We start from the raw sequence: 461373 nt of genomic DNA on the forward strand, positions 1-461373 counted from the left end.
CGAAATCTTCGAAGGTTTTCAGGTTACGCAGATCCCCAGTATCTAAACCTTGGTGACTATCGAACAGCACCATCCGACCACGATTCAGGACAAATTCAATGGCGATTGGCCACTGGGTATAACCTGTTGATGTCCATTGATAAATTCGACCTGATTTTTGTGGTTCCACGCAGCCCATTAAGCAATAGTCGCGAGCATCTTCAAAATCAAAGCCTTTACGCAGCATCATTTTGATATGGGAATCATCAAAGTGGCAGGCAGGGAAGCCCATACCGGCTTTCACCACATCGACGATTTTTTCCATATATTTTTGTGGCGATTGGTTATGAATACGGCATGCTAATGATGGCTGATAAACTTTCACGAAACGGACTGCATCCATAATTAAGTACGTTAAATCGTTACACGCATCACCACCCGAGCGTTTTTGACCACCCACCGTTAAGTTGATAAATGGCTGATATCCAGCGAAATATTTAGCACCCAGCTCACTAGACATCCACATTAATTCCGCACATTTGATGATAAACGCCTGCATCATTTCCAGTGCTTGGTCTTGGGTTAAACGACCCGATTGAATATCGCTTTCATACATTGGGAAACAGTATTGGTCTAAACGGCCTAATGACAGTCCTGTTTGGTTTTCTTCAATTTCAAACAAGGATTCCACCGTCCAAATACTTTGCAGCGCTTCTTGCAATGTTTTTGGTGGATTCGCTGGTACATTTTCGTTCACTTGCGCAATGGTCAGTAACTCTTCACGACGTTTCTGATCTGTCTCTTGTGAAGCCAGTTCACGGGCATGTTCAGCGATGCGATGTGCATAAGCCACCACACCTTCACAGGTTTCAATCGAAGCTTTATAGAAATAGATGCGGTCGATATCATCTGGATTTTGCATGCTTAATTCAGCCAGTTTTGCCTGAGCATCCGCTTTAATCCCATTCATGCCTTTGGTGAAAAGCAATACGTCATAACCTGGGCAAGTATCACCGCCACCATTGATTTGGTGATAAGACAAGTCACTCACAAAGGTTTCGCCGCTGAATTCCCAAACCCCAGCTTCGCGATATTGCGCTTCACAAATTTCATCCAGAGAACGACCTTCCCAGAATGGCGCGATTTCTTCACGAATCACTTTTTTATCTTCTTCGGAGATCACAAATGGATCTTGTGGGCGGGTGCTCATCGTATCGAGTTCGTCCACCACCCAACGCCATGCAATATCCGGTGAAAATGCACCTGCACGCGCTTTACCACATGGGTGACCGACAATCAGCTCTTCAGGCTGAATCAAGATAGGCGCAGTTTCACATGCCCGACGGAACGCTTTTGCCCGTAATAAAATCGGCGGTAAACCTGGGTTATTCTTCACCACTTCCGTAAAGGCTAATGCGCGATAGATAGACACGCTTGGACGCGCTTCTAGATAGCGGTTACGCAAACGCTGTAAGCGCGGCGTTAACCCTTCCATTACTTTGAATTCATTATCTTGTTGAACCGAGGGTGCTACATAACTGGCTGAAGCCGCAGAATATTGAGGCTGCGAGCTTGCTTGACCGCAATATAAACGGACTTTTAACCCCGCATTAATTGCACTGATATTTTCATGAGCAGAAAGCATCATCGCGGAAAGTTCGTTGATGCAGACTTGCGGATCATTAAGGTAGACACCGCCTTTAAGTGCATCAAACATTGGATAACCATCAATGGCACGCGTTGCACGCACTTCAGACAGCTCAGCCAATTTTAACCATAAGCTTTCAACAATTTCGTAAGCCTGTTGTTGAGTTAATCGACCTTGCTCAATATCGCGCTGATAGAATGGATAAATGGCTTTGTCGAAGCCCATTGGGTTCACGGCATAGCTGCCATTTTCTAAATGCAAAATCAGTTGTAATAAGTAGAACGCTTGGCAAGCTTCTTTAAAGGTTTGTGCTGGTTTTGCAGGCACTTGGCGTAATACTTCCGCACTTTCTTGCAATTCAGCGCGACGATATGGGTTAGCCTCTGTTGCCGCAAGATTTTCTGCTCGTACTGCTAAAGCGTTTGCAAAATGGATGGCAGCATCACAGGCATAAATTGCTGCACGGCAGTTATTTGCTTCATCGATACTATTACGGCTAACGGCACTGCCAATATTTCTGACGCGATTTTCTAGCTGATTTTTAATTTCGGCAAACCCGACATTCAGAACGACTAAATAATCCGGGGCGGCGATTGTGCTATCACCCGCTAAAAACTCATAAATACTCTGGCTGTGTACTTCATCTTCTGTATGGAAGATTGCACCACGAGGTGTTGAAGATTGGCTACCAATGATCAATTCATCTTGGGCAATAAAAGCGGGGAAACTACGAATAAACTCATAAAAACGCTGAGCGGGTTTAATCGCTTGAGGCGCCCCTGTTAATTGATTTCTGACGGTTTCAAGAATGTTGGCACGTTCGGTAATGATTGAGCAATTGCGAGCACTTAAACGTTCAGCCAGTGTTTTTACACGTGGGGTCAAAGCATATTTGGCCATGTTAGCCTCTCCTGATATTCTTTCTAGTTCGTTATTCATCACATAAAAAGCGTTAACTATTAAAAAGACTGTCTGTACAGTGCTTCTAGCTGCTTTTCATTTACGTCCCGTGGATTAGTCGGCGTGCAACTATCGCGCAACGCCTGTCCAACCATTTCCCCTAAACGGGCATTAAAATCAGTTTCATTGACGCCTGTAGCGTGGATGCCTTTCGGCATATTCATTTCATCTTTCAGTACGTTGATTGCCATCATTAAGCTCTCAACGCCTTCACGTATATTTGAGGCCGGTAAATTAAGTTTTCTGGCTAAATCGGCATAACGCTTCGCTGCGTTGGTTTCACAGCCCTCTTCCAGCCCTGCGTTAAACGCCACCACTTGAGCCATCAATAGCGCATTCGCGCGACCATGTGGAATGTGGAACACGCCACCAAGCGCGTGCGCTAAGCTATGGGTGATCCCAAGGGATGCGTTGGTAAACGCCATTCCTGCAATACACGATGCGTTATGCATTTTTTCACGAGCCACTAAGTTACTGCCGTCACGGTAGCCATCAATTAAGTGGGCAAAAACCAACTGAACGGCTTTCTCGGCAAGCGCATCTGAAAAGTCAGAGGCACTGCGTGAAACATAAGCTTCTAGGGCATGACATAGCACATCCATTCCGGTATCTGCTGTAATAGTGGCAGGGACTGACTTCACTAAAACAGGGTCTAAAATCGCCACATCGGGCAACATAAACTCATCAACCAACACCAACTTCTCAGAGTGAGACTTGATCACCGAAAAAGACGTAACTTCAGAGCCTGTCCCGCTGGTTGTCGGGATAGCCACAAAATGAGGTTTGGCTCTATGGCTGTCTTGGCGGGTATGCCATAGGGAGTAAATAACCGCTTTTGCTGCATCAATCACCGAACCACCACCCAGTGCAATCACTAAATCTGGATATTGGCTATCCATGATTTTCATGCCCTTTACGATGGACGAGATTTCTGGATCCGGTACTACATCGTCATACAGAGAAAATGAAATTCCCTGTTGAGATAATCGATGAATCACTTCGTCAGCTAACCCAAATTTCACCATCGCTTTATCGGTGACGATAAACGCGTGCTGGGCGTTAACCTGAGATAAATAATCCAAAGCATTCGCACCGAATTGCACCCTTGGTTTAATCAAAAACTGGCTCATGCGTTATTTACTCCCTACCATCTCGATACACTTTTTCAACAATGGCAACCACGGACATCGCTTTGTATTTGTCTTTATTCAATGCGAAGTACTCTTCCGCCAGAACAAGGTCATTAATACCTGCGCCTACACTGTCCACCGCAACATACGTTTTATCCTTCAACGGTTTGAGATCATCGCCAAGCGCCGTGATCATCAGTAAATTACTGCCACTAAGCTCTTGGCATTTCTGCGTTGCGACAACATGCCCTATTACCTTTGCCAAAATCATGATTTACCCGCCTTATCTCAATGAATTACTTATTTAGGCGTCCGAGAACGGCCTTAATAATCTGCTCGACATTCTCTTCCGTGATATCCCCATGGGTGGCAACCGCTTCAGCAACGTCAGCATGACTCACTGCATTAGCAAATCGGTTATCCGCAGCGCTATTACTTTGAGCTTTTACTGGCTGAGCCTGACGGAAACGGTCATCATCGAGAATACTGACAGACGCTTGATTTCCATGCCCAGTAGGCGCAATTGGCGATGTTGAGTAAGCCGGAGCACTCACTGGTGCGGGTTGTCTCAAATCATCAATGGAACGCACGCCATAACCGACTTTACGGATATTGAGCAAGTTCATCGGACCGACGTTGTCAGAACTAGAACCACCTCCAATCGCTCCACATCCTAATGTCAGCGCTGGTGTAATATTGGTGGTTGCACCAATTCCACCCAGTGCCGCTGGCGTATTAATCAAAATACGGTTAACCGGTTTTTCGAGAGAAAACTGGCGAATAACGTCTTCATTTTGGGTGTGGATCACCAGGGTGTGTCCTAAGCCTTCGTTAGTCAGCAAATCAACAACGCGGTGGCATGCAGAGCGCCAATCCTCTTCAACATACATGCCTAAGATTGGGCACAGTTTTTCCCGTGAATACGGGTTTTTCGGTGAGACCGTGTCTTGTAATGCAATTAACACTCGCGTGTTAGCAGGAACACTAAAGCCCGCACGTTGGCTCAATGTAATCGCGTCTTTTCCGACAACTTCAGGGTTAATCGTGCCATTCGCTCTCAGTAGCATCGAAGCCATACGCTTCGCTTCATCTTCATTCATGAAGTAAGCGCCTTGAGCTAATAACTCGCGATGAACATCGTTGTAAATGCAGCGTTCAACAATGATGGATTGCTCAGATGCGCAAATCACACCGTTATCAAACGTTTTGCTAGTAATGATGTCACTGACTGCTTTTTTGATATCCGCGCTACGTTCAATGAAAGCAGGGCCGTTACCAGGGCCACCACTGATTGTTGGTGTGCCAGATGCATAAGCCGCGCGTACCATGCCTTCCCCACCCGTTGCCAGAATGAGAGAAACATCTTTGCTGTGCATTAATTCTTTTGTCGCTTCCAGTGTCAGCATCGTCACGCCATCGACGATACCTGCTGGCGCACCCGCTTCAAGTGCCGCTTTTTTGACGATATCAAGCGTTCTAAAACTACATGCTTTCGCGTTTGGATGGGGGGAGAAGACGATTGCGTTACCGGCTTTCAAGGCAATCAATGTTTTATAGATAATGGTTGAGGTTGGGTTAGTCGAAGGCACCAGCGCCGTGATCACCCCTAACGGAACACCCACATCCATGACTTTATTGATTTTGTCATCATTAATGATGCCAACTGTTTTCAGATCTTTAATATGTTCATACACACGAACTGAAGCGAACGTATTTTTCAGGACTTTATCTTGCCACTTCCCAAAACCCGTCTCTTCATTTGCCATTTTTGCTAACTCTTCTGCATGACGTGCAGACTCTGTCGCAATGTGTTTAACAATACTGTCGATTTTCTCCTGCGAAAAAGTCGCAAAGATTTTTTGTGCTTGTTTCGCATTGCTAACCAGCTCTCTAGCCAGTTGTCTGGATTGCAGATCTTTATCTAATGCAACCATGTCTTCCCCCGTACCGGAGTCAAAAGATTAAACTTACTAATTTGTTGTTTTATCTAATACTTCTAATGATTAAGCTTTGTGCTGCTGCGCAATTTTGCCGATATCATTGTGTGGTCTTGCTATCACACGAGAAGTCACCACGGTGCCAACACGCTTCGCAGCTTCGACACCGGATTCAACCGCAGCGTTAACAGCACCCACATCGCCTTTTACCATGGCGGTGACGAGTCCTGAGCCCACATTTTCATAGCCGATTAGCTCGACGTTAGCGGCTTTGCACATTGCATCAGCAGCTTCGATACACGCCACTAAACCTTTGGTTTCAATTAAGCCAAGAGCTTCTTTCATAAGTAAATTTCCTATTTATTCTGTGACTTTATACTGAGAGACAATTTTCTGGATGTCGCTGTGTGGACGAGCGATAACCAGAGAGGTCACGACGGTGCCAATGCGAGATGCAGACTCAACGCCAGAGTCAACCGCCGCTTTAACCGCGCCAACATCCCCTTTCACCATGGCGGTGACGAGTCCTGAGCCCACATTTTCATAGCCAATCAGCACCACGTTAGCGGCTTTACACATCGCATCAGCCGCTTCGATACAAGCAACCAGTCCTTGTGTTTCAATAAGACCTAATGCATCACCCATATTTCCCCCGAAAACGCTATGCTTTATGTTTAATTACGATTTTGTTGATATCGTTATGTGGACGGGCGATGACTAACGATGTCACCACTTCACCAACACGCTGCGCAGATTCAACGCCGGAATCTACTGCCGCTTTTACTGCGCCAACATCACCTTTCACCATGGCAGTCACGAGACCAGAACCCACGTTTTCATAGCCGATTAGCTCGACGTTAGCGGCTTTGCACATTGCATCAGCTGCTTCAATACAAGCCACCAAACCTTTTGTTTCAATAAGTCCTAATGCATCACCCATTGTTGTTTCCTCCAAGGAAGCCGTTACGTTTTTCTCTACCCGCAGCACCTAAGAGCCATGTTCCAGAACATTGATACCTCTTAACTGTGAGTAAACATTTATGCCAATTGAGTCTGCGTGGTGATTAATTGAACGCAGCTTTTGGCTTCAAAATCACTATACCCACCCAAAAATAAAACAAAATATAAATCCATAAAGTCAAGATAATTAGAATAAAAACCTGAAATTTATAATTAACAGACAGTCAATTCACGTTTCCATGCTAATAAACTGGAAAATTCACGTATCTATCTGGTGGCAGGAAAAACCATAAATACGGATAACAGGTTTATTGGCGAAATGGTTAACAAGATGTGATTGAGCTGATGCGAGAAGGTAATTTGGTCAATAATAAGTGTGGTTTGCCTCACGCCCGAGCCATAAGCTAATGAGAGATGCGAAGATAAGAATATAAGCAGAAAGGAAATTGCTATGTTTTACGAGACACACCGCGCGATAGTACTGAGTACCATGCAGTAAACTCACTGTTAATGTAGTAAAAGCCGTATCAACTTGCTCGTTAACGTTGTGCAGTAAACCAATAGGAATGAATGTGTGGATAAACGCCCAATCTACCTGTGCTATCAATCAAGCACACTTTATTATTTAGGCGTACAGATAAATAAAGGGGAATTAATTGAACTCAAGAGTAGCGCTTTATCATTGAGTTTTTGAACATTAATAAATAAGCCATCATGGCTATCTGACATTTCCCGTATAAAATAATCAAAAATCACATTAGGGGATTCATCAATCGAGGAAGCACTGGCTTCCCAGTGGCTAACATTATAGTGTCGTTCAGTTGGCGAAATACGTTTGCTGGTATATTTGAATTTGACATATCGTTGTAAATAAAGCCATCCGGCATTGGAGGTCGTATATCCCTCAACAACAATAGAACCTTCACCGTTCCCCCCAAAATTAAAGTGAATATTACCGTTAACGTTTTCATCCTTCATGTTCTCAAAACGCATAATCCCCTTAGTTGAACACGCCATTTGATCGGAATTTTTATTAGTCAATACAACTGACTGTGTATAAATCACGACACACGCGAAGATCAGCGCACTCACGAGACATAATAGCTTTCCCGATATTTTCATTGTGGCTTCCAAGAATAATAAAAATAATTATCACAATAACTGAATGGGTTAGATTCATTGGCAGCGCAATGGGCGAGAAAGACGCGCCCTAAACCATTTTTTTGTAATTTATCCCCATAAAAGAAGACAAAACGCTCCTTATCATTACACGCCAAATTTAAATTTTTCCTAACTTTATCAAAATTTTGCACATAGTTATCAGCAACGAAAGTGTTAATCATTTTTTCATTAGATAACACATCACAGCGGGTATGTTCTAACGTTGGCAAAATCATTGGCGCGGAGGGTTGAGATGAAAAATAGCTCATCGTCGCCAATAAAATGGAACAACATAAAAACGCCGCACTGGCTAGATACCAGCAAATTTCACGTTTCTGTTTTGGTAATGAATGCGGTAACTTTTCAGATGGAGATTCGGTAGGTTTAGTCTCTAAAGAAGGCGCCAGAACCACTTCGGCTTTTTGTATTTCACTCAGGTTATTTAATAAGTGAGTGGTATTGAGCGTCTCTTCATCAAGTAATTCCAATAAAATCTCAGAATTAAACTCTAAGCGCCCACGTGCGACGGTGACAATAATATTTTCAATACCGTATTGTCGAAATGTTTTCCTTAACAAGCTGAGATACTGGTTTAAATTACTGTTTGATGAAACCAAACCGTTATCATCCCAAACCGCCTTAAGCACTTCATCGCGAGAAACTACGCCTTTTTTTTGAATCAAATAAAATAATAGTGCATTAGCCGTAATAGACAGCTGAGTATCTACGTTATCTTTTTTTAAAGATAAAGTGCCATCAACCGCATCATAAATAATGAAGGCATTGATCTTATATTTCATTATCGCCTCATTGTATGTTTAGACGTATTTTCCCTTGGAAAACTAACCCATTTCTTCAAACGAAATTTGTGTTAACCGCTGAATGATGGCGTTACGTTCTTGGCTCGATAATGTAGGGCCTTCCGTTAACGCAGATAACCACAGTCCATCGGCGGCATAGCGCACTAAAGCCCCCAAATAGCCATTATCAAATGCATCACCTTGGGCTAGATGCCCTAACATCCAATCACGCCAGCATTTGCGTAACACCGGTTCTGTGGGCATAGCTAATGATAAAAGTGCGAGCTGAAAACTTTCATCGGAGTCTTTAAGCTCGCCAACGTAGTGCAAATAGGCGCGAGAAAATCGCCCATAAGGATCAGAATCATTCGCCATAATGGCAGTAATACGCACATCCATAATGTCTAATAGCTGAATAAACAACGCATGAATAAGTTCTTGCTTACTGGGGAAATGATGCATCAATCCCCCCTTGCTCACACCCGCCTCTCTGGCGACAGCATTAAGCGAGAGTGCCGCAATACCGTCTCGACCAGCGATTATCCTAGCTGCCTTTAGCAACTCTTCTTGTCGTTTGATTGGATCTTTTTTTCTTGGGTGCACGAGTGTGTTCATAGGGGTGAATAATACCGACCAGTCGGTATGTTCTATTTTGACTCGTGTCAATGAAGAGAATATTGAGAAGAATTAAATACGAATAGTGGAATTGATGTCACAGTATTCTTTTTTAGCCACCAAAAATTACAAAATTAATTTTAAAATATAAACAAACAACGTAATCAATTTCCTGCCATTTACAATTGAAAAAATTAAATTTAACTTAATTCATTTTTAATAAATTTTATTATGCTAAATTATTAAAGAAATTCCTATTCCAAAGAAAATATGCAGATTCGTTGTAGTTTCACAACATAAGAAGAGGCTTTGATTATGTCCAATCAGTATAATATCGGTGTGGTTGTTGGTAGCTTACGTGCAGACTCTTATAATCTAAAAGTCGCTAAAGCCATCACTAAATTGTTCCCAGCTAATTTCACTTTTAAATTTATCAACATTGCCGATTTACCTCTCTATAACCAAGAAGACGACCAAAATGTTCCTGCGGTAGTGGCGAGTTTTAAGAGCCAAATCAAAGCATCAGACGGTATTATCTTCGCAACTCCGGAATATAACCGCTCAATGCCAGGTGTATTAAAGAATGCAATTGACCAAGGTTCACGTCCTTGGGGAGATAATTCATGGGATGGTATTCCTGCGGGGGTATTAGGGGTTTCAATTGGTAATATTAGCACCGCAATTGCCCAACAACATTTACGCAATAGCCTGGCATTTCTCAATATGCCGACGATGAATCAACCTGAGTGTTATTTAAAATGGTATGACGGCATGGTGGATGAGCAAGATACTATTTCCCCGAAAAGTAAGGATTTCTTACAGCCTTGGGCAGATAACTTTGCCAAATTTGTTATCCATAATCGTGCCAGTTAACCACTGATTTTGCATATAAAAAAGGCATCACCAACGTGATGCCTTATATAACAATTGCCAAACAGAATCGAGATTAACGTCCTGCTTTCAGCTTTTGGAAATACTCCTCATACAAAATATTGGTATTCCCCACATCGCTTTGCCATTCCCCTTTTTCCAATACCTCTTCCGATGGGTACAGAGATGGGTCATTGGCGATTTCCGTCGGAAGTAATTTTTTCGCTTCTAAGTTTGGCGTCGGATAACCGATAGACTCCGCCACTTGCGCTGCAATTTCAGGGCGCAATAAGAAATCGATAAGCTTGTGCGCACCTTCTACATTCTTCGCATTGGCAGGGATAGCTAAGCTGTCCATCCAGAAAATCCCCCCCTCTTTTGGCCAGACAACTTCAATCGGCAAGCCCGCTTGTCTTGCCACAAATGCCGAACCGTTCCACAGCATACCGACATCCACTTCACCTTCAATATACGGGGTGGCAGGGTTGTCTGAGTTAAATGCCAGAATATTTGGACGCAATTTTTGCAGTTCGTTATAAGCTTCTTCAATCTGCTTTGGATCCGTGGTATTGCCGGAGTAACCGAGTTTTGTCAGTGCCACTTGGAACACTTCGCGGGCATCATCCATCATCAGTAAGCTGTTTTTGTATTCAGGCTTCCAAAAGTCAGCCCATGAAGTGACGGACTTAGGATCAACTGCATCACCATTGATTCCGATCCCTGTTGCGCCCCAAATATAAGGCACTGAATAATCGTTATTTGGGTCGAACTCTTTATGAGTAAGATTGGGATCGAGGTTTTTAAAATTAGGCAGTTTTGTCTTATCAATCTTTTGCAGCATGCCTTCTTTGCTCATTTTGTCGATAAAATAAGTCGATGGCACCACTAAATCGTAAGCCCCTTCTTTATAGGTTTTCAATTTAGTGTACATGCTTTCATTGGATTCATAGGTGGAGTAAATCACCTTGATCCCAGTTTCTTTAGTAAATTGCTCTAATAAACCGGGGGGAACATATTCTGTCCAGTTATAGAAATACAGTACGTTTTTGTTATCGTCAGCGGCAGTTGCCGTGCCAATGCTTGCAGCCATTAAACCTGCAGCTAGCAGATAGGACCATTTTTTCATCACTGATTTTCCCTCAACAAAGTGCTTTTTATCTATCTTCATAGGCTCAGTTAAAGCCTACCCTCTCGCCTGATGGCATGGAAAGATTGGGTGCCCAATGACACCCACCAAGTACAACTTAACGTTTTGATGACTTCGCGACAGCATTTTTACCGTGTTTATCGCGCATAACCCACTGGCTTAAACAAACCAAAACCAGCGACATCAGCAACAAGACTGTTGCCAGCGCATTCACTTCTGGGGAGACCCCCACTTTAACCATTGAGTAAATTTTCAATGGTAAGATTTCATAGCTTGGCCCTGTCACAAAGGAAGAAACCACCACATCATCCATTGATAAGGTAAAGCTCAGCAGCCACCCTGCTACAATCGCGGGCAGCGCTAATGGCAGAATGATTTTCCGTAAAATGGTAAATTCCCCCGCCCCGAGATCCCGCGCCGCTTCCAACATTTTCACATCAAAATCTTTCAGCCTCGCGTATACCGTCACCACCACAAAAGGTAGGCAGAAGGTGATATGTGAAAATAACAGCGACCAAAAACCTAATGAAACGCCGAGGATCATAAACAGTACCAGCAATGAAATCGCCATGACAATATCGGGGGACATCATCACCACAAACAGCATTCCACCCACAAATGGCTTGCCTCTAAAACGATAACGAAAGAGAGCAACGGCGGTTAATGTGCCGATAATTGTCGCAAACGTCGCCGAAAGCACCGCCATGGTTAATGAATGCCCTGCGGCTTCAAGCAGGCTGTCATTATTGCTCAGTAACTCATACCATTTGGTCGAAAAACCTTGCCACTGAATACCAAAACGCGATTCATTGAATGAGTTCACAATCAAGATAATGATTGGAATATAAAGATACGCGTAGATGGTGGTCATAAAGCCACCACGCAAAATACGTCCTATCATTCTTCATATGCCTTTTTATTCAAAAGCTTAGCAGCTCGATAGTACACATACAGCAGCAGTCCCATCATCACCGTGAGGAAAATACTGGTTGCCGCCCCAAACGGCCAATCCCGAATATTCAAGAACTGGCTCTTAATGACGTTACCAATCAGCAAGTTTTTCGCCCCGCCCATTAAATCCGCCACATAGAACAGCCCCATTGCTGGCAGCAACACTAATAAGCAACCCGCAATAATTCCCGGCATGGTCAATGGAATAATAATCTTCACAAAAGTTTGGCATTTATTGGCACCCAAATCCCGTGCCGCTTCCAAGTAGGATTTATCCAGCTTTTCAATACTGGAATAGAGCGGCATCACCATAAATGGCAACAAGATATAGATTAAACCCAATACCACCGCTTCTGGGGTATACATCAATTTTATCGGCTTATCGATAATGCCAATCCACAGCAAAAAGTCATTCAAATACCCTTTGGTACTTAAAAACACTTTTAACCCGTAAATACGGATCAATGAATTGGTCCAAAATGGCACAATCAACAAAAATAGCATTAGCGGCTGGATGCGTTTAGGCAGCTTTGCCAAAATAAATGCAAAGGGGTAGCCAATCACGAGGCAGAAAAATGTGGCGATTAACGCCATATTCAATGAATGCAACATCACTTGAGCATACATCGGGTCAGACAGACGGATGTAGTTATCCCAAGTAAACACCAGATCCACCAGATTCGTATCACTGCGTGTGAAGAAACTGGTACCAATGATCATTAAGTTTGGCAGAAAGACGAAGAGTAACAGCCAAGCGACGACGCCCGTGATAATCACATTCTGCAAGATTTTATGCTTACGAATGATCATCCAGAACTACCTCCCAGCTTTCAACCCAAGTCACAGCAACTTTTTGGTTAAGGGAGTGGTCGACATCAGGGTCATCTTCATTGAAAAATTCGCTGACCATAATAATTTTGCCATCTTCCATCTCAACCACTGAGTCTAACGTCATGCCTTTATAGTTACGTTCACGCACGTAACCGATCAGCCCAGGATAATTATCGGCGTCATTGACTTCTTCAACGCGTAAATCTTCAGGGCGCAATAAGACGTTTAAATGCTGACCTTCTGTGACCGGTAAATCAGTGAAAATATCACATTCATGCCCTTCAACGTTGGCACGAATACGTTTCTCATCAATACGATGCAACACTTTTGCATCAAAAATATTGATTTCACCGATAAATTGAGCAACAAACAGGTTTTTTGGCTCTTCGTAAATTTCACGTGGTGTACCATCTTGCTCAATTTTCCCTTCACGCATCACAATGATACGGTCAGACATGGCCAGTGCTTCTTCTTGGTCATGAGTCACAAAAATAAACGTAATCCCTAGCTTGCGCTGTAAGGCTTTCAGCTCATTTTGCATCTGTTTACGCAACTTATAGTCCAGCGCAGATAAAGACTCATCCAATAGCAAAACCTTGGGACGATTGACAACCGCACGCGCAATTGCCACGCGTTGTTGTTGACCACCCGAAAGTTGGTTCGGCATACGCTCTGCAAAATCCGCCAATTGCACCATATGCAAGGCTTGCTCCACCCGTTTTTGAATGTCCGCTTTGGGTGTTTTTTGCATGCGCAAACCAAATGCCACATTTTCAAATACGGTCATGTGTGGGAATAATGCATAGCTTTGGAAAACAGTATTCACGAAACGTTGTTCCGCAGGAATATCTGTAATGTCCTGACCATCAAGAATAATTTGACCGTCATCCACATCTTCTAATCCAGCAATCAGACGTAAAACTGTCGTTTTACCGCAACCAGAAGGCCCTAAAATGGTAAGAAACTCCCCATTTCGGATAGTGAGGTCAAGCTCAGAAATAATTTGTTTGCCATCAAAACCTTTATTTAAAGATTTTAATTCGACGAGTGGTGTGAGAGAAGTTGTCTCAGTCATTTATAATACACTCTATCCCTAGGAATAATGCAGATAGAACCGCCACCGTTAAAGACTGTTAAGCCCCCAGGAAGAACCCCAGCAAAGCCCAAAACCAGTAGCGCCATTTTTAATAAAACAATAAGGGCTGCATAATAAACACTGTTAATGAAAATTGAAAGCCATTTTCAACACTTTGTTTGCCTTTCACTATGAATTTAAAACAAATAAAAGTGATTTATGATAAAAATAAGTGACATAACCATATTTTTCATAGCGTTGTGCTTATCTATCATTTTTCATTATAGAACCAAAAAATAAATAAACGTTAAAATAACATTAAATTCAATACGTTAAATAAAAAACAAAACCAAACTATCGATTGCGATAACTTGCTTACGTAATAATAAAAATCCATTTTTATTTTATTTTCACTCTGTATTTTATTTATTATCTCCAGAATGCTAACCAACCATAAATGATTCATTAATTCGCTAACCCATTAAGGTATTTATGGAAAAATTGAATGCATAAAATCTAAATTAACTGCCCCGCGATAACATGAATAACAAATAGTTAAACTCAATACCTATAATTAATTTATGTGATTAGCTTCATACTTTGAATTTGAATATTAGTTTCTTGTAAAAGTTTAACCAAAGTCATATTTTCTTTTACATCCCTTTGAATATAATGAGTAATTATTCTAATTGCATTCAGACTATTATCCCTATAAACGATTATCCCGCCTGACAAAACAAGCGGTATTTAGAATAAAAAGCCTATAAATAATTTATTTATTATATTTTCCGCTAAAATTAATATGTGAGTGAGCAAAATGGCTAATAAAGAGTTTTTTTACCAAGAACCTTATCCGCTATCTGAGGATAAAACCGAATATTACCAAGTCTCTGATAAATATGTTTCCGTAGAGCAATTTGCTGGGAAGCAAATGTTAAAAATTGAGCCAGAGGCTTTAACCTTTCTTGCTGAACATGCAATTTATGAATCCCAATTTTTTTTAAGACCTGCCCACCAAAAACAAGTGGCGGCTATCTTGCACGATCCTGAAGCGAGCGAGAATGATAAGTATGTCGCCCTGCAATTACTGCGTAACGCCGAGATTTCTGCGAAAGGTGTTCTGCCAAACTGTCAGGATACGGGAACCGTTGCCGTCGTCGGGAAAAAAGGCCAACAAGTTTGGACTGGTTGTGATGACGAAGAATACCTCTCTCGAGGCATTTATAACGTTTTCCAACACGAAAACCTGCGTTTTTCGCAAAATGCCCCACTGGATATGTTCAATGAAGTCAATACAGGCACGAACTTGCCAGCGCAATTTGACATTTTTGCCACCACGGGTGATGAATACCATTTCTTGTTTGTTAACAAAGGCGGCGGCTCTGCAAATAAATCCGCCCTTTATCAAGAAACTAAAGCAACACTGACCCCGGCTAAGTTGAAAAACTTCTTAATTGAGAAAATGAGAAACTTAGGGACAACCGCTTGCCCACCTTATCATATCGCATTCGTTATCGGCGGTACGTCCGCAGAAACCACGCTGAAAACAGCCAAACTGGCTTCGGCAAAATACTATGATAACCTGCCAACGACAGGTAATGAGTATGGCCGTGCGTTCCGTGATGTTGAGCTAGAAAATGAGTTATTAGAAGCGTCACGCCATCTCGGCTTTGGTGCGCAATTTGGCGGCAAATACTTTGCCCACGATGTGCGTGTTATTCGCTTGCCTCGCCATGGTGCTTCTTGCCCGATCGGTTTAGCCATTTCTTGCTCCGCTGACCGCAATATCAAAGCAAAAATCACCAAAGATGGCTTGTGGCTAGAGAAAATGGAGCATAATCCAGCACAATATATCCCTGAATCGATGCGTCATCAGACAGAAGGGACCGTGGTTCATATCGACCTCAACCGCCCAATGAAAGATATTTTGGCCGAGTTGAGTAAACACCCTGTGTCGACCCGTGTATCCCTCAGTGGTCCACTGATCATCGCTCGCGATATCGCCCATACCAAGCTCAAAGAGCGCTTAGATAATGGTGAAGAGCTACCACAGTACTTTAAAGATCATATGGTCTATTACGCAGGCCCTGCGAAAAAACCTGAAGATATGGTGTCGGGTTCTTTAGGCCCAACAACGGGTAACCGTATGGATCCATACGTTGACCTATTCCAATCCCATGGCGCTAGCATGTTGATGTTAGCAAAAGGCAACCGAACTCAAGCCGTGACCGATGCGTGTAAAAAGCACGGTGGTTTTTACCTTGGTAGCATTGGCGGCTCCGCGGCGATTTTGGCGCAAGAATTTGTGAAAAGCTTAAATTGCCTCGAGTACCCAGAGCTAGGTATGGAAGCGGTATGGAAAATGGAAGTAGAAGGGTTGCCAGCCTTTATTTTAGTGGATGATAAAGGCAATAACTTCTTTGATATTGTGCAGAATGACACCTGCAAGAAATGCGTTAAATAAATAAAAAACAGGGTGAGCCATTTTTATTCGACTCACCCTGCTTTATTGACCTGCCGTTATTTTCAGTTTTCTATTTATCAACTTTCTATTTATCAACGACAACGTTCTTATTCACCACATCCTGCTCGCTATTACCTACCATTAAAGCAAATTTGCTAATCGGGTCAGTACTGTAGGCGTACAAGCGTTTTAGGGCATAAGGGTTATCACCGAGCTTTACCTTACCTTGGATGGTGGACACCGCAATATGTAAGCCCGCTTCTTTTGCCGCATCAATCGCCGTTTGGTTATAGGCGCCGAACGGGTAAGCTAAATAACGCTGGTCCCTTTCGAATTTAGCCAACGCTTTCATTGAACGTTTAAAATCCAGCATGATGGTATGCTCTTTACGGCTAAAGATAATCGGGTTATTACGATTATCTAAGCGATGTAAAAAGTGCGTATGGGATTGAATGTTGAAAACATCTTGGCTCTCTTTAATTTCCTGTTTACTCATAAATTGCAGAGAATCTGGATCCCATTTTTGTGGCTGAGTTTTGATACGCGAAGAGATGACAAACAGAGTCGCCTGTTGCTGGTTATCTCTTAAAATAGGCAACGCATAGCGATAAACGGATTTAAGGCCGTCATCAAACGTGAGTACCACGGCACGCCCTGGTAAATTTGCATTCTTATTTAAATAACCTTCCACATCTTCGAGTGATAATGTTTGATACCCCATATCTTTGAGGTAATTCATTTGCTCACGAAAAGCATCAACCGAAGTTGTCGTCGAAGTATGACGAAAGTTTTTATTTTCACTGTCTTCGAGAATATGGTGATAAGTAAAAATAGGAATACCTTTATCAATCGCTACATCACCCAAGCGAACATAACCCAGACGATCACCGAGACGAATGGTTAACCATGAGGTTTTGTCCCCATCTTCATCCGTTTTGATCATCCGAGCCAGTACTGGATAACGTAAATTTTCCCATAAGGAGGCGATTTGCCGTGAATCTTCATCAGTTGCACTGAATACTGGCGTTTTTTGGCTCGTAATCAGATAATCATAAACTGGGTTTTTAAGATCGTTTAAACGGTCATCTTCAGGGACATTTCGAGGCTTCTTTTTGGATATCTGAGTGCTTTTAACATAAGCGAAATCATTACCAAACTGTAGGGCATTATAGTCACCATTTGGACTATAGGCGTAAAAACCATTGTCTGGATTAATTTCACCAACAATACGCATTTCGCCGCCTACAATAGCAAAAATATTCTCTGGCGCTTTTGTCTGAATCAATTTTGGGGGTATATCCACAAGCTCCCAATTATCAAGATTGATAGCTTTTGAACCACTGATTATTAAATTATTATTTTTTATATCCGCAGCATGTGAAACAGAAAAAAAATTAACGAAAAAGGTCAAAAATAGAAAAAGTACTCGATTAGACATGTCCTTTCCACTCAGTATCACCAATACACCGCGCCAGTTTAAACCGACTTACAATTTAACCCTATACCCTGATAAAAATATTTTTTCATGGCAAAGCCACGATAATATTTCCGTGGCTGTTGTTATAGATAATTTGTATATGGTAATTGTGTATGGCATTCAATGAACACTGAGCAAGTTAAAACCTTTCAATTAAATGAAAAATAAATTTATCAATTTATTAACAATAAAATGAATAGTCTTAAAATAACGTATTTAAAAAGAAATAAACTCTACTTTTGTCCGTAATACGCATTTTTCCCATGTTTACGTAAATAATGCTTATCCAGTAGTTCTTGCTGCATATCGTCAATTTGAGGAGTCAATTGACGCGTAAATAAATTCATATAAGCAATCTCTTCCAACACCACAGCATTGTGTACCGCATTATGAGCATCTTTACCCCAAGCAAAAGGGCCGTGGCTATGAACTAATACCGCGGGAATGTCCTTTGCAGAAATTCCGAGCTGTTTAAATGTTTCAATAATCACATGCCCAGTTTCTCTCTCATATTCACCCGCAATCTCACTTTCTGTCATTTTACGGGTACAAGGAATTTCACCATAAAAATAATCGGCATGTGTGGTGCCTAATGCACTTAGCGGTAAGCCGGCTTGTGCCCAAATGGTTGCATGTCGCGAATGGGTATGAACGATACCACCAATCTCAGGAAAGGCTTGATATAATGCTAAGTGGGTATCGGTATCTGAAGAAGGTTTATATTTTCCTTCGACAACCTCACCGGTGGTTAATGAAACGACCACCATGTCATCCGCCTTCATGGTTTCATAATCTACCCCGGAAGGTTTAATCACCATCAAACCCGCTTCTCGGTCTACCCCACTGACGTTACCCCACGTAAACGTCACGAGCTTATGTTTTGGTAATTCAAGATTCGCCTCAAATACTTGCTGTTTTAATGTCTCCAGCATGATTACCTCCCCAGGTGTAATAAAGATGGCGTGAATACAATATGAAAATAGCGAGTCATATCAACGACAAGGTTCTCTTTCATTCTCTATTTACTGTCGATGAATAGACGTTGTTCTGATTATTAAGGTAAACAGATTTAGCTGAATAAAAAAGCCCAACACTTTACAAACCATTAACAAATCAACATAACTAGGTCACATTCGGTCATACTCGGTCTAATTAAAACAAAAATACACCTAAATAAAATGACCGAATATGTGAAAGTTGATGAGTTCTTTGTTTTATTTCTGGCTATATACCGTCATATTTAGTGATCTAATTAACAATTAAAATGAAAATGAAAATATATTTTTCATATAAGCGTGATGATTAGCACTATAAATAGTTTTGTCTGTTTCTAACCGTTATTACATGAGTCGAATCACGACAAAAAAAATTCAACACTGGCACACTATTTATCGTGGAAAGAATGTTTATCGTGGAAAGAATGTTTATCGCGGAAAGAATGTTTGTCACAAAAATAATAAATGCCATGGGCTGAAAGGAGTTTTGAGATGCTACAAGCTGAACGCCACCGATTAATTTGCTCCCATGTTTCTCAACATGGCTCAGCATTAGTGCGCGATTTAGCCCAGCTTTGTCACGTTTCTCAAGAAACTATTCGCCGAGATTTAACGGCATTAGAACGTGAAAAACGTTTAATTCGTAGTTTTGGCGGCGCGGTTGCCACTGAGCACGATGAAAGCCCAGTACTGAACGTGATGCCCTCTTCGGTCAAACTCAGTCAAATGGTGGATGGTGCAGAATCCTTTCGTAAAAGAACGGAAGAAAACCCAGACGCGAAAATGAAAATCGCCAAAGCGGCGTTGAAGTTTATTCAGCCGGGTGACTGCATCATGATGGATAACAGCAGCACATGCTGGTTTCTGGCAAGGCAAATACCCGATATCGATATTACGGTCGTCACCAATTCCGTCAAAATCATTCAAGCATTAGCATGCCGAGACCGTGTTCGTGTCATTGGTATTGGTGGAGAATATTCAGAACGCCATGACGATTTTCATGGTCCCATTTCTGAAAGTATTATCCGCAGCTTTCAAATAAAAACGTTATTTCTATCATGCCAAGGATTCAATATTGAAACTGGCGTTCGAGATGGCAGTGAAGTTAATGCCAAATTAAAAAATATTATGATTCAGGTTTCTGAAAATTGTGTGTTATTAGCAGATAATAATAAATTAGACCAATATGCTTTTAGCCAAGTTTGTACCTTAAATGATATTAACGTGTTAATTACCAATAAACTTAATGATAAAAATTTCAAACAAGTATTTCCAAAGTTAAATATTATTGAATGTGATAAATAGTATTCAGTGTGATAAAGAGTATTTATATCGATGATTATCGCAGCGTAACTAAGTGAGTAAATTAAGCAATTTGTTTTTATTTTAAATAACCGAATTACACCAGGCAGTAAAGAAAATCTATTAATTAAATTAACGATTAATAGAAATTAATTATATCTATCCGATTAAACAAAACATTAACCCTATGTTGATGAGCATGGTTATATCTGCACATCATCTCTGAGGAATATAACAATGAATATGAAAAAATTAGTTTTACCTTGCTTAATGGGCGCCGCACTGTTTTCTAACATAGCGATGGCTGAATCACCGAAAGCACAAAAACCCTTTACCATGGGTGTCGTAGTTAAAGTGGGGGGAATTCCTTGGTTTAACGTCATGGAGCAAGGGATCACTGAAGAAGGTAAAAAACTGGGTGTTAATGCATTCCAAGTGGGTCCAACCACCGCCGACCCAGCAGAACAGGTTCGTGCAATTGAAGATTTAATCGCGAAGAAAGTCGATGTTATCGGCGTCGTTCCTAATGATGCAAAAGTCCTTGAGCCAGTGTTAAAACGCGCCCAAGAAGCGGGCATCAAAGTGATTACTCACGAATCCCCAGATCAAAAAAATGCGGATTGGGACTTCGAATTACTGGATACCCAAAGCATGGGCGCTAACCATATGAAAGATATGGCAGCATGTATGGGTGAAGAAGGTAAATACGCCATGTTCGTCGGCAGCCTGACTGTACCATTAGTCAACGAATGGGCTGATGCGGCTATCGCTTACCAAAAAACACACTATCCAAAAATGCAGATGGTCGATGACCGCTTTGGTGTCGCGGAATCCGTTGATGATTCTATGCGTACCTCAAACGACCTGCTATCTAAACATAAAGATCTGAAAGGCATCATGTCGTTTGGTTCTCAAGGGCCTATCGGTGCGGGTCGCGCTATCGACAAACGCCGTAAAAACGCAGAAACCTGTGTCTTCGGTACGTTCACGCCAGGTCAAGGTATCAAATTGTTAGAAAAAGGCGCGATTGACGGCGGTTATATCTCTAACCCGAAAGTGGCTGGTCAAGTTTTCGTTCAAGTCGCGACGGCAATGATGAATGGCGAAGAGATCAAAACGGGTGTCAGCATCGGCGATATGGGTGAGATCAAAGTGAGTGGCAACACGATCCTCAGCGACAACCCAGTTAACCTGAATATTGAAAACACCAAAAAGCTGGTTGAAGTCGGTCTGTAAGTTCGCGCTACATAATAAAAATACGATAACAGTATTATTTTGTTCCACATAGTTTAAGTGACAGCAGCACCCTATTTAGGTCTGATAGCGGTGTCTGTTGCCACTCTGAATCTGACGACACAGTCAACACCAGGACTCCACTATGACAGCCGAAAAAAACTCCCCACTGATTACATTACGGGATCTTTCCAAAAGCTTTGGTGGTCATCGTGCATTGCGCAATATCGACTTGACGCTAAACAAAGGTGAAGTTCACTGTTTAGCGGGCACCAATGGCTGCGGAAAAAGTACGTTAATTAAAACCATTAGCGGCGTTTATGCTCCCGATGAAGGTAGCGAAATTGAAATAGATGGCAAGCGATACTCTCGCCTAACGCCAGACAAAGCACGAGAGCTTGGCGTGCAAGTTATCTACCAAGACTTATCCTTATTTCCTAACTTAACCGTGGCAGAAAATATCGCCTTTGAACTGAATTTAAACGGTTATTTTGGTTGGTTTCAAAAAGGAAAAGTGAGGGAAAAAGCATTACAAATTCTCAAAGAACTTGAGTTCACTATTGACCCTGATACCCCTGTACAGTTTTTACCAATTGCCCAGCGCCAGCAAGTTGCCATTTGCCGCGCACTGGTGGCAGATGCTCGCTTAGTGATCATGGATGAGCCAACGGCTTCGTTAACACGCACTGAAGTTAATCAGCTACTTTCTACCGTAAATTACTTAAAAAACAAAGGTATCACCGTTGTTTTTGTCAGCCATCGGTTAGAGGAAGTGAAAGAGATTTCTGACCGCATTACCGTTATTCGTGATGGCCAGAAAATGGGCACATGGCCAGCAGAAGACCTGACCACGCGTAAAATCACCGAGCTGATGACAGGGCTTGATATTGTTCATGAGCGCAAATTACCCAATAACGCAGAAGAAACTCACACGGTCTTAGAGCTGAAAAACCTTAGCCGTGCTGGGCAATACCAGAATATTTCCCTGTCGTTAAAGCGCGGTGAAGTGCTGGGGCTATGCGGATTATTAGGCTCCGGTCGTACCGAGCTTGCTCTTTCTCTGTTTGGGATAACCCGCCCTGACAGCGGCGAAATGATTGTCGAAGACAAGCCAATTATCTTCAAAAACAATGCCCAAGCCATCAAACATGGTATTGGCTATGTCTCAGAAGACCGTCTGACACTCGGGGCAATTTTACAGCAATCTATCGCTGACAATATGGTGATTTCGATTTTAGATCGCCTGAAAACCCCTCTGCATCTGATTGATGAGCAAAAATGCCAGCAAATCGTTCAAGAGTGGATCACAGATTTGGATATTAAAGTAACCGACCCAAACAATGCTCTCTCTACCTTATCTGGCGGGAATCAGCAAAAAGTGGTGCTCGCCAAATGGATCCTGACCCGACCTAAAGTGCTGATCCTCGATGCTCCTACAGTCGGGGTCGATATCGGCGCTAAAGACAGTATTTACAAGCTGATCCATCGACTGTCTGGTGTTGGGATCGCCATTTTACTGATCACCGATGAAGCCTCTGAAGCTTTCTACAACTGCGATCGCATTTTACATATGAAGCAAGGATCTATCGTCAAAGAAATTGTGACGGATTCCATGACTGAGCAACAATTGGAGGAAATCATCAATGGCTAATTGGCAAAAACTTCGTCCGCAGTCTGTTGAAGGCTGGCTTATCTGGGTGATCCTCATCATGGTGGTATTTTTCACCTTAATGAGCCCACAATTTCTCACTATTCAAAACTTGCTCGACTTAAGCGAAAGCTATGCGGTCACCGGTATTTTTGCACTGGGGTTATTCGTGGTACTGGTCACTGGCGGTATTGATATCTCTTTCGCCGCCGTTGCCTCGGTTGTCCAATATGTGATAGCCACTTTCTTACTGCAAGGATTACTCGAAAGCCCAACCCTCAGTATCGCCCTTGCGATTGTCATCGGGATCACCTTTGGGTTGATCAACGCGATTTTGATTTACTCCCTCAATGTGGTGTCGATCATTATCACCATCAGTATGCAATCTTTGCTGTTCGGCATGCTGATGTGGCTAACCAATGGACACAGTATCTATGACTTACCGGATTGGTGGGTGGATCCTGTCACTATCCTGCCTTTTGAAGTGGATGGTGAATATTACCAAATTGGTTTGCCATTGATAGTGATGTTAGGGATCGCGTTTTTAACGTGGATCTTAATGAACAAAACCCATATTGGTCGCCAACTGTATGCGGTGGGCGGCAGCCAAGAATCGGCTTCACGTATTGGTATTCGCGTCTGGGTGATTTATCTGTTTGCTTACGGTTATCTCGGTGCTATGGCTGCTATCGGCGGCATGCTGCAAACCTACCGCATGAGTGAAGTTGTTCCAAGCGCATTGGTTGGTGGGGAATTGGATGTGTTGGCGGCGGCAGTATTAGGCGGTGCAAGTTTATCCGGCGGTCGCGGTAGCGTTATCGGTACGCTTATGGGGGTTTTCCTCATCGGTATCTTGAAAAATGGCCTGAACTTGATCGGGGTGTCTAACTACTTCGTCAATATCGTCATCGGTATGGTCATTCTTATCGCGATTTGTATTACTCACTACAAAAAGCGTAAAGAGACGGACGTAGGCTTTGTTTAACAGGAATATCACCATGAAAAAACAAGATTTTTTTAAAATTGATGGCTCTGTTATCGGACTGCTTTCAATCTTTTTGGTCGCCATTGCAGCTTTCAGTATCGCCATGCCAGGGCACTTTTTTACCCAAAATACTTTTTTAAGTATTACGTTTCAGTTGCCGGAGCTGGGTCTTCTGACCTTCGCCATGTTTGTCCCGATGTTAAGTGGTGGATTAAACCTCGCTATCATCAGTACTGCTAACTTAACTGGCCTATTTATGGCTTGGGTATTTATCAATTACTTGCCTGTTGATGCGGGAACGGGCACACAGCTAATGTGGTTAGTCTTTGCGTTAATCGGTGCCACGGTTATCGCCGTTATTATCGGCTGCTTAACTGGGCTAATGATTTCCCATATTGGCGCTCACCCGATTTTGGTCACTCTCGGTTCCATGACCATTATCAGTGGTATTGGCGTTTACCTTACCAAAGGCGCCGCACTTAGTGGGATGCCGCTAGTAGTTCGCGCCATTGGCTCTGACACCGTTTTTGGTATGCCGATTGCCATGATTATCTTTATTGTGACTGCAATTATTTTGGCACTGTTTTTAGGTCGTACCCGTCTTGGTAAAAATATTTACATGAGCGGCAGTAACATCAATGCGACGTGGTTTAGTGGCGTGCGTACCGACCGTGTGATGATCGCGATTTACACCATTTCCAGCCTGCTGTGCGTATTGGCAGGGCTCATTATGATGGCACGTTTTAACTCCGCTCGTATGGGATATGGAGACTCTTATTTACTGCTGACCATTTTAGCCATCGTACTGGGGGGTACAAACCCATTCGGCGGTGTCGGTAAAGTCAGCCGCGTCTTCTGCGCCTTGCTGGTTCTGCAAGTCATCGCGACTGGGCTTAGCTTGTTGGGCATCAGCCTACACTTCAATCTCGCGGTTTGGGGTATTACGTTGATCCTCGCTCTCGCCTTCAAATTCTTTAAAGAAAAATGGAGTGCGAAACGTGCAATGACCCGTAATCAACGCCTCAATAAAGCATCCGTACAAAATTAACTTACAGGGAATAAAGATGACTATTTCACGAAAAAATCCGATTGGTATCTATGAAAAAGCCCTTCCAAAGCACAGTAGCTGGACCGAAAAATTAGCTATCGCAAAAGCAGCAGGATTTGATTTTGTCGAGATGTCGGTTGATGAAACGGACGAGCGCTTAGCCCGTTTAGATTGGAGCTTGGAGCAACGCCTTGAATTAGTAGCTGCTATCCAAAAAACGCAGGTACGCATTCCAACTATGTGTCTATCGGGTCACCGTCGTTTTCCATTTGGTAGCCATGATGAAAATACGCGTCAAAAAGCCCGTGAACTCATGACAAAAGCCATCAAATTGGCTCAAGACCTTGGTATCCGTACCATTCAATTGGCGGGTTATGATGTGTATTACGAAGAGCAAGATGAAGGAACCATCGCCCGTTTTGAAGAAGGCATGCAATGGGTCGCTGAAATTGCTGCCGCCTCTCAGGTGATGTGCGCTGTCGAAATCATGGATACACCCTTTATGAATTCAATCACTAAATGGCAAGCCCTTGCCGATAAAATTCGCTCACCGTGGTTCCAAGTTTACCCTGATGTCGGTAACTTAACCGCTTGGGGTAGTGATGTTGCTACCGAGTTAACCAAAGGCATCGAAAATATTGTTGCTCTGCATCTGAAAGATACCTACGCCGTAACAGACAGTTGCAAAGGTCAATTCCGTGATGTGCCATTTGGCGAAGGGTGCGTAGATTTTGTGGCTCTGTTCAAACAGCTTAAGCAGCTAAATTATCGCGGTACCTTCTTAATTGAAATGTGGACGGAAAAAGCCGATGAACCGCTGATTGAAATCATCAAGGCGCGCCATTGGATTGAAGATAAAATGCAGCAAGCGGGCTGGGAAAACTAAGGAGCCAACAATGAGCACATTTTTCATGGGTGTCGACCTTGGGGGCTCCGTGATCAAAGCTGGGATCTACAGCCCTGAAGGCCAAGAGCTGGTGGTTGCTGAGCACCCTTTTCCCACTGAAAGTCCGCAAGCTGGGTTTAGTGAACGCAATATGGAAACCCTATGGCAAGTCACCTGCGGCGTGATCCGTGAAGCCATCGCCAAAAGCCAGTTGTCGCCATCACAAATCGCAGGCATCAGCTTTTCCTCTCACGGAAAGGGGCTATATTTACTGGATAAACACGGAAAGCCTGTCAGAAACGGCATTGTTTCCTCGGATTCCCGCGCACAAACCATTGTCGATCAATGGCATCAAAATGGTACCGCAGAACAAGCCTATCCGCTGAGTTTGCAGCAACTTTGGGCATCGCACCCCGTCGCCCTGCTGAATTGGTTAAAACAATATGAGCCAGACAGCTATCGCGATGGTCGCTATGTTTTAATGGTTCACGACTATATTCGTTATCGATTAACTGACCAGCTCACTTGCGAAGAGACCAATATTTCGGGAAGCCAACTCTATAACCCGACAACGTCGAGTTATGATTCTAAACTCTGTGAATTGTTTGGTATTGAAGAAGCCAATGACAAACTCGCGCCAGTGATTAATTCCGCACAGTCTACGGGTTGCGTCACAACCCATGCTGCAAAAGAGTGCGGTCTTAAAGAAGGTACCCCAGTATTTGGCGGGTTCTTCGATGTGGTGGGGGCAGCGCTGTCATCGGGTGTTAGCCAAAAAGATAAACTCAGTGCCGTCGCTGGAACCTGGACTATCTCCACGCGGGTTTTCGACAAAATCATGCCTGCCGATTACCCTTATGTGTGGGGCAAATACTGTATTCCAGGCACCTATTTTGTTCATGAAGGCAGCCCAACCTCAGCCAGTAACCTCGCTTGGTTCACGAGACACTTTTTTGACCAACGTTTGCAAGATTACAAAGTGCTCAATGCTTGTGTTGCCGAAGGGGCTACACGGCAAAACGATATCCTGTTTTTCCCTTGGTTATACGGTTCTAACTATCACAGTAACCTGCATGGCGGGCTACTTGGGTTAAGCTCCCATCATACTGAAGGGGATATTGCCTACGCCATTTATCAGGGAATTGTATTTTCTCATTTGCTGCATCAAGACCGTATTGTTGGCATTGATAACTGCACTCAAGCTATCCGCTTTACGGGTGGACCAACCAATTCGGCGTTGTGGATGCAAATGTTCTGTGATGCCAGTAATCTGCCTCTTGAAGTGGTTGATGTTCAGCAGTCAGGCTGCCAAGCCGCCGCGCTGTGTGCCGCAGTCGGCTCTGGGTATTATTCCGGGTTTGATACCGCGATTGCCTCAAGCACACCAAAAATCACTGCCTATCAACCTAACCCTATTGCTCATCAGCAGCTGCGGGATAAGTTCGCTCGCTTTAAAGCGGTGGCTGATGCATTGAGCCAGTAATCTCAGAAACGCCTCCCTATATCGTTACACAATGATAAAAGGGAGGTATTTTTAGCCAATGATCCCCTACCCAGTTTCCTCGCCTTAATCTATTTACCGCTCAATCAAAAAAATATTTTTACTCATTTAACACTTTATTAACTCACATTAATTTGTTTGAAAAATAGGCAAATGTTAAATGAAAAAATAACCTTATATTCTTTCTAATGAATTAATTAGAGCAAATAAACAGCAAAATGAAAAATAACCCCTCTATCATAGTGAGAAATGAAAATGCAAAAAATCAGCATAAAAAAAACACTAAAATTAGTAGTGTTAATGACCCGACATTAATTATGAACAATTAACCAGCAAATACTCGATAGGTGAGTTTTTTCTATATTTCGATTAAATTTTTAAAGTAAGTTAAATTATTTAATAAAAAGGCGAGAATGACATGATAAAAATAGAGATGAAAATTTAAAATCAATGTATTCATATAGATACAAAATATTAATACCTTAGAAAAAAATAATCACCACCTAAATACCCGAGTTAATATAAGGCTTTACCAAAGATAAATTAATTGAGTGTAAATTCATCAACTGGTGATTAAATAACTAAAAAATTTAACTTAACCTTTATTTTTTAGGTAAAAAATGAAATGAAACTTAATCGAAATTTAGCATAATCAACTGATATTAATTATTTAACCCTTCCTCAATATAAACACTGAAATATTTATCTTATCTTAAATTTAGATATTTACACCTGTACACTTTTTCTGACATTAACAATTAAAATTGCCTATTTCTGCTATTGATAAAATAATCAAAATTGCGACAAACCCCCAACAACACTGACCAGATCAAATAACTCACTCAAACTTTTCACTCAATTTTATTAACAAATACTTTCGATACTTAACAATTTCAAAATATATGATAAGATCATCATCTCAATTTGAAATTATTTACTATATAAAAAACAAGATTGTTATTGAGGTTATAGATGAAAATCTCGAGAAGAAAACTATTATTAGGGGTTGGTGCTGCTGGTGTTATTGCTGGGGGCGCAGCTGTTGTCCCTATGATCCGCAGAGAAGGTCGTTTTGAAGCTACACCATCGCGTGTACCAGCAGTCGCAGGTACCGAAGGTAAATTACCAGCATCTGCTGATGCAGTCGTTATCGGTGCAGGTCTGCAAGGCATCATGACCGCGATTAACCTGAAAGAGCGCGGCTTAAACGTTGTTATCTGTGAAAAAGGCGTTGTCGGCGGCGAACAATCGGGTCGCGCATACAGCCAGATCATCAGTTATAAAACCTCTCCAGCTATTTTCCCATTACACCACTACGGAAAAATTCAATGGCTCGGCATGAACGAAAAAATCGGTGCTGATACTAGCTACCGTGTTCAAGGCCGCGTTGAAGTCCCTTCAAGTGAAGAAGATCTGGAAGTTGCAAGAGCGTGGATCAAATCTGCGTCTGAAAACCCAGGTTTCGATACGCCACTGAGAACCCGCATGATTGAAGGTCAAGAACTGGCTAATCGTCTGGTTGATGCACAAAGCCCATGGAAAATTGGTGGCTTTGAAGAAGATTCAGGTAGCCTTGACCCAGAAACTGTTACCCCAGCAATGGCTAACTACGCAAAATCAATTGGTATTCCAATCTACCTGAATTGCGCAGTTCGTGGCTTAGAAACTGCAGGCGGTAAAATTTCTGACGTTGTGACTGAAAAAGGCGCAATCAAAACCTCTCACGTCGTTCTGACTGGTGGTATCTGGTCACGTCTGTTCATGGGTAACTTAGGTGTCGATGTCCCTACTCTGAACGTTTACCTGTCTCAACAGCGTATTACTGGCGTTCCAGGCGCACCTAAAGGTAACGTTCACCTGCCAAACGGTATCCACTTCCGTGAACAAGCCGATGGTACTTACGCAGTTGCACCACGTATCTTCACCAGTTCTATCGTGAAAGACAGCTTCCTGTTAGGACCTCGCTTCCTGCACGTATTAGGCGGCGGTGAATTACCATTAGAATTCTCTCTCGGTAAAGACCTGTTCAACTCATTCACTATGGCAACCTCTTGGAATTTAGACGAGAAAACACCATTCGAAGAGTTCCGTACAGCAACTAACACACCAAACAATGAACACTTAGATGGTGTGCTTGATCGCCTGAGAAAAGAATTCCCAGTATTTAAAGAATCTAAAGTTGTTGAACGTTGGGGTGGTACCGTTTCTCCAACTGATGACGAGATTCCAATCATTTCTAAAGTTGAACAATACCCAGGTCTGGTTATTAATACCGCGACTGGTTGGGGTATGACTGAAAGCCCGGCGGCTGGTCGATTAACTGCTGAATTGTTAATGGACGAGAAGACATTTATCGATCCAACGCCTTATAAACTGTCTCGTTTTAACTAATTAAAGCGAAACACAATTAGATGGAACCTATCGAGTACCTTACAGTCTTAATAGGTTCCTACTTTCATATATAAAGGAGTTATTATGCGCTACAAAACTTTACTGCTTTCCTTACCTTTAGTTTTAGGTGTAGCAACTGCAAACGCAGCAGACGATGTGAAACGTGTTCCAGTTAAAGGTTTCCCAATCGCTGAATCAGTAGAAATCAGCGCGAACAACAGCCTCATCTTCCTGAGCGGGAAAGTTCCTTCTAAAATTTCTAAAGATGCTCCAGAAGGTGTTTTAGAGTCTTACGGTAACACCGAAGTACAAACAATCAACGTTCTGAAACAAATTCAAGCGACTCTGGGTGAAATGGGTCTGACTATGAATGACGTTGTTAAAATGCAAGTTTTCTTAGTTGGTGGTGATGAAACTAAAGGAACTATGGACTTCGCTGGCTTCATGGCTGGCTACAACAAGTTCTATGAAACTGAAAAAGTGACCAATCTGCCAGCTCGTTCTACCTTCCAAGTCGCTAAACTGGCTAACCCAGCTTGGAGAGTGGAAATTGAAGTAACCGCCGTTCGCCCAGCAGCTAAAAAATAATGTTTAACTGATAACGAACGCCTAAAACGGCCGACTATTTATTTCCGCTTTGGCTTGGAAGTAAACATTAGCGGCCGTTTTTGTTTCCCTTCTCTTTGTCTTCCTTCTCTTTTATTGCCATCCACATTACTATTGCTCTTCCTTGATAAATACTTGCATCGTATTCCCCCCAAATTTGAATACGCTGAAACACCGGTAGGAAGACCATGATTAAAGAATCTCTGAAAATCCACGGTAAAAAGCAGTTTGAAATCAAACAGCAAGTCTTTTTCCCTCGAAAATCAAAAGAGATCCGCTACCAAGTTGAAACGTTCTTTTTTCTTCCAGCATCGATGCAAATTAACCCGGATCTCTACACCCCTTCAAATCTTCAGCGCAGCTTAAAAAACTATATTCGACTGCGAGCGCCTACGGTACAACTTTCTTCTATTCCCGCAGAAGGTGGGCTAGTCGATGAATTGAAAAGCTGGTTGGAACGGCTAGATCCTGAGTTACCACCAACATTAGATGAATATGAAAACCATCTAAAACGCTTTGCACTTACATTTAAACGCAGCGTGCGGCTAACCCTGAAAATGGTATCTCAGAACTCTCAACGACAAACTGAAGAGTACATAACAGGGATGCTGGCAGACATTGAACACGGGCTTAAACGCTATCGAGAACTCAGTATCTATGCAGCACCAATTGAGAGCGTCATCCAATCCAACGCTTTCGCTTATTGCGATGAGTTTATGTCTCATTACACCTTGTTTTACTTACAGGATTTATTAAAAGACAAACAGCTTCCTCTGCGCGATGAAATTCGCCATCTGTGGTATCAAGAAATGCGTTACTTGAAAAAACTCGCACCTGATAGCTTTCCACATGATGAAAACGATGCAGAGATGGTCACCTATCGACGCAACCTGCTGAAAAAATATATTAACCGTTATCTCTATTTAGAGATCCGCCACAAACGAGGCCTTCCATTACTGTTGCACTCCATTTATGGTATTGCAGCCGCAATTTCGATGATTTTCGCTACATTTATCGCCTTTATGTGGCAAGGTAAATACGGTGCGCTCAGCGCCAATTTATTCTTGGCGATGGTGATTGGTTATATCTTTAAAGATCGCTTAAAAGAGATTGGCCGTGAACAGCTATATCGGTTATTTCAACGCTGGATCCCTGACCGTCAATTGCGTATTTATCGGGAAGGGGTCAAAGAGCCGGTTGGGGTATGTAAAGAGTCATTCCGCTTTCTAAAAGAAAGCACCCTATCCCCTGATATTCATGAAATGCGCCAAAAGTCCCACTGGGTGAATTTGGTCAATGTGCAGCGCGTGGAAGATATTCTGTATTATCGCAAGGATGTCACCTTGCACAGCCATTCTGCGGCCTTTATGCAGACTCAATCATCTATTGTGGATATTACACGGGTTAATATTTCAGACTTTTTGAAATATCTCGATATTAGCTATGAAGAGTTGATGGTTAATGATGATGAACCCGCGATTATTGGCGAAAAGGTTTATCATATTTACCTGTGCCGCCGGGTCATCATGAATAAGAAAGCCTACAATGAATTAGCGCGTTTAGTGGTGAATGCTGATGGCATCAAGCGCCTTGAAATCCTTCAGCCATTGGATGAGCTAGACAGCGACGAAAATATTACGATCCCACCGCAATAACATTTCTATACACTAAAACAAAAATGGCGGCATTATTTGCCGCCATCTTATCATTAACTCATCCAAATCAAATCAGCTTTAGTCCGTTTTTTCTGATTATCATAGAAGTTTTCATGTGAACCAATAGTGAGTAAATACAACTCTAATTTTGATGAAATCCATGAATATCCCAACAATGCAGTCAATTCATTAAGCCGAAATTTATGAACTCTAAGGTAGCTTAAATCCCCTTTTTTTTGCTCACCAATTAACGGATTTTTAATGATTTTATCAATTTCGTCTTCCACAATTTTGGCATCATGGTCAGACATTTTCTTCAATGATTTTTCAAACCTAGCTGATTGATAAACATCAATCTCGTTTTGTTCTTCTGACATATCGAGATACCTTGTTATTCTCGACTTCAGCTTTTGCTAAGAGCATTTCTTCGATAAAGCTATAAGATAGATCAGGGTTTTCTTCAGCAATCCTGCCAATTTTCGCCCAATGTTCAATTTGCTTAGGAACACTTCTGCTTTTCGCTTCAGCGTGAATTTTAGCATCAGACACAAATTCATCATCTAATCTGACTGAAATGGCCATAATGTTCACCTACTCACAAAAGATTAACCACAAGACAGAAATGTCTCACTTGTAGCTAATGTTAGTCCAAAAGAACATTTTACGCAACAAATTGTCGCATAATGCAATCTTAAGTTTCTTTCTTTTATTCTAAATAAAAATCAGTAATACAGCGCGATACGTTGTCCATCCAGCTCTTTGACTTCCAGCGGTGTATCGAAAATTTCCTCTAAAATCTCAGATTTCATGATCTCTTGAGGCTCGCCATGGTAAGACAAACGCCCATTTCGCAGCGCCACAATATAGTCTGAATACACAGAGGCAAAGTTAATATCGTGGATAACCAGAATGATGGTTTTGCCTAGCTCATCCGCCGCGCGGCGCAGTAATTTCATCATGATCACCGCGTGCTTCATATCCAAGTTATTCAAAGGCTCATCCAACAGCACATATTCGGTATCTTGGCACAGTACCATTGCCACATACGCACGCTGACGCTGGCCACCAGAAAGCTCATCAAGGTAACGATGGCGAAACTCAATTAAGTTCAAAAACGCCAGAGATTCGTCGATTTTCTGTTTGTCATCCAGTGTTAAGCGCCCTTTGGTATAAGGATAACGCCCAAAACCAACCAGCTCCTCCACCGTTAAACGGCTAGCAAATTGGTTTTCTTGGCGAAGTACCGATAAACAGGTTGCGAGTTGGTCGCTTGGTGTTGTCGAGACATCCAAGTTATTCACTTTGACATAACCGTGATCCGCCGATAATAAGCGACCAATAATCGACAACAGCGTTGATTTACCTGCACCATTTGGACCGATGATTGAAGTAACACCGCTATTTTTAATATTGGTTGTAACGTTATCTAAGACCTTAGTATCTTGATAACTTTTCGATATCTGATGAATTTCAATCATACTAAAACCTTCTTAACACCATATAAATAAAGAATATTCCACCGACAAACTCGAGTACCACAGACAAGGTGCCCGCTTTATTTAATCCATATTCAAGAACCAGCTGTCCGCCCACTAATGCAATCACACCGAGTAGGAAAGAAACCGGCAATAAATAGCGATGCTGGCTGCTTCCTGCGATGTAGTAAGCCAAGTTAGCCACCATCAAGCCAAGGAACGTGAGCGGGCCCACCAGCGCCGTGGAAATTGCCACTAAGACAGAAATCAGTAATAAGATTACGGTGACTTGCTGACGGTAGTTAATCCCTAAATTCACCGCATTAGCTTGTCCCAGTGCGAGCACGTCGAAGCAGTAGCGCATGCGCCAAAGCAGAATGCCCACAATCACAGTAATCACCAGTGTGAACAGAATCAGTTCCGGCGTTCCTTTAGTGAAAGTCGCAAACATCCGGCTTTGTAAGATGGAAAACTCATTCGGATCCATCAATCGTTGCAGCAAGGTCGCCACACTGCGAAACAGTGTTCCGAGGATAATCCCCACCATCAAAACTAAATTGATATTCATTTTGACGGAGATAAACAACCAGCGGTACAGCAGTACAGAGAAAATCACCAGCAGGGACGATTCCAGTAAAAACTTACCAATATTCAACAGCCATGATGCGGGAAAACTATCGGTATAAAACACAAAGATAGTTTGCAACAGGATGAACAATGCCTCTAACCCCATAATGGATGGTGTCAGAATTTTGTTATTAGCGATAGTTTGAAACAGAACCGTCGACACCCCAGAGCCAAACGCCACAATGATCATCGTCAGCACGATATAACCACGATGGGGCAGAATATACGCGAGATTACTGCCCAAATTAATGGTCATGTACAAAATGATCGACAGCACTGACAGCATAGCCAACAAACCGATGCGCTGGATTGGCGTAAACGTTTTTTTCACTGGCAAACTTAATGAATTAACTTTTTCCATAACGCTGATGCTTTAACAAGAGATAAAGGAAAATAACCGCACCTACGACACCTAAAATCACACTCGCAGGAATTTCAAACGGATAACGAATTAAGCGACCAATAATGTCACACAGCAGCACTAAGCCGCCGCCTGCCAAACAGATCCATGGGATAGTTTTACGAATATTATCCCCCATCACCAAGCTAATCAGGTTCGGGACAATCAACCCTAAGAATGGCAATGCGCCGACGACAACCACCACCACACCGCTGATTAAGGCGATGATAGATAACCCAATGGTCATTACTTTCTGGTAGTTCAAGCCAACGTTAACGGAAAACTCACGCCCCATCCCTGCCACTGTAAAGCTATCAGCAATTAAACAGGCGACTAGTGTTAAACCACCCACCAGCCAAAGCAGCTCATAGCGACCTTGTAAAATACTGGAAAAATCCCCGCTCATCCAAGCACCTAGAGATTGAAGCAGGTCAAAATAGTAGGCGGTAAAAATGGTGAGCGCGCTGATCACTGCCCCAAGCATAATGCCAACTAACGGCACTATTAGGGCGGACTTCAGAATAATCCTGCGTAAAATCAGCATAAACAGCGCTGTACCTAGCAGTGCAAATCCACTCGCCACCACCATTTTGGTCATGATAGACGCGGTTGGATACAGGATCATCACGAACAGTAAACCAAGGCTCGCAGATTGCGTGGTGCCAGCAAGGGAAGGTTCGATAAAACGGTTTTGGGTGAGTAGCTGCATGATCAGCCCCGCGACACTCATGGCGCTACCTGCAAGGATCAAGGCGGCGGTGCGAGGGATACGACTCACAAAAAAGATATCTTGCATCTCGGGATCAGTGAAAAGCGAAACGGGTGACACATCACCCGCTCCAATAAACAAGCTTAATACCGCTAATACCAATAACGCGATGATACCAAAAAAGAGATAAAGCGTTTTCATTGATTAATTCGTTTTTTTCTTCTCTAGAGCTTTGTTTACATCATCCATTAATTGGGAATATGTTTGGATACCACCAGCGATGTAAACCGCTGAAGAATCTAAATAAGCTACTTGGCCTTTTTCCCATGCGGAAGTTTTTCTCACTAATGCATTGTCTAACACGTCTGCCGCAGGTTGCGCATCTTTCGCACCAATAGCGCCATCACGGTCGATAACAAATAACCAGTCTGGATTCAGTTTTAATAACAGTTCTGAATGCACGATATTACCATGACGGCCAGTATCTTCAGTGAAGACATAAGCAGGTTCGAAGCCTAATACATCAAAGATAAAACCAAAACGGGAACCTGGGCCATAAGCAGAAATTTTACCGCCACTCACTAAGATCACCATCGCTTTGCCCGCTTCAGGGGTTTTGCCTTTGATATCATTAATTTTGTTTTTGAAATCAGAAACAAGTTTATTCGCTTGTTCTTCTTTACCAAATAACGAACCTAACAGCATCGTACGTTCCATCAGGCTATCAATAAAATGTTTGTTATCAATGTCCAGAGAAATCGTTGGTGCGATACCGCTTAGTTTGTCATAAGCATCGCGAGCACGGCTGCCACCTAAAATCACATCAGGCTTTACACTGCTGATAGTTTCATAAGCCGGCTCAAATAAGCTCCCGCCATTAATATATTCTGAGGAGCGATATTTCTCTAAAAACTTCGGGAAATAGACGTTAGTTTGTGGAACACCAATCACCGGAATACCCAGCGCATCGATGATGTCTAAGGTTTCCATGTTCATCACAAACGCACGTTGTGGATGGCTAGGAATTTCAGTTTTGCCTTGAGCATGTTCAACGACAATCGTTTGTTTTTCAGCTGCTTTCTCTGTTGCTGGCTGCTCGGTCGTTGGCGCTGCAGTTTGTGTTTGCTTAGCGTCATCACAACCCGCTAACGCAACAACGGATAATAGGGCAAACCCTGAAACTAATGATTTTGCGAACATCTAAATTTCTCCACCTTTCAATGTGATTATCGTTAGTCATAATTCATGACCCGAAGATGGCGGATATCTTACATGAAACATAGCGCTAATGATATTAGTTTGCATTTGCATTTCGCAAAATAATGATGCATCGCACAAAAACACACATTGCCTATATTTAAAGTAATTTACTGACATCTTACTTTGATTAGGGAGAAACAAAATGGCTCAAGCATGGTGGAAATCCGCAGTGGTATACCAAATCTACCCTAAAAGCTTCTATGACCATAATGGCGACGGTATTGGCGATATCGCAGGTATCACCGCCAAGCTAGACTATATTCAATCTTTAGGCATAAACGTGATTTGGCTGTGCCCAATTTTTGAATCACCGATGAAGGATAATGGCTATGACATTGCCAACTATGACAGCGTCGATCCGGTTTTTGGTAGCAATGATGACCTTGATATTTTAATCAGCCAAGCTTCGCAGCGTGGCATTAAAATCCTACTGGACTTAGTGCTTAATCACAGCTCAAACCAGCACCCTTGGTTCGAAGCTGCCCTTGCCGATCCCAACAGCCCTTATGCAGGCTATTACCAATTTATTGAATGGGATAAACCCACTCCACCGAACAATTTACGCACCTACTTTGATTGCCCAGTGTGGACTCAGGTTCCAGATAGCACTCGCTGGTACTTCAACTCTTTCGGGCCCGAGCAACCGGATCTTAATTGGGAAAACCCACAATTACGCCAAGAAATTATCCAAATGATCAACCGTTGGATAGCCAAAGGAATTGCAGGGTTCCGCATTGATGCCATCGGCAATATTAAAAAATCCCCTGAAGCCCTCTCACCTTATCAATTCCCTCCCGATCGGGAAGATGGTTCCGCGTCTTTAGTTCCTTGGGTGGTTAACCAACCGGGCATACATGAATTTTTAAAAGAGCTCGCCAGCCAAACCTTCCACCCTGCAAACTCAATGACGGTGGCTGAAATCGATGTTTCTCCGCAGGATCTTGCTGACTATATCGGGGAAGATGGGGCATTTTCTATGGTGTTTGACTTCAGTATTGCGGATCTCGATATTGCCAAGCAGCCTCCGTTCTCCCTTGCTCCAATCACAGGCGAACGTTTAAAACCTGTTTTCCTAAAAAGCCAACTCACGACCCAGAAAGTGGGTTGGGGTGCACCTTATTTAGAAAATCATGATCAACCGCGCTCACTGAACAAATTCTTACCGAAAGGCGCCATATCCCCTATCGCCGAAAAAATGTTGGCGATGTTCTTACTGACTCAGCGAGGCACACCATTTATTTATCAAGGGCAAGAAATTGGCATGACGAACTGCCCACTGACATTAGACGAACACCATGACTTGCATCTTTTTAAACTTTACCAATGGGGTAAAACTCACGGATATTCTCACACCACCATGATGAACTATTTTACTCAGCGTAGCCGCGACAATGCGCGCACACCATTTCAATGGAATAACCAACGTCATGGCGGATTTACAACAGGAATTCCATGGTTGAAAGTTAATCCTAACTACCGAGAGGTTAATGCCGCCACCCAACAGCAGCAACCCGATTCACTTTTCGCGTTTTACCAGCAATTAATTACCCTACGCCGCCATTCGCCGATTAGCGATATTTTGGTCGAAGGTGAATTTTCAGACATTAACGCCCCTGAACCCGTTATTGCTTATCGACGAACATTAGGTTCACGCGCCATCGATATTTACTGTAATTTCAGCGATAAGCCGCAGGCTATTCACCAAAATTATCGCCGAGTATATTTAAGTAATATTGCAAATACCCATGACGATAATCAGCCAATTACCCTACAACCTTATCAATCAATAATTTTTGAAGTAGAGAAAAGTGAATAACTCAATTAACCACTCCGAATAAGTGTAATTAAAGATAAATAATCACCCGATATTTCGATATCGATCATAATCGAGTGATAGTGATTCAATTATGCATTTAATTACGTTGAGTATTATTAATTGATAACTTAATAATACTATTCAAAAACAAATTAACTCATTGTTAAATAACGAATTTAATTAAATTTAAAGCTAAATATGTGAAGCCTATCAAATACAAATCAAATAATTTAAGTAAAGTTTAAATTGCTCATTTCACTTTTCTTGAGGTTATTTATTTGCCAAATAAAAATCGCGAAGTTATTTCTCAAATAACTTCTGGGCGTCGCTCTGCGGAAATATCCCCCGCAGAAACCCAAACAATTAAAAAGCACACTGATGGCTTTGGCACTCTCATTCGAGATATAGATGGTTGGCTACTGGCAGAAGGCACCCATCTACGTCCCTATGAATGTCTTGGTGCCCACCCCGTCAACTTCGACGGTGTTGATGGGGTGATTTTTTCTTTATGGGCACCCAATGCCCAACAGGTTTCTGTCGTCGGTGAATTTAATCAGTGGGATGGGCGCATTCACCCAATGACATTGCGCCATGAAGTGGGGATTTGGGAACGGTTCATTCCTGAAGCCAAACTCGGGCAAGCGTATAAATATGAATTACAAGATAGCCAGGGCTATATGCGGGTCAAAGCAGACCCTTACGCACTCAAAAGCGTGCTGTTTCCTCATGTAGAATCAGTGATAACAACCTTGCCAGGTAAACAAACTCCGCCGCACTTCGCCAGCGCCAGCTCGCCACTTTCCGCGCCAGTCTCGATTTACGAAGTGCACTTAGGCTCTTGGCGTCGCCATCCACATAATAATGGCTGGCTCAGCTACCGACAACTGGCTGAGCAGCTTATTCCTTATGTGGCAGACATGGGGTTTACCCATATCGAGTTGCTCCCTATTAGCGAACATCCGTTTGATGGATCTTGGGGCTACCAACCTATCGGACTCTATTCCCCAACCTATCGTTTTGGTGGCGTTGAGGATTTTCTCTATTTGATTCAAACCGCCCACCAGCATCACCTCAAAGTGATCCTTGATTGGGTACCTGCCCATTTTCCCAATGATGAATATGGGTTAATTCAATTTGATGGTACCGCACTGTATGAATATGCAGATCCGCGCGAAGGCGTCCATCAAAACTGGCACACCTTGATTTACAACTACAGCCGCTATGAAGTGGCCAACTTTTTGGCAGGCAATGCCCTCTATTGGCTAGAACGTTTTGGTGTCGATGGATTAAGAGTCGATGCAGTTAGTTCAATGATCTACCGCGATTATAGCCGCGAAGACGGGGAATGGGTCCCCAACAAATGGGGCGGCAAAGAGAACCTCGAAGCCCTCGATTTTCTACGTTATACCAACCAAATTATTCAACAGAACTGCCCCCATGCATTAATGATAGCCGAAGAGTCAACCGCCTTTCCAAATATCACAAGCTCTATTGAAAATCACGGTTTAGGTTTTGATTTCAAATGGGATTTAGGCTGGATGCACGACACTCTGCACTATATGTCTCTTGACCCGATTTACCGCCAATATCATCACCAGCAAATGACCTTTGGTATGTTTTACGCCCACAGCGAACACTTCGTTTTACCCCTTTCCCATGATGAAGTGGTGCATGGCAAAGGATCACTCCTCGGCAAAATGTCCGGCGACACATGGCAAAAATTCGCCAATTTACGGGCTTATTATGGGTTTATGTGGGGACATCCGGGTAAAAAATTGTTGTTTATGGGAGGAGAATTCGCCCAAGGGCGAGAATGGGATCACGACACAGGGCTAGATTGGCATTTGCTGAACCCTGAATATGATGGCTGGCATACAGGTGTACAGCGCCTTGTACGTGATTTAAATCACTGCTATCAGCAGCATCCCCCGCTGTACCAACTTGACTATTCCCCACAAGGTTTTGAATGGTTGGTGGTTGATGACCACCAAAATTCAGTATTCGCCTTTGTACGCCGAGATACCCACAACCATGAAATTGTAGTGGTCGCCAACTTCACTCCAGTTCTTCGTGAAAATTACCGCATTGGCGTTCACCAATCGGGCTGCTACCAAGAAATTATCAATACCGATTCTCACTATTATCGGGGCGGTAATATGGGAAATCAGGGGGCAATATCCACCCAGCCAATAGCGGCTCACGGTAAAAATCACTCCCTAAATATTACGCTTCCCCCTTTAGCCACCCTGTATTTGAAACGGAAGTATCTGAAACAGGAGCTACCGAATGATACTCTTTAATTTTCAGCGAGGTCATGCACACCCCCTTGGTAGCCACATAGATGAACACGGCGTCAATTTTGCTATTTACAGCGAGCGGGCTGAACACATTGACTTATGCGTGCTGGACTCACTCGGTGATGAAATTCGTTACCCGCTCTATCGAGGAGATAACCACATTTGGCATGGTTATTTAATGGGTGCAAAAGCAGGTCTGCATTATGGTTATCGTGTCAGAGGGAAATGGGAACCCCAGGCAGGATTATATTTTGATGAAACTGACTTACTGATTGACCCTTACAGCCGCGAACTCAGTGGTAAACAGCAACCTTACTCCGTCGTCAGCCATGAACCTTATGACTGGCAAGGAGACACCCCTCTTCATACTCCATGGTCAAAAACCGTGATTTATGAAGCTCATGTTCGGGGGCTTACCAAGCAACACCCTGAAATTCCACCCGCTTTACGGGGGAGTTATGCCGCTATCACACACCCTTGCATAATCCAGCATTTAACGCGACTTGGCGTAACGGCGCTTGAGTTGCTCCCTGTGCAATTTCATCTGGACGAGCCGCGATTACAGGCTAAAAATCTCACTAATTACTGGGGCTATAACACGCTGGCACCGTTTGCGATTGAGCCTCAATATTGGTCTGGGCAAGCAGGTTCTACGCCGTTGAGTGAGTTTCGCGATATGGTCAAAGCCCTACATCGTGCTGGCATTGAAGTTATCCTCGATATTGTGTTTAACCACACGGCCGAATTAGACCGTTCAGGGCCTTGCTTATCGTTTAGGGGGTTAGATAACCCCACCTATTACTGGTTAAACGACAATAGCGAATATGTGGATTGGACGGGCTGCGGTAATACGCTGAAATTGTCTCACTCGGCAGTAAGCCAATGGGTGCTTGATTGCCTGCATTTTTGGGCGATTGAATGCCATGTTGATGGCTTTCGCTTTGATTTAGCCACAATATTGGGAAGAACGCCGGCGTTTAATTCTCAGGCTCCACTGCTTAAGGCTATCACCCAAGACCCCATTCTTGGGCAGCTTAAGTTGATTGCTGAACCTTGGGATCTCGCCAACAACGGTTACCAATTAGGGCAATTTCCACCGCCTTTTGCCGAATGGAATGACCAATTTCGCAATGATTGCCGCCGTGCTGTTTTATATTGTGATATGCCTATCGGTACCTTGGCAAACCGCCTAGCTGGCTCACGGGACTGTTTTTCACAAAACCATTGTTCACAAACCCGCTTTTCACAGAATCATCGCCCTAGTTTTGTTTCAATTAACCACATCACCGCACACGATGGTTTTACGTTGCGAGATTTAGTCAGTTTTAATCACAAACATAACCACGCCAACGGTGAAAATAACCAAGATGGTAGCGACGACAACAGCAGCAATAATCATGGCTTTGAAGGATTAAACGCCACTGAAAAGATAATATCGGAACGCCAACAGAGTCAGCGCCATTTATTAAGTTTGCTGTTCTTGTCATTAGGCACGCCGATGCTGCGCGCAGGGGATGAGCTAGGGCATAGCCAACAAGGAAATAATAATGCTTATTGCCAAGATAACCCAATAAGCTGGCTTAACTGGCAGGAAGCGGATAGTGCGCTCATGGAATTTACAGCACAACTTATCGCTTTACGCCAGCAGATCCCTGCACTGGTTTCGGGGCAATGGTGGCATTCACTGCCCCCGAATAAAACGGTTGAATGGCTAAATAACCAAGGCTTCCCCATAACCTTTGAGCAGTGGCAGCAATCATGCCCCATGCAAGTGTTACTTTCCGGCCAATGGCTATTACTGATTAATTTCACTGAGCAAGCCCATTCGTTCACGCTTCCCGAAGGGAATTGGCACCCTGTCCCGCCTTTTTATTGCCACTTATTTCGCGCTATTCCCCCAAAAACCTTCGTGGTAATGCGGCGCCACGATTTTTCATAAAGTGTTCATTAAGGAATTGATATGTTAGAGAAAATGCCTTTTTACATCGACCAAAATTCTATTTCGAGGCAGCTATTAGCCAAGGAACTTCCGAGCAATACGGTTGCGCTTGTTTTGGCAGGTGGTAAAGGATCTCGTCTCAAAGCCCTGACTCAGAAGCAGCCAAAACCTTCACTCCACTTTGGCGGGAAGTTTCGAATTATCGATTTCAGCTTATCTAACTGTATTAATTCAGGCATTTACCGGGTTGGTATACTCACCCAATACTATTCCCATCACTTAATCCAACATATTCAGCACAGTTGGTCATTTCTAAACGGGAAAACCAATGAATTTATTGAAATATTCCCTGCTCAACAGAAACAGGATATCGAAGATTGGTATCAAGGTACCGCCGATGCTATCTTTCAAAATCTCGATGTTATTAGCCAATATCAAGCCAAATACATCATTGTGTTAGCCGGGGATCATATCTACAAAATGGATTATTCTCGCATGTTGCTCGACCATGTTGAGAAAGGGAGCCAATGCACGGTGGCCTGCATTGAAGTACCCTGTAGCCAAGCGTCTGAATTTGGCATTATGGACATTAATGATGATGAACAAATCATTAATTTTATTGAAAAACCTCAATTTCCTCCACCAATGCCGGGAAAGCCTTATGTCGCATTAGCCAGTATGGGCGTGTACGTTTTTGATGCCCAATACCTCTATCAATTACTCGCTGAAGAGCAGCAACAGCAGAATACACAACATGATTTTGGTAAAAACTTAATCCCAAAAGCAGTACAACAAGGCAAGGCTTGGGCGCACCCATTTAGCCGCTCCTGCGTCTATTCCGACTTTAATGTAGGCTCATCCCCTTACTGGCGAGATGTGGGGACCATTGATGCCTACTGGAACGCCAATATTGATTTAGTTTCAGCCAAGCCCGCACTGGATATGTATGACCCCCATTGGTCAATTCGGACGAGCCACTCCCCATTGGCGCCAGCTCGATTTATTCAAGGTGAATCACTGCAATCCCCCCAAATTACCAACACATTAATTAATGCAGGCTCCATCGTCGAAGACGCCAAAATTGCTAATTCCGTGATTTTCCAAAATGTCCGCGTGAATGCTCACAGCCAGCTCGATGCCTGCGTGATCCTCCCCGATGTCTCTATTGGATATGCCTGCCGCTTACAACGCTGCATTATCGATAGCGGCTGTGTGTTACCCAACAAACTGGTTATTGGTGAAGACCCACAATGGGATGCCCAACATTTCTATCGCTCTGAAGGTGGCGTCGTCCTTGTCACTCAAAAAATGCTCGATAATCTTGCGGCTTAAAGGAGGTTCAGATGCGCATACTTCATGCAGGCTCAGAGCTATTTCCTCTACTCAAAACAGGCGGTTTAGCGGATGTGCTCGGTGCATTGCCCCAAGCTCAAATCGCTGAAGGAGCTGATGTCCGCATCGTGTTACCCGGTTTTCCCGCGCTACTGGATGCGGTTCCCCACACGTTGGTTGGCAGCCATATCAATACATTTGCAGGCCCCATCACTTTGCGTTTTGGTCATTATGATGGTGTCGGTCTCTATTTAATTGACGCCCCGCATCTTTATCAGCGTACAGGCAGCCCCTATCATGACAATAATCAACAAGAATACAGGGACAACTATCTGCGCTTTGCCTTATTAGGCTGGATAAGCTGCGAACTTGCCTGTGGTTTTGATACGGATTGGCGACCCGACATTGTTCACGCCCACGACTGGCATGCAGGACTATGCGCCGCCTATCTCGCTGCCAAAAACACCCCTGTTCCTTGCGTATTTACCGTCCATAATCTGGCTTACCAAGGGCTATTTTCGGCAACCCATTTTCCTGAGTTACAGCTACCTAACGGGTTTTACTCCCTTGAAGGCTTAGAATTTTATGGGCAAATTTCCTACCTCAAAGCGGGGCTGTTCTACGCCAATAAAATCACCTTTGTTAGCCCCACTTATGCCAAAGAAGTCACCATTCCCGAATACGGTTATGGGTTCGCCAGTTTACTGAAACAGCGCCAATCTCAAGCGGATATTTTGGGGATCTTAAACGGTGTGGATTACCAAGTGTGGGATCCGCAACTTGACCCGTTGATCCCACATAATTACGGTCGGCAAAATATGCTAGGTAAAGCCATCAGCAAAATGACCTTCCAGAGAGAAAACAAACTTAATGTCACCGATAAAGCGCCACTGTTTGGCGTCGTCAGTCGCCTCAGTACACAAAAGGGACTAGACCTCTTGCTGGAAGTGATCCCCAATTTGCTGCACCAAGGCGGGCAACTTTCCGTTTTAGGCAGTGGCGACACCGACCTGCAACACGCCTTTGAGCAACTCGCCCACCAATACCCTAAACAGGTTTCTGTCCTGATTGGTTATGACGAACCTCATGCCCATAAATTGATCGCGGCCGCTGACGTGATTGTGGTGCCAAGCCGCTACGAACCTTGTGGTTTGACCCAACTTTATGGTTTGAAATATGGCGCTCTCCCACTGGTTCGCCACACGGGGGGGCTAGCCGATACCGTTACCGATTGCTCCCTCGAAAATTTGGCAGATCGCACGGCAACCGGTTTTGTATTTCATGATTATCACGGTTATCGCTCCAATCATGGAAAAGCCACTGAACTCAATGATGCAGTACGTCGCGTTTTTGCTCTTTGGAATGAACCGACTCGCTGGAAACGCGTACGCCGCCAAGGTATGAAGATGGATTTTAGCTGGCAAGCTTCCGCCCAAAAATACCTTGCGCTTTACCAGAACTTAATTGAATCAAAGCTTCATGACCCAACTCTTAATGACCCAACGACGAAAGGCGCTGACCATGAATAATCCATTGACCATCCAAAATCGTGAACAGCGGATCAACACACTGATCGACTCCATTCAAACCAAATTGAAATTTATGATTGGCAAAGACCCAATCATTGCTACACAACATGATTGGCTGAATGCCATCTCCTACGCCATTCGTGACTTAACCGTTGATCGCTGGTTACGCGCCATCCGCCGTTCTCTATCTCAATCGGATCGCGCTGTCGCTTACTTATCCATGGAATTCCTGATTGGACGCACCCTCTCCAATACTTTATTAAATTTAGGTATGTACGAGGATGTGTCTGCGGCCTTGAAAAAAATGGGCTTTGAACTGAATGCTATTTTAGAGGAAGAGGATGATCCCGGTTTAGGTAATGGCGGTTTAGGGCGTCTTGCTGCGTGTTTTTTAGATTCCCTTGCAACCTTGAAAGTGCCCTCGGTGGGGTTCGGTATCCGCTATGAATATGGCATGTTTCAGCAAAATATTATTGATGGACAACAAGTTGAGTCAACAGACCGTTGGTTACAATATGGTAATGCATGGGAATTTCCGCGCTATAACCTCAGCTACAAAGTCCGTTTTGCAGGCCGTCTTCAACAAGAAGGCAAAGTGGTACGTTGGATAGAAACCGAAGAAGTGCTCGCACGTGCCTATGACCAAATTGTGATGGGCTATGGTTGTGATGCCACAAATACACTGAGGCTATGGTCAGCCCATGCAACCAATGAAATGAACATCAACAAATTCAATCAAGGAGACTATTCTGCGGCGGTTGAAGATAAAAATTTTTCTGAAAATGTGTCCCGCGTGCTCTATCCCAATGACTCTACGGAATCGGGAAAAATTTTGCGTCTTGGACAAGAGTATTTTCTTGTATCAGCGACCTTGCAGAATATCCTCGATGTCCATTACCGAGTCCACGGCACGTTAACTAACCTTGCGGATAAAGTGGCAATCCATCTAAATGATACCCACCCCGTTTTAGCGATTCCTGAACTGATGCGCTTGCTGATAGATGAACACGAATATGAGTGGGAGGCCGCATGGCAAATGAGTGAAAGGATCTTTTCCTACACCAATCACACTCTGATGAGTGAAGCATTAGAACGTTGGTCTGTGGACCTTCTCGGGCGATTACTCCCTCGCCACCTGCAAATTATCTTTGAAATAAACGACCACTTTCTCACTAAAATCAAACAGCGCTACCCCAATAATCCGGAACTGTTAACTCGATTATCTCTGATTGATGAATCCCATGGGCGCTATGTTCGCATGGCATGGCTTGCCGTCGTGGGCTGCTACCAAGTCAATGGCGTGTCAAAGCTGCATTCTGAGCTTATGACTCAAGAAATTTTTGCTGATTTTGCCAAAGTATTTCCAGAGCGTTTTAGCAATATCACCAATGGGATTACCCCACGCCGCTGGCTGGCATTGTGTAATAAACCCCTTGCAAGCTTGATTGATGAAACCATCGGTGAGAGTTGGCGGGAAGATCTCACCGAACTTTCACGCCTACAGCAACGCATAGATTTTCCTTTATTTATTGAGCGGTTAAAAACCTGCAAGTTAGAAAACAAAGTTGCTCTCGCCGATTATATCGCTAAGAACGTCAATATCATTGTCGATCCTCATGCCATGTTCGATGTACAAATCAAACGTATTCATGAATATAAACGCCAATTACTCAATATCTTGCAAGTTATTGGGCGCTACCTGCGTATCTTGCAACACCCCGAAAAGAATTGGGTTTCGCGCGTGGTGATTTTTTCAGGGAAAGCCGCCTCATCCTACGTTAACGCTAAAATGATCATCCGGCTCATCAATGACGTCGCTAATGTGATTAACCATGACGCCCGAATCAAAAACCGCTTAAAAGTGGTTTTTATCCCAAATTACAGTGTGAGCTTAGCGGAGTTAATTATTCCCGCCACCGACTTATCCGAACAAATTTCTCTTGCAGGAACAGAAGCTTCTGGAACAGGTAATATGAAATTTGCCCTCAATGGCGCATTGACTATCGGCACATTAGACGGCGCCAATATTGAAATTCGTGAACATGTTGGCGAAGAAAATATCTTTATCTTTGGACATACCGCCGAGCAAGTTGATGTGATTCGTGCACAAGGCTATGACCCAAGAAAGATTTGCCAAGAACATGAAGATCTGCACAATGTCCTCAATTCCCTCGTTTCGGGCATTTTCAGCCCTGATGACCCTAACCGCTATTACCCGCTTTATGATTCTCTGATTAATTTTGGCGATCATTATCAATTGCTTGCCGATTACCACTCTTACGTTCAAGCCCAAGATGCCGTCGATAAGCTATACCAAAACCCCACGCTATGGGTGCAAAAAACACTCAATAATATTGCTAATATGGGCTATTTCTCTTCCGATAGAACCATCAAAGAGTATGTCGAGAAAATATGGGGAGTTTAGGCCTGAGAGGCTCTTAAAATCGCTATTATTATGGCGATTTTAAGACTGACAATTACATTCTTTTATATAAAACAAGCCGACATCAAATAACGTTACTCATACTCACTGTAATCCACTTCTTCGTCATTCAAATCAACCATCACATCGAATTGTTCCATAATCGATATAAACGGTTCGAAAATTTCTGAAGGTATTAAAATTTCATGGTAAGCATCATTACCGGAATTTAAGCCTAATAGATAATAGCCAAGCGTTTGTAATTGCTGATTCGCGCGCACAAAAATTTGGTCAGGCCTTAAATCATTTTTAGGGTCGCCAACTCCGAAATCTAATCGAATATCAAGATCCGCAATATCTAGCGCCTCTACCAAAAAAACAACCGCAGATTCACTATCTTTCCAGTCTATCCAAAAACTATTTCCCATGTTCGATCTCACGACCAAATCCGCAATAATGAATCCAAGGTCTTCATTCTCGACACTATCAATAAAACCTTCTTCATCCTCATCGATCAACTCTTTCAATTCCTCTTCAAAAGAAGCAATATCAGTCGCTGTATTTTCTTTAGAGTTAGGGTTCAGTAACGTCGCTAACTCAGTGATGGCTGGCATAAGTTCATTATAAAGAGCGATGGTTTCTGGCTTCATACTTTGCATGAAAAATCCTTAAATTTATTATCGATGTCATCAATAATATTTTGCTGAAACTAAAATGAGCTGTATATGAAATAATTCCTAGATTATCGGTAAGTTACGGTTATCCTACTGGTTAAGGCCATGGGTTTTGATTACATCGTTAATGCACTGTATTGCGTTCTTAATTTTCAGGATTTAGGTTTCAGTATCTCGCCCATTTGCTCGACAATATGAGTGCCCTTGCCAGTCAATTTTTCTTCTGCTGTATTCTTTTCCAAATGTACCGCAATATACCGTTGATAACGTTGTGGTTTTAAACGATTCATATCCACCAGCACCAAACCATCAATGCAGTCATTAAAGGCAGGGTCCGTACCGAAATCAATAAACTGTACACCTCCCGGCTCACACAGTTCTGTATATTGTTTATACAACGTCGGAATAGAGCAGCCAATATTGCTCAGTAAGCTTTTTAGCTTCACCAAATCTTCTTGGTAATTATTACCATCAAACTGGGCTAAAACCTGTGGCAGTGATGCAGGGTAAGGCTTACGGGATTGCGCCATTGCCAGCTCAGAGGAAAAATAGAGGCGATAAAATGCAATCAGCAAATCACGTGCAGCAACGGGCAGGCTTCCAGAGATAGACACGGGACCAAATAGATAACGATATTGAGGATACTTCGCTAAATACGCGCCAATGCCTAACCAAAGATAATCTAAGCCGCGTTTACCCCAATAGGCGGGCTGAATAAAACTACGCCCTAACTCAATCCCTTGAGCCAAAATAGGCATCATGTCTTGGTTATAGTGGAACAGGCTATTGCTGTAGATCCCCTCTAACCCTTTTTTCTCTAGCTGCTGCTCCGTCGGCACAAATCGGTATGCGCCCACCACTTCTAAATCCTCTTCATCCCATAAAATAAGATGGTAATAATCGTCATCGAAACTATCGAGATCACGGCGTCGACCGGAGCCTTCCCCCACTGCGCGGAATGCGATTTCCCGCAATCGTCCCAGCTCGCGTAAAATCGGCGTTCGCTCTTCTTGCTGGCGCTGATAGAGGTAAATAATTTTACCATCAGGAGTCACGCCTAGTTGCTCGCAAGCCGCTAAGGCCTTTTTCAGTTCAATGCGGTCTTCGGGTAACGCGATTGGCGCTTCACAGGTAAACAGCCCTGCTTTTCCTTTCCCTAGCAGATACACATGGCGACGAAACCGCTCCGCCAGCTCATTATCATTCGTTCGCCCGTCATACCATTGGGAAAACGGGATGCGTCCACCGATGCGTAATTTGATCCGATTATTGCGCTGCTTGAACATCTCGTTCACCAGCATCAAAGCAGATAGCGGCTTATACACCAAAGATGTTGTGTAGAACAGCAAGCTGTTACGGGCTTGAACATGCACGGGAACAATCGGTGCACGAGATTTGGCGGCTAAACGTAAAAACCCCGTGCGCCAATGACAATCACGAACGCCTTTCGTCCCCCATCGAGAGACTTCCCCCGCAGGAAAAACAACCAATGCCCCTTGGTTATCAAGATGAGATTGCATACCCACGACTTGCTGGCGGTTGGTGCGATTGCCAACATTATCAACAGGAATAAATAAGCTTTGAAGTGGCTCAAGGTAACTGAGCATTTGATTCGCGACAATTTTTACATCCGGTCGAATCGTTGCAACTGCACGTAAAATTGCGAGCCCATCAAGGGAGCCAATTGGATGATTTGCAACAAATAATACTGGACCTTGGCTTGGGATATTCTCTAAATCCCCGTCACCTAATTCGCAACGGACATTCAAGTCATTCATAAATTGTTCGACAAGATCGAGCCCTTTTAAGTGTGGATAATCCTCAGCAAGCTGCTGAAAATCTTTTTCATGCAGTAAACGCTTTAATAATTTCCGTTTCCAAGCGGGCAGTGTTTGCTGCGGAAAAGCACTTTCCAGTAAAGCATCAACACTAAACATAATGAAGTCCTCTCACATGCGCGTTATTGTCAAATTTAAGTCATAATAATGACGAATAAACAACCACTTTGTGACAAGATTATGAAATAAATGATGCAAGAACTATGCGTCATTGTCCGAGAAACCCTCGACACTTTTGACGATGTCATCTCAATTTAGTTGTTGTTCACTTTTCACTTGAAAATATTTTCTTTTTATTCAGTTAATTATAAATTCCATCTTCGCTAAAAAAACTGGCACAAACCCTGCATTAGCTCTCTTGAAAGAGCGGGAAACCGCTACACAAAAATAGAGGAGCAATGTTGATGGAAAAAGTCATCACCGTCTGCCCGTATTGCGCCTCAGGCTGTAAAATCAACCTGAAGGTGGAAAACGGGAAGATCATTGGCGCAGAAGGCGCAAATGGTCACACAAATGAAGGGGAGCTTTGCCTGAAAGGTTACTATGGCTGGGACTTCATTCATGACACTAAAATTTTAACACCGCGTTTAAAAAACCCGATGATCCGCCGTCAGCGTGGTGGCAAATTAGAGGTTGTTTCTTGGGAGGAAGCCATTGAATTTGCGAGCTCCCGTTTATTAGCCATCAAAGAAAAATATGGTCCAAAAGCCATCATGACGACAGGTTCTTCCCGCGGTCCGGGCAATGAAGCCAACTTCGTGATGCAAAAATTTGTTCGTGCAGCGGTCGGTAGTAATAATATCGACTGCTGCGCACGTGTCTGACACGGCCCTTCGGTTGCAGGTCTGCAGCGTTCGGTCGGTAATGGCGCAATGAGCAACTCAATTGTTGAAATTGAGGATACCAAATGTATTTTTGTCTTCGGTTATAACGCCGCGGACTCACACCCTATTGTCGCTCGCCGTATTTTAAAAGCGAAAGAAAAAGGGGCACAAATTATTGTCTGCGACCCGCGTTATATTGAAACCGCGCGTATTGCAGATATTCACTTACCACTGAAAAACGGTTCAAACATCGCGTTATTGAATGCGTTCGCTCACGTTATCATCGAGGAGAATCTGTATGATCAAGCCTTTATTGAGGCGCATACCGACAAGTTCGACGAATATCGTGCATTAGTGGCACCATATACACCTGAATCCGTTGAAGAGATCACCGGTATCAAAGCCGAGGATATCCGCAGAACCGCACGGATGTACGCGAAAGCTGAAAATGCCACCATTTTATGGGGCATGGGTGTCACTCAGTTCTACCAAGGGGTGGAAACCGTTCAGTCTCTCACCAGCTTGGCATTACTCACTGGCAACCTAGGTAAGCCGCATGTGGGTGTGGGTCCTGTACGTGGTCAAAATAACGTACAAGGTGCCTGCGATATGGGGGCGTTACCGAATACGCTACCGGGCTATCAGTATGTTTCGGATAAAGCGGCTCTCGATAAATTTGCCAAATTCTGGGGCATTGACGCAATGCCGGATGAAAATGGTATTCCGCTGAGTGAAGTCCCCCACTTTATCGATGAAGGCATTCTGAAAGCGCACTATGTAATGGGTGAAGATCCACTACAAACTGAGCCGGATTTAGCAACGATTCGCCGCACATTCGACAAACTTGAGCTGTTAATCGTGCAAGATATCTTTATGACCAAAACCGCGTCAATTGCAGACGTGATTTTCCCAGCTACCTCTTGGGGGGAACATGAAGGTGTCTATACGGCGGCTGACCGTGGTTTCCAACGCTTCTATAAAGCGGTTGAACCTGTGGGTGATGTAAAAACTGACTGGGAAATCATCAGTTTAATGTCAACCGCAATGGGCTACCCAATGCACTACAATAACACCAAAGAAATTTGGGATGAGCTACGTGAGCTTTGCCCGATTTATTTTGGTGCGACTTACGAGAAAATGGCGGGCTTGGCATACATTCAATGGCCATGCCGTACGTTAGAAAGTGAAGGCACCGAGTACCTGTATGAAGGTGGTAATTTCGATACACCAAATGGTCGCGGTCAATTCTTTACTTGCGAATGGCGCCCACCAATCGACCAAGTCAGTGATGAGTACCCAATGGTTCTTGCCACCGTGCGTGAAGTTGGCCACTACTCTTGCCGCTCGATGACCGGTAACTGTAAAGCCCTAGCGTCTCTCGCTGACGAACCGGGTTTTGTTCAGATCAATACGGCCGATGCGAAAGCGTTAGGCATTAAAGATCAGGAACTGGTTTGGGTCTGTTCACGACAAGGTAAGGTCATCACTCGCGCAAATATCAGCGACCGCCCAAATAAAGGCGCTGTATATATGACGTATCAGTGGTGGATTGGTGCTTGTAATGAGCTGGTCGCCGAGAACTTAAGCCCGATAACCAAAACACCGGAATACAAATACTGTGCGGTGCGTGTTGAGCCAATCGCGGATCAACATAAAGCCGAGCATTATGTGGTTCAGGAGTATACGGGGATCAAACGTCGCTTACGTGAGGCAGCCGAAGGTTTATAGTTTATTTTGACGCTTTGCACTGTAGGAATACGTATATAAAACAAACCTACAGTGCAAATTATATTAAACGCTAAATACATTAAAAACGACATATATTAAAAATCATATAACGATAATAAACATCGCCCTTCAACAAGCGATTAAAATAAAATATTAATCGCCATTAAAAACTATTTAATAAAAAAATAACCTTCCAACAAAATAATCAACACCCTTTATTTTCACTTAGTAATTTTCCCTTTTTCCTTTCCCTTTTCCTTTACTAGCTTCTACCAATCTCTAAATAATTCGCGTTGTGGCTAGGCGGCAGACGCAGCTAAGCCCTAGGAGCATACATAAGTATGTGACTAGGGTTAGCGAGGACAGCCAACAACGCCACGGCGTGAAGTATGACGAGATTAAGTATGTGACTCGGGTTAGCGAGGCTAGCCAACAACGCCACAGCGCGAAGTATGACGAGATTAAGTATGTGACTCGGGTTAGCGAGGCTAGCCAACAACGCCACAGCGCGAAGTATGACGAGATTACTGGAATAGGTCTTGAACACTAACCCCGAGTCTCTGCATCCTTGAAAGCAACGTCGTGCGCTTCAACCCTAAGCGGGCTGCCGCCCCTCTCGCTCCTGCAACCACCCCATTGGTGGCTTTTAGCGCTTCAATAATTCGGTTCCGTTCTTCATCGTCGCTCTCTGGCGCATCCGTCTGCATTTTTCGTTCTAATGAACTGGGCTTATTCAGGGCTTCTTTAATGCGAGATGGTTTTGGGATATTTAGCTCATGCAATTGAATATTCAGCGTATTCCCACGGGTTAAAATAACGGCTCGTTCAATCACATTTTCCAGCTCCCGCACATTGCCCGGCCATGGGTACAAAGATAGCTGCGCGAGTGCATCGCGAGGAATGCAATCAATCTTACGGTTCATACGCTGCGCCATTTTCTTGGTGAAATAGGTCGCGAGCAGCGGAATATCTTCAGGTCGATCACGTAATGGCGGGATCACAATCGGGAACACATTCAAGCGATAATACAGATCTTCACGGAACTCTCGGTCTTCCGTCATCGCCTTTAAGTTGCGATTAGTCGCCGCTACAAGTCGCACATCCACAGGGATAACTTTATTTCCGCCAATGCGCTCGATCTCGCGCTCTTGTAAAACACGCAATAATTTTGGCTGTAGATCCAGTGGCATATCACCAATTTCATCTAAAAATAGTGTGCTTTTATCTGCCATTTCAAAGCGACCAATATGGGTACTCGTTGCGCCTGTAAATGCGCCTTTATCATGTCCAAACAAGTCGCTTTCTAATAAACCTGTCGGAATTGCCGCACAGTTCATTTTAATCAGTGAGCGTTGGTGGCGATTGCTAAGTTGATGAACGGCTCTGGCAATTAACTCTTTACCCGTGCCCGTTTCACCCAAAATAAGCACGGTGCTATCACTGCGAGCCACTAAATCCACTTGCTCCAACACTTCACGCATCGCCTGACTTTGAAAGACAATTTCACTGAAGCTATTGGTGTTTTGGATCTGTTCATTGAGCCATAAATTTTCATTTTTCAGGCTATCTTTGAGACGAGTAATTTCACCATACGCTGCGGCATTATCCACGGCAATCGCAAAACGCGCCGCTACTTGCTTCAATAAATTGCAGCTATCTTCGGTGAAAATACGGTCATCTTCATGAGATAACACTAAAACACCTAATGGCTTATGATTAAATGCCAACGGTAACAGCAAAGTTTCCGTCATCCCTTCTGCACACAGATTTTGATACAGAGGGTCTTGAGTTTGCCTATCGAGCGCTAAGCGCAGCGGCTTGTTGCTCTCCAAGACTTGAGCGAGATCCGCATGCAGCTCATTAAGATGATACTGGCTTTTTTTAACAGGTTTTGAGCGTTGATAATGGCTTGAATAACAAAGATAAACCGCTGAACTAACATTATCACAAAGGGCAACGCTGATTTGGCTAATCCCAAAAAATCGGTAGATTTCCCTCGAAACCTCAGCCACTAACCCATCCATTTCAAGATGAGAAAGCACTGAGTTAGTGATGTCCACAAGGATCCTAAACTGGTCACGTTCATGACGAATTTGTTCGGTGGTTTCGGATATGCTCACAAAATCTCCAATCTCGTCCTAACCCACTGCATTGCCAAGTCATCTATTTATTTTGCTGACTAACAATAATGAGAATTAGTTAGAGTTTTAAATTTTCATTTATAAACGACTTATTTATCAATCATAAAAATAAAAAAGTTTAATAGTGTGATTAATACGATTACTATTTTTGATTTAATACTAATATTGTAGTCATTATTTGAAAAAATAATATCAGAGTCTGATTTAAGTTTGATCCATTCACCTATTTTAGATATTAGTTGATTTAACCCAATATCCGCTTAATACCGATTTCATGCCCCTCGACAATAATGTCGAAAAACGTGTCGAATATGAAACTTCTATTTTTTGTCATTGTCCGATAATAACTAACTTAATGATTTTATTAAATTAATTTATTTAACGAATTTGGCACGATCCATGCTTATCTCTGAGTATTGTCAGCATAAAACGAGGCAACCGGAATAGACCGGATCCCATGCCCGTTTACGATCATTCAGGAGAATATGATGAACCGTTTCATCATTGCAGACCCAAAGAAGTGCATTGGCTGTCACACCTGTGAAGTGGCTTGTGTGGTCTCCCACCAAGAACAAGAAACAGGGATTGCCACCGTTGTAAAGGATGAATTTTTTCCGCGTATTCATGTACTAAAAGGCTATACCGTCAGTACCGCGGTGGTTTGTCGCCAATGTGAGGACGCCCCGTGTGCCAATGTGTGCCCTAATGGCGCCATCAGCCGTAAAGATGATTTTATGTATGTGGATCAATCTAAATGTATTGGTTGTAAAACCTGTGTTATCGCTTGCCCTTACGGCACCATGGAAGTGATCAGCCGCCCAGTTGCGCAGCACACCACGGCACTCAATACGATTCCACAGTATCGTGCTGAAGCGCATAAATGCGACTTATGCCATACCCGTGAAGGTGGGCCTGCTTGTGTGGAAGTCTGTCCAACAGAAGCCTTAATGATCGTCGACAGAAATAAAATGGATGAAATTATCAAAGAACGCCGCCGTCGTGCAGCCTTTGAAAACCCAGCAGATATTTTGTCTTAAGGGATAGCCCATGCATGAAGTTGCCTTATGCCAAAGCGCATTTGAGATTATTGAACAGCACGCTAAACGTAATCATGCTCGGCGGGTGACTGGCGTGTGGTTAGAACTCAGCGCCGTCTCTTGCGTGGAAGAATCCGCCGTGCATTTTTGTTTTGATATTATCTGCCGCAATACCCTCGCCCAAGGTGCCGAATTACATATTGTAATTTCCCCTGCGCAAGCGCAATGCCGAGATTGTCAGCATCAGGTACAAATAACCCAATTTGGTGCAGGTTGCCCCCACTGCGGCAGCCAAAACTTAATTGTCGACAGCACTAGCACCATGCAAGTGAAGCAGATTGAAATTGAATAACCCATTTAGGAGCCAGTTATGTGTTTAGGTATTCCCGGTCAAGTGGTTGCCGTTGGTCAAACCCCTATGGATAGCGCCCAAGTGGATGTTTGCGGTGTCCAACGGGAAGTGAATATTGCCCTTGTATGCGAAGGGGATACCGAGAGTATGATCGGCAAATGGGTACTCGTTCACGTCGGCTTTGCCATGAGTATCCTTGATGAGAAAGAAGCAAGGGATACCTTAGAAGCGTTAATGGCAATGGAAGAAGTCGAAGAAGATGTGGGGTATTTTTTGCGAGGGAATGCGTGATATCTATTACCTCAGCATATCAGCTTTATTGTCGATATTTTTCCAGCCCAGCGTGCCCGTTTCTAAGCGATTTTTGTCTTTTTCTGCGGTCGAGACAATCACCGCACCGTCGAGTTCAGTGTGCTCTTTAACGTTAACATCAAAGCTATCCCGACGTGCGTTTTGAATTTAGAAGGCGATAAAAGCGGAATTAAAACCAGAAAATATACAGTAGGTTACGTCCCAACCGCGGTAACCCCAACCCCAACCCACAACTGATATTCAGCGGTAAGTGGTTGAGTGAGTTAGGGTTTACAGTAGGAAGCCACGTCTCCCTCATTCGCCAAGCCAGACAGTTGGTTATCCGGCTGGCTGAGGGAGAGTAAAGCGGTTCAGGAGATTCCTGTGTGGGGCAGGGATCTTTTAAAGATTATGGTGTTAGCTATTTATTTTCCGCATGATACTTTTTCTTTGCATCATTTAAATTACTGAAATTTGCCCCACCTGAAAACTCAGGATCTTCAGATTGAACAGAATCATCCTCCCACCCACAGATAGGACAAATTTCATAATTACCTAAGCCAGTTATTGTTTTATTGTAACAACAAGGGCAAGGATATAATTCTTCTATTATCATTTTTGTTTTTCCAACAATAAAACTCCATAAGTTCGATAAAAATTTTCCAATGATTCAGATAGATGATAAAAATCCGCATTAGAAGCATTTTTTACTTCTTGGTATTGTTCACTCCCCTTTAATTGAGACACAACAACATAGAGTGATTTTCAAGGCTGACTTCCGCAAAGAGCTTATTCAGTTTCGCGTTTTTATCTTCAAGCTCTTTTTAATCGTTTAACATTATTAGGTTCCATGCCGCCATACTTTGATTTCCAATTATAATAGGTGGCGTTGCTGATCCCATTTTGGCGATAAATATCTTCCACTTTCATGCCAAAATCAGAGAGTTTAAAATATTAACGATTTGAGTTTCAGTAAAACGGGCTTTTTTCATCATGACCTCTGCAAATTTTAAGGCAGAAAGTCTAATTATAACTGCCTTATTTTAGGGGAAGTGAACAATAGATAACTATTTAATATCAAACTTCACACTCTACCCAACTATTCAAATTAGGCATTCTATCTAAAAAAAAGCACTTTCAGATATTAAACTCTACAAACTCTTAATATTTAACATTAAACACTTAATATATCCTGATAATATTCCCATCTATCTTAAAGAGTGAACCACTATGAAAACAAAGGATAAAAAATGAGTCTAGTTGAAAAAGATGACCCTGAGAATAATGGAAAAATCATCCCCATTCCATCATCAAGAGAATTAGACCTCAAGATAAAAATGTATCAAGAGGCATATCATCATATTACTGGAAAAAATGAAAAAACATCTTTCAGATCATCTGCTGATTTACACATTGATATGAATGAACTCAATCAAATTCATCATAAAATTTCTCAAATTTGTGATGTACATAATATTATTGCGCAAAGTGAGTCAATAACAGTTATTCATTCAAAAGAAAGAAAAGAACAATTTACTTCCTTTGATAGATTTAAAATTTATAATAATGGAATAACTAGCCCAACACTAACTGTATTAATGGAATACAATTTCTCAATACTCCCAAATGGCAGTATTAATCCTCAGCAGTACAAATTAACTATTAGATTAAATTCTAGAATTGCACTAATACAACAAATGAAAGAAGATGCGCCACCCTTTATAAGATCTAACCTTATTAGATTCATGTATGGTCCTACTGCAGATATATCTGTCGAATATGTAGACTATGTAATTGCAAGAAGTTTCATTGAGGCAATGCAAGAATGGGTTGATGGTTGTAAAAAAACCAAAAATAAGTTAAAATTTTTACAATATTTTCAAGGTATTTCTCACTTATTTCCTAGTATTATATCTTTTGCTAATGGAATACTACTTACTTATTTCTTCATAAAAAACATACCTGAAGTACTTAATGAAAAATCATCATATTTAGATGTATTACAATATGGCATTTTATTTTTCTCTTCATTTATGCTTATGTCAAAAATAGCTAGTTTCTTCGGTGGATTATTAGAGTCATCTATTGATAGATATATACCTATTTCTTATTTATCGCTGAATCAAGGAGATAAAAGAATTATAAACGATTATCATGATGAGAAGTCTAACAATATTTTTAGCCTTATATTTTCCATTTCATTAACTATATCTCTTGGTGTAGTTTCATCTTTAATTGCTAGCTTAATACTAGTTAAATGATTTTTAATTAAAATATTTATTCTTAACCATAAAACCGCAAGTATGGTACACCTCTTAAATATCATTTCTACCGCACTACATCCCTGTAGCGCGGTCTATTTATTCCCTTAAAATTTTGTCCTTTAAATAAAGGCTTCCAGTCTGCCGTTATTCACCCTCAAATAACCGAAATCCCCCTAACCCATCCCACGTTGGTAAGGCTTGATAAACTTGTTCGACGGCGGCAACCACTTTGTCATTCATCGGCATATAAAAACCCACTAAATCGGGCTGAATGCCTAAGAAAATAATTTCTCCGACATCCTCTTTTAACTGATCGATAAGAAAGTTCAGCGGCAAGTTGTGGGTACTCATAATAAACATTTCGGCGATATCATCAGGGTCGATAACCCGAATTTCTCCCGGCGCTAAACCAATATCCGCAGCATCCACAATTAATAAACGCTGGGGTTTTAAGGCTCGCACTTGGTGGGAAACACTTTCAGGGCTGCTTCCACCGTTAATTGCCACCCAGCCCTCAATCGGGGTTTGTTGCATCAGGTCGAATAGCATCGGGCCAGCGCCGTCATCTCCCATCATGCTATTGCCCACCGCCAACATCAGATTCTGCACTGGAGACTGATTCTCTGAAGGCGATAGGTTTGTTGAAGGGCATGAGCTTTCTGCTGAAGATTCGATTTCCATCGAAAAAGACGGTTGAGTTTGTCTCGCAACATCGCTCATCGGCTGCCTTTTCACGATTAAATAAATTGCCGGCTCGCGCTCAATTTCGCCGAGTAATCGAATCAGTGTGGCGCTCCAAGCTTGGTAAGGGGAATCACTGTCTTTGGCAAAATGATCTAATGCTAACGCCAGCATATTGGTGTGGGTGGAATCGATATTGATTTCACCGAAGGTAATCAAACCCTGCAATTTGCGGCGCGCCTCCCCTTCAGGAAGCGCATTCACCCAAGATTGAAAACCATCTAACGGACACTCTAATTCGGTTTTAAGGCAATCAATCATCCCAACGTGGTGACCAATCGCCAGCGAGTAATACATCACTTGCTGAGCGTCTTCAGGCACGTCATCGTCACTGTCGACAAACTTCTGGCGCAGTGACCAGAAAATCACTTTGCCCGTTTCAGTTGCTGACTCACTCATTGATTCCCCCTTGTTGCAACACGGTCACGAGGCGATTCACAATCTCACGCAGGCGTGGGTCTTGCTCCTCATCCATCCATGTTTGCATCGTGGCTTTCACTTGGTTTGGGGTCGCTCCATCTAGCAGGGTCAGGAAGCGGTCACTGATTTCTCGACCTTGATAATAACCCGCTTGGCGGCGCGCTTCACGTTCGATCATCACGCGGGTTGCTAACGGAATAGATGGCAGCAATAGCTCCACTTTCTCCCCGTCGGCTTCACGGTGATCTTGCCCAACGAGTTTTTGTTTCAATAATCCTAATGCCACTGCGAAACCGTAAATAGTGGCAGCTGGGGTCGGTGGGCAGCCGGGGATCCACACATCGATTGGCACAATGTGTTCGCTACCACCCCAAACACAGTACAGATCGTGGAAGATCCCGCCGCCGCAACCACAAGCTCCGTAAGAGATACAGATTTTTGGATCCGGCGCAGATTCATACGCCCGCAGTGCAGGCATACGCATCGCACGGGTGACCGCCCCTGTGAACAGTAAAATATCCGCATGGCGCGGAGATGCTACCACTTTGATCCCGAAACGTTCCGCATCGAAAACCGGGGTGATTGCCGAGAAAATTTCAATTTCACATCCGTTGCAACCGCCACAGTCCACGCGATACACATACGCCGAACGCTTAATATCTTTCAGCAGCGTGCTTTTCAGTTTCGCAACCTGCTCATCGAGAACGATAGGCTGGCTAACGTGATGGTTAACGGGGATATTTGGCAAAATCATGATTTATCTCCCTGAATATGCAAACGGAAGTTCTGACGATCATTATTCAATAGATTATTTTTTTGCTTACAGGATGGGCAGGTTTCATACATTGGGCGTAGAGCTTCAATGCCGTCTTCCTCAATGCCCGATGCCACCATCAGTGCCATGGCATACTCCACGGATTTTTTCGGGGCGAATGCCTCGCCACACTGACGACAATGCTGCAGGCGGAACGTCCCTTTCATGTACAAATCCGCTTTGTTCATTACTGCGGTTTCAAACTCTTCCGTTAAGTGAATGGCGCGAGTCGGACAAACCTCTTCACAGCGTGCACAATAAATACAGCGACCTAAAAACAGCTGCCAGCGGCGTTCACCACTTTCTAAGTCGGTTTCCATGGTTAACGCATTGGCAGGGCAAGCGGAAATACAAGCGCCACACGCGATACATTGCTGCGGGTCATATTCAGGTTTACCTCTAAATCCGTGAGCCACTTCCAGCGGTTTGAACGGGTATTTCACCGTTGCAGTACCCGCATTACGAAGGGTTTTGAAAAGTTTAAACATGGTGTCCCTCCGTTATTTCATAATCGAATGTTTGCGCTCGATACTGTGCTGTTCGAGCTCTTTGTACGCGACGGTTTTCGCTTTGCGTTTCTTCACATCCACCAGCGTCACGCGGTCAGTACAGGAGTAGCAAGGGTCGAGGCTACCGATAATCAATGGCGCATCGGAAACGGTGTTGCCTTGCAGCATATAACGCAGCACTGGCCAATTGGCGTAAGTGGCGGCACGGCAGCGCCAGCGATACAGTTTTTGGTTATCCCCGAGCATGCTCCAGTGAACATCTTCACCTCGCGGCGCTTCGGTATAGCCCAGTGCAAATTTATGGGGCTGATAGGTAAAGCCCTCTGTCAAAATTGGGCCTTCAGGCATATTGTCGAGGGCATATTCAATCATCGATAGCGAATCCAACGTCTCTTTGATACGCACCATCACACGGGAATAGACATCGCAACCATCTAACGTGAATAAGGTTTTAGGTAAATTGCCATAATCAGCAAATGGATGGTCGAAACGGACATCGCGCTTGAAGCCGCTGGCGCGGATCATCGGTCCTACCGGGCTGTAATCACGAGCAACTTGTGGATCGAGGCGACCGACACCGACGGTACGCTGCTCCATATTTGGTGTGCTCAGCAGCATATCCACCAGCTGAGTCACATCTTGGCGCATCTCTTTAACTAGCTGAATAGTTTTGACTCGCTGCTCTTTTAAGAAGTCACGACGAACCCCACCAATTAAGTTGGTACCGTAAGTTTTACGGGCGCCTGTCAGTAATTCTGCCATGGTCATGGATTTTTCACGGACACGGAAAAATTGCATAAAACCAGTATCAAAACCGGTGAAATGGCTCGCTAAACCGATATTCAGTAAGTGGCTATGTAAGCGTTCCACTTCCAGTAAAACACTACGAATAGTATGAGCACGCTGAGGCACATAAATACCGAGCGCATTTTCCACGGAGGTGGTGTACGCCACGCTGTGGGTAAACCCGCAAATACCGCAGACACGGTCAGATAGGAAAGTGACTTCGTTGTAACCCATGCGAGTTTCAGCTAGTTTTTCCATACCACGGTGAACATAGAACATACGGTAATCCGCATCCACAATGCGCTCGCCATCCACAAACAGGCGGAAGTGCCCTGGTTCATCGGACGTGATATGCAGCGGACCAATTGGCACGATACGGCTTTGGGTTTTGCTGTCGTTGATAAACTCGTAGGTTTCTGTGTCGGTGGTTGGCGCAGGACGCTGACGGTAATCCATGGTGTCTTTGCGCAGCGGATACAGGTCTTCAGGCCAGTCATCCGGCAGTACTAAACGGCGCTCATCCGGTAAGCCCACAGGACGTAAACCGTACATATCACGGATTTCACGCTCACCCCATACTGCCGCAGGCACCCGTGACGTCACGGATGGAAACTCTTGAGTAATTGGGCTGACATAGGCTTTCACCGTCACCCAACATTTTTCCCCTTCTTCCATCGACAGCGCATAATACACCGCAAACTGCCCATTTAGAGGACGCTCATCGTTTCCCCACAGCACTGGCAACCAACCGCCGCAGCCGTAATAGAGAAACTCCACCACTTCTGGCAGCATCTCGGTTTTAACCGTGATCGTGACTTGGTTGGACGTTTGCCACTCCTCTTCCAGCATGGCATGAGGAAATTTCTCGCGCACTTTTGCCAGATAGCCAGCGCCTTTGCGAACGCCCTGAAGGGTATCTGTATAATTCTGATAGCTCACGTTATTTCTCCTGCGATGAAGGTTCGGAGGTACTTGCACCCCACGGCCATTGGTAATTTAAGGTGGTAATTTGGTGGTCGGCTGTCGCGCTGTCTTTGAGCACGATCGTCGCGGCATTTTCCAGTAAGCGGCTGACAGGCTGAGGAATATAAGTCCCCATCACTAGCATCAGTACAATCAAAATTGCCATCGGTAATGTGGTTAAAATGCCCAGCTCACCACGCGCTACGCACTCTGGTTGTTCGCCAAATAAGGTTTTGGAGATCATGCGGATCAGCCCACCCAGCACCACCGTAATCAGGATCAGCACCAGCAAGGTTAACCAGAAATGGTTAGCGATTAGCCCCGCCACCACAATCATAAATTCACTTAAAAAGACGTTGAATGGCGGCATACCGCCCAGCGCTAATGCGCCACCCGCAAACACGACTGCGGTAAATGGCATGGTACGCAGTAGCCCTTTCACTACCGTAATATCGCGAGTGCCATATTTCAGTAGAACGTTACCGGAACCGCAGAACAGCAAGGTTTTACCCAAACTGTGGTTTAAGGTATGCAGCAGCGCTGCCAGTACCCCTAAAGGCCCGCCGATACCTAATGCCACCGCGATCAGCCCCATGTTTTCCACACTGGAGTACGCCAGCAAACGTTTCATATCTTTTTGTACCAAGATAAAGAACGCCGCTACCGCCACGGACATTAATCCGAATACCAGCAGTAAGGTTTGAGTAAATTCACCGCCAATCGATGAGGTCACGATGATGTAGTAACGAATGATAATCAGCAGTGCACAGTTCAGCAGCACCGCAGACAATAGCGCCGACGTTGGGCTTGGTGCTTCACTGTGCGCATCCGGTAACCAGGCGTGCATTGGGAACAGACCCGTTTTGGTACCAAAACCGATTAACACAAAGACAAAGGCTAGATGCATCAAAGTTGGATCGAGAAGGTCGGTGTATTTCAGGACTTCCGTCCAGAAGATAGCCATTTCAGGATCTGGCATGACGTTCACTGCATTGGCATACACTAAAATGGTACCAAACAAGCCGAACGCTACACCCACGCTACAGATAATGATGTATTTCCACGCCGCTTCCAGTGAAGAACGTTGACCGTAAATACCCACTAAGAATGCGGAGCTTAACGTGGTGGCTTCTACCGCCGCCCACATTAAAATCAGGTTATTACTGGTGATCACCAACAGCATCGTGAACAGGAATAAATGGAAGAAACCGTAATAGTTACATAGGGTTTCCACACTGATTTCCCCTTCATGCACTTCATGGTTCATATAACCGATGGAGTACAAGCCCGTCAGGAAGCCGACGATCCCCAAGATAGCGAGGAATAACCCTGCGAGGCTATCAAGATGGATCCAGTGACCTGCCATCAGCAAGTCACCGACTTTATCTATCGTGCCAACCATCCAGAGCGATAAAACCAATAATACCGTGATCCCAATCGCATGGATCGCCGTGACAGGGATTTTTGCTCCATTGCCCAGTAAGCGACAAGCAAATGCCAGCAGTGAAATCACCAGCGGGGTTGCCATCAATAAGGTTAATAACATTGTTTGACTCATCTCATCACCCCTTCAGCGCGGTCAGTTGATCCACGTTCAGTGTGTTGAGCGTGCGATAAATTTTACGAGCCAATACCGCCATAATGATCACCGCAAAAATGGCGTCTGTGGCGATACCAATTTCCACCAGCTCAGGGGCTTTATACGCCAGTAACGCGAGGGTTAGGTGGGAGCCGTTTTCCATTAGGCAGTAACCAAAGGCTTGCTTGAGAATATTGCGTTGAGTCACGATACACAGCAGCCCCAGCATAAAGTGCCCAAGAGAAACCGCTAAAGCGGGTTTTAAATCCGCTGCCAGTGGCAATTTAATTGGCTCGACCACAAACCAGCACAGCACCACAATTACCGCTGCCGCTAACATCAACCAAGCTGGGCTAATCATCCCGCCGTTGGCGGTTGGATCAGACAATTTTCGGAAGGCGTAGCCCATAATCAGCGGAACCAAAACCACTTTGGTAGCAAACGCGGTACCTGCCCACATTGCCAATTCAGGGGCGTTGAGGGTGTAGGAAAGCGTGCCGAAAATCGCCACTAACACCAGTGACTGCAACGCATAAAGCCAACAAGAGACCACCGGCTTTTTCGCGCCGATCACCAGCAGCGACGTGATCATCATCAGCCCTGCTAAATTATTTACAATCATTGAACCAGTCATACTTTCTCTCCCTTAACCGAGCCAGATGACGGCAATAACACTAGAACAGAAGGACATTACGATCAGTAAGCCGATAACCCACTGCATTGCCCAAGGAACTGCGCTGCCGTTTGCCACTTCTTCGCTAGGTTCACCCGGAACCACTTTGCCGAACCAGTACAGTAACCATGCAAAGCTCGCGACAGACTCAATCAGTACCAACACCATAATTGGCGTTAATACCCAGAACTGTTCAGACAGCGCGAAGCCCGCTGCAAAGATAGGGAATTTACTGAAGAAGCCATTAAGTGGTGGAACACCGGCGATAGCTAGTGCCGCCACACAGAAACCCACTCCCAATAATGGGTAGCGTTTTGCCAAACCGCGCAAACGCGGCAACATACGCGTACCGCAGCTATAACTCAGCGCACCCGCGACTAAGAAGAACAGGCTTTTCGCAAAAGCGTGGTTGAAGATATACGCGATACCGCCATCGAAGGCTTCTTTGGAGCCGAAAACGGATAGGGATAAAGCGAGGAAGATATACGCCAACTGCGTGATGGTTGACCATGCGAGCAGACGTTTCATGTCTTTCTGCGGCAGGTACATCATAAAACCATACACCAGTGTGATAACTGCCATCACAACACCCACCCAACCAATGATTTCTGGTACATGGGTTGAAGACATCAAGCCACGGGCAAAGATATACACACCCACTTTCACCATAGACGCTGCGTGTAAGTAAGCACTGACTGGGGTTGGAGCTTCCATTGCATCGGGTAGCCAGGCTTGCAGTGGTAACTGCGCTGATTTACCCCATGCCGCAAACAAAATACCGCCGAACACAATCAGGCTTTGAGATTCACTCAAACGGTCAATGGCGCTCAGCGCAAAGGTGCCAGTACTAATAAATAAGGTTGCCGCCGCCATGTATAAGCCAAGTGAGCCAACATGGGTGATCAGCAAGGCTTTCATCGCTGAACGCTGGGATTTTTCAGTTTGGTAGTAACCAATTAACGCCCAAGAACACCCACCAGTAATTTCGAAGAAGACTAATTGACCTAAAATAGTGGAAGAGAGCACAACCCCGGCCATCGCACCGATAAAGATCAGTAAGAAAGCGTAATAGCGACGAGTGGGCCCATGAGCGTGCTCACGGTTTCCTTCAGTGAGATACCCCGTTGAGTAGAGGCAAATCAAGAAGCCGAGGAACACCACCGCAAACGCAATCAGTGTGCTCACGCCATCCACCGTAAAACCAAACAGCGCTACATCACCAGTCTGAATTAACTCCAGTGTAGTGGCGACCTTACCACCGTCTAAATAGAGCCAGCCCAGTGCCGCTGTTCCCAAAGAAGCCAGCAACGCCACTAAGGTACTTAGCCACGGTGCTAGACGGGTGGGTAGCACACTGACCAGCAACGCCCCGATGAACGGGATTATCAAGGTTGCTAGTGCAATATTTTCTAACATGCTTCGTCGCTCCTTATAGACCGGTGAGGTAGAAGACGAATCCGAGTGCCGCAACACCGAATCCTAACCAAGTCACATGGTGCGTTAATAAGAAACGACCACGAGCCAGACTGTTTTCGACCAGCGACGCCAGCACGAAAATCACCAATAATTTCACTAGCAGTAATCCCATCGCGAGCAGCACACTGCCAACGGTAAAGACACTGGCATTACCAAATGGGAAGAAAATCGATAGGAACAGAACCGCAACGACCACTTGTTTCAGGCCAATTCCCAATTTCACCATTGCAAATCCTGAACCGGAGTATTCAGTTAATGGGCCTTCTTGCAGCTCTTGCTCCGCTTCTGCCACATCGAATGGGATTTTGCCCATCTCAATGAAAGTCGCGAAGCCGCAAGCCAGTAACGCTAATAACGTGGCCGTTGGAGATACCCAGCCTTCACTCATGGTGGCGCTGATGGTGCCAATGTTGGTGGAGCCAGCAATCAGAGCCACAACCAACAAACCGAGGAATAAGGTTGGCTCCACCAGTACGCCAAGTGTCAGTTCACGGCTCGCACCGATACCCGCAAATGGGCTGCCGGTATCGAGACCTGAAAGTGAAAAGAAAAAGCGGAATAACGCGAAGATATACAGCACGATGATAATGTCGGCAGCGCCACTAAACAGTGATGTGTTAGTGACCACTGGCAACGCCATTGCTAGCAGCAACATGCTGCCCAACAGCACATACGGCATGATGCGAAAGATAATGCCAGAATCACGCGGTGCGACGGATTGACGCGTCAGCAGCTTGGTAATATCACGATAATCCTGCCAAATACCAGGGCCTTGGCGGGAGTGCATTTTGGCGCGAATTTGACGGGAGATCCCAGTGAACAGCGGCGTCAGCAGCAGTAAAACGACGGCTTGAACGACGGCGAAGATCCCTGTCATCAATGTAGGTGTTTCTTGAATCGACATGGTTGCTCTCCTTACGCCGCAATCACAACAAGCAGCACGATCAAGGCCGCGACCACATACAGGCAGTAGAGCCTGAAGTCCCCGCCTTGCAGGCATTGCATGCGTTTTGCTATTCGGTTAATCACACGAACCAATGGGTAGATAATTTTCTCATCCCAGAACGGTTCCACCTTCCCTGCTCCCTCTTTCGTCACTTCTAAGGTTTGTGCTAAACGTGCAGAAGGGTCGAGCTGAGTACGCAAGCGGTACAGTGGGGCAAACATAGAACGTAGCGGTTGAGTAAAGCCACCTGCTGACACCGACATCTCTTTTTCCCACGCATAACCACACGCCCATGCGTCCCCTTTACGGCGCGCTTCGAGCTGTTTACCTTTAAATACCATGTAGATAATTAACGGAATGATTGGCAGCGCTAGCAGCAGAATCAAGGTCATGGCTGGGGAGATCATCGCTTGAGACGCGCTGTTTGGTACCAGCATCGCCCCTTGTGCCACGGTGATATCGGTGGCGTGTGTCAGGGACATTGCCACGTTGGCTAAGACCGGAGCGATATAGGTCGCGCCGACCCCTAAAATTACGCAGATAGCCGCTAAAATTAGCATCGCCGCGGTCATTGTCCATGGCACTTCACGGGCATGAGTGGCTTGCTCACTACGAGCGCCACCGCAAAAACTGACGCCGTACACTTTCACAAAACACATTGCCGCCAATGCCCCGGTGATGGCTAACATCACAATGGCAATTGGGCCGCTGATGCGCATAATAAAAGTGCCTTCGTGGCTCATGGAGAACAGGGATTGGTAGGTGTACCACTCACTAACAAATCCGTTGAGTGGTGGCAGTGCGGAAATCGCCATACAGCCAATTAAAAACGCGGTGGCGGTGAGTGGCATTAATTTCGCCAAGCCGCCCATTTTTTCCATATCGCGGGTATGTACACGGTAGATCACGGCGCCCGCGCCAAGGAATAGTAATCCTTTGAATACCGCGTGGTTAAGTAAGTGGTAAATCGCACCGAGCAAACCGATGGTCGCCAACACAGGCATATTGTTTGCCATGCCGACCATTGCCACACCGACACCCATCAAGATAATCCCGATATTTTCGACGGTGTGCCAAGCCAGTAAGCGTTTGATATCGTGCTCAGCCAGTGCGTACATAACCCCAAGAACCGAGGAAACTGCACCGAATGCCAGTACCACAATGCCCCACCAGCCTTGAGTGGCACCGAGTAAATCGATACCCACTTTGATGATCCCGAAGATACCGATTTTTACCATGACGCCGGACATTAATGCTGACGCATGAGACGGTGCTGCGGGGTGAGCTTGCGGTAACCAGCTGTGAAGTGGGAGCATCCCTGCTTTGGCACCAAAGCCAAAAAATCCCAATAAGAAAACGATAGATGCCATCGCTGGTGAAAGCGAAAGCTGGCGGAAGGAGTCGAAATCTAAGCTGCCACTTTCACGCCACATTAAGAAGAAGGCGATCATAATTAAAATCGAACCCGCGTGGGCAATAAAGAAGTACAGCAGACCCGCACGAATGGATTTGTCATCTTGGTCGGCAATGACTAAGAACCAAGAAGCCAGTGACATCATTTCAAATAGGATGATGAAGTAGAAAGCGTTATCCATCACCACTAAGGCAACCATTGAGGCGATAAACAAGTTCAGGAAGAATCCCATGCTCCACGCGCCACGACCGCAATATTCCTGAACATAGTTTAAGGAATATAAGGCACTGACGGTCACTAGCAGCGAAATCACCATCACCATAAAGGCGGCGAGGCTATCGAACCTAACAACAAAATTGGCGAACGGGAATGGACCTTGCGATAGGTAAGTAAGTACTTCCCCACTCATTAAAACAGGAATTGAGCTGCATAAGCCCAGCACGCCGCCGATCATGGCAGCAATTCCCGCGACATAAATGGCGAGCTTTTCTTGGCGTTTAAAGAGCAACGAAACAAAGCCCCCCACCGCGTAGAAAATCACCGACCATAAAAGTAACTGAAGAGGTGTCATTATGGGTTCTCCCGATCAGCAACAAAAATGTCGAACTCTGGCGGCATAGCATCGACAGATGCACTGCGGCGTTTGGCACTTTCGTTTTCGAGTTGGTGTTCTTCCACCAGATGGAGGGCATCGGTTGGGCAAACTTTGACGCAAGCTGGCCCTTCGTCACTGAAATCACACAGGTCACACTTCACGGCGACATTGCGAATTCCCGCGTTCCACGCAAGGAAAGGGTTCATAGTTGGGAGGCTATCTGGTACATCTAATAGCATCTCTTTTGGAACATATTGTTCAAAGAAATCAGGTGCATCTACCGGTTTGCTACCTGATGGTGTGATTGCCCCAAATGGGCAAACCAAACCACACAGTTTGCAACCAATGCATAGGCTTTCATTCAGCACAATCATGTCATTTTCGTGAGTGATGGCATTGACCGGGCACACTCGCGCACACGGTGCATCGTCACATTGACGACAAAGCATCGGTGCGGTTAGCTCGCCAACTTTGACCACTTTCAGTCTCGGATATGTTTGTAATCCTTGGGCTTTATGCGTTTCTGAGCACGCCGCCATGCAAGTGTTACATCCGATACACAGTTGTGGGTCTGCAATTACAAAGCGATTCATTCGCTTTCCCCTCCAATAAAATCAGTCGGATCTTAAGTTTGTTGCAGATACCTAAGCATTTTTTGTGCCAGAAATAATATTGTTATTAATCAGTTGGTTGTGGTTTTACAGGCAGGGGGTTCGACAGTAATGACGAAGGGGGGAGTAATAAAAGAAAAAATAGAATTTAAAGCAATGCCTAAAGCTTAAAAGTTCCCAAAAAGGGTCTTTGAAAAATATTCAAGTCTCCCTTTTATGTGACAATCACGGCTTAAATACGGGGGCTTGTTCTTCCGAAGAAATCTCTATGTAACGTTAGATCTGCAACGGAAGGCATATCAGATTTATTTTTTGGAAGTAAAAGAGATTTTCCATGATATTCCGCATATTCACTGTCCAAAAGAGAATCAGCTAATTGCACTGTATAATCATCATTAATCCAAAGTAAACCCTTATCAAATAACGTATGAATATCTGCTTTTAATAATAGGCCATGACTTGCATGACAATGCCAACGGCCTTGATAAGGACGTATATGTGCGGCCTCAAGTAACTCGATAATTTTGCTACCAGTGACAGCACATTTACTCGAATATGCCGTTAATAGTTTCAATCTAAACGCTTGCTGGCCTTCACGAACTACAACATGTTGTAATGCTCGCGAGCGGCAATCGCCTTGATCATTTATACTCACATCTGAGGTATCAAGCTCATCTCTCATTTTTTCGAGTAATGAACTTATATTACTTTTAAGTTCCACCAAGACTGGCTTTTTATCTTCCAAATCCCAGATGCCATGGATTTCAGGTTGGTAAAGTTGAAATGTTTTCTCTATTTGAAATAAAGCATCGTTTGGGTGTCCACTGTCACTGCGCGTCAATTTCCGCCTACCACAATGTCTAGCTCGGTGCTGATGATTGACAGTTAGCTGCTGTAATAATTGCCCAATCTCATTATGTACCATTGGTTGATTACTATCATCTAACCAATTTCGTATTTCAATTTCCGTTGGGGCCCCTAATAAGCTGACAACGTATATCATTTGGTCTCGGTGCCCATTTGAATATTCCGGAGGAATATAGTTATCATAATAATCATTTTTCAAGTTGTGATGTTTCATCCAATTTTTCCAATAGCGTGAAAGGCTGTTGGTGCTCATTACACGTTGTGCAGGCTTATTCATTGCCGCAATCAACTCTCGCCTAGCTGGAGCTCGTCCTAATTGATTGTATAGCACAAAACAACTGTCCCACACAGCCCTTATCCGAGGTCCTTTGGGATAGTCATCTTTACTTAAAATCATATATTCCCCCCATTAATAATCTGAATATTATATATTCTTACTTTGTGTAGAATTAATAAATAACAGTAAAATGGAAAATTAAAATGAACAATAATGAGTTAATAAAAAAAATTCTGCCCACGCTGGATAATACTGAATTACTTTCAATACATGCAGACATTTTGCTTGAATTATGCACAAGAAATATTTTACGCACCCAAAATAATCCAGTAGGTGACTATGCTGAATGGTTAGTTTCACAAGCATTTGGAATGAAATTATTAAAGAATTCCTATCCTGGTGTTGATGCAATAGATGTTGATGACCAAAAAGTTCAAATTAAAGCTCGACGAATCACGCCAGATAGCCCTTCTAAACAATTAAGTGCTTTACGAAATTATAATGCAACTGAATTTGATTACCTCATTGCTGCCATATTTGATACGCACTATAACGTCATTGAAGCATATCAAATTCCTCATATCGTCATTGGGGATTATGCTAAATTTAGCAAGCATACGAATGCCCATCTCATCACGTTAAAGGGGGATATTCTTTTAGATGAGAGAGTTCTTGATATTAAAGAAAAAATGATATTAAGCACCAAGAACTTATATAACAAGCCGCCATTATCAAACTGAAGCTTTTCCACTTTTGGCTATTAATTAAGACCGAATAAAACTGCATTAAAAAATCCAGTTTCTTTTCAAAATTGAATGATATAACCAACTTTCATAGCTAAGTTCATCATTATATACATATTTCAAATAACCTGACCCAATCTCATCGCTGATTGTCCTAATGATTGCGGTGATTTTGCCCAAAAACATCATAATCACCTTATTGAGCCACGAGCTTATCAACTCACTTAGTAAGGCGGTTTTTATGAAAATTACGCAAATTCGCAATGCCACACAAATCATCGACTATGCGGGCAAAAGGTTTCTTATTGACCCCATGTTAGGGGAAAAAGGATGCTATCCCGGTTTTGAAGGCACTGCCAACGCGCATATTCGTATCCCTATGGTTGACCTACCCTGCGATATCAGCAGTTTATTGGATGTCGATGCGATTATTGTTACGCACACTCATTTAGATCATTGGGATGATGCTGCTATAAAAGCTATTCCTAAAGATAAACTCATCTTTGTTCAGAATGAGCACGATAAACAGCTATTGTCTTCCCAAGGGTTTACTAATCTCTGCATTTTATCTGAATCCACTGAATTTGCGGGGATCCATTTAATTAAAACCCAATGCCAACATGGTTCTGACCTAGCTTATGAAAACCCTATTTTAAGTGAACGGTTGGGAGATGCTTCCGGCGTGATATTTAAACATCCTTCGGAACAAGTGCTGTATTTAATGGGGGATTCCATTTGGTTTTCCGCTATCGAGCATAACTTAGCAGCTCATACGCCAGAAGTGGTGATCATGAATACAGGATGGGCGCATATATTGGGATATGGCTCGATTATTTTTGGGCAAGAAGATATGCTGAAAGTACGGCAGATAAGACCAAATGCAAAGATTATTGGTACACATATGGAAGCCATTAATCATTGCTTAGTCACTCGACAACAGTTGCTCGATTATGCCGCTGTAAACGGTTTGGCTGATGCGGTTTTTGCCCCGAAAGACGGTGAAACTGTCTCTATTTAGAATCGCTATTACCGCTGTTTTCCATAACTTACTGCCATATAAGGAACAATCAATGAAGACAACCACCGTTGCGATTGTGGTCACTGAAGGGTTCAGCACCTTCCATTTGTCGGTTCCTTTGATTTTCTTTGGCAATATGATCACGGACATCCCTCTATTTTCGCGAAAAATATGTGCTGAAACAACGGGATTAATCTGGTCTAAAGAGGGAACGGCGGTCAATGCAGAGTACAGCTTCGACGCCCTAAAAACCGCAGATATTGTGGTAATCCCATTTTGGGAGAAGATCCATGAGCGCCCGAGTGAGTCCTTACTTACTGCAATTAATGAGGCAAAACAAAATGGCGCCTTATTGGTAGGTTTATGCCTAGGTGCCTTTGTGCTCGCCTATGCAGGTGTACTCGATGATCATAAAGCCGCCACCCATTGGAAATTTGAACAGCAATTTCAGCAGCTATTTCCAAAGGTCAAATTAGATGTCAATGTTCTATATACTGAGGATAACGGTATAGTAACGTCTGCAGGAACTGCGGCAGCACTAGACTGTTGTTTGCATATTGTCCGACAACGTTTTGGTGCCAATATAGCGAACGAAATGGCGCGCAGAATGGTGACTCCGCCCCATCGAGATGGCGGTCAAACACAGTATATTGAACAGATTATTCCCCGTAATACCAGTGACCTACGCATTAATCAATTGCTCGATTATCTGTTAAACCATCTACAACTCCCCCACTCTATTGATGAGCTCGCCAGTAAGATGTCCATGAGCCGCCGCACCCTCACTCGTCATTTTCAAAAAGCGACAGGAATTAGCATCGGTGAATGGTTAACCGTTGCACGCTTGAATCGCAGTCAAGAACTTCTGGAAAGCTCAGCCTTCTCTATTGAACGCGTGGCTGAATTAGCCGGTTTTCAATCCTCCGTGACATTTAGGCAAGTATTTAAGGATAAGTTTGGGGTTAGCCCTATGCAATGGCGAAAAGTATTTGGGAGCGATAAAAATATTTTATAAATCATAAAGGAATTTATTTTTCATATAAAAATCATAATCAAGAAATTATTTTTCATATCTTTTTATTAAGATTTAAACCTATAAAAAAACCTCATTAAAAAAAGAAAGAATATATTTTCATTATTGTTAAAAAATAAAACTGGTAATACCAGAATGGATGAAAACAAATTACTTAATTAAAAAATCACGCATGTAAAACAAATCCAAATTAAGAATTATCTTAATAAAAATCAATAATAAAGAACCATTCTCACTCTTAACATTAGGATTAAAAAATCGTTTTAATTCCACTTTTAAAATTAAAAACCATTTATTTTATTAATTTAGACAAAAGGATCATGAGTGCTAATCTTTGAATAAAACACTTGGAAAAAAATAACTAGCTTGATTATAGTTCTTGAAATTATAGCTCTAATACAAAAGAGGTATTACTTATACCTATTATAGTTATTGGAATTATAAATTAGACACACAGATCCAAACGATAAAATTACCATTAACTTTTCCACTTAATTAGTCGAATTTAGATAACTTTATTAAAGGCTAAAAAAAATTCACCAATAAAATCAATGCTCATTAATTTAACAATAAGAGCTTAAAAATAATTTAAACATTTCCGTAACTGCATCAGTAGCCTAACAGCTCGCTGGGCATCATTACATTACTAATAACTTGATTTAATTTATAAAAATTAAACGTCAAGGATGGTTTCACATGAAAAATAAAAAACGCTATTACCCCGTAAATTATCTTCTGTTACTTATAATAGCTTCAACCGGTCATGCTGCCACCATTACAAATGGTGAAGTCAAAGAGTTAGATGATAAAAATGAAATTTTAGATCTTGATAATTTATATATAAGAAATGGGAAAGTTCTTATTAAATCTGGGACGTTAGAAACTAATAACACAGTGATCACTGATTTTTTCGGGGAATCTGGAAATGTGACGGTTTCAGGAAGCGATTCTATCTGGAATAACAAAAGCACCTTGAATATTGGTGTCATCAGCATTCATAACAGATACACAAAAACCCCCTCGCAATCAGGTATTGATATTATTAATGGCGCTCAAGTTTATACCGATAACTTTACTATGGGTAATTATTGGGGTGCCAATTTGGACGAGGAAGGACAATATACCTTAAATGTCGATGGCAAAGGCTCCATCTTAAAGGTTAATCAAGATTTAACCGCCTCGTCATTTAACAGTAATCGATTCCCGATCGGCATTGTCACAATCAATATTGATAATGACGGTGTTATTGAAGCTGAAAATGTCGTCATGCATGATATGGGCATAAACTATGACGAAGCATCCCTAAAAACGGTTTTAAATATCAAAAATAATGGATTGTTAAACGTTAAAGAAGACGTTTACTTTGCCAAAAACTTTGGAAATGCCGATCCAGATACCCCCAGTGAACTGAATATTTTGTCTGGCGGTAAAATTAAAGCTAAAAACTTCCATGCTGGCTTACATAAAGTCTGGAGTGATAATTCCCCTGTCTCCTTATTAATCTCAGGCCAAGATTCATCAATTGATGTGTCTGAAAATTTTACCACTGGAGGAAATTTACGAAGCTTATTAACTGTCGAAGATGGCGCTGAAATAAACGCTAAAAATATCACTTTGGGTACAGGAGATTCCGCAACGGTTGACCCTTACGCCATCAACTCGCCGCATCCAACCGTAATCGTGACTGGCGAGCAATCAAAAATCACCGCTCAGAATCACCTCATTTTAGGGGATAACGTCAGCCATGAAATCACCATTGCAGACGGTGGCATGGTCTCTGCCGAAGAGATAACCCTCGGCAAAACAAAGCTTCTCCCAAGTATTTTAGGAAAAAGTACTCTGAACCTGCTGGCTGGCGGGAACGTCACCACCCACAAAATCAATTTAAACAAAGACAGTAATTACTTTAATGCTGTTATTTATCATGGTGATGGTGGTCTAGCGGGTGAATTAAATACCGAGAGTATCGAAGGCTTCACAGGCAAAAATCACTACCAGTTTGATGGCGATAAACTTCCTATGCAGGCGGGATTAGTGTTCAATTATCAAAATGATAATGATTTCTCCCCGAATCTGATTAATACCATCAATGTGGTAAAAAACAATACCAATACCATCACGTTTGCAGGGAATAACAGCGAGCATAGCGGCGTTATGGTTATCAATGGTGGCGCGTTAAAAGCGGGTAATCAAAACGCATTTGGGAGCCGTGTCGATGTTAAAAACTTCAGCCAGTTTGACCTCAATGGATTTGGCCAAACAATTTCATCACTGGATAACCGTGGAGTCGTTAAGCTTTCAAGGGACAACCAAACACAAACGCATTTGAATATTCTTAATGGTTATAAGGCTGATAATGGTTCTCTCTATTTCAATACTGAACTGGGTGGAGATGATTCAAAAACAGATAAATTAATCATTAATGGCGATAGTACCGGCAATACCACAGTTTATGTGAATAATATCCATGGGAAAGGTGCACAAACGGAAACAGGCATTGAGCTTATTACCGTAGCAGGTCGCTCCCTTGGGGAGTTTAAGCAAAGCGGACGTATTGTTGCGGGCGCTTATGACTACACGCTGCTGCGCGGTGGTTATATTCCAGGTACGAATTATAAAAACTGGTATTTGACCAGTTTGTATGTGGAGCCGCCGGTAGACCCAGTGGACCCTGTTGACCCTGTTGACCCTGTTGACCCCGTTGACCCTGTCGACCCTGTTGACCCCGTTGACCCTGTTGACCCCGTTGACCCTGTTGACCCTGTTGACCCTGTTGACCCTGTTGACCCTGTTGACCCTGTTGACCCTGTTGACCCTGTTGACCCTGTTGACCCTGTTGACCCTGTTGACCCTGTTGACCCTGTTGACCCTGTTGACCCTGTTGACCCTGTTGACCCTGTTGACCCTGTTGACCCCGTTGACCCCGTTGACCCCGTTGACCCTGTTGACCCCGTTGACCCTGTTGACCCAGTTGACCCTGTTGACCCTGTTGACCCTGTTGACCCTGTTGACCCTGTTGACCCTGTTGACCCTGTTGACCCTGTTGACCCTGTTGACCCCGTTGACCCTGTTGACCCTGTTGACCCTGTTGACCCTGTTGACCCCGTTGACCCCGTTAAACCTGTCGACCCTGTTAAACCGCCACCTCGGCCAGAAGTGGGGACTTACATCAGTAATATGCAAGCGGCCAATACCCTGTTTGATCTGCGACTGCATGACCGCTTGGGGGAAACTCAATACACCGATGCGTTAACGGGCGAAACCAAAGTGACCTCGATGTGGTTACGTAATGTGGGTGGCTTTAACCGTTCCCAAGTGGCGCAAGGATCGCTAAATACACGGGATAATCGTTACGTTGTTCAGCTAGGTGGTGATGTTGCCGATTGGTCGACCGATGGGCTTAATCGTTACCATGTAGGTGTAATGGCGGGATATGCTCACCAGAACAGCAAAACCAAAAATCACCGAAATGGCTATGATTCCAAAGGTAATACAAGCGGTTACAGCGTAGGGCTTTACGGTACTTGGTATGCGAATGAAGCCGATAAATCTGGGTTATATGTCGATACTTGGGCTCTGTATAACTGGTTTGATCATGAAGTTAATGGCCATCAACTTGCCAGCGAGAAATATAAATCCCGAGGCATAACGGCTTCTGTAGAATCCGGTTATACCTTCAAGATGGGGGAATACACCACCAATGAGATGGTCAACACTTTCTATCTGCAACCTAAAGCACAGGTGACGTGGCAAGGCGTGAAAGCGAATGATCATACCGAAGCCAATGGCACCCTCGTCAGTAGCAGCGGAGAGAACAATATCCGTACGCGTCTGGGATTACGGGCTTACCTACATGGCCACAATGCGATTGATGAAGGTAAAGGCCGCAACTTTGAGCCTTTTGTCGAAACCAACTGGATTTATAACAGTAAACAATATGGCGTGAAGATGAATGGCGAGCAGTTTAATGTTGCCGGCACCCGTAATATTGGGGAAGTGAAAATCGGTATTGAAGGCCAGATTAACTCGAACTTGAACCTGTGGGGGAACGTTTCTCAGCAGCTCGGCGATTCCGGTTACAGTGATACTCAAGCAGTGTTTGGTATTAAGTATATGTATTAGTTTGGTCTCGTATTTTTAATCTGGTATTTGTAGCATATAAAAAAGCGGCTTGTATCGATGTGGTGCAAGTCGCTTTATTTTATGAGCGCTGCGTTCCACTCCCAATCGGGTATTAGAGTATATTCTTCATCATGCTGATAAATCAGTAAGCCAATCGTGACGATAATTAATACCGCAACCAGATACTAAGGAGATATGTTCAATGTTTTATCGATGGTATCAATCTGTGCTGGGTGGGCTAATAATGGGTCAATCCAATGTTTTAAGCTCCCTTTCCAAGCGGAGGCCATCGTGACAATAAACGCAAATAATGCGAGCCATGTGCCTGTTAGCCCTTCACCAGAGCGGAACCAAGCCCCGCTACCGCAGCAGCCTGCTAATACCATCCCGACACCAAATAAAAAGCCACCGATAATTGTGGCAGTCACAGGCAACGTGCCTTCTGGAATAGTTATCAATCCCATTGATTGTAGAGCAAAAAATCCAATCGCCTGAATAGAGATAGCTATCAGTAACGCCGTAAGAAAACGCGTGTTTTTCTGATAAACAATATTCCTGAAGCCGGAAACAAAACAAAATTGTCCTGATTGGAGTAGCGCACCAAAAAGCAGACCAACAAATAAGCCACTAATCATGAACTAACCCCTGTGGTAACGTAATAAACTGCATAGATATTTCTCAATAATTATTCTAAAGAAGTCAGAAGAATCAATAACGAGCTTGGGAGGGTCGTTTTAGTGCGATATTTTAATACCTTACAGATTTTCCTATGATAGCGCTTAATGAATATGGTTGAAGCTTATTAACTTGTTTGGCATCAATTTTAGAGATAAAAAGTATAAATCGGTGATATTTCAATCCGTTTTCTTTCAATCAAGAGACTAAGTACTACAACCTTCACTTATAAAATATTACTCACCTTAATTTTCACCTATCGTCTCTTTCGGGGTGCAGTTTCAACTGAGTTGATCAAAATTAACGATTCAATCATTTTCTTCTGCATTAAAAATAATGATTTAATTTAAACCAGATAAAACAGCAATATAATTTTTAAAATACGAAGGTTTATCTCCTTGACTTTATATAAAGAATAATCAAAATTAATAATTAAAACTTTAAACCACAACAATTAATAAGTAAATGCAATTATCTCATTAGGTTTTTATTTCAATAGTTATCAATCTAATTTCAAATTCATTAACTATAGTTAGATAAAACCATTTACACCGCAAGACTAATATAAAATAAACATTAAATTCAATAAACACAAATAAACCATGCATTTATTAACAAAGGAGGAATTACAAATAAATTTAATTTCATCCGCATAATTTTCAGAATGGTCATTACACTATATTTAAATCTATATTTAATGAAAAAGTTTTATTAAGTTATTTTTTAATTTTGTTTTTAAATACTTAGTTATTAATAGGAATAATTATATGTTAAATAATGATACTTATATATCTAAAAATGGAAATGCCGCCGCCTATTTATTAGAACAAGCAATGGGATCCACATTCCAAGCATCACTACGCGTTGCAGCCCTTCTAGGTATTGCTGATAAACTAAAAAAGGGTGCGAAAACAATTGATGAACTAGCAAAAGAAACAAATGTGAATCCTAAGCAACTTTTCAGAGTTATGCGTATGCTCGCAGCTAAAGATATCTTTGCACAAACCAGTGATGGTAAATTTGAGTTAACCCCTGCCGCTGAATTTCTCCGTACCGATCAATTCCATTCATTACATGATGCAGTGCTAATGTTAACGGATAAAACATTTTGGGCACCATTAGGTGATCTGATTCATAGCTTACGCAGTGATACCCCTTTTAACGATATGTTTGGGGAGTCGTTTTATGAATACTGGGCAGACAACAAAAATTATAAAGACAATTACAGTTTTCATACAGGCATGTCTTCAATGTCCACAGTTGAAAACTATTTTTTAACACAACAGTATGATTTTACAGATAATTCAACCGTTGTCGATATTGCGGGTGGAATGGGCGGGCTATTGTTAACCGTTCTACAAAGTAACAAGACTTTACATGGCATATTATTCGATCAACCTGAGATCTTAAAAAAACATAGACTTGATGATTTAGGGGATCCTGAAAGATGGAAAACCCAAGCGGGTAGCTTTTTCGAATCATGCCCAACAGCAGATTTCTATTTATTGAAATACATCACTATGGATTGGCCTACCGCTCAGGCACAAAAAATATTACAAACCTGCCGTAATGCAATGCATGACAATTCTAAGCTACTTATTTTAGAACCTATTATCCCAACAGGTAACCACTGGCATGGTGGTAATTTAATTGACCTATTACTCTTAGCCAGTTTTGATGGCGGGCAGACCCGCAGTAAAGAGGAATTAGAAATATTACTTGATAATGCCGATTTAAAGCTTAATCGCATTATTGATACTGGCTGTTATGTTTCTATTGCCGAGGCGATTCCTAAACCTAAAACCAGACAATCTGTAAAATAATGCAATAACATTTTTGATTATTTATTTTTTCAACTAAAAAGTATAAGTCAAGCAAAGGCTATTTATGACTTAATTAGCAAGGAAAACCATGATGGAGAATAGTAATATTTGCATGTGAAAATACCTACAGTACTATAGGATATTTAACGTTAACTGGATTTTATATAGTTGAGAAAATAGAAAACTGAAATATAAATTAGACGCTTTTAGCGTCTGATTTATTTTGCGAAGGCCGGACTCGCAATAAATAGGCAAAACATTGTTTTTAATTGGTATAAATTTACAGATAATATTTTGTATACTTAAATGTATGCTCAGTAGTTTGGGGTTTTAAAAATGTGTTACCCGATGATAACGCTAGCAATTACTAGCATGAGTGATTTAACCAAATATTTTTACATAGAAACTGCTAACCTCTATTTAACGGTTATCTCATAAACCTTACTAAAATTTTTGCCTGGATACATTGTTCCATATGTAAAACCGCCTATTGATATAGAAATCAAACCTTTATTAAGCGGTGTACCTTGAATAACAATCGTATGATAATCCTCTTTAGTGGATTGCTTACCTTCCCAGTATGAATAACCGATTGTTGGTGACCAATGTAGCCCTGAATCCTCAGGCTGAATTATGACTGAGGTACTCTTTCCATCAAGGGCACCGCCAGAAATATTGATAACTTGCAAATATGGTTTACCCACCGCAGCATAGTGTAGATAATCCGGTAAGATTTTAGGAGTTGGATTACCACAGCCTGCTAATATAAAAAAGAAGCAGAGAAATATATTTTTCATTCTAAAATCCATACTTAAAACACGCAAGCCAAGGATCAACTATAAGGTCATTCTATTAATCATAGATAGATTACTGTTAATTTTATTATATTAGTCAACATCTATTTCATAGGTTTTATGGAACTCTTTACCCGCATACATAGTTCCATAAGTAAAACCCGATATCTTGATTTGGATAATTCCCTTCTTTAACGGAGTTCCTGATACAGTAATTGTATGGAAATCTATATCTTTTTGAACTTTACCCTGAAAATTTCGGTATGAAATCATTGGGCTCCATGACAGTCCAGAATTGCTGGGAATGATATCAAAAGAAATACTTTTCTCACTTATATAACCACCTGAAATATTAATGACTGTGTTATATTCCTTACCCGCTATAGCAGACGGTAGATTATTGGGTGTTACTTTGGGTGTGGGGTTGCCACATCCCATTAACGTTAATACTGCCATCAATTCAATTTTAATTATAAATTTCATTATAAAGTGGAAGTAACCCCAATGCGGTTAGCTGAATTTCGATTTCATTGGCTTTTCTAATGTCATCTTTATTTGAACCATCAAATACATTGTCGGTACTGATAATCAAAGTACCGTTATTTTTTGCATTTTCAATATCGATAAGTTGAGCAGCCATAGGTATTTGCTGCTGAGTTATTTTTTTATTAAGATAAAGCATCCAACCAACGGGCAGCCTGTCTGGGAAAACATTTCTTTCATTCAATTGATATTGATTTGTTTGAACAAACATAACAGCAATATTATCTTTATTGTTTAATATGTTTTGCAAAACATTCTTTATTTTTGTTGTCAAACCCATTTCATTTTCAACCTTCAAAGAAAAGGTAATTCGAAAATTATCCGTACTTCTGCATATATAATTTTGCGTCCTTATACCAGCATTATCTCCATCCCAAATTAAGGTTACAAATATTGGAGGAGTTTTATCTAATTTTTTTATAACTGAATCGGCCGCTTCTTGAACAATTAATCCTCCATCAATTATTTTATGCTTTAATGCCTCTTCTTTACTGTATCCAGGTAAAAACCAGTCTTCAGAATGTGTTATTTCTTTTATATACTCTGAAAAGTATAAGGTGTTATCAACCGCATCCTGTGCTGTGTAATTTTTTTTACTCAAATAAATTTCTATAATCAATGAGATAGTCATTATCGCTCCTTACGGCGTATGAAATACTTTAAGGTTGGAGAAACCAGCGAACTCCCTAGCAAAGTAACCAGCGCTTTTGGGCTGCATGAAATGCCAGTGACAAAATGGAATATTTTGCAATGAGTCCATGACAAATTGGTGTCTGGCTGCCTGAGACATCACACCTGCTATACCTTGAAAACCATTAAAATAAGGTTCACCATCTGAATTAAAAAAACTGTCATATTTACCTTTTGCTTCTAAAAACAGACACTGAGTTTCTCTCCACCCATCAAAATGAACTTCCATGCATTCATATTCATTAATATAGCCATATGTACCATCAACACCAATTGTAGTTGAACAAATTCGCTGCTGATAAATTATTGATTCGAGAGACCACCCGTTAGTTGGCTGTTTATGTGGCCCAACTAATCCAATTGCTGTGCACTTTTTACACCCTTTACTTGCTTCAATTGCAGCGACTCCAATCGATGAACCTGCAACAGCGCCCGTAGCGGAACTTTGTCCACGTCCTCGACGACCATTTTCATCCTCGATATCAGTTCCACCAATCGCAATGCTTTCATTTCCCCACTCATCATCGCTACTACCTGACGAAGAGGGAAAACCAATTTTTGAGGCTTCTTGAGTCACTGCGGCTAGTCCACCTAATGTTGCCAGTCCAGCAGCAGCAAGAATCACTAAAGGAAATGGCATGCTAAGTTCTCCATTCAATTAATTTCATGGCTATCCGTAAAAAATCTTGATACTGCTGCTCTGGCACGCGATTTTTTTCCTCAAGCATATTTCTAATTTCTGGCTTTAAATGAAAGTCGGGGCAGCAAGCCTCGTAAAATAAAAATGACCGAATTAACGGTTCTTGAGTGAAACCTAGGAAGAGAACATATTGAAATGCGGATTCTAAGCGCCTATTTAATGTTCCGAGATTCTGTAGTTTATCTAAATGGTGTTTATAAAAATCAGCACTCACTTGAGTCACATAATCACTCTGTTCAATATTTTGAATTTTCTTTAATTGTTCTTCGCTAAACTGCATTTAACCCGCCTCCTTGTAATGCATAAAATCGTCCTTCAAAACGGTAATACCATGCAATGAGCGGCGTGGTTATTTCATGAAATTGTTCGGTTGTTAGAACTTGAGGCATATTGTGGGTTACACGAGGATCATAAAAGCGAAATAAAGTGGTTTTACCATCAGGCAAACTCACATTAAGCCGTTCAGAGAAGTGAGTCGACAACTTCTCAATTGATGAGTCACTGACTAGCCATGATAGTGCCGGCGATTCAGTTTCTAATTGGATTAAATCGGTCAGGAAATCACTTCGGTTGGTCACGTCAATTAGCCACGGACCCGCCCATGCGACTTCTGAATCTGGACGTTGTTTAAAGAGTGGACTTACGGTTCCATAACGACTCTGAAGTTCTTTATCAAAGTAACGTTCATATTGTAAACCACATATCAAACAATAATGCTTTGCATCAGGGTAACGTCCAAAATAGTTAAAAATAGGATGATGAGAATTATGCATTAATATCACCCTTCTCTTACTACTAACATTTGACCTGATTCAGCGGCTTTCATTAAACAACTGATACAGATTTTATTGGTTATGGCTGGGGGGGTAGTTGAAACTATTTCTGGGTGGGCTGACCCTCTTTCATCACTATAGCAATCATGAATGGAGTTAATAAATCGTGCATGGCAGGGACATTAGCTCATACTTTCAAGCGTACCCGCCACTTTTCGTCCTTCATCCCAAACACTATTGCATCCACCAATAATATAAAAGCGCCCTGAGTGTTTGCCACAACTAACCATATCGCCTTCACGAGCACCCGCAACACCATACCATTGCATGGTATTGTCTCCCGTGAGTATTTGTCCTCCACAAGTGGTTCTATCTCCAACCCGTAAAAAGTATCCTATTGCTATAATCTACCCTCATCCATAACTGAGGATAGATTATTTTACACTTAAGCTAAACTTACAATACTTAAATCAAACTCACGCTTATTTATGCGACTAAATGCATTATATTCAAGAAAAATGCTCACACATCTTTTCAGTCATCACCCACAGTGCCTTATTCAATTTAATATCCCCATCAATGCCATTCACCGAACGAGTGCGAGCTCGCTTACCTTTATCTTATGCTGGAGAAGATGGGCTTAACTGTTTGTTTGCATGTAGAGGTAAAAGAATTTTCATATATCCAGCCAAAAAGAATGAATCACGATTTTTCATAAAAATTAAATAAAAAATAAAACGTAAATCTCGGGAATTGATATAACTATTATCAGACATCAAAACCATGCATACATATACTCCAAGGCATTAAGATATTCTGCAAAATTAAGCATGCGCATTATTCCAATGATCAATTATCACCTGTAAAGTATGAAAGTTAATTGAGCGAGTAATTATTCAAAATTTTTTGATGCTGAATATGCTAAGAATGGAGTAAAAAAATATTGTGTATAAATATAATGATCTAAAAATAGGCACAAAACTTAACAACGCTGAACTCTGTGAAATATTTGGATGTAGCCCCCAAGGCGGTATGCGTCGTGCACACAAAACGAATACCTTAATTATTATCTCAAACCACATCAAATCCATTTACGATGACCGATGGTCCGGCAATGTACTTCACTATACCGGCATGGGTACTAAAGGCGATCAAAGCCTAAACTTTCAACAAAATAAAACTTTGGCAGAGTCAAAAACTAACGGGGTTACTGTTCATCTATTCGAAGTATTTAAAGACCAAGAGTACACCTATATGGGTGAAGTTATTCTTGACGACGCTCCGTATCAAGAAACACAACCTGATGAACAAGGAAAACTTAGAAAAGTGTATATCTTCCCGTTGACACTAATTTCAGGCGAACGGCAAATTCAGCAAAAAGATCGAGACAACATAGATAATATTAGAACTCGTAAAGCAAAAAAATTATCTATCGAGGAACTTCAGAAATTAGCAGATGGAAGTGAAAAAGTAGCTACTTGTTATCAGCAACAATCGACAAATTATGAGAGAAATATTTGGGTCGCTGAGTTGGCTAAAAGGTTAGCAAAAGGACAATGTCAGCTTTGTCTTCAACCTGCACCGTTTAAAAATACCAAAGGCGAACCTTATCTGGAAACACATCATATCATTTGGCTTTCCAAAGGTGGTGATGATACATGTGAAAATACCGTAGCCTTATGCCCTAACTGCCACAAGAAAATGCATATAGTTAATAATGAAGAAGATATTGAAACTCTAAAAAACCGAAGTAAAGAATTATTAAAAGCGAATAACCAATGATTAGGAAACATATTGAAGTCGTCGCTGCTGTGCTGAAAAATGAAAACAAGTTCCTAGCAGTGCAAAGGGGCTTCTCAAAATTAGATTATATTAGTCATAAATGGGAATTTCCTGGAGGCAAAGTAGAAGCAGGCGAAACACTTGTCGCTGCTATTATCCGAGAACTAAGCGAAGAATTAAAAATTACAGTTACCGATCCAAAGTTTTTGTTAACTATCGAACATAGCTATCCGGACTTTGATATCACAATGCATTGTTTTGTCATTGAATTACCAAATAGAACAGTAGAACTCACAGAGCATATTAATTCTCTTTGGCTTTCTAAAGAAGAATTAATAAAAGTAGATTGGGCATCCGCCGATATTCCTGCGGTAGAAAAAATCCTAACAACATTTTGAGTGTATTTATTACGAATAATAAAAAATAGCTTGTTAATTGCCTATTGATAATCAATAATCAAATTTCACTTAAGTCAACCAAAGGAATGGTGATAAACATGGCTATAGGCTATTTTTTGCGAGTTGGCGATAAAACAACGTGTGGCGGACAAATTTTAACCGGTGACAATACCTTTATATTTCATGGAAGATCCGCTGCACGTCAGGGCGATCTAGTTACCTGTGGAAAGCATTCTGGGACATACAACATACTGGGTGGCGTTAGCAATGTATGGGGTAATGGTAGAATGATGGCAGGAACACTGGATAGCTTTAGCTCCTGCCCATGCAAAACAAGACTGATAAACTCCATCACAGATTGCTACAGTAAAGAAGATGAACCAGCCAAAGCAAGATCTTTCGTTGAAACTGAACAAAAGCAGCTAATAGCGACTCCTAAACTGTCACCAACTGCTCATAATGCTTTTAATAATACTCATAATGTACCAGTGATCACCTCAAATTCACCTATCAACGAAGCATTTATAAAAGATCCAATTAATATCTATGTGATGATAGCTAGGGATGGCTTAGGCCATGCTGGCTTAGTTATTGATGATGGGGAAAATGCATTATTATATGATCCAGGTGGTGGTTATACTGGCTGTTATCTTCGAGGATGTGAAGATGGAGCTCCCACTCATCGAGGTTCATCTGACCAATTTCCCTACCCTATGTGGGAGTGGGATGACTATCTTGCCTATCATTTATACGATGGACCAAAAGTATCAGTGATTCAATTTACAGTTCCAAGAGAACAGGCCAACCGATTACGGGATATCATTGATGATATGGGGGGAGGCAGCCCACTCTATTGCGCTGAGCGAGTATCTGCTGCATTAAAAAGGAGCGGAGGAATTTTTGAGCAACTACCTGAAGCTAATGGTATCAAAACGCCATGGACACTAAAATCAGAACTCATGGATCTTTATTTTCCTGGTAATGCTTGGTGGAAACTAAATGGTGCTTATTAAATATAATCGATTCAATAACTATATAGCGCTTTGTTTAGGCATTCTTGTTTTCTACCTGACAATGGTTAAACAAGTTTTTTTTACGTTTTTTCGACAGGTTGATAGTTTTGTCTTAATTCATCAGAACTTAGAAATGTTAACATTTGTATTTATTGGCTTAGCAATTTTCATGTCCATTCTTTTGTTCTTCCATAAAACAATCAATAAACATATTACATTTTTACTGCTGCCATATTTACTATCTGTCATGACATGGCTCTATACAAATTACATTCCCAGTGTTAAATTTTATAGAAAACTCAGTAGTTACGGTGAGTTTGAAGCTATTTTTATAGTATCCTACATAATCTATGGTGTGTGGTTAATACCACTAACAGCTTACACTTTTAGTTTCTTATTTCGTAAATTAGAAAAAAAACATGAGCTTCAGTGATATAAGATGCCTACTAAAATATCTTATATTTCATTATCTTTAGGTATTTTATTCTATTACCTTGAAATGGTTCATGCGTTTTTTTTCAAACTGTATCCGAAAGCAATGAATACGGTACCTATATTTCAACATCAAAAATTACTGAGTCTCATTTTTGCTATTTACCTTTTATCTATAGCCTCCTTATTCTTTTTTTACATTAAAAATAAAATGAATAATGGTTATCGTTTTTTATTTTACATCGTTCTGCCGTACATACTTTCTGTAATTGCTTGGTACAGTAATATTTATATTGCTAATCCAAGTCAGTACTCAAGTCATGGTTCAACCATTGGAGTGTTTGGTCACATGTTCATGACATCTTATGTAATACATGGTGTATTTTTAATTCCTATAGTTGCATATGCAGCTGATTTTTTACTTCGTAAGATATTGAAGTAAATTGTTTTTATTAAATATAGAGCGATTAAATGATCATTAATTTAAAAAATCACATTCTTTATTTTGTCATTATTTTTCCTGCTTATTTAAACGCAGCCCCAGCTAATAAGCATCCAATGGATATCTATGCTTCAAATTTAAAAAAATCCATTCAGGGTCGGTTTTATGATGTAGACCTTTATAAGGGAAAAGAGTGCGAAATTAAGATCACTCTCGACGACGATGGAAAATTAATTTCAGCTGTCCCTAATGAGAAAAATAGTAACAATGATAAAAAGCTTTGCATTCGAGGTATGGAACTCATTGAAAAAACACAATTTTCACCCACTCCAGAAGACAACTTAACATCGGATAAAAATGTGTTTAGTATTATTCTTCGTCCATAAAAATTGTGATGTTGAGTAGGATATTGGTGGCACGACCTTAACGACTGTCAAAATGTCCGTACATCTATCATCATTAATAATTACTTAGTTTTTCGCAAGTCAAAAACAATGAAGAAAAACCAACAACTCACGAATTCCAGACATAAAAAAAGACGCTCTAAGCGTCTAATTTTTGGTGCCGAAGGCCGGACTCGAACCGGCACACCCGAAGGCGGTTGATTTTGAATCAACTGCGTCTACCAATTCCGCCACTCCGGCACGAAGTGATGTGTTTCTTGGAAAACGCTGTCATTATACTTGCCTTATGCCGACTGGCAACATTTATCTTGAAGAATCAGATTGTTCGATTAAAAAAAAAGCACCTAAAAAAATCTTTCCATAAAAAGCCCAATATCCCCTGTTATGTTCAACAACATTTGAATATCTATGCTAATTTTCCTAAGACTATTTTCATTGTCTTAACCCCTAGGTGACTGGCGACAAAGCGTAATTTTTGTTAGTTTATCCGCACTCTTATGTAAAATTATAAAGGCGTATTTTATGGGCTTTGTTGGATGGATAGCCACTGGTCTGGTTATTGGCATCTTAATTGGTGTCGTCATGAAAATTTTCTCAAAGAAAAAATAAATATTGGCTGAGAAGCCTTTTATAAACAATCATATCAGCTGGCTTCAAACATGAAGAAAACGTTTCTTAAAATTTTGTCGGTATCCGCACTCTCTGCGGCATTGATGGCCTGTTCCTCCACCACAGAAAAAACCTCGCAAAACTCACCAAGTGGCATGCTTGCAGGTAACTCCGAGTGGCAAATATTCGAAGGCGATAGAAGAACCTACGAACGTGTCACCAAAATCGTCGATATGTATGCGAATCGAATTTATAACGAAAGCAATGCCCGAGGTATGGCCATTATCGTCATTGATAACAACCAAACTCTCGCTCGCTATTATGGTGAAACCGCGCCGGGTAATGGACAAAAACCGGGTCCTAACTCCCTGATCCGCATCGCTTCTATTAGCAAATTAATGACCAGCGAAATCTTAATTAAGCTGGAGCAAGATAAAAAATTAGCGATCACCGACCCGCTACAGCAATACAGCTACAACGGCGTTACTGTTCCGAATAACAACAGCGGGCAACCGATCCGGCTGTATCATTTAGCGAGCCATACCAGCGGCTTACCTCGCGAACAACCGGGTGGAAAATGGGGTCGCCCTGTCTTTATCTGGCCAACCCAAGAGAACCGTTGGACATGGTTGAAAACCGGTAAACTCGATTTTACACCGGGCACTGAAGCGGCTTATTCCAACCTAGCCTATGATTTACTCGCCGATGCGATGGTCAAAGCTACGGGGCAGTCATACCCGCAATTGTTCAGCAAATACGTGACATCTCCGGCGAAAATGACGGATACCACCTATACCCCAAGCAAAGGTCAATGCGCCCGATTAATGGAAGGCACTAAGCCAAGCCCTTGCCATAACACCCTTGCAGCAGCAGGAAGCGGCGGTGTGTATTCTACACCGGCAGATATGCAAAAGTGGATGCAACAATTTTTATCCACGGATAATAACCTGCGTAAAGCGACCGCAGCCCGCGAGCAAGGCATTTTCTTCCCGCGTGAAAAGCTGTTAGATGCCAAAGGGATGGACGTGGCAGGTTATGCTGATGGACTGGGTCTTGGCTGGGTTTATATGAAGCCTAAAAACGGTATTCCGGGGATCTACCAGAAAACCGGCGGCGGCGGCGGATTTAATACCTATATGGCGATGATCCCACAGCAAAATATTGCGGTATTCGTGGTGATGACCCGTAAAGATGGTAGTAAGTTCAGTAAGTTGACCGCAGGTGTGAATGATATGGTTACTTCGTTATCGTCTAACCACGCGTATGGACAAAATTGAAAGGGTACCGCCGACGCGATTAATGCACTGGCGAGTTATACCCCTACCCTAAAACGCGGATTTGTGCGCTTGGTGACGCTGTATATCACCCTTTCTGCTTAGATCGCCCAATAAATAACTCTGCGTTTTTTTTCATAAAAGCATCAATGATTAACCTTCAAGTCATTGATGCTTTTTTTACGCTAAATAATTCTATACACGATAATACTTAACTATTTTTGAATCCTGGCTTTCCATTTTTAGCTCGCCATTCTTTGACTGATTTTAAAATACCTTCTGGTGAGTCATCATCCCCACTATTTGGGTTGTAGATTAATCCATTACCCTGTGGGTGCTCCGATATTTTAACAAAATGTCTAACCCATAATTTATGCTCATTCTCATTCTCGGTTTGAACATAATAAATCGCTTGTAAGAATTTAAGGAATTCGGCTTCAGTGTAATCACTAAAATTGTTTTTTAGTTCCATTTTTATATTCATCGCTCTTTCTGATAGACGGCTGCTTTTTATGCAATATTTTAGTGTGACCTTTCGCTACTCTTAGCCTTATTACTCATTATTGGTAAAGGAACTAAGATGAAAATTATCCCGCTTTCCGCTCATAACATATTACGCCCCAGCGCCGTAAAATCAGGAACGAACACGGTTTCTGAATTAGTAAAACAACTTAGAAATGTATTTAATCATCAAAAAGCCTTTCCTCAACCTAAAAAACCAGACTATGTCGAAATCGATCTTTCAAGACTGGTTAATGAAAAAGCGGATGATCCAAACATTGAAGCAACCGCCGAGTATAAAAAACTATTCGCAGATACCATGAACGAAGCAACGCAATCATTCATCCAAGCGACCTGGCAAAATGCTTACAGGATTGAAAAATCATACAGTGCAAATGGCGGTGCTTTCTCTTATGCACAACAGATTGCCAACAAAAGTGGAAAAAACGTGATTGGCATTATCGGTGAATATACATCTCAGACAGAACAAAAAAGGATCCAGCATGTATTATTTAAGCCACAAGGAAAAATTCAATCGATATTGAGTAATTTCGGTAATTTTATCTTTAGCAAAAAATGAGTGTGTTCGTGACATGGATAGTTGCCACCCACAATAAAAAAGGCTGTAAAATCATTCGATTCTACAGCCTTTTTTCAATTTAAAGGGAATGGACTATTTTCGTTTAACTAACAAGAAAATACTCACACCTAAGAACAAGACACTCGGCAGCGCTGCCGCCAGCACTGGCGGAATGGAATAGACCAAACTCCAGTTACCAAAGCCTTGGTTTAAGATGTAGAACAAGAAGCCGCCCACAATCCCTGAAATTACCCGCACGCCCATTGGTACCGTACGAAGGGGTCCGAAGATAAAGGAAACTGCCATCAACATCATAACTGCCGCAGAAAGTGGCGCTAAGATTTTTTGCCACATACTCAGCTGATAAACCGAAGCAACTTGCCCGCTCTCTTTCAAATAGGTGATGTACTGATACAAACCACGAATTGAAAGCGAATCCGCATTCAGAGAAACAATACCTAACTTCTCTGGGGTTAAATTGGTTTTCCAATCATAAGTTAAACGCTGTGAACCCGTGATTTTTTGCTGGCTACCTAAGATAGATTCTTGAACCTGGGATAAGACCCACAGCTTTTTATCAGCATCATAGGTTCCGCGTGCGGCAAACATCACAGACTGTAATTTGCGATGGTCATCGAAGCGATAAATAGAAACATCTTGGATGGTGCTCGCATCTTTAATACGCTGGATATAGATAAAGTCATGGGCATCTTTCGCCCACATACCTGAATCCGTCACCACCAAAGAGGTACCAACAATTTTCTCTGCACGGTAGTTACGTGCCCACTGTTCACCCGCTGGCGCAACCCACTCCCCCATGATCATCGTAACGATAACCAATGGGATCGCTGTTTTCATCACGGACATGGCGATTTGCAAACGGGTAAAACCCGACGCTTGCATCACCACCAGTTCACTGCGGGAAGCTAATGCGCCTAATCCCAACAATGCACCCAATAATGCCGCCATTGGGAAGAAAATATCGATATCTTTGGGAACAGTTAATAAGGTGAAAACCCCTGCGCTCATCGCCGTGTAATCACCGTCACCCACTTTGCGAAGCTGCTCAACAAATTTGATGATCCCTGAAAGGGAAACCAACAAAAACAGCGTCATCAAAATCGAATTGAGGATGGTTCGACCGATATACCTATCTAAAACACCAAACATCAGGCAACCCCTCTGGTCAACTTAGCACGCACTTTGCGCATTGGTACGGTATCCCATAAATTCAGTATCACTGCTAATAGCAAGTAACCGAAGTTAACCGCCCACATTGCATATTTAGGGTCGACATCCCCCTTATCTGCGCTATTACGTAACGTACTTTGTAATAAGAAGAAAATCAGGTACAGCAACATAGCAGGGATCATACTGAGTACGCGCCCTTGACGCGGGTTCACTTCACTCAAAGGAACCACCATAAGAGCCATCACGACCACAGAGAATACAATGGTTAAACGCCAGTGGAATTCAGCATTGACCTCAGGATTACTTTCATTCCACAGCTGCATCATGGTTTTTTGTTCCACTTTATCAGTACTGACATCAGTGGCTTTATGGTCAACAACGGCTTGGTAATTCACGAAGTCAGTAATGCGGAAATCTCGCAGCATTGCGGTGCCTTCATAGCGAGTACCTTGGTCTAACACCACCATCTGGCGACCATATTCGTCTTCTTTCATATAACCGCTATCCGCAACCACAACGGAAGGGCGCTGCTCATTGGCAGTACGCAACTGAGCTAAGAAAACATTTTTAAAATCATTGCCTTTGACTTCACCGATGTACAACACAAAGTTGTTATCTTTGGTGGTTTTAAATTGCCCTTCCACCATCGCCGCTAAACCGGGGTTGGCTTTCGCATCGGCCAAAACCTGCTCTTGATACTGAGATGACCAAGGCAACATCCAAGTAATATTGGCAACGGCGACTAAGGCGGTTAATGCGGCAAGCACCAGCGCCGCTTTCACAAGCACACTTTTGCCCAGACCGCAGGCATGCATCACAGTAATTTCGCTTTCTGTGTACAATTTGCTGTAAGTCATCAATAGCCCAAGAAATAGGCTTAAAGGTAAGATAAGTTGCGCCATCTCCGGCACACCCAATCCTAATAACGGAAGAACTAAATTCGAAGGAATATTCCCTTGAACAGCGGCACCTAAGATGTCGATGGACTTTTGACTAAAAAAGATAAGCAGCAAGACAAAAAGTATCGCCAGCTGACTTTTCAGGGTTTCCCGAACCAAATATCGAATAATGATCACGCTTATTACGCCTGTGAAAACTTGTCTTTTGGGATGAAAATGGCTAAGTTCGTTCTATGACAGCCATTTACTAAAATATACTCTGGTTTATTGTTTGGCTAGAATGATATAAAAGCATTATCTATACTAAGTGCTATATCGGAATATGCTTAATATAAGCGAAACTAGGTATTTGCTCAATTTAACACAAAGAGTTCATTCTCTATAAGCCAGATCATGCGAAAGGCTAATTTTAACTGGAGCATCGACCTTTGTCTTTAAGATTCAGGAGAACGCATGGAGTTTAGTGTAAAAAGTGGTAGCCCGGAAAAACAACGTAGCGCTTGCATTGTTGTCGGAGTCTTTGAACCACGCCGTCTGTCCCCTATCGCTGAACAGCTGGACAAAATTAGTGACGGATATATCAGCGCCCTGCTGCGCCGCGGTGAGCTTGAAGGTAAAGTAGGTCAATCCTTGCTGCTGCATCATGTGCCTAACGTTCTATCTGAGCGTATTTTACTGATCGGTTGCGGTAAAGAACGTGAACTCGATGAGCGTCAATTCAAACAAATCATTCAGAAAACCATCAGTACTCTGAATGAAACTGGCTCAATGGAAGCCGTTTGTTTCTTGACTGAGTTACATGTAAAAGGTCGCAATAACTACTGGAAAGTTCGCCAAGCAGTTGAAACAGCAAAAGAATCCCTGTATGTCTTCGACCAGCTGAAAAGCAATAAAACTGAACACCGCCGTCCACTGCGTAAACTGGTCTTCAATGTACCAACGCGCCGTGAACTGACCAGCGGTGAACGTGCTATCGCCCATGGTTTAGCTATCGCCTCTGGCGTTAAAGCGGCTAAAGACTTGGGGAACATGCCACCAAATATCTGTAACGCCGGCTATTTAGCGTCACAAGCTCGCCAACTGGCAGACATTTCTGACAGCAAGCTGACCACTCGCGTGATCGGTGAAGAGCAAATGAAAGAGCTGGGCATGAACGCGTACTTAGCCGTGGGTCAAGGTTCTCAAAATGAATCTCTGATGTCCATCATGGAGTACAAAGGCAACCCAGATCCAGAGTGCAAGCCAATTGTACTGGTCGGCAAAGGTTTAACCTTCGACTCAGGCGGTATTTCCATTAAGCCAGCTGATGGCATGGATGAAATGAAATATGACATGTGCGGTGCCGCGACCGTTTACGGCGTCATGCGCTTTATCACTGAGCTGCAACTGCCAATTAACGTCGTCGGTGTACTGGCTGGCTGTGAAAACATGCCGGGTGGACACGCATATCGTCCGGGTGACGTCCTAACCACCATGTCTGGCCAAACTGTTGAAGTGCTGAATACTGATGCGGAAGGTCGTTTAGTCCTGTGTGATACCCTGACTTATGTTGAGCGTTTCGAGCCAGAGCTGGTTATTGATGTCGCTACATTAACCGGAGCATGTGTGATTGCCTTAGGTAGCCACTACACTGGATTGATGTCTAATCATAACCCACTGGCGCACGAGCTGTTAAATGCCTCTGAGCAAGCGGGTGACCGTGCTTGGCGTTTACCATTAGCTGACGAATACTATGAGCAAATCAGCTCTAACTTTGCGGATTTAGCCAACACAGGTGGTCGTCCGGCTGGTGCTATTACCGCTGGCTGCTTCTTAGCACGCTTTACGGGTAAATATAACTGGGCACACTTGGATATCGCTGGTACTGCATGGCGTTCAGGCAAAGCTAAAGGAGCAACTGGTCGTCCGGTTTCTATGTTAGCTCAGTTCTTACTGAACCGCGCTGGCTTAAATGGTGACGAGTAATTTCGATTACGATTAAACATCGCCATTGATTAAGTTGTAATTATAATATCCCGATGAGCAGGCTCTGCGATTCGGGATATTGTTTTTTCAATAGGTATCAGCAAGTTATACGCCTCAGAAAACACCTCCATTAAGCCATTTTGAGGCAGCTATAAAAAAGTATATAATTCAACACAGATTTAATCTTGCTGCGACCTTGGGAACATACATAAGCATGTGACCGACGCGAGAGAGCGTAGCCAACACCCCTACAAATTGAAGTATGACGGGTATATGAAAAAAGGTACATTTTACCAACTCCAACAGCCCTCCCCACAAGCGGAATATGAAGCCCACGAATGGCTCGCTTGTGAACTTGCTGCACAAGCGTGGCGTAACGGAAAACGTATTCTGATTGCCTGCGAGGATCAGCTGCAAGCTGAAAAAATGGATGAGGCGCTTTGGCAACGGGATCCTCACCAGTTTGTACCCCACAATTTGGCGGGGGAAGGCCCTCGTTATGGTTCGCCGATCGAAATTTGCTGGCCAAATAAGCGTGGTAATACACCTCGCGATATTTTGATTAATTTACAGAGCCAATTCGCAGATTTTGCAACGGCTTTCCATGAAGTGATAGACTTCGTGCCTATCGATGAAACTTTAAAACAGTTGGCGCGTGACCGGTATAAAATTTACCGGAGCGTCGGCTTCAACTTGACCATGGCGACGCCGCCAACTTACTGAACACAAAGATAAAAATGGAAAAGAAACCAGACAACGCAATGATCGAGCCATCCCTCGACAAAACTTATAATCCAGCAGAAATCGAACAGTCCCTGTATAGCCACTGGGAAAAAAGCGGTTACTTCCGTCCGAACGGTGATACCTCAAAAGACAGTTTCTGCGTCGTGATCCCACCGCCGAACGTCACGGGTAGCCTGCATATGGGTCACGCCTTCCAACAAACCATTATGGATACCATGATCCGTTACCAGCGTATGCAAGGGAAAAATACCCTATGGCAGACGGGTACTGACCACGCGGGTATTGCAACTCAAATGGTGGTTGAGCGTAAAATTGCGGCCGAAGAAGGTAAAAATCGCCATGACTACGGTCGCGATGCGTTCATCGACAAAATCTGGGAATGGAAAGCAGAATCTGGCGGCACTATTTCTCAACAAATGCGTCGTTTAGGCGACTCTGTTGACTGGGATCGCGAACGCTTCACCATGGACGAAGGCTTATCTAAAGCCGTTAAAGAAGCTTTCGTTCGTATGTACAAAGAAAATTTAATCTATCGCGGTAAGCGTCTGGTTAACTGGGATCCGAAACTGCACACCGCAATTTCTGATTTGGAAGTTGAAAACCGCGAAGTTAAAGGTTCTATGTGGCACCTGCGTTATCCGCTGGCTGACGGCGCAAAAACCGCTGAAGGAAAAGACTATTTAGTGGTTGCAACCACACGTCCAGAAACCATGCTGGGTGATACCGGTGTGGCTGTTAACCCTGAAGATCCACGTTATAAAGATTTAATTGGCAAAGAAATTATTCTGCCAATCATTAATCGCCGCATTCCAATCGTAGGCGACGAACACGCCGATATGGAAAAAGGTACGGGCTGCGTGAAAATCACCCCAGCTCATGACTTCAACGACTACGAAGTCGGTAAACGTCACCAACTGACCATGATCAACATGATGGACTTGGATGGTAACGTTCGTCATGAAGCGGAAGTGTTCGACACTAACGGCAACCCATGCACCGATTACAGCAGCGAAATTCCAGAAGCCTACCGTGGCATGGAGCGTTTTGCAGCGCGTAAAGCTATCGTCGCTGAATTTGAACAATTAGGTTTACTGGTCGAAGTCAAACCTCACGATTTAACCGTACCTTACGGCGACCGTGGCGGCGTGGTTATCGAGCCAATGCTAACTGACCAATGGTACGTGCGTACTGCGCCTTTAGCGAAAGACGCTATCAAAGCCGTTGAAGATGGTCGTATCCAATTCGTTCCGCGCCAATACGAAAACATGTATTTCTCTTGGATGCGTGATATCCAAGACTGGTGTATTTCTCGTCAATTATGGTGGGGTCACCGTATTCCTGCTTGGTATGACGACAAAGGCAATGTTTACGTGGGTCGTGATGAAGACGAAGTTCGCCGCGAAAACAACTTAGGTGCCGATGTGGCACTGCGTCAAGATGACGACGTATTAGATACATGGTTCTCTTCCGGTCTGTGGACATTCTCAACCTTAGGCTGGCCAGAAAATACCGATGCGCTGAAAACTTTCCATCCAACGGATGTATTAGTCAGCGGCTTCGATATTATTTTCTTCTGGATTGCCCGTATGATCATGATGACCATGCATTTCATCAAAGATGAAAATGGCGAACCACAAGTTCCATTTAAAACCGTGTATATGACAGGTCTGATCCGCGATGAAGAAGGTCAGAAAATGTCTAAATCCAAAGGGAACGTTATCGACCCACTGGATATGATTGACGGTATTTCATTGGAAGCATTACTGGAAAAACGTACCGGCAACATGATGCAGCCACAACTGGCTGAAAAAATTGCTAAGCGTACTCGTAAAGAGTATCCAGACGGTATCGAAGCGCACGGTACTGATGCCCTGCGCTTTACTTTAGCGGCACTGGCGTCTACAGGTCGCGATATCAACTGGGATATGAAACGTCTGTCCGGTTACCGTAACTTCTGTAATAAATTATGGAATGCAAGCCGCTTCGTTCTGATGAACACCGAAGGTCAAGATTGCGGACAAAATGGCGGCGAAATGAGCTTCTCATTAGCTGATCGCTGGATTATGGCGCAGTTCAACCAAACCGTGAAAGCGTACCGTGAAGCATTAGATACTCACCGTTACGATATCGCTGCGGGTATTCTGTATGATTTCACATGGAATGAATTCTGTGACTGGTACTTAGAGCTGTCTAAACCTGCGGTTCATAAAGGTAATGAAGCCCAAGTCCGTGCGGCACGTTTCACCCTGATTGAAGTGCTAGAAGGCTTACTGCGTCTGGCTCACCCTATCATTCCATTTATCACCGAAACCATCTGGCAGCGCGTGAAAGTGGTGAAAGGTATTGACGCTGACACCATCATGCTGCAAGCGTTCCCTGAGTTCGATGCGGCGAAAGTGGATGAGCTGGCACTGAGCGATTTAGAGTGGATCAAAGAAACCATTGTTGCTGTACGTAATATTCGTGCAGAAATGAACATTGCTCCAGGTAAACCATTGGATGTGATGCTGCGTAGCACCTCTGCGGATGTCGCTCGCCGTGTGGCTGAGAACGAAAACTTCCTTCGTTCAATGGCACGTTTAGCAAGCATTCGCGTGCTAGCTGAAGGTGAAGAAGCCCCAGTTTCTGTGACTAAACTAGTGGCAGGCGCTGAAGTGCTGATCCCAATGGCAGGTCTGGTCGATAAAGACGCTGAGCTGGCTCGTTTAGATAAAGAGCTGGAAAAAGTGGTGAAAGAAATTGATACCATCGAAAGCAAGCTAGCAAACGAAGGCTTTGTGAGCCGTGCTCCTGCTGCTGTGGTTGAGAAAGAGCGTGCGCGTTTAGCGGAAAATATCGAAGCGAAAGCGAAGATTGAAGCGCAAAAAGTGACTATCGCCTCTTTGTAATCATTAAGCTTTAAATCTCTAGCCCTGACTCGTCACCGATGAGTTAGGGCTTTTTTGTATTTAGCCGTTGAAAAGCGTTATCACATGCTCAACATCATAATTATTGCATCAACAAATGGCGTAATTTAGATCATAACCAACATAACTAATATAAATAAAAAGAGATATCCTCATGACAACAAACACAACTTCAGCCGTTCAAGTTCGTTTAATTCAACCTCAAGATAACCCAGGGATCGCCGCCGTCATTCGTGAAGTTTCTGCTGAACACGGGCTAACTGCAGATAAAGGTTTCGCGGTCGCGGATCCTATTTTAGATACGCTGTATGAAGTGTATAGCAAACCACGCAGCGCGTACTGGGTGGTGGAAATGGACGGTAAAGTGGTTGGCGGTGGCGGCATTTCGCAAGTCGCCGGGGGCGATGAGCACACCGCTGAATTACAAAAAATGTATCTCTCTTCCGTACTACGTGGAAAAGGTTTAGCTAAGCAGATAGTTCTAATGTCTCTGGAATTTGCCAAACAACAAGGCTATACGCGCTGTTACTTAGAAACCACCAAAGAGCTACAAGCCGCCATTAAATTGTATGAAAAACTGGGATTTGATTTTATCGACGAGCCATTAGGCAATACAGGCCATAGTGACTGCGAAATTCGCATGCTAAAAGCACTGTAATACTCATTGATTATGTGATGAAAGAGTTAGCAAGCTGACATAAAAATAAAAAAGCACTGACGATATTCTCATTCAGTGCTTTTTTTATTTTTCAATACCGCGATATGACTGCTTATTGAAATTTGAAGGATCAATTAGTGAACGCGTTTTTCGGACTCATCATCCCCTTCGTCGTCACCGTCTTCATCATCATATTCTGCGTTTGGATCTTCAAAATAGGTGCCCCAACCGTCGTAGTTCACACCGATTTTTTCTGCTAATTTCATTAGCTGTTCAACTTGCGCATCGATCAGTTCTGCATTTAAGGCACTTTCGCTGATCACATCGCAACACATCAGGGTTTCACCGGTTTCAATTTCCAGTTCTTCCGCATCAGTCACTTCATAACCCAGTTTGAATGCTTCAACAGCCGCTTTTTCTAACAATTCAAAATTGTCCGCAGAGAAGTGATGCTCAATCGCGTACAGCGCATCAGGATCACTTCCATCTTCCAGTAACTCTTCAATAATCAAGCGAGTTTCTTCGTACTGCGCATCAAATTCAGCTTTATCTACCATCTCCACACCCCTTGTTCCGTGGTATTAGTCTCGGGCTCATTCTCCCATAGGGTCGAAGGTGAAACCATACCTAATGAAATAATTTCTTTTGCTTGAGGGGTTGATTTTGAATTTTTATGAATATAAATTGAATATTAATTCAATTATAAAAGGCTGTAATTTATGAATCCCCTACATGGAAAGCATTTTTTAAGATTATTAGATTTTACCTCTAACGATATTCATGCATTATTAAAACTCTCCGCTTGGCTAAAATCAGCCAAAAAATCTGGCACTGAGCCACCTTTATTAGCAGGTAAGAATTTTGCGCTGATCTTCGAAAAAGATTCCACACGGACACGCTGCGCATTTGAAGTGGGCGCTTTCGATCAAGGGGCGAGAGTCACCTATCTCGGACCATCAGGCAGCCAAATTGGGCACAAAGAGACCATGAAAGATACCGCCAGAGTGCTGGGTCGGATGTACGATGGTGTGCAATATCGGGGTTACGCGCAAAGCACCGTCGAAACATTAGCCCAGCATGCGGGAGTGCCTGTCTGGAATGGATTAACTAACGAATTCCATCCCACACAGTTATTAGCCGATTTGCTCACCATTCAAGAACATAAACCCAACACGCCACTTTCTGACATCAAATTCGCCTACCTCGGGGATGCGCGTAACAACATGGGAAATTCCATGTTAGAAGCAGCCGCATTAACAGGTATGGAGCTGCGTTTAGTGGCACCAAAAAGCTGTTGGCCAGAGGCAGAATTGGTTGAAGAATGCCAGAAAATCGCCAAAACTACGGGCGGCAAAATTATTCTGACTGAAAACGTGGCGGAAGGCGTTAAAGACGCGGATTTTCTGTATACCGATGTCTGGGTTTCGATGGGGGAACCGAAAGAAGTGTGGGCGCAGCGCATCGCCTTAATGAAACCGTACCAAGTGAATATGGACGTGATCAAACTGACAGGTAACCCAGATGTGAAATTCTTACACTGCCTGCCCGCGTTCCATAATGAAGACACCACATTAGGCGCTCAGCTCGCCAAAGAGTTTAATCTTTATGGTGGACTGGAAGTGACGGAAGAGGTGTTTGAATCCCCTTACAGCATTGTATTTGACCAAGCAGAAAACCGTCTGCACACCATTAAAGCGGTGATGGTGGCGACAATTGCCCCTGAATTACCGATAAATATATTCTAAATCTACCGACCAAGTAGGCGCGCCTACTTGGTCAAACTAAACTGAAGCTTATGGCTTTTCGCCTTTAGCCAGCCTTGCATTAATTTCATCAATCACGGAAGCAAGATCCGCCAAGGTATCAATCACATAATGCGCGCCCGCTGCATACAGTTTGTCCGCAGCCTGCTGGCGTAATGGGGAAATGTCTTCTTGGCTCATGCCTTGATATTCAGCCCATGTTTTACCGAATTCATTACCCGAAATGGCTAAACCAATACTCCACATTCCCGCATTACGCCCCTCTTCAATTCCCGGTACTGCATCATCCACCTTCACACAATGGGAAACAGAATTGACTGCTAATTCAATCACATTTTGCAACGCCATCCATGGACCCGGACGCCCGCCAGCCGCTAGATTATCACTGGCAATCCAGTAATCGGGCTGATACCCCAATTTCGCGGCTGCCGGAACCAATTTTTCCATCACCGCCCTTGGGTAACCTGAACAAGAGCCTATTTTTATCCCCTGCTCACGCAGCGTTGCAATCGTGCTAACAACCCCATCAATGGGTGCAGCAAAGTCGACAACCTTGGCAATCTGTAACGGCATAAACGTTTGGTAGATAGCATCGATATCTTCGCTGGTCATTGAGCATCCAAACTTTGCCTGCCACATGGCATCTATCTCTGGTAATTTTCCTAATGCTTCAATATGTTGCCATTTTCCTAACCCCATCGGGATACGGGCTTGTGCCAGTGTAATATCCATATCAAACGCGACTTTAAACGCTTCGATAAAAATCTGGGTCGGTGCAAAAGAGCCAAAATCCACCGTCGTTCCTGCCCAATCCAAAATAACAGCTTCAATACGGTTCATGATTAATCCTTATTTTTACAATACGTTATTTTGCTAATACCTTGTTTTTCCAATACATCCCTTTCTTAATTGCCACCAATAGCGCATCAATATTGTGCGGATACACTTCCCCAATATTGCCAATACGGAAACAATCACTCTTTGATACTTTCCCCGGATAGATCACAAACCCTTGGGCTTTGAGTTGCTGATAAAATTGGTTAAACTGATAATTTTCAGCATCTGGTGAATAAAATGCCGTGATAATCGGCGATTGTTGGCTATCGTCTAATAATGTGCGAAACCCTAACTTGCGCATACCTTCCACCAGTTTGCGCTGATTTTGCTGATAACGCTGGAAGCGGGCGCTCACGCCACCTTCTTGGGCTAACTCTTTCAGTGCTTGAGCAAAAGCCAGCACCGTGTGTGTTGGGGAAGTAAAGCGCCATTTCCCATGAAATTGCTCCATGCAGCGCCATTGTGCATACAGGTCAAGGGATAAGGAACGGGATCGCCCTGCACATTTTTCCAATTCACTGGTACGAGCTATCACAAACCCAAACCCCGGAACTCCTTGGATACATTTGTTGGCCGAGCTGATCAGAAAATCAATATTCAGCGCCCCCACATCCATTGGGATCCCCCCGAAACTGCTCATCGCATCCACGATATAGCGTTTTTGATAGCGCTTGGCTAATACCGCCACTTGCTCTATCGGGTTCAAAATACCAGTAGTGGTTTCACAGTGTACCATCGCAATATGGCTGATTTGGCTATCTTGCTGGAGAAGCTGCTCAATCACTGCCACATCGGGCTTAGCCACTTCTCCGCAATCATAAACATGGTGAGAAATCCCCATTAACTGCGCCATCTCTGCCATTCGTGCACCATAAGCGCCATTGCTGACAACCAAAATTTTATCTTGAGGTGCGAGTACCGAACCCAGCACCGCTTCTACGGCGTAGCTCCCACTCCCTTGGAGTAACACGCTGGTATACCCCGCTTGGGTTGTCGCCAGTTCCACCAGCTGTTGGCGAATACGTTGCACCACACCTAAATTGTAATCATCGTCCCATGTACAGCTATCAAACAGCATCGCCTCTTTCACGGTTTGCGACGTGGTCAAAGGCCCCGGCGTTAACAGCAGATATTGATTCATTGTCATTTGAACTCACCATTGGTCTATACCAGATTGACATTATAATGACGGTAGAGGAACAAGAAGGTCAAAGGAAAAGACGCCCTGCAACAAAAAATTCATATTGGCGTGTATAATGGATAAAAAATTTTGCGACGAAAAACGGATACATTATCGATGGATGAACAGCCACAGTACCTCCTCATCAAAGCTCAATTACAAGCAAGAATTCAGAGCGGCGCGCTGAAAAGTGGCGATAAACTGCCCTCTGAGCGCGAACTGTGTGCCATCTTCAATACCACGCGCGTCACTATTCGAGAAAGCTTGGCACAGCTAGAATCTAGCGGTGCAATTTACCGTTCTGAGCGCCGTGGCTGGTTTGTGACGCCCGAGCGTTTATGGCTCGACCCAACGCAAAATACCAACTTCCATAAGCTGTGTTTAGAACAAAGTCGCCAGCCTAAAACCAAGCTGTTAGAAGGGAAAGTCGTCACCGTGCCCGTCGAAGCCATGACGCCACTGCAATTGCAGCCTTTCGAACAAATTTACCTACTCACTCGCCTGCGTTATGCAGACGACCGCGCCGTTTGCTACAGCGAAAACCACTGTCTTCCCGCGCGTGTACCTGAGCTATTAAGCCATGATTTAAATGGCAGCCTCACCGAAGTGTATGAGCAGCACTATGGGTTGATTTATACCAGTATGCACTTATCGTTTTATCCCACCGCTATGCCACCACAAGCAGCCAGCGAATTAGGGGTTGCAGTCGGTCGCCCAGCCCTGCTATTACAACGTTTAAACTACGATCAGCACGGGCGAATTCTGGATTATGACGTGGAATATTGGCGTCATGATAGCCTGCGCATTGAGGTCGATACCCTCTAATCATCACCCTAAAAAATAAATTTTTGGTTTCTTGGTCGATTTCATTTTTCTGTCACATAAACCCGTTAGCGTAAAAATACTGGTATATACCAGATAACTTTAACGACTAACTGGAGATCTGGAGATGAAACGTAAAATGAAGCCTACCCCTCTTGCTGTGCTACTCCTCACCGCCCTAGGCTCTACCTCAGTTTGGGCAGCCCCTGTCGTCACAGTTTACTCCGCAGATGGTCTTCATGATGGCAACAACAGCTGGTATCAAGCTCAGTTTGATGCCTTTACACAGCAAACCGGGATTAAAGTGCAGTACGTCGAAAGTGGCTCCGGTGCCATCGTTGAGCGTTTAGCCAAAGAGCGCACTAACCCGCAAGCGGATGTGCTCGTCACCGTTCCCCCGTTTATCCAACGTGCGGCCAAAACCGAATTGCTGGCAAAATTCACGCCAGATGCCGCGGTAAGTATTCCTAACTCAACGGAGTACTACACTCCCATCGTGAATAACTACCTGACTTTTATCTATAACGACAAACTGCTAAAAACTCCTCCAGCAACGTGGAATGAACTCCTCGACGCCCGTTTTAAAAATAAACTGCAATACTCCACACCGGGACAAGCGGGAGATGGTACCGCCGTCATGCTGCAAGTGTTTCATAGCTTTGGTGGCAAAGAAGCTGGTTTTGATTACCTCGGTAAATTACAAGCTAACAACGTCGGCCCATCCGCCTCTACAGGGAAATTAACCGCGTTAGTGAACAAAGGTGAGCTGTACGTCGCCAACGGCGATTTGCAGATGAACCTTTCCCAAATGGAACGTAATCCGAACGTAAAAATCTTTTGGCCAGCCGATGAAAAAGGCGAACGCAGTGCGCTGGTTCTGCCTTATGTGGTGGGTTTAGTGAATAACGGCCCTGAAACTGAAAATGGCAAAAAGCTGATTAACTTTCTGTTAGACAAACAAGCCCAAAGCCACGTTAACGAACTGTCATGGGGAATGCCGGTACGTTCGGACCTGACAACAAACGATCCGCAATTCCATAAAGCCACTGAAACCCTCAAAGGCATCAAAACATGGCAACCGAATTGGGACGATGTTGAAGTATCTCTTTCGAACGATATTACCCGTTGGCACAAAGTGACTGAAAGCGAGTAAGTGAGTTATGTTGATGAAAAGAAAGATAGAAACACCAAGCCAGCGCACTGACCATTCAGGTATTGTGCTGGAATCTCTGCGGGTTTCTTACCATAACAATGTGGTACTCAAGCCGTTATCCCTGACCATTGAGCCCGGTGAAATACTGGTGTTGATTGGCCCTTCAGGCTCCGGTAAAACCACCGTGTTACGGTCAATTGCGGGCTTTGCACAACCGGACAGCGGGCGCATTTTAATGGGTGATACGGATATCACCCACCTTCCCCCGTATCAGCGGGGGCTGGGCATGGTCGTACAAAACTACGCCCTCTTCCCCCATATGAAAGTGGAAGATAATGTTGCCTTTGGCTTACGCGCCCAAAAACAGCCTAAAGCGCTGATCAAAGAGCGCGTGGCAGAGGCATTAAATATCGTAGGAATGAGCGACTATGCCACCCGTTACCCGCACCAGTTATCCGGTGGACAGCAGCAGCGCGTTGCCATCGCCCGTGCTATAGCCGTTCGCCCACGAGTACTTTTGCTCGATGAGCCGTTATCTGCCCTCGATGCCCAAATTCGCCATAATATGGTGGAAGAGATTGCAAGGCTGCACCGCGAGTTACCTGAGCTGACCATTTTGTACGTCACCCATGACCAAACTGAAGCCCTCGCTCTGGGGGATAAAATTGGCATCATGAAGGATGGCTATTTGGTAGCACACGGGGAGAAAAATGCCCTGTACCATCGCCCGCCTAACCGCTTTGCCGCCGAGTTTTTAGGGCGTGCCAATATTCTGTCGGCAACCGCCTTGGGCTTTTCCTCCGTCCCCGCCCAAGTCAGTGTGAGCTGTGGCGGCACGCTCATTGAAGCGCAAACCCAAGGGATGCAAGCTCAGAGCCACAAATTAATCTGTATTCGTCCGCAGCATATTAGCCTCACCCCACGAGCAGATACCTCAAACCAGTTACACGCCACCTTACAGTCTATCCGCTGGCAGGGGGATATTACCCATTTATTGTGTGATGTGGCAGGGGAAAAGGTGACGGTCGCTGTTACCCATTTATCCCCGTTACCGCAAACGGGGGATAAACTCACGCTGTGGTTTTCTTCCTCTGATACTGTGTTGATTGAGGAATAATATGTCGGCTATCAACCTATCTAAGCCATCATCCATAAACCTAAAACCATTTTATTGGATAGTGCCACCGCTACTCGTTTTAGCGACGTTATTTTTCTACCCGCTGATACTGATTGGCGAGCAAGCCATTCAAAGCCCCACAGGTGGCGTAAGCTTAGAAACGTTCTGGCAAGTGATTGAATCTCGCCGGTTTATTAGCGGGCTATTCAATACACTACAAATTGCTTTTTTTGCCACGTTAGGTTGCTTGGTACTTGGCTCGGTTCTCTCCCTGATTTTGGTGTTTATTCCTTTTCCCGGAAGCCGTTTTATTACCCAAGTCATTGATACCTTTATCGCACTGCCGACGTTTCTGATCACTCTCGCATTTACCTTTATTTATGGTTCGGCGGGGTTACTCAATGGCACCTTAATGGCGCTGTTTGATTTTGAAATGCCTCCCGTGGATTTTTTATACTCGATTAATGGCGTGATTTTGGCAGAGATCACCGTCTTTACTCCGCTGGTGATGCGCCCTCTTATGGCGGCACTGCGCCAAATCGATAAAAGCCAGTTAGAAGCCGCCAGCATTTTAGGGGCGCACCCTGCCCGCGTTATCAGCCAAGTGATTTTTCCGGCGGCGCTTCCTGCATTACTTGCAGGCGGCAGTTTATGCTTGCTGCTGACCACCAACGAATTCGGTATCGTGCTGTTTATCGGGGCGAAAGGAGTGAATACCTTGCCGATGATGGTTTACAGCAAAGCGATTCTAGAATCTGATTACAGCGTCGCATGCATGATAGCGCTAATTAATATTCTGCTGTCTGTGGGGCTATTTAGCCTGTATCGCATGGCAACAACCCGTTTCGGAGTGAAAAAATAACCATGTTAATTTGGTCTAAAACTGGGCGAGCCATTTCAACCGCCATCGCCATCACGCTGTTTTCTTGCTTGTTTTTGCTGCCATTAGCGATGATTTTAATGTCCAGCTTTAGCCGACAATGGAACGGTATTTTACCCTCCGGCTTTACCTTCGAGCATTTTGTGAATGCGTTTCAAGGACCTGCATGGGAAGCCATTCTATCCAGCCTGATTATTGGCTTTTGCGCCAGTTTGTTTGCGCTGTTTTGTGGTCTGTGGGCAGCCCTAGCCTTACGTCGCCATAGTGCCAGAGTACAAAAATATCTGGGTATCGCGTTCTATTTACCGAGTGCTATTCCATCGGTTTCAATTGGATTGGGGATCTTAGTGGCATTTAGCCAAGGCTATTTGCAGATGAACGGCACCTTCTGGATAGTTTTTTCCGCCCATTTTGTTCTGATTTCAGCGTTCACCTTCAGCAATGTCTCTACAGGATTAACTCGCATTTCCGCAGACATTGAGAATGTGGCATTCAGTTTAGGGGCTTCTCCGTGGTATCGCCTGTGCCATGTCACTCTGCCGCTGTTGATGCCGTGGATGATTTCCGCTGTGGCCCTGAGCCTGTCTTTGTCCCTCGGCGAGTTGGGTGCCACCATGATGCTGTATCCCCCAGGTTGGGCTACGTTGCCAGTGTCAATTTTCAGCCTTACCGACCGCGGAAATATTGCCGACGGCTCCGCACTGACTATTGTCCTCGTCGCTATCACACTGTTGTTGATGATGAAGTTGGAGAGAGTGGCAAAGAGATTGGGGCAAAGGTAAGTAGCGAAAAGATAATATAAAAGCAAGCCCTAAATGGGCTTTATAAACGTAATGGCTATATCCAATAAATTAAACACTAATTTAATAACTATGGCTGCAACCAATCTTCTAGTTTCAATCCCAAAACTCGAGAAAACTCTCGGGTATTGTTAGTTACCAATATAGAGTTAGTTGCTAATGCATGACCGGCTATTGCAGTGTCATTATTTCCAATAGGCGTTCCTGCTTCGGTTAATGCTTTCTTAATTGCAGTTGTTGCATCAATCGCATCTTTATCCCAAGCGAGAATCCCATCAAGACGCTCACAAAATGCGTCGACTAAAAAATTATGCTTAGGCGAGGCTTTCTTACCTATTGCACCAAAGCGCATTTCTGAGTAAGTAATCGCAGAAATAACAATAGAATGTCGATGCATAACACAATCTTGCAATTTCTGTAGTAGATACATGGGTTGCTCTCTCATAATGAAAGAGCAAATATTGGTATCAAGCATGTAGAGTTTTGTCACAAAACTATCCTTCCATCTTCAATCACGTCTTCACGTTCAAGTAAGAAATCTTTGTCTGCTTTATCTTCATCTCTTAGTGATAGCCAATTAGGTTTGACTGGACGAAGAATAATACGATTCCCTTCACGACTAATCTCTAATTCATTTACACCTTCAAAATCAATATCTTTAGGTAAACGAACTGCGCGATTATTACCATTTTTAAATACAGCAACAATTTTAGTTACCATAATTCCTCCTTAAATGCCGAAAGAATAAACATATGTTGAGTATATTCTCACTCATACATATGTCAACATATGCTAAAAACAAAAAATTTCATTTTTCCATTCGCAAACGCTTGCGTCATTGCGCCACACGCGTATAATGCGCCACAATTTGCCGGGAGAAACCATGAACGCTGCTGCTCTATTTTTGAAAGAGAACATCGACACCGCACTGCCATCACGCGGTCTGGACAGCCTGTTTTTCCCCGTTGTATTTTCTAAGAAGCCCCTCATTGAGGGGCTTTTTTTTGGCCTACTAGATAGCAAGTCTTGCTGATACAGGAGAACCACGATGCCGAATCCGTTATATCACCGCGACATAATCTCAATTAACGATTTAGATAAAACCGACCTTGAATTAGTCCTTAAAGTGGCTGCTTCATTAAAACAGCAGCCTCAACCTGAGTTTCTGAAGCATAAAGTTATCGCTAGCTGTTTCTTCGAAGCATCAACGCGTACCCGTCTGTCATTCGAAACTGCCATTCATCGTTTAGGGGCATCTGTCGTCGGCTTCTCCGATAGCGCCAACACCTCATTAGGTAAGAAAGGCGAGACTCTTGCAGACACCATTTCCGTTATCAGCCAGTATGTTGATGCGATTGTGATGCGCCACCCACAAGAAGGTGCCGCGCGTTTAGCCAGCCAATTCTCAGGTTCCGTCCCGATTATCAACGCAGGGGATGGCTCTAACCAACATCCTACCCAAACCCTGTTAGACTTGTTTACTATCCAAGAAACCCAAGGTCGCTTAGATAACCTAAAAATCGCCATGGTCGGTGACCTGAAATATGGCAGAACAGTGCATTCACTGACTCAAGCGCTATCGAAGTTTGAAGGTAATCACTTCTACTTTATTTCCCCTGAAGTGTTGTCGATGCCAGCTCATATCCTGAATATTCTGGATGAAAAAGGCGCGACTTACAGCCTGCATAACAATGTCGATGAAGTGATCCCTGAAGTGGATATTCTGTATATGACTCGCGTTCAAAAAGAGCGTTTAGACCCATCAGAATATGCCAACGTCAAAGCGCAATTTATTCTGCGCGCCCAAGACCTGCACAGTGCCAAAGATAATTTAAAAGTGCTGCACCCGCTTCCGCGTATCGATGAAATTACCGTGGATGTAGATAGCACCCCTTACGCTTACTACTTCCAGCAAGCAGGGAATGGGATCTACGCGCGCCAAGCGCTACTGTCTCTGGTATTAAATAAAGAACTGGCAATCTGAGGAGAAGACCATGACACACGACCATAAATTACAAGTTGAAGCCATCCGTTGCGGCACTGTCATCGACCATATCCCTGCTCAAATTGGGTTCAAATTACTGAAGCTGTTTAAGCTTACCAAAACCGATGAGCGCATCACTATCGGGCTGAATTTACCCTCCAGCAATATGGGCAAAAAAGACATTATCAAAATCGAAAATACTTTTTTAACCCCGGAACAAGCCAACCAATTAGCGATGTATGCGCCGGAAGCCACCGTTAATCGTATTGAAGATTATCAAGTGGTGGAGAAATTAGACCTGAAATTACCAGAGCAAATCGACAGCGTATTGGTGTGTCCAAACAGCAATTGCATTAGCCATAATGAGCCGGTTTCCAGCAGTTTCCGCATTAAAAAACGCGCGAAACATGTGGCATTAACCTGCAAATTCTGTGAAAAAGAGTTCGATAGAGACGCCGTGATCAATAATCAGTAAGGTATTTAGGCGTAGACTGCGTCTTTGTGTGGATGCCGTTCCATGTCTATAATAGCGTCCAAACCCTTTTTTACGTGATAAACGGAGAAATTATGTCATACGAAATCAGCACCGAAAATGCACCAGCCGCTATTGGTCCTTACGTTCAAGGCGTCGATTTAGGCAGTATGGTTATAACTTCAGGTCAAATTCCTGTTGATCCAAAAACTGGTAATGTCCCAGAAGATATCGCAGCACAAACTCGTCAATCACTGGCGAACGTAAAAGCGATTTTAGAAAAAGCAGGCCTGGGCGTTGCCAATATCGTAAAAACGACCGTTTTTGTGAAAGATTTAAATGATTTCGGTACCGTTAACGCCACTTATGAAGAATTTTTCAAACAACATAATGCGCCATTCCCTGCGCGTTCTTGCGTTGAAGTTGCGCGTCTGCCAAAAGATGTGAAAATCGAAATCGAAGCTATCGCAGTGCGTAAATAATCCTCGATTTTTATCCCCCCTTAATGGCTACCCTCTTAAGCTATTTATCAGCATAAAAGGGTAGTTTTTTTCTTTCCTTTCATTTTATCCGCCTATTTTTTTATTTATCTTCTGCCCATTTGAAATTCATACGAATTATTTTTTTCCTTGTTTTAAATCAATTTATCGTCAGCTAAAAAAAGGCAAAATCCTACATATTGTGCTTTAATTAATTAACTAGACACTATATGTAGTAAAAATTCACATTTCTTTCACAGGGATGCCCCATACTGATAAAAGATCATGGACGCTATCGCCAGTCCTGTGAGGGATTTAATAAGGAGTATGATAGTGAAAACGGTGGTTATAAAACGAGATGGTTGTCAGGTCAATTTTGATCTCCCACGCATTCAAGAAGCGGTGCGACGTGCTGCTGCCGCAGTGGACGTCAAAGATAATGATTATTGCCTGCAAGTTGCCACGGTTGTCTCTGAGCAGTTGTGCAATCGTGAAAAAGTGGATATCGCTGAGATCCAAGATGCTGTTGAAAATCAACTCATGTCCGGGCCTTACAAGGATCTGGCTCGAGCCTATATTGAATATCGTCATGATAGAGACAGCGAACGCGAAAAACGCAGCCAACTTACTCACGAGATCCGCGGCCTAATTGAGCAAAGCAACTTATCCTTACTCAATGAAAATGCGAACAAAGACAGTAAGGTTATCCCAACCCAGCGTGATTTATTAGCCGGGATCGTCGCTAAGCATTATGCTAAACAGCATATTTTGCCGCGTGATGTTGTACTTGCTCATGAAAAGGGTGAAATTCACTATCATGATCTCGATTATGCCCCTTTCTTCCCGATGTTTAACTGTATGCTTATCGACCTTGATGGCATGTTAACCAACGGCTTTAAGATGGGAAATGCAGAAATTGAGCCACCAAAATCCATTTCGACTGCCACTGCCGTTACTGCACAAATTATTGCCCAAGTAGCTAGCCATATTTATGGCGGCACCACCATTAACCGCATTGATGAAATTTTGGCGCCTTACGTGGCTATCAGCCATGAAAAACACTTAAAAGTAGCCAAAGAGTGGGGAATTGCTGATGCCGAAGCTTACGCCCAAAGTCGCACTGAAAAAGAGTGTTACGATGCGTTTCAATCCTTAGAGTATGAAGTCAATACACTGCATACCGCGAATGGGCAAACCCCCTTCGTCACCTTTGGTTTTGGATTAGGCACATCCCAAGAAGCACGACTTATCCAACAATCCATTCTCAAAAACCGTATTGCGGGACTGGGCAAAAACCGCAAAACCGCCGTTTTCCCAAAACTCGTGTTTGCTATCAAAGATGGTCTGAACCATAAATACGGCGATCCTAACTATGATATCAAACAATTAGCCTTAGAATGCGCCAGCAAACGTATGTATCCAGACATCCTCAATTACGATCGCGTGGTTGATGTCACTGGATCCTTTAAAACACCGATGGGCTGCCGCAGTTTCTTGGGTATCTATGAAGAAAATGGCAAACAAATTCACGATGGGCGTAATAACCTCGGCGTGATCAGCCTGAATTTACCGCGCATCGCGCTGGAAGCTCAAGGTAGTGAAGAGGCATTTTGGGCGCTTCTCGATGAGCGTTTAGCCATCGCCAAAAAAGCATTAATGACCCGCATTGCGCGCTTAGAAAATGTCAAAGCCCGTGTTGCCCCTATCTTATACATGGAAGGTGCCTGCGGCGTTCGCTTAAAAGCCAATGACAGCGTAGCGGAAATTTTCAAACATGGGCGTGCTTCAATTTCATTGGGTTATATTGGATTACACGAAACCATCAATGCCCTATTTGGCACACAGACTCATGTGTATGATAGCGAGAAATTGCGCGAAAAAGCGGTCGCCATCGTCAATCGTCTACGCCAAGCCACTGATGAATGGAAAGCTCAAACCGGTTATGGTTTCAGCTTATACAGCACGCCAAGCGAAAATTTATGTGACCGTTTCTGCCGCTTAGATACCGCTGAATTTGGCGTTATTGATGGTGTAACCGACAAAGGCTACTACACCAATAGCTTCCACTTAGATGTAGAAAAACAGGTTAATCCTTACGATAAAATCGATTTTGAACAGCCGTATCCGGCACTCGCCAATGGCGGTTTTATCTGTTACGGCGAATACCCGAACTTACAGCACAACCTCAAAGCCCTCGAAGATGTCTGGGATTACAGCTATCAGCATGTTCCTTACTATGGCACCAACACGCCAATCGACGAATGCTATGACTGCGGTTTTTCGGGTGAATTTTCCTGTACCAGCAAAGGCTTTACCTGCCCAGCTTGCGGCAACCACGATACTAACCGCGTTTCCGTGATCCGCCGTGTCTGTGGCTATTTAGGCAGCCCTGATGCCCGACCGTTTAATGCAGGTAAGCAAGAGGAAGTGAAGCGCCGTATCAAGCACTTGGGTAATGGACAGCTCGGTTAACAGCGGATAAATACCATGAATTATCACCAATATTATCCTGTGGATGTGGTTAATGGACCCGGTACCCGCTGCACATTATTTGTCTCGGGCTGCGTTCATCAGTGCCGAGGCTGCTATAACCAAAGCACATGGCGCGTGGATTCCGGTATTCCTTTTACCCAAGAGATGGAAGACCAAATCATCCAAGATTTGCAGGATACGCGTATTCGCCGCCAAGGGCTTTCCCTCTCAGGGGGGGATCCTTTGCATCCTGCCAACTTGCCTGCCATTTTAGCGTTAGTGAAGCGAGTGAAAGCCGTCTGTCCAGATAAGGATATCTGGATGTGGACGGGCTATAAATTGGATGAGTTGACACTAGAACAGCAAAAAGTGGTGAGTTTGATCAATACGTTAATTGATGGAAAGTTCGAACAAGAACGGTATGACCCCGCGCTGCTATGGCGCGGTAGCAGTAACCAAGTTATTCATCGACTACGTTAAGCTTCACGCGGCCTAAACTTCACGCAACCAATGTAATTTGGTACCAAACCCCAGCGTGTTATCCACCATTTTCACCGTTTGTAATTGAAGCTGCCAAATCGGCAGCTTCGCCTCTAGAGCGACAGGAAATCTATGGCAATAAAATGCTTTCTGCACATCCGCCTCTTCACCGTCAAATTGGCGAATTTCTCCCACAAATTGAATACCTTGAATTTTACCCACTTGCTTAGTTTGTGCGGAGATAGTCCCTGCCACACGAGGATTTTCCTGCATTAATTGACCATGCTGAGAATCGGGGGATGTCATGAAAATTAAACGCATATTTTGGCGGTCAAAGGCGTAGTAGCAACTGGCAGCCCAAATATCATCTTGGTGAGAGGTAAACAGAGAAAAAACGTGTTGGCGAGCAATATAGCGCTGGATGTGTTGTAAGGTGTTTTCGGGTGTCATTGCGAATGTCCATGTTAGACCGTTCAGAACACGCCCATAAATATGGCTGGGCGTGCTTAAGCTGTTCTGAACGTTATCTGTACTTAGTTCGCACTACTATACGCTAGATTTACTACTTATAAATCGCTGCAGTACCACTCATCTCATTCTCACCGCTTGCAGAAATCACACGGAAAGATTTTGCGCCAGCTTCATCAGCTTTTTTGGCTAATTGTGCAGTCAGGTCATTTACACTTGCAGCACCACTTACAGACACATAACCGACTGCTGGCTCGCTAGCTTGTCTAACTTCTTCAGCCGCCATTGAACCAAATGATACAGCACCTAAAGCTAAAGCAGCAGCAAATAATGTTGATTTTTTCATGGTAAACTTCCTCATTGTATGTTTGATATTAACAGGGTTTTTTTCGTGTATCCCTGTGATATGGATCATACTATGCGCTTTATCTTGAGATGAAAATTAGCTAATTTTGCTATATTCATTCAAATTAATTGAACAATAACCTATATTGAGGTTGCGAATTTGTGACAGTTTTATATCATTTTTTATTTATAATTTAGTATGTTATAAACTTTAATATTCACGAGAAAATTCGCTGTAAGCCAACTAAATTCCCCTTATAAATCAGCACAGAATGTTAAATTCAACACCAAGAAAAACAAAATGACACAGCAAAATTGGTCTCTTTACTTAATTCGGCAGAAAAATAACGCGTTATATTGTGGGATCACCACCGATGTTCAGCGGCGTTTTAAACAGCATGAAACGGGAACAGGCGCCAAGGCACTAAAAGGCAAAGCGCCCTTGACTCTCGTTTTTCATTGTACTGCGGGGGATCGGTCTGAAGCATCTCAATTAGAGTATCGAGTTAAGAAATTAAGTAAGCAGGCAAAAGAAAGGCTGGTCACTGACCAGCCTGATGATTTACAGCATTATTTAGCGGCTTACACATTATCAAAATGCGACGAATAAGTGACCTCGCCTTTATGCTGGTCAATTGCGCCATTTTCGAGTCCATAGACAAGAAAATGTTTTTGTAGACTTGGCCATTGGCAATGTAATTCGTGGTTGGAAGCGGGTTCGAAACCAAAACGCCCGTAGTAACCCTCATCACCGAGAACGACGACAGCCCCATAACCAAATTCATTTAAGCTATCTAACCCTTCATAAACCAATTTTTCCGCGATACCTTGGCCTTGATAGGCTTTTTTAACAGCTAATGGGGCGAGTCCTACCCATTGAACATCTTCACCATTCACATCAACCGGGGTAAAACCGACATAGCCAATGACTTCGCCGTCATCGTTGGTCGCTACTACACCGAGAGTCAATAACCCATCTTCACGCAGGTGCTGAACAAGATCTGCTTCACCTTCGGTAGGGAAAGTTTCACGTAATAGCGTGTCGATACCCATGGCATCAACCGGGATTTCTACACGTATCAGCATGAGGTTAACACAGGCGTTTTATGCTCTGCGTCCTCACTGTCTTGTACCGTTTTAATCACATCAGCGAGCTGTAATAGACCAAAGCGTAACGGCATTGGCATATTTTCAATTTCGAAGGCATCCATCAGGTTTTTAACATACAAACCTAATTCAGTATCCCCTTCAATCACCAAACGGCGTTGGAAAAAGAGCGTATCGGGATCTTCTTTACGAGCTGCAATCAAGACCAAATCATTGGCATTGCCGCTGACACTGACATCCGGTTCAGCCTGCTTTTGTACCACCAGCTGACCGTCTTGTAAGCTGATAAACCAAACAAGCTCTAAATCTCGGATCTCAACTTTCAGCCATTTCCCTTCCAGAAAATCGAGTTCGCCTTCTTTAACAGATTCACGAAACTGCCAACTTAATAGTTGTTCGAGTATTTGACGCTGTACGACAAATGGGGTCACTTTCAATGGAAACTTCAAAAATGAAGGGCCTTGAGTGATCAGTTGAGAACGAATTTTACCAAACACAGTACTAACTCCCGTATCAATTATCTGTCCATCACGCATGACTACTGGTTAAAGCAGCTGCTTGGACAATTTTAATACCTATAATGACAACGATTATAGATAACATTGATGTGTAGATGTAAAGATAATCAGAGATATATCGTTATTTATCCGATATAAGGACATATTTTGCCAAAAAATAACGTGATGATACCGATCCTATATCAATCTTTATCCATCTCGCCAATATTTATTTCCAATAATCTCTACACTTTTATAATAGTCACGAAATAACTATCTCGCCTACAACATTCCAAGCTTCTCTGCGCTAAATCAAAACCTCTGTCAGATCCCTTGTCTAGAATGATCAATTGCTAAATTTTTATACAGAGAAAAAGCGAATGGAATTACTCTGCCCTGCGGGGAATTTACCTGCCTTAAAAGCGGCTGTTGATAATGGTGCCGATGCGGTGTACATCGGCCTAAAAAATGATACTAACGCGCGCCATTTTGCAGGTTTGAATTTTACGGAAAAAAATCTGCATGAAGCAGAGCGTTATATCCACCAGCGTAAACGTAAATTGCATATTGCGATAAACACCTTCGCTCACCCTGATGGTTATCAACGCTGGCAAAACTCTGTTGATTTAGCCGCTGATCTAGGGGCCGATGCCCTGATCCTCGCCGATATTGCAATGTTAGAGTACGCCGCCAATAAATACCCGCATATTGAACGCCATGTTTCTGTGCAAGCTTCCGCGACCAACACGGAAGCCATTCGTTTCTATGAGCGTAACTTTCAGGTTCATCGCGTGGTGCTCCCTCGCGTGTTATCAATTCACCAAGTTAAACAACTCGCCAAAACCAGTCCTGTACCGCTGGAAGTATTTGCTTTTGGTAGCCTGTGCATTATGGCTGAAGGTCGCTGTTATCTTTCTTCCTACTTAACGGGAGAATCACCGAATACCGTCGGCGCTTGCTCTCCTGCACGTTTTGTTCGCTGGCAACAGACTGAAAATGGCATGGAATCACGACTGAATGATGTGCTGATCGACAGCTACCAAAAAAATGAAAACGCGGGTTATCCAACGTTGTGTAAAGGGCGCTATGTGGTGGATGAGCAGAAATATCATGTTCTTGAAGAGCCCACCAGCCTCAATACCATTGAGTTACTCCCAGAGCTTATGAGTGCCAATATCGCTTCGGTAAAAATTGAAGGTCGTCAGCGCAGCCCTGCCTATGTCACCCAAGTGACCAAGATTTGGCGTCAGGCCATCAATCGCTATAAATCCAATCCTGACGGCTTTGTGACGGATCCTAGGTGGCTCAAAGCCCTCGGTGACCTTTCTGAAGGCAGCCAAACCACCCTTGGGGCGTATCACCGTAAGTGGCAATAACTGGCGCACATCATTTATCAGCATGGATTAATGGGTAACATAATGAAATATGCATTAGGTTCAGTACTGTACTACTGGCCAACATCAACCTTACAGGATTTTTATCAGCAAGCGGCAGACAGCGACGCGGATATTATTTATCTCGGGGAAACGGTGTGTAGCAAACGCCGCGATATGAAACCCAATGACTGGATTGACCTTGCTAAACAGCTAGCGGGAAGTGGTAAACAGATTATTCTCAGCACTCTAGCCCTGCTACAAGCGCCCTCTGAGCTGAAAGAAATCGGTAAATTAGTCGATAATGGCGAGTTTTTAATTGAAGCGCACGATTTTGGTGTCGTCAACATGCTGGCAGAACGCAAATTACCTTTTGTGGCAGGTCATGGGCTTAACTGTTATAACGCCCCCTCACTGAATATTTTGCTACGCCAAGGCATGATGCGCTGGTGTATGCCCGTTGAACTTTCCCGTGACTGGCTGGTGAATTTGCTCAATCAATGTGAAGAGCTAGGTATTCGCGATAAATTTGAAGTGGAGGTTTTCAGCTACGGTCATCTGCCTTTGGCATACTCCGCTCGCTGCTTTACGGCGCGCTCGGAAAACCGGCAAAAAGATGAGTGCGAAACCTGCTGCATTAATTACCCGCAAGGGCGCAAAGTACTTTCCCAAGAGCAGCAGCAAGTTTTCACGCTTAATGGCATCCAAACCCTGAGCGGCTATTGCTATAACTTAGGCAACGATATTTCGTCCATGCAGGATTTGGTGGATATTGTGCGGGTTTCCCCTGAAAGCCTTGAATCCCTTGATGTGATTAGGCAGTTTAAAGCCAACCAACACGGGCAGTCCCCACTCCTCATTCCCGACCAAAGCTGTAATGGCTATTGGCGTAATATTGCCGGATTGACCCTAGAGGCGTGATGGTTTTTTTCTATTTTGACTTGATGAGCTGTGATTAGTCTTATTCTTTAAGTTAAATTTAAGTTCACCATTGAAAATTTAAGTTAAGTATAAAATAATCAGTCCTCCATTATGGATGAGGACTGATTATGGCAATAGGATATTTTTTGCGGGTGGGTGATAAAACAACCTGCGGAGGCCAAATATTAACGGGAGACAATACCATGCAATGGTATGGTGTTGCCGGTGCTCGTGAAGGCGATATGGTCAGTTGCGGCAAGCATTCTGGACGATTTTATATTATTGGCGGCTGCCAAAGTGTTTGGGATGAAGGGAGGAAGGTAGCGGGAACACTTGAAAGCATCAGTTCATGCCCCTGTCGAGCTCGTTTTATCAATTCAATTCAAGACTGTTATAGTGATGAATATAGCGATAAAAGCAGCACTATCCCCCCGGTATCACCATCAATTCTCCCTTCCATTGTTACCCAAAAAATCTGTATTAGTTGCTTAATGAAAGCGGCCGAATCTGGGCAAATGTTAGTAGTGAGAGAAGGATAATGATCAATGAATAATCAGCATCCTATTTTTAACTATTTTGAGCGTTACCCTGATGCCAATCATTATTGTCTGATTTGCGGACTACAGTATGAACGCCACTTTGATGAAGCGCTTCAAAATAATTATGGAACAGCAAGCCCACTGTTTAAGCAACCTTCAGATACAGAAATAGCATGGGCTGGACCGTGGTTAATTGATGTGACTCATCGGCATGACTTGCTGGCAGATTTAATGCAATTAGAGTCTAAATCTCCTGCATTATCTTGGCTAGTCAGTGACGTATCGCTGGATAAGTTAGCGTCTCACTTCTCTAACCTTCTTAATGTGAGTTTACCTGATAACAAAACGGCCTTATTTCGGTTTTATGATCCCCGCGTGACGCACAATATGCCCCAAATTCTCACTCTTGAACAATTTAATGAGATAACGATGCCTCTTATTGCATGGTATTACCGCTTTGAAGGGCAATTTTATGCATTACAAGGAGGGCGATTAAATGCAGTTTAGCGAAGAACAATTAACCAAAATTCAAAACATCGAACAAAGTGATTATGTCGCCCAAGTTATTGCTGACTTTTATCAACATCACCCTGATAAATTACAAGTGGTTGAAACATTAAATAGTCGTCTGCAATCTGCTTTTCGGTATTTGTTATCCCTAGGGTTTACCAAAGAGCCTTTAATTCGTTCTTTTTTGTTCTATGAAGCGTGCTCCCCTTACTTTTATTTGAAGCCTGAAATTAGAGATATGCTTGAGGAAAACGGTCGAAATCCAGAGCAGCAATACCAAGATTTTTTACGGATCGCCATGAAATTGATTGAATGGAGAACTTAATATGCCAGTTCCTTTAATTATTGCAGGGGCGGGATTAATGACACTGGGTGGACTCGCCGCAGTGACCCATGAAGCCTCAAAAATCGGCTTTCCCTCGTCATCAGGTAGTGGAGATGATGAGTGGGGAAATACTAGTTATGAAGATAAAATTCGGGAATATGAAAGCATTGCGATCGGTGGCGAATTTGATGATGAAGAAAAGAAACGAGGTAATAATCAAGGTGCAGCGGTAGGTGCTACAGCCGGGGCATCTGTTGGTGTTGCTGCCATTGAAGCCAGTAAAGGCTGTCAGGACTGCCCGGCTATCCCTTATATTGTTCCTCATCAAAATGATATTACCAATACACGCACGCCCAATGCTTATGCGTATCAGGCAAGAATTTGTAATACACAAATCAGAACTGTCGATACCCCCGCAGGGCAAATGCGATACATTGATGAATGGAAGTGCACAATTCCCGTGCCAACCAGAACCCTAAACCCGTTAGTGGAATTTGATGGCTGGAAGCCTGATGAATGTAACTTTATTGAAACCAAAGATAATTATGAGTTTTTCTTTAATAGTAAAGGTGAGCCTAATTGGTTCATGAATGAGCATAGTAAAATACTTAAGCAAGCCGGAGAACAAAACTGGTTGTGTTACAGTCAATTTAAAAAGAGGTCATTTATTGATTGGCATTTTTCACATAAGAAAATGTATGATCTTTGCGAAGAATTATTAGAGCAATTTTCACAAGTTAGAACACATTATTCACCATAGTTTTGAGGTAGTTATGGATTTATCAATTAAAGTAGATATCGAATTACGTGAAGAAATATCAATCCCTTTGTTGATTAATATTTTTGAAAAAATGATATTAACATGTGAGAGTATTACTAATGAAAAGGAAAGCTCATGGTACTTAACTGCTGACACTCTTGAAGAAGCATTACAAAAGAAAGCATTTAACCTATACACGCCGACTGATTTATTAAAAAACATGCCTTATTTTGATTGGATGGAATCAATATGGGCTAATGAAAACAAGGCATTAGATATAAAATATACAAGTTCAGGATTAATATATAATCTGGAATTTAAACTACGTGATATCAACCCGCCTAGTCAACCTAAACTAATTGAATCACTAAAAAAATATTTTTTAACCTATAAAATAGTCTGTATAAGAATTGATACTAATAAATATAGATATAATAAAAGAAATGTTTTTCCAGACAGACTTCCCGTTGGCTGGATGCTTTATTTAAATAAAAAAATAACGCAACAACAGGTTCCCATGGCAGCTCAGCTTATCCATATTGATAATGAAAAAAATCACGGAACATTAATTATCAGTACCGACCATGTTTTTGATGGTGAAAATAAAGAGGATATTAAAAAAGCCAATGAAATCGAAATCCAGCTCACTGGGCTGGGCTTATTACCGTTGATTCGTGAGATATATAGCTAAGTAAATTTTAATTATCCAAGTTAGCAGTTTCGGATAATTACCTTCCCTCCTCATTCAGTATTGATGAAGAATGAGGAGATAACACAAGTTACGGTAATAAAATTCAGGAATATGAAAGTATTGCGATCGGTGGCGAATTTGATGATGAAGAAAAGAAACGAGGTAATAATCAAGGTGCAGCGGTAGGTGCTACAGCCGGGGCATCTGTTGGTGTTGCTGCCATTGAAGCCAGTAAAGGCTGTCAGGACTGCCCGGCTATCCCTTATATTGTTCCTCATCAAAATGATATTACCAATACACGCACGCCCAATGCTTATGCATATCAGGCTAGAATTTGTAATACTCAAATCAGAACTGTTGATACCCCCGCAGGGCAAATGCGATACATTGATGAATGGAAGTGCACAATTCCCGTGCCAACCAGAACCCTAAACCCGTTAGTGGAATTTGATGGCTGGAAGCCGGATGAATGCAACTTTATTGAAAATAAAGATAATTATGACTTTCTTTTTGATAGTAAAGGAAAACTAAAACCATTTGCAAAAGATGGAGGCGGCATTTTTAAGCAAGCAAATGATCAAAATTGGCTATGTAAATTTGCTTTTAAGCAAAAGTCATATATAGACTGGCATTTTTCTCAAAGAAACATGTATGAATTTAGTAAGGAACTACTAAAAATATTATCGCAAGTACGTACACATTACTCACCTTAGGAAAATTATGGATATTTCAATAAAGATAGATATTGAATTAAATGACCAATTATCATTACAAACGCTAATGAGTATACTCAGCGAGATGATTGCATTTACTGATCTCATCACTAATAACAAAGAGCTAGTTTGGTATTTTTGTGGTGACAGCCTTGAGGAGGCTTTGAATCAACCGGCATTTAAAGATAATTATCCAACTTTATTTTTTGAAGAACGACAATATATTGATATTATTGAAGGCATATGGAGTGGTGAAAATAAAGCCCTTGTTATAAAGGGAAAAATTTCAAGTTTAAAATACAATCTGGATTTTGATTTACGTGAAATTCAAAGTATAGCTATAGATAAGATAAAGGATATTTTATATTCATACCTTAATAAATTTGACATATTCTGCATTCGAGTAGATATAAATGACTATGAATATAAAAGCAGAAATGTTTTCCCAGATAGACTTCCCGTTGGCTGGATGCTTTATTTAAATAAAAAAATAACGCCAGAACAGATTCCCATGGCGGCTCAACTTATTCATATTGATAATGACAAAAATCACGGAACATTAATTATCAGTACCGACCATGTTTTTGATGGTGAAAATAAAGAGGATATTAAAAAAGCCAATGAAATCGAAATCCAGCTCACTGGGCTGGGCTTATTACCGTTGATTCGGGAAATATATAGTTAGGTTGTTACGAGGCATCTAGGGTACGATAACGTAGCAATCAACTCAATTATCGTGCTCTAGACGCTAAACTCTATTCCTACATCTATTTATTAAAATCATGGTTAAAATTACTTACTCTAGGATTACTAATGGATTTATCAATTAAAGTAGATATCGAATTACGTGAAGAAATATCAATCCCTTTGTTGATTAATATTTTTGAAAAAATGATATTAACATGTGAGCGTATTACTAATGAAAAAGAAATCTCATGGTATTTAACTGGCGATACTCTAGAAGAAGCATTACAGAAAAAAGCCTTTAGCCAGTATACTCCGACAAATTTATTAAAAGATATTCCTTTCTTTGATTGGATGGAATCAATATGGGCTAATGAAAATAAAGCATTAGATATAAAGTATACTAGTTCAGGACTAAAATATAGCCTAGAGTTTAAACTACGCAATTTAAATATATTAAACAAGATAACTATAATTGAAGCATTAAGCTATTACATTAGAAATTATAAAATAATTTGTATTCAAATTGATGTTAATGGCTATTGGTATAATGATAAAAATGTTTTCCCAGACAGACTTCCCGTTGGCTGGATGCTTTATTTAAATAAAAAAATAATGCTAGAACAGATTCCTATGGCAGCTCAGCTTATCCATATTGATAATGACAAAAATCACGGAACATTAATTATCAGTACCGACCATGTTTTTGATGGTGAAAATAAAGAGGATATTAAAAAAGCCAATGAAATCGAAATTCAGCTCGCTGGGTTGGGGTTACTGCCATTAATACGAGAGATATATAGTTAACTTTTTAAGCGGTATTGACCCTAGAGGCGTGATGGGCTTTTGCTATTTATGAGAGGCTCTCTAGCGAGCCTTTTCATTCCATGGTCAATCACCAACAAAAACCTGCGCAATTCTTCATCAATAACCGGCCTATACCCAGAATATCCCCCAAACAGATACGGAGTTATCTCCTTTGAATTTGGTTGTCCTACGGTAGATTAGATAAGCAACCAAACTCACAGACTAATAAGGAAATACCCGTGATAAAACGTACCCTGCTCGTCATGACACTTTTTTTAGCGGGATGCTCAACATCCCTTGAGTACACCAAAGCTGATCTCGAAAAAAACCAAGAAGTGGGTTACTCCGATTCTGGGTACTATCGCGTGGTCTTTAAAGGGAAAAAAATTCTTTCCGTACCTGAAAATGCCCATATAGTGGCAGGCACTGAAGATAATGTGGTTGGAAAACTGAACCAAGATGGCAAAACAGGTGAGTTTGTGATTGCGGGGCTTGCCGCCAAAAGCAATGGTAACATTAGTTCCCAAGTGGGTGGTCACGATTATAATTTGAATTTCCTATTAACCGATGAAAATGATTTACCACTTTCATCAGTCAATTACATCATTATCAATGACTGTAATGGGGAAGCTTATTCGGGTAAAACCAATGCTAACGGACGCACATTTTCTGTTTCAACGCCCAAAGAGTGCAACTTAAGTCTCAGCGTTGTAGAGTAAAATGTAGTGGAATAAAATATTGTGGCGTAATTTTTTGAAATGAGAGGTTGGAAACCAACCTCTCTGGACATTATTTATGGCTATTTATGAAAATGCTTGCGCCAGCGATGCACTGCATGACTAATCTGGCGTAACTCGCCATCTCGTAACATGCCAATAAATACACCGATAAACGAATAAATCACCCCAAGCACCAGCATCATCACAATATCCATTAAGATATCTCGAAATGGCAGCCCCATTTGGTTGATCCCCGCCATCGCATTAGTCGCCCATGTGGATGGCAACGCAGAGGCTATCATTCGTACCCAGTCTGGCATGGCTTGTAGTGGCCAAATCGTACCGGACATATAGAACACCGGCGTGGTGATAAACGCCAATGTCAGGTAGATCATTTCCACACTACGCAAACATTCCGTGACCAGCTTCCCTAACCCAATAACCGCAAGTAAGAATGGGAAGGTCAGCATCCAAATCTGGTACAGAGGCGCTTCTTGTCGATAACCCAAAACCCATGGCCATAAGGCAAAAAACACGGTCGAAAGAAATAACCAAATAGGCACCAACGCCGACAGCGCCCCCAGGTAAACTGCTAATGGGGGTTTACCTTTCGGTGTGGAACGAATGGCAATACTGACCCGTACGCACGCAATTAATAAGGAGTGCTGCAATAACATAACCAACAAACCTGGGAAGATAATCGCTGCAAAGCTAATGCCGGGGTTATACAGCGGCTCGGTTTCACTGCGAACAGGGGCAATAATCACTTTCGCTTGTTCAGGGCTAAAGCCTGCTTTTTCCAGTAGCTGGGTGTTATAAGCACTCAATAACGTTTGGTACGCTTTCGATAACTCTTGCTGGATCTGCCCGCTGGCTAAGCGGTTTGTGGCATCCCCATAAACCGGTACCGTGATATTTTTGCCACTAAGCAGATGCTTTTCAAAATCCGTTGGGATGATCACGATAGCAAATAGCTGCCTCGCAATCATATCCTGCCGCGCTTGAGCTAAATTATCGTAACTGTGTAGCTGAACTTTGGGCGTGGCGTCTAAATCACGGATCAATTCACGACTTGCACCTGAGTGATCCATATCGATAACCGCCACAGGCAGATCCCACAATACGGGACGCGCGTATACCAAACTCATAATACAAAGAGAAACTAGCAATAGCAGCCACATGGGTTTCTCTAGCATACCCAGCAGTACCTTTTTAAACGTCGCAAAATAGACCGTTATCATACGATACTTCCTTGGGTTTCTAGCCGTTTCACTAAGCGTTTACGGATCAAAAATGCCGTCAGTAACGGATAAATCAGCAAGAATAAACATACTTGTACAACCCGCCCAAATGAGATTTCCCGTAAGAAAATATCAAACATGGCATTTAAGGTGTGAGTGAGCGGCTCCACGTTCGAAATAATTCGTGCAGGCAAAATCATCGAGAGTTCCGGTACTGCCATGCCAGAAAATGCCAAGGCAATACTCACCAGCATCCCGATTAAGCTGTAAGCCATTATCGCGCTGGACGTGAAGCTAAAGAGTAGTAGCCCGATACTTTGCGCCGCTATCACATAAAAGAAGCCCACCAGCATCATATACAGAGGGTTCCCTACCACTTTTGCGTCGAAGATAGTGACCAGCGCCGCCAGTTCCACAATCAGTAACGTCGTGAAAAATAATGTATAAGGCGCCATTTTACCTAGCAGTGCCATTGAGAATGGCTTCACACTTTGGAGAATAGTGCCGCGAGACATGGTGTAGATAGTGGCCGTGACCACAAACAGTTGCAGCATGTGAATGGTCGCCGCAAATTGTTGGTAATAAATATAGCTACCACTTGGGTTAAAGAGGCTATCGTAAGAGAGCGTGACTTGCGCTAATGCTGGTAGAGATTGCCCCATCGATTTCGCCATTTCTTGGCGGTATTTGGCGTTAAGTTCTGCAACTAAGCCGCTAAAATCTTGAATAGCATAACTACCGGATGCGTAAAATAGCGCATTGTAGTACATGCGTAATTCAGGCTGGCGCCCTCGCAATATATCCTCTTCAAAATTGTTGGGGATATAGAGCAAGGCATAATCTTTGGCGCTTCCCAGTTGCTTGATGGATGTCACTAAGTTGCCATCAATCGCTTTCACTTCCGCATGGGGACCCGCATCAAGATCGCGGATAATTTGTCTTGAAATCGGGCTGTTGTTGTTATCTACCACCGAAACTGGCACATCCATCAGCGTTCCCTCTGAGAAGTTAGCGCTGACTAACGTAAACAGCATCAAAGGGAATAACCAACTCAGCCAGTGAAAGACTGGGCTGCGGATCGCCATTTGGGTTTCGCGGCTAAAGGCATGTTCAAAACCATGCCAAGCGAATTTGAGTTTCATGGCGTCCCCTGTTATTTATCCCAGTGCCACAAGACGCTCATCCCCGGTCGTAATCCTTCAATCGGCTGTTGTGGATACAAGCGAACTTCAAAGGTTTTTAGATCGAAATCCCCTGTCGCACGGGTAGCTCGTTTAGTCGCATAATCCCCTTTCGGTGCAATATAGCGAACTTCGGCTTCCACGGTTTTATCCCCTAAGGCAGGCACCGTCAGCTCAATTTTGTCCCCTTTTTTCACCCCCACTAAAATGTCTTCACGTAGGTTATAAACAAAATAGGCTTGAGGAAGGCTGATCAATGAGATTAATGGGCTACCTGCATTGAGCAGTTCACCGATTTCTGCAGGGATTGGGCCAACTTCACCATCCACAGGGGCTTTCACTTGCAAGTCATCCAGTTGAACTTGGAGTTCAGCAAGTTTTTGCTCTGCTTGGTTCACTGCAGCTTCATATTGTTGACGCTGTTCGATGCGATCGCCGTTTTGACCTTCTTCCAAACGCGCCTTAGCACTTTGGAGTTGCTGGAACGCAACATCTTTCGCTTTACGCGCAGTATCTAGCTCATTCGCGGAGACATACCCTTTACCTGAAAGATTATTTAAACGGGTAAACTCATGAGAGGCATTTTGGTATTGAGAATTTGCTTGAGCTACCGCAGCTTGCAGGTCACGCAATGTCTCTTCACGAGTTCCATTTAAGGATTGGTCGAGTTGGGCTTGAGCTTGGTCCTTAGCCGCTTTTAATGCTGCGTATTGGGCTTGTAACTCCGGGCTTTCTAAAGTGATCAGTAACTGCCCTTTTTTCACATCATCCCCGCGTTCTACATGGCGTTCAATGACTCTGCCTTTGGCTTTTGAAGTCACGATGACTTCCGGTGCGTCCACTTCCCCTTGCAATAATAAAAATTGATTGTGGGAATGAAAAAGCGCCGCAGCAGCAATTAAGATCAGCATAAGCAAGATCAGTATGATGGTTCTTTTTTTCATTATGTATGTGGGCCTTGAATAATAACGGAGGAAACTACTTTTTTATTATGACAATAAACAGAACACCAACGTTAAGAAATTTGTGCGCAAAATCACGCTTTAGCGGTCTTTTTTAGTCTGAGGGGCTTTGGCGCTTATGTCAAATAATGATGTTTTGCTAATTATTAAATGACGATTACTTAACCAGCCCAATAAGATACAATATCTCCCCAAAGAATATGGCTAAACCCACTGAGTGCAGTCAACATCCCCATAATGTGAAATATAGAATGTGAAATATAATGAGCCATGCTCTAAATAGTTCACATTATGGGTAGGCGACAAGAGAAGATATCTTGGGGAGCATACAAAAGTATGTGACCCAAGTAGCTGGGCGTAGTCAACACCCCCATAATGTGAAATATAATGAGCCATGCTCTAAATAGTTCACATTATGGGTAGGCGACAAGAGAAGATATCTTGGGGAGCATACAAAAGTATGTGACCCAAGTAGCTGAGCGTAGTCAACACCCCCATAATGTGAAATATGACGAGCATGTACGAATTTGATCTGATTTTATTACTACTACAACAAATGTGCGTCTACCTTGTTATCGCTTGGGCACTTAGCCGCACTCCACTGGTCACTCCACTTCTTAAGGTTACCATTCGCTTACCTCATAAAGTGATGTGCTACCTTATTTTCTCAGTATTTTGCATCATCGGTACTTATTTTGGTTTACATATCAATGATTCCATAGCTAACACTCGTGCTATTGGTGCTGTACTTGGCGGATTGTTAGGCGGCCCTGCGGTGGGTTTTGCTGTTGGGTTTACAGGTGGACTCCACCGGTACTCTTTGGGTGGAATGAGCGCTTTCGCTTGTATGATATCTACCATTGTCGAAGGCTTAATTGGTGGGCTGGTACATCGTTACTATATGAAACGTGGGGAAATTAATAAAATTTTTAACCCTGTTACCGCCAGCTGCGTCACCTTTTTCGCTGAAATCATCCAGATGCTGATTATTTTACTCATCGCCCGCCCATTCGATGAAGCCTATGAATTAGTGAAAAATATTGCCGCGCCGATGATCATTGCCAATACCATCGGGGCTGCCATGTTTATTCGCATCTTGCTGGATAGACGCGCCATCGTCGAGAAATACACCACGGCATTCTCCGCTCAAGCCTTGAAAATCGCTCTATGTACTGAAGGTATTTTGCGTAAAGGCTTCAATGCGGATAACAGCATGAAAGTGGCAAAAATTATTTACCAAGAGTTAGATATTGGTGCGGTGGCCATTACGGATAGAGAAAAAATTCTCGCCTTTATCGGGCTAGGCTCCGATCACCACATTCCTGGGACGCCTATTTCATCAATTCAGTCACGGCAAGCCATCGATAATAATGAGGTAGTGTATGCCGATGGTAACGAAACTCCGTATAAATGCTCATTAAGCCCTACATGTAAACTTGGCTCAACCCTCGTGATCCCGCTGCGGGGGGAAAATCAACGGGTCATTGGAACCATCAAATTATACCAAGCCAAAAATAGCCTGTTTAGCTCCATCAACCGTACCCTAGGTGAAGGAATTGCCAGCTTGTTCTCCGCCCAAATTTTGGCGGGGCAATATGAGCGTAATAAACAATCTTTACTGCAATCAGAAGTCAAACTGCTTCACGCGCAAGTGAACCCGCATTTTCTCTTTAATGTGCTCAATACATTGCAGGCAGTGATACGTAAAGATAGCCAGCAAGCAGGACAGCTCGTGCAGTATATCTCTACCTTCTTTCGTAATAATTTAAAACGTCCAGAACAAAATGCGACATTAGGGGAAGAAATCGAGCATATCAATTCATACCTGCAAATTGAAAAGGCGCGATTCCAAGAGAATTTGCAGATCCACTTAGATATCCCCGATGAAGTTAAACAGGTGGAATTACCCGCGTTCACACTGCAACCGATTGTCGAAAATGCAATAAAACACGGCACTTCACAGTTATTAAATACCGGATACATTACAATACGTAGCTATATTCGCTGTGAACATGTCTATATTGAAATCGAAGATAATGCCGGTTTATACCAGCCAAGTGGGCACTCTGACGGCTTAGGGATGGGCTTAGTCGATAAACGCTTGCGCCTGAAATACGGTGAGAAGTATGGAATCGGCGTGGAGTATGAACCTGAAAAATTCACCCGCGTGAAAATTCGCTTACCCTACGTGTCCACTTAATCACATTGCACATAATAAATGATAATAACGCTATGAATGTATTGATCGTTGATGATGAACCCCTAGCACGTGAAAACGTGCGCTGCTTACTTGAGGAGCATGACGATATCGAGATTATTGGCGAGTGTGCCAATGCCATTGAAGCCATCGGTTTGATCCACAAAAAAAAGCCTGATGTGGTGTTTTTAGATATTCAAATGCCCCGAGTAACGGGATTAGAAATGGTACGAATGCTCGATCCTGAAGAGCGTCCACACATTGTTTTTCTGACGGCATTTAATGAATTTGCTATCCAAGCTTTCGAAGAACATGCTTTCGACTATCTACTTAAACCCCTAGAACCTGAAAGATTGGCAAAGACTTTAGTCCGTTTACGCCAAAATAAACAGAAACAGGATCTCGAACTTCTCGATAACAACGAACCGCTCAAGTTTATTCCTTGTACCGGACACAGCCGCATTTATTTGATGAAATTAGATGATGTGCAATATGTCACTTCACGCATGAGCGGCGTGTATGTGATGAGTACTCAGGGACAAGAAGGCTTTACCGAATTAACCTTACGGACATTAGAAATGCGCACGTCATTAGTGCGTTGCCATCGTCAATATTTAGTGAATATGACCCAGCTCAGCGAGATTTTATTTGGGGATAATGGACAAGCCGAATTGGTGCTCTGCTCAGGTGAGCATATTCCCGTTAGCCGCCGCTATTTAAAACCGTTGAAAGAAGCGCTAGGGCTAATTTAACGAGTGATTCAGGAGAAAAGGTTATGGCTGATTTTTACCTGCAAATTCGGACTAATTCAATGACATTGAAAAACCTTGAAACTCACGAGGAATACAGTGCTACGGGTGAATTTTCAACCCAGAGAATGGTTGTCGGGGATTTTTTTAAAGCCGAGTTTGTACTGTATCAGTTGGTCTGTGATATGGGTCTAAAAGTCCGTCGCCCTTTTGCATCGAAACACCGTATTTTGATTCAAGCCCTCGAAATTATTGAAGGAGGCGTGAATATGGTGGAAGAGCGCCTATTTACCGAAATTGTTTATGGGGCATTTAATCAGCGCGTGAAAAAAGTGGTGGTGAGCCGAGCATCACTGCCTATGCCTCAGCGAGAAGCGAAAGCCTTATTAACTGCATAAAAAAACCCGCATTTTAATGCGGGTTTTTTGTATTTATCTCAGCCACATTAACGTGGCTGGATAGCGCTATTATGCGTTGTGGCTGCTGCTACGACGACGTGGCGCTGCATTGTTGCCATCTTGGCGTGGTGCAGAATTACCACGGTCACGGTTGCCGCCATCGCGATTTCCACCACGACGGTTGCCGCTGAATCCTTCGCGATCACCACCGCTACGACGACCATCACGATCGCCACCACGGTCATTACGACGACCCGCACCGAAACCACCTTCACTGCCGCCTTCACGACGTGGACCACCACGACGCTCGCCACCGCCACGACGCTCAAATGGTTGAGCATCACCGATCAGTTGCATTTGCATTGGTTTGTTCAGTACACGCGCACGGCTTAAGTGAGTTAACACTTCGCTTGGCATACCTTTTGGTAACTCGATAGTTGAGTGAGTACCAAACAGTTTGATGTTACCAATGTAGCGGCTGCTGATGTCTGCTTCGTTCGCAATCGCACCAACGATATGACGAACTTCAACACCGTCATCACGACCCACTTCAATACGGTACATTTCCATATCGCCAACATCACGACGCTCACGACGAGCACCACGATCGCCGCGCTCTGCACGGTCAAAACCGTTGCCGTTGCTGTTGCGGTCGTTACGATCACGACGGTCGCCACGGCGATCATCACGGTCGTTGAATTCACGACGTGGACGACGCGGTGCATCTGGTGGCAGGATCAGAGCGCGTTCACCTTGAGCCATTTTCAGTAATGCCGCTGCTAAGGTTTCCATATCTACATCTTCAGATGGAGACATTTTCGCTAACAGTGAACGGTACTGATCTAAGTCGCTGCTTTCTAATTGCTGTTGGATTTGTTCAGCAAATTTCGCCTGACGACGCTGGCTTAATACGTCAGCATCTGGCAATTCCACTTCAGGAATAGTCAGTTTCATTGTACGTTCAACGTTGCGCAGTAAACGACGCTCACGGTTCTCAACGAACAGTAATGCGCGACCCGCACGACCCGCACGACCAGTACGACCGATACGGTGAACGTAAGATTCTGCATCCATTGGGATGTCGTAGTTAACCACTAAGCTGATACGCTCAACATCCAGACCACGTGCTGCAACGTCAGTTGCGATCAGGATATCTAAACGACCATCTTTTAAGCGCTCTAATGTTTGCTCACGCAGTGCTTGGTTCATGTCACCGTTCAGTGCTGCACTGTTGTAGCCATTACGCTCAAGGGCTTCTGCAACTTCTAAGGTTGCATTTTTGGTACGAACGAAAATAATCGCCGCATCGAAATCTTCAGCTTCTAAGAAACGCACCAGCGCTTCATTTTTACGCATGCCGTAAACAGTCCAGTAGCTTTGAGCGATATCTGGACGCGTAGTAATGCTCGACTGAATACGGATCTCTTTAGGATCTTTCATAAAGCGACGAGTAATACGACGGATTGGTTCTGGCATTGTTGCCGAGAACAGCGCAGTTTGGTGCTCTGCCGGAATCTGGCTCATGATGTTTTCAACATCATCGATGAAGCCCATACGCAGCATTTCATCCGCTTCGTCTAATACTAAGCCTTTCAATTTAGAAAGATCTAAAGTACCGCGTTTCAGGTGGTCTAACAGACGACCTGGAGTACCAACAACCACTTGTGGCCCTTGGCGTAGTGCACGAAGTTGAACGTCATAACGTTGACCGCCATATAAGGCAACCACGTTGACACGGTTCATGTGTTTAGAGAAATCGCTCAATGCTTCAGCAACTTGCACCGCTAACTCACGTGTCGGTGCCAGTACTAAAATTTGTGGCGCTTTTAAATCTGGATCGATGTTATGCAGTAATGGCAAACCAAATGCAGCAGTTTTACCACTACCCGTTTGTGCCATACCTAATACATCATTGCCATCCAATAACAATGGAATACATTGCTGCTGGATTGGAGATGGTTTTTCGTATCCCAGGTCGCTTAGTGCGTTCAAAATAGATGCTGATAAACCTAGATCAGCAAAAGACATATCGGTCTCAGTCGTCATGTAAAGGTGCCTCATACTTAGTGGCGGCCAGTTTACATAACGGAGCGAAAATCATTTCGGTCATTATCATTTAAAATGTGAACTGGCTCAAATTGTGTTATTAAACGAACAAATAAACCCTCACCCGGGTGGATGATGGCTTAAAAATAAACAGAGAAATGTTCGTCAGCTATTGCTGGCCCGATTCTAATAGGTCGTCTTGTTCTTGGCCTAACAGCGCCAATTCCAACAATGCGTAGCGGTGCTCAACAAAGCTGTGTGCGTTGTTAGCTACCGTCAGTTTGAATAACGCAGCTGCGCTACCCTTATCCCCCAGACTTAGGTAATGCTTACCTAAATAGAAGTTAGTTTCACTGAGATGCTCAGCGAGCGAAGTGTTATCCGTAGATGTCTCTTTCAAACGCTCCATCAATGTCGTTTCATTGATATTGCCAAGATAGAATTCTACGATATTCCAGCCCCATTGCCCTTTCTCCGCTTGGTTGTAGCGGGCAGCAAGATTGTCTTGTGCCATACGCGGATCCATGTCTTTTTCTACGAGAAAAAGCCACAGAGTACGAAAAGGATCATTTGGATCTATCTGATAATACGCCAGCAGATCATCCTGCGCTAATTTGTATCGTCCACCGTAATATAATGCGATGCCACGATTCATTCGCGCGAAATTGTAAGTTGGATCAAGCTCTAAAACAGAATCAAACGCTTCATAGGCGGCATCATAGTTGCCAGCCTGCGTAAAATATATTCCTAAAAAGTTAAAGATTTCAGGAATATCCGGACGGATTGACAACGCAGTTGAAAAATCATTACGTGCCAGCGCCCTTAAACCGAGACTATCATACAGTACTCCGCGCTCATATAAAAGCTGCGCGTACTCATCATCGGTCAAAGATCGGCTCGCAAGGATTTGTTCCATACGAGCCAAAATGACTTCTTGTTGTAATGAAGGCTGCAATGGAACCGCAAAAACCTCGTTTTTACGCCAATCTTTATTACTACATCCAATAATAATAAAAAAGATAAACGCAGATAGCACACGAACTAAGATGCGGCTATCGAGAAAACGAAAGTTAATACAGTTCTGCATACTACGCCCTTACATTACCACTAGTCAGCAAATTTAGGCTGATAGCGCCTAAGTTTATCAGGCGCTACACTTTCGGTCAGCTTATTCTGCTGATTCCTGCTGTGCTGGAGCTTCTTCGCCAGCAACAGCTTCTTTCATGCTCAGGCGAATACGGCCTTGACGGTCGATTTCTAACACCTTAACAGGAACTTCTTGACCCATTTGCAGGTAGTCAGTCACTTTCTCTACACGCTTGTCAGCGATTTGAGAAATGTGAACCAGACCTTCTTTACCGCCACCGATAGCAACGAATGCACCGAAGTCAACGATACGAGTTACTTTACCAGGGTAGATACGACCCACTTCAACTTCTGCCGTGATATCTTCGATGCGACGAATTGCTTCTTTCGCTTTCAGGCCATCAGTTGCTGCGATCTTCACAGTGCCGTCATCTTCGATTTCGATAGTTGTGCCTGTTTCTTCCGTTAATGCGCGGATAACAGAACCACCTTTACCGATGACATCTTTGATTTTGTCTGGGTTGATACGGATGGTGTAAATACGCGGAGCGAACTCGGAGATCTCTTCACGTGGACCATTGATAGCTTGTTCCATTGTGCCAAGGATGTGCAGACGCGCACCTTTAGCTTGGTTCAGAGCTACTTGCATGATTTCACGAGTGATACCTTCGATTTTAATATCCATTTGCAGTGCGCTGATACCGTCACGGCTACCCGCTACTTTAAAGTCCATATCACCTAAGTGGTCTTCGTCACCTAAGATGTCAGACAGGACAACGAAATCGTCACCTTCTTTCACCAGACCCATCGCGATACCCGCAACAGCAGCTTTAATTGGCACACCAGCATCCATCAGAGCCAGAGACGCACCACATACAGATGCCATTGAAGAAGAACCGTTAGATTCTGTGATTTCAGAAACAACACGTACTGTGTACGGGAATTCTGCTTGTGAAGGCATTACTGCCAGCACACCACGTTTCGCTAAGCGACCGTGACCAATTTCACGACGTTTAGGTGAACCAACCATACCAGTCTCACCAACAGAGTATGGAGGGAAGTTGTAGTGGAATAAGAAGCGGTCAGTGTATTCGCCCATTAATTGGTCGATAACCTGTGCATCACGCTCTGTACCTAATGTTGCAGTAACCAGCGCTTGAGTTTCACCACGGGTGAACAGTGCAGAACCGTGAGTACGTGGCAGAACACCAGTACGAACGTCCAGCGCACGAACCATGTCTTTCTCACGACCATCGATACGTGGCTCACCACGGATAACGCGGCTACGAACAACTTGTTTTTCTAAGTGAGCAAGAATGTCTGACACTTCAGAAACATCGACGTTTTCATCTTCAGCAACCAGAGTTGCAATCACTTCGTCTTTGATCAGGTCAACTTGAGCATAACGCTCTTGTTTTTCAGTGATACGGTAAGCATCGCCCATACGGCTTTCAGCCAGTGCAGCAACGCGATCGTTCAGAGCTTGGTTAACTGGCTCTGGCTGCCAATCCCATTTCTCTTTGCCCGCTTCTTTGACTAATTCATTGATGTTCTGGATAACAACTTGTTGTTGATCGTGACCGAACACAACTGCACCCAGCATTTGCTCTTCGCTTAACAGTTCAGCTTCTGACTCAACCATTAATACTGCGCTGTCAGTACCTGCAACTACTAAATCCAGACGGCTTGATTTTAATTCATCAGCAGTTGGGTTCAGAACATATTGGTCATTGATAAAACCAACACGTGCAGCACCGATAGGACCATTGAATGGAACACCAGATAGTGCCAGTGCAGCAGATGCACCGATCATCGCAACGATATCTGGGTTAACTTGTGGGTTAACAGAAACAACGGTAGCAATGATTTGGATTTCGTTCAGGAAGCCTTCTGGGAACAGAGGACGTAATGGACGGTCAATCAGACGTGCAACTAAGGTTTCGCCTTCACCAGGACGGCCTTCACGACGGAAGAAACTACCTGGGATACGACCTGCAGCGTAAGTACGCTCTTGGTAGTTAACCGTTAAAGGGAAGAAATCTTGCCCTTCTTTCACTTTTTTCTGTGCCACAGCAGTCACGAATACTGCAGTGTCATCCATGTTTACCATCACCGCCGCCGTTGCTTGGCGTGCGATCATGCCTGTTTCTAATGTTACTGTATGCTGGCCATACTGGAACTTACGAACAATAGGATTTAACAAAATATTACCCTTTTTGTAAGGCTACGAGAGATTCTCAAGTAGCATGGTTTATTTTCTGACTACAGCCTCGCGACTAATGAGAGGATTGATATTCCAATCATCAATTCTCTCATTAGCCGCGCGAATTCGGATGTAGTTTTAAGTGGTTTTAATTAAAACAGTCAATTATCGATAATAGCTTAACATTTTAGTTAAGTATAATTCGAGTATTACTTCAACTTTCAATTAACTTTTACTTTCAATTAACTTTTAGAAGAAAAGGGGCCATTTGGCCCCTTTCCTCTGAAACTGACAAGATTAACGACGCAGACCCAGACGCTCGATCAGCGCTGTGTAACGTGCGATATCTTTACCTTTCAGGTAAGCTTGTAAACGACGACGCTGAGCAACCATACGCAGCAGACCACGACGGCTGTGGTGATCTTTCTTGTGCTCGGAGAAGTGACCTTGCAGGTGATTGATTTGAGCTGTCAGCAGAGCGATTTGAACTTCGCTTGAACCCGTGTCATTTTCACCGCGGCCGAATTCAGCAACGATCTTCGCTTTCGCTTCAGTACTTAGAGACATAATAAACTCCAAAATAATATAAATTTAAGTGATGAGAGCCAATCTCTAATTTAGCATCTCAAGATTTAGCGCCGCCATTCTACGCTGCTTAAGGCAGCAAAGCAATAAGCGCCATTATGCGGACGGTTCATTTTCAACGACCAAACGCTTCGGTGCAATACGTCCATCTTCACTAATCAAAGCAATACCGATAAACCGCTGCTCTGAACCACAAGTGACACGGATCATATCGCCTTCCACTCGGTCTTTTACATCACCACGTACAGGTTGACCCTGTTTAAAATACGCGGCTGTTTCCTCAGTAATATTCACTGCAGGAAAATGAACCACTGCGGTATCCATTGGCAATAATAGCGAATCGAGCAACGATTCAAAAGAACCTTCTCCCGCGTCTACTTTTGCCCGTAAAGCAGCTAATTGTTCCAACGTGACCATGCGATCGTAAGGATAATTTGCCACTTGTACACGACGCAGATAAGTTACGTGTGCGCCACATCCTAACATTTCACCCAAATCATCAATGATAGTTCGGATATAGGTGCCTTTAGAACAGTGAATTTCCAGTTCTAATTCGTTGTTATCCCAACGAATAAACTGAAGTTCATACACTGTAATTGGGCGGGCTTCACGCTCTACCGTAATACCTTTACGTGCGTATTCATACAATGGGCGCCCTTGGTGTTTCAGCGCTGAATACATGGAAGGCACTTGTAGGGTATCACCACGAAAATGTTCGAGGGCTTCTTCAAGTTGCTGTGCCGTAAAAGTGATATCACGTTCGCTGATGATTTCGCCATGAGAATCGGAAGTGTCCGTTCGTTGTCCAAGGCGTGCAATCACTCGATAACGCTTATCTGAGTCGAGTAAAAACTGTGAAAATTTCGTCGCTTCACCAAGACAAACAGGCAACATACCAGTCGCTAATGGATCCAGTGCCCCTGTATGCCCGGCTTTATTTGCGTTGAAAAAGCGCCGCACTTTTTGCAGCGCATCGTTTGAGGAAATATCGGTGGGCTTATCTAACAGCACAACGCCGTCAATATTGCGCCCGCTACGACGACGCCCCATTATTTTTCCTCTTTACTATCTGTACCTGCACGACGCTCTTCGTCATTACGAATCACGTTCGATACTAAGTTAGACATACGCATACCATCAACTAATGAGTTGTCATATTCAAACGTTAACTCAGGAATAATGCGTAAACGCATTGCTTTCCCCAGTAATGAACGAATGAAACCTGACGCTTCATTTAATGCTTTAATGCCGTCTGCAACCATCTCTTCTTCACTTTTTTCATTCGCAAAGTTGAAGAAAGTGACGAAGACTTTACCGTATGCCAGATCCCGTGACAGCTCTACGCCAGAAACGGTTGCCATGCCAATACGGGGATCTTTGATTTCGCGCTGCAAGATAATCGCAATTTCTTTTTGCATTTCTTGGGCTACGCGCTGAGAACGACTGAATTCTTTTGCCATCGTTAATCTCCTGACAATAAAGGGGGCAATAGCCCCCTCATTAATACTATTTTGTCACCACGATACTTCGTGGGTACTCACAAAATTAACCGTCGATTGAACGTTTAACTTCGATAACTTCAAAGACTTCGATCATATCGCCGACACGGACATCGTTGTAGTTCTTAACACCGATACCACATTCCATACCGTTACGAACTTCGCTAACGTCATCTTTAAAGCGACGCAGTGATTCCAGCTCACCTTCGTAGATAACCACGTTATCACGCAGAACGCGGATTGGGTTATTACGCTTGATGGTACCTTCAGTAACCATACAACCAGCAACTGCACCGAATTTCGGTGATTTGAACACGTCACGGACTTCTGCAAGACCCATGATTTGCTGTTTGTATTCAGGTGCCAGCATACCGCTCATCGCTTGTTTGATTTCATCAATCAGGCTATAGATGACGGAGTAGTAGCGTAAATCAACGCTTTCGCTTTCAACTACGCGACGAGCAGATGCATCGGCACGGACGTTAAAGCCAAGAATGATCGCATTAGAAGCTGCAGCCAGAGTTGCATCAGTTTCAGTGATACCACCCACGCCAGAACCGATGATTTTGATTTTAACTTCATCAGTTGACAGTTTCATCAGAGAGTCAGTGATAGCTTCACAGGTACCTTGAACGTCAGTTTTCAGTACGATATTCAGTTCAGAAACTTTACCTTCTTCCATGTTAGCAAACATGTTTTCCAGTTTAGATTTCTGTTGGCGAGCTAATTTCACATCACGGAATTTACCTTGACGATACAGGGCAACTTCACGCGCTTTTTTCTCATCACGAACAACTGTCGCTTCATCACCCGCTGAAGGAACACTGGACAGACCCAGGATCTCAACTGGCATTGAAGGGCCGGCAGACAGAACTTCTTTACCTAATTCGTTGCGCATTGCACGAATACGGCCATATTCAAATCCACACAGTACGATGTCGCCTTTGTTCAATGTACCTTCTTGAACTAAGATAGTTGCCACTGGGCCACGACCTTTGTCTAGGTAAGATTCAACAACCACACCGCTTGCCATGCCTGCATATACCGCTTTCAGTTCTAAAACTTCCGCTTGCAGCAAGATAGCATCTAACAGTTCATCGATACCGGTACCCACTTTCGCAGATACACCGATAAACTGAGTGTCACCGCCCCATTCTTCAGAAATAACGCCATACTGAGACAGCTCATTTCTGACGCGATCTGGGTCAGCTTCTGGTTTATCCATTTTGTTAACCGCAACAACAATTGGCACGCCGGCAGCTTTCGCATGCTGGATAGCTTCGATTGTTTGTGGCATAACACCATCATCCGCAGCAACAACCAGAACAACGATATCCGTTGCCTGAGCACCACGAGCACGCATTGATGTAAACGCGGCGTGACCTGGGGTGTCTAAGAAGGTGATCATACCTTTGTCAGTTTGAACGTGGTATGCACCGATGTGCTGAGTAATACCACCTGCTTCGCCTGATGCTACTTTCGTTGAACGAATGTAGTCCAGTAAAGAGGTTTTACCGTGGTCAACGTGACCCATGATGGTAACAACTGGCGCGCGAGCTTCTTTAACTGCTGAGCCAGTGTCACGGTCGTTCATTACCGATTCTTCTAACTCATTCTCACGACGCAGAATAACTTTGTGGCCCATTTCTTCTGCAACTAATTGTGCAGTTTCTTGGTCAATCACTTGGTTGATGGTTGCCATTGCGCCCATTTTCATCATCGTTTTGATGACTTGGGAGCCTTTAACCGCCATCTTGTTAGCTAATTCGCCAACAGTGATAGTTTCGCCGATAACAACGTCACGGTTTACCGCTGCAACTGGTTTGGTGAAGCTTTGTTGTAAAGAGCTGCCTTTACGTTGCTTACCTTTAGTTCGGCCTGAGCGACCTGCAGCACGTTCTTCTTCGCGATCCGCTTTTTCAGAAAGTTTGTTGCCTTTCTTTTGGCGAGGTGCTTTAGCAGAACGGTTACGAGAACGACGACCTTCTTCTTTCTCATCACTTTCATCTTCCGCCGCACGTGCGTGGGTCGATGTTGTTGTGTGATAGTCGCTGTCATCTTCAGATTTACTATCTGAGTTCCAGTCTTCGCCTTTTTCTTCAGCCATTTTACGGGCTTCTTCAGCAACACGGCGCGCATCAGCTTCAACTTTACGTTGAGTTTCTTCTTCCGCTTTGCGTTTCAGTTCAGCAGCTTCGGCTTCAAGGCGCTGTTTGTCAGCGTTACTTTCAGTTGCCGCTTTGCTTGGTTTTTGATTTTCGCTTTGTTTCACTTTTTCTCTTTCCGCTACTTCGCGCGTAGCTTTATCAGCTGCTTCACGTTTTGCTTTCTCTTCGGCTTCACGTTTTGCGTTAGCTTCCGCGTCACGTTTTGCAGCGTCTTCTGCTGCGCGTTTCGCTTCTGCTTCACGTTTTGCCAGTTCCTCAGCTTCGCGCTGTGCTTGCTCTTCCGCTTCACGCTGCGCCTGCTCTTCCGCTTGCGCTTCTTCAGCGTCGCGGTTCACATAAGTGCGTTTTTTGCGGACTTCAACATTTACCGATTTGCTTTTGCCACCGGTGACTGGAACACTCAGCGTACTACGAGTTTTACGCTGCAATGTTAACTTACTTGGCTGCCCCGCTGCTCCGCCTTGTTCACGGTTTAAGTGGTTCAGTAAAGTTTCTTTCTCAGTCTGGCTAACAGAGTCATTCGCACCTTTCGTGATCCCTGCTTCAGCAAATTGCTGTACCAGGCGATCAACTGTGGTTTGAATTTCCGTTGCCAGTGATTTTACAGTTTCTGTCATGCCGTTCCTTCCTGCTACAGTGTTTACGCATCGTTTCCGAACCAGCAAATATTACGTGCTGCCATAATGAGTTCGCCTGCTTTCTCATTATTCAGACCTTCGATATCAATCAGGTCGTCGATGCCCTGCTCAGCAAGATCTTCCAGTGTACAGATACCGTGAGTAGCCAAATTATAGGCCAGAGTACGATCCATACCATCAAGATTCAACAAATCTTCTGCTGGCTGATTATCACCCAAGCTCTCTTTTTGAGCTAGTTCAATTGTGGTGAGGGCAGCTTTTGCTCTTTCACGTAGAACTTCAACGGTTTCTTCATCAAGACCGTCAATTTCCAGAAGTTCTTTAATAGGCACGTAAGCCAGTTCTTCTAATGTAGAGAAGCCTTCTTCAACAAGTGTTGTAGCAAACTCTTCATCAATATCTAGATGCTTAGTGAATGTTTCAATAGAAGCGTGTGCTTCTGCCTGATGTTTTGCATTCAGCTCTTCCGCAGTCATGACATTCAGTTCCCACTTGTCATCACCACGATGGATTTTCAGTAACTGAGCCGCTAAGCGAACGTTTTGTCCATTACGTCCAATTGCTTGTGCTAAGTTGCTGCTTTCAACGGCAACATCCATCGTACAGTTGTCTTCATCAACCACGATAGATGCCACATCAGCCGGAGCCATAGCATTAATAACGAATTGCGCTGGGTTATCATCCCATAACACAATGTCGATTCTCTCGCCGCCTAACTCACTAGAGACAGCTTGAACACGAGCACCGCGCATACCAACACAAGCACCAACTGGGTCGATACGTTTGTCGTTAGTTTTTACTGCGATTTTTGCACGAGAACCTGGATCGCGAGCTGCTGCTTTGATCTCGATGATCTCTTCGCCAATTTCTGGTACTTCGATGCGGAATAATTCAACCAGCATCTCTGGACGAGAACGAGTAACAAAAAGCTGTGCGCCGCGCGCTTCAGGACGAACATCATACAGTACGCCGCGAATACGGTCACCTGGACGGAAGTTTTCGCGTGGTAGCATATCTTCGCGCAGGATCACAGCTTCTGCGTTATTACCTAAATCTAAGGTAATGTTTTCACGGTTAACTTTTTTAACCTGAGCAGTGATGATTTCACCTTGTTGCTCACGGAATTGGTCAACCACCATCGCACGCTCAGCTTCACGTACTTTTTGTACGATAACTTGCTTCGCGGTTTGCGTGGTAATACGGTCAAATACAACAGATTCGATTTGGTCTTCGACGTATTCGCCTAACTGCAATTCAGGATCTTCGAATTGTGCAGCTTCCAGTGTAATTTCACGGGTTGGCATGGTGACTTCGTCAACAATCACCCAACGACGGAAAGTATCAAAATCACCGGATTTACGGTCGATTTCTACGCGAACATCAATCTCTTGCTCATATTTCTTTTTAGTTGCTGTCGCCAGCGCAGTTTCCAGAGCCTCGAAGATTTTTTCACGAGGGAGGGATTTTTCGTTAGAAACCGCTTCAACAACAGCCAGAATTTCTTTGTTCATCCTAGTTGCCTCATTGAACTTAATTAAAAGTGTGGTACCAAGTTAGCTTTCTGGATGTTGCCGAGGGCGAACACCTCATCCTTACCATCTACAGTAACCGTAATCATTTCACCATCAACGGCTTTGATAATACCTTGCCATCTACGACGGTTCTGCATCGCGATACGCAGTGACAGAGCCACTTCTTCACCCATGAAACGCTCATAATGAGCGATGGTGAACAGTGGACGTTCCATACCCGGTGACGATATTTCAAGGTTATAAATCACAGAAATTGGATCTTCGACATCCAATACTGCACTTACTTGATGGCTGACATCAGCACAGTCATCAACAGTGATGCCTTCTTCACTATCAATGAAAATACGCAGTGTCGACGTGCGCCCGCGAACAAATTCTAAGCCTACAAATTCAAAGCCTAGTGCTTCCACTGGTGCAGAAACCATCTCTGTTAATTTTTGCTCTAATGTGGACAAGCCCACCCCCAGACATAAAAAAAGGGCATAAAGCCCAGTTAATTCGATTGTCAAATAACAAAAAACCCCGAAATTCGGGGCTTTTGTAACTGGACCCATAGTACATGGGTTTACCGTGCTCTTAGTATACCTTGAAAATCTAGATAAATCGATGAGAAATTACGATAACGATATCTGATATTGTTGCGACAAGATATGTATGACTAAGAGAAATGGTTGCGGGAGCTGGATTTGAACCAACGACCTTCGGGTTATGAGCCCGACGAGCTACCATGCTGCTCCATCCCGCGTTCGAAACGTGACTATTTTACACTGACTATTGTGAGTTCACAAGTCGTCTAAAATAATGGTGCCGAGGACGGGACTTGAACCCGTACGCCCGTTTTGTAGGCACTACCACCTCAAGGTAGCGTGTATACCAATTTCACCACCTCGGCACTGAGGCGAGGTTACTAATTTCACAATCAATAACCTCAAATTTTTAACTTCTTACTACTTTACTGCTAATGAAGACATTAATGTCGTCATTCGGAATCTCTAACACTTAACGAGGAATATCGCTCGTTGGTGTTGCTGGTGCTGCCGGAACGTCTGTTGGTTGCTCGACTTTTGCCGGTTCGCTAATGTTTTCCCACTTACTACCTGCACCAGTTCCATATTTATTGGCAGTCATGTTGCCAAGAATTAAACTGATGATGAAAAACACAGCAGCCAAGATTCCAGTCATACGGGTCATGAAGTTACCTGAGCCCGATGAACCAAACAGTGTTGCAGAAGCGCCCGCACCGAATGATGCACCCATGTCAGCACCTTTACCTTGCTGTAACATGACCAGACCAATTAGGCCGATAGCCGCGAGCAAGAAAACAACTAAAAGAGCTATATACATTTGAGTTACCTATTCAGTTACGGTGCATAGCCTATGCTATGACCCTTATACTGCACACCTACTCAAAACATTATTACAGAATTGAGCAGGTGCGAATACTAACCAAAGCTGAGCCGACAAGCAAGTCTATTTTGATTTCATTTAACTATTTGAAGAAAAAAACAGCAAACTATCGAAATAATGCTCAACTCGGTTATTCGCCTCCCTTCGGCTGATTTTCATCCGCTAAAGGGAAAATGTACGTCATTAACCTGCCGCTTTAACTGCATCAGCAATACGGTTCGCCATTTCGGTGACAGTTTCTTCGTTTTCACCTTCAACCATCACACGAATCAACGGTTCAGTACCTGATTTTCTCAGCAATACGCGACCTTTGCCAGCCAACTCTTTTTCCACTTGCTCATTTGCCGCAATGACAGCATCACTTTGTAGAGGATCGTGTTTACCTTTAAAGCGTACGTTGACCAGAATTTGAGGTAGAAGCTTCATACCGCTGCATAAATCGTGCAGACTCATATGGTTACGCACCATGGCACTCAGTACTTGCAGGCCAGCAACAATACCGTCACCTGTTGTGGTTTTATCTAATAAAATCACATGACCTGAGTTTTCAGCCCCCATGCGCCAGCCTTTTTCTTGCAGTTTTTCTAGCACATAACGATCGCCCACTTTTGCACGTTCAAATGGAATACCTAGCTGTTTCAGCGCAATTTCTAACCCCATATTACTCATTAAGGTGCCCACAACGCCGCCTTTCAATTGGCCTTGACGCAGTGCTTCACGCGCAATGATATACAGAATTTGATCGCCATCGACTTTATTGCCTTGATGATCAACCATGATGATACGGTCGCCGTCACCATCAAATGCTAATCCTACATCCGCTTTTTCAGCTAAAACACGCTCTTGTAGCTTACGAACATCGGTTGCACCACACTCCTCGTTGATGTTGATCCCGTTAGGATCGCAACCCATTGTGATGATTTGAGCGCCTAATTCGCTAAAGACGCTAGGTGCAATGTGGTAAGTTGCTCCGTTTGCACAGTCTAAAACAACTTTGAGGCTGTTCAAGCTTTGCTCGTTCGGGAATGTTCCTTTACAGAATTCAATGTAGCGTCCTGCAGCATCGACGATGCGGTTCGCACGACCCAGCTCTGCAGATTCAACGCACGTAATTGGCTTTTCCATTTCCGCTTCAATCGCTTCTTCAACTTCGTCAGGCAGTTTAGTCCCGTCGATGGAGAAGAATTTAATCCCATTATCATAGTAAGGGTTATGGGAAGCTGAAATTACGATCCCAGCTTCTGCACGGAAAGTACGAGTTAAATAAGCCACTGCTGGCGTTGGCATTGGACCCGTGAAGGAAGCAGATAACCCTGCAGCAGCTAAGCCAGCTTCTAATGAAGATTCCAGCATGTAGCCAGAAATACGCGTATCTTTACCAATGATAATTTTACGTGAGCCGTGACGAGCCAGTACTTTACCCGCAGCCCAACCTAATTTTAAAACAAAATCAGGTGTAATTGGGCTATCGCCCACTTTGCCACGGATACCATCAGTACCAAAATATTTACGGTTACTCATACGCTAATTTTTCCTTTTCTGACAGAGTCATCTGAACGACTTGCATTGCTTGTACTGTCTCTTTCACATCATGAACTCGGATAATTTGAGCCCCTTGCATTGCCGCAATCGTGGCGCACGCTAAGCTACCCGCTAGACGTTCTTGAGGTGGAACATTTAATAATTGTCCAATCATAGATTTTCGCGATAATCCTGCCAAGAGCGGTAGTCCGAAATCATGAAATTGATCTAAATGCGCTAGTAACTGGTAATTATGCGACAGATTCTTACCAAAACCAAAGCCTGGATCGAGGATTATTTGCTGTTTATCAATTCCCGCCTTCACGCAGCGCTCAATCTCACTGGAGAGATACTCTTTAACTTCTTTTACTACATCCACATAATCGGGTGCATCTTGCATGGTTCTTGGTTGGCCTTGCATATGCATAATGCAGACGGGCAATCCTAGTTTTGCAGCCACAGCAAGGGAACCGTCTTCATGTAACGAGCGGATATCATTGATGATATGCATCCCAGCTTTAGCGGCCTCATCCATTACTTGGGCTTTTGACGTGTCTACAGAAATCCAAACATCAAAACGTTTTGCAATTGCTTCCACAACAGGCACAACACGGTCGAGTTCTTCACTGATAGAAACCTCAGCCGCACCCGGTCGGGTTGACTCGCCACCGATATCAATAATTGTTGCGCCTTCTTGCACCATTTTGGCGACATGATCTAGAGCATCATGATAACGATTATGAGTGCCACCATCTGAGAATGAATCAGGAGTAACATTCAAAATCCCCATCACTTGAGAAGTGGATAAGTCAAGGAGGCGACCTCGGGCTTTAATATGCATGATTATTTTTCCTTAACGTAAAAAACCCCAGAGACCTGGGGTTTTTAATTATTCAACTTGTCACGATGGCTTACTGTGGCTTGCTATCGTTATTATCGGATGAATTATTTTCATCAGATTTTTCAGTTGGCTCTTCTGGTTGAGTTTCAGCTGGCTTTGCTTCAGGTTTTGATGCGCTAGTCGCTGCACCAAATGAACCTGTCACATTGTTCACTTTTTTATCCTCATCCCAGCCTGCTGGCGCACGTACTGGACGGCGGTTCATCAGGTCGTCAATCATTGGCATATCGATAGTTTCATATTTCAATAATGCATCTTTCATCGCATGCAGAATATCCATATTGTCAGTTAAGGTCTTATGTGCAACCTCATAACCACGGTCGATAATTGCTTTAATTTCTTCATCAATGATGCGTGCAGTTTCATCTGAGTAAGTCGAGCTATGCCCTGAACGGCCTAAGAATGCAGGACCTTCTTCTTCAGAATATAACACCGGACCTAACTTGTCAGAGAAGCCCCACTGAGTCACCATTTTTCTCGCTGTGCTAGTTGCTTGCTGGATATCACCTGATGCGCCGGTTGAGATTTTGTCATAACCATAGATCAGTTCTTCCGCAATACGACCGCCGTATGTACTTGCGATATTACCTTCTAACTTCTGACGGCTAGCACTGATTTGGTCGCCCTCTGGTAAGTAGAAAGTCACACCCAGCGCGCGACCGCGAGGAATGATTGTTACTTTATGCACTGGATCATGTTCAGGCATTAAGTAACCAACAATTGCGTGTCCAGCTTCATGATAAGCAGTAGATTCTTTCTGCTCTTCAGTCATCATCAGTGAGCGATGCTCTGCACCCAGCCACACTTTATCACGCGCTCTTTCGAATTCTGCCATCGTTACAACGCGTTTATTTTCACGCGCTGCAAACAGTGCAGCTTCGTTCACTAAGTTAGCCAATTCCGCACCGGAGAAACCAGGTGTTGCACGAGCCAAAATAGTCGTATCAACCGCAGGGTCGATAGGCACACGACGCATATGAACTTTTAAGATTTGCTCACGACCACGAACATCCGGTAAACCCACCACGACTTGACGGTCAAAACGGCCCGGACGCAGTAATGCAGGGTCTAGAACGTCAGCACGGTTCGTCGCCGCGATCACGATAATACCTTCGTTACCTTCGAAGCCATCCATCTCAACCAGCATTTGGTTCAGTGTCTGCTCACGTTCATCGTGACCACCGCCTAAACCTGCACCACGTTGACGACCAACAGCATCGATTTCATCGATAAAGATAATACAAGGCGCCGCTTTTTTTGCTTGTTCGAACATATCACGAACACGTGAAGCACCCACACCCACAAACATTTCCACGAAATCAGAACCGGAAATGGTAAAGAACGGAACTTTGGCTTCACCAGCGATAGCTTTTGCTAGCAATGTTTTACCTGTACCCGGCGGTCCCACCATCAGGACGCCTTTAGGAATTTTACCACCAAGCTTTTGGAAACGAGCTGGTTCACGTAGGAAGTCTACGATCTCCCCCACTTCCTCTTTCGCTTCATCACAACCCGCAACATCAGCAAATGTTGTTTTGATCTGGTCTTCTGTCAGCATACGGGCTTTGCTTTTACCGAATGACATCGCCCCTTTACCGCCACCACCTTGCATTTGGCGCATAAAGAAGATCCAGACACCAATCAACAGCAGCATTGGGAACCAGGAAATGAAAATAGATGTCAGTAAGCTAGGTTCTTCTGGTGGTTCACCGACGACAGTAACATTCTTGTTTAACAAGGTGTCTAACAACTTCTCATCCTGCATAGGCAGATAAGTTGTGTAGCGGCTATTATCCGCTTTTCTGACGTTCAATTCACGACCTGTGATACGAACTTCACGTACCTGATCCTGGGCTAACTCATTGATAAACGTTGAATAATCAACTCTGCGACTATTCGAATCGCTTGGGCCAAAACTCTGGAACAAGGACATCAGAACAACTGCGATGACTAACCAGAGAATTAGGTTTTTCGCCATGTCACTCAAGGGATTAACCTCACCTTACAACTGTGTTAACAAATAACGCTCAGGGTACTATAGTTTTAGTCCTGTCGCTACAATGTATACTTCACGCGATCGTGCCCGCGAAGATTCGGGTTTACGAACTTTCACCTTCGTAAACAGGGAGCGGATATCCCTAAGGTATTCGTCAAAGCCTTCTCCCTGAAACACTTTAACGATAAAACTTCCCCCGGGAGCCAATACCGCACGGCACATATCCAATGCTAGTTCAACCAGATACATAGAGCGGGGAATATCAACTGCTGGTGTTCCGCTCATATTTGGGGCCATGTCAGACATAACCACTTGTACTTTTTTATCGCCAACTCGCTCTAACAAAGCAGCTAGTACAGCTTCATCACGAAAATCTCCTTGAAGGAAATCAACGCCGACGATTGGGTCCATTGGTAATAGGTCACAAGCAATAATACGACCATTGTGACCGATTTGGCCGACAACATATTGCGACCACCCACCAGGAGCAGCCCCTAAATCAACAACGGTCATACCTGGTTTAAAAATCTTATCACTTTGCTGGATTTCATCCAGTTTAAACCATGCACGCGAGCGGAGCCCTTTTTTTTGTGCTTGCTGAACATATTTATCACTAAAATGTTCTTGCAACCAACGACTGGAGCTTGCCGAACGTTTTTTATTGGCCATTGCACTTTCCAACTATACTAATAGAAATACATTTCCCGACATTCTTCAAGTTACAGGGAGTTAGCTTCATTTTTCCTACCCAAGTCACATAAATACTGCTGTTTATCGGGAGAGTGTTAACGTGCTGCCTACTTGCCACTGGATTACTTTCGGGTAATCATTAGCTGCTTCTTTACCATCATATAAGATTAATAGATGGTGATAGTGATCAGATGGCGGTAGAATATGCCATTTTCAATACTAACCAAGCAAAAAATCGATGAATCTTAACAAAAAACAAATTCAACACCTAAAAAGTCTCGCTCATCACTTAAATCCCGTTGTTATGATTGGTAACAATGGTTTAACTGAGGGTGTTTTAGCTGAAATCGAAGTCTCATTAACACATCATGAGCTTATCAAAGTCAAAATCGCTGGCGAAGATCGTGAAACTAAAAATTTGATCGCTGAAGCGATTGTTCGCGAAACCGGTGCAACAAATGTTCAAGTTATCGGTAAAATTCTTGTTCTCTACCGTCCATCAGCTGAGCGCAAAATTAGTTTACCTAAATAATCACTGCTTATTTATATAAAAATGCCATTGAAAGCATGTTTTATATGACGAAAAAGGCCGCCTGCGGCCTTTCTCTCTTAATCAGTAAAATAATATAACCAATTCAGGGAAATAGGAATCAGATATACTCAACTTTAAGAATTTCGAACTCAACATCTCCGCCCGGCGTCTTAATCATTACAACATCATCAACTTCTTTACCCACTAATCCACGCGCAATTGGTGAATTCACTGAAATTAAGTTCACTTTAATATCAGCTTCATCATCACCTACAATGCGGTAGGTTAACTCTTCATCGGTATCCAAATTCAATACGGAAACCGTCGCACCAAAAATCACTCGGCCATTATTTGCCATTTTGGTCACGTCAATCACTTGAGAGTGAGAAAGTTTAGATTCAATTTCTTGAATACGACCTTCACAAAAGCCTTGTTGCTCACGTGCAGCATGATATTCAGCGTTTTCTTTTAAATCGCCATGTTCACGAGCTTCTGCAATAGAAGCAATAATTTCAGGACGACGGACAGATTTCAGATACTCGAGCTCTTCTCTTAGCTTGTTAGCACCAAATACCGTCATTGGAATCTGTTTCATTTGATAAATACCTCTAATTCAATCCTATCTCAAAATAAGTATCTTCCTGATTTTGTAACAACAGTACACCGAACACCATGGTATGTAGGGGGTGTTCAAAACTTAAGGTGTCAATAACTCAATCAGACCAACTTGTGACTTATCTTATCATACTGTTCGCTATTTTAACTGAGAGTTAATAGCTGATCATCGTTTACTTTATTGGGCATTACACTTTAGTATGTGCAGTATGTCTACCCTAATGCGTGAAATATATGTCGCTACTAACATCAACCAGAAAATTAATCTTCACTTTAGGACTTGCATTCATTACTTTGCAAGCATCTGCTATCCCTATCGATGATTATAAGCAGTATCTCCCTGACGGCACTAACCTTGCTCTGGTTGCGCAGAAAGTAGGAAGTAATACCCCTCTTATTGATTATAACGCTCAACAAATGGCTCTGCCTGCCAGTACGCAGAAAGTAGTAACCGCACTCGCTGCATTACTACAGCTAGGCCCTGACTACCGTTTCGTCACTAACTTCGAGACCAACGGAAAGCTCAATAACAACACGTTATCCGGTGATTTGGTGATCCGTTTTAGTGGTGACCCTACGTTAACACGTCAGCAAATCCGCAATATGGTCAATGCATTAAAGCAGATTGGCATTCATAAAATCGATGGCGATCTCATTGTCGATATTTCTGCTTTTTCCAGCCATGATAAAGCACCGGGCTGGGTATGGAATGATATGACTCAGTGCTTTAGTGCGCCACCTGCCGCCGCTATCATTGATAGAAACTGCTTCTCAGTTTCCCTTTATCCATCCGATAAAGCAGGGGAAATGGCGTATATCAAAACAGCCAGCTTCTATCCTGTAAATATGTTTAGTGAGGTCAAAACTCTCGCTAAAGGTTCTCCAGAATCTCGCTACTGCGAGTTAGATGTGGTTCCTGGTGAATTGAATCGCTATACATTAACAGGCTGCTTAACCCAGCGTAGTGAGCCATTACCGCTCGCATTTGCCGTGCAAAATGGAGCGAGCTATTCCGGTGCTATCGTCAAAAATGAATTACAGGTAGCGGGCATTGAATTGTCCGGCTCAGTTAAAAAACGCACTCAACAGACGCCGCAATCCCAAATACTCGTTAAAACTGAATCCAAGCCACTGCATGATCTATTAAAAATCATGCTAAAAAAGTCTGATAACATGATAGCGGATACGGTATTTAGAACGATTGGTCGTGATTATTACGGCGTTCCAGGTACCTGGCGCGCAGGCTCTGACGCAGTCAGGCAAGTCCTCAAGCAGAAAGCGGGTATTGATTTAGGAAACACAGTAATGGTGGATGGTTCTGGCTTATCTCGCCATAACTTGATTACTCCAGCGACCATGATGCAAGTTTTACAATTCATCGCTAAAAATGATCAGCAGCTCGATTACATTTCGATGCTACCACTTGCTGGGCACGATGGAACACTACGTTACCGTGGTGGTTTAGATGAGGCTGGAGTCAATGGCAAGGTGTCAGCGAAAACGGGGGCATTACAAGGGGTTTATAATCTTGCAGGCTTTATTACTACCGCAAGTGGGGAAAAAGTGGCATTCGTCCAGTTTATTTCTGCTTACGCGGTTCCACAGAGCCAATATAATAGCCGCCGTGTACCTTTAGTACGCTTTGAAAGCCGCCTCTATCGCGATCTTTACCAAAAGAACTGATCCCCCTGAAGATCCTGTTAAGATCTTCATAATAAAAAAGGCACAACCTTCGCAAGTTGTGCCTTTTTATGTGACTCAAAGATAATTATTTTTGGTAGATGAATTCAACGCCTTCGTCGTCATCTTCGTCCCAGTCATCATCCCAATCGTCATCAAGATCATCTGCACCAGATAACTGCTCTTTGTGGTAATCATCCCACATAAATTCAACTTTTTCTGGTTGGCTGTTTTCATCTTCAACAGCCATATCACGCGGCTGAGTATTCATAAACTCCATGATATCCCAGCACAGTGCTTTCACACCTTCGTGGTTTACCGCAGAGATCATATAATACTTATCTTCCCAGCCCATGCCTTTAGCAATTTCAGCTGCACGTTTAGCAGACTCTTCTTCGCCTAAGATATCCACTTTATTGAAGACTAACCAACGTGGTTTTTGTGCCAGCTTTTCACTGTATTTTTCTAACTCACCCACAATGATCTTGGCGTTTTCCACCGGATCAGATTCATCAATTGGGCAAATGTCGATAAGATGCAGTAATACACGACAACGCTCTAAGTGCTTCAGGAATTGGATCCCAAGGCCTGCACCTTCCGCAGCACCTTCGATCAACCCAGGAATATCCGCGACCACAAAGCTCTGTTCGTTATCCATACGTACCACACCAAGGCTTGGAACCAAGGTGGTGAATGGGTAATCTGCGACTTTTGGTTTCGCTGCTGATACTGAACGAATAAAGGTGGATTTACCCGCATTCGGCATACCCAGCATCCCGACGTCAGCAAGTAACATCAGCTCTAATAAGATTTCGCGAGTTTCACCTTTCGTTCCCATAGTACGCTGACGCGGTGCACGGTTAACGGAAGATTTAAAGCGAGTATTACCAAGTCCATGGAAACCGCCTTTAGCGACCATATGACGTTGATCGTGACGAGTCATGTCACAGAGTACTTCATTGGTGCCAAGATCGCGTACACGCGTTCCTACAGGGACTTTAACCGTGATGTCTGCACCACGCTTACCTGTACACTCACGGCTTTGGCCATTTTGACCACGTTCTGCACGAAATGATTTTTCAAAACGGTAGTCAATCAGTGTGTTGAGGTTTTCGTCTGCCTGTAAATAGACATCACCACCATCACCACCGTCACCACCGTCAGGTCCACCTTTCGGGATATATTTTTCACGGCGGAAGCTGACACAACCATTGCCACCATCTCCTGCCACGACCAAAATTTTGGCTTCATCTACAAATTTCATAATTCTTTCTCCGTCTGCTGGCCATTATAGTGCCTGATGGCGGTATTACCCAGAGATGGCATATTCTGAATATAAAAAGCCCCGCAAAAGGTTTTTGCAGGGCTTTAATTCAAAAATTAAAAGTCAGAAAACTTATTCAGCTTCGATGCTGATAAATTTACGATTGTTAGGACCTTTAACTTCAAATTTAACTTTACCGTCCGCTAATGCGAACAGAGTGTGGTCACGGCCACAACCAACGTTGTTACCTGCGTGGAACTTAGTACCACGTTGACGAACGATGATGCTACCTGCTAATACAGCTTCACCACCAAAACGTTTAACACCTAAACGTTTTGCTTCTGAGTCACGACCGTTACGAGTCGAACCACCAGCCTTTTTGTGTGCCATTAATCTGCTCTCCTAAATCTTAAGCGATGACAGTGATCTTAACATCAGTGAACCACTGACGGTGACCTTGCTGCTTACGGCTATGTTTACGACGACGGAACTTAACGATTTTAACTTTATCGCCACGACCGTGTGCAACCACTTCCGCTTTCACTTTAACGCCTTCAACGATAGGAGCACCGATTTGGATCTCATCGCCATTAGCAACCATCAGAACGTGATCAAATTCAACAGTTTCACCTGTTGCGATGTCCAGCTTTTCTAGGCGGACAGTTTGACCTTCGCTAACTCGGTGTTGTTTACCACCACTTTGGAAAACCGCGTACATATTAACTCCGCTTTCCGCGTACTCGCTAAATATTTCAATTCCTAGAGTACGCTATAAAATATTCACAATAGGGCGCGAATTCTACGCAAAAAAGCAGCAGAACACAAGCCTATAATGCAGTTAGATTACAAAAAATACGACTTTTTTATCGGCTCTATCTTTTTTCGGCTGATTTCTCGGGAATACCTTGAATTGTTACTTATTTAAACATTTTTTGCATTTCACCCGATAATCTTATAATTAATAGTGTTATGCTTACGCTATTACTGTGATATCGGTTTTCCCATTTTTGACTTAGGGAATTCCCCAAAAACTAATAATATGAATATATTACAATGAATTTAGAATCTATCGTTGAACTGACAGCCGAGGATATGTCAGCAGTAAATAAAGCGATCCTCGGCCAATTAAACTCAGACGTAGCACTAATCAATCAATTAGGTTATTACATCGTTAGCGGAGGCGGAAAAAGGATCCGTCCAATGATCGCGATCCTCGCAGGACGATCCCTTGGCTATTCTGAACACAAACATATTCAAGTTGCTGCATTAATCGAATTCATCCATACCGCCACTTTATTGCACGATGATGTTGTCGATGAATCTGATATGCGTCGTGGAAAACAGACAGCTAATGCTGTATTTGGTAATGCGGCAAGCGTATTAGTGGGTGACTTTATTTATACTCGATCCTTCCAAATGATGACGGATCTTGATTCGATGCGAGTTTTAAAACTGATGTCTGAAGCCACTAACGTGATCGCGGAAGGTGAAGTTTTACAATTAATGAACTGCAACGATCCTGACATTACTGAAGAGAGCTACATGCAAGTGATCTACAGTAAAACCGCGCGTCTATTTGAAGCGGCTTCCCACGCTTCCGCTATCTTAGCCAATGCCACACCAGAGCAAGAGAAAGCGCTGCAAGATTATGGCCGCTATATTGGGACGGCATTCCAGTTAGTTGACGATCTTCTGGATTATGATGCGGATAATACCCAGTTAGGCAAAAACACTGGCGATGATCTTGATGAAGGGAAACCAACGCTACCGCTATTACACGCAATGCAACATGGTAATACAGAAGAGTCAGCACTAATTAGGCAAGCAATTGAGCAAGGAAATGGTCGTCATCTGTTAGATACCGTCCTTGGCACAATGAAGCGCTGCGGTTCATTAGAATACACTTACCAGCGCGCGCAAGAAGAAGCACAAAAAGCCATTGATGCTTTAAATGCCATCGAAGACTCTGTATATAAAGAAGCATTAATTGGTTTAGCGCATGTCGCTATTCAGCGCCATTCATAATCACGATTAGAGTTCGAAACCAATATTAAAAAGGGTGAAAACAATTTCACCCTTTTTTCATGGTTATTCATCTTCTGGTTCAGGCTCGATTTTTGCCAATAGCGATGATAACCCGTGACGCAGAATATATTTCACAAACATTTTGCGCTCATCTTCCGTCAATTGATAATAAGCCTCAGACCAAATTTGCAGCGCATCAATACGTTGCACTTGATACGTTGCCGATGGCTCATGGAGTGACAGCTGACTTTGGATCTCACTCGGCAAGCTTTCCATATAGTATTCAACGGCCTTCCCTTGAACACCTCTTTTACGACGACTTTTCCAACCTTCCCTTCTTGCCATCAAGTTAATTCCCTGAGGTGAAGACGGAAGACCTTCTAATCCTGCTAATTCTTTCGCAGTGAACCACAATTTTTTCATAATATCACTTTTACGCTTAGCTTATATTTTGCAACCTGCTTTTGTCGCTATACCAAAGTTATTTTTCTAAAAATTTATTCGATTCAATACTGTATGTAATTTATGTATGGCTATTTTGATTAATAAGATGAATTAAAGCTAAAGCACCTTTGCGCATAATAAACGATAAGATCTTCACGCGTTCATCATGGGAAAGCTGGTTATAAGCCTCTTGCCAAATATGTGCATGTTCATCACGCTTAATTTGATAGCCTCTCGAAGTTTCATACATAACAGTGAACTCTTCGAGATCAATGGGAACCGAGCTAATATGGTATTCCAATGCTTTTCCTTGAATACCTCTTCGTTTTCGATTCAACCACTTTTCTCGCCTCGCCATGGCATTAATACCTTGGGTACTTGTTGGAAGCCCTTGGCGCCCTACGAGCTCTTTTGCTGTTAACCATTCCTTGCTCATTATCGACGCTCCTTGTCATTATGATGACGACTTCGATCAACTATAAACTTTCTTTATTTTCTTAATCGTTTCAATATCCATTTTAAATATTCAAATATAATAGTTAATAAATTATATTGATATCGATAGTTTCTTTTGTATATCTGCTAGTTATATCAATAACTTTGCATCAACTATTTTATACTGATGGATTTATAATGCTGATTAAGAAATTCATTCTTTTCATATAATTCAATACATTATTAAGAAATATAAATCTTCGCGATAAATAGAATAAATATAAGAAAATATAAAAAACAGAGAGCTAACTAAAATGAGTTATTTTTATTTTCAAAGTGTTAACTAAATTCACAATAATCATCTGAGCCTTTCTGTTATTTTCATAAAAGTAACGATAGTTTCATAAAAATGAATTTTTAGAAAAAATCAGAAATTATTATTGGGAAATTCTGTTATTTTATTTCCAATAACAGAACGATTGCACTGAATGTATCACAATACTCTGTTAGATGTACTACTAACTCTACATGATTCTGAGTGAAAAAAGGATTAAAAAATGATGTTACGGAAATCAAACTGGCACCCAGCAGATATCATTGCAGCTTTACGCAAACGTGGAACAACCCTAGCGGCGATTTCTCGCGAAGCAGGGCTGAGCTCATCAACGCTCGCGAATGCACTATCGAGACCTTGGCCTAAAGGTGAATGGATCATCGCAAATTTTTTAGGTATTCATCCATCAGAAATCTGGCCTAGTCGCTATTATGATCCAATGACGGGTGATTTATTAGAAAGAAAAGTTCGAGAAAAATCAAAAAAAATCAAGGAGAAAGGCGAATTAGAAAATAGGGAATCAGAAGAAGAAAATATCTAAAATCAGTCGCTATTTTTGATCAGAACTGAAAGATAAAACGCATTATCATTTTCTTTAAAAACAGCAAGGTTAATTCATTGTGCCTTTAAGGGGCTTTCCCTTATTTTGGTGGGTGAAAACTTACCGAGTATAAAAATAAAGGGCGGAATCGCATGAACGCAATTCCGCCCTTATTTAAGCGCTAAATCTTAATTGGCATTAGCCATTAATGAATTTTTCACCTAATTCGATATCTGCTTTCAGTACGCTTAACATCTCTTTCAGCGCTTTTTCTTCGAATGCACTTAATTTACCAATTGGTAAATGTTTTTCGATACCGTTTTTGCCTAATACAACAGGTTGAGCGAAGAAGCGAGCGTGTTCGCCTTCACCTTCAGTGTATACACACTCAACCACATTGCTTTCGCCTTGCAGACCACGGATCAAAGATAAGCCCAGACGTGCTGCTGCTTGACCCATAGACAGTGTTGCAGATCCGCCACCCGCTTTAGCTTCAACCACTTCAGTACCTGCGTTTTGAATACGCTTAGTCAATGCTGCGATTTCTTCATCAGTGAAGCTAACACCAGGAATTTGAGACAGTAATGGCAGAATTGTCACACCTGAGTGACCACCGATAACTGGCACTTCAACTTCGTGAGTTTTCTTACCTTTTAATTCAGCAACGAAAGTATTTGAACGGATGATATCCAGTGTCGTTACACCGAACAGACGGTTTTTATCATACACACCAGCTTTCTTCAGAACTTCGGCCGCGATAGCAACGGTGGTATTCACTGGGTTAGTGATAATACCAATCAGTGCTTTCGGGCAGGTAACCGCGATTTGTTGAACAAGGTTACGTACAATACCTGCGTTCACATTGAACAGGTCAGAACGATCCATACCTGGCTTACGTGCGACACCCGCAGAAATTAATACTACATCCGCACCTTTCAGTGCTGGGGTTGCATCTTCACCCGCAAAACCAACCACTTTAACGTCGGTAGGGATGTGGCTCAAGTCAGCGGCAACACCTGGAGTTACTGGCGCGATGTCGTAGAGGGAGAGTTCTGAACCTGCTGGGAGCTGGTTTTTGAGAAGAAGGGCGAGAGCCTGACCGATACCACCTGCTGCACCTAGGACTGCAACTTTCATTCTAAAACTCCTTAATTGTACTTTAAAATATATGAATTCATCTGACTACGCACTAAACACATTACTTATAAAAAACAATTCTTTAACAGTTAGAGAGAAGTGTTAACGCGAGATAAATCACCAACACAATAGCTTTATTCTAAACAAATTCCTTATCTGTTAATGAGATAACGGACACTTTTTTAACAAATAGTTTTTATTGCTATTGCATTTAACATTAAACCCAATTTTATTTGGCGATTTATTCAGCGCCACTTGATTATTTAACAATTTTTTCACAATAACTTGTTGTTAAATCAATTCATTTTTAAGTTAAATTTCGAACTAACAATTTAAGACAATCCCCTTCTTATTACCAGAAAAGCCTTATCTCAAATCGCTCATTAAACACTCAAAAAATCAATTTTCTTGCATAAAAATGCACTTTTCAACATAATACAACTCAGTTTAATACCAAAAGATGGGTTAATTATGCGCACTATGTCGAAACAAGAAGACTTGGTAAAAGCCTTTAAGGCACTCCTTAAAGAAGAAAAATTTAGTTCACAAGCCGAAATTGTGATCGCTCTTCAAGAACAAGGCTTCGAAAACATTAATCAATCTAAAATTTCCAGAATGTTGACGAAGTTTGGTGCTGTACGTACCCGCAACGCAAAAATGGAAATGGTATATTGCTTACCAACCGAGCCTGGAGTCCCTACTGCCACCAGCCCACTGAAGAACTTGGTTCTGGATGTTGACTACAACCACTCTGTTGTTGTGATCCGTACCAGTCCAGGTGCAGCACAGTTAATTGCTCGCCTGTTAGACTCCTTAGGCAAAGCTGAAGGTATCTTAGGCAGCATCGCTGGCGATGATACTATTTTCTCAACGCCAACCAACGATTTTACCACTCGTGAACTTTACGAAGCCATTTTGGTGCTTTTCGAACAAGAACTTTAGTCCTTTCGAAAAATTTTAGATATCGAAAAAGAGGGAACCCAGTTCCCTCTTTGTATTTTTAGCACTATAGTGACGCGTCTTCCACTGATGCATATCGAGATAAGCCCGTGTTATTTGAGATTTTACGGAACATCGTTCACTACGGTTTCCATTTTCTAGTGCCCTTTTTATTCGGCTATTTATTTTGGCGAAAGAACTGGAAGCTTGCTGGGCTCTTAATGGTTTCCACTATGGTTATCGACCTCGATCACCTTCTCGCCGATCCTATTTTCGATCCTGATCGTTGCGGCGTAGGCTTCCACCCTATGCACACCATTTGGGCTGCTATCGCTTATGTCGTCTTGTTCTTCTTCCCTTCATGGAAATTCAAAGCCATCGCCGTCGGCTGCCTGTTTCACTTATTGACAGACTCGGTAGATTGTTATCTTGGAAGCGTTAAAAAAGAGATGCAAGGCACTGTATTAAGCTGCTCCGGGTTATCAGAATGCACAAACGTCGAACTTCCTCAGCAGCTATAACGAAAAAGCCCTAACTGAAGTTAGGGCTTAGGTTGATGACAAAGAGGGATAAAAGCGTGGTTTTTCCCTCTTTGTGTTATCCGGCGAAAATCAATGAATTGATTTTCCTTGTTAATTTTACAACCTAACAGAGCCATTTCCAAACCTAATGGGTTTGTCAATGATCAAAGCCCTAACTGAAGTTAGGGCTTTGATTCATGATTGCGCTTATATACTACTCGTCAGATTTAGCTTCGGCTTTATGTTTTAGCCCTGCCAGCAGTTTTTCATGAATACCGCCAAAACCGCCATTACTCATCACCAAAATATGGTCACCGGGCTGAGCCGTCTCCACCACCATATTGGCGAGAGTATCAATATCGGCGTGCCAACGCGCAGGCTGTACACAATGCTCTGCAATTTCTGTGACCATCCACGGAATATTGCTAGGTTGGAATAAAAAGACTTCATCCGCACGACCTAAAGCGGGTGCGATATCATTTTTACTGATCCCCATTTTCATGGTATTTGAGCGCGGTTCCAGTACAGCAATAATACGGGAAGTACCGCCAACTTTGCTACGTAACGCTTCTAACGTCGCTAAAATTGCCGTTGGATGATGAGCGAAGTCATCATAAACACTGACCTCATTTTCAACACCACGTAGCTCAAGACGGCGACGGGCATTAATAAATTTATCCAATGCTAAACAAGCTTCTTTCGCAGGTACGCCAACATGGTGCGCAGCGGCAATCGCCATCAATCCATTTTGGATATTGTGATTACCCACTTGAGACCAGTTCACTTCACCCACTTTTTCTTGTTGGTAATACACCTCAAACTGGCTGCCATCATGATTAAGTTTTACGGCATGCCATTCACCGTTTTCACCCACCAACTCTTGCTCACTCCAACACCCCATATTCATCACTTGCTTGAGGTTATTGTCGTTACTTGGCATAAAGATTTTACCGCTACTTGGCACAATGCGAACCAAGTGATGGAATTGTTTTTGAATCGCTTCGAGATTTTCAAAAATATCCGCATGATCGAATTCGAGGTTATTCAAAATCAGCGTTTTCGGGCTGTAATGCACGAATTTAGATCGCTTATCAAAGAATGCGCAATCATACTCATCCGCTTCAATAACAAAGAAAGGGCTTTTACCAATCTGGGACGAAACATCAAAGTTCCCTGGAACACCGCCAATCAGAAAGCCAGGTTCATAACCACAGTCTTGCAGGATCCACGCCAGCATACCCGCGGTTGTTGTTTTACCGTGAGTCCCTGCAACCGCTAATACCCAGCGTTCAGGAAGAACATGATCATGGAGCCATTGTGGCCCAGAAGTATAAGGTAAACCACGTTCTAATACGGCTTCAACACATGGATTTCCACGGGTCATCGCATTCCCAATCACCACCATATCAGGGGTTGGCTCTAACTGCGCAGGGTCGAATCCTTGAATTAGTTCAATGCCTTGTTTTTCAAGCAATGTACTCATCGGTGGGTAGACGTTTGCGTCAGATCCAGTCACTTTATGCCCTAACGAACGAGCCAAAATGGCTAAGCTGCCCATAAAGGTTCCGCATATGCCTAAAATATGTATGTGCATTCTTTTCCATCCAATAGCATGAGGTTTGTCACTATTCTACTCATCAATCACAGGTTTATAAATGTATTAGCCTATTAATCTTTTCTTTATTTAGATAAACTCTCCGCCCGAGGGTACAATAAAGACCCGCAAATTTCTGTCAATTTTATTCAGGACCTTCGTCATGAAAACATTAGGCGAATTCATCGTCGAAAAGCAACAAGATTTTCCTCATGCAACAGGTGAACTGACCGCATTACTGTCAGCAATCAAACTGGGCGCTAAAATTATCCATCGTGATATTAACAAAGCTGGACTCGTTGACATTCTCGGCACAAGCGGTGTTTCGAATGTTCAAGGTGAAGTTCAGATGAAGCTTGACCTGTATGCAAACGAAAAACTGAAAGCGGCTTTGAAAGCGCGCGGAGAAGTCGCCGGTATCGCCTCAGAAGAAGAAGATGAAATCGTCATTTTCGAAGGTGACCGTGCAGAAAACGCGAAATATGTCGTTTTAATGGACCCTCTGGATGGTTCTTCGAACATCGATGTAAACGTTTCCGTTGGAACAATCTTCTCTATCTACCACCGTATTACCCCAATTGGTCAACCGGTTACAGAAGCTGACTTCTTACAACCAGGTAACCGCCAAGTTGCTGCGGGCTATGTGGTTTACGGTTCATCAACCATGCTGGTATACACCACTGGTTTCGGCGTTCATGCCTTCACCTACGATCCATCATTAGGTGTATTCTGTCTGTCTCATGAAAAAGTCATGTTCCCAGCAGAAGGTAAAATGTATTCCATTAACGAAGGTAACTACATTAAGTTCCCTATGGGCGTTAAGAAATACATCAAATATTGCCAAGAGCAGGATGAAGCAACCCACCGCCCATATACCACGCGTTATATCGGCTCTTTAGTGGCGGACTTCCACCGTAACTTACTCAAAGGTGGTATTTACATTTACCCAAGCACCGCTAGCCACCCAACAGGTAAACTGCGCCTTCTGTACGAATGCAACCCAATTTCATTCTTAGCAGAACAAGCGGGCGGTAAAGCCAGTGATGGTACTAACCGTGTGTTAGACATCATCCCAACCAAGCTGCATCAGCGCGTACCGTTTTTTGTAGGAACGAAAGCCATGGTTGAGAAAGCGGAATCCTTTATGCGTGAGTACCCAGACGCAGAATAATCACACATTCCGTTTGACCTGAAGGCGAGACTCTCTCGCCTTTTTTGACTGAATTTCTCTCCAACTAGTGAGTTTTACCTCTCTTTGCGGCTATAATGTCCCCCACGTTATTTTAAGCACTCATAAGGATACATTTTAATGGGCCTGAACAATGTACCGGCAGGTAAAGAACTGCCTGAAGATATCTACGTAATCATCGAAATTCCAGCTAACGCTGATCCAATCAAATATGAAGTTGATAAAGAATCTGGCGCACTGTTTGTAGACCGTTTCATGTCTACTGCGATGTTCTATCCGTGCAACTACGGTTACATCAACAACACCCTGTCTTTAGATGGTGACCCAGTTGACGTTTTAGTTCCAACTCCATACCCATTACAACCAGGTTCAGTCATCCGTTGCCGTCCAGTTGGCGTACTGAAAATGACTGATGAATCTGGTGAAGATGCAAAATTAGTTGCAGTACCGCACACTAAACTGAGCAAAGAATACGATCACATCAAAGATGTGAACGACATTCCTGAACTACTGCGTGCACAAATCACTCACTTCTTTGAGCATTACAAAGATTTAGAAAAAGGTAAGTGGGTAAAAGTTGACGGTTGGGAGAATGCAGAAGCAGCGAAAGCTGAAATCATCGCTTCTTTCGAACGCGCTGCAAAAAAATAATTAATCCCTTCAGTGGATAGAAAAGCGCTGGTTTCGACCAGTGCTTTTTTTTGCCTGTATCTTCCCCTATCAATATTAATGTTTTTTCACAATTTTATAATATTCAGTGATATATATCGTCAATAATACAACCAAAAACTCCAACCAGAATTAAATGCCTTAGAATTTGATATTTAATAGATTTATTGGCTGATTTTAATAAAAAATACAAAATAATATTAAATAAAAATGAATAATTTTTAGATTATAAAACTGTGACTAATATATCAATATAGTAATATATTTTCTTAGCGAAAAAGAAAAATCATGAATTTAATTCTTTTATTATCATGTTGTTAAATTAATTATCCGACTAAATTAATCAATTTGCTATTATTTAAAATAATATAGATTCAGGTGTAGAGTATTTACATAAATCATTAATTGTATAAATGTAAATGGGAGTCTAGCGTGAATCAATCAGAGCTTCTTGCTCGCCAAAGTGCGAACCTACTCACACCCGAATTTGAACAGCAGTACCACAATATTGTGGCGAACTTTTTTAGCCGCGATCCGAATAAATGGCCTATTTTTAATGATCCAAAAATCCAAGCTATCACCCAATTTCGAAAAACCACACTCGCAGACAGTCAGCTAATCAATCAATATCCAAATGGCGCTCAGTGGTTCAATCAACTGGCGCAGCAATCCCATGTCCAGCAACAGATTAATTTACCTGGAAATCAACAAGATACCCTGCTAACTTTTGCTTCCGCATTGTGTAAAAACTGGGAAAACCCGTTGTCCGTCGAAAACGTGATTGCGATGCCTTCAGACCCTGCACTGTACGGCTCTATGTTAGGTCTTTTAGGTAACCCCAACATGGTTTATTGCGAATATTCCGGCGTCGCCGATTCCATGGAAAAAACGGTAATTAAACAAGTTGCTAACTTAATTGGTTATGATGAAAACCAAGCATCTGGATTATTCACCCAAGGTGGTACCATGTGTAATTTATATGGTTACCTATTTGGTATTCGCAAAACATTAAAAGATTCTCGCCAGCTGGGTATGTCCGTGGATCAAGACTACCGGATCATCAACTCCCAAGGTGGCCACTATTCCAACATGACTAACCTGTCATTACTGGGTGTGGATATTCAAAACAAAACCATTCGTATCAAAGTCGCCTCGGATAACACCATCGACTTACATGACTTAGAGCAGCAGATCCGCGCCTGTTATACCGTCCACTGCAAAATCCCCGTGATCTTATTAACCGCAGGTACCACAGATACCTTTGGTGTTGATGAAATAAAACAGGTTTATGAATTGCGAAACCGCCTGTGTGAAGAGTTCGAAATAACAGAAAAACCGCATATTCACGTGGATGCAGCGGTCGGTTGGCCAATTATTTTCTTTATTAATTATGATTTTAATACCAATCCGCTCGCTATCAATGAAGCCACACTGTTTGGATTACGCCACACCGTCGAAAAATTCAAACAACTTAAATATGCCGATTCAATCACTATCGACTTCCACAAATGGGGCTATGTTCCTTACACCTCGAGCTTAGTGATGGTGCGTGATGGCAATGATTTCAAAGCCCTTGAAAACTCACCTGAAAACTTCACGTATTTTGAGCACGATTTAGAAGGGCAAACTCACTTGCAATCCACCATTGAGTGTAGCCGTAGTGGGGTTGGGATCTTTGGCGCCTATGCAGGGCTACATTATCTTGGCATTGAAGGATACCAAACCATCATTGCTCACTGCCTACAAAATGCTAATTACATGCGCAACCAATTGATTAAAATGGAAAATGCGGCAATTATGGTGCCTCAAAATCAGGGGCCTAGTGTTGGCTTTCGCCTTTATTCCCCTAAATTGAATGCCGACCCACAGGACATTTTTAACTATGAATTAAGTTGCGCTAGCGATAAAGCCGCTTATGAAACCATGATTAGAAATAGCAAATGGCACCGCAATCTGTTCTTAACACGCGGTAAAGCCGGCCTGTTCACCAATTGGGTAGATTCTATCGCCTGCTCAACTTATGCGGAACATAACCGTTTTGTTTACATTCCAGGTGAAAAAGCGGTCTTTATGAACCCAACCACAGAACGCCATCATATTGATGAGTTTGTGAAAATGCTCAAAGAAATGAGCCACGCTTAATATCTATAAAAAACGCCGACCACTGAATCTTCAATGCTCGGCGTTTTTCTTGATGACTAATTACAGATAAGCTACTGATTACTCTTCTTCATGGCGCTTTAGCCAATCACCACTTTTGATGTGAGGCAAGCCTTCAACTGAGTGTTTATAGAGATAAATCCACGCATTACCGTAAGGTGTTGGAATTAACTCACGCTCATAATCTTGTGAATTTTTCTTCAGTTCGTCTAACTCAGTCAGAATAGACGGATTGATACGATACACTTCGCATTCAATCGTGCCATTCCCTCTGATAACCGCTGGATAATATCCAAGGTCATACAGCTCATAGCCTTCTAGCTTATGCTCACCTAGCAGCTGAGCATAAGTCATCCAGTGATGATTCCCTTGCTTGCGCCTTAAACTGCCATAAACAATGATACGCATATATTAAAACTCGAATTGGTAAAGCAGGTCTAAAGCCTGGTTAACGCCAGAAATTGCTTCTAAATACAGTTTCGGCATGACTCTATAGCGTAATGTGAGCGTCGCTAGAGAATCAAATATGCCAACTCCATACTTAACTTGCAAGTCGTTCGTAATTTTCCCACTAACAACCACTTGCGAACTGTCACCCACGCCTTGGGTATCGACGGCTAAATCTGACACTCCAAATGTTTCACCAATTTTTCCTACCAATTGACCACTTTGAGCAACTCCCAACCCGATCAACATCGAGGTCATTTGTGACCCATTCGCATCTCCGCTATCAAGCCCTTCCCCTCTTAATAGATAGGAAAGTGCCTCTTGCTGTGTTTTTGCGGGCTCAGAGAATATCTCAACTTTTGGTTTATCAGCAAGTCCTGTTACCTTCACTCCGGCAATCACATCGTTAGCCGTGTTTTCAGGATTACGAATTGCTTCTAAATTTAAGAACGGCTGATCAGCAGGCCCCGAGAATTGAATCAGCCCTTTACGCACAATCAAATCTTGTCCATAAGCGCGGAAACGTCCTGATGGAATATCCACCTGACCATTTAAGCTTAACCCTTGTTTATCCTGAACGACTTTCAATAAACCAGTGAGCCGTGCTTTTAATCCGAATGCATCCAGACGTACATCGTTTCCAATATTAATATTCAAATTGGTTTGAATTGGAATCGACGGCTGTTTCGGATTGATCGGTTTTAGCTGATCATCCAGCATGACCACATCCGAAGACGCACTCACTGCGGACTCAGGTAATTCTTGCACCGTAATACGCGCCCATGGAATATTGACGCTGCCATTTAAAGTCAGCAATTTCGGTGACGCTTCCAGAATCAAATCAGGCTGCACATCAATTTTAATCATTGGCGGGAGAGAAACTCGTAAGTTATTCCCTCTCGCCAGCACTTTCGCTCGCCATGCTTCAATGTTGCGCCAGTCCGCATCACCATCAATATTTAGGTAACCCTCTGGCGTTTTGATCTGCCCAGTCATGACTGAACTGGTACCATTAAAGTTAATCGCTAATTGGCTATTTTGAATATCAAACGGGATCAACCCAGACTTCACTTCTAACCCAGATAACGTGACATTACCGTTCATTAGCGGGTTATACGCCGAACCACCGACACGTAGATTTGCATTCAGGTTTCCATTCGCAATGTCTTTTTCGCCAAGTAGCGGTTTAATTAAACCTAATGTAATGGCGTTAATTTCAATATTGCCGGAGAGTAAGCGCTTTCTTTCGAGGTCAGAAATTTGCACATTACCTTTAAATTGACCATTGTCTGCAATCTTCAACAACCAATTCAGATCCGCGCGACCATTCTTCATACCCGCATTTAATGTCAGCGTATCAAACGCGATAGGTAAGCGCGCACCATCAACAAACTGCACGACTTTGACCCCATCACCGTTCAAGTCAACTTTCACTTGCGGCATACTACCATCCGCTTTCCAGATGACATTTGCACGCCCTGTGAACACCCCATTCACTCTAGTATCACTTGGCATAAATGGCTTGATCATCGCAAGGTCAAAACGTTCTAATACAATATCAGCGCTACCACTTTTACCCGCTTTAACTGGTTTAGGTACACACAAGCGCGCATTCGGGTTTACCCAGCAATGGCTACCAATGACGACTTCTTGCGTGGTGTTATTGTAATTTAAGGACATGGCTTGATTTAGGCGCCATTCCCCAACCTCAGTATCAAATAAGGTATTGCTTAAATTACCTTTCCACACTTGTGTTTGGCGATCAAAGCCCCCTGCCAGCGCAAGCTGCCCAGAAACCGGGTTGCCTGTCACATTCAGTTTTAACGTATGCTGTTTTTCAGTCCCTTTGGCATCTAACGTTAGGTTACTAATGGCTAAATCCGCTTGGCGCAATCCACGCACCACCACTGATAAATCACCTTTAATTTGATCACCCGTTGCCACGTTACCTTTAATGGTTGTGGTATCAACAGTCAAATCTTGCCATCTCACGCCACGTGCCGTTAAATCCGCCAGCGCTTGTGGGGCTTGTAAATCACCACGAAGTTTTAAATCTCCGATGACCACGCCGCCTAATCCAGGCACTAACCCATTCAATGCTGGGGCATTAATTTTGGCATCAAGGTTCCATTTATCCGCTAAAGAGCCCTTCACATTCACACTGTTTTTACCCAGCAAAAGGTTAAAATCTGGGATATCCCATTGCCCTGCGGCATTCCCTTTGGCTTGCCCACGTGCTTTTAAGATGTGCTGTTTAACATTACCATCTAAGGTAATTTCAGGGATCTCTAACTGCCAACTTCCACCATATAGGCTGCCTCGCGTGGTAATTTTTCCTGCAACTTTCGCTGGCCATTCGGGATATTGCTTCGCCGTATTAATACCCGATAACGTCAGCACCATATTCCAGCTAATGGCTTTACTCCAATCTGCCACCCCTGATAAGTCTGCATTACCTTGCAATGCGGATAAGCGTAAACGGGTTAAATCAATTTTTTCCTCATTCCCTTTTGCATCTAATAATAACTTAGATGGTGGTAGGTCTTGCCCCGTGATATCTGAACGTAATGAAAGGTCATAGCTAGAAGGACGGCCATTCAAACGCAAGCGAGTGTCATCAAGCTTATATTGGCTTTCTCCCACCAGCGGCCAAGTTAATTTTTTGCTTTCTAAAGTCAACTCAATCGGGAAATCTGCCTGCGCTAAATCAGTCTGAGCTTCTAATGTTGCTGTAATTGGACCATTCAGATTCAATGCCAGCATCAGCTCATCCATCAGCCCACCTTTGAGCGTTAAATCAACCTTTTGCTCATTGAAATCTTCAAGGCGGCTTTCACCAATAATGGACAGTGCCACAGGCCATTTTTCTTGCAATGAAATCGCTCCAGAGACTGCAACATTCCCTTGTGGTGCATCGACTTTCAGCTGTTTCAATAAAACATTCTGCCCATCATTTTCTAACTTCAAATTCAGGCTATTAATCGTAATTTCCGTGTCGCCTTTTAATTGAAAATTAGAGGCATGGATCCCCTCAATACGCAGGTCAACCGGTAGAATAATTTCAGGTAGCTCCGCTAATAGCGGCTTAGAAAATAACGTTTTAAGCTGCTCGCCAAGAGAAGGCTGCTCACCTTCAGGCACGACGGATTCAACCGGTTTTGGCGCCTCAGTCGGCTCGCTAGGCGGTAAGCTTATGGCAAGGTTAATAACATCAGTTGGAGTGATCTCAATGGCTCTTTTTTGCCATGTAATCCCCGTGGCGAACTTGTCAAGGTCGATCACAGTGCCATCGACATTAACATGGGTATCAACCAACGCTAATTGGGCTAAACGAATGGTTAGTGGGGCATTAAGTTCTGTCAGTGGTTCAGAAGGTGGCGTCTCTTCAGACGGAGGGAATTGGCTAGTATCCACATTCACCATCACACTTTCTGTTGATAAATCATCAATACATACTTCACGGCTGGTCAGGCATTTTAAACGTAATGCAAGGTGGATTTTCTTCGCATCCACATCTACACCTGGCATTTGATACTTCACGCCAGAGAGCGTTAAATCGTTAATGTCACCATCAATGGAATCAATGGTCAGCTCAGGCACAAAACGTGTGGCAGAATTCAACGCAAAATGCAGACCGGATTGAGTACCCAACACCCAATACAGCGCACTAACAACCAGAACTAACAATAATAAAATGGTGATTGCAATCCACTTTAGCCATTTCATCCATTTCATAGTTCTGTCCCCAATCCGATGTAAAACTGAATTTTGTTATTATCTGGGTCACCAATAGGCTTGGCTAAATCAAATTTAATCGGTCCAACCGGAGAAACCCAGCGGATCCCCACACCTGCACCGGTTTTAAAATCACTATTTTTGAAATCGTCTACCGCTTCACCACTATCAATAAAAGTGGCCCCCCACCAGTTACCCGTGAAATTATATTGATATTCGACGGAACCAACCGCTAGCTTGGATGCCCCGGTGAGCTTGCCGCTACTATCCTCTGGAGAGATTTTTTGATAGCCGTAACCACGGACGCTACCGTCTCCCCCTGCGAAGAAACGTAAGTCTGGCGGAACTTTGTCAAAGTTATTGGTTTCAATCCAACCAAGGTTTCCACGTACAACAAACCGATGCCCTTCCCATGGAGTACGGATCCACACATTCTTAGCTTGTAATACAAGAAAATCGATATCCGAGCCCCATATTTTATTAGAGTAATCGATAGAATAGCGCTGGCTATCTCCCCACGTTGGCATCACTCCGCCTCTCTGGCGAATTCGACTGACGTTTGCCCCCGGATACAGCAACATCGTTGTGTTGGTCACATCCGCTTGGGTAAAGTTACTCAACATCCAGCGCATATTCACACCATACTGCCAACCGCTTGAATAATCCCAATTACGAGATACGTTCAGTGTGGTGGTATTCGATTGAGTATCGTTCAGATCCGTGCGTTTAAACCCCCCTTGAACCGCATAATATTGCTCTAGAGGGTTCGCTTTGAGTGGAATTTTATAGCTGGCATCAATCAGCTGTTCCGGCTGAGAGAGGCTAATACTGGATGTTAAACTTTGTCCCCGTGAGTTGACCCATGGCTTGTTCCATGTTGTTTTTACGCGAGGCCCCACATCGGTCGCGTAACCACCACCCAATTCAAGGAAGTTTTGCGCTCTTGGGATCATTACCCCTTCCATCGGTAATAGGTCCGTATGCTCTTCACGGGCTTTTTGAATGTTCGGCGTGACTAGCGCGGAGCTGAACCACCCTGTTGATGCCAAACGTTGGTTATATTCTGCAAGCTGCTCTGACGTGTAATATTCCCCTTCTTTAAAAGGAGAAAGGTTTTCGAGGTAATCCTTGCGAATTTGTGAGCCTTCAAAGGTTAATTTACCAAAGCGGTAGCGCTCACCACTGTTAAAATCAAAATCCCAATAGGCAGCATGATGATCAACAGAAATGCCTAGCTGGCTTTTTTCCATCACCGCATCGAAATACCCTTTACGGATAGCTAGGCTGCTAAATTTACCTTTGAAGTCTTCATAGTCACCATCATTTTGGATGATGCCATATTTTGGCGTACTTTTTTTCAGCATCTTGGCGTAATCAGGATCTGTTTTTGCTTCCCCTTCTAACACCACATTGACACCTTGTAGAAGAATAGGCTCCCCCGGAGAGACCTTTGCCGTCAAAATTGAACGTGCAGGCGGGGTTTTCTCTTCATAGCTAAATTCTACCGTAGGCTCATAATATCCCAGTGGTTTTAACCCTTCACGAATCGCTTTTTCTACTCGCGCGCGAAAACGTCCATTTGCAACGACTTCATCTTGTGAAATATTAGAAAGCTGAATACGGACATTCTGGTTGAGTTGCCCTTCAAGCCCTTCAATATTAAGGCGTAGGTTCGCAGCAAATACCGCTGGTACCGCCGTTGTTAGGCATACTACACAAAGGGTAAGATATTTCGACACGCCTGCTCCTAAGGTGATAGACAATTTGGCTTATTATTCAACAACGACTTATTCTGAGTAAAATAGACCACTGACACAAGTTTTTATCCCAATTTTTACTTTATTTCTATACTGATTGTATTTAGGAATCGTTATGACTTTTAATCAATTTCAGTCCGATAATGAATTTCAAGCACTTCCGGGTCGTTACACATCAATGGCGTTGTCACCTTATCATGCGGTGACCCATCATTCGATTGAGATTATTCCCAAGAATATGGAAATTGCTTATTTTGCAATGGGTTGCTTCTGGGGTGTAGAACGATTATTTTGGCAACAAACGGGAATTTATACGACATCCGCAGGTTACAGTGGAGGGCTCACACCTAACCCAACCTATGAAGAAGTGTGTTCCGGATTAACCGGACATACTGAAATCGTTCGAGTGGTATTTGACCCAGAAATCATTTCATATAGTCAGCTGTTAACGCTATTTTGGGAAAATCACGACCCAGCCCAAGGTATGCGCCAAGGTAATGATATTGGAACCCAATATCGCTCCGCTATTTACACCGTGTCAGATGAACAGTATCAACTAGCGATGCAAACCCGCGAAGCTTACCAACAGGCGATGGTTCAAAAGCAGGATAACCGCCCGATCACCACCGAGATTCAACCACTCGAAACCTTCTATTTTGCGGAGGATTATCACCAGCAATATTTGTATAAAAATCCCAATGGTTATTGTGGACTTGGTGGCATTGGGGTCTGCCTTCCATCTTGAATGATTTTATAATGACGAATATATAGCCAGATAAAATAGGCTAGTGCTATACTTAGCGCGATACCCACCGCGCTAAGGCGCTAATTAATATTGAAATGGAATACCATTACATTGCCTTTAGGATTTCAAGAAGTGACAATTCACTACCTAGAGGGTTGGATAATTTATGCTAAACAGTTTACTTATCGTTCTTTTATTATGTGCAATCAGCGCATTTTTTTCGCTGTCCGAAATTTCATTGGCAGCTTCTCGCCGTATTAAATTGAAGTTAATGGCTGACGAAGGCAACATTAACGCCGCTCGCGTTCTCAAATTACAAGAAATGCCGGGCATGTTCTTCACTGTCGTACAAATTGGCTTAAATGCAGTCGCGATTTTAGCCGGTATTGTGGGTGAATCTGCATTCTCTCCTGCACTGCAAGAGCTATTTATTAAATTTTTATCCCCTACATGGGCACAGCAAGCCGCTTTCATTGCGTCATTTACCATCGTAACTAGCTTATTTATTCTCGTGGCTGACTTAACGCCAAAACGTATTGGGATGGTAAAACCTGAAGCTATCGCTATACGCATCGTTAACCCAATGCGTTTCTGCTTAGTCGTTTTAAGCCCACTCGTGTGGTTCTTTAATGGTTTAGCGAACTTAATTTTTAAACTCTTCAAATTACCCACTGCACGTAATGAAGACATCACTTCTGATGATATCTTTGCTGTTGTTGAAGCGGGCGCTGTCGCTGGAGTACTCCGTAAGCAAGAACATGAGCTTATCGAAAACGTGTTTGAGCTTGAATCACGTACCGTGCCTTCGGCGATGACACCACGAGAAAATATCATTTTCTTTGATAAAGACGAATCTGAAGAGAGCATCAAACACAAAATCTCCACTCAACCTCATTCAAAATTTTTAGTTTGTGCAGGAGATATCGACCATGTCATTGGTTATGTGGATTCCAAAGAGCTACTTAACCGCGTATTGAATGGTCAAAGTCTGAGTTTGCGTGACGGTGTACATATCCAGAGCACGTTAATGCTTCCGGATACCTTATCTCTGTCTGATACCTTAGAAGCCTTTAAAAATAGTGGCGTCGATTTTGCCGTTATCTTGAACGAATATGCCTTAGTGATGGGAGTTATTACCATCAATGATGTGATGATCACCTTAATGGGTGACTTGATTGGTCCGGGGCAAGAAGAGCAAATTATTACCCGTGATGAGAATTCATGGCTGGTTGATGGGGGAACGCCAATTGAGGATGTTCAACGTATCCTTGATATCGACGAATTCCCAGATTTCAGCAACTATGAAACCATCGCTGGCTTTATGATGTATCGCTTGAGAAAAATGCCGAAACGCACTGATTATGTGAAATATGCGGGCTACAAATTCGAAGTGGTCGATATTGATAACTACAAGATTGATCAACTGCTGGTCACGCGTATCACCAATACACCATCTGCGGTTGTGGTTCAGCCGGGCACGACGGATAGTGAAAATCAAAATAACCACTGATAGCCAATATGAACACGCCACATTAATGTGGCGTTGTTATTCTAAGGGCTTAAAGTTATTAGCCGAAAACTTAACTGGCTAACGACCTATTTACCCCAACTCAGCGCGTAATAACACCACTTGCTTGTTCACCTCATTCATCACATTGTAATGAATTTTATCAGTCACTTTTGGTGGTAAAATCTTCCCATTATTGAATTCGAAAGCCCCAAAATCCTTAATGTAGAGCCTACCTCTGAATAATGTTTTCACGTATAGAGCAATTTTCGATGGGTTATAATGCTTAAAAATTTTCATTAGAACGAATCTCCATGTTGTTCTGACGATACCTCACTGCATATCGTTCAATAATCATAGACTAGAAAATTTTGTTTTGGTTCGGAAATTGCAATTTTATTCAAAATGCTGACATAACATGACATTGTCAATGTACTGTTAAATCACATCCAAACCTCATCTTTATGCTGAATTTTACCAATTTGTTAATTTTCATCCTGCTACTCATCCGATGAGCTATGCTATAACTAGCAGCGCCAGAAATCCTCACCCTATACACAACAATGACAATGATTTCTAAAGGTACCCTTATGATAAAAAAACTACTTTTATTAACCTGTTTACTGGGTTTATCTTCGACGGTATTTGCGATTAACCTTCAATTAAATCAACCCGTACCCGCCGTTACCGTCACAGACAAAGGCGAATTACAGTTAGATAATGCAGGGAAATTCAATTACCAACCGTGGAAGAGCCAGCAACTTGCCGGTAAAGTTCGCACAATTCAACACATTGCAGGGCGTTCTTCGGCCAAAGAACTTAATGCTCCGCTTATCGAAGCGATTAAACAAGCTAAATTCCCTCATAACAAATACCAAACCACCAGCATTATCAATACGGATGATTCAATTTTTGGTACTGGTGTATTTGTAAAAAACAGCGTGGAAGACAGCAAGAAAGAGTTTCCTTACTCTCAATTTATTATTGATAGCGATGGTGTTGTGAAGAATGCATGGGGCCTTGCGCCAGAGAGTTCTGCCATTATCATTCTCAACAAGCAAGGTAATGTCTTATTTTATAAAGATGGTGCACTAACGCCTCAAGAGATTAATAAAGCCATTAGCGTGATTGTCGCCGAATTAGAAACGCCGTAATTAACAAGACTAGAGAGAACAAGGCCAACATTAAACAGATAAGAAAAGAGCCACTCCGGCTCTCGTTATCATAAACATAGGCATATGATGTTTTCTTGTGCGTCGACGGCGGTTGACGCACAGAAATTTGTTTTACCATGATAAGATCCTGCTGAACACACACGCAAAAATACATCATAATACGATGTAAATTTAGCGAATTACTCTGCAAGAACTTCATTCAACATTGTGCATAAAACAGACTAAGTTATGCACTCCAACGAACGGTGACACAAAAGCCCCCTTCCGTGACATTATTAAACGTCACATGGAGATGATGTAACTGAGCCACGCGTTTAACAATTGATAACCCTAAACCACTGCCTGTTTTTTCTTGCCCTGGCGGCCGATAAAAGCGCTCCCCTAAACGCGCCAGTACCTCAGGAGAAACGCCAGCACCATCATCTTTCACTTCCAGATAATGTCGATACAAATTAACTTCAACCTTACCAGCGTCCTTACCATAGCGAATAGCGTTGTGAAGAAGATTTCTTAATAATACGGACAATAAAAGTTTTTGCCCCTTAAAAGGCGGCGGAGTTTCAACAATCGATATTTTCAACGTCACCTGATTTTGCCGGGCTTCCAGCTCGCTCTCTTTAACGGCTTGCTCAATTAATTCCTGCCAGCTTACTTCGCTCACATCATCTAATTGATTAGAAGACTCCAAGCGGGATAATGTTAATAGCTGATCCACCAGCCGAGTTGCACGGTCAATTCCCTCTGAAAGATTAGCCACTGCATGTTGGCGAATCGCCTCGTCACCTCCAGCAATCTGCACCACTTCGGTTTGGACTTTTAGTGCGGCAAGAGGACTACGCAGTTCATGAGCAGCATCAGAGGTAAATTGCCGTTCACGAACAAACATGTGGTTTATTTTGTCGAATAACCCATTAAGAGAATCAAGAATCGGCTTCGCTTCACTAGGGAGCGTGGTCACCATCACTGGGCTCAGCTCATCCGGCTTTCTCTGCCGTAGTTGTTTAGCCACATCCCGTAGAGGTTTTAATGCTCGAGTGAGCAACCATAAAAATACGATTAACATTATCGGCAGCGCGACCAACCACGGTATGAGCTGGGAAAACATAATACTGTTAGCCATACTTTGGCGGTATTCCCACTCTTGCCCTACTGCAATAATATATTGATTATCAATGGATTTTAGCCAAACAAAGCGCCATTCATCATCACTACCTTTAAGTGTTCCCTCGCTGAATCCTTCACGAGTAAATCGAAACTCGATTTTACGTCCGTTATCCCCATCATTGAGCACCATTTCGCCACTCGGTGTAAAAATTGCAAACGCCAATGCATCATCGTCTTGGCTTCCACGATTTTTCCGCAATAATTTTTTGGTTTTACTCAATGATGATTGAGGCAAATCGATATCCGTCGGTAATACCGATAAGCGCTTTGCAAATACCATTTGTTGAGTATCAAACAACTCATTAATAGTTTTATAGGTTTGATACCATGCCAATGAACTCGCTATTCCCCACGTCATTACCGCGAGGAGCAATAACATCAAAGTCAGTTTGAGCCTTAAGCTGAATGTTTTCATGCTTCATCACCCAGTCGATAGCCAACACCATGAACCGTTTGAATAAATTTACTGCCTAATTTACGGCGTAAATGGTGAATATGAACTTCAACCGAGTTACTGGAGACCTCTTCATCCCAGTTATACAGCTTTTCTTCTATCGCGCTACGGGACAGCACTTTTTTCGGGTTGTGCAAAAATAATGACAATAGCGCCAGCTCTTTGCCCTTCAACTGCACAGGATTTCCTTGGTAAGTGACCGTCATCGCTAAAGGGTCCATTTCCACATCACCATGTACCAACGTGGGTGATAGCTGCCCACTGCGCCGACGGATCAATGCTTGCAAACGTGCCGCAACCTCCGCAAGCGCAAACGGCTTACACAGATAATCATCAGCCCCTTGCTGTAACCCATTCACCCGTTGCTCAAGGGCATCTCGCGCTGTCAAAATTAAAACAGGCTCATCACGTCCTTGCTTACGCCAGAACTTCAAAATATCCATACCATCAATATGCGGAAGTGATAAATCCAGCACGACGGCATCATAAGGGGCATCAAACAAAGCCTGTTGACCTTGTTTGCCATCCATAAACCAATCAAGGCTAAATCCCAATTGTGTTAACCCTACTTTTAAGCCATCGCCAATTAATCGGTCATCTTCTATTAATAAAATACGCATACTCAACCTCCGCATCGAATATTGTTATATTTATCTTATTAAATTCATGATGACCAGTGGTGATTGTCCAAATTAAAAATATATTTAATTAATTTGAGTTCTTAAGATCCTGTTAAGATTTACTTGGTTAAATACATCCCATAGACCAAATTTCTGGTTACTTGTGGAGAAACAAAAATGAAAAAATTACCTTTAATCACCTTAATCGCTGCCCTTGCTACCGCCCCTGTTTTTGCTGCTACTGGTGGTTTTTCAGGTCCAGGTGAAATCACAAACACCACTAACACTGAAACCATGAAAACCCAAGAGGGTGGTTTTAACGGCCCAAATGCAAGTGAAACAACCGTTGCGAAAGCCCTTGAATTATCTGACAACAGCTGGGTTGTTTTACGCGGTAATCTGGTTAAACAACTGGACAAAAAGCACTACGAATTCACCGATGGCACAGGCACCATCACCGTTGAAATTAGCCAAAAACGCTTTAATGGTGTGAACGTCACGCCAAAAGATAAAATCGAAATTCGCGGTGAAGTTGATAAAGACTGGAATTCTAAAGAGATCGACGTTAAACAACTGCAAATCATCAAATAATTAATGCCGACCAAAGGCCAGCAGATTAACCATTGCTGGCCTTTTGCTATTTCAGTCTGCTCCCTGCCCCCTATTTCCCCTCTAAGGTTTATAGTGCTAGATTATGCTTACCTTGCCTCTTCTCGTACTTATTTATGAAACAACCTCAAGTTAGGAATATCAGCGAAAAATTACTGTCAAATAACTGGTACATTCTCAAAAAATATACCTATGAATTACAGAGGCACGATGGCACTTGGCAAAAACAAGAGCGCGAAGTGTATGACCGGGGCGATGGCGCTGTCATTTTGCTGTATAACACATCCAAAAATAGCATTATCTTGATCCGTCAATTCCGTATGCCAATGTACGTTTCTGGATATAAACAGTTGCTGATTGAGGCTGCGGCTGGACTACTTGAAGGTTCTTCCCCTGAAGCAAGAATTATTGCTGAAGCCGAAGAAGAGACTGGCTATAAAATCAATAATATCGAAAAGGTATTTGAAGCCTTTATGAGCCCCGGCTCCGTCACTGAAAAGCTGCATTTTTATATTGCACAATACAGTGATAAAGACCGCCAAAGTGACGGTGGAGGGATCGCTGATGAAGGTGAAGATATTGAGGTTATGGAATGGTCATTCCCTGATGCGTTTGCCGCTATCAAAAATGGGGAGATCATGGATGGCAAAACCATTATGCTTATTCAACATCTCGCCTTAAGTGGAATTCTAAATCCAAAAAATAGTTAATCTTTAAAGGGTGAAAATAGCATTTTTGCCCTTTCACTCTTGAACCATTTTATATAGTCATCATTAAACGATTTCTTTGCTCTTTATTTTTCTATTCTCTTTCTTATTTTCATACTTTATTCTCCTATTTTTTATAAATTACAATTTATTACATAATCCATTATCGAGCATCTAAACTCGATAATAAAAAGAATAAAATAGAGTTTATTCAATCAAAAAAGAATTATCTTTTATCATATTGATTTAAATTAAAAAAACATCAAATAAACCTATCTAAAAACAATCATAGGTAAACTTAAAAAGTTTATTTTTCAATAAAATACTTTAATTTAAAAATATTAACTTTGACCTTGTCATTAAAAAACTTTAGATTTAAAGACATCCTATTTTCTGAACTTCACTATTTTTTCGTTAAGGTAAAAATCGAAACATTGAATATTATCTTAGTTATTAAGCAATATTATTCTTGAGTTAAGGAGCTAAATAAGATGATCCGTTGTATTCGTATGTGGACAGGTGAAGACGGCAACTCTCTGTTTGAAGAAGGCACCATTGAACTGAATGGTGTTGCTCGTGGAGATGACCAAAGCCCTGTCATTGCTGTCAGTGAACTCACTTTTCGCGAAACCGTTTCAGGTGGCTCTTGGGATTGGCACAAAGACCCCGTTCCTCGCTATGTTATCACCCTCACTGGTACGTTAGAGTTCGAAACCAAAGATGGCTCCACATTTATTATCAAGCCAGGTGATATTTTGCTTGCTCAAGACAACACAGGAACAGGTCACAAATGGCGTTTGATTGGTGATGAGCCTTGGAGACGCGCTTATGTGGTGTATCAAGACGGCACAAACTTGTGTTTCACTCCGAATAAAAAATAGGGATTTCCATGACAAAACCCATTGCAGAAAATGTTGATATCGCACTGATCGGTGCGGGGATCATGAGCGCCACGCTCGGCACATTTCTTAAAGAGCTGGAGCCAAATCTCACTATTGCGGTGTTCGAAAGATTAAATGATTGCGCCCAAGAGAGTTCCCACCCATGGAATAACGCAGGAACTGGTCACGCAGCAAACTGTGAAATGAACTATACCCCACCAAACCCTGATGGCACGGTAGATATCAGCAAAGCCCTTGAAGTAAATACTGAATTTGACCTGTCTCGTCAGCTATGGTCCTACTTAGTCACCAAAGGAAAAATTAAAAATCCACGGGACTTTATCCACCCTTGCCCGCACATGAGCTTTGTCTCTGGTGCAGACAACATCAAGTTTTTACAACAACGTTTCCGTCAAATGTCTGCCCATCACTGTTACCATAATATGGAATACAGCGATGACCTAAAACAGATTGATGAGTGGGCACCATTAGTGGTTGAAGGCCGCTCTTCTGACGAAAAAATTGCGGTTACCCGTGTCGTCACCGGCGCTGATGTGGATTACGGCGCCTTAACCCACTTATTGATGGCACAACTTAGCGAACAAAACGGTTTCTCCATCCACTATAAACATGAAGTGATTGATGTGACACAGACGCCTGACGGGCGCTGGAATGTGGAAGTGAAGAACCTTTTGACTCACGAAAAAACCATCACGTCTGCAAAATTTGTATTTGTGGGAGCCGGTGGCCGCGCCATTGAGTTACTGCAAAAATCTGGTATTCCCGAAGGGAAAGGCTACGGTGGATTCCCTGTGAGTGGAATTTGGCTACGTTGTGACGATGAAAAAGTAGCGGCTCGCCACCATGCCAAAGTTTACGGAAAAGCTGATAAAGGCTCGCCACCGATGTCTGTACCTCACTTAGATACCCGTATTATCGGCGGAAAACGTTCTTTACTGTTTGGACCTTATGCGGGTTTCTCAAGTAAGTTCCTAAAACATGGGTCTTATTTGGATCTGTTTGATTCCATCCGATTGAACAATATTGAACCGATGCTAGCCATCGCAAAAGATGACTGGTCGCTGGCTGAATATCTCGTGGGACAAGTGCTGCAAACGTCTGCACATCAATTCTCTATGCTGCAAAAATTCTATCCCGATGCGCAACGTGAAGACTGGAAAGAAGTGGTCGCAGGTCAACGTGTTCAGATAATCAAACCTGACCCGGTGAAAAAAGGCGTATTGGAGTTCGGTACTGAACTGATTACGAGTGCAGATAAATCGTTCACCGTATTAATGGGCGCATCACCTGGAGCATCTACCGCTGCGTTTATCGCTCTCAACGTCCTGAAAACCTGCTTTGCAGATCAACTCTCGGCAGATGGCTGGGAAGCTCGCCTGAAGACCATCATTCCAACTTATGGAATTGATTTAAAACAGGATGCAAAAGCGTGTTTAGATATTCGTACTGCAACGGCTAAAGTGCTGCAATTAGATAACTAAACATCAAGTCACATTGTTCAAGTCGGGTAAGTTAATCATTAACTACCCGACTTTTTATTATCTTGCTATTTTCGCTGTCTCAGCGACATTCAAAACCGGGGTTTAAAAAAGACTCTCTCGGTGAATAATCTAGTGTATTTCCCTGCCAATCCACCACACTCGCCCCTGCACCTAATGCCACTGCATGCCCTGCGGCTGTATCCCAGATATTGGTAGGTCCAAAACGTGGATATAATTGCGCGCTGCCTTCAGCCACTAAACAGAATTTTAGCGATGAACCTATCTCTGCGGTGCGATGCTCCGGAAGCTTCGCGAGATACGCCATCAATTGGGGGTCTTGATGAGAACGGCTGATCACCACCACGGGTGGCGTCGCAGCTTTGGCGCGAATACGCTGAACTTGCCCATGCTCTTCTTTCCACGCTTGAGAGCCTTCGGCGTAATACATCAATCCTTTTGCGGGTGCAAAAACCACGCCCATGACTGGGGTGCCATTTTCAATTAATGCAATATTTACGGTAAAATCACCATTACGATTAATAAATTCTTTAGTTCCATCCAATGGGTCAATAAGCCAGTAACGTTGCCAGTCACGGCGTACAGCCCATTCTGGTGGATCTTCTTCTGAAAGTTGAGGGATATCAGGCGTTAAACGTGAAAGCCCCTCTTTGATGATTTGATGGGCAGCAATATCCGCAGCCGTGACAGGGGAATCATCTTGCTTATGTTCAACCTGCAATGGCGCATGCCCATTGTAAATTTTCATGATGGCATCACCCGCCTCTCGGGCAAGTGTACAGAGTTGTTGGTGCATTTTATTTCCCCTAATGACACTAAGCCTTTAAGAGTAACAAGAGCAGAATATTTACGCTAATAAAAAAGCCTCATTAGCTATACCAAAATGGCAAGCTAATGAGGCTATTATTCTTTTCTGTAAGTCAGTCAGAAAATTATAAAATTTCCAGTAACTCAACTTCGAAAATTAGAGTGCTAAACGGAGGGATAGATGCACCTGCGCCACGCTCACCGTAAGCTAATTCATGAGGAATGTATAATTCCCATTTAGAACCCACTGGCATTAATGTCAGCGCTTCAATCCAACCTGGGATCACACCGCTTACTGGGAATTCTGCTGGTTGGCCGCGCTGTACAGAGCTGTCAAACACAGTACCGTCAATTAAACGCCCTGTGTAATGAACGCGAACGCGGTCAGAACGTGCTGGGATTGCGCCTTCACCTTGGTTAATGACAGAGAATTGCAAACCAGACTCAGTAGTCGATACGCCGTCTTTCTTCTGGTTCTCATCTAAGAATTTTTGACCTTCTACAGCCAGTTCCTTTTGACGCTCTTGACGAACTGCATCTGCACGCTCGTGCATTTCACGCAGTGCTTTATGCAGAGCTTCAACTGGAACTGATGGCATGTTGCCTTCTAAAGAATCAGTCAGACCCGCTAAAATTGCGTCTGGAACTAAACCTTCTAGTCCTGATTCTAATAATTGCTGCCCAATTTGTAGACCAATGCCATAGCTCGCTTGAGCTTCTACTGAATCAAAGTTTTGGTTTGCCATGAAAATACCCATTTCATTTTTTGAGAAAAACCAAGGATAGCAGCCCCTTTCCTATGGGTAAACCTAAACCCGATGACGGAAGAATAAAACTGTCTAAATTATTCAGTGTTCTCCTAAATTAGCCTTCAACTTGTTAATTTACGCGTAAATAGTGCTAGTATGCGTTAAAACGTCTGTGATTAATTATTCCTCAAATATAGGAGGGGTCATGTTGAGACTATCCGCTTTTCATCGCTATGGAATTGCTATTCTAGCGCTGATCATTATTGCTGCCTTATTTTGGCCTGCTGGTGATAAGCCCAATACTGCGCAAAACAGTTCTGGACCAAATAGCACTGACAGCATGCCAAGTCAGCCAATCGTGATCCCTCCAACTCCACAGCCTAATCCAATCCCTGATACGGTGTTATCGCAGCCAGAACAACCGACTACCAATATCCCAGATACATCGCCATCATTGCCAAGTGAGCCTGAGGTTATCCAAGAGCCGCCTGAAACGTCTCAACCGACACAGCAGCTATCTCCACCACCAACCACTCGCCCGCCTGCTAATGAATGGCAGGATCATCGCGTTCAGAAAGGAAAAACATTGGCGCAGCTATTTCGTGATAATAACTTGCAAGCAAATGATGCGTTCATCATGGCAAAAGTTGAAGGCGCAGAAAAACCGCTTAGCAACTTGCAACAAGGACAAAAAATCCGTTTAAAAGCCAATGGGAAAGGTGAAGTTCAACAGCTGGAAGTCACTGCGAACAATGGTCAAACATATAACTTTACGCGCTTAAGCGATGGTAGCTACTACCGAACGCCTTAATTTGTCTGTTAATGTCTGGCATTTCATACAATACCCCGACTTTTCCTTTATTTTCAGAACAAAAATTCAATAGAGACGTTATTTTATGACGTCTCTCACTATAAACTACGTATAATTACTGTTCTTTATTACACTTAATGGTTAAACAGGGAAAAGAACAGGAAAATCTATGCTGAAAAACAACAGTACCTGCAAAAAGAAGCTCATTAAAATTATTGTCGTAGTAATTTTATTCTTACTGCTCAGTGTTATTGGCTATATTTCATGGATTAAGTACCATGCTGATGGGCTGTGGAATATCATTAGCCAGCAGTGCATTACTATCAATGATCCCGACCAACGTAATCCATCCTGCTTGAAAGTGGATTTAGACAATCGCTATGTACTGTTTAAAGATAAAAAAGGTCCGGTACATAATTTGGTGCTGCCAACCGATAAAGTCAGCGGCATCGAATCCCCTTTATTACTCGAAGATAATAGTCCCGATTATTTTACGCTTGCTTGGAATGAGCGTGAGAGTGTCACCCCCGTAGGTCAACCCGCTATCAGCGATGATAAACTCGCCTTAGCGATTAATTCGCAATATGGGCGTTCCCAAGATCAACTCCATATCCATATTGCTTGCCTAAAACCACAGGTTATTGAGCTAGTTAACCAACATGCGAATGCAATTAAATCTGAATGGCATGTTTTTCCTGTGCAGTTAGAAGGCCATGAGTATTGGGCAAAAAAATTAGATAACCAACAAAGCCCTTTCAAGCAATTAAATGAATATGTTCAAGCACATAATGACAGCATGGGGAACTATGGACTGGCGGTGACGGAGCTTAAAGATGGTTCGATGGTGTTATTAGCGAATCGGATGGATGTTTGGCAGTTTAATTTAGGTAGTGCGGGAGAATTGCTGGATTACCAATGCTCAGTCAATCAGTAAGTTTTACAAACGTTAGAAATAAAAAAACACCGGATCCCCGGTGTTTTTTTATTGTGCCACCGCGTTAACAGTGGCAACTATCATCATTATTGATTACTCAGCAACGATGATAACGTTCAGCTCTGCGAAAACATCGCTGTGTAACTGGAAGTGAACTTCGTGGTCACCAGTAGTACGCAGAACGCCGTTTGGCAGGCGAACTTCGCTTTTCGCAACTTTAACGCCAGCCGCAGTGATTGCGTCAGCGATGTCACGAGTACCGATTGAACCGAACAGTTTACCTTCGTCACCAGCTTTAGAAGCCAGAGTAACAGAACCCAGCGCAGTAACAGCTGCTGCACGAGCCTGTGCTGCTGCCAGAACGTCAGCTAATTTAGCTTCCAGTTCAGCGCGGCGAGCTTCGAAGAATTCAACGTTTTTCTTAGTCGCAGGAACAGCTTTGCCCTGTGGTACTAAGAAGTTACGAGCGTAGCCCGATTTAACGTTAACTTGGTCACCCAGGCTACCTAGGTTAGCTACTTTATCAAGCAGAATAACTTGCATTACCTTATCCTCTATTAGTCGTTAATGGACTGTACCAATTACTGATGACGATCAGTGTATGGTAACAGAGACAGGTAGCGAGCGCGCTTGATAGCACGAGCGAGCTGGCGTTGATATTTTGCACGAGTACCGGTGATACGGCTTGGTACAATTTTACCACTTTCAGTGATATAGTTTTTCAGCGTTGCGATATCTTTATAGTCGATCTCTTGAACGCCTTCCGCTGTGAAACGGCAGAACTTGCGACGACGGAAATAACGTGCCATATGGCTAGTCTCCAGAATCTATCAAATCAATCTGCTCGGCATGTAAGACTAATTTACTGATTCCATTACGTCCCTGATGGGTACTAATGAAACCTGTAACAGTAATCAGACTGCCGACCGTTATACTGTGAGTATGGGTTTGTAAGGCTTGTCCGCTGGCAATGACGGGCATTCTGCACCATGCTTGCCGTGACATTCCAGCTTCCTGTTGTCCAGAACGATGTTCTAAAACAAACTGGCAATGTGGAATGCCGGACGGACTCACTTTTCGAATCAATGCTTTACAGACTGTGCCTGTCAACACTAGACGATTAGTGATCACCTGAGCAATTACTCTTCAGAATCCCCAGTTTCTTCTGCTTCTTCGTCTTGATAATCATCAGACATGTCACGGCCGCGACGTTCGTCTTTGGCTTTGACCATTGGAGAAGCTTCTGTTACTGCGTGTTTTAAGCGCATAACCATGCTGCGGATAACGGCATCGTTGAAGCGGAAGTTAGTTTCCAGCTCATCAATCGCTTCCTGTGGAGCTTCTACGTTCAGCAGAACATAGTGAGCTTTGTGCAGTTTGTTGATTGGGTAAGCCAGTTGACGACGGCCCCAGTCTTCCAGACGGTGAATCTGACCTTGTGCGTTAGTGATAACAGCACTGTAACGCTCGATCATGCCCGGAACCTGTTCGCTTTGGTCAGGATGGACCATAAAAACGATTTCGTAATGACGCATTAGTAGTTGCTCCTTACGGATTATTAGCCTCCTGTCTGGGTTAACCGCGGCCCGCGGAGGCAAGGAACTTGTTGAGTGCGGCTAAAAAATTGACGCGTAACTATACCCATCCCAGATAAAAAACTCAAGAGATGGGGACAAATTAAGCAAAAATTATTTTATGATTTATTTGGCAATGCGTTGGCGTACTGCTTCAAACAGGCACACGCCCGTTGCCACAGAGACGTTCAGCGATGAAACTGACCCTGCCATTGGGATGCTAATCAATTCGTCGCAATGTTCGCGAGTCAAACGACGCATACCTTCGCCTTCCGCGCCCATCACTAATGCGATAGCGCCAGTCAGCTTACTTTGATACAAGTTATGGTCAGCTTCGCCGGCGGTGCCAACAATCCATACATTGTACTCTTGCAATAAACGCAAGGTTCTTGCCAAGTTAGTCACACGGATCAGCGGAACGTTTTCCGCCGCGCCACAGGCCACTTTCTTCGCGGTTGCGTTCAATTGTGCAGATTTGTCTTTCGGAACAATCACTGCATGAACACCAGCTGCGTCTGCGCTACGTAAACACGCGCCTAAGTTATGTGGATCAGTCACGCCGTCGAGGATCAGTAAGAATGGCGATTCGGTGCTTTCCAGTAAATCCGGAAGATCACCTTCTTGATACTGCTTGCCCGCTAATACATTGGCGATAATCCCTTGGTGTACCGCACCTTCAGTTTGTGCGTCCATCCATTGGCGATTTGCCACTTGCACCACAATGCCCAACGCTTCGATTTCATGAACGATAGGCATCAGGCGGCGGTCTTCACGACCTTTTAAAATATAGACTTCTTTAATACGTTGTGGAGAACGCTCAAGCAGGGCTTTCACTGCGTGAATGCCGTAAATAATTTCGCTCATAAATATCTTTTAGGTTGAGAACATTAAATAGGTGGAAAATCAAAAGGTGGCGATTGCCCGCCACCTTGCATCATGACACGCGCTTATCCCTCTTGTTTTTGGGATTTTTTCGCCACGCGTTTGGCTTTTAACTTGGCGCTGATTTTTTTGGTTTTATCGGACGGCTTTTTGCTTTTCGCTTTACCGTTTCCTTTACCTTCAGGTTTCGCGTCTTTGCTGTCTTTTTTGCCTTTTTTCTCTGAACGACGAAATGCAGAATCAGGTTCGAAGTTTTTCTCTTTGCTTACGTCGCCTTTTCGACGGGCTGAACGTGTCGCATTTTTAACTTCTTTCTTCATCTTATCCCGTGTGGTTTTACCCGGGTTTTTCGCTTTTCGTGTGGTTGAAATTAAAGCAAAATCAATGGTGCGCTCATCCATGTGTACCGCTTCTACACGGATTTCCACTTCATCGCCAAGGCGATAAGTTGTACCGGATGATTCACCGATTAAGCGCTGTCCAACCGCATCATAACGATAATAGTCGTTATCAAGGGTCGAAATATGCACTAATCCATCAATAAATAGGTCATTTAAGCGAACAAAGAAACCGAAACCCGTCACGCTAGTGATAAGCCCAGTAAACACTTGCCCTACTTGGTCTTGCATGAAGTCACATTTTAACCAATCGGCGACGTCACGGGTAGCTTCATCTGCACGGCGTTCGGTCAGTGAGCAGTGCTCACCCAATTGCAGCATGCTGTCCATATCGGAGTGCCATCCGCCCGTTTCCGTCCAGCGCTTATCTCCATGACCATGCTCTTTTGCCAGTAAGTATTTAATACCACGGTGCAAGGTTAAGTCAGGATAACGACGAATTGGCGAGGTAAAGTGCGCATACGATTTCAGACCTAAACCAAAGTGACCGCGGTTTTCTGGATCATAAATCGCTTGCTTCATTGAACGTAAAATCATGGTCTGTAACAGCTCATGGTCTGGACGTTCAGCCACTTCGTTCATCACTTGGGCGTAATCTTTTGGCTCTGGTTTCATGCCACCCGGCAGAGTTAAACCTAACTCACTGAATACTGAGCGTAAGTTCATAACGCTCTCTTCTTTCGGACGGTCATGTACACGGTATAGGGCAGGCTCTTCGTTTTTCTCAACAAATCGCGCTGCCGCAATATTAGCTAAAATCATGCACTCTTCAATTAATTTGTGTGCATCATTACGCTCTACAGGCTCAATACGCTCAATGCGACGTTCCGCATTGAAGATAAATTTGGCTTCTTCAGATTCAAACGAAATAGCGCCACGCTCAATACGTGCTGCATCCAATGCTTTGTATAACTGATGTAAATGCTCGATATGAGGCACTAACGCTTTGTAATGCTCGCGTAGTTCTTCATCGCCTTGCAACATTTTCCATACTTTGGTGTAAGTTAAACGTGCATGGGAGCTCATCACCGCTTCATAGAATTTATATGAAGAGAGTTTCCCGGATGCCGAAACTGTCATTTCACACACCATACACAAACGATCTACGCCTGGGTTGAGTGAACATAATCCATTAGACAGTACTTCCGGTAGCATTGGTACAACTTGGGATGGGAAGTAGACCGAGTTACCACGGCTATGGGCTTCCGTATCCAGTGCAGTTTGTGGGCGGACATAATAGCTCACATCAGCAATCGCCACCCATAAACGCCAGCCACCGCCTTTTTTCGGTGCACAGTAAACGGCGTCATCGAAGTCACGAGCATCTTCGCCATCGATGGTGACAAGTGGAAGATCGCGCAGATCCACACGCCCTTTCTTCGCAGCTTCAGGGACTGTTTCACTGTAATCAGCCACTTGCTTTGTCACTTGTGGCGGCCAAGAGTGCGGAATTTCATGAGTACGTAATGCGATTTCAACCGCCATGCCCGTACCCATGGTTTCACCGAGTACTTCGACAATATTTCCAACAGCTTGAGAGCGGCGTTGTGGGCGAGTTTCTAATTCCACCACCACCACGTTACCCATACGGGCGCCACACTGTTTGTCTTTCGGAATTAAAATATCGAAACTTAAACGGCTATCATCAGGAACCACAAACCCCATTCCCGCTTCAATAAAATAGCGCCCTACAATTTGGTTATTGCGCGGCTCTAATACACGGACAACACGCACTTCAGTACGCCCTTTACGGTCTTGACCATAAGGTTGAGCCAAAATCACATCACCATGTAAAGCGCGCTTCATCTCATCTTGAGACAAGTAATAATCTTCTTTTTTACCTTCGACACGCAAGAAACCATAGCCATCACGGTGACCAATAACTTTACCTTTTAATAGGTCAATACGTTCTGGTAATGCATAACATTTGCGGCGAGTGAAAACTAACTGACCATCACGTTCCATCGCACGTAAGCGACGACGTAATGCTTCCAATTCATCTTCCGTAGAGAGGTTGAGTAGCTGTGCAATTTCTTCACGGTTTGCAGGGGCTGTGCGCTTAGATAAGAGATCTAAAATAAACTCTCTACTCGGAATTGGGGATTCGTATTTTTCTGCTTCTCTTTCCTGAAAAGGATCGTTTGACATTGTTACCTCCATTGTCATCAGAGTGATAAATTACTGAGACATTAATCGAGCAGTAATTGATACAGTGGACTATTATCTTTGACCATGTCCGCTAGCGTATATTGGTCTAGTTCTTGTAAAAATTGTTGTATCGCCTTTTGCAGGACACCTTTTAGGCGGCAGGCCGGCGTAATATGGCAAAATTCGCCACTACAATTGACTAGAGTGAGTGGTTCTAATGCGCGAACGACATCACCAATCCGAATTGACTCGGCTGGTTGCCCCAGTGCGATCCCACCATTTTTACCTCGAGTGGCTTTAACATAGCCAAGGTGACTTAGCTGATTAATAATTTTAACCATGTGATTACGAGAAACACCATACACCTCAGTAACTTGTGTAATGCTCGTCATCTGCCCTTTTTCTAGGGCGGCTAAGTAGATTAGGGCTCGTAACCCATAGTCAGTAAAACTTGTCAGCTGCACAATCACCTCAAAATTTTTGGCGCTACAAATATGTCATGAAATACTTATCTGCCATTTTCGTTATATTTGTTTTCTGGCTACCATCTAAAGTACATTTTGAACGATTTTCTACAGTATATCGCCTTAGTTTTAGTCTAGCCCATCCTTGCCTGTAAAGATGCTTACAATGGCACAGAATGTTCAACTTGATGGATATTATCTGAAAATTTTAGCGTTTTATCAAAAAGGAATTCATCGGAAGGAAAATGGGAGAGATAAAAAAACAGCGCTCAGTGAGCGCTGTTCATTTTATTACTCAACGTCAAACGGATCACGCAGGATCATCGTTTCTGAACGGTCTGGGCCAGTTGAAATAATATCAACAGGAATGCCCGTCAGCTCTTCAATGCGTTGGATGTAATCTAAAGCAGCTTGTGGCAGTAACGCTCTTTCTTTAACACCAAAAGTCGTTTCGCTCCAACCAGGCATGACTTCATACACTGGCTCTAAGCCTTCCCACTCATCAGCCGCCAAAGGTGTAGTTTCTAACACTGCGCCATCTTTACGACGATAACCTACACAGATTTTTACTTCTTTTAAGCCATCTAAAACATCCAGCTTAGTTAAGCAAAAACCTGACAGAGAGTTAATTTGTACTGCGCGGTTAATCGCAACGATGTCTAACCAACCAGTACGACGCTTACGACCAGTGGTTGCACCGAATTCTTGACCTTTCTCACGCAGGAATTCACCCGTTTCATCGAACAGCTCAGTTGGGAATGGACCTGCACCAACACGCGTTGAATAAGCCTTGATGATCCCCAGTACATAGTTCACATAACGTGGGCCTAAGCCAGAACCTGTCGCAACACCACCCGCCGTTGTGTTTGAAGAAGTTACATACGGATAAGTACCGTGGTCGATATCCAGTAGAGTACCTTGTGCACCTTCAAACATCACTAATTCATTCTTCTGATGTGCTTTATAGAGCAAATCAGAAACATCAATTACCATGCTAGTCAGCAGATCTGCAACAGACATGATGTAATCTAATGTTTCTTGGTAATCAACCGCAGGCTCTTTGTAATAATTAACCAGTTGGAAGTTATGGTATTCGATGATTTCTTTTAATTTTTCAGCGAAAGTTGCTTTATCGAATAAGTCACCAACACGCAGACCACGACGTGCAACTTTATCTTCGTATGCAGGACCGATACCACGACCAGTTGTACCGATAGCTTTTGCTCCACGCGCTTTTTCACGAGCATTGTCTAATGCGATGTGGTAAGGCAGGATCAGTGGGCATGCTTCAGAGATACGTAAACGCTCACGAACAGGAACACCGCGATCTTCCAGTTCTTTCATCTCTTTCATTAAAGCATCAGGTGCAAGAACAACACCATTAGCAATGATGCTGATGACATTTTCACGAAGAATACCGGATGGAATTAAGTGGAGAACGGTTTTTTCACCGTTTACAACAAGAGTATGGCCAGCATTATGGCCGCCCTGATAACGAACTACATATTTAGCTCGTTCTGTCAGCAAGTCAACGATCTTGCCCTTCCCTTCGTCACCCCATTGGGTGCCCAGTACGACAACGTTCTTACCCATTTCGAAATACACTCGGTTGCTTAAAAATGAATTCTACCATCAAAAATGAACTGTTCCAGTGATATTTTGGCATTACAAAAATTTTTTTCTAGAAAGCAAGTAAAATGGTAGTTTTATTTCTGTCGTAGACTCAAAGTGAATTTTCCCAACCTGAGCAGCTCAAATTTTCCCTGAAAAATCCATCACTTAAAACGACAGGCGAAAAAAAGCCCACCGAAGCGGGCTTTTCTTTATTAGATTAACAGTAATTTAAGCTCGTTGCACGTAACTTAAGCTGTTTATCATTTAATCCGTTGAACGCAGCTTAGTTGGCGCCTTCATAAAGCGGAAGAAATCAGTGTCTGGGCTAAGCACCATCACATCATCACCGGTCTTGAAGCTCTGCTCATAAGCACGTAGGCTACGAATAAAGGCATAAAACTCTGGGTCTTGGTTGAATGCATCGGCAAACAGTTTCGTTGCCATTGCATCACCTTCACCTCGCAGGGTCAGTGCCGTACGCTCTGATTCTGCCAGTGTTTCTGTTACTGTCTTATCCGCTACCGCACGAATTTTAGTTGCTTCTTCTTGACCTTGTGAACGGTGCTGACGCGCTACCGCTTCACGCTCTGCACGCATACGTGCATAGATGGCTTCAGAAACTTCATTTGGTAATTCAATACGTTTGATACGCACGTCAACCACTTCGATACCTAACGCCGCCATACTGTTTGCGTTCACAACCAGAGGCTTAAGGTTAGTTTCTTTTTCAACACGAGCCGCTGCATCTGCAATTGCAGCATCAGCGTCTTTGGTTGCTTCGTCGGTTGCGGTACCTTTGTTCAGTGCATCACGAACATCAACAGTTAAACGACCACGAGAGTCAGTGATGATGTCTTTAACGCTTAAACGACCAAACTCAGAACGTAAACGGTCACTGAACTTACGCTTTAACAGGGTTTCTGCTTGGAATGGATTACCGCCGCCAGTCGCTACATAGTAACGGCTGAAGTCAGTGACACGCCATTTCAGGTATGAATCCACCATTAAGTCTTTGTTTTCGCTAGTCAGGTAACGGTCAGCTTGAATTTCTAACGTTTGAATACGTGCATCTAGCATCTTCACAGTTTCAATAAATGGAACTTTGAAATGCAGACCCGGTTCATAAACGATAGGTTTATTCTCAGAATCACGTAAAACCTTACCAAAGCGTAATACAATACCGCGCTCAGTTTGAGGAACAATAAAGATTGATGCGTAGGCTACCGCTAAAACAGCAATCACTACAAAAATAAATGACTTACGCATGATTATTGTCTCCCTACTCTAACTGCATCACCACGCACAGGATTGTTTGGCTGCGCAGGTGCTGAACTCGTAGAAGATGAATTGTTCGTTGAGTTCGTCATTCTTGCTGACTGATTCACTTTTGGTGCCGCAGTCGTATTGCCCGTCCCACCACGCATGATTTGATCCAACGGCAGTACTAACATGCTGTTGCTCTTATCATTAGCAATCACTTTACGTGTATTGGCTAATACGCGTTCCATCGTTTCGATGTACAAACGTTCGCGGGTAATTTCTGGTGCAGCGCGATATTCAGGTAACATTTTCGCAAAGCTTGCGACCTCACCCTCTGCTTTAAAGACGACGCTCGCCTTGTAAGCTTCAGCTTCTTCGATCATACGTTGTGCGTTACCTTTCGCGAGAGGAAGAACTTCATTTCGGTAAGCATGCGCTTCACGAATTGTTTTTTGTTCTTCTTCCCTTGCGGAAATTACATCATCAAACGCCGCTTTAACATCTTCAGGCGGACGAGCCGCTTGGAAGTTGACGTCCAGCAGGGTAATACCCATCTTGTATGGTGCAATCGTTGCTTCTAGCTCTTTCTGCGTAACATCACGGATAAAGGCTCGATTCGTAGTCAATACTTGCTCCATGGCAGATTGACCAATAACACCACGTACCGCACTATCCAGCGCTTGACGCAGGCTGTTATCAGGATTAGTCACACTAAACAGGTATTGAGCAGGATCGGTAACACGGTACTGAACGTTCATTTCAACGCGGATCACGTTTTCATCTGATGTCAGCATCATACCGTTAGTCGCTTGCTCGCGAACGGTTTCAACGTTCACAGGAACGACTTGATCGATAAACGTTGGTTTCCAGTTCAGACCAGGTCCGACAACACCACTATATTCACCAAAACGTAATACTACGCCACGGTCACTTTCTTTAATGGTATAGAAGCCTGAGCCTGCCCATACTACGACAACCGCAGCAATTGCTAACATACCTAAACGACCACTCAGCTGTGATGGCTGTTTGTTATTGCCTTCACCGCCGCCTTTATTACCGCCGCCGCCAAGCTTGCTGCCTATTTTACGAAAGAGATCGTCGAGATCATAAGCCCCAGGTTTCCGACCACCTTTGTTCCCGCCAGAGTTGCTGCCTTTATTGCCGCTTCCCCACGGATCGCGGTCTTGTCCGTCATTACCGGGCTGATTCCACGCCATGTTTTAGCTCCATTCTTTATGATTGATTTTTAGGGCTAAGAGCGATATTTCTCATCATTCATTTCACCCGAGGATGTCTTGAATCAAGTCGAGGATATTGGGCTCTTAATATCAATTCCATTGCCTAACTACGTTGCGGTTAATTCAGTCAACTAACTGTTTTAACGTCATTTTCAAACAACATAGTTAGGTAATTGTTGCTCTTGCTTGCATAAACGTCGCCAATCCACCATTGGCATACGCACCTCAAGTCCAATAGTGCCGTCTTCTTCTTGCCATTCACGTTCGATGGATTGAAGTTGATAAAAACGACTCCGTAAGCGACCTTCATTCGGCGGTAAACGCAATTCAAAATGTGCGATCTCACCTGAAAGGCATTCCGTTAATGCTTGAAGCAACAAAGGGATACCTTCACCTGTTTGCGCTGAAACCCAGACACGAACAGGCTTGTTATCCTCATCTCTGTCAATACGCGGGACAAAATCGTCGAGCATATCAACTTTGTTCATTACTAAAAGTGTGGGGATCTCATTTGCTTCGATTTCTTCCAGCACACTGTCAACTGCTTGGATATTTTCATCCAGTCGGACATCAACTGCATCAATCACATGGAGCAGTAAAGTGGCTTCACGCGTTTCTTGCAGAGTTGCTTTAAATGCAGCAACCAGATCATGTGGAAGGTGGCGAATAAAACCCACAGTGTCCGCTAATACGACAGTTCCTACATCATCAACATCGATACGACGCAAAGTAGGATCTAACGTAGCAAACAGTTGGTCTGCCGCGTAAACATCTGCCGACGTCATCCGATTAAATAAACTGGATTTTCCGGCGTTGGTGTAGCCCACCAAGGAAACAGTTGGAATATCTGCTTTACTTCTTGATTGACGACCTTGCTCACGCTGTTTTTCGACTCGTCCTAGACGAGATAAAATCTGTTTGATTTTATCTCTAAGTAATCGACGGTCAGTTTCAAGCTGAGTTTCACCAGGACCACGTAAACCAATCCCGCCTTTTTGTCGCTCAAGGTGCGTCCATCCCCTCACTAAGCGAGTGGATAAATGCCGTAATTGAGCTAATTCAACTTGAAGTTTACCTTCATGCGTACGCGCACGTTGTGCAAATATATCTAAGATTACCCCTGTACGATCAACGACCTTACATTGGCAAACCCGTTCGAGATTACGCTCTTGTGCAGGGCTAAGTGTGTGGTTAAATAGCACCACATCCGCACCACTAGCTTCGACGGCTTCAGCGATTTCTTCAGCTTTCCCTTCCCCAACGAAAAATTTTGGGTGAGGAGCCTTACGGCTGCCAGTCACTATTTGTACAGGTTTAACGCCAGCAGACGTCACTAAGGACTCAAATTCTGCTAAATTATCAATATCTTTTTCTTGATCAAAAAAGACATGAACCAGTACAGCTAGTTCACCGCCTTCATACCTATCAAACAAAGTGTAACCTCTTAGGTTAAACAATAATTGCAAAGGAAAGACACAGGTATAGTCTCCCTACCCATGCTTTCCTTGTTTTAGCGTACAATCTTACTCAGCTGATTCGCCATCTTGACCAGCAGAAGCACCACCGTGGTAGTTACTATTGCTAGCGCCAGCAGTACCAGTACCGCTATGATGAGAAACAGGGCGTGCTGGAACAACAGTAGAGATAGCGTGTTTATAAACCATCTGGCTTACTGTGTTTTTCAGCAAAATAACAAATTGGTCAAAAGATTCGATTTGACCTTGCAATTTAATACCATTAACTAAATAAATAGAGACCGGAACCCTTTCACGACGTAATGCGTTCAGGAACGGATCTTGCAAAGATTGCCCCTTAGCCATTCTATGTTTTCCTTATTTTGTTGTTTTTTAAATGAGAATCTTACGATTCCTAAAAATTACTACTCAAAAATTACGCTTAACGCTTTAATTGTACACAAAGAATAGCCCTATGCACTAATAACCTGTATAACGGTGTCAAGCGCTTGCTGAGGTTGTTCACTATCTAACCGATGAACATTGTCCCAGCTTCTCAACCAAGTGATCTGCCGTTTAGCCAATTGGCGCGTCGCACAAATCCCTCGATAAACCATTTCATCATAATCTATTTCACCATCGAGATAAGACCACATCTGCCGATAACCTACGCAACGAATGGAAGGTAAATCAACATGGAGATCGCCTCGTTGGTATAGCGCTTTCACTTCGTCTTCAAACCCTGCTTCTAGCATTAAGCGAAAACGTTGTTCGATACGCTCATGTAAAATTTTACGATCTTGTGGCTCAATAGCAAACTGAAACACATTATAAGGCAATTCCGTGCCTGCTGTTTGAGTCATTTCAGTCAAAGTTTGTCCCGAAATGAGATATACCTCTAAAGCTCGGGATAATCTTTGTGGATCATTAGGATGAATACGTGCCGCAGAGACGGGATCTACCTCAGCTAAACGACGATGTACCTCAGCCCAACCTTGTTCTTGTGCTATGTTCTCTATTACCTCACGAACTTCTGGAGAAGCCGATGGCAGCGGTGATAAGCCTTCTAGTAAGGCTTTAAAATAGAGCATGGTGCCGCCAACTAATAATGGAATTTTACCTTGAGACGTAATTTCATCCATTACATTTAATGCGTCGCGACGAAAGTCCGCCGCAGAATAAGGCTGAGAGGGATCGAGAATATCAATCAAGCGGTGAGGGGCTTGGCTAAGCTCTTCTTTATTAGGCTTCGCGGTACCAATATCCATTCCTCGATAAATCAATGCCGAATCGACACTAATAATCTCCACAGGCAAATGCTTGCGTAATTCAATGGCTAATGCCGTTTTACCCGAGGCCGTTGGCCCCATTAAGAAGATGGCATTTGGTTTTTGTTGAGTTACTAAATCACTCATTTGTTAGTGTAGCTACCACAGGTTGTAAATTAATTAATTGTAATAATGTTGGCGGTGGATTTGTAACCCACTGCGGACAAATCCGCTCAACATCAGCCAGTAATTGAACTGCCTGCGCCAAACTCCAACTTTCTTCGGTTTTTGTCTGTAAAATCGCATTTGCAAGCCATTGTACGATGTTTTCATTCGTGACACTTTCTTTTGTCGACAAAAATACGATTAAATCAGAAAAAAGCTGCGATAAATTTTGCGTTCTTAGCGGTAACGATACCGTATGAATTGTTACTTTTCCATGAAATATCGAAGCATCGATACCAAATAGTGTCAATTGTTCCTTATAACGTTGCAAAACCTCTATTTCGTCACTTTTTAGTGACAATTTTAAGGGAATTAACAACGGTTGAGGTTTTAATCCACCATTTTCTGGCGTTAATTGAGCCAGCTTGAGTAAGTAATTCGCTTCATTCAAGGATAACAGGATTATCCCTAATGAAGACTCAATTAATGCAAAGTTTTTTGCGTAAATTGTCAATACTTTACCGAATTGGTAGTTATCCGCACTTTTCGCGACAGATTGGCTATCTACAGGGCTGACACTCAACGGCTTTCTTTCTGGGAATAACGATTTTTTATCTTCAGGAGCAACGGGAATTGACATCAAACGTTGATACAGCTCCCCGGCTTTACGTTCATAGCTTGGCTCTGAGCGACTGTAGTTTGATTCTGAGCGACTGTAGTTTGATTCTGAGCGGCTATAGTTTGGTATTGGACTGGATTTGCCTGCATTGCCTGAAGCAAAAGAGCGATTTTTGCCTGTTACTGATTCATTTCGAGGCTCACCATAAGAAAGTGAAGGCTCTTGAGCATGATTCCGCGGAGATCCTTGTGATTTTCCTGTTTCCAGTGAAGCAGGAGAAGCAGGAGAAGCAAAGTAGTTATCCCCTGCTGATGCCCGGTTTTCAACTTCGTTGGATACAGAGTCTATTCCCGGAAGCTCATTTTCCGTCAGCGCATTAAGCAATACAGCGCGTACCGCTTGATAGATAAAATCATGCACTAATCTGGCTTGGTGAAAACGCACTTCATGTTTAGCGGGATGGACGTTCACATCCACTTGCTTTGGATCGATGGTCAAATACAACACATAAGCGGGTTGTTGATTCTCATCCAAATGACCTTCATAAGCTTGGCGAATAGCATGGTTGATCAGCTTGTCGCGCATCATACGACCATTCACGTAGCAATACTGAATATCACTGACTCCACTCGACGTCGTTGATGGTGCAACCACCCAGCCTTTGATCCCTAAATCACTGTGTTCCCATGAAAGCGCTAACGCGCCTTGCATAAAACCCGTTCCGCAGATTGAGCCTAAACGGCGCTCTTGCTGATTGGCATCTTGCGCTGCACGATACTGCTTAACCAATTTGCCATTGTGTGACAAATTAATCGTCACATCAGGGCGCGAAAGTGCAATTCGGCGTACGATTTCATCAATATGCCCAAACTCAGTTTTCTCTGTGCGCATAAATTTACGACGAGCAGGCGTATTGTAAAAAAGATCGAGCACTTCCACCGTTGTGCCATTTGGATGGGCTGCGGGTTTTACCGTCACCTGCATGTCACGGCCTTCTGCATAAGATTGCCATGCCTCAGTCTGCTCTGCGGGTTTGGAAGTTAATGTTAGGCGAGAAACAGAGCTAATACTGGCAAGGGCTTCTCCACGGAATCCCATGCTCATAATAGCTTCGAGATCATCTAATGTCGCAATTTTACTGGTGGCATGGCGCGCTAAAGCGAGGATCAACTCATCTTTGTTGATGCCACAGCCATTATCCCGAATACGGATCAGCTTTTCTCCCCCTCGCTCAATCTCGATATCGATGCGAGTTGCCCCTGAATCAAGGCTATTTTCGACTAACTCTTTAACCACGGAGGCGGGTCTTTCGACTACCTCACCCGCCGCTATTTGGTTCGCTAATTGAGGAGAAAGGATCTGGATTGCCATAACCTAATTCACTTATTTTGGCGCTGCTTGCAGCGGATTCGCTAAAAAGTACTGACGTAACCCTCGGTGAATACCATCAGCCACTTTTTCTTGATAATCATTGGACTTCAGTAGCTGCTCTTCGGATGTATTACTGATAAACCCGGTTTCCACTAAGATGGATGGAATATCGGGAGAACGCAGTACTCCAAGGCTAGCGTGTTCTGGTGATTTCTTATGAATATTACCAATTTTTCTAAGCTGCTGAATGACATGAACTGCAACATCGTAACCCACGCGTTGTGAGTGTCCAAACTGTAAATCCAATACCGCTTGGCTTAAATACGGATCTGCACCACTGAGCGCGTCACCCGCCCCACCAAGAAGCTCAGATTGTTTTTCACGCTGCTCCAACCAGCTACCTAATTCACTGTTTGCTCGGCGGTTAGATAGCACCCAAACGGATGCTCCGCGAGCGCTACTGTTTGGTGCTGAGTCAGCGTGAATAGAAACCAGCATGTTGGCGCCTTTCTTACGAGCCACGTCTGAACGACCACTGACGGAAATAAAATAGTCTCCATCCCTTGTCATTACAGGCTTAAACATCGGATCCGCATCCAGTTTTTGATATAGTTTACGCGCCACACTCAGTGTCACGTCTTTTTCTTTATAACCGTTTTTACCAATCGCCCCTGGGTCTTTTCCACCATGGCCCGCATCAATCGCAATCACTACCTGCTTAGTACCTTTTGGCAAGGTTTTGGTTGGTGTTGCTGGGGTTGATGGTGTGGTTGACGTGGTCGATGAAGGCGCCGCTGGTGTATTCATTTTTAAGGGTTTTTCTTGCGACGGCTGAACGGGCTGCGAATTACGTGCAGATGGCGTTGCCGTCGGCAGGGCTGGCATCACGGTATTATTATATGAATTTGGTGTCTGTCCTTTACCTGTTGATACAGTAAAAACAACTTGGTATTGACCTGAAACCTGCTGAACACTCGCTTTAGTCTTCGCTACTTGAGAAAGTTCAAGGACAATACGTTTGTGCTGGCTATCTGGTGCTTGGCTTGCACGTACTTGCTTCACTAAATCCCCTTTAGGAAGTTTAAGCGGCAGACCAATAATTTCACCACGTTGCCGAACATCAATCACTAAGCGTTCAGGAGAGTGCAGCGGGAAGTAGGAATAATCAGGCTTTCCATCAACAAATGTTAATGTCACTTGCGCCTGTGAAGGGCTATTACTAACTTGAATATTAGAGAGAGAAGCAGCTTTGGCTGTTGATGTCATCAGAGCCAGAACAAACATCATCAATAATAATAAGAAAAGAGAAAAAATACCCTTGGTAGCTATTCTGTTCATCGATGCATTCATCATGAGCTATATGTTCCTTAGAATACCGTTAACGCTTCCAATAATGACTCTCCCGTTGCCGAAAAAGCGACAACCCGAGCCTGACGCCCTTCATCTTGATAGGTTAAATGGATCTCCAGATCCGCTTCAGGTAAGAAGCCTTCACCCTTCTGTGGCCATTCCACTAAACAGACTGAGTTGTCTGAAAAATAGTCGCGGATCCCCATAAACTCAAGTTCTTCAGGATCGGCTAAGCGATACAGATCAAAGTGAAAAACGTGTCTATCCTCTAATTCATAAGGCTCAACGAGTGTATAGGTTGGGCTTTTTACATGACCTTGATGACCCAATGCTTGTAAAAATCCACGACTAAATGTGGTTTTCCCTGCGCCCAAATCACCATACAGGTTAATGACCGCACCTTGCTTACAGGCCATAGCGATCGTGCGCCCAAGCGCGACTGTTTGCTCTTCATTAGCAAGTTGTACTGTACGTTCTTTCATAGTTAGTGAAGCCAATTATAATGATAAAATTTATTCAATATTGATATTAACGCCTATTTTAACTCAAGCAGATCTATTTGTGTTATTTAACATGGTTGGAACATCGAGATCGGAAATTTCCGAGCAAGATCGAGTCAACGCGATCCGTGGATTTTGACAAATCCAATGATCGTGTTAGAGTGCCTGCGAATCCACTTTTACCTAGATATTTCCCATGTCCACACGCCTCGATCTCGACCTTCTTGCCCAAAATATTAAACAATGGGGCATTGATGCTGGCTTTCAACAAGTCGGTATTTGCGATACGGATCTTACCCTTGAAGAACCCAAGCTCCAGGCATGGCTGGATAAACAATATCATGGAGAAATGGAGTGGATGAAGCGCCACGGTATGATGCGGGCGAGACCCCATGAATTACATCCCGGCACATTGCGCGTCATTAGTGTTCGAATGAACTACTTACCCGCAAAAGCAGCTTTTGCCAGCACGCTAAACAATCCAGAGCTAGGTTATGTCAGCCGCTACGCCCTTGGCCGCGATTATCATAAGCTATTAAAAAAACGCTTAAAAGTGCTTAGTGATCGGATCCTCGAGTATTGCAGTCAGTTTGAATGCTCCGATGACCTGAATTTTCGCCCCTTTGTTGACTCAGCCCCTATTCTTGAACGCCCTCTTGCTGTCAAAGCAGGTTTAGGTTGGACGGGCAAACATTCATTGGTACTCAACCAACATTCAGGATCATGGTTTTTCCTTGGCGAATTGCTAGTCAATCTCCCTCTCCCCATAGATCAACCTGTTGAAGAGCAATGCGGGCGCTGCGTTGCCTGTATGACAACTTGCCCAACGGGTGCAATTGTAGAGCCTTACACTGTTGATGCAAGGCGCTGTATTTCCTATCTAACCATTGAGCTCGATAGCGCGATCCCCGAAGAGTTTCGCCCTTTAATGGGTAACCGGATTTATGGCTGTGATGACTGCCAACTTATCTGCCCGTGGAATCGCTTTTCTCAGTTAACTGATGAGGAAGACTTCAGCCCTAGAGCCGCATTGCATACGCCAGAGCTATTAGATCTTTTTTCATGGGACGAAGCAAAATTTCTTCGTATTACGGAAGGATCGGCAATCCGCCGTATCGGCTATATAAAATGGCTACGTAATATCAGCGTCGCTTTAGGTAATGCACCCTATCAAGATAATATTGTCCTCGCATTACAGAACCGTCTTGGGATCAACTCTATGCTAGACGAGCACTTCCAATGGTCGATTAGCCAACAACTCAAGCGCCGAGAAGAAAACCAAGTCACAATTCAAACTTCGCAACAAAAACGTCTTGTTCGGGCAATTACTAAAGGTTTACCTCGGGACGCCTAAAAAAAAACCAGCCTTATATCCTGATCTATCAATTGTCAAACCGATGTGAATAAAATAAAAAAATGCTTAGCCGACAATAGGTAAAGGATTTGCAAGTTGTGCTAAGCACATTTTGAATAAATAGTTTTTCACTTTAATTTCAATCAATTAAAATTAAAATCAATAATATTCATTTTGTGATAATAAAAAATTAACCAATAACTAACCTGTGGATAACTCTGTGCAGCAAAGTATTTCTGCTTAGGATAAATTGAATCTAATCCCACTCAGGTTGTGGATAACTTTCTCATGAAAAGAAATAATAAAAAACGCCGAATTTTAGCTAACTAATTAAAGTAAAGTTATCAAAAAGTCAGGTTAAGAATAAATTTTAACTGAAAAGGTAAAAATAGGATTTTTTACCTTTTACTCGAACGTTTGCCATTTTGGCTGAAGTTCTTATAGGATGCCCTATTGCTAAGGGGTGGCTATTCTATGGCTCTCCGCCTATGAATGCAAGCAAAAAACTCACTTGGATCCTAAAAAGATCATAAATAATAAAAGGATCGTGAACAAGAGAGATAAAAGTTACTTTTGTATAAAGTATGAACATTAAAATGCTAATAAATATTAATGCATAAGCACAAAACCAGTATTTGATAGAATGTCTATTAGAGGGGAATATAAAAAGAATAATTGAGAAGATTGAGAGAGAAAATTTGGAGCGGGAAACGAGACTCGAACTCGCGACCCCGACCTTGGCAAGGTCGTGCTCTACCAACTGAGCTATTCCCGCATTTGGTGGGTACTGCATTTGCTAAAACACTAAGAAAGTTTGGAGCGGGAAACGAGACTCGAACTCGCGACCCCGACCTTGGCAAGGTCGTGCTCTACCAACTGAGCTATTCCCGCATTCCGAAAATAGTGCTGTAGCTAAAACATCAAGAAAGTTTGGAGCGGGAAACGAGACTCGAACTCGCGACCCCGACCTTGGCAAGGTCGTGCTCTACCAACTGAGCTATTCCCGCATAACCAATTCTTGGTGCCTTAATCGTGCCAATAAAATCATAAAAACTTCATCGGTACGGGGAGCGCATTATACGAGAAATTAAGATACTAGCAAGCGTTTGAACTCAAATTTTTTATTTTTTTGTTCGTTTGATGATAAAACAATCATAGTGATGATTTTGTCGTCGCCGTTTGTTAAATAAGCATTTCAAGGTGTTAAGCTTGTTAATTTGCGCAGCCATATTTATAACGACTATGGCTTTATCTCTTTCGCAACTCTTGAATTTGCCGCTGTGTAAGCTTTGCCCGCTTCTCGCTTACCTACTGAGATAACTAGAATAACAATTTCAGAATCAATAACTTGATACACTAAACGGTAACCTGATGCCCGTAATTTGATTTTATAGCACCCAGATAAATCCCCTTGTAAGCGGCTTGATTCCACATAGGGACTATTTTATAGGGACTACTTTGTAATTTTTTCAGTTTCTTTTTGAATTGTTCTCGAATATCACTACCAAGCTTCTGCCATTCCTTTAACGCTCGTTCATCGAAATCAATATTATAAATCATCCAAATTCACTCTGATTCGTTTTGCTGGTTTTTTCAAACGCTCACGAACGACAGCCAGAATATCTTCATCATCATCATTGTCACTCACAACAACAGAAACCTCCGCAAAGGGAAGCTTCTTATTCTCTGCGACGTATCGTAAAAACAATCTAAGCGCATCTGATGGCGATAAATTTAAATTTTCTAAGGCTTGATAGGCTTCTTTTTTTAATTGTTCATCGACTCTAATCTGAATTGTTGACATCACTTTCTCCAACTTTCAAAGTAATTTAACAAAGATTGTCGTAATGACAAATGTAATGCAAATCGCATTACAATAAATACCGAGAGAGAAGTTGATTTTTTGAGAAAAACCAACTCACCCTGATAGCAAGGCTATTTAATAAACATTTCTCGGTAATATACCAGCTCAGCAATTGATTCACGGATATCATCCAGCGCTTGGTGGGTATTTTTCTTTGAGAATCCGGCGAGGATCTCAGGTTTCCAGCGGCGAGCTAACTCTTTTAATGTACTCACATCAAGATAACGGTAGTGAAAATAGCTTTCTAACTCTGGCATATAATTAAATAAGAAACGGCGGTCTTGCCCTACGCTGTTCCCACAGATAGGCGATGCCCCTTTTGGTACCCATTTTTCTAAAAACTCAATGGTCGCCAGCTCTGCTTCACGCTCATTAATGGAACTTTTACGAATGCGCTCTACTAAGCCGCTATTAGTATGGGTGTTTACATTCCACTCATCCATCAATGCTAACTGCTCTTCGGTTTGATGTACCGCGATAACAGGGCCTTCAGCCAAGATATTCAGGTTACTGTCAGTCACAATGGTCGCGATTTCAATAATACGATCACGAATAGGATCGAGGCCGGTCATTTCTAAATCGATCCAAATTAAATTATTCTCATTCTTTTGCATGATATGCCCTAACTGAATACGGTGGAGTTAAGGTATGATAACACCCTTCGTGCTATCCGTTATAGGTATGTAGTTTTTCAATAATATCCCTATCGGTTATAATATAGACGCCAAATTATTTAAGTGAGAGAGGTCAGGTGGCTAAGCAGAAACTGTCGAAAGGCCAACAGCGCCGCGTGCAAGAAAATCATCAAAAAAGACTCAAAAAGCAGAAAACCATTGAGATTGATGATAGCCAATTAGGTGAGGCTCAAGAGGGCTTAGTGATTAGTCGCTTTGGTCAACATGCGGATATTGAAGCCGCAGACGGCACAATACAACGTTGTAACCTACGTCGAACTATCTCATCTTTAGTGACTGGGGACAAAGTTGTCTGGCGCCCTGCACTAAACACACAGAGTGATATCAAAGTGAATGGTATTGTCGAAGCCGTTCATGAGCGCCACTCCGTCTTAACGCGCCCTGATTATTATGATGGGTTAAAACCTATCGCCGCAAATATCGACCAAATCGTCGTGGTTTCTGCGATTTTACCTGAATTATCGCTCAACATTATCGACCGCTACTTAGTCGCCTGCGAAACCACAGGGATCCAGCCGATTATTGTCTTAAACAAAGTTGACTTGCTAGATGAAGAAAATCGCGAGTGGGTCAGTGATTTAATGACAATTTATAGCGACATTGGCTACCAAGTGCTCGAAGTTTCCAGCCATACCGGTGAAGGAATGGAAGCGCTCACTAACACACTATCCGATAAAGTATCGGTCTTTGTTGGTCAGTCTGGTGTTGGTAAATCCAGTTTGTTGAATACGCTGTTACCTCAAAATGAAGCCGCGATCTTAGTTAATGATGTCTCTGATACCTCGGGCTTAGGTCAACACACCACGACCGCATCCAGGCTGTACCACTTCCCACAGGGTGGTGATGTCATCGATTCACCGGGCGTGCGTGAATTCGGTCTCTGGCATCTGACAAAGGAACAAGTGACCAAAGGATTTGTCGAATTTAAAGATTACCTTGGCGGCTGTAAATTCCGTGATTGTAAACACTTAGATGACCCTGGTTGTTTACTGAGAGACGCAATGGAAGATGGAAAAATTGCTGAATCACGCTTTGAAAACTATCACCGTATTTTAGAAAGTATGGAACAAGTTAAACTGCGTGGTAACTTTACTGCCAAAGAAAAATAATCCCCAAAATCAGTCTAAAATAAGTTAGTGAACGCTCACGTTTCATGGTTTATTTCATCCGCTTTGTGAAATAATTCGAAAGCGGATCAGTTTCAGTTACAATAGCGCCCTTTCACTAACTTACCTTTAAAATTCAGAGGTTAACGTGCTAGATAAAATCAAAATTCGCCTGCAATTTATGCTTCCTAAACAAGGGCTTACTCAACTTGCAGGATGGTTTGCTAGTCGAAATGTCGGGTTTGTAACCCAATGGGCAATAAAGCTGTTTGCTAAAGCCTATAAAGTGAATATGAATGAAGCTCAAAAAAGTGAGCTGACTGCATATTCAACCTTTAACGACTTCTTCATCCGTACGCTGAAAGATGGCGCGCGCCCAATTGTTGAAGCTGAACATCACCTAGCACAGCCCGCAGATGGTGCCGTTAGCCAGTTAGGCCCTATCGATAATGACCTAATTTTTCAGGCAAAAGGTCATAACTATACGGTTGAAGCCCTACTTGCTGGGCAATATCAGTTAGCGGATAAATTCCGTGGTGGTGATTTTATCACAACCTACTTATCCCCAAGCGACTACCACCGTGTACATATGCCATGTGACGGCTTATTAACAGAGATGATTTACGTCCCTGGCGATTTGTTCTCCGTTAACCCATTAACCGCGGCAAATGTGCCAAATTTATTCGCACGTAATGAACGTTTAATCTGCGTGTTTGATACCCCGTTTGGCACAATGGTGCAGATTTTAGTGGGTGCAACCATTGTAGGCAGCATTGATACAGTTTGGAGCGGTTGTGTTAACCCACAGCGTGAAGGCGTGATTAAACGTTGGACTTATCCCGCACAAGGGGAAGAAGGCGCTATCTTCCTACAAAAAGGGGAGGAAATGGGTCTATTCAAACTCGGTTCCACGGTCATTAACCTGTTTGAACCTAACAAAATTCGCTTTAATGCCTCATTGATCCCCGGCTATGCAACCCGCATGGGTGAGCTATTAGCAGAATCAATTGATGAGCAGCAACGCACTGAAACTGTTAGCTAATCATTTAAACTATAATTAAGTTATTCTATCGCTGAAGGAGCTCCTCACTGTGCGTTTGATTATCAGTTTTTTACTTAGCCTGTTAATCGTTTTTTCATCCCAAGCGGCGCCAGCCTCCGCACAAGATGAAGCACAGATTACACAGGAGCTCAAACAGCTTGATCCAAGTAAAAACCCCAAAGATGCTGAAATTGCTCAAGCATTGCAAGGGGCATTAAGCTGGATTAATGAAGCTCGTGATTCAGACAATAAGGCAAAGTCTTACCAAGATGCTATTGATAATTTTCCTAAAATTATCAAAACAATTCGCCAAAACTTGCTCAATGAAACCGATACACCCCCTGCTATTCCAACAAGCATTAGTTTAAGTGAACTCGAGCAGCGTATTACCCAACTCAGCAGCCAGCTACTTGATCAAGGCCGCTTGATGCAGCAAGAGCAAGATAAAGGGCGTGAAATCAGCGAATCCCTGAATCTCTTGCCACAGCAGCTGTCTGAAGCACGACGTCAATTAACGGATGCCTCAACACGACTCCAATCACTCAATACGCCAACGTCCCCGTTAGCTGAAGCCCAATATACCTTAGCTCAAGCCGAAGTAAGCGCTCGCAAATCCATTGTGAATGAGCTAGAAATGGCGCAGTTATCAGCCAATAACCGCCAAGAAATTTCTCGAATGACACTGGAGCTCGAGAAAAAGCGTTATCAGCGCCTAGAGCTTGAACTTCAACAACTCCGTGATTTTCAAAATACCCAACGCCAACAAAAAGCAATATTGGCGTTAGAGCATACCGAAATGTTAGCGGAACAGGGTGAATTAACCCCGTTCTTAAAAGAGCAGCTTGATATCAACCGCAAAATGTCCCAAGAGTTGACCGAGCAAGCTCAACGCATGAGCGAGATCACCACCAACCAAGCCGAAATCTCCACCAGCATTCGAAATGCACGGCAAGCGCTATCCACTATCCGCGAACAAGCCCAGTGGATCAGCAGTTCAAGTTCCTTAGGGGAAGCGCTTCGAACTCAGCTTTCTCGCCTGCCAGAAATCCCTAAAAGCCAACAACTTGACCGTGAAATGGCGGATTTACGTGTTCAGCGCTTAAATTATGAAGATATGCTTGAGCGCTTATCCAAGCTCGATGTATCAGTGCAAGAAAGCGCTAATGATTTAAATCCCGCCCAATCTCAGGTTTATCAGTCATTGATGAAGACCCGCAAAGAGCTATTAACCTCGCTCATTTCGGGCTTTGACGGTGAAATGCTAGAGCTGACCAAGCTCAATGTTGCAACGGGGCAATTAACGGATGCGCTAAAAGAGGTGAAAGACGCCTCAAACCGCTATCTGTTCTGGGTCGCTGATGTCCCGCCTATTAGCATTAATTATCCGGTACTTGTGGTCACTGACATGACCCAATTACTTTCACTAGATACTCTCTCCCAGCTAACGGGCGCGCTGCAAGTGATGGCCACTAGCCAAGACTCGTTCTTATACCTGCTGGGTTCCATCATCTTAGTGATTTTCAGTGTCAGCACACGCCGCCATTACCAAGATTTCTTAGACCGCTCAAGCCTGCGCATTGGTAAAGTCACACAAGATCGTTTTTATTTAACCGTTCGTACTATTTTCTGGTCGATTATTGTCGCGCTTCCCCTTCCTATGATGTGGTCTGCCATTGGTTATGGCTTACAAAGTGCATGGCAATATCCAATGGCAGCGGCCATTGGCTATGGTGTTAGCGCAACTACCCCGCTGCTCTGGCTGTTTATGATCAGCGAAACATTCTCACGACCAACTGGACTGTTCATTGCCCACTTAGGTTGGGATAAAGACGCGGTAAAACGCGCAATGCGCCACTACCGATTAGCCATTTTCGTGATTGTGCCGTTAGTGATGGCAATCATCACTTTTGAACATTACAGCGAAAGAGAGTTCTCCGCGACCTTAGGCCGCCTCTGTTTCTTAGTGCTGTGCGTTGCATTAAGCCTAATTACCAATAACCTACGCCGTTCTAAAATCCCATTGTATTTGGACAGACACGGCTCCGGTGAAAACTTAGTTAACACCGCATTATGGTGGCTCATTTTCATTGCACCGGTGATTGCCGCGTTTTTCTCTGTATTAGGTTATTTCTCAACGTCTCAAGCACTGTTGGCACGGCTCGAAACCTCAGTTGCGATTTGGTTTGTGATTTTAATTATTTATCACACTATCCAGCGCTGGATGTCGATGCAGCGCCGAAAACTCGCCTTCGAACGAGCAAAACAGCGCCGTGCGGAGATCTTAGCCCAGCGAGCTAAAGGGGAAGAAGACTCTCAATTACCCAATGCCAGTGGTGAAGGGAATATTGATATCGAAGAGCAGGTTCTTGATCTTGATACCATCAGTTCTCAATCTGTTGGATTGGTACGCTCCATTCTGACCATGATAGCGCTGGTATCGTTAATCTGGTTGTGGTCTGAATTGCATACCGCATTTTCGTTCCTTGAAAATATTCGCCTGTGGGATGTGACCTCATCCATTAATGGTGTCGAAACTGTTCAAGCCATCACTATGGGGTCGATTTTCATCGCTATTTTGGTGATTATCGTTACCGCACAGCTCGTCAGAAACCTGCCTGCACTATTGGAACTGGCAGTCCTTCAGCATCTCGATTTAACACCGGGTACCGGTTATGCCATCAGTACCTTGACCAAGTACGGCATCACTATCATCGGAACCATTGTCGGTTTCTCAATGCTGGGGATCGACTGGTCAAAACTGCAGTGGCTTGTCGCTGCAATGGGGGTCGGGCTGGGATTTGGTTTACAAGAAATTTTCGCCAATATTATCTCTGGTTTAATGATCCTGTTTGAAAAACCGATCCGTATCGGTGATACCGTCACTATCCGCAACTTAACCGGTAGCATCACTAAGATTAATACCCGCGCCACTACGTTAACGGACTGGGACAGAAAAGAAATTATTGTGCCGAACAAGGCATTTATTACTGAACAGTTTATTAACTGGTCGTTGACCGACACCATTACCCGTATCGTGATGACCATCCCTGCTCCTGCGGATGCCGATAGCGAAAAAGTGACAGAGATTATTTTGAGTGCGGCAAAACGCTCCTCCATGATCTTGGATAACCCTAATCCTGAAGTTTATCTCGTGGACTTACAGCAAGGGATCCAAATTTTCGAGCTGCGGGTGTATGCCGGCGAAATGGGGCACCGTTTACCAGCTCGCCACGAAATCCATCAACATATTTTAGAAGCCTTCGCAGAACAAGGAATTACATTGCCATTCCCACCGTTCCAAGCCCGTGTTGATGTACGCAGTAATTCGCTGCAAAGCGCCACAAATAACCTTTCTGGTCGCAATCCACCTCGTGGTACTGGTGAGCTATAAGTTTATCGAGGGCACGCTTGCGCCCTCGTTTTTCATCATAGAAAAGGCAGAATAATGACCCACGCAGTAGAAATCCAAGACGAATCCATCAAATTGAAAATTGCACAGTATGAGCGTGTAGGCTCCATTCTGTTTTTTCTGATCCCGTTAGTGATTTTGTTGATTGTTGGAAAGGATTTTGCCTTTAATACGCTCTATCTGTGGCAAGGATTCAGCCTGCTGTATTTAGTGATTTATCGCTTACAAGTTCGTCAATTATCGACAAAACCTCTACAACTGAGTGTACGCCGAGGATGGGGATATAATCGATTTTACCGCTTTTGCTGGGGATATTTGATTCTGTCTGTGATTGGATTAACGGGATACCTACTGATATCCCGTTAAATTAATATTGAAAAAATTAGCTTTTTTCGCTATTACCGTAGGTTTTAATATAGTTATCAGCCAGTTTTTGCGCTTGTTTCAGCTCTTCTGCATTCAACTGTTCTGCGATTTTTTTCTGTAAACGTTGGCTCTCTTTATTACCACTATAAACCGCAGTAGACAGCCATGCATACGCTTGCTGTAGGTTCTTTTTCACCCCTTTCCCTTCAGAGTACATCACCCCTAAACGGTCTTGTGAATTTGCATCACGCTGTTTTGCGGCTTTTCTGAACCAAAACACGGCTTTTTCATTATCTAATGCGACGCCACTGCCAATCGAGTACATTTGCCCAATTTTGAATTGCGCAATCACATTACCGCCTTGCGCTGCCTTTCTAAACCAGTATGCGGCTTTTTCCAGATCTTGTTTGACCCCTAAGCCCTGTGAATACATGGTGGCCATGTTGGCTTCTGCGCGAGTATCACCATTTTTAGCGGCTTCTTCGTACCACAGCATCGCTTTATCATAATCTCGGCGAACACCAAAACCATTGACATACATAGTGCCAAGGCGGAATTGGGCGTCTGAATTACCTTGATCCCCTGCTTTGATAAACCATTCCGCAGCCATTTCGGAGTCTTGAGAAACACCCTGACCTTTAAAATAACGCTCACCTAACAAAAATTGAGAAGCGGGATCACCTTTTTCAGCTAACTGCGTAATTTGCTCTATCGTCTTCTGTTCACTGGCTGTCGTTGTTTTTGCCGGTGTAGCCAGTAATAATGAACTATAACAAACAGATCCTAACAACAGCGCTAACGCAATTTTTTTCATCCTAAGTAACCCTCAACAGTGCAGTATGGCAACTGGCGACACAGTAATACCCATCATTATCGGCTGATCTGGCAGATCATACAGCCTAAACTCGCTTTTTATTCGTAGTAGTTTAAATTTACTCGTCATAAGACAAAATAGGATAAACACCTTAATTTAGCTAAATAGCACTTTTCGTTATCATTCATGACAAAAGGCAAATAAAAAGCCAGATAGTTTTTTATTCTATCTGGCTTTCTGTTCATACACATAGAAAAAATGATTATTTGTTGTCTAAATATTTACTTCTCAAATAACGCGCAACCGCATCATCTTGGTTAGACCCGATCACTTCCATTTGAGGTAAAGCATCTTTCAGCAGCTGATGAGCATTCTGCATAATGCAACCTTTACCCGCTAACCTCAGCATCTCTTTGTCATTCATGCCATCACCAAACGCGATGCAATCATGGGTTCCATAACCATGCAATGCCGTGACTTGTTTCAGTGCTTCCCCTTTAGAAACGGAGCCTGCCATCACTTCAAGGCAACTGTGTAAGGAAAAAGTGACATGAACCTTATCCTGCCAACGGCGTTGAATACGCTGTTGCAGATCTACCAGTAAGTCATGATTTTCACTGGTGTAGTACACTTTGCAGACTTCCGAAGTGGGAAAATCGCGGTGGTCAAACAGTTGGTAATTAAACACGGACTCTTTGAAAAACTCTTTTTGCTCTGGGCTTTCACGGTTAATAAACCAATCATCACCATGGTAGTAATTGGTGAGGATTTCAGGGTGATCAAACTCCATTAAGCACAGTTCTTTCGCTATCTGCGAGTCAACGTTGTTCTCAAAAACGAGATCGCCATTGGTATTATGAATACGCGCCCCATTAGAGGTGATCATATAAGCATCAATACCCAGACCATCACGGATCTGTGCAACATCAATATGATGGCGTCCCGTCGCGAACACAAACCGCACTTCTTCAGTCGCCACAAGCTGTTTGAGCGTGTCTTTGGTATACAGGGTTAAATCATGATTGGGAGATAAAAGTGTTCCGTCCAAATCGGAAGCAACAACCGGATATTTCATACAAGATCCCTAATTATGGCTAATGCTGCTCAAAAAAATCACAAATTGCATTGAGTGCCATGGCTCTCAACGCATCTATTTCAAACAGGATTTCGTGGTGAGCCCCTTCGATAATGAGAGGTAATTTTTCTTCTCGTCCTGTTTGCGCTTTTTGCCGACTTTGACAAAAAGCTTGTAGCTCTCGATTACTGACTACCTTCTCTTCGCTCGCTTCAAGTAGCATCAGAGGAGTTTCAATCTCTCCCGCTTTCGCAACCAGCTCTTTGCCAATCGCAAAACTTTCTCGTAACCAGTGGTAAGTTGGCCCACCGAGACGTAACTCTGGGTAATCCGCATAGTAGCGCAAATAGCGCCGATAACGCTCTTGGCTATGGGTTAACACATTGATTAAATAAGGTAATGGCTGCCATTTCCCCGTAGAAACCGCATAATCATTCCGTACACTGCGGCGCAGTTCTGCGCGCTCAACAATAAAGCTCGCGAGCCAGTGAGGCATCGGTAAATTCACGCCAATCATGGGAGCGCACAATGCGGCAGCGTCAAATGTCACGCTATCTCGGAGTAAATACCCAGCGAGGATCGCGCCCCCCATCGAATGAGCCAGCGCATAGCATTTAGGATAGTGACGATCTCTCACTTCTAAATCAATGAATTTTTCAAAATCATCAATGTAATCTGTGAATTTTTCAACGTGCCCTTTTTGGGGATCCGCCAGCATACGGCCAGATCGCCCTTGCCCACGATGATCAATAATAAAAACATCGAATCCTAAATGATAAAAATCGTAGGCGACTTCAGGGTATTTAACGTAACTTTCACTGCGACCCGGTGAGATAACCACGGCTTTATGGTGCTTTGCATGAATAAAACGCACATAACTAATAGGGACGTCATCAACACCTAAAAACTCAGCTTCTTCACGTAACTGCCAAAAATCTAAAAGCGGACCGTTGGTAAAGGCCGAAAACTCAGTTTCTCGATTTAACCAACTGGCTTTTAGACTATCTGGCGACATGGGTTTTCCTCATTCATAACCTTCTAGATGGTCTTGGATGAGTGTCATAAACGCCTCACCAAAACGCTCTAATTTTTTCTCACCAACCCCATTAATCAGTAATAATTCAACGGGTTTGGTCGGGCAATGCTCAGCCATTTCAATCAACGTTGCATCATTGAAAACCACGAAAGGCGGGATATTTTCTTCATCCGCAATGGATTTACGTAATTTACGTAATTTGGCAAATAGCTTCTTATCATAATTGCCATGATAAATTTTGTTTTGTTGATTCCGGCTTTTGGTGACTAAAACTCGTGGAACGGCTAACTGTAATGGCATTTCACCACGCAGTATGGGTCTGGCTGCTTCCGTCAATTGTAATGCCGAGAAATGCGCAATATTTTGCGTGATCATGCCTAAATGAATTAATTGACGTAAAACGCTCACCCAATGTTCATTAGTGTGCTCTTTACCAATACCATAAACCGGCAGTTTATCGTGCCCTAACTCGCGGATCCGCTGATTGTTAGCGCCTCGTAGCACCTCAACAATATAACCAATACCGAACCGCTGCCCAACGCGATAAATGCAGGAGAGTGCTTTTTGCGCGTCCACCAGCCCATCATAACGTTTTGGCGGATCAAGGCAGATATCACAGTTACCGCAAGGTTTTTGGCGATTTTCACCAAAATAGTTAAGTAAAACAAGGCGGCGACAGGTTTGCGCTTCCGCAAAGGCAGCAATCGCATTGAGTTTATGTCGTTCAATATCCTGCTGCATTCCTGCTGGCTTTTCTTCTAAGCATCGACGAAGCCACGCCATATCAGCAGGGTCGTAAAATAGAATAGCTTCGGCTTCGACACCATCACGCCCAGCTCGTCCTGTTTCTTGGTAATACGCTTCAATGTTGCGAGGGATATCAAAGTGTGCCACAAAACGGACATTGGACTTGTTAATTCCCATTCCAAATGCCACAGTCGCAACCACAATTTGCAGATTATCTTTCTGAAAAGCATCTTGCACCCAGTCACGCTGGGTGCTCTCCAAACCGGCATGATAGGCAGCCACACTCAAGCCACGTTTTTGCAATCTTTCCGCAGTTTCTTCAACTTTGCTACGGCTATTACAGTAAACAATCCCTGATTTACCTTTCTGAGCCTTAATAAAAAACCATAATTGATCTAACGGCTTATACTTCTCGACTAAAGTATAGCGAATATTCGGTCGGTCAAAGCTACTCACATGAACTAATGGCTCATTAAGCTCGAGTAAGCGAATAATATCAGCACGCGTGGTTTCATCTGCCGTGGCAGTCAGCGCCATCACAGGCACATTTGGCAAAGAATGACGTAATTGACCTAATGAACGATATTCAGGACGAAAATCGTGGCCCCATTGGGAAATACAGTGCGCTTCATCTACCGCCAGTAAGGCAATATCCCAGCCACCAATTTGCTGAATAAAGTAGTCGGTCAATAAGCGCTCTGGCGCCACATACAGAAGTTTGATTTTCCCTTGAGCGCATAATTCCATAATTTGGCGCTGCTCTAGGGGAGTTTGTGAGGAATTCAAACAAGCCGCTTCAACGCCGTGTAATTTGAGTTGATCGACTTGATCCTTCATTAAGGAGATTAAAGGTGATACCACCAGCGTAATGCCTTGTTTGACCAACGCAGGCACTTGGTAGCAGAGCGATTTTCCGCCCCCCGTTGGCATTAAGACTAAGCAATCACGACCATCAAGAATCCCACCAATGACAGCATCTTGTCCCGGACGAAAAGATTGGTAACCAAACGTGCTATTGAGCACATTTTCAGCCAGTGAAAGTTGATTGATAACGCAAGCGGTAGACACGAATTTCCTCTAGAGGTTGAAACAAATAGCTGCCCGAAAAGAGCAGCTATTGGCAAGATATTACCCTGAAATGACTGGGATGTCTGCCCAGATCACATGATATCGTTAAGCATCACTCCGATACCAAAACGTGTTTGGCGATAGTCATAGTCTATCATCGACTCACCATAACCGCTAAACAACTGGGTATACAAACGCACATGCTTCGTCATTGGGTAGCTCCAGCCCAGCTCCGCATTGCCATAGCCGGAATTCCAGTTATAGTGACCAGCCGCTGAAATCACGCTATCCCCAAGTGCATACCCTACTTTTACGCGGTAATAGCCGAGATATTTATTAATGTCTGGGTTGTCATCACTACTTTCGCTTTCAGGAATGCGATACCACGGTTTTAGCTCAACTTGCCAGTTATCATTCTGCGCCATGGCTCGAGCATAAATACGGTTCCAACTGCGTGATGTTGGATCGGAGCGACCATTTGATTCATGGTTAAAGCCCGTTTCGAATTCGCGTAACGTCCAGCCTGCAAATTGATTATCTAGCGCCCAACCCACGAAAATCTGTGGTTCATAGTTGGTTTCACGAAATGGCGAAGATTCTTTCTTATTACTAAGTTGCCACCAAGAACGCTGAGTATAAGATGCCGCAAGAACCGAGTTTTCCCCCGCAATACCACGCCAAATAGGGAACGCCAAACTCAATTGGAATTTCACTTCATCTTTCAGTGCATCATTACCCCAATCATAACTCTCGATGGCCTTCTTATTTATCGAAGACGTATAGGTATAAATGATGTAATTGGGTTCATAAGGATACAAAACGAATGGGTTATCATAATTTTGCAGTAACCCCGCAATAATACTTCCGCGAACGGGTGTATGATTTTCAGTATCCTGCTGCGCCGGTTCGTTGGTATTGTCAGATGCAAAAAGTGAAACAGACCAGAAACAGAGCACAGAACTCAACAACATTTGTAAAGCGCGCATTTGCCATTCCTATTTCAACTGCGGTGAAAAAATTTGTCTCATTTTACACCGAAAAATGATTAACCGCTGAAAGATTATTCATTTGTTTTCTAGATATTAGCACATACATAATGCTAACTTATCATTAACATCATGAACAAGGAGCCTAAAATGAATGACCGCATCTATACCTTCGAAGAAGCCAGCAAGTTTATGAGCGATGCATTTATCTATAGAATGCCTTTTAATCAATTGCTTGGAATTGAACTACTGCAAATGACGGATGACTTAGTCCAGCTATCCGTGAAAAATCGTCCTGAGCTTATTGGTAATTTCACCCAAAATATTCTCCATGGTGGTGTTATTGCATCCTTATTAGATGTGGCGGGAGGCATGGTGTGTATCAACCGGATCCTTCAACGCATTGAGCCTCTCGTTCACCAAGACATTGCCGAAAAGATGTCCAAAATGGGCACAATTGATTTACGCGTTGACTATTTGCGGCCCGGTCGTGGAGAGGTTTTTATCGCTAGCGCCAGCTTACTACGCGATGGTAATAAAATCGCCGTTACCCGCTGTGAACTACATAATGAGAAAAATCAGCATATTGCTACTGCTACTGCGACTTATTTGATTGGATGAAAAACCTGCTCGAATTAAACAATATTATCGAATTAAAAAATATGACCGAATGAAACAGTCTGGTAAATAATTAATAACATCATTAACTAATAGCTTGTAAAAAAACCTGAGCAATGTCACATTAATGGCATCACAAATCGAGCCTCTCACATTCTTGGCTTCGATCTCTCAGTTTGACTTTATATCAATTTCAGAGCTATTCATGAGCCAACAAAATACTACCAAAGGCGTACTATGTGCCTTAGGCGCTTATTTTATTTGGGGTGTCGCTCCCATTTATTTTAAATCCATCAAAGAAGTGCCTGCTGAAGAAATTTTAACTCACCGTATTATTTGGTCATTCTTCTTTATGCTGTTATTACTGACCATTACGCGCCATTGGAATTATTTCCGCCAAGTCTTAAAACAGCCTAAAAAGATCTTAATTTTAGGTGTGACAGCTGTGACAATTGCATCTAACTGGTTGATTTATATCTGGGCGGTAAATAATGGTCATATGCTGCAAGCCAGCTTAGGGTATTTTATCAACCCTCTAGTTAACGTATTGTTTGGTATGTTATTTTTACATGAGCGCTTCCGCCGAATGCAATGGGTTGCGGTCGGATTAGCGCTCACCGGCGTATTAATTCAACTCTGGCAATTTGGCTCCGTGCCAGTCATTGGATTAAGCCTTGCCGTAACGTTTGCCACCTACGGTTTATTACGTAAAAAATTGGGTGTTGATGCACAAACCGGTATGACATTTGAAACCTTATGGCTGCTACCTGTCGGCGTGATCTTCCTACTATTCTTTGCAGATAGCCCGACAAGTGACATGGCAATGAACAGTTGGCATTTAAACATTCTTCTGATTGCCGCAGGGATTATTACCACAGTGCCATTGTTACTGTTTACTGAAGCCGCTAACCATTTAAGACTATCAACGTTAGGGTTCTTCCAGTATTTAGGCCCAAGCATTATGTTCTTACTTGCCGTATTTGTGTATGGTGAGGTGATGACCCACGAATTGTTAATTACATTTGGTTTTATCTGGATTGCATTAGTTTTATTTACTTTAGATGCTTTATATACACAACAGAAACTCAGAAGAAAATAGAATTTAATTTTCCATGTTATGGGCATTTCTGCCCATAATATCTGACTTAAATTAGTATTAACCCGCTTATTATATTATCCATTTAATGTGCGTTTCATTTAATGGAACCCGAAAGGTTAAATTATTTAATATAATCAGCTTATTTTTATTAATGCTAATTTACCTTTTGGGTACTTTTATCTTATTTTAGTTAATTTTAAAACTAAAAATTTTCTTGTTTGATTTCAATGAATTATAAAAATTTTCACCCCTTGATTTTATCGAAAATTTGATTCATATTTAACTTACATTAAATTCCACCTTATTAACACACAATTCAAGCATCAACCCATTGAAATAAAACAGTATATTTATTTGTTGAAATAAATGATTGCTTAATAGGAGCTTGATAATTATATTGTACGCCGCTTGTATTCACCCCAGCGGATGGTAATGGTCCGATTCATTACTGACGTTTCATTAAAGTGCGCACGATGACAGTGATTTATATTCTATCCTGGTGCGAGGTTTTCTGAAATTGAATACACGGCGTCTATCCACATACCTAATTAAATAATTTACGTATGTAAAAACAAACAAGATATGTAGTGCTATAGCTCAAGTTATATGGCTGCATTTTTAGGTTCACTCGGCCTGTGTATTCAGAAAGAGTTAACGTTGTTAAGGGCTTTTGGGAAGGGCTTCAAAATGCAACAGAATACCGTTCAAATGAAACGTGTACTGACCACCCCTGCGTTAGTATTTTTCGGGCTGGCCTATATGGTGCCTCTCGGAATATTTACCACCTATGGACAAGTGACTGTGTTAAGTGAGGGCCATCTGCCTATCGCTTATTTAATTACGCTCGCCGCTGTCTTCTTTACCGCCATGAGCTATTGCCGCATGACCAGCGCACTCCCGCTTTCTGGGTCTGCCTATTCATATGTGCAAAAAACCTTTGGTGGCACTCTTGGATTTCTTGTTGGTTGGGCACAACTGCTGGATTATCTCTTTCTACCGATTATTAACTACATTGCGATTGGGATCTTTGTCCACGAGGCATTCCCGAACATACCAATGCCAGTGATAATTTGCTCAACCATCGCGGTTGTCAGCATCATGAATATTTTGGGTATCAAATTGGTATCTTGGATGAATATGCTGATTATTCTGATGCAATTTGTCTTCATCGCCATCTTCTTGTACATCTGTTTGCAAAATGCAATGGTACTCGATGTCGAAGCGCTTATGGCACCATTCACAGTGATGGCGTCACAAACATCAGGGCTCTTTGCAGGCGCTGCAGTACTGTGCTTAGCATTCCTTGGTTTTGATGCCATTTCAACCATGGCTGAAGAGACAAAAGACGCCCGTCGTTCTTTGCCTAAAGCAATTTTATATACCGTATTTATCGCGGGAGCCTTATTTATTGCCATCTCTTATGGGGCACATTTAATGTACCCAGTGTGGCAAGATTTTATCCCTAATACGGATGTCGCGAGTATCGCGGTGATGCAGCAAGTGGGCGATAAAATGAAGTGGATCGGCGCCTCCTTGATGGCATCGAGCTTTATTACCGCTTATGTTATCGGCGTATTTGCTTCTGCAATGACATCGCAAGCCAGTATCGTGCGTATTTTCTATGCGATGGGTCGTGAAGGTGTGCTACCGCGCTCTATCTTTGCCTATTTACACCCACGCCTGAACACACCGGTATACTCCATTATCTTTGTGGCGGTGGCTTCGTTGCTGTCTCTAGTGTTATCACTCAGCATGGTCGCTTCAATGATTAGCTTTGGTGCGCTGATAGCCTTTACCTTTGTGAACTTATCAGTCATCAAACATTTCTACATTGACCGTAAAGCCTCCTTGGATAATACCAAGTTGCTCACTTGCCTTATCATGCCATCTATTGGGGTTGTTTTAACATTATGGTTATGGACAAGCTTAGATGCAGAAGCCTTTACAGTCGGCTTATGCTGGTTAGCGGCAGGGGCTGGTTATCTCACACTTCTCACTCATGGTTTTACTCGTCGTCCACCTGCTATCTCTGATGCCGAGACTGAGATGATTATCAATTAATCCTCCAGTACCTTTCGTTGATTATGGGGAAGCTTATCTTCCCCATTGTTTTTTGGTTCTGGCTCCGTAGGAGCCCCTGATACAGACGGTTTACGATGAATAATAAAATTGCTGATGTTATTTATTTCAACGGTTATATCTATACCGCAGACAGTCAAGATAGTGTTGTCGACGCTATCGCCTTGAAAGAAGGTTATATTCTTGCAACAGGGACTTCAGATGAATTACATCAATATGTTGGCCCAGAAACCGAGAGCATCGACCTTGAAGGTAAAATGATGATGCCCGGGATCATTGATGGGCATATGCACCCATTTTGGGGTGGCATTCAGCTGTTCGGCTGCCATCTTAATTACGAATCCCTGACTATCGACCAAATTTTACAACGCGTGCAAGATCACCTCGATAAGGATCCTCGCACGGGCGAAAATGACTGGCTAAAAGTTACTGCATGGTTACGCCAAGGCATGTTGCCAGCAGGTATTGATATGTACCGTGAAGATATGGACAAGCTCAATACTAAGCGCCCAGTCGTCCTGTTTTCTAATGACTGCCATACCCTCTTAGCCAATAGCCGCGCCCTCGAATTATTCGGGATCACCAAAGAAACCCCTGAGCCACCTGATGGCAAAATTGGTAAATATGAAAATGGTGAACTCAACGGAATTTTAGAAGATGCGCCCGCTATGCGTGCCGCAGATAGCATTCCGTCTATCCGTGATGAACAAGCAGTTGAAGTCGCTGAGTTAGTTCAAAAAGTATTGAATCAGCAAGGTGTCACCATGGTGATGGATGCACGCGTTTCCGAGCAGCAATTAGATGCGTTTCACCAGCTTCAGCAACGTGGCGAACTCACTTTACGCTTCCAAGCTGCACGCGAAATCACACCAGATGATACCCCAAATGTGGCTGCTGTTGCTGCTGCTGTGGATAAAGCCGTGGCATTCGCCAAGAAATGGCACCAAGCGGAGTGGACACCAACGCCAGGTATCGGTCTACGTAATATCAAAATGTTTGTGGATGGCGTGCTGCAATACCCAACCATGACCGCATCATTATTACAGCCATACCGCGTGAATAAAGGCACCGATACAGCCCCTAATTGGGTTGAAACCGATAACTACGGCGACCTCTATTTCACGGCTGAAATTCTGGATGAGCTGCTCGAAAAAATCGCCGCTGCGGGTTACGACCCTCACTTGCATACCGTCGGTGAAGGTGCCGTCTCTATCGTGCTGGATGCCATTGAAAAAATGCGTGCAGCTCACCCAGAGAAAGATATCCGCCCAGGCCTTGCCCACAATGAACTGGTTGATGCCAAAGATTATGCCCGTTTTGCGCGCCTGAAAACCATTGCGTGTTTATCATTCCAGTGGGCAGCACCAACCCCTGAACTGGCTGCTTTCGAAAAAAATATGCTGGGCGAAACCCGCTTCCAACAGCTAGAGCCAATCGCTAAGTTTATTGATGCAGGTGCAGTGGTTGCCTTTGGTAGTGACTGGCCAATCGATGATTTTGACGAATGGTATGATTTAAAAGTCGCCGCAACCCGCCGTGGTCGTGATATTAATGGTCAGCCAGCCCCACGACTGGATAACGACCGCGATATGACCGTGATCGAAGTTTTGCGTTCGGCAACGATTGACTCTGCTTATGCGCAACATCGTGAAGATGTTTTAGGATCACTTGAGGCAGGTAAATTCGCAGATATGATCGTGCTGGATCGCAATGTATTTACCATCCCAGCAGATGATATTGAAAATGTAAAAGTGCTCCGCACCATTGTGGGCGGAAAAACCGTTCATATCGCGTCGTAGTTTTTTAATGAGTTAAAATAGTAAAAAGAGCCCCAATGATATTGGGGCTCTTTAGTTTGGGTGCTTGATATCCCAACCGGTAATAAGAAAGAAGAAAGAGTGGGGAATTAACTGTTATTAAATTGAATTAATTAAAATTAACTTCCCCACTCAGTGATTAATTGATTTCGTAATCCAATCTCACCTGAACGACTGTATTGTCATTATCAATATGCAAATAGCTTAATCTATCCTTTATTAAAAATGAGCAACCCAATATTGTTACGCAAATAGAAACTACAGCTATCATTGCGTACTTCGTCATTTCTCCTTGACCTCTCTTTTATTAAGAGGCACACTCCCGATTGTTGGGTTGGGAGTGTAGCCTCGTTGGTGAATATCACTAACGGGGCTTTTTCTTTCCCAGACCAAAAATAAATGCTTGAACTGAGTAAGATCAAGCACCCAGCAAAAGAGTAGCAAAGTTAAAATAGCGAAAATATACCTGTTTGCGCTTATCTTAATGAAATATTTTTATAATATTAAAATCTAGAATTAAATATAAAATTTCATTTTTCATTATTATTAGTCGTAATAATAATTAATTACTCATTTATTAATTACTTTAAAATAAAGATTGATTTTACACCTTTTTTCTTTTCCCTTTTGAAAAAAAAGTTACCGTAAATATTCACCGCGCTTTCATTCATTCAATCAATTCACTGCAAGAAGGTTCATCTATTTCCTGTTTATTATGAAGTGACGTTGAGAGTGAATTGCCTTCTTGCTGAATAAAGAGGTCTAATAATAGTGCGTTCAAATTAATTATATAATTTATATTTTATTTAAATTTAAATAAATGGATTAATTTAAAAAACAAACTCATAGTTTATATACAACTTTTATTTTTATTATTAGCGTGATTAGTTTACAGCCCGCCCCTTTACAGAGGCGGCTTAGATGAGAAAGGGCTACAGTATCTTTTCAGTTAGGAACCAACCGGCAATACTTTCACGCTTTTGTTGGGTAGGCAGGACTTCATGGGGAAAATCTTCAGACATGAAAACTACCATGCGCCCTGCTAGCGGCTCTAAGGTAAACAACTCATTATCTTGCATGTCGTACATAACAATTTCACCACCATCTCCCTGCTGCCATGATTCATTCATATACAGCACAGTGGTTACTCGGCGGCGTCCTTGCCCACGGAAGTTATCCACATGTTTTTTATAGAATCCCCCATTGGGATAACGACAAAAATGGGTTTCAAAATCGCGTAATCCAAGAAATAACTGGCAATTAAGTTCCTGACGCAAGGTTTCCATTTTATCTAGGTAGTGTACGACTGACGCACCCATTTCAGGTTCGAGCCACACCGTTTGGTCACCGCGGATAGTTTTGTTGTCTTGTAACGTATTTTGATAGCCAATACGTGCGTCTTGCAGCGTATCGGGGATACAACTTTTAATAGCCTGAATTTCTGATAGGTTCAGAAAATCGTCCCACACATACCAACCCTGTGTGGAAAGTGAATCAATAAGTTTATTGATAGACATGATGAATCTATGAATGGTTATTAGGTAAGATTTTATACTTTATTAGCGGAAAAAATTAAAATAAAAAACGTGAATCCTGATGATTCAACAACTCAATCAATACTAAGGACTAAAACGACACATTCCTTATTATCAAACAACATAATTATTTTTTATATCATAGACCTAGAGATATTCTAAAATAAGAGGCATTCAAATTGCATAAATACCTCTTAAATATCATCTATAAATATCCTAATTAGGACACGTTACATACAAAAAGCCGTTCGCCCTAAACCACCACAATCACATATAAATGACGGTACTTCCATAGAATCTATTGAGCTTTCTATCATGACGTAACCCTCAGAGGTGGATTCAAAACCTGACTGATATTCAACAAGAATATCAAATGGTTGAGGCTCAAAGCCGGGGTCAAACTCAGGCTGAATATCTAATATTACTGGATCTTTCATTGCCTTCAATCTATCTAGTTCAATATTCAGACGTTCTTGATTAATTTCATGCATCAACACTTCAACTTCATAGATCGCTTTGGCTAACTCATCGCTTTTTCTATTAAAATCAGCAATAGGTGTGAAAATCATGCCCCTTAATCCGCCATGATTAGTGAAGTCTATTTTCTTGAAAGAATATTCTGGTTTATTCCAAACTTCACTATTCTTTAAATCTTGATTGACTTCTTTAATATAAAAATCAATTTCAACTTGATTATAAGAGCCATTGTCTTCTTTCAAATCAGTCAGCATAGATTCTTGCTTTAATAACATATTCGAAATTAGGCTTACTTTCTCCATTTGCTCAACTGAGCGGTTATTTATTTCACTCTCAACCTTATTCATGGTTTTCTTCATTGAGCTAGCATCACGTCGGCGAGAGATAGACAATTTATCACTCGTAGAATTCATATTTTCTATTGATTTGTATGCGTGACTATTTGCTTCCTCTAATAAGTGATTAACGCTTTCCATCTTTAATTTAATCAAATCTAACTTTTCATTTAAACCAGTAAATCTTTCATTTTCCATATGATAAATCTCCATTAATTAATTTAATCAAAATGAAAATAGAGATTATAGTAGGTAAAAATAAAAAACAAATATTTTAAATATATGTTTAAGATATAAAAATAAAGATAAATTATTCTATATTATATAATATTTTTTGGATTGATTTTGGGTTAGCACCGCGATTCTTTGCGGTGCTATATTTAAATTAGGTCTATAGCATTTCTAACCGAGCATAAGATGCCACCAGCCACTTAATCCCTTGCCCTTGGAAGGCAATTTGTAGGCGGCAATGTTCGCCGCTACCTTCGAGGTTAATAATGGTGCCTTCCCCGAATTTAGGGTGCATCACACGCTGCCCTAATGCATAGCCAGAATCATTTTGGCTAATTGGCGTACCTAAACGTTGATGGCTAACAGGACGAGAAATTGTGGCTCTTAAGCGAACCTCTTCCACGCACTCCGTCGGCAGCTCGCCAATAAAACGTGAAGGTCGATGATAAACTTCTTTACCATATAAACGTCGACTTTCCGCGTAAGTGATAGTGAGTTTTTCCATCGCGCGGGTAACTCCCACATAAGCAAGACGACGCTCCTCTTCAAGACGACCACTTTCATCCATCGACATTTGGCTTGGGAACATGCCTTCTTCCACGCCCACCATAAACACGACAGGGAATTCCAGTCCTTTTGCTGAGTGCAGCGTCATCAATTGCACTGCATCTTGGCTGGCATCCGCTTGGCTTTCACCCGATTCCAACGCCGCATGGGATAAAAATGCCTGCAATGGCATTAAATCTTGGTCTTCATCTTGATAGCTAAAATCGCGGGTTGCGTTGACTAACTCTTCCAAGTTTTCAATTCGCGCTTGGGCTTTTTCGCCTTTTTCTTGTTCATACATGGCACGCAAACCAGAATCATTGATCACGCGGTCAGCCTGCACATGCAGCGGCATCTCTTGAGTTTCTTTGGCTAGCGCATCGATTAACTCGAGGAAACGCTCGATGGAGCTTGCCGCGCGTCCTCCCAGGACTTGCTCGCGAAGTAAGTACTCACAACTCTCCCATAATGTCAGTTGCTGATCCCGTGCAGTTTGGCGAACCGTATCCAACGTTCGCTCACCAATGCCTCGTGTTGGTGTGTTTACCACACGCTCAAAAGAGGCATCGTCGTTACGGTTAGCAATTAATCGGAGATAGGATAAAGCGTCTTTGATCTCTTGGCGTTCAAAGAAGCGCTGACCTCCATAAATACGGTATGCCATCGCGCCTTGAATCAACGCTTCTTCCATCACACGAGATTGGGCGTTACTACGATAAAGAATGGCGCAATCTTGCAGCGCACCACCATTTTCATGCCACTGTTTAATCCGCCCAACCACATAGCGAGCTTCATCAAGCTCATTGAAAGCGCAATAAAGGGAAATCGGCTCGCCGTCACCGCCTTCCGTCCATAAATTTTTCCCTAAACGGTCGCTATTATTGGCGATCAGGGTATTTGCCGCTTTCAAAATATTGTTGGTAGAGCGGTAGTTTTGCTCAAGACGGATAGTTTGTGCACCGGGGAAGTCTTTCAAGAAACGCTGAATATTTTCAACTTGAGCGCCACGCCAGCCATAGATTGACTGATCATCATCACCCACAATCATCACTTTGCCAGTTTCACCTGCTAACACGCGGATCCATGCATATTGAATGCTGTTGGTATCTTGGAACTCATCCACCAAAATATTGGTAAAACGCTCACGATAATGCTGTAAAACATGGGGTTTATTCAGCCATAATTCATGAGCGCGTAGCAGTAATTCGGCAAAATCCACCAGCCCCGCACGGTCACAGGCTTCTTGATAGGCTTGATACACTTTCAGCCATGTCGCTTCGACTGGATTACCATAGCTTTCAACATGCTGGGGACGTAGCCCTTCATCTTTTTTGCCGTTGATGTACCACATTCCCTGACGAGGCGGCCACTGCTTCTCATCAAGATTCATGGCTTTAAGCAGACGACGAATCAAACGGTATTGATCATCGCTATCGAGAATTTGGAAGTCTTGCGGCAGATTCGCATCCAAGTAATGCTGGCGAAGTAAACGGTGCGCGAGACCGTGGAAAGTGCCGATCCACATACCGCCTTCGCTAGTACCCACTAACTGATTGATACGGTGGCGCATTTCTGCGGCGGCTTTGTTGGTAAACGTCACGGCCATAATCGAAAATGGGGAGGCATTCTCCACCGACATCAGCCACGCAATGCGATGCACCAACACGCGTGTTTTACCGCTACCCGCCCCTGCGAGCACCAGTAAATTAGTACGCGGGGCGGCAACCGCTTCGCGCTGTTTGTCATTAAGACCTTCGAGCAGATATGAGACGTCCATAGTTACCATCAAAGCAAAACAGTGGGTTACACCACTGAGGGGTGACTAACAAAGAATCATTTCAAAACCTAATTGATTTGGAAATGGTTTAACAGTGGCTATCACCACTGTGTTTTTATACAGAAAAAGGATTATACCAATGACAAGAGAGAATCCAACCGACAAATTTCCACATGAGGCAATATACGCCCCGCTTTCTCATCCATTAACGTCGTATGATCCACGTTGAACCAGCAGGCTTGCATGCCGCTATTAATCGCCCCTTCTACATCTGTCAGTAAATTATCCCCAACATGTAAAATAGCGCTCGGCTCGATATTCAAGCGCGTTGAAGCAAGGTGATACATATCGCAGCATGGCTTAGAACGCCCATCAGGCCCAGCTTTTAATACAAATTGAAAGTATTGCCCCAGCCCACATGCTTGCGGCTCTGCGTTACCATTTGTAATCGCCACCAGCGGTAATTTTTCCGCTAATTTTGCCAATATTTCGTGAGTTGATTGCGGAACATGAATTTGATTACGCCAGTAGGTAAAGTGCGCCATAATATCATCCGCACCTTTGAGTGCAGCCTCTTTACTATAGCCATAGTGGCACAGCATCATTTTCGACGATAACCAACGCCAACGGGTAATATCATGGCGAATATCTGGATCTTGTTCTTCCACAAGATAGCGAAATGCATAAATGTCATCATTCGTAAAATGATGAAAACGTGGATCATATTCACGAATAAACCGTAAAACTTCTTCCTCCGTTTTATCAATCACGGGATGGTTGTCGTACAACGTATCATCCAAATCAAACGTCATCGCTTTGATGGGTGATAACGGACGGTAAAAGTGCATTAAGATTTCTCCCTCTTCGCTCGCGGATGTGCCACATCATAAACATTAGCGAGATGTTGGAAATCAAGATGGGTATAGATTTGGGTGGTCGAGAGATTGGCATGACCTAATAACTCTTGTACCCCACGTAAATTACCACTTGATTCGAGAATATGAGTTGCAAAAGAGTGACGTAATTTATGGGGATTGATATGGCTATTCACCGCTTGTTTAATACCCCATTGTTCAAACCGCTTTTGTACATTGCGATTCGAGATACGCTTGCCACTTTTTGTGGAAATAAATACCGCGCCATCGACAGGATCATACAATTCACGCATTTCAAGCCAGCGTTTTAGCCAGCTCACTGCCGTTTTTCCTAAGGGAATTTTGCGTTCTTTGCTGCCTTTCCCCATTACCCAAACCTCACCTAAATTGAGGTCAAGGTGCTTCACATCCAAACCAACCAGTTCAGAGAGACGTAATCCCGCGCCATACATTACTTCCAGCATGGTTCTATCTCGCACCACGAGCGGGTCACCACTGTCCATATTCAGCAGTTGCGAAACTTCGTCCACATCCATATTTTTCGGCAGACGTTTTTTTGCCTTAGGGGCATGAATGGTTTTAACTGGGTTTGCAGGGAGCTCGCCTTGCTGCACCATCCAATCACAAAAACTACGTAGCGCTGAAAGCCTTAATGCCATACTCGCTGCTTGCAAGCCTGTTCGACGACTTTTAGCTGCAATATTGCGCCCCACTGTCATATCCAATTGCTGCCATTGGCTCACTTTCAATTCATCTAAAATTTGGCAAACCGCACCCAATTGGCGACGATAATTCGTTATCGTGACCGGACTTAACCTGCGTTCAACACGGAGGTAACGCAAGAAGGCTTCCACTTGAATCATCAGCCCTTCTGGCTGAATGTCTACAGGCGTTCTATCCATTGACATAATAACCTCGGTAGGATTTGAGCCACTTTTTCCAACATCACCGTGCCCATACCCTGTTGATAGTGTTCACGGTCACGGCTGGTAAATATCACCATGCCAGATTCCCCATGATGCCCAAACAGCGAAATCGCTACTGAACCCACATTTTGTGCATTAGGAAGTAAAAGCTGGAGCTCAGGGCCATTTAGCCGCCCAAGATAATTGAGGTTATCCCCAAAACGCTGAATACGTACGGGTTCAAAAACGCGGCGTGGGAGCACCAATTCGTAGGCATCCAATGGTGCAGATAATCGCCAACTATCACTAAACAGGCGCACAGAAGCTCCCGATAGCCCGAGTTTTTTAGCCCAGCGATTCAACGCAAATAGCATCTCCCGCAAATTATTTGCGCAAGACATTTCAATGACGAGATAAAGAAGCTCATCGAACAGTTGCCCATTTTCGTGGGCTTGTTCCACCATAAAGCGGATGTCCAGCTCGAGATTTTTGATTTTTTGACGTTGACGGCTCATCACCAATTCAGGAAGCGAGATAGCCCCCTGAACGGCATGAGGAACCTTGATATGTTCAGCAAGAGACACATTACGAATAAAGAAATAAGGATTCTGTTTTAAATATTGCACCACATCTTGCTCATCAATTAACTGAGCAATCTCCGGCACTTGTTCAGGCTTATCCATTATTCCCCTCTTTCCACTCAATCAAGATTAAATTTGGATCACTCCATCATAAACATGGGTCGCAGGACCTGTCATATACAGCGGTGATCCGGGACCTTCCCAACTAATATCGAGGGAACCGCCCGGCAAATCGACACGAACACGGTTAGCTAATAAGCCCTGCCCTACGCCAACGGCAACTGCGGCGCATGCGCCACTACCACACGCTTGAGTCTCCCCCGCACCACGTTCATAAACACGTAAGCGAATATAGTCCGCACTGACAATTTCCATAAAACCAATATTGGCACGTTCAGGGAAGCGTTCGTGGCTTTCTAAAGCAGGGCCTAAAACCTCCACTTCAGCAGTCTGTACGCTATCCACTTGCACGACGCAGTGTGGGTTACCCATGGAGACAACCCCCGCAAACACTGTACGTTCTTGTGCTCGAATAATATAGGTCTTTTCCGCTTTGACCGCACGGAACGGAACGTTTTGCGGTTCAAAATCTGGCTCGCCCATATTCACACAAACATCATCATTTTCATTAATCGTGAGAGTCATACGCCCAGATTGGGTGCTCACTTTAATTTTCTGTTTGTTTGTCAGTCCTTTTAAGCGGACAAAACGTGCAAAACAGCGCGCTCCGTTGCCACATTGTGCAACTTCACTGCCATCTGCGTTAAAAATACGGTAATGGAAATCGAGGTCAGGATCATAAGGGGCTTCGACCAGTAAAAGCTGATCAAAACCGACGCCTGTATGCCTATTCGCTAAACGGCAAATCAGTTCAGGTGAAAAATAAACGTTCTGTGTGACGCCATCCACCACCATAAAGTCATTGCCTAAGCCATGCATTTTTGAGAACTGCAATTCACGTTCCATAGCAGAGGCTTACTGTTTGGTCGCAGCAGGCTCTTGGTTCGAGCTGCTTGGCGCTTTAGGTTGCACATCAGATTTAGCAGGTGCGGCTGCATTATCTTCAGGCGGAAAATATAACGGCCCTTTTAAGCCACAGCCAGAAAGGGTGAATAAAACAAGAAGTGCGCTAAGTCCAAATAAACTTTTTTTCATTATGATGTTTCGCCTGTAAGACTAAATTTTGCAATCTGATATTTCACACAGTAACAGGTGTCGCTTTTCAAATCACGCCTGTTTATCAAACATATTAATATTATATACGTTAAATAATTCAAATGGCATCTCACAAGTCAGATGAGCGCCGTTTGACCCCTGAACACATTCAACCCTATAATTTCGCCTAAATAAAAGTATAAACAGGAAATACATCATGAACGATAGCGAATTTCATCAGTTAGCGGAGCAATTGCTCAGCTCGATTGAAGAGCATTTAGATAATTACGATGGCGATGCGGATATTGATAGTGAAATTAATGGCGGCGTCATGACCTTAAGCTTTGAAGATGGCAGCAAAATCATCATCAATAAACAAGAAGCCTTCCACCAAATCTGGTTAGCAACCAAACAAGGTGGCTATCACTATGATTATAAAGGTGGAAAATGGATTTGTGACCGCTCAGGTCAAGAGTTTTTATCCATGCTGGGTAATGCGATTACCTTCCAAAGCCACTTCCCATTCTCGTTCTAAATACGCACATCAAAAATCACAGGCAGTGTCTATAACTTACTCTGCCTGTTTTTATCATAATAAAATCAACATAATAAAATTAATAGTATTGAGCGTGCTGTTTAGAGTGGTCTAGCTGTTCAGGCTGGCTTAATTGTGGTGCCGAGGGATATTCATCATCCTCTTCATCTTCAGTAAATGACCAAGAGGCATCAGAGAAGACAATAACTTGCTTTTTACCCTCATCTTCCACAATTTGATAAAACTGCGGCAAATTGAAATTGATAAAGTTTGCACCGTAGGTAAAGCGGTCATGGGAGGAAGAGTAGAATTTGCTGACATCGCGCACCAGCTCTTCTTTGGAACCTTCACAATGAGAATAAATTTCCACACGATTAGCTTCATCCAATACGTAGATATTAAACCCTGTATTATCGGGCGTATTCTCAAAGAAAAACTGCACAATCCCTTCGCTGGCATAGCCATCCACAACCGCAGGAAGATGATTATCTCCTTTCGCTTGTAATTTTACCGGCCAACCATGCAGCTTGTTATGGGAGATTGCACCGTAAAACTCAACGGCATTTTCGAGTTTTTGTACAGAGACGTTTAAACGCTCAAAGAACAGGCCCCATGTTTGCCCTGCAATGCGCAATGCCTTAAAGCGACCAGGTTCATGACGATTACTGGATAAGCGCAATTCAATACATTCAGACACTAACTGCTGCACGCGAGTACGAATAAGCCCACGTAAATGTTCGCTATAGCAGAATACTTCAACCGCTTCAGGCGGCGCGGCATCTTGGTGCATTTTACCGAGGATGGTTTTCAACGCTTCTAACATGCACTGCTCGCCGCTGAAATGCAGGGTACGAACTTCATTCCATGAATTGCGATACAAAAGGTCGATGCTGCTTATCAAACACTGCTGAGATTCACCAAAACTGAAAATATCCAATTTTCTGAAGTCCACATGCACCACCTGCTCAGAATAGACCTGTGTCGGGTCTTTTTCTAAGTTAACGATAATCGCTAAGTGGCGAATTTCACACGGGCTATACAGTGCTTTAGGGGTTGGAGCAGGTAATCTTATTGGGAAATGGCTCGATACATCATGCATTAATTCCAATAACTTACGTTCATCACATTGGGATTTACCATGATGCATATGGACTTGCGTATTTTCAGTCAGTAGCCCATTAAAATAGGCCCATGCCACCAGTTTATTCAGATAGCGGTTATATTCTAACGGTTGATGACCGATAATCGTGTCGATTTGCGGCGCTTGGTTATACAGATACCAGCCACTACGATTTGCGCGCCCTTCTGGCACATAAATAAATGTCAGGTGCTCTTCACTCAGATCCGGTGAAATTTGTGGATTGACTAAGGTCACTTTACCGGGTAGAGCTTCAAACGCAGCATATAACTTACGGGTTAATACCCCAATATCTTGTGGGCTAGCACTAACACTTAAATTATTACGACGGGCAAATCGAATTAAGTTACGGTAACTTTGCATCATCGTATCGAGCAACTCATTATGCGCTTCACGCACACGCTCAATTTTCCACTGGCTACGCGTATCTAACAATGCCAGACGCTCAGCGTTCCATCCCCACGACGCCACTAACTGGGACAGCACATCACGACGCCAACCGGAACATTGGTCATCTTCATCTTCAGAAAGCTTTTCACAGACCTTTAAATAGAAGCAGCGACGAATTAAATCCAAACGGGTGGAATCATTAATTTCAGTCAGATAACGGGTTACACGCTCCAACATCAAACAGTATGAATCCAATCCATAACTGACGATTTCACCCGCATGTAAATGGCGTTTGAACTCCAATGCTAACAATTTACCGTGCGGATAGTCCCAAGAGTAGGACTCCAGCAAAATACTTTTCAACACCGCCTTATACGGGGAATCAACGCTTTTATATAGCTGCCACAAACTGGCGCCAAAGTATTCCGCGGCTGACAATTCACCGAGGCCACCTAAATCCAGCCATTCGTTCGGTGTCAGTACCCCTTGAGCGTATAACCCCATGACATATTCGTCATAGTGTTGCTCTTCTTCAACAGGCACCATTGTCCATAACAGGCGTTTCCCCGCCATACGTACCGCTGTACGATAAAATTCATCCAGCAGTAGAATATGTTGTGTGGAACCACAATCTTCACCGCCAAGATGCCCGCTTGCATTATGGCGAAAACGATTTTCATCAATTAAAAATACAGTAACATCAATGCCCAGCGAGGCTGCCCACTGTTCAATTAGCGTACATTTTTTCTGTAAAGATCGTTTTTCTTCGTTATCTAACCAAGAAGGATGACAAACCCACACATCAATATCAGAGCAGTGGCTTTGTCCCACAGAGGAGGTGCTACCCATTGAGTAAATGCCTGTAATTGGCAATTCACCATTAGCTTGGTTGTTAGTGGATAAGAAGCGTTCGAAAGGTTGTAACCATTTGAGCTGTTCTGCATCTGGCGAGAAGAAACAGACGCCATGAGGGACGTTGCCTTCAATATAACCCGGCATCATTGGATGATGATAATGAAACAAGACCGGCAACAAGCTGTAAACCTTCGAAAAGGTTTCGCTCATAGAAGCCGTCGCGCGTTCCAACCGTAATTGGTTTATCGCATCAAGTCTTTGCTTTAAAGTTTCAATATAGAGGTACAAAGGTTACGCCTGACTGAAAGAATGTAATGACAAACCTGGGGAATTTTCCCAGCACCCAACAGATAGAGAAAAACTTAAATTACTTTTCAAAGGGATTGTCGGAAACGTGATCAATTTAACACCTTGGAGCAAAAGGGTAAAGTAGATCACATAATTTTTCCCGTCTATTTTTAGTACAAATTATTTTTCAACATATTGTATAAAAAGACTTTTTATTTTTGCATTGCGGAAATATCCCTTGTTTTTCAATGGAGTAATATCACCATCATGGTTTGTATAACAAAAAAGCCGCCCTAATCTAAATTCAGCCTAGTGCTGGCAGGGTCTACGCTTACACGCTTCAACAAAAATCCTGCAAAATAATGCTCACTGCAATCCTAAAAGAGCACGAATAGCTAAATAAATTTGTTATGTAGATCCTTTTTTAGGTCGTTTTTTTCTAAGAGACTCACAAAAAAGATGTAAAAAAGCGAACTTCACTTGATGCATCTCATCCGTTCTTTCTTCTTATATTGCTCATTCTGCGACCAACTGGAAAAATTACCGCTAACATGTTAAAACTAACGCCAATTATATGGTTAATCTGTGGCGATATTCGCCTGAGAAAACAGTGAAATGACTTCAACAAATATCGTGCGTATCGCAACGCGTAAAAGCCCTCTAGCGCTATGGCAAGCTTATTTCGTAAAAGCAGAATTAGAACAACGCCATCCCGGCTTACAGGTAGAGTTAGTCCCAATGGTCACCAAAGGGGATATTATTTTAGATACCCCATTAGCGAAAGTCGGTGGAAAAGGTTTATTCGTCAAAGAATTAGAGCTAGCTTTACTCGAAGGTCGCGCGGATATTGCCGTTCACTCAATGAAAGACGTGCCTGTAGAGTTCCCTGAAGGGTTAGGCTTAGTTACCATTTGTGAGCGCGAAGACCCACGAGATGCGTTCGTTTCTAACCATTATGCCAATATTGATGAACTCCCTGCTGGCAGTATCGTCGGTACATCCAGCTTACGCCGCCAGTGCCAATTACGAGAATTACGCCCAGATTTAGTTATCCGTGACCTACGCGGCAATGTCGGCACCCGTTTGTCCAAGCTCGACAATGGCGAATACGATGCCATTATCCTTGCGGTAGCAGGCCTAAAACGCTTAGAACTCGATGAGCGTATCAAAACCGCATTGGAACCAGAGCAGTCTTTACCTGCCGTTGGACAAGGCGCCGTAGGTATCGAGTGCCGCTTAGATGATCAACGTACCCGTGACTTACTCGCAGCATTGAATCACGATGAAACCTCCGTGTGTGTTCTGGCTGAACGCGCCATGAACATGCGTCTTGAAGGCGGTTGCCAAGTCCCTATTGGGAGCTATGCTATTTGGCAAGGGGATAAAATCTGGTTACGCGCACTCGTCGGCGCCCCAGATGGTAGCCAAGTCATTCGTGGAGAACGCTTAATCTCGCCTGCGGACGCAATCCAAGCCGGTATTTCTCTCGCGGAAGAGTTACTTGATAATGGTGCCCGTGAAATTCTCGCGGAAGTCTATAAAGGAAACGCGCCTGCATGAGAGTCCTTGTTACTCGCCCAGAGCCATCAGGCTCGGCGTTGATAACAGCCATTAATGCGACTGGGGCGCAGGCTTACCCGGCCCCCTTAATTACGATTGAAGCGGGTGCGCAGCTCAATATTTTGCCTTCTTGCCTAGATGGATTATCGGAAAACGACCTTGTCTTTCTTTTATCCAAAAATGCTGTCTGGTATGCAAATTTAACTCTGGAACAAGCAGGACGAGACTGGTCAGATAAGTTATCCTACTATGGTATAGGACAATCTACAGGTCACTATTTTCAGCAGTTAACTGGACAAACTATCCGTTGGGCTGAAGCAGGAGAAACCAGCGAGGTGTTACTCACCCATCCTGACCTGCAAAATTTAGTGGGAAAACGCGCCTTACTCCTGCGAGGTAATGGCGGCCGTGAACTCCTGGCCTCAACATTACGCGCCCGAGGGGCAGAGGTTGATTACTGCGAATGCTACGCAAGACAACCTGTACGCTATGATAAACCTAAGTTTAACCAAACTTGGTTTAATACAGATATCACCGACATTGTGATTACAAGCGGTGAAATGTTGACCCTATTTAACGATTTGATTGCTGAAGATATGCAACAATGGTGGTATTCCCGCCGGCTACTGGTTGTCAGCGAACGAATTGCAAAAAAAGCCCGCCAAAGTGGGTGGCGCCGAGTCTGTGTGGCAACTAGCGCAGATAATCACGCTTTACTTGAAGCATTAATTTCAACCGATATGGGATGCTAATTTATGACGGAACAAGACAAAATTACCGATACTGTTAATGATGAAGCTGCGACAGAGAAAAAAGAAACTCGTCAGCTGACGCCTTCATCCAAACAGAAACGCCCTGGTCTTGCAGTCAGTGCGATTGCTATCGCCATTATCGTCGTCATGGGCGGCGGAATGTACTACTTTACTCAGCAAAGCAATGCGCAGCTAGTTCATGATAATAACCAACTGAAACAGCAAGTCAGTGAATTAGTTGAACAACAAAATGCTGATAGGCAACGTGTGGATGCGCTCATCGCGACCAACACGGAGCTGAAAAACCATGCGCGTGATTATGAAGATCAACTCAACCGTCGCATGCAAGAATTACAAGCTCATGTCACCGCACTTTCCAGCTCAGACGTAAAAAACTGGCTGATTGCCCAAGCTGACTTTATGGTGAAAATGGCGGGTCGCAAATTATGGAATGACCATGACCCTGTCACCGCAGCCGTTCTACTAAAAAGCGCAGACACCAGTTTAGCGGAAATGAACGACCCAAGTTTACTGGATATTCGTAAAGCTATCGCCAATGATATAAACCGCTTAGCTGCCATCAACCAAATTGACTATGACGGTATTATTTTACGTTTGAATCAGCTCAGTAATGATGTCGATAACTTACGCCTAGCCGATTTAAATAATGGCGACGCTCCGGAAGATACTGGCACCAATGTCAGTGACGATATTGCAGACTGGAAAGATAACCTCACGCGCAGCTGGAAAAGTTTCACCAGCGATTTTATCACCGTGCGCGCGCGTGATGGTTCTGAAGCGCCATTGCTAGCCCCAAACCAAGATATTTATCTGCGTGAAAATATTCGCTCACAATTGCTTATTGCAGCCCAAGCTGTACCGCGTTATCAAGAAGAGACGTATAAACAATCCCTTGAGCAAGCGTCTACATGGGTGCGAGCTTACTTTGATGTGGACGCACCAGCCACCAAAGCCTTTTTAACGGAACTCGATGATTTAATTAATCAACCGATTGATGCCGATATGCCTGAAACTTTAGAAAGCCAAGCAAAACTGGAAAAAGTAATGCAAACGCGAGTCCGCAATTTGTTATCTCAAATTCCAGAACCAACTGGTGTTACAGAGGATGCCGCGCTTGAAGCAGTAAAAGAAGCCGATAAAGCCGCCGAAGAGGCAACGGCTCCTGCAGATACGCAAACTAACAAACCGGACGTTGCCGCCGAAGCTCCTGTAACGGACGCGGCAAACGCCCCTGAGCATAAGGGGTGATCATGATTAAAGTCTTTGTTCTCTTTATCGTTCTGATTGCTGGCATTATCTTGGGTCCTCTATTAGCAGGGCACCAAGGCTATGTATTTATTCGTACCGATAGTTACGATATTACGACCAGCGTCACCAGCCTTGTGCTGTGCTTTATCCTGCTGCAATTTGTTCTGTTATTCCTTGGATGGTGCTACCGCCGCTTTATGAGCACCACTTCACGGACAAAAGGCTGGCTCAGCGGTCACAAATACCATAAAGCGCACACTCAAACTCAAAAAGCCTTACTCAAATTAGCCGAAGGGGACTTGGAGCAAGTTGAGAAATTAATGAGTAAGCACGCTGATTTCTCTCAGCAACCCGTCATTAACTACTTGATGGCAGCAGAAGCCGCCCAGCAACGTGGGGATAGTTATCGTACCCATCAATATTTAGACAGAGCTGCTGAAGCCGCAGGTAAAGATCAACTTCCCGTGGATATTAGCCGTGTTCGCATCCAATTAGCGGAAGGTGAAATTCATGCTGCCCGTAATGGCATCGATAAGCTGCTTGACCAAGCACCACGTCACCCAGAAATTTTACGCTTAGCTGAACAGGCTTACTTAGGTACCGGGGCATACCAAGCACTCATTGAGCTGCTGCCGATTATGGCAAAAGTCCAGTTACACAATGAAGATGAGCTTGAAGCGTTAAAACTCAAAGCGTACAAAGGGCTCATGAACCAATGTATGGCTGAAGGTGGTAGCGATGGTTTGAAAAACTGGTGGAAAGCCCAGCCGCGTAAAGTTCGCCATGAAGTGCCTTTGCAAGCTTTCTTAGCCGAACATTTAATTGAATGTGGTGATACGCGCAGCGCAGAAAAAATGATCATCGAAGGATTGAAACAGCAATATGATGAACGTTTACTGTTGCTAATCCCGAAATTACAAAGCGAGCAACCTGAAGCGATTGAAAAAATACTGTTAAACCTCGTTAAGCAGTCTGGTGCGACACCATTACTCAATAGTACATTGGGGGTCCTGGCGCTTCAACATGCCCAATGGGAAAAAGCAGAAAGCTACTTTAAAGCTGCATTGGCACAGCGTTTTGATGCTTATGATGCTGCTTGGTTAGCCGATGCTTATGACAAGCTACACAAACCGAATGAAGCCGCAAAAATTCGCCAAGAGGCGCTCACTCACTCCCTCAAGCAAGAGCGAGCAAAGGCATAAATTTTTAACTCATTCGTTGAGCTTTGACCTAAAACGCCTCCTAGCCCGAGGCGTTTTTTATGTTAACGGTTTGGATCTTTGCTATTTATCTCAAAAAGATAGTTTCTGTGAGAGTCACTTTTAGCGAATCGAGGCAAACCGCATATTGCTATGTTATAAAAGGGTCACATAGTGTATAAATAATCCTATACATTTTCGTTTTGAATGAATTCAGGATAAAGATATGAATGTAGTGAAAACTCTCTGGTATTGGATTATAGCGAGCCAAAATCGTTTACAGATCTTTTTTGACCTGCTACTTCTGATTTTATCCCCGTTTATTTTTATTTCGATCATTGGCTTCAATACCGCTGATCTGAACAAAGATATCTTCATTATTACCTTTATTATTATTGCCTATACCTACGTCACTCGCTGGATCAGCAAGTGGTTAAGCAAAGAGAAAAAAGAGTAAGCTAAAAGATAATGCTTCTTTCCTAATGCTCATCAGGTTAGGAAAGAAAATGGCAACCCAAGATTGATACAAAAAAAAACACCTGCCGAAGCAGGTGTAAATAACAATCAGGTCTACAGACGGATGGTGCCTCACTCAACGTTTCGCCCGTTCGTTGATGGTAAGAGGATTAGCTCTTGATCATCTAAATTGGACAATAGGCACCGATAATCGGCTTTGCGTCATCCCTGGGTTTATGAAGCTAGGCTGTCATAATAAGTGGGATGAGCATCTACATAATAGATAATGCAGAATGCGTGCCAACTTTTATATCATTCCAATTTTTTCTTTTCTTACCCCGTAACTCCCCTACTTTTAAACACTATTTTTATTTCTTACTTATTGTTATTTTTTAACACCGCATTCTTACCAAATCTCATTCTGTTCGATTCAGCTATTTTGTCTCAATTTAGAGACAGCTTAGAAGACCTATTGATTTATTCATATAAATCAACCAGTAAAGTGTCTCTTTTTGACGACATGGAAATAGGGGTTTGTATCGGATCTGCGACAAATATTTTTATTCATTAAAAACATAACGTTACAAGAACACGCAGATAAGAACCATTCTTGTTAAAAGCGATACCAGAGATCTCTAAAATAAAGATAATAAAAAAACAGATTCAAGAATAAAGATAAGAAGATAAGAAGATAAGAAGATAAGAAGATAAGGATACCGAAGGGGAACAATCAGGTTAGAAATAGTTAAGGTTTCAAAATGCAAAAACCCCGCTCGATTGAGCGGGGTTCTTTAAATTGGTCGGCGAGAGAGGATTCGAACCTCCGACCCACTGGTCCCAAACCAGTTGCGCTACCAAGCTGCGCTACTCGCCGAAATTTAACTGCTTAAGGCAGTAACTCGACATCATTTTTTTCGTGGTGCGAAAGGGGGGACTTGAACCCCCACGTCCATAGGACACTAACACCTGAAGCTAGCGCGTCTACCAATTCCGCCACCCTCGCAATGTCACAAAAAAAATGGGGTGGCTAATGGGACTCGAACCCACGACAACTGGAATCACAATCCAGGGCTCTACCAACTGAGCTATAGCCACCATAACTTCACTTATTTCAAAGTGTTGTCATACTACTACATACAACTTTGTTTTGCCACCGTAGCTTGTCACCTTTTGATGGTGCGCCCGACAGGATTCGAACCTGAGACCTCTGCCTCCGGAGGGCAGCGCTCTATCCAGCTGAGCTACGGGCGCTTAACGCCGTTGCGGGAGAGGATAGTACGGATTTATCCCCCCGCTGTCTAGTCCTTTTTTCAATAAAATTATCGATTGCTTGCCTTTTATCCATTTCGTCGAGAAAGAGAGCATTTTTTCCCTCTTTCTCGTTTATTAGATGAAATTTTACTCACAAAATATTTTTACGATGTGCTCTTATCGTGTCGACTAAAGCTGCGGATCACAAAATAAAGCACTGAAACCGTCAATAAAAAGATAGCCCCCACAATCAGTGACAAACGCGTTTCTGGATTAATCGCCATTCCCACCAGCACACAGGCTAAAAACAACAGTGTGGCGTAGTTCACCCATGGAAACAGAATCGATTTAAACGTATGCCCTGCCATCTGCTGCTGGTTCTGCTTGCGAAAGCGTAGCTGACTGGTCAAGATCACGAGCCACGGCACCATGCCTGGCAAGACGCTCGCACTATATACATACACAAACACCTGCTCTGGGTTTGGAATGATGTAATTCAAGCTCGACCCTGCGACTAAACATAAGATAGTAAAACCGACACAACGCGCTGGAACGCCATTTTTCGTTAACTTTAACAGTGAACTAGGTAACTGTTTATTCTGAGCCAGTGCGTACAGCATTCGCCCACCGCTGTACATGCCGCTATTGCAGCCAGACAATGCTGCGGTGAGCACCACAAAGTTAATAACCGCGGCTGCCGAGACAATTCCCACTTTAGCGAACGTCATCACAAACGGGCTGCCTTGTTGTCCTACTTCCGTCCACGGGAACAGCGTCACCACAATAAAAATAGCGCCGACATAGAAAATCAGAATGCGCCACAGAATATTATTGATGGCTTTTTTCAGTGTCACTTGTGGGTTTTTAGCTTCTCCTGCAGTGATCCCAACGAGCTCAACACCTTGATAAGACGCCACCACGATACACAATGCAAATAAGAAACCTTTCCAGCCGCCAGCGAAGAATCCGCCATGTTCGGTTAAGTTAGCCAATCCAATCGGCTCGAAATTATTGCCAAGACCAAAGAAAATTAGCCCCAAACCAATCAAAATCATCACGACGATCGTGGTCACTTTGATCATCGCAAACCAAAATTCCAGCTCGCCGTATAACCTCACTGCGGCCAGATTTGCCAGTGCCACCAACACAACAGCAACCATCGCAAATATCCACTGGGGCACATCAGGGAACCAATATTTGGCATACTCCCCTATTGCGGTTATCTCTGAAATCCCAACCGCGACCCACATAAACCAATAACCCCACGCGGTTAAACATCCCCAAAAAGGACTTAGATATTTATAACCAAATGAAGCAAATGAACCTGTTACTGGCTCCAGAAAGAGCATTTCGCCCATTGAACGCATGATGAAGAAGACAAATAGCCCTGCGATAATATACGCCAGCAATACGGATGGCCCCGCCCACTTCAACGTACTCGCTGAGCCCATAAATAGCCCAACTCCAATTGTTCCGCCCAAAGCAATCAGCTCAATATGACGGGCTTCTAGCCCTCGCTGAAGACCTTGCTGTGGCTTATCCATAATTTCCCCTGTCGATAATAACCATTCGATATTCGCAGCTCTAATAGCCATAACTTTTTAGTCATCGCGGCTGGTTGTCGAAAATAAGATAAAAAATACAATCCCCCAAGATACCGTGAGATCTCTTAGGTTGCATCTATTTTTGAACAATTGCAGATATATTTGAAGTGAAAATGAGGGCGCCAAAAATAAATAAACCCGCATTGCGCGGGTCTATTCAGTCAGAAAAGAGCTTAAAGCTTACCACCGTAGTAGTAGCCTAAAAACTTCAGCAATTTAAACTGCCGTTTAATTCGTGTTGGTTGAGAAAGTAAGCGATACAGCCATTCTAACCCTAAGTTTTGCCAAACTTTAGGCGCACGCTTAACGTGTCCGGTGAACACGTCATAAGTCCCACCGACGCCCATATACAGCGCATCAGGATGCACGACACGGCAATCACGCATAAAGATTTCTTGCTTAGGAGAGCCCATCGCCACCGTCACAATCTTGGCACCGCTCGCATGAATACGCTCAAACAGCGCACTGCGGTCTTCTGCCGTAAAGTAGCCATCTTGGGAATCCACAATGTTGACATTCCATTGTGCGCGTAACTTCGCTTTGGTCTGCTCAAGAATTTCTGGCTTGCCACCCACTAAAAATACTGGCGTGCCTTCTTTTCCTGCACGCTCCATTAAACCTTCCCATAAATCGGCACCTGCCACACGAGAAACCTCGGCTTTCGGGTATTTACGGCGAATAGCACGCACAATGCTGATCCCATCTGCATAAAGATATTCTGCCTGCCCTAATAAGGTATTCAGTGCGGTATCTTGCTCTGCAATCATCACTTTTTCTGCGTTGATAGCCACTAATGTGCCTGTTTTGGTCTTACCGTCGGCAAACAAATAGTCTAAAAAGTGGGCCATGTTTTTAAAGCCCCAAATATTATGACCTCTGATGCTATATTGAGGAATTGACGACTGTTCCATGATGCTCCTTTTAACGGCTTTCCCGTTGACCGCTTTTTAAATATAAAGCGGCTTTGGTACGAATAAGACCGGCACTTTCAAATAACCAGTACAGTAATTTAGCTAACACTAAACATAGCCCGAAGACTAAACAGAAAAAGACTACGCGCGAAACGAAGGAATCGACTCCTTCACGGGCTAATACAATCATGTTGAAGATGGCGCCGAAACAAAATGCCTGCATAATCGCAGCCTTGTAACGGTTGGATTCTTTTAGGCTTAAACCATAAATCCAGTCAAACCATTTAATGATCATACCCACCACGATGGCACCTAGCGGGATAAACAGCACTCCGCCCATGACCACCAGCGAACCAATTAACGTTGGTGAAATGGCTAATCCAGAATGGTTATTCAGCACTTCCCACGTAAAATAGTTAGCCGAGTTTAATACCGTATCAGGGCGCTCAGGCCATACCCATGAAGGAATAAACACATAGAAATCACGGATAATCGGTGCTAAACCTTGGAATTCCATTTGATCATAATAGCTGAGCAATAACCCTAAGTTTTCCCATGGCGAGAACGTATCACGGGTTAGATACAAGAAGGTATAAAACGCTTCAGCACCGCTCACATCAAGCCCATAACGTTTGAGGGCTAACCAGAACATCCCGACAATACTTGCCACACCCGCCGCAGCCAGCATCCAAAGCGTGATCCAACCTCTAACTATCCCAATAAACAGGAATAGAGCAAATGCCAAGATAATATTGGCACGAGTTCCGCCCACAATCACATAGGTTAAGAAACCGAATGAGACCGTACTGATCAAGAAGAAAATCCAGCGTTTTTGCGTAGGTTTCAAGAAATAGACAATCAGCATCGCAGGAATAAAGAAGTAGAAAAAGCGCTTCAGAGCCACGCCCGACACCTGACTGGAAAATATCTGGCTATAGGATTTTAACTTAAACAATAAGAAACCATTGTCCATGAAGAAAATCCCTACAGTGACCACGGCGACAGAGATCAACAGTAAGCAGGTCAAATTGGTTTCCACTTTATTCATGCTAAATACGGTGCGACGCTGGGTATCCACGCGCTTAGTTAAGCGCGTTTTGTACGTCACATAGTAAATAGCGTAGAAACTGGTTGACGCCAGCATGGCATACATCAAGTAATCTGCGGGGACAATTGCCACATCAAACTGGAAAACCAATGCACAAGTCAGCGGGAATCCGAAGTAAAATGTCAGTAAATACAATAAAGTAAAGAAAATATTAAAATTAAAGCGCACACGTAAAAACTCTTTATACATCAGCGTGCCGATAAAAATAATAGAGATTAGGTAGATAAGCGCTAAGCCACCCAATTCAAGCAATGTCATGCTTTAGCCTCCGCAATGCTGAGGATCTGTTTCCAGCCATCAGTAAAGTTAGGCGCAAAGAATTCAATATGCTGTTTATTAAGCGAATTCATTTGGCGTTGTGCTTCATCCACTAATGGCAGAGTCAGCTCATCACCATAGAAAAAGACCGGGACATTCTGCGCTGTTAAATCTTGCCAGAAGGTATTTTGGCGGCTAATGACAAAAGGAATAGAGAACTGAATAAGCAAACAAACCGTTCCAATCCCTTGTTGACGATTAAAAATAAAGTAGCCGAGGTCGCAGGTTTTCAGCAAATTCAGGTAGTCATTGAATGCCACTCGTTCTTTGAGAACCTCCACCTGTCCCTCAGGGAATTCGCTCTGTGCTGCTTGCTCAACTTCGGCAATATAGTTTTGGTTATTCGCTGGGTAGCCCATCGGGACTATCACCTTCACCTTGTCACCAAATTGCTGTTTAATCGCGCTCAGCGCTTCCACATGACGATTAGAACGGTCACCTGAGTTACCGAGCAGGATAGTTAATTGCTCGCCCTCACGAGGCTGACGTTCATTTAGTGTCAATGCCGGATCCATACGCGTCGGGAAATAAAGTACCGACGATGGCACATTAGGATTCGACTGTTGAAAATGGCACAAATCTCCCCGCGTTGCACAAACATGCCCCACTTTCTTTTGAGCCAGACGGCGTAGAATATAAAACAGCTTAAATTTCAGCGAGCTGGATTCTTCATAGAGATCAGCACCCCAAATATGCCACCAGAATTGATGGGATTTTATCTTGCCAAAAAGCAGCGCTAACCAAATTGGCGCATTAAATTGCCCATGGAAGAAAAAGCGTGTACGACGCTCCGCTTTCGCGCGACGAATGACGCTGTCTGCAATAGATTGCTTGCTGTCAAAAACTTCAATTTCAAGCATTGGATAGGCAGCAGCAAGCTGCGCATCCTGGCTTACCACCATAAAATGCGGCTTTTGTGACGGTGCCATCTCTTGGCAAATAACGTTATTAAAAAACGTTAAAACCGTCTGATTATGATGCGGGAGATCAGATCCCAGTACATGTATTAAGGTTGTCATGCTCGCCTACGGTAGATCAAAAATACGCAACAACAGAGAGTAAAATATACGATATAGGTCGCCATATAGGCTTGGGTCGCCCCCACGGCTCCATGCTCAGGTATAAACCAATGGGCAAAGCCCGTTAACAGAACAAATTGGCTCACTTCTGTAAGAACATAAAAACGCAGCGCTGCTTTCGCGATGACCAGATAACCAAAGACGTAAGCACCCACTTTCAACACATCGCCGACCAGCTGCCAAGCAAACAGGTCTCTCATCCCTGTAAACTCTTTTGAGAACAGCAGCCAAATCGCAAAATCACGCAGTAGCCAAACCGTAAAGCTGACGGCGGCAACAGCAGGTAATACAAACTTCAACGCCTTAACAATTTCGGCAGAAATTTCATTTTTATGCTGTAAACGGGACAGCGTGGGCAGTAAATAGACCGAAAATGTTGCTGTGATGAATTGTAAATAGGCATCCGAAATCGTGGTGACGCCAGTCCATAACCCAACTTCATCCCAGCTATAGGTCTGTGCCAGTAAATTTCGCATCATGATATAGGCAACAGGCAGTGTGATTGCCGTTAGCATTGCCATGATGGTGAACTTACCAAGATTGGTGGCAATGGCTTTATCCCATGCAGGTTTGAGTGATGACAACGCAAATTGTTTACGTCGAATAACCATTCCTGCCGCAGGCAGTACTACCAACGCGGGTACCAATGCTAGCCCTGCAAGTGCGCCATCATAACCGCCCATCAGATAGCATAAATAATAGGCGACCACGCCGATTATGCTACCAAAAATGATCGCTGTTGCATTCCCAGCAGCGTCTCGGTAACCTTTCAAAATTGCCAAAAAATAGTTCGCATACGCGATACCCATTTGAATCAAGGCAACCATGCGGATCACGCCACTGTATTGCTCACTATCAAATAGTGCAGCACTGATCGGGGCACTGCATAACAAGAAAATAATCGCCAGTAACGTTGAAAATCCAAGAATTATCGTTGAAGACGTTCCCAGCACAGCCCGTAATTTTTGCGGATCTTGATGGTGTTCTGCCACATATTTTGTGACGCCATTGAAGATCCCAGCGCCAGACAATACGCCTAGCACCGTAATTAATTGGCGGAAGTTCCCAGCAAGACCCACACCACTCGGGCCAAATGAGACTGCAAATAATTTAACGATTAACAGGCCCACCCCGATTTTAATCAGGGTAGACCCAGCAGTCCAAACCGATGCTTTAGCGAGTGACATTAGGCAAAGAACGCTTTAATTCGCTCAATAACCACTTGTTGCTCGTCGTCTGTCATGTTGTAGAACATTGGCAGACGCACTAAACGGTCACTTTCAACCGAAGTGTATTTGTCTTCACCGTGGAAATAACCAAATTCCATTCCAGCTGGGCTGGTGTGCAGCGGTACATAGTGGAATACCGTCAAAATACCATGGGATTTCATATAGTCATTGAACGCTGTGCGCTCTTCCACATCTTTGAGTTTGATATAGAACATATGGGCATTATGTTTCAAATCTTCTGGCACAGTTGCTAACACTAAACGACCGGCAGCTACCAGCGGTTGTAACGCTTGATTATAGCGCTCCCACAGCAGTAAGCGACGTTCGTTGATTTTGTCTGCTTCTTCTAACTGAGCCCATAAATAGGCCGCTTGTAAGTCAGACAACAGGTAGCTTGAACCGATGTCGCGCCAGGTGTATTTGTCCACTTGACCACGGAAGAATTGGCTGCGGTTTGTGCCTTTTTCGCGGATCACTTCTGCACGATTAATCAGCGCTTTATCATTGATTAAGGTCGCACCACCTTCACCACCTGAAGAGTAGTTTTTGGTTTCATGGAAGCTATAGCAACCAATATGACCGATGGTACCCAGTGCTTTACCTTTATAGGTAGACATAACGCCTTGCGCCGCGTCTTCAATCACAAATAAATTGTGTTTCTTTGCAATCGCCATGATGGTGTCCATTTCGCAAGCCACACCCGCGTAGTGAACAGGAACAATTGCACGTGTACGATCAGTGATTGCCGCTTCAATTTTGGTTTCATCGATATTCATCGTATCTGGACGAATATCCACGAACACAATTTTAGCGCCGCGTAACACGAATGCATTAGAGGTCGATACGAAAGTAAAGCTTGGCATGATGACTTCATCGCCCGGCTTAATATCAATCAGGATCGCTGCCATTTCTAATGAAGCGGTGCAAGACGGCGTTAACTGGACTTTCGGACAGTTAAAGCGTTTCTCCATCCACTCTTCACAACGCTTAGTGAAACCACCATCCCCACACAGTTTGCCACTTGCCATGGCCTGCTTCATATACTCAACTTCAGTACCTACAACGGGTGGTTTATTAAATGGAATCATGTTGTCCCCTGTATAACCAATATGCGGTGCTGGCGATAGCCGCACCGCTACGTGAATAAAGATTTAATGCCGCAACATTGCTCATTTGCGTGGCAACATTTAACTGTCTTTTTTGGTGTTGCACACACCACTGATACGCTGCTGACATTAATTTCCGACCGATACCGCGTCCTGTTGCACTTGGCGTTGCCGCTAATAGCCCAATTCGCGCTGTATCTGCATCAAGGCTGCGTAGGCTAACGAAACCTAAAATATCACCTGTATTATTTCTAAGGAGTAAACAGGTATGGTCAAAAGTGCCGAGAACCGCTTTTTCTATCCATAATGCATAAAACCGACCGCTATCCCCTTCATGGTACCAAGGGGCTCTAAAACGACTGTTACCAAACACAGCGGCAGCGGTATCGCGCAGAGAAACAATATCCCCGGTTTGTGCAACAACCACATTATCCGTCTCTGATAACGCTGTGTTTAGATAAGCATTTTCTGTGCCAATCGTTAATGAAAAATCAATTTCGCCTTCAACAAAGCTGAATCCCATACTGGCAAGTTCATCGATTTTAGCGGTCTCGGATGCCGCAACTTTCGCTTGCACAATATCAAATTTATCCAATTGATAAGAAAGAATAATTTGTGCATCAGTCGCGGCAAAATCCAGTTTTGCCGTTGAACGTTTGAAAAAATCAGATTCCCAATCTAGGGGATCAATATTGGCGCGGACGGACACGAAGTAAGTCCTCTAAGTATTTGCCATAGCCCGTTTTATTCAGGCGAGCTGCGGCTTCTTTAACTTGGTCGTCAGACAACCAGCCATTACGCCATGCAATCTCTTCTAAACAAGCTACTTTAAAGCCTTGGCGTTTCTCAACAGTCTGAACGAACGTGCCGGCTTCAATTAAGCTGTCATGAGTGCCTGTGTCTAACCAAGCGAATCCACGACCGAGTAGCTCAACACTTAACTCACCGCGTTCTAAATACATTTGGTTGATGGAGGTAATTTCTAATTCACCACGTTCAGAAGGTTTTACTTGTTTAGCAAAATCAACCACTTGGTTATCATAGAAATATAAACCCGTCACTGCCCAGTTTGATTTTGGCTGTTTTGGTTTCTCTTCGATAGACAACGCTTTGAAGTTGTCATCAAATTCCACTACACCAAAACGCTCAGGGTCCATCACTTGGTAGCCAAATACCGTCGCGCCCTTTTGACGTGCCGCGACTGACATTAATTTAGGGCTGAATGAGTGACCGAAGAAAATATTGTCTCCGAGCACTAAGCAGCAAGAGTCCCCATTAATGAACTCTTCACCAATGATAAACGCTTGAGCCAATCCATCTGGAGAAGGCTGTTCCGCGTAGCTCAATTCGATCCCAAATTCATGACCATCGCCCAGTAAACGCTGGAACATTGGCAAATCATCCGGCGTCGAAATCACCAGAATTTCACGGATCCCTGCCAGCATTAACACTGACAGCGGATAGTAGATCATTGGCTTGTCATAAATAGGCAGTAACTGTTTTGAGATGCCGCGAGTGATCGGGTGCAAACGCGTTCCCGAGCCACCAGCCAGAATAATACCTTTCATATTGCCTCCTAGCTGCCTAAGCCCAGACGTTCACCGGCATAGGAACCATCTTGCACACGGCGCCACCAAGTTTCATTGTTTAAATACCACAGCACCGTTTTACGGATCCCGGATTCAAACGTCTCTTCTGGTGCCCAGCCTAATTCACGCTCAATTTTATCGGCGTCAATGGCATAGCGCATATCGTGACCTGGGCGATCTTTCACATACGTGATTAAGTCGCGGTAATAAGCAACCCCTTGAGGTTTCTGCGGGTGCAGTTCTTCAAGTAATTCACAAATTGTTTCAACCACTTGAATATTACGACGCTCGTTATGACCACCAATATTGTAGGTTGAACCCGGCTGTGCTTGAGTTGCTACTAAATGTAGCGCTCGCGCATGGTCTTCCACAAACAGCCAATCACGAATTTGCTCACCTTTGCCATATACTGGTAGCGGCTTACCGGAAATCGCATTCAAAATAATCAATGGGATCAGCTTCTCAGGGAAGTGATATGGACCATAGTTATTTGAGCAGTTGGTGATCATGGTCGGTAAACCATAAGTTCTCTGCCACGCACGCACTAAATGGTCGCTAGATGCTTTTGAGGCTGAATATGGGCTGCTTGGTGCGTACGGTGTGGTTTCCGTGAAGAAACCATCTGGACCTTCTAAGTCGCCATACACTTCATCGGTTGAAATGTGGTGGAAACGGAAATCCGCTTTTTTACTATCTTCAAGCCCAGACCAGTAATGACGCGCTGCTTCTAACAGAGTGTAAGTACCCACTATATTAGTTTCGATAAATGCCGCAGGACCATCAATTGAGCGGTCAACGTGGCTTTCTGCCGCTAAATGCATCACGACATCAGGTTTGTGTTCAGCAAACACTTTATCCAACGCAGCACGGTCACAAATGTTCACTTGCTCAAAAGCATAACGCTCGCTATTGGCGACTTCCGCTAATGATTCCAAATTACCCGCATAGGTTAAACAGTCAACCACAATCGCGTGGTCTTTTGTGTTTTCAATCACATGACGAACAACAGCAGAGCCGATAAAGCCGGCTCCACCTGTAATTAAAATACGTTTCAACGCCATACTCCTTTTGTATCCACAACCCATTTTTGTGGGATAGCAGAACCTTGGATACCTTTAAACAGGTTATGGTCGACTAACATCAGGATCACATCCGCTTCGCTCACCGCAGTTTCAATAGAAACCAGCTCCGCAATACCTTTCAGTGCAGTTGGTAATTCGTGAATATGTGGTTCAACCGCAAATGTTTTACCTGGGTTCCAGTTCGCAACCATCTTGGTGATGTGCATAGCTGGGCTTTCACGCAAGTCATCGATGTTTGGTTTAAAAGATAAACCGAAGCATGCAATCTTGATTTCATTCGCTTTTTTGCCAGTTTCCACTAAGCAGTCAGCCACTGCGGCTTTCACTTGATCAACAACCCAGATTGGCTTGCCATCGTTAACTAAACGCGCAGTGTGGATTAAACGAGATTGTTTTGGACTTTGTGCCACAATAAACCATGGGTCTACTGCGATGCAGTGACCACCAACGCCTGGACCCGGTTGCAGAATGTTCACGCGAGGGTGACGGTTTGCAAGGCTAATCAGTTCCCAAACATTGATATCTTGGTCTGCACAAATCAGCGATAACTCGTTGGCAAATGCGATGTTAACGTCACGGAAGCTGTTTTCCGTTAATTTACACATTTCAGCCGTTCTTGAGTTAGTGATTACACACTCACCTTCTAAGAAGATGTTGTACAGCTCGCTAGCACGCAGTGAAGATTTCGGTGTCATCCCGCCTACAACACGGTCGTTTTTGATCAGTTCAACCATCACTTGGCCTGGTAATACACGCTCAGGGCAGTATGCCACGTCGATATCGGCTTCTTCACCAGCTTGGTGAGGGAAGGTTAAATCAGGGCGAGCTGCTGCTAACCACTGCGCCATTTGCTCAGTCGTGCCCACTGGAGACGTGGACTCCAGAATGACTAAGTCGCCTTTTTTCAGGACTGGTGCGATAGATTCAGCCGCTGCTTTCACGTACACCAAATCAGGCTCGTGTTCACCTTTGAATGGTGTCGGAACAGCAATCAGGAATGCGTCTGCAGGTTGTGGCTTGGTGAAGGCTTTTAAGTGACCTTCTTCAACCGCTTTTTTCACCACAACGTCCAGCTCAGGTTCCACAATATGGATTTTACCTTGATTGATAGTGTCAACAGCATGCTGGTTGACATCTACGCCGACAACCTGCTTCTTACGAGATGCGAAGGCTGCCGCTGTTGGTAAACCGATATAACCGAGGCCGATAACAGAAATAGTTTCAAAACTCATAATTTCACCTGATTGCTTTTTAATGCTGCAAGAATACGCTGACAAGCATGACCATCACCATACGGGTTATGTGCGCGGCTCATTTCGTGATATTCCGCTTCATCTGTCAGTAACCGATTAACTTCATTTACAATGGTTTGTGTATCTGTACCCACTAAACGGACTGTCCCTGCATCAACAGCTTCAGGGCGTTCGGTGGTATCTCTCATAACTAAAACAGGCTTGCCTAAAGATGGTGCCTCTTCTTGAATACCGCCGGAATCTGTTAAAATCAGATACGCGTGGTTCATCAAATAGACGAATGGCAGATATTCTTGAGGACTAATTAAGATAATATTATCAATATCATGCAGAATACGTTTTACAGGCTCGCTCACATTCGGGTTTAAGTGAACAGGGTAAACCACTTGAACATCAGGGTGCGCTTGAGCGATATCCGCTAATGCATGACAAATGCGCTCGAAACCGCCACCAAAACTTTCACGGCGGTGGCCAGTCACAAGCAACATTTTTTTATTTGGATCGATAAATGGGTAATTTGCGGCTAATTCAGCCATCATATTTTGGTTACCCATTACCTTCTCTTTGACCCACAACAGCGCATCAATGACGGTATTACCCGTCACAAAAATATGGCTATCGGGAATGGATTCGTTGAGTAAGTTTTGGCGCGAGTTTTCTGTCGGCGCAAAATGGTACTGAGCAAGGTGTCCCGCAATTTTACGGTTACCTTCTTCTGGCCATGGTGAGTAGAGATTTCCTGTACGCAGCCCGGCTTCAACATGCCCAACTGGGATGCGATGATAGAATGCCGCAAGACTGGTTGCCATTGTCGTCGCGGTATCGCCATGCACAAGGACAACATCCGGTTGGAAATCCGCAAATACTGCCTTTAATCCTTCCAAAATACGGCAAGTAATATCGGTTAAATCCTGACCTGGTTTCATAATGTTGAGATCATAATCGGGCGTGATCTCAAATAAGTTCAGTACTTGATCTAGCATTTCACGGTGCTGAGCGGTGACACACACTTTCGCTTCAAAGTCTGCATCATCAGCAAGAGCATGAACCAATGGAGCCATTTTAATGGCTTCAGGCCGTGTGCCGAATACAGTCAATACTTTCACAGTGACTCTCTTATATTTTCTTCGCAGTTTACTGCTTTCTTTAGTTTTAATGATGCTATTTCGCCACCGACCTTGCCGCCGGTGGCGAATATGACATTACGATGGGCGACGGCGAGACAGTACCACTCCGGCACCTACTAACATACCAATTGCACCCCACAGAACAGCAATAAATGCTCTGCGCGGACTATCGCGTTTGATTGGATCTTCAGGCGTTCGCAGATAACGGTACGCATGGAAATTATCTTGAAGAACAGGCTCAACATTCAGTGTCGATAACATCGCCACATTCTGATCATAATCTGTATCAAAATCTGGACCCGTTGCTTTTAACGTCTCAATTTGAGCTTGAAGTAATGGAACGCCTAACATAAACATTTTTGAGTCAGGAATTTCATTCACTGGCGCAGTAGTTTGATTACGCGAAATACCTTGTTTTTCCGCCACTTTAAGAGCTTGTTCAAGGCTATTTAGGCGACGATCATACGCTGCCGTTGCTACCATCGCTTCACGTTTAACTAACGCTTTCATTGATTGGGTTTTGGTTGCCCACGTCCCTTTCAATTCATCATTCAAATTTGTGGTTGCGCGCTGATTAGCAAATTCAATATATTCTCGTAAGAGTTGATTACTATCTGCTGCTGTTTCAGCCACTAACTTCACGCTATCTGTAGGATTTTTGAGCGCATCTGCTGGCGTATATTCGATATTGTTGATCAGCTCATCCAACAATGCCGCGTCCGCTTTCGGATCATTTTCCAAACGTTGCTTATAATATTCAGTACCTAACCAAAATTGGCGACGAGTATCGTAAGAACCGAGTTGTTTGGTAAATTCTTCATAAGCTTCTTTGGCAATCGTCGGTAATTGCCCTTCTTGTCCCACTACATTAATACGAGAATCAAGGTTGCGCAGAAACTGTTGCTGAGAATAGTAACTTCCCAGATTGTTCACAGTCGGTAAATCCGTGATAGCCGTAGTGCTCCACTTCGGCTGCATAAAATAGGAAGCTCCCAGTGCAATCGCAGCAAAAATCACTGCACATGCGACGATCCAAATTTTACCCTGCCATAATGAACGGCATAAATCACGAATATCTAACTCCGCTTCAAGCGAGGTTTGATGTTGATTAGGTTGCGTTTCTGAGTTATTCACTGCACAGAACCTCTATAGTTCGTTTGTCGTTACCGGACCGCACTCTTACGCGCACGACGTCTAATTCGTTTGATAAAACGGGCGACTTTCCATGCTCGCTTGATGCAGTAACCATACATCATAAATACAAGCAAAAATAATGCCAACATTACCCATTCAGGCACGAATGACAGGTACTCGCCAATAATACCAATACACGCAAGAATTGCCGCAGCCAATGTGATGATTACAAATGCCCCTTTCGGGGTAAAACCTGAGCGCATAATCAAGTGATGAATATGCTGACGATCCGGTGAAAATGGACTCATACCTTTACGAATACGACGGTACATAATTGCCACCATATCCATAAGCGGAATAGCAATAATCCATAATGCAGTCACAGGGTTTATTGGATGGACATCTTCTTGTGTTGAAGCAACAAGGATCCAAATAATAGTAAAGCCAATCAACGTACTTCCCGCATCACCCATGAACACTTTAAAGCGACGTCCCAAAACGCCCATATTCATGAGGATATAAGGAAGAATAGCTGCTATAAACGCAAAACACCAAAACGCTAACGCATAGTTACCATTTTGATACAGTAAGAAACCAAGGGCTCCAAAGGAAACCGAGGACAAACCGCCTAACAGACCATCAATACCATCGACCATGTTGAAGGCATTGATCGCAGCCCAAACGGCAAATAAGGTGACGATATAACCAAATGGTCCAAGTACCAGCTCCCAAGGACCAAATGCATGGCCTAGAGACTCTAACGATAATCCACCCGCTGTCATCATGACAACAGCGACAATAGCTTGGACGCCAGCGCGTAACTTCACACTGATATCAAACCTATCATCCAGAGCACCAACGAACACTAAGAGCCCCGCACAAGCAAGATATAGCCACTTATGGGGAATATATTCTTCTGTGATCATAAACGCGAAGCAAACGCCAAAGAAAACAGAGATCCCTCCAACGAGAGGAACCAATCCTACGTGTTTCTTCCTGAAATTCGGTTTATCAACCAAGCCAATTTTTTTCGCCACAACACGTGCGAAAAAAATAAAAGCTAAGGTAAACAAAAAGACATAGAAGAGATTACTTACAAAGTGTGTGCTATCCACTGTTCTACTCTCTTATATTCCTATCCAACTTTTAAACACTAAAACTTTTGGTTGCGGTGATAACTTACTGCCACCACATAGTATTCGAACAAAAATGGTACTGTAAAACGGGTTTCCTTCGTTTTGATATGCACAAAACATGCCGAAAATACCAATACGACACATATAGTTTTGCGTTACAAAACTCGACTTAAAGATTTTATCCCTTAACTTTGCAAGATGCATGCCATAAAAACAATCTCCAACATATTAATCGACCATGACCATCGATTTTCATATAAATGAGTAAATATCTGTCATTGAATAAATCTTAAGTATAAAAATTAATGTAGAAAATACCATCTTATAAGGAATAAGCTAGCATCCGTTGATTATTTCATTTTACTCATCAAGAAAGTAATTCATGCTCATATTGATAAATAATAAAAACTATTATTCTGCGAATACTCACAGTTCATTAATAAAAAAATAGGCGCTCTAATTAGAGCGCCTATTTCTATACTCATAATCCTAACGAGACTATGCTCTTTTCATAAAATCAAAGAACTCTTCGTTAGTCTTAGTCATTGCTAATTTGCTGATGAGGAATTCCATTGCATCGATTTCGCCCATTGGGTGAATAATCTTACGCAGGATCCACATTTTTTGCAGTTCATCTTGAGAGGTGAGCAGCTCTTCTTTACGTGTGCCAGAGCGGTTGTAATCAATCGCAGGGAAAACACGTTTTTCAGCAATTTTACGGGACAGGTGTAATTCCATGTTACCTGTTCCTTTAAATTCTTCGTAAATCACTTCATCCATTTTCGAACCGGTATCAACCAACGCGGTCGCGATGATAGTCAAGCTACCACCTTCTTCGACGTTACGAGCAGCACCGAAGAAACGTTTTGGACGATGTAATGCGTTTGCGTCCACACCACCAGTCAATACTTTACCTGAAGAAGGCACGACGGTGTTGTATGCACGAGCAAGACGAGTAATAGAATCCAGTAAAATGATAACGTCTTTTTTATGCTCAACCAGACGTTTCGCTTTCTCGATAACCATTTCAGCAACTTGAACGTGACGCGCAGCTGGCTCATCAAACGTTGAAGCGATAACTTCCCCTTTAACTAAACGCTGCATCTCAGTAACTTCTTCTGGACGCTCATCGATCAGCAGAACCATCAATACGCAGTCAGGGTAGTTATGGGCAATGTTAGCCGCAATATTTTGCAGTAACATGGTTTTACCCGCTTTCGGTGGTGCAACGATCAGACCACGCTGTCCACGACCAATAGGTGCGGCCAAATCCAATACTCGCGCAGTTAAATCTTCAGTAGAACCGTTACCACGTTCCATGCGCAGACGATTATTAGCATGTAATGGAGTTAAGTTTTCGAAAAGGATTTTGCTGCGGGCGTTTTCAGGTTTGTCAAAGTTAACTTCGTTAACTTTTAGGAGTGCAAAATAGCGTTCACCTTCTTTCGGGGGACGAATTTTTCCTGAAATGGTGTCGCCTGTGCGTAGGTTGAAGCGGCGAATTTGGCTAGGGGAAACATAGATATCATCAGGTCCTGCGAGGTAAGAACTGTCTGCTGAACGGAGGAAACCAAATCCATCCTGCAATATTTCCAGTACGCCATCGCCGAAAATATCTTCTCCACTTTTAGCATGTTGCTTCAAAATTGAGAAAATAATATCCTGCTTTCTCATACGGGCTAAGTTCTCTAGCCCCATGTTTTCGCCTAACGTAATCAATTCTGATACTGGCGTATTTTTTAATTCGGTAAGATTCATAATGGTGGGTTCTTTAACTCGGGGTATTTCTCGAACTATGAACGTAAATTGGAGGCAACTTTTATAGTGAACCTATTTAATATAGAGAACCTATGAGAAGCGCCAGTTTAACTTTATAGTGCCCTGTTGATAGATATGGACTCATAACCAACAACAATGCATTAAAATTTGTGCTAGCTACAACTAATATTGCTGTGAAGGTGTTGTGACTAACTAAAGCGTTATAATCATCAAAATGACATGCCGCATATTATTAGAAACGTAATCAATATTAGCAATAGTTTTTTATACATTTTAGGACAACATCTTATCCCTAATACAGCCCATTTATTTTACTCAAGACTTAAGCCACAGTGATACAACTATGATTTATCAACTTTAGATTAATAGTCAGTAACTAAAATTGGCATTGAACAGAACTGCAAGCTAGATGTTTAAGAAAAGAGCAAAGGAAAACAAGGTAATTCTTATGGGTACTTTATGAGGAATGCGGATAACTTATCATGCTTAAATGGGGACGTCTAGCGACTCTCTATATAAAATAAATGTGCCGCTAAACGTTTTGGCTTATATAAAGCTATAACTTACAGATTTTCGTCTAGAAATTCTTTCAGTTGAGTTTTAGATAAAGCACCAACTTTAGTTGCAGCTACACTACCGTTTTTGAATAATAACAGTGTAGGGATGCCGCGAATACCAAATTTTGGGGCAGTCGCTGGATTATCATCAATATTCAGTTTTGCGATAGTCACTTTGCCTGTATATTCTTCAGCAACTTCATCAAGGATTGGTGCGATCATTTTACAAGGTCCACACCATGCAGCCCAGAAGTCGACTAAAACAGGTGAACTTGCATTTAGAACGTCTGACTCAAAACTTGCATCAGTAATATGTTTAATTTTGTCGCTCATGTTGTACTCCAAAGGATCATTTTTACAGACATAGTGTAACATTAATTGGCAGCAGTATGCTTTATTTCAAAAGATACGCTTTCGTAAACTAACCGATAACTGATATTCTAACATACTATGAGTAAAGCACACTTGACAGAAAAGAAGTTTTCCGACTTCGCATTGCACCCAAAAGTCATTGAAGCACTTAATAAAAAAGGCTTCAACTTTTGTACGCCTATTCAGGCGTCTACCCTGCCTTATACTGTCGAAGGCAAAGATGTTGCGGGGCAAGCACAAACAGGTACAGGTAAAACGTTAGCATTCCTAACGTCTACATTTCATTTTCTCTTAACTCACCCGGCAATTGAGGGGAAAAAAACCAATCAGCCACGTGCGCTGATCATGGCTCCTACTCGCGAATTAGCCGTACAGATTTACTCAGATGCTAAAGAGCTGGCTGAGTACACTGGTTTGAAAATGGGTCTAGCCTATGGTGGTGATGGCTATGACGAGCAATTACGCGTATTACAAAACGGCGTTGATATCCTTATTGGAACAACTGGCCGCCTTATTGATTATGCGAAACAAGGTCACGTTGATTTAGCGGCTATCCAAGTTGTTGTTTTGGATGAAGCTGACCGTATGTATGACCTCGGTTTTATTAAAGATATTCGTTGGCTATTCCGCCGTATGCCTGGCGCTGCAGACCGACTCAATTTACTGTTCTCCGCCACACTGTCTTACCGCGTCAGAGAATTAGCATTTGAACAAATGAACAGCCCGGAATATGTGGAAGTTGAACCACTACAAAAAACGGGTCACCGTATTAAAGAAGAGCTATTTTATCCATCCAACGAAGAAAAAATGCGCCTGCTGCAAACGCTACTCGAAGAAGAGTGGCCTGAACGCTGCATTATTTTCGCCAATACGAAACATCGTTGTGATGATATCTGGGCTCACCTTGCTGCCGATGGTCACCGAGTAGGGTTATTGACTGGTGATGTCGCACAGAAAAAACGTCTGCGCATTTTAGAACAGTTCACTCAAGGTCAAATTGATATCTTGGTTGCGACTGATGTTGCCGCTCGTGGATTACATATTCCATCAGTAACTCATGTATTTAACTATGATTTACCTGACGATTGCGAAGACTATGTACACCGTATCGGACGTACAGGTCGTGCAGGTGAAAGTGGAAATTCTATCAGCTTAGCGTGTGAAGAATACGCCTTAAACTTACCTGCAATCGAAGAATATATTCAGCACTCTATCCCTGTCAGTAAATATAACAGTGATGCACTACTGAACGACCTGCCGGCACCAAAACGCCGTCATCGTCCGCGTCCAAGTGGTCCACGCCGCAATTCGAATGCGCCGCGTCGCCATAATGGTCCACGTAATAACCCTAAACGTGCAGGCTGAGTAAATACCCTATGCTGAAATCTTCTTCTCTGTATGCCGCTATCGATTTGGGTTCCAACAGCTTTCATATGCTGGTTGTTCGCGAAACCGCAGGTAGCATTCAGATTATTTCTCGGGTTAAACGGAAAGTTCGCCTGGCTGCGGGTTTAGATAAAGATAATATTTTATCTGAGCAAGCCATGGAGCGAGGCTGGCAGTGCCTGCGTCTCTTCTCAGAACATCTGCAAGATATTCCTAACTCGCAAATTCGAGTTGTGGCAACCGCAACATTGCGCCTTGCCAAAAATGCCGATGTTTTTATTGAGAAGGCCAGCCAGATCCTCGGGAATCCCGTGAAAGTGATCCAAGGAGAAGAAGAAGCTCGCTTGATTTATCAAGGCGTCGCCCACACAACCGGCGGTCCAGAGCAACGTTTAGTGGTTGATATTGGCGGAGGCAGCACTGAACTGGTCACTGGTACAGGTGCCAAAGCACAATTGCTCTATAGCCTTGAAATGGGCTGTGTCACTTGGCTTGAACGCTACTTTAGTGATAGGACGCTAACAGAAGAGAATTTTATTCAAGCCGAAGCTGCCGCTCAACACGTCATTGCACCTATCGCTGATGCCCTAAAAACCCATGGTTGGAAAATTTGTGTTGGTGCATCCGGTACTGTACAAGCCATCCAAGAAATCATGATTGCTCAGGGGATGGATGAGCTCATCACCCTCGGGAAGCTACAGCAGCTGAAACACAAAGCTATCCAATGCCATAAACTGGAAGAACTCGAAATCGAAGGGCTCACATTTGAACGAGCTCTCGTCTTTCCAAGCGGTTTATCTATTCTGATTGCTATTTTCAAAGCACTGAATATTGATAGCATGACGCTAGCAGGTGGGGCACTCCGCGAAGGCTTAGTTTACGGCATGCTTGAACTGCCTATCGAGCAAGATATTCGCGCCCGCACCCTACGCAATATTCAGCGTCGTTTCTTGGTAGATATTGAACAAGCAAACCGAGTTCGCCAACTTGCTGAACATTTTTATCTGCAAGTGGCTAAAGAGTGGGAATTAGATAGTCGCTGCCGAGATTTACTCTCTAGCGCCTGTGCATTACATGAAATTGGATTAAGCGTCGATTTTCGTAAAGGTCCAGAGCATGCAAGCTATCTAATCACCCACCTTGACCTACCAGGTTTCACCCCGGCACAAAAACGTTTTCTTGCCGTGCTTCTCAAGAACCAGCAAGGTCAAATTGACCTCGCTTCACTGAGTCAGCAAAATGCACTGCCAGTTCAGCAAACTTATAGCCTATGCCGTTTACTACGTTTAGCCATTATTTTTGCCAGCCGTAGACGTGACGATACATTACCAGCATTACGCCTCAATGCGGATGGACAAAATTTAACCATCGCACTGCCATACCGCTGGCTTGAGGAACACCCTTTACGAGCGGAAAATTTACAGCAAGAAGTTCAGTGGCAAGGATATGTGAATTGGCAATTGGCCTTAGAAGAGCGTAATAGCTCCAATTGATATCGTTCTAAATTGGTCATGATAGGTTCCCACCTCATAGTGGGAACTCTCTCTTAAACTATTTCGCTACTGATCAGTTTTCTTATTTAACCCTAAACGCGCCTTGATATCCGCTAAAGCGGACTGCCCTTTTTGCATTCGTTCTTCGGCGGTAACCACTTTTCGTTGCTGTTCCCACACCAAATCATCTTGTGGTAATTCCATCAAAAAGCGGCTCAGTTCAGGGCGGATCAATTCACCGTATTGGCGACGCTCGCGGCTATGAGTAAAGAATAGCTCGCGCTGCGCTCGCGTAATACCCACGTAAGCCAGTCGGCGCTCTTCATCAATATTATTTTCATCGATACTGCTTTGATGAGGCAATAACCCCTCTTCCATTCCAACCAAGAAAACATAAGGAAATTCAAGACCTTTAGATGCATGTAATGTCATCAACTGAACCTGATCTGAATCTTCATCATCTTCCCCTCGTTCCATCATATCGCGCAACGTAAAACGAGTGACAACCTGATTGAGCGTCATTGGGTCATTAAGCTCATCCCCTTCAATCATTTCACTCATCCATGTAAACAATTGATTGACGTTTTTCATTCGCATTTCAGCGGCTTTGGTACTGGTAGAGGTTTCGTATAACCAGCTTTCGTAATCCATTTCCCGTAAAAGGTCCCGTACCGCTATCAACGGTTCACGCTCCGAAATCCGGACTATCCTTTCCATCCAATGGGTGAAACGCTGCAATGCCTCCAAACCTTTCCCTGTTAAAGTCTGTTCCAGGCCTAAATCAAAGCTAGCGTGATATAAGCTTTTTCCTCGTTGATTCGCCCATTCTCCCAATTTTTGGATAGTTTTAGGACCAATTTCTCGACGCGGCGTATTTACAATGCGCAAAAAAGCGCTGTCATCTTCAGGGTTAGTTAACACCCTTAAATAAGCTAAAAGATCTTTAATTTCAGGACGCGAGAAAAATGATGTTCCACCTGAAATTCGGTAAGGAATGCGGTTTTGCATTAACATTTTTTCAAAAATACGCGACTGATGATTTCCGCGATACAAGATCGCATAATCTTTATATTGGGTTTTATTAATAAAGTGATGAGCAATTAATTCACCGATCACGCGTTCCGCTTCATGGTCTTCATTATTGGCTGTCAGCACCTTTAATGGTGCCCCGAAACCCAATTCAGAAAATAGTTTTTTCTCGAAGACATGAGGGTTATTGGCGATCAAAATATTGGCCGCTTTCAAAATACGACCTGATGAGCGGTAATTTTGCTCCAGTTTTATCACATTCAGTTTTGGAAAATCTTGGCTGAGTAACACTAAATTTTGTGGCTTCGCTCCACGCCAAGAGTAAATAGACTGGTCATCATCACCAACGACAGTAAAGCGGGCACGGCTGCCTACGAGTAATTTCACTAACTGATACTGACTGGTGTTCGTATCTTGGTATTCATCCACCAGCAAATAACGAATTTTTTGCTGCCAGCGCTCACGAACTTCTTCATTATGATAAAGCAGCAATGTTGGTTTACTGATTAAGTCATCAAAATCCAAGACATTACAGCTTTTTAAATGCAGCTCATAGCGACGATAGCACTCAGCAAAATGGTGCTCTTTTTCAGTTCTCGCTTGCCCAACCACTTGCTGCGGAGAAATAAGATCGTTTTTCCAATTTGAGATCGCAGAGATCAGTTGTTGAAGAAGATCTTTATCTTCCTCAAGCAGATCAAATGTGAGTTCTTTCAGCAATGCCATTTGGTCTTGGTCATCAAACAAGGAGAAATTGGCTTTGATCCCTAGCGCTTTATATTCGCGTTTGATAATTTCCAAACCCAAAGTATGGAATGTGGAAATGATTAACCCTCTAGCTTCTTTTTTACCTAATGTTTGCCCCACACGCTCTTTCATTTCACGCGCAGCTTTATTGGTAAATGTCACCGCCGCAATTTGCCGAGGCTGATAGCCACAATGGCGGATCAGATGTGCAATTTTATTGGTAATAACCCGTGTTTTACCCGAGCCTGCCCCTGCCAAAACAAGGCATGGGCCATCCACATATTCAACTGCCTGTTGCTGGCTAGGATTTAATCGCATGGTTTTTCTGTATCACTTAGTTATTCAAAAAGGAATTCGCTACAGATTGTAGCAGAAACCCAACCAACTCTTGAGCAACGATCCTGCCTATTTATAAAAAACAAAAAAACCACATCATTCATCAGAGCGATGTGGTTTTGCTTTATTCTATTATTACATCAAAATATTTTTCTAAACTATTCGCGTTAGAGGAAGGCGGCAAAGGAGGTTATCCCAAAGAGCATACATTAGTATGTGACTTGGGTAACCGAGTGCAGCCAACACGCCTATCACGCGAAGAGTGACGAAAAATTATTGTGCGCTAGAAATCTTCTTCATATCCGTCATATAACCCCGTAACGTCTTACCGATCTTCTCGATAGGATGATTACGGATAGCTTCGTTGATATCACGTAATTGCGCGTTATCTGTCCCGTTATCTGCAACTGGTTTCGCTAAATCACCCGCTTGTAACTTGGTCATAAACTCTTTCAGCATTGGAACTGCTGCGAATGAGAACAGATAGTTACCGTACTCCGCAGTATCCGAGATAACGACGTTCATTTCATATAAACGCTTACGTGCAATTGTGTTAGCAATCAATGGCAGCTCATGCAGTGATTCATAGTATGCTGACTCTTCTAAGATACCGGCTTCTAACATGGTATCGAACGCTAACTCAACACCTGCTTTAACCATCGCAACTAACAGAACGCCGTGGTCGAAATACTCTTGCTCTGTAATTTTACCAGTAAATTCTGGGTAGTTTTCAAAAGACGATTTGCCAGTCTCTTCACGCCATGTCAGCAAGTTTTTATCATTATTCGCCCAGTCAGCCATCATTGTTGATGAAAACTCACCAGAAATAATGTCATCCATATGCTTTTGGAACAGTGGTGCTAAAATGGTTTTCAGCTGTTCTGATAATGCATAAGCACGGATTTTAGCTGGGTTAGACAAGCGATCCATCATCAAAGTGATACCGCCCTGCTTCAGTGCTTCAGTGATTGTTTCCCAACCAAACTGAATTAATTTCCCTGCATAGCCCGGCTCTACACCATCAGCAACCATTTTGTCATAGCTCAGTAACGCACCAGCCTGCAACATACCACACAGAATAGTTTGCTCACCCATTAAGTCAGACTTAACTTCAGCAACGAACGAGGACTCCAGAACGCCTGCACGATGGCCGCCAGTCGCAGCTGCCCATGCTTTTGCAATTGCCATCCCCTCACCTTTCGGGTCATTCTCAGGGTGAACAGCAATCAGTGTTGGAACACCGAAACCACGCTTATATTCTTCACGAACTTCGGTACCTGGGCATTTTGGTGCAACCATCACAACAGTGATGTCTTTACGAATTTCTTCGCCAACTTCAACGATGTTAAAACCGTGGGAATAACCCAACGCAGCGCCTTGTTTCATCATTGGCTGAACCGCACGAACAACGGTAGAGTGTTGTTTGTCTGGCGTTAAGTTAACAACTAAATCTGCTTCAGGGATCAGCTCTTCATAAGTCCCAACTTTGAAACCGTTTTCTGTTGCTTTACGCCAAGATGCGCGTTTCTCGTTGATTGCTTCTGGGCGCAGCGCATAAGCGATATCTAAGCCAGAATCGCGCATGTTCAAACCTTGGTTTAGACCTTGAGCACCACAACCGACAATGACGATTTTTTTACCTTTCAGATAGCCAGCTTCATCTGCAAATTCTTCGCGTTTCATGAAACGACACTTACCTAATTGTGCTAACTGCTCACGTAAATTCAATGTATTAAAATAATTCGCCATGGTCTTACTCCATTATTCGGTCAGTGTTCTGTTGTGTTCGCATTATCAGGCAACTTCGTTACCTGTTGCTCATTATTGAGCAGTTATAGATTTACTATATGCGATGATTAACATTGCTTAAATTGATATATTAACAATATAATGTTGCAATATTTGCAACGCTAATCAAGTCATCATTAGAGGGCAAGATGGATATTCGTGATCTACAACTGTTTTTGCACTTAGCAGAAAGCTGCCACTTTGGTCGCACATCAAAAGCTATGCATGTCAGCCCATCCACACTATCAAGACAAATTCAGCGTTTAGAAGATCAATTGGGTCATCCTCTGTTCATTCGTGATAACCGCTCGGTGAAACTGACCCAAGCAGGTGAGCATCTCAAGCAATTTGCTCAGCAAACACTGTTGCAATATCAGCAGCTAAAACATGCTCTCAACCAGCAAAGTCCATCATTAAGCGGTGAATTGCGCCTATTTTGTTCAGTTACCGCCGCTTATAGCCATTTACCTCAAGTGCTTGATAAATTTCGTGCATTGCACCCACTGGTTGAAATAAAACTCACCACGGGCGATGCCGCAGATGCCGTTGAGAAAGTCGAAACCAAAGAGGCAGATTTAGGCATCGCAGGTAAACCTGAAAAATTACCAGATAACGTACGATTCGCTAAAATTGGGGAAATTCCCTTAGTACTGATTGCCCCATCACTGCCTTGCTCAGTACGAAGTATGGTAACTGAAGAAGAGCCTGATTGGTCTACAGTGCCTTTCATTCTTCCTGAACATGGGCCTTCTCGTAAACGTATTGAGTTATGGTTTAAGCGACATCACATCCATAACCCCGTAATTTACGCGACTGTTTCGGGTCATGAAGCCATTGTGTCTATGGTGGCATTGGGCTGCGGTATCGCATTGATACCGAGTGTTGTCGTCGATAATAGCCCCGAGCCTGTTCGTAGCCGTGTATCTCAACTCGATAATATTTCGATGGTAGAACCGTTTGAACTTGGCGTTTGCCTTCTCAGCAAACGCCTGAGTGAACCATTAATTAAAGCATTTTGGGAGTTGCTCCCAGAACACTCAATCTAATGTTTTTCTGCTATCTTGAGGTGCTAAGAAGAAACGGAAGGATGGATTCCCTGTTTCATCATGATACTCATATCCTAGCGCATCAAGGTGGCGGTCAAAGCGTACTTCTGGACCAGAAAGCTCAAAGGCCGCCAGCACACGCCCATAATCCGTTCCGTGGCTACGATAATGAAATAGCGTGATATTCCAGTGAGTTCCAAGTGTTTCTAGGAACTTCAATAACGCCCCCGGAGATTCAGGAAATTCAAAGCTATACAGTTTTTCATCCAATGGCTTCGATGGGCGCCCACCAATCATATAGCGCACATGCAGCTTTGCCATTTCATCATCCGATAAATCAGCCACCTCATAGCCATTATTTTGTAGCTCTTGAATAATGCCATGACGCTCTTGCTCGCCGCCATTTAAGCGGACTCCCACAAAAATGCAGGCACGTTCTGGGTCTGCATCCGTATAACGATAATTAAATTCGGTGACTGAACGGTTACCAAGCAGCTGGCAGAATCGTAAAAAACTGCCTTTCTGTTCAGGAATAGTCACCGCAAGCAGCGCTTCCCGTTGTTCACCTAATTCACAACGCTCTGATACATAACGCAAACCATGGAAGTTCATGTTTGCGCCTGACAGGATATGTGCCAGCCTTTCACCTTTAATATTATGTTGCTGAACATATTTTTTCAGCCCCGCCAGCGCTAATGCCCCCGACGGTTCTGCAATCGCTCTCACATCCTCAAAAATATCCTTCAGTGCCGCACAAATTGCATCGCTATCCACGGTGATCACATCATCGACATACTGCTGACATAGTCGAAAGGTTTCATCGCCAATGCGTTTAACAGCAACACCTTCCGCAAATAAACCAACACGAGGGAGATCAACAGGATGACCAGCCTCTAATGCCGCTTTTAGACAGGCGGCATCTTCAGCTTCTACACCAATAATCTTAATTTCAGGCATCAACTGTTTGATTAATACAGCGACGCCTGCAATCAATCCGCCGCCCCCAACAGGCACAAAAATACGGTCAAGGTGTGCATCCTGCTGAAGGAGTTCTAGTGCAATAGTCGCTTGACCTGCTATCACAGACGGATGATCAAACGGCGGTACAAAGGTATATCCTTCGCGTTTTGCCATCTCAATTGCGTGAGCTTTGGCTTCATCAAAATTTGCGCCGTATAAAATGGCCTCTCCACCAAAGCTACGAACAGCATCTACTTTGATATCTGCGGTTGCCACTGGCATAACAATCTTGGATTTAATACCTACTCGATTAGCCGATAACGCAACACCCTGCGCATGATTTCCCGCTGATGCTGTAACAACACCTTTGGCTTTTTGCTCTTCGGTCAAACCCGCAATCATGGCGTAAGCACCACGTAATTTAAAACTGTGAACTGGCTGCCTATCTTCACGTTTGACTAAAATCGTATTACCCAGACGTGAAGAGAGCTTGCTCATTTCTTGAAGCGGCGTGACTTGTGCCGCTTCATAAACTGGCGCACTAAGCGCCGCCTTGAGATAATCGGCACCTGTCGGTGCCGCAGGTAATGGTTTTGCGGCTGCCACAATTAGCCTCCTAATTTAGACTTATCGCGTACAGCACCTTTATCCGCACTTGTCGCCAAAGAAGCATAAGCACGTAAAGCGAAAGAAACCTCACGCTGACGATTACGCGGAGTATAGGCTTTATCTCCACGCGCTAACTCCGCTTCACGACGTTTTGCTAACTCACTGTCGTTAACATCTAGGGACATGGTACGTTTGGGAATATTGATATCGATAATATCCCCATCTTGTACCAGCGCCAGTAATCCGCCACTTGCCGCTTCAGGAGAGATATGCCCGATTGATAAACCTGAACTTCCACCGGAAAAACGCCCATCGGTGATAAGTGCACAATCTTTGCCTAATCCCATCGATTTCAGATAGGACGTTGGGTACAGCATTTCTTGCATGCCCGGCCCACCTTTAGGGCCCTCATAGCGAATAACAACAACATCGCCCGCAACAACCTTACCGCCTAGAATTGCCTCTACCGCATCATCTTGGCTTTCAAACACTTTTGCAGGCCCACGGAAAGTTAAGCTACCTTCATCAACCCCTGCCGTTTTCACGATACAACCATCTTCGGCGATGTTTCCAGCAAGTACCGCCAAACCACCGTCCAAGCTATAAGCATGCTCAAGATTGCGGATACAACCATTTTCACGGTCAGTATCTAGCGATGGCCAACGGCAATTTTGAGAAAACGCTTGAGTGGTACGAATACCCGCAGGTCCCGCTGAGAACATAGACCTTACAGACTCATCATTCGTCAACATAACATCGTACTGAGCCAACGTTTCTGGTAATGAAAGTCCTAAAATATTCTTCACATCTTCCTGCAATAAACCTGCACGGCTCAACTCCCCAAGAATACCAATCACACCACCAGCACGGTGTACATCTTCCATATGATATTTTTGGGTGCTCGGTGCAACTTTACATAAATGAGGGACTTGGCGAGATAAGCGGTCGATATCATCCATGGTGAAATCCACTTCCGCTTCTTGCGCAGCTGCCAGTAAATGCAGAACGGTATTTGTGGAGCCACCCATCGCGATATCTAATGTCATCGCATTTTCAAATGCAGCTTTCGTCGCGATATTACGCGGTAATGCGCTCTCATCATTCTGCTCATAATAACGTTTAGTCAGCTCAACAATTCGCTTACCTGCATTGATAAATAACGTTTTACGGTCAGCGTGAGTCGCAAGTAATGAACCATTTCCTGGCTGAGAAAGACCTAATGCCTCGGTTAAACAGTTCATTGAATTCGCAGTGAACATCCCTGAGCATGACCCACATGTTGGACATGCTGAACGTTCAATTTTTTCACTATCTTCATCACTGACATTTGGATTTGCGCCTTGGATCATCGCATCCACAAGGTCAAGTTTGATGATTTGATCTGAAAGCTTGGTTTTTCCTGCTTCCATTGGTCCGCCGGAAACAAAGATAACTGGGATATTCAGGCGCAAGGACGCCATTAACATACCTGGGGTAATTTTGTCACAGTTGGAGATACATACCATGGCATCTGCGCAGTGCGCATTCACCATATATTCTACCGAGTCTGCTATCAGCTCACGGGAAGGTAAGGAATACAGCATACCGCCATGCCCCATTGCAATCCCATCATCCACTGCAATAGTGTTAAACTCTTTCGCGACGCCGCCTGCTTGTTCGATTTGTTCTGCGACGAGCTTGCCTAAATCACGTAAGTGCACATGACCCGGAACAAACTGAGTAAATGAGTTTACAACAGCAATAATTGGCTTTCCAAAATCATCATCGGTCATACCTGTCGCGCGCCATAATGCTCGCGCACCTGCCATATTACGGCCATGAGTGGTTGTTGCTGAACGGTACTTAGGCATATCTTAACTCCCGAGTTTTAAAGCAGGCGGGGAACGACCGCCTGTAATTTATAGTATTTAATTATTGAGGGTTTACTGGATCTAACCAGCCCCATTTGTCTTCTGTTGTACCGTTGAACAAACCAAAGAATGCTTGCTGAATTTTCTTCGTCACAGGACCACAACGACCGATACCAACTTGGATACCATCGACACTGCGAACTGGAGTGATTTCAGCCGCTGTTCCGGTCATAAAGACTTCATCGGCTAAATACAGAGATTCACGAGACAGCGTTTGTTCACGTACTTCGATCCCCATATCTTTCGCCAATGTCAAAATGGCGTCGCGGGTGATCCCCGGTAACGCTGATGAAGTAAACGGTGGGGTGTACAGAATGCCATCTTTCACTTCAAAGATATTCTCACCTGCGCCTTCAGAAAGATAACCATGAACATCCAGCGCGATACCTTCTTGGTAACCATGACGACGCGCTTCACTACCAACCAGTAATGAAGACAGGTAGTTACCACCTGCTTTTGCACCAGTAGGAATAGTATTTGGTGCAACACGATTCCATGAAGAAACCATTGCATCAATTCCTTGGTCTAATGCCTCTTCCCCTAAATATGCTCCCCAAGGGAATGCGGCTAAAATGACATCCGTACTGTAGCCATCGGGTGGGTTCACGCCCATGCCCACATCACCAATGAAAACTAATGGACGAATATAGGCGCTGACTAAGTTATTTTTACGCAGAGTTGCACGACAAGCTTCCATTAACTCATCGACGCTGTAGCTGACTGGCATACGGTAAATTTTCGCAGAATCATGTAAACGCTGCATGTGTTCACGATGACGGAAAACAACAGGCCCTTTGTGTGAATCATAGCAACGGACACCTTCAAATACGGAAGTACCGTAATGCAGGGCATGAGACATCACATGAACTTTAGCATCTGCCCATGGCGTCATTTCACCGTTAAACCAAATAAAGTCAGCTTTCTTAGTCATTTTATCTATTCCTTACATTGCACTTTGTGTGCGTAATAGTCGTGATTCTTGTTGTTTTATTTCAACTTCAGTGATGTCAGCCAACTTTGTTAATTGTGCACATAACTGTGCCAACGGTCTCTGGCTGCTGACAGTCAGTTCGATACTTACATTATCACTATCTGATAATTGATCCACATTCATAGAACTAATCCGAAATCCACGATGGCGAGTTACTCGCAAAATACGCTCTAAAACCTCGGGGCGGAAACGGGCTAATATCGAGAGTTGATGCTGCATCATAACGGTTTCTCCATCATTTTTTCGTTACTAGCCCCTGGTGGAACCAATGGCCAGACATTTTCTAATTCATTAATTGATACCTGTAATAAAAATGCGCCCTCACTTGTCAGTAGCTCATCGAGTGCTGCGTTCACTTCTGATTTACATGTAATACGGCGACCTTGAATGCCAAAAGCGTTCGCTAATGCAACAAAGTCTGGGTTGTCAGTCAAAATGGTTTCACTGTAGCGTTGCTCAAAAAACAGCTCTTGCCATTGACGAACCATTCCTAATCGTTGGTTATCTAACAATAAAATCTTAACGGGTAATTGCTTACGTTTGATGGTTCCCAGCTCTTGTACATTCATCATGAAAGAGCCATCGCCAGATACACAAACAACAGTATCTTCAGGGCGAGCGACTTGAGCTCCCACCGCTGCGGGGATCCCAAAACCCATCGTTCCTAACCCGCTTGATGTTAAAAAATTCTCAGGCCCATCAACAACAATATGTTGAGCAGACCACATTTGGTGCTGACCAACATCTGTTGTAACAACGGTATTAGGTTTCATTTTGTCTGACAGTTGTTTCAGCAATAATGGGGCGTAGATTGGTTCACCTGGGTGGTCATAACGCCAACCAAACTCCTGCTTGAGCTGTTGAACTTCTTCCTGCCAACTCGTGATATTTTTTGTCACCATCAATTGAGGCAATAACGCTTTTGCATCACCCAATAGGGCGACATGGGTTTGGCGTAATTTATCCAATTCAACCTGATCGATATCGATATGAATCACTTTCGCATTCGGAGCAAAAGTGTTTAATTTACCTGTTACCCTATCGTCAAAACGTGCACCAACCGCGATGAGTAAATCACAACGTTGCACTGAAATATTGGCAGCTTTCGTACCGTGCATTCCCAACATGCCTAGATAGTTTTGATCTGCTGGATGTACGGCTCCTAAACCTTTCAAGGTGACAACTGACGGGATCTTTGTCTGTTCTATAAAAGCTCTCAATTCAGTTACCGCCCCTGACATCCCGACTCCACCACCAATGTACAACATCGGTTTTTCTGACTGCTCCAACAGTGTTCTTGCTTGCTGAATTGCATCCTCAGAAGTCGTATCTTGTTGCTCTACAGGCATGAGATAGGGTGATAAATCTGCGTGTTGCAGCTGAATATCTTTCGGAATATCAATCAGTACTGGTCCGGGACGCCCACTATTTGCGATTGCGAAAGCTTCAGCGAGAATACGAGGTAAATCCTCGATGGATTCCACCAAAAAACTATGTTTCGTACAGGCCAAAGATAACCCTAAAACATCAATTTCCTGAAAGGCATCGGTACCAATAAACTCTGATGCTACCTGCCCTGTAATCGCAACAACAGGGACAGAATCGAGTAGTGCGTCAGCCAGGCCCGTAATCACGTTTGTTGCTCCAGGACCAGAAGTTGCAATGCAAACACCTGTTTTACCTGTCGAGCGAGCATAACCGATGGCGGCGATAACTGCGCCTTGCTCATGGCGACACAGCAAATGCTCCACTCCACCATCATACAAAGCGTCATAAACAGGCATGATAGCGCCACCTGGATACCCAAAAACAGTATCAACGCCTTGTGTCCTTAATGCTTGAACTAACCACTGTGCTCCGTTCATGTTTATCACCTATCTACCTTTTTATTTACTTGTATTTATTATGTTTTTATTATCTTTGTTGGTTTGCATAAATTTCATATCAAAAAAAACCCCGCGCCTTTCGGTGCGGGGTTCTCGTAAGATTTAGCTATTATTTCAGCCATCGTCGTCCAAGTGCAGCCCCGCACGGTGGGATAATAATCACCACCACGCTAATAATTAGGCTAATCACTTGGATGAATTTGTTCATGTGTTTAATCTTTTCAACTTTAATCGTTATCCTTATTAAAGAGTTATCATTTTAAAATTACTTTGACAACTCTTATTTATTTTTTTAATGATTAAGTTTTTTATCTCATTTAAATTCAATGAATTACAAAATATTCAGACTAAACAACTATTAATAAAGCAAAAGCCTAGCGATTAGCAACAATATTTATCTATGATTTAGCTCAATTATCTACCTCTGATTTAGCGAAATACATGCCATCAAGCTTACCCAAAAAATTAACCTCACTTAACCAATTTGCTGTTGAAACTATTGTTATTCAAAAAATAAAATGAATGTAACTAGCCAAATTAAAGGCTTCAAAGCGCATCGAGAAAAAATAAAACACCCATGCAATTAAACAATTTAATTATCGAGTTGCTTCGCAAATATCAAAATTACAATAGAAAAATACGTCTGAATCACAACAGAATATTATGCTGGTCAATCAAAGAGGTGATTTATGACGTTAGCTATTGTTTACACTCGAGCATCTATTGGATTAGACGCTCCGCTTGTGACTGTTGAAGCACATATTAGTAATGGACTACCGGGGTTAACCTTAGTTGGGTTACCAGAAACTGCAGTTAAAGAAGCGCGAGATAGAGTACGGAGTGCTATGGTTAATAGCGGCTTTGAATATCCCGTAAAAAAGATGACGGTAAACTTAGCGCCGGCAGATTTACCTAAAGAAAGTGGTCGTTATGATTTAGCGATTGCGATTGCAATACTTGCAGCATCCGGACAAATTCCTGATCAGTTATTAGAACGCCATGAGTTTCTTGGTGAATTAGCGCTCTCTGGCGATATACGTTATGTCAACGGCGGGATCCCTGCCGCTCAAGCAGCAATAAGTCAAAACAGGCAATTAATTCTATCGAAAGATAATCAATATCAACTCAGTTTATTAGCTGATAGCAGCGTCAGTTTTGCAACATCCTTATTGGAACTTTGTCATTACTTGCATCAAAAAAGCACACTATCGAGTAATCAACAAGTTGTTCAGCATACTTATCCTTCTGACCATGAAAACGATATTTGTGACATCATAGGACAAGAGCAAGGAAAGCGAGCATTAGAAATTAGCGCAGCAGGTGGGCACAATTTATTACTGCTAGGTCCTCCCGGTACAGGCAAAACTATGTTAGCCCACCGGTTGATAACTTTACTACCGCCCTTAACGCCTCAAGAAGCACTGGAAGTCACAGCATTACATAGCCTTAGCCAAACCATGGAAATCCTAGATAAGTGGCCTACACGACCATTTAGATGCCCTCACCACAATACATCAATGACCGCTTTGATTGGCGGTGGTTCATTACCTAAGCCAGGAGAGATATCCCTCGCCCATAACGGTATATTGTTTCTAGATGAGTTACCTGAATTCACACGCTCTGTATTAGACTCTTTACGAGAACCGCTGGAATCTCACCAAATTATCATTTCAAGAGCAAAAGCTAAGGTATGTTTCCCTGCTAACTTCCAATTAATCGCAGCCCTTAACCCTAGCCCTACAGGGCATTACCAAGGAGAAATGAATAGATCCTCTCCAGCAAAAGTACTACGATACTTATCACGCGTTTCAGGGCCATTCTTAGACAGATTCGATCTTTCTATTGAGATCCCACTACTCCCTCTAGGTACTTTAAGCCAGCAAACACACCAAGGCGAAACGAGCAAGCAAATTCGCTTACGAATTATTGAAGCAAGAAACCAACAAATTAATCGAGCTGGTAAAATTAATAGTCAACTAACAGCAAGTGAAACAACAAAAATCTGCCAGTTGACTGCTGAAGATGCACTATTCTTAGAGAATGCACTTAATAAGCTAGGGCTATCTATCCGTGCTTGGCACAGAATTCTTAGAGTTTCTCGAACAATTGCAGATCTTAGCTATTCTCCGAATATACAACGGGAGCATTTACTAGAAGCGCTGGGGTATCGGGCAATGGATAAGTTATTGCTTCATTTGCAAAAACAAGTAAGCTGAGGGAATTAAGACAAAAATTAATGATTAGACATAAACAACAAAAGGGACCTAAGTCCCTATTTGTTTTAATGCTTATACTATTTTAATACTAATGAAATTAATCATCCGTATCGGTATAGTCTTCCGATGGATCTATCTGTGGCTTGCCACCTGATAGTGTATGGAAGCGCTTCGGACGATTAATTCTGCTAGAATATTTCACCCATACCTTTTCTTCAAGGGTTGTAGGTTCGCGCTCTCCACGGCAAACAGCGACGAATAACTTTTCTTCTTCTGTTTGCGCTGCGCGTTTTCCTGTATCAAGCTCATTGAAAGCTTGGCCATGACGTTCTAGCAACTGAGCTTCTTTGATGGTGAAATCACCATGACGAGAAAAGCCACGTGGGTAATGTTTATTATCAAAAAAACGATTAGTCGTGATGAAGCTATCTGCCATCTGACACACTCCTAACTGATTACGGTCAACTCTATATGGCGCGGAGTATTAGACAGCATTGACAATCTGTAAAACAAAACATTTGAATCATCACGACAAAAATTATTGGAGATACGTGTGGACAGCGAGTTATTAAGAACTTTTTTAGAAGTCAGTAGAACCAGGCACTTCGGCAGAGCCGCAGAATCTCTCTACTTAACCCAGTCTGCCGTTAGCTTTCGTATCAGACAGTTAGAAACACAATTAGGTACAAGCCTATTCACACGACACCGTAATAATATTCGTTTAACTGCTGCAGGAGAGCGTTTAGTTCCCTATGCTGAATCTCTAATGAATACATGGCTTCAAGCCAAAAAAGAGATCTCACACGCATCCCAGCATACAGAACTGTCTATCGGAGCAACTTCATCATTATGGGAAAGTTATCTCACAAGTTGGTTGGAAGTTCTATATAACCAACATGATGAGCTACGATTAGAAGCCCGCGTATCCACACGTCAATCACTCGTAAAGCAGTTACATTCTAGAGAATTAGACTTACTGATAGCGATCGAACCACCAAAAATGGATGAATTTGAAAGTACCATCATTGGTTCTATTCAACTTCAATTAATGGCATCTCAAAAGAATATAGCTCTTACTCAGTATAATTTTATCAAGCTAGAATGGGGGGCTGATTTTCATCCCAAGAATGAACCAACGCTACTTCAAGATGATTCCCCTGTAATGATTACGACATCCGCAGAAATTACGCGTCAATTGTTGCCTGTATCGCTTTCAGCGGCATTTTTACCAACACATTGGATCCAACATTATCCAACGTTAAAAACACTCTCAAATAACGTTATTACTAAGCCTTTATATGCAATTTGGCTGAAAAAAAATGATCAGCAAGTCCTAATTAATCAACTTATTAAAACACCAATACCAAATACACAATAAACATTAGAGAATTCAAAAAAAAGGGCGAACTATCGCCCTTTTTTATTGTAAAAAATTATCACTTAGATGGAATATTTAAAGGTAGATAGGTAGATAGGTAGATAGGTAGATAGGTAGATAGGTAGATAGGTAGATAGGTAGATAGGTAGATAGGTAGATAGGTAGATAGGATAAATGCTAGGAAATTTCACAGTTAGGAAAAAATAGAGGGATACAAAAAGAAAAACCCGATTAATATAATCGGGTTATCAATAGATACTTCTTTTATTATTACTTAATTGGTAACTGGCAGGGGCGGAGAGACTCGAACTCCCAACACCCGGTTTTGGAGACCGGTGCTCTACCAATTGAACTACGCCCCTAAATTAAGTGGCGGAACGGACGGGACTCGAACCCGCGACCCCCTGCGTGACAGGCAGGTATTCTAACCAACTGAACTACCGCTCCACTTATTCTTTTTGCCTTTCGGCAACTTATCGCTTTGCAATAAGTTTTAATTTAATGTCTGGCAGTTCCCTACTCTCACATGGGGAGACCCCACACTACCATCGGCGCTACGGCGTTTCACTACTGAGTTCGGCATGGGGTCAGGTGGGACCACCGCGCTATTGCCGCCAGACAAATTCTGTTTATTCCCGTTTAAGTCTTTTCTTAAACCAGAATATCAATCCTGAACAAGCTGTGTGTCTACCTTGTGGCTTCCACTTTATTGAATCAACTCAATCTCTCTAAAACACCTTCGGTGTTGTCAGGTTAAGCCTCACGGTTCATTAGTATTGGTTAGCTCAACGTATCGCTACGCTTACACACCCAACCTATCAACGTCTTAGTCTTAAACGTTCCTTTAGGACCCTTAAAGGGTCAGGGAAGACTCATCTCAAGGCAAGTTTCCCGCTTAGATGCTTTCAGCGGTTATCTCTTCCGCACTTAGCTACCGGGCAATGCCATTGGCATGACAACCCGAACACCAGTGGTGCGTCCACTCCGGTCCTCTCGTACTAGGAGCAGCCCCTTTCAATCTTCCAACGCCCACGGCAGATAGGGACCGAACTGTCTCACGACGTTCTAAACCCAGCTCGCGTACCACTTTAAACGGCGAACAGCCGTACCCTTGGGACCTACTTCAGCCCCAGGATGTGATGAGCCGACATCGAGGTGCCAAACACCGCCGTCGATATGAACTCTTGGGCGGTATCAGCCTGTTATCCCCGGAGTACCTTTTATCCGTTGAGCGATGGCCCTTCCATACAGAACCACCGGATCACTAAGACCTACTTTCGTACCTGCTCGAGCCGTCACTCTCGCAGTCAAGCTGGCTTATGCCTTTGCACTAACCGCATGATGTCCGACCATGCTTAGCCAACCTTCGTGCTCCTCCGTTACTCTTTGGGAGGAGACCGCCCCAGTCAAACTACCCACCAGACACTGTCCGCACCCCAGATAATGGGGCAACGTTAGAACATCAAACATTAAAGGGTGGTATTTCAAGGTTGGCTCCACGCAGACTGGCGTCCACGCTTCAAAGCCTCCCACCTATCCTACACATCAAGGCTCAATGTTCAGTGTCAAGCTATAGTAAAGGTTCACGGGGTCTTTCCGTCTTGCCGCGGGTACACTGCATCTTCACAGCGAGTTCAATTTCACTGAGTCTCGGGTGGAGACAGCCTGGCCATCATTACGCCATTCGTGCAGGTCGGAACTTACCCGACAAGGAATTTCGCTACCTTAGGACCGTTATAGTTACGGCCGCCGTTTACTGGGGCTTCGATCAAGAGCTTCTCCTTACGGATAACCCCATCAATTAACCTTCCAGCACCGGGCAGGCGTCACACCGTATACGTCCACTTTCGTGTTTGCACAGTGCTGTGTTTTTAATAAACAGTTGCAGCCAGCTGGTATCTGCGACTGGCTTCAGCTCCATGGGTAAACCACTTCACCTAATGCCAGCGTGCCTTCTCCCGAAGTTACGGCACCATTTTGCCTAGTTCCTTCACCCGAGTTCTCTCAAGCGCCTGAGTATTCTCTACCTGACCACCTGTGTCGGTTTGGGGTACGATTAATGATAATCTAGAGCTTAGAGGCTTTTCCTGGAAGCGGGGTATAAGCTACTTCGCCACCGTAGTGACTCGTCATCAGACCTCAGCATATAGTGAACCGGATTTGCCTAATTCACCTGCCTACATCCTTAAACCGGGACAACCGTCGCCCGGCCAGCCTAACCTTCTCCGTCCCCCCATCGCAATTATCACCAGTACGGGAATATTAACCCGTTTCCCATCGACTACGCATTTCTGCCTCGCCTTAGGGGTCGACTCACCCTGCCCCGATTAACGTTGGACAGGAACCCTTGGTCTTCCGGCGTGCGGGTTTTTCACCCGCATTATCGTTACTTATGTCAGCATTCGCACTTCTGATACCTCCAGCATGCCTCACAGCACACCTTCACAGGCTTACAGAACGCTCCCCTACCCAACAATATTTACATATCGCTGCCGCAGCTTCGGTGCATAGTTTAGCCCCGTTACATCTTCCGCGCAGGCCGACTCGACCAGTGAGCTATTACGCTTTCTTTAAATGATGGCTGCTTCTAAGCCAACATCCTGGCTGTCTGAGCCTTCCCACTTCGTTTCCCACTTAACTATGACTTTGGGACCTTAGCTGGCGGTCTGGGTTGTTTCCCTCTTCACGACGAACGTTAGCACCCGCCGTGTGTCTCCCGTGATAACATTCTTCGGTATTCGTAGTTTGCATCGAGTTGGTAAGTCGGGATGACCCCCTAGTCGAAACAGTGCTCTACCCCCGAAGATGAGTTCACGAGGCGCTACCTAAATAGCTTTCGGGGAGAACCAGCTATCTCCCGGTTTGATTGGCCTTTCACCCCCAGCCACAAGTCATCCGCTAATTTTTCAACATTAGTCGGTTCGGTCCTCCAGTTAGTGTTACCCAACCTTCAACCTGCCCATGGCTAGATCACCGGGTTTCGGGTCTATACCCTGCAACTTATTCGCCCAGTTAAGACTCGGTTTCCCTACGGCTCCCCTATACGGTTAACCTTGCTACAGAATATAAGTCGCTGACCCATTATACAAAAGGTACGCAGTCACACCACAAGGGTGCTCCCACTGCTTGTACGTACACGGTTTCAGGTTCTATTTCACTCCCCTCGCCGGGGTTCTTTTCGCCTTTCCCTCACGGTACTGGTTCACTATCGGTCAATCAGGAGTATTTAGCCTTGGAGGATGGTCCCCCCATATTCAGACAGGATAACACGTGTCCCGCCCTACTCGTCGAGTTCACAACACTAACACCTTCGGATACGGGGCTATCACCCTTTACTGCCGGCCTTTCCAGACCGTTCTCCTGATGCTAATGCTGATTAAGACTCTGGGCTGCTCCCCGTTCGCTCGCCGCTACTAGGGGAATCTCGGTTGATTTCTTTTCCTCGAGGTACTGAGATGTTTCAGTTCCCTCGGTTCGCCTCGTTTGACTATGTATTCATCAAACGATAGTGCAACGAATTGCACTGGGTTTCCCCATTCGGAAATCGTCGGTTGTAACGGTTCATATCACCTTACCGACGCTTATCGCAGATTAGCACGTCCTTCATCGCCTCTGATTGCCTAGGCATCCACCGTGTACGCTTAGTCGCTTAACCTCACAACCCGAAGGTGTCTTTTATCAACTGACCCGACGGCCAATTGAACACTTTCAAGTTGAGATTTTTGAGAGACTCTCACATTGTTTAAGCGATAAACAATGTGCGTTGTTTTCAATTTTCAGCTTGTTCCAGATTGTTAAAGAGCATAATTGTTAAACCAACTACAACGTAATTGGCTTAATCATTATTTGTGGGGAACGTCTTTCACTCATTCTCCGCGCAATTGGCGTCCCCTAGGGGATTCGAACCCCTGTTACCGCCGTGAAAGGGCGGTGTCCTAGGCCTCTAGACGAAGGGGACACTACAGTCAGCTTCGCAGACGCGCTTTTTGCTCTACTTTCTATCAGACAATCTGTGTGAGCACTTCACAAGTACACTTCAATGGTAAGGAGGTGATCCAACCGCAGGTTCCCCTACGGTTACCTTGTTACGACTTCACCCCAGTCATGAATCACAAAGTGGTAAGCGCCCTCCCGAAGGTTAAGCTACCTACTTCTTTTGCAACCCACTCCCATGGTGTGACGGGCGGTGTGTACAAGGCCCGGGAACGTATTCACCGTAGCATTCTGATCTACGATTACTAGCGATTCCGACTTCATGGAGTCGAGTTGCAGACTCCAATCCGGACTACGACGTACTTTATGAGTTCCGCTTGCTCTCGCGAGGTCGCTTCTCTTTGTATACGCCATTGTAGCACGTGTGTAGCCCTACTCGTAAGGGCCATGATGACTTGACGTCATCCCCACCTTCCTCCGGTTTATCACCGGCAGTCTCCTTTGAGTTCCCACCATCACGTGCTGGCAACAAAGGATAAGGGTTGCGCTCGTTGCGGGACTTAACCCAACATTTCACAACACGAGCTGACGACAGCCATGCAGCACCTGTCTCAGAGTTCCCGAAGGCACTAAAGCATCTCTGCTAAATTCTCTGGATGTCAAGAGTAGGTAAGGTTCTTCGCGTTGCATCGAATTAAACCACATGCTCCACCGCTTGTGCGGGCCCCCGTCAATTCATTTGAGTTTTAACCTTGCGGCCGTACTCCCCAGGCGGTCGATTTAACGCGTTAGCTCCGGAAGCCACTCCTCAAGGGAACAACCTCCAAATCGACATCGTTTACAGCGTGGACTACCAGGGTATCTAATCCTGTTTGCTCCCCACGCTTTCGCACCTGAGCGTCAGTCTTTGTCCAGGGGGCCGCCTTCGCCACCGGTATTCCTCCACATCTCTACGCATTTCACCGCTACACATGGAATTCTACCCCCCTCTACAAGACTCTAGCTGACCAGTCTTAGATGCCATTCCCAGGTTAAGCCCGGGGATTTCACATCTAACTTAATCAACCGCCTGCGTGCGCTTTACGCCCAGTAATTCCGATTAACGCTTGCACCCTCCGTATTACCGCGGCTGCTGGCACGGAGTTAGCCGGTGCTTCTTCTGTTGGTAACGTCAATCGTTGATGATATTAGCATCAACGCCTTCCTCCCAACTGAAAGTACTTTACAACCCTAAGGCCTTCTTCATACACGCGGCATGGCTGCATCAGGCTTGCGCCCATTGTGCAATATTCCCCACTGCTGCCTCCCGTAGGAGTCTGGGCCGTGTCTCAGTCCCAGTGTGGCTGATCATCCTCTCAGACCAGCTAGGGATCGTCGCCTTGGTGAGCCATTACCTCACCAACTAGCTAATCCCATATGGGTTCATCCGATAGCGCAAGGACCGAAGTTCCCCTGCTTTGCTCCTAAGAGATTATGCGGTATTAGCTACCGTTTCCAGTAGTTATCCCCCTCTATCGGGCAGATCCCCATACATTACTCACCCGTCCGCCGCTCGTCAGCGAGAAGCAAGCTTCCCCTGTTACCGCTCGACTTGCATGTGTTAGGCCTGCCGCCAGCGTTCAATCTGAGCCATGATCAAACTCTTCAATTAAAAAGCTTGATGCTCAAAGAATGTTTACTGTCGTTTGATTTCCGAAGAAACCAAATTACCTATTAGTTCATATATATGAATTAACGTGTTAGTCACTCTTCAAGACTTAAAATCAAATATTTTTTTGATAGTGTCCTGTGAGTGCCCACACAGATTGTCTGATAAATTGTTAAAGAGCGGTGCGACTTAATCTTTACGATTATCAACTTTAGGTCGTTGTCGCGAGGTGTCGTATACTACGTTTTTTATTTAGAAAGTCAAGCGATTATTTTCAACTATTTTCTTTCTTCACCTCTGTTATCACGGGGCTTCGAGGTTTTCTTCGAGCCGGTTTGTCGTGACAACGGATGCGCATTATAGGGAGCTCGAAAAATTACACAACCTTTTTTTTAAAAAAAAATATCGTTTGCGGATAATTTCATCATTATGCTTTTTTTACTATCATTATGGTTATAAAAACAGCTGTTTTGTCGTATAATTCTACCCATGCTGCCCCTCTTAATTATTTGATTCTTAATTGAGAGCTTCCTTATAGTTACCTTTATATCCATCTACGTTTTATGGCTACGAATATGAATACATCTTTAAGACCTTATTTAGAAACCTTCCCTTCTGTCGCTGCTACTGTTTTTATTGATCCATCCTCTGTCGTCATTGGAGATGTTCGCTTAGCCGAAGATGTAAGTATCTGGCCACTATCCGTGCTACGTGGTGATGTGAATTATATATCTATAGGTGCACGAACAAATATTCAGGATGGCTCCGTGCTACATGTCACCCATAGGTCCACCAGCAATCCTGATGGAAATCCGTTAATCATTGGGGAAGATGTCACTATTGGACATAAAGTCATGCTACACGGATGCACGATAGGTAATCGGGTTCTTGTCGGTATGGGATCTATCGTGATCGATGGGGCTATTATTGAAGATGATGTTGTGATCGGTGCTAACAGCCTCATCACTCAGGGAAAAAGGTTAGAGTCTGGTTACTTATATATGGGAAGTCCAGCCAAAGCAATTCGAAAACTCACCGAAGCTGAACTTAGTCATTTACGTTATTCAGCTAATAATTATGTTGAGTGGAAAAATAATTATTTATCGTCCAGCAATTCATAGAAGCCATTTTCATTATCGAGTCCTTGTTCAATCAAGGTCTCGAATTCTTCTTCTATATCCCAACGATAATGTTGAAAAAGCGCCAGTGGAGTTTCATTCTGACCATATCGTTTAATAAGTAGAGTTTGTGAAACAATACACTCTGAAAGTAGTCCATTGACTAAAACAGGGAAACGTACCTTATTAATGGCTGAGTCCCACTCTTCCCTATCTGGAAATTGAATCGCCTGATTCATTATTCAAGTTCCTTTTTTAACTCTTTTAATACTGGCTCAATCTCTGGTATCACCCCATGCCAAAGTTTAAAGGCAAATGCCGCTTGCCCAACCAGCATACCTAAGCCATCAGCTAGCTTATTCACTTGATATTGCTTAGCAAATGACAAAAAAGGTGTTAAGCCTCGTTGGTAAAACATGTCATAACATGCGACCTGTTGAGAAAATAGTTCAGGACTGATTTTAGGAATCTCACCGGTCACTCCTGAAGAAGTACCATTAATAATCAGATCAAACTCTGCTGAAATGAGCTGATCCATTGGTCTACTCTGTATTTTCCCAATAGTCGAAAATTGGCGAGCTAACGATTCTGCTTTTATAAAGGTTCGGTTAGTCAACGTAATATCGCAGCCATACTCAAGTAGAGGCAATAAAGCGCCACGAGTTGCGCCACCAGCTCCAATAACCAATATTTTGCTTGAAGGCGAGACAAACCCAAGACGCTGTAGATCAAGCAACAATCCTTCACCATCAGTATTGTCACCCAACAAGCGGTGATTATCGAGCTTTCTAATTGTATTTACAGCACCACAGGTTTGAGCTCTTTCTGTCAACTCTGAGACAAATTGAAAAGCCCTTTCTTTAAACGGTAATGTAATGTTTGCACCCTGCCCGCCTTTTTCGAAGAAATCTGATAAGTAAGCTTCGAAATCTTCTACAGGAGCAAGTATTTTCTGGTATTCAAGATCAATGCCTGTCTGCTTGGCAAACATTTGATGTATTGAAGGTGATTTACTGTGTTGAATCGGATTACCAAAAACTGCAAACATTCCCATTAATCATTATCCTTTACGATATAATTGCCCAGTCATGGCATCCCGAATTTCTGATGGATTTAATCTTCCACCAACTACACCATCAAGAACAGGGATTGTCTCTTTAAACTGCGCAATCACTTCTTCTGTGGTTCGACATGGTTCTAACCCACTCAAATTTGCACTCGTTGACACGATTGGCTTGCCATATTCGCTACAAAGGGCTTTCACTAATTCATGGTTTGTGACACGAACAGCTAAAGTATCAAACTGACCCGTTAGCCATTTTGGAGTCGTGTTTTTCGCAGGGATCACCCAAGTAACAGGCCCTGGCCATGTTGCAAACATCGCTTGGCGCTGTTGCTCATTAAGTTTGCTGTCATCGACATAACTTTTTAGCTGTTCATAATTATCAGCAATCAAAATTAACCCTTTTTCCCAAGGTCGCTGTTTCAATTCAAGTAATTTATTTACTGCAGCTTCACTATCAGGGTCACAGCCTAAGCCAAAAACGGCCTCTGTTGGATATGCGATAACTTGTTGTTGTTTTAGTGCTTCGATTATATTTTTAATTGCAGGTGTAGATTGATTTTGCATAGTTTTAACTCATAGTTCTTCTTGTAACTGACCGCAGCGTTTGCTGGCACAGAACAATCTTACTCCCTGTCCAACCTTTTTTTCCATAAGTAATGGGTATTCACAAGACTGACATTTTCCCACTACAGGCTTATTATTCAGAATAAACTGACAGTTAGGATAGTTATCGCAAGCATAAAAAGTTTTGCCAAAACGGGATTTTCTTTGTAGTAAATTGCCTGTTTGGCATTGAGGGCAAGGAACCTTAGTTTCATCCGGTTTATCGATGAGCTCTGTATGTTCACATTCAGGATAATGGCTACAGCCAATAAACATCCCAAAACGCCCTTGTTTTAATACCAAATCATACCCGCATTTAGGACAGCTTTGACCTTCCAATACTTTGACAACGTGAGTTTCAGCAACTGCTCTTAATGGCTTAATATAATGACATTGAGGGTAACCAGAGCATGCTAAAAAAGGCCCGTGAGCTCCGTTACGAATAACCAGCAAAGAGCTACATTCAGGACAAAATTCATTTTTATCTGTATCAAAAGGCAATTGCTTCGACATGTTTTTGTTTAATCCACTCTTTTCTTCAACGACTAGTTTACTCTGATATACCCACCAGCCACTGATATAATCACGCCATTGATCTCCAATTCAGTTAAGACTGAAACCACTTGAGTGATAGGTAACTGTAATTCAGTAGCAATGATATCTGCAGGGGTCGATTGATATCCTACCATACCTAAAATCCGACTTTCTGTCAGATTTAACTCTGGTTCTACCGAGGTTTCAATCTCTAATTCCGATTGTATCCAATTTGGTGAACATTCTAGATGTAATAATATGTCCTCGGGTTCTACCAGCAGGTATGCTCCTTGCTGTATCAACCAATGATTACCGCTAAATGCTGAGTTACCTAATGGTGCAGGCAGTGTAAATAAATCTCGATTTTGTTCAATTGCATATCGGGCTGTAATCAGCGATCCACTTTTCATACTCGCTTCAATAACCAATACCGCTTTGCTTAGCCCACTAATGATACGGTTTCTTCGAGGAAACTGTTTTGCTAATGGGGGAGTATCAGGCAAATACTCTGAAACTAATACCCCTTCTGACCTAATTCGGTCAGCTAAATCAAAGTGTTGTTTCGGGTAAATATGGGAAAGCCCACTTCCTAATACTGCGACAGTTTTCCCATGGCTTTCTATAGACGTTCTATGGCTAATGCCATCAATACCTAATGCTAAACCGCTAGTTATCACCAAATTATAATCAATAAATTTTCTAACAAATGCTTCAGTCCACTTTTTACCATATTCAGTAACTTGCCGGCTTCCTATAATAGCAATTTGCTTTTCAGATAATAATTCACTTCGTCCCGATACAAAAAGTAATAAAGGTGGGTTATATATCTGCTTTAATAAAAAAGGATATTGCACATCTAAAAATGTAATCAATTGATTTTCTTTGACTTCTAACCATTTCAAAGTTGACTCAATGCGCTTTAAAGAGACATTTAGGAATTGTAATCGCTGCATTTCATTCAACCCACAGGCTTTTAAGACTGTATGATTTACTTTACCCACTTGTTTTAATAGCGATATTATTTTTATCGCTGTTTTTATCCCAACTCGGCTAACTTGCGAAAGTCTTAGCCATATTTCCTGTTCATTCATTTTGTCTTCCTGACAGATAAGTTAGCACGCTTGGAAACGAACAAATCATAACCAATACTGTCAATATGACTGATAAATGTCTAGAATAGGCAGTAATTACCTTTCAAATTTTGGAAACTACTCGAAAAATTTATGTCAGTCTTAAACGTGTTACATTATCCAGACGAGCGCCTTCGCACTATTGCAAAACCAGTTGAAAAAGTTGATGCATCTATCCAGCGTATTATTGATGATATGTTCGATACGATGTATGACGAAGAAGGCATTGGGCTCGCAGCAACGCAAGTGGATATCCACCAGCGCATCATTGTTATTGACGTTTCTGAATCACGTAATGAGCGCCTTGTACTTATCAATCCTGAGCTTCTTAATAAAGAAGGTGAAACAGGTATAGAAGAAGGCTGCCTATCAATCCCTGAACAGCTAGGATTTGTCCCAAGGGCGGAGAAAGTGAAAGTTCGTGCTCTTGATTATAACGGTACATCATTTGAACTTGAAGCTGATGGTCTACTGGCTATCTGTATTCAACATGAAATGGACCATTTAGTTGGAAAACTATTCGTTGATTACTTATCACCGTTGAAGCGCCAACGTATCCGCCAGAAAGTAGAAAAACTTGATAGACTGAGAGCTAAAGAAGCTAAAAATCGTTGATTTGATAATAAGTTAGTCTTTATTACTATAAATGGGAAAGGATCGTGTCAGAACCATTAAGAATTATTTTTGCAGGTACGCCTGATTTCGCTGCTAAACATTTGGCTGCATTGTTAGAAACCAATCATAACGTTGTTGGTGTATTAACTCGTCACGATAAACCCGCAGGTAGAGGCAAAAAGCTAACACCGAGTCCTGTGAAGATCCTTGCGGAAGAACATGGAATACCGGTTTTCCAACCAGTGACTTTACGTGATCCAGACAATCAACAGTGGATCAAAGATCAAAATGCTGATCTGATGATTGTCGTTGCTTATGGTTTGATCCTGCCACAAGCAGTTTTGGATATTCCCCGTTTAGGTTGTTTGAATGTCCATGGTTCATTGTTACCACGCTGGAGAGGTGCCGCTCCAATCCAACGGTCCATTTGGGCAGGTGACCATGAAACTGGTGTCACTATCATGCAGATGGATGCAGGCCTTGATACCGGAGATATGTTATATAAAGCCACTTGCCCGATTACTGCTGAAGATACAAGTGCAACTTTATATGAAAAGCTGGCGATTACAGGACCTAAAGCACTTATTCATACAGTAGATTTACTCTCTTCGGGTCATTGTTCTCCAGAAAAACAAGATGATTCACTTGCCAATTACGCTGAAAAATTATCTAAAGATGAAGCTCGAATTGATTGGCAACTACCTGCTGAACACATTGAACGCTGTATTCGTGCCTTTAACCCTTGGCCAATGAGTTATTTCATGGTTCAAGAGCAATTAATCAAAGTATGGCAAGCGGAAGTCATCGCTCAAGCACATAATAAGCGCCCAGGTACTATCATCAGTGCCGATAAAAAAGGCATCAGTGTTGCAACTGGCAACGGGATATTAAATATTACTCAGCTACAACCACCTGGTAAAAAAGCGATGAGTGCGCAAGATATCCTTAACTCCCGCCGCGAATGGTTCATACCTGAGCAATTGTTAGACTAATATATTGGTAGTATTACCTGAAAATACAGAATCTGGTAATGCTACTTAAATAACTCATAGACTCTCTTTCAATTATGAAAAACAAATATAATTTGCGTAGTATCGCTGCGACCGCCATTAGTCAGGTTTTAGATAACGGACAATCATTAAGTACCGTTTTACCTGATCTACAACGTAATATTAATGATAAAGATAAAGCACTACTGCAAGAGATTTGCTTCGGTGTTTTACGCTATCTACCAAAGCTCGAATGGTTTATTAGCCAGCTTATGGAGAAACCGCTAACAGGCAAGCAAAGAACTTTGCATTACCTCATCATGGTTGGGATCTATCAATTACTTTATACTCGCATCCCTGCACATGCAGCTTTAGCAGAAACCGTGGATGGTGCTGTTGCATTAAAGCGCCCCCAGCTGAAAGGCCTAATAAATGGAGTACTACGATCTTTTCAGCGTCAGCAAGTTCAGTTAGAAGAGCGCAATACAAATAATAATAGCCAATATTTACATCCTAGTTGGTTATTAAAACGCATTCAAACCGCCTATCCTGATAGCTGGAAAAATATCGTTGATGCCAATAACCAACGTCCCCCGATGTGGTTAAGAGTTAATTCTCAGCATCATACTGCCGCGCAATATTTAGAGTTACTCGAACAAGCGGAAATTACAGCACACTTGCACCCATCCCATCCAAGTGCAATTCGCCTAGAAGAAGCGATGCCAGTTACTTGCTTACCTGGTTTTGAAGATGGCTGGTCAACAGTACAAGACGTTTCCGCACAAGGCTGTGCTGAATTACTCTCTCCAGTTAATGGCGAAAATATTCTCGACTTATGTGCAGCACCAGGCGGAAAAACAACACATATCTTAGAACTTGCCCCTAAAGCCCATGTTCTCGCTGTAGACATTGATGAGTCACGACTCAAACGTGTGAAAGAAAACCTGCAAAGATTAAAGCAACAAGCTATTGTTATTCAAGGGGATGGCACGAAACCTGAAGAGTGGGCTAAGGATCAACAATTTGATCGTATTTTGCTTGATGCTCCATGCTCTGCAACGGGAGTTATTAGACGCCATCCTGATATTAAATGGCTAAGACGCGATTCAGATATTCTAGAGTTATCTCAGTTACAGGCTCAAATATTAGAGGCTGTATGGCCATACTTAAAACCTGGCGGCACATTAGTGTATGCCACATGCTCCATCATGCCTGAAGAAAATAGCCAGCAGATTCAACATTTTCTTTCTAAACATACTGATGCAAGTATGAATGATGGTACAGAATTAGGCCTACAAATATTACCAAGCGCAACTGGGGGTGATGGTTTCTTTTACGCCCGCTTACTCAAGCAAGTACAGTAATATTTAACAAAGACTCTGAGATAGGAAGATGCTATGAAGATCATTATTCTAGGCGCAGGGCAAGTCGGTGGAACACTCGCTGAAAACTTAGTGGATGAAAATAACGATATTACCGTTGTTGATACCAATGCCGATCGTTTGCGTCAGCTACAGGATCAGTTTGATCTACGCGTAGTTAATGGGCATGGATCCCATCCCCGAGTTCTTAGAGATGCTGGAGCTGAAGATGCAGATATGTTAGTTGCAGTAACTAACTCGGATGAAACCAACATGGTTGCTTGCCAAATTGCTTATAGCCTATTTAATACGCCGAATAAAATAGCGCGTATTCGTGCAACCGAATATATCCGCGAAGCTGACAAGCTTTTTTTGGCAGAGCAAATCCCTATTGATTATCTGATATCACCAGAACAGCTGGTTATTGAATATATCTATAAACTTATCCAATATCCGGGGGCTTTACAGGTTGTTAATTTTGCCGAAGGTAAAGTGAGCATTGTTGCTGTGAAAGCCTACTATGGGGGTTCTCTGGTAGGTAATGCATTATCTAGCTTACGTGAGCACATGCCACACATTGATACTCGAGTTGTCGCAATATTCCGTCAAGATAGACCGATTCGTCCTCAAGGTTCCACCATTATTGAAGCGGGTGATGAAGTTTTCTTCGTTGCCTCTACTCAACATATTAGAGCTGTAATGAGTGAGCTCCAACGATTAGAAAAGCCGTACAAACGTTTAATGATTGTTGGTGGTGGTAACGTAGGTGCTGGTTTAGCTAAGCGATTGGAAAAAGACTATAGTGTTAAACTCATTGAACGTAATCAGGAAAGAGCAACTGAATTAGCTGAACTGCTCCATGATACGATTGTTTTTTATGGTGATGCCTCAGATCAAGAGTTACTTACGGAAGAACATATTGAACAAATGGATGTGTTTATTGCGCTTACCAATGATGATGAAGCAAACATCATGTCCGCTATGCTTGCGAAAAAAATGGGGGCCAAGAAAGCCATGGTATTAATTCAACGGTCTGCCTATGTTGAATTAGTTCAAGGTGGTGTTATTGATATTGCAGTATCTCCACAACAAGCTACCATTTCTGCTTTACTTGGTCATGTCAGAAAAGCGGATATTGTTAGTGTCTCATCATTACGCCGAGGAGTCGCAGAGGCTATTGAAGCGATCGCCCACGGTGATGAGAACACATCAAAAGTGGTTGGTAAAAAAATATCAGAAATTAAACTTCCTCCAGGCACAATTATAGGTGCTATCGTAAGAGAGGAAGAAGTCATCATTGCTAGCGATTACCATATTATCGAGCAAGGTGACCATGTCATTATGTTTATTACCGATAAAAAATATGTTCCGGATGTGGAAAAACTGTTCCAGCCAAGTCCGTTCTTTTTATAATTATCTAAAATAAATAGTAAAAATTTGCAGGTTAATAATTCTAGATACTATAATTTTGATACGTGATTCCACACGTTTAGTCATTTAGTTAATAAAGGGAAGGGGTTGTACATGAGTTTTCTAAAAGAGTTCCGCGAATTTGCCATGAAGGGCAATGTTGTGGATATGGCAGTCGGTATTATTATTGGTGCCGCATTTGGTAAAATCGTTTCTTCGTTAGTCGCCGATGTGATCATGCCCCCACTAGGATTAATCATTGGTGGCGTAGATTTTAAACAATTCAGCCTTGTACTTCGAGAAGCGGAAGGGAGTGTACCTGCCGTAGTGATGAATTATGGGATGTTTATCCAGACTGTTTTTGATTTTGTTATTGTCGCATTTGCTATTTTTATGGCGATTAAGGTAATGAATAAAGTACGTCGTGAAAAAGAAGAAGCTGCACCAGCAGAGCCTGCTGCACCATCTACAGAAGAAGTTTTACTATCTGAAATTCGTGACTTACTGAAAGAACAGAATAAAAAATAACTAAAAGGCCAGTGGTAATAAGTTTATTAACCGATTACCACTGGCCTCCCAGTTGCCTACCTTGCTTGTTTTTCCCTTTCTTGTATAGCTTCCTTTTCCTTTCTTATTCTTCTCAACTCTCTGGCGAAATAGCGGGTCATGCAACAGAGCCTCAATGGCATTATCTTTAATTTCACCACGTTTATGCTGATACTTATTCATAATCTACCTTTATAATCAGTTTTAAATTAATAAATTTTTGATGCACCTTTTTCTAAAATTTCCATGATAGAACAGTATGTTGATGCATGCTCATCACCACAACATGCTGAGCTCAAGGTTTTCAATGAATCTCTCATAATGATCAGTTCTTGGATCTTCCTTTCCACTTCAATCAGTCTGATATCAACAATGTTTTTTGATTCCTGACACGTGTGGTGTTCGGGATCAACACGGATCGATAATAATTCAGTAATCGCCTCAAGTGTAAACCCTAACTGCTTAGCATAACGGATAAAACGTAGACGCTGTAAATCTTGCTCCGTAAACAACCGGTAGCCACCTTCAGTTCTCGTTTTGTGCCCCATCAAACCCTGTTTTTCATAAAAACGGATCGTATCTGGTGTTACATCTGCCAACTTAGCTATTTGACCAATCTTATACATGCTCATTTGCTTATGCCTATAAGTATGGATAGAAAACAAAAATTCAAGGATGGAAAAGAATTAATTTGGAGGGCTAGAATAGCAGGTACAAAAAAACCGGGCAATACACCCGGTTTTCTTGAAAGCAATTACAGATTACTCTGCAGCTGCTTCTTGAGACTCAACAGCACGGTCAACAAGCTCGATGTAAGCCATCGGAGCGTTGTCGCCTGCGCGGAAGCCACACTTAAGAATACGAGTGTAACCACCTGCGCGAGCTGCGAAACGAGGTCCCAGTTCATTAAATAGTTTTGCAACGATCTCGTTATCACGAGTACGTGCGAATGCCAGACGACGATTAGCTACGCTGTCGGTCTTGGCAAGAGTAATCAGCGGCTCAACGACGCGACGCAGTTCTTTCGCTTTAGGCAGAGTCGTCTTGATGATTTCATGACGAACTAAAGAACCTGCCATGTTACGGAACATAGCTTGGCGGTGGCTGCTGTTGCGGTTCAATTGACGACCACTCTTACGATGGCGCATGACCTTATCCTTCTCAGTAAAACCTTAACCTGTGATCCTAATCATCAGCAATACTTGCTGGTGGCCAATTTTCTAAGCGCATGCCCAGAGAAAGACCACGAGATGCCAAGACGTCCTTAATTTCAGTAAGAGATTTCTTACCAAGGTTCGGAGTTTTGAGCAACTCAACTTCTGTACGCTGTACCAGATCACCGATGTAGTGGATAGCTTCTGCTTTGAGGCAGTTAGCAGAGCGGACAGTCAATTCCAGATCGTCAACTGGGCGCAGTAAGATAGGATCGAATTCTGGTTTCTCTTCTTTAACTTCTGGTTGACGTACATCACGTAGGTCAACAAAAGCTTCAAGTTGTTCAGCCAGGATGGTAGCTGCACGGCGAATCGCCTCTTCAGGATCGATTGTACCATTAGTTTCCATTTCGATTACTAACTTATCCAAGTCAGTACGCTGCTCAACACGAGCTGCTTCAACATTGTAGGCAATACGCTCTACAGGGCTATAGCAAGCATCGACTAACAGACGACCGATTGGGCGCTCATCTTCTTCCGAATGAACTCGGGCAGAAGCCGGCACATAACCACGACCACGCTGAACTTTAATACGCATATTTACAGATGCGCTTTCGTCAGTGAGGTGGCAGATCACATGCTGTGGCTTGACGATTTCGACATCACCATCATGGATGATGTCGGCTGCAGTCACAGGGCCAATGCCAGATTTATTCAAGGTTAAAATAACTTCATCTTTCCCCTGAACTTTTACCGCCAGCCCTTTCAGGTTGAGGAGAATCTCCAGGATATCTTCCTGTACACCTTCTTTGGTGCTGTACTCATGCAGTACACCATCAATCTCAACCTCTGTCACCGCACAACCCGGCATAGACGAAAGCAGAATACGGCGCAGTGCGTTGCCTAGAGTGTGGCCAAAGCCGCGCTCTAAAGGCTCAAGGGTCACCTTAGCGTGCGTCGAACTCACTTGCTCGATATCTACCAGGCGCGGTTTTAGAAACTCTGTCACAGAACCCTGCATTGTGTCCTCTCTTTGGTGCTAAGCTTTACTTGGAGTAAAGCTCGACGATCAGGTGTTCGTTAATGTCCGCAGACAAGTCAGTACGTTCAGGAATACGTTTGAACACACCTTCCATTTTAGCAGCATCAACTTCCAGCCAAGTTGGCTTCTCACGCTGTTCAGCCAGCTCTAAAGCAGCCTTAATACGAGACTGTTTTTTAGCTTTCTCACGAACGCTGATAACGTCATTCGGGGAAACCTGATAAGAAGCGATATTAACTACACGACCATTTACCATGATAGCTTTGTGGCTAACCATTTGACGTGCTTCTGCGCGAGTTGCGCCAAAGCCCATACGGTAAACGACGTTATCTAAACGACCTTCCAGCAGAGTCAGCAGGTTTTCACCTGTGTTGCCTTTCAGGCGAGTTGCTTCTTTATAATAGTTACGGAATTGACGTTCCAGAACACCGTAAATACGACGAACTTTTTGTTTTTCACGTAACTGAACACCATAGTCAGACAGACGCGGTTTACGCGCACCGTGCTGGCCAGGTGCCTGTTCTAATTTACACTTGGTGTCAATCGCGCGAACACCAGACTTCAGGAAGAGGTCTGTTCCTTCGCGACGGCTCAGCTTGAGCTTAGGACCCAAATATCTAGCCATTTTCTTTCTCCAACAGTCCTAAAAAAAACGAAACGTATTAAACGCGACGTTTTTTCGGTGGGCGACAACCGTTATGAGGGATAGGAGTCACATCAGTAATATTAGTGATGCGGAAACCAGCGGCGTTCAGAGCACGAATTGTTGATTCGCGACCCGGACCCGGTCCCTTAACCATAACTTCCAGGTTTTTGATTCCGTATTCTTTCACAGCTTCTGCGCAACGCTCTGCCGCAACTTGAGCTGCGAACGGAGTGGATTTGCGAGAACCACGGAAACCGGAACCACCGGCAGTTGCCCAACCTAATGCGTTACCCTGACGGTCAGTAATGGTAACGATTGTGTTGTTGAAAGAAGCATGGATATGAGCCACACCGTCTGAGACTTGTTTTCTTACACGCTTACGTGCACGAACTGGTGCCTTTGCCATTATTCAATACCCCGACTTATTTCTTGATCGGCTTACGCGGACCCTTGCGGGTACGAGCGTTAGTCTTAGTACGCTGTCCGCGCACAGGAAGACCACGACGATGACGTAAACCACGGTAACATCCAAGGTCCATTAGACGCTTGATGCTCAGGGTAATTTCACGGCGTAAGTCACCTTCTACAACGTATTTAGCAACTTCGTCACGCAGCTTGTCGATTTGTTCTTCAGACAGCTCACTGATCTTAACATTTTCAGCAATACCAGTTGCTTCACAGATAGCCTGTGAACGAGTTTTGCCGATGCCGAAAATCGATGTTAAAGCGATTACGGTATGTTTATGATCAGGAATGTTAATGCCTGCTATACGGGCCACTATGCACTCCTAAGTTAAAATATACATTACTGTGCTGAAAAGCCCGTTTTCAGGATACTCAAACAATAATGTATCTTAGATAAAAAAGATTGGCTGGCTAATTTAGCCAGCTCAACCCAACTTTGCAAGAAAAAAATGCTTTTTCTTAGCCTTGACGTTGTTTATGTCTTGGCTCAACACTGCAAATCACTCGAACGCTACCATTGCGACGGATAATTTTGCAGTTACGGCATAATTTCTTGACGGAAGCACGAACTTTCATTTTTACTCTCCGTAACTTCTAAGCAAACCATAACCACTCGCGTGATTATTTACCTTTTAGATTTGCTTTCTTCAATGCAGACTCATACTGACTTGACATCATCAGAGTTTGCACTTGAGCCATAAAGTCCATGATAACGACAACCACGATTAAGAGGGAAGTACCACCAAAGTAAAAAGGTACTTTCATTGCGTCACGCATGAACTCCGGGATTAGGCAGATAAAGGTAATATAAAGAGCACCGATTAATGTTAATCGTGTCATTACCTTATCGATGTACTTGGCCGTTTGCTCTCCCGGACGAATTCCTGGTACAAATGCACCGGACTTCTTCAGGTTATCTGCCGTTTCTCTTGGGTTGAAAACCAACGCAGTATAGAAGAAACAGAAGAAGATGATCGCAGAGGCATAAAGCAACACATATAACGGTTGTCCAGGCTGTAAGTACATAGATACTGTAGTCAGCCAGTCCCAGCCAGTTCCATCACCAAACCAAGACGCTATTGTACCCGGGAATAGTATGATACTGGAAGCAAAAATTGCAGGAATTACACCCGCCATATTCACTTTTAACGGTAAATGTGTACTTTGTGCAGCGTAGACACGGCGTCCTTGTTGGCGTTTAGCGTAGTTCACGACGATACGACGTTGACCACGTTCCATAAACACTACAAAGAAAGTTACCGCGAATACTAATACTGCAACCAACAGCAACAGGAGGAAGTGCAGATCGCCTTGCCGAGCTTGCTCGATGGTATGGCCAATAGCCGGCGGGAGACCCGCAACAATACCAGCGAAGATAATAATTGAAATACCGTTACCGATACCTCTTTCAGTTATCTGCTCACCTAACCACATAAGGAACATGGTTCCTGTGACTAAGCTAACAACTGCCGTGAAGTAGAATGGGAGGCCTGGATCAAGAACTAATCCCTGCATCCCTGGCATATTCGGTAGACCCATTGCAATACCAATAGATTGGAATATTGCTAATACCAGAGTACCCCAGCGAGTATATTGGCTTATCTTCCGACGACCTGCTTCTCCTTCCTTCTTGATCTCTGCTAATCGTGGATTAACCACAGATAATAACTGGACAATAATCGATGCCGAAATATACGGCATGATACCCAGAGCAAAGATAGAAGCACGGCTAAGAGCACCACCAGAGAACATGTTAAACATTTCAATGATGGTGCCTTGTTGCTGTTCGAGCAATTTGGCAAGCACAGTGGCATCAATACCAGGGATTGGAATAAAAGAACCAATTCGGAAAACAATTAGCGCCCCAATAACAAACAAAAGTCTGCGTTTTAGTTCGCCAGCTCCACCTTTGGCACTTTGGAAATCTAATCCTGGTTGTTTAGCCATCTGTCACTTATTCCTCAATTTTACCGCCGGCAGCTTCGATTGCAGCGCGAGCACCTTTAGTAACACGAAGGCCACGTACAGTAACTGCACGATTCACTTCGCCAGACAGAATAACTTTTGCGTATTCAATCTGGATGTCAATAACGTTCGCGGCTTTCAGTGCGTTCAGATCAATAACATCGCCTTCAACAGAAGCAAAATCAGACAGACGGATTTCCGCAGTGATCATTGCTTTACGTGAAGTAAAACCGAATTTCGGTAAACGACGGTATAAAGGCATCTGGCCACCTTCGAAACCACGACGTACGCCACCGCCAGAACGAGATTTCTGACCTTTGTGACCACGGCCGCCGGTTTTACCCAGACCAGAACCGATACCACGACCTACGCGTTTAGGCGCGTGCTTGGCACCTTCAGCCGGAGACAGAGTATTTAAACGCATCTCTTACTCCTCAACTTTAACCATGTAGGAAACCAAGTTGATCATACCACGAACAGCAGGAGTATCCTCGCGCTCTACTGTATGACCAATGCGACGCAGACCTAAACCGACCAGTGTTGCCTTGTGTTTCGGCAGACGACCGATTGAACTGCGAACTTGTGTAATTTTAATAGTCTTAGCCATGGCTGATTACCCCAGAATTTCTTCGACGGATTTTCCACGCTTAGCTGCGACCATTTCTGGAGACTTCATGCTGTCTAAAGCATCCAGTGTTGCACGAACCACGTTGATTGGGTTAGTGGAACCATAGGTTTTAGCCAGTACGTTGCGAACTCCAGCTACCTCTAAAACAGCACGCATTGCACCACCGGCAATAATACCGGTACCTTCGTGAGCAGGTTGCATAAACACGCGAGAACCGGTGTGTGTACCTTTCACTGGGTGGAATAATGTGCCGTTGTTTAGAGCAACGGTTTTCATACTGCGACGGGCTTTTTCCATCGCTTTCTGGATTGCTGCCGGAACTTCGCGCGCTTTGCCGTAACCAAAACCAACGCGACCGTTACCATCACCAACTACAGTCAGTGCGGTAAAACTGAAAATACGGCCACCTTTAACGGTTTTAGCTACGCGGTTTACCGCGATCAGCTTTTCCTGCAGTTCGCCAGCTTGTTTTTCGATGTGAGACATCTTACACCTCTACCTTAGAACTGAAGGCCAGCTTCACGGGCAGCATCTGCCAGTGCCTGGACTCTACCATGATATTGGAAACCAGAACGGTCAAAAGCAACAACAGTGATGCCTTTTTCCAGTGCACGCTCAGCAATTAATTTACCAACTGCTGCTGCTGCATCTTTGTTTCCAGTGAATTTCACTTGCTCATTGATAGCTTTTTCTGTAGTAGAAGCGGCAACCAATGTTTCAGAACCGTTAGGTGCAATAACCTGCGCATAAATATGGCGTGGAGTACGATGTACCACCAGGCGAGTCGCACCCAACTCTTGGATCTTGCGGCGTGCGCGGGTCGCACGACGGATACGAGCTGCTTTCTTATCCATAGTGTTACCTTACTTCTTCTTAGCCTCTTTAGTACGCACGATTTCATCGGCGTAACGAACACCTTTACCTTTATAAGGTTCAGGACGACGGTAAGCACGCAGTTCTGCTGCTACTTGACCAATCACTTGCTTATCCGCACCTTTCAGTACGATTTCAGTTTGTGTTGGACATTCAGCAGTAATGCCTGCTGGCAGTGCGTGTTCAACCGGATGCGAGAAACCTAAAGACAAGCTTACAGCGTTGCCTTTGATTGCTGCACGGTAACCAACACCGACCAGTTGAAGTTTTTTGGTGAAGCCTTCGGTAACACCGATAACCATTGCATTCAGCAGTGAGCGAGAAGTACCCGCTTGTGCCCATGCATCAGCAAAACCTTCGCGCGGAGCGAAAGTTAAGTGGCCATCTTCATGTTTAACTTCAACTGCATTATGGATAGTACGAGTAAGCTCGCCGTTTTTACCCTTGATCGAAATAACCTGACCGTTGAGTTTTACCTCTACGCCGGCAGGAATGACGACGGGTGCTTTTGCCACACGAGACATTCTTTCCTCCCGAATTAAGCTACGTAGCAGAGAATCTCGCCACCAAGACCAGCTTGGCGAGCTGCACGATCAGTCATGACACCTTTAGAGGTAGAAACAACAGCGATACCTAAGCCAGCCATAACTTGTGGCAGCTCATCTTTTTTCTTATAGATGCGCAGACTTGGGCGGCTTACACGCTGGATGCTTTCTACGACAGCCTTACCTTGGAAATAACGTAAAGTCAGTTCCAATTCTGGCTTGATGTCGCCTTCAATTTTAAAATCTTCAATATAACCTTCTTCCTTCAGCACTTTGGCAATCGCCACTTTCAGCTTGGAGGAAGGCATGGTGACCGCAACTTTATTCGCGGCCTGACCGTTACGGATACGGGTCAGCATATCCGCGATGGGATCTTGCATGCTCATCTGTCTTTACTCCCGTGATTCAATATGGTGACAATTACCAACTAGCCTTTTTAAGGCCCGGGATTTCACCGCGCATAGCGGCTTCACGGACTTTAATACGGCTCAGACCAAATTTCCGCAGGAAACCATGCGGACGCCCAGTTTGACGGCAGCGGTTACGCTGACGAGAAGGACTTGAATCACGTGGCAGTGTTTGCAGCTTGAGAACAGCGTCCCAGCGATCTTCATCAGATGCTTTAACATCAGAGATGATAGCTTTCAGTTCTACGCGTTTTGCGAAGAATTTCTCAGCTAATTTAGCACGCTTAACATCACGCGCTTTCATAGATTTCTTAGCCATGAGTAACCTGCCTTACTTGCGGAACGGGAAGTTGAACGCTGCTAACAGTGCGCGACCTTCATCATCAGATTTCGCAGTAGTGGTGATAGTAATATCTAAACCACGTACACGATCCACTTTATCGTAATCGATTTCAGGGAAGATGATTTGTTCACGTACACCCATGCTGTAGTTACCGCGACCATCGAAAGACTTAGCGGACAAGCCACGGAAGTCACGAATACGTGGTACAGCAATAGAAATCAGACGCTCAAGGAACTCCCACATGCGTTCGCCACGCAGAGTTACTTTACAGCCGATTGGATAGCCCTGACGGATTTTGAAGCCTGCAACAGATTTGCGTGCTTTGGTGATCAATGGTTTTTGACCAGAGATTGCTGTTAAGTCAGCTGCTGCGTTATCCAGCAGTTTTTTATCAGCGATCGCTTCACCAACACCCATATTCAGGGTGATCTTCTCGACCCGAGGGACTTGCATGACAGAAGTGTAGTTAAACTCAGTCATGAGTTTATTAACTACTTCGTCTTTATAGTAATCATGCAGTTTCGCCATCGTATACTCCAAAAATTACTTGATAGTTTCACTGTTAGATTTGAAGAAACGGACTTTTTTGCCGTCTTCGAATCTAAAGCCTACACGGTCAGCCTTGCCAGTTGCCGCGTTAAAGATTGCAACGTTAGAAACTTGAATAGCCGCTTCTTTTTCAACGATGCCACCTGGTTGGTTCAGAGCCGGAACTGGCTTCTGATGTTTTTTAACCAGATTGATACCTTCAACGATAACTTTACTAGAAGAAATAACCTGCTTTACTTTACCGCGCTTACCTTTGTCTTTCCCAGTTAGCACGATAACTTCGTCATCACGACGGATTTTCGCTGCCATAGTTCGCTCCTTAGAGTACTTCAGGTGCCAGAGAGATAATTTTCATAAACTTCTCATTACGAAGTTCACGAGTTACCGGCCCAAAAATACGCGTACCGATTACTTGCTCACTGTTATTGTTTAATAACACACAAGCATTACCATCGAAGCGAATGACAGAACCGTCAGGGCGACGTACACCCTTCTTGGTGCGCACCACTACCGCTTTCAGGACATCACCCTTTTTAACTTTACCGCGAGGAATTGCTTCCTTAACAGTAATTTTAATGATGTCGCCTACATGTGCATAGCGACGGTGCGAGCCACCTAGAACCTTGATACACATTACGCGACGTGCACCGGAGTTGTCGGCCACGTTCAGCATAGTCTGTTCTTGGATCATTTTAGTGCTCCGCTAAATGTCAACTACTACTGAGCCACCTCATTATGAAGAGGCCGTTCAAATATACCCATACTACGAGGGCGCGGCATTATAACACCACATCTTCGTGTTGGACAGGAAAAAATAAACGGCTCAATCAAAAAGAGCCGTTTATTCATCACGAAAAATCTATTCTATTACAGAACAGCTTTTTCTACAACGCGAACTAAGGCCCAAGACTTAGTCTTAGACAGTGGACGAGTTTCGCGGATTTCTACCACGTCACCAATTCCACATTCATTGTTCTCGTCATGTACGTGCAATTTAGTCGTACGACGGATGAATTTACCATACAGAGGGTGTTTCACCATACGCTCGATAGCAACAACAATAGATTTCTCCATTTTGTCACTAACTACACGACCTTGCAGAGTACGGATTTTATCGTTCATTACGCACCTGCCTTCTCAGTCAGTAAAGTCTTCACGCGTGCGATATCACGACGCACTTGTTTCATTAGATGAGACTGTTGCAGCTGACCACTCGCAGCCTGCATACGTAAGTTAAATTGCTCACGTAACAGGTTTAAAAGTTCAGCGTTCAGCTCTTCTACGCTTTTTTCGCGCAGCTCTTGTGCTTTCATTACATCACCGTCTTAGTTACAAAGGTGGTTTTGATAGGCAGTTTCGCTGCTGCCAGAGAGAATGCTTCACGAGCCAGCTCTTCAGGCACACCGTCCATTTCATACAGGACTTTACCAGGCTGAATTAAGGCAACCCAATATTCTACGTTACCTTTACCTTTACCCATACGAACTTCGAGTGGCTTTTCAGTGATTGGCTTGTCTGGGAATACACGAATCCAGATTTTACCTTGACGCTTAACAGCACGGGTCATAGCACGACGTGCCGCTTCGATCTGACGTGCAGTCAGACGACCACGGCCAACAGCTTTAAGACCGAAAGTGCCGAAGCTAACATCCGTACCTTGCGCCAGACCACGGTTGCGGCCTTTGTGCACCTTACGGAATTTTGTACGCTTTGGTTGTAACATAGCGACGCTCCTTACTTGCGGCCTTTACGCTGCTGCTTTTTAGGTTGAGCAGCTGGTTTCTCAGCTTGTTCAACTGCAGCCATACCACCCAGAATCTCACCTTTGAAGATCCATACCTTAACGCCGAGAACACCATAAGTGGTGTGCGCTTCTGAAGTGTTGTAATCGATGTCAGCACGTAATGTGTGCAGTGGCACACGGCCTTCACGATACCACTCGGTACGAGCGATTTCAGCACCGCCTAAACGGCCACTGACTTCAACTTTGATACCTTTAGCGCCCAGACGCATTGCGTTCTGTACTGCACGCTTCATAGCACGACGGAACATAACACGACGTTCCAGCTGTGAAGAGATGCTGTCAGCAACTAATTTAGCGTCCAGTTCTGGTTTACGAACTTCGGCGATATTGATTTGCGCAGGAACACCAGCGATATCCGCTACTGTTTTACGCAGTTTTTCAACGTCTTCACCTTTCTTACCGATAACGATACCTGGGCGAGCAGTGTGAATAGTCACACGGATGCTTTTAGCAGGACGCTCGATTACGATGCGTGAAATTGACGCTTTTGCCAATTCTTTATTCAAGTACTGGCGTACTTTAAAGTCGCTGTCTAGGTTGTCAGCGAATTCATTAGTATTCGCATACCAAGTAGAGTTCCAAGGTTTGACAATACCCAGGCGAATACCATTAGGATGTACTTTCTGACCCATTGCTAGTCTCCAGAGTCTCAGCGATCGGACACAACCACAGTAATGTGGCTGGTGCGCTTAAGAATACGATCTGCACGGCCTTTCGCACGCGGCATGATGCGTTTCATAGTTGGACCTTCGTCTACGAAAATTTTCGCAACTTTCAGGTCATCAATGTCAGCGCCATCGTTTTGCTCTGCGTTAGCAATAGCAGATTCCAGTACCTTCTTCACTAAACCAGCAGCTTTCTTGTTGGTGTAGGTCAGAATTTCCAGAGCTTGCGACACTTTCTTACCGCGAATCAGGTCGGCTACTAAGCGAACCTTCTGGGCAGAAGAACGAGCGTGGCGATGCATAGCTAAAGTTTCCATCTCTTCCTCCTATCCTTAACGTTTCTTAGCTTTCTTATCTGCCGCGTGGCCGCGATAAGTGCGAGTCGGTGCGAATTCACCCAGTTTGTGACCAACCATTTCGTCGGTTACGAATACTGGAACATGCTGACGACCATTATGGACAGCGATGGTCAATCCGATCATATTAGGAAAGATCGTTGAACGACGGGACCAAGTCTTGAGAGGCTTCTTGTCTCCGCTTTCCACCGCTTTCTCTACCTTCTTCAGCAAGTGCAGGTCAATAAAAGGACCTTTCTTGAGAGAACGTGGCATGGCTTATCCTCTAATTATTTTTTAGAACGATGACGTACGATGAATTGATCAGTACGCTTGTTACTACGAGTTTTCTTACCTTTGGTCTGAACGCCCCATGGTGTTACTGGGTGTTTACCAAAGTTACGGCCTTCACCACCACCATGTGGATGGTCAACTGGGTTCATCGCAGTACCGCGAACGGTAGGACGAATACCACGCCAGCGGCTAGCACCAGCTTTACCGAGAACACGTAACATATGCTCAGCGTTACCAACTTCACCTAAGGTTGCACGGCAATCAGCTAAAACTTTACGCATTTCACCAGAACGCAGACGTAAGGTGACATAAGCACCATCACGAGCAACGATTTGAGCGTAAGTACCTGCTGAACGCGCTAACTGACCACCTTTACCTGGTTTCAGTTCAATGTTATGAACTGTAGAACCAACAGGGATGTTGCGCATTGGCAGTGCGTTACCAGCTTTGATAGCTGAATCAACGCCAGATTGAATCTGGTCACCAGCTTTCAGGCCTTTTGGTGCAAGAATATAACGACGTTCACCGTCTTTATATAGTACCAGTGCAATGTTCGCAGAACGGTTTGGATCATATTCCAAACGCTCAACAACTGCAGGGATACCGTCTTTGTTGCGTTTGAAGTCAACTAAACGATAATGCTGCTTATGGCCACCACCGATATGACGGGTAGTGATACGGCCATTGTTGTTACGACCACCGGATTTGCTGTTTTTTTCTAACAGCGGAGCATAAGGCTTACCCTTATGCAGCTCAGGGTTAACCACTTTAACAACGTGGCGACGGCCCGGAGACGTAGGTTTACATTTAACAACTGCCATTGTTCTTTACTCCTCCGACTTACTCTGCGCCGCTAACGAAGTCCAGATTCTGGCCTTCTTTCAGCGTAACGTAAGCTTTTTTCCAGTCACTACGACGACCAGAACGCTGACCGTGGCGTTTAGTTTTGCCTTTAACCAGCAAAGTGTTAACACCTTCAACTTCAACTTCAAACAGTTTCTGTACAGCAGCTTTGATTTCTGCTTTAGTTGCGTCTTTTGCAACTTTGAGAACGATGGTGTTGCTTTTTTCCATCGCTGTAGAAGCTTTTTCAGATACGTGCGGCGCGCGCAGTACTTGTAGCAGACGTTCTTCACGGATCATGCCAGCATCTCCTCAACTTGCTTCACAGCATCAGCAGTCATAACCACTTTGTCGAAAGCAATCAGGCTAACTGGGTCGATACCTGCTGCATCACGAACGTCAACCTTGTACAGGTTACGTGCTGCTAAGAACAGATTTTCATCTAATTCAGCAGTGATGATCAGAACATCTTGCAGAGCCATATCTTTCAGTTTCTGTGCCAGCAGCTTAGTTTTAGGTGCTTCTACAGAGAACTGCTCGACAACGATCAGACGATCTTGACGTACCAATTCAGACAGGATGCTTTTCAGAGCACCGCGGTACATCTTCTTATTAACTTTTTGACTGTGGTCCTGTGGTTTAGCTGCGAAGCTAACACCACCAGAGCGCCAGATTGGGCTCTTGATTGAACCAGAACGTGCACGGCCTGTGCCTTTTTGACGCCATGGTTTTTTACCAGAACCAGAAACTTCAGCACGAGTTTTCTGAGCACGAGTACCTTGACGAGCACCAGCTGCATACGCAACAACTACTTGGTGAACAAGCGCTTCATTGAAATCACGCCCGAAGGTAGTTTCGGAAACAGTCAGCGCGCTTTGCGCGTCTTTCATTACCAATTCCATTCCTATCTCCTCGACGTTAAGCCTTGACAGCCGGTTTTACGATCAGGTTGCTACCAGTTGCTCCTGGAACAGCACCTTTGACCAGCAGCAGGTTGCGCTCAGCGTCAACACGTACTACATCTAAGCTTTGAACAGTTACACGTTCATTACCCAGTTGGCCTGCCATTTTCTTGCCTTTGAACACTTTGCCCGGAGTCTGGTTCTGACCGATAGAACCCGGAACACGGTGAGACAAGGAGTTACCGTGAGTAGCATCTTGAGTACGGAAATTCCAGCGCTTAACTGTGCCGGCAAAACCTTTACCTTTAGATGTACCAGTAACGTCGACTTTTTTAACGTCAGCGAAAATTTCAACGCTAATGCTTTGACCTACGTTAAACTCAGTACCTTCTTCAGTACGGAATTCACGCAGAATGCGGCCAGCTTCAACGCCAGCTTTAGCGAAATGACCTGCTTCAGGCTTAGTTACACGGTTAGCTTTTTTGCTACCAGTAGTAACCTGAATTGCATTGTAACCGTCAGTTTCTGCAGTTTTAACCTGAGTAACGCGGTTATTTTCAATTTCGATAACAGTTACAGGGATAGAAACGCCATCTTCAGTGAAGATACGAGTCATTCCCACTTTCTTACCGACTAAACCAATCATTGTTTCAACCTCTCAATCGTTCGACGACCTGATTAACCCAGGCTGATCTGCACGTCAACGCCGGCAGCCAGATCCAGACGCATCAGAGCATCAACGGTCTTCTCGGTTGGCTCAACGATGTCAACCAGACGTTTGTGAGTGCGAATTTCGTACTGATCACGCGCGTCTTTGTTAACGTGCGGAGAGATCAGAACGGTAAAACGCTCTTTACGTGTCGGCAGCGGGATAGGACCACGTACTTGCGCACCAGTGCGCTTAGCAGTCTCTACGATTTCCGCAGTTGATTGATCGATTAAACGATGATCAAAAGCTTTCAGGCGGATACGGATTCTTTGGTTCTGCATGAGACCAGAGCTCCAACTATTTTATAAACGTAAATGATTACTCCTCGCACCCATTTCGATTGATAGGGGAGTGTAATCGTTCTTGATGTAACCCCCATATCGGGAGTATTGTCTAAATGAGCAACAAATCGTTGACTCAATACTGAGATTTCAGTCCTAAAATTTAGGGCTTACTCATCAGTAAGCCCGCGCATTATACGTAATTTATCGCGAAACGCAAGCAATCGGGGAAAATATGTGCGAATTTTCTGATAAGCTAATTCAGCAGATATAAAAAAGGCCCATCACTGGGCCTAATTACGTTTTCATCAATAATAAAAAGCTATTCTTCCATAACTTGTGCTTGAAGATAGTTTTGCATGCCTAGACGCTTGATCAATTCCAGTTGAGTTTCAATCCAGTCTATGTGATTTTCTTCATCTGCAAGAATCTCTATCATTAAGTCTCGACTAACATAGTCATGAATTGAATCCGCATAACTAATAGCTTCTTTTAAATTTTTGGCACCATCAAGTTCTAATTTCAAATCTGAAGCAAGCATCTCTTCAACATCTTCACCAATATTTAGCTTGCCTAGATCTTGTAGATTCGGAATACCTTCGAGAAATAAAATGCGTTCAATGTACTTATCCGCATGTTTCATTTCATCAATCGATTCGTGATACTCCATCTCATTGAGTTTAGTCAGCCCCCAATTTTTAAACATCCGGGCATGTAGAAAATATTGATTAATTGCAACAAGTTCATTGCCCAGCAATTTATTTAAGTGGGCTATCATTTTTTTATCGCCTTTCATTTTTACCCTCCATCGCTTCCAGTCCTATAAGTGTAGTACTGAACTTGATGATATGAATGATATTTACACAGTTATCTGTGTGGCGAATTTTAACTGAACAATAGATGAGTATGTGAAAGGGTTATGCGACGTGTTCAATACACTGTTCTTCGAAGTGCTGAAGTTCTTCCTGCAAAATCTCGCGCGTTTGTCGGATACATTTTCCACATTCGCGCCCTACTGGCAAAATTTGACGTAGCCCTTTCAACGAGGTGACGTGATATTTTCGCGCCGCGTTTCTGATCTGTTTATCAGTGATTGCTTCACAAAGGCATACATACATGATCATTTACCTGCATAAATTACATACAGCAAGTTTAAATGAAAATGATTGGCATTTCAATTATCATTAACGCAATGCTTGAAAAGGGAATAAATTAATGAGCTATATAAAAACAAAAAGGACGTCCTAAGACGTCCCTTTTTACTAAAGTGGTTCTTTCTTATTCAGAAAGAGCGGTATTATGCAATGATTCTTGCAACAACACCCGCACCTACAGTACGACCACCTTCACGGATTGCGAAACGTAAACCATCATCCATCGCGATTGGGTGAATCAGAGTCACGATCATGTTGATGTTGTCGCCTGGCATTACCATCTCTACGCCTTCTGGCAGTTCGATAGTACCGGTTACGTCAGTTGTACGGAAGTAGAACTGTGGACGGTAACCTTTGAAGAATGGAGTATGACGACCACCTTCATCTTTGCTCAGAATATAAACTTCTGATTCGAATTGAGTGTGTGGCTTGATTGAACCTGGTTTAGCCAGTACTTGACCACGTTGAATTTCTTCACGCTTAGTACCACGCAGCAGAACACCAACGTTCTCACCCGCACGACCTTCGTCCAGCAGTTTACGGAACATTTCAACGCCAGTACAAGTCGTTTTAGCCGTTGCTTGGATACCAACGATTTCAACTTCTTCACCAACTTTGATGATACCACGCTCAACACGGCCTGTTACTACTGTACCACGACCAGAGATTGAGAATACGTCTTCGATTGGCAGCAGGAATGGCTTGTCAATTGCACGCTCTGGTTCTGGGATGTAAGAATCCAGGTAGCCTGCTAATTCAACAATTTTTGCTTCCCACTCTGGGTTGCCTTCCAGCGCTTTCAGTGCTGAACCACGAACAACTGGAGTGTCGTCGCCTGGGAAATCGTACTGAGACAGAAGTTCACGAACTTCCATTTCAACTAATTCTAACAGTTCTTCGTCGTCTACCATGTCACATTTGTTCAGGAAAACGATGATGTAAGGAACACCTACTTGGCGACCTAACAGGATGTGCTCACGAGTTTGTGGCATTGGGCCATCAGTCGCAGCAACAACCAGAATTGCACCGTCCATCTGCGCAGCACCAGTGATCATGTTTTTAACATAGTCGGCGTGTCCTGGGCAGTCTACGTGTGCGTAGTGGCGAGTTGGAGTATCGTATTCTACGTGAGAAGTAGAAATGGTGATACCACGCGCTTTTTCTTCTGGTGCGTTATCGATTTGGTCGAATGCACGAGCGTTACCGCCGTAAGTTTTAGCCAGAACAGTAGTGATTGCTGCTGTCAGGGTAGTTTTACCATGGTCAACGTGGCCGATTGTACCAACGTTAACGTGCGGTTTTGAACGTTCAAATTTTTCTTTAGACATTAGATTGTCCCTCTAAGACACGGAATCGGTGGTTAAACCACATCAACCAAGCAAGGATTAAATTCGCTTGTATTCTTTCTTTACAGGAGACAAAACAGGAGATAATTGAGAACATCGGGGAAGTGGTGCTGATAGGCAGATTCGAACTGCCGACCTCACCCTTACCAAGGGTGTGCTCTACCAACTGAGCTATATCAGCACATCTTGGAGCGGGCAGCGGGAATCGAACCCGCATCATCAGCTTGGAAGGCTGAGGTAATAGCCATTATACGATGCCCGCAATGAACTCGGCTACCTGAGTTATCAGCTGTTAAACTGTTTTCCGCAAAGCTTATAGAAGCTTATAGGAGATGGTGGTGGGAGAAGGATTCGAACCTTCGAAGTCTGTGACGGCAGATTTACAGTCTGCTCCCTTTGGCCGCTTGGGTATCCCACCTATCCAAATTTTTAATGGTGCCGGCACCAAGAGTCGAACTCGGGACCTACTGATTACAAGTCAGTTGCTCTACCAACTGAGCTATGCCGGCATCAAGTGCTGCGCATTCTAGGAAGAGTGAGCGCAGGTTGCAACAAAAAAATTTAATTTTTTGTTCATTCGCTCATATTTTATTCAATTTTTGCAATTTTGTTGATTTTTTATCTATTTTAAGATTAAAACATCAACAGCAGCCATTAACTATAATCGATTATAATCTGAGGAGTAAAGCACCGTTATCGAGTTTAGTTTCGTAAATTATAACTTTTTTTATTCACTACACCGTTTTTCCACTATTTTGATCGTTTAGTTTTTCAGCAAAAATCCTGTTTTTTTTTGCATACGTCAAAAAAAATTCACATAAAACACAAAAAAACCTACGCCTACCTCTCTTCACTCGCTATGATGCTACCAAATTTTATGGATACAGATGCTTTTGCAGCCTGTCCAACCTGCACACAATAGGCAGATGTTGGTTTATGAAACAAAAAGAAAATTTTATGACGACACCATATTTAGAGTTCGATAGAGAGCATTGGGCCACTTTACGTGATTCTGTACCTCTGACATTATCATCAAGTGAGCTTCTTGAACTTAAAGGTATTAATGAAGAGCTCTCTATGGATGATGTCATCGAAATTTATCTTCCTCTATCTCGTCTACTGAACTTCTATATAAGTTCCAATTTGCGCCGCCAGGCGGTGTTAGAGCAGTTTTTAGGAACGAATGGTGCAAAAGTGCCATATATCATTGGTATTGCTGGCAGTGTTGCTGTAGGGAAGAGTACTACGGCTCGTTTGCTACAAGCGCTATTGACCCGTTGGCCAGAACATAGAAAAGTTGATTTGATTACTACCGATGGCTTCTTATATCCAAACCAAGTCTTACGCGACAAAGATATAATGAAGAAAAAAGGCTTTCCTCAGTCTTACGATATGCGAAAGTTGGTGAACTTTGTATCTCAAATCAAGTCAGGAGCGCGCAATGTTGCTGCCCCTGTTTATTCGCATTTAACCTACGATATTGTCCCTGATCAGACACAAGTCATCGACCAACCTGATATTTTAATATTAGAAGGGTTAAACGTTCTTCAAAGTGATATGGACTACCCTCAAGATCCTCACCATGTCTTTGTTTCTGATTTTGTTGATTTTTCCATTTATGTTGATGCCGATCCTCAATTGCTGAAGCAATGGTATATCGGACGCTTTTTGAAATTTAGACAAGGTGCGTTTTCTGATCCCGATTCATATTTCCATAATTATTCTAAGCTCAGTGAAGAAGAAGCTATCAATGTCGCGAGTTCTATTTGGGATGAGATTAATGGTTTAAATCTTGAAGAGAATATTTTGCCAACTAAAGAACGGGCAAGTTTAATTATGACCAAAGGTGAAAATCATTCTATTAGGAATGTACGCTTAAGAAAATAATTGATAAGGCCGGTGTTATCCGGCCAATTTAATTAATTCTCATTCGATCTTAATGATATTTCACCACCAATATAAGGGATAATTTCTCCATTTTCTTTTTGTAATAACAGAGCACCCTGCTCATTTATCCCCCTTTCAACACCAACAATAATATCATTACCAATCAATAATTTAACATTACGATTTAAAAAGTTATCTAATTCAATCCATCGAGACAAAAAGGGTTTCAATCCTTGTTTCTCAAAGATACGTAATGATTCTTTTAAGGAATTAATAATAGTACCAGCTAATTCATTTCTCTCGATATTTTCAATTTCATCAATTAATGCAGACCAAGCTTGGTTAATTGTTTCCTCTTTCTTAATGATATTTTTACTCATACCAATATTAATACCAACACCAATAATAATATGCGCTGCGTCACCAGTTTTACCAGTTAGTTCAACCAGAATTCCAGCAAGCTTCTTATCGTTCATGTAGAGGTCATTAGGCCATTTAACTTTGACTTTATTTCCACATAATTTATTTAAAGTTTCAGCAATCACAATACCAACAACTAAGCTCAAACCAATCGCAGCGGCAGGACCTTGTTCTAACTTCCAATATGTTGAAAGGTAAAGATTACATCCGAATGGTGAAATCCATTGGCGTCCACGACGCCCTCTTCCCGCACTTTGGTATTCAGCTAAGCAAGTATCCCCAGATTGCAGATAAGGAATTCGATCCAACATATATTGATTAGTTGAATCGATAACCGGCTCAATTATGACATTAGAATCTATAACATATTGCTCAATACGTTCTTTACTCAATAGGTTAATTTGCGAAGGAAGCTGATACCCTTTGCTAGTCACCGTTTGAATATCAAGACCCCATGAGCGCAATGTTTTAATATGTTTGTTAATTGCAGCTCTTGTCATTCCTAAGTGCTCACCCAGTTGTTCCCCTGAATGAATCTGCCCATCCGCCAAAATATCGATAACCTGTAATGGAATACTCATCTCTTTCATTGTATGCAGTCCACCGCATTGACTTCACCATTTCGTCCTATAAAACGAACTTCAGGCTCCAAAAATATATCGAAATGCTGTGCAACAGTGTGGCTGACATGCTTAGCTAACTCCACAATATCTTTTCCTGTCGCATTTTCTTTATTGATCAATACTAAAGCTTGCTGTGTATGAACTGCAGCACCGCCTAGTTCGTAGCCTTTTAAGCCGCATTGGTCAATCAACCAACCTGCAGCTAATTTCACGTTTCCATCTGCCTGAGCGTATTGGGGACAATTAGGGTAACTAGCTTTAATTCTCTCCGCAAACTCAGCAGAAACGACTGGATTTTTAAAGAAACTACCAGCATTACCTGTAACTGCGGGATCGGGTAATTTACTTCTGCGAGTCGCACATACAGTCTCAAACACATCTGAAGGCGTTACAGTATGAGGGTCGAGCTTCACTAAATCACCATATGCGAGCTTTGGCGACCATTCCTTAGCGAAAATCAATCCAACGCTGATAATCGCATGTGAGTTCTGATATTCATGTTTAAAGATACTATCTCGATATCCAAAACCGCATTCTTCTGCAGGGATCCGAGTGATTCTACCTGTATCTAAGCAGAGGATATCCACATACTCACAAACGTCTTTTAGCTCTACCCCATAAGCTCCGATATTTTGTATCGGTGCAGAGCCTACGCACCCAGGGATCAGCGCTAAATTCTCTGCGCCATATATTTCTTTATGAAGCAATGTTTCAAGTAATTGATGCCAGTTTTCTCCTGCACATGCGTGTACATGCCAAGCATCTGCAGACTCAGTAATTTCGATACCTTTAATTCTGTTTACAATGACCACACCGTCAAAGTCTTCAATAAATAACACATTACTTCCCCCGCCTAATAGCAGCACTGGAAGATTGTCATTTTTTGCTGTTGTCCACTGTTGATACAGCACATCAACACTTTGTACAATGTCCACCTTAATAGCTTTAGCATCAATACCGAAGCTATTAAGTGATTTGAGTTCGGCGGTCAGGTTCATTGCATCCTTCATTTTCAAATAAGATCTAAGATTTTATAAGTCTATCAGCCAGACCTAGCAGTGGATAGCATGTAGGCAGAAATAATATGATAAGTAAGAAATTGAGAAGAGCATTGAAAAATACAAATCGATAGATAGCAAGAAGCCACCCATTGGGTGGCTTCTTATATTTAAAACCTAGCAGTTCCCTACTCTCACATGGGGAGACCCCACACTACCATCGGCGCTACGGCGTTTCACTACTGAGTTCGGCATGGGGTCAGGTGGGACCACCGCGCTATTGCCGCTAGGTAAATTCTTTTAAATTATTTTAGTATTCATGGTGCTGATACCCAGATTCGAACTGGGGACCTCACCCTTACCAAGGGTGTGCTCTACCAACTGAGCCATATCAGCAATATGGTACTGTCAGTCAGTACTGACACAACCTTAAAATTTAATGTCTGGCAGTGTCCTACTCTCACATGGGGAGACCCCACACTACCATCGGCGCTACGGCGTTTCACTACTGAGTTCGGCATGGGGTCAGGTGGGACCACCGCGCTATTGCCGCCAGACAAATTCTGTTTATTCCCGTTTAAGTCTTTTCTTAAACCAGAATATCAATCCTGAACAAGCTGTGTGTCTACCTTGTGGCTTCCACTTTATTGAATCAACTCAATCTCTCTAAAACACCTTCGGTGTTGTCAGGTTAAGCCTCACGGTTCATTAGTATTGGTTAGCTCAACGTATCGCTACGCTTACACACCCAACCTATCAACGTCTTAGTCTTAAACGTTCCTTTAGGACCCTTAAAGGGTCAGGGAAGACTCATCTCAAGGCAAGTTTCCCGCTTAGATGCTTTCAGCGGTTATCTCTTCCGCACTTAGCTACCGGGCAATGCCATTGGCATGACAACCCGAACACCAGTGGTGCGTCCACTCCGGTCCTCTCGTACTAGGAGCAGCCCCTTTCAATCTTCCAACGCCCACGGCAGATAGGGACCGAACTGTCTCACGACGTTCTAAACCCAGCTCGCGTACCACTTTAAACGGCGAACAGCCGTACCCTTGGGACCTACTTCAGCCCCAGGATGTGATGAGCCGACATCGAGGTGCCAAACACCGCCGTCGATATGAACTCTTGGGCGGTATCAGCCTGTTATCCCCGGAGTACCTTTTATCCGTTGAGCGATGGCCCTTCCATACAGAACCACCGGATCACTAAGACCTACTTTCGTACCTGCTCGAGCCGTCACTCTCGCAGTCAAGCTGGCTTATGCCTTTGCACTAACCGCATGATGTCCGACCATGCTTAGCCAACCTTCGTGCTCCTCCGTTACTCTTTGGGAGGAGACCGCCCCAGTCAAACTACCCACCAGACACTGTCCGCACCCCAGATAATGGGGCAACGTTAGAACATCAAACATTAAAGGGTGGTATTTCAAGGTTGGCTCCACGCAGACTGGCGTCCACGCTTCAAAGCCTCCCACCTATCCTACACATCAAGGCTCAATGTTCAGTGTCAAGCTATAGTAAAGGTTCACGGGGTCTTTCCGTCTTGCCGCGGGTACACTGCATCTTCACAGCGAGTTCAATTTCACTGAGTCTCGGGTGGAGACAGCCTGGCCATCATTACGCCATTCGTGCAGGTCGGAACTTACCCGACAAGGAATTTCGCTACCTTAGGACCGTTATAGTTACGGCCGCCGTTTACTGGGGCTTCGATCAAGAGCTTCTCCTTACGGATAACCCCATCAATTAACCTTCCAGCACCGGGCAGGCGTCACACCGTATACGTCCACTTTCGTGTTTGCACAGTGCTGTGTTTTTAATAAACAGTTGCAGCCAGCTGGTATCTGCGACTGGCTTCAGCTCCATGGGTAAACCACTTCACCTAATGCCAGCGTGCCTTCTCCCGAAGTTACGGCACCATTTTGCCTAGTTCCTTCACCCGAGTTCTCTCAAGCGCCTGAGTATTCTCTACCTGACCACCTGTGTCGGTTTGGGGTACGATTAATGATAATCTAGAGCTTAGAGGCTTTTCCTGGAAGCGGGGTATAAGCTACTTCGCCACCGTAGTGACTCGTCATCAGACCTCAGCATATAGTGAACCGGATTTGCCTAATTCACCTGCCTACATCCTTAAACCGGGACAACCGTCGCCCGGCCAGCCTAACCTTCTCCGTCCCCCCATCGCAATTATCACCAGTACGGGAATATTAACCCGTTTCCCATCGACTACGCATTTCTGCCTCGCCTTAGGGGTCGACTCACCCTGCCCCGATTAACGTTGGACAGGAACCCTTGGTCTTCCGGCGTGCGGGTTTTTCACCCGCATTATCGTTACTTATGTCAGCATTCGCACTTCTGATACCTCCAGCATGCCTCACAGCACACCTTCACAGGCTTACAGAACGCTCCCCTACCCAACAATATTTACATATCGCTGCCGCAGCTTCGGTGCATAGTTTAGCCCCGTTACATCTTCCGCGCAGGCCGACTCGACCAGTGAGCTATTACGCTTTCTTTAAATGATGGCTGCTTCTAAGCCAACATCCTGGCTGTCTGAGCCTTCCCACTTCGTTTCCCACTTAACTATGACTTTGGGACCTTAGCTGGCGGTCTGGGTTGTTTCCCTCTTCACGACGAACGTTAGCACCCGCCGTGTGTCTCCCGTGATAACATTCTTCGGTATTCGTAGTTTGCATCGAGTTGGTAAGTCGGGATGACCCCCTAGTCGAAACAGTGCTCTACCCCCGAAGATGAGTTCACGAGGCGCTACCTAAATAGCTTTCGGGGAGAACCAGCTATCTCCCGGTTTGATTGGCCTTTCACCCCCAGCCACAAGTCATCCGCTAATTTTTCAACATTAGTCGGTTCGGTCCTCCAGTTAGTGTTACCCAACCTTCAACCTGCCCATGGCTAGATCACCGGGTTTCGGGTCTATACCCTGCAACTTATTCGCCCAGTTAAGACTCGGTTTCCCTACGGCTCCCCTATACGGTTAACCTTGCTACAGAATATAAGTCGCTGACCCATTATACAAAAGGTACGCAGTCACCCCACCCCAAAGCACATTCACTGCTTGTTTTGTGTGTTGGACGTCGCAAAAAGCGCTCCGTCAACGCGTGTTGAATGCCACTTCAAAGTTATCCTCAACACCAGAAAATGCTTTGGTGGTGGGGCTCCCACTGCTTGTACGTACACGGTTTCAGGTTCTATTTCACTCCCCTCGCCGGGGTTCTTTTCGCCTTTCCCTCACGGTACTGGTTCACTATCGGTCAATCAGGAGTATTTAGCCTTGGAGGATGGTCCCCCCATATTCAGACAGGATAACACGTGTCCCGCCCTACTCGTCGAGTTCACAACACTAACACCTTCGGATACGGGGCTATCACCCTTTACTGCCGGCCTTTCCAGACCGTTCTCCTGATGCTAATGCTGATTAAGACTCTGGGCTGCTCCCCGTTCGCTCGCCGCTACTAGGGGAATCTCGGTTGATTTCTTTTCCTCGAGGTACTGAGATGTTTCAGTTCCCTCGGTTCGCCTCGTTTGACTATGTATTCATCAAACGATAGTGCAACGAATTGCACTGGGTTTCCCCATTCGGAAATCGTCGGTTGTAACGGTTCATATCACCTTACCGACGCTTATCGCAGATTAGCACGTCCTTCATCGCCTCTGATTGCCTAGGCATCCACCGTGTACGCTTAGTCGCTTAACCTCACAACCCGAAGGTGTCTTTTATCAACTGACCCGACGGCCAATTGAACACTTTCAAGTTGAGATTTTTGAGAGACTCTCACATTGTTTAAGCGATAAACAATGTGCGTTGTTTTCAATTTTCAGCTTGTTCCAGATTGTTAAAGAGCATAATTGTTAAACCAACTACAACGTAATTGGCTTAATCATTATTTGTGGGGAACGTCTTTCACTCATTCTCCGCGCAATTGGCGTCCCCTAGGGGATTCGAACCCCTGTTACCGCCGTGAAAGGGCGGTGTCCTAGGCCTCTAGACGAAGGGGACACTACAGTCAGCTTCGCAGACGCGCTTTTTGCTCTACTTTCTATCAGACAATCTGTGTGAGCACTTCACAAGTACACTTCAATGGTAAGGAGGTGATCCAACCGCAGGTTCCCCTACGGTTACCTTGTTACGACTTCACCCCAGTCATGAATCACAAAGTGGTAAGCGCCCTCCCGAAGGTTAAGCTACCTACTTCTTTTGCAACCCACTCCCATGGTGTGACGGGCGGTGTGTACAAGGCCCGGGAACGTATTCACCGTAGCATTCTGATCTACGATTACTAGCGATTCCGACTTCATGGAGTCGAGTTGCAGACTCCAATCCGGACTACGACGTACTTTATGAGTTCCGCTTGCTCTCGCGAGGTCGCTTCTCTTTGTATACGCCATTGTAGCACGTGTGTAGCCCTACTCGTAAGGGCCATGATGACTTGACGTCATCCCCACCTTCCTCCGGTTTATCACCGGCAGTCTCCTTTGAGTTCCCACCATCACGTGCTGGCAACAAAGGATAAGGGTTGCGCTCGTTGCGGGACTTAACCCAACATTTCACAACACGAGCTGACGACAGCCATGCAGCACCTGTCTCAGAGTTCCCGAAGGCACTAAAGCATCTCTGCTAAATTCTCTGGATGTCAAGAGTAGGTAAGGTTCTTCGCGTTGCATCGAATTAAACCACATGCTCCACCGCTTGTGCGGGCCCCCGTCAATTCATTTGAGTTTTAACCTTGCGGCCGTACTCCCCAGGCGGTCGATTTAACGCGTTAGCTCCGGAAGCCACTCCTCAAGGGAACAACCTCCAAATCGACATCGTTTACAGCGTGGACTACCAGGGTATCTAATCCTGTTTGCTCCCCACGCTTTCGCACCTGAGCGTCAGTCTTTGTCCAGGGGGCCGCCTTCGCCACCGGTATTCCTCCACATCTCTACGCATTTCACCGCTACACATGGAATTCTACCCCCCTCTACAAGACTCTAGCTGACCAGTCTTAGATGCCATTCCCAGGTTAAGCCCGGGGATTTCACATCTAACTTAATCAACCGCCTGCGTGCGCTTTACGCCCAGTAATTCCGATTAACGCTTGCACCCTCCGTATTACCGCGGCTGCTGGCACGGAGTTAGCCGGTGCTTCTTCTGTTGGTAACGTCAATCGTTGATGATATTAGCATCAACGCCTTCCTCCCAACTGAAAGTACTTTACAACCCTAAGGCCTTCTTCATACACGCGGCATGGCTGCATCAGGCTTGCGCCCATTGTGCAATATTCCCCACTGCTGCCTCCCGTAGGAGTCTGGGCCGTGTCTCAGTCCCAGTGTGGCTGATCATCCTCTCAGACCAGCTAGGGATCGTCGCCTTGGTGAGCCATTACCTCACCAACTAGCTAATCCCATATGGGTTCATCCGATAGCGCAAGGACCGAAGTTCCCCTGCTTTGCTCCTAAGAGATTATGCGGTATTAGCTACCGTTTCCAGTAGTTATCCCCCTCTATCGGGCAGATCCCCATACATTACTCACCCGTCCGCCGCTCGTCAGCGAGAAGCAAGCTTCTCCTGTTACCGCTCGACTTGCATGTGTTAGGCCTGCCGCCAGCGTTCAATCTGAGCCATGATCAAACTCTTCAATTAAAAAGCTTGATGCTCAAAGAATGTTTACTGTCGTTTGATTTCCGAAGAAACCAAATTACCTATTAGTTCATATATATGAATTAACGTGTTAGTCACTCTTCAAGACTTAAAATCAAATATTTTTTTGATAGTGTCCTGTGAGTGCCCACACAGATTGTCTGATAAATTGTTAAAGAGCGGTGCGACATTTCTTTTGGAAATTCGACTCAGTTTTTATCAACTTAGGTCGTTGTCGCGAGGTGGCGTATATTACGCTTTCCTCAGTGAGAGTCAAGTATTTTTTTACTTAATCTTTTCAGATTCTCTCGCTGCCGTTTCAGTGTCCATCGCGCTTTGCGTTGGCTTGTTCCCGGTCAGTGGATGCGCATTATAGGGAGTCAGAAAAATCTGGCAACCCTTTTTTTGATGTTTTTTTCCGTTCGCTCAGCTTTTCAGCTAATTTGGCTTAAATTGCCAGTTTTTTCAGCGATTTGAAGCCTTCAGCCTCAAGAACAGGCCTTAATTCTTGTAAACTCTCATTCATTAATAAGCAGTAAGCAAAGTCTTCTTCATTTGAATCTGTAACTTCAGCCTGATTATTGATGAGCCAAACGGTTCTTCTGGCAATCGCGGCGCCAGAATCAATAAATCGAGTTCCGCTCGGTAGCACTTTTTCTAACTCTTCTACTATAAGAGGGAAATGGGTGCAGCCAAGAATCACTGTATCTGGCGCTTCTTTCATTTTGATCCACGGTTTTACGGCTTGAGCCACCTCATCCAGCGGCAGTATTTCACCATGTAACTTTCTTTCTGCTAGTTGTACGAGTTCCGCGGAACCTAAAGAGATCACTTTACAGTCTGTTGCAAAGCGTTCAATCAGCTCTTTTGTGTATTCACGATTTACCGTCCCCCGAGTTGCCAGCAAACCAACAACACCATTACGCGTCAGTTTGGTTGCGGGCTTAATCGCCGGAACGACGCCGACAATAGGGAAAGTAAAGTTCGTTCTTAAATTAGGCAAGCTCACCGTACTTGCAGTGTTACACGCAATGACGGCAATGGTGAGTGGGTGTTTTTTCGCAATAGCATTAACGATTTGATAAACCCTATCAATAATGAACTCTTCGCTTTTTTCCCCATAAGGGAAGGCTTCATTATCGAATGCATATATATAGTGTGCATTCGGGATCAGTTTTTTAACTTCACGATAGACAGATAACCCGCCCACTCCGGAGTCAAATACCAGAATGGTCGGGCGAACAGATAGGTCGTTATTAGAAGTTGTAGCTTCCTGTGAGGAAATATTCTCTTCCAGCGGTGCGATAACCATACGCGGTCTCATAGTCTTTATCGAACATATTAGCTATTTTACCACGAATTGTGAGATGTGAAGTGATTGGATATGCAGCCGTGATATCCCAAAGGCTAACGCCGCCAACTTTTGTGCGTTGATAACTTTCATTGATATCGTAACGCTGCCCTATATATTGATAAGTTAGCCCCATATCTACAGTAGCCATATTCCAATCTAACTGATACTTAACTTGCTGTTTGGCACGGCGATTCAGGATCTGATTGGTCTCTTTATTCCTAGGGTCAATATATTGTAAGGTAAGCTGATGATGGAAAATCCATGTATCCATGTCCCCCACCCACTCAACACCTTTGATTCTTGCTTTCTTTATATTGCTATATTGCCCTTTAGGACTAAAATCGATCATATTATCTATATCATTCCTATAGGCAGTCAAACTCCAATCGAGAGGTCCACTAAGACCTTCAATCCCACCCTCCCACTGTGAACTTTCTTCTGGGTTTAAATTTTCATTTGGCCCCCAACGACCGTACAGTTGATCTAATGTTGGTGCTTTATATGCAGTTGCGTATGAACCAATCAGTCTATAACCTTCAATGAACTCCCATCCCGCACCTGTTTGCCATGTAGAGTGCCAGCCATATTTAGAGTGATAATCACTGCGAACAGCGCCTTCAACAGTGACTTGGTTAAATTGATTTTGTCCTGTTATGTACAACCCAGTATCATCAACACTACGTTTTTTAGCGATAAAATTATGATTCGGTTGAATCGATTGTCGATTCCAATCAATACCCGCACTGATTCCACCGTTATCTAACTTAAAGGTATTTCCCCATTGTAAGTTATATTGTTCTGAGTCCTTTAGTAATGAGGATTTATCATAGCGCCCTTTTCTTGGGTCAAAATCATAATCTTTTAAATGGCTATAACTGGAAATTAGTTGGGAAGAATAAATACCTTTCGTAAATTTAACGCCTACATCATAATTTCTACTTGATAATTCGCGTGTATCTGCGATTACACCAGCATAATCCCAACTTGGTTCTGCATCATATTTTGTTCTGTTATCATAGCCATAAGCTCTGGCAAACCCACTGAACTCATCGCTAAATTGATGTTCAAGCCCCAACCATAATGTTTTATTCATAAACCCATCACGATCAGGTTGAGGTGTACCGCCAGTGTTTCCTCGAGCCTCAACATCGAATCCCCATGTGTAGTTATATGAAGCTGATGCGGTTACTTTTGTTTTTTCCCCAATCTGCTGTTGAGTGGAGCCTGTATAGTTTTGATATCCATAGCTACCAAGGGTTGCATCTAATGTCGTTCCGGGCTTAGATCTACCCGTGATAATATTGATGACGCCACCAATAGCATCAGAGCCATAAACCGCTGAACGTGCACCTCGAATGTACTCAATACGTTGAACCATAGATAATGGAATTTGGCTCATATCGGATGAACCACTTACCCCCGCCTGATTCAATCTAATTCCATCAACAAGTACAAGAACATGTCCTGAGTTTGTACCTCTGACAAAAAGCGTACTTAATTGGCCTCTCCCACCACTCTGTGAAATATCCACACCCGGCAGGCGTCTTAATACATCAATCACGGTATTTGACTGCCAATGGTCAATATCTTCACGGGTTACGACAGTGACTGGCACTAATATAGAAGAGATAGGTTGCTCGAAACGGTTAGCAGACACTACCATTTCATCAGACGAGTTTGAGTTTGCACTTGCCAAAGAGGAAATACCGCACAACACTGCCAGAGCTGCCACCGATAGTGGTAGCGACTTGTTATTATTCATTATGTTTACACTCGGAAAATCAATTAAATTAACATTCCGCGAGGTTGAATACAGATTCGCGCAAATATTCAACAAAGCGATTGGAAGCGTGGCAGGTATCGGACTTATAAAGTGACAAGTTGGGTTTCTATATATGAAGCGATATATAAAATGAAAATTCGACCTGTTATATCCCCTAAATAATTCAAGCTGCATGTAGGCGGCAAGCAAAGATATTCCTAGGAGCATACTGAAGTATGTGACTAGGGTAGCTGAGCGATGCCAACACCCATGTAGCTTGAAGAATGACGGGGATACCTTAATTACCGTTGCGCGTCAGTTCTGGACTCTCACCAAATTCCCTAAAACCACGAACTATTATCCTAAGTTGAATAGTTGTCAGTGTCCATGAATCGATAATGAAAACTGGACATCTTCGCTGCTTGCCCTACAATTTCGCCCCTGATGTGAATTTTGACTGCTTTATGGGGCCATATGATGCAAAACACCTTGCACACCGAAGATTACGAACTGCAACTTGCAGAGAAAGTTGACCGTCTGAAGAGTTTGATGGCCCCTTATGCTGCGCCTGAACCTGAAATTTATTCATCTCCAACTTCCCATTATCGGATGCGTGCAGAATTTAGAATTTGGCACGAAGGGGACGACCTATTTCACATTATGTTTGATAAAGAGACCAAAGAACGCATTCGAATTGAGTCATTTCCAGTTGCTAGTCAACTAATTAACGATATGATGGCTGAACTTCTGCCTTTATTAAAACGTACTGAATTACTGCGCCATAAATTATTCCAGATAGATTACTTATCAACGCTGAGCAATAAGCTGATCGTTTCTCTGCTTTATCATAAGAAATTAGGTGATGAATGGACGGAACAAGCAAAACAATTAAAAGCCGATTTAACGGCAAAAGGCTTTGATGTTCAAATTATTGGCCGCGCCTCTAAAACTAAAATTATGCTCGACCACGATTATGTTGATGAAGTTTTACCTGTAAAAGGGAAAAACATGATTTATCGCCAGGTGGAGAATAGCTTCACACAGCCAAACGCACAGGTGAATATTAAAATGTTAGAGTGGGCGATTGATGCGACTCAGCATTCAACTGGCGATTTATTAGAGCTGTATTGTGGTAATGGCAATTTTTCACTGGCGCTGGCTCAAAACTTCAATCGTGTTTTAGCAACTGAAATTGCTAAGCCTTCAGTGCATGCGGCGCAATACAATATAGAAGCTAACAAAATAAATAATGTGCAGATTATCCGAATGTCTGCAGAAGACTTTACCCAAGCCATGAATGGCGTTCGTGAATTTAATCGCTTAGAAGGGATTAATTTAACGGATTATCAGTGCAATACTATTTTTGTCGACCCACCACGCAGCGGCTTAGATGACAAAACTGTTCAGCTGGTACAAGAATATGACCATATTCTGTATATCTCCTGTAACCCTGAAACGCTGTGCGATAATTTAGTGGAACTCACCAAGACCCATAAAGTCGAAAAACTGGCTTTATTTGACCAATTCCCATACACCCATCATATGGAAAGTGGTGTGTTACTCACTCGACGCTAATTATTATCTGTAAATTATCCATAAAAAAACGCCGCACTATTTTATTATAGAGCGGCGTTTTTATATCTCTTTAATATTCAACGAATATTAATGTTCAGTTTCGCTTTCTAGAGCTTGCTCGTGCAGCTCTTTTTTATGCGATTTCCAACTGCTGTACATCCACAACGCAATAATAACAATCACCGTAGCTGGGATAAAGTTAGAACCGACGTCAGGATGTTGGACGCGTAAAATTGCAGCGTAGCCAAACATACCTAAGAAAAAGCAGCCGGCGACAAATTTGGGTAATCCCATTGGCATGGCTTGATTTAAATAACGCTGGTGTAAACAGTAAACAGCCAAAATTAATGTGACGATTGGGAAGATAGAAAATTCCACAAGGGAATTAAACAGGGTAGAGAACGATCCATGAGTCGATAAGCCAATTACTAAAGACAGCAGTAATGTGCTTCTCTCATAATTCTTGTGTTCCGTCATTGTCTCTCCTTTATTCTTTGGTTAAGTCAGGGTCTGTATCATTTTGTTTTTCTTGCTCGCGGCGGTACCAGTAATAAGCACCTTTGGCTATCATTCGTAGCTGTAACACTAACCGCTCTTCGAGGCGTCGACGTTTTTCTTCATCAATATCAAGCGCTTCAGCACCCGCACTAAACACGATAGTGACCATGGCTTCGGCTTGCATCTCAGTGAAATAACGCGGTGTACGATTTTCTAATTCAAGATAATCCGCTAATTCTGCAATAAAATGTTGGATTTCTCGTGCGACCGCAGCACGAAACTCAGCAGAAGTTCCTGAGCGCTCACGTAATAATAACCTAAACGCGTTAGGGTTATTACCAATAAACTCCATAAAAGTGGAGACTGATGTGCGGATCACACTCCCGCCTTTTGCGATACGCTGACGCGCTTGTCTCATGAGTTGGCGTAGCATCAAACCACTTTCATCAACCATGGTTAACCCAAGCTCATCAACATCTTTGAAGTGACGGTAAAACGAAGTTGGAGCGATGCCCGCTTCACGAGCGACCTCCCGTAAGCTAAGACTAGTAAAACTACGTTCTGCACTTAATTGGCTAAATGCCGCTTCCACGAGCGAACGACGAGTTTTTTCTTTTTGTTTTGCTCTAACGCCAATAGTGTTGCTCACGATTTTCCTAGTTTTCTACAATTAAAACGCCGCGAATAGATCAAAATATCACTTTTGAGTACGCCCATCCGTTAAGCATACCTGAAAATTATTAATCTAGTTTAATGAAAAGATGACTCTCCCATCAATTTTGCCATTTTCAGAATTTCTCCCAGCTTCATTTTGCTAGGTTGTGTCTTTTATCGACTTTTTTTCTATAAACTTTCTATATACTTTGCGCCTCTTTATTTTTATCTACTTTCTATATTTAATTTGTCTTTAGGATTTCGAATTGAGACAAGATGGCAAACGAATGTTACTATCACAACGTCCTTAGAATTAAAACAGGCTTACCTCATGCAACAACATACCCATTTTGATGCAATTGTCATTGGTTCCGGTCCTGGTGGTGAAGGTGCCGCTATGGGGCTGGTTAAACAAGGAAAAAACGTTGCTGTTATAGAACGTTATAACAGTGTCGGCGGCGGCTGTACCCACTGGGGTACGATTCCCTCTAAAGCCCTTCGTCATGCTGTTAGCCGAATTATCGAATTTAATCAAAACCCTCTATATAGCGATAACTCCCGCAGTTTACGCTCCTCTTTTTCTGAAATTCTTACTCATGCAGAAACTGTTATAAGTCAGCAAACTCGCATGCGTGAAGGGTTTTATGAACGCAATGGTTGCCAAATGTTTTCAGGTGAAGCAACTTTTGTTGATGATCAGCATGTTAGCGTGCGCTATGCAGATGGAAGTTGTGATGTTCTTAGCGCAGATAAAATTATCATTGCGACTGGCTCACGACCTTATTGCCCACCTGATGTTGATTTTACCCACTCCCGAATTTATAACAGCGATACCATTCTCAACCTTTCCCACGAACCTCGCCATGTGATTATTTATGGTGCGGGCGTAATTGGTTGTGAGTACGCTTCCATATTTCGTGGATTAGGGGTCAAAGTCGATTTGATCAATACCCGCGATCACTTATTGGCATTCCTTGATCAAGAGATGTCTGATGCGTTGTCTTATCATTTCTGGAACAGTGGCGTGGTTATTCGTCACAACGAAGAGTATGAAAAGATTGAAGGTTTAGATGATGGCGTTATTGTTCATCTTAAATCAGGCAAGAAAGTGAAAGCAGATTGCTTACTGTTCGCAAACGGCCGTACTGGTAATACAGATAATATTGGTCTGGCGAATGTGGGAATCGAAGCGGATGGTCGTGGCTTAGTCAAAGTTGACCATGCTTATCGCACCAGTAATGAACATATCTATGCTGTTGGTGATGTGATTGGCTATCCAAGCCTAGCTTCAGCTGCTTATGACCAAGGGCGAATTGCGGCTCGCGCTATTACCTCTGGCTTAGGTAATGCCCATTTAGTTGAAAATATTCCGACGGGCATTTATACCATTCCAGAAATTAGTTCTGTGGGTAAAACAGAACAAGAATTGACTGCAATGAAAGTCCCTTATGAAGTTGGTCGTGCTCAGTTTAAACATTTAGCACGAGCGCAGATCGCGGGCATGAATGTAGGTAGTTTGAAGATCCTCTTCCATAGAGAGACACTTCAAATTTTAGGTATTCACTGTTTCGGTGAGAGAGCGGCTGAAATTATTCATATCGGCCAAGCGATTATGGAACAAAAAGGTGAAGGGAATACCATCGAATACTTTATTAATACCACATTTAACTATCCAACCATGGCAGAAGCGTTCCGAGTTGCAGCATTAAATGGTTTAAATCGACTGTTTTAGTGCATCTCTACGCTTTACGCTGAATGATTGGCTCTAGAATAAGTGATTGTAGGTTCATTCCCACAATCACTTTTTTGTTTTTATAGCTTATTTACTACGCTTCTTTATTACGCTTCTTTATTACTAGCAGCTCAATTTTTACTGCATTTAATCTGAAACCTTACTTTTTATTTCTGTAGTACTTATCCATCGAGCTGTAAATTGTCTCAGCAAGCTGCTCATAGCGTCCACGCAATGGAGAACCCGGACGATAAACTAATACAATGCGGCGTTTGGGCTCAGGCTCAATACAGTTCAAGTAACAAACTCCATCACGGCAAGCCTCATGAGGTACAGCCAAATCTGGCAGCAATGTAATTCCGCTACCCGCAGCCACCATATTTCTCAACGTTTCTAAGCTCGTCGCTCTGAAATGAGTATCTTCTTTTGCTCCTGCTTGGAAACAGAATCCCATCGCTTGATCACGTAAACAGTGACCATCTTCCAACATCAATAATTTCTCACCCGCTAATTCTCCCATTTCAACCGTGTCACGGTCATGCCATGGGTGATTTTCATAAATCGCGAGTTTCATTGGCTCTTCAAATAATGGCACCACAATAAATGGTTCGGTTTCTTTGACTTCTGCCAGAATGGCGCAATCCAACTTACCGCTATCTAGCTGAGCCAATAATTGCTGAGTCTGTGCTTCGTGTAAGTAAATTTCTAATTTAGGGTGCGCACCATGTAATTCAGGAATAATGTGCGGAAGCAAATAAGGTGCAATTGTTGGGATCAGTCCTATATGTAAAGGCCCTGACATACTTTCACCTTGTAAAGCTGCCATTTCTTGCAGAACTTTTATTTCTCTTAGGATCGTTCTTGCCTGCTCAACGAGCAATAAACCTTGTTGAGTAAAAAGCACTTTTCGGCTGGTTCTTTCTAATAGCATCACGCCGAGCTCTTCTTCAAGTTTACGGATTTGACCGCTCAGCGTAGGCTGACTTACATGGCAAGAATCCGCGGCACGTCTAAAGTGCTTGTGCTCAGCAAGTGCAACTAGGTACTCCAGATCACGAATATTCATCCGCCTTTTTCCTCTCGTTATGCCTGACTATATAGATAATACCAATCATTATAAAGAATAGATAATATTTCATCTATCAATAAAATTAAAAAAGTGCCCTCTTATTTTTTTAGGATTCATCTTATATAAAGATGAAACAAATTGTAAAAGTAAGAAAGTAAATATATTTATATAATTTAATTGAAAAAATTAGTATCAAGCAGAAGTATCAAATATCATTACTCTTATTACGAGTAATACTGTTCACATTAAATCAACAAATTTTATCATGTTAAATTTAATGATTAATTAACCTAAATTTAACAGCAACATAAAATGAGTACAAAGATGGAATAGATACAGAAAATAGCACTCAGTTCCAATAGATTAAACCGAGATTAACGTCAATCAAGGTAAATTACATTATTGCTTTTAGATATGATAATAAATGTTACTAATACATTGTTTTTTCAGTAATATTTACTAATACTTCGGACATTGAATTTCGAATCATTTAGGCAAATAATTACTGCAATCAAACGCAAAACAAATAAACGCCAACCTAAAAATTAGCAGCTTAACTCGTAGCCAGACACCTTTTAAACGTTTAGATAAGTTAATTAAGGTAAGAAGAAAAACGTGATAAGCACTGGATTCCGCTACAAAAGACATTAATTCACTTTACAACTAAAGAATGTTCAATACAGATGATATCAAATGTAAAACACATATTGCTTATCATGAAGGTACGGAATATTGATACTTAGCCAGCTAGATAATATCTCTTATATTTCTATATAGAATGATTATCAAAAGTCTTCTAAGAAAATGATAATAACAAATCGCTCAAAAACAAGTTAATTGGACTTAATACCCGAAAATAAGGTAATAGCAAGACTAAGGGTATCCCTTTACTAAGTATTCATACCATAGTAATGAAACATTTTGTTATATTCTCTTTCATATTTAATTAAAGTTTGTAAATACATATAAAAGAATATATTAAAGTGATCAGCATAAATTTTAATATATATTATCAATCACCCAATAAATGAGGGCATTCAAAGCCCACTAATCAAAACTTTAGTTTGGCAATATCTGATAAAAAGGATTTTTATATCATAAAAATAAATAAATTGGTTCTTAAGTGGTTTTTTATTGGTATGCATTTTTACTTATACTATATTTAACTTGTCCCATATTGTTTAATTTAATTTTAAAATTTCCATACATTTGATTTTCAATATTTACACCTTAAAAGAGTTATTTGAATTATTATATGTTCCATCAAGTAGCACGAGGTAATTGAAAAAAGAAAAGTAGCCAATATATATCTTACGCAATACCGAATTTATTAAATTAATACACTTAAACAAATTGATTAAACACAAATCAGTTAGGGGATACTATTATGAAAAATTTGACATCAACCGCTAAAAAAACCTTCTCTCGCGCAGCCATAGCATTACTACTGGTCCCTGCTTTTAGCACCATTAATGCCTATGCAGAAAGCAGCGAGCACAACGGTACCATCCAATTTACAGGCTCAATTGTCTATGCGTCTTGCTTGAATGAAGTAAATAATAATAATGTCACTTTAAATTGTCTAAACGACAATGACGATATGGTTGCTAATAGCATTGACCTTAATAAATTAGTAAAAACTTCAGGTTGGAAGGTTCTGAATGGCGGTCGAAGTGTCTATTCTTATGATTGGCTGAATGAAGACAAGCAGATGGGAATGTTAACAATTAAATATAGTTAAGATTAAACGTTATGGAAATTGGGGTAGCCATGCTACCCCCCATTTTTTTCTACATATCTTTATTTACATCTTCAAGCGTGTTTTCGCATCCGCAATGGCTTTTGCCACCTGCTTTTGAGATACCCCACCTTTTGCTAGTCGCTTATCAAGACAAGACTGTAGAGATAAAATCTCATACACATCCAGTTGGATAGTTGCACTGAATTTTTGCAAATCACTTAATGCCATCTCTTCTAATGCTTTACCTTGCGCTATCGCTGCCACAACGGCTTCACCCACAATATGGTGAGCTTCACGGAACGGAACGCCTTTCGCGACTAAATAATCCGCCAACTCGGTCGCATTTGCATAGCCTTGCTTTGCTGCATCTTCACAACGAGGACGACGAATTTGGATACCATCCAGAACGAGTACCGCCATATGCATACAATCTAACCACGTATCGAGGGCATCGAATAACCCTTCTTTGTCTTCTTGCATATCTTTGTTGTAAGCAAGCGGCAACCCTTTCAGGGTCATCATCATGCCGGTCAATGCCCCTTGAACACGACCACATTTACCACGAATTAACTCCAATGCATCAGGATTTTTCTTTTGCGGCATCAGTGACGAGCCTGAAGTGACTTTATCAGATAGCTCCACAAACCCTGCTTCGCCACTGTTGAAGAAAATCAGATCTTCAGCAAAGCGAGATAAGTGCACCATACCGATGCTTGCGTCGGATAACAGCTCTAATACATGGTCTCTATCAGACACGGTATCTAAACTGTTACGCGTTGCGGATGAAAAACCTAACCATGATGCCAATTGCTCACGGTCAATATCATAGGCTGTACCCGCCAACGCCCCACACCCTAATGGGCTGACATCCAAACGCTTTAAAGTATCTTGCAAACGGCTTTCATCACGGGACAGCATTTCACTATACGCTAAACACCAATGAGCGAATGTCACAGGCTGGGCACGTTGTAAGTGGGTATAGCCCGGCATCACGGCATCTTGGTTATTTTCAGCGGTGATGATCAATGCTTTTTGTAACTCAGTCACAGCGTCTAATAACAGCGCCACTTGGTCTTTACACCACAGTTTTAAGTCCGTCGCGACTTGGTCATTACGGCTACGACCTGTGTGCAGTTTCTTCCCTAAATCACCGACTTTATCAATCAGTTTACCTTCTACCCAGCTATGGATATCTTCGGCGTCGCTTTGCAAGATAATCTCAGGGTCGGCTTGCACTTCTGCCAATAGCGCATTGAGTGCTTGCTCGAGAGATTTTTGCTCGCTATCAGACAGCACGCCCACCGTGACCAATGCTTTTGACCATGCCACAGAGCCAAGAATATCCTGCTCAGCTAAGCGATAATCAAAACGCAGTGAATCATTGAACTGTTTAAACCGTTGATCTGCCTGCTGACTAAAACGTCCACCCCAAAGTGCCATAACGAGTCCCTACTTGATTGATAAAATTAGTGTCTACCCGACAACCAAGTTAGGCTGTCGGGGTCCTGCCGATAAAACTATTTTGCTTTATTCTGTTCTTTCAGTGCACGAATACGTGAAGAGAGAGAATAGAGGCGGATAAACCCACCAGCATGGCTGTGATCGTAAACGTCATCTTCACCAAATGTTGCAAACTCTTCAGAGTACAGGCTCTTATCCGCTTTCTTCTGAATAGCCGTCACTTGCCCTTTATACAGTTTCAGAACCACTTCACCGGTCACATCCTGAGCCAGGGATTCTGCCGCCGCTTGCAGAGAATGACGCAGTGGCGCAAACCAGCGACCGTCATACACCACATAAGACATTTCCAGACCTAACTGTTCACGCCATTTATAGCTATCGCGGTCTAACACTAATTGCTCAACACCACGCAGCGCTGCCATCATGATGGTGCCCCCTGGGGTTTCATAGCAACCACGAGATTTCATACCCACTAAACGGTTTTCCACGATATCGATACGGCCGACACCATGTTTTGCACCCAGCGTATTTAATGTTTCTAAACAGCCTAATGGAGACAAGGCGTTACCGTTTACAGAGACCACTTCGCCGTGTTTCACGCCAACAGTGACCAACTCAGCTTCATCCGGTGCATCTTTCGGGTCAACGGTCCATACCCAGCAATCTTGGTTAGCTGCATTCCATGTGCTTTCCAATACGCCGCCTTCGGTAGAGATATGCCATGCGTTTTCATCACGGCTGTAGATTTTTTCTAAGCTAGCTGTGGTTGGAATATTACGTTCTTTCAGGTAATCCAGCAGGGCTTCACGGGAACGTAAATCCCACTCACGCCATGGCGCAACCACTTTCAGTTGTGGTGCTAATGCGGTGTAAGTGCTTTCGAAACGCACTTGGTCATTACCTTTACCGGTTGCACCGTGCGCAAGGGCATCAGCGCCAACTTTCAGTGCGATTTCCACTTGCGCTTTAGCGATAATTGGACGCGCCATCGACGTACCCAGTAAATAGCTACCTTCATACAATGCACCCGTTTTCAGTACTGGGTAGATATATTCCTTAATGAACTCTTCACGCAGGTCAACCACATAGCATTCAGAAGCACCTGATTGTAAGGCTTTTTTCTCAACACCGACTAAGTCTTCTCTGTCTTGACCCACATCAGCAACGAATGCCACGACTTCACAGTCATCGTAGTTCTCTTTTAACCATGGAATGATAGCCGACGTGTCTAACCCACCGGAGTACGCTAATACAATCTTCTTAATACCCTTTTTCATAAATTACCTATCCCAATTCTTTTAAAATAAATGTGTTTAAAATAAATGTATGGTTTGTCTGTTTGCTTGCTCAGCTCATCACTCAAGAAGCAAGAATTCGTGTGCCAATCGCAGTGCCATTAAATAATGATGGCAATTGTTCCGCATGACGCCAGCTCGCAATATCCACTGGACGTTGCAATGTGGAAGCGGCTTCTAACGCCGCATTCACTTTGACTATCATTCCATCTGTGATGATGCCTTGGTCAATCAGTTTCTGGGCTTTGGCTGTCGTCATTTCATCAATCTTTTGACCTTTTCCATCCAAAATACCGCTCACATCAGAAAGCAGGACTAAATCTGCGTTCAGTGCTTGGGCAATCGCCGTAGCGGCTTGGTCTGCATTGACGTTCATCAATTGCCCCTCTTCGGTGATCCCGATAGAGCTAATGATTGGCAAATATCCCGCAGACAGTAATAGTTTCAGTAAGTTTGCATCACCCGCTTTCGCGCTACCCACATGACCGAGTTCATCATTAATTTGCGTAACCACGGCGCTGTGTCCATCCCCAAGGGATAAACCCACCGCTTGCAATTGATGTTTAATCGCCCATGCCAACAAAGTTTTATTCGCAGTGCCAGCTAGTGCACCCGTAATAATGTCAATTTGATCTGCTGGCGTAACGCGCAGTCCTTGCTTTTTCACGACGGGTAATTGCAGTTTTTGCATTAATTCATCGACTAAACACCCGCCACCGTGAACAATTACCAGCTCACGTTGATGAGCCTGACGGTAGGTTTGGATCGCCGTAAATAATCTTTCTAGGGCTTCTTCGCTATCGAGTAACACACCACCCAATTTAATAACTAAAGGTTGCATGGGGATTTATCCTTAATAAATTGCCATAAGAGCATTAAAGTAATGACTGCGTTTCATTGAAACCAAACCGAATATTCATGCACTGAACGGCTTGCGCTGCGGCACCTTTTAATAGGTTATCTTCTGTACCCACTAAAATCAGGTGCTCACCTTTCAATACAAAGCCGATATCACAAAATGGCGTGCCAACCACCGATTTCAGTGCAGGAACTCCTTTGTCATATAAACGGACTAACGGTTTATTGTGATACGCATCTTTAAATGTTTGGCTAATTTGCTCCGCTGTAACGCCGGCTTTCACTTTGCAAGTGATGGTCGCCAGTATGCCCCGTGCAAAATTGCCTAAATGTGGCGTGAAAATCACGTCTCTACCTAGATGCGTCGCGATTTCAGGTTGATGACGGTGGGTGAAAATACCGTAAGGCTGTAAGCTCACTTCGCAAAAGCTGTTCGTCATGGAAGCTTTACGCCCTGCCCCTGAAACTCCACTGGTCGCATTAATCACTGGCCACATGTTTTCATCGAGTAAATCTGCTTCAATCAGCGGCTTTAATGAAAGTTGAGAAACTGTTGGATAACACCCAGGCACCGCAATCAGTTGAGCTTGACGAATTTTATCGGCTTGCCATTCCGCCAAACCGTAAACTGCTTGCATTAACCATTGGGTATTTGTATGTTCGAAGCCGTAGTATTGCGGATAAAACGCCGCATCTTGAACACGATAAGCACCCGAAAGGTCAAACACTACGCAACCTGCTTCAAGAAACTGGGGCGCAATGTCATGACTCACTTCATGAGCGGTCGCGAGGAAAACAACATCGACCCCTTTTGCTGCCTCAGCCACATCGGTAAGCGGCTGAACCGGAAGGTCGATAATGCCTTTATACTGGGGATGTAAATCAGAAAAGCATTTACCCGCATCCACACTTTGTGCGGAAACCATCAGCCCAGAAAGATGAATATCGGGATGACGTTGTAAATAAGCGGCTAATTCAGCTCCAGTATAACCACTAGCCCCGACAATGAGTGTGTTCAACATGTGTTTTCTACCTTGTGCTCGTGACCCAAACAGTTTAATGTGTATTTTTATTCAAATAAAGTGCATGAATATTGATACTATTATGGATAAAGGCTGTCAACAGTGAATATTAAATTACCTGCATTTATTGAGATTTATCGTCAATTAATCGCCACTCCGTCGATTAGTGCGACCGATTCACAACTCGATCAGAGTAACCGAGCGCTAGTGGAGCTATTAGGTGGATGGTTAGAAACCTTAGGCTTTACTGTGAATATTCAACCGGTCCCTGATACCCGAGATAAATATAACCTGTTAGCCTCGGTTGGTGAGGGCAACGGAGGATTGATGCTATGTGGTCATACGGACACCGTCCCATTTGATGACGGTCGCTGGAGTAAAGATCCGTTCAAGCTCACCGAGCATAATGGCAAGCTATATGGGCTAGGCACCGCAGATATGAAAGGCTTTTTTGCCTTTATTATTGATGCATTACGTGATGTTGACCTCAGCACCTTAAAACGTCCTTTGCATATTCTCGCCACGGCAGATGAAGAAACCTCGATGGCTGGCGCTCGCTTTTTTGCCGCCAGCACCGAATTACGCCCTGATTTCGCCATCATTGGTGAACCGACTTCATTACAGCCTATTCGCGCACATAAAGGGCATCTTTCCAATGCCATTCGCATTACAGGTCAATCTGGACATTCCAGTGATCCAGATAGAGGCGTTAATGCCATTGAATTAATGCATGAATCTATCTCTCACTTAATGACCTTAAGAAATACATTGAAAAAGCGCTATAACAACCCCGCGTTTGTGATCCCTTATCCAACCATGAACTTCGGTCATATTCATGGTGGTGATGCAGCGAACCGAATTTGTGGTTGCTGTGAATTGCATATGGATATTCGCCCACTACCAGGTTTAACGTTGCAAGATCTGGACGAATTGCTCAATGAAACTCTCGAACCCGTTCGTGCAAAATGGCCGGGTCGCTTGGCGATTGAAGAGATGCACCCACCGATCCCCGGCTATGAATGCCCAACAGATCATAAAATGGTGGCTGTCATTGAACAGCTATTAGGTAAAAAAGCGGAGACCGTAAACTACTGTACGGAGGCGCCATTTATCCAAGAACTTTGTCCAACACTGGTACTGGGGCCAGGTTCTATTGAACAAGCCCACCAGCCTGATGAGTTCATCGACATGAGCTTTATTGAACCAACACGCCAGCTAATCAGCCAAATGGTCGAGCACTTCTGTTTTACTGAATAGTGTTTTACTGAATAATGTTGTACTGCATGCGGAGTCACTCGGCTCCGCATTTCCCCATCATGAATTTTTCTCTTATTACGCCTGAAAAAACATCAATTTAAAATTTGATTTAGGAGTTGACTCTCACTCAATATCGCGTAATCTCTATTTAGACGTCTAAACGTATAGAAGTACAAAGAGATACATATAATCGAATAACGAAAATAATCATTAAATAATGAGTTTCTTGAGGCGAGGTCACAGGGTATGAGTTTTTTTCACGCAAATCAGCGCGAAGCGTTGAACCAAAATTTAGCTGAATTAGATGGGCAGATTAATGTTTCATTTGAATTTTTCCCACCTCGCTCAGCAGAAATGGAACAAACATTGTGGAAGTCTATCGATAGGCTCAAGGTCTTAAAACCGAATTTTGTCTCTGTCACCTACGGCGCTAACTCCGGTGAGCGAGATAGAACCCATAGCATCATCAAAGATATCAAAGATAAAACAGGATTAGTGGCCGCGCCGCACTTAACGTGTATCGATGCCAGCCCTGATGAGCTAAAAGCCATCGCTCGAGATTATTGGAACAACGGTATTCGCCATATTGTGGCATTACGAGGGGACTTTCCTGATAACAGCAATAAGCCCGATATGTATGCAGAGCACTTGGTTGAGTTACTGAAAACTGAAGCTGACTTTGACATTTCCGTCGCCGCTTACCCCGAAGTACACCCTGAAGCCAAAAGTGCTCAGGCAGACTTAATCAATTTGAAGAAAAAGATTGAAGCCGGAGCCAACCGCGCCATTACCCAATTTTTCTTCGATGTTGAAAGCTACCTACGTTTTCGTGACCGCTGTGTAGCAACGGGTATTGATGTGGAAATCGTACCGGGAATTTTGCCTGTCTCTAACTTCCGCCAGCTAGAACGTTTTGCCAAAATCACCAATGTGCGTATCCCAAGTTGGATGAATAGAATGTACGAAGGCTTGGATGATGACCCTGAAAGCCGCAATCTTGTTGGTGCGTCAATTGCCATGGACATGGTGAAAATTTTAAGTCGTGAAGGCGTAAAAGATTTCCATTTTTACACCTTAAACCGCTCTGAACTGACTTACGCCATTTGCCATACATTGGGTGTTAGGCCGCAATAACCACTTTATTCCATATCACTTATTGGGTTAATTCATTTATCGTGAATTAACCCAGTCATATTCGCCTTCCCTTTATTCTATTTATCGCTATTCCCTATAATTAATACAAAATTAAACTAGTCATTATTAGACTAGATATTAAATATATTGCAGAAATAATTCCTTAAGCATATCCAAATATAATAAAAAAAGTGAATATTTAATTAAAAAACTGAAACCAGATCAACCCAAAACAAACAGTCTTTTATTGATGTGGTGATTAATATGATTAAAAAATCACATAAAACGCTATTTCATTCTTATTCACTATTATATTCATAACAATAGAAATATTGTTTTTCAATAGCTTACGCAGCCAGTGATAACTCACAGCCCATTGATATAACTCATTTTTTTACATTGAACTACTTAGTGAAAAACCAGAGTAACAATGTTATATAATTGTTATAACTTATTAACTTCAGATTTAAATCATATTTACCATAAAAACAAATAATCAAATTAATCACTATTAAAATAAGACTTCCTTTTAAAGGACTTTATTCTGACTTATTTTTATGCTTATATGAAAATATAAGATTATTGATCATTCCTAGTAATAACATCTCAATTATTGAGGAGATTCGTTGTATGAATAATAAATCAGTATCTTCAAAATATAGTGAATTAGATGATATCTATGCTTCATTTGATTTATCCCAATCCTTACCAAAAACGAAATTCCCAATCAAAGAAAGCGACCCGAGGAATGTATTTAGCGCAGTACGTGATGAGCTAATGCTAGATGGTAATTCCCGACAAAACTTAGCCACATTTTGCCAAACATGGGTAGATGACGAAATTCGCGGTTTGATGGATCTCTCTATCGATAAAAACATGATTGATAAAGACGAATATCCGCAAACCGCCGAAATTGAAAACCGCTGCGTGCATATGCTCGCTGATTTATGGAACTCTCCTGACGCACTTAATACATTAGGCTGCTCAACGATTGGCTCTTCAGAAGCCGCAATGTTAGGAGGGCTGGCTTTAAAATGGCAATGGCGTAAAAAACAAGCCGCCAAAGGAAAACCAACCGATAAACCTAACTTAATCTGTGGCCCTGTCCAAATTTGTTGGCATAAATTTGCCCGTTATTTTGATGTCGAACTGCGTGAAATTCCGCTTGAAGGCGACCGCCTGATCATGAGCCCAGAAGAAGTTATCAAACGCGTTGATGAAAACACCATTGGTGTGGTTCCAACTCTGGGCGTGACTTTCACTTGCCAATATGAACCTGTTAAAGCCGTTCATGATGCATTGGATAAACTGCAAAAAGAGACTGGCTTAGATATCCCTATTCACGTGGATGGTGCAAGTGGTGGTTTCCTCGCGCCTTTCTGTGCTCCTACTCTGGAATGGGATTTCCGCTTACCTCGTGTTAAATCCATCAACGCATCTGGGCACAAATTTGGTTTAGCGCCATTAGGTGCCGGTTGGGTGATTTGGCGTGAGGCAAAAGATCTCCCAGAAGAGCTCATTTTCAATGTGAACTACCTTGGCGGGAATATGCCAACCTTCGCATTAAACTTCTCTCGTCCGGGTGGGCAAATCATTGCACAGTATTACAACTTCCTGCGCCTGGGTCGCGAAGGCTACGCGAAAATTCATAATGCCTGCTATGCCACTGCCCAATACCTTGCCCGTGAAATTGAAAAACTGGGTCCATTTGAAATGATCTTTGATGGCGATAGTGCCAAAGGTATCCCAGCACTGGCATGGAAATTAAAAGACGGCGTGAAAACCAGTAACTACTCTTTATATGATATTGCAGATAAATTACGTAGTCGCGGCTGGCAAGTCCCTGCTTACTCAATGCCTGCAAACCGTGAAGACTTGGTGATCCAACGTATTTTAGTCCGCCATGGTGTCAGCCTCGACCTCGCCTCACTGCTCATCGAAGATTTCAAACGCACCCTTGAATATTTCGAGAAACACCCCGTCAGTACGCCACTTTCTGAAGAAGAAAGTGGCGGTTTCAATCACAGCTAATCCTTAGTCGTTATCCAGTCGGCGTATTCATTTATACGCCGACTGACTTCGTAAAACATATGACAGGAGAATAGACATGGCGACGTCAACAACAGCTCCAGCCGCAAAACAACTCACCTTGTTAGGTTTTTTTGCGATCACCGCGTCTATGGTAATGGCGGTCTATGAATATCCGACATTCGCCACATCGGGTTTCAGTTTAGTCTTCTTTTTACTCTTAGGGGGATTGCTGTGGTTTATCCCCGTAGCCTTATGTGCTGCCGAAATGGCCACCGTTGACGGTTGGGAAGAAGGGGGGATTTTCGCGTGGGTTTCCAACACATTGGGAGAGCGTTGGGGATTTGCGGCGATTTCATTTGGTTATCTGCAAATTGCGATAGGTTTTATTCCGATGCTGTACTTTGTACTCGGCGCCCTATCCTACATATTAAATTGGCCAGAACTCAATACCGACCCCATCACCAAAACCATCGGTGCTCTGGTCATTTTATGGGTTCTCGCCTTCACCCAATTTGGTGGAACCAAATATACAGCAAGTATCGCAAAAGTTGGTTTCTTTGCGGGGATTTTATTACCAGCTTTAATTCTCGTTGGGTTAGCAATTAGCTACTTGGCAAGTGGTGCACCTTTAGCTATCGAAATCAGCGCGAAAACCTTTATTCCTGACTTTACACAAATCGGTACATTGGTAGTCTTTGTCGCCTTTATTCTCAGCTATATGGGTGTTGAAGCTTCAGCAACTCACGTCAACGAGATGAAAAATCCCGGTCGAGATTACCCGGCGGCAATGTTTTTACTGATGATAGCTGCGATTTGCTTAAGCTCAATCGGTGGTTTATCGGTCGCTGCTGTGATCCCTAACAGCGAAATCAATCTATCTGCGGGTGTGGTACAAACCTTTGAAGTTCTCGTCAGCCATTTTAATTCCACCCTAGAGTGGGCAGTACGGATTATTGCTGCATTGCTGTTACTCGGCGTATTAGCTGAAATTGCCTCTTGGATTGTGGGACCTTCTCGTGGGATGTATGTTGCTGCACAAAAAGGAATTTTGCCGAAAAGCTTTGCCAAAGTGAATAAAAATGGCGTGCCAGTCACCTTAGTGATTTCTCAATTACTGATCACCACAGTGGCAATTATTGTCCTTACCAACACGGGTGGTGGCGGGAATATGTCATTCCTGATAGCGCTGGCATTAACCGTCGTTATTTATCTGTGTAGCTACTTTATGCTGTTCCTCGGCTATATGCAGTTAATCTGCAAACAATCAGATAAAAAACGAGCATTCAACATTCCAGGTGGTAAAAGCTTTAAATTGTTAATCGCTTTTGTTGGGTTAGCGATCTCAATTCTGGCATTTGTGGTGTCATTCTTTCCGCCAAGCTCATTGCCGGGCGGAGCAGATGATACGACTTACGTGACGCTGCTCGCAGTCAGTTTTGTGATTATCTTCCTGCTGCCTTTTGTGATTTATGCACTCCACAACAAAGCTGGAAAATCCACCAACGTCTCCATGGTGCATATCAAAACGCACAATGCCCCAACCAACCATTTCTTTATCCATCCACGGGCGCGCTCGCCTTATCATCTGATCCCTAATGATCAGAAGAAAAAATAACGCTCGGCCATAAACGAAAAAGGCTGCCCTTGGCAGCCTTTTTACTGACACAAACTAATCGCTAGCCAGTGTTACGCATACCCGCCGCAACACCCGCAATGGTCACCATCAACGCTTGTTCCACGCGCGGGTCTGGATGCTCTTGTTGGCGAGAACGCTGCAATAGCTCAGCCTGCAATACGTTCAGTGGGTCAGTATAGACGTTACGTAGCGCGATGGATTCTGCAATCCACGGTAAATCCGCCATTAGCGCTTCATCTTTAGAGACCGCTAAAACACTCTTAATATCTTCGGATAACTGGTCACGCAGCTTTTGTCCCAGTGGCCATAAACGTTTTTCAACGAGGCAATGGTCATAGTATTCCGCCAGCCATAAATCGGCTTTCGCGTACACCATTTCCAGCATCGCAATACGGGTTTTGAAGAATGTCCACTCTTGCCACATTTCATCCAGCACCGCTTGTTTGCCTTCTTTTTCGATAACATGTTTCAGCGCTGCACCTGCACCTAACCACGCTGGTAACATCAAGCGGTTTTGCGTCCACGCGAAAATCCAAGGAATAGCGCGAAGAGTTTCAACGCCCCCAGTAGGACGACGTTTTGCAGGGCGAGAACCTAATGGTAATTTACCCAGCTCTAACTCTGGGGTCGCCGCACGGAAATACGGGACAAAGTCAGGCTGTTCACGCACATAATCACGATACATGGCGCAAGATACATCAGACAGCGAATTCATCACCGCCTTCCACTCTTCTTTTGGCTCTGGCGGCGGCAATAAGTTAGCTTCGAGGATAGCGCTCGCGTACATGGCCAAGCTGCTAATCGTCACTTGCGGTAGACCAAACTTAAAGCGGATCATCTCGCCTTGTTCCGTCACACGCAGCCCGCCTTTTAAACTTCCCGGTGGTTGGGAAAGTAGTGCAGAGTGTGCTGGCGCACCGCCACGACCGATGGTGCCGCCACGACCGTGGAACAGTGTCAATTTCACGCCGGCTTTATCGCATAACTTAATCAAGGCATCTTGTGCGCGATATTGCGCCCATGATGCCGCCATCACGCCAGCATCTTTTGCAGAATCGGAGTAACCAATCATCACCATTTGGCGATCATCAATCAGCTCACGATACCACTCAATACTGAGTAACTTAGTCATCACGCTTTCGGCGTTATTTAAGTCTTCAAGGGTTTCGAACAGTGGCGCAACCGGTAATTTAATTGACGCACCCGCTTCTTTTAGCAGGAGTTTGACGGCTAAAACGTCGGATGGCACTTTCGCCATCGAGATCACGTAAGCGGCGATAGAGTCATTCTTCGCTTTGGCGATGACGCGGCACGTTTCGAATACTTCTTGCGTTTCTGCTGTCGGTTGCCAGTCTTGAGGGATCAACGGACGACGAGATTGCAGCTCAGCCAGTAAGAAATCTTGTTTCTCTTGTTCTGACCAATTGCCATAGTTACCCAGTCCCAAATATTCTGTCAGCTCAGACAGTGCTTCAGTATGGCGAGTGCTTTCTTGGCGCACATCGATACGCACCAATTGCAAACCAAAGCTGCGAATACGACGCAGTGTATCTAACAGTGAGCCATTGGCAATAATGCTCATATTGCAGGCAACGAGCGATTGGTAGCAGGTATAGAGTGGATCCCACAGTTGCGCGTTATCCGTCAGTAAATCCGCTGGCGGCAGAACTTGCTCGCCTTTCACTCGACGCTCTAAATATTCCAATGTAGAAAATAGTTGGCTACGCAGGTTTTTGGCAATTTGTCGATAAGGCTCATCCACATCATCACCACCAGCTAGCGCACGCAGTTCTGGCGTTGCTTCTGTCATGGACAGCTCCGACACCAAGACCTGAATATCTTTCAAGAATAAATCGGCGGCTTTCCAACGACTTAATAATAGAACGTGGCGAGTGACTTCCGCGGTTACATTCGGGTTACCATCACGGTCGCCGCCCATCCATGACGTGAAGCGAATTGGGTTTGCTTCCACGGGTAATCCTGCGCCAATAGACTCTTCGAGTTGCTCGTTAAATTCTCGCAAAAATGCAGGAACACCGTCCCATAGAGAGTTTTCAACAACCGCAAAACCCCATTTAGCTTCATCGATTGGCGTTGGGCGAATTTTACGAATTTCATCGGTATGCCAAGATTGCGCCACCAATTGGCGTAAACGGCGCATAATATTGTTGCGTTCGTAATCTGCTAAATCATCATGGTCGAGCTGGGATAAACAGGTGTTCACCTCAACCAGTTTGTGAATTAAGGTGCGGCGGGCGATTTCAGTTGGATGGGCAGTCAGCACCAGCTCAATGGAAAGTTCTTCAACGGCTTTTTGAATATCACCGTGGCTAAAATCGTGCTCTTTCAAACGCCCAAATAATTTCTGTAGGGCAACAGGATTACTGGCCGCTTCGCCATGAGGAGAAATACTGTGGTACTGCTCTGCCACGTTGGTTAAGTTTAAGAATTGGTTGAATGCCCTCGCAACAGGTAATAGCTCATCGTTGGTGAGCGTTTGCAAGGTCATTAATAATTTTTGGCGCTGAACTTCATTACCTGCGCGGGAGGATTTGGATAGCTTGCGAATAGATTCGACTTTATCGAGGATATCTTCACCAAGAGCGTCTTTGATGGTATCACCGAGTAGCTTACCCAACATACTGACATTACTGCGCATTGCGGAATATTGCTGATTCATGGGACTCCTGATCTTGTGCTGTTGGCAGGATGCCACCCCGCTTCTCGTGAACGGTTAACAAACTGCGCTGGATTTCCTGTAATAAAATTTCAGTCGGCTAGAATTATGTTTTGTGATGCAGACCGCGAATTTCACCCTGTACCCTATATTCATATCAGAAAAAAAGCGCTTTGGGTGATTTTTCTGAAATTTAATTACAACACCATTTTTATTAATTTTTCTTATTTAAGCATTGCGTCAGCGCAATCTATCGTCGATTCAGCACTTTTAAGTCATGAATCTTATTTAAGAATAAAATAGGAATGGGAAAATTTGAGAAATGAAGACAACGCACGAGTTTATCTAACCCGTGCGTTGCTGATTTTATAAAAGCTGAGAGAGTCGATTCAAGTCAGATTGAATGGCGCCGGCTGTCACATCGCGACCCGCACCGGGTCCACGGATCACCAATGGGTTATCTCGGTACCAACGGCTTTCAATGGCAAAAACGTTATCCCCCGGTAATAAAGAGGCTAACGGATGCTCAGGTTTAACCGCCTCGACACCCACTTTTGCTTTACCTTTCACCGCATCAAACCGCGCCACATAACGTAGCACTAATCCCAGTTCCTTCGCGGCTTCTAAGCGCTGCTGCATCTGCTCGTTAATCACGGCACTATTTTCAAAGAACTCATCCAGTGAGCCCGTTTCCGCTTGCGCTGGCACTAACGATTCCACGCGCACGTCATCCGGTTCGATGTCATAGCCCGCTTCTCGCGCCAGAATAATGAGCTTGCGCATCACATCTTGCCCAGACAAATCAATTCGAGGGTCTGGTTCCGTTAATCCTTGCTGCCAAGCTTGCTCAACAAGCTCACTGAAAGGCACTGAGCCATCAAACTGCAAGAATAGCCACGATAATGTACCGGAGAAGATCCCGCTGATCGCCAGAATCGCGTCACCACTTTCTTTGAGATCGCGCACTGCATAGTTGATCGGCAACCCAGCACCGACGGTCGCGTTGTAAAGCCAATGGCGCCCTGTTTTCGCAAATGCATCACGGATTTCACGATATTGCTGAGTCGGTGCTGCCCCTGCGATTTTGTTTGCACTAATGACATGGAAACCGTAACTCGCAAAGTCCACATAACTATTGGCAAGCTCGCCGCTGGCGGTAACATCCAAGACAATCAGGTCATCATAAGGGTGCGCTCGCATCCATAAAAACAGATTATCGTCCTGATGCTCTACTGCTTCATCATCAAAGAAAGCTAATGCACGGCTTGGGTCAATACCTTGGTAATTCAATAAACTGCGGCGGCTATCCACCACGCCCGCCAAAACAAAGTCAAAATCACTGCGAGCAGAAATATTGTGCTGCTCGACCGAAAACAGTTCTAACCAGCGGGCGCCAATATTGCCTTTACCAAACAACACTAAACCAATGCGCTTTTCGGCACGGAATAAGCTTTGGTGCATACCTTGAATAATATGCTCAGTTTGATTCGTACGCAGTACCGCGACTAAGCTAATACCATCTTCTGAGTGCCAGATAAACTCAACAGGCTGCCCTTTAAGTTCTTCATAAAAACGGTGGCTGTGCAGCGGTTTTTTACACACACCAGCACCGACCAGCGCCACCAGTGAAAAACCTTCACGTAATGAGAGAACCCCAGGTAATGCCGCTTCTTCCAACACATTCAATGCACTTTCCACCACTTCCGAGGTGTAGCACAGCTGCAAGATAGCGCGATCATGGTGAATACCTCGCGCCAGTGGGCGAAGTTGTACGCGTTTTAATAATAAATCCACGTCCTTGCAGATTTGGTTAAAGTCGCGCCCTGCGGCAATTCGCAGCTCAATTAAGCACACATCGTTGTGGCTGGTGACAATTTTTGCCCCCGTACCCGAGGCTAATACACGCTCAATTTTGGTTGAACCCTGCTCCGGCTGGTAGCTACAGCGCAACTGCAAATCAATATTGCTGACAGAAACAGGCTGCAAAGTACGGGTATGCAATACAGGCGCGGCAAGACGTGCCAATTCGCTCGCTTCATCTAAACGCAATAACGGTAATAGGCATGCATCTTTCACCTTGCGAGGATCCGCACTGTACACCCCTGCCACATCACTCCAAATGGTGACTTTGCCGACATCGGCTAATGCCCCTACTTGCGTGGCCGAATAGTCACTGCCGTTACGTCCCAATAGGACGGTTTCGCCTTTTTGGTTGCGAGAAATAAACCCCGTGACCACAAGACGGCGCTGAGGATATTGCACTAATAATTGCTGTAAGAGATGGCGGGATTGAACCTCATCCACCTGTGGCTGCGCGGCTCTTTCTGCGCGTAAAAATGCACGCGCATCTAACCAAGCGCTCGCCATATCGGACTGTTCAAGCACTGCGGACATTAAACGCGCAGACCAAATTTCACCGTGCCCCACGACTTCCGCATAAGTCGCATCATTGATAGGTTTATCCAGTAGCCAGCTGAGTCGTTCTAAATCCGTAACAAACAGCTGATTGAGTTCATCAGCCTTCTCTTCAGAAAGTAGGCCGCTAATCAAATCTTGCTGATAACGGCGTAGCGCTTGCTGCACTTGATGAGCAGAAATACGGTCACTTTGGCTTAACTTTAGCCAGTTAATCAGCTGATTTGTGGTACTCCCTGCCGCAGAAACAACCATTAAATCGCCCGGCTGGCTATAATTCGCCATAATGGTGGCGACTCGCTGATAACATTTCACATCTGCTAAACTACTGCCGCCAAACTTATGTAACTGCCGGTGACAAGGGATCACCTCAAATGCTGTTATTGCACTCATCAAAAACTCCGCTAACGTTATGACGCAACCTTAAATGCGTGGCTTAAATCTGCGATAAGATCCTGACTATCTTCAAGACCAACCGAAATGCGCAGTAAACTCTCAGTAATACCTGCTGCGGCTCGCGCTTCAGGGGACATGCCTGCATGGGTCATGGTCGCCGTATGGGAAATCAAGGTTTCTACACCACCGAGAGATTCCGCTAATGTAAACAAGCTCAGCGCCTGTAAAAACTGACGAAGTTGCGCTTCATCGCCTGCAAACTCAAAACTTAACATTGCGCCAAAGCCAGATTGTTGCGCCGCAGCAATGTGATGTCCCGGATGGTCACTCAGGGCAGGATAATATATTTTCTTCACCAGCGGCTGAGTTTTAAGATATTTTACGATTTCACCTGCATTATGCTGCTGCTGTTTTATGCGAGGCAACAGTGTTCTCATCCCTCTGAGTAGCAGATAACTGTCAAATGCACCGCCAGTAACACCGATATTATTCGCCCACCACGCTAATTCTAGAGCCCATTTCTCTTCTTTTGCAATCACAGCACCCGCAATAATATCTGAATGACCATTGAGATATTTTGTACAAGAATGTACAACAAAATCAGCACCTAACGTTAATGGTTGCTGTAATGCAGGGCTTAAAAATGTGTTATCCACCACCACTAAAGCCCCCGCTTGATGTGCAAGCGTCGAAATATGCTGAATATCGTAAATTCTCAGTAGCGGGTTACTTGGGGTTTCGATGAGGACCAGCTTGGGTTTTCTCGCTAATGCAGCTTGCAGTGCAGATTCGTCGCCTTGGTCAACAAATTCAACCTGATAAGCGCCTTTTTGGCTCAAGCTGTTAAATAAACGGTAGCTGCCACCGTAACAATCATGAGGAGCTACGAGTAAATCACCCGGCTGTAATAATACGGTGCATAATAGATGGAGAGCCGACATCCCGCTATTCGTCATCACAGCACCACTTCCCCCTTCTAGCTGTGCCAGTGTTCGCTGCACAATATCTCGCCCAGGATTACCACGACGGGAGTAGTCATGGGTTCTCGGTTCATTGAAATCCGTAAAATTATAGGTGCTAGATAAATAGATGGGAGGAACAACGCAACCAAATTGCGAGTCTTCATTGAGTCCATTATGTATCGCGATAGTGGATGCTTTGTATGTCATGAGTGTCTCTCCAAGTGTGGGATAGCTCAAATCATACTCAAAGCAAATTTAGCCGTCAACATGTCCGGACGTCTAAACCTCTTTACGTTTATAACAACTAATGGAATAATCAGCCATAATAATTATGTGCCAATGGGTAGTGAGACCACATTATCGGCATATAAAAAGACTTAACTTATTGATTTTAATATGTATTAAATAATAACTTAAGCCCTTTATTCTTAACCCGTATGCTGAGTGTATCTTGAAAAAATTTCATCTTCAGGATCAGAAAACTGACACTCGTATATTATTTTATTATCAATGAATATATCCAAGGTATCTCATGGCTGAATGGAACGGTGAATATGTCAGTCCGTATGCTGAACATGGCAAAAAAAGCGAGCAAGTCAAAAAAATTACAGTATCGATTCCTTTAAAAGTACTGAAAATTTTAACTGATGAACGTACTCGTCGTCAGATCAATAACTTGCGCCACGCGACTAACAGTGAATTACTGTGTGAAGCCTTTTTGCATGCGTTTACTGGTCAACCGCTGCCGGATGATGATGATTTGCGTAAAGAACGCAATGATGAGATCCCTGAAGCAGCAAAAGAGATCATGCGCGAACTGGGTATTGACCCAGAAACTTGGGAATATTAATCCCTCTGCGTCTTTCTTTAACACTCGACTTGCTGATGTGGGTCGAGTGTGACTTATCTTAGCAATCTATCTCACCTAAATAACGCTCTTACCCTCTGCTCCTCCCATCATTTATTTTCATTATCTTCATACTGTTAAGCAATTTCATTTGTTGCCGATAACCAATGTAGGGGTTTTGCAATGGATTAATCTCTTGGGCAATTAATCGCTCAGACAAAGCAAAGTTTTTCTTTTCTATAAGGACTATGTTTACAGCTAACCTATTAATTATATTAAGAAATAAAGAATACTGTATATCAAGTTTTATAGGGTCCTGCATAGATAAATTAAATAGTTATCTATGCTCATATTGGGTGATCCAAATACACCGCTAAATGGAATTTATAATGAAAAAAATTATTGCCGTATCTCTACTCAGTTTGGTGTCCAGTGCTGCCTTTGCAGGGGCTGAAAGCCTGTATGTCTCAGGTAAAATTGGGGCTTCAATTGTCCAAGTTTCCAATCAAAAATGGGAAACCAGCGATAACGAATTTGAAAAAACCAATCTCGGAAATACCAATGATTCTGTTTTCGGTGGCAACATTGCCGTCGGTTACGATTTTTCTAAAACCACCACGTTACCTCTACGTACTGAACTTGAGTTTGGGATGAGAGAAAAAGCCTCCACAAGCCACAATCTCGAATCTTTCAACGACCCAAGTGTTTTCAGCAGCTCCGATGATGTTAAAACCGATATCACCTTAAACACGGTAATGCTCAATACCTATTACGATTTCAAAAATGACACCAAATTTACCCCATACGTCAGCGTTGGGTTAGGTATGGCAAGCATTCACCACAAAATGCGATACGACTATAATCAACATATTGTGAGTGCCAATGAATTTACTCATGAAAAATACACTAAATCCAAAACCACCACGAACTTTGCGTGGAGCGTCGGTTTAGGTTCGCAATACAGAGTGAATAATCACGTTTCATTGGATATGGGATACCGCTTCTTGGATGCAGGAAAATCAGAAGCGAGTTACTACGCAGATAGCCAAGAAAACACCTCTAAAGTCAAAGTGAAAAGCCATGACATTATGTTTGGTGTAACTTACCGTTTCTAAGGATTTACAGTTGGCACCTTAATACATATTTTTGAGGTGCTAACCTCTTTATTTCAGCTATTGAATCTAAATATTACAATTATAATAAGTATTTATTTGTTTATTATTTTATTTTTCAGGATTTAATCCTGATAAGTATTCGTTTTATTCTCTCTTTTTAGCGCAATCCCTCGAAGTTTCCTACGCTGACTATAACTCCGCCCACATCACTTATACTCCAGTAAGGTTCCATCCGAAATCATTCACTGGTGCTTAATAATGAAAAATTTACTTTTGGCTTCAAGTTGCTTGTTGTTTGCTAATTTAGCAATAGCATCCAGTAATAACGGTGTTTATATATCAAGTAAAATTGGTGTATCAGTTTTGAATATGTATGACAGCAAATTCGAATATAGCAATGAAAAAAAGCCCGACTATAAAATGCTAAAATTTAGTGATAAAAGCCACCCTGCTTTTGGTAATTTTATCGGCATTGGCTACAATTTTTATAATCAATTCTCGATACCTATCCGTACGGAACTAGAAGTGGGAATGCGAGGAAAGGTGAGCAACACCCATAGCCTTAATGCACTTTCCACCGTTCCAAATAGTTCAGCAGATATGAAAAACGAAGCCACACTGACGACTGTCATGTTGAATAGCTACTATGATATGAAAAACCAAACTGCCTTCACGCCCTATATTTCTTTTGGGTTCGGATTGGCAAGTACGCGGTATGAAAATACACAGCGGTCAGAATTCGAAATTTTTGGCTTTAAACAAAGTTCCAATCAATCAAAGTCAGATAGAATCAATAAGCTAGCATGGAGTTTAGGGCTGGGTAGCCGATACGCTTTCAGTGATAATCTCTCATTTGACTTGGGTTATCGATTTACCGAAGCAGGTAAATACAAAATTTCCATGGCGAATGCTTTTGACAAAAATGCCACTGACACCTCAACCATTAACCTAGCCAGCCATGACTTTATGTTTGGGGTCGCCTACCGTTTTTGATAACCCAATTGGCAAATTTTAGGCAATAAAAAACCTGTTCAATTGAACAGGTTTTCTTACTGAATACGTTAAATCAACTTCAACGTGACAGGTTTTATTACTTTTTAGCACCTGGGATGCTGAAACGCTGGTTGAAGCGATCAACACGACCACCGGTAGCAACATCACGTTGTTTACCAGTATAGAACGGGTGGCAGTTACCACAAACGTCCAGGTTCAGAGAGTGACCAGCTGTTGAGTTGATTTTCATTACGTTGCCGCAAGAACAAGTTGCAGTAACTTCTTCGTATTTAGGGTGAATACCTTTTTTCATGGGAGAACCTCTAATAAGGCCGTGTCGCCATTCCAGCCCTAACGCCGGACACCACACGTCGTGTTGATTAAATTTAGTTTATTGGCAAAACAAAATTAATTGATACCAAAGGCGGCGGATCATACAGAAAATCTGTTTATCACGCAATGAAAATAGCATGATTTTTGTGGTACTCTAACAGAATACCCTCATATTTTTGTACAAAAAACAGACGGAAATCCAGCTATGATCGTCGTTCAGGTGGCGTTACCTGTTCCTTTAAATCGCACATTTGATTATCTCTTGGGCGCCAATATGCCAGTCCCCGTCATCGGTGGGCGAGTCATGGTGCCTTTTGGCAAACGCCAAGCCCTTGGTGTGGTTGTCAATCTGAGCGATAAAAGCGAATTTCCCGAAGAGCAACTCAAAACCGTGGAGCTGGTGTTAGATTCAAAAACCTTGTTCCCCGACGATCTGTGGCAGTTGCTGCTGTGGTCATCCCAATATTACCATTACCCAATTGGCGAAGTATTATTTCACGCGATGCCGACCCTACTACGCCAAGGGAAACCCGCTGAATTTACGCCGATCTGGCAATGGCAAGTGACTGAAGAAGGCCAAGCGGCGGATCTAAATGAATTAAAACGATCCCCAAAACAGCAGCAAGCGCTAGCGCTATTACGCCGCCGTCCGGTTTATCGCCATCAAGTTAGTGAGCTTGAAATCAGTGAAAGCGCCCTGCAAGCATTGAAGAAAAAACAGTATGCTGAGTTGCACCCTGTTCAACCGGTTGCGGAAAAATGGCAGTCACAATTTGCCGTCAGCGGAGAACGTTTACGACTCAATAGCGAGCAAGCCACTGCTGTAGGCGCAATTCGCGCAGAAGATGATAATTTTTCGCCGTGGTTACTGGCAGGGATCACCGGATCAGGGAAAACTGAAGTCTACTTGAGCGTGTTAGAAAATATTCTGGCTCAAGGTAAACAAGCCTTAGTATTAGTCCCTGAAATTGGCTTAACGCCTCAAACCATTAATCGCTTCCGTGAACGCTTTAATGTACCTGTCGATGTTTTGCACTCTGCGCTCAATGACAGTGAGCGCTTAGCGGTTTGGTTACGCGCCAAACAGGGTTCTAACGGCATTATCATCGGGACGCGCTCTGCCTTGTTCACGCCATTTGCCCGTCTTGGCATTATTATTATTGATGAAGAGCATGATAGTTCGTATAAACAGCAAGATGGCTGGCGCTACCATGCCCGTGATTTAGCGGTTTTCCGTGCAAAAAAAGAAAATATTCCCATTATTATGGGTACCGCAACGCCATCCCTCGAAACACTGAGCAATGTTCAACAAAATAAATATCGCCAATTAAATTTGACGATCCGCGCAGGTAATGCCCGTCCTGCTGAGCAGCATTTAATTGATTTAAAAGGGCAGCCACTTAAATTTGGGCTATCCCATTTACTTATCCAACACATTAAAAGTCACCTCGCACAAAATAATCAGGTGATTTTATTTTTAAATCGCCGAGGTTATTCCCCGGCGCTTATCTGCCATGAATGTGGCTGGATAGCCGAGTGCCAGCGTTGCGACCATTACTATACTTTGCACCAAAATTTTCATCAGTTACGCTGCCACCACTGTGATAGCCAGCGCCCTGTCCCACGCCAATGCCCACAATGTGGATCAACACATTTAGTCCCTGTTGGGATGGGAACCGAGCAACTGGAAGAAGGGATTTCCGAGCTATTTCCCGATGTGCCCGTGACGCGTATCGACCGAGATACCACTAGCCGCAAAGGGGAGCTGGAGCAACATTTGAACGCTGTCCATGAAGGCGGCGCACGAATTTTGATCGGTACACAAATGCTAGCTAAAGGGCATCACTTTCCTGATGTGACTCTGGTGGCATTGCTGGATGTCGATGGCGCCTTATTTTCGAGCGATTTCAGAGCCGCCGAACGTTTTGCACAATTATATATACAGGTCTCAGGACGAGCGGGACGAGCAGGCAAGCAAGGGGAAGTGTTCTTACAAACTCACCACCCTGAGCACCCACTTCTGCTGACCTTATTAGAAAGTGGCTATAACGCCTTTTCCGAAGAAGCCCTTGAAGAGCGCCGGGTGGCAATGCTTCCACCCTTTACTAGCCACATTCTTATTCGTTCTGAAGATCATAATAATCAGGATTCAAGGCAGTTTTTACAGAATGTGCGCCAATATATTAGCCAACACCCACAAAGTGACTCTCGCTTATGGATTTTAGGCCCTGCACCATCCATTCAAGCCAAACGAGGTGGACGTTTTCGCTGGCAACTTTTATTGCAACATCCATCGCGCGCCTATCTCCAACAGTTTATGGCACAATTATTACCTGAGTTACTAAAGCAACCGGAAAGCCGCAAGGTAAAATGGAATATTGACGTGGATCCTACGGACGGTTAACACCACTAATTTACCTGAAATGCGAGTAATGTAACTAACTGACTACAATAGCTAAACCGTCAATTTCTGCCATATACGCATGGATTAAGAATTTGGATTAAGTGGTTATCACTATAACTATTTTTAAAATTTGCGAGGCAGCTCTAAAAAATGATGCAAGTCACACTTTTTATGCAAACCAGGTAACAGATATTATTGTGAAACTCTTTAGAATGTCTTTTAATTAGCAAAATGACGTGTTCGCGCCATTCAAAAAAGCAATCGATTAAATAGACAAAGGAAGGCGTTGTGGAAAGTAAAAAGCACAATAATACGGCGACCATGAAAGATGTCGCGAACGCAGCTGGCGTATCAACAGCCACCGTTTCTCGAACATTGATGAACCCTGAAAAAGTCTCCCTACAAACACGTCAAAAAGTTGAGCAAGCCGTCTTAGACGTTGGCTATTACCCTCATAACCTTGCCCGCAGCTATAAACGCAATGAATCCAAAACTATTCTGGCGATCGTCCCAGACATTAGCGATCCATTTTTCAGCGATGTGATCTGCGGCATTGAAGAAGTGGCCGCCCACGAAGGTTACTTTGTGCTGATTGGCGACTGTAAACATCAACAAAAACAGGAAAATGCCTTTATCAACCTGATCATTACCAAACAGATTGATGGCATGGTTCTGTTAGGTTCTAACTTACCGTTTGATGTCTCAACCGAAGAACAAAAAAACCTACCGCCAATTGTGATGGCCAACGAATTCGCGCCAGAGTTAAAACTTCCAACAGTACATATTGATAACCTCACCGCGGCCTTCAATGCCACCCATTATCTTCTAAAACAAGGACATAAACGTATTGCGTGTATCGCAGGACCTGAAGATATGCCACATAGCCAATACCGTTTAGAAGGGTATAAAAAAGCCATGTTACGTACCGGAGAAGGGCTGAGAGAGAGCTATATTGTGCGAGGTGATTTCTCTCATGAAAGCGGCGCCGAAGCATTAAAAACATTACTTTCCTTGCCTGAACCACCCACTGCCGTTTTCTGCCATACTGATATCATGGCATTCGGGGCAATGTGGCAAGCGAAGAAAATGGGTTTGAAAATTCCCGACGATATCTCTTTTGTCGGCTTTGATAACCTTGAGCAAGCTAAATATACATTACCCGCACTCACGACCATCAATCACCCTCGCAGGGAAATTGGTCGCCATGCGATGCTATTGTTGCTAGAGGAGCTACACGGAAATAGTGTCACCGCAGGTTCTCGTCTCCTAGATTCTGATTTAATCGTTAGAGAGAGTACAAAAGCGCCTAAATGCTAGGCAAAATCGTTAAGGTTAAGTAACATATGGCCTAAATAACGATTAACAACTGACAACTAGTGAATTAATAGCGTGGCACAAAAAGATTATGTAGCTCGAGGACGGTCGTCCGCTCGTAAAAAAAGCAAAGGCAAATCGAAGAAGGCCCAAGGGCTACCGCTAACCACATTAATTGTGGCGGTCGCTATTGTGCTGTTATTCGTGGGTGGACTATTTTTTATTACTCATAATAAAAAAGAAACGCCTCAAACGGCGCTTCCCACTCAAGCTGCAAAACCGGGTAGCACGCTGCCGCCGAAACCTGAAGAGCCTTGGCGCTATAAAAGGGAGCTGGAAGAGCCTTGGCAAGATTACACTTCACCATCGCAACCGAGCACAAATAGTGGCAATATTCGTCAGTCTGATCTCACCACCGAGCAGCGCCAGCTGTTAGAACAAATGGATTCTGATCGTCGTCAACCTGTGACCAACCTGCAAGAAGTGCCATTTAATGGTAAGCCGGTACCGCGCTCACAAGTGGTGATCAACGAACCAGCTAAACCAATTGAAACGTCGACCCAACGCAAACCGTCGATTATTGAACCAAAACCTGAAACACGCCCAGTTGCACCAGTTCAGCAAGCTCAGCCTGTCACAAAACCAGAAGTGAAACCGGAAGTGAAATCTGAGCCTAAGCCTGAGACAGCGCCTGTGAATAAAATGCAGAATATGCTCGTGCAATGCGGTTCATTTAAAACAGCTGAGCAGGCTGAGTCAGTACGTGCCACTCTCGCATTTGCCGGTATCGAAAGTCGCGTCACCGTAGGTGGTGGCTGGCATCGTATCGTATTGGGCCCGTATTCTAAGTCCACCGCTGAAAGCATGCGTGACCGTGCAGCAGGCGTTGGCGTGAGTGGTTGTATTCTTCGTGCTTCAGGGGGTTGAAAAATCCCCCCGCCCCCCCCATCTACTGTTTTAACGTACTCGTAAGCAGTTATTTTTGAGTTCAATCTCTTTCAAGTGATAGTGAATAGACCGCTATCACTTGAAATTTATCTATCAAAAAATGAAATCAACTGTATTCTTTTTGTAATACAACCAGGGGCTAACTCATGACAACAATCGTAAGTGTTCGCCGTAATGGCCAAGTTGTAATCGGTGGTGATGGACAGGCGACGATGGGTAATACCGTCATGAAAGGCAATGTCCGCAAAGTACGCCGTTTATATAACGACAAAGTCATTGCAGGATTTGCCGGTGGCACCGCAGACGCATTCACACTCTTTGAACTGTTTGAGCGCAAACTTGAACTCCATCAAGGACACCTCACTAAAGCGGCGGTGGAATTAGCCAAAGATTGGCGTACAGACCGCATGCTACGCAAATTAGAAGCGCTGCTTGCCGTCGCTGATGAACACACTTCATTAATTATCACGGGTAATGGTGACGTCGTTCAGCCTGAAAATGACCTGATTGCGATTGGCTCCGGTGGCCCATATGCACAATCCGCAGCACGCGCCCTTCTCGAAAATACAGACTTAAGCGCTCGCGAAATCGCGGAAAAAGCCCTCGCAATAGCGGGAGATATCTGTATTTACACCAACCATAATGTCAACTTTGAAGAAATTTCTTCAAAATCATAAGGATTGCTAGCATGTCCGAAATGACTCCACGCGAAATTGTCAGCGAACTCGACAACCATATTATTGGCCAACATAAAGCTAAACGTTCAGTTGCTATCGCCCTGCGTAACCGCTGGCGCCGTATGCAGTTGAATGAGCATTTACGCCATGAAGTGACCCCAAAAAATATTCTGATGATTGGTCCTACCGGGGTAGGTAAAACCGAAATCGCACGCCGTTTAGCCAAACTGGCAAATGCACCATTCATCAAAGTTGAAGCGACTAAGTTCACGGAAGTGGGCTATGTCGGTAAAGAAGTTGACTCTATCATCCGCGATCTTACCGATTCTGCGGTAAAAATGGTGCGTTTACAGTCTATCGAGAAAAACCGTTATCGTGCCGAAGAAATGGCAGAAGAACGCATTCTTGATGTGTTGATCCCACCGGCAAAAAATAACTGGGGGCAAGCGGAGCCTGTTGATGAGCAATCACCAGCACGTCAAGCATTCCGTAAGAAATTACGTGAAGGTCAGTTAGACGATAAAGAAATTGAAATTGAAGTTTCCGCAGCACCAATGGGCGTTGAAATCATGGCTCCTCCGGGCATGGAAGAGATGACCAACCAGTTACAATCGATGTTCCAAAACTTAGCAGGTCAAAAGCAAAAGCCTCGTAAGATGAAAATCAAAGAAGCTTTCAAACTGCTGGTAGAAGAAGAAGCCGCAAAACTGGTGAATCCTGAAGAGCTGAAAGAACAAGCCATTGAAGCGGTTGAACAAAACGGTATCGTGTTTATTGATGAGTTCGATAAAATCTGTAAACGCGGTGGTCAAAGTTCAGGTCCAGATGTGTCCCGTGAAGGGGTTCAGCGTGATCTATTACCATTAATTGAAGGCTGCACCATCTCAACCAAACACGGCATGGTGAAAACTGACCACATCCTGTTTATTGCATCTGGCGCATTCCAAGTTTCTAGCCCATCGGATTTGATTCCAGAACTGCAAGGTCGTCTGCCAATTCGTGTTGAACTTCAGGCGCTGACCACTGAAGATTTCGAGCGCATCTTAACTGAGCCTAATGCTTCTTTGACTGAACAGTACAAAGCGCTGATGGCAACAGAAGGTGTTAGCGTTGAATTCACCGCAGATGGTATTCGTAAAATTGCAGAATCTGCATGGCAAGTGAATGAATCAACCGAAAATATCGGTGCGCGTCGTTTACATACTGTGCTAGAACGTCTGATGGAAGATATCTCTTTCGACGCCAGCGAGCGCGACGGGCAAAGCATTACAATCGATGCTGAGTATGTCCGCCAGCACTTAGACGAACTGGTCGCAGACGAAGATCTGAGTAGATTTATTTTATAATCTTATTAATTATCAGGTTTTCATGTATCCTTAATGGATGTTAGCTAAAGTGCAGCAAAATTGCTGCACTTTTAACATATAAAATCCAACTTAATAAGAACATTTACTCCCAATAATTCAAACGGTCACTCAGCAGCAAAGCCACGTTACCCCTTGAAATATCACGAGTACGGTGAATAAATTACATGAACTCATCTTCAATCAGCCGCAAACAAGCTTGGCTAGAAAGTTTACGACCAAAAACCCTACCATTAGGGGTGATTGCCATCGTCACTGGATCCGCACTAACCTATTTCACGGGTAACTTTAAGTGGCCAGTTGCTCTGCTTTCTATTATCACAGCGGGCTTATTACAAATTTTATCTAACCTCGCCAATGACTATGGCGATGCGATTAAAGGCTCAGACACCGCTGAACGCATCGGACCTCTGCGCGGAATGCAAAAAGGCATTATCACCAAAGAAGATATGAAAAAAGCGCTGAAGCTGAATATCTTCGCGGCTTGCCTGTCAGGCCTATTGTTGATTATTGTCGCGTGTGAAAAGCCAGAAGATGCCTTCGGATTCCTTGGGTTAGGGTTAGTGGCTATCGTAGCAGCCATCACTTATACCGTCGGTAAAAAACCTTATGGCTACCTTGGCCTTGGGGATATTTCCGTTCTCATTTTCTTTGGCTGGTTAAGTGTGATAGGGACTTTTTACCTACAAGCGAATAGCTTTAATATCATCACTATCCTGCCAGCAACAGCTTGCGGTTTACTGTCTGTGGCGGTTTTAAATATCAACAATATGCGTGATATTGAAAATGACATTAAAGCGGGTAAAAACACGTTGGCAGTACGTTTAGGTCCGCAAGGCGCGCGCATGTACCACGCCATTATCATCATCGTTTCAATCTTATGTTTGGTATTTTTCAATTTACTCTATTTAACAGGTTGGGCGGGCTGGTTATTCTTATTGGCGGTACCAATGCTGATGAATCATGTGCGCAAAGTCCTGTCTGATCCTACCCCTGAAGGGATGCGCCCAATGCTAGAAAATATGGTGAAAATCACTTTAGTCACCAACGTTTTATTCTCCCTTGGGGTTATCCTGAGCAAATAGTCTCAATTATTTGCTGTTTTTTTGACTTTTCCCGCTTATTTTCTGGCGGGAATTTTGCCAATCGGTGACTAAAAGGGATATACTGACTTTCCTCTTGCAGCAAAAAAGACCTAAATCCTATGAAATATGATACTTCCGAACTCTGCGACATCTACCAAGAAAGCGTTAATGTAGTAGAACCTTTATTCTCCAACTTTGGTGGACGTACTTCATTTGGCGGTCAAATCATTACAGTAAAATGCTTTGAAGATAATGGCATTCTGTATGATTTGCTGGAAGAAGACGGCCATGGGCGCATCTTGCTGGTGGATGGCGGTGGTTCAGTGCGTAAAGCGCTGATTGACGCTGAACTAGCTCGATTAGCGGTAGACAATGGCTGGGAAGGTATTGTGGTTTACGGTGCCGTCCGTCAAGTGGATGCATTAATGGAGTTAGATCTCGGCATCCAAGCTGTTGCCGCTATTCCTGCGGGTTGCCCTGACGAAGGTATCGGCGAAAGCGATATCCGCGTTAATTTTGGCGGCGTGACATTCTTCTCTGGCGATTATCTGTATGCCGATAACACGGGCATGATTTTATCCGAAGAACCACTGACCCAAGCAGCCAACGACGATTTCGACGAAACCATCGACGAATAATCCCCACCAAATTCCATAAAAAAGGCAGATATCACTATCTGCCTTTTTCTTTTCTACTCTGCTCTGCTCTGTTTTCCGTTTTCCTACTTCTTCCAGAAAACACTTCTACATACCCCTACATTCCCAAAATAATTCGAGTCACAGGTAGGCGGCGAGTGGAGGATATCCCGATGAGCATACATAAGTATGTGATTCGGGTATCCAAACGAAGCCAACACCCCTGTGGCTTGAAGTATGAAGGGAATTAGACTTCTTCCATCTTGCCGAGGAGCGTACGTAACCTCTCCTGCCAAGTCGCCTGCTCTTGCTTCAATTGTTCATTTTCACGAACCAGTGATTCAGTGCCTGATTTGTTGGCTTGTAACTCTTGGCTTAACGCACTGTTTTGTTCTTTTAGTTCATCAATTTCCATTTGCATTAATGCGATGGTATCGATGGCTTGCTGAACTTTGGATTCTAGTTTCTCAAATACTTCAAATGACATGTTCGGATCTCCCTTTATAAGCGCTTTCCCTCGATTGTAAGTAGCATGATCCTTTGTGTCCAGTGACTTACACTTGATTACAAATATTATTCTATTAATTGTTTCGGCCGTAACTATTCAAATGTTTGAATTCGACCCTAGAAATGATCGTTTGTTTTCGTTTTTAGGTGATTTGACACACAGTTTTCACAAATCGCAATATTCGATTATCTTTTTTCTCGTTAAATTAACAGAATAAGTTTTCGTAAAGAAAATTATACTCGTGCAAAACACCTCTCTTAACAATTATCGCAGGATGAATATTTATGAGCAAAATAACACCTTCAACACTGACTGGTCAGTGTATATCGGAGTTTCTTGGAACTGCTCTGTTAGTTTTTTTTGGTTTAGGATGTGTCGCGGCTGTACGTATTGCGGGTGCCCAGTTAGGTCTTTGGGAAATTAGTATAATTTGGGGCTTCGGCGTCGCACTGGCTGTTTACCTAACTGCGGGTATTTCTGGCGCTCACTTAAACCCTGCCGTCACGTTAGCATTATGGTTATTCGCGTGTTTTGATAAGCGAAAAGTGATCCCTTACATTATCGCTCAAATGCTTGGGGGCTTTTGTGCCGCTGCTCTAGTTTACTCAATGTATTCCCCTGTCTTTTTCGATTACGAACAAGTTCACCACATTGTTCGTGGTACACAAGAAAGTTTATTTACTGCGGGTGTATTCTCAACTTACCCTGCACCACAAATCAGCGTGCTCCATGCGTTCTTTATTGAATTGGTGATTACCGCCATTTTAGTCTGCTTAATTTTAGGTTTAACCGATGATGGTAACGGCGTTCCTAAAGGCCCATTAGCACCATTATTAATTGGTATCTTAATTGCGGTTATCGGCGGCTCTTTTGGTCCACTGACCGGATTTGCCTTAAACCCAGCACGTGACTTTGGTCCGAAAGTCATGGCTTATTTAGCAGGATGGGGTGATATTGCCCTGACCGGTGGACGTGATATTCCTTATTTCCTTGTCCCATTGACTGCGCCGATTGTTGGTGGTCTGCTAGGGGCATTCGGTTACCGTAAACTCATTGGTCGCCATCTGCCTTGCATGACTTGCGAGTCTGATGAGGAAGAAAAAAAATCCTCTTAATACCGTTTCTTATTTCCAAGCTAGGTTGACCCTTAACCGGGTTTACCTAAAGCTAAGTTTACCCATATATGGTTAACCCATTGCTGAACAGGTTTAAATTATGACAACAGAAACTAATATCGTTAAAAAATATATTGTCGCTCTTGATCAAGGCACAACCAGTTCGCGAGCTGTCGTTCTCGACCATGATGCAAATATCGTCAGTATTTCCCAGCGCGAATTCACGCAAATCTACCCGAAACCTGGCTGGGTAGAACATGACCCAATGGAAATTTGGGCAACACAAAGCTCCACACTGATTGAAGTGCTCGCTAAAGCCGATATTCGTACCGATGAAGTGGCGAGTATCGGTATCACAAACCAGCGTGAAACCACGATTGTTTGGGAGAAAGCGACAGGCAAACCTGTCTATAATGCGATTGTTTGGCAATGCCGCCGCACCGCTGACTTTTGCACCCATTTAAAAACCAACGATAAAGAACTTGAAGAGTATATTCGCCAAAATACCGGTTTAGTGGTCGACCCTTACTTCTCTGGAACCAAAGTGAAATGGATCCTCGATAACGTCGAAGGTGCTCGTGAACGCGCAGAAAAAGGTGAATTACTGTTCGGTACTGTCGATACTTGGTTAGTTTGGAAAATGACTCAAGGTAGAGTCCACGTTACTGACTATACCAACGCCTCTCGTACCATGTTATTCAACATTCGTAATTTAGAATGGGATGACAAAATCCTTAAAGCGTTAAATATTCCTCGTAACATGCTACCGGAAGTCCGCCCTTCTTCTGAAGTTTACGGACAAACCAACATTGGGGGTAAAGGCGGTACTCGTATCCCTATTTCTGGTATCGCGGGTGACCAACAAGCAGCACTGTATGGTCAATTGTGTGTAAAATCCGGTATGGCAAAAAATACCTACGGAACTGGCTGCTTCTTATTAATGAATACTGGTGATACCGCGGTTCGCTCCAATCATGGTCTACTAACCACAATTGCTTGCGGCCCTAAAGGCGAGGTGAATTACGCCCTTGAAGGTGCGGTGTTTGTAGGCGGTGCCTCTATTCAGTGGCTGCGTGATGAGCTGAAACTGATTGATGAATCTACCGATTCCGAATATTTCGCCACTAAAGTCAAAGACAGTAACGGTGTGTATGTGGTGCCTGCATTCACTGGCTTAGGCGCCCCTTATTGGGATCCGTATGCGCGCGGCGCTATCTTTGGTTTAACGCGTGGAGCAAACCGCAACCACATTATCCGTGCGACATTGGAATCTATCGCGTATCAGACCCGCGATGTCCTCGATGCGATGCAAGCTGATTCTGGTGAGCGCCTCAAAGCATTACGTGTAGATGGCGGCGCCGTTGCGAATAACTTCCTGATGCAGTTCCAGTCTGACATTCTCGGTACCTCTGTAGAACGTCCTGAAGTCCGTGAAAGCACCGCGTTGGGTGCCGCTTACTTAGCCGGTATCGCCGTTGGATTCTGGGAAAGTTTGGATGAACTGCAAAGTAAAGCCAGCATTGAACGCGTCTTTAAGCCGGGTATTGAAACCACCGAGCGTAACTATAAATACGAAGGTTGGAAAAAAGCAGTCGCCCGTGCTCAAGAGTGGGAAGATCGCGCTTAATTTTTCTATCACGACAATATATTGCTAAACAAACAGTCAAAGCAGTGCTCCGGCACTGCTTTTTTATAGGGCAGTAAAACTAATTAGCTTATAAATAAAAATACAATTATTAGACTAATAATAAATTAGAAAGTACCAACCCATTTATTTAGAATTCTTTCCTGCAATAGCGTTTTTCATCTTTTATTTCAGGAGATTTGGTTATGGATAACCGCAAAAAAAACCCATTCAACTCGACAAATCAGCACTCTGTGCAACTGACATCTCAAGCAATAAAGAGCGGCCAACTACAACTTGGCCAATACAGATCTCGAGGGCGTGTGGCTAAAATCCATGTAGATAGTGCCCATTTTGAAGGATTAAAATCCAATCCTCAGCAAACACACGATGGGCAAGCAACTTTCGACCTCATGAATTGGCTACTGGATAAACCGCGTTTACCGGGAGAACAACACCAAAGTTACTTATTAAGTGCTTTAGATAAGGATGACTTTTCAGGTTTCGATTTCCATCAACTGCATAACTTATGGATTGATAGTTTTAATTCCCCCACTCAATGGCGTGACGGGGAACCTCGCTCTCAAGCACAACTTGCCGACCCATTACTCCCAAGTGGACAATGGCATCGTCATTATAATGCTGTCATTCTTTCCTGTGATGCCAACGACGTACAAGTTGAGATTATTCGTCACTGGCTTGAATTGACGGGTAGCGGTCTAATTATCATTGTCGATGATAAAAAAGAAGTTTCATTACCTATCCAGCAGCTACTTGATGAGCTGGAAGATATTGAAATTGACAGCACCCCATTGGCAACCCAGATGGAAAAAAAATCAATGGGAATGCACGTCACAGCCTACCAAAACACATTCCAAGGAATAGAAAAAACGACGCATACCATTCCCAATTTATCTCGCTATGCTAGTGGGTTACCTGAGAATACAACAAACACAGTCTGGGTTTATGAAGGCGTAATCACCCCCCCCTGAATCTGAAATTATTCACCTCCATTTGGACACGTTATACCATGGGGATGGCCTGACGTTTGAAATCGATCTGCAAACTCGGCAACTCACCGAACACGATGAATTTGGTGAAATTATCCTACATAACATTAAAGCAGGTCAGCAAATTCCCTTTAAAATCACCACAACCACGAAAGGCTCCCCGCCAAAAATTCGGCTAGGCTGGGGACTTCCGGGGGAAAAGTCAATCCAGTTTATCCCTGATTCGGCCATTCACTACAATCAGCCAACTATTATTGACTCGCCGCCTGCAATCTCCGCGGTTCTGAATCCTTATGGTTTTCAGCAATCAATATCACTGCCAGCGACATCGATAAACTCCCTGACGTTAACAGACCAAACACTAAAAAATAGCCATTATTTCTCTATCATTATCAATAGCTCTCCCAAAAACATTATTTTGAGGCTGGATGATATCGAGCTATCTCATCAAAATTCTTGGGAAGCACTAGCGACTGAAATTGAAAGCCATATTAATCACCAATTGGCTCAGCATGAGCTACCCACCGTTGCAGTGCACTACACCAACCAACAGCTCGTTATCACCTGTGATGGCATGTTAATTTCTCAATTCCAACTAAAAAATCAGCAACTTCATCCTATTTTAGTTGCAGAGAACCCCGATGAACTGGCTAATCAGTTTGTCGTTGGTGCGATTTCTGGTGCTTTACCCATTATTGATGAAGTCGTGTCATTTCATCTTATTGAAGCCCCTGTATTTGGGAAAATTGAGCTCAACCAGCAAACAGGTGAATGGCTATATACACCAAACAATCACCAAGCCTTTAAAGGACATGACCAATTTGATGTGATTGCGGTGATGGAGGATGGCAGTACCTCAGCTCCGATGTCGATTCAGTTACAGGCGGAAGATGCGCCGCAGATTTCCATTCCCGGGCAGCGTACCTTTTCACTCCCCGACCCGATGTATTCGCAACCATCATTGCGTTATCAGACTGTTCCAGATGATATTCAGGTTCATCGTATTCAATTGGCGCAAACCCATTTACTTTCCCCTGATGACCCTTATTTTAGTTTAACCGCTGATCGGTGGGCGCTGTTAAAAGTCGATATTACGAGCCCATCCGCAGCGAACGCCCCTGATATTGTGGCCACGATTTTTGATAAACAAGGCAATGAGCTGGAAAGTATTATTTTAACTGGCCCATCTAGACTACCGAGCAGCCTCGATACCCCGCTCACAACACCCAGTGTGGAGGCGCAAAATATGCATCGCAAGAGTTATACCGCCCCCATAAAAGGCAAATGGGTCCAGCCTGATATGCAAATTCAGATCAAGGTCGGTGATAAGCCCATCACCCAGCCATATACTCAGGTTGATGGCCTTTTTTCCCCCACGGTGAAATCGGTCACACCGATGACTACCCACGTCACTCACAAGAGCTTTTACCGCAAAGGGCATGGAATTTATAATTACTCGCCACTGAGTTGGGGCTTAGAAGCTTCAGCCAAACTTCCCACACATCAATTAACCCTGTTTAGCTACCCTACCCTCACTCAACAAACAGGTTTATATCCGTATATCATCAAAGATGACGAGGGATTTACCGACAACTCAACGTTAATACACCCTAGGTATGATGCCCAAAAGAATATTATGGAGCCATCAAGATCTCAAATTGGCTGGGCTTACTACGACAGTAAGAAAGCGGCACGTCGCACCAAACTCTATTCCGAGTTTTTCTACTCATCCGTTGAACGTTTTCCTATGGAGGGAGGAACATCAGGTGTGGCTGGGTTAGCGACCCATAACTTTGGCGGAGGCTATATTAAACCCAGTATTCTGTGGCATGAGGTCTTTGGGCATGGGCTAAGCTTGGGGCATACCACAAAAGAAGGTTATCCCTATGATACGAAAAGCCATGGTGGCAACTTCGCATTTGACCAAAATCGCCAGCAATACACCACTTACTATCAAGAAAATCAAAGCGATGAAATATATCCCGCCATGTATCCCGTGGATTATTCTCATTACACCGACCAGTATGATGCTTTTCTCGCTCATTCGGATTATTTAACCCAGCAAGCGCAAGACTTTTTATCTCGAATTGATGAAAGTGAAATAGAGCGTGAATATTTACCTGTCTATCAACTTACGGGGGTATTATTACCGTTATCCGACGGTAAGCTTCACCCATATAGTCACTTGGACATTACCCAAACAATCGGCCATCTGGTTCCAAAAGATCACCGTGATTCAATTTACAGTTTGATAGTAACCTATCAAACGCCGTCAGGACTCCTCACTGAAAACCTAAAAGTCGCCGTGCAAGATAACGAGCTCAACATGAATATCGCCAATAAAGGTGAATTAGTTAGCCTCGACATTATTAAAACAGAGAATGAATCAGATACCGCCATCTATCAGTATAAAAACCCTGAATCACTGGCAAATCGACTATTTGTACACGGTGATGGTAAACCGCTACCGACAAAATTACAGATGGATAACTACTGGCGCGGTAGCAAGCTATTTTGGTCAGTCAGTGAAGATAACCAAGCTTTATGTGCGAAGTGGGTCGAAAATGGGCGATTACATCAGCAATATTTTTCCTTGACCTCATCCCCTGTAGAGACTCAAGCAACATTTATTTCTCTAAATCATTTTGATTTATATGAGGAAAATCCTGATTCATTATCCTCGCATCTCACTGCGTTGTCGGATACTCAACTACTGTCTGATGTGCACATTAATCAACAAATTGATATTGGCGAACTGGGCTCCTCGGATAATACCTACTGGGTAACCCTTTGCCTTTATGATGAGCAAGGTGGAATTCGAGAATATACGCCTGTAGAGCCTTGGTATCTTTCAGCCCAAGGTAGTATTTTGACGGTAAAAGGCACCATAGACAGCACCCCAGATTTACATATTGCAGGAATCAAAGTGTATATCGACCAACACTTGCAGGACGATGTTGAAGCTAGCTCTGTATGGATACAGCAAAATGACCAAGGGACCCTTGCTGAAAATCGAGAATTTCTCAATTATGACCGCCCCGTGGAATTTAACACACTGATTTCACACATGGCAGGCATAAAAGAAGATTCACTCAATACGCAACAGGTAGCCGCACAATGGGTTGAATCAGCACATTTCATACCACTCGTCGCATAGTGAAAAGACAGTGAAACGATAAAAATCAGGGGGCTTATTTGCCCCCTGAACATGAATCTTAAACAATACGTTAAATTAAACCATCCGTTCAGTGTGGCTCATACGGTGAGCTAATGGCAGCCAGCACAATACCACTAACATCGACATCAAGAACATCAGCAAACCAAGGCTAAACTGGCCATTTTGTGGCATTAATGCGGAAACCCACGTTGCGACACCAGAGCCCACGTTCTGTAAACCGCCCACTAATGCCCCCGCAGCCCCCGCTAAATAAGGGAAAGGTTCCATCGCACCAGTAGTCGCTAACGGGAATAGCATCCCTGCGCCAAAGAAGAAAATGGCGGCAGGCACTAACAGTGTCCATGTGTTCATGATGCCAAACCAACCCGGTATCCACATCATGATACCCGCAGCCAGACAAATCAGTACCGACTGCCACATCAACGTTGAGAAATTTTTGCCTTCACGTCCTGCGTACCAAGCACCAAAGAAGGCCGCAGGGATAGGCAGAATAAATAGGATACTCACGGTAATGCTACTTAGCCCTAAAACGCCGCCCATCAATACACCGCTACAGGCTTCAAAAACCGCTATCCCAGCAAGTGCACCAATTAACATCGTCAAATACGAAAGAAACGAACCGTTAGATAATAATTCACGGTATGACGCCACTAAATTATGCTTTTCAGGTGAAATAGGACGAGTTTCCGGCATCCAGCGATACATACTGAACAACACCGCTCCCCCCAACAGGAATAAGAAAATATAACAGGCGTGCCAGCCAAAGAAATGCGCCAGAATCCCGCCAAACATAGGCGCTAACAGTGGGCTCACTAACACCCCCATATTAAGCAGGCTATTGGCGTAACGTAGCGCTGTGCCCTTATACAAGTCGCGCGGCATGGTTCTCACCATCACGCCTGCAACCCCGGTGCCTAAGCCTTGTAACCCACTTGCAACCGTCAATACCGTCAGGGTTGGGGCAAAAATAGCGACAATCGTTGACACTAAGAAAATAGATAACCCGGCTAAAATCACCGGACGGCGACCGATTTGGTCAGATAACGGACCATACAGTAGTTGGGAAAAACCGTAAGAAAACAGATACGCTGCCATAACACGCTGTACGGCACCCGACGGTTCACCGAAATACACCGCAATTTCAGCAATAACTGGGACATAAACAGTTTGAGTCATTTGCCCAACCGCAGCGAGGGCAATCAACATTAGCAACAGATTAAAATTTTCAAGCTTTCTCATTTTGCTCTCAGACACTCACAATTCCTGAGCACACAATAGTGCCGTATTATTAAAGTTTAATAACACGAACGGTTGCACTCAGGATTAAATAATAGATTTTTATTCGTTGTTTTGCCCATTACATTGGAATTATATAACCAGCAAACAATTGATGTTGTTCTTGTGTGATAAAGATAACAAAATTTATGGATTTTTCGAGGTAGGACACCATTTTAATTTACTTCGCTTTGGCAGTAATATTCGCCACCCCTGTCAACTTAACTGTACATTAAAATTACCAAACTCCTCATTTACAGAACAATCCACTAAAACACTTTATCGATAAGCATAAACAATGAACTGATCTAGTATGAAATCCTATTAAGTTCAGCAATGTATATCTTAAATAATTAACACTGTTGAATACTTTCTCTGAGGCTTTTTCGATAAGAGGGACAAATTTATGGCAAATTGGGTGACAGGTCGAGTGGTTGAAGCCAAGTATTGGACAGAAACCTTGTTTAGTTTAGTGGTAGATGCGCCTATTCAACCGTTTATTGCAGGACAGTTTGCTAAACTCGCCCTTGAAATTGATGGGGAACGCGTTGCCCGCGCCTACTCTTATGTGAATGCTCCCAGCGATAACCGCCTTGAGTTCTATTTCGTCATTGTTCCCAATGGAAAACTGAGCCCGAAGCTAGCTGAGCTACAAATCGGCGATACACTGCAAATCACCGATGAGGCTTCTGGCTTCTTTGTGCTGGATGAAATTCCTGAATGTAAACATCTTTGGATGCTCTCCACAGGTACGGCTATTGGTCCATTTCTCTCTATTTTACAAGAGAATAAAGGGCTCGAACGCTTCGAAAAAATCGTCTTACTGCATGCCGTGCGTTATCAAAAAGATCTGAGTTACCTGCCGCTCATGCAGCAATTAGAGCAGCAATTCCAAGGGAAATTACGCATTGTCACCGTCGTGAGCCGTGAACACGTATCTGGTTCGCTATATGGGCGGGTTCCCGCATTAATTGCCGATCATCAATTGGAAGGGTTTGTTGGGTTGCCGATTGATGCAGAAAATTGTCACATTATGTTATGTGGCAACCCAGAAATGGTACGTGATACTCGCGATACACTCAAAGAAACTCACGGGCTTATCAAACATCTACGCCGTAAGCCGGGGCATATTACCAGCGAACAGTACTGGTAATAGCCTAACGATTAAGACAGGTAATCTACTTTATCTGTCTTTTTCCCATACGGATTTTCACCTTCCATTCCCACAAAAACGCCACAATCAATCAGCATCATCATTGTAATCAGTAAGGGAAGAAAGCGCCCTATCCCCCATTGCCAAATTTCCGCCAATTGACTGACATCGAAGGAAAAAAGGGCAAAAGCTAACACGACTAAAGCAAACCATCCCCCTGGTTTACCTCTATCATGCAGACGCTTGGTGAAGATTGCTGCAAGGGGATACAGTAATAAAATAAACAACACCATCACAACAATATCCGGTAATGAAAACGCATTTTGAAAAAGAGAAATCAGGGTCATCAAAATAAAACAGCCTGCAATTCCTGCCCAAAATGGTCGTCGCCCCATTCTGCCTTTAAAGGAAAAAGCCCATTGTAGTAATGTCATTGTGTGTAATCCTGATACAATATTAATCTCTGAAGAATAAGTGGCAGAAAAAATGGCTCAACCAATATTCCGTTCCATGTCCATCATCATAACCGCTTTTGTGTGCTATTTTCCACAAATGGCACTTTCTCAAAAGGTTCCGACGTTACCTGATACCAACTTAAGCGTCGCCTATTTAGCACCTGATGCGCCAACCTTTAATCTCACGATCCCAGAGTTACGTAGTCAATTTAATCAAACCTATAAAGATTTGTATCTTCACGAATACAAAGTGATTGCTAGCCAAGATATTTCCGCGCCCTACATTCGCGCCGCATCACGTATTAATCAACAAATATACTCATCTGCCGTCCTCGAACGGGGTAGTGAGAAAATTAAAAGCTTACAAATCACATTATTACCCTCAGATAACGAAGCTGACGCCCAAAAAAGTCGCCAATTAATTGAGCGCTATATTATTGCGATTATTCATCAATTTGACCCCAATGTTTCTCTGGATAAAGCCCCAGAGCTGACCGCAGCGCTGAACAAGTTTATGGCCAATCAAAATCCAACTCGCGCGGAAGAAGCGAGATTAGGTGCCTTGCGATATATTTTGGTAAAAAGTGACAATAATGTGCTTACTTTTGCTGTTGAACCGATTAAGCTAGAACAACGAACGAGTGAAAACAGTAAATAATTGAGAGCAACAAACACGCGAAATGGATGATGATCACGCTCTAGCAATAAGCATGATGAAAAGCAAAGCTATTATTATCCATTGTTCCTATAATGCAAGAACAGCGACAGAAACGTCTCGTTGCGCGTAATACCTTGATCGCGTGATGAAAAACTAATCGATAAATCATTCAAACTTTTTGGTTGGAGGAAATAACATGCGACATCCATTGGTAATGGGTAACTGGAAACTGAACGGCAGTACCCAGATGGTCAATGAACTGATTGCCGGCCTGCGTAATGAACTGAGCAGCGTTGATGGCTGTGACGTAGCAATTGCACCACCAGCAATGTACTTAACTCAGGCTAAACACGCTATCGCTGGCAGCCGCATTGCATTAGGCGCACAAAACGTTGACGTCAACCTGTCTGGCGCATTCACTGGCGAAATTTCGGCTGAAATGCTGAAAGATGTCGGTGCAAAATACATCATCATCGGTCACTCAGAGCGCCGTACTTATCACAAAGAAAGCGATGAGTTCGTTGCAAAACAATTTGCCGTGCTGAAAGAACAAGGTTTAATCCCAGTTCTGTGTATCGGTGAAAGCGAAGCTGAAAACGAAGCGGGCAAGACGGAAGAAGTTTGTGCTCGTCAAATCGATGCTGTCCTGAACACATTAGGTGCAGAAGCATTCCAAGGCGCGGTTATCGCTTATGAGCCAATCTGGGCAATCGGAACGGGTAAATCTGCAACTCCAGCGCAGGCACAAGCCGTACATAAATTTATTCGTAGCCATATCGCGAAAAAAGATGCGGCAGTCGCAGAGCAAGTGATCATTCAATATGGCGGTTCTGTTAACGCAGGCAACGCGGCTGAGTTATTCACTCAACCAGATATCGATGGTGCTTTAGTGGGCGGCGCATCCTTAAAAGCAGATGCTTTTGCGGTGATTGTTAAAGCAGCAGCTGAAGCAAAAAAAGAAAAGTAATTAAGTTCTATATTTAATTATTTTATTTAACCGTCTATTTTAATTTAACATTAAATAGACGGTTTTATTTTGCCTTCCATTAAATAAAAATAGTAATAAAAGAATTTAAAAAATTATTATTTAAAAATATAAAACATTCAATTATATTTAAAAAAGCATTATAAAATAAAAGAAAAATAAGTATCAGACAAACTTCAATTTCATTAAAAATATAAATAAAAATCGAATAAACACAATCCATTAGGTAATAAAATATTAACTAACCCACTAATTTAACTACCTATACCATCAAAAAATAACCATAGACAGAATCAAGATAATTCATTTAGATTGCTTGTGTCGGCTCACCGACTTTTCATGATTGATATTCTTTATTTAGTAAATTAGTTACGTAATAAAAATCAATGGCTCCTTATTAATTATAGTAGTTATAGTAATTATAGTACCGTTATTCTTCAAAGAGCCCGAAATACCTTGCTTATTATAATTAATTTGTGAGCTCATTGATTTTCAATCATTAAATAATTAAAGCATTCTATAAAGGATGAATATGAAGTCTATAACGGGTTTAATTCTTAATACCGCAATTCTTAGCACAGCAATCATTTTCCCTATCGCCAGCTATTCTCAATCCAGTCAATCTCAGTCCAGTGATGACCATTGGCGCATCAAAACCAATGTGTATGTCGAACTCGAAGAGTATCAAGGTCAGCGAGATTCACTGAATAACAAAGTGTATGACAAAGCCAGTATGATAGGTAAGTTATCGCTGAGTAATCCGGCATCTACTTGGTCGTTTGATCTCGAACACCGAGAAACGTTAAGAAATCACGGAAAAAACTTCGCTAATTCCCGAGATTCCTACATTCGTAATCGAACCCAAATCGGTTTAACCAAACAGTTTATCAAAGATAAAATTTCCAACCTCGATATCAATTTCACTTACCGAAAAGAATCCAATGACGGCACGCCAGGCTCTAAAGCCCGCTCATCCAACAGCCTCTATTGGGTTATGCCTTCCGGTTCCATCAACCTTGATGAACGATGGACATTTAACTATTGGGGCGCACTTTACTACTACAGTAATTTCTATGAGGCCAATCGCTACGAATTTGAATCTGAAGTTGGCATTAGCTACAAACTTACCGATAGCATTAAAGCCAAGGCCAGCTATTACAGTGATAAAACATGGGATAATGAGTTCACCACCCAATCTTTACAACGCCAAATTCGCCTTGGCTTACCCGTGACTATCAACCAAGATTGGAGCATTTCCCCTTATTTCCGCTATCTCATTAATGATAATGACTACAACAATAGAGGCTCGATCACTCAGCAACTACGCAGTGGCTACCGTATTGGAACTCAAGTGGAATACAAAGTGACACCGAAGTTCGCATTGTGGGGCGGCGTTGCCTATGAGCCCACTAAATGGAAATACCCAAAAGGCAGTGAAAAAACATCAGGGAACAGTAATAAACAAACGATGTATCTCGGTCAGCTTGGCGTGAAATATAGCTGGTAGCAATAACTATTTGGCAGTTATAAATTCCTAGCCGTTCCGCCCGTTATAGCGGACGGTTAGGAGTTTAATGTTGTCTTTAAATCGTTAGCGATTAGCGGCGAATGATTTCATCAAAGATCCCACCATTAGCAAAATGTGTTTTCTGCGCTGATTGCCACCCCCCAAAATTTGCATCCACGGTGAGTAATTTCAATTGTGGAAACTGGTTTTGATATTCTTTGGCTACTTGAGCATCTCGGGGACGATAATAGTTTTTCGCAGCAATTTCTTGCCCTTTCGGTGAATACAAAAATTCCAGATAGGCTTGTGCCACTTCACGGTGATCTCGCTTATCCACCGTTTTATCGACAACAGCAACGGTCGGCTCTGCCAAAATAGAAATGCTCGGGGTAACAATTTCAAAATCCCCCTTCGCGCCTAATTCATTAATGGCTAACAACGCCTCATTTTCCCATGCTATCAATACATCACCAATTCCACGCTCGACAAAGCTGTTGGTTGCCCCTCTCGCGCCAGAGTCTAGTACTTCAACATTTTGATAAAGTTGCTTCACAAACTGCTTAGCCTTTTCTGGGTCATTATGATTTTTTTCTAATCCATATCCCCATGCCGCCAAATAATTCCAACGCGCACCGCCCGATGTTTTCGGATTCGGTGTCACAACCGAGACATCTTTGCGAATTAAATCATCCCAATCGCGAATATTTTTCGGGTTATCTTTACGCACTAAAAAGACAATGGTCGAGGTATAGGGGGCGGAGTTATCAGGCAGTTTTTTCAGCCAGCCAGGATTAATTTTGCCACTTTGTGCAATCGCATCCACATCGTATGCCAAGGCTAGCGTTACCACATCTGCCTCTAATCCGTTAATCACCGAAGTGGCTTGTTTACCGGAACCACCATGAGACTGGCGCACCGTTACCGTATCCCCCGTTTTTGCTTGCCAGTAATCACCAAACTCTTGATTATATTGGCGGTAAAATTCGCGGGTCGGGTCATAAGAGACGTTTAAAATTTGGATATCTTTCGCCCATGCCCCTGCTGTTAATAATAATAAAGAGAATGCCGCTATGGGATAGCGTGAACTTTGCCAGAAACGTACCATCATCCTTTTCTCCATTAATTGAACACGGAATTAGGCTGACAGATAGCAACAGCAACGGGAAATACCGAAAAGGTAAATCTTATAAATAAGAGGAATATCGAAGGGAACAAGGGCAATCTTCGCCGATATGGTCAACATAAGGCCAACCATACCGGTGAGATTTGCAATAATAGAGGTAAAAAATCAGTACAGTTTTTTCGCTGTTTCCAGCCAATCTTTCTTGAAGACACGCTTCATGTTCATGACCGCATCCACGATATCATGGTGAACTAATTTTTCATTTTGGATCCCCACACAACGCCCGCCGTAACCTTCAAGCAGCAGCTGAATAGAGTATGCGCCCATGCGAGAAGCCAAAATACGGTCATAAGCAACCGGGGAACCGCCGCGCTGAATATGCCCTAATACGGTTGCACGCGTTTCATGATGAGTTTCTGCTTCAATATATTTTGCTAACTCATCCACATCGCAAACGTGCTCGGTGATCGCGACAATCGCATGGCGCTTGCCTTTTTCAATCCCACGTTTGATTTCCGACAGTAACTCTTCACGGTTAAATGGCATTTCTTGCTCTGGCAGAACTAAAAACTCACAGCCACCTGCAATTGCCGCAGATAGGGTGAGATCCCCACAATAACGCCCCATCACTTCAACGATGGAAATACGTTTGTGAGAAGTCGATGTATCACGTAAGCGGTCAATCGCTTCAACCACGGTTTCTAACGCGGTGAAATAACCGATGGTGTAGTCTGTTCCCGCAACGTCGTTATCAATTGTGCCCGGTAAACCAATGCATGGGAAACCTAATTCAGTTAGGCATTTAGCACCAAGATAAGAACCGTCACCACCAATAACAACCAGTGCATCAATGTGGTTTTTCTTCAGGTTTTCAACCGCTACCGCGCGGACTTTTTCATCACGGAATTGAGGGAAGCGAGCAGAGCCTAAGAATGTACCGCCACGGTTGATCATGTCCGAAACGCTATAACGGTCTAATTGCTTCATGCGGTTTTCATAAAGGCCGAGGTATCCATCAAAAATACCCATCACTTCTAAACCTTCCGCGAGAGCTGCACGCACTACGCCGCGAATCGCTGCGTTCATACCCGGTGCATCTCCACCGCTCGTTAACACTCCAATTCTTTTAATCTGCTTGACCATGATGACCTCTGATTAATGAACATAAATTGCAAATCTATGAAAAAACCACCGCACTGCACTGATATTCATTGCGACTCGCTAACGGATTAACCGCTAAAACTCAGCAAATAATTTTGCTGAATTGATTCAACAAATGAAATAATACGACAAAGCAAGGATTATGCATGGGTTTTCCCGCCAACTTTTATGTTTTCTTGTGATCTCGATAACATAATTTTAGCTCAAATAACGAAAACCAACCCACTCAACGTAATCATCTTACTTCGAAGTACAAATTAAGTCTCGATGATAGCATGTTAATCTCAGTGCGACTCCATCATTGCAAGATGCGAGACATTTTCCTATAAAAAAAGCACCCTAAGGTGCTTTTACAGTTCAAAATCTATTTATAACAGGTAATTAGGTATAAAAATAACGCGTTAAGTGGAAAAAAATTGGCGCGGCAAAACACAGGGAATCAATTCTATCTAACATTCCGCCATGCCCTTCAATGATGGCACCAAAGTCTTTGATCCCGCTGTCACGTTTAATTGCGGACATACACAGCCCACCGACAAAGCCCATTAACGTAATCGCCAATGACATTAACCCAGCTGCCCACCAACTAAAAGGTGTTACCCAGTACAAACAGATACCAATCAGCACTGACGTTAATATTCCACCGATAAATCCTTCGACAGTTTTATTTGGGCTAAGCTTAGGCACAATGGGGTGTTTGCCAAGTAACTTACCAAATACATATTGCAGTACATCAGAAATTTGCGTGACCACAATTAAGAACAGCAGCAGCTTAACGTTTTCCCCTTGATAACCTTCAATATTCAACATCAACAAAGCGGGTACATGGCTCAAACAGAATACCGTGACCAACATACCCCACTGTATTTTCGCCGTGCGTTCAAGAAAGTGGTAAGTATCCCCCGCCAATGCGATACGCGTCGGTAAAAATAAGAAGACAAACACGGGTACAAAAATCGAAAACATCCCATACCACTCAATCCCAACCAGTACATATTGCAAAGGAAGAAATACGAAAAAACACCAAAATAGCGCTTCATGGTCGCTACGGCGGGTCGGCGCTAGCGTAATAAATTCCCTTAATGCAAAGAAAGAGATCAACGCAAATAGGATCACGACCCCGATATTCCCAAGCACCACGGCCAAAACGCAGACGATACACATCACCCACCAAGCACGAATACGCGCATTTAGGTTATCGATGGTTGGGTTACTTTTTTCCCCTGAATAACGGTATGCCAGAATACCCCCTATCACGCTGGCAACCATTAGAATACCGAAGACACCGGATAACAGCAGTACTAATTCACGATCCCAAAGACTCATGGCATCATCTCCTCAAGTGCAACTTTCGCTCTTTGTAAAAAATCTGCCTTATTTTCATCTTCAGTCAGTGGGGATAGTGGCTTCCCAACCGTTGCTGAACAGATAACTGGAACCACGAGCTTCGTTCCTTTCGGTAGCACTCGATTTAAATTTTCCAAATACACTGGGACGACTTCAACATTGGGGTATTTTTTCGCTAAATGATAAATCCCGCTTTTAAAGCTACCCAGCTCCTCACCATCTCCTCGAGTTCCCTCTGGAAATAAAATTAATGAGTGGTTTGCAGCAAGCACTGCTTCTAGCGGCTCAAGGACAGACTCTTTTGCAGGTTTATCCCCTTTTCTATCCACCAATACGGCTCGAAACACTTTATTGACGAGATAGCGACGAAATGGCGTGCCATTCCAATAATCTTTCGCGGCAACAGGGTGAACAAAATGGCGCATTAAAGGTGGCAGCCCTGACCAGATAACCAACCCGTCGAGGTGGCTTGAATGGTTGGCATAGTAGATGCGGGGGGTAATAGCCGGTTGGCATCCAACCCAACGTGTACGGACACCCGTTAATAAACGACAAGTACCGGACAACAGCATTCCCATTCCTTTCGCCAGCAGAGAAATTCGCTGTATTTTTTCCATCTTTTTTCCTTGCTCTCTTATCAAGCACAAATAAAACAATGATAAAAAATTCTTAATCGTATTTGCTTAATAAGATATGCAGCGTCGAACAAGAGCACAACTGGATAAGTTCTGATTTGTGATTTTATTTTCACCACCAGAATTAAGATAAAATGCAGGCTATATGTAAAACTCAAATGTTAGATAAAAAATAGGGAAGCCTTAGCTTCCCCATTAATATCATTTAAGATAAAAATTATTTTTTATCTGCCTCGATACGGTCACGGATATGTTGTGCACGCTCATCTGATGGTGGGTGAGAATCAAACATGCTAGTTTCTTTGCTACCCAGTTTTGCTAATTTATCAAAACCAGTCACTAAACCTTTGGTATCCACACCACGTTTTTTCAGCAGGTCATAAGAGAAATCATCTGCCTGGCTTTCTTGGTGTTGAGAGAACTGAGAGTTAACCAGTTTTTGACCCAGCTCACCTAATTGTGACGAGCTTAATTGAGTCGCAACATCGTTACCTGATGCTGCCGCCGCAGTACGTGCTGCAACTGCTGCATAAGCAACTTGCATTGCTTTACGGGTATGACCTAAAGCAACGTGACCCATTTCGTGACCCAGAACGCCTTCAACTTCATTGTCGTTCATGATGTCCATCAGGCCGCTGTATACACGTACACAGCCATTTGCCATTGCCCATGCGTTCACATCTTTGGTCATGTAAACTTTATAGTTAACCGGAGTACCGTCAACTTCACTACCCAGTGCTTTAGCAATTTTGTTTAAGCGTTGAGTGTATTTGCTTGAAGCTGGCGCAATTTTGTTTTCTGCGTCCATCTCTTTACAAGCGTCATCGCTGAATTTTTTAACATCTGCATCAGATAATGTCGCAGCTTGGAATAATTGCATTCCAGAGTTGGTCATCAGCCCAGTATCCATACTCTTACAGCCAGTCATAATGACCGCAGAAACTGCGACCGCAACAAGCGCCTTCATTTTCATCTTATTTTTTCCTTGCTACAAAAATTATATTACTATTTTTTATAAACCATTCTCGTTTTAATAACGATTCGAAGATACAGCCTAAAGATTCTGTTTAAAATCACAATAAGAATAAAGCCATTAAATAAGGAATCTATGAATTTGATAGCAATTTTGTCTTAAGAGTGAAATTATCAGAATTATCCGCTAACCAAATAGTCGCGATTTGACTGAGTTAAATCATTCCAAAATGGCTTAAACAGCTTTGTAGCGTTATCTTTCAAATAACTCAATCACACAAAAGTCCCCATGATGCTCAGGAGAAGCGATATATTGCGTAGGGGCGCCTGTTTTTTCGACCAATAGGGTTTCAAAATCATTTAAGGCCGAATGCTGGCCGTCTACCTGCAACTCTAGCTTGCCCTGTAAGTTAAAAATCAGTACACAGTTTCCATTACTGATCCACGAGTTTGCCGACTCACAAGATACCCACTGCAGCCGAGCTGAATACTTTTCAGGGTTATAAATCAAATTAAAATCGCGAATGGCTTCATTGATTAATTCGGCATACACATCACTTTCACCATTAAAGGCGTGAAATTGCTTTTGTAATAAAGAAACGGGCGGTTTTTTATCTATCTGCAGCACAATTCCAGTACCTTCCAGTACGCCAATGATGCGCTGTTTATTTGGGAAGAAAGAGAATGAGCCCGCGGATTTTACATCTGCAATTGACACTCGCCAGTCAAAGTTTTCTAGCCCTTCCCCGTGGCTTCTCGCGAGTTCTAACGTAAATCCTTGCCCATTTTTCCAAGGCATTTTTTTATAATCTTGAGCAGTAAGTTTCTGGATCATGGCACAATATGACCTCTTTGGATGTGTGAAAATCTATTTTGCAAGTGTTCAGAATAATCGTTGGAAATAAAGATAGTACGTGGAAAGTGAATGTATAGACAATCTAAAGTTGTCGTTAAATTGATAAATAAAAAAAAGCCCCTTAAAAAGGGGCTATAAAAGACAGGGATGGTGTCTATGGCAAGGAAAAACTTCAGTTATTGCTACTTCACTACTTACTTCGAAACTCAACGATACAACTTAAAAATGCAACTACAGGCTTTAAAAAACTCAACTACACTCACTACTAGGAATCTCTACTGCATAACTTGATATTCAACGAACTTATGCTGATTGATTTGCTCAAGCTGCGCCTTCTGCTCTGGCGTCAGTAACTGGTAAAGCTCATGATGGATACGTGCCATCTCAACGCGTTCATCCAGTTCTTTTTGCAATTGTTTCTCAAGTTGCGCTCGGACAGCTTTATCATCAAAGCGATCCGCTATAATAAGTTTGTGTAATGACTCACGCTCTTGTATTGAGGCAACATTTTCACTATGACGGTGGCGCTGGGTAGCCATTAAGTCACGAAGCTGTTGGCGCTGTTTCTCACTCAACGTGATACCATTAAACATAAATTCACTGGCACGTTCGTCGCTATTTAATGATTCAGGAGTCTGAAATTGAATAGCAATATGTGTGGTTTGCAGTGGCTGGTCCGGTTGCATTTGAAGCACTAATGAGGGTTCATCATTAACACTACTTTCAGATGCTTCACCAAACGCAGCGACTGGCCCGAAAACAAATGCAGAAGCTAAAACGTATGCGGCTGTTTTATGTACTGAACTGTGTTTTGTTCTGTGTACTATTCTTTGCATTTAGATACCTTGTCTCCGAACGATGCTCGTGATTCAATGGAGTTAAATATACGCGGTCGGCTGCAAACTAGCGTCAGAGCATGTAAAAGAACGTAAAGTCATGGAAACGTGAAGATTGTTATCGTATTTTGGCAGTTGGAGGAGTTAATTAATGCATAAAATCCTATTAGTTGATGACGACCGTGAACTCACGTCGCTTTTAAAAGAACTGCTGGAAATGGAAGGTTTCAATGTTGTCATCGCTTATGACGGTGAGCAAGCATTACAGCAAATCGATTCATCCATTGACCTATTATTACTCGATGTCATGATGCCGAAGAAAAACGGTATTGAGACATTAAAAGAGTTACGCCAAATTCACCAAACGCCAGTCATTATGCTAACGGCGCGTGGCAGTGAATTAGATAAAGTGCTGGGCTTAGAACTCGGCGCGGATGACTATTTACCCAAACCATTTAACGATAGGGAGTTAGTAGCGCGAATTCGTGCGTTACTGCGCCGCTCAAACTGGAGCGAACAAACTCAAGGGGATAACAGCAACACCCCAACCTTACAAGTGGACAAATTACAGCTCAATCCAGGTCGTCAAGAAGCCAGCTTCGACAACGAAATCCTTGATTTAACGGGCACCGAGTTTACTTTGCTCTATCTATTAGCCCAGCATTTAGGGCAAGTGGTCTCAAGAGAGCATCTAAGCCAAGAAGTTTTGGGTAAGCGCCTCACGCCATTTGACCGTGCTATCGATATGCATATTTCAAACTTGCGCCGCAAACTTCCAGAACGCACCGATGGTCAACCTTGGTTTAAAACCTTGCGCGGACGCGGTTACTTGATGGTTTCTGCCACATGATCAACAGCTTAACAGCTCGAATATTTGCGATTTTCTGGTTTACCCTCGCACTGGTTTTAATGCTCGTGCTGATGGTGCCTAAGCTCGACTCTCGGCAGCTCACCGTCCTGATGGAAAGTGAGCAACGCCAAGGGGAGATGCTTGAGCAACACATCGAAGCCGAACTCGCACAAGCACCAATGAACGACCTACTTTGGTGGCGACGGATTTCCAACGCCATCAAAAAATGGGCCCCCCCAGGTCAACGGCTGATTATCGTGACCAGCGAAGGCCGAGTGATCGGCGCGATGCCGAGTGAAATGCAGGTGATCCGCAACTTTATTGGTCAATCCGATAATGCTGACCACCCTAAGAAGAAAAAGTACGGACGCGCTGAGATTTTGGGCCCATTTTCTATACGGGACGGTGAAGATCACTACCAACTCTATTTAGTTCGCCCGGCAAGCAGCCCGCAGTCAGACTTTATTAACCTATTGTTTGATAGACCGTTTTTACTCTTGATTGCCACCATGTTAATCAGCGCACCGCTATTACTATGGCTATCATGGAGCTTGGCTCGCCCTGCTCGTAAATTAAAAATGGCGGCGGACGATGTAGCAAAAGGTAACTTGCGCCCACACCCAGAGCTAGAATCCGGTCCCCAAGAATTTTTATCAACGGGTAACAGTTTTAACCAGATGATCAGTGCGTTAGATGGCATGGTCACAGCTCAGCAACGATTGATTTCTGACATTTCCCATGAACTGCGCACCCCACTCACTCGATTACAGCTCGCGACGGCATTATTACGTCGCCGCCATGGTGAGAGTAAAGAACTGGAACGCATCGAAACAGAAACTCACCGTTTAGATAGCATGATCAATGACTTGCTGGTGCTCTCTCGCAGTCAGCATAAAAATGAAATTCTTCGCGAACACATCAAAGCCGATGAGTTATGGGGAGATATTCTTGATGATGCAAGCTTTGAAGCGGAGCAGATGAACAAGACGCTGGATGTCACATCGCCCCCAGGTTCATGGCCGTTATATTGCAATCCATCCGCCATTGGTAGTGCGTTTGAAAACATCGTGCGTAATGCGCTACGTTATTCAAACACCCATATTGCGGTTGATTTCAAAGAAGAAAATAACGGTATTTTGATCACTGTTGACGATGATGGCCCGGGGGTTAGTCCTGCTGACCGCGAGCATATCTTCCGACCGTTCTATCGCACCGATGAAGCTCGCGACAGAGAAACCGGTGGTACAGGGCTTGGCTTAGCGATTGTTGAAACAGCAATTTCCCAACATAAAGGCTGGGTGAAAGCAGACGACAGCCCGCTAGGTGGGTTACGCTTACAGATTTGGCTACCAGAACACGGGCGCTAATCTTGCATTATGAAGGCCTTTGGTGCTCATGTGCCAAAGGCCTTTTTATATATCAGCCATATATTCCTATCTTATTTCGAGCAATATTCCCTACCAAACTCAATCTGACTGATAATTAACTTATTCATATTCACAAACAGTGTGCAATTAGCATTTCAAACATTGTGCAATATTTGCCTACACGGGTTTACTACATATACTTGTAAGTAAGAAATAGCTCAGACAATTCTTATAAATATTATATTTCAGTGATTACATCGTTATTCGAGTAATTACCTTTTTCCACAACACACGAGCGTGTTCTATTGATATATTAATAACATACATCAAGTTACTGCTGTGATTATCATTATTTTTTATACTATCTCGCCGTATGCATGCTTTTTCTTGACTATTAAGTTGTTCGCCAAGTATAGATATCGCTCAAACTAATGTGCTACCCAATATGAAATTAATAATTTTTGATAGAGAAGTATGCTAAGAAGTCACTCAATGGTTTCAAAAAAGTGATCCGAAGATTATAGACAAGTAGTGATTTTTAGGCCTCTCACATCGATAGTCACTCCGATACTTTAGTGCTATTATTAAGGGCTTTTGATTGATTGTGCTTACGGCACGAGCCAACCTATATGGGAAGGCTATCATAAGCAGTGTTTATTAATTGAGCGATTTTGTAAAAAGTGCAGTATTTTCAATTAATAAACACTAAATTTTGAAATTCAATGGCGCTCTGGGACCCGATAACCCAGTGCGGTAGCTATGGGATTTCTGAAATAATCTTAGTTAGGTTTGATAACACTAATTTGAAAGCTACCGACAATCCATAACTGCTAAATAGAGAATTTAATGCTTTTAAAATATGTTCTAGGCTCATCAAGTGCTGCTTTGTTAAGATTTATTGCATTCTTAATTTTAATTAAAGCTGTCGGTGTTGATGACTATGGAAGTATTGCATTTTATTTATCCTTTGCTACTATCGCATCAACCTTTGCGCCTTTAGGTTCGTATAATAGCACAATTAGAAAAGCACAATCAGGAGAAAGCTTAAAGAGTATATTATTTTATTTCATTTCTCCCACTCTATTTATATCGGCATTATTTTTAATGTTGTCTTTTTACCTAAAGGATACTAAATTATTCATATATATATATGTAGCTGAATTATTAGGCTCGGTTCTTCCAAGTTATTTATACGCAGTAATAAATACAACAGGCAACCAAATAAAATCTGCCATATCTCAATTCTTAGGTGGAGTAATAAATTTAATTATTAGCCTAGATATACTCATCAATAAAAAAAATTATATCTCCTGGGCTCAAAACTACTTACTTGGAAGTATAATAATTTTCATTATTGCTCTTTTTTTCTTAAGAAAAACATATTTAGGAAAGAATGATAGCCAAATTATATCTATATCCAACTTAATTAAAAATACAAAGAATGACATTTGGAATACACTATCAATCGCATCTAGAACATTATTTTTTAACATTGATAGAATTATATTAAACTATATCATTCCACAATATGTATATGGGATTTACAGTATCTGCATCAGACTAACATCTTCAGTTTATTTATTAATATCCAATACCATACATTATTATGAATCCCATTTTTTTCTGTATGGAAAGGAAAAAAAATCCGCAAAAATAGATGAGCTAAAGTTAACATGCACAAGAAAAGCAACAAAAACAATAACAATAGTTTTTGTTCTTCAATTACTTACCGCTCTTATTTTATATCAATTAGTGAATTTTTTTAGCTTTAGTAAATATTTGACTTATGACTTGAAAATTGACTATAACGATATATATATTTGGATTTATTATTATTTTACACTAATGACCTTATTGTATCCCATGAGCAAGTTATGGATATATCTTTATATATTAAATGGCTTAAAAATGGAAAAGGAACGAATGCTAATACTGACTTGTGGTTCTATTACTTCAGTTTTATTTATGTTTTTACTTATTCCTATATCATATTATCTTCTCCCACTCGCTTTATTAATCGGATACTTGGTTCCAATATACCTATCTAAAAAAACCATAACAGCAAGGCTATCTGAACGTGACTTTATTTAATAAAAAACATATTTTATCTAAAATTGGGTGTATGTATAAGGATTACCTAACATCAACTGAATATGAAGTTATTGAAATATCTCCTAAAAATCTAGCTCTTGATAAAAGACTAGACATCATACTAAAATTAATATGTATTCCTCACATTTTAGGAAAAGAAAGCTCAAGTTCCATTGAAAATTTATACAAAGAACATATTAGATGTATGACCCAAGGAACATTCAAAGAATTTGGCTCTGAAACAAAGCTAGATTTACTTGCATTCAAAGAAGAATTCAAAGCTATTTGCACTTCGATTTCAGAGGATGGCTTCAATGAAAATACATCTCTCATACCTGTTACTAATAATTTAGTACCAATAAATGGAGCTCACAGAATAGCTGCTGCACTATACTTTGGCGCTAACATAAAAGTAGTGCTAATTCCAGAAATAAAAGACGTCAATTATGATATTAGTTTTTTTAGAAAATATCATTTTGATGAAAGATATATAAACTCAGCAATTATAAAACTATTTAATGTTAGTGAAAAATATATCTTAGGTGTTACATGGCCTGCATCTGGAATATTACCAAAGCATTTATCCGAATTATTTCAAAACAGACTCATTGACATCAGGAGCACTATCCTTACAAAAGAAGGGTGCCATAACATAGTTTGCGAAGCATATTCAAAAGAGAGTTGGCTAGGTACTGCAGCGAATAACTTTAAAGGAGCATGGGGAAAAGTTATACCATGCCTAGGTAAAAACAAACACCCAGCTAATTTTTTTATTTTACAAATTGCTGAAGAAGATAGCATTGTTATTTTAAAAGATGAAATACGAAGCAAAATTGGAATAGGAAAACATTCTATTCATATTTGTGATAATAATATAGATTCGCTGCCATTACTAAATTACGTTTACAATATCTATTTTGACAAAATAGTCAACACAAGCCATTATAAATATAAATCTCTATTAACTAAAATTGACTCTTTTTCAAAGAATATGAAACAGCAGAATATTGATAGTTCTGACGTATTATTAGATGGTAGTACTTTACTCGGAGCTTTAGGTTTAAGAGAACCAAGAGATTTAGATTACTTATCACTTGAAAATAAATCTATTCCTTTTTTTGATAAACATAATGATTATTTGAAATTTTATAACGAAGAACTAATTGATTTATTTTTAGATCAAAAAAACCACATTCATATATATGGATTTAAAATTATTAGTCCCTTAGCGTTCATAGAGTTTAAGAAAAACAGAAATGAGGAGAAAGATATTATAGATATAAAATTATTATCTTCTTTTGAGGAGAACTCAAATCTTTATTTTCTAAAAGCGAAAGTCAGTTCGGAGTTTTTATTTTTTAAATATAAAATAAGAAAGATTATAATTAAGTGTATTGAATTGACGGGAACAAAAAAAATACTGAAAAAAATCTTGAGACGCTAAATATGAAAATCACCGAACCTACAATTAGTATTATACTTCCTGTTTATAATGGAGGGGACTATTTATCATATGCCATTGAGTCCATCTTAAATCAAACCTTTACTGATTTTGAACTAATAATTATTAACGATGGTTCAACTGACTCTACCTATGATGTTATTAAAAATTTCGCAACAAAAGACAAACGAATTATTGCAATTAACAGAGAAAATAAAGGGCTTATTAGTAGTTTAAATGAGGCATTAGATATTTCTAAAGGTAAATTTATTGCCCGAATGGATGCTGATGATATTGCTCTACCCAATAGATTACAAAAACAGATAGACTATTTACTTGAAACTAAGTTTGACATTTGTGGATGCCATTATTTTGAGATAAATGAAACTAATAATATTATAGGGTTAAGATTGGTACCAACAACACAAGAAATGATAACTATTGCTCTTACTAGCAATGTTCCCTTTGCCCATCCATCTATTCTGATGAATAAAGAATTTCTTACAAAAAACAAACTAAAATACGGTTGTGGTACTGAAAAATATGCAGAAGATTTAAATCTCTGGATTCAAATGTTCAATTCAGGTGCTAAGTTTGGGAATGTTGATGATATATTATTCAGATATAGAATTCTACCTAATTCCCTATCGCGAGTTAGACAAAAGAAAATTTTAATTGATAGTGCAAAGCTATATTCTTTATATATACAAAAAAATAAAAGTGCGATAAAGCAAGCATTGAGTAACATTCACGCCACTTTAAATAAATATGAGCAAGAATGGGTTTGCTCTGCTTATATAAGTTTGCTATTGAGATTTAAATGTCTATCCTTTCTCTGGAATATTAAAAAATTTCCAAAAAAAATAGTTATAAACTCTTTTCTTAGCGAAATAAATAAATTTTTCAAACTATAAAATGACAACGACGAAAGAAATAACGAATACGCATCTATCTTTTTGCACTTTACTAGTGCTATATATGCTTTATGGTGTCAACTATAATTTTTTACTAGGTATACCTACTAGTTATATCTCGCTAGCCGTAATGATTTTGTATGCGTCCCTATACTCAATATTGCAGAAGCGATTTACTTTAAAGTTTAGAACAGCTATTGTCTTTTCTATTATTTTGTGTTTGATCTCCACACTTAGCCTTTCATTAAACCTTGGAACGATAGATTTATTCTTATTAAGAAGCTCCTTTATTTACTTAACAATTTGTTTTTTCTTTTTCCCTATCTATGAATCCATTTTTAAAAGTAGCCACTTACTACTTTTAAAATCTATTGGCTATGCAGGGTTAATCAATGGCCTCCTCATTATTTCCATGCTAATCGTTAAACCTTTTCAAATGTCTTATCTATCACTAATAAATCTAGATACTTTGAAACTAATGAAAGGTGATGGAATACTTGATGGGCTAATGTCTTTACGAATGATAGGGATAACTGGATTTTCAGCTTACTCAACTAGCTTTGTACAAATGTTATGCGCCATTTGTTTTTTACTATATGTTTTTTATAAAAAAAACAGAAAGCTAGAATTAAACTTGAGAGAAAGTTTAATTCTAATATTTATAATTCTCTCAGCTGTTATATCTGCTCGTTCAGCATTCTTAGGGATCCTAGTTTTCTTATTAATTCTTATAAAAATTTCCACTATAAAAGAGTTTACTAAGTTTATTTCTCTATCGTTGCTTTTAATAATAATATTTATAATTACCATTATCTCTTTTGTTCCAACAGAGTTTAAAGAATTTTTTATTCGATGGATAACTGAGCTATTTGTTTCTGGAACAAATACAGGTTCATTTCAAACTAATGTTAAGATGTTTAAATTCAGCTTAGCTGACTTTTCATTATTAGGTGATTCAAGGTGGTTTGGAGATAATAATGATTATTACATGAACATTGATGTGGGCTGGTATCGAATATTATTTTCCATTGGATATATTGGTTTATTTTTTTGGATATTAACCATCTTATCTATTGTAGGTTGGAAACATATACTTCCTCCCAGGTTAACATCAGAAAAATGGATAGCAGCTTTAATTTTATTATATATATTCATTATGAACTTTAAAGGTGCAATTTTGCTTGATAGCTTTCAATCCTTATTTATATTGCTATCTATAAATACAGCATTAACTAACAAGAAACTGAATTTATAAAATGAATAATAGAATATCTTTGTACTGTAATTGGAATGTTTACATTGATTGCGATGGTAAATTATGGCTTCCATCCGTTCATGCCCAATACCTTAAAGCGTTAAAAAATATAGGTTTCAGTGAAATTTACTTGGCGAGTAAAATTAGTAAAGTTAGACAGGAAGAACATGATTTCTCTTTTTTAAGCAATGAAATCACCATAATTCCAATACCTTACTTTACAAATTATACCCATTCTGTTTTTAAGCTTCCATCTATAATTAAAGCATTTTTAACTCTAGCTAGAAAAAAAACCAATCATTGCTACATTAGAACCTATGAACCTTTCATTTGGATATTGGTCCTTATACAGCGAGTTTTATCAAAAAAGACGCTATTGTGTATGCATTATATTTCTGATCCTAAATCAGCGATATTTTCGAATGCAAACTCAACACCTATAAGCAAATATCTTCGTTACATAACATTCCTTCCTGAATATTATCTAACAAATATAGCATCAATATTTTGTCGACTGTCATCAAACGGTCCTGTCCCTATTAAAAACACACCGTTTTTTGTTAAACGTAGAATAAATAAGGTTATTGAGAGTGCACTATTAGAATCAGACATAATAATAGAGAACGAAACTAATTCATCAATTATTAATAACAATATAGAAAATAAAAAAATATCGATACTTTATGTAGGCTACATTCGCCCATCTAAAGGTATTGATGTGCTTATTGACGCAGTGAACCTTCTAGTGAAAGATAATATAACTAATTTTAAAGTTACTATTATTGGAAACGGAGATTACTATAACAAAGTATCCAGTATTATTAACACATATAATCTAACAGAATATTTTGAATTTACTGGATATATACCTTTTTCTGAAAAACTATTCAGCTACTATAAAAACTCTGATATTTTTATTAACTTATCTCCTAGTGAAACAGGTCCTAGAGTATTATTGGAAGCAGGCATCTTTGGCTGTAAACTAATATCCACTGATGTGGGTTATGCAAGAGACATCATTGGATCTGATGGCATTATAATCAAGATTAACAATAGCTTAGAGGCCAAAGAAGCTATTAAAAATCTTATTTATAATATATCCCCCTCACCATCCAACAATTCTAGATTATTAGAATATACGACCGAAAATTTTTTCAAAAAAATACTCTATTAACACAGTCACTAAAATACTTTCAGATATTAAATCATGAAGAATAAATTATTGCTCATTTACTCATGGTTCATTAGAACCTTTCTTATCCTTTTCCCTGATATGCCAATAATAATGAGATTTCGAGGTTTTCTTTACTCTTTTGCAATGAAATCTTGTGGTAAAAACTTTCAAGTTTCTGCAAGCGCCTCTATTCGAGGAATTCAAAGAATATCATGTGGTAGCAATGTATATTTTGGACCAAACTCATATGTTTTTTCAAGAATAAGCATTGTTATTCATGATGAAGTTTTAGTCGCCATGAATAGTGTTATCATTGATAGCAATCATGGGAAAAAAAATAACAGTTATAGATATGCTCGTGGACGTACGCAAGAAATAGTAATAGAAAGAGGATCATGGATTGCAGCAAATTCTGTAGTTACCGCTGGATCTTATATAAAAGAAGGAACCATTGTTCCTCCTTGCACTGTCGTTAGGTACGAGTAAATACTTACCTAATTTATTTAATTGTCGAAAATTCAAATTATGAAAATAGCAATCGCAGGTACCGGCTACGTCGGTCTGTCTAACGCCATGTTACTGTCCCAACACCACGAAGTGGTGGCGGTCGATATCATTCCTGAAAAAGTGGCGATGCTTAATAATAAGCAATCCCCGATTATTGATACCGAAATCGAACAGTTTCTAACGGAAAAACAACTCAATTTCCGTGCAACCGAAGATAAAGTCGAAGCCTATACGGGCGCGCAATACGTGATTGTGGCGACCCCAACAGACTACGACCCAAAAACCAACTACTTCAACACCAATTCAGTGGAATCCGTCATTCATGATGTGAACAAACTGAACCCAGAAGCGACCATTATCGTCAAATCCACCATTCCAGTGGGCTTTACGGAGCGTCTGCGTGAAGAGTTCGGTTACACCAACGTGATTTTCTCCCCAGAATTTTTACGTGAAGGTCGTGCGCTGTGGGATAACCTGTACCCGTCCCGTATCGTGGTGGGCGAGCGTTCTGAACGCGCACAGATTTTCGCTGACTTACTGTTAGAAGGCGCGATTAAGAAAGATGTACCGGTGCTGTTTACTGACGGCACTGAAGCGGAAGCGGTTAAATTATTCGCGAACACCTTCTTAGCCATGCGCGTGGCGTACTTCAACGAATTAGACACTTACGCAGAAAGCCGTGGCTTGAATGCCCGTCAAATCATTGAAGGGGTTTCTTTAGACCCGCGTATCGGCAGCCACTACAACAACCCATCATTCGGTTATGGCGGCTACTGCTTACCAAAAGACACCAAGCAGTTACTGGCGAACTACGACGATGTGCCGAATAACCTGATTAACGCGATTGTTGAATCTAACCGCACGCGTAAAGACTTTATCTCGGATGCCATTATCGCCAAAGCGCCACGTAAAGTTGGTGTGTATCGCTTAGTGATGAAAGCGGGCTCTGATAACTTCCGTGCCTCGGCGGTGCAGGGTGTGATGAAGCGTATCAAAGCCAAAGGGATTGAAGTGGTGGTTTACGAACCAGTACTCAAAGAAGATGAATTCTTCCGCTCAAAAGTCATTCGTGATTTAGACGCATTTAAAGCTGAAAGCGACATTATCTTGGCAAACCGTATGGTGCCTGAACTGGATGATGTGGCAGACAAAGTCTATACCCGTGACCTGTTTGGTAATGACTAATAACTATGAATAGTACAGCCCCAACAATCTCAATCATAATGCCCTGCTATAATGCAGGGAAATATATTGCTGAATCTATACAATCAGTACTTTCCCAAACCTACCTCGACTGGGAATTGATTATTATTGATGATAAATCAACTGATAATAGTATCCAGCAAATCACTACCTTTAATGACCCTAGAATTCATTTAATTAAACTTGAACAAAATCAAGGAGCTGGTGGTTGCCGAAATGCAGGGTTACAGAAAGTCCAAGGTACCTATATTGCATTTCTGGACTCAGATGATTTATGGAAGCCCAATAAGCTTGAAATTTCGCTGAGTTACCTGCAAAAAAATCCTAAAACAGCAGTTGTGTGCACTGGATATAGCTTTATTAATGAAAACGGTGAAAAAATACGCGGGTTGGTATCCCCTTCCAGCCAAATCACTTTACACCAATATATGATGAATACCTCTATAGGCTGCTCAACTGCTTTAGTAAATAGAGACCTCACTGGCGAATTTTCGTTTAGTACACTAAGGCAACATCAAGATGCTCACTTATGGATTACGTTTCTTTTAAAAAATTTAAAAGTGGATGGACTTAAAGATATCCTTGTTGAGTATAGAATTCGTGATAAACAAATTTCTCAAGGTAAAGTCAAAGCCGCTAAACGACTATTAAAACTGTATTTATCATTTGATGAAATTCCATTATATAAACGTTATTTTTATTTTTTTTCTTATTGTGTCAATGGTGTTATTAAAAGGATAAAGCGTTAATATGACTGTAAAAATGCCCGGTAAAAGACTTTTCGACATATTCTTTTCCTTAATTGGTATCATCTGTTTTAGTTGGTTAATATTCATTTCATGGATAGCAGCCTCTATCAGTACAAAATCTAATGGTTTCTTTTTCCAGAAACGAGTTGGACAGAATGGAAAGATATTTCATGTTATTAAATTGAAAACGATGAGAGATGTTTCTGTTCCTGTAACAACTATTACACAGGATTCCGACCCTCGCATTACAAAAATGGGAAAGTTTTTTAGAAAAACTAAAATTGATGAACTTCCTCAATTATTCAATGTGTTAATAGGTGATATGAGTTTTGTAGGGCCAAGGCCCGATGTTCCTGGTTATGCAGATAAACTAACTGGAAATAATAGACTCATACTTGCGATTAAACCAGGGATTACAGGCCCAGCTTCTATAGCCTATAAAAATGAAGAGGAAATTTTATCTTCTGTAGACAACCCTCAGAAATATAATGATGAAGTCATTTATCCAAATAAAATCAAGCTTAATCTAGAATATATCGAAAATTGGTCTTTAATCTCTGATATAAAATATATCGTTAAAACAGTTTTTTAATTAGGTAATAATCATGCTTAATACTCCATTTTCTCCTTGGCCTTCCTATACAAATGAAGAGGCCGACGCCGTAAAGAACGTATTACTCTCAAATAAAGTAAATTATTGGACGGGTGAAGAATGTCGGTTATTTGAAAAAGAGTTTGCTAACTGGGTTGGATGTGACTACGCCGTCGCACTCTCTAATGGTACTCTCGCTTTAGATGTTGCACTTAAAGCCTTAAATATTGGCCCGAATGATGATGTCATTACAACACCAAGAACATTTCTTGCATCAGCATCATCCATAGTAACTGCTGGTGCTAACCCTATTTTTGCGGATGTTGACCTAAACAGCCAAGCAATAACTGCTGAATCAATCGAGGCTGTGCTAACTCCCAATACAAAAGCCGTTATTGTCGTTCATTTAGCCGGCATGCCCGCAGAGATGGACCCTATCATGGAATTATCGAGAAAACATAATTTCTATGTTATTGAAGATTGTGCTCAGGCACATGGTGCAAAATACAAAGGACATAGTGTAGGAACTATTGGTGACATTGGAGCATGGTCATTTTGCCAAGATAAAATTATGACTACAGGTGGTGAGGGTGGAATGGTAACAACAAATAATAAAACCTTCTGGTCAAAAATGTGGTCATACAAAGATCACGGTAAAAATTATGATTCTGTATACAATAAATCACATCCTTCAGGCTTCAGATGGTTACATGATAGCTTCGGTACAAACTGGCGAATGACTGAAATACAGGCAATATTAGGTCGAATTCAACTAAAACGAATGCCTGAATGGACTAGAATTCGTCAAGAAAACTGCACTTTAATTAATGACGCGATTAAAGACCTGCCTATTGCAAGATGTATTAAGATTCCTGACTACATTTCCCATGCTGGTTACAAGCATTACATTTTTGTTAATCCAGAATATATGAAACCCGATTGGTCTAGGGATAGAATCGTTGAGTCCATAGTTAGCGAAGGTGTTCCTGCCTATCAAGGGAGCTGCTCTGAAATTTATAAAGAAAAAGCTTTTGACAATACCCCATGGCGACCGAAACACCCATTAGTAAATGCAGTAACTTTAGGTGAAACAAGCATCATGTTTTTAGTTCATCCTACATTAAAACAGGATGAATTAATAAAAATGAAAAATGTGATTAGAAATATATTAATTCAAGCATCTAAATAACTCTAACTATTTTAACGCTTATTAGTATTAGTCATTATACTTTAGGCGTTCAATATAACACTTTAAATTAGCTCTCTATTTATGGCTGCTATTTTAATATAAAAACCATAAATAAGATTTAATTATATAGAATTATGTTATTATCATGATAATACACGAAATAAGTAAAAATAGACTTACAAAATCAATTATCTTAATGCTCTTTGACATTGCTATAATTTATTTTTCATATTGGGCAGCATTCTGGTTAAGACTTGATAGAGAAACGCCTATTACCAGCTATAGTCACTGGTTAATAATTACTGTCATTGCATGTATCTCTATTTTATTCTTCATTCGCATTGGTTTTTATCGCGCAGTAATACGATATGTTAACATAAGTATATTACGATGGGCTCTTGTTGGCGCTTTCGCGTCTTCATTTTTATTAATTATATTATCTTGGTATCATCAAGCTTTCTTACCAAGAACTGTTCCAATACTTTATTTTTTCCTTCTAGCTGTATTATTAGCAGGCTCACGTATTTTTTATCGTAATTTCCTTCATCATTTTAAAAATAAAGGAATCCCTGTTATTATATACGGTGCTGGTGAAACAGGACGACAATTAGTTCCTATCTTAAAAGAGCATAAAGAATTAAACCCAGTTTGTTATATAGATGATGCTCCTATAAAGAAAAAAAATATTATTCAAGGAATTAAAGTTTATTCTATTGATGATATTGAAGAATTAATTTCTAGATATCATGTCAAAAAAATATTACTTGCTATGCCGAGAATCAATCCGCATAGAAAAAAAGAAATTTTACAAAGACTTGAAGAGTCTAATTGCGAGATTCTCAGCACTCCAGATTTTAATGATATCGTAAATGGTGTAGCTAAACTTAGCTCATTAAAGAGAGTATCTATTACAGATTTGCTCGGTAGAAAGCAAGTATCTCCTATCCCAGAGTTATTAGAAAAAAATATTTTTGAGAAGAATATATTAATAACAGGAGCAGGTGGTTCCATTGGTTCTGAGCTTTGCAGAAAAATTAAATCACAGAGCCCTAACCTAATGGTTCTTTATGAAATGTCTGAGTTCGCATTATATTCTATACATAAAGAACTATCCGCCATAGTTAATACAAATACAGTTATTATTCCTATCTTGGGTGATGTTAAAAATAAAAGTAAAATAATCCAAATAATTTCAAAATATAACATTAATACAATTTATCATGCAGCTGCATATAAACACGTTCCTTTAGTCGAATACAATATTATTGAAGGAATTAAAAACAATATCTTCGGTACATTATCTGTAGCTGAAGCTGCAAATGAGTGTAATGTTGAGAAATTCGTTTTGATCTCAACTGATAAAGCGGTACGTCCTACAAATATCATGGGAGCAACTAAACGTTTTGCGGAGCTAATATTGCAAGCACTTGCGGATCGAGGATCAAGTACTCAATATTCAATGGTTAGGTTTGGTAATGTTTTAGGTTCTTCAGGTTCAGTTGTTCCTTTGTTTGAAAAACAAATTGCTAATGGTGGCCCTATTACATTAACCCATCAAAACATCACTCGATATTTTATGACCATACCAGAAGCTGCATCATTAGTTATCCAAGCAGGTGCCATGGGTAAAAATGGTGATGTTTTTGTTCTTGATATGGGCGAACCTGTAAGAATATTTGATTTAGCAACAAAAATGGTAAAACTTTCTGGTCTGACTTTAAAAGACGAATTACACCAAGATGGTGATATTGAAATTAAGGTTACAGGGCTACGGCCTGGTGAAAAACTTTATGAAGAACTTTTAATTACAGACAATATATTAAAGACAACTCATCCATTAATTATGAGTGCAAATGAAAAATACCTCGTATGGGAAGAGTTAGAAAAAATAATCAGCGAGTTACGATTAAATTGCCAATCAAATAACTTATCAGCTCTTAGAGATTTATTGATAGCTTCTCCTTTAGATTTTACACCTAAAGACGAGATATGTGATTTTTTAAAATAAATACTGTGCTGATAGCCAAATATCAAGGTAAACGAATGAGCAACAATTATGTATTAGTCACCGGCGGTCTTGGCTATATCGGTAGCCATACCTATGTGCAAATGATCCAACAAGGTATTCAGCCGATTATTTTAGATAATCTTCATAATGCCAACCTTGAAGTGCTTAATCGCATTGAAACTATCACGGGAACTAAACCGACGTTTTATCAAGGTGATGTGCGTGATAAAGCCATTTTGGACACCATTTTTGCTCAGCATTCCATTAGCTCAGTAATCCACTTTGCGGGTTTAAAAGCAGTCGGTGAATCTGTTGAAAAACCGATTGAATACTATGATGTAAATGTAAATGGCACCTTAGTGTTAGTACAAAGCATGCGTCAGGCGGGTGTTAAAAGCTTAATTTTTAGCTCCTCTGCGACCGTGTATGGTGAACCTGAACATACCCCGTTAACTGAAGAATCCTCTGTCGGAAATACCAACAGCCCATATGGCACGAGCAAATATATGGTTGAGCGTATTTTAACTGACCTCAGTATCTCAGATAACGAATGGTCAATTTCCTTACTACGCTACTTCAACCCAGTTGGCGCGCATAACTCCGGTTTGATGGGTGAAGACCCTAATGGGATCCCAAATAACCTGACCCCGTTTATTGCACAAGTGGCTGTCGGTCGCCGCAAAGAGCTTGCTGTATTCGGCGGAGATTATACTACCAAAGATGGCACTGGCGTTCGCGATTACATCCATGTGATGGATTTAGCTGATGGGCATATTGCTGCATTAAATCACATGAACAAAGACTCAGGGCTTTATATCTATAATCTGGGTACAGGTACGGGAACTAGCGTACTGGAAGTGATTGCTGCTTTTGAAAAAGCTGTCGGTAAACCAATCCCTTATAAAATTGCCGAGCGTCGTGCGGGAGATATTGCTGAATATTGGTCAACCCCAGCAAAAGCAGAGCGTGAGCTTGGTTGGAAAGCCAAATATAACATTCAGGATATGGCTGATGATGTATGGCGCTGGCAATCTATGAATCCTAACGGTTATCAACGCTAAATCATTCTTGATATAGCATCAATTAGGCGAGCCTCTAGCTCGCCTTTTTATTTTTCATTTTTTATTCCCTCAAACTCTATTCTCACCACACGATTAACCTACTCGTCCCCTGATTCGCTCCCTGATTCCCCCATATAGCTCTGCCCTCCCTTATTCACAAAATATTCCCCGCATCAATAACGTTTTTTATTTTATTATATTTTTATATAACATCGATTTTTGGATGAATTATTTGGTTTTTTATTTAAAACTAAACTATTATCCCGTGCGAGATTTTTGTCGCGTAACTTAGATTGCTAAAAATTACCATTATCCATCCTGATTTAGGGCTATTATCATGTTCAGTAAATTCCTCATGACTATCACAATGAGCATCCTCGTTTCTGGGTGCCATCTCGCCCCGGGAACCTATATTTCCACATCAGGAAAACAGACTATTGATACTGGTAAGCAAGATATTAGCCAGCTTGTGGATATTTACCCTATCTCTCCTAAGCTGCTAAGCGAAATACAGGTTGCCCCCGTGATCGCCAAATCTAATCCGCAGCTTGAAGCGCAGCTAGCCGCTTATGACTATCGTGTTGGCGTGGGGGATGTGCTGGCAATTACCGTATGGAATCACCCTGAGCTCACTATCCCTGCAGGCTCCTATCGCAGCGCTGCGGATTCAGGGAATTGGGTTCACGCAGATGGCACCATTTATTATCCCTATATTGGAAAAGTCTCCGTTCTTGGTAAAACAATCAGTGAAATCAGAAAATTAGTCAGCACCCGACTTGCTGCCTATCTTGAAGCACCACAAATCGATGTCAGCATTGCCGCCTTTCGTTCACAAAAAATCTATGTGTCCGGCGAAGTGACTAAACCGGGTTCTTTACCCATCACCAATGTCCCTCTTACTATTTTGGAAGCCTTTAATACCGCAGGCGGGTTAACCGAAAAAGCAGACTGGGACAATGTGATCCTCACCCGTGGAGGGAAAGAGATAAAAATTTCGCTGCAATCGTTAATCCAATACGGTGATTTAACCCAAAACGACTTAATGCTCTCCGGCGATGTTCTCTATGTTCCCCGTAATGATGCGCAAAAAGTCTTTGTGATGGGAGAAGTGGGGCAACCTTCAACGTTGACTATCGACCGTGCGGGCATGAGCATCACTGAAGCGCTAAGTAAAGCCAACGGACTCAGTCAAACTACCGCAAGTGCGACAGGGATTTTTGTCATTCGGTCAACGCATAGAGCCGCACCAACGGCGGGTTCTGAAGACGAAAAAAACCGTTCCAAAATGGCTGCAATTTATCAGCTCGACCTCTCCGATGCGACGTCACTCGTGATGGGAACGGAATTTAAATTACAACCTTATGACCTTGTTTATGTGACAGCGGCACCCGTTGTTCGGTGGAACCGTTTAATCACTCAATTACTGCCAACCATCGCCTCATACAACCAGCTTGCCGAAGGGACTAAGCGTATTTATGCATGGTGATTTTATTTTTAATCAAATGCTTATGTTCAATAACATTCTTATCGTGTGCATGGGGAACCTCTGCCGGTCACCCACTGCGGAGCGTTTAATGCAGGGGCTTTTTCCCCAAAAAAAGGTCCACTCCGCAGGCCTGATTGCGCTGGAAAATCAACGGGCTGATGCTCAAGCTCGCCATATAGCAAAAAGCCATCACCTCTCTTTGGAGGGAAACCGTTCTCGCCGTTTGACCGAGCATTTATGCCAAGTGGCGGACTTGATCCTCGTAATGGAAAACGGCCATACCCAAAAACTTTATCAACAGTTTCCGCAAACCCGAGGCAAAGTCATGCTATTTGGTGAATGGCTGAATAAAACCGAAATCCCTGATCCTTATAAACATAGCGAGGAGATGTTTGAGCATGTCTATCAGCTTATAGAAAAAGCGGCCGGCTCATGGCAAGGAAAGATTTAGCCTCTATTTAAACTTATTTAAAAGCTCATTTTATAAAACCATTATCTCTATAAACCAATTATTCATATAACAATTGCCCCTATGAACAATACAGAAAAAAAACATTCGCCAAACACCGATGAAATCGACTTACTCGCTATATTAAAAACACTGAAATCTAACATGCTAACCATAGCGGCGTTGACTGTTGTCGCCATTTTAAGTGCCGGAGCGTATTGCTGGTTCGCTTCTCCTATTTACCAAGCCAATGCCACATTGCAGTACGATAAGGTTAACCAAGCATCACTATTAGAAAAAATGAATGATGGGATGCTTTTTGGCGGCAATAGCGGGCAAATCGATTCAGAAATTGAAGTCATTAAATCCAGAATGGTGTTAGGCAAAACCGTGTCAGACTTGAATCTAGATATTCAGATTTTGCCTTCAACGATATTCTCCAGATTTCTAAGTAATGCGCCCGTTGTTCATATTGCAGAGTACCAATTGCCTCCAGATTTAATCGGTCAACCTGCCACTTTAACCTTTTTAGATGGTCACCAATATACGCTGAGTCTTGCCGGCCAAATTTACCATGGGCAAATTGGCACCACGTTAAAGCAAGGAGAAATTCACTTATTGATTGATTCATGTCTCGCTCAAAGTGGGGAAAAACTGACCTTAATAAAAAATGATCGTTATTCTGCTATCGAAAATTTGCGACGCCGTCTCAGTATGAATGAAGCCAGTAAAGGCTCTGGCATTATTAACTTAACAATTAAAGGGACAAATCAGCGAGAAAATATCGAGATTTTGGATAATGTTATTCAAAATTATATTAACCAGAATAGAGAACATAGAAAACAAGCTACAAACAACACGTTGATTTTTCTAGATAACTACATACCAAAAGTAAAAAACAAGCTCGACCATTATGAAAATCAGTTAAATACGTTTCGTAAACAAAATGAGTCTATTGACCTAACGCTAGAGGCCAAATCCGCGCTTGAGAGTGCATTGCATGTAGAAGAAAAGCTAAATGAGCTGACTTTTAAAGAAGTGGAGCTTCAACAACGATATACCCGCAGCCACCCGGCTTATCAATCCTTACTCGATAAACGCCAAAAGTTGTTACTCGAGAAAGAAAAAGCCAGCAAAAACATTCAACAACTGCCAAACACCCAGCAGCAAATTATTCGTTTAACTCGCGATGTGGAATCCGAGCAAGCTATTTATAACCAGTTAGTGACCAAACAACGCGAACTCAGCGTGTTGAATTCGGGGATCACAGCCGATGTACGAATTATTGACTCTGCAGAGTCTTATCCCGTGGCCATCGCTCCCAAAAAAAGCTTAATCATGGTGCTGGCCTCCTTAGTGGGTTTTATTATGGGTTGTACCTATGTGGTCGCGAAAGAGATCCTCAATAATAAAATTAAAAATACGGAAGATCTCGAGGCGCTAGGCGTTCGTGTTTATGCCACTGTACCATTCTCGTTGCATGAAAAAAAATCACGGCATCGCGAGCGTAAAAAGCTCCTAGCGATTGAAAATCCAGCGGATATGGCAATAGAATCCATTCGTTCATTAAGAACCAGTGTCTATTTCTCCGTTATGAATCAAGATAATAATATTGTGATGGTGACAAGTGCATCCCCAAGTGTAGGAAAAAGTTTTATTACTGCGAATATGGCGGTCGTCCTTGCCAATGCAGGTAAAAAAATTCTGCTTATCGATACCGATTTACGCAAAGGACATATCCATAAAACATTTGGATTAAAAAATAAATCTGGGCTTTCAGAATTTTTATCTCAGCACAGTGGAAACCCGGTATCAATACACCAGCAAGTTATTGAGAATTTAGACATTATTAGCCGAGGGGAAAGTACCGTACACTCTTCAGAACTGCTGATGAGCGAGCAATTTAAGCATTTATTGGACTCAGTTAAACATCAATATGACATGGTTCTACTGGATACTGCGCCCATTTTCGCGATTACCGATCCGGCTATCATCGGAAAATATGCCGGTACATCACTCTTAGTGGCCTATTATGGCGTAAATACCGTTAAAGAAATTGAACGTGCACTTAAGTATTTCAAACAAAATAATATTGAAATTACAGCCACCATTCTTAATGGTATTGATGAAAAATCTGACGATTATCATTATGTCTACCAGTATTAATAGAATGGCGAGCCACCCGCTCGCCTTTCGCTCTCATATCGACACAACTAATGCATCTTTCCAAATTTGCGCGTAAACTCTGCATCATCTTTTTCATCCCGACCAATAGCCGTTAACGTTATGCCACATATTGTTTTATTCGAACCTGAAATCCCACCCAATACTGGGAATATCATCCGCTTATGCGCCAATACTGGCTTTAGTCTGCACCTGATCCATCCCCTTGGTTTTACTTGGGATGACAAACGCTTACGCCGTGCAGGGCTAGATTACAGCGAATTTGCGGATATCAAACATCATCATGACTATTACGCATTCTTAGAAAGTGAAGGGTTAAATCCTGATAATAATCAGTCGCCAACAGGCGCTCGCGTGTTTGCGTTGACCACCAAAGGTAAGCCAAGCCACAGCAATGTGAGTTATCGGGAAGATGATTATTTGATGTTTGGACCAGAAACCCGCGGCCTACCGCCGTATGTTCTCGACAATATGCCAATCGAGCAGAAAATTCGTATCCCAATGCTAGCAGAAAGCCGCAGTATGAACCTGTCTAACTCGGTCGCCGTTGTGGTTTTCGAAACTTGGCGCCAGCTTGGGTATCCGGGTGCGCTGCTGAAAGACTAGTTTAGTTTGCTTATGCCGTTTGCTAGATTTAGAACAAATCTTGAACATCTTTTAAGTTGCTGTTAGATTTGTACAATAAATAGTACAAGATAGGTATCATACAATGAAAACCATTTCCTTTAGTGATGCTAGAAGCAATTTGAAAGCAGTGCTTGATAGAGTTGTTGATGATATGGATACGACGATTATAACCCGCCGTGATTCTGAAGCGGCTGTAGTTATGTCCTTGGAATACTACAATAGTTTAATGGAAACCATCTATCTACTGCGCTCTCCTGCAAATGCAGAGCATCTCAACAAATCCATCGAGCAATTTAAAGCGGGTAAGATTTCAGAGAGAAAGCTAATCAATGAGTAGACTTCTAACATGGACGGATCAAGCTTGGGAAGACTATCTATACTGGCAAAACCAAGATAAAAAGACATTAAAGCGGATCAATAAACTCATTGAAGACACGAAAAGCACGCCATTCAGCGGTATAGGTAAACCAGAGCCACTAAAAGAAAACTTAGCTGGCTTCTGGTCTCGTAGAATAGATGAAACAAACAGGCTAGTTTATGCAATCGAAAATACCGCATTAGTTATCATTGCCTGCCGCTATCACTACTGACTTTATTTAAATCCCATCCCCGCCTTCAAAACCATCAACGTTACCATTAAAGTTTTGATCCATCTCCAGCGATGGCTTATCACTTGTTGGCTTACCAACAATACGTGCAGGAACTCCCGCCACTGTGGTATGAGGAGGAACAGGGTGCAGCACTACAGAGCCCGCGCCAATTTTTGCGCCGCGACCAATTTCAATATTGCCCAGAATTTTAGCGCCAGCGCCAATCATCACCCCTTCACGTACTTTAGGATGACGGTCGCCACAGGTTTTACCGGTACCGCCTAGCGTAACAGACTGAAGAATAGACACATCATTCTCAACAATCGCCGTTTCACCAATCACGATCCCGGTCGCGTGGTCGAGCATAATCCCGCAGCCAATACGGGCAGCAGGGTGAATATCGACCCCAAAAGAGACAGAAATTTGGTTTTGCAGATAAACGGCCAACGCTTTACGCCCTTCACCCCATAACCAATGCCCAATACGATAGGCTTGTAGGGCGTGAAAACCTTTTAAATACAGCAGTGGCGTGGAATATTTATCCACCGCAGGGTCACGTAAACGGACAGCAGAAAGATCCATCGCCGCAGAAAAAATCATCTGCTCGTCATTACGGTATGCTTCTTCCACAATTTCGCGGACTTCCATTGCGGGCATAATTGGCGAACTCAACTTATTCGCCAACATATAGCTAAGCGCACTACCGAGGTTGTCATGCTTCAGTAATGTCGCGTTAAAAAAACTGGCAAGTAAAGGCTCACAGTCAGCAAGCGCCTTGGCTTCTTCCTTAATGTAACCCCAAATTCTATCCAGTTCTTCACGCGACATAATGGCTCTCTTCTATATTATTATTAGCTTGATTATTATTAGCTTGATTATTATTAGCTTGGTAACTTAGGCATGTCTGCAATTTCATCTTTAGTCGCACGCCCGAGCAAGGCTTGGGAGGCTTCTAACACATTTTTATTGCAGTAGAGAATTTGATAAATCTGTTCTGTGATTGGCATTTCAACACCGGCACGCTCCGCAAGGGCTTTCACCTCTTTGGTATTGCGATAGCCTTCAACCACTTGCCCAATCTCTTTTTCCGCCACTTCCACACTGACACCATTTCCCAGCATCATACCGAAACGACGGTTACGGGATTGGTTGTCAGTGCAGGTTAACACTAGGTCGCCAAGCCCTGCCATACCCATAAATGTGGATGGATCCGCGCCCAGTGATACACCTAAGCGGCTCATTTCGGCTAAGCCTCGGGTAATCAACGCTGTACGTGCGTTTGCACCAAAACCCATACCATCGGAGATCCCAGCGCCAATCGCGATGACGTTTTTCACTGCGCCACCAAGTTGCACACCAATCATGTCAGGATTTTTATAGACACGGAAACTTTTGCCACAATGGAATAATTTTTGTAAATCATCACCAAATTGGCTATCGGATGCGGCGACTGAAATCGCAGTAGGGAGACCGGCTGCAAGCTCTTTGGCGAAAGTAGGCCCAGAAAGTACCGCCAGCGGAATTTCGTTTCCTAATACCTCACGCGCTACATCTTGCAACAAACGTCCGGTATCTCTCTCTAACCCTTTGGTTGCCCAAATAATGCGGGAGCCCGCTTTTAGATACGGTTTGATTTGCTTGAGCACATCACCAAATACATGGCTAGGTACCACAATCAAGATATTCAGGCTCGCTTCAACGGCGCTTTTTAAGTCCGTTTCGAGAGATAAACTATCAGGGAAAGAAACACCAGGTAAAAACGCTTGATTGCTACGTTCTTGGTTTAATTTACGGATGTGTGCTGGGTCATGCCCCCACAACACCACCTGATGGCCATTACGTGCAAGAGTAATGGCTAAAGCGGTGCCGTACGAGCCGGCACCGATCACTGTCATTGAAGCAGTATTCATTAAGCGACCTTATTGAACTTCAGGGTTCTGCGCTTGTTCACCTTGTTGCTGCTGTAAGTAATTCATGAACAGTGCATCAAAGTTAACTGGCGCTAAGTTCAATTGTGGGAAAGTACCACGACCCACCATGTTCGTGATAGTTTCACGCGCATATGGGAACAGGATATTCGGGCAGTATGCACCTAAGCAATGTGCCATTTGAGTGCCTTCGATACCATCAATGGAGAACACACCCGCTTGCTGAACTTCACACAGGAATGCCGTTTCTTCGCCCAGAGTTGCAGTAGTTGTCACACGCAGAACAACCTCATACACGCCTTCAGCTAGCTGAGTTGAAGAAGTATCTAAATCTAATTTGATCTCTGGCTGCCACTCTTTTTGAAAGATTTGAGGTGCATTAGGTGCTTCAAATGAAACGTCTTTTGCGTAGATACGTTGAATTTGAAATACCATTTCTGAGTTGTTTTGTTCTGACATAATAATTACCTTACTTCCATATTAGAGTTTCGAGATATATTCAGTTGCCGGCACATTTTTACAGTGCCGGATAATTACTTCTTACCACGAGCCAGTGGTAGGTTTTCACCCGCCCAACCGGCGATCCCTTCTTTCAGGACAAAGACTTTTTCAAAACCATGATGAGCAAGCTGTTCAGCAGGTTTAGTTGCTTCCATTCCACTTGCAGAAACCATAATCACAGATTTCTGTTTATGTTTTTCCAGCTCACCCAAATTATTATCTTTAATTTCAGATGGTGTTAAGTTAATAGAATCAATAATATGCCCTTTGCGGAACTCTTCGCGAGTACGTAAGTCCACAACAACTGCTTCTTCTTTATTGATCATTGTAATCGCTTGAGTGCGCGCAATGACTTTAGTTTTAGAGAATAGGCTTCTGAAGGTCATCACGACCACAGCAACAAATAACACTATCCAAGTCAGACTAACAAACGCGTTACGACTGACAAATTGCATGATTTCTTGGATCATGGGGGGCAATTACTCCCGTTAGTTAAAAACGAATATCAAAGGGTTCAGAGTATACCTTTGTGCTGAGCTAATTACAGCCAGTTAGCGCAAACTAGAATGTCTTTTTTGCGAAAACACTCGCAGAGTTAACACCTTTTTACTGAAAAAAGAATTTTTTTCTCAAAGCTGTACGCAGGCATTTTAACATAAACATGCTCAGACTAGGCTTTGACGCTAAATTAATTCCCATCGAAATAGAAAAAAGTCCCTTAACGCTAGCTATACTCGCCATACTTCAAGTTGCTGCGTTGTTGACTACGTTTATTCGCACTAGTCACCTAGCTGCATCTCGCATTATTTAGAGTATATACAATAAAATTTAGTGATAATACGCCTATAATTTGACTTAGTGTTAAACCGAATAATAGCAATATTCTTAATTTTTAAGCGTTTTTATGACTATTTTTCAGAGAACACTGGAAAGCAGGACTTGCAGATGAAATAATCAGTTATTGCATTTAATTGAGGTGATCTATCACAATGGCCCATACATCCCATCGAATAAAGACATTTTTTGTTCGTCAGGCAATGATCTCTGCCCTGCTTGGTTTGGGGTTATTCACTTTAGCGCCTTCTCACGTCGCGCTCGCGAATCAGATCACCGAAAATAAAGGCCAATTAAATGACCTACTAAAAAGCATTGCTGAAAAAGAAAAAAGCGTTAAAGAACAGCAAACTAAAAAAAGTAATCTCCTTCAACAGCTCAAAGAGCAAGAGCAAAGTATTTCTGCTGCAAGCCGTGATTTGCATCTAACCCAAAACCAATTAAAACAGCTAGATAAAGAAATATCCTCCTTATCCAGTAATATCAGTCAGCTGCAAAAGAAAAAAAATGAACAAGAAAAACTGCTTGCTGAGCAGTTAGATGCCGCATTCCGACTTGGTAAACACCAAGGTTTATCACTACTCTTAAAGGGTGAAGAAGGCCAGCGGGAAGAGCGAATGCTTGCTTATTATGGCTATCTCAACCAAGCCCGTGAAAAAAACATTCTTGATCTGGAAGAAACCACCAAAGAGCTGCACGAACAGAAACAGTTAGAGCAAAAAAAACAAGCCGAGCAAAAAACAACGCTCACACGCCAACAACAAGAAAAGCAAAAACTCGATAATGCGCGAGCTTCACGGCAAAAAACCTTAACCGCATTAGAAAGCTCACTAAAAGAAGATCAGAAAAACCTCGCGGTCTTAAAGCAAAACGAAGCCAGACTACGTGACAAGATTGCCAAAGCAGAACGTGAAGCAAAAGCACGCGCCGAACGTGAAGCCCGTGAAGCCGCACGCATTCGTGCTCAAGTTGCTGAAAAAGAAAGAAAAGCAAAACAGAAAGGCTCCACGTATAAGCCATCTGAAAGTGAACAATCTCTGATGTCTCGAACGGGTGGTTTAGGTCGTCCTGCAGGCCAAGCTATCTGGCCAGTACGCGGTTCCACCCTACATAATTATGGGGATGTGATCTCCAGCGAATTACGTTGGAAAGGTATGGTGATCGCCGCAAATGAAGGCACCCAAGTTAAGGCTATTGCAGATGGTCGCGTACTACTCGCAGACTGGCTTCAGGGCTATGGCTTAGTTGTTGTCGTTGAGCATGGTAAAGGGGATATGAGCCTATATGGCTATAACCAAAGTGCGCTGGTGAGTGTAGGCCAAGAAGTCCGTGCAGGCCAGCCAATTGCTTTAGTGGGAAGTAGTGGCGGCCAAGAACGCCCTGCTCTTTACTTTGAAATTCGCCGACAAGGTAAGACCGTTAACCCTCGCCCATGGCTAGGAAGGTAGCCCGACAATCTTTCGCACTGCCTATAAAATGCTAGGCTATAAAAAGTTAGGAAAATAATTATGTTAAGACACTCGCCGATGAAATTACTGATTAGCCTGCTCCTTATCATGGTCAGCTCTCAGGCGAGTGCCGCTAAACTCGCGATTGTCATTGATGATTTCGGTTACCGAGTCAAAGAAGATAATCAAATCCTAGCGTTACCGGCGGCCATTAGCATTGCTATTTTACCTAACTCACCTCATGGTGCTGAAGTCGCGGCCACGGCCTATCAGCAAGGTCGGGATATTTTAATCCATATGCCCATGAAGCCATTGAGTAAGCAACCTCTTGAAAAAGACACTTTAGCACCCTCGATGAGTGCTGAAGAAGTTGACCGCATCATCAAAAATGCCATTAACCGCGTTCCTCATGCTAAAGGAATGAACAACCACATGGGCAGTGAGATGACCTCCAGCCTTTCAGGGATGCGTAATGTCATGCGTTCATTAGCGCAATCAAACCTCTTTTTCTTAGATAGCGTCACGATTGGCAATACACAGGCATTGAATGCAGCCAAAGAATTCGGCGTTCCCTCAACGAAACGCAATATTTTTATTGATAATCACCAATCTGAAGAAGAAACCCGTACACAGCTGAATAAAGCCATTGCTTACGCACGTAAACACGGCAGCGCGGTTGCGATTGGTCACCCGCATCCATCAACCGTACGTGCCTTACAAAAATTTATTCCATTGGTTCCCGCGGATATTGAGCTTGTGCCTGTCAGTACACTGGTCAACTATCAGCCAGTAACTGGCGAACCACGCAAGACTCTCAGAATGCAGCCTGAAGGCGTGAATCCAACGCAGCCAGCAACAACGCTTGAGACCAAAATCCCAAGCAAATCAGAAGAAGAACCGTATAATTCTGCTAAGCCAACCACAGTTCCTGAAGATGTCACTCCGGCAACTGTCGAACCTACACCTATCAACGATGCTGCTGAGCAACCTGAAAAAGCAGTCAGTCCCGCAGAGTTAGGTGTATGTGATATCGAACTGCCAACGACCCGCCTGCAAGGCATCGAGCTACTCATGTTTGTGGTCGAGGCCATTTATCAAGATAAAACCCTGCAACCTCTAATTACAGAAAAGAAAATGCCATAACGGGTAAGACTAAAAATTAAAAAGGGTTTAAAGGCTTTGCCTATAAACCCTTTAGCGCTAATAAATTAACTCTGAATTAATCCCAGTTTAAAATCACTTTTCCTGACTGCCCTGAACACATCACATCAAAGCCTTTTTGGAAATCATCAATAGAAAATTCATGAGTAATGATGGGTGATAAATCGAGACCTGATTGCACGAGTGTCGCCATCTTATACCAAGTTTCAAACATTTCACGCCCATAAATTCCTTTGATAAACAACCCTTTAAATATAACTTGGCTCCAGTCTGTTGCCATCGATGATGGAGGAATACCTAATAGCGCGATTCTGCCACCATGATTCATGGTGTCTAGCATGGTTTGGAAAGCGGCCGGCGCCCCTGAAACTTCTAGCGCCACATCAAAACCTTCTTTCATGCCCAGTTCATTCATGACGTCTTTAAGATTTTCACGGCTCACATTCACTGCGCGGGTTACGCCCATTTTTTTCGCTAGCTCAAGACGATAATCATTCACGTCGGTGATCACTACATGGCGAGCACCGACATGTCGGCAAACCGCTGCCGCCATAATACCGATAGGACCTGCACCCGAAACCAACACGTCTTCACCCACTAAATCAAACGATAATGCCGTATGCACCGCATTACCGAATGGGTCAAAAATTGCCGCGATTTCATCAGGAATATTATCTGGAATTTTAAAGGCGTTAAACGCAGGGATCACCAAATACTCAGCAAAACATCCTGGGCGATTTACGCCGACGCCAATGGTATTACGGCATAAGTGAGTGCGCCCACCTCGGCAATTACGGCAATGACCGCAGGTAATATGCCCTTCGCCAGAAACACGGTCACCAATTTTAAACCCTTTAACTTCCTGCCCAATCTCAACAATTTCCCCTATATATTCATGACCCACCACCATCGGAACGGGAATGGTTTTTTGCGACCATTCATCCCAGTTGTAGATATGAACATCCGTTCCGCAAATGGCGGTTTTACGGATTTTAATCATCACATCATTGTGTCCCAGTTCCGGTTTCGGAACGTCTGTCATCCATATACCTGGTTCTGCTTTTAATTTGGACAGTGCTTTCATAGGCGACCTTTTATTTATGGCTACATTAATTTTATGAATAAATTAATTTTGTGACTAAATTAATTGAAGCTTTTTGCCAATACGGATGAATGCATCAACAGCGTGTAAAATATCCTCCTCACTGTGTGCAGCGGACATTTGCGTGCGAATTCGTGCTTGTCCTTGCGGAACCACTGGATAGAAAAATCCAGTGACATAAATACCTTCTTTTAATAGCTCTGAAGCGAATTGCTGAGCAACCTTGGCATCGCCTAACATCACAGGAATGATGGCATGGTCAGCGCCTGCTAATGTAAATCCTGCTGCGGTCATTTTTTCTCTAAATAACACCGCATTACGCCACAATTTTTCACGGCGCTCTTGCCCTTCGGTCATCATATCGATCACCTTAATGGATGCGGCAACAATGGCTGGCGCCAAAGAGTTAGAGAATAAGTATGGGCGAGAGCGTTGACGTAACCACTCAACGACCTCTTTTTTGGCGGCAGTATAACCACCGGATGCACCACCTAATGCTTTTCCGAGTGTGCCAGTAATGATGTCAACGCGTCCCATAACCTTGCAATATTCATGGCTACCGCGACCATTTTCCCCTACGAAACCAACAGCATGGGAGTCATCTACCATGACCAATGCGTTATATTCATCCGCAAGGTCGCAGACAGTTTTCAGATCAGCAATCACGCCATCCATCGAAAAAACACCGTCAGTCGCAATCAGAATATGGCGCGCACCCGCGGCTTTGGCTTCTTCAAGGCGCTGTTTTAATTCCACCATATTATTGTTGCTGTAACGGTAGCGCTGGGCTTTACACAGGCGAACACCATCAATGATAGATGCGTGGTTTAATGCATCAGAGATAATGGCGTCTTCTGGCCCTAATAGCGTTTCAAAAAGTCCACCGTTGGCATCAAAACAAGAGGAATAGAGGATCGCATCTTCCATTCCGAGGAAATCCGCAATTTTCTTTTCAAGAATTTTATGGCTGTCTTGAGTACCGCAAATAAAACGAACCGATGCCATACCAAAACCGTGGCTATCCATACCCTGCTTTGCTGCTTCAATCAGTGCGGGGTGATTGGCTAAGCCTAAATAGTTATTTGCACAGAAGTTAATAACGCGCTGCCCACCTTGAATTTCAATGTCAGCGTCTTGAGAGGTTGTAATAATGCGCTCATGTTTAAACAAGCCTTCAGCTTCTATTTGCACCAATTGTTGTTTAATCTGCTGGTAAAATTGTTCTGACATGATTTGTTCCTGTAAAGAAGTTGTTTACAGAGTTTAATAATAGTCACTAGAACTAGCGATATCTGGTGAGCAAATAAGTTAAGTTTGTAGACAAGATCACGATAATTCCCTCTGACGAGGTATGACAACTAGGACAATTATCTGGCCGATATACTGTTGTCTGCACAAAGAGGTGTTATTATAGACCCCAATTTTATATCCATTTATTCTTAACCCACTTGAGGTATTCACGATGATCGTAGTCACTGGCGGAGCTGGTTTTATTGGCAGCAATATTATTAAAGCCCTGAATGAAATGGGTCGCACCGATATTCTGGTAGTGGATAACCTGAAAGATGGTACTAAGTTTGCCAACCTTGTTGACCTCGATATCGCCGATTACATGGATAAAGAAGACTTTATCGTGAGCGTTATTGCCGGTGATGATTTTGGTGATATTGACGCTGTTTTCCATGAAGGCGCTTGCTCATCCACCACTGAGTGGGATGGTAAGTATATGATGGATAATAACTATCAATTTTCTAAAGAGCTGCTGCATTACTGTTTAGAGCGTGAAATTCCCTTCCTGTATGCCTCTTCCGCAGCCACTTATGGTGGACGTAGCGATAATTTCATCGAAGAACGTGAATTTGAAAAACCATTGAACGTATATGGCTACTCTAAATTCCAGTTTGACCAATATGTTCGCAACATCATGCCTGAAGCTCAGTCTCAAGTATGTGGCTTCCGTTATTTCAACGTTTATGGACCAAATGAAAACCATAAAGGCAGCATGGCGAGCGTGGCTTACCACTTAAACAAACAGATTAATGAAGGGCAAACCCCGAAACTGTTTGAAGGCAGCGACACTTTCCGCCGCGACTTCATTTACGTTGGCGATGTGGCTGCGGTGAATTTATGGTTCTGGGAAAATAACGTTTCTGGCATTTTCAACTGTGGTACAGGTCGCGCGGAATCATTCCAAGCGGTTGCCGATGCCGTCACTGAATTCCATAAAGATAAAAATGTCTCTATCGAATACATTGAATTCCCTGAGAAATTAAAAGGTCGCTACCAGAGCTTCACTCAAGCGGATCTGACTAAATTACGTGCTGCAGGTTACACAGCACCGTTTAAAACCGTTGCTGAAGGCGTGACCGAATATATGCAATGGCTGAATAAAGACGCGTAATCGTCTTTTTATGAAAACAGTACCTATGAAGATACTAGTGATTGGCCCCTCATGGGTAGGGGATATGATGATGTCTCAGAGCCTGTATCGCACGATCAAGGCGCTGCATCCTCATGCTCAAATTGATGTGATGGCACCTGATTGGTGCCGCCCGTTATTGGCGAAAATGCCCGAAGTGTCTGAAGCGATTTCCATGCCATTAGGGCATGGAAAGCTAGAAATTGGCGAACGTCGTCAATTAGGCCTCAATTTGCGGAAAAATAGGTACGATCAAGCGATTGTTTTACCTAATTCATTAAAATCTGCACTGGTGCCGTTCTTTGCTAAGATCCCCAAAAGAACGGGATGGCGCGGTGAAATGCGTTATGGACTGCTCAATGATTTACGTCCATTAGATAAACAAGCATTTCCACTGATGGTGCAGCGCTATGTCGCACTGGCGTATGACAAACAGCACATCAAATCGGCCAATGATATTCCCGCCCCCATTCTATGGCCTAAATTAGTCACTGATAAACAGCAAGTTAGCGATACTGTCAGTCAATTTAGTATTGATTTTTCTCGCCCAATCATTGGTTTCTGCCCAGGTGCTGAATTTGGTCCCGCAAAACGCTGGCCACACTATCACTATGCGGCGTTAGCTCAAAAGCTAATTAGCGAGCAAGGCTACCAAGTCCTGTTATTTGGTTCTCAAAAAGACCATGAAGCGGGTGAAGAAATCCGCCAAAGTTTGACTGACGACGCTCGCAATTACTGCCTTAATTTCGCAGGAAAAACGTCGTTAGAACAAGCCGTTAATCTTATTGACGCTTGCCAAGCCGTTGTGAGTAATGATTCTGGCTTAATGCATGTAGCTGCGGCTCTCGATAAACCGTTAGTCGCACTCTATGGCCCAAGCAGCCCAGACTTTACACCGCCACTGTCCGATAAAGCAGAAGTGATCCGGCTAATAACCGGTTACCACAAGGTGCGTAAAGGTGATGGTGAAAGTGGCTATCACCAAAGCCTGATTGATATTCAACCGCAAATGGTACTGGATGCCCTAACCCGTTTAAATATAGGTATTAAATAATGAGAGTGTTATTAGTAAAAACATCATCTATGGGAGATGTTTTACACTCTCTGCCTGCATTAACCGATGCTCAGGCAGCAATACCGAATATTCAATTTGATTGGGTGGTCGAAGAAGGGTTTGCTCAAATCCCCACCTGGCACAGTGCGGTGAATAAAGTGATCCCTGTAGCAATCCGTCGCTGGCGAAAAAATTGGTTTTCTGCGCCAATTCGTGCCGAACGTGCAGAGTTTCGTCGCCATTTGCAGGAAATCCACTACGATGCCGTTATCGATGCACAAGGGTTACTGAAGAGTGCGTTGCTAGTCACTCGCCTCGCTCACGGTTCTAAACATGGTTATGACCGCCATAGTATCCGCGAGCCGATTGCCAGCTTCTTTTACGATCATCGTTATTCCATTAGTAAACAGCAACATGCGGTAGAGCGTATTCGCCAATTATTTGCTAAAAGCCTCGGGTACACTTGCCCTAGGACACAAGGTGATTACGCGATTGCTCGTCATTTCTTGCAATCAGCCAACGAAACCGAAGCACCCTATGTGCTGTTTTTACACTCCACAACCCGCGACGATAAGCATTGGCCGGAGTCTCATTGGCGTGAATTGATTCAGTTAATGAAGGGAACTGGGCTGAGGGTCAAACTCCCTTGGGGTGCAGAGCATGAACATCAGCGAGCAATAAGACTTGCAGATGGCTTTGATTTTGTGGAAGTATTACCCAAATTAACGCTGGCACAAGTCGCGCAACAAATTGCAGATGCAAAGGCTGTGGTTTCTGTCGATACGGGTTTAAGCCATTTAACAGCTGCGCTGGATAAACCAAATTTCACGCTGTTTGGCCCAACAAATCCCGGTTTAATTGGCGGTTATGGAAAAGGCCAAAATGAGATAAAAAGCATAGATAATAGAATGGATAGCATTAACGCTGATACTGTCTTCCAACAACTTCGTCTCTGTTTATAGCCCGCATAGAGTATTATCTAAAGCCTATCACTCATAAAAATTAAGCGGTCATTTGACCGCTTAATTATTTTTTCACTTCGCAAAAGATTTATTTCCTCTCTGGGGCAATAAACCCAAAACACATAGTTTTCGGCTGAGCGTCCGGTTCAGAGCGATAAATCACATCTTCTTTTTCAATTGTAAATTGAGGCCAGAATTTGCGCACTTTAGCGAAATCTTCGTGGGCACAATCATCATATTTACGCCCTAATAAAATGGCTCCATGCTTACGAATTTCTGCTTCAGTAATCTCACGGTTATACACATTCGGTGGCATATGGTTTTCTAGCGTCCAAGGCTGGATAACATGCGGTCTATCTTGAGCGTAGATAATAAACCATTGGTGTAGATTATCTTCACCACCAACATATTTGACTGGGGTTCCGTAACGTTGATACCAACGCTGTTCGCCTTCTGCAATTAACGCTTTAACGCCAATAAACTTCTGCCCAGCTCCCCGAATATTTCCTGCTTGAACAATCAGATAGCCGGATACCACTAAGACACCAAATACGGCTAAACCTATTAACGGTTTTTTCAGTGACTTTTTCGGCATCACAGTGATTGAACCGACAAACAAAGGCGCACAGACCATCATAAATGGCTGTAACCACTCAGTAATTCGCCCACCATCATGAAACGAAAACCAACCATAAATCACGATTAATGGAAACAGAATAATGAAGTTGGCCATTCGATTCGATAAGGCTTTCGGCCAACCGATTTTGCCGCCACAGCAATATAAGATAATCGCCGCAATAACCAGCGGGTAAAACACACTGAGTGCAGCTTCTGTGGTATGTAAGTTAAAACCCGGGTCAATTTGCGAACCTACCCATTTAAAGGCAGAAAAATCACTGGCCATCAACCAGAAGAAGTTTGGCAAAATCATTGAAAACCACAGTGCTATTGCCAGATAAAACACCGGATGGCGATAGCTTTGGCGCGCTTGTTTCACAAACAGTGTGAGTAAGAAAACGGAGCCGACTAAGGCAAGTGTGGAGTATTTCCCCATTGTTGCAAGACCGGCAACTAAAGCAAAAGGTAACCACCACAATGGGTTATCTTCGACGGCACGCAGAAAGAGGTAAATCATCCAAGGCCAGAATGTCACTAAAATATAGTTATCATTATAAGGAATAATATCGAAATTAATGACACCCGATAAATTCATCATCAGCATCGCAAACCATGCAAGGTCGCGACGACCAGTTAGTCGGTAGACAAGTTTCCATACCCCAAGTAACCCAAATCCAATACCGATAAAATGGCTCAGATACCAATAGAAACTATAAGAAATACCTAAATGGATGGCTGGCCACATCATGGTACCAACAAACCATGGGTTTTTCGGCGATCCCCATTCACCATTCATTCCCCAGTTAACGGCTTCGACCGTATCGTAAGGAACGGTTGGGTCAAAAAAGAAACCCGCAAGGATCCAGGTAATGGCATAGCCAATGATCCAAAGATACAAATACTTATTTGAGGTTGGTTGATTGGTTGTCGGCATTCTTTTTTCAGCGAAATTTATTAATAAAGTTAAAGGGAAATACGCATTATTATACGTCGAGCTTATAGAGGATTATCTCTCGCTCGGCTGAGTATGCAAAAACATGACTAAGTAGTTTACTATAGTTTAAACAAAATAATCAGAAATGAGAGAAATTATCATTACTTATTGTAGTAATATTCAAGTTATCAATAATCTTGCTGAATATTACTGTTCTCTAGGAGGGAGATAAGGCTGCAACAACTTAAGTAAACGCTGTAATGCACCTTGGTTTTCATGCAATACTTCTGCGGCATGGCGACCATAATATAGTCGATAATCTTCATCGGACAGTAAACTAGTGACAGCTTGAGTCAGTGATTCGCAGTCCGTTACAGTGATCAACCCATCTGCTTGGGTTAACTTCGCACAAATATCTTTAAAATTAAAGGTATGCGGTCCCATCAAAACAGGCAATGCATGCGCAGCTGCTTCAAGTGGATTATGACCACCCGTTTCAACTAAGCTCCCGCCCACGAAAGCAATATCTGCGATTCCGTACAGCAACATCAACTCCCCCATCGTATCGCCAATAACCACTTGAGTTTCTAGAGATGGGATAACGCCACTACTACGACGAATGAAGCTCAGCCCTGCTTTTTGCGTCAGTTCTTCCGCTTTTGCGAAACGTTCTGGATGTCTTGGGACTAAAATGAGTAATAAATTAGGAAATTTTTTCAGTAACTGTTGGTGAGTTTGCAAAACAATAGCTTCTTCACCTTCATGGGTGCTTGTCGCAATCCATACAGGACGATGTGCCGCCCACTGTCTGCGTAACGTAATGGCTTTAACCGCCAGTTCAGGGGTAACGGAAATATCAAATTTTAAGCTCCCCGTCACTTCTAACTGCTTACGTCTTAACCCTAATTGAATAAAACGTTCACCATCTTCTTGATGCTGAGCGGCCACCATCGTGACATTTTGCAGCATACGCTTCACAAAGCTACCAAGTTTTTGATAACCCGCAGCGGAGCGCTCAGATAACCGAGCATTCGCGATCACTAATGGAATATTACGCTTATGCAGTTGATTGATCATATTTGGCCAGAGTTCCGTTTCCATAATAATCACCAATTTAGGATCAACTTGATTAAGGAAACGACTCATGGAGCCGGGTAAATCGTAAGGGAGATAAACGTGACTTATATCGTCACCGAATGCCGACTGAACACGCTCTGACCCTGTTGGAGTCATTGTTGTCACAGTAATAGGGAGTGATGGATAGTGATGGCGAAGTGCGCGTACTAATGGCACTGCCGCAAGGGTTTCGCCCACAGAAACGGAGTGTAATAAAATACCTTTAGGAACAACTTTACCACCACAAAAACCATAGCGTTCCCCCCAACGTTTGCGATACGCAGGGGCTTTACGGCTACGCAATAATAAGCGTATCCAAATTAATGGTTGGATGAGATAAAGAAGTACTTGATATACACGCAATAACATTCGATCTGATTCACTTACCAAAATTGGCGGTATCTTACCATAAACCATTACTGAAAGTGTGTAGAATCTGTGCCTAAAATGAGACTTAAAATAAATGCATGCTTATCAGTGATTGTTGCAAGAGAGCGCAATTGCCGCTAATGTGGATTTCACCGTCACTTATTCCTATCGATATATTAGGATAAGCAATAATAAACAAAGAGATAGCAATATCATGACCCATAAAGCTATTTATCCGGGAACCTTTGACCCGATTACCTCTGGGCACGTCGATATCGTCACCCGTGCCGCTGCGATGTTTGACCATGTCTTACTCGCTATCGCCAATAGCCAACGCAAAAGCCCGATGTTTAATCTGGAAGAGCGTGTTACGCTCGCGAAGCAAGTTACAGCTCACTTAGGGAATGTCGAAGTGGTTGGCTTTTCTGAGTTAATGGCGAATTTCGCACAGAAAAATAATGCGAATATTTTAATTCGTGGCGTACGTTCAGTGGCAGATTTTGAATATGAATGGCAGCTGGCTAATATGAACCGCCATTTTGTGCCTGAGCTAGAAACGGTATTTTTACTTCCATCACAAAGCTTATCTTTTGTTTCATCCTCATTAATTAAAGATGTCGCGCTTCATGATGGAGATATTTCGTCGTTTTTACCGCCTGTTGTTGCTGACGCCATGTTGAAAAAACTCAACAAAATCTAGCAATTACTTCTGACATTGAGGGCAATAAAAGGTTGTCCTCTGTCCTTGTTTGATGCTTTCAATCAGGGTTCCGCACACAGAACAAGGCTCACCTTTTTTTCCATACACAAACAACTCTTGAGCAAAGTAACCCGGTTTTCCGTCTGACTGTAAGAAGTCTTTGAGGGTGGTTCCACCTTGTTCTATTGAACGTTGCAGTACTTTTTTAATCTGCGTAACAAGTTCGGTAATCTCATTGTGTGTCAGTGTGTTAGTCAGCTTTTCTGGTGAGATCCCTGATGCAAAAAGGGCTTCATTGGCGTAGATATTCCCTACCCCAACAACGATTTTGTTGTCCATCAACCAAGGTTTCACCGCAACCTTACGTTTAGCTGCTAAATCAAAGAGATATTTAGGATTAAACTCATCGGAGAGAGGTTCAGGGCCTAAATGGGCGAGAACGGAGCTGGACGCTAAATCATCACACCATAACCATGCACCAAAGCGTCGAGGGTCGGTGTAGCGCAGTACTTTACCGTCACGCAAGATAAGGTCTACATGGTCATGTTTTCCTTCTGGTATCTCTTCCGTCAAAATTCGCACACTGCCAGACATTCCCAAATGGACAATAATCCATCCTTTGCGCAGTTCAATAAGTAGGTATTTTGCACGTCGTTGAACACTTATCACGGTTTCATCAGATAAACGCATGATTTGTTCACTTACTGGCCAACGTAGCCGTTCATTACGTACAACGGCATAACTAATTGTATTGCCGACTAAATGTGGTTCAATACCTCGGCGACTGGTTTCAACTTCGGGAAGTTCTGGCATAGTAATTCTCCAATGTCTTTTATATAAAAAACAATCATTTCTTCTCTGTTGAATTAACATGAGTTATTCTAATAAGAAATGCCTTATACAATATTATTTCCGAGTATCGCACTATGACTAATTTATCTTCTCGTGGTAGCACATTAATACCATCACTTCATCGATATGCTCCCACACTAGTGCTCGGATTATGCCTAATTTCGCTTTTGTTATTACCTTTCAGACCTGATATTACCAGCAAAATATTTAATTTTGCAGGTATTGTAGCTATTTTAATATTTTTCACTTCGCCTAAAAATTACTTCAAAAATAAATTAATCATTATTGCTGCGCCGTTATTTCTCATTGGTGTTACCCACTTACTTTGGGTTGAACTTTATAAAGTAAATGATTCTATTTATCGCAATGTCTACCATGGCTACTTTCAAATGGGAAAAATAGCCTTATTTGGTAGCTTTTTATTACTTATTGTGAATAATGCATGGCAAAACCGTTTAACATCAAAATTGTATTTAATTACCGCAATAATAAGCCAGATGAGTATCCTTGGATATGCATCTTACCAAGCGTTTTATCTACATATGTCACGGATTGATTTGGCATTTCAGAATGCATCTAACGCAACGGGTGCAGCCTATGCCATCATTTTTCTATCTTTATACGCTCAATTTATATTTTTAAATTTAACGACTAAAGTAAAATATTATTTATATTCTTTTTCAATTTTAATGACATTTTCCTGCTTAATACTGACCGGAACAAGAGCAGGCATATTGTTATACCCAGTCATTAGTCTAATCATCTTTTTACTGTATTCTAAAAAAAACAAAGCAATAAAATTAAAGTTTGCACTTATTCCAATTATTATCGCTTTAATTATATGTGCAGTTTTTAGTAAAACAATTACGCAAAGAATGCTAAGCGCCAGTAATGAAGTAATAGTCTATATTAAGAATGAATCGACATCCTCAATTGGCGATAGGCTCTCGATGATCCAAACAGGATACTATTCATCTAATGGATTTTTATGGCAATCAGCAGAAGACAGAAATAGTAAAATAATTGCCTTAGCAAAAAATGATAAGGGATTCGTTGGGGCAACCAAACATATGCACGCCCACCTACATAACGACTTAATGGAAACATTATCCACTAAAGGCTGGATTAATGGTGTTCTGCTTCTATTATTATTCTATGCTTCAATAATCATTTATGGCTATAAACAAGCCAAGAATCCTTTTATTTTAGGCTTTGCTCTCTCTTTAATTGGATTAGGGTTTAGCGATACGCTGGTCATTTCAACTCAAGTCTCACTATCCTGGGTACTTGTGCTGATCCTTATCTGTAGTTGCTTTCCCTCAAAGAGGGAGGCTCATAGTTAAGTCAGATTGGATTACCGTGATATTATAGCTGGGTGTTTTTTTTAGTATAAATAACTCGAATCAACATCCAGATAAAAGTGTTGTCCATCGCAATAATTTTTGCTCTTTTCCTATATTTTCTGGGTAATAAGCGAATATCGTAACCCGTAAAAAAATGTTGGCTATTTAACTCTGCTAACTCACTGAATTTTTTAGCAAGAAATAATTTCCACCCATATCTTAATTTACTACTAAATACACTAGATTCTAGTTGGCTATAAATAGTGCTTTGATTTTCGCCGGTATAAATCTGTTTGATTTCTTTTTCTATTGTCTCTTTCGCATAGATGTCATGAAAGTAATCCTGTTGTGTCCAAGCGGATGTCGTCAAAGAACCTTCACGATATTGATGATGATATAAATACTCTAGACAGATATTTAGCTTTGCCAAAGATAATATTTTACATATAAATAAAATATCTTCAGCTAAACATAAATTAGGATTAAATCTAATATTACTGCTGTCTAAAAAACGCTTTGAAATTAGCATTGAACCAATATGAAATGACATATTGCCCAATAAATATTGGCTTAAGATATCTTGACAATTATTGGATTTCGGTAACTTTTCGACAGTATTAGTGTAATGTTTGTAATAGCCACATAGCTGAACATCCACTTTATTTTGGTTAATTTTCTCAACAAGTGTTTCCAGAAATGTCGGTTCTAATCTGTCATCACTATCCAGAAAGCAGAGGTAATCACTATTAGCATATGCGATACCTATATTACGAGCTTTAGAAACCCCACCATTTGGTGTAGTAATAACCTTAATATTTTGGTTACCACCAAATTTTTCGGCGATTAGTTCGGCAGTATTATCTGTGGAGCCATCATTAACAATAACAATTTGATAATCCAAATAAGTTTGCTTCAAAACTGACTCTATCGTTTCGCAAATGAACCCCCCAGAATTATACGCAGGGATGATGATTGAAACTGTACTATGAGGAATTTGATTGCCTTGTAAAAAATATTGGTTATCCATAAGATTATGCCGTAGAATAATTAATAGGTACATCTATTCATATAGATTAAACTAATCATAAATTAATGTATACGCTCATTTTATCTAATACTTAAATTTGTAACCTGCCTTTATGGCTCATAGTGGGCCATTTAAGTTAAATTCGATAACTATTTATTATTTTTAGACACTTCAAATGCTATTGGCCTCGAAAAATGAAAGAAAAAATAAATGTAAAAAAAATACTATTTACAATAATCGCCTTAGTTATACTCATCATTTTCTCTAAAATAATGCTACGAGGCACCGGGATTGGACATCCTAGTGTTCGAGAAATAACTCTAGTCTGTCTATTTTTTATTATTTTAAGCTCGTCTAAAAAAGCCTATTGGTACTTAGGTTCTTTGTTTATAGCAGCCTATGTATTATATACACCGATTGGATTGACATTTGGCGTTCCAACCTACCAATACTTAGCATCATTAATCGCAACGGATGCTTTAGAAACAAAAGAATTTTTTACTCAAATTCCAATTAAAAATTATTTCTCGAGTTTAGTCATTCTTGCTGGTTTCATCGCCTTTAAAAAAATAATAACAATAAAATCCATTAACCTATATAGAAATAAAACATTGATGGTTTGCCTTGTCATTGTTGCTTTAATTAATCAGCCTCCTTTCCAGTTTTTTAACGAAAGCTATCAATCATTTGTTAATCTGAAGGATGAAGTCAATTCATTAAAAGATTTAACCAAAAAGAGCGAATGGGGTCAGTCCGAGCTAAAGAGTAGCAATACTCAATACGATGACTATGTTTTGATTATCGGGGAAAGTGTCCGGCGCGATTATATGGGGATTTATGGCTATCCCATCAATAACACGCCATTTTTATCTAAAGTAAATGGAACTATTGTAGATGGCTTAACTGCAAGCGGCACAAATACCATATCATCATTACGCTTGATGTTAACCGCTTCCAAAAAATCTGAATGGCTACCTAATTACGGGCTAAATTTTATTGATTTAGCCAAATCAGCCGGAATAAAAACATATTGGTTATCTAACCAAGGATTTATTGGTGAGTATGATACTCCAATAAGCTTCATTGCCTCACGTAGTGATATGAAGAAATTCATTAAAATTGGGTCCTATAATTCAAGCAATGCGAGCGACTTTGAGCTTATTGATATGCTTAAGAATGAACTCAGTTCTAAGGTAGAGAAGAAACAGAAACGATTATTTGTCGTTCATCTTTATGGTTCACATCCCGATGCCTGTGCAAGAATTGAAGATTATGACAAGCAATACATTATAAAAGACGAAAAATATAATAATATTTCTTGCTATGTGACAAGTATTCAGAAGACAGATGAAATTATCGAGAAAATTTATAATTTATTAGGTGAGCAAGAGAAAAGAGATGGACGCACTTTTTCTATTCTCTATTTCTCTGATCACGGGCTATCTCATAGCTTAGTTAACAATGAAATTCGAATGAGTTTGAGTGACTCTACGGCGAAAGTTCTAGATATTCCATTGATTAAAATATCATCCGATGATAAAGAAAGAACTATAGTGAAAAACTTTAAATCCGGTTTATTATTTGTAGATGGACTCGCTAATTGGTTAGGGATTAATAATAGTAAAATTGATTCTAACCACAGTTTATTTACGCCTGAAGATGATCCTACTAATTATGGATTACTTGAAAAGTATTCGAAATTAAAAAACTCAGATAATGACCAGGCTATTGATATTAGAGGTAAATAATATTTATACGGTGGTGATTAACCATCACCACCGCTAATTTTTATTTAAATTTTTTATATTTAATCAAGCTAGAGAGTCCAGCCAGAAACTTCTTTTGATTAAACTCATGTTTATATCTTTCTTGATACTCTGGCTTTTTCTTTGCATCAACTAATTCATCATTTTTCCAAGGTGATGTTTCAAAAGCGATTTTAAACGTTTGACTTGCTGGGTAATCAACTGCCCAATAATGCCAAGGTTTGGTTGCCCCTGTATAATGAATTAATTTAGTTTCTGATGTAATATAGTCTTTATAATTCTTATGCTCTAATTCATTCTTTAGAGTATAGATACAATTATAATCTCTTGGCAGATAAATATTTTTGCAATTAAATATGATATTCAATGCATCTTGGTCTAAATATTTTAATGTCTTTCCTGTATGGTTATCTGTAATAAGGTTAAAGGCCTGCTTCGTAAATTTATCTTTATCCCATGCTTTTAGATTCAGAAAAATAACACCAGCATTGAAATATTTATCTTTTAGCTGAGGCATAGAAAGACGCTCAACACAGGAAACCTGCATGTTTGGCACATCAGGAATAACTGCAGCATATTCCCCATTAAACTCGATATTAGTATAATGCTTCAAACTGCCCTTACAGAATACATCCGCATCTAAATATAAGATTGAAGATAATGACTCACATAAATGATCAAAAATAAAGAACCTAAAATAAGTTGCATATGACCAAACATGAGATATTGGTAATTTTTTCAGTTCATCTGAATTGATAATGTAAACATCAATATTCACATTCTGGTTGAGTGTCAATCGCTCTAGTTTAGATAAAAAATCATCATTTATATAATCTGTAAAAAGGTGAAATTTCAGCTTAATATCTTGATTATTAATAATAATGGAATTCATGGACAAGCCAGAGCCAAATAAAAAGCCCTTATCTACACCATAAGCGATATTTAGCTCAGCAGCACCATTTTGCGTCCCTAATTCAATTTTTTCTTTTATTAAGTTCACGTAAATACCTATTTATATTTTGCTAAAAAAGTATGCAATATAGTTCTTGAGTGCAGAACAATACTTTCTTTGATTAATCTTATGCTTTGCACAATAACGCAGATGATTGCTACTTTTAGCTTTTAATAGCGGAATATCTGCCCACGGAGAAGCGGCTCTAGCAGCCAAAAATGGCTGTGCTGTTTCATAACATGCCCACTCATGCCACGGCTTCGTTGGACCCACATAATGAATAAACACCGTGGTTTGCTTTACAGGAAAACCAAAGCTCTTTTTTAGCTCATAATTCAAACTAAATTGCGTATTAAAAATAGAGCTAATAAACAATACACCATCTGTTAATAAGATATTAAGCACGTCTTGGTCGGGATAAACAAGCCTATTACTAATATCATTATCCATCAGTAACGCCATCGATTTTTCTGTAACATTATTCGTTTTCCACGCCCGTAAATTTATATACATGACGCCACTATTAAAATAGCCTTCCGATATAGATGGAAAACCTAATGAATCTGCTCTTTTTTGCCACCATGCCTTATCTCGCTCAGGCACAACTGCAGCAATATAATCCAACAAATTTAGGCTCAGGAGCTCATCAATATTATGGTTACAGACTACATCTGCATCTAGATACAGCAAATAATCTATTTTATCTTTAAAGTACTCCGCGATAATAAATCTAAAATAGATAGCATGAGTCCAGTTTTTGGTCGTTGGTAGCTTTTTAACGTTATTTGAATTAATAAAATAAATCGTAATTTTTGTATTGTATAAGTGACAAATTTTAGCAAATTTAGCGATATCGTCATCACTCATTGAATCATCAATAAAAATATGAAACGCAAACTGAACATGTGGATTTTGCATCAATAAAGAAACAACTGAAACCCCGCAGCCATATAAAAAATTACGATCAATTCCATATGCAACATGGTGGCATGATGAGTCATCTATCTCGATACTTCCTAGTGGAATTACTTTTTTTACCATGCCATCAAAATTAATTACCATATCTATGTTCCATAACGAATTTTAATTATAAGCCGTGTTTTTGGGTTCTTTCTTTAATACGTTTGGCTTTACTTTTTGCATCTGCCATCAAACTGGATTCTCGACTCAGTATTTCTTTTAACGGCATTTCAAAATAAATCTTCATAAACCGGAAAATATCTCGCTGAGTTAAACCAATTTCTAATGACGAAAAGTATAAACCAATTAAGTCCTTATTGCGCCAGCGGGTAGGCACTGACGACCTTAGCTGTGCGCGATGCAAATCGATGACTGAAATTTTTAAATCTTGCAGATTTTCTGTGAACGGCAGATGCAGTAAGAAATGGCAAATATAACAGTCGCGATGGTTAATGCCGATGCTATGCATCTTACGTACCATCTCGGCGACTCGCTGGATCAACATTTGCTTAGTTTTAAATTTAGGTGGCTGAGTGGCCCAATTAGCGCAGTAATCTTCTAAACTCACAGTTGGAGTGAGATCTTCAGTAATAATAAATGAATGACGTCGAAGTGGGTTCCACCCTTTTTGCCCAAAAGCGCGCCCGTTCATGGTATCAACGCCAGCTTCGGTCAATCGATGAATCGCATTCCATTCGCGGTCTGCACCTAAAACAGGTAAACGGAATGAAAATAAATTCTTCAAAACCTCTTTTAGCGTCGTGCCATAGTGAATCTTAATAAAATAGCTTTTATCATCGAGCTGAAAACGCAATGTTCTGCGCGTTTCCAATGCACGAAAGACTTCTCCATCCAATTTATCGGTTTCAACAAATGGGTCTTTATCTTTCCACAATTCGTTAAAAGGCGCTTTTAACTCAACCATTAGAGCATCCTAAAATAATATCGGCCGCTTTTTCCGGTAAACTGTACAGATCTTCTGTATCCGCATAGTATTTAGCATTGTTTACCCATTGATCGCGTTTTTGTGTATCTTGCAGGCTATCGCATAGCGCTTGATTTAAAACTGTCTGTTCAAACGGCTCATTGACCACCACACCACACTGGGCTTTGTCGATAAACGACGCATAACCGCACACTTCAGTGACTATAATTGGCAACCCAGCGACAATCGCTTCAAGAAGAACAATCCCAGCCGCTTCTTGGTAAGCCGGATGCATCAAAATATCTGCAGCGGCCATTAGCTCCGCAATATCATTGCGTCCGCTAAAAAATGAAACCTGTTTAGCAATTCCCAATGCTTCTGCGAGTCGTTGATATTTAGCGGGTTTATCTTGCCCTACAACCATCAACAATGTGTTATTTCTGATGCTTTCAGGTAATGCCGCTATCGCCTTGAGAGTTCTATCAACTCCCTTGCGTTTAAAATCAGACCCAACTTGAAGCAACAAAAATGCAGACTCAGGAATTTGATTCTTTTCTCGATAAATACGCTTAGCACCCGGAATCTGTTGGTCATATTTTCGGTCAACAGCGATACCTGGAGGCAGCATGTGAAAGCGGTCACTTTCAGTTCCATAATGCTTTTTAAAATGGGCAATTTGATGAGGAGTGAGCATCATTAACTGCGTTGCCTTTCCTTTCTGGAAGACGGCTTTTTCAAAAGCAGCATAATGTTTATAGCGCGGAGTCAGCTTATAAAAAAAGCCTTTTTCTTCAGCCACTTTCTGCGCGTAGCAAACATCCGCAGCAAAATACACATCCAGCTCAGGCATTTTATTGAAGCCAACGATTCTTTCTGCAGGATGTTGCTTCAGATGCGCCATTACCCATTCACAATATTGGGCATTTCGTCCATGGTTAGTGCCTGAACGGGTAGGAACAATAATAATTTCAAACTGTTCTGGACGTTCACCTTCCCATGATTGGGTATAAACACGAATCTGGTGTCCACGAGATTGGCAAGCCGTCGCAATACGTAAAAAGTCGCGTTGTAGCCCACCAAATGGAAAATATTTATACAGACAAAATGCCAATACCATCTTAGTACCTTCCCATCATTGAGCGCATATTCATCGGCAGCATTTGCTCTGTTGCTTCAATCACATCACTAGTAGGGATCACGGAGAGATATTTTTTATTGCGGTCTAGCTCATCTCTAGGTGGCATATTTTCATAATCCCCCGCCCAGAATTTCACCACATTATCGCTCCATGGACGCCAAAAAATATGGTTTGTGGCGCCAAATAGGCAAACGATGGGAGTTTTAACCGCCGCTGCAATATGCATCGGTGCAGAATCGACACCAATAAAAAGGGCAGCATGGGCAATTAATGCGCCTAATTCAGGGAAGGATGTTTTTCCTGCAAGCTCAGTCTTTGGCTTGGTTTGGCAATTCTCAGCGATTTCATTCACACACGCTAAGTCTTCTTTGCTTGGGCCCGATGTTAATACCACTTGATAGCCACGAGACTGCAGTGCATCAATAACAGCTGAGAATTTTTCATTATCCCAACATTTAAAAATTTGCCGGGCTGTAGGCTGGATCACCACATAACTGCTGTGAACGCCAAGATCTAACAGCCTTTGATCAATTTTTTTCCAATCATCTTGTGCATAAGACATGGTTAGGTCTGTTTTAAATTCTTGGATCCCTAACGGCTTTAATACAGAAAGATTATTTAAAACAACATGCTCCCCTTCAGGAGGAGTGAGATGCGTAAAGCTATTTCGCCAAAATTTCGAATCACGATGACCGAAATCGTGCGAAATCTTAGTTTCTGCGGGAATGGCACGAACGAGTAACGAAACCATCCATTGGTCGGCAAGGTTAACAACCAAATCATACTGATTACGACGTAATTTAAACAGTAAGCTTAAAAAGTTACAGGCTTTGCTCAAGCCACCACTTTTCTTACCTTTCATGCCATATAGCGTATGGATCTCTTGGTTTTCCGACAAAATGGGAATGGTGTCCTGATAAAGCAAAACATCAATCTGAGCATCAGGATAATTTTGCTTCAATGAGCTGATAACAGGTGTCATCAGTAGCATGTCACCATGAAACCGCATCTTGATTACAAGAATTTTTTTATACTGTTTTTTCACCAGGAGCTCTTAATCAGGTCTAGTAGATAAATTGATATGGATATTTGACAATAAAATGCGTTATTAATTCCATGAATACGGAATATGTTACTACGTTCAGATTAATGGTTATAGTTTTTAATCAATATCCCAATGGGTAGCCACTTTACGGCTGATTTTTGACATAAAAAAACCCAGCCTAAGCTGGGTTCTTCGTACGCAGAAAGCAAAATTATTTGATTTTTGCTTCTTTGTAGATCACATGCTTACGAACAACTGGATCGAATTTTTTCAGTTCCAGTTTTTCTGGCATTGTGCGCTTGTTCTTCGTAGTGGTATAGAAGTGACCTGTACCTTCAGAAGAAACCAGCTTGATTTTCTCGCGAATACCTTTAGCCATTTTTTAGCTCCTTAGTACTTCTCACCGCGGGTACGCAGTTCAGCAAGAACAGCATCAATACCCTTTTTATCGATAACACGCATACCTTTAGCAGATACACGCAGTGTTACGAAACGTTTCTCAGACTCAACCCAGAAACGGTGAGAGTGCAGGTTTGGCAAAAAACGACGTTTGGTCGCGTTTAATGCGTGTGAACGGTTGTTACCGCTCATTGGACGCTTGCCGGTAACTTGGCAGACTCGTGACATGTCTATTCTCCAAAAATCTAATCAGCTCGAGCTTTTTTGTTCTGGGCTTGACTGCCTCGTCAGGCTTAGGAGCCCATCTCAGCAAACTTTTAAGTGATCAACAAAATATCTTTATCTTAGCAAAAAAATTTACTGAGATAGGCTCTTCTCGTCAAACCCGAGATCCTTAAAGGTGGCGTAGTATACGCTTTCAATCGTTTTCACTCAAGCCCAACACAGCAAAAGTTGTCATTTTTTAGTCAAAAAAATAATTTTACAGCCATCCGCGCTCTGCAAATGAGGTACAAAATTTGTGTCCAACCACAAAATGATCAAGTAATTTAATTCCCATCATGTCACAAGCACTCTGAATTCGCTCGGTAACATACTTATCGGCCATGCTCGGTTCAGGGTTACCCGATGGGTGGTTATGCGCGAGCACTATCGCACTGGCATTCATTTTCATGGCAAATCGGATAATTTCTCTTGGGTGTACTTCAACGCGATTAATAGTGCCTTTAAACATCTCTTCATGGCAAATCACCTGATGCTGATTATTCAAAAATAGCACCATGAAAACTTCTCGCTCCTGCCCTGAAAACAACTCAAGCAACCTCGATTTCAATGTATTGGGGTTATCCATGACATCATAACAAAGTACTTGTGCAGAAAAACAACGCCTTGCTAGCTCACTTACTGCCTGCAACTGTGTTAACTTGCAGGTTCCCATACCTTTACACTCAATCAATTTTTCATAGTCAGCTTGCACTAATAAATAGAGTGAACCAAACTCATGAAGTAAACGCTGAGCAAGTTGTAAGACGGGTTCACCCCGTGTTCCTGTGCGTAAAAAAATAGCTAATAACTCTGCATCAGATAATGATACAGCCCCATACGCCAACATTTTTTCTCGTGGTAAAAGCTCCGTGTATTCATGCATCGACTCATCCTCTTTCGCGTCGTTGCCCTCTTTGTAGCCAACCAACATACGCAGGGCAATCATCTAAACTAGCCTTTGCGTAGCGCTTCGCAAAAATAGCATCGGGATACAAAATCGGCTCTCTCACCAAGCTCATTGATATGGTAAGATGCCCCCCATGTTGACAAAATCGGACAGAGACCATGACTCAACAAACTTCAGTTAACTCATTATTAGGTAAGCGAATTGTTCTTGGTATTAGTGGTGGAATAGCCGCGTATAAAATTCCTGAACTCACTCGCCGACTGCGTGATGAAGGGGCATCTGTACGTGTTGTCATGACACCTGCGGCAAAAGCGTTCATTACACCTCTCACTTTGCAAGCCGTTTCCGGTTATCCGGTCGCGGATGATTTGCTTGACCCCGCTGCTGAAGCCGCAATGGGTCACATTGAATTGGCAAAATGGGCTGATATAATTATTTTAGCGCCAGCAACCGCCGATTTAATCGCACGATTAACCGCTGGCATGGCGAATGATTTACTCACAACGGTTTGCCTTGCATCTGCGGCGCCTATTGCCGTCGTGCCTGCGATGAATCAACAAATGTATCGCGCTGCGGCAACACAAGAAAATTTAATCAGACTGCAACAACGCCAGTGTATGATTTGGGGGCCTGATGAAGGCAGCCAAGCATGTGGTGATGTGGGTCCCGGACGCATGATTGACCCACTCGCTATCGTGAAATTGGCAAGCCAGCACTTTCAATCATGTATAGGCCAGCAACCAAATTTAGACCTAGATGGAATTTCAATCATGGTCACGGCAGGCCCAACCCGTGAAGATTTAGATCCCGTACGCTTTATCAGTAATCACAGTTCTGGAAAAATGGGTTTTGCCATCGCGCAAGCTGCCAGTGAACGCGGAGCGAACGTCACTCTCGTAGCAGGCCCTGTTAATCTGGCAACACCGAATGGTGTAAACCGTATTAACGTAACGAGTGCCCTTGAGATGTATGAACAAGTACACCAGTCTATTACCGAGCAAAATATTTTTATCGGTTGTGCTGCGGTGGCAGATTACCGTGCCAAAACCGTCGCTGAAAATAAAATTAAGAAACAAGGGGATGAAGTTTCCATTACCCTTGTGAAAAATCCTGACATTGTGGCAAGTGTAGGAAAACTGACGCAAAATCGTCCATATGTAGTCGGTTTCGCGGCAGAGACTCAAAATGTCGAAGAATATGCACGACAAAAGCGCCAACAAAAGCAACTTGATTTAATTTGTGCGAATGACGTTTCCTTAGCGGATAATGGTTTTAATAGTGATAACAATGCACTACATCTATTTGATGCCCATGGTGATGTTCGATTACCGCACAGTAGTAAAATTGAATTAAGTCACCATTTACTTGACGAGATACTCCAACGTTATGAAAAAAATCGATCTGAAAATTCTTGATGCCCGTATTGGGAATGAGTTTCCACTGCCAACTTACGCAACCACTGGCTCTGCGGGTTTAGATTTACGTGCATGTCTTGATGCACCTATCGATTTAGCACCTGGTCAGACTGAATTGATCCCAACGGGTCTAGCTATCCATATTGCAGACGAGCAACTTGCGGCAGTGATTCTGCCACGTTCGGGTTTAGGTCATAAGCATGGCGTTGTTCTGGGTAACTTAGTGGGTTTAATCGATTCGGACTACCAAGGCCAACTGATGGTGTCTGTATGGAACCGTAGCGACAAAGCATTCACCGTTGAACCGGGTGAACGTATGGCACAAATGGTCTTTGTTCCTGTTGTTCAGGCACAATTCAATATTGTGGATGACTTTGACGCGACTGAACGTGGTGAAGGTGGTTTCGGTCACTCGGGTCGCCAATAAATCGAGCTAATTCACGTTTAGATACCAAATATAGGCGTTTTACTGACGCCTATATTTATGAATAAAAACAATCATTATGGTATTTTTAACCTCGTGAGCTGGTTAGATTTGGTTATAATCTCTACATATTTTAAATCTGTTTTATTCTGAATGTGACTTTACTCAGAGCGAAATTTTGGATAGTTTGTCTTGCTGTTTTAGCAGGGGTCTTATTAGACATGGCAGAGAATACAATACAAAAACGTAACAGACGTGATGAGATTTTACAGGCTCTTGCGTTAATGTTAGAAAGTAGCGATGGTAGCCAGCGTATTACAACGGCAAAACTCGCTGCAACCGTGGGTGTCTCAGAAGCAGCGCTATATCGTCATTTTCCAAGCAAAATGAAGATGTTCGACAGCTTAATTGAATTTATTGAAGATTCACTTGTTTCCCGTATCAACCTGATTTTAGCGGACGAAAAAGATACACTTGTCCGAATTAAACTGGTTTTAGCGCTAATTTTAGGTTTCTCAGAGAAAAACCCAGGATTAACGCGTATAATGACTGGTCATGCGCTAATGTTCGAGCAAGATAGACTGCAAGGGCGCATTAACCAATTATTCGAACGTATCGAATCACAGCTGCGACAAGTATTAAAAGAGAAAAAAATCCGTGATGGACACGGTTTTATCCATGACGAATCACTATTAGCTTCTCAACTATTAGCCTTCTGTGAAGGTATGCTGTCCCGCTTCGTACGTTCTGAGTTTCGTTACCGTCCAACGGTAGAGTTCGAAGCTCGCTGGCCTTTAATTTTGGCTCAGCTACAATAACCGCTTATTTATACTACTCACCCCGCCCATGATTGGGCGAGGGCTTTTTTTTCCATTAAATCCCGTACTGCTCACGATACGCTTTCATCGCAGCCAGATACTGCTGCATATCTTCTTTTTCCGCTAAGTAAGTAATTAAGTCGCTCATAGTGATGATCGAATACACTTTGCAGCCGTAATCACGTTCCACTTCCTGTACCGCAGAAATTTCACCTTTCCCTTTTTCTTGGCGGTCTAAACACAGCAACACGCCACTCAACGTTGCTTTTTGCTGTTTGATAATTTCCATCGACTCACGAATTGCCGTACCTGCCGTAATCACATCATCGACGACCACAACACGTCCTTGCAGTGGGCTACCCACTAATGTGCCGCCTTCCCCGTGGTCTTTCGCTTCTTTACGATTAAAGCAATATGGCATATCAATATCGTGATACTCTGCCAGTGCGACAGCGGTTGTGGTCGCAATCGGAATACCTTTATAGGCTGGACCAAAAATCACATCACACTCAATGGCACTTTCTTTTAATGCTTGTGCATAAAAACGACCGACAAGAGCCAAGTCACGCCCTGTATTAAACAGCCCCGCATTAAAGAAATAGGGACTCTTACGACCTGATTTCAGCGTAAACTCACCAAATTTCAGTACCTGTTTTTTCATGGCAAGTTCAATAAAATCGCGCTGATAGGCTTTCATTGGTCATTCTCCTCATTAATTTGTATTGGTCTTTTTTTGAAACGACTTTCGCGGTTTATCTTTATCAGTAAACAACTTCATCAATAAACTGCGGGCATAAAAAAGGCGACTTTTCAGCCGCCTATTTAATAATAAATTTATTTCAGCGCTTCTCGCTGAGCGTCGAAAATGGTGTCTAGCCCCGTTTTCGCTAATGCTAGAAGAGCTAAAAGCTCTTCATGGCTGAATGGTTCGCCTTCTGCGGTACCTTGTACCTCAATCATTCGACCATCATCCATCATCACGACGTTCATATCCGTTTCTGCAGCAGAGTCTTCAACATACTCAAGGTCACACAGTGCTTCTTGGTTAACGATACCCACAGACACCGCAGCAACCATGGATTTCAGAGGACTTTTCGCTAATTTGCCTTGAGCAACCATGTTGTTCAGTGCATCAACCAATGCAACACACGCGCCTGAAATCGCCGCAGTACGTGTACCGCCATCCGCTTGGATAACATCGCAGTCTAACGTAATGGTGTGTTCGCCAAGTTTTTTCAGGTCAACCGCCGCACGTAATGAACGCGCGATCAGTCGTTGAATTTCCATAGTACGACCGGTTTGTTTCCCTTTTGCCGCTTCACGTTGGTTACGGGAGTTCGTTGCGCGAGGTAACATACCGTATTCTGCGGTTACCCAACCTTGTCCCTGACCTTTTAAGAAACGAGGAACACCCTCTTCAACGGTCGCGTTACATAACACCTTAGTGTCGCCAAACTCAATAAGAACAGAGCCTTCCGCATGCTTTGTATAATTGCGCGTAATTTTTATTGGACGCATCTGGTCTGCTAATCTACCTGCTGGGCGCATGGTGTTATCTCCGTTATCAACTCAAATTGGCACGTATTATACGTTGTTAATCGGATAATGCCTATCCTGTCATCCGTCATAGCGCTATAATCCTGTTATCTTAATGAATGATAGGAACGAATTATGATCCGTAGTATGACTGCTTTTGCCCGCCGTGATATCAAGGGTGAATGGGGGAATGCGGCTTGGGAGCTGCGTTCCGTAAACCAGCGTTATTTAGAAACCTATATCCGTTTACCCGAGCAATTTCGCAGCTTAGAGCCAGTTATCCGTGAACGCCTTCGTTCCCGTCTAACCCGTGGTAAAGTCGAATGTAACCTCCGTTTTGACTTAGATGGTGCTCACCGTGGTGAGTTACTTCTCAATGAGGATTTAGCTCGACAGCTGATTAGCGCAGCGAACTGGGTAAAAAATTACAGCCATGAAGGCGAGATTAACCCGTTAGAAATCTTACGCTGGCCGGGTGTGATGTCCGCTGGTGAACAAGATTTAGACGCGATTAGTGAACAGTTAATGGCGGGCTTAGATGAAACCATCGATGCCTTTATTCAGAGCCGTGAAGCCGAAGGCGCGGCACTGCATAGCCTTATCGAGCAACGTCTGGATGGTGTTTTGGTTGAAGTTGCCAAAGTTCGCCAACATATGCCTGAAATCCTGCAATGGCAGCGTGACCGCCTGCAAAGCAAGTTAGACGAAGCACAAATTCAAGTGGATAACAATCGCTTAGAGCAGGAGCTTATTTTACTGGCTCAGCGCGTTGATGTCGCTGAAGAGTTAGACCGACTGGAAGCGCACGTTAAAGAGACACGCAATATTCTGAAGAAGAAAGAAGCCAGCGGCCGTCGTCTTGATTTCATGATGCAAGAATTTAACCGTGAATCAAACACCCTTGCCTCTAAGTCTATTAATAGTGAAGTGACTAACTCTGCTGTTGAACTTAAAGTGCTGATCGAGCAAATGCGCGAACAGATTCAGAACATCGAATAAAATTCACTTTTCAGAGTAACTTTAAGCCAGCTTATTCACTGAATTCGCTGGCTTTTTTATTAAATCAAACTCAACCATCAACCCGCTTTTGCCATTTCCAACGGTTTCTCACGCTGGTGCTTATAATGGAAAGAGAAGTAGAAAATTACGGCCAATATTACGGTGTAGGACGAGAACACCAGCCAGATTGACTGCCAATCCTTCACGCCATCCACACCAAAGTAATCGACGACCAATCCACTCAATATCGCGCCAAAATAGGCACCCACACCATTCACCATGGTCATAAACAACCCTTGAGCACTGGCACGCATACGGTGATCCACTTCCTGCTCAATAAAAATAGAGCCGGAAATATTAAAGAAATCAAACGCACAGCCATACACAATCATCGACATAATTAAGAACATCAAGCCGATAGTCGATGGGTCACCGAAGGCAAAGAAGCCAAATCTCAGTGTCCATGCCAACATACTGAGCAGCATGACGGTTTTAATACCATAACGCTTTAAAAAGAATGGGATAGCAAGAATAAATACCACTTCAGCCATTTGGGAAACTGACAGCAAAATCGATGGATACTGAACAATCAAACTGTCTTGATACAGCGGGTTACGCGCAAAATCATGCAAGAACGGGCTACCAAACGTATTGGTAATTTGCAGAACCGCACCCAGTAGCATCGCAAACAGGAAAAATACCGCCATAATCGGCTTTTTGAACAGCACTAATGCATCTAATCCAAGCTTACTCATCCAACTGGTGGTGATAGCTTGCTTATTCACCGCCATTTTTGGTAATGTCAGGGAATACATCGCGAGCAGCAACGAGCAACTTCCCGCCACATACAGTTGCATACTGCTCAATTCAAATTTCAGTAAACTAATACTCCACATCGCCGCAATAAACCCGACAGTACCAAAGACACGAATTGGTGGGAAATTGGCAACAGAGTCTAGCTGATACTGACTTAGCGATGAGTAACTAATGGTGTTCGACAGAGCGATAGTCGGCATAAATGCCATCGCATTAATTAACATTGCCCAGAACATCACTGATGGATCCGCCACCGTCGCAGCGTAAAACAGCGAACCGGCACAAATAATATGGCAAAGCATATACAGGCGGTTTGCAGGAATATATTTATCCGCAATGATGCCGATTAACCCGGGCATCAAAATAGCGGCAATCCCTTTCGAGCTGTACACCATACCGACTTCAGCCCCGGAGAAATCCAAGGTTTTCATCATGTAGGCACCCAATGTCACCAGCCAACTTCCCCAAACAAAATATTGCAGAAAAAGCATGACCTTTAAACGAGACTTAATATTCATACTAGACTCCGTTTGGAGTGAATTTGGCGGGTAACATTCTCAGCTCGGCGATAACGCCCCAAAGGAAAACCGCTCCCGCACTGTCTTTCTATTAATTTGATAAAAATCTTAATTTGATAAAAAGTTAGAAACGCTCAATCACGCCTGTCACTAATTTTAAGAAGGTTGCTTTCACTTTTTCTGCCGTTTCAATCACTTCATCATGGCTCAAAGGCTGCTCTAAAATGCCGCACGCCATGTTGGTTAGGCAGGAAATACCCACGGTTTTAATCTGAGAATGATGAGCCACTAGCGCTTCAGGTACTGTCGACATCCCCACCGCATCTGCTCCGAGAGTTCGGATCATGCGAATTTCAGCTGGCGTTTCATAGGTTGGGCCCGTCCACCATGCATACACGCCTTGGCGCAGAGACACACCTTGCTCCTTCGCGACATCCAAAATCGTTTGGCGCAGCTCTTTGTTGTACACTTCGCTGACATCAAGGAAACGGACACCCAGCTCTGGATTATTTGGTCCCATTAATGGGTTATTCGCTGTCAGGTTAATATGGTCAGTGATGACCATCAGGTCGCCCGGGTTAAAGTCAGTATTCACTGCCCCACAAGCGTTGGTAATGATCAGTTTTTCCACACCCAGCGCTTTCATTAAACGCACAGGGAAGGTCACTTGATCCAGCGAAAAACCTTCGTAATAGTGGAAACGGCCTTTCATCGCCACCACTGTTTTGCCGGCAATCGTCCCGATCACTAACTCGTTCGCGTGACCTACCGCTTCAGACTTCGCAAAATGGGGTACTTCGCTATAAGGAATATGCACCGCATTTTCTAACGTATCGGCAAATGGGCCTAATCCAGACCCTAAAATGATCCCAACAGTGGGTTTCATATCCGTACGAGATTGGATAAAACTCAGGCTTTCTAAGATATCTTTGGTGTTGTGCATAATGCGCTCCGCAATCAAATCAAATAAAGAAGATGATTGGGATAATAACGTAATTAGAAAATCTAACAGCGATCTTAATCTCATTTTGAGAAAATGTTGATAAACATGATATCTGTTAAAGTACTCGTCATGTGAATCTGTTAATCTTGGACTATTCGCTGCATGGCTGGATCTATCACGAACAAAAACAGGAGGGGGAGCCATTGTTACACCGTTTATTGAACGAATTTCGTACATCCAAAAATTCCAAAACTCAAAAACTCAAAACGCTGTATCGGCTGATCCTCAACCACGGACCAATTCGGGCGGAAGCGCTAACCTCCCTCGCGAACATGAAACCCGCGACCTGTGCCAGGCTCCTCGATGAACTGAGTAAATGCCAGTTACTCTCTACTTCGGAACTTGGAGAATCAACAGGAGGACGCAAACCTATTTTGTACAGCGTCAATCCGGCTGATGGCTACTTAATTGGCATTGAGATGAGTGATATCTACTCTACGATTGTTCTGCAAAATCTGAAGTTAGACATTCTTGGCAAAGTCAAAATCAAGTATGAGCACCTCGAAACTGCCGAAAATATGCTCGACCATCTATTGGACAACGTCGATGAGCTGCTTGCTGAGCATCAGTTAGATACTCAAAAAATACTGGGTATCGGCATTGCCATCGACCATATTTTAGAACGCGATAAAGTGCCTTACTCTGACTACAGCGCACGAATTCAATCGCTATATCAATACATTACCCAGCGAGTTCCCTGCTTTGTCCTGTTAGGAAGTGGCATCAGCTTCGCGGCATTTGCGGAGTACCGTTTACGCTACGCTTCTGATAGCCAACGATTCTTACTCACCACTTGTGACACCGACATTCGCAGCTCAACCATTATCAACAACCAATATGCCCCAACGCCAATTAGCACCGCACAAGCTTTTGGACACACGACTATCGATATCAATGGTCAGCGTTGTGAATGTGGCTCATTTGGCTGTTTAAAACAGTACAGTTCATTACACGCCATTAAATCTCGCGTAATTCAGCATTTAAGACTTGGCAAACCCTCGGTCATTAACCAACTTGTCAAATCTGAAGATGACATTAACTATCACACGATTTTTCAGGCGCTTGCCCAGAATGATGAGGTGTGTCTTAAAGCCTTAGAAGAAGCCGCTTATTACTATGGTATTGCGATTGCCAACGCCGTGTTAATTACCCAAGCGGATGTGGTGGTTTGCGGGGGAACCCTCACCCCAAAAAACCATTTCTTTGAGATGACTAAAAAATCCATTGAGCAAAAACTGTCGATTTTCCCGCATATCAAACCGCGCATTTACCCAGCTAATGATTCTTATGAAATCGTCGCCCAAGGTGCGGGTGGGATGGTGATGGAAAGTTATCTATCCGAATAATGATGAATACAAATAAAAAATGCCCCAACATGTGGGGCATTTTCATTATAAATCACCGCTGACTATTTTAATCTTAGTCATTACCAAGCTTTAGTCATTACCAAACAGGTCACGGGTATAGACTTTGTCTGCCACATCATCCAGTTCTGGCACCATGCGGTTTGCCAAGATAATGTCGCTTTCAGCTTTAAATGCGTCTAAATCACGAATGACTTTTGAGCGGAAGAATTCCTCTTCTTTTAAGACTGGCTCGTAAACCACCACTTCAATCCCTTTGGCTTTGATACGCTTCATCACACCCTGCACCGCCGAGGCACGGAAGTTATCGGAGCCCGCTTTCATCACTAAGCGATACACACCAACTTTACGTGGCGCTTTGGCGATAATGGCATCCGAGATAAAGTCTTTACGCGTGCGGTTAGATTCAACAATCGCGTTAATCAGGTTATTCGGCACATCGTCGTAGTTCGCCAGTAACTGCTTGGTGTCTTTTGGTAAGCAGTAGCCGCCATAACCGAAGGATGGGTTGTTGTAGTGGCTGCCGATACGCGGGTCTAAAGAAACCCCTTCAATGATTTGACGGGCATTCAAGCCACGGCTTTCTGCGTAAGTGTCTAATTCGTTGAAGTACGCCACACGCATGGCTAAGAAGGTGTTCGCGAATAATTTAACCGCTTCCGCTTCAGTGCCGTCAGTAAACAGCACCGGTACATCTTTCTTAATCGCGCCTTCTAACAGCAAATTAGCAAAAATCTGTGCGCGTTCAGAGCGCTCGCCCACCACGATACGGGACGGGTACAGGTTATCCCACAGCGCACGACCTTCACGTAAGAATTCTGGGGAGAAAATCACGTTGGTGTAACCGAACTCTTCACGCAGACGCTCCGTAAAGCCCACTGGAATGGTGGATTTGACGATAATGGTCGCTTCTGGGTTCAGTTTGTTCACATCATGAATGACAGATTCCACTGAATTGGTGTTGAAGTAGTTGGTTTTTGGGTCGTAGTCTGTTGGGGTCGCCACAATCACGTATTGCGCGCCAGTATAGGCTTCGACTTTATCTTCGGTTGCACGGAAATTGAGTTGTTTTTCCGTTAGAAACTGTTCGATTTCGGTATCGATAATCGGGGATTGCTTATTATTAAGCATCGCCACTTTTTCAGGAATGATATCGACCGCCACCACTTCGTGGTGTTGGGACAGTAACATGGCGTTAGACAGACCGACGTAGCCGGTACCTGCGATTGCTATTTTCAAACTTGCCTCTCAAATCCTTCTGCGGATATTTCAGGTGGTTTATGGTATCGATGGTCAGTATTAACGGTGATAATACGATTTATACCAATCAACAAACGCCTGAACACCCTGTTCAATAGAAACTTGTGGGCGATAGCCGGTGACGTTAAACAGGTCTTCGGTGTCTGCCCATGTCGTGTAAACATCTCCCGCTTGCATTGGTAAGAAGTTCTTAATGGCTTCTTTTCCTAACGCATTTTCCAATGCAGAAATAAAATCTTTCAGCTTCACTGGCTGCCCATTACCAATATTATAAATGCGGTAAGGTGCGCTGCTTTGCGCTGGGGAATCTGAACGATTTTGCGGGTCTGCTTGCGGAATTATATCTGAAACGCGGATAACACCTTCGACAATATCATCAATGAAAGTGAAATCACGGCTCAGATCGCCGTTATTATAAACATCGATAGGTTCACCCGCTAAGATAGCCTTGGTGAATTTAAACAGCGCCATATCAGGGCGTCCCCACGGGCCATACACAGTGAAAAAGCGTAAGCCTGTCGTCGGCAGCTGATAAAGATGCGAATAAGAGTGCGCCATTAACTCATTGGCTTTTTTGGTCGCAGCGTACAACGAGATAGGGTGGTCGGTAGACATGTCGGTGGTGAATGGCATTTTATCGGTCACGCCATACACCGAACTCGAAGAGGCATACACCAAGTGTTTCACTTTCGCTTGGCGGCAGCCTTCTAAAATCGCTAAATGCCCATTCAAATTACTGTCAGCATACGCAAATGGGTTTTGTAATGAGTAACGCACCCCTGCCTGTGCGGCAAGGTGGATAACGCGGTCAAAATTCTCTTGAGTACACAACACCAGCACTTTTTCGCGGTCAGTGATATCAAGATGAATAAACCGGAACTGCGGATATTGTTCAAGAATATGCAGTCGAGACTGTTTCAATCCCTGATCATAATAAGCGTTCATATTATCGATACCGATAACTTCATGCCCACTTTCTAACAGTCTTTGACACAATCTAAAACCAATAAACCCGGCACTTCCCGTGACCAAATATTTCATATTCGTTATCTTCTTACGTTATTAAATGATGGTTTATCAACATTCTAGCATTAATTAGAGATAAACTACTTGGCCTCATCTTTATTGGCGACACCGAGTACATGATAAACATAGTGGCGATAACCATCGAGCAACTGCTTATCTTCGCAGTCATTCAGTTTACCGTCGCATAAATGACGCATCTTAATATTCGCTTCATAGAATGGCGATACTTTCAGATTTGCGCGCTCCAGCAACATGCCGCCAAGGAATGAAATATCCGTTAACTCACCTGATTTAATTGAAATACCCGATTTCAGGTTATCTCTTAGGGTAAACTGTGTCGCATAAGCAGGAGACGATAATGTGGACTTATATTTATCTAAACTGATCCCCGGTTGATGGTCACCAAAATAGAGGAACATCAATGGGCGCTGGCGCTTTTCCATAAACGAAACAAAATCACGAATAGCCGCATCAGAATGGACGATTTTTTCCATATAATGGCTAAATTCGCCCGCGGAGTCTTTATTATCTAGCTTATCTTTAATTCCATAGTCATCACTGTGCCCTTCTTTATAAGGCCCGTGTTCATACATCGTTAATGCAAAAATAAAGACTGGCTTGTCCGTTTCTGTTGCCAAAATTTCTTTCACGTACTTCAGCATATCTTCCGTGCTGATCGCCCATAAATTATCTTGCAATTTACCAGGATAACCCAACTCTTGGGGCTGGATAATACGGTCAACACCCAACGTTTCATAAGCGTGACCTGAATGATAAGCCCCTTTATTAAACGGCGTCAGGACGACCGTATAATAACCGTTGGCTTTCATCTCTTTAAATAAACTGTTATTTAAATGGTCGACAACGAAATAGAACACACCGCTTTTTTGCGCCCCGAAATCATCGCTATTTAATCCCGTTAATGCGGAAAACTCAGATAACCATGTCCCGCCACCAAAGGTTTGTACGCGCATCGGACTATGTGCAATCATATTGGCATCTTGCTGGAACATAAATAACTCGGGCAGTTTCGTTCCCGCAGGTAAATCATAAACTTTTGGGTCAACCGTGGATTCTTGTAATAACAGCAAAATATCAGGCTTTTCGGTTTGTTCATTATTCGCCAAAGAAATATTCGCGGCTTTTTGCTCAAAATAGCTCGCATCACCGACAAAATGCGGTGATTTGTATTTCGCATTCTGTGCAGACATCACCAAATTCGTCACTGTACCACGGCCTTTCGGCAACGTTTGTGACCATTTATCAAAGTAATGCGTACTTGCCCAATCCGCCCCGAAGTAACCCACGATGACCATGAGCACGCTAACCACGCGTGATACCCTGCGTTTACATGGTGTAGATAAACGCCAACTGATCACACCGTTGATGATAAGTAGAATAAATAACCCAAGTACCGCTACGCCCGCCAACCAATAGTGGCCTAATGTCCCTAAGTTGGAGGTATCCGTCATCAAATTAATATCAGTGAAGAAAAGTTGCTCTTTATAATAGTGAACTTTCAACTGGTTAAAGATTTTGATGATAATAAACAGAGTACTCGTAATAATTGCAGAGAAAACCAAACGAGCAGTGACTGTAAATAAAACGCCAAATATAACAGCGTAAACACAGATGGAAATCAGACCAGGATAGATAACGCCACTTTTTTCAAAGACTAAAAATAGCGAGCCAATAAAAATCAGCGCCAGATAAATACTCGCAATTAGTTTTTTATTCATTTGACTTCCACAATTCACAAAAAGGTATCAAGGTTAATAAAATTGCCAGCATTATAATGGCGTAAACCCTACAATTTATTCAACAAAAATGCCTTTGTCTCGTAAATAATGCCCATCTTCTTTACGCCGAGTAAAACCGCTTTTATCAAAGAACTCGAGAATTTGAATCGCCAGTTTGCGACCAATCCCCAATTCATTACGAAAATCAGCGGCAAAAATCACCTCATGCTCCGCACAATAACGTGAAATAATTTGGGCAAATTGACGGATTTGTTCACTGCTATAATACCTATCGCGCACAATCGCTACGATCAGCCCCATTTGTGCGGCTTTTTTCAGTATACGGCGAATAGTATCTTCATCGTGACCCGTTTCTAAGGCAATATCGCGTACCCAGCGAGCTTCAGGATGAGAAAACAGCCCTTCCACTTGTTGCCAAATACCTTGTTGCTTGGCATCAAACACTAACCCATGCTGCGGCATATGCAGCCAGCCACGGGTCTGCTTAATCGCTCCCTCGGCAATCAAATCACTAATCAATTTGAATACTAAGGTTTCATCCATCGTTGGTAGCGCCATTCGTTTCAATCGCGCTTTACCTACACCTATCTGGTCGCTATGAATTTCATTGAAATTTTCGAGAGATTGGGTCAGCTTGTCCTTGGCTACCTGCGCTTTAAACGCCGAAAGCACCACATCACCGACACGGACAATATCAACTTGCTCCAGTAGGATATCTAATGCCGATTGGGTTAACTGACGCGACCAACCGTAACTGTTTAAGTCTAGCTCACCACTGGGTAACTGTAAGTTAAGCTGAATCAGCTCATCATCTGTGGCACATAAACGGGATAACCAATCGAGAAACTCAGGCTGTCTCTTACCACGACGAGGGGACACTAAGCGGATCACTCGCGCACCCGCAAGGGTTTGCCGCGCACTAATATCGCGAATAATTAATCGGTCATTATCCACCAGCCACAGTGGCGTATCTAAAATAAGCTCTGCCAACATCGGCGTTTCACCCGATTCTGTCAGCAAAGAGACCCGCCCTGTAATGTGACTTGCACCGTGGTAAAGATGCACGGGCTGCCAATGTTTGAGTGGCGCATCGCAGGTCAGTTCCACAATCACCCGAGAAGCGATAAAAGCAGGTTGCTCCGCCAATAACCAATCACCACGAGTTATCGATTCTTTATCGATATTCCCCGTTAAATTAAGCGCGACGCGATCCCCCGCTTGCGCAAACTCTGCCACTTGATTTTGGCGATGAATGCCACGAATACGGACCGAAGTATCCGCCCCCGTCACCCATAAGGAGTCACCCACACTCACTTTACCCGCAAGCGCCGTTCCTGTGACCACAATCCCCGCCCCTTTTACATGGAAAATACGGTCGATGGCTAAACGAAAACGCTGTTGCAGGTCAGTCGAAGAATTCTGTTGTTGGTGCAGTTGCTGTAAGTATTGGCGAAGCGCATCAATACCCAGCCCTGTACTTGCTGAAGTGATAAATAGTGGCGCATTCAACCAGCCTTGGCGACGCAGCTCGGCATGAACCTGCTGAGTGACCTCTGCCACTCGCGGCTCATCAACCCGATCGGCTTTGGTTAAAATCACCGAGATATCTTGGCAACCCGCTAGTCGTAAAATCGATAAATGCTCGAGGGTTTGCGCCATGATCCCATCGTCACATGCCACCACCAGTAGAGCGTGATTAACCCCACCGATCCCCGCCAACATATTCGCAAGGAATTTTTCATGCCCGGGAACATCAATAAAACCGATTGAGCTACCATCAGGTTGCGGCCAATACGCATAGCCAAGGTCGATGGTCATCCCGCGTTTCTTCTCTTCCGGAAGATGCGCGGTGTTCACGCCAGTCAGCGCTTGAATTAACGATGTTTTACCATGGTCAACATGGCCCGCTGTCGCAAAAATCATGACAATAACGCCTGTACTAACCCGTGTTCATCCTCAAGGCAACGTAGGTCTAGCCACAATTTACCCTCTTTTAAACGCCCAATCACAGGCTGAGGTAATTGACGCCAGCGGCTGGCAAGACGCTCTAAATTGCCGCCTTTTCCATCAAGAGGTGCCAATGTAATCGCATAGCTGGGTAATCGGTCAACGGGAAGAGAGCCGCTACCGATTTGTGATAAACAAGGCTCCGTTTCTACAAAAAAGCGATCCCCATAATAGGCTTGCAGCTTCACGAGGATATTTTCGGCACTCTGCCTAATTTCTTCTTGGGAGCGTGTTAGCCAGCGTAATGTTGGCAGTTCAGTGGTGAGTTTTTCTGGAGTTAAATAGAGTTTTAGCGTCGCTTCTAACGCGGCAAGCACCATTTTATCCACGCGAAGAGCGCGTTTTAAAGGGTGTTTTTGAATGGCATCAATCCATTTTTTCTTACCAAGAATGATCCCCGCTTGAGGTCCTCCCAGTAGTTTGTCTCCTGAAATCGAGACTAAATCAATACCTTGAGATAAATACGCTTGTGGCATCGGCTCCGCAGGCAATCCATACGCGGTCATATCAATCATCGACCCACTGCCTAAATCAATCGCCGTCGGTAATTGGTATTTTTGCCCCAATACGGCCAGCTCTTCCCCTTCAACTTCTGCGGTAAAGCCTTCAATACTGTAGTTACTGGTATGCACCTTCATTAACAACCCTGTTTGGTCATTAATGGCATTTTCATAATCCCGTAAATGGGTTCGGTTAGTGGTACCCACTTCAACCAATTTACAGCCTGCCTGAGCCATCACATCGGGAACGCGGAATGCGCCCCCAATTTCCACCAGCTCACCACGAGAGACAATCACCTCACGCTGCGGGGCAACGGTAGCTAGTAACAGTAAAACCGCCGCCGCATTGTTATTCACAATACAGGCATCTTCTGCCCCTGTTAGTTGGCACAGCAAGTCAGCGATGGCGCGATCACGATGCCCCCGCGTTGCGCCATCAAGAGAATATTCTAACGTGACTGGCGAACTCATCACTTGCGAGACAGCATGGATGGCGGTGTTAGACATCACTGCACGTCCTAGATTGGTGTGCAAGACAGTCCCCGTCAAATTAAAGACGTTTTTTAACGCACTGTGTTGCAATTTATCATGGCGAACAGACAGTTCCGCTAACCAATCACCGTGCCAATTCGGTAAGCATCCGTCTTGTGCAATAGACGCTCGCGCTTGTTCCTGCATTTCACGCAGACATTCCGTGACCCAATGCAGACCCGATTTCTCTACCAATATTTGTGCTTCATCGAATTGCAAAAGCTTATCGATGGCAGGTAGCTGGCGGTATAGCGCGACATTCGATTCATCCATAGTCACTCTTCTCTTTCTTACTGTGCAGCTAACAGATTATTTTTCGCCCGGGAATAAGAATGGGTTAATGCTGCTACGAGCAAAACCTTCTTCTTCCATACGTGCATCTAAAATGATCGACGCTAAATCATCCGCTACCGCTTCCACTTTGGCTTCTTTCTCTTGGTATAACACTTTCAGATAGCTACCACAGTCACCACAACTTTCTGCTTTCACTGCGGCATTTTCATCATCCAGTGACCAGTAGTTAAGGTCACGAGTTTGTTCACAGTTACTGCATTTCACACGGACCATGTGCCACTCTGTTTCACACAGTGTGCAATGCAAATAGCGTAAGCCTTGGCTAGTCCCAATTTGTACAATACTGGAGACGGGCATGCTGTTGCACACTGGGCAATAATGGCGGTGATCACCGTGTTCTGCGCGAGCTTTACCCGGAATATTGGCAGCCATTTGTGCCCAATAGACAGACAATGCCGCCCAAATGAACATGGATTTATCCGCAGGGACTTTTTCAAACTGTTCGTTTAACAGCGCCGTTGCCATCTCTTCGAGTTCAGCTTCTGATGCTTTTTCTAAGTTTTCGAGAGCAGTACGGACAGAATCTGGCACGATTGGCATCAATTCGGCGATGATTGAACGTAATAATTTATGCCAGTGATTCGTGCGTGGGAATGTTTTTGCATCTAATGGCGCGGTATTCGTTGCCATTGAGCGCGCTAAAACCGCTTCCATATCCATCTCTAATGGATTGTCATGCTGCGCATTATTTTGCGCCGTTGCCACTTCCGCAGCGAAGTTCAGATAATCTGCAAAAGGATGTTCACCAACGCCTAACTCTTTTAATCTTTCTGCACGACGTTGATAAAGGCTTTTTAAATTAGGGAATAAAACAGGCGGAATAAAACCGATGCCTTTTTCTTTTAATCTTTCTTGACCTAATTCTTCTTTCGGGACGATACGAATACCCATTGCTCTCTCTCTTTTATATTTTTTATAACAACTTACCCCGAGAAATTGCCTATTCGCATTTCCCCGCAAGCCTCTAAGAAAATATTCGGTTACCAGCAAATCTTGCCGTTGTACCCGTCAGGATAAAACAAAAGTCACTGATAGGCTACTCTAGCCCTCGAATATTCGCCGTTGTTAACCCTGGTTTGTCTGTGGAAATAACAAATTGGTATTAGGGCATTTTTATTTGATATAACTACTGTTATTTCCATGATGTTAATCCAATTGGCACATATAATGATGTGCTCTCTATCCGCATCATAACGGGCAACAATATGACGTCATTATTTCATTTCGAAGCAAAGTCTCACACACCCTTCTTTTTATTGCTTGCCTTTATTGGCGGATTTGTCGATGCCTGCTCATTTGTCATCTTTGAGGTGTTTACTGGCCATCTGACGGGAAATAGCATTTTAAGTATGATTTACCTCGCCAAAATGAATATTGGCATGTTGCTACTCTCTGCAATTTCCATATTAGGATTTTTTGCAGGAACATTTTTGGGTTCTTGGATTAGGCTCAAGCATAGCGCGATTGTGTTGTACCGCTTTGTTCTAGGTCTGGTATTTTTAATATTTAGCGGTGTTTTTACTATTTATTTTTTCATACAGCCTTTGTATTCACCAGATTTCGCCATTTTACTGATCAGCTTCTCAATGGGCATTCAAAATGGTTATTTTAATAAGGCGGGAACGGTTGGAGTTCATTCAACCTATGTCACCGGCATGACCACATCCTGCATTAATGCCTTTTTAAAAAATGTTCCAGGGGACAGTAGCAAAAAAGTGCTGCTTTTGGCGGTACTCTCTTTTATTACAGGGGGGTTAGCTGGCGGGATCTTATCGGTGAATTACCAGTATGTCGGATTTTCTGCAGTGTTAATTCTTTTGGGATGTGCGCTGATTTATAGTTTTACAATCCGTGATTAACACTATCTATTTTAGACATAAAAAAAGCCCATAACCAATGTTATGGGCTTGATTCATCAAGATAAAAACGCTTAGTTTTTCTCTTGCTGCTCTTGTTGCTGCTTTTCTTTAGCGACTAGCTCACGGTACCAACGTGGGTGGTGCTTTCTCGCCCAACCACGTGTTACCCAACCTTCAACCATCGCACGCACAGAACCTTTGACCCAAATTGCCGCATACGCATGCACAACAATCATCAGGATCAAACCAATGGCTGACAACGAGTGAATGAGGATAGCAGCGCGGTACACTGGAATTGGGAAGTAGTCCGCAAAGAATGGGCGCCACATAATCACGCCAGTGACAACCAATGCCAGCAAGCAGATAGTAACTACCCAGTACACCCCTTTCTGACCGAGGTTGTATTGGCCTACGTCGCCAGCTTCTTCGTTTTTCAGTACCTTACCGATGTTTTTCCCCCATTTAATATCTTCTTTATTAATGAAGTTATGGTGGAAATAACGGAAGAACATAAAGACGAACAGCAAGAACATCGCCGTACCCACGAATGGATGCAAAATTCGAGACAGTTGTGGCGTGCCTAAAATGTTCATAAACCAGTTCAGCGATGGGAAGAAAAAGCCCAGTCCGCTAATAGCCGTGAACAAGAAGCAAATCACAACCGCCCAGTGATTGATCCTTTCAATCGGTTTGTGGCGAATAATTTTGTCGTTATCATCTGGCATCATTTCTGATCCTCCCCTTCTTTTGATTTCGAAGTGTCAGACGACATTGCGTTGTGCAAATCTTCTAGAGCCTCTTCTTCATCTTTCTTGGAGACGCGGTTTGGACCAATTCCCACATAGTGGAAAATTGCCGCCGCAAATGTTGCCGCAAAACCAACCGCAGCAATCGGCTTCCAGATACCTTTCCAGAAGGTGACTGTTGGGCTGATGCTCGGGTTTTCTGGTAGTCCGTGATACAACTGCGGCTTATCCGCATGGTGCAATACGTACATAACGTGCGTACCGCCCACACCTTGTGGATCGTATAAACCTGCGTTTGCATAACCACGAGTTTTCAGCTCTTCAACACGTTCGCCAGCCATGCCAATCATGTCTTCTTTGCTACCAAAATGGATAGCGCCAGTTGGACATGTTTTCACACAGGCAGGCTCTTGACCCACTTCAACACGGTCAACACACAGCGTACATTTGTAAGCACGGTTGTCTTCTGGGTTGATACGTGGCACATCAAACGGGCAACCCGCGATGCAGTAACCGCAGCCGATACAGTGTTCAGATTGGAAATCCACGATACCGTTTTTGTACTGGACGATTGCGCCTTCTGATGGACATGCCTTCAGGCAGCCCGGGTCAGCACAGTGCATACAGCCATCTTTACGGATCAGCCATTCAAATTTATCGTTCTCTTCCACTTCAGAGAAGCGCATTACTGTCCATGACTTAGCGGTTAAATCCGTTGGGTTGTCATACACCCCAACGTTTGTTCCGATTTTGTCACGGATATCGTTCCATTCGGAACACGCAACCTGACACGCTTTACAGCCGATACAGGTTGTGACGTCAATCAGCTTTGCAACTTCTTCCTTATAGTCCCGCACCTGAGGTGCGGGCGTCAGGGAATTGGTGGCAGAGCGACGAATAATGTCCTGAGATTGCATTGACATAATTTATCTCCTTACACCTTTTCCACGTTGACAAGGAATGATTTAAATTCCGGCGTCTGAGTATTCGCATCACCTACATATGGCGTTAATGTGTTGGTGATAAAGCCCTTCACTGCAACACCTTCAAAGCCCCAGTGAATTGGAATACCGATGGTATCGATGTCTTTTCCATCCACTTGCAGGGTTTTAATGCGTTTAGTGACCACAGCTTTCGCTTTGATGTAACCACGTTTAGAACTGACTTTAATGGTGTCGCCTTGCTCAATGCCTTTCTCTTTCGCTAAGCGTTCGCCAATTTCAACAAACTGTTGCGGCTGAATAATCGCATTTAACAGTGCATGTTTAGTCCAGTAGTGGAAATGCTCAGTCAAACGATAGGTAGTACCCACGTATGGGAACTCAGTCGCTTTACCCATTTGTGCCCAGTCGTCTTTAAACACACGAGCAGCAGGGTTTGAAACCACATTTGGATGCAGCGGGTTAGTATCCAGCGGCGTTTCGATTGGTTCGTAGTGCTCTGGGAATGGACCTTCAGCCATCTTATCCAGTGCAAATAAACGACCCATACCTTCAGGCTGCATGATAAATGGACCGACACCGCTTCCCGGCGCTGCTGTGCTGTAGTCTGGAATATCCATACCTACCCACTTGCTACCATTCCACTCAAGGATTTGGCGCTTCGGATCCCATGGTTTACCCATTGGGTCAGCAGATGCACGGTTATAAATCACGCGACGGTTCAGTGGCCATGCCCATGCCCAACCTAATGTGTTACCCAGACCTGTTGGGTCGGAGTTATCACGGTTAGCCATTTGGTTACCTTTCGGTGTCCAACTACCAGAGAAAATCCAGCAACCACTTGCCGTCGTACCGTCATCACGTAATTGAGCAAACGAGCTAAGCAGTTCGCCTTTTTTCACAATCACGTTTCCGTCAGCATCTTTCAGGTCTGCTAGCGCATAACCGTTATTTTCTTTTGCCACTTCTTCTGGTGTTGGGTTATCACGGTCAAGGTAATCCCATGTCATGCTCAGAACCTGTTCAGGGGCGGCGCCACCTTCAGTTTCATACATTTGACGCAGGCGATGATAAATACCAGATAGGATTTCACCGTCACTGATAGCTTCACCTGGGGCATCCGCACCTTTCCAGTGCCACTGTAACCAACGTGCTGAGTTAACAATTGAACCGTTTTCTTCAGCAAAACAGCAAGATGGCAAACGGAACACGGTTGTTTGGATATCTTCCGGTTTCACATCATTCATTTCGCCGTGGTTTTGCCAGAAGTTAGCCGTTTCTGTGTTCAGCGGGTCAATCGTAATTAAGAATTTCAGCTTAGAAAGTGATTTCGAGACTTTATTCTTGTTCGGGAATGAGGCTAATGGGTTGAAGCCTTGGCAGATATAGCCGTTAACTTCGCCCTTATCCATCATTTCGAAATAACGCAGAACGTCGTAGCCCTGATCCCATTTAGGTAATAGGTCGAAGCCCCAGTTATTCTCTTTCTGCGCTTTATCGCCATAGAAAGTTTTCATTAAGCTGACGAAGAATTTAGGGTAGTTACCCCAATAGTTCACCTGATCAGCAACGGTTGCTTTTGGTGTATTCGCCGCTAAATAGCTTTCTAAGGTTGTTTGTTTTTCTGATGGTAATGTCAGGTAACCTGGTAAGCTCTGAGATAACAGACCTAAGTCAGTCAGACCTTGGATGTTGGAGTGTCCACGCAGTGCGTTCACACCACCCCCTAACATCCCCATGTTACCAAGCAGTAACTGGATCATCGCCATGGTACGAATGTTCTGCGCACCAACGGTGTGTTGAGTCCAACCCAGCGCATATAAGAAGGACGCAGTTTTGTCTTTCGCGCTAGTTTCTGCAATGTATTCGCAGACTTGTAAGAAGTCTTTGATTGGCGTACCGCAGATGTTGTTAACTACTTCTGGGGTATAACGGCTTACGTGCTCTTTCAATAAGTTCAGAACACAACGTGGGTTTTTCAGAGTCGGATCGCGCAGCGCTAAGCCGTTCTCATCCATCTCATAGTTCCACGTGGTTTTGTCGTATTGACGTTTTTCTGCATCGTAACCGGTGAACAGACCGTCATCAAAACCAAAGTCTTCACGGATAACTAAGCTGGCGTTGGTGTACGCCTCAACGTATTCACGTTGAATTTTTTCGTTATCCAGCAAATATTTGATAACACCTGACAGGAATGCAATATCAGTTCCTGAACGGATAGGCGTGTAAAAATCCGCCACTGCCGCAGTACGGGTAAAGCGTGGATCGATAACGATTAATTTTGCTTTATTGTGGATTTTTGCTTCCATCGCCCAGCGGAAACCGACTGGATGCGCTTCTGCCGCATTACCACCCATAACAACGATCAGGTTTGCGTTTTTAATGTCAACCCAGTGGTTGGTCATCGCACCGCGACCAAATGTTGGAGCAAGACTTGCTACCGTTGGTCCGTGTCAGACACGCGCTTGGTTATCTACGGCAAGCATGCCGAGGGAACGACTAAATTTTTGAGTAACAAAACCTGTTTCGTTACTACCTGCTGATGCACACAACATACCGGTGGTTAACCAGCGGTTAACTGTCACACCATCTTTATTTTGTTTAACGAAGTTTGCATCACGGTCTTCTTTCATTAACTTGGCGATGCGGTCAAACGCGTCATTCCAAGTGATGCGTTTCCATTCGTTAGTGCCTGGTTCGCGAACTTCTGGATACTTGAGTCGACTCTCACTGTGGATAAAGTCGATTAATCCTGCACCTTTAGGACAAAGTGCACCACGGTTTACCGGATGATCCGGGTCCCCTTCAATATGAAAAATGCTTTCTTTCGCATTCTTCGCGCCATCACCGAGGCTGTACATTAACAGCCCACAGCCGACAGAACAGTAGGTACAGGTATTTCGTGTCTCTTTTGCACGTAGTAATTTATACTGACGTGTAGAGGCTAATGCAGTTGCTGGAGCAAAACCCAGCGCTGCTGCCGTTGTACCTGCCATACCGCCAGCGCAGATCTTAAAGAACTGCCTTCTGCTGACTTGCATGGGGGATCTCCTCATATACATTGCTCATGTTTACCTAACTTCGTCACAAAATTTGAGGTAAACTGTTCTTATTCAACGTCTTCCTTACGTATTCAGGTTCATTGCCTGACAAATGGTGTAAATTCTTTTTACCCATATCGAATATTATGTATCATTAGTGATAGGAATTCACCTAATGTATGAAACAAATATTACAAATAACTCTAGATTATCCAAAATGATTGGCGTTCACCCTACAACCGTGCAACAAAAAAACAACCTCGGGTCATTGGTTAATGATTTTGTTGCAGAGGAAATCCCTATCGCTCTCGTTTATAACGGGATATCTCACGTGGTAATGATGGCGACACCCAAAGATCTGGATGATTTTGCTGTCGGATTTTCATTATCAGAAGGGATCATACAATCCCGTGATGAAATTCGCGGAATTGATATAGTGCAAGGTTGTCACCGAGGCATTGAAGTTCATATTGAGTTATCAAGCCGCCGTTTTATGGCACTCAAAGAGCGTCGACGTAATCTGACTGGGCGAACTGGCTGCGGTATTTGCGGTACAGAACAGCTCGATGAGATATTTAAGCCTATCACTGCACTGCCATTCACTCAAACATTCTCATTATCTTATCTCGATAACGCCCTACAAGAATTGAAGACTGTTCAAGAAATTGGCGCATTAACCGGTTGCACTCATGCCGCTGCATGGATCTCCCCTGAAGGTCGATTAGTGGGCGGATGTGAAGATGTGGGTCGTCATGTCGCGCTAGATAAATTACTCGGAATGAAAAGCCGTTCAGATTGGCAACAAGGCGCTATTTTAGTTTCTAGTCGCGCAAGTTATGAGATGGTACAAAAAGCTGCAAGCTGCGGTGCGGAAATTCTGTTTGCGGTTTCAGCCGCGACGTCATTAGCGATTGAAGTCGCCGAGAAAGCAAATTTAACGCTGGTCGGTTTTTGCCGCCAAGGTAAAGCCACGGTGTTTACCCATCCGAGTAGGGTGAGGAATTAAGTTTCCTATAAACGATAATCATTGACTGCTTGATATTACAAATTTCATGTCGTATCCATTAAGCTTATGACCATGCCAAGGTTCAATGGTCAATAATATTGTTTTATTTTCATATTTTTCATCATACGACTCACAATCTAGGATAGATTTCATCATCTTTGGGGATAAAACTTGATTTAAGCTAGAAACACTCAATGCTTCTGCCATATGCGCAAATTGTTCGCACACAGAGGGAGCTCTATTAACATCATTTATATTCCCTATGAGTTTTAACGTATTAGCTATATCTTCTGAACCTTCAATATAATAAGCGATATTATCAGGCATCCACCCATCATTAAGCTCCTTCATGGGCGACTGTGCAAACCAGTTTTCATCATAAGATTTATTATAAAACCCTGATTCAAGACCCTGATCTACAAGAAATTTTCTAGCCTTTTGAGGGTTCCATCCCTTATCTTTTGGAACATCCTTTGGATTTCGTTCTGCAGCCCTTAGTTTAAAAATATGTTTGAACGAATTAATAAGGTCAGAATATGAATTCACATTATATCTAACTATATGATAACGCCACCTATCGACAAGACTTATTCGGAAATTAAACAATATAACTGCGTAAAATTTTGCTATATATCTAAGGTGTTTATTCTTTATCGAAATTTTAGTGCATGAAAAAGCCACATCATATGTTGAATAAACCATTAAAAGAAATAAAAATGGTAAATAACAAAGAGTTAATAATGGTGGAACAATGAAATCATATGCCGTTTTTATTTTACCAAAATCATCAAAATGAGTTATTAACATAAATACGGTATAGACAACTAGAACAACACCAAATAGAGATAAGCAAAATTCTAGTAATGTTCTTACCTTGCTATATTTTCGATCAGTCTTAGATACCACAAGCATAGCTACTACTAGCGTTGAAAAAGGCACTAATATAACCTCTATCCAGAAAGGAAATGTATACACTCCTACAATAAATTGGATCACAGCTAATAACTTTAGTTGATCTATAACGAGATTTTTAAAAAGAGTTCTATCTATTTTTATTTTTTCAAGCTTAAATAAAGACATAAAACCAATAGACACACACCAAAAAACAGTGTTTTTCAATTGTTCTATATTCCATAAATTTAATTTTGATAGGCAATATGCCACAACAGCTATATACGCAATCATAAAGCCAATCACAGATAGTATTCGCCTAGAGAAGAAAGCAGAGAGAACGCCTTTAAAAGCAGGGCTTATATCTTTTCTCTTTGGAGAAAATGAAATTAATATAATAATAATTAACAACCAAACTGTAATGGCAATTTCTCGGCTATTCAGAATATCCATTAATGTCCTTATGAGCCATTAGCTTCGTTCTATTCAGGTACCGAAGCTTGAAAAATAGTTCAGTAGCGGATTCAATAAGTCAAATGACACGCTATGGCCAGTGAGTATTAATTGAGCTTTTATAACATATAGACAGTTTATAGTAACAAATACAAGACATTGCTTCGCTTACTCTATTATCAGGTAACTCAATAGCTAATCACTTTCACCCAATGTATCCGGGTTTTTTCGTGATTTTTTCTCTGCTGAAGCTAAACGACGCTCCACTTTTTTTACACCCTCCGCTGGAGGTAATTGCTCTGGATGTATACCACGGTTAATCAGCGTTTCACGTACCGCTTGATTATTCGTCACATGCTCGCGTGATATTTCCTGTTCATGAGCCATTTGTTGTGAACGAGCATTATGAATCGTTATCTCCGCGGCGAAATCCTTCGCTTTTAAAATAATTGTTGGAGCAAAATCAGCTAACGGACGGTTATCTGGTACTTTCCATTTAGTTTTCATGGTTTGAGTACTTTTACCAAACAATGCAGTATCTCCTTTGCTACGTATCAATGCAAAGTTTTGGTTTCCGCCTGTTTGCTCAAAAATAACACAGGAGAGCTCTTTTTCCGTTGCAGACAATTTTTGCCGTGCCTGTACTCTTTCAGCTTCAAGTAAACGCTGTGCGATTAGTTCCGCTTTACGAGTTTGCATAGCAAAGTACGTTTGTGCGAAAGCAATTTCTTGTTTGCGAGGATCGCCATTCTGAGCGATTAGATAGCAAGCATAGCGAGTTAACATCACATCATCGATTTCACGGTGACTACCCGAGCCGAGTTCCACCATTTTCCCGACATCGGTAAAATGGTCTACCACCATATGCCCACTAATTTCACACGCCGTTTTTGCCTTAGAGATAACGCTAACAAAATTATCCCACTTCGCATAACCTAATAGGTGCTGCAAATCTCTTGCTAACCAGTATTCAACACCGCTTTCTGCCTGCTGGGCATGACTTTCATAGGTCATTGTCAGTGTTTGAACTTGCTGCTGTTCCATATTGAAATTCCCCTACTTCAATTTGCGTCACACGACACTATCTTGGTCTATACCCTGCCGTTTTACCTTATCTATTGGCGAGATTATATCCACACCTTGGCTATCAGCAGTAAGCTAGCAAATTTAAAATCCTAGAAAAAGGGCAAACACCAAACAAATTGACGTACTCGAGAAGGATCACTTATCATTCTGCAGTGGTACTTAAAAATAGTTATTACCATTTTCCAACCCACAAAGAAAAATGGGCTTTTCTATTACTAGAAAGCCCACTAAATTAATAACTTGTTCTGGTTATTTTTCCCATTACTTCCCAATACAGAAACTCGAGAAAATACGCCCTAACAAATCATCGGAGGTAAATTCACCGGTGATTTCGCTCAGTTCTTGCTGAGCTAAGCGTAACTCTTCAGCTAATAACTCACCGGAGCGAGCGTTCACTAACTGGTCATAGCCTTGGGCAAGGTGGATTGCGGCATTATTCAATGCTTGTAAGTGACGACGACGGGCGAGGAATCCCCCCTCCGTATTACTGTTGAAGCCCATCGTCTCTTTAAGGTGATCGCGCAGCAAATCGATGCCTTTTTCTTCACGGGCAGATAAACGGATCAGTGGGTAACGGGCATCAGCGACAAATTCTATGGATTCCCCTGTTTTATCTGCTTTATTACGAATAACAGTAACAGGCAACGTTTCTGGTAAGCGAGCCATAAATTCAGGCCAGATTTCTTGTGGCTCCGTAGCATCCGTTGTGGTGCTATCTACCATAAATAGAACACGGTCGGCTTGTTCTATCTCTTGCCATGCGCGTTCGATACCAATGCGCTCCACTTCATCGCTGGCTTCACGTAAACCTGCGGTATCAATGATATGCAGTGGCATACCATCAATATGAATATGTTCGCGCAGCACGTCACGAGTGGTGCCTGCAATATCCGTCACAATCGCTGCTTCGCGCCCCGCTAATGCATTTAATAAACTCGATTTTCCTGCGTTTGGACGGCCGGCAATCACCACTTTCATGCCTTCGCGTAGCAAACTGCCTTGACGAGCCTGTGAGCGAACATCTTCTAAGTCCGCCACCACTTCGTTTAATTTGGCTTCAATTTTACCGTCAGATAAGAAATCAATTTCTTCATCTGGGAAATCAATCGCTGCTTCCACATAGATGCGCAAGTGAGTGAGTGCTTCCACTAACTGGTGGATATGAGATGAAAAAGCGCCCTGTAAGGAATTCATTGCGGAACGAGCCGCTTGCTCTGAACTGGCATCAATCAGGTCGGCAATCGCTTCGGCTTGCGCCAAATCGAGTTTGTCATTTAAAAATGCACGCTCAGAAAATTCCCCCGGGTTGGCAATACGGATATTAGCAATGGTCAGAATTCTTCTGAGTAATAAATCGAGGATAACAGGACCGCCATGCCCTTGTAGTTCAAGAACATCTTCCCCCGTAAAAGAGTTAGGTCCCGGGAAATAGAGAGCAATCCCTTGGTCAAGGACAGAGCCATCTGCATCACGAAATGGCAGATAATCGGCATAGCGCGGCTTCGGTAACTTTCCGAGTACTGTTTCAGCAACAAGGGCGGCTTGCGGGCCGGATACACGTAAAATTCCAACCCCACCACGACCGGGAGCGGTTGCCTGTGCGACGATAGTATCGTTGATTTGCATGATGTTTCTCTGTCTATGACTAAAAAAATTGAGGCGACCCTAAATGGATCGCCTCAATGTTACTATAGAATCTGGCTTTGTGAAGCCCTCTAAACTCGATTGGAATTTAGATTATTTCTTCGCTTTCTTATCACGGCTATGTAAGCCACGTTTTTCCAGACCACGGTAAATAACCTGCTGCTGGATAATGGTGACTAAGTTGCTCACGATATAGTACAGAACCAGACCTGATGGGAACCACAGGAAGAACACGGTAAACACGACTGGCATGTAAGTCATGATCTTCTGCTGCATTGGGTCAGTCACAGTCGTTGGTGACATCTTCTGGATAACAAACATCGTCACACCCATCAGCACTGGCAGGATGTAGTACGGGTCTTGAGCAGACAAGTCTTGGATCCAGCCAAAGAACGGTGCGTGACGCAGTTCAACAGAACCCATCAACATGTAATACAACGCAAGGAAGATTGGCATTTGGATCAGTAGCGGTAAACAACCACCCAGTGGGTTTACTTTTTCTGATTTGTACAGCGCCATCATTTCTTGGCTCATACGTTGTTTATCGTCACCAATACGCTCACGCATTGCAGCCAGTTTAGGTTGCAGTAAACGCATTTTCGCCATTGAGGTGTACTGCGCTTTAGTCAGCGGGTACATGATACCACGGACGATAAAGGTGATAACGATGATGGCAATACCCCAGTTACCGACGAAACCGTGAATGAATTTCAACAGTTTGAACAGTGGCTGAGAGATAAACCATAACCAACCGTAATCTACGGTTAAGTCTAAATGAGGAGCAACTTCCGCCATTTCTGACTGAATTTCAGGACCAATCCACAGAGTAGAAGAGTAGGTCGCAGCGCCATTTGATGCGATGGTCAGAGGTTCGCTCTTATAACCAACGATGGCTGATTGCTTATCAAGATCAATGGTGTAGAAAGTGCTTTGCTCAGAAGAAGCCGGGATCCACGCAGTTGCAAAGTATTGTTGCAGCATCGCGACCCAACCACCTTTGGTTGTCAGGCTTAAGTTTTTATCTTCGATGTCACTGAAACTATATTTTTTATAGTTATTTTCATCAGAAGAGTAAGCCGCACCACGGTAGGTATGTAGAGCAAAGTTACTGCTGCCAGTATCACGTTGTTCTGGTAAAGCGATGGTTTGCTTTAATTGACCGAAGAACGCAAGCGTTAACGGCTGCGCAGTTGGGTTTTGAATGTTGTATTCAACATCAACTGTGTATTTGCCACGCTTCAGAATGTACGCCTTCTGATAAACCACACCGTTATTATCGGTGAAGGACATCGGAATACGTAATTCGTCTTGACCATCTTTTAACTCAAAGCTTGCTGCATCTGAAGTATAAAGAGGGCGTTGACCATTGTTATTCGCTGGGTTGTCTGGACCATGAGGACCGATCAGACCACTTTGTGCCTGATAAACAAAACCTGGTGTGGTTTCCAATAAACGGAATGGGTTTGGTGAATTCAGGGTTGCAGGATAGGCTAACAGGTCAGCCTCATCGATATCACCACCACGTGTATTGATACGAATATCAAGTACGTCGGTTTTAACGGCAATAAGCTTACCTTGTTCACTACCTGTGACCGCTTGACCATCATTGCTTGCACTGCTCGGCATGTCCGTCTTTTGCTGCGAAACTTGAACAGCCTTGGTTTCCTGAGCAACTTTATCGCTCTCCCAAGCCTGCCAAACTAAGAACGACACGAACAACAAAGCGATGAGTAGAAGATTGCGTTGGGAATCCATCGTTATAATTCTCTATTATCATCAGTTTTTCTAGGTGGGACAGGATCATCTCCACCAGCGTGTAAAGGGTGGCATTTTAATACGCGTTTGGCTGTTAACCAACTACCTTTTAGCATACCAAACCTGCGCAATGCCTCAATTCCGTAATTAGAGCATGTGGGATTGAAACGACAACGAGGTCCTAACAACGGACTAATAGCCAGTTGGTAACCTCTGATCAGCATGATCAGGACTTTTGAGCCAAGCGACGGTGACGACGCCATAACTTATCCAATGATTCCGTAATCTGTTGATTGTCGAGATCGGCTACCCCTCTGCGAACCAGAACCACAAAGTCCATTGAAGGCAACTCATGTTGATGCAAACGAAAATATTCACGGGCTAATCGCTTGATACGATTACGCTCATGAGCACGTTTAACATTTTTTTTGGCGATGGTAAGACCGATGCGGGGATGCCCCAGCTCGTTAAGGCGACCAAGGATTGTTATCTCTGGGGAACTCGCCCTCTGCGGCTGCTTGAAGACATTGTCGAAATGCCTGGGAGTTAACAAACGTAACTCCCGGGTAAATGCGAGCGTAACCACTATAGAGGGCTAGCTTTATTACTTAGATGAAACGGTCAGACGAGCGCGGCCTTTAGCACGACGGCGAGCCAGAACCTGACGACCATTTTTAGTGGCCATACGAGCACGGAAACCGTGTGAACGGTTGCGCTTCAGTACGGACGGTTGAAAAGTGCGTTTCATAACGATTTCTACCTAACTTTAAAATTTATTACTGATTCAGTAAACGCGTTGGCAACCAGTGGAAACTGATTTACACCTGTGCCTCTATCGCAACAATATAGAAAGAGGCAGGATTGTAATAAAACATAGGGGGTCACGTCAATAAAATGACGTAATCAAACCACTTTTTATTTAAACCTGGCTGACCGGTTTGCCGATATGTGCTGTGACAAGCTACGTATGGAACTCATTTATACTGTCTTTTAGGCAAGTCTAACAGTTTAACTTTCAATCAACTCAAGCGTTTATTGATGTTACCCACAAAACCATGCTGCCTAAATTCATCATAAAAAGTGACATTCGCAGTGTACACAGGGAGGAAGATTATACGGACTCCTCCCTAAAGCGCAAGGATCTTAGCGGGATCCCAAAATATTTTTTGATCTTGGGAGATAATTTCTATATATAGGCTAAAGTTATCCCCAGACATGTGGAAAATTTGTCGTTGCCCGCGATCACCCAGCAAAATTCTCCCCCATCATAGCCGCCTTATCACATTTGCCTGTGGATAAAAAGCATAAAAACTGTGTAAAAGAATGGAGATCTTGGGTGAATTTTGCGGTATGATCGCAGGTCTATTTCTGATCGGAGGATCAGGAATATGCTGTGGATAGATATGGTGAGTAAAAGTTAGTCAAACACCTTCTCTGGCCCCCTATTCTCTTAGTGACCACGAAAAGTGGCTAATGGAATAGTTGCCAGTAAAAAATTCTTAACGAAATCCGTAATTCTTGTTTCATTGACCTTGTTAGGGGAGTCCAACGTGTCACTTTCGCTTTGGCAGCAATGTCTTGCCCGATTGCAGGATGAACTACCTGCCACAGAATTCAGTATGTGGATACGCCCTCTTCAAGCTGAATTAAACGATAATACACTGGCACTGTATGCCCCGAATCGTTTCGTCCTTGATTGGGTGAGAGATAAGTATATCAATAATATCAACGAATTATTGAATGACTTTTGCGGTTCTGATGCCCCTGCTCTACACTTTGAAGTAGGTAACAAACCGATGACCATCGCGCCGGTGAGCCCTCAAGTACGCACTCATAATGAAATGCCTGCGTTCGCTGCGCCATCTGCACCGATGAAACCAAGCTGGGACAACTCAGCCAAAGTTCAACCCGATGTGTCATACCGTTCTAATGTAAACCCGAAACACACGTTTGATAACTTCGTTGAAGGTAAATCAAACCAACTGGCTCGCGCTGCTGCGAGGCAAGTTGCTGAAAACCCTGGCGGCGCTTATAACCCACTGTTCCTTTATGGTGGAACGGGTTTAGGTAAAACGCACTTATTACACGCCGTGGGTAACAGCATTATGCAGCATAAGGCCAACGCCCGCGTGGTCTATATGCATTCTGAACGATTTGTACAAGATATGGTCAAAGCATTGCAGAACAACGCCATTGAAGAATTCAAGCGCTATTACCGTTCTGTTGATGCATTACTGATTGATGATATTCAGTTTTTTGCTAATAAAGAGCGTTCACAAGAAGAATTTTTCCATACATTCAACGCGCTGCTTGAAGGCAACCAACAAATTATTTTGACCTCCGACCGTTATCCAAAAGAGATCAACGGCGTGGAAGATAGATTAAAATCCCGTTTCGGTTGGGGGTTGACCGTTGCGATTGAACCACCCGAGTTAGAAACCCGTGTGGCTATTTTGATGAAAAAAGCCGATGAGAACGAAATCCAACTGCCCGGTGAAGTGGCATTTTTCATCGCAAAACGCTTACGTTCTAATGTACGTGAGTTAGAAGGTGCATTAAACCGCGTTATTGCTAACGCGAATTTTACCGGTCGCGCTATCACTATCGACTTTGTTCGAGAAGCGTTACGTGACCTATTAGCACTGCAAGAAAAGCTGGTAACTATTGATAATATTCAGAAAACTGTTGCTGAGTACTATAAAATCAAAGTCGCTGATTTACTTTCTAAACGCCGTTCTCGTTCTGTCGCTCGTCCGCGCCAGATGGCAATGGCACTGGCGAAAGAGCTGACAAACCATAGTTTACCTGAAATCGGGGATGCTTTTGGCGGTCGTGACCACACGACAGTGTTGCACGCTTGTCGTAAAATTGAACAATTACGAGAAGAAAGCCATGACATCAAAGAAGATTTTTCAAATCTAATCAGAACATTATCATCTTAATTGCTATGAAATTTATTATAGAACGCGAGCAGTTATTAAAACCGTTACAACAGGTTAGTGGCCCATTAGGTGGACGTCCAACGTTGCCTATTTTAGGAAACCTTTTACTTCACGTAAAAGAAGGTGCTCTGCAACTGACGGGAACCGACCTAGAAATGGAGATGATGGCCAATGTTCCGCTCACTCGTGAGCATGAAATTGGTGCCACCACGGTGCCTGCGCGCAAGTTTTTTGATATTTGGCGTGGTTTACCGGAAGGTTCTGAAATCCAAGTCGAGCTTAATGATGACCGACTGCTTGTGCGTTCTGGACGCAGCCGTTTCTCATTATCCACCTTACCTGCTGCTGACTTCCCGAACTTAGATGACTGGCAAAGTGAGGTTGAGTTTTCTCTGCCTCAATCCATACTGAAACGTTTAATTGAAGCGACTCAGTTTTCAATGGCGCACCAAGATGTTCGTTATTACCTGAACGGCATGCTGTTTGAAACTGAAGGGCAAATGCTCAGAACTGTCTCCACAGACGGTCACCGCCTTGCGGTTTGTTCAATGGATATTGGTCAAGAGTTGCCATCCCATTCTGTGATAGTGCCTCGCAAAGGTGTCATGGAATTGATGCGCTTATTAGATGGTGGTGATGCGCCACTACAACTGCAAATCGGTAGCAACAATATTCGTGCTCATGTTGGCGACTTTATCTTTACCTCTAAACTCGTTGACGGCCGTTTCCCTGACTACCGCCGCGTTCTGCCAAAGAATCCAGATAAAACCTTAGAAGCTCGCTGTGATTTGCTTAAACAAGCCTTCTCACGTGCAGCGATTTTGTCTAACGAAAAATTCCGTGGCGTACGCTTATTCTTCAGTGAAAACCAATTACGCATCACGGCGAATAACCCTGAGCAAGAAGAAGCCGAAGAGATTGTTGATGTTAATTACCAAGGTGGTGAGATGGAAATTGGCTTTAACGTCAGTTACATCCTCGACGTCTTGAACGCGCTGAAAAGCGAAAATGTCACGCTGTTTTTAACGGATGCCGTTTCTAGCGTACAAATTGAAGACTCAGCAAGCCGCTCTGCGGTATATGTTGTCATGCCAATGCGTTTGTAATCAGTCCGTATGATCCTTTCGCGTTTATTGATCCGCGATTTTCGTAATATAGAAGACGCCGATCTCTCCCTTGCAACTGGGTTCAATTTTTTAATTGGGCCTAATGGGAGTGGCAAAACCAGTGTACTGGAAGCAATTTATACACTTGGACATGGACGAGCCTTTCGCAGCATTCAAGCGAATAGAGTTATTCGTCATGACCAAGAACAATTTATTTTACATGGTAAACTGGGACACTCAGACACCGAACGTAAAACATTGTCGCTGGGCTTGAGTAAAAACCGCGAAGGCGACAGTAAAGTCCGAATTGATGGCACCGACGGGCATAAAATTGCGGAACTCGCAAAGTTATTGCCAATGCAGCTCATTACCCCAGAAGGGTTTACCCTGCTGAATGGCGGTCCAAAATACCGACGTGCGTTTATCGATTGGGGATGCTTTCATAATGAAGCCCTCTTTTTTTCAACGTGGTCGGACTTAAAACGTTTGTTAAAGCAGCGAAATGCGGCTTTACGACAAGTGACTCGTTATGAGCAAATTCGCCATTGGGATCAGCAACTCGCCCCAATTTCCGAACAAATTAGCCAATGGCGCGGCGAGTATATTGCAGGTATCGCAGAAAATATTGAGCAAACCTGTAAACAGTTTTTACCCGAATTCTCACTTTCAGTCTCTTTCCAACGCGGTTGGGACAAAGAAATTGATTATTCAGAACAGTTAGAGCGGCAGTTTGAGCGCGATAGAGCGTTAACCTACACCGCATCAGGGCCACATAAAGCTGACCTGCGAATTCGAGCCAACGGCATTCCCGTTGAAGATATGCTCTCTCGCGGTCAACTGAAATTATTAATGTGTGCACTCAGGTTAGCGCAGGGTGAATATTTCACTCAACAGAGCGGGCAACAATGCCTGTATCTACTGGATGATTTTGCTTCAGAACTTGATTCTGGTCGCCGGCAATTATTAGCGGCTCGACTCAAAGCTACGCAAGCACAAGTGTTTGTAAGTGCTATTACACCGGCGCAAGTCAATGATATGATTGATGCCAACAGTAAGATGTTTAGTGTAGAGCAAGGCAAAATAGAAGTTCAACCTCAGGAATAGAAAGAGCAGGAAACGTTGATGTCGAATACATATGACTCCTCAAGTATCAAGGTATTAAAAGGACTGGATGCGGTGCGTAAGCGCCCGGGCATGTATATCGGTGATACCGACGATGGAACAGGTCTTCATCACATGGTCTTCGAGGTTGTGGATAACGCTATCGATGAAGCCTTAGCCGGTTTCTGTGACGATATCGTCATCACTATCCATGCCGATAACTCCGTCTCTGTCCAAGATGATGGACGTGGTATCCCTACAGGTATCCACGAAGAAGAAGGTGTCTCCGCTGCAGAAGTGATCATGACCGTTCTGCATGCTGGCGGTAAATTTGACGACAACTCCTATAAAGTTTCCGGTGGTTTGCACGGTGTAGGTGTTTCGGTTGTTAACGCCTTATCTGAAAAACTTGAATTAGTGATCCGCCGTGACGGTAAAGTCCACGAGCAAGTGTACAAACACGGGGAGCCACAAGGTCCTCTGACTGTGGTTGGTGAAACTGACCAAACAGGGACGCGTGTACGTTTCTGGCCAAGCATGGATACCTTCAAAGGTATCACCGAATTCGAATACGACATTCTGGCAAAACGTTTACGTGAACTTTCATTCCTAAACTCAGGGGTTTCCATCCGTTTAATTGATAAACGTGATGGCAAAGAAGACCATTTCCACTATGAAGGTGGGATCAAGGCATTCGTTGAGTACCTGAGCCGCAACAAAACCCCAATTCACCCATCCGTATTCTATTTCTCCACTGAGAAAGACGGTATTGGCGTGGAAGTTTCCATGCAGTGGAACGATGGTTTCCAAGAGAATGTTTACTGCTTTACCAACAACATTCCTCAGCGCGATGGCGGTACCCACTTAGCGGGCTTCCGTGCTGCGATGACCCGTACCCTGAACAACTACATGGAAAAAGAAGGCTACCAGAAGAAAAGCAAAGTCAACGCAACAGGTGACGATGCG

The 461373-nt window shown here is 43.1% G+C and carries 423 protein-coding genes, 19 tRNA genes, 7 rRNA genes and 4 pseudogenes (2 of these 453 cut by a window edge); 176 read left to right on the top strand and 277 right to left on the bottom strand.

The features are described 5' to 3' along the window. The 10 genes from cutC to LDO51_RS03900 form a co-directional block, all read right to left on the bottom strand. A protein-coding gene (gene cutC, locus LDO51_RS03855) for a choline trimethylamine-lyase (protein ID WP_225576424.1) crosses the window boundary here: on the bottom strand, positions 1-2527 show its 5' portion. 905 nt of this gene lie to the left of the window's left edge; only the first 2527 of its 3432 coding nucleotides appear in the window; its start codon is at positions 2525-2527; its stop codon lies beyond the left edge, outside the window. 59 nt (positions 2528-2586) lie between these two features. Next, positions 2587-3717 carry a 1-propanol dehydrogenase PduQ gene (locus LDO51_RS03860; RefSeq protein WP_225576425.1) on the bottom strand — a complete coding sequence of 377 codons (1131 nt, stop codon included), beginning with the start codon at positions 3715-3717 and terminating at the stop codon, positions 2587-2589. 7 nt (positions 3718-3724) lie between these two features. Continuing rightward, entirely contained in the window at positions 3725-3988 is a 264-nt protein-coding gene (locus LDO51_RS03865) for a EutN/CcmL family microcompartment protein (protein ID WP_036949246.1), read from the bottom strand. Between the two features lie 25 nt (positions 3989-4013). Next, positions 4014-5651, bottom strand: a complete 1638-nt coding sequence (locus LDO51_RS03870) for an acetaldehyde dehydrogenase (acetylating) (protein ID WP_225576426.1) — start codon at positions 5649-5651, stop codon at positions 4014-4016. Between the two features lie 69 nt (positions 5652-5720). Next, positions 5721-5999: a BMC domain-containing protein gene (locus tag LDO51_RS03875; RefSeq protein WP_006658501.1), complete on the bottom strand. Its 279-nt coding sequence runs from the start codon at positions 5997-5999 to the stop codon at positions 5721-5723. Positions 6000-6014: 15 nt separating this feature from the next. Further along, entirely contained in the window at positions 6015-6299 is a 285-nt protein-coding gene (locus LDO51_RS03880; RefSeq protein ID WP_225576427.1) for a BMC domain-containing protein, read from the bottom strand. Between the two features lie 16 nt (positions 6300-6315). Continuing rightward, complete coding sequence (locus tag LDO51_RS03885; RefSeq protein ID WP_004249182.1) at positions 6316-6594, bottom strand: BMC domain-containing protein; 279 nt, start codon at positions 6592-6594, stop codon at positions 6316-6318. A gap of 641 nt (positions 6595-7235) precedes the next feature. Then, positions 7236-7736 carry a FidL-like protein gene (locus LDO51_RS03890; RefSeq protein ID WP_225576428.1) on the bottom strand — a complete coding sequence of 167 codons (501 nt, stop codon included), beginning with the start codon at positions 7734-7736 and terminating at the stop codon, positions 7236-7238. After that, complete coding sequence (locus tag LDO51_RS03895; protein ID WP_225576429.1) at positions 7733-8575, bottom strand: transcriptional regulator; 843 nt, start codon at positions 8573-8575, stop codon at positions 7733-7735. The genes LDO51_RS03890 and LDO51_RS03895 overlap by 4 nt, the downstream gene beginning before the upstream one ends. Positions 8576-8617: 42 nt before the next feature. After that, positions 8618-9190, bottom strand: coding sequence for a TetR/AcrR family transcriptional regulator (locus LDO51_RS03900; RefSeq protein ID WP_225576430.1), 573 nt, complete (start codon positions 9188-9190; stop codon positions 8618-8620). A 315-nt stretch (positions 9191-9505) separates the two neighbouring features. On the opposite strand from LDO51_RS03900, the gene LDO51_RS03905 reads away from it, so the two are divergent. Beyond that, positions 9506-10063: an NADPH-dependent FMN reductase gene (locus LDO51_RS03905; RefSeq protein WP_225576431.1), complete on the top strand. Its 558-nt coding sequence runs from the start codon at positions 9506-9508 to the stop codon at positions 10061-10063. Between the two features lie 73 nt (positions 10064-10136). Here LDO51_RS03905 and potD read toward each other — a convergent pair whose 3' ends face one another. The 4 genes from potD to potA all read right to left on the bottom strand — a co-directional run bounded on the left by potD (position 10137) and on the right by potA (position 14064). Then, a complete protein-coding gene (gene potD / locus LDO51_RS03910) occupies positions 10137-11186 on the bottom strand; it encodes a spermidine/putrescine ABC transporter substrate-binding protein PotD (RefSeq protein ID WP_225576432.1) in 1050 nt (349 codons plus the stop codon). Between the two features lie 118 nt (positions 11187-11304). Beyond that, a complete protein-coding gene (gene potC, locus LDO51_RS03915; RefSeq protein WP_036949236.1) occupies positions 11305-12108 on the bottom strand; it encodes a spermidine/putrescine ABC transporter permease PotC in 804 nt (267 codons plus the stop codon). Further along, entirely contained in the window at positions 12105-12968 is an 864-nt protein-coding gene (gene potB, locus LDO51_RS03920) for a spermidine/putrescine ABC transporter permease PotB (RefSeq protein WP_225576433.1), read from the bottom strand. The genes potC and potB overlap by 4 nt, the downstream gene beginning before the upstream one ends. Beyond that, a complete protein-coding gene (gene potA / locus LDO51_RS03925) occupies positions 12955-14064 on the bottom strand; it encodes a spermidine/putrescine ABC transporter ATP-binding protein PotA (protein ID WP_225576434.1) in 1110 nt (369 codons plus the stop codon). The genes potB and potA overlap by 14 nt, the downstream gene beginning before the upstream one ends. 817 nt (positions 14065-14881) lie before the next feature. Here potA and LDO51_RS03930 point away from each other — a divergent pair. Next, positions 14882-16528, top strand: coding sequence for a fumarate hydratase (locus LDO51_RS03930; protein WP_225576435.1), 1647 nt, complete (start codon positions 14882-14884; stop codon positions 16526-16528). An 85-nt stretch (positions 16529-16613) separates the two neighbouring features. Here LDO51_RS03930 and LDO51_RS03935 read toward each other — a convergent pair whose 3' ends face one another. Together LDO51_RS03935 and araD are read right to left on the bottom strand one after the other, a co-directional pair. Next, complete coding sequence (locus LDO51_RS03935) at positions 16614-17966, bottom strand: polysaccharide deacetylase family protein (RefSeq protein WP_225576436.1); 1353 nt, start codon at positions 17964-17966, stop codon at positions 16614-16616. Between the two features lie 272 nt (positions 17967-18238). Then, positions 18239-18937 carry an L-ribulose-5-phosphate 4-epimerase gene (gene araD, locus LDO51_RS03940; protein ID WP_225576437.1) on the bottom strand — a complete coding sequence of 233 codons (699 nt, stop codon included), beginning with the start codon at positions 18935-18937 and terminating at the stop codon, positions 18239-18241. A gap of 555 nt (positions 18938-19492) precedes the next feature. Between araD and LDO51_RS03945 the strand changes: the two genes are divergently transcribed. From LDO51_RS03945 to LDO51_RS03990, 10 genes are all read left to right on the top strand, one after another. Further along, entirely contained in the window at positions 19493-20305 is an 813-nt protein-coding gene (locus tag LDO51_RS03945; RefSeq protein WP_225576438.1) for a DeoR/GlpR family DNA-binding transcription regulator, read from the top strand. Positions 20306-20545: 240 nt separating this feature from the next. Beyond that, positions 20546-21538 carry a substrate-binding domain-containing protein gene (locus LDO51_RS03950; protein WP_225577207.1) on the top strand — a complete coding sequence of 331 codons (993 nt, stop codon included), beginning with the start codon at positions 20546-20548 and terminating at the stop codon, positions 21536-21538. A gap of 142 nt (positions 21539-21680) precedes the next feature. Next, positions 21681-23186, top strand: a complete 1506-nt coding sequence (locus LDO51_RS03955; RefSeq protein ID WP_225576439.1) for a sugar ABC transporter ATP-binding protein — start codon at positions 21681-21683, stop codon at positions 23184-23186. Next, positions 23179-24168 (top strand): ABC transporter permease, encoded by a 990-nt coding sequence (locus LDO51_RS03960; protein WP_036949223.1) that lies wholly within the window; start codon positions 23179-23181, stop codon positions 24166-24168. Before LDO51_RS03955 ends, LDO51_RS03960 begins: the two co-directional genes overlap by 8 nt. Before the next feature lie 13 nt (positions 24169-24181). Then, positions 24182-25216, top strand: coding sequence for an ABC transporter permease (locus LDO51_RS03965; RefSeq protein ID WP_225576440.1), 1035 nt, complete (start codon positions 24182-24184; stop codon positions 25214-25216). Positions 25217-25232: 16 nt separating this feature from the next. After that, the gene (locus LDO51_RS03970) at positions 25233-26102 is read left to right on the top strand and encodes an L-ribulose-5-phosphate 3-epimerase (RefSeq protein WP_225576441.1); all 870 of its coding nucleotides are present in this window, start codon (positions 25233-25235) and stop codon (positions 26100-26102) included. Positions 26103-26112: 10 nt separating this feature from the next. Then, the gene (locus LDO51_RS03975) at positions 26113-27585 is read left to right on the top strand and encodes an FGGY-family carbohydrate kinase (RefSeq protein WP_225576442.1); all 1473 of its coding nucleotides are present in this window, start codon (positions 26113-26115) and stop codon (positions 27583-27585) included. Positions 27586-28575: 990 nt separating this feature from the next. Next, positions 28576-29994: an NAD(P)/FAD-dependent oxidoreductase gene (locus LDO51_RS03980; RefSeq protein ID WP_225576443.1), complete on the top strand. Its 1419-nt coding sequence runs from the start codon at positions 28576-28578 to the stop codon at positions 29992-29994. A gap of 84 nt (positions 29995-30078) precedes the next feature. Further along, positions 30079-30582 carry a RidA family protein gene (locus tag LDO51_RS03985; protein WP_036949217.1) on the top strand — a complete coding sequence of 168 codons (504 nt, stop codon included), beginning with the start codon at positions 30079-30081 and terminating at the stop codon, positions 30580-30582. Positions 30583-30788: 206 nt separating this feature from the next. Beyond that, a complete protein-coding gene (locus LDO51_RS03990) occupies positions 30789-32255 on the top strand; it encodes a hypothetical protein (protein WP_225576444.1) in 1467 nt (488 codons plus the stop codon). A 53-nt stretch (positions 32256-32308) separates the two neighbouring features. Here the strand turns inward: LDO51_RS03990 and LDO51_RS03995 are convergent, their stop codons facing one another. From LDO51_RS03995 to LDO51_RS04020, 6 genes are all read right to left on the bottom strand, one after another. Beyond that, the gene (locus LDO51_RS03995) at positions 32309-32632 is read right to left on the bottom strand and encodes a type II toxin-antitoxin system RelE/ParE family toxin (RefSeq protein ID WP_225576445.1); all 324 of its coding nucleotides are present in this window, start codon (positions 32630-32632) and stop codon (positions 32309-32311) included. Beyond that, entirely contained in the window at positions 32607-32837 is a 231-nt protein-coding gene (locus tag LDO51_RS04000) for a ParD-like family protein (RefSeq protein WP_225576446.1), read from the bottom strand. Before LDO51_RS04000 ends, LDO51_RS03995 begins: the two co-directional genes overlap by 26 nt. Before the next feature lie 140 nt (positions 32838-32977). Further along, positions 32978-33733, bottom strand: coding sequence for an ABC transporter ATP-binding protein (locus tag LDO51_RS04005; protein ID WP_225576447.1), 756 nt, complete (start codon positions 33731-33733; stop codon positions 32978-32980). Between the two features lies 1 nt (position 33734). Further along, a complete protein-coding gene (locus LDO51_RS04010; protein ID WP_225576448.1) occupies positions 33735-34718 on the bottom strand; it encodes an iron chelate uptake ABC transporter family permease subunit in 984 nt (327 codons plus the stop codon). Next, entirely contained in the window at positions 34705-35667 is a 963-nt protein-coding gene (locus tag LDO51_RS04015) for an ABC transporter permease (RefSeq protein WP_225576449.1), read from the bottom strand. The genes LDO51_RS04010 and LDO51_RS04015 overlap by 14 nt, the downstream gene beginning before the upstream one ends. 3 nt (positions 35668-35670) lie before the next feature. Continuing rightward, positions 35671-36666, bottom strand: coding sequence for a siderophore ABC transporter substrate-binding protein (locus LDO51_RS04020; RefSeq protein WP_225576450.1), 996 nt, complete (start codon positions 36664-36666; stop codon positions 35671-35673). A 202-nt stretch (positions 36667-36868) separates the two neighbouring features. On the opposite strand from LDO51_RS04020, the gene LDO51_RS04025 reads away from it, so the two are divergent. The 6 genes and pseudogenes from LDO51_RS04025 (at position 36869) to glgP (ending at position 48064) form a co-directional block, all read left to right on the top strand. Further along, entirely contained in the window at positions 36869-38542 is a 1674-nt protein-coding gene (locus tag LDO51_RS04025; RefSeq protein WP_225576451.1) for a glycoside hydrolase family 13 protein, read from the top strand. 302 nt (positions 38543-38844) lie between these two features. Then, a pseudogene (glgB, locus tag LDO51_RS04030) lies at positions 38845-40842 on the top strand (1,4-alpha-glucan branching protein GlgB); the annotation flags it as partial. Further along, positions 40829-42778 carry a glycogen debranching protein GlgX gene (gene glgX, locus LDO51_RS04035; RefSeq protein ID WP_225576452.1) on the top strand — a complete coding sequence of 650 codons (1950 nt, stop codon included), beginning with the start codon at positions 40829-40831 and terminating at the stop codon, positions 42776-42778. The pseudogene glgB and the gene glgX, both read left to right, overlap by 14 nt. Before the next feature lie 21 nt (positions 42779-42799). Beyond that, positions 42800-44110, top strand: coding sequence for a glucose-1-phosphate adenylyltransferase (gene glgC / locus LDO51_RS04040; protein ID WP_423810958.1), 1311 nt, complete (start codon positions 42800-42802; stop codon positions 44108-44110). Between the two features lie 11 nt (positions 44111-44121). Then, on the top strand, positions 44122-45639 hold the full coding sequence (glgA, locus tag LDO51_RS04045) for a glycogen synthase GlgA (protein ID WP_225576453.1): 1518 nt from the start codon (positions 44122-44124) through the stop codon (positions 45637-45639). Continuing rightward, entirely contained in the window at positions 45632-48064 is a 2433-nt protein-coding gene (gene glgP, locus LDO51_RS04050; protein ID WP_225576454.1) for a glycogen/starch/alpha-glucan family phosphorylase, read from the top strand. Before glgA ends, glgP begins: the two co-directional genes overlap by 8 nt. A 92-nt stretch (positions 48065-48156) precedes the next feature. On the opposite strand, the gene LDO51_RS04055 is transcribed toward glgP, so the two are convergent. Next, the gene (locus LDO51_RS04055) at positions 48157-48720 is read right to left on the bottom strand and encodes a DUF6630 family protein (RefSeq protein ID WP_225576455.1); all 564 of its coding nucleotides are present in this window, start codon (positions 48718-48720) and stop codon (positions 48157-48159) included. A 167-nt stretch (positions 48721-48887) separates the two neighbouring features. After that, the gene (locus LDO51_RS04060; protein WP_225576456.1) at positions 48888-50672 is read right to left on the bottom strand and encodes a lysophospholipid acyltransferase family protein; all 1785 of its coding nucleotides are present in this window, start codon (positions 50670-50672) and stop codon (positions 48888-48890) included. Between the two features lie 305 nt (positions 50673-50977). On the opposite strand from LDO51_RS04060, the gene fdhF reads away from it, so the two are divergent. Further along, the gene (gene fdhF / locus LDO51_RS04065) at positions 50978-53125 is read left to right on the top strand and encodes a formate dehydrogenase subunit alpha (RefSeq protein ID WP_225576457.1); all 2148 of its coding nucleotides are present in this window, start codon (positions 50978-50980) and stop codon (positions 53123-53125) included. A gap of 343 nt (positions 53126-53468) precedes the next feature. Then, entirely contained in the window at positions 53469-53675 is a 207-nt protein-coding gene (locus LDO51_RS04070; protein ID WP_225576458.1) for a hypothetical protein, read from the top strand. Here LDO51_RS04070 and LDO51_RS04075 read toward each other — a convergent pair. Further along, a complete protein-coding gene (locus LDO51_RS04075) occupies positions 53650-55245 on the bottom strand; it encodes a sigma 54-interacting transcriptional regulator (protein ID WP_225576459.1) in 1596 nt (531 codons plus the stop codon). The genes LDO51_RS04070 and LDO51_RS04075 overlap by 26 nt on opposite strands. A gap of 509 nt (positions 55246-55754) precedes the next feature. Here LDO51_RS04075 and hydN point away from each other — a divergent pair. From hydN to LDO51_RS19430, 4 genes are all read left to right on the top strand, one after another. Further along, a complete protein-coding gene (hydN, locus tag LDO51_RS04080; RefSeq protein WP_225577210.1) occupies positions 55755-56303 on the top strand; it encodes an electron transport protein HydN in 549 nt (182 codons plus the stop codon). A 10-nt stretch (positions 56304-56313) separates the two neighbouring features. Further along, a complete protein-coding gene (gene hypA, locus LDO51_RS04085) occupies positions 56314-56655 on the top strand; it encodes a hydrogenase maturation nickel metallochaperone HypA (RefSeq protein WP_225576460.1) in 342 nt (113 codons plus the stop codon). Positions 56656-56673: 18 nt separating this feature from the next. Continuing rightward, positions 56674-56946, top strand: coding sequence for a hydrogenase maturation factor HybG (hybG, locus tag LDO51_RS04090; protein ID WP_154637227.1), 273 nt, complete (start codon positions 56674-56676; stop codon positions 56944-56946). A gap of 275 nt (positions 56947-57221) precedes the next feature. Beyond that, entirely contained in the window at positions 57222-57311 is a 90-nt protein-coding gene (locus tag LDO51_RS19430) for a hypothetical protein (RefSeq protein ID WP_263869887.1), read from the top strand. A 56-nt stretch (positions 57312-57367) separates the two neighbouring features. On the opposite strand, the gene LDO51_RS04100 is transcribed toward LDO51_RS19430, so the two are convergent. Then, a complete protein-coding gene (locus LDO51_RS04100; RefSeq protein WP_423810959.1) occupies positions 57368-57562 on the bottom strand; it encodes a CPCC family cysteine-rich protein in 195 nt (64 codons plus the stop codon). Between the two features lie 136 nt (positions 57563-57698). Then, positions 57699-57938: pseudogene (locus LDO51_RS04105) on the bottom strand (transposase); the annotation flags it as partial. Between the two features lie 258 nt (positions 57939-58196). Between LDO51_RS04105 and LDO51_RS04110 the strand changes: the two are divergent. Then, positions 58197-59207 (top strand): hypothetical protein, encoded by a 1011-nt coding sequence (locus tag LDO51_RS04110; protein WP_225576461.1) that lies wholly within the window; start codon positions 58197-58199, stop codon positions 59205-59207. A 147-nt stretch (positions 59208-59354) separates the two neighbouring features. Here LDO51_RS04110 and hycI read toward each other — a convergent pair whose 3' ends face one another. From hycI to LDO51_RS04170, 12 genes and pseudogenes are all read right to left on the bottom strand, one after another. Next, on the bottom strand, positions 59355-59807 hold the full coding sequence (gene hycI, locus LDO51_RS04115; protein ID WP_225577213.1) for a hydrogenase maturation peptidase HycI: 453 nt from the start codon (positions 59805-59807) through the stop codon (positions 59355-59357). Positions 59808-59993: 186 nt separating this feature from the next. Continuing rightward, positions 59994-60350 (bottom strand): annotated as a pseudogene (locus LDO51_RS04120) (formate hydrogenlyase maturation HycH family protein); the annotation flags it as partial. Then, a complete protein-coding gene (locus LDO51_RS04125; RefSeq protein WP_225576462.1) occupies positions 60343-61125 on the bottom strand; it encodes an NADH-quinone oxidoreductase subunit B family protein in 783 nt (260 codons plus the stop codon). The gene LDO51_RS04125 and the pseudogene LDO51_RS04120, both read right to left, overlap by 8 nt. Then, complete coding sequence (gene hyfH / locus LDO51_RS04130; RefSeq protein WP_225576463.1) at positions 61122-61673, bottom strand: hydrogenase 4 subunit H; 552 nt, start codon at positions 61671-61673, stop codon at positions 61122-61124. The genes LDO51_RS04125 and hyfH overlap by 4 nt, the downstream gene beginning before the upstream one ends. A gap of 12 nt (positions 61674-61685) precedes the next feature. Further along, complete coding sequence (locus LDO51_RS04135; RefSeq protein WP_282560292.1) at positions 61686-63419, bottom strand: NADH-quinone oxidoreductase subunit C; 1734 nt, start codon at positions 63417-63419, stop codon at positions 61686-61688. Between the two features lies 1 nt (position 63420). Next, a complete protein-coding gene (locus LDO51_RS04140) occupies positions 63421-65001 on the bottom strand; it encodes a hydrogenase 4 subunit F (RefSeq protein WP_225576464.1) in 1581 nt (526 codons plus the stop codon). Positions 65002-65005: 4 nt separating this feature from the next. Continuing rightward, positions 65006-65656, bottom strand: a complete 651-nt coding sequence (gene hyfE / locus LDO51_RS04145) for a hydrogenase 4 membrane subunit (RefSeq protein WP_225576465.1) — start codon at positions 65654-65656, stop codon at positions 65006-65008. 12 nt (positions 65657-65668) lie between these two features. Beyond that, on the bottom strand, positions 65669-67111 hold the full coding sequence (locus LDO51_RS04150) for a hydrogenase 4 subunit D (protein WP_036949173.1): 1443 nt from the start codon (positions 67109-67111) through the stop codon (positions 65669-65671). Positions 67112-67124: 13 nt separating this feature from the next. After that, positions 67125-68075 carry a respiratory chain complex I subunit 1 family protein gene (locus tag LDO51_RS04155; RefSeq protein WP_282560293.1) on the bottom strand — a complete coding sequence of 317 codons (951 nt, stop codon included), beginning with the start codon at positions 68073-68075 and terminating at the stop codon, positions 67125-67127. Between the two features lie 11 nt (positions 68076-68086). Beyond that, positions 68087-70102 carry a hydrogenase 4 subunit B gene (gene hyfB / locus LDO51_RS04160; RefSeq protein ID WP_225576466.1) on the bottom strand — a complete coding sequence of 672 codons (2016 nt, stop codon included), beginning with the start codon at positions 70100-70102 and terminating at the stop codon, positions 68087-68089. Then, positions 70102-70719, bottom strand: coding sequence for a 4Fe-4S dicluster domain-containing protein (locus tag LDO51_RS04165; protein ID WP_211886918.1), 618 nt, complete (start codon positions 70717-70719; stop codon positions 70102-70104). Before LDO51_RS04165 ends, hyfB begins: the two co-directional genes overlap by 1 nt. A 250-nt stretch (positions 70720-70969) precedes the next feature. After that, the gene (locus tag LDO51_RS04170; protein WP_225576467.1) at positions 70970-72001 is read right to left on the bottom strand and encodes an HNH endonuclease; all 1032 of its coding nucleotides are present in this window, start codon (positions 71999-72001) and stop codon (positions 70970-70972) included. An 83-nt stretch (positions 72002-72084) separates the two neighbouring features. Between LDO51_RS04170 and LDO51_RS04175 the strand changes: the two genes are divergently transcribed. The 4 genes from LDO51_RS04175 (at position 72085) to LDO51_RS04190 (ending at position 78797) form a co-directional block, all read left to right on the top strand. Beyond that, the gene (locus LDO51_RS04175; RefSeq protein ID WP_225576468.1) at positions 72085-72621 is read left to right on the top strand and encodes a DUF6998 domain-containing protein; all 537 of its coding nucleotides are present in this window, start codon (positions 72085-72087) and stop codon (positions 72619-72621) included. A gap of 244 nt (positions 72622-72865) precedes the next feature. Next, positions 72866-73642: an MBL fold metallo-hydrolase gene (locus tag LDO51_RS04180; protein ID WP_225576469.1), complete on the top strand. Its 777-nt coding sequence runs from the start codon at positions 72866-72868 to the stop codon at positions 73640-73642. 52 nt (positions 73643-73694) lie between these two features. Next, positions 73695-74657 carry a GlxA family transcriptional regulator gene (locus tag LDO51_RS04185; protein ID WP_225576470.1) on the top strand — a complete coding sequence of 321 codons (963 nt, stop codon included), beginning with the start codon at positions 73695-73697 and terminating at the stop codon, positions 74655-74657. 714 nt (positions 74658-75371) lie between these two features. Next, positions 75372-78797, top strand: a complete 3426-nt coding sequence (locus tag LDO51_RS04190) for an autotransporter outer membrane beta-barrel domain-containing protein (RefSeq protein ID WP_225576471.1) — start codon at positions 75372-75374, stop codon at positions 78795-78797. A gap of 185 nt (positions 78798-78982) precedes the next feature. Here the strand turns inward: LDO51_RS04190 and LDO51_RS04195 are convergent, their stop codons facing one another. After that, positions 78983-79432: a YeeE/YedE family protein gene (locus LDO51_RS04195; protein ID WP_225576472.1), complete on the bottom strand. Its 450-nt coding sequence runs from the start codon at positions 79430-79432 to the stop codon at positions 78983-78985. 807 nt (positions 79433-80239) lie between these two features. Here LDO51_RS04195 and LDO51_RS04200 point away from each other — a divergent pair. Continuing rightward, entirely contained in the window at positions 80240-81295 is a 1056-nt protein-coding gene (locus LDO51_RS04200) for a methyltransferase (RefSeq protein ID WP_225576473.1), read from the top strand. A gap of 416 nt (positions 81296-81711) precedes the next feature. Here LDO51_RS04200 and LDO51_RS04205 read toward each other — a convergent pair whose 3' ends face one another. The 8 genes and pseudogenes from LDO51_RS04205 to LDO51_RS04240 form a co-directional block, all read right to left on the bottom strand. Next, entirely contained in the window at positions 81712-82092 is a 381-nt protein-coding gene (locus LDO51_RS04205) for a hypothetical protein (protein WP_225576474.1), read from the bottom strand. A gap of 90 nt (positions 82093-82182) precedes the next feature. Beyond that, a complete protein-coding gene (locus LDO51_RS04210) occupies positions 82183-82545 on the bottom strand; it encodes a hypothetical protein (protein ID WP_225576475.1) in 363 nt (120 codons plus the stop codon). Positions 82546-82555: 10 nt separating this feature from the next. Then, entirely contained in the window at positions 82556-83263 is a 708-nt protein-coding gene (locus LDO51_RS04215; RefSeq protein WP_225576476.1) for an Imm52 family immunity protein, read from the bottom strand. A gap of 9 nt (positions 83264-83272) precedes the next feature. Next, on the bottom strand, positions 83273-83962 hold the full coding sequence (locus LDO51_RS04220) for a Tox-REase-5 domain-containing protein (RefSeq protein WP_225576477.1): 690 nt from the start codon (positions 83960-83962) through the stop codon (positions 83273-83275). Between the two features lies 1 nt (position 83963). After that, on the bottom strand, positions 83964-84302 hold the full coding sequence (locus LDO51_RS04225; RefSeq protein ID WP_225576478.1) for a hypothetical protein: 339 nt from the start codon (positions 84300-84302) through the stop codon (positions 83964-83966). Further along, on the bottom strand, positions 84292-84795 hold the full coding sequence (locus tag LDO51_RS04230; RefSeq protein ID WP_225576479.1) for a DUF4123 domain-containing protein: 504 nt from the start codon (positions 84793-84795) through the stop codon (positions 84292-84294). Before LDO51_RS04230 ends, LDO51_RS04225 begins: the two co-directional genes overlap by 11 nt. Positions 84796-84977: 182 nt before the next feature. After that, positions 84978-85124, bottom strand: a complete 147-nt coding sequence (locus tag LDO51_RS04235) for a hypothetical protein (RefSeq protein WP_263869888.1) — start codon at positions 85122-85124, stop codon at positions 84978-84980. Between the two features lie 180 nt (positions 85125-85304). Continuing rightward, positions 85305-85412 (bottom strand): annotated as a pseudogene (locus LDO51_RS04240) (DUF932 domain-containing protein); the annotation flags it as partial. 328 nt (positions 85413-85740) lie between these two features. Here LDO51_RS04240 and LDO51_RS04245 point away from each other — a divergent pair. The 4 genes from LDO51_RS04245 (at position 85741) to LDO51_RS04260 (ending at position 89248) form a co-directional block, all read left to right on the top strand. Beyond that, on the top strand, positions 85741-86577 hold the full coding sequence (locus LDO51_RS04245; protein WP_225576480.1) for an HNH endonuclease: 837 nt from the start codon (positions 85741-85743) through the stop codon (positions 86575-86577). After that, entirely contained in the window at positions 86574-86975 is a 402-nt protein-coding gene (locus LDO51_RS04250; RefSeq protein WP_225576481.1) for a (deoxy)nucleoside triphosphate pyrophosphohydrolase, read from the top strand. Before LDO51_RS04245 ends, LDO51_RS04250 begins: the two co-directional genes overlap by 4 nt. Before the next feature lie 98 nt (positions 86976-87073). Continuing rightward, positions 87074-87988 (top strand): PAAR domain-containing protein, encoded by a 915-nt coding sequence (locus LDO51_RS19620; RefSeq protein ID WP_336432181.1) that lies wholly within the window; start codon positions 87074-87076, stop codon positions 87986-87988. Positions 87989-88891: 903 nt separating this feature from the next. Continuing rightward, a complete protein-coding gene (locus tag LDO51_RS04260) occupies positions 88892-89248 on the top strand; it encodes a cell envelope integrity TolA C-terminal domain-containing protein (RefSeq protein WP_225576482.1) in 357 nt (118 codons plus the stop codon). 173 nt (positions 89249-89421) lie between these two features. On the opposite strand, the gene LDO51_RS04265 is transcribed toward LDO51_RS04260, so the two are convergent. Next, positions 89422-89506 (bottom strand) — tRNA-Leu (locus LDO51_RS04265). A gap of 419 nt (positions 89507-89925) precedes the next feature. Here LDO51_RS04265 and ampH point away from each other — a divergent pair. Continuing rightward, complete coding sequence (gene ampH / locus LDO51_RS04270) at positions 89926-91152, top strand: D-alanyl-D-alanine-carboxypeptidase/endopeptidase AmpH (protein ID WP_225576483.1); 1227 nt, start codon at positions 89926-89928, stop codon at positions 91150-91152. Positions 91153-91360: 208 nt separating this feature from the next. On the opposite strand, the gene LDO51_RS04275 is transcribed toward ampH, so the two are convergent. Continuing rightward, on the bottom strand, positions 91361-91621 hold the full coding sequence (locus LDO51_RS04275) for a bacteriocin immunity protein (RefSeq protein ID WP_224061209.1): 261 nt from the start codon (positions 91619-91621) through the stop codon (positions 91361-91363). A 108-nt stretch (positions 91622-91729) separates the two neighbouring features. Here LDO51_RS04275 and LDO51_RS04280 point away from each other — a divergent pair, with 108 nt between their 5' ends. Then, the gene (locus LDO51_RS04280; RefSeq protein WP_225576484.1) at positions 91730-92230 is read left to right on the top strand and encodes a hypothetical protein; all 501 of its coding nucleotides are present in this window, start codon (positions 91730-91732) and stop codon (positions 92228-92230) included. A 93-nt stretch (positions 92231-92323) separates the two neighbouring features. Here LDO51_RS04280 and lptG read toward each other — a convergent pair whose 3' ends face one another. Then, on the bottom strand, positions 92324-93400 hold the full coding sequence (gene lptG, locus LDO51_RS04285; protein WP_225576485.1) for an LPS export ABC transporter permease LptG: 1077 nt from the start codon (positions 93398-93400) through the stop codon (positions 92324-92326). After that, positions 93400-94497, bottom strand: a complete 1098-nt coding sequence (gene lptF / locus LDO51_RS04290; protein ID WP_225576486.1) for an LPS export ABC transporter permease LptF — start codon at positions 94495-94497, stop codon at positions 93400-93402. The genes lptG and lptF overlap by 1 nt, the downstream gene beginning before the upstream one ends. Positions 94498-94773: 276 nt before the next feature. On the opposite strand from lptF, the gene pepA reads away from it, so the two are divergent. The 4 genes from pepA to LDO51_RS04310 all read left to right on the top strand — a co-directional run bounded on the left by pepA (position 94774) and on the right by LDO51_RS04310 (position 100593). Further along, entirely contained in the window at positions 94774-96285 is a 1512-nt protein-coding gene (gene pepA, locus LDO51_RS04295) for a leucyl aminopeptidase (RefSeq protein ID WP_225576487.1), read from the top strand. Positions 96286-96558: 273 nt separating this feature from the next. Then, positions 96559-97008: a DNA polymerase III subunit chi gene (locus tag LDO51_RS04300; RefSeq protein WP_211886895.1), complete on the top strand. Its 450-nt coding sequence runs from the start codon at positions 96559-96561 to the stop codon at positions 97006-97008. Positions 97009-97046: 38 nt separating this feature from the next. Beyond that, complete coding sequence (locus LDO51_RS04305) at positions 97047-99917, top strand: valine--tRNA ligase (RefSeq protein ID WP_225577217.1); 2871 nt, start codon at positions 97047-97049, stop codon at positions 99915-99917. A gap of 172 nt (positions 99918-100089) precedes the next feature. Further along, positions 100090-100593 (top strand): GNAT family N-acetyltransferase, encoded by a 504-nt coding sequence (locus LDO51_RS04310; RefSeq protein WP_225576488.1) that lies wholly within the window; start codon positions 100090-100092, stop codon positions 100591-100593. Between the two features lie 134 nt (positions 100594-100727). Here LDO51_RS04310 and rraB read toward each other — a convergent pair whose 3' ends face one another. Next, complete coding sequence (rraB, locus tag LDO51_RS04315; RefSeq protein WP_225576489.1) at positions 100728-101150, bottom strand: ribonuclease E inhibitor RraB; 423 nt, start codon at positions 101148-101150, stop codon at positions 100728-100730. Between the two features lie 162 nt (positions 101151-101312). Here rraB and argF point away from each other — a divergent pair, with 162 nt between their 5' ends. Next, positions 101313-102338, top strand: a complete 1026-nt coding sequence (argF, locus tag LDO51_RS04320; protein WP_225576490.1) for an ornithine carbamoyltransferase — start codon at positions 101313-101315, stop codon at positions 102336-102338. Positions 102339-102386: 48 nt separating this feature from the next. On the opposite strand, the gene phnX is transcribed toward argF, so the two are convergent. After that, complete coding sequence (phnX, locus tag LDO51_RS04325; RefSeq protein ID WP_225576491.1) at positions 102387-103196, bottom strand: phosphonoacetaldehyde hydrolase; 810 nt, start codon at positions 103194-103196, stop codon at positions 102387-102389. A gap of 25 nt (positions 103197-103221) precedes the next feature. Further along, positions 103222-104340, bottom strand: a complete 1119-nt coding sequence (gene phnW / locus LDO51_RS04330) for a 2-aminoethylphosphonate--pyruvate transaminase (protein ID WP_225576492.1) — start codon at positions 104338-104340, stop codon at positions 103222-103224. Between the two features lie 150 nt (positions 104341-104490). On the opposite strand from phnW, the gene phnR reads away from it, so the two are divergent. The 5 genes from phnR (at position 104491) to phnV (ending at position 109127) form a co-directional block, all read left to right on the top strand. Further along, positions 104491-105198 (top strand): phosphonate utilization transcriptional regulator PhnR, encoded by a 708-nt coding sequence (gene phnR / locus LDO51_RS04335; RefSeq protein WP_225577218.1) that lies wholly within the window; start codon positions 104491-104493, stop codon positions 105196-105198. Positions 105199-105334: 136 nt separating this feature from the next. After that, the gene (phnS, locus tag LDO51_RS04340; RefSeq protein ID WP_225577219.1) at positions 105335-106348 is read left to right on the top strand and encodes a 2-aminoethylphosphonate ABC transporter substrate-binding protein; all 1014 of its coding nucleotides are present in this window, start codon (positions 105335-105337) and stop codon (positions 106346-106348) included. 7 nt (positions 106349-106355) lie between these two features. Next, entirely contained in the window at positions 106356-107465 is a 1110-nt protein-coding gene (phnT, locus tag LDO51_RS04345) for a 2-aminoethylphosphonate ABC transport system ATP-binding subunit PhnT (protein ID WP_225576493.1), read from the top strand. A gap of 1 nt (position 107466) precedes the next feature. Next, positions 107467-108327, top strand: coding sequence for a 2-aminoethylphosphonate ABC transporter permease subunit (gene phnU / locus LDO51_RS04350; RefSeq protein WP_225576494.1), 861 nt, complete (start codon positions 107467-107469; stop codon positions 108325-108327). A 2-nt stretch (positions 108328-108329) separates the two neighbouring features. Next, on the top strand, positions 108330-109127 hold the full coding sequence (gene phnV / locus LDO51_RS04355) for a 2-aminoethylphosphonate ABC transport system, membrane component PhnV (RefSeq protein ID WP_225576495.1): 798 nt from the start codon (positions 108330-108332) through the stop codon (positions 109125-109127). 88 nt (positions 109128-109215) lie between these two features. Here phnV and LDO51_RS04360 read toward each other — a convergent pair whose 3' ends face one another. Then, entirely contained in the window at positions 109216-109635 is a 420-nt protein-coding gene (locus LDO51_RS04360) for a type II toxin-antitoxin system VapC family toxin (protein WP_036949118.1), read from the bottom strand. Beyond that, on the bottom strand, positions 109632-109865 hold the full coding sequence (gene vapB / locus LDO51_RS04365; RefSeq protein ID WP_036949116.1) for a type II toxin-antitoxin system VapB family antitoxin: 234 nt from the start codon (positions 109863-109865) through the stop codon (positions 109632-109634). Before vapB ends, LDO51_RS04360 begins: the two co-directional genes overlap by 4 nt. A 163-nt stretch (positions 109866-110028) precedes the next feature. Between vapB and LDO51_RS19625 the strand changes: the two genes are divergently transcribed. From LDO51_RS19625 to nrdG, 6 genes are all read left to right on the top strand, one after another. Beyond that, positions 110029-110178 carry a hypothetical protein gene (locus LDO51_RS19625; protein WP_225576496.1) on the top strand — a complete coding sequence of 50 codons (150 nt, stop codon included), beginning with the start codon at positions 110029-110031 and terminating at the stop codon, positions 110176-110178. A 15-nt stretch (positions 110179-110193) separates the two neighbouring features. Continuing rightward, positions 110194-111129: an aspartate carbamoyltransferase gene (pyrB, locus tag LDO51_RS04375; RefSeq protein ID WP_154603006.1), complete on the top strand. Its 936-nt coding sequence runs from the start codon at positions 110194-110196 to the stop codon at positions 111127-111129. A 10-nt stretch (positions 111130-111139) separates the two neighbouring features. After that, complete coding sequence (gene pyrI, locus LDO51_RS04380; protein WP_036949112.1) at positions 111140-111604, top strand: aspartate carbamoyltransferase regulatory subunit; 465 nt, start codon at positions 111140-111142, stop codon at positions 111602-111604. A 92-nt stretch (positions 111605-111696) separates the two neighbouring features. Beyond that, on the top strand, positions 111697-112083 hold the full coding sequence (gene ridA / locus LDO51_RS04385; RefSeq protein ID WP_225576497.1) for a 2-iminobutanoate/2-iminopropanoate deaminase: 387 nt from the start codon (positions 111697-111699) through the stop codon (positions 112081-112083). Between the two features lie 330 nt (positions 112084-112413). Continuing rightward, entirely contained in the window at positions 112414-114552 is a 2139-nt protein-coding gene (nrdD, locus tag LDO51_RS04390; protein ID WP_225576498.1) for an anaerobic ribonucleoside-triphosphate reductase, read from the top strand. Positions 114553-114567: 15 nt separating this feature from the next. Beyond that, on the top strand, positions 114568-115032 hold the full coding sequence (gene nrdG, locus LDO51_RS04395; protein WP_154603010.1) for an anaerobic ribonucleoside-triphosphate reductase-activating protein: 465 nt from the start codon (positions 114568-114570) through the stop codon (positions 115030-115032). A 12-nt stretch (positions 115033-115044) separates the two neighbouring features. Here the strand turns inward: nrdG and LDO51_RS04400 are convergent, their stop codons facing one another. Further along, complete coding sequence (locus LDO51_RS04400) at positions 115045-115482, bottom strand: YhbP family protein (RefSeq protein ID WP_225576499.1); 438 nt, start codon at positions 115480-115482, stop codon at positions 115045-115047. Positions 115483-115594: 112 nt separating this feature from the next. Then, positions 115595-115846, bottom strand: coding sequence for a multiple stress resistance protein BhsA (bhsA, locus tag LDO51_RS04405; RefSeq protein WP_036949095.1), 252 nt, complete (start codon positions 115844-115846; stop codon positions 115595-115597). 300 nt (positions 115847-116146) lie between these two features. Between bhsA and LDO51_RS04410 the strand changes: the two genes are divergently transcribed. After that, positions 116147-116455 (top strand): GIY-YIG nuclease family protein, encoded by a 309-nt coding sequence (locus LDO51_RS04410; protein ID WP_225576500.1) that lies wholly within the window; start codon positions 116147-116149, stop codon positions 116453-116455. On the opposite strand, the gene LDO51_RS04415 is transcribed toward LDO51_RS04410, so the two are convergent. Together LDO51_RS04415 and ubiT are read right to left on the bottom strand one after the other, a co-directional pair. Further along, complete coding sequence (locus tag LDO51_RS04415; protein WP_225576501.1) at positions 116428-116931, bottom strand: GNAT family N-acetyltransferase; 504 nt, start codon at positions 116929-116931, stop codon at positions 116428-116430. The two genes, LDO51_RS04410 and LDO51_RS04415, sit on opposite strands and share 28 nt — an antisense overlap. Further along, the gene (ubiT, locus tag LDO51_RS04420; RefSeq protein ID WP_225576502.1) at positions 116925-117449 is read right to left on the bottom strand and encodes a ubiquinone anaerobic biosynthesis accessory factor UbiT; all 525 of its coding nucleotides are present in this window, start codon (positions 117447-117449) and stop codon (positions 116925-116927) included. The genes LDO51_RS04415 and ubiT overlap by 7 nt, the downstream gene beginning before the upstream one ends. Before the next feature lie 380 nt (positions 117450-117829). On the opposite strand from ubiT, the gene ubiU reads away from it, so the two are divergent. The 11 genes from ubiU (at position 117830) to LDO51_RS04475 (ending at position 125491) form a co-directional block, all read left to right on the top strand. Continuing rightward, positions 117830-118825 carry a ubiquinone anaerobic biosynthesis protein UbiU gene (ubiU, locus tag LDO51_RS04425; protein WP_154610088.1) on the top strand — a complete coding sequence of 332 codons (996 nt, stop codon included), beginning with the start codon at positions 117830-117832 and terminating at the stop codon, positions 118823-118825. Between the two features lie 42 nt (positions 118826-118867). Next, entirely contained in the window at positions 118868-119743 is an 876-nt protein-coding gene (locus LDO51_RS04430) for a U32 family peptidase (protein ID WP_225576503.1), read from the top strand. Between the two features lie 128 nt (positions 119744-119871). Beyond that, positions 119872-120282: a PAAR domain-containing protein gene (locus LDO51_RS04435; RefSeq protein ID WP_225576504.1), complete on the top strand. Its 411-nt coding sequence runs from the start codon at positions 119872-119874 to the stop codon at positions 120280-120282. A gap of 6 nt (positions 120283-120288) precedes the next feature. Continuing rightward, positions 120289-120789, top strand: a complete 501-nt coding sequence (locus LDO51_RS04440; protein WP_225576505.1) for a DUF4123 domain-containing protein — start codon at positions 120289-120291, stop codon at positions 120787-120789. Then, positions 120779-121117 (top strand): hypothetical protein, encoded by a 339-nt coding sequence (locus LDO51_RS04445; protein WP_225576506.1) that lies wholly within the window; start codon positions 120779-120781, stop codon positions 121115-121117. The genes LDO51_RS04440 and LDO51_RS04445 overlap by 11 nt, the downstream gene beginning before the upstream one ends. Next, on the top strand, positions 121101-121877 hold the full coding sequence (locus LDO51_RS04450; RefSeq protein ID WP_225576507.1) for a Tox-REase-5 domain-containing protein: 777 nt from the start codon (positions 121101-121103) through the stop codon (positions 121875-121877). Before LDO51_RS04445 ends, LDO51_RS04450 begins: the two co-directional genes overlap by 17 nt. Before the next feature lie 13 nt (positions 121878-121890). Continuing rightward, positions 121891-122568, top strand: a complete 678-nt coding sequence (locus LDO51_RS04455; RefSeq protein WP_225576508.1) for an Imm52 family immunity protein — start codon at positions 121891-121893, stop codon at positions 122566-122568. A gap of 347 nt (positions 122569-122915) precedes the next feature. Next, on the top strand, positions 122916-123281 hold the full coding sequence (locus LDO51_RS04460) for a restriction endonuclease fold toxin 5 domain-containing protein (protein WP_263869897.1): 366 nt from the start codon (positions 122916-122918) through the stop codon (positions 123279-123281). 7 nt (positions 123282-123288) lie between these two features. Further along, complete coding sequence (locus LDO51_RS04465; RefSeq protein ID WP_225576509.1) at positions 123289-123966, top strand: Imm52 family immunity protein; 678 nt, start codon at positions 123289-123291, stop codon at positions 123964-123966. Positions 123967-124094: 128 nt separating this feature from the next. Next, entirely contained in the window at positions 124095-124772 is a 678-nt protein-coding gene (locus LDO51_RS04470) for an Imm52 family immunity protein (protein ID WP_225576510.1), read from the top strand. 239 nt (positions 124773-125011) lie between these two features. Beyond that, positions 125012-125491: a hypothetical protein gene (locus LDO51_RS04475; protein ID WP_225576511.1), complete on the top strand. Its 480-nt coding sequence runs from the start codon at positions 125012-125014 to the stop codon at positions 125489-125491. Positions 125492-125571: 80 nt separating this feature from the next. On the opposite strand, the gene LDO51_RS04480 is transcribed toward LDO51_RS04475, so the two are convergent. Genes LDO51_RS04480 through LDO51_RS04490 form a run of 3 tightly spaced genes read right to left on the bottom strand, consistent with a single transcriptional unit; the run spans position 125572 to position 128857 of the window. Continuing rightward, positions 125572-126732 (bottom strand): ABC transporter permease, encoded by a 1161-nt coding sequence (locus LDO51_RS04480; RefSeq protein ID WP_225576512.1) that lies wholly within the window; start codon positions 126730-126732, stop codon positions 125572-125574. Then, positions 126729-127874: an ABC transporter permease gene (locus LDO51_RS04485; protein WP_225576513.1), complete on the bottom strand. Its 1146-nt coding sequence runs from the start codon at positions 127872-127874 to the stop codon at positions 126729-126731. Before LDO51_RS04485 ends, LDO51_RS04480 begins: the two co-directional genes overlap by 4 nt. 11 nt (positions 127875-127885) lie before the next feature. Beyond that, positions 127886-128857, bottom strand: coding sequence for an HlyD family secretion protein (locus LDO51_RS04490; RefSeq protein ID WP_225576514.1), 972 nt, complete (start codon positions 128855-128857; stop codon positions 127886-127888). A gap of 535 nt (positions 128858-129392) precedes the next feature. On the opposite strand from LDO51_RS04490, the gene LDO51_RS04495 reads away from it, so the two are divergent. From LDO51_RS04495 to LDO51_RS04505, 3 genes are read left to right on the top strand one after another with little or no spacing between them, the layout of a single operon-like run. Then, positions 129393-131075, top strand: coding sequence for a sensor histidine kinase (locus LDO51_RS04495; RefSeq protein WP_225576515.1), 1683 nt, complete (start codon positions 129393-129395; stop codon positions 131073-131075). 32 nt (positions 131076-131107) lie between these two features. Further along, positions 131108-131824, top strand: a complete 717-nt coding sequence (gene btsR, locus LDO51_RS04500) for a two-component system response regulator BtsR (RefSeq protein ID WP_225576516.1) — start codon at positions 131108-131110, stop codon at positions 131822-131824. 23 nt (positions 131825-131847) lie between these two features. After that, positions 131848-132219 (top strand): YjaA family stress response protein, encoded by a 372-nt coding sequence (locus tag LDO51_RS04505; RefSeq protein WP_225576517.1) that lies wholly within the window; start codon positions 131848-131850, stop codon positions 132217-132219. Between the two features lie 69 nt (positions 132220-132288). Here LDO51_RS04505 and LDO51_RS04510 read toward each other — a convergent pair whose 3' ends face one another. The 16 genes from LDO51_RS04510 to rlmE form a co-directional block, all read right to left on the bottom strand. After that, entirely contained in the window at positions 132289-134265 is a 1977-nt protein-coding gene (locus LDO51_RS04510; RefSeq protein ID WP_154603022.1) for a DEAD/DEAH family ATP-dependent RNA helicase, read from the bottom strand. A 169-nt stretch (positions 134266-134434) separates the two neighbouring features. After that, a complete protein-coding gene (nlpI, locus tag LDO51_RS04515; RefSeq protein WP_225576518.1) occupies positions 134435-135352 on the bottom strand; it encodes a lipoprotein NlpI in 918 nt (305 codons plus the stop codon). An 81-nt stretch (positions 135353-135433) separates the two neighbouring features. Continuing rightward, positions 135434-137554 (bottom strand): polyribonucleotide nucleotidyltransferase, encoded by a 2121-nt coding sequence (gene pnp / locus LDO51_RS04520; RefSeq protein WP_154637997.1) that lies wholly within the window; start codon positions 137552-137554, stop codon positions 135434-135436. 297 nt (positions 137555-137851) lie between these two features. Next, positions 137852-138121, bottom strand: coding sequence for a 30S ribosomal protein S15 (rpsO, locus tag LDO51_RS04525; RefSeq protein WP_006814502.1), 270 nt, complete (start codon positions 138119-138121; stop codon positions 137852-137854). 114 nt (positions 138122-138235) lie between these two features. After that, positions 138236-139189, bottom strand: coding sequence for a tRNA pseudouridine(55) synthase TruB (truB, locus tag LDO51_RS04530; RefSeq protein WP_225576519.1), 954 nt, complete (start codon positions 139187-139189; stop codon positions 138236-138238). After that, complete coding sequence (gene rbfA / locus LDO51_RS04535) at positions 139189-139599, bottom strand: 30S ribosome-binding factor RbfA (protein ID WP_036949056.1); 411 nt, start codon at positions 139597-139599, stop codon at positions 139189-139191. The genes truB and rbfA overlap by 1 nt, the downstream gene beginning before the upstream one ends. 85 nt (positions 139600-139684) lie before the next feature. Beyond that, positions 139685-142423, bottom strand: coding sequence for a translation initiation factor IF-2 (gene infB / locus LDO51_RS04540; protein ID WP_225576520.1), 2739 nt, complete (start codon positions 142421-142423; stop codon positions 139685-139687). 23 nt (positions 142424-142446) lie between these two features. Then, the gene (gene nusA / locus LDO51_RS04545) at positions 142447-143955 is read right to left on the bottom strand and encodes a transcription termination factor NusA (protein ID WP_154603024.1); all 1509 of its coding nucleotides are present in this window, start codon (positions 143953-143955) and stop codon (positions 142447-142449) included. A 23-nt stretch (positions 143956-143978) separates the two neighbouring features. Beyond that, positions 143979-144431, bottom strand: a complete 453-nt coding sequence (rimP, locus tag LDO51_RS04550; protein WP_006662411.1) for a ribosome maturation factor RimP — start codon at positions 144429-144431, stop codon at positions 143979-143981. A 213-nt stretch (positions 144432-144644) separates the two neighbouring features. After that, positions 144645-144721 (bottom strand) — tRNA-Met (locus LDO51_RS04555). A gap of 57 nt (positions 144722-144778) precedes the next feature. Continuing rightward, a tRNA-Leu gene (locus LDO51_RS04560) sits at positions 144779-144868 on the bottom strand. Positions 144869-144975: 107 nt separating this feature from the next. Then, a complete protein-coding gene (gene secG / locus LDO51_RS04565; protein ID WP_036949048.1) occupies positions 144976-145320 on the bottom strand; it encodes a preprotein translocase subunit SecG in 345 nt (114 codons plus the stop codon). A 246-nt stretch (positions 145321-145566) separates the two neighbouring features. Beyond that, positions 145567-146904 (bottom strand): phosphoglucosamine mutase, encoded by a 1338-nt coding sequence (gene glmM / locus LDO51_RS04570; protein ID WP_225576521.1) that lies wholly within the window; start codon positions 146902-146904, stop codon positions 145567-145569. Then, on the bottom strand, positions 146897-147745 hold the full coding sequence (gene folP / locus LDO51_RS04575; RefSeq protein ID WP_225576522.1) for a dihydropteroate synthase: 849 nt from the start codon (positions 147743-147745) through the stop codon (positions 146897-146899). The genes glmM and folP overlap by 8 nt, the downstream gene beginning before the upstream one ends. 70 nt (positions 147746-147815) lie before the next feature. Continuing rightward, entirely contained in the window at positions 147816-149783 is a 1968-nt protein-coding gene (gene ftsH / locus LDO51_RS04580) for an ATP-dependent zinc metalloprotease FtsH (RefSeq protein ID WP_036949042.1), read from the bottom strand. A 57-nt stretch (positions 149784-149840) separates the two neighbouring features. Then, positions 149841-150470: a 23S rRNA (uridine(2552)-2'-O)-methyltransferase RlmE gene (gene rlmE, locus LDO51_RS04585; protein ID WP_036949039.1), complete on the bottom strand. Its 630-nt coding sequence runs from the start codon at positions 150468-150470 to the stop codon at positions 149841-149843. 259 nt (positions 150471-150729) lie between these two features. On the opposite strand from rlmE, the gene yhbY reads away from it, so the two are divergent. Beyond that, positions 150730-151023, top strand: coding sequence for a ribosome assembly RNA-binding protein YhbY (yhbY, locus tag LDO51_RS04590; RefSeq protein ID WP_225576523.1), 294 nt, complete (start codon positions 150730-150732; stop codon positions 151021-151023). Positions 151024-151141: 118 nt separating this feature from the next. On the opposite strand, the gene greA is transcribed toward yhbY, so the two are convergent. Beyond that, the gene (gene greA / locus LDO51_RS04595; protein WP_154628829.1) at positions 151142-151618 is read right to left on the bottom strand and encodes a transcription elongation factor GreA; all 477 of its coding nucleotides are present in this window, start codon (positions 151616-151618) and stop codon (positions 151142-151144) included. A gap of 254 nt (positions 151619-151872) precedes the next feature. On the opposite strand from greA, the gene dacB reads away from it, so the two are divergent. After that, positions 151873-153321 carry a serine-type D-Ala-D-Ala carboxypeptidase gene (gene dacB, locus LDO51_RS04600; protein WP_225576524.1) on the top strand — a complete coding sequence of 483 codons (1449 nt, stop codon included), beginning with the start codon at positions 151873-151875 and terminating at the stop codon, positions 153319-153321. 85 nt (positions 153322-153406) lie between these two features. Here dacB and cgtA read toward each other — a convergent pair whose 3' ends face one another. The 3 genes from cgtA to rplU all read right to left on the bottom strand — a co-directional run bounded on the left by cgtA (position 153407) and on the right by rplU (position 155300). Next, positions 153407-154582, bottom strand: a complete 1176-nt coding sequence (gene cgtA / locus LDO51_RS04605) for an Obg family GTPase CgtA (RefSeq protein WP_225576525.1) — start codon at positions 154580-154582, stop codon at positions 153407-153409. A gap of 132 nt (positions 154583-154714) precedes the next feature. Continuing rightward, positions 154715-154972 carry a 50S ribosomal protein L27 gene (gene rpmA, locus LDO51_RS04610; protein WP_004905922.1) on the bottom strand — a complete coding sequence of 86 codons (258 nt, stop codon included), beginning with the start codon at positions 154970-154972 and terminating at the stop codon, positions 154715-154717. A 19-nt stretch (positions 154973-154991) separates the two neighbouring features. After that, positions 154992-155300, bottom strand: a complete 309-nt coding sequence (gene rplU / locus LDO51_RS04615; RefSeq protein ID WP_006658010.1) for a 50S ribosomal protein L21 — start codon at positions 155298-155300, stop codon at positions 154992-154994. 335 nt (positions 155301-155635) lie between these two features. Here rplU and ispB point away from each other — a divergent pair, with 335 nt between their 5' ends. Then, positions 155636-156607, top strand: a complete 972-nt coding sequence (gene ispB, locus LDO51_RS04620) for an octaprenyl diphosphate synthase (protein WP_225576526.1) — start codon at positions 155636-155638, stop codon at positions 156605-156607. A 63-nt stretch (positions 156608-156670) separates the two neighbouring features. Here ispB and LDO51_RS04625 read toward each other — a convergent pair whose 3' ends face one another. Together LDO51_RS04625 and LDO51_RS04630 are read right to left on the bottom strand one after the other, a co-directional pair. Beyond that, on the bottom strand, positions 156671-157030 hold the full coding sequence (locus LDO51_RS04625) for a DNA-binding protein (protein ID WP_225576527.1): 360 nt from the start codon (positions 157028-157030) through the stop codon (positions 156671-156673). A 100-nt stretch (positions 157031-157130) separates the two neighbouring features. Then, positions 157131-157487 (bottom strand): DNA-binding protein, encoded by a 357-nt coding sequence (locus LDO51_RS04630; RefSeq protein ID WP_225576528.1) that lies wholly within the window; start codon positions 157485-157487, stop codon positions 157131-157133. Positions 157488-158043: 556 nt separating this feature from the next. Between LDO51_RS04630 and LDO51_RS04635 the strand changes: the two genes are divergently transcribed. After that, complete coding sequence (locus tag LDO51_RS04635) at positions 158044-158361, top strand: helix-turn-helix domain-containing protein (protein ID WP_225576529.1); 318 nt, start codon at positions 158044-158046, stop codon at positions 158359-158361. A 198-nt stretch (positions 158362-158559) separates the two neighbouring features. Here LDO51_RS04635 and mdh read toward each other — a convergent pair whose 3' ends face one another. Further along, complete coding sequence (gene mdh / locus LDO51_RS04640) at positions 158560-159498, bottom strand: malate dehydrogenase (RefSeq protein WP_225576530.1); 939 nt, start codon at positions 159496-159498, stop codon at positions 158560-158562. Between the two features lie 471 nt (positions 159499-159969). Between mdh and argR the strand changes: the two genes are divergently transcribed. Further along, entirely contained in the window at positions 159970-160440 is a 471-nt protein-coding gene (gene argR / locus LDO51_RS04645) for a transcriptional regulator ArgR (RefSeq protein ID WP_036949013.1), read from the top strand. A gap of 107 nt (positions 160441-160547) precedes the next feature. Continuing rightward, positions 160548-160958, top strand: a complete 411-nt coding sequence (locus LDO51_RS04650) for a DUF6122 family protein (protein ID WP_225576531.1) — start codon at positions 160548-160550, stop codon at positions 160956-160958. Between the two features lie 214 nt (positions 160959-161172). On the opposite strand, the gene mpl is transcribed toward LDO51_RS04650, so the two are convergent. Beyond that, entirely contained in the window at positions 161173-162552 is a 1380-nt protein-coding gene (gene mpl, locus LDO51_RS04655; protein WP_154603034.1) for a UDP-N-acetylmuramate:L-alanyl-gamma-D-glutamyl-meso-diaminopimelate ligase, read from the bottom strand. Positions 162553-162715: 163 nt separating this feature from the next. Here mpl and fbp point away from each other — a divergent pair, with 163 nt between their 5' ends. From fbp to LDO51_RS04670, 3 genes are all read left to right on the top strand, one after another. Beyond that, positions 162716-163723, top strand: coding sequence for a class 1 fructose-bisphosphatase (gene fbp, locus LDO51_RS04660; RefSeq protein ID WP_132496355.1), 1008 nt, complete (start codon positions 162716-162718; stop codon positions 163721-163723). Positions 163724-163861: 138 nt separating this feature from the next. After that, on the top strand, positions 163862-164392 hold the full coding sequence (gene ppa / locus LDO51_RS04665; RefSeq protein ID WP_006658000.1) for an inorganic diphosphatase: 531 nt from the start codon (positions 163862-163864) through the stop codon (positions 164390-164392). Positions 164393-164842: 450 nt separating this feature from the next. Further along, positions 164843-166552 (top strand): pyridoxal phosphate-dependent decarboxylase family protein, encoded by a 1710-nt coding sequence (locus tag LDO51_RS04670; RefSeq protein ID WP_225576532.1) that lies wholly within the window; start codon positions 164843-164845, stop codon positions 166550-166552. 78 nt (positions 166553-166630) lie between these two features. Here LDO51_RS04670 and LDO51_RS04675 read toward each other — a convergent pair whose 3' ends face one another. From LDO51_RS04675 to tamA, 3 genes are read right to left on the bottom strand one after another with little or no spacing between them, the layout of a single operon-like run. Continuing rightward, positions 166631-166978: a gamma-glutamylcyclotransferase family protein gene (locus LDO51_RS04675; protein WP_154603036.1), complete on the bottom strand. Its 348-nt coding sequence runs from the start codon at positions 166976-166978 to the stop codon at positions 166631-166633. A 3-nt stretch (positions 166979-166981) separates the two neighbouring features. Then, the gene (tamB, locus tag LDO51_RS04680) at positions 166982-170752 is read right to left on the bottom strand and encodes an autotransporter assembly complex protein TamB (RefSeq protein ID WP_282560299.1); all 3771 of its coding nucleotides are present in this window, start codon (positions 170750-170752) and stop codon (positions 166982-166984) included. Further along, entirely contained in the window at positions 170749-172491 is a 1743-nt protein-coding gene (gene tamA / locus LDO51_RS04685) for an autotransporter assembly complex protein TamA (protein WP_225576533.1), read from the bottom strand. The genes tamB and tamA overlap by 4 nt, the downstream gene beginning before the upstream one ends. Positions 172492-172624: 133 nt before the next feature. On the opposite strand from tamA, the gene msrA reads away from it, so the two are divergent. Together msrA and LDO51_RS04695 are read left to right on the top strand one after the other, a co-directional pair. Further along, entirely contained in the window at positions 172625-173254 is a 630-nt protein-coding gene (gene msrA / locus LDO51_RS04690; protein WP_225576534.1) for a peptide-methionine (S)-S-oxide reductase MsrA, read from the top strand. Between the two features lie 166 nt (positions 173255-173420). Continuing rightward, positions 173421-174764, top strand: coding sequence for a hemolysin family protein (locus LDO51_RS04695; protein WP_225576535.1), 1344 nt, complete (start codon positions 173421-173423; stop codon positions 174762-174764). Positions 174765-174854: 90 nt separating this feature from the next. Here LDO51_RS04695 and LDO51_RS04700 read toward each other — a convergent pair whose 3' ends face one another. Continuing rightward, positions 174855-175061, bottom strand: coding sequence for a DUF1107 domain-containing protein (locus LDO51_RS04700; RefSeq protein ID WP_224059459.1), 207 nt, complete (start codon positions 175059-175061; stop codon positions 174855-174857). 290 nt (positions 175062-175351) lie between these two features. Between LDO51_RS04700 and LDO51_RS04705 the strand changes: the two genes are divergently transcribed. Continuing rightward, the gene (locus LDO51_RS04705) at positions 175352-175915 is read left to right on the top strand and encodes a YtfJ family protein (RefSeq protein ID WP_225576536.1); all 564 of its coding nucleotides are present in this window, start codon (positions 175352-175354) and stop codon (positions 175913-175915) included. 247 nt (positions 175916-176162) lie between these two features. Here LDO51_RS04705 and qseC read toward each other — a convergent pair whose 3' ends face one another. Further along, entirely contained in the window at positions 176163-177515 is a 1353-nt protein-coding gene (gene qseC, locus LDO51_RS04710; protein ID WP_225576537.1) for a quorum sensing histidine kinase QseC, read from the bottom strand. Beyond that, positions 177512-178174: a quorum sensing response regulator transcription factor QseB gene (gene qseB / locus LDO51_RS04715; RefSeq protein WP_225576538.1), complete on the bottom strand. Its 663-nt coding sequence runs from the start codon at positions 178172-178174 to the stop codon at positions 177512-177514. Before qseB ends, qseC begins: the two co-directional genes overlap by 4 nt. 177 nt (positions 178175-178351) lie before the next feature. Here qseB and LDO51_RS04720 point away from each other — a divergent pair, with 177 nt between their 5' ends. The 4 genes from LDO51_RS04720 (at position 178352) to mqo (ending at position 181873) form a co-directional block, all read left to right on the top strand. Continuing rightward, on the top strand, positions 178352-178765 hold the full coding sequence (locus LDO51_RS04720) for a YgiW/YdeI family stress tolerance OB fold protein (RefSeq protein ID WP_225576539.1): 414 nt from the start codon (positions 178352-178354) through the stop codon (positions 178763-178765). Positions 178766-178899: 134 nt separating this feature from the next. Beyond that, positions 178900-179493 (top strand): NUDIX domain-containing protein, encoded by a 594-nt coding sequence (locus LDO51_RS04725; protein WP_225576540.1) that lies wholly within the window; start codon positions 178900-178902, stop codon positions 179491-179493. 488 nt (positions 179494-179981) lie between these two features. Beyond that, complete coding sequence (locus LDO51_RS04730) at positions 179982-180371, top strand: hypothetical protein (RefSeq protein WP_225576541.1); 390 nt, start codon at positions 179982-179984, stop codon at positions 180369-180371. Between the two features lie 8 nt (positions 180372-180379). After that, the gene (mqo, locus tag LDO51_RS04735) at positions 180380-181873 is read left to right on the top strand and encodes a malate dehydrogenase (quinone) (RefSeq protein ID WP_225576542.1); all 1494 of its coding nucleotides are present in this window, start codon (positions 180380-180382) and stop codon (positions 181871-181873) included. A gap of 79 nt (positions 181874-181952) precedes the next feature. On the opposite strand, the gene cysQ is transcribed toward mqo, so the two are convergent. Further along, a complete protein-coding gene (cysQ, locus tag LDO51_RS04740; protein ID WP_225576543.1) occupies positions 181953-182687 on the bottom strand; it encodes a 3'(2'),5'-bisphosphate nucleotidase CysQ in 735 nt (244 codons plus the stop codon). A gap of 136 nt (positions 182688-182823) precedes the next feature. Beyond that, a complete protein-coding gene (locus LDO51_RS04745) occupies positions 182824-183444 on the bottom strand; it encodes a peptidylprolyl isomerase (protein WP_225576544.1) in 621 nt (206 codons plus the stop codon). A gap of 208 nt (positions 183445-183652) precedes the next feature. Between LDO51_RS04745 and LDO51_RS04750 the strand changes: the two genes are divergently transcribed. Continuing rightward, positions 183653-184258, top strand: a complete 606-nt coding sequence (locus tag LDO51_RS04750) for a LysM-like peptidoglycan-binding domain-containing protein (RefSeq protein WP_225576545.1) — start codon at positions 183653-183655, stop codon at positions 184256-184258. A 169-nt stretch (positions 184259-184427) separates the two neighbouring features. After that, entirely contained in the window at positions 184428-185192 is a 765-nt protein-coding gene (locus LDO51_RS04755) for a CDP-diacylglycerol diphosphatase (protein WP_225576546.1), read from the top strand. Positions 185193-185285: 93 nt separating this feature from the next. On the opposite strand, the gene rplI is transcribed toward LDO51_RS04755, so the two are convergent. From rplI to tsaE, 16 genes are all read right to left on the bottom strand, one after another. After that, positions 185286-185735 carry a 50S ribosomal protein L9 gene (rplI, locus tag LDO51_RS04760; protein WP_036948960.1) on the bottom strand — a complete coding sequence of 150 codons (450 nt, stop codon included), beginning with the start codon at positions 185733-185735 and terminating at the stop codon, positions 185286-185288. A gap of 38 nt (positions 185736-185773) precedes the next feature. Further along, positions 185774-186001 (bottom strand): 30S ribosomal protein S18, encoded by a 228-nt coding sequence (gene rpsR, locus LDO51_RS04765; RefSeq protein ID WP_000135199.1) that lies wholly within the window; start codon positions 185999-186001, stop codon positions 185774-185776. Positions 186002-186005: 4 nt separating this feature from the next. Further along, positions 186006-186323 carry a primosomal replication protein N gene (gene priB / locus LDO51_RS04770; protein WP_036948958.1) on the bottom strand — a complete coding sequence of 106 codons (318 nt, stop codon included), beginning with the start codon at positions 186321-186323 and terminating at the stop codon, positions 186006-186008. 8 nt (positions 186324-186331) lie between these two features. Continuing rightward, a complete protein-coding gene (gene rpsF, locus LDO51_RS04775; protein ID WP_006657979.1) occupies positions 186332-186727 on the bottom strand; it encodes a 30S ribosomal protein S6 in 396 nt (131 codons plus the stop codon). A 165-nt stretch (positions 186728-186892) separates the two neighbouring features. Beyond that, the gene (gene rlmB, locus LDO51_RS04780) at positions 186893-187630 is read right to left on the bottom strand and encodes a 23S rRNA (guanosine(2251)-2'-O)-methyltransferase RlmB (protein ID WP_036948954.1); all 738 of its coding nucleotides are present in this window, start codon (positions 187628-187630) and stop codon (positions 186893-186895) included. Between the two features lie 83 nt (positions 187631-187713). Beyond that, complete coding sequence (rnr, locus tag LDO51_RS04785) at positions 187714-190194, bottom strand: ribonuclease R (RefSeq protein ID WP_154603051.1); 2481 nt, start codon at positions 190192-190194, stop codon at positions 187714-187716. Between the two features lie 41 nt (positions 190195-190235). Continuing rightward, entirely contained in the window at positions 190236-190658 is a 423-nt protein-coding gene (gene nsrR, locus LDO51_RS04790; RefSeq protein ID WP_036948950.1) for a nitric oxide-sensing transcriptional repressor NsrR, read from the bottom strand. A gap of 291 nt (positions 190659-190949) precedes the next feature. After that, entirely contained in the window at positions 190950-192251 is a 1302-nt protein-coding gene (locus LDO51_RS04795) for an adenylosuccinate synthase (protein WP_225576547.1), read from the bottom strand. Positions 192252-192536: 285 nt separating this feature from the next. After that, positions 192537-193538: a protease modulator HflC gene (hflC, locus tag LDO51_RS04800; RefSeq protein WP_225576548.1), complete on the bottom strand. Its 1002-nt coding sequence runs from the start codon at positions 193536-193538 to the stop codon at positions 192537-192539. Positions 193539-193540: 2 nt separating this feature from the next. Continuing rightward, complete coding sequence (gene hflK, locus LDO51_RS04805; protein ID WP_225576549.1) at positions 193541-194749, bottom strand: FtsH protease activity modulator HflK; 1209 nt, start codon at positions 194747-194749, stop codon at positions 193541-193543. A 173-nt stretch (positions 194750-194922) separates the two neighbouring features. Further along, on the bottom strand, positions 194923-196203 hold the full coding sequence (hflX, locus tag LDO51_RS04810; RefSeq protein WP_132496335.1) for a ribosome rescue GTPase HflX: 1281 nt from the start codon (positions 196201-196203) through the stop codon (positions 194923-194925). Between the two features lie 90 nt (positions 196204-196293). Continuing rightward, positions 196294-196590 (bottom strand): RNA chaperone Hfq, encoded by a 297-nt coding sequence (hfq, locus tag LDO51_RS04815; RefSeq protein WP_225576550.1) that lies wholly within the window; start codon positions 196588-196590, stop codon positions 196294-196296. A gap of 107 nt (positions 196591-196697) precedes the next feature. Further along, complete coding sequence (gene miaA, locus LDO51_RS04820) at positions 196698-197639, bottom strand: tRNA (adenosine(37)-N6)-dimethylallyltransferase MiaA (RefSeq protein ID WP_225576551.1); 942 nt, start codon at positions 197637-197639, stop codon at positions 196698-196700. After that, on the bottom strand, positions 197632-199647 hold the full coding sequence (gene mutL, locus LDO51_RS04825; RefSeq protein WP_225576552.1) for a DNA mismatch repair endonuclease MutL: 2016 nt from the start codon (positions 199645-199647) through the stop codon (positions 197632-197634). Before mutL ends, miaA begins: the two co-directional genes overlap by 8 nt. 12 nt (positions 199648-199659) lie before the next feature. Next, positions 199660-201000 (bottom strand): N-acetylmuramoyl-L-alanine amidase AmiB, encoded by a 1341-nt coding sequence (amiB, locus tag LDO51_RS04830; RefSeq protein WP_225576553.1) that lies wholly within the window; start codon positions 200998-201000, stop codon positions 199660-199662. Positions 201001-201014: 14 nt separating this feature from the next. Further along, entirely contained in the window at positions 201015-201479 is a 465-nt protein-coding gene (gene tsaE, locus LDO51_RS04835) for a tRNA (adenosine(37)-N6)-threonylcarbamoyltransferase complex ATPase subunit type 1 TsaE (protein WP_225576554.1), read from the bottom strand. A gap of 214 nt (positions 201480-201693) precedes the next feature. Here tsaE and queG point away from each other — a divergent pair, with 214 nt between their 5' ends. After that, complete coding sequence (gene queG, locus LDO51_RS04840) at positions 201694-202851, top strand: tRNA epoxyqueuosine(34) reductase QueG (protein ID WP_225576555.1); 1158 nt, start codon at positions 201694-201696, stop codon at positions 202849-202851. Between the two features lie 699 nt (positions 202852-203550). Here the strand turns inward: queG and LDO51_RS04845 are convergent. The 6 genes from LDO51_RS04845 to orn all read right to left on the bottom strand — a co-directional run bounded on the left by LDO51_RS04845 (position 203551) and on the right by orn (position 205329). Then, a tRNA-Gly gene (locus LDO51_RS04845) sits at positions 203551-203626 on the bottom strand. Positions 203627-203666: 40 nt separating this feature from the next. Beyond that, positions 203667-203742: transfer RNA gene (locus LDO51_RS04850), tRNA-Gly, on the bottom strand. 40 nt (positions 203743-203782) lie between these two features. Continuing rightward, positions 203783-203858, bottom strand: a tRNA-Gly gene (locus LDO51_RS04855). Positions 203859-204091: 233 nt separating this feature from the next. Further along, the gene (locus tag LDO51_RS19875; RefSeq protein ID WP_423810960.1) at positions 204092-204283 is read right to left on the bottom strand and encodes a type II toxin-antitoxin system RelE family toxin; all 192 of its coding nucleotides are present in this window, start codon (positions 204281-204283) and stop codon (positions 204092-204094) included. A 117-nt stretch (positions 204284-204400) separates the two neighbouring features. After that, on the bottom strand, positions 204401-204655 hold the full coding sequence (locus tag LDO51_RS04865; protein ID WP_211886837.1) for a type II toxin-antitoxin system RelB/DinJ family antitoxin: 255 nt from the start codon (positions 204653-204655) through the stop codon (positions 204401-204403). Positions 204656-204786: 131 nt separating this feature from the next. Continuing rightward, on the bottom strand, positions 204787-205329 hold the full coding sequence (gene orn / locus LDO51_RS04870) for an oligoribonuclease (protein ID WP_225576556.1): 543 nt from the start codon (positions 205327-205329) through the stop codon (positions 204787-204789). 137 nt (positions 205330-205466) lie between these two features. Between orn and rsgA the strand changes: the two genes are divergently transcribed. The 4 genes from rsgA to LDO51_RS04890 all read left to right on the top strand — a co-directional run bounded on the left by rsgA (position 205467) and on the right by LDO51_RS04890 (position 211333). Continuing rightward, a complete protein-coding gene (gene rsgA, locus LDO51_RS04875) occupies positions 205467-206519 on the top strand; it encodes a small ribosomal subunit biogenesis GTPase RsgA (protein ID WP_225576557.1) in 1053 nt (350 codons plus the stop codon). 145 nt (positions 206520-206664) lie between these two features. After that, positions 206665-207558 carry an archaetidylserine decarboxylase gene (gene asd, locus LDO51_RS04880; RefSeq protein ID WP_225576558.1) on the top strand — a complete coding sequence of 298 codons (894 nt, stop codon included), beginning with the start codon at positions 206665-206667 and terminating at the stop codon, positions 207556-207558. A 49-nt stretch (positions 207559-207607) separates the two neighbouring features. Continuing rightward, entirely contained in the window at positions 207608-210949 is a 3342-nt protein-coding gene (mscM, locus tag LDO51_RS04885) for a miniconductance mechanosensitive channel MscM (RefSeq protein WP_225576559.1), read from the top strand. Positions 210950-211003: 54 nt separating this feature from the next. After that, positions 211004-211333 carry a hypothetical protein gene (locus tag LDO51_RS04890; protein WP_225576560.1) on the top strand — a complete coding sequence of 110 codons (330 nt, stop codon included), beginning with the start codon at positions 211004-211006 and terminating at the stop codon, positions 211331-211333. A gap of 16 nt (positions 211334-211349) precedes the next feature. Here the strand turns inward: LDO51_RS04890 and LDO51_RS04895 are convergent, their stop codons facing one another. The 5 genes from LDO51_RS04895 to pldA form a co-directional block, all read right to left on the bottom strand. After that, positions 211350-212147, bottom strand: a complete 798-nt coding sequence (locus LDO51_RS04895; protein WP_225576561.1) for a tetratricopeptide repeat protein — start codon at positions 212145-212147, stop codon at positions 211350-211352. Positions 212148-212409: 262 nt separating this feature from the next. Next, on the bottom strand, positions 212410-213222 hold the full coding sequence (gene yigL / locus LDO51_RS04900; RefSeq protein ID WP_225576562.1) for a sugar/pyridoxal phosphate phosphatase YigL: 813 nt from the start codon (positions 213220-213222) through the stop codon (positions 212410-212412). Positions 213223-213241: 19 nt separating this feature from the next. Beyond that, positions 213242-214237 carry a lysophospholipase L2 gene (pldB, locus tag LDO51_RS04905; protein WP_225576563.1) on the bottom strand — a complete coding sequence of 332 codons (996 nt, stop codon included), beginning with the start codon at positions 214235-214237 and terminating at the stop codon, positions 213242-213244. Positions 214238-214246: 9 nt separating this feature from the next. Further along, positions 214247-216073 carry an ATP-dependent DNA helicase RecQ gene (gene recQ / locus LDO51_RS04910; RefSeq protein WP_225576564.1) on the bottom strand — a complete coding sequence of 609 codons (1827 nt, stop codon included), beginning with the start codon at positions 216071-216073 and terminating at the stop codon, positions 214247-214249. 92 nt (positions 216074-216165) lie between these two features. Then, positions 216166-217059 carry a phospholipase A gene (gene pldA / locus LDO51_RS04915; RefSeq protein ID WP_225576565.1) on the bottom strand — a complete coding sequence of 298 codons (894 nt, stop codon included), beginning with the start codon at positions 217057-217059 and terminating at the stop codon, positions 216166-216168. Between the two features lie 150 nt (positions 217060-217209). Between pldA and LDO51_RS04920 the strand changes: the two genes are divergently transcribed. The 4 genes from LDO51_RS04920 (at position 217210) to LDO51_RS04935 (ending at position 222654) form a co-directional block, all read left to right on the top strand. After that, the gene (locus LDO51_RS04920) at positions 217210-217680 is read left to right on the top strand and encodes a thioesterase family protein (RefSeq protein ID WP_225576568.1); all 471 of its coding nucleotides are present in this window, start codon (positions 217210-217212) and stop codon (positions 217678-217680) included. 202 nt (positions 217681-217882) lie between these two features. Then, complete coding sequence (rarD, locus tag LDO51_RS04925; RefSeq protein WP_225576569.1) at positions 217883-218776, top strand: EamA family transporter RarD; 894 nt, start codon at positions 217883-217885, stop codon at positions 218774-218776. A 687-nt stretch (positions 218777-219463) separates the two neighbouring features. Beyond that, positions 219464-220837 (top strand): APC family permease, encoded by a 1374-nt coding sequence (locus tag LDO51_RS04930; RefSeq protein ID WP_225576570.1) that lies wholly within the window; start codon positions 219464-219466, stop codon positions 220835-220837. 95 nt (positions 220838-220932) lie between these two features. Continuing rightward, positions 220933-222654, top strand: coding sequence for an amidohydrolase (locus LDO51_RS04935; protein ID WP_225576572.1), 1722 nt, complete (start codon positions 220933-220935; stop codon positions 222652-222654). 950 nt (positions 222655-223604) lie between these two features. Here the strand turns inward: LDO51_RS04935 and LDO51_RS04945 are convergent. The 8 genes from LDO51_RS04945 to lptM form a co-directional block, all read right to left on the bottom strand. After that, positions 223605-224189, bottom strand: coding sequence for a 2OG-Fe(II) oxygenase (locus LDO51_RS04945; protein WP_225576574.1), 585 nt, complete (start codon positions 224187-224189; stop codon positions 223605-223607). A gap of 248 nt (positions 224190-224437) precedes the next feature. Beyond that, complete coding sequence (locus LDO51_RS04950; protein WP_225576576.1) at positions 224438-225217, bottom strand: hypothetical protein; 780 nt, start codon at positions 225215-225217, stop codon at positions 224438-224440. Positions 225218-225410: 193 nt separating this feature from the next. Beyond that, a complete protein-coding gene (gene uvrD / locus LDO51_RS04955) occupies positions 225411-227573 on the bottom strand; it encodes a DNA helicase II (RefSeq protein WP_225576577.1) in 2163 nt (720 codons plus the stop codon). A gap of 131 nt (positions 227574-227704) precedes the next feature. Further along, a complete protein-coding gene (gene yigB / locus LDO51_RS04960) occupies positions 227705-228421 on the bottom strand; it encodes a 5-amino-6-(5-phospho-D-ribitylamino)uracil phosphatase YigB (RefSeq protein WP_225576578.1) in 717 nt (238 codons plus the stop codon). Further along, a complete protein-coding gene (xerC, locus tag LDO51_RS04965; RefSeq protein ID WP_225576579.1) occupies positions 228421-229350 on the bottom strand; it encodes a tyrosine recombinase XerC in 930 nt (309 codons plus the stop codon). Before xerC ends, yigB begins: the two co-directional genes overlap by 1 nt. After that, positions 229332-230036: a DUF484 domain-containing protein gene (locus LDO51_RS04970; RefSeq protein WP_225576580.1), complete on the bottom strand. Its 705-nt coding sequence runs from the start codon at positions 230034-230036 to the stop codon at positions 229332-229334. Before LDO51_RS04970 ends, xerC begins: the two co-directional genes overlap by 19 nt. A 27-nt stretch (positions 230037-230063) precedes the next feature. Continuing rightward, positions 230064-230888, bottom strand: a complete 825-nt coding sequence (dapF, locus tag LDO51_RS04975; protein ID WP_225576581.1) for a diaminopimelate epimerase — start codon at positions 230886-230888, stop codon at positions 230064-230066. 21 nt (positions 230889-230909) lie between these two features. Further along, a complete protein-coding gene (lptM, locus tag LDO51_RS04980; protein WP_036948849.1) occupies positions 230910-231089 on the bottom strand; it encodes an LPS translocon maturation chaperone LptM in 180 nt (59 codons plus the stop codon). 217 nt (positions 231090-231306) lie between these two features. Here lptM and cyaY point away from each other — a divergent pair, with 217 nt between their 5' ends. After that, positions 231307-231624 carry an iron donor protein CyaY gene (gene cyaY / locus LDO51_RS04985; protein ID WP_225576582.1) on the top strand — a complete coding sequence of 106 codons (318 nt, stop codon included), beginning with the start codon at positions 231307-231309 and terminating at the stop codon, positions 231622-231624. A gap of 79 nt (positions 231625-231703) precedes the next feature. On the opposite strand, the gene LDO51_RS04990 is transcribed toward cyaY, so the two are convergent. Then, positions 231704-234295, bottom strand: a complete 2592-nt coding sequence (locus tag LDO51_RS04990; protein ID WP_225576583.1) for a class I adenylate cyclase — start codon at positions 234293-234295, stop codon at positions 231704-231706. A 615-nt stretch (positions 234296-234910) separates the two neighbouring features. On the opposite strand from LDO51_RS04990, the gene hemC reads away from it, so the two are divergent. The 5 genes from hemC (at position 234911) to LDO51_RS05015 (ending at position 239532) form a co-directional block, all read left to right on the top strand. Then, positions 234911-235855 (top strand): hydroxymethylbilane synthase, encoded by a 945-nt coding sequence (gene hemC, locus LDO51_RS04995; RefSeq protein ID WP_225576585.1) that lies wholly within the window; start codon positions 234911-234913, stop codon positions 235853-235855. Next, positions 235852-236607, top strand: a complete 756-nt coding sequence (locus LDO51_RS05000) for a uroporphyrinogen-III synthase (protein ID WP_225576586.1) — start codon at positions 235852-235854, stop codon at positions 236605-236607. Before hemC ends, LDO51_RS05000 begins: the two co-directional genes overlap by 4 nt. A gap of 3 nt (positions 236608-236610) precedes the next feature. Next, positions 236611-237876 carry a uroporphyrinogen-III C-methyltransferase gene (hemX, locus tag LDO51_RS05005; protein ID WP_225576587.1) on the top strand — a complete coding sequence of 422 codons (1266 nt, stop codon included), beginning with the start codon at positions 236611-236613 and terminating at the stop codon, positions 237874-237876. A gap of 2 nt (positions 237877-237878) precedes the next feature. Further along, on the top strand, positions 237879-239078 hold the full coding sequence (gene hemY / locus LDO51_RS05010) for a protoheme IX biogenesis protein HemY (protein ID WP_225576588.1): 1200 nt from the start codon (positions 237879-237881) through the stop codon (positions 239076-239078). A 223-nt stretch (positions 239079-239301) separates the two neighbouring features. Further along, positions 239302-239532 carry a hypothetical protein gene (locus LDO51_RS05015; protein WP_225576589.1) on the top strand — a complete coding sequence of 77 codons (231 nt, stop codon included), beginning with the start codon at positions 239302-239304 and terminating at the stop codon, positions 239530-239532. 796 nt (positions 239533-240328) lie between these two features. Here LDO51_RS05015 and LDO51_RS05020 read toward each other — a convergent pair. The 19 genes from LDO51_RS05020 to trxA all read right to left on the bottom strand — a co-directional run bounded on the left by LDO51_RS05020 (position 240329) and on the right by trxA (position 258127). After that, positions 240329-240405 (bottom strand) — tRNA-Pro (locus LDO51_RS05020). A 43-nt stretch (positions 240406-240448) separates the two neighbouring features. Next, positions 240449-240534: transfer RNA gene (locus LDO51_RS05025), tRNA-Leu, on the bottom strand. A 16-nt stretch (positions 240535-240550) separates the two neighbouring features. Beyond that, positions 240551-240626: transfer RNA gene (locus LDO51_RS05030), tRNA-His, on the bottom strand. Between the two features lie 79 nt (positions 240627-240705). Further along, positions 240706-240782: transfer RNA gene (locus LDO51_RS05035), tRNA-Arg, on the bottom strand. Positions 240783-240946: 164 nt separating this feature from the next. Continuing rightward, the gene (gene thrP / locus LDO51_RS05040) at positions 240947-242326 is read right to left on the bottom strand and encodes a bifunctional threonine/serine APC transporter ThrP (protein ID WP_225577222.1); all 1380 of its coding nucleotides are present in this window, start codon (positions 242324-242326) and stop codon (positions 240947-240949) included. A gap of 233 nt (positions 242327-242559) precedes the next feature. Beyond that, a complete protein-coding gene (gene wecG, locus LDO51_RS05045; RefSeq protein WP_036948834.1) occupies positions 242560-243297 on the bottom strand; it encodes a lipopolysaccharide N-acetylmannosaminouronosyltransferase in 738 nt (245 codons plus the stop codon). Between the two features lie 10 nt (positions 243298-243307). Continuing rightward, positions 243308-244663, bottom strand: coding sequence for an ECA oligosaccharide polymerase (wzyE, locus tag LDO51_RS05050; protein ID WP_225576590.1), 1356 nt, complete (start codon positions 244661-244663; stop codon positions 243308-243310). After that, positions 244660-245742, bottom strand: coding sequence for a TDP-N-acetylfucosamine:lipid II N-acetylfucosaminyltransferase (locus LDO51_RS05055; RefSeq protein WP_225576591.1), 1083 nt, complete (start codon positions 245740-245742; stop codon positions 244660-244662). The genes wzyE and LDO51_RS05055 overlap by 4 nt, the downstream gene beginning before the upstream one ends. Then, positions 245739-246989 (bottom strand): lipid III flippase WzxE, encoded by a 1251-nt coding sequence (gene wzxE, locus LDO51_RS05060; protein WP_225576593.1) that lies wholly within the window; start codon positions 246987-246989, stop codon positions 245739-245741. The genes LDO51_RS05055 and wzxE overlap by 4 nt, the downstream gene beginning before the upstream one ends. Continuing rightward, positions 246989-248119, bottom strand: coding sequence for a dTDP-4-amino-4,6-dideoxygalactose transaminase (gene rffA, locus LDO51_RS05065; RefSeq protein ID WP_225576595.1), 1131 nt, complete (start codon positions 248117-248119; stop codon positions 246989-246991). The genes wzxE and rffA overlap by 1 nt, the downstream gene beginning before the upstream one ends. Beyond that, positions 248106-248846: a dTDP-4-amino-4,6-dideoxy-D-galactose acyltransferase gene (rffC, locus tag LDO51_RS05070; RefSeq protein WP_225576596.1), complete on the bottom strand. Its 741-nt coding sequence runs from the start codon at positions 248844-248846 to the stop codon at positions 248106-248108. Before rffC ends, rffA begins: the two co-directional genes overlap by 14 nt. Next, entirely contained in the window at positions 248824-249705 is an 882-nt protein-coding gene (gene rfbA, locus LDO51_RS05075) for a glucose-1-phosphate thymidylyltransferase RfbA (RefSeq protein ID WP_154628878.1), read from the bottom strand. The genes rffC and rfbA overlap by 23 nt, the downstream gene beginning before the upstream one ends. A gap of 8 nt (positions 249706-249713) precedes the next feature. Beyond that, positions 249714-250787 (bottom strand): dTDP-glucose 4,6-dehydratase, encoded by a 1074-nt coding sequence (rffG, locus tag LDO51_RS05080; protein WP_225576597.1) that lies wholly within the window; start codon positions 250785-250787, stop codon positions 249714-249716. Next, complete coding sequence (gene wecC / locus LDO51_RS05085) at positions 250778-252040, bottom strand: UDP-N-acetyl-D-mannosamine dehydrogenase (RefSeq protein WP_036948818.1); 1263 nt, start codon at positions 252038-252040, stop codon at positions 250778-250780. The genes rffG and wecC overlap by 10 nt, the downstream gene beginning before the upstream one ends. Continuing rightward, on the bottom strand, positions 252037-253167 hold the full coding sequence (gene wecB / locus LDO51_RS05090; protein ID WP_225576598.1) for a non-hydrolyzing UDP-N-acetylglucosamine 2-epimerase: 1131 nt from the start codon (positions 253165-253167) through the stop codon (positions 252037-252039). Before wecB ends, wecC begins: the two co-directional genes overlap by 4 nt. 96 nt (positions 253168-253263) lie before the next feature. Next, the gene (gene wzzE / locus LDO51_RS05095; protein WP_225576599.1) at positions 253264-254322 is read right to left on the bottom strand and encodes an ECA polysaccharide chain length modulation protein; all 1059 of its coding nucleotides are present in this window, start codon (positions 254320-254322) and stop codon (positions 253264-253266) included. 29 nt (positions 254323-254351) lie between these two features. Next, entirely contained in the window at positions 254352-255437 is a 1086-nt protein-coding gene (gene wecA / locus LDO51_RS05100) for a UDP-N-acetylglucosamine--undecaprenyl-phosphate N-acetylglucosaminephosphotransferase (RefSeq protein ID WP_225576600.1), read from the bottom strand. A 519-nt stretch (positions 255438-255956) separates the two neighbouring features. Continuing rightward, positions 255957-257216: a transcription termination factor Rho gene (rho, locus tag LDO51_RS05105; RefSeq protein ID WP_004915469.1), complete on the bottom strand. Its 1260-nt coding sequence runs from the start codon at positions 257214-257216 to the stop codon at positions 255957-255959. Between the two features lie 584 nt (positions 257217-257800). Further along, on the bottom strand, positions 257801-258127 hold the full coding sequence (trxA, locus tag LDO51_RS05110) for a thioredoxin TrxA (RefSeq protein ID WP_036948804.1): 327 nt from the start codon (positions 258125-258127) through the stop codon (positions 257801-257803). 117 nt (positions 258128-258244) lie between these two features. Between trxA and rhlB the strand changes: the two genes are divergently transcribed. After that, entirely contained in the window at positions 258245-259531 is a 1287-nt protein-coding gene (gene rhlB / locus LDO51_RS05115) for an ATP-dependent RNA helicase RhlB (protein WP_225576601.1), read from the top strand. 11 nt (positions 259532-259542) lie between these two features. Beyond that, the gene (gene gppA, locus LDO51_RS05120; RefSeq protein WP_225576603.1) at positions 259543-261045 is read left to right on the top strand and encodes a guanosine-5'-triphosphate,3'-diphosphate diphosphatase; all 1503 of its coding nucleotides are present in this window, start codon (positions 259543-259545) and stop codon (positions 261043-261045) included. Positions 261046-261111: 66 nt separating this feature from the next. Here gppA and rep read toward each other — a convergent pair whose 3' ends face one another. After that, positions 261112-263139, bottom strand: a complete 2028-nt coding sequence (gene rep, locus LDO51_RS05125; RefSeq protein WP_225576605.1) for a DNA helicase Rep — start codon at positions 263137-263139, stop codon at positions 261112-261114. Positions 263140-263430: 291 nt separating this feature from the next. After that, positions 263431-264906: a ketol-acid reductoisomerase gene (gene ilvC / locus LDO51_RS05130; RefSeq protein WP_225576606.1), complete on the bottom strand. Its 1476-nt coding sequence runs from the start codon at positions 264904-264906 to the stop codon at positions 263431-263433. Between the two features lie 188 nt (positions 264907-265094). Between ilvC and ilvY the strand changes: the two genes are divergently transcribed. Then, entirely contained in the window at positions 265095-265991 is an 897-nt protein-coding gene (gene ilvY / locus LDO51_RS05135) for an HTH-type transcriptional activator IlvY (RefSeq protein ID WP_225576607.1), read from the top strand. On the opposite strand, the gene ilvA is transcribed toward ilvY, so the two are convergent. The 6 genes from ilvA to ilvL form a co-directional block, all read right to left on the bottom strand. Further along, positions 265983-267557 carry a threonine ammonia-lyase, biosynthetic gene (gene ilvA, locus LDO51_RS05140; protein WP_225576608.1) on the bottom strand — a complete coding sequence of 525 codons (1575 nt, stop codon included), beginning with the start codon at positions 267555-267557 and terminating at the stop codon, positions 265983-265985. The two genes, ilvY and ilvA, sit on opposite strands and share 9 nt — an antisense overlap. A gap of 2 nt (positions 267558-267559) precedes the next feature. Next, positions 267560-269410, bottom strand: a complete 1851-nt coding sequence (gene ilvD / locus LDO51_RS05145; protein ID WP_154628884.1) for a dihydroxy-acid dehydratase — start codon at positions 269408-269410, stop codon at positions 267560-267562. A gap of 61 nt (positions 269411-269471) precedes the next feature. Next, positions 269472-270401 carry a branched-chain amino acid transaminase gene (locus LDO51_RS05150; protein ID WP_006658220.1) on the bottom strand — a complete coding sequence of 310 codons (930 nt, stop codon included), beginning with the start codon at positions 270399-270401 and terminating at the stop codon, positions 269472-269474. A 12-nt stretch (positions 270402-270413) separates the two neighbouring features. Then, on the bottom strand, positions 270414-270683 hold the full coding sequence (gene ilvM / locus LDO51_RS05155) for an acetolactate synthase 2 small subunit (RefSeq protein ID WP_036948778.1): 270 nt from the start codon (positions 270681-270683) through the stop codon (positions 270414-270416). Continuing rightward, the gene (gene ilvG, locus LDO51_RS05160; protein WP_225576609.1) at positions 270680-272326 is read right to left on the bottom strand and encodes an acetolactate synthase 2 catalytic subunit; all 1647 of its coding nucleotides are present in this window, start codon (positions 272324-272326) and stop codon (positions 270680-270682) included. The genes ilvM and ilvG overlap by 4 nt, the downstream gene beginning before the upstream one ends. A gap of 130 nt (positions 272327-272456) precedes the next feature. Next, positions 272457-272555, bottom strand: coding sequence for an ilv operon leader peptide (gene ilvL / locus LDO51_RS05165; protein ID WP_225576610.1), 99 nt, complete (start codon positions 272553-272555; stop codon positions 272457-272459). A 481-nt stretch (positions 272556-273036) separates the two neighbouring features. On the opposite strand from ilvL, the gene LDO51_RS05170 reads away from it, so the two are divergent. Further along, complete coding sequence (locus LDO51_RS05170; protein WP_225576611.1) at positions 273037-274563, top strand: YifB family Mg chelatase-like AAA ATPase; 1527 nt, start codon at positions 273037-273039, stop codon at positions 274561-274563. Positions 274564-274660: 97 nt separating this feature from the next. Here the strand turns inward: LDO51_RS05170 and LDO51_RS05175 are convergent, their stop codons facing one another. Beyond that, the gene (locus LDO51_RS05175) at positions 274661-274999 is read right to left on the bottom strand and encodes a DUF413 domain-containing protein (protein ID WP_036948772.1); all 339 of its coding nucleotides are present in this window, start codon (positions 274997-274999) and stop codon (positions 274661-274663) included. 111 nt (positions 275000-275110) lie between these two features. Between LDO51_RS05175 and hdfR the strand changes: the two genes are divergently transcribed. Further along, positions 275111-275941 carry an HTH-type transcriptional regulator HdfR gene (hdfR, locus tag LDO51_RS05180; protein WP_225577223.1) on the top strand — a complete coding sequence of 277 codons (831 nt, stop codon included), beginning with the start codon at positions 275111-275113 and terminating at the stop codon, positions 275939-275941. 286 nt (positions 275942-276227) lie between these two features. On the opposite strand, the gene LDO51_RS05185 is transcribed toward hdfR, so the two are convergent. The 6 genes from LDO51_RS05185 to LDO51_RS05210 form a co-directional block, all read right to left on the bottom strand. Then, a tRNA-Trp gene (locus tag LDO51_RS05185) sits at positions 276228-276303 on the bottom strand. An 8-nt stretch (positions 276304-276311) separates the two neighbouring features. Next, positions 276312-276388 (bottom strand) — tRNA-Asp (locus LDO51_RS05190). Between the two features lie 56 nt (positions 276389-276444). Next, positions 276445-276560: ribosomal RNA gene (gene rrf, locus LDO51_RS05195) — 5S ribosomal RNA — on the bottom strand. 130 nt (positions 276561-276690) lie between these two features. After that, positions 276691-279596, bottom strand: a 23S ribosomal RNA gene (locus LDO51_RS05200). 227 nt (positions 279597-279823) lie between these two features. Then, positions 279824-279899 (bottom strand) — tRNA-Glu (locus LDO51_RS05205). Between the two features lie 85 nt (positions 279900-279984). Then, positions 279985-281525 (bottom strand): 16S ribosomal RNA (locus tag LDO51_RS05210). The 16S, 23S and 5S rRNA genes sit together here with 3 tRNA genes alongside, the layout of an rRNA operon. 572 nt (positions 281526-282097) lie before the next feature. On the opposite strand from LDO51_RS05210, the gene LDO51_RS05215 reads away from it, so the two are divergent. After that, the gene (locus tag LDO51_RS05215; protein ID WP_225576612.1) at positions 282098-282643 is read left to right on the top strand and encodes a gamma carbonic anhydrase family protein; all 546 of its coding nucleotides are present in this window, start codon (positions 282098-282100) and stop codon (positions 282641-282643) included. Here LDO51_RS05215 and LDO51_RS05220 read toward each other — a convergent pair. Genes LDO51_RS05220 through dprA form a run of 5 tightly spaced genes read right to left on the bottom strand, consistent with a single transcriptional unit; the run spans position 282619 to position 285934 of the window. Beyond that, complete coding sequence (locus tag LDO51_RS05220; protein ID WP_225576613.1) at positions 282619-282879, bottom strand: DUF1488 domain-containing protein; 261 nt, start codon at positions 282877-282879, stop codon at positions 282619-282621. The genes LDO51_RS05215 and LDO51_RS05220 overlap by 25 nt on opposite strands. Beyond that, on the bottom strand, positions 282879-283694 hold the full coding sequence (gene aroE, locus LDO51_RS05225; protein ID WP_225576614.1) for a shikimate dehydrogenase: 816 nt from the start codon (positions 283692-283694) through the stop codon (positions 282879-282881). The genes LDO51_RS05220 and aroE overlap by 1 nt, the downstream gene beginning before the upstream one ends. Before the next feature lie 6 nt (positions 283695-283700). Further along, complete coding sequence (tsaC, locus tag LDO51_RS05230; protein WP_225576615.1) at positions 283701-284270, bottom strand: L-threonylcarbamoyladenylate synthase type 1 TsaC; 570 nt, start codon at positions 284268-284270, stop codon at positions 283701-283703. Positions 284271-284279: 9 nt separating this feature from the next. Continuing rightward, positions 284280-284822: a DNA topoisomerase family protein gene (locus LDO51_RS05235; protein ID WP_225576616.1), complete on the bottom strand. Its 543-nt coding sequence runs from the start codon at positions 284820-284822 to the stop codon at positions 284280-284282. A 32-nt stretch (positions 284823-284854) separates the two neighbouring features. Next, a complete protein-coding gene (dprA, locus tag LDO51_RS05240; RefSeq protein ID WP_225576617.1) occupies positions 284855-285934 on the bottom strand; it encodes a DNA-processing protein DprA in 1080 nt (359 codons plus the stop codon). 132 nt (positions 285935-286066) lie between these two features. Between dprA and def the strand changes: the two genes are divergently transcribed. The 5 genes from def to mscL all read left to right on the top strand — a co-directional run bounded on the left by def (position 286067) and on the right by mscL (position 290876). After that, a complete protein-coding gene (def, locus tag LDO51_RS05245; protein ID WP_225576618.1) occupies positions 286067-286588 on the top strand; it encodes a peptide deformylase in 522 nt (173 codons plus the stop codon). A 44-nt stretch (positions 286589-286632) separates the two neighbouring features. Next, the gene (gene fmt / locus LDO51_RS05250; protein ID WP_225576619.1) at positions 286633-287580 is read left to right on the top strand and encodes a methionyl-tRNA formyltransferase; all 948 of its coding nucleotides are present in this window, start codon (positions 286633-286635) and stop codon (positions 287578-287580) included. 74 nt (positions 287581-287654) lie between these two features. Continuing rightward, a complete protein-coding gene (gene rsmB / locus LDO51_RS05255) occupies positions 287655-288941 on the top strand; it encodes a 16S rRNA (cytosine(967)-C(5))-methyltransferase RsmB (protein WP_225576620.1) in 1287 nt (428 codons plus the stop codon). 33 nt (positions 288942-288974) lie between these two features. After that, entirely contained in the window at positions 288975-290351 is a 1377-nt protein-coding gene (gene trkA, locus LDO51_RS05260) for a Trk system potassium transporter TrkA (protein ID WP_036955884.1), read from the top strand. 111 nt (positions 290352-290462) lie between these two features. Further along, complete coding sequence (mscL, locus tag LDO51_RS05265; protein ID WP_036955890.1) at positions 290463-290876, top strand: large-conductance mechanosensitive channel protein MscL; 414 nt, start codon at positions 290463-290465, stop codon at positions 290874-290876. Here mscL and LDO51_RS05270 read toward each other — a convergent pair whose 3' ends face one another. From LDO51_RS05270 to LDO51_RS05450, 37 genes are all read right to left on the bottom strand, one after another. Continuing rightward, complete coding sequence (locus tag LDO51_RS05270) at positions 290877-291077, bottom strand: alternative ribosome-rescue factor A (protein ID WP_225576621.1); 201 nt, start codon at positions 291075-291077, stop codon at positions 290877-290879. It abuts the gene before it with no gap. A gap of 26 nt (positions 291078-291103) precedes the next feature. Continuing rightward, a complete protein-coding gene (gene zntR, locus LDO51_RS05275) occupies positions 291104-291520 on the bottom strand; it encodes a Zn(2+)-responsive transcriptional regulator (RefSeq protein WP_225577224.1) in 417 nt (138 codons plus the stop codon). Positions 291521-291655: 135 nt separating this feature from the next. Continuing rightward, positions 291656-292042 carry a 50S ribosomal protein L17 gene (gene rplQ / locus LDO51_RS05280; protein WP_036955900.1) on the bottom strand — a complete coding sequence of 129 codons (387 nt, stop codon included), beginning with the start codon at positions 292040-292042 and terminating at the stop codon, positions 291656-291658. A 37-nt stretch (positions 292043-292079) separates the two neighbouring features. Then, positions 292080-293069 (bottom strand): DNA-directed RNA polymerase subunit alpha, encoded by a 990-nt coding sequence (locus LDO51_RS05285; protein ID WP_036955903.1) that lies wholly within the window; start codon positions 293067-293069, stop codon positions 292080-292082. Between the two features lie 25 nt (positions 293070-293094). Then, positions 293095-293715, bottom strand: coding sequence for a 30S ribosomal protein S4 (rpsD, locus tag LDO51_RS05290; RefSeq protein ID WP_004265487.1), 621 nt, complete (start codon positions 293713-293715; stop codon positions 293095-293097). 37 nt (positions 293716-293752) lie between these two features. Continuing rightward, complete coding sequence (rpsK, locus tag LDO51_RS05295) at positions 293753-294142, bottom strand: 30S ribosomal protein S11 (RefSeq protein WP_004388621.1); 390 nt, start codon at positions 294140-294142, stop codon at positions 293753-293755. Between the two features lie 16 nt (positions 294143-294158). Continuing rightward, positions 294159-294515 carry a 30S ribosomal protein S13 gene (rpsM, locus tag LDO51_RS05300; protein ID WP_004907144.1) on the bottom strand — a complete coding sequence of 119 codons (357 nt, stop codon included), beginning with the start codon at positions 294513-294515 and terminating at the stop codon, positions 294159-294161. 145 nt (positions 294516-294660) lie between these two features. Next, positions 294661-294777, bottom strand: a complete 117-nt coding sequence (gene rpmJ, locus LDO51_RS05305; RefSeq protein WP_004265484.1) for a 50S ribosomal protein L36 — start codon at positions 294775-294777, stop codon at positions 294661-294663. A gap of 45 nt (positions 294778-294822) precedes the next feature. Next, complete coding sequence (gene secY / locus LDO51_RS05310) at positions 294823-296148, bottom strand: preprotein translocase subunit SecY (RefSeq protein ID WP_036955906.1); 1326 nt, start codon at positions 296146-296148, stop codon at positions 294823-294825. Positions 296149-296155: 7 nt separating this feature from the next. Further along, positions 296156-296590, bottom strand: a complete 435-nt coding sequence (rplO, locus tag LDO51_RS05315; RefSeq protein WP_006657024.1) for a 50S ribosomal protein L15 — start codon at positions 296588-296590, stop codon at positions 296156-296158. 3 nt (positions 296591-296593) lie between these two features. After that, complete coding sequence (gene rpmD, locus LDO51_RS05320; protein ID WP_006657023.1) at positions 296594-296773, bottom strand: 50S ribosomal protein L30; 180 nt, start codon at positions 296771-296773, stop codon at positions 296594-296596. A gap of 6 nt (positions 296774-296779) precedes the next feature. Continuing rightward, positions 296780-297280: a 30S ribosomal protein S5 gene (gene rpsE / locus LDO51_RS05325; RefSeq protein WP_006657022.1), complete on the bottom strand. Its 501-nt coding sequence runs from the start codon at positions 297278-297280 to the stop codon at positions 296780-296782. A gap of 14 nt (positions 297281-297294) precedes the next feature. Continuing rightward, the gene (gene rplR / locus LDO51_RS05330; protein ID WP_006816326.1) at positions 297295-297648 is read right to left on the bottom strand and encodes a 50S ribosomal protein L18; all 354 of its coding nucleotides are present in this window, start codon (positions 297646-297648) and stop codon (positions 297295-297297) included. A gap of 9 nt (positions 297649-297657) precedes the next feature. Further along, positions 297658-298191, bottom strand: coding sequence for a 50S ribosomal protein L6 (gene rplF / locus LDO51_RS05335; protein WP_006657020.1), 534 nt, complete (start codon positions 298189-298191; stop codon positions 297658-297660). Between the two features lie 14 nt (positions 298192-298205). Beyond that, entirely contained in the window at positions 298206-298598 is a 393-nt protein-coding gene (gene rpsH, locus LDO51_RS05340) for a 30S ribosomal protein S8 (RefSeq protein ID WP_004907134.1), read from the bottom strand. Positions 298599-298632: 34 nt separating this feature from the next. Next, entirely contained in the window at positions 298633-298938 is a 306-nt protein-coding gene (gene rpsN / locus LDO51_RS05345; RefSeq protein ID WP_004265458.1) for a 30S ribosomal protein S14, read from the bottom strand. 12 nt (positions 298939-298950) lie between these two features. Continuing rightward, positions 298951-299490: a 50S ribosomal protein L5 gene (rplE, locus tag LDO51_RS05350; protein ID WP_006657019.1), complete on the bottom strand. Its 540-nt coding sequence runs from the start codon at positions 299488-299490 to the stop codon at positions 298951-298953. Positions 299491-299505: 15 nt separating this feature from the next. Continuing rightward, the gene (gene rplX, locus LDO51_RS05355; RefSeq protein ID WP_004265452.1) at positions 299506-299820 is read right to left on the bottom strand and encodes a 50S ribosomal protein L24; all 315 of its coding nucleotides are present in this window, start codon (positions 299818-299820) and stop codon (positions 299506-299508) included. A gap of 10 nt (positions 299821-299830) precedes the next feature. After that, complete coding sequence (gene rplN, locus LDO51_RS05360) at positions 299831-300202, bottom strand: 50S ribosomal protein L14 (RefSeq protein WP_004265449.1); 372 nt, start codon at positions 300200-300202, stop codon at positions 299831-299833. A gap of 176 nt (positions 300203-300378) precedes the next feature. Beyond that, on the bottom strand, positions 300379-300633 hold the full coding sequence (rpsQ, locus tag LDO51_RS05365; RefSeq protein WP_006657018.1) for a 30S ribosomal protein S17: 255 nt from the start codon (positions 300631-300633) through the stop codon (positions 300379-300381). Next, positions 300633-300824, bottom strand: coding sequence for a 50S ribosomal protein L29 (rpmC, locus tag LDO51_RS05370; protein WP_006657017.1), 192 nt, complete (start codon positions 300822-300824; stop codon positions 300633-300635). The genes rpsQ and rpmC overlap by 1 nt, the downstream gene beginning before the upstream one ends. Then, the gene (gene rplP, locus LDO51_RS05375; RefSeq protein ID WP_004926449.1) at positions 300824-301234 is read right to left on the bottom strand and encodes a 50S ribosomal protein L16; all 411 of its coding nucleotides are present in this window, start codon (positions 301232-301234) and stop codon (positions 300824-300826) included. The genes rpmC and rplP overlap by 1 nt, the downstream gene beginning before the upstream one ends. Positions 301235-301245: 11 nt before the next feature. Next, positions 301246-301947 carry a 30S ribosomal protein S3 gene (gene rpsC / locus LDO51_RS05380; protein ID WP_004907131.1) on the bottom strand — a complete coding sequence of 234 codons (702 nt, stop codon included), beginning with the start codon at positions 301945-301947 and terminating at the stop codon, positions 301246-301248. A gap of 17 nt (positions 301948-301964) precedes the next feature. Beyond that, positions 301965-302297: a 50S ribosomal protein L22 gene (gene rplV, locus LDO51_RS05385; RefSeq protein WP_004265430.1), complete on the bottom strand. Its 333-nt coding sequence runs from the start codon at positions 302295-302297 to the stop codon at positions 301965-301967. Positions 302298-302312: 15 nt separating this feature from the next. Beyond that, positions 302313-302591: a 30S ribosomal protein S19 gene (gene rpsS / locus LDO51_RS05390; RefSeq protein ID WP_004265426.1), complete on the bottom strand. Its 279-nt coding sequence runs from the start codon at positions 302589-302591 to the stop codon at positions 302313-302315. Between the two features lie 14 nt (positions 302592-302605). Beyond that, the gene (gene rplB / locus LDO51_RS05395; protein WP_006657016.1) at positions 302606-303430 is read right to left on the bottom strand and encodes a 50S ribosomal protein L2; all 825 of its coding nucleotides are present in this window, start codon (positions 303428-303430) and stop codon (positions 302606-302608) included. 19 nt (positions 303431-303449) lie between these two features. Then, on the bottom strand, positions 303450-303752 hold the full coding sequence (rplW, locus tag LDO51_RS05400) for a 50S ribosomal protein L23 (protein WP_006657015.1): 303 nt from the start codon (positions 303750-303752) through the stop codon (positions 303450-303452). Next, positions 303749-304354 carry a 50S ribosomal protein L4 gene (gene rplD / locus LDO51_RS05405; protein WP_036955909.1) on the bottom strand — a complete coding sequence of 202 codons (606 nt, stop codon included), beginning with the start codon at positions 304352-304354 and terminating at the stop codon, positions 303749-303751. Before rplD ends, rplW begins: the two co-directional genes overlap by 4 nt. A gap of 16 nt (positions 304355-304370) precedes the next feature. Continuing rightward, on the bottom strand, positions 304371-305000 hold the full coding sequence (gene rplC / locus LDO51_RS05410; protein WP_036955911.1) for a 50S ribosomal protein L3: 630 nt from the start codon (positions 304998-305000) through the stop codon (positions 304371-304373). A gap of 32 nt (positions 305001-305032) precedes the next feature. Next, a complete protein-coding gene (gene rpsJ, locus LDO51_RS05415) occupies positions 305033-305344 on the bottom strand; it encodes a 30S ribosomal protein S10 (protein ID WP_001181005.1) in 312 nt (103 codons plus the stop codon). A 322-nt stretch (positions 305345-305666) separates the two neighbouring features. Continuing rightward, positions 305667-306140 (bottom strand): bacterioferritin, encoded by a 474-nt coding sequence (gene bfr, locus LDO51_RS05420; protein WP_225576622.1) that lies wholly within the window; start codon positions 306138-306140, stop codon positions 305667-305669. A 121-nt stretch (positions 306141-306261) separates the two neighbouring features. Continuing rightward, positions 306262-306462, bottom strand: coding sequence for a bacterioferritin-associated ferredoxin (bfd, locus tag LDO51_RS05425; protein ID WP_225576623.1), 201 nt, complete (start codon positions 306460-306462; stop codon positions 306262-306264). A 179-nt stretch (positions 306463-306641) separates the two neighbouring features. Then, on the bottom strand, positions 306642-307826 hold the full coding sequence (tuf, locus tag LDO51_RS05430) for an elongation factor Tu (protein ID WP_096759607.1): 1185 nt from the start codon (positions 307824-307826) through the stop codon (positions 306642-306644). A 123-nt stretch (positions 307827-307949) separates the two neighbouring features. Continuing rightward, positions 307950-308025: transfer RNA gene (locus tag LDO51_RS05435), tRNA-Thr, on the bottom strand. Positions 308026-308031: 6 nt separating this feature from the next. Beyond that, positions 308032-308106, bottom strand: a tRNA-Gly gene (locus LDO51_RS05440). 71 nt (positions 308107-308177) lie between these two features. Further along, positions 308178-308262 (bottom strand) — tRNA-Tyr (locus tag LDO51_RS05445). 15 nt (positions 308263-308277) lie between these two features. Next, positions 308278-308353: transfer RNA gene (locus tag LDO51_RS05450), tRNA-Thr, on the bottom strand. A gap of 427 nt (positions 308354-308780) precedes the next feature. Between LDO51_RS05450 and coaA the strand changes: the two genes are divergently transcribed. Further along, positions 308781-309731 (top strand): type I pantothenate kinase, encoded by a 951-nt coding sequence (gene coaA, locus LDO51_RS05455; RefSeq protein ID WP_036950939.1) that lies wholly within the window; start codon positions 308781-308783, stop codon positions 309729-309731. Positions 309732-309763: 32 nt separating this feature from the next. Here coaA and birA read toward each other — a convergent pair whose 3' ends face one another. The 10 genes from birA to btuB all read right to left on the bottom strand — a co-directional run bounded on the left by birA (position 309764) and on the right by btuB (position 320519). Beyond that, entirely contained in the window at positions 309764-310741 is a 978-nt protein-coding gene (gene birA, locus LDO51_RS05460; protein ID WP_225576624.1) for a bifunctional biotin--[acetyl-CoA-carboxylase] ligase/biotin operon repressor BirA, read from the bottom strand. Beyond that, positions 310738-311772, bottom strand: a complete 1035-nt coding sequence (gene murB, locus LDO51_RS05465; protein ID WP_225576625.1) for a UDP-N-acetylmuramate dehydrogenase — start codon at positions 311770-311772, stop codon at positions 310738-310740. Before murB ends, birA begins: the two co-directional genes overlap by 4 nt. A 175-nt stretch (positions 311773-311947) precedes the next feature. Next, positions 311948-312063, bottom strand: a 5S ribosomal RNA gene (gene rrf / locus LDO51_RS05470). A 29-nt stretch (positions 312064-312092) separates the two neighbouring features. Beyond that, a tRNA-Thr gene (locus LDO51_RS05475) sits at positions 312093-312168 on the bottom strand. 45 nt (positions 312169-312213) lie between these two features. Next, positions 312214-312329, bottom strand: a 5S ribosomal RNA gene (gene rrf, locus LDO51_RS05480). Positions 312330-312459: 130 nt separating this feature from the next. Then, positions 312460-315477, bottom strand: a 23S ribosomal RNA gene (locus LDO51_RS05485). A 227-nt stretch (positions 315478-315704) separates the two neighbouring features. Then, positions 315705-315780: transfer RNA gene (locus LDO51_RS05490), tRNA-Glu, on the bottom strand. An 85-nt stretch (positions 315781-315865) separates the two neighbouring features. Further along, positions 315866-317406 (bottom strand): 16S ribosomal RNA (locus LDO51_RS05495). Between the two features lie 445 nt (positions 317407-317851). Further along, positions 317852-318715, bottom strand: coding sequence for a glutamate racemase (gene murI, locus LDO51_RS05500; protein ID WP_225577225.1), 864 nt, complete (start codon positions 318713-318715; stop codon positions 317852-317854). Next, positions 318660-320519, bottom strand: a complete 1860-nt coding sequence (gene btuB / locus LDO51_RS05505) for a TonB-dependent vitamin B12 receptor BtuB (RefSeq protein ID WP_225576626.1) — start codon at positions 320517-320519, stop codon at positions 318660-318662. The genes murI and btuB overlap by 56 nt, the downstream gene beginning before the upstream one ends. Positions 320520-320996: 477 nt before the next feature. Between btuB and trmA the strand changes: the two genes are divergently transcribed. Beyond that, positions 320997-322094: a tRNA (uridine(54)-C5)-methyltransferase TrmA gene (gene trmA, locus LDO51_RS05510; protein WP_225577226.1), complete on the top strand. Its 1098-nt coding sequence runs from the start codon at positions 320997-320999 to the stop codon at positions 322092-322094. Positions 322095-322181: 87 nt separating this feature from the next. Here the strand turns inward: trmA and LDO51_RS05515 are convergent, their stop codons facing one another. After that, on the bottom strand, positions 322182-322571 hold the full coding sequence (locus LDO51_RS05515; protein WP_225576627.1) for a YijD family membrane protein: 390 nt from the start codon (positions 322569-322571) through the stop codon (positions 322182-322184). A gap of 10 nt (positions 322572-322581) precedes the next feature. Next, on the bottom strand, positions 322582-323241 hold the full coding sequence (fabR, locus tag LDO51_RS05520; RefSeq protein ID WP_036950902.1) for an HTH-type transcriptional repressor FabR: 660 nt from the start codon (positions 323239-323241) through the stop codon (positions 322582-322584). A gap of 336 nt (positions 323242-323577) precedes the next feature. Between fabR and sthA the strand changes: the two genes are divergently transcribed. Then, positions 323578-324978: a Si-specific NAD(P)(+) transhydrogenase gene (gene sthA, locus LDO51_RS05525; protein WP_225576629.1), complete on the top strand. Its 1401-nt coding sequence runs from the start codon at positions 323578-323580 to the stop codon at positions 324976-324978. A gap of 160 nt (positions 324979-325138) precedes the next feature. Here the strand turns inward: sthA and oxyR are convergent, their stop codons facing one another. Continuing rightward, on the bottom strand, positions 325139-326044 hold the full coding sequence (gene oxyR, locus LDO51_RS05530; RefSeq protein ID WP_225576630.1) for a DNA-binding transcriptional regulator OxyR: 906 nt from the start codon (positions 326042-326044) through the stop codon (positions 325139-325141). 1390 nt (positions 326045-327434) lie between these two features. On the opposite strand from oxyR, the gene LDO51_RS05535 reads away from it, so the two are divergent. Then, positions 327435-327788, top strand: a complete 354-nt coding sequence (locus LDO51_RS05535; RefSeq protein WP_225576631.1) for a hypothetical protein — start codon at positions 327435-327437, stop codon at positions 327786-327788. 63 nt (positions 327789-327851) lie between these two features. Here LDO51_RS05535 and argH read toward each other — a convergent pair whose 3' ends face one another. The 4 genes from argH to argC form a co-directional block, all read right to left on the bottom strand. Next, complete coding sequence (argH, locus tag LDO51_RS05540; RefSeq protein ID WP_225576632.1) at positions 327852-329228, bottom strand: argininosuccinate lyase; 1377 nt, start codon at positions 329226-329228, stop codon at positions 327852-327854. Positions 329229-329305: 77 nt separating this feature from the next. Next, positions 329306-330526: an argininosuccinate synthase gene (locus LDO51_RS05545; protein WP_225576633.1), complete on the bottom strand. Its 1221-nt coding sequence runs from the start codon at positions 330524-330526 to the stop codon at positions 329306-329308. Positions 330527-330608: 82 nt separating this feature from the next. After that, on the bottom strand, positions 330609-331385 hold the full coding sequence (gene argB / locus LDO51_RS05550; RefSeq protein WP_154628118.1) for an acetylglutamate kinase: 777 nt from the start codon (positions 331383-331385) through the stop codon (positions 330609-330611). Between the two features lie 34 nt (positions 331386-331419). Further along, the gene (gene argC, locus LDO51_RS05555) at positions 331420-332424 is read right to left on the bottom strand and encodes an N-acetyl-gamma-glutamyl-phosphate reductase (RefSeq protein WP_225576634.1); all 1005 of its coding nucleotides are present in this window, start codon (positions 332422-332424) and stop codon (positions 331420-331422) included. A gap of 102 nt (positions 332425-332526) precedes the next feature. On the opposite strand from argC, the gene argE reads away from it, so the two are divergent. The 4 genes from argE (at position 332527) to gadC (ending at position 338461) form a co-directional block, all read left to right on the top strand. Further along, positions 332527-333681 (top strand): acetylornithine deacetylase, encoded by a 1155-nt coding sequence (argE, locus tag LDO51_RS05560; RefSeq protein WP_225576636.1) that lies wholly within the window; start codon positions 332527-332529, stop codon positions 333679-333681. 246 nt (positions 333682-333927) lie between these two features. Further along, complete coding sequence (metF, locus tag LDO51_RS05565; RefSeq protein WP_225576637.1) at positions 333928-334815, top strand: methylenetetrahydrofolate reductase; 888 nt, start codon at positions 333928-333930, stop codon at positions 334813-334815. A 630-nt stretch (positions 334816-335445) separates the two neighbouring features. Then, a complete protein-coding gene (locus LDO51_RS05570) occupies positions 335446-336846 on the top strand; it encodes a glutamate decarboxylase (protein ID WP_225576639.1) in 1401 nt (466 codons plus the stop codon). A gap of 76 nt (positions 336847-336922) precedes the next feature. Then, positions 336923-338461, top strand: coding sequence for a glutamate:gamma-aminobutyrate antiporter (gene gadC, locus LDO51_RS05575; RefSeq protein WP_225576640.1), 1539 nt, complete (start codon positions 336923-336925; stop codon positions 338459-338461). 61 nt (positions 338462-338522) lie between these two features. Here the strand turns inward: gadC and ppc are convergent, their stop codons facing one another. The 3 genes from ppc to metB all read right to left on the bottom strand — a co-directional run bounded on the left by ppc (position 338523) and on the right by metB (position 345139). Further along, entirely contained in the window at positions 338523-341162 is a 2640-nt protein-coding gene (ppc, locus tag LDO51_RS05580; RefSeq protein WP_225576641.1) for a phosphoenolpyruvate carboxylase, read from the bottom strand. Positions 341163-341525: 363 nt separating this feature from the next. Beyond that, positions 341526-343967: a bifunctional aspartate kinase/homoserine dehydrogenase II gene (locus tag LDO51_RS05585; protein WP_225576642.1), complete on the bottom strand. Its 2442-nt coding sequence runs from the start codon at positions 343965-343967 to the stop codon at positions 341526-341528. 17 nt (positions 343968-343984) lie between these two features. After that, positions 343985-345139, bottom strand: coding sequence for a cystathionine gamma-synthase (metB, locus tag LDO51_RS05590; protein ID WP_225576644.1), 1155 nt, complete (start codon positions 345137-345139; stop codon positions 343985-343987). 325 nt (positions 345140-345464) lie between these two features. On the opposite strand from metB, the gene metJ reads away from it, so the two are divergent. The 3 genes from metJ to LDO51_RS05605 all read left to right on the top strand — a co-directional run bounded on the left by metJ (position 345465) and on the right by LDO51_RS05605 (position 347887). After that, positions 345465-345782 (top strand): met regulon transcriptional regulator MetJ, encoded by a 318-nt coding sequence (gene metJ, locus LDO51_RS05595; protein ID WP_036950870.1) that lies wholly within the window; start codon positions 345465-345467, stop codon positions 345780-345782. Positions 345783-346168: 386 nt separating this feature from the next. Beyond that, the gene (locus LDO51_RS05600) at positions 346169-346894 is read left to right on the top strand and encodes an outer membrane protein (RefSeq protein WP_225576645.1); all 726 of its coding nucleotides are present in this window, start codon (positions 346169-346171) and stop codon (positions 346892-346894) included. A gap of 258 nt (positions 346895-347152) precedes the next feature. Further along, positions 347153-347887 carry an outer membrane protein gene (locus LDO51_RS05605; protein ID WP_225576646.1) on the top strand — a complete coding sequence of 245 codons (735 nt, stop codon included), beginning with the start codon at positions 347153-347155 and terminating at the stop codon, positions 347885-347887. Positions 347888-347984: 97 nt separating this feature from the next. On the opposite strand, the gene rpmE is transcribed toward LDO51_RS05605, so the two are convergent. Then, complete coding sequence (gene rpmE / locus LDO51_RS05610; protein ID WP_036950864.1) at positions 347985-348200, bottom strand: 50S ribosomal protein L31; 216 nt, start codon at positions 348198-348200, stop codon at positions 347985-347987. Positions 348201-348425: 225 nt separating this feature from the next. Between rpmE and priA the strand changes: the two genes are divergently transcribed. The 7 genes from priA (at position 348426) to rraA (ending at position 356650) form a co-directional block, all read left to right on the top strand. Then, a complete protein-coding gene (priA, locus tag LDO51_RS05615) occupies positions 348426-350624 on the top strand; it encodes a primosomal protein N' (RefSeq protein ID WP_225576647.1) in 2199 nt (732 codons plus the stop codon). A gap of 288 nt (positions 350625-350912) precedes the next feature. Further along, entirely contained in the window at positions 350913-351941 is a 1029-nt protein-coding gene (gene cytR, locus LDO51_RS05620; RefSeq protein ID WP_225576648.1) for a DNA-binding transcriptional regulator CytR, read from the top strand. A gap of 72 nt (positions 351942-352013) precedes the next feature. Further along, on the top strand, positions 352014-352865 hold the full coding sequence (gene ftsN, locus LDO51_RS05625; protein ID WP_225576649.1) for a cell division protein FtsN: 852 nt from the start codon (positions 352014-352016) through the stop codon (positions 352863-352865). A 167-nt stretch (positions 352866-353032) separates the two neighbouring features. After that, positions 353033-353563: an ATP-dependent protease subunit HslV gene (gene hslV, locus LDO51_RS05630; protein WP_006660514.1), complete on the top strand. Its 531-nt coding sequence runs from the start codon at positions 353033-353035 to the stop codon at positions 353561-353563. An 11-nt stretch (positions 353564-353574) separates the two neighbouring features. Continuing rightward, positions 353575-354909, top strand: a complete 1335-nt coding sequence (gene hslU / locus LDO51_RS05635; protein WP_108479178.1) for an HslU--HslV peptidase ATPase subunit — start codon at positions 353575-353577, stop codon at positions 354907-354909. A 185-nt stretch (positions 354910-355094) separates the two neighbouring features. After that, the gene (locus LDO51_RS05640) at positions 355095-356012 is read left to right on the top strand and encodes a 1,4-dihydroxy-2-naphthoate polyprenyltransferase (protein ID WP_225576650.1); all 918 of its coding nucleotides are present in this window, start codon (positions 355095-355097) and stop codon (positions 356010-356012) included. A 119-nt stretch (positions 356013-356131) separates the two neighbouring features. Beyond that, a complete protein-coding gene (gene rraA, locus LDO51_RS05645; protein WP_036950850.1) occupies positions 356132-356650 on the top strand; it encodes a ribonuclease E activity regulator RraA in 519 nt (172 codons plus the stop codon). Positions 356651-356894: 244 nt separating this feature from the next. Here rraA and zapB read toward each other — a convergent pair whose 3' ends face one another. Further along, positions 356895-357134, bottom strand: a complete 240-nt coding sequence (gene zapB, locus LDO51_RS05650; RefSeq protein WP_108479177.1) for a cell division protein ZapB — start codon at positions 357132-357134, stop codon at positions 356895-356897. Between the two features lie 305 nt (positions 357135-357439). Here zapB and LDO51_RS05655 point away from each other — a divergent pair, with 305 nt between their 5' ends. From LDO51_RS05655 to LDO51_RS05670, 4 genes are all read left to right on the top strand, one after another. Further along, complete coding sequence (locus LDO51_RS05655; protein WP_225576651.1) at positions 357440-358270, top strand: MIP/aquaporin family protein; 831 nt, start codon at positions 357440-357442, stop codon at positions 358268-358270. Between the two features lie 100 nt (positions 358271-358370). After that, positions 358371-359897 carry a glycerol kinase GlpK gene (glpK, locus tag LDO51_RS05660; protein ID WP_225576652.1) on the top strand — a complete coding sequence of 509 codons (1527 nt, stop codon included), beginning with the start codon at positions 358371-358373 and terminating at the stop codon, positions 359895-359897. A gap of 203 nt (positions 359898-360100) precedes the next feature. Further along, positions 360101-360886 (top strand): hypothetical protein, encoded by a 786-nt coding sequence (locus LDO51_RS05665; protein WP_225576653.1) that lies wholly within the window; start codon positions 360101-360103, stop codon positions 360884-360886. 22 nt (positions 360887-360908) lie between these two features. Further along, positions 360909-364061, top strand: a complete 3153-nt coding sequence (locus tag LDO51_RS05670) for a hypothetical protein (protein ID WP_225576654.1) — start codon at positions 360909-360911, stop codon at positions 364059-364061. 75 nt (positions 364062-364136) lie between these two features. On the opposite strand, the gene emrD is transcribed toward LDO51_RS05670, so the two are convergent. After that, positions 364137-365321, bottom strand: coding sequence for a multidrug efflux MFS transporter EmrD (gene emrD, locus LDO51_RS05675; protein WP_225577227.1), 1185 nt, complete (start codon positions 365319-365321; stop codon positions 364137-364139). Positions 365322-365763: 442 nt separating this feature from the next. Here emrD and fpr point away from each other — a divergent pair, with 442 nt between their 5' ends. Next, entirely contained in the window at positions 365764-366510 is a 747-nt protein-coding gene (fpr, locus tag LDO51_RS05680) for a ferredoxin--NADP(+) reductase (RefSeq protein ID WP_225576655.1), read from the top strand. Between the two features lie 11 nt (positions 366511-366521). On the opposite strand, the gene LDO51_RS05685 is transcribed toward fpr, so the two are convergent. Further along, positions 366522-366944, bottom strand: coding sequence for a DUF805 domain-containing protein (locus LDO51_RS05685; protein WP_225576656.1), 423 nt, complete (start codon positions 366942-366944; stop codon positions 366522-366524). Positions 366945-366996: 52 nt separating this feature from the next. Here LDO51_RS05685 and LDO51_RS05690 point away from each other — a divergent pair, with 52 nt between their 5' ends. From LDO51_RS05690 to LDO51_RS05700, 3 genes are all read left to right on the top strand, one after another. Further along, the gene (locus tag LDO51_RS05690; RefSeq protein ID WP_225576657.1) at positions 366997-367623 is read left to right on the top strand and encodes a DUF1454 family protein; all 627 of its coding nucleotides are present in this window, start codon (positions 366997-366999) and stop codon (positions 367621-367623) included. 196 nt (positions 367624-367819) lie between these two features. Then, the gene (gene tpiA, locus LDO51_RS05695) at positions 367820-368590 is read left to right on the top strand and encodes a triose-phosphate isomerase (RefSeq protein WP_225576658.1); all 771 of its coding nucleotides are present in this window, start codon (positions 367820-367822) and stop codon (positions 368588-368590) included. A gap of 544 nt (positions 368591-369134) precedes the next feature. Next, on the top strand, positions 369135-370115 hold the full coding sequence (locus tag LDO51_RS05700; protein WP_225576659.1) for an OmpG family monomeric porin: 981 nt from the start codon (positions 369135-369137) through the stop codon (positions 370113-370115). Between the two features lie 91 nt (positions 370116-370206). Here the strand turns inward: LDO51_RS05700 and LDO51_RS05705 are convergent, their stop codons facing one another. The 7 genes from LDO51_RS05705 to LDO51_RS05735 form a co-directional block, all read right to left on the bottom strand. Beyond that, on the bottom strand, positions 370207-371220 hold the full coding sequence (locus LDO51_RS05705) for a sulfate ABC transporter substrate-binding protein (protein WP_225577228.1): 1014 nt from the start codon (positions 371218-371220) through the stop codon (positions 370207-370209). Positions 371221-371403: 183 nt separating this feature from the next. Then, entirely contained in the window at positions 371404-372381 is a 978-nt protein-coding gene (gene pfkA, locus LDO51_RS05710; RefSeq protein WP_132497045.1) for a 6-phosphofructokinase, read from the bottom strand. Positions 372382-372780: 399 nt separating this feature from the next. Then, entirely contained in the window at positions 372781-373725 is a 945-nt protein-coding gene (locus tag LDO51_RS05715; protein WP_225576661.1) for a phosphatidate cytidylyltransferase, read from the bottom strand. Further along, positions 373722-374363 carry a lysophospholipid acyltransferase family protein gene (locus tag LDO51_RS05720; RefSeq protein ID WP_225576662.1) on the bottom strand — a complete coding sequence of 214 codons (642 nt, stop codon included), beginning with the start codon at positions 374361-374363 and terminating at the stop codon, positions 373722-373724. The genes LDO51_RS05715 and LDO51_RS05720 overlap by 4 nt, the downstream gene beginning before the upstream one ends. Before the next feature lie 235 nt (positions 374364-374598). Then, positions 374599-375354, bottom strand: coding sequence for a M48 family metallopeptidase (locus LDO51_RS05725; RefSeq protein ID WP_225576663.1), 756 nt, complete (start codon positions 375352-375354; stop codon positions 374599-374601). A gap of 252 nt (positions 375355-375606) precedes the next feature. Next, a complete protein-coding gene (locus LDO51_RS05730; protein ID WP_225576665.1) occupies positions 375607-376188 on the bottom strand; it encodes a HutD/Ves family protein in 582 nt (193 codons plus the stop codon). Positions 376189-376484: 296 nt separating this feature from the next. Next, entirely contained in the window at positions 376485-377045 is a 561-nt protein-coding gene (locus LDO51_RS05735; RefSeq protein WP_225576666.1) for a Spy/CpxP family protein refolding chaperone, read from the bottom strand. Positions 377046-377196: 151 nt separating this feature from the next. Between LDO51_RS05735 and cpxR the strand changes: the two genes are divergently transcribed. The 20 genes from cpxR (at position 377197) to LDO51_RS05835 (ending at position 398781) form a co-directional block, all read left to right on the top strand. Continuing rightward, entirely contained in the window at positions 377197-377895 is a 699-nt protein-coding gene (gene cpxR, locus LDO51_RS05740; protein ID WP_006660535.1) for an envelope stress response regulator transcription factor CpxR, read from the top strand. Continuing rightward, complete coding sequence (cpxA, locus tag LDO51_RS05745; RefSeq protein WP_154638635.1) at positions 377892-379262, top strand: envelope stress sensor histidine kinase CpxA; 1371 nt, start codon at positions 377892-377894, stop codon at positions 379260-379262. Before cpxR ends, cpxA begins: the two co-directional genes overlap by 4 nt. An 846-nt stretch (positions 379263-380108) precedes the next feature. After that, on the top strand, positions 380109-381353 hold the full coding sequence (locus LDO51_RS05750) for an oligosaccharide flippase family protein (protein ID WP_225576667.1): 1245 nt from the start codon (positions 380109-380111) through the stop codon (positions 381351-381353). After that, complete coding sequence (locus LDO51_RS05755) at positions 381340-382797, top strand: hypothetical protein (RefSeq protein WP_225576668.1); 1458 nt, start codon at positions 381340-381342, stop codon at positions 382795-382797. The genes LDO51_RS05750 and LDO51_RS05755 overlap by 14 nt, the downstream gene beginning before the upstream one ends. A gap of 2 nt (positions 382798-382799) precedes the next feature. After that, the gene (locus LDO51_RS05760) at positions 382800-383708 is read left to right on the top strand and encodes a glycosyltransferase family 2 protein (RefSeq protein ID WP_225576669.1); all 909 of its coding nucleotides are present in this window, start codon (positions 382800-382802) and stop codon (positions 383706-383708) included. Positions 383709-384186: 478 nt separating this feature from the next. After that, positions 384187-384963: a hypothetical protein gene (locus tag LDO51_RS05765; protein WP_225576670.1), complete on the top strand. Its 777-nt coding sequence runs from the start codon at positions 384187-384189 to the stop codon at positions 384961-384963. Between the two features lies 1 nt (position 384964). Next, positions 384965-386137 carry a glycosyltransferase family 4 protein gene (locus tag LDO51_RS05770; RefSeq protein WP_225576672.1) on the top strand — a complete coding sequence of 391 codons (1173 nt, stop codon included), beginning with the start codon at positions 384965-384967 and terminating at the stop codon, positions 386135-386137. A gap of 33 nt (positions 386138-386170) precedes the next feature. Next, complete coding sequence (locus tag LDO51_RS05775) at positions 386171-386623, top strand: DapH/DapD/GlmU-related protein (protein WP_225576673.1); 453 nt, start codon at positions 386171-386173, stop codon at positions 386621-386623. A 39-nt stretch (positions 386624-386662) separates the two neighbouring features. Next, positions 386663-387829 carry a nucleotide sugar dehydrogenase gene (locus LDO51_RS05780; protein ID WP_132497003.1) on the top strand — a complete coding sequence of 389 codons (1167 nt, stop codon included), beginning with the start codon at positions 386663-386665 and terminating at the stop codon, positions 387827-387829. A gap of 5 nt (positions 387830-387834) precedes the next feature. After that, entirely contained in the window at positions 387835-388596 is a 762-nt protein-coding gene (locus tag LDO51_RS05785) for a glycosyltransferase family 2 protein (RefSeq protein WP_225576675.1), read from the top strand. A 1-nt stretch (position 388597) separates the two neighbouring features. After that, complete coding sequence (locus tag LDO51_RS05790) at positions 388598-389188, top strand: sugar transferase (RefSeq protein WP_225576676.1); 591 nt, start codon at positions 388598-388600, stop codon at positions 389186-389188. A 13-nt stretch (positions 389189-389201) separates the two neighbouring features. Further along, a complete protein-coding gene (locus LDO51_RS05795; RefSeq protein WP_225576677.1) occupies positions 389202-390377 on the top strand; it encodes a DegT/DnrJ/EryC1/StrS family aminotransferase in 1176 nt (391 codons plus the stop codon). A 145-nt stretch (positions 390378-390522) separates the two neighbouring features. Next, complete coding sequence (locus LDO51_RS05800) at positions 390523-392385, top strand: nucleoside-diphosphate sugar epimerase/dehydratase (RefSeq protein WP_225576679.1); 1863 nt, start codon at positions 390523-390525, stop codon at positions 392383-392385. 35 nt (positions 392386-392420) lie between these two features. Further along, positions 392421-393446 carry a UDP-glucose 4-epimerase GalE gene (gene galE / locus LDO51_RS05805; protein ID WP_225576681.1) on the top strand — a complete coding sequence of 342 codons (1026 nt, stop codon included), beginning with the start codon at positions 392421-392423 and terminating at the stop codon, positions 393444-393446. Positions 393447-393783: 337 nt separating this feature from the next. Then, a complete protein-coding gene (locus tag LDO51_RS05810) occupies positions 393784-394932 on the top strand; it encodes a polysaccharide export protein (RefSeq protein WP_282560324.1) in 1149 nt (382 codons plus the stop codon). Positions 394933-394954: 22 nt separating this feature from the next. After that, positions 394955-395383, top strand: coding sequence for a protein tyrosine phosphatase (locus LDO51_RS05815; protein WP_225577230.1), 429 nt, complete (start codon positions 394955-394957; stop codon positions 395381-395383). Positions 395384-395464: 81 nt separating this feature from the next. Then, positions 395465-397546 carry a polysaccharide biosynthesis tyrosine autokinase gene (locus tag LDO51_RS05820; protein WP_225576682.1) on the top strand — a complete coding sequence of 694 codons (2082 nt, stop codon included), beginning with the start codon at positions 395465-395467 and terminating at the stop codon, positions 397544-397546. 120 nt (positions 397547-397666) lie between these two features. After that, complete coding sequence (trmL, locus tag LDO51_RS05825) at positions 397667-398170, top strand: tRNA (uridine(34)/cytosine(34)/5-carboxymethylaminomethyluridine(34)-2'-O)-methyltransferase TrmL (RefSeq protein ID WP_006660558.1); 504 nt, start codon at positions 397667-397669, stop codon at positions 398168-398170. Positions 398171-398273: 103 nt separating this feature from the next. After that, positions 398274-398528 carry a type II toxin-antitoxin system Phd/YefM family antitoxin gene (locus LDO51_RS05830; protein ID WP_006663215.1) on the top strand — a complete coding sequence of 85 codons (255 nt, stop codon included), beginning with the start codon at positions 398274-398276 and terminating at the stop codon, positions 398526-398528. Continuing rightward, on the top strand, positions 398521-398781 hold the full coding sequence (locus LDO51_RS05835) for a Txe/YoeB family addiction module toxin (protein ID WP_225576683.1): 261 nt from the start codon (positions 398521-398523) through the stop codon (positions 398779-398781). Before LDO51_RS05830 ends, LDO51_RS05835 begins: the two co-directional genes overlap by 8 nt. Positions 398782-398787: 6 nt before the next feature. Here LDO51_RS05835 and cysE read toward each other — a convergent pair whose 3' ends face one another. From cysE to LDO51_RS05855, 4 genes are all read right to left on the bottom strand, one after another. Further along, complete coding sequence (cysE, locus tag LDO51_RS05840; RefSeq protein ID WP_036950776.1) at positions 398788-399609, bottom strand: serine O-acetyltransferase; 822 nt, start codon at positions 399607-399609, stop codon at positions 398788-398790. A 53-nt stretch (positions 399610-399662) separates the two neighbouring features. Further along, entirely contained in the window at positions 399663-400691 is a 1029-nt protein-coding gene (gene gpsA, locus LDO51_RS05845; protein ID WP_225576684.1) for an NAD(P)H-dependent glycerol-3-phosphate dehydrogenase, read from the bottom strand. A 9-nt stretch (positions 400692-400700) separates the two neighbouring features. Then, a complete protein-coding gene (secB, locus tag LDO51_RS05850; protein WP_006660561.1) occupies positions 400701-401168 on the bottom strand; it encodes a protein-export chaperone SecB in 468 nt (155 codons plus the stop codon). A gap of 74 nt (positions 401169-401242) precedes the next feature. Further along, positions 401243-401677 (bottom strand): rhodanese-like domain-containing protein, encoded by a 435-nt coding sequence (locus LDO51_RS05855; RefSeq protein ID WP_225577231.1) that lies wholly within the window; start codon positions 401675-401677, stop codon positions 401243-401245. A 522-nt stretch (positions 401678-402199) separates the two neighbouring features. Here LDO51_RS05855 and envC point away from each other — a divergent pair. Next, complete coding sequence (gene envC, locus LDO51_RS05860) at positions 402200-403492, top strand: murein hydrolase activator EnvC (protein ID WP_225576685.1); 1293 nt, start codon at positions 402200-402202, stop codon at positions 403490-403492. 60 nt (positions 403493-403552) lie between these two features. After that, positions 403553-404635, top strand: coding sequence for a divergent polysaccharide deacetylase family protein (locus tag LDO51_RS05865; RefSeq protein ID WP_225576686.1), 1083 nt, complete (start codon positions 403553-403555; stop codon positions 404633-404635). Positions 404636-404711: 76 nt separating this feature from the next. Here LDO51_RS05865 and tdh read toward each other — a convergent pair whose 3' ends face one another. Both tdh and LDO51_RS05875 read right to left on the bottom strand, forming a co-directional pair. Continuing rightward, positions 404712-405737: an L-threonine 3-dehydrogenase gene (tdh, locus tag LDO51_RS05870; protein ID WP_154638294.1), complete on the bottom strand. Its 1026-nt coding sequence runs from the start codon at positions 405735-405737 to the stop codon at positions 404712-404714. Between the two features lie 54 nt (positions 405738-405791). Continuing rightward, positions 405792-406985, bottom strand: coding sequence for a glycine C-acetyltransferase (locus LDO51_RS05875; protein ID WP_225576687.1), 1194 nt, complete (start codon positions 406983-406985; stop codon positions 405792-405794). A gap of 232 nt (positions 406986-407217) precedes the next feature. Here LDO51_RS05875 and rfaD point away from each other — a divergent pair, with 232 nt between their 5' ends. From rfaD to rfaC, 3 genes are read left to right on the top strand one after another with little or no spacing between them, the layout of a single operon-like run. After that, on the top strand, positions 407218-408156 hold the full coding sequence (rfaD, locus tag LDO51_RS05880) for an ADP-glyceromanno-heptose 6-epimerase (RefSeq protein WP_154603313.1): 939 nt from the start codon (positions 407218-407220) through the stop codon (positions 408154-408156). A 25-nt stretch (positions 408157-408181) separates the two neighbouring features. Then, on the top strand, positions 408182-409228 hold the full coding sequence (gene rfaF, locus LDO51_RS05885; protein ID WP_225576688.1) for an ADP-heptose--LPS heptosyltransferase RfaF: 1047 nt from the start codon (positions 408182-408184) through the stop codon (positions 409226-409228). Further along, a complete protein-coding gene (gene rfaC / locus LDO51_RS05890; protein ID WP_225576689.1) occupies positions 409228-410190 on the top strand; it encodes a lipopolysaccharide heptosyltransferase RfaC in 963 nt (320 codons plus the stop codon). Before rfaF ends, rfaC begins: the two co-directional genes overlap by 1 nt. Positions 410191-410278: 88 nt before the next feature. Here rfaC and LDO51_RS05895 read toward each other — a convergent pair whose 3' ends face one another. Both LDO51_RS05895 and waaA read right to left on the bottom strand, forming a co-directional pair. Beyond that, a complete protein-coding gene (locus LDO51_RS05895) occupies positions 410279-411742 on the bottom strand; it encodes an ArnT family glycosyltransferase (RefSeq protein WP_225576690.1) in 1464 nt (487 codons plus the stop codon). Between the two features lie 207 nt (positions 411743-411949). Further along, a complete protein-coding gene (gene waaA, locus LDO51_RS05900) occupies positions 411950-413227 on the bottom strand; it encodes a lipid IV(A) 3-deoxy-D-manno-octulosonic acid transferase (RefSeq protein ID WP_225576691.1) in 1278 nt (425 codons plus the stop codon). Positions 413228-413441: 214 nt separating this feature from the next. Between waaA and coaD the strand changes: the two genes are divergently transcribed. Then, positions 413442-413927, top strand: a complete 486-nt coding sequence (coaD, locus tag LDO51_RS05905) for a pantetheine-phosphate adenylyltransferase (protein ID WP_225576692.1) — start codon at positions 413442-413444, stop codon at positions 413925-413927. A 3-nt stretch (positions 413928-413930) separates the two neighbouring features. Here the strand turns inward: coaD and mutM are convergent, their stop codons facing one another. Further along, the gene (gene mutM / locus LDO51_RS05910; RefSeq protein ID WP_225576693.1) at positions 413931-414740 is read right to left on the bottom strand and encodes a bifunctional DNA-formamidopyrimidine glycosylase/DNA-(apurinic or apyrimidinic site) lyase; all 810 of its coding nucleotides are present in this window, start codon (positions 414738-414740) and stop codon (positions 413931-413933) included. Positions 414741-414853: 113 nt separating this feature from the next. Here mutM and LDO51_RS05915 point away from each other — a divergent pair, with 113 nt between their 5' ends. Further along, on the top strand, positions 414854-416122 hold the full coding sequence (locus LDO51_RS05915; RefSeq protein WP_225576694.1) for an O-antigen ligase family protein: 1269 nt from the start codon (positions 414854-414856) through the stop codon (positions 416120-416122). A 22-nt stretch (positions 416123-416144) separates the two neighbouring features. On the opposite strand, the gene LDO51_RS05920 is transcribed toward LDO51_RS05915, so the two are convergent. Further along, positions 416145-417149, bottom strand: coding sequence for a glycosyltransferase family 2 protein (locus LDO51_RS05920; protein ID WP_225576695.1), 1005 nt, complete (start codon positions 417147-417149; stop codon positions 416145-416147). Positions 417150-417343: 194 nt separating this feature from the next. Between LDO51_RS05920 and LDO51_RS05925 the strand changes: the two genes are divergently transcribed. Then, the gene (locus tag LDO51_RS05925) at positions 417344-418897 is read left to right on the top strand and encodes a phosphoethanolamine transferase (RefSeq protein WP_225576696.1); all 1554 of its coding nucleotides are present in this window, start codon (positions 417344-417346) and stop codon (positions 418895-418897) included. A gap of 40 nt (positions 418898-418937) precedes the next feature. On the opposite strand, the gene LDO51_RS05930 is transcribed toward LDO51_RS05925, so the two are convergent. The 8 genes from LDO51_RS05930 to radC form a co-directional block, all read right to left on the bottom strand. Further along, positions 418938-419915 (bottom strand): glycosyltransferase family 8 protein, encoded by a 978-nt coding sequence (locus tag LDO51_RS05930; protein WP_225576697.1) that lies wholly within the window; start codon positions 419913-419915, stop codon positions 418938-418940. A gap of 12 nt (positions 419916-419927) precedes the next feature. After that, complete coding sequence (locus LDO51_RS05935) at positions 419928-420929, bottom strand: glycosyltransferase (protein ID WP_225576698.1); 1002 nt, start codon at positions 420927-420929, stop codon at positions 419928-419930. 25 nt (positions 420930-420954) lie between these two features. Beyond that, positions 420955-421752, bottom strand: a complete 798-nt coding sequence (gene rfaP, locus LDO51_RS05940) for a lipopolysaccharide core heptose(I) kinase RfaP (RefSeq protein ID WP_225576699.1) — start codon at positions 421750-421752, stop codon at positions 420955-420957. Beyond that, entirely contained in the window at positions 421745-422869 is a 1125-nt protein-coding gene (locus LDO51_RS05945) for a glycosyltransferase family 4 protein (RefSeq protein ID WP_225576700.1), read from the bottom strand. The genes rfaP and LDO51_RS05945 overlap by 8 nt, the downstream gene beginning before the upstream one ends. A gap of 1 nt (position 422870) precedes the next feature. Further along, a complete protein-coding gene (rfaQ, locus tag LDO51_RS05950; RefSeq protein WP_225576701.1) occupies positions 422871-423935 on the bottom strand; it encodes a lipopolysaccharide core heptosyltransferase RfaQ in 1065 nt (354 codons plus the stop codon). A 211-nt stretch (positions 423936-424146) separates the two neighbouring features. After that, positions 424147-424314, bottom strand: a complete 168-nt coding sequence (gene rpmG, locus LDO51_RS05955; RefSeq protein ID WP_004265124.1) for a 50S ribosomal protein L33 — start codon at positions 424312-424314, stop codon at positions 424147-424149. 11 nt (positions 424315-424325) lie between these two features. After that, positions 424326-424562, bottom strand: a complete 237-nt coding sequence (gene rpmB, locus LDO51_RS05960) for a 50S ribosomal protein L28 (RefSeq protein ID WP_004265123.1) — start codon at positions 424560-424562, stop codon at positions 424326-424328. A 253-nt stretch (positions 424563-424815) separates the two neighbouring features. Then, positions 424816-425481 (bottom strand): RadC family protein, encoded by a 666-nt coding sequence (gene radC, locus LDO51_RS05965; protein ID WP_225577232.1) that lies wholly within the window; start codon positions 425479-425481, stop codon positions 424816-424818. A gap of 182 nt (positions 425482-425663) precedes the next feature. Between radC and coaBC the strand changes: the two genes are divergently transcribed. The 3 genes from coaBC (at position 425664) to slmA (ending at position 428162) form a co-directional block, all read left to right on the top strand. Then, positions 425664-426920 carry a bifunctional phosphopantothenoylcysteine decarboxylase/phosphopantothenate--cysteine ligase CoaBC gene (coaBC, locus tag LDO51_RS05970; RefSeq protein ID WP_225576702.1) on the top strand — a complete coding sequence of 419 codons (1257 nt, stop codon included), beginning with the start codon at positions 425664-425666 and terminating at the stop codon, positions 426918-426920. Beyond that, positions 426892-427347, top strand: a complete 456-nt coding sequence (gene dut / locus LDO51_RS05975) for a dUTP diphosphatase (protein WP_224059621.1) — start codon at positions 426892-426894, stop codon at positions 427345-427347. Before coaBC ends, dut begins: the two co-directional genes overlap by 29 nt. Before the next feature lie 218 nt (positions 427348-427565). Then, positions 427566-428162, top strand: coding sequence for a nucleoid occlusion factor SlmA (gene slmA / locus LDO51_RS05980; protein WP_225576703.1), 597 nt, complete (start codon positions 427566-427568; stop codon positions 428160-428162). Between the two features lie 55 nt (positions 428163-428217). On the opposite strand, the gene pyrE is transcribed toward slmA, so the two are convergent. Continuing rightward, on the bottom strand, positions 428218-428859 hold the full coding sequence (gene pyrE, locus LDO51_RS05985; protein ID WP_225576704.1) for an orotate phosphoribosyltransferase: 642 nt from the start codon (positions 428857-428859) through the stop codon (positions 428218-428220). 137 nt (positions 428860-428996) lie between these two features. After that, positions 428997-429710: a ribonuclease PH gene (gene rph / locus LDO51_RS05990; protein ID WP_225576705.1), complete on the bottom strand. Its 714-nt coding sequence runs from the start codon at positions 429708-429710 to the stop codon at positions 428997-428999. A gap of 123 nt (positions 429711-429833) precedes the next feature. On the opposite strand from rph, the gene LDO51_RS05995 reads away from it, so the two are divergent. Next, positions 429834-430697: a YicC/YloC family endoribonuclease gene (locus tag LDO51_RS05995; RefSeq protein WP_154599593.1), complete on the top strand. Its 864-nt coding sequence runs from the start codon at positions 429834-429836 to the stop codon at positions 430695-430697. 77 nt (positions 430698-430774) lie between these two features. Here the strand turns inward: LDO51_RS05995 and LDO51_RS06000 are convergent, their stop codons facing one another. Together LDO51_RS06000 and LDO51_RS06005 are read right to left on the bottom strand one after the other, a co-directional pair. After that, complete coding sequence (locus LDO51_RS06000) at positions 430775-432031, bottom strand: nucleoside permease (protein WP_225576706.1); 1257 nt, start codon at positions 432029-432031, stop codon at positions 430775-430777. Positions 432032-432155: 124 nt separating this feature from the next. Further along, positions 432156-432974, bottom strand: a complete 819-nt coding sequence (locus tag LDO51_RS06005) for a purine-nucleoside phosphorylase (protein WP_036950708.1) — start codon at positions 432972-432974, stop codon at positions 432156-432158. A 332-nt stretch (positions 432975-433306) separates the two neighbouring features. Between LDO51_RS06005 and LDO51_RS06010 the strand changes: the two genes are divergently transcribed. Continuing rightward, a complete protein-coding gene (locus tag LDO51_RS06010; protein WP_225577233.1) occupies positions 433307-434380 on the top strand; it encodes an ROK family protein in 1074 nt (357 codons plus the stop codon). 90 nt (positions 434381-434470) lie between these two features. On the opposite strand, the gene LDO51_RS06015 is transcribed toward LDO51_RS06010, so the two are convergent. The 6 genes from LDO51_RS06015 to fdhE all read right to left on the bottom strand — a co-directional run bounded on the left by LDO51_RS06015 (position 434471) and on the right by fdhE (position 442727). Then, complete coding sequence (locus LDO51_RS06015) at positions 434471-435637, bottom strand: nucleotide sugar dehydrogenase (protein ID WP_225576707.1); 1167 nt, start codon at positions 435635-435637, stop codon at positions 434471-434473. 60 nt (positions 435638-435697) lie between these two features. Beyond that, entirely contained in the window at positions 435698-436699 is a 1002-nt protein-coding gene (locus tag LDO51_RS06020; RefSeq protein ID WP_225576708.1) for an NAD-dependent epimerase, read from the bottom strand. A 65-nt stretch (positions 436700-436764) separates the two neighbouring features. Further along, positions 436765-438423, bottom strand: coding sequence for an LTA synthase family protein (locus LDO51_RS06025; protein WP_225576709.1), 1659 nt, complete (start codon positions 438421-438423; stop codon positions 436765-436767). A 75-nt stretch (positions 438424-438498) separates the two neighbouring features. Continuing rightward, the gene (gene selB, locus LDO51_RS06030) at positions 438499-440367 is read right to left on the bottom strand and encodes a selenocysteine-specific translation elongation factor (protein WP_225576710.1); all 1869 of its coding nucleotides are present in this window, start codon (positions 440365-440367) and stop codon (positions 438499-438501) included. Beyond that, the gene (gene selA / locus LDO51_RS06035; protein WP_225576711.1) at positions 440364-441755 is read right to left on the bottom strand and encodes an L-seryl-tRNA(Sec) selenium transferase; all 1392 of its coding nucleotides are present in this window, start codon (positions 441753-441755) and stop codon (positions 440364-440366) included. Before selA ends, selB begins: the two co-directional genes overlap by 4 nt. A gap of 36 nt (positions 441756-441791) precedes the next feature. Beyond that, positions 441792-442727: a formate dehydrogenase accessory protein FdhE gene (gene fdhE, locus LDO51_RS06040; protein ID WP_225576712.1), complete on the bottom strand. Its 936-nt coding sequence runs from the start codon at positions 442725-442727 to the stop codon at positions 441792-441794. A gap of 314 nt (positions 442728-443041) precedes the next feature. Here fdhE and LDO51_RS06045 point away from each other — a divergent pair, with 314 nt between their 5' ends. After that, positions 443042-443695: a YoaK family protein gene (locus LDO51_RS06045; RefSeq protein ID WP_225576713.1), complete on the top strand. Its 654-nt coding sequence runs from the start codon at positions 443042-443044 to the stop codon at positions 443693-443695. 71 nt (positions 443696-443766) lie between these two features. On the opposite strand, the gene fdoI is transcribed toward LDO51_RS06045, so the two are convergent. The 3 genes from fdoI to fdnG are packed head-to-tail and all read right to left on the bottom strand — an operon-like array spanning position 443767 to position 448423. After that, entirely contained in the window at positions 443767-444423 is a 657-nt protein-coding gene (gene fdoI / locus LDO51_RS06050) for a formate dehydrogenase cytochrome b556 subunit (protein WP_036950687.1), read from the bottom strand. Then, positions 444420-445364, bottom strand: a complete 945-nt coding sequence (fdxH, locus tag LDO51_RS06055) for a formate dehydrogenase subunit beta (RefSeq protein WP_225576714.1) — start codon at positions 445362-445364, stop codon at positions 444420-444422. The genes fdoI and fdxH overlap by 4 nt, the downstream gene beginning before the upstream one ends. 11 nt (positions 445365-445375) lie before the next feature. Then, the gene (gene fdnG / locus LDO51_RS06060) at positions 445376-448423 is read right to left on the bottom strand and encodes a formate dehydrogenase-N subunit alpha (RefSeq protein WP_225576715.1); all 3048 of its coding nucleotides are present in this window, start codon (positions 448421-448423) and stop codon (positions 445376-445378) included. A gap of 175 nt (positions 448424-448598) precedes the next feature. Here fdnG and fdhD point away from each other — a divergent pair, with 175 nt between their 5' ends. After that, complete coding sequence (gene fdhD / locus LDO51_RS06065; RefSeq protein ID WP_225576716.1) at positions 448599-449429, top strand: formate dehydrogenase accessory sulfurtransferase FdhD; 831 nt, start codon at positions 448599-448601, stop codon at positions 449427-449429. 18 nt (positions 449430-449447) lie between these two features. On the opposite strand, the gene LDO51_RS06070 is transcribed toward fdhD, so the two are convergent. From LDO51_RS06070 to rpmH, 7 genes are all read right to left on the bottom strand, one after another. After that, positions 449448-450773, bottom strand: a complete 1326-nt coding sequence (locus LDO51_RS06070; protein WP_225576717.1) for a hypothetical protein — start codon at positions 450771-450773, stop codon at positions 449448-449450. A 195-nt stretch (positions 450774-450968) separates the two neighbouring features. After that, positions 450969-451817 carry a DNA damage-inducible protein D gene (gene dinD, locus LDO51_RS06075; RefSeq protein ID WP_225576718.1) on the bottom strand — a complete coding sequence of 283 codons (849 nt, stop codon included), beginning with the start codon at positions 451815-451817 and terminating at the stop codon, positions 450969-450971. Between the two features lie 303 nt (positions 451818-452120). Beyond that, positions 452121-453485 (bottom strand): tRNA uridine-5-carboxymethylaminomethyl(34) synthesis GTPase MnmE, encoded by a 1365-nt coding sequence (mnmE, locus tag LDO51_RS06080; protein WP_225576719.1) that lies wholly within the window; start codon positions 453483-453485, stop codon positions 452121-452123. A gap of 111 nt (positions 453486-453596) precedes the next feature. After that, a complete protein-coding gene (gene yidC / locus LDO51_RS06085) occupies positions 453597-455258 on the bottom strand; it encodes a membrane protein insertase YidC (protein WP_225576720.1) in 1662 nt (553 codons plus the stop codon). A gap of 2 nt (positions 455259-455260) precedes the next feature. After that, positions 455261-455521: a membrane protein insertion efficiency factor YidD gene (yidD, locus tag LDO51_RS06090; RefSeq protein WP_006660611.1), complete on the bottom strand. Its 261-nt coding sequence runs from the start codon at positions 455519-455521 to the stop codon at positions 455261-455263. Next, positions 455485-455844, bottom strand: a complete 360-nt coding sequence (gene rnpA / locus LDO51_RS06095) for a ribonuclease P protein component (protein ID WP_006660612.1) — start codon at positions 455842-455844, stop codon at positions 455485-455487. The genes yidD and rnpA overlap by 37 nt, the downstream gene beginning before the upstream one ends. Before the next feature lie 18 nt (positions 455845-455862). Beyond that, entirely contained in the window at positions 455863-456006 is a 144-nt protein-coding gene (rpmH, locus tag LDO51_RS06100) for a 50S ribosomal protein L34 (RefSeq protein WP_004906236.1), read from the bottom strand. Between the two features lie 802 nt (positions 456007-456808). On the opposite strand from rpmH, the gene dnaA reads away from it, so the two are divergent. The 4 genes in view from dnaA to gyrB are tightly spaced (at most 18 nt apart) and all read left to right on the top strand, a layout consistent with a single transcriptional unit that may run on beyond the window. After that, entirely contained in the window at positions 456809-458200 is a 1392-nt protein-coding gene (dnaA, locus tag LDO51_RS06105; RefSeq protein WP_225576721.1) for a chromosomal replication initiator protein DnaA, read from the top strand. A 5-nt stretch (positions 458201-458205) separates the two neighbouring features. Then, on the top strand, positions 458206-459306 hold the full coding sequence (gene dnaN, locus LDO51_RS06110; RefSeq protein ID WP_225576722.1) for a DNA polymerase III subunit beta: 1101 nt from the start codon (positions 458206-458208) through the stop codon (positions 459304-459306). Between the two features lie 9 nt (positions 459307-459315). Then, positions 459316-460410 carry a DNA replication/repair protein RecF gene (recF, locus tag LDO51_RS06115; RefSeq protein WP_036950667.1) on the top strand — a complete coding sequence of 365 codons (1095 nt, stop codon included), beginning with the start codon at positions 459316-459318 and terminating at the stop codon, positions 460408-460410. Positions 460411-460428: 18 nt separating this feature from the next. Then, on the top strand, positions 460429-461373 hold the 5' portion of the coding sequence (gene gyrB, locus LDO51_RS06120; RefSeq protein ID WP_225576723.1) for a DNA topoisomerase (ATP-hydrolyzing) subunit B. The gene runs 1470 nt beyond the window's last position; the window shows 945 of its 2415 coding nt (coding positions 1-945); its start codon is at positions 460429-460431; its stop codon lies off the right edge, out of view.

The organism is Providencia alcalifaciens (genome assembly GCF_020271745.1).
Classification (GTDB): Bacteria; Pseudomonadota; Gammaproteobacteria; order Enterobacterales; family Enterobacteriaceae; genus Providencia; species Providencia alcalifaciens_B.

Coding starts and splice junctions, on each gene's coding strand:
- LDO51_RS03880 (WP_225576427.1), bottom strand. CDS start 6,299: ATGGGTGATGCATTAGGTCTTATTGAAACACAAGGACTGGTTGCTTGT.
- LDO51_RS05705 (WP_225577228.1), bottom strand. CDS start 371,220: ATGGTACGTTTCTGGCAAAGTTCACGCTATCCCATAGCGGCATTCTCT.
- wzxE (WP_225576593.1), bottom strand. CDS start 246,989: ATGTCACTCGCTAAAGCATCGGTTTGGACTGCTGGGTCTACCCTGATT.
- rlmE (WP_036949039.1), bottom strand. CDS start 150,470: ATGGCCAATAAAAAACGTTCGGCAAGCTCCAGTCGTTGGTTGCAAGAA.
- rho (WP_004915469.1), bottom strand. CDS start 257,216: ATGAATCTTACCGAATTAAAAAATACGCCAGTATCAGAATTGATTACG.
- LDO51_RS05995 (WP_154599593.1), top strand. CDS start 429,834: ATGATCCGTAGTATGACTGCTTTTGCCCGCCGTGATATCAAGGGTGAA.
- LDO51_RS05785 (WP_225576675.1), top strand. CDS start 387,835: ATGAATAGTACAGCCCCAACAATCTCAATCATAATGCCCTGCTATAAT.
- vapB (WP_036949116.1), bottom strand. CDS start 109,865: ATGGTAACTAAAATTGTTGCTGTATTTAAAAATGGTAATAATCGCGCA.
- gppA (WP_225576603.1), top strand. CDS start 259,543: ATGCTGAAATCTTCTTCTCTGTATGCCGCTATCGATTTGGGTTCCAAC.
- rplF (WP_006657020.1), bottom strand. CDS start 298,191: ATGTCTCGTGTGGCAAAAGCACCCGTCGTCATTCCTGCCGGCGTAGAG.
- LDO51_RS04795 (WP_225576547.1), bottom strand. CDS start 192,251: ATGGGTAAGAACGTTGTCGTACTGGGCACCCAATGGGGTGACGAAGGG.
- hyfH (WP_225576463.1), bottom strand. CDS start 61,673: ATGTTTAAACTTTTCAAAACCCTTCGTAATGCGGGTACTGCAACGGTG.
- LDO51_RS04950 (WP_225576576.1), bottom strand. CDS start 225,217: ATGGAAAATGAAAGATTTACTGGTTTAAATGAAAAGTTAGATTTGATT.
- LDO51_RS04155 (WP_282560293.1), bottom strand. CDS start 68,075: ATGTCGATTCAAGAAACACCTACATTGATGACAGGGATCTTCGCCGTC.
- birA (WP_225576624.1), bottom strand. CDS start 310,741: ATGAAAGAGATGAGTATTCCATTACAGGTTATCGATATTTTGGCGGAT.
- mscL (WP_036955890.1), top strand. CDS start 290,463: ATGAGTTTTCTAAAAGAGTTCCGCGAATTTGCCATGAAGGGCAATGTT.
- ppa (WP_006658000.1), top strand. CDS start 163,862: ATGGGCCTGAACAATGTACCGGCAGGTAAAGAACTGCCTGAAGATATC.
- tamB (WP_282560299.1), bottom strand. CDS start 170,752: ATGAAATGGATGAAATGGCTAAAGTGGATTGCAATCACCATTTTATTA.
- ilvC (WP_225576606.1), bottom strand. CDS start 264,906: ATGGCGAATTATTTTAATACATTGAATTTACGTGAGCAGTTAGCACAA.
- hypA (WP_225576460.1), top strand. CDS start 56,314: ATGCATGAAGTTGCCTTATGCCAAAGCGCATTTGAGATTATTGAACAG.
- LDO51_RS03990 (WP_225576444.1), top strand. CDS start 30,789: ATGATTAAAGAATCTCTGAAAATCCACGGTAAAAAGCAGTTTGAAATC.
- potB (WP_225576433.1), bottom strand. CDS start 12,968: ATGATCATTCGTAAGCATAAAATCTTGCAGAATGTGATTATCACGGGC.
- rnr (WP_154603051.1), bottom strand. CDS start 190,194: ATGTCAAACGATCCTTTTCAGGAAAGAGAAGCAGAAAAATACGAATCC.
- LDO51_RS05220 (WP_225576613.1), bottom strand. CDS start 282,879: ATGAATCAGGCGATTCAATTTCCAGATAGGGAAGAGTGGGACTCAGCC.
- aroE (WP_225576614.1), bottom strand. CDS start 283,694: ATGGGAATGTTTGCAGTTTTTGGTAATCCGATTCAACACAGTAAATCA.
- rplO (WP_006657024.1), bottom strand. CDS start 296,590: ATGCGTTTAAATACTCTGTCTCCGGCTGAAGGTGCCAAGCACGCGCCT.
- LDO51_RS05170 (WP_225576611.1), top strand. CDS start 273,037: ATGACGTTAGCTATTGTTTACACTCGAGCATCTATTGGATTAGACGCT.
- LDO51_RS04275 (WP_224061209.1), bottom strand. CDS start 91,621: ATGGAACTAAAAAACAATTTTAGTGATTACACTGAAGCCGAATTCCTT.
- LDO51_RS05925 (WP_225576696.1), top strand. CDS start 417,344: ATGAAAGAAAAAATAAATGTAAAAAAAATACTATTTACAATAATCGCC.
- coaD (WP_225576692.1), top strand. CDS start 413,442: ATGACCCATAAAGCTATTTATCCGGGAACCTTTGACCCGATTACCTCT.
- ilvG (WP_225576609.1), bottom strand. CDS start 272,326: ATGAACGGAGCACAGTGGTTAGTTCAAGCATTAAGGACACAAGGCGTT.
- rfaC (WP_225576689.1), top strand. CDS start 409,228: ATGAGAGTGTTATTAGTAAAAACATCATCTATGGGAGATGTTTTACAC.
- LDO51_RS04435 (WP_225576504.1), top strand. CDS start 119,872: ATGGCAATAGGATATTTTTTGCGGGTGGGTGATAAAACAACCTGCGGA.
- LDO51_RS04930 (WP_225576570.1), top strand. CDS start 219,464: ATGCAACAGAATACCGTTCAAATGAAACGTGTACTGACCACCCCTGCG.
- priA (WP_225576647.1), top strand. CDS start 348,426: ATGATCGTCGTTCAGGTGGCGTTACCTGTTCCTTTAAATCGCACATTT.
- yidD (WP_006660611.1), bottom strand. CDS start 455,521: ATGGCGTCGTCACCGTCGCTTGGCTCAAAAGTCCTGATCATGCTGATC.
- fdxH (WP_225576714.1), bottom strand. CDS start 445,364: ATGTCAATGCAATCTCAGGACATTATTCGTCGCTCTGCCACCAATTCC.
- rpsK (WP_004388621.1), bottom strand. CDS start 294,142: ATGGCAAAGGCACCAGTTCGTGCACGTAAGCGTGTAAGAAAACAAGTC.
- LDO51_RS04720 (WP_225576539.1), top strand. CDS start 178,352: ATGAAAAAATTACCTTTAATCACCTTAATCGCTGCCCTTGCTACCGCC.
- LDO51_RS05175 (WP_036948772.1), bottom strand. CDS start 274,999: ATGGCAGATAGCTTCATCACGACTAATCGTTTTTTTGATAATAAACAT.
- LDO51_RS05945 (WP_225576700.1), bottom strand. CDS start 422,869: ATGGTATTGGCATTTTGTCTGTATAAATATTTTCCATTTGGTGGGCTA.
- LDO51_RS03865 (WP_036949246.1), bottom strand. CDS start 3,988: ATGATTTTGGCAAAGGTAATAGGGCATGTTGTCGCAACGCAGAAATGC.
- ilvL (WP_225576610.1), bottom strand. CDS start 272,555: ATGAACAAATTCATCCAAGTGATTAGCCTAATTATTAGCGTGGTGGTG.
- rplV (WP_004265430.1), bottom strand. CDS start 302,297: ATGGAAACTTTAGCTATGCATCGCCACGCTCGTTCTTCTGCCCAGAAG.
- cpxA (WP_154638635.1), top strand. CDS start 377,892: ATGATCAACAGCTTAACAGCTCGAATATTTGCGATTTTCTGGTTTACC.
- bfr (WP_225576622.1), bottom strand. CDS start 306,140: ATGAAAGGCGATAAAAAAATGATAGCCCACTTAAATAAATTGCTGGGC.
- LDO51_RS03895 (WP_225576429.1), bottom strand. CDS start 8,575: ATGAAATATAAGATCAATGCCTTCATTATTTATGATGCGGTTGATGGC.
- LDO51_RS03870 (WP_225576426.1), bottom strand. CDS start 5,651: ATGGTTGCATTAGATAAAGATCTGCAATCCAGACAACTGGCTAGAGAG.
- LDO51_RS04480 (WP_225576512.1), bottom strand. CDS start 126,732: ATGATAACGGTCTATTTTGCGACGTTTAAAAAGGTACTGCTGGGTATG.
- LDO51_RS03965 (WP_225576440.1), top strand. CDS start 24,182: ATGAAAAAACAAGATTTTTTTAAAATTGATGGCTCTGTTATCGGACTG.
- LDO51_RS04300 (WP_211886895.1), top strand. CDS start 96,559: ATGAAAAAAGGTACATTTTACCAACTCCAACAGCCCTCCCCACAAGCG.
- LDO51_RS05570 (WP_225576639.1), top strand. CDS start 335,446: ATGAATAATAAATCAGTATCTTCAAAATATAGTGAATTAGATGATATC.
- infB (WP_225576520.1), bottom strand. CDS start 142,423: ATGACAGAAACTGTAAAATCACTGGCAACGGAAATTCAAACCACAGTT.
- rpsC (WP_004907131.1), bottom strand. CDS start 301,947: ATGGGTCAGAAAGTACATCCTAATGGTATTCGCCTGGGTATTGTCAAA.
- LDO51_RS04445 (WP_225576506.1), top strand. CDS start 120,779: ATGCAGTTTAGCGAAGAACAATTAACCAAAATTCAAAACATCGAACAA.
- LDO51_RS05915 (WP_225576694.1), top strand. CDS start 414,854: ATGACTAATTTATCTTCTCGTGGTAGCACATTAATACCATCACTTCAT.
- LDO51_RS04495 (WP_225576515.1), top strand. CDS start 129,393: ATGTACGAATTTGATCTGATTTTATTACTACTACAACAAATGTGCGTC.
- glgA (WP_225576453.1), top strand. CDS start 44,122: ATGCGCATACTTCATGCAGGCTCAGAGCTATTTCCTCTACTCAAAACA.
- mutM (WP_225576693.1), bottom strand. CDS start 414,740: ATGCCAGAACTTCCCGAAGTTGAAACCAGTCGCCGAGGTATTGAACCA.
- pfkA (WP_132497045.1), bottom strand. CDS start 372,381: ATGGTCAAGCAGATTAAAAGAATTGGAGTGTTAACGAGCGGTGGAGAT.
- pyrI (WP_036949112.1), top strand. CDS start 111,140: ATGACACACGACCATAAATTACAAGTTGAAGCCATCCGTTGCGGCACT.
- LDO51_RS05935 (WP_225576698.1), bottom strand. CDS start 420,929: ATGGTAATTAATTTTGATGGCATGGTAAAAAAAGTAATTCCACTAGGA.
- rpsH (WP_004907134.1), bottom strand. CDS start 298,598: ATGAGCATGCAAGATCCCATCGCGGATATGCTGACCCGTATCCGTAAC.
- coaA (WP_036950939.1), top strand. CDS start 308,781: ATGAAACAAAAAGAAAATTTTATGACGACACCATATTTAGAGTTCGAT.
- hycI (WP_225577213.1), bottom strand. CDS start 59,807: ATGTTGGCGGTGGGCAATAGCATGATGGGAGATGACGGCGCTGGCCCG.
- rpmE (WP_036950864.1), bottom strand. CDS start 348,200: ATGAAAAAAGGTATTCACCCTAAATACGAAGAAGTTACTGCAACTTGT.
- LDO51_RS04695 (WP_225576535.1), top strand. CDS start 173,421: ATGCTAAACAGTTTACTTATCGTTCTTTTATTATGTGCAATCAGCGCA.
- LDO51_RS04195 (WP_225576472.1), bottom strand. CDS start 79,432: ATGATTAGTGGCTTATTTGTTGGTCTGCTTTTTGGTGCGCTACTCCAA.
- trmL (WP_006660558.1), top strand. CDS start 397,667: ATGCCACATATTGTTTTATTCGAACCTGAAATCCCACCCAATACTGGG.
- trkA (WP_036955884.1), top strand. CDS start 288,975: ATGAAGATCATTATTCTAGGCGCAGGGCAAGTCGGTGGAACACTCGCT.
- LDO51_RS03935 (WP_225576436.1), bottom strand. CDS start 17,966: ATGTCTAATCGAGTACTTTTTCTATTTTTGACCTTTTTCGTTAATTTT.
- LDO51_RS04510 (WP_154603022.1), bottom strand. CDS start 134,265: ATGACGACTGAGACCGATATGTCTTTTGCTGATCTAGGTTTATCAGCA.
- LDO51_RS05835 (WP_225576683.1), top strand. CDS start 398,521: ATGAGTAGACTTCTAACATGGACGGATCAAGCTTGGGAAGACTATCTA.
- rhlB (WP_225576601.1), top strand. CDS start 258,245: ATGAGTAAAGCACACTTGACAGAAAAGAAGTTTTCCGACTTCGCATTG.
- rffG (WP_225576597.1), bottom strand. CDS start 250,787: ATGGCGTTGAAACGTATTTTAATTACAGGTGGAGCCGGCTTTATCGGC.
- murI (WP_225577225.1), bottom strand. CDS start 318,715: ATGGTTATCGCACCGCTGGAAGAGAATATTTCCTCACAGGAAGCTACA.
- LDO51_RS05270 (WP_225576621.1), bottom strand. CDS start 291,077: ATGAATAAGTATCAGCATAAACGTGGTGAAATTAAAGATAATGCCATT.
- ispB (WP_225576526.1), top strand. CDS start 155,636: ATGAATTTAGAATCTATCGTTGAACTGACAGCCGAGGATATGTCAGCA.
- LDO51_RS05765 (WP_225576670.1), top strand. CDS start 384,187: ATGAAAGGTGATGGAATACTTGATGGGCTAATGTCTTTACGAATGATA.
- LDO51_RS05735 (WP_225576666.1), bottom strand. CDS start 377,045: ATGCAAAGAATAGTACACAGAACAAAACACAGTTCAGTACATAAAACA.
- LDO51_RS03905 (WP_225576431.1), top strand. CDS start 9,506: ATGTCCAATCAGTATAATATCGGTGTGGTTGTTGGTAGCTTACGTGCA.
- LDO51_RS04890 (WP_225576560.1), top strand. CDS start 211,004: ATGACCCACGCAGTAGAAATCCAAGACGAATCCATCAAATTGAAAATT.
- LDO51_RS05585 (WP_225576642.1), bottom strand. CDS start 343,967: ATGAGTGCAATAACAGCATTTGAGGTGATCCCTTGTCACCGGCAGTTA.
- msrA (WP_225576534.1), top strand. CDS start 172,625: ATGACTTTTAATCAATTTCAGTCCGATAATGAATTTCAAGCACTTCCG.
- LDO51_RS06000 (WP_225576706.1), bottom strand. CDS start 432,031: ATGAATATTAAGTCTCGTTTAAAGGTCATGCTTTTTCTGCAATATTTT.
- ilvD (WP_154628884.1), bottom strand. CDS start 269,410: ATGCCTAAGTACCGTTCAGCAACAACCACTCATGGCCGTAATATGGCA.
- argB (WP_154628118.1), bottom strand. CDS start 331,385: ATGCAACCTTTAGTTATTAAATTGGGTGGTGTGTTACTCGATAGCGAA.
- cgtA (WP_225576525.1), bottom strand. CDS start 154,582: ATGAAATTTGTAGATGAAGCCAAAATTTTGGTCGTGGCAGGAGATGGT.
- LDO51_RS19625 (WP_225576496.1), top strand. CDS start 110,029: ATGAACGCTGCTGCTCTATTTTTGAAAGAGAACATCGACACCGCACTG.
- LDO51_RS04625 (WP_225576527.1), bottom strand. CDS start 157,030: ATGAAAAAATTGTGGTTCACTGCGAAAGAATTAGCAGGATTAGAAGGT.
- LDO51_RS04410 (WP_225576500.1), top strand. CDS start 116,147: ATGACACAGCAAAATTGGTCTCTTTACTTAATTCGGCAGAAAAATAAC.
- LDO51_RS04215 (WP_225576476.1), bottom strand. CDS start 83,263: ATGACTATCTCATTGATTATAGAAATTTATTTGAGTAAAAAAAATTAC.
- LDO51_RS05760 (WP_225576669.1), top strand. CDS start 382,800: ATGAAAATCACCGAACCTACAATTAGTATTATACTTCCTGTTTATAAT.
- LDO51_RS03890 (WP_225576428.1), bottom strand. CDS start 7,736: ATGAAAATATCGGGAAAGCTATTATGTCTCGTGAGTGCGCTGATCTTC.
- LDO51_RS04005 (WP_225576447.1), bottom strand. CDS start 33,733: ATGATTGAAATTCATCAGATATCGAAAAGTTATCAAGATACTAAGGTC.
- LDO51_RS03930 (WP_225576435.1), top strand. CDS start 14,882: ATGGCTAATAAAGAGTTTTTTTACCAAGAACCTTATCCGCTATCTGAG.
- miaA (WP_225576551.1), bottom strand. CDS start 197,639: ATGAGTGATTTAGTAACTCAACAAAAACCAAATGCCATCTTCTTAATG.
- trmA (WP_225577226.1), top strand. CDS start 320,997: ATGCAAAACACCTTGCACACCGAAGATTACGAACTGCAACTTGCAGAG.
- rpsE (WP_006657022.1), bottom strand. CDS start 297,280: ATGTCTCACATCGAAAAACAAGCTGGCGAACTGCAGGAAAAGCTGATC.
- rpmB (WP_004265123.1), bottom strand. CDS start 424,562: ATGTCACGAGTCTGCCAAGTTACCGGCAAGCGTCCAATGAGCGGTAAC.
- mdh (WP_225576530.1), bottom strand. CDS start 159,498: ATGAAAGTTGCAGTCCTAGGTGCAGCAGGTGGTATCGGTCAGGCTCTC.
- LDO51_RS04000 (WP_225576446.1), bottom strand. CDS start 32,837: ATGGCCATTTCAGTCAGATTAGATGATGAATTTGTGTCTGATGCTAAA.
- LDO51_RS05535 (WP_225576631.1), top strand. CDS start 327,435: ATGAAAAATTTGACATCAACCGCTAAAAAAACCTTCTCTCGCGCAGCC.
- oxyR (WP_225576630.1), bottom strand. CDS start 326,044: ATGAATATTCGTGATCTGGAGTACCTAGTTGCACTTGCTGAGCACAAG.
- murB (WP_225576625.1), bottom strand. CDS start 311,772: ATGAACCTGACCGCCGAACTCAAATCACTTAATAGCTTCGGTATTGAT.
- LDO51_RS06020 (WP_225576708.1), bottom strand. CDS start 436,699: ATGAAATATTTGGTCACGGGAAGTGCCGGGTTTATTGGTTTTAGATTG.
- folP (WP_225576522.1), bottom strand. CDS start 147,745: ATGCATATTAAAGCCCGAGGTCGCCTCCTTGACTTATCCACTTCTCAA.
- LDO51_RS05150 (WP_006658220.1), bottom strand. CDS start 270,401: ATGACTAAGAAAGCTGACTTTATTTGGTTTAACGGTGAAATGACGCCA.
- secG (WP_036949048.1), bottom strand. CDS start 145,320: ATGTATATAGCTCTTTTAGTTGTTTTCTTGCTCGCGGCTATCGGCCTA.
- LDO51_RS04305 (WP_225577217.1), top strand. CDS start 97,047: ATGATCGAGCCATCCCTCGACAAAACTTATAATCCAGCAGAAATCGAA.
- LDO51_RS05780 (WP_132497003.1), top strand. CDS start 386,663: ATGAAAATAGCAATCGCAGGTACCGGCTACGTCGGTCTGTCTAACGCC.
- LDO51_RS04180 (WP_225576469.1), top strand. CDS start 72,866: ATGAAAATTACGCAAATTCGCAATGCCACACAAATCATCGACTATGCG.
- emrD (WP_225577227.1), bottom strand. CDS start 365,321: ATGAGAAAGCTTGAAAATTTTAATCTGTTGCTAATGTTGATTGCCCTC.
- LDO51_RS04110 (WP_225576461.1), top strand. CDS start 58,197: ATGAGTCTAGTTGAAAAAGATGACCCTGAGAATAATGGAAAAATCATC.
- LDO51_RS04440 (WP_225576505.1), top strand. CDS start 120,289: ATGAATAATCAGCATCCTATTTTTAACTATTTTGAGCGTTACCCTGAT.
- ftsH (WP_036949042.1), bottom strand. CDS start 149,783: ATGGCGAAAAACCTAATTCTCTGGTTAGTCATCGCAGTTGTTCTGATG.
- selA (WP_225576711.1), bottom strand. CDS start 441,755: ATGGATGAATCGAATGTCGCGCTATACCGCCAGCTACCTGCCATCGAT.
- potD (WP_225576432.1), bottom strand. CDS start 11,186: ATGAAAAAATGGTCCTATCTGCTAGCTGCAGGTTTAATGGCTGCAAGC.
- LDO51_RS04745 (WP_225576544.1), bottom strand. CDS start 183,444: ATGGCAAACCAAAACTTTGATTCAGTAGAAGCTCAAGCGAGCTATGGC.
- LDO51_RS04220 (WP_225576477.1), bottom strand. CDS start 83,962: ATGCCATTTCCTTTAGTGATTCTTGCTGCTGCTGGACTGGCAACATTA.
- rpmD (WP_006657023.1), bottom strand. CDS start 296,773: ATGGCTAAGACTATTAAAATTACACAAGTTCGCAGTTCAATCGGTCGT.
- LDO51_RS05725 (WP_225576663.1), bottom strand. CDS start 375,354: ATGAAAATGAAGGCGCTTGTTGCGGTCGCAGTTTCTGCGGTCATTATG.
- LDO51_RS04635 (WP_225576529.1), top strand. CDS start 158,044: ATGATGTTACGGAAATCAAACTGGCACCCAGCAGATATCATTGCAGCT.
- thrP (WP_225577222.1), bottom strand. CDS start 242,326: ATGGATAAGCCACAGCAAGGTCTTCAGCGAGGGCTAGAAGCCCGTCAT.
- LDO51_RS05875 (WP_225576687.1), bottom strand. CDS start 406,985: ATGTCAGAACAATTTTACCAGCAGATTAAACAACAATTGGTGCAAATA.
- phnU (WP_225576494.1), top strand. CDS start 107,467: ATGTCGGCTATCAACCTATCTAAGCCATCATCCATAAACCTAAAACCA.
- LDO51_RS04705 (WP_225576536.1), top strand. CDS start 175,352: ATGATAAAAAAACTACTTTTATTAACCTGTTTACTGGGTTTATCTTCG.
- LDO51_RS05665 (WP_225576653.1), top strand. CDS start 360,101: ATGGATAACCGCAAAAAAAACCCATTCAACTCGACAAATCAGCACTCT.
- dut (WP_224059621.1), top strand. CDS start 426,892: ATGAAAAAAATCGATCTGAAAATTCTTGATGCCCGTATTGGGAATGAG.
- LDO51_RS03900 (WP_225576430.1), bottom strand. CDS start 9,190: ATGAACACACTCGTGCACCCAAGAAAAAAAGATCCAATCAAACGACAA.
- argC (WP_225576634.1), bottom strand. CDS start 332,424: ATGTTGAACACACTCATTGTCGGGGCTAGTGGTTATACTGGAGCTGAA.
- LDO51_RS03885 (WP_004249182.1), bottom strand. CDS start 6,594: ATGGGTGATGCATTAGGACTTATTGAAACAAAAGGTTTGGTGGCTTGT.
- rpmH (WP_004906236.1), bottom strand. CDS start 456,006: ATGAAACGCACTTTTCAACCGTCCGTACTGAAGCGCAACCGTTCACAC.
- phnX (WP_225576491.1), bottom strand. CDS start 103,196: ATGAACCGTATTGAAGCTGTTATTTTGGATTGGGCAGGAACGACGGTG.
- truB (WP_225576519.1), bottom strand. CDS start 139,189: ATGGGGCGTCGTCGTAGCGGGCGCAATATTGACGGCGTTGTGCTGTTA.
- rpsD (WP_004265487.1), bottom strand. CDS start 293,715: ATGGCTAGATATTTGGGTCCTAAGCTCAAGCTGAGCCGTCGCGAAGGA.
- LDO51_RS06070 (WP_225576717.1), bottom strand. CDS start 450,773: ATGGATATTCTGAATAGCCGAGAAATTGCCATTACAGTTTGGTTGTTA.
- LDO51_RS03950 (WP_225577207.1), top strand. CDS start 20,546: ATGAAAAAATTAGTTTTACCTTGCTTAATGGGCGCCGCACTGTTTTCT.
- argR (WP_036949013.1), top strand. CDS start 159,970: ATGCGCACTATGTCGAAACAAGAAGACTTGGTAAAAGCCTTTAAGGCA.
- LDO51_RS04895 (WP_225576561.1), bottom strand. CDS start 212,147: ATGAAAAAAATTGCGTTAGCGCTGTTGTTAGGATCTGTTTGTTATAGT.
- LDO51_RS04230 (WP_225576479.1), bottom strand. CDS start 84,795: ATGCATAATTCTCATCATCCTATTTTTAACTATTTTGGACGTTACCCT.
- pldA (WP_225576565.1), bottom strand. CDS start 217,059: ATGCGCGCTTTACAAATGTTGTTGAGTTCTGTGCTCTGTTTCTGGTCT.
- LDO51_RS03960 (WP_036949223.1), top strand. CDS start 23,179: ATGGCTAATTGGCAAAAACTTCGTCCGCAGTCTGTTGAAGGCTGGCTT.
- LDO51_RS05605 (WP_225576646.1), top strand. CDS start 347,153: ATGAAAAATTTACTTTTGGCTTCAAGTTGCTTGTTGTTTGCTAATTTA.
- sthA (WP_225576629.1), top strand. CDS start 323,578: ATGCAACAACATACCCATTTTGATGCAATTGTCATTGGTTCCGGTCCT.
- LDO51_RS04465 (WP_225576509.1), top strand. CDS start 123,289: ATGGATATTTCAATAAAGATAGATATTGAATTAAATGACCAATTATCA.
- secY (WP_036955906.1), bottom strand. CDS start 296,148: ATGGCTAAACAACCAGGATTAGATTTCCAAAGTGCCAAAGGTGGAGCT.
- LDO51_RS05750 (WP_225576667.1), top strand. CDS start 380,109: ATGCTTTTAAAATATGTTCTAGGCTCATCAAGTGCTGCTTTGTTAAGA.
- argF (WP_225576490.1), top strand. CDS start 101,313: ATGAATCCCCTACATGGAAAGCATTTTTTAAGATTATTAGATTTTACC.
- LDO51_RS03975 (WP_225576442.1), top strand. CDS start 26,113: ATGAGCACATTTTTCATGGGTGTCGACCTTGGGGGCTCCGTGATCAAA.
- LDO51_RS05015 (WP_225576589.1), top strand. CDS start 239,302: ATGAATGTAGTGAAAACTCTCTGGTATTGGATTATAGCGAGCCAAAAT.
- xerC (WP_225576579.1), bottom strand. CDS start 229,350: ATGGATAGAACGCCTGTAGACATTCAGCCAGAAGGGCTGATGATTCAA.
- cysE (WP_036950776.1), bottom strand. CDS start 399,609: ATGTCGCGTGAAGAACTGGATAGAATTTGGGGTTACATTAAGGAAGAA.
- lptM (WP_036948849.1), bottom strand. CDS start 231,089: ATGAAAAAAAGTTTATTTGGACTTAGCGCACTTCTTGTTTTATTCACC.
- tdh (WP_154638294.1), bottom strand. CDS start 405,737: ATGAAAGCACTGTCCAAATTAAAAGCAGAACCAGGTATATGGATGACA.
- phnW (WP_225576492.1), bottom strand. CDS start 104,340: ATGACAATGAATCAATATCTGCTGTTAACGCCGGGGCCTTTGACCACG.
- LDO51_RS04430 (WP_225576503.1), top strand. CDS start 118,868: ATGAAATATGCATTAGGTTCAGTACTGTACTACTGGCCAACATCAACC.
- hydN (WP_225577210.1), top strand. CDS start 55,755: ATGAACCGTTTCATCATTGCAGACCCAAAGAAGTGCATTGGCTGTCAC.
- LDO51_RS05685 (WP_225576656.1), bottom strand. CDS start 366,944: ATGACATTACTACAATGGGCTTTTTCCTTTAAAGGCAGAATGGGGCGA.
- potA (WP_225576434.1), bottom strand. CDS start 14,064: ATGACTGAGACAACTTCTCTCACACCACTCGTCGAATTAAAATCTTTA.
- LDO51_RS05720 (WP_225576662.1), bottom strand. CDS start 374,363: ATGGAAAAAATACAGCGAATTTCTCTGCTGGCGAAAGGAATGGGAATG.
- rplU (WP_006658010.1), bottom strand. CDS start 155,300: ATGTACGCGGTTTTCCAAAGTGGTGGTAAACAACACCGAGTTAGCGAA.
- hybG (WP_154637227.1), top strand. CDS start 56,674: ATGTGTTTAGGTATTCCCGGTCAAGTGGTTGCCGTTGGTCAAACCCCT.
- bhsA (WP_036949095.1), bottom strand. CDS start 115,846: ATGAAAAAATCAACATTATTTGCTGCTGCTTTAGCTTTAGGTGCTGTA.
- LDO51_RS04755 (WP_225576546.1), top strand. CDS start 184,428: ATGCTGAAAAACAACAGTACCTGCAAAAAGAAGCTCATTAAAATTATT.
- hemX (WP_225576587.1), top strand. CDS start 236,611: ATGACGGAACAAGACAAAATTACCGATACTGTTAATGATGAAGCTGCG.
- LDO51_RS04010 (WP_225576448.1), bottom strand. CDS start 34,718: ATGGAAAAAGTTAATTCATTAAGTTTGCCAGTGAAAAAAACGTTTACG.
- tpiA (WP_225576658.1), top strand. CDS start 367,820: ATGCGACATCCATTGGTAATGGGTAACTGGAAACTGAACGGCAGTACC.
- LDO51_RS05770 (WP_225576672.1), top strand. CDS start 384,965: ATGAATAATAGAATATCTTTGTACTGTAATTGGAATGTTTACATTGAT.
- phnT (WP_225576493.1), top strand. CDS start 106,356: ATGTTGATGAAAAGAAAGATAGAAACACCAAGCCAGCGCACTGACCAT.
- potC (WP_036949236.1), bottom strand. CDS start 12,108: ATGATAGGACGTATTTTGCGTGGTGGCTTTATGACCACCATCTACGCG.
- rplR (WP_006816326.1), bottom strand. CDS start 297,648: ATGGATAAGAAAGCAGCTCGTATCCGTCGTGCGACCCGCGCACGCCGC.
- btuB (WP_225576626.1), bottom strand. CDS start 320,519: ATGAATAATAACAAGTCGCTACCACTATCGGTGGCAGCTCTGGCAGTG.
- glpK (WP_225576652.1), top strand. CDS start 358,371: ATGACAACAGAAACTAATATCGTTAAAAAATATATTGTCGCTCTTGAT.
- LDO51_RS04280 (WP_225576484.1), top strand. CDS start 91,730: ATGAAAATTATCCCGCTTTCCGCTCATAACATATTACGCCCCAGCGCC.
- LDO51_RS04055 (WP_225576455.1), bottom strand. CDS start 48,720: ATGCAAAGTATGAAGCCAGAAACCATCGCTCTTTATAATGAACTTATG.
- rplP (WP_004926449.1), bottom strand. CDS start 301,234: ATGTTACAACCAAAGCGTACAAAATTCCGTAAGGTGCACAAAGGCCGC.
- nrdG (WP_154603010.1), top strand. CDS start 114,568: ATGAATTATCACCAATATTATCCTGTGGATGTGGTTAATGGACCCGGT.
- rpmJ (WP_004265484.1), bottom strand. CDS start 294,777: ATGAAAGTTCGTGCTTCCGTCAAGAAATTATGCCGTAACTGCAAAATT.
- LDO51_RS04170 (WP_225576467.1), bottom strand. CDS start 72,001: ATGATTTTAAGTAAAGATGACTATCCCAAAGGACCTCGGATAAGGGCT.
- def (WP_225576618.1), top strand. CDS start 286,067: ATGTCAGTCTTAAACGTGTTACATTATCCAGACGAGCGCCTTCGCACT.
- phnS (WP_225577219.1), top strand. CDS start 105,335: ATGAAGCCTACCCCTCTTGCTGTGCTACTCCTCACCGCCCTAGGCTCT.
- LDO51_RS05810 (WP_282560324.1), top strand. CDS start 393,784: ATGTTCAGTAAATTCCTCATGACTATCACAATGAGCATCCTCGTTTCT.
- LDO51_RS04190 (WP_225576471.1), top strand. CDS start 75,372: ATGAAAAATAAAAAACGCTATTACCCCGTAAATTATCTTCTGTTACTT.
- LDO51_RS04025 (WP_225576451.1), top strand. CDS start 36,869: ATGGCTCAAGCATGGTGGAAATCCGCAGTGGTATACCAAATCTACCCT.
- uvrD (WP_225576577.1), bottom strand. CDS start 227,573: ATGGACGTCTCATATCTGCTCGAAGGTCTTAATGACAAACAGCGCGAA.
- LDO51_RS05795 (WP_225576677.1), top strand. CDS start 389,202: ATGCTTAATACTCCATTTTCTCCTTGGCCTTCCTATACAAATGAAGAG.
- rffA (WP_225576595.1), bottom strand. CDS start 248,119: ATGATTCCATTTAATAAACCACCCGTTGTAGGTACTGAAGTTGAGTAT.
- LDO51_RS04455 (WP_225576508.1), top strand. CDS start 121,891: ATGGATTTATCAATTAAAGTAGATATCGAATTACGTGAAGAAATATCA.
- phnV (WP_225576495.1), top strand. CDS start 108,330: ATGTTAATTTGGTCTAAAACTGGGCGAGCCATTTCAACCGCCATCGCC.
- rpsO (WP_006814502.1), bottom strand. CDS start 138,121: ATGTCTCTAAGTACTGAAGCGAAAGCGAAGATCGTTGCTGAATTCGGC.
- rpsN (WP_004265458.1), bottom strand. CDS start 298,938: ATGGCTAAGAAATCTATGAAAGCGCGTGATGTTAAGCGTGCTAAATTA.
- greA (WP_154628829.1), bottom strand. CDS start 151,618: ATGAAACAGATTCCAATGACGGTATTTGGTGCTAACAAGCTAAGAGAA.
- queG (WP_225576555.1), top strand. CDS start 201,694: ATGTCCACACGCCTCGATCTCGACCTTCTTGCCCAAAATATTAAACAA.
- LDO51_RS04150 (WP_036949173.1), bottom strand. CDS start 67,111: ATGTTAGAAAATATTGCACTAGCAACCTTGATAATCCCGTTCATCGGG.
- rplI (WP_036948960.1), bottom strand. CDS start 185,735: ATGCAAGTTATTCTGCTTGATAAAGTAGCTAACCTAGGTAGCCTGGGT.
- rpsQ (WP_006657018.1), bottom strand. CDS start 300,633: ATGAACGATAAAATCCGTACTCTGCAAGGTCGTGTAGTTAGTGACAAA.
- LDO51_RS03875 (WP_006658501.1), bottom strand. CDS start 5,999: ATGAAAGAAGCTCTTGGCTTAATTGAAACCAAAGGTTTAGTGGCGTGT.
- rplB (WP_006657016.1), bottom strand. CDS start 303,430: ATGGCAGTTGTTAAATGTAAACCTACGTCTCCGGGCCGTCGCCACGTT.
- glgC (WP_423810958.1), top strand. CDS start 42,800: ATGTTAGAGAAAATGCCTTTTTACATCGACCAAAATTCTATTTCGAGG.
- ilvY (WP_225576607.1), top strand. CDS start 265,095: ATGGATATTCGTGATCTACAACTGTTTTTGCACTTAGCAGAAAGCTGC.
- LDO51_RS05815 (WP_225577230.1), top strand. CDS start 394,955: ATGTTCAATAACATTCTTATCGTGTGCATGGGGAACCTCTGCCGGTCA.
- nusA (WP_154603024.1), bottom strand. CDS start 143,955: ATGAACAAAGAAATTCTGGCTGTTGTTGAAGCGGTTTCTAACGAAAAA.
- LDO51_RS04415 (WP_225576501.1), bottom strand. CDS start 116,931: ATGCTGATACGTGTAGAAATCCCGGTTGATGCCATGGGTATCGACACG.
- btsR (WP_225576516.1), top strand. CDS start 131,108: ATGAATGTATTGATCGTTGATGATGAACCCCTAGCACGTGAAAACGTG.
- yidC (WP_225576720.1), bottom strand. CDS start 455,258: ATGGATTCCCAACGCAATCTTCTACTCATCGCTTTGTTGTTCGTGTCG.
- rpsF (WP_006657979.1), bottom strand. CDS start 186,727: ATGCGTCATTACGAAATCGTTTTTATGGTCCATCCTGACCAAAGCGAA.
- qseC (WP_225576537.1), bottom strand. CDS start 177,515: ATGAAAACATTCAGCTTAAGGCTCAAACTGACTTTGATGTTATTGCTC.
- rlmB (WP_036948954.1), bottom strand. CDS start 187,630: ATGAGCGAAATTATTTACGGCATTCACGCAGTGAAAGCCCTGCTTGAG.
- dacB (WP_225576524.1), top strand. CDS start 151,873: ATGTCGCTACTAACATCAACCAGAAAATTAATCTTCACTTTAGGACTT.
- LDO51_RS19620 (WP_336432181.1), top strand. CDS start 87,074: ATGGCTATAGGCTATTTTTTGCGAGTTGGCGATAAAACAACGTGTGGC.
- LDO51_RS04210 (WP_225576475.1), bottom strand. CDS start 82,545: ATGGCAGTATTAACGTTAATGGGATGTGGCAACCCCACACCCAAAGTA.
- LDO51_RS04185 (WP_225576470.1), top strand. CDS start 73,695: ATGAAGACAACCACCGTTGCGATTGTGGTCACTGAAGGGTTCAGCACC.
- LDO51_RS06010 (WP_225577233.1), top strand. CDS start 433,307: ATGAAACCCGCGACCTGTGCCAGGCTCCTCGATGAACTGAGTAAATGC.
- LDO51_RS05700 (WP_225576659.1), top strand. CDS start 369,135: ATGAATATGAAGTCTATAACGGGTTTAATTCTTAATACCGCAATTCTT.
- LDO51_RS04125 (WP_225576462.1), bottom strand. CDS start 61,125: ATGATTTTGCCAAATATCCCCGTTAACCATCACGTTAGCCAGCCTATC.
- rep (WP_225576605.1), bottom strand. CDS start 263,139: ATGCGATTAAATCCTAGCCAGCAACAGGCAGTTGAATATGTGGATGGC.
- orn (WP_225576556.1), bottom strand. CDS start 205,329: ATGCAAAAGAATGAGAATAATTTAATTTGGATCGATTTAGAAATGACC.
- metB (WP_225576644.1), bottom strand. CDS start 345,139: ATGACATACAAAGCATCCACTATCGCGATACATAATGGACTCAATGAA.
- LDO51_RS05600 (WP_225576645.1), top strand. CDS start 346,169: ATGAAAAAAATTATTGCCGTATCTCTACTCAGTTTGGTGTCCAGTGCT.
- yigB (WP_225576578.1), bottom strand. CDS start 228,421: ATGCACTTTTACCGTCCGTTATCACCCATCAAAGCGATGACGTTTGAT.
- ubiU (WP_154610088.1), top strand. CDS start 117,830: ATGGAATTACTCTGCCCTGCGGGGAATTTACCTGCCTTAAAAGCGGCT.
- LDO51_RS04700 (WP_224059459.1), bottom strand. CDS start 175,061: ATGAAAATTTTTAAGCATTATAACCCATCGAAAATTGCTCTATACGTG.
- galE (WP_225576681.1), top strand. CDS start 392,421: ATGAGCAACAATTATGTATTAGTCACCGGCGGTCTTGGCTATATCGGT.
- hfq (WP_225576550.1), bottom strand. CDS start 196,590: ATGGCTAAGGGGCAATCTTTGCAAGATCCGTTCCTGAACGCATTACGT.
- dprA (WP_225576617.1), bottom strand. CDS start 285,934: ATGAATGAACAGGAAATATGGCTAAGACTTTCGCAAGTTAGCCGAGTT.
- LDO51_RS04490 (WP_225576514.1), bottom strand. CDS start 128,857: ATGAAAAAAAGAACCATCATACTGATCTTGCTTATGCTGATCTTAATT.
- LDO51_RS04205 (WP_225576474.1), bottom strand. CDS start 82,092: ATGAAAAATATATTTCTCTGCTTCTTTTTTATATTAGCAGGCTGTGGT.
- recF (WP_036950667.1), top strand. CDS start 459,316: ATGATCCTTTCGCGTTTATTGATCCGCGATTTTCGTAATATAGAAGAC.
- rplX (WP_004265452.1), bottom strand. CDS start 299,820: ATGGCAGCGAAAATCCGTCGTGATGACGAAGTTATCGTGCTAACTGGG.
- rarD (WP_225576569.1), top strand. CDS start 217,883: ATGAGCCAACAAAATACTACCAAAGGCGTACTATGTGCCTTAGGCGCT.
- fdhE (WP_225576712.1), bottom strand. CDS start 442,727: ATGGGTATTCGTATCGTCCCGAAAGAAGAATTAGGTCAAGAAAGATTA.
- cpxR (WP_006660535.1), top strand. CDS start 377,197: ATGCATAAAATCCTATTAGTTGATGACGACCGTGAACTCACGTCGCTT.
- dinD (WP_225576718.1), bottom strand. CDS start 451,817: ATGGAACAGCAGCAAGTTCAAACACTGACAATGACCTATGAAAGTCAT.
- LDO51_RS05895 (WP_225576690.1), bottom strand. CDS start 411,742: ATGCCGACAACCAATCAACCAACCTCAAATAAGTATTTGTATCTTTGG.
- rpmC (WP_006657017.1), bottom strand. CDS start 300,824: ATGAAAGCACAAGAGCTGCGCGAAAAAAGCGTAGAAGAGCTGAACGCT.
- metF (WP_225576637.1), top strand. CDS start 333,928: ATGAGTTTTTTTCACGCAAATCAGCGCGAAGCGTTGAACCAAAATTTA.
- hyfE (WP_225576465.1), bottom strand. CDS start 65,656: ATGACTGGTTCAATGATTGTAAATAATTTAGCAGGGCTGATGATGATC.
- ppc (WP_225576641.1), bottom strand. CDS start 341,162: ATGAATCAGCAATATTCCGCAATGCGCAGTAATGTCAGTATGTTGGGT.
- tsaE (WP_225576554.1), bottom strand. CDS start 201,479: ATGAAAGAACGTACAGTACAACTTGCTAATGAAGAGCAAACAGTCGCG.
- rfaF (WP_225576688.1), top strand. CDS start 408,182: ATGAAGATACTAGTGATTGGCCCCTCATGGGTAGGGGATATGATGATG.
- rplW (WP_006657015.1), bottom strand. CDS start 303,752: ATGATCCGTGAAGAACGTCTGCTACAAGTACTGCGCGCGCCGCACGTA.
- LDO51_RS05800 (WP_225576679.1), top strand. CDS start 390,523: ATGATAATACACGAAATAAGTAAAAATAGACTTACAAAATCAATTATC.
- LDO51_RS05690 (WP_225576657.1), top strand. CDS start 366,997: ATGGCTCAACCAATATTCCGTTCCATGTCCATCATCATAACCGCTTTT.
- yhbY (WP_225576523.1), top strand. CDS start 150,730: ATGAATCTTAACAAAAAACAAATTCAACACCTAAAAAGTCTCGCTCAT.
- LDO51_RS05515 (WP_225576627.1), bottom strand. CDS start 322,571: ATGACGGAACACAAGAATTATGAGAGAAGCACATTACTGCTGTCTTTA.
- ridA (WP_225576497.1), top strand. CDS start 111,697: ATGTCATACGAAATCAGCACCGAAAATGCACCAGCCGCTATTGGTCCT.
- LDO51_RS05920 (WP_225576695.1), bottom strand. CDS start 417,149: ATGGATAACCAATATTTTTTACAAGGCAATCAAATTCCTCATAGTACA.
- LDO51_RS03980 (WP_225576443.1), top strand. CDS start 28,576: ATGAAAATCTCGAGAAGAAAACTATTATTAGGGGTTGGTGCTGCTGGT.
- LDO51_RS04235 (WP_263869888.1), bottom strand. CDS start 85,124: ATGCAATGGTATGGTGTTGCGGGTGCTCGTGAAGGCGATATGGTTAGT.
- LDO51_RS04140 (WP_225576464.1), bottom strand. CDS start 65,001: ATGAGTCAAACAATGTTATTAACCTTATTGATGGCAACCCCGCTGGTG.
- LDO51_RS04920 (WP_225576568.1), top strand. CDS start 217,210: ATGAATGACCGCATCTATACCTTCGAAGAAGCCAGCAAGTTTATGAGC.
- LDO51_RS05655 (WP_225576651.1), top strand. CDS start 357,440: ATGAGCAAAATAACACCTTCAACACTGACTGGTCAGTGTATATCGGAG.
- rraB (WP_225576489.1), bottom strand. CDS start 101,150: ATGGTAGATAAAGCTGAATTTGATGCGCAGTACGAAGAAACTCGCTTG.
- LDO51_RS05865 (WP_225576686.1), top strand. CDS start 403,553: ATGTTAAGACACTCGCCGATGAAATTACTGATTAGCCTGCTCCTTATC.
- LDO51_RS03970 (WP_225576441.1), top strand. CDS start 25,233: ATGACTATTTCACGAAAAAATCCGATTGGTATCTATGAAAAAGCCCTT.
- glgX (WP_225576452.1), top strand. CDS start 40,829: ATGATACTCTTTAATTTTCAGCGAGGTCATGCACACCCCCTTGGTAGC.
- cyaY (WP_225576582.1), top strand. CDS start 231,307: ATGAACGATAGCGAATTTCATCAGTTAGCGGAGCAATTGCTCAGCTCG.
- mpl (WP_154603034.1), bottom strand. CDS start 162,552: ATGCACATACATATTTTAGGCATATGCGGAACCTTTATGGGCAGCTTA.
- rplC (WP_036955911.1), bottom strand. CDS start 305,000: ATGATTGGTTTAGTCGGTAAGAAAGTGGGAATGACTCGTATCTTCACT.
- LDO51_RS04015 (WP_225576449.1), bottom strand. CDS start 35,667: ATGAAAACGCTTTATCTCTTTTTTGGTATCATCGCGTTATTGGTATTA.
- LDO51_RS04225 (WP_225576478.1), bottom strand. CDS start 84,302: ATGCAGTTTAGCGAAGAACAATTAAAGAAAATTCAAAATATTGAACAG.
- LDO51_RS05055 (WP_225576591.1), bottom strand. CDS start 245,742: ATGACAACCTTAATACATGTACTGGGATCTGATCTCCCGCATCATAAT.
- rpsR (WP_000135199.1), bottom strand. CDS start 186,001: ATGGCACGTTATTTCCGTCGTCGCAAGTTCTGCCGTTTCACAGCGGAA.
- glgP (WP_225576454.1), top strand. CDS start 45,632: ATGAATAATCCATTGACCATCCAAAATCGTGAACAGCGGATCAACACA.
- metJ (WP_036950870.1), top strand. CDS start 345,465: ATGGCTGAATGGAACGGTGAATATGTCAGTCCGTATGCTGAACATGGC.
- amiB (WP_225576553.1), bottom strand. CDS start 201,000: ATGATGAATGCATCGATGAACAGAATAGCTACCAAGGGTATTTTTTCT.
- rsmB (WP_225576620.1), top strand. CDS start 287,655: ATGAAAAACAAATATAATTTGCGTAGTATCGCTGCGACCGCCATTAGT.
- dnaN (WP_225576722.1), top strand. CDS start 458,206: ATGAAATTTATTATAGAACGCGAGCAGTTATTAAAACCGTTACAACAG.
- bfd (WP_225576623.1), bottom strand. CDS start 306,462: ATGTATGTATGCCTTTGTGAAGCAATCACTGATAAACAGATCAGAAAC.
- zntR (WP_225577224.1), bottom strand. CDS start 291,520: ATGTATAAGATTGGTCAAATAGCTAAGTTGGCAGATGTAACACCAGAT.
- mqo (WP_225576542.1), top strand. CDS start 180,380: ATGACAAAACCCATTGCAGAAAATGTTGATATCGCACTGATCGGTGCG.
- LDO51_RS03945 (WP_225576438.1), top strand. CDS start 19,493: ATGCTACAAGCTGAACGCCACCGATTAATTTGCTCCCATGTTTCTCAA.
- cysQ (WP_225576543.1), bottom strand. CDS start 182,687: ATGCACCAACAACTCTGTACACTTGCCCGAGAGGCGGGTGATGCCATC.
- rph (WP_225576705.1), bottom strand. CDS start 429,710: ATGCGCCCAGCAGGTAGATTAGCAGACCAGATGCGTCCAATAAAAATT.
- LDO51_RS03955 (WP_225576439.1), top strand. CDS start 21,681: ATGACAGCCGAAAAAAACTCCCCACTGATTACATTACGGGATCTTTCC.
- rfbA (WP_154628878.1), bottom strand. CDS start 249,705: ATGAAAGGTATTATTCTGGCTGGTGGCTCGGGAACGCGTTTGCACCCG.
- LDO51_RS04485 (WP_225576513.1), bottom strand. CDS start 127,874: ATGAAACTCAAATTCGCTTGGCATGGTTTTGAACATGCCTTTAGCCGC.
- LDO51_RS04060 (WP_225576456.1), bottom strand. CDS start 50,672: ATGTTTAGTGTTGATGCTTTACTGGAAAGTGCTTTTCCGCAGCAAACA.
- selB (WP_225576710.1), bottom strand. CDS start 440,367: ATGATTTTTGCGACAGCGGGCCATGTTGACCATGGTAAAACATCGTTA.
- LDO51_RS04250 (WP_225576481.1), top strand. CDS start 86,574: ATGATTAGGAAACATATTGAAGTCGTCGCTGCTGTGCTGAAAAATGAA.
- hflK (WP_225576549.1), bottom strand. CDS start 194,749: ATGGCGTGGAATCAGCCCGGTAATGACGGACAAGACCGCGATCCGTGG.
- LDO51_RS03995 (WP_225576445.1), bottom strand. CDS start 32,632: ATGTCAGAAGAACAAAACGAGATTGATGTTTATCAATCAGCTAGGTTT.
- rfaP (WP_225576699.1), bottom strand. CDS start 421,752: ATGGTTGAGTTAAAAGCGCCTTTTAACGAATTGTGGAAAGATAAAGAC.
- rplE (WP_006657019.1), bottom strand. CDS start 299,490: ATGGCGAAACTGCATGATTACTATAAAGACGAAGTAGTTAATAAACTC.
- LDO51_RS03985 (WP_036949217.1), top strand. CDS start 30,079: ATGCGCTACAAAACTTTACTGCTTTCCTTACCTTTAGTTTTAGGTGTA.
- LDO51_RS04400 (WP_225576499.1), bottom strand. CDS start 115,482: ATGACACCCGAAAACACCTTACAACACATCCAGCGCTATATTGCTCGC.
- LDO51_RS04725 (WP_225576540.1), top strand. CDS start 178,900: ATGAAACAACCTCAAGTTAGGAATATCAGCGAAAAATTACTGTCAAAT.
- LDO51_RS04730 (WP_225576541.1), top strand. CDS start 179,982: ATGATCCGTTGTATTCGTATGTGGACAGGTGAAGACGGCAACTCTCTG.
- rpsJ (WP_001181005.1), bottom strand. CDS start 305,344: ATGCAGAACCAAAGAATCCGTATCCGCCTGAAAGCTTTTGATCATCGT.
- rpmG (WP_004265124.1), bottom strand. CDS start 424,314: ATGGCTAAAGGTATTCGCGAGAAAATCAAGCTGGTTTCTTCTGAAGGT.
- LDO51_RS05730 (WP_225576665.1), bottom strand. CDS start 376,188: ATGATCCAGAAACTTACTGCTCAAGATTATAAAAAAATGCCTTGGAAA.
- coaBC (WP_225576702.1), top strand. CDS start 425,664: ATGACTCAACAAACTTCAGTTAACTCATTATTAGGTAAGCGAATTGTT.
- hslV (WP_006660514.1), top strand. CDS start 353,033: ATGACAACAATCGTAAGTGTTCGCCGTAATGGCCAAGTTGTAATCGGT.
- rplQ (WP_036955900.1), bottom strand. CDS start 292,042: ATGCGCCATCGTAAGAGTGGTCGTCAATTGAACCGCAACAGCAGCCAC.
- fpr (WP_225576655.1), top strand. CDS start 365,764: ATGGCAAATTGGGTGACAGGTCGAGTGGTTGAAGCCAAGTATTGGACA.
- LDO51_RS06025 (WP_225576709.1), bottom strand. CDS start 438,423: ATGAATAAAAAACTAATTGCGAGTATTTATCTGGCGCTGATTTTTATT.
- radC (WP_225577232.1), bottom strand. CDS start 425,481: ATGCATGAATACACGGAGCTTTTACCACGAGAAAAAATGTTGGCGTAT.
- LDO51_RS05775 (WP_225576673.1), top strand. CDS start 386,171: ATGAAGAATAAATTATTGCTCATTTACTCATGGTTCATTAGAACCTTT.
- tuf (WP_096759607.1), bottom strand. CDS start 307,826: ATGTCTAAAGAAAAATTTGAACGTTCAAAACCGCACGTTAACGTTGGT.
- hemC (WP_225576585.1), top strand. CDS start 234,911: ATGACTTCAACAAATATCGTGCGTATCGCAACGCGTAAAAGCCCTCTA.
- LDO51_RS04260 (WP_225576482.1), top strand. CDS start 88,892: ATGATCATTAATTTAAAAAATCACATTCTTTATTTTGTCATTATTTTT.
- rpsS (WP_004265426.1), bottom strand. CDS start 302,591: ATGCCACGTTCTCTCAAGAAAGGTCCTTTTATTGACCTGCACTTGCTG.
- LDO51_RS06045 (WP_225576713.1), top strand. CDS start 443,042: ATGACGTCATTATTTCATTTCGAAGCAAAGTCTCACACACCCTTCTTT.
- yigL (WP_225576562.1), bottom strand. CDS start 213,222: ATGAAATATCCGGTTGTTGCTTCCGATTTGGACGGAACACTTTTATCT.
- LDO51_RS04200 (WP_225576473.1), top strand. CDS start 80,240: ATGTTAAATAATGATACTTATATATCTAAAAATGGAAATGCCGCCGCC.
- waaA (WP_225576691.1), bottom strand. CDS start 413,227: ATGTTATTGCGTGTATATCAAGTACTTCTTTATCTCATCCAACCATTA.
- glmM (WP_225576521.1), bottom strand. CDS start 146,904: ATGAGTAACCGTAAATATTTTGGTACTGATGGTATCCGTGGCAAAGTG.
- wzyE (WP_225576590.1), bottom strand. CDS start 244,663: ATGACATTGCTTGAATTGGGTGGCTTAGCGCTTATCTACCTAATCTCT.
- LDO51_RS05820 (WP_225576682.1), top strand. CDS start 395,465: ATGAACAATACAGAAAAAAAACATTCGCCAAACACCGATGAAATCGAC.
- lptG (WP_225576485.1), bottom strand. CDS start 93,400: ATGTTTGGTGTTTTAGATAGGTATATCGGTCGAACCATCCTCAATTCG.
- LDO51_RS06005 (WP_036950708.1), bottom strand. CDS start 432,974: ATGCACAACACCAAAGATATCTTAGAAAGCCTGAGTTTTATCCAATCT.
- LDO51_RS04935 (WP_225576572.1), top strand. CDS start 220,933: ATGAATAATAAAATTGCTGATGTTATTTATTTCAACGGTTATATCTAT.
- mutL (WP_225576552.1), bottom strand. CDS start 199,647: ATGGCAATCCAGATCCTTTCTCCTCAATTAGCGAACCAAATAGCGGCG.
- LDO51_RS05215 (WP_225576612.1), top strand. CDS start 282,098: ATGAATACATCTTTAAGACCTTATTTAGAAACCTTCCCTTCTGTCGCT.
- LDO51_RS04310 (WP_225576488.1), top strand. CDS start 100,090: ATGACAACAAACACAACTTCAGCCGTTCAAGTTCGTTTAATTCAACCT.
- LDO51_RS05285 (WP_036955903.1), bottom strand. CDS start 293,069: ATGCAGGGTTCTGTGACAGAGTTTCTAAAACCGCGCCTGGTAGATATC.
- envC (WP_225576685.1), top strand. CDS start 402,200: ATGGCCCATACATCCCATCGAATAAAGACATTTTTTGTTCGTCAGGCA.
- LDO51_RS05640 (WP_225576650.1), top strand. CDS start 355,095: ATGAACTCATCTTCAATCAGCCGCAAACAAGCTTGGCTAGAAAGTTTA.
- ilvM (WP_036948778.1), bottom strand. CDS start 270,683: ATGATGCAGCATCAACTCTCGATATTAGCCCGTTTCCGCCCCGAGGTT.
- hemY (WP_225576588.1), top strand. CDS start 237,879: ATGATTAAAGTCTTTGTTCTCTTTATCGTTCTGATTGCTGGCATTATC.
- hslU (WP_108479178.1), top strand. CDS start 353,575: ATGTCCGAAATGACTCCACGCGAAATTGTCAGCGAACTCGACAACCAT.
- qseB (WP_225576538.1), bottom strand. CDS start 178,174: ATGCGTATTTTATTAATAGAAGATGACCGATTAATTGGCGATGGCTTA.
- fbp (WP_132496355.1), top strand. CDS start 162,716: ATGAAAACATTAGGCGAATTCATCGTCGAAAAGCAACAAGATTTTCCT.
- pldB (WP_225576563.1), bottom strand. CDS start 214,237: ATGTCGCCAGATAGTCTAAAAGCCAGTTGGTTAAATCGAGAAACTGAG.
- secB (WP_006660561.1), bottom strand. CDS start 401,168: ATGTCAGAACAAAACAACTCAGAAATGGTATTTCAAATTCAACGTATC.
- LDO51_RS04175 (WP_225576468.1), top strand. CDS start 72,085: ATGAACAATAATGAGTTAATAAAAAAAATTCTGCCCACGCTGGATAAT.
- rplN (WP_004265449.1), bottom strand. CDS start 300,202: ATGATCCAAGAACAGACTATGCTGAACGTGGCCGACAACTCCGGTGCA.
- hflC (WP_225576548.1), bottom strand. CDS start 193,538: ATGCGTAAGTCATTTATTTTTGTAGTGATTGCTGTTTTAGCGGTAGCC.
- LDO51_RS03860 (WP_225576425.1), bottom strand. CDS start 3,717: ATGAGCCAGTTTTTGATTAAACCAAGGGTGCAATTCGGTGCGAATGCT.
- nlpI (WP_225576518.1), bottom strand. CDS start 135,352: ATGCAGAACTGTATTAACTTTCGTTTTCTCGATAGCCGCATCTTAGTT.
- LDO51_RS04505 (WP_225576517.1), top strand. CDS start 131,848: ATGGCTGATTTTTACCTGCAAATTCGGACTAATTCAATGACATTGAAA.
- pyrE (WP_225576704.1), bottom strand. CDS start 428,859: ATGAAAGCCTATCAGCGCGATTTTATTGAACTTGCCATGAAAAAACAG.
- wecC (WP_036948818.1), bottom strand. CDS start 252,040: ATGAGTTTTGAAACTATTTCTGTTATCGGCCTCGGTTATATCGGTTTA.
- LDO51_RS04100 (WP_423810959.1), bottom strand. CDS start 57,562: ATGATAATAGAAGAATTATATCCTTGCCCTTGTTGTTACAATAAAACA.
- LDO51_RS05235 (WP_225576616.1), bottom strand. CDS start 284,822: ATGTCGAAGCAATTGCCTTTTGATACAGATAAAAATGAATTTTGTCCT.
- phnR (WP_225577218.1), top strand. CDS start 104,491: ATGGATGAACAGCCACAGTACCTCCTCATCAAAGCTCAATTACAAGCA.
- rfaD (WP_154603313.1), top strand. CDS start 407,218: ATGATCGTAGTCACTGGCGGAGCTGGTTTTATTGGCAGCAATATTATT.
- pyrB (WP_154603006.1), top strand. CDS start 110,194: ATGCCGAATCCGTTATATCACCGCGACATAATCTCAATTAACGATTTA.
- LDO51_RS04020 (WP_225576450.1), bottom strand. CDS start 36,666: ATGTTCGCAAAATCATTAGTTTCAGGGTTTGCCCTATTATCCGTTGTT.
- LDO51_RS04675 (WP_154603036.1), bottom strand. CDS start 166,978: ATGCGTATCATTGTTTATGGCAGTTTAAGGCGCAAGCAAGGGAATCAT.
- rpmA (WP_004905922.1), bottom strand. CDS start 154,972: ATGGCACACAAAAAGGCTGGTGGTTCGACTCGTAACGGTCGTGACTCA.
- fdoI (WP_036950687.1), bottom strand. CDS start 444,423: ATGATGCCAGATGATAACGACAAAATTATTCGCCACAAACCGATTGAA.
- slmA (WP_225576703.1), top strand. CDS start 427,566: ATGGCAGAGAATACAATACAAAAACGTAACAGACGTGATGAGATTTTA.
- argH (WP_225576632.1), bottom strand. CDS start 329,228: ATGGCACTTTGGGGTGGACGTTTTAGTCAGCAGGCAGATCAACGGTTT.
- rplD (WP_036955909.1), bottom strand. CDS start 304,354: ATGGAATTGGTAATGAAAGACGCGCAAAGCGCGCTGACTGTTTCCGAA.
- LDO51_RS04750 (WP_225576545.1), top strand. CDS start 183,653: ATGTTGAGACTATCCGCTTTTCATCGCTATGGAATTGCTATTCTAGCG.
- LDO51_RS04165 (WP_211886918.1), bottom strand. CDS start 70,719: ATGAATCGCTTTGTAATTGCAGACCCACAACTGTGTATCGGATGTAAC.
- LDO51_RS04945 (WP_225576574.1), bottom strand. CDS start 224,189: ATGTCTATCAATAAACTTATTGATTCACTTTCCACACAGGGTTGGTAT.
- LDO51_RS05715 (WP_225576661.1), bottom strand. CDS start 373,725: ATGAGTCTTTGGGATCGTGAATTAGTACTGCTGTTATCCGGTGTCTTC.
- rraA (WP_036950850.1), top strand. CDS start 356,132: ATGAAATATGATACTTCCGAACTCTGCGACATCTACCAAGAAAGCGTT.
- LDO51_RS04970 (WP_225576580.1), bottom strand. CDS start 230,036: ATGGATAAGCCTGAACAAGTGCCGGAGATTGCTCAGTTAATTGATGAG.
- LDO51_RS05545 (WP_225576633.1), bottom strand. CDS start 330,526: ATGAAAAAGGGTATTAAGAAGATTGTATTAGCGTACTCCGGTGGGTTA.
- wecG (WP_036948834.1), bottom strand. CDS start 243,297: ATGGAACAGTCGTCAATTCCTCAATATAGCATCAGAGGTCATAATATT.
- araD (WP_225576437.1), bottom strand. CDS start 18,937: ATGCTGGAGACATTAAAACAGCAAGTATTTGAGGCGAATCTTGAATTA.
- gadC (WP_225576640.1), top strand. CDS start 336,923: ATGGCGACGTCAACAACAGCTCCAGCCGCAAAACAACTCACCTTGTTA.
- rbfA (WP_036949056.1), bottom strand. CDS start 139,599: ATGGCAAAAGAATTCAGTCGTTCTCAGCGCGTAGCCCAAGAAATGCAA.
- gpsA (WP_225576684.1), bottom strand. CDS start 400,691: ATGAATACTGCTTCAATGACAGTGATCGGTGCCGGCTCGTACGGCACC.
- LDO51_RS05830 (WP_006663215.1), top strand. CDS start 398,274: ATGAAAACCATTTCCTTTAGTGATGCTAGAAGCAATTTGAAAGCAGTG.
- pepA (WP_225576487.1), top strand. CDS start 94,774: ATGGAGTTTAGTGTAAAAAGTGGTAGCCCGGAAAAACAACGTAGCGCT.
- LDO51_RS05000 (WP_225576586.1), top strand. CDS start 235,852: ATGAGAGTCCTTGTTACTCGCCCAGAGCCATCAGGCTCGGCGTTGATA.
- mnmE (WP_225576719.1), bottom strand. CDS start 453,485: ATGCAAATCAACGATACTATCGTCGCACAGGCAACCGCTCCCGGTCGT.
- LDO51_RS05790 (WP_225576676.1), top strand. CDS start 388,598: ATGACTGTAAAAATGCCCGGTAAAAGACTTTTCGACATATTCTTTTCC.
- LDO51_RS04630 (WP_225576528.1), bottom strand. CDS start 157,487: ATGAGCAAGGAATGGTTAACAGCAAAAGAGCTCGTAGGGCGCCAAGGG.
- fdhD (WP_225576716.1), top strand. CDS start 448,599: ATGTATGAAACAAATATTACAAATAACTCTAGATTATCCAAAATGATT.
- LDO51_RS04470 (WP_225576510.1), top strand. CDS start 124,095: ATGGATTTATCAATTAAAGTAGATATCGAATTACGTGAAGAAATATCA.
- tsaC (WP_225576615.1), bottom strand. CDS start 284,270: ATGCAAAATCAATCTACACCTGCAATTAAAAATATAATCGAAGCACTA.
- zapB (WP_108479177.1), bottom strand. CDS start 357,134: ATGTCATTTGAAGTATTTGAGAAACTAGAATCCAAAGTTCAGCAAGCC.
- LDO51_RS04865 (WP_211886837.1), bottom strand. CDS start 204,655: ATGTCAACAATTCAGATTAGAGTCGATGAACAATTAAAAAAAGAAGCC.
- ampH (WP_225576483.1), top strand. CDS start 89,926: ATGAAGAAAACGTTTCTTAAAATTTTGTCGGTATCCGCACTCTCTGCG.
- hyfB (WP_225576466.1), bottom strand. CDS start 70,102: ATGACACCTCTTCAGTTACTTTTATGGTCGGTGATTTTCTACGCGGTG.
- trxA (WP_036948804.1), bottom strand. CDS start 258,127: ATGAGCGACAAAATTAAACATATTACTGATGCAAGTTTTGAGTCAGAC.